Raw genomic sequence first — 461,373 nt, 5'->3', positions numbered from 1 at the left:
CGCACGGTCGGCGGTGACGGCGACCGGGACACGGCCTGCCCCAACGCGTTTGCGGTTCCGCGCCGTTGCGGATCGGCCTTGCTGCGATCGGTGGGCCCTGGAGTCGGTGGACTGGGCTGACCGCTCGGCCTGTGGAGCGGGAGCTTGGTAAGGCGCGAGTTCACCGACGAGTTCTTGCACCGGTGGCGAGTCGGCGGCGACTTGCTGGGGGCGCACGTCGATATTCGCTTTGCGCATCATTGCCTGAAGTTCTCTGCGTTGTTCGGGAAGCGCGACGGTGACGACGTTGCCCGCGCTGCCGGCGCGCGCCGTGCGGCCGGAGCGGTGCAGGTAAGTCTTGTAGTCGGCCGGGGGGTCCACATGGACGACGAGTTCCACGGAATCGACGTGCACGCCGCGGGCGGCGATGTCGGTGGCCACGAGCACTCGCGCCTTGCCGGTCGTGAAGGCCGCGAGGTTACGATCGCGTGCTGGCTGAGAAAGGTTGCCGTGCAAGTCAACCGACGGAACTCCGGATTCGGTGAGCTGTTTGGCAAGCTTGCGGGCCTGGTGCTTGGTACGCATGAACAACAGCCGCCGACCGGTGCCGGAGGCGAGGAGGTGCACCAGCTCCCTTTTGGCCTCGACCCCCGCGACATGGAAGACGTGGTGAGTCATCGCGGGCACGGGCGAGTCGGCTGAGTCGACCGAGTGCGTGACCGGATCCCGCAGGAATCGCTTGACCAGCTTGTCGACGTCATTGTCGAGGGTCGCGGAGAACAACATCCGATGGCCGCCGCTTGGGGTCGCGGTCAGAATCCGCGTGACCGCGGGTAGGAAGCCGAGGTCGGCCATGTGGTCGGCCTCGTCGAGCACGGTTACCTCGATGGAATCGAGCCTGACAACGCGCTGCTTCATCAGATCCTCTAAACGGCCGGGGCACGCGACGACGATGTCGACACCCGACCGCAGAGCAGCCACTTGACGCGATTGCGGCACACCGCCGTAGATCGTGGTGACCTTCAGGTTGTGGGCAGCCGCCAGCGGCTCCAGGACGGCGCCGATCTGGGAGGCCAATTCGCGAGTGGGAGCCAGGATTAAGCCCCTAGGCTGCGCGGTCTTTCGGGTGTGGGCCAGCCGGTGCACCAGCGGGATGCAAAAGGCGAGTGTCTTGCCGCTGCCGGTCTTTCCGCGGCCAAGGGCGTCTCGCCCGGCGAGGGTGTCGGGCAATGTCGCAAGCTGGATGGGGAAGGGATCGACGATTCCGCCTGCGGCGAGCACGTCGATCATCGGTTTGCCGACGCCGAGATCGGCGAAGGTTTGCTGCATAGTCATGTAGTTGTGCTTTCAGATTGGGATGTGCAGTGCTCCGGGTTTCATACGGAGACATACGGCACTAGGTGGCGAGATTGCCGGTGGGCAATATCGATCGCCGTAAAAAAGCCTGTGCGGATGAAGTTACATCTGCATTCGGAGCCCGGTAGGGCATCTACGACGCCGCAGGCATCAACAACTTGTGATGCAAGCGATTGATCCAACGGTACACGACGCGACCACCTGCGGCGAAACGATGTGACCAGGTCGACCGGTTAGCGGCGGCTCGGGCAGTTAGCTCTCGTCGGAGCGCATCGACTCGCGGATCTGCGCCAAACGCTCCGCCGCCGCGTGCTGGCGCTCCTCGTATTGCTCCTCGACGCTGCGTCCCTCTCCGCTCTCGGCATCGAGTTCCGCCGCGCCAATTGCGGTTCCGTATCGAGCCTCGATCTTCTCGCGGACCGATTCGAAGGTCGGCACACCCGCGCTGTCGTATCCGGGGTCACCTGCGGGGGTCGCGGAAGTGTCGGGTTCGTCGGGCATGTGGTTACGCTACTCCGGCCAGCGCGAGCGGTTACCTGGAATGCTCCGCCGGCATCACCGTCGTACCGGTCGGTGCAGGGCGAGAGGGCATGTCGGGCAACGGAATCCGCACGATCCCCGGGGTGCCGAGCGCACCGGCCAGCCAGGGCAGCGCCGCCGCGAAAACCCGGCCGGCGAACGGCCAGTCGTGCTTGCCGGACTGGGGGACCACCGCGCAGTCGATGCCGTTGGCGCGGCCACGCGCGCACAGTGAATAGGCCGCCGCAGTCTGATTGCTCGGATTGGCCGCGGCCTGACGACCGGCCAGAAGCATCGACCCGGTGTCCGTGATGGCGTAATCATGGCGTTGTACCGCCGGGGTCTCCGACGAGATCGCGAACCAGCCGGCCACCTGGTTGTAGTGGCCGTGCCGGTCGATCACCGTGCTCGGGTCGAATGCCGCCCAGGCGTCGGCGTGTCCGCCGAACAGTCGGGCGATGGTCTGCGGCTTGCTCCCGGTATTCGGGAAGTAATCACCGGCGACGTCGAGGAACGCGCTGAACTTGTCCGGATGCATGACGGCCAGGTCCACCGCGCAGGTACCGCCCATCGACCAGCCGGCGACGCCCCAGTTTGACTGGTCGGCGCTCACGCCGAACGCTGAGACCATATAGGGGACAACGTCTTTCGTCAGATGATCGGCCGCATTTCCGCGTGTGCCGTTGACGCATTCGGTGTCGTTGTTGAAAGTCCCGCCAGAGTCCACGAACACCAAGACGGGAGCCTTGCCGTCGTGCGCGGCGGCAAAACTGTCGATCGTCCCGATCGCGTTGCCGGCGCGGGTCCAGTCCGCGGGTGTGTTGAACTGCCCGCCGATCATCATCACGGTCGGCAGCGGCGGCGGCGGACTGCTGGTGAACCATTCGGGCGGCAGGTAGACCAGTTCGCCGCGGTGCTTGAAATGTGATGCGGCCGAGGGAATCACGACCGGTACCACACTGCCGTGCGCTGGCCGGGTTCCCTTGGCGGCCATCGCTGTCACGGTGGCCCGGTCGGTCTGATCGGGCAGCGGGCCCGAGGTGAACTGACCCCACGCAGACTCAACCGTCGGGAAATAGCCGATCCACGAGTTGAGCACCAACGCTGCGCAGAGCAGGCAGAGCGGTATGGCCGCCGCGGACGTCGCGCGCCGCCAGCGGCGTGCGCTGCGCCAGCCGACGATCAGCACCGCTGCGGCCAGCCCGGTGAGCGCGATCCACAGCCACAACGAAAACGGCGCCGGCTCGTCGGACAGGCCGCGGTCGACGACGTACCAGTGCGCGCCGTAGCCCGCGCCACCGCCGACCAGGACGGCCACCGGCAGCCACACCTGTCGCCACCGCGGCGAGCGCCAGCCGATGGCCACTGCCAGCACGATCCCGGTGCCGACCTGAACGCAGATGGGCACCCAGCCGTGCATCAGTGCGGTGTGGCCACTCGCCCACGACTGCGTCAGCGCAGTGAGCGTCGGTGCTGTCACGCGAACCATTGTGAGGGATTATTAACAAATCTGGAACATATTTGGCCGATGTCGCCCGATTTTCCGGCCGCGGATTAATGGGGCTTGGCCAGCGGAAACGGCAGTGTCTCGCGGATGCTGCGGCCGGTTATGAGCATGACGACCCGATCGACGCCCATCCCCAGCCCGCCGGTGGGCGGCATCGCGTATTCCATGGCTTGCAGAAAGTCTTCGTCGAGCTCCATCGCCTCGGGATCACCGCCGGCGGCCAGCAGCGACTGCTCCTGCAGACGGCGCCGCTGCTCCACCGGATCGGTCAGTTCGCTGTAGGCGGTCCCCAGTTCGACGCCCCACGCCACCAGGTCCCACCGTTCGGCGACGCCCGGCTCGCTGCGGTGCTGGCGGGTCAACGGCGAGACGGAGGTCGGGAAGTCTATGTAGAACGTCGGATGCTGGGTCTGGCCTTCGACGAGGTGCTCGTAGAGCTCCAACACGATCGCCCCGGTGTCCCAGTGGTCGCGGTAGGGGATGTGCACGGCCTCCGACAACCTGCGGAGCACCGTGAGCGACGTGGCGGTGTCGATGTGTTCGCCCAGCGCTTCGGATACCGCGTTGTGGACGGTCTTCACCGGCCAGATACCAGAGATGTCGACCGGTTCGAGTCGGGCATCGTGCCCGCCTGCTCCGCCGGCGGCGCGGGGCCGCATCACGGTCTGCGTGCCGTTGGCGGCTTCGGCCGCGTTCTGGATCAGCTCGCGACAGCCGTCGATCCACACCTTGTAATCCGCGTGGGCCTGGTAGGCCTCCAACAAGGTGAACTCGGGGTTGTGGCTGAAGTCGACACCCTCGTTGCGGAAGGCCCGGCCCAGTTCGAAGACGCGCTCCACGCCGCCGACGCACAACCGTTTCAGATAAAGCTCCGGTGCGATGCGCAGGTAGAGGTCCAAGTCGTAGGCGTTGATGTGGGTGACGAACGGCCTGGCCGCGGCCCCGCCGTGGATCTGCTGCAGGATCGGGGTTTCCACCTCGATGAATCCCCTGGCGAACAACGTTTCCCGCACCGAGCGAAGGACGCTGCTGCGCGCCGCCATGAGCTGACGCGACTCGTTGTTGACTGCCAGGTCGACGTAGCGGCTGCGCAGCCGCGCCTCCGGGTCGGTGAGCCCATTCCACTTATTCGGCAACGGCCGCAGGCACTTACCGATCATTCGCCAGTCGCGCACCACCAACGAGCGGGTGCCGTTTTTGCTGAAGCCCATGTTCCCGGTCACCTCGATCAGGTCACCGAGATCGATGGCCGCGTGGAAATCCGCGGTCCGGCCCGCCTCCAGGCGCGATTTCTCCAGCAGCACTTGAACTTCGCCGGACCAGTCCCGCAGCTGGGCGAAAAGAACACCGCCGAAGTCGCGTATGCGCAGGATCCGGCCGGCCACCGTGATGGTGTCCTGGTCGTCCGCGTCGATCGCCTGCGCGACGGTATGACTGGGCGGAGAACCCACCGGGTAGGCGTCGATCCCGGTGTGCTGCAGCGACCGTAGCTTGGTCATCCGCACCCGAACCTGTTCGGGCAGACGAGATCTCATCTCCTCTTCGCTGGCGTCGCGGGCCCGCAGCAGTCCGCTGACGTCCGGCGTACTGCCATCCGGGTTCAGCAGCCCGGATTCGGCCAGCCGCTCCGGCACGGCCGGGTGATGACCGGTATGCACTTTGTCACGGCGGCTGAACGGCAGGATCAGGAAACCCTCGGCCATGGCCGAGGCCACCCCAACCCGGGGAATCAATCGCGCGTCTTCGTAGCAGGCGTAGCGCGGCTCCCACTCGGGTTGATACTTCATGTTCGAGCGATACAGCGTCTCCAGCTGCCACCAGCGGGAAAAGAACAACAACAGCCCGCGCCACAGCCGGGCAATCGGACCGGCACCGAGTTGGGCGCCCTGCTCGAACGCCGACCGGAACATGGCGAAGTTCAGCGAAATGCGAATGATGCCAATGCGTTCGGCGTTCAGGGCCAGCTCGCTGACCATGAGCTCGATGGTGCCGTTGGGAGACTGCGGAGAGCGACGCATCAAATCCAGGGAGACGCCCGTGTTCCCCCAGGGGACCAACGACAGCATCGCGACGACTTCGTTGTCTCGGTCTACCGCCTCCACCAAGAGGCAATCCCCGTCCGCTGGGTCGCCGAGCCGACCCAGCGCCATGGAAAACCCGCGCTCGGAATGGCTGTCGCGCCAGGCATTGGCGCGCGAAAGGACGTCGGCCATATCGTCGGGGGAGATGTCGCGGTGCCGCCGGATGCGTACCGTCAGACCTGCCCTGCGCGCACGGGTCACGGCCTGGCGCACCCCGCGCATGTCGGAGCCCGACAGCCTGAAGTCGGAGGTCCGCAAGATCGCCTCGTCGCCCAGCTCGAGCGCGTTGAGGCCGCGTTCGCGATAGACCCGGGCCCCTTGGGTACTGGCGCCCATCACACCGGGCGCCCAGCCGTAGCTCTTGCACAACCCCAACCAGGCGTCGACCGCCTGCGACCACGCCCTGGGGTCACCTACCGGGTCGCCGCTGGCCAGGCAGACGCCGACCTCGACCCGGAAGGTGATGGCAGCCCGGCCGCTGTGGGCGAACACCACCGACTTGTCGCGACGGGTGGCGAAGTAACCCAGCGAGTCGTTCTTGCCCCACAGCTCGAGCAGGCCGCGGATGGCCGACTCGTCCTCACCGGTCAACGCGTTGTCGGCCCGTTGCGACTGAAACAGCACGATCGTCGCCGCGATCAACGCCAGCGCGCCGAACAAGCCGAAGATCGCGTTGAGCAACACGTGCGGCTTGCCGGTGAACAGATCGGGATCGGCGAGGGCGAACCCGACCACCCGGTTGGCGACATAGGGCAGGCGGTCTTGTCGCGCAAGCGATCCCGGGAACAGTTGAACCAGACCCCAGGACAACAGGATTCCGATCAGATCTCCGACGACCAACACCGCGGCCGCTTTGACCAGCGCGGCCCTGCGCACTTTGGCCCAGAACTGCCGATAGCTCAACAGCAACAGGACGAAAACCACGACGTGCAGCGCGAACCCGAGGTTCTCGCCGAAGGACTCGGCCGGGGTGTCCTGGTCGGCCGCGGCGATGTCTGCGGCATTGCGGAACGCCGCCAAGACCATGTAGCCGAGCAATATCCACCAGGCAACGCGTTTGCGGGCGGTCAGCGCGGCGGCCAGCAACCCCAGCACGAACGACCACGCGATGCTGGTGTCGGGGAAGTTGAACAGATAGCTGTTGATGAATTCGCGCGGTCCCTTGATCACCCACCGGATCAGTGGGGACACACTGGCCAGCAATGACACCGTCGCGATGACGCCAACGATCCAGCCGGCCGCCGCCGGTACCCAGCGATACCGGGAGCTCGGCCGGCCTCCTGAGCGAGATCCCGAGCGAGGCGTTGCGAGTGTCACAGACCGCGAGGATATTCCTCAAAACCTGGAAATGCCTGACGAAGCGCAAGAGTTGCAAAGACTATTTGTGCGCGCCCCGGCGGCCCGGTACCGCAGGCCAGGATCCCGTGCGCGAGCCCTCCAGCAGCTGAAGTGCTGGAAGACGGCCCGGGGCTGCTAAACTTGTTCCCGCGACCATCCCGGCGAAAGCCAGGGACAGTTAAGTGGAGTCCCACTCCCACCGCTAGCCACGAAATTATCTCAAGGCGCAGCGGTCCGGTCAGAGGCACTTTCGGGTGTCTGTTCCGCGCATGACGCGGGCGGCGTTGAGCCGCGATCGGTCGGCATTGGGCCCTGCTTCTGCAGGGCTTTTCTTGCTGATGGTGTGTGTTTCTCTTGCTGACCCCGGCGATTGCCCGTGTTGGTCAGAACTGGAAGACCACATAGGGAGGCCCCATCAGCACTGAGACCCGCGTCAACGAGCGCATTCGCGTACCTGAAGTCCGATTAATCGGCCCGGGAGGGGAACAGGTAGGCATCGTGCGGATCGAAGACGCACTCCGCGTGGCCGCGGACGCCGATCTCGACCTTGTAGAAGTTGCCCCGCTCGCCAAACCGCCGGTCTGCAAGATCATGGACTACGGCAAGTTCAAGTACGAGACGGCGCAGAAGGAGCGCGAGTCCCGCAAGAACCAGCAGCAGACCGTTGTCAAAGAGCAGAAGCTGCGGCCGAAGATCGACGACCATGACTACCTGACCAAGAAGGGCCACGTGATCCGCTTCCTGCAGGCCGGATCCAAGGTCAAGGTCACGATCATGTTCCGCGGTCGCGAGCAGTCAAGACCCGAATTGGGTTACCGGCTCTTGCAGCGGCTTGGCACCGACGTCGCCGAATACGGATTCGTCGAAACGTCAGCCAAGCAGGACGGCCGCAACATGACGATGGTGCTGGCACCGCATCGCGGCGCGAAGACTCGAGCCAGGGCTCAGCACCCCGAGCAATCGGGATCCGCTCCGGAACACGATTCGGATGCCGCCGGCGATACCGACCCTTCACCGACCTGACCAGAACAGAACTAAGAGGAAATATGCCCAAGGCAAAGACCCACAGCGGGGCGTCGAAGCGGTTCCGTCGCACCGGAACCGGAAAGATCGTCCGTCAGAAGGCGAATCGTCGGCACCTGCTCGAGCACAAAGCGACCAAACGAACCCGGCGACTGGACGGCCGCACCGTGGTGTCGGCCAACGACACCAAGCGCGTCAACGCATTACTGAACGGCTGACCCGAAGTAGGCCCAGCGGCGGGCCGCCCAACCGGCGCCCGCACTAGACCTAACGAACTACTTACTGCCTGAACGAGATTAAGGAACATCCATGGCACGCGTAAAGCGGGCGGTCAACGCCCACAAGAAGAGGCGCAGCGTCCTGACGGCCTCGAAGGGCTATCGCGGCCAGCGATCCAGGCTCTACCGCAAAGCCAAAGAGCAGCAACTGCATTCGCTGGGCTACGCCTACCGCGATCGCCGTGCCCGCAAGGGGGAGTTCCGCAAGTTGTGGATCTCGCGGATCAACGCGGCCGCACGCGCCAACGACATCACGTACAACCGCCTGATCCAGGGCCTGAAGCTGGCCGGTGTCGACGTCGACCGAAAGAACTTGGCCGACATCGCGATCACCGACCCGCCGGCGTTCACCGCGCTGGTCGATGTCGCGCGCGCGGCGCTGCCCAAGGACGTCAACGCTCCCTCGGGAGAAGCCGCCTAGCGCGGGCTTTTGATGCTCACCGAGCGCTCGGCCAGGGTGGCCGCGGCGGCCAAATTGCATCGCCATGTGGGCCGTCGGCGGTCGGGGCGGTTCCTGGCCGAAGGCCCGAATCTGGTTGAGGCCGCTTCGGTGCGCGGACTGGTCCGCGAGGTGTTCGTCACCGAACTCGCTGCGAGTCGGCACGCGTCGTTGTTGGCGTCTTTAGAAGCGCGACAGCAGGATTCGGTCCATCTGGTGACCGAGCGCGCGGCAAAGGCGTTGTCCGACACCGTCACTCCAGCGGGGTTGGTGGCGGTGTGCGAGATGCCCTCGACCCGGCTGGACGATGTGCTGGCGGGGTCGCCCCGGTTGGTTGCGGTTGCCGTCGAGATCAGCGAGCCCGGGAATGCGGGGACGCTCATCCGCATTGCCGATGCGATGGGCGCGTCGGCGGTGATTCTGGCCGGGCACAGCGTCGACCCCTACAACGGCAAATGCCTGCGCGCATCCACCGGCAGCATCTTCGCGATCCCGGTCGTCGCCGCGCCCGACGTCGACGCGGCCCTGGATGCGCTGCGGGCCGCCGGGTTGCAGGCCCTCGCGACGACGGTGGACGGCGAGCTGCGTCTCGACGGCGCCGGCGCGCTGCTTGCCACGCCGACGGCGTGGCTCTTCGGCCCCGAATCCCACGGCCTGGCGGCGGAGATCGCCGAGCGGGCGGACCATCGCGTGCGCATCCCGATGTCCGGGGGCGCCGAGAGCCTGAATGTGGCTGCGGCCGCGGCGATCTGCCTCTACCAGAGCGCGCAGGCGCTGGGAGTGCTCAGCAGCTCCTAGCCTTCACGCGGCCGTGCGGCTGCGGCCCCGGGCGGGCCGCAGACCGGCCAGCGAGAGCGTGGTGTGCATCAGCGACCCGGCGCGCTCGAACAGCGACTTGCTGGGCGGGAAGTAGTGCATCGGCAGCCCGCGGCGGTCACGCGGCGGTGCGGTGAAGGCCGGCGCCTGCACCAGCGGCGCGTCCGCGGGCTCGCGTCCCTCGGCGCGTCGGTAGGCGGCCAGCGCGCGTGGGTGCAAGCGGATTTCGTCGGGGACGGCCAGGAAGGCCAGCTCGACCATCTTGCCGAACAGCCGCAACACCACCTCGTCGCCGGGTGTCCAGCGCATCCCCGCCTTCTCCCGGACCGCGGGCTCGAACAGCCCGGCCGCGATCCAGCGCTGGCCCGCCACCAGCGGTTTGAACAACTGATCCCAGATCGGCGTCGGCATCAAGACGAACTTGGGCTTGGGGATGCGCATCTCGAAGATGTCCAGGGTGGCCTGGTTGATCTCCAGTTCGTCGCGGCAGACCCGTTCCCAGTAATCCTGAAACTCCGCCCACGATTTGGGCACCGGCCGCATGCTCATCCCGTACATCCGGTACCACTGCACGTGCTCGTCGAAAAGCTGGCGTTTCTCGGCCTCGGTCAAGCCGCCGCAGAAGTACTCGGCCACCTTGACGACGAGCATGAAGAAGGTGGCGTGCGCCCAGTAGAACGTCTCGGGGTTCAGCGCGTGATAGCGCCGCCCCGTGGTGTCAGTCCCCTTGATGGAGTCGTGGTAGTGCTTGATCTCCTGACCGGTATGTGCCGCGCGGTCGCCGTCGTAGACCACGCCCATGATCGGGTACACCGACCGGGCTACCCGTTGCAACGGCTCGCGCAGCAGGATCGAATGCTCCTCGACACCCGCGCCGAGTTCGGGATACATGTTCTGGATCGCGCCGATCCAGACCCCCATCATCCCGGTGCGCAGATCGCCAAAGTACTTCCAGGTCAGTGAATCTGGCCCGAGCGGTTCAGCGGCTGGAGTCGATGCGGCAGTCATTTCGACCTCCTCCTACTCACTGGCCTCACGATAACTTTGACAACGCACGTTGTCTACGAATTCGGCGCCTGGCGCCGACAGTGTTATCGAGATTCCACATCGGTGTGCCGACGGCGTGATCACGAGGTTCGTTGCGACATGGGACACACTGCGGGGAGCGTCGTTGCCCGGGTCAGCCGAATCTACCTACGCTGGCGACGTGGAACCCGCGCCTCGCGATCCGGATCCGGGCGAGCCCCTCGAAATGGAATCGGAATCGGTGACTACCGTGGCGCACCCTGCCTCAGCTTCCACTTCGGGACGGCGTCCCGCGATGTCCCTGAACAACGCGGCTCATTGGTGGCGCACAACCAATCACAGCCCGGGCGTGGTGTCGTTCATCCGCCGGGCCCGACGGCTGCTGCCCGGCGACCCCGAATTTGGCGATCCGCTGTCGACCGCGGGCGACGGCGGTCCCCGCGCTGCCGCGCGCGCCGCCGACCGGCTGCTGGGGGACCGCAACGCGGCATCGCGCGAGGTCAGTCTGAGCGTGCTGCAGGTGTGGCAGGCGCTGAGCGAGGCCGTCGCCCGGCGGCCGGCAAACCCCGAGGTGACGTTGGTCTTCACCGACCTGGTCGACTTTTCGGCCTGGTCGCTGCAGGCCGGCGACGATGCGACGCTGGTGCTGCTGCGGCAGGTGGCACGGGCCGTCGAACCGCCGCTGCTCGACGCCGGAGGGCACATCGTCAAGCGGATGGGCGACGGAATCATGGCGGTGTTCCGCAATCCGACCGTCGCGGTGCGGGCCGTACTGGCCGCCAAGGAGGCTCTGAGATCCGTCGACGTGGGGGGCTATCGACCGCGAATGCGGGTGGGCATCCACACCGGGCACCCGCAGCGGTTGGCCGCCGACTGGCTCGGCGTGGACGTCAACATTGCCGCGCGCGTCATGGAGCGTGCCACAAAAGGCGGGGTGATGATTTCGGGCCAAACTCTGGATTTGATACCGCAAAGCGAACTTGACGCGATGGGCGTCGTCGCTAAACGCGCACGTAAACCCATGTTTTCACCCAAGGCATCCGGCGTTCCGGCCGACTTGGCGATATATCGTCTCGAATACTCTTAACGAGTTGACAGTCTCCGATCACAAAGGCGAAACAATTTAGCCGTCATAATGGAGTCAATGTTTGGGGGACTCCTTTCCCGGCTTGCCCGGGTTCAATTCACTGTCGGCTACGTCGCAGTGCTGCTTGCCGTGAGCTGCGCCATCCTGGTGCTCGGCCCCCACGCGCACGACATCCTCGTCCAGCGCGCCAGCACCAACCTGCACAACCTTGCGCACGGCCACATCGGCACGCTGTTGGGCAGTGCCTTCGTCGTCGACGCCGGACCGCTCTACTTCTGGCTGCCGTTCCTGACCTGCCTGCTCGTCCTCGCGGAGCTGCACTTGCGCACCATGCGGCTGTTCCTGGCGTTCCTCGTCGGCCACATCGGGGCGACGCTGGTGGTGGCCGCCGCGCTGGCCACGGAAGTCGAGGTCGGCTGGCTGCCGACGTCGATCACCCGGGCCAGTGATGTGGGGATGAGCTACGGCGCTCTCGCGGTGATCGGGGCGATGACGGCGGCGATTCCGGCTCCCTGGCGCCCGGCGTGGGTCGGTTGGTGGATATCAGTGGGCCTGACCTGCGCGGTCATGGGCGCCGACTTCACCGACGCGGGACACACCGTCGCCGTGATCCTGGGCGTGCTGGTCTCCGCCCGTTTCCGGCAGCCGATCCACTGGACGCAGGCGCGGATGCTGATGCTGGTGGGCTCCTCGGGCTTCGGGTTCCTGGTCCTGGCCCACCACTGGGGGACCATGGCCGCCGCACCGGTGGCCGGTGCCCTGGGAGCGTTTGTGGCGTACAAAATCGTCCAGCGCAGGAGCGGGCGCACCGTGGGCCCGGCTCCGGTCGCCGAGGACGAAGAGTCGCTGAGCGGCCAACTGCCGGTCCTGGCTGGTTAAGCCGCCGCCGCGTCACCCAAGCGCGTTCAGTTCACCGAAGCGAATCACTTATGATCGGCACTCGACCCGTGCCGCGCGGAAGCCCGCCCACCGACGATGCGGGCAGCCCGAACTCAGCAAGGAGAGTGTCGCCGCGTGGGTGATCGAGCCGTCGACCTATCGCCCGAAGCATTGGCCACGGCGGTCAACGATGCCCGGCAGGCCATCGCGCAGGCCGACGATCTCGACACCCTGGCACGCATCAAGACCGAGTACCTCGGTGACCGCTCGCCGTTGGCGCTGGCGCGACAAGCCATGGGCACCGTGCCCAAGGAAGAGCGCGCCGACGCCGGTAAACGTGTCAACGCGGCACGCGGCGAGGCACAACGCAGCTACGACGAACGGCTGGCCATGCTGCGGGCCGAGCGCGACGCGGCTGTCCTGGTTGCCGAAGGCATCGATGTCACGTTGCCGTCGACCCGGCAGCCGATCGGCGCCCGGCACCCGATCACGATATTGGCCGAGCACGTTGCCGATACCTTCGTCGCGATGGGATGGGAACTGGCCGAAGGGCCGGAGGTCGAAACCGAGCAGTTCAACTTCGACGCCCTGAACTTTCGTCCCGACCATCCCGCCCGCAGTGAGCAGGACACCTTCTATGTCGCGCCGGAGGATTCCCGGCAGCTGCTGCGCACCCACACGTCGCCGGTGCAGATCCGTGCCCTGCTGGAGCGCGAGCTGCCGGTCTACGTCATCTCGATCGGTCGCACGTTCCGCACCGACGAACTCGACTCCACCCACACGCCCGTCTTCCATCAGGTCGAGGGCCTGGCGGTGGATCGCGGCCTGTCGATGGCGCACCTGCGCGGCACGCTGGACGCCTTCGCGCGCTCGGAGTTCGGTCCATCGGCGCGCACCCGGATCCGTCCGCACTTCTTTCCGTTCACCGAGCCGTCCGCCGAGGTCGACGTCTGGTTTGCCGGTAAGAAGGGCGGCGCAGGCTGGGTGGAGTGGGGCGGCTGCGGCATGGTGCATCCGAATGTATTGCGGGCCAACGGCATTGATCCCGAGATCTACTCGGGCTTCGCGTTCGGCATGGGACTGGAACGTACCCTGCAGTTCCGCAACGGTATTCCCGACATGCGCGACATGGTCGAGGGCGACGTCCGGTTCTCGTTGCCGTTCGGAGTGGGTGCCTGATGCGGCTTCCCTACAGCTGGCTGCGTGAAGTTGTCGCCGCCGGGGCGCCGGGCTGGGACGTCAGCCCAAGCGAACTCGAGCAGACGCTGGTGCGCATCGGCCACGAGGTCGAGGACGTCAGCACCCTCGGCCCGGTTGAGGGCCCGCTGACCGTCGGACGGGTGAGCGCCGTCGAGGAGCTGACCGAGTTCAAGAAGCCGATCCGCGCCTGCCTGGTCGACGTCGGCGAGGGTAAAGACCGGGAAATTGTTTGCGGTGCAACCAACTTCGCTGTCGGCGATCTGGTCGTGGTGGCGCTGCCCGGCACCACACTCCCCGGCGGCTTCGCCATCACCGCCCGCAAGACCTACGGCCGCAGCTCCGACGGGATGATCTGCTCGGCGGCCGAACTCGGTTTGGGCGCAGACCATTCCGGGATTCTGGTGTTGCCGCCTGGCACCGCCGAACCGGGGGCCTCCGGGGCCGAAGTGCTCGGCCTCGACGACGTGCTGTTCCACCTGGCCATCACGCCCGACCGTGGCTACTGCATGTCGGTGCGCGGCATCGCCCGTGAAATCGCCTGCGCCTACGACCTGGACTTCGTTGACCCGGCGCAGGTGGAGCCGCTGCCGGCGCAGGGAGAGGCCTGGCCGCTGAAGGTGCAGGCCGACACCGGCGTTCGCCGCTTCGCGTTGCGCCCGGTCACCGGGATCGATCCCGCCGCGGTGTCACCGTGGTGGCTGCAACGCCGGCTGTTGCTGTCCGGCATCCGCGCGACCTCGCCGGCCGTGGACGTGACCAACTACGTGATGCTCGAACTCGGCCACCCCATGCACGCCCACGACCGCAACCGCATCACCGGCGGGTTCGCCGTCCGCTTCGCCGCGCCGGGCGAGACCGTGGTGACGCTCGACGACATCGAGCGCAAGCTCGACCCGGCCGATGTTCTGATCGTCGACGATGTCGCGACGACCGCGATCGGCGGCGTGATGGGTGCGGCGAGCACCGAGGTGCGTGCCGATTCCACCGATGTGCTGCTCGAAGCGGCGGTGTGGGATCCGGCCGGCATATCTCGCACCCAGCGCCGGCTGCACCTGCCCAGCGAGGCGGCTCGCCGGTATGAGCGCGCGGTCGACCCGGCCATATCGGTGGCCGCCCTGGACCGCTGCGCCACTCTGCTCGCCAACATCGCCGGGGGAGCGGTGGCGGAGACGCTGACCGATTGGCGCGGTGAACCGCCGCGTGACGATTGGGCTGGGCCGCCGATCCGGATCGCCCCAGACTTGCCGGACCGCTTCGCCGGAGTGAGCTACGCCCCGGGCGCTACCACCCGGCGGCTGACTCAAATCGGTGCCGCCGTCGCCGAAACCGGCGACGCGTTGACCGTGACCCCGCCGAGTTGGCGTCCCGATCTCCTGCAGCCCGCCGATCTCGTCGAAGAGGTGCTGCGGCTGGAGGGGTTGGAAGCGATCCCGTCGGTGTTGCCGGCAGCACCAGCGGGCCGGGGCCTGACCCCGGTACAAAAACGCCGGCGGGCCATCGGAAAATCGCTGGCGCAGTCCGGGTATGTCGAGATCCTGCCGTCACCGTTTCTGCCCGCCGGCGTGTTCGACCTCTGGGGGCTGACGGCCGACGACCCGCGACGCACGACGACAAATGTGCTCAACCCGCTGGAGGCCGATCGCCCAGCACTGGCCACCACGCTGCTACCCGGATTGCTGGAAGCGTTGGGGCGCAACGTCTCTCGTGGTCTCGTCGACGTCGACCTGTTTGCCATCGCCCAGATCGTCGCGCCGACCGACCAGACAAGACGGGTCGACCTCATCCCGGTCGATCGCCGACCGACCGATGCGGAGATCGCCGTGCTCGACGCGTCGTTGCCGCGGCAGCCGCAACACGTCGCCGCGGTGCTGACCGGGCTGCGCGAACTGCGTGGGCCCTGGGGCCCCGGCCGCCGGGCGGACGCCGGCGATGCGTTCGAGGCGGTGCGAATCATCGCACGCGCCGGCGGGTTTGACGTCACGCTGCGAGCGGCCCAGCAGCTGCCGTGGCATCCGGGCCGCTGCGCCGAGGTGCTTGTCGGGCAGTTGCCCGTCGGGTACGCCGGGCAACTGCACCCCGCCGTCCTGGAGCGCTCCGGCCTGCCGAAGGGCACCTGCGCCATCGAACTCGACCTCGACGCCATTCCGATCGTCGAGGCGCTGCCCGCGCCAAGGGTGTCGCCGTTTCCGGCCGTGTTCCAAGACGTCAGCCTGGTGGTGTCGGCCGATGTGCCGGCCCAGGCGGTGGCCGATGCCGTGCGGGACGGCGCCGGCGAACTCCTGGAAGCCCTGGAGCTGTTCGACGTCTTCACCGGCCCGCAGATCGGCGCGGACCGCAAGTCGCTGACCTTCGCGCTGCGATTCCGCGCACCGGATCGCACCCTGACCGAGGACGACGCCAGTGCGGCCCGAGATGCCGCGGTACGCCGGGCCGCCGAGACCGTCGGCGCCGAATTGCGCGCTTAGTATGGATTTGCAAACAACTGCATAATCATGCAGAATTGCCGAATGGCCGACGTAATCAAGGTGGCGGTTGCCGGTGCCAGCGGCTACGCCGGCGGCGAGATCCTGCGGCTGCTGCTCGGGCATCCGGCCTACGCCGACGGCCGTCTCGCGATCGGTTCGCTGACCGCGGCGGCCAGCGCCGGCAGCCTGCTGGCTGAACATCATCCGCACCTGACGCCGCTGGCCCAGCGGGTGGTCGAACCCACCGAGCTCGACGTGCTGAGCGGCCATGACGTGGTTTTTCTGGCGCTGCCGCACGGGCATTCGGCGACGCTCGCCGAACAGCTGGGCACCGACACGGTGATCATCGACTGCGGCGCGGACTTCCGTCTCACCGATGCGGGCGCATGGGAGCGGTACTACGGTTCGGCGCACGCGGGCAGCTGGCCCTACGGGTTGCCGGAGCTGCCGGGCGCGCGGGAGCGGCTGCGCGGCGCCCGCCGCATCGCAGTGCCGGGCTGCTATCCCACCGCGGCACTGCTGGCGCTGCTGCCCGCGCTGGCCGAGGACCTCGTCGAACCCGCGGTGACAGTGGTCGCCGTCAGCGGCACCTCCGGAGCGGGTCGCGCGGCCAAGACCGACCTGCTCGGCTCGGAGGTGATCGGCTCGGCGCGGGCCTACAACATCGCCGGCGCCCATCGGCACACCCCGGAGATCGCCCAGGGCCTGCGGGCGGTCACCGACCGCGACGTCACGGTGTCGTTCACCCCGGTGCTCATCCCGACCTCGCGCGGCATCCTGGCCACCTGCACCGCGCGCACCCGGACGCCGCTGTCGCAGCTGCGGGAGGCCTACGAAAAGGCTTACGATGCCGAACCTTTCATTTACCTGATGCCCGAAGGACAGCTGCCCCGGACCGGGTCGGTCATCGGCAGCAACGCGGCCCATGTCGCCATCGGAGTGGACGAGGCCGCCGAGACGTTCGTCGCGATCGCGGCGATCGACAACCTGGTCAAGGGCACCGGCGGCGCCGCGGTGCAGTCGATGAACCTGGCACTGAATTGGCCGGAGACAGAAGGTCTTTCAGTGGTCGGAGTGGCACCATGAGCGTTCGGCTGGTGCGCACCCAGGGTGTCACCGCGCCCGAGGGCTTCCGGGCCGCCGGTATTGCGGCCGGGATCAAGAAGTCCGGTGCCCGCGACCTTGCGCTGGTCTTCAACGAGGGCCCGGACTACGCCGCCACGGGCGTCTTCACCCGCAATCAGGTCAAGGCCGCGCCGGTGTTGTGGACCCGGCAGGTCCTGACGACCGGACAACTGCGGGCGGTCGTCCTCAACTCCGGCGGCGCCAATGCCTGCACCGGGGCGCCCGGATTCCAGGACACTCACGCCACCGCGGAGGCGGTCGCCGCCGCGTTGTCGGACTGGGGAACCGAGACCGGGGCCATCGAGGTGGCCGTCTGCTCTACCGGTCTGATCGGCGACCGACTGCCGATGGACAAGGTGCTGGCCGGTGTCCGCGACATCGTGCACGAGATGGCCGGCGGGCTGTCCGGCGGCGACGAGGCCGCCCAGGCCATCATGACCACCGACACGGTGCCCAAACAGGTTGCGCTGCATCACCCGGACAACTGGACGGTGGGCGGGATGGCGAAGGGTGCGGGCATGCTGGCGCCGTCGCTGGCGACCATGCTGTGCGTGCTGACCACCGACGCGGTGGCCCACGCGGCGGCCCTCGACCGGGCGCTGCGCCGGGCGGCCGCCCACACGTTCGACCGGCTCGACATCGACGGCTGCTGCTCCACCAACGACACCGTGCTGCTGCTGGCCTCCGGCGCCAGCGGCATCACCCCGGCCCAAGCCGAGCTGGACGACGCCGTGCTGCGGGCCTGCGACGACCTGTGTGCACAGCTGCAGGCCGACGCCGAAGGGGTCACCAAACGCGTCACCGTCACCGTGACCGGGGCCCGCTCCGAGGAGGAGGCGCTGCTGGCCGCCCGGGCCGTCGCCCGAGACAGCCTGGTCAAGACCGCGATGTTCGGATCTGATCCCAACTGGGGCCGGGTGGTCGCCGCCGTCGGCCTGGCGCCGACAACCATCATCGACCCCGATCGAATCACCGTGTCGTTCAACGGTTCTCCCGTGTGCATCGGCGGGGTCGGCGCTCCCGGCGCACGCGAGGTGGACCTCTCGGGGGCCGACATCGACGTCATCGTCGACCTTGGCCTCGGCGACGGCCTGGCAACCATCCGGACCACCGACCTCTCGCACGCCTACGTCGAAGAGAATTCGGCCTACAGCTCATGACACGCGCCGGCAACGATGCAGAACGAAGTGATGAGGAGGCGCGGCGCACGGTTGACGACAGCGACGCGCTCCCCACCCAGGTCAAGGCGCAAGTACTGGCCGAAGCCCTGCCGTGGCTCAAGCAGCTGCACGGCAAGATCGTCGTGGTCAAATACGGTGGCAACGCCATGACCGACGAGACGTTGCGGCAGGCCTTCGCCGCCGATATGGCGTTCCTGCGTAACTGCGGCATTCACCCCGTGGTGGTGCATGGCGGCGGCCCGCAGATCACCGCCATGCTGCGCCGCCTCGGCATCGAGGGGGGCGACTTCAAGGGCGGATTCCGGGTCACCACACCGGAAGTGCTCGACGTGGCGCGGATGGTGCTGTTCGGACAGGTCGGCCGCGAACTGGTCAACCTGATCAACGCGCATGGCCCCTACGCCGTCGGCATCACCGGCGAGGACGCCCAGCTGTTCACCGCGGTGCGGCGCAGCGTCACGGTCGACGGCGTGGCCACCGACATCGGACTCGTCGGCGACGTCGACCATGTCAACGCCGCCGCGGTCCTGGATCTCATTGCGGCGCGCCGTATTCCGGTGGTATCCACGCTCGCACCAGATGTCGACGGCGTGGTGCACAACATCAACGCCGACACCGCTGCGGCGGCGTTGGCCGAAGCCCTGGGAGCCGAGAAACTGTTGATGCTCACCGACGTCGAAGGCCTGTACACCAGCTGGCCGGACCGGGATTCGCTGGTCAGCGAAATCGACACCGCCACACTGGCGCAACTGTTGCCCACCCTCGAGACGGGCATGATCCCCAAGATCGAGGCCTGCCTCAGCGCCGTCTCCGGGGGTGTGCCCAGCGCGCACGTCATCGACGGCCGGGTCAAACACTGTGTGCTGGTGGAGTTGTTCACGAACGAAGGCGCCGGCACCAAGGTGGTTCCCGTATGACGAACGCTCAGGCCAATACGGCCAAGATGCGGGCCAGGTGGGAAGCCGTGATGATGAACAACTACGGCACCCCGGCGGTGGCGCTGGCCAGTGGTGACGGCGCCGTGGTCACCGACGTCGACGGCCGCAGCTACCTGGACCTGCTCGGCGGCATCGCGGTCAACGTGCTCGGCCATCGCCACCCCGCCGTTATCGAGGCCGTCACGCACCAGATGACGACGCTGGGCCACACGTCGAATTTCTATGCGACCGAACCCGGGCTCGCGCTGGCCGAAGAACTCGTCGCACTGTTGGGTGCCGAGCAGCAAACCCGGGTGTTTTTCTGCAACTCGGGCACCGAGGCCAATGAGCTCGCCTTCAAGCTGTCGCGGCTCACCGGACGCACGAAACTGGTTGCCGCACAAGAAGGTTTCCATGGCCGGACGATGGGTTCGCTGGCGTTGACCGGCCAGCCGGCCAAGCAGGCGCCGTTCGCCCCGCTGCCCGGGTTCGTCACGCACGTGCCCTACGGCGATTCCGACGCGCTGGCAGCGGCCGTCGGCGACGACACCGCCGCGGTGTTCCTGGAACCGATCATGGGGGAGAGCGGCGTCGTCGTCCCGCCCGAGGGCTATCTCGCCGCCGCCCGTGACATCACCGCAAAGCACGGCGCCCTGCTGGTGCTCGACGAGGTGCAGACCGGAATAGGCCGCACCGGCGCCTTTTTCGCCCACCAGCACGACGGCATCACCCCCGACGTGGTGACCCTGGCCAAGGGACTGGGCGGTGGCCTGCCGATCGGCGCGGTGCTGGCCGTCGGCCCCGCCGCCGATTTGTTGACACCCGGCCTGCACGGCAGCACGTTCGGCGGCAACCCGATCTGCACCGCGGCGGCCCTGGCGGTGCTGCGCGCGCTGGCCGCCGAGGATCTGGTGCGGCGGGCCGAGGTATTGGGAAAGTCGTTGCGCCACCGCGTCGAATCGCTCGGCCATCCGCTGGTCGCCCACATGCGCGGCCGCGGATTGCTGTGGGGCATGGTGCTGACAGCGCCGCGTGCCAAGGAGACCGAGGCGGCCGCACGCGAGGCCGGATTCCTCGTCAACGCCCCCGCCCCCGACGTCATCCGGTTGGCGCCGCCGCTGGTCATCACCGAAGCCCAGATCGACAGCTTCGTCACCGCCCTGCCCGGCATCCTGGACACCGTTGGGAGCGCCGCAAACGCAGATGCCCGCGCCACGACGATGCAGAGCGACGCGATGAGGAGGAGTGGCGCAGATGCCTAGGCATTTCCTGCGCGACGACGCGCTGTCTCCCGCCGAGCAGGCCGAGGTCCTGGAGCTGGCCGCCGAGCTGAAGAAAGACCCCTTCGGCCGGCGTCCCCTCGAGGGGCCGCGCGGGGTCGCGGTCCTCTTCGACAAGAACTCCACCCGCACCCGTTTCTCGTTCGAGGTGGGCATCGCGCAGCTGGGCGGGCATCCGGTCGTCGTCGACAGCGGCAGCACCCAGCTCGGCCGCAGCGAGACGCTGCAGGACACCGCGCAGGTGTTGTCCCGGTACGTCGACGCCATTGTCTGGCGGACGTTCGGCCAGGATCGGCTCGACGCGATGGCCTCGGTCGCGACGGTGCCGGTGGTCAATGCGCTGTCCGACGAGTTCCATCCCTGCCAGGTGCTGGCCGACCTGCAGACCATCGCCGAACGCAAAGGCTCGCTGAAAGGCCAGCGGCTGTCCTACTTCGGAGATGGCGCCAACAACATGGCCCACTCGCTGCTGCTGGGCGGCGTCACCGCGGGACTGCACGTCACCGTCGCGGCTCCCGAGGGCTTCACGCCCGACGCGGCGGTGCTGGCCGCCGCCGAACACCGCGCGCGGGCCACCGGCGCCTCGGTGACCCTGACCACCGACCCCGATGCAGCCGCGGCGGGCGCCGATGTCCTGGTGACCGACACCTGGACGTCGATGGGGCAAGAGGACGACGGGCTGGATCGGGTCAAGCCGTTTCGGCCGTTTCAGGTCAACCAGCGACTCCTGGGCCTTGCCGACACGGAAGCCATTGTGCTGCATTGCCTTCCGGCCCACCGCGGGGAGGAGATCACCGACGAGGTGATGGACGGGCCGGCCAGCGCGATCTGGGACGAGGCCGAAAACCGGTTGCACGCCCAGAAGGCGCTGCTGGTGTGGCTCCTGGAGCAGGCTTGATGACCGGATCGAAGGCCGAAGTCAGCGGAACGCGGGCCGGGCGTCAGGCCCGCATCGTGGCCATCCTGTCGTCATCGGAGGTGCACAGCCAAAGCGACCTCGCCGCCCGGCTGGCCGGCGAGGGTATCGAGGTCACCCAGGCCACCCTGTCGCGCGACCTCGAAGAGCTGGGCGCGGTGAAGCTGCGCGGCGCCGACGGCGGCACCGGCGTCTACATCGTGCCCGAGGACGGCAGCCCGGTCCGCGGCGTCGCGGGCGGCACCGACCGGATGTCACGCCTGCTCAGCGACCTGCTCGTGTCCACCGACGCGAGCGGCAATCTCGCGGTGCTGCGCACACCGCCGGGCGCGGCGCACTACCTGGCCAGCGCCATCGACCGCGCGGCCCTGCCCCAAGTCGTCGGCACCGTCGCCGGTGATGACACCATCCTTGTGGTCGCCCGCGAACCGATGACCGGTGCGGAGCTCGCCGGCATGTTCGAGAACATTCAGTAAGGGAGATTGATTCATGTCAGAACGCGTCATCCTGGCGTATTCCGGCGGTCTGGACACCTCGGTGGCCATCAGCTGGATAGGCAAGGAGACCGGCCGTGAGGTCGTGGCCGTGGCGATCGACCTCGGCCAGGGCGGCGAAGACATGGAGGTCGTCCGCCAGCGCGCGCTGGACTGCGGCGCGGTCGAAGCGGTCGTCGTCGATGCCCGCGACGAGTTCGCCGACGGATACTGCCTGCCCACCATCCTGAACAACGCGCTCTACATGGACCGCTACCCGTTGGTCTCCGCGATCAGCCGACCGCTGATCGTCAAGCACCTGGTCGCGGCCGCCCGCGAGCACGGCGGCGGCATCGTCGCGCACGGCTGTACCGGCAAGGGCAACGACCAAGTCCGGTTCGAAGTCGGATTCGCTTCGCTGGCACCCGATTTGGAGGTGCTGGCGCCGGTGCGCGACTACGCGTGGACGCGGGAGAAGGCCATCGCGTTCGCCGAGGAGAACGACATCCCGATCAACGTCACCAAACGCTCGCCGTTCTCCGTCGACCAGAACGTGTGGGGCCGCGCGGTGGAAACCGGCTTCCTGGAACACCTCTGGAACGCGCCCACCAAAGACGTCTACGACTACACCGAAGACCCCACCCTCAACTGGAGCACTCCCGACGAGGTGATCGTCGGATTCGACAAGGGTGTCCCGGTGTCGATCGACGGCAAACCGGTGACGGTGCTGCAGGCGATCGAGGAACTCAACGCGCGCGCCGGCGCCCAGGGCGTCGGGCGCCTCGATGTCGTCGAGGACCGGCTGGTGGGCATCAAGAGCCGCGAGATCTACGAGGCGCCCGGGGCGATGGTGCTCATCACCGCGCACACCGAACTCGAACACGTCACGCTCGAGCGCGAGCTGGCCCGGTTCAAACGCCAGACTGACCAGCGCTGGGGCGAGCTGGTGTACGACGGGCTGTGGTACTCGCCGCTGAAGGTCGCCCTCGAGTCCTTCGTCGCGAAGACCCAAGAGCACGTGTCCGGGGAGATCCGGATGGTGCTGCACGGCGGCCACATCGCGGTCAACGGTCGCCGCAGCGCCGAGTCGCTCTACGACTTCAACCTGGCCACCTACGACGAGGGCGACACCTTCGACCAGTCGAAGGCGAAGGGCTTCGTCTACGTGCACGGGCTGTCGTCTAAGCTCGCCGCCCGCAGGGACTTAGCCGCGGACGAAACAGCCGCCGAAGACCAGTGAGCACGCGCGAGGGTTCGCTGTGGGGCGGGCGGTTCGCCGACGGCCCGGCCGAGGCGCTGGCCGCGCTGAGCAAGTCCACCCACTTCGACTGGGTGCTGGCCCCCTACGACATCACCGCGTCGCGTGCCCACACCGTCGTGTTGTTCCGGGCCGGGCTGCTGAACGAAGAGCAGCGCGACGGGCTGTTGGCCGGGCTGGACAGCCTCGCTGAGGATGTCGCCGACGGCAGTTTCTCGCCGGTGGTCACCGACGAGGACGTGCACGCCGCTCTCGAGCGTGGACTCATCGACCGGGTAGGGCCCGATCTGGGTGGGCGGCTGCGCGCCGGCCGCTCGCGCAACGATCAGGTGGCCACGCTGTTCCGGATGTGGCTGCGCGACGCGGTGCGACGGGTCGCTGCTGGAGCGCTCGACGTCGTCGCCGCCCTGGCGGCCCAGGCCGGCGCCCACCCGACCGCGATCATGCCGGGCAAAACCCACATGCAGGCCGCTCAGCCGATCCTGCTGGCGCATCACCTGCTCGCGCACGCCCAGCCGTTGCTGCGCGATGTGGACCGGATCGTGGACTTCGACAAGCGCACCGCGGTGTCACCGTATGGCTCGGGGGCGCTGGCCGGCTCGTCGCTGGGCCTGGACCCGGACGCGATCGCCGCGGACCTGGGCTTCACCACCGCTGCCGACAACTCGGTCGACGCGACCGCCGCCAGGGATTTCGCCGCCGAGGCCGCGTTCGTGTTCGCCATGATCGGCGTCGACCTGTCGCGACTGGCCGAGGACATCATCATCTGGAGCTCGACGGAATTCGGCTACGTCACGTTGCACGATTCGTGGTCCACCGGCAGCTCGATCATGCCGCAGAAGAAGAACCCCGACATCGCTGAGCTGGCCCGCGGCAAGTCGGGGCGGCTGATCGGAAACCTGGCCGGGCTGCTGGCGACACTGAAAGCCCAGCCCCTGGCCTACAACCGCGACCTGCAGGAAGACAAGGAGCCGGTCTTCGATTCGGTGGCCCAGCTGGAGCTGTTGCTGCCGGCGATGGCCGGGCTGGTCGGCAGCCTGACGTTCCACGTCGAGCGGATGGCGGCGTTGGCCCCGGCGGGATACACGCTGGCCACCGATATCGCCGAGTGGCTGGTGCGGCAGGGCGTTCCGTTCCGCTCGGCACACGAGGCGGCAGGCGCCGCCGTCCGCACCGCCGAGGGGCGTGCCGTCGGACTCGAGGAGCTGACCGACGACGAGCTGGCGGCGATCAGCCCCGAACTGACGCCGGAGGTCCGCGAAGTGCTGACGATCGAGGGGTCGGTGGCATCGCGCGATGCCCGGGGCGGCACCGCACCGCGCCGGGTGGCCGAACAATTGCGCGGCGTCCTGGTCGCCTCCGAAGAGCTGCGGACACGGCTGGCCGATCAAGTCCGAAGATGACTCGCGCGGGCGAACCGCGGTTTGCTGTGTCCATTGTCTCAGGTCAGGGACATTTTGCCGCGCGGCCCGGGCAAGGCGACTAAACTTGCGCCTCTAAGCCGTAGGGTTGAACTGGTCGACCTGCATGTTCGTCACCAAGGGGTGGGATCAATGAGCGTCATCGCAGGCGTGTATGGTGCGTTGCCGCCGTATCGCTATTCACAGCGAGAACTCACGGACTTTTTCCTCAGCATTCCGGGCTTCGAGGACTACGAAGACATCGTTCGGCAGCTGCACACCAGCGCCAAAGTCAACAGCCGCCACCTGGTCATGCCCCTCGAGCGGTATCCGCGGCTTACCGACTTCGGCGTCGCCAACCAGATCTATATCGACAACGCCGTCGACTTGGGCTGCGAGGTGTTGGCGGGTGCGCTGGACGACGCGGGCTTACAGCCCCGAGACGTCGACGTGCTGTTCACGACCACGGTTACCGGGCTCGCGATCCCGTCGATCGACGCCCGCATCGCCGGGCGCGTCGGGTTGCGGGACGACGTGCGGCGAGTGCCGCTGTTCGGCCTGGGTTGCGTGGCCGGGGCCGCCGGCGTCGCCCGGGTGAACGACTACCTGCGCGGCGCGCCCGACGGCGTAGCCGCCTTGATCTCCGTGGAGCTCTGCTCGCTGACCTATCCGGGATACAAGCCCACGCTGGCCGGCATGGTCGGCAGCGCGCTGTTTGCTGACGGCGCCGGATCGGTGGTCGCCGTCGGCGAGCGTCGCGCCGAACAGATCGGCGCCGGTGGCCCGGACGTCCTCGATTCGCGCAGCCGTCAGTACCCCGACTCGCTGGGCACCATGGGCTACAACGTCGGCACCGAGGGATTCGAGCTGGTGCTGTCGAAGGACGTCGCCGCCATCATCGAGGAACACATCGAAGACGAGGTCACCCAGTTCTTGGGGGCGCACGGCCTGACCGCGAGCGACGTCGGCGCCTTTGTCAGCCACCCCGGCGGTCCCAAGGTCATCGAGGCGATCACCACGGCACTCAGCCTGCCCGCGGACGCCCTGGAGCTGACCTGGCGATCGCTCGGTGAGATCGGCAACCTCTCGTCGGCGTCGGTGCTGCACGTGCTGCGTGACACCATCGCCAAGAAGCCCCCCAGCGGAAGCCCGGGCCTGATGCTGGCGATGGGTCCCGGATTCTGTTCGGAGCTCGTATTGCTGCGCTGGCACTGATGCGCGCGTGTGGACTTCGCCGCCTCGCTTAGGCACCCGAACCGTTGAGTCCGAATACCTCGTGTGCCGATATCTTGCACGTAGGCGCGATTATGCCGCCTTGCCCGCTTTGTTGGGCAGTACGGAAGGCCGGGTTCGATGAATAGCACTCCTGAAGAACTGGTCAAGGCCCTCCGCACGTCGCTGAAGGAAAACGAGCGGCTGAAGCGGGAGAACCGCGAATACCTGGCTTTGCTAACCAAGGAAGCGACCGAACCGGTGGCCCTGGTCGGGATGGCGTGCCGGTATCCGGGCGGAGTGGACTCCCCGGAGGCTCTTTGGGAGTTGGTCGTAGACGGGCGCGATGTGGTGTCGGATTTTCCGGCCGACCGCGGCTGGGATTTGGCCGGGCTGTTCGATCCCGATCCCGACGCCACCGGCAAGTCGTACAACCGCTGTGGTGGATTCCTGTCGAATGTCGCCGATTTCGATGCCGCATTCTTCGGGATCGCGCCCAGCGAGGCGCTGGCGATGGACCCTCAGCAGCGTCTGCTGCTGGAAGTGTCATGGGAGGCGTTGGAGCGGGCCCGGATTGACCCGATCACGCTGCGGGGCTCGGCGACGGGCGTGTTCGTCGGCGTGTTCCACGGCTCGTATGGGGGCCAGGGACGCGTCCCCGGAGACCTGGAGAGATACGGGCTGCGCGGTTCGACGCTGAGTGTGGCGTCGGGGCGGGTCGCGTATTCGCTTGGGCTTCAGGGCCCGGCGGTGTCGGTGGACACGGCGTGTTCGTCCTCGCTGGTGGCGTTGCATCTGGCCGCGCGGTCGCTGCGATCGGGTGAGTGCGATGTGGCACTGGTCGGCGGAGTGACGGTGATGGCGACCCCGGCGATGTTCGTGGAGTTCAGCCGGCAGCGGGCGCTGTCCGTCGACGGCCGATGCAAGGCGTATGCGGGTGCCGCCGACGGAACCGGCTTCGCCGAGGGCGTCGGGGTCCTGGTGGTGGAACGGCTGGCCGATGCGCGCCGGCTCGGGCATCGGGTGTTGGCAGTGGTGCGGGGCTCCGCGGTCAACCAGGACGGCGCCTCCAACGGGCTGGCAACTCCCAACGGGCCCGCGCAGCAACGGGTAATTCGGGCGGCGCTGGAGAGCGCACGGCTGGGTACGGCGGACGTCGATCTGGTGGAAGGTCACGGGACCGGCACCACACTGGGCGATCCCATTGAGGCCCAGGCGATCTTGGCGACCTACGGGCAGGACCGGCCTGCCGATCAGCCGTTGTGGTTGGGATCGATCAAGTCCAACATGGGCCATACCTCGGCGGCGGCCGGAGTCGCCGGCGTGATCAAGATGGTGCAGGCGATGCACCACGGCGTCATGCCCAAGACGCTGCACGTGGATGTGCCGACGCCGCATGTCGATTGGTCGGCCGGCGCGGTGTCGTTGCTGACCGACCAGCGGTCGTGGCCGCCGGTGGATCGACCGCGGCGGGCAGGGGTGTCGTCGTTCGGAATCAGCGGGACGAACGCGCATGTGATCCTGGAACAAGCTCCACCGGTCGAAAGCGTTGGGGCGCCTGACGATAGCGGCATGCCGGTGGCTCCTTGGGTATTGTCTGCCCGCTCCGCCGAGGCGCTGGCCGGCCAAGCACAGCGGTTGCTCACACGCGTGCAGGCTGATCAGGCGCTTGGGGTGGCCGACGTCGGATGGTCGCTGGTATCGACACGCTCGGTGTTCGAGCATCGAGCCGTGGTCGTCGGCGATCGCGACGAGCTGATGGTGGGGCTGGCCGGGCTGGCTGCCGGCGAGCCGAGTGCCAATGTCGTGGTGGGCCGCGCCCAAACCGCCGGCAGGACCGTGTTCGTGTTTCCCGGCCAAGGCTCGCAATGGCTCGGAATGGGAGCGCAATTACTGGACACCGCACCGGTATTCGCTGAGCAGCTGAACAGGTGTGACAAGGCGCTCGGCGAGCATGTGGAGTGGTCGTTGATCGATGTGATCCGCGGCGCGGCGGGTGCCCCGGGCCTCGATCGAGTCGATGTGGTGCAGCCGGTGCTCTGGGCGATGATGGTGTCGCTGGCCGAATTGTGGCGCTCGGCGGGCGTGCATCCCGATGCGGTCATCGGTCACTCGCAAGGCGAGATCGCGGCGGCATACGTGGCCGGTGCGCTGTCGCTGGAAGACGCCGCACGGGTAGTGGCGCTGCGCAGCCGCGTGTTGGTGCAGTTGTCGGGGGCCGGGGGCATGGTCTCGCTGGCGTGCGGCCTGGAGCGGGCGCGCGAACTGTCGGCGCCGTCGGGTGATCGCCTGAATATCGCCGCGGTCAACGGTGTTTCGGCCATTGTCGTCTCCGGCGAAGTGGACGCCCTGGAGGAGTTGATGCGGCGCTGCGAAAGCGCCGACGTGCGTGCCCGCAGGATCGATGTCGACTACGCCTCGCATTCGGCGCAGGTCGATGCGATTCGCGAACCGCTTGCCCAGGCCCTGAGCGGTATCGAGCCACGATCGTCGGCGGTCACCTTCTTCTCAACTGTCAGCGGCGAACCCATCGACACCGTGGGCCTGAACGCCGATTACTGGTATCGCAGCATCCGCCGGACCGTGCAATTCGAGCAGGCGGTCCGCACCGCGAGCGACTCCGGGTATCGGGTGTTCATCGAGTCGAGCCCGCACCCGGTCTTGATCGCCGGTATCGAAGACACCGTCGTCGATCGAAATCTCGCCGACGCCATCGTCATTCCGTCGCTGGGCCGAGACGACGGCGGGCTGGACAGGTTTTGGTTGTCCGCCGGCCAGGCCCACGTCGCGGGTGTGTCGGTCGATTGGCGCTCGTTGCTCCCCGGTGGCCATCATGTGGAGTTGCCGACTTATGCGTTTCAGGGTCGACGATTCTGGTTGCCGCCGTTAGGCATTGGCGGCAGTGATTTGGGTGGCCTGGGCCTGGCCGGAGCCGAGCATGGCTTGCTGGGCGCGGTGGTGCAGCGTCCCGATTCCGGGGCCGTGGTGCTCACCGGGCGGTTGTCGTTGGCGGCGCAGCCGTGGCTAGCCGACCACGCGGTGGCCGGGATAGTGCTGTTCCCGGGCGCGGGCTTCGTGGAGCTGGCGCTGCGGGCCGGTGACGAGGTCGGCTGTGCCGTGGTTGAAGAGCTGACGCTGTCGGCGCCGCTGCTGCTGCCGGCGTCCGACGGCGTCCAGGTACAGGTCGTGGTGGGCGCCGCGAACAGCTCGGGCCGCCGCGCTGTATCCGTGTATTCGCTGGGTGCGCAACCTGATTCGGAATGGACATTGCACGCCGAGGGTGCGCTGAGCACGGGTCCGGCCAACACTGCGGCAGATTTGTCGGTCTGGCCGCCGGTAGGAGCCGTGGCGGTGGACGTGGCCGACGCGTACGAACAGCTGACCCGGCGCGGCTACGAGTACGGTCCGGCGTTTCAGGGCCTGCACGCCATGTGGCGCCTCGGCAACGAAGTCTTCGCCGAAGTCGCCGTGCCAGAGGTCGCCGGCGTCAAGGTCGACAGTTTCGGAATTCATCCGGTGCTGATGGATGCCGCGCTGCACGCGATGGGAGTGGTCGGCGACCAGGCCGAGACCATGTTGCCGTTCTCCTGGCAGGGAGTGTGTTTGCACGCCGCCGGAGCGTCGCGGGCACGGGTCCGGATAGCGCCGGTAGGCGTGAGCGCGGTGTCGGTGGACTTGGCCGACGGGACGGGCCTGCCGATTCTGTCGGTGCGGGAGCTGGTGGTTCGCCCCGTCTCGGCGGCGCAACTGACGGCGGTGGCCGCGGCCCCGCGTGCCGGTGGCGGCCTGCTGGAGGTGACATGGTCGCCGGTTTCCTTGGAGCCCAACGCTCTTGCCGCTGCGGAGGTGACGGTGTGGGAGCCGAGTTCCGGTGATGCGGTGGCGTCGGTGTATGCGGCCACGCATGAAGCGCTGGGTGTGTTGCAGTCGTGGCTGGCCGGGGACGACGCGCACGTGCTGGTCGTGCTGACCCGCGGTGCGGTCGGACTGCCCGGTGAGGACGTCACCGATCTGGCTGGTGCGGCGGTCTGGGGCCTGGTGCGTTCGGCGCAGGCCGAGCAGCCGGGCCGGGTGGTGCTGGTCGACTCGGACGGATCAGTGGACATCGCCGACGTAGTCGCGTGTGGCGAACCGCAAGTGGTGGTGCGTCACGGCGTCGCACACGCCGCTCGCCTGACACCGGCACGGTCGGTCGCGACATTGCCGGCCGGGCAGTGGCGGATGAACGTCGGTGGCGGTGGCACCCTGGAGGATCTGGTGGTGCGTCCGCTGCCTCGGGTGGAGCTGGCGGCCGGGCAGGTTCGGGTGGCGGTCGCCGCGGTCGGGGTGAACTTCCGGGATGTGCTGGTGGCGTTGGGGATGTATCCCGGCGGTGGCGAGCTCGGCGTCGAGGGCTCCGGCGTGGTCGTCGAGGTCGGCTCCGGGGTCGGAGGCCTGTCCGTCGGCGATGCCGTGACGGGTCTGTTGGGGGTCGTCGGTTCCGAGGCGGTGGTGGATGCGCGGTTGGTGACCGCGGTGCCGGCGGATTGGTCGTTGGCCGAGGCCGCCGGCGTGCCGGTGGTGTTCTTGACCGCCCTGTACGGGTTGTCGGTGTTGGCCGGCGTCAAGGCCGGCGAGCGAGTCTTGGTGCACGCCGCCACTGGTGGGGTCGGCATGGCGGCCGTGCAGCTGGCCCGGCATTGGGGGGCCGAAGTGTTCGTCACCGCGAGCCGCGGTAAGTGGGACACGTTGCGGGCGATGGGTTTTGACGACGATCACATCGGCGATACCCGGAGCTTGGATTTCGAAGCGAAGTTTCTGGCGACCACCGGCGGGGCCGGGGTCGATGTGGTGCTCAACTCGCTGGCCGGGGAGTTCCTCGACGCCTCGTTGCGGTTGCTGGTTGGTGGCGGGCGCTTCATCGAGATGGGCAAGACCGACCTGCGTGACCCCGAGGCGGTGGCAGCCCAGCACCACGACGTCTACTACCGGGCCTTCGACCTGATCGAGGCCGGCCCGGATCTGACCGCGTCGATGCTGTCCGACTTGATCGAACTTTTTGACGTGGGTGTGTTGAAGCCGTTGCCGATCAAGACATTTGACGTGCGCAGCGCCTCGGCGGCGTACCGGTTCGTCAGCCAGGCCCGCCAGATCGGCAAGGTCGTCCTCACCGTGCCCGACGGCCCCGGCGATGCCGTGCTCACCGGTTCGGGCGGCGGATTGGCCGGCGGCAGCGTGCTGATCACCGGGGGCACCGGGATGGCCGGCTCGGCGGTGGCCGCCCATCTGGTGGCCCGCTACGGGGTGGCCCAGGTGGTGCTACTCAGTCGCAGCGGCGCCGACGGCGAGGGTGTGGCGGAGCTGGTGGACCGGCTCAAAGCGGCCGGGGCCGAGGTGTCGGTCCTAGCCTGCGATGTCAGCGACCGGGATGCGTTGGCGGCATTGATTGCTGCGCTGCCCGAGCGCTACCCGCTCAAGGGCGTCTTCCACGCCGCGGGGGTGCTCGATGACGGGCTGATCGCCTCGTTGACCCCGCAACGGGTCGATACGGTGTTGCGGGCCAAGGTCGACGGCGCCTGGAACCTGCACGAGTTGACCCGCGACATGGATGTGTCGGCGTTCGTGATGTTCTCGTCGATGGCCGGGATCGTGGGTTCCCCGGGACAGGGCAATTACGCCGCGGCGAACAGCTTCCTCGACGAGCTGGCCACCCATCGGCGCGCGGCGGGTCTGGCGGGGTTGTCGGTGGCCTGGGGGCTGTGGGAGCAAGCCAGCGGCATGACCGGACACCTCGACGAGCGCGACAAAGCTCGGATGAGCCGAATAGGGCTCGCGCCCATGGCAACTGAGCAGGCGCTTCGATTCTTCGATACCGCGATGCTGGCCGAGCGCCCGGTGCTGGTCGCGGCCCGCATCGACCCGCGTGCGCTGGCCGACAACGGCGCCACGCTGCCTCCGCTGCTCAGTCAGCTGGTTGCCCGTCCCATTCGACGTGTCATCGACGAGGCCGACGCCACCTCGGCATCGACGACCAGCCTCGTCGCCCGCCTGCAGGGCCTGTCCGCCGAGCAGCGACACAGCGAACTGGTGGACCTGGTCTGCCGCAACGCCGCCACCGTCCTGGGGCGGTCCAACGCCGGAGACATCAACGCCGGAAGTGTCTTCCAAGACCTCGGGTTCGACTCGCTGACCGCCGTCGAACTGCGCAACCGGCTCAAAACCGCTACCGGACTGACCCTTTCGCCAACTCTGATCTTCGACTACCCGACGCCGATCGTGCTCGCCGAACACCTGGACACCCGGCTGGTCGTTCCCGCGGCCGCCGCGGAACAGCCCAACCTGATGGCCCGCTTCAACGACATCACCCGGGAGCTGCAAGCGCTGCTGAACCAGCCCGACTGGCAGCCCGAGGACAAGCCGCACCTGACCACCCGCATCCAGACCCTGCTGACGACGCTCAGCGCCCACCTGGATCCCCACGACCAGCAGGAAGCCGATGACGAGGACATCCACAGTGCCAGCGCAAGCGAACTGTTCGCCATCCTCGACGAAGAACTCGGCTCGTAAGACGCCAAGGAGCGGCAGTGTCGGACACCGACAAACAACTTGACTACCTGAAGCGGCTCACCGCGGATCTGCGGCGCACTAAGCGGCGCGTCGCGGAGCTGGAAGGCAAGCTCTCCGAGCCGGTCGCGGTGGTGGGGATGGCGTGCCGGTATCCGGGCGATGTGGATTCACCAGACGCGTTGTGGCAGATGGTGGTTGAGGGCCGCGACGCCGTGTCGGACTTTCCGGCGGACCGCGGCTGGGACGTCGCCGGGCTGTTCGATGCCGACCCCGATGCCCCCGGCAAGATGTACGTGCGTCAGGGTTCTTTTCTCGCCGATGCCGGGGACTTCGATGCCGGGTTCTTCGGCGTTGGCCCCAGCGAGGCACTGGCGATGGATCCACAGCAACGGTTGATGCTGGAGCTGTCGTGGGAAGCCTTGGAGCGCTCGGGAATTGACCCGTTGGATCTGCGGGGTTCGGCGACCGGGGTGTTCGCCGGTGTCATTCATGCCGGTTACGGCGGCCAGGTGGAGGGCGAGCTGGAGGGGTACGGGCTCACCGGGTCGACGCTGAGCGTGGCCTCGGGCCGGGTGTCCTACGTGCTGGGCCTGGAAGGCCCCGCCGTGTCGGTGGATACCGCGTGTTCGTCGTCGCTGGTGGCGCTACACCTGGCCGCGCAGTCGCTGCGATCCGGCGAATGCGACCTGGCCCTGGTCGGCGGCGTCACCGTCATGGCCACGCCCGCGGCCTTTGTCGAATTCAGCCGTCAGCGGGCGCTTGCCGCCGACGGTCGGTGCAAGGTGTATGCGGGTGCCGCCGACGGCACCGCATGGTCGGAAGGCGCCGGGGTTCTGGTGGTGGAGCGCCTGGCCGACGCGCGCCGAGCCGGGCACCCGGTGCTCGCGCTGGTTCGCGCTACCGCCGTCAATCAAGACGGCGCCTCCAACGGGCTGACCGCCCCGAACGGGCCCAGCCAGCAACGGGTTATCCGCACGGCCCTGGCGAGTGGGGGGCTGACGGCAGCGGACGTCGACGTGGTCGAGGGGCACGGCACCGGGACCGTCCTGGGGGATCCGATTGAGGCGCAGGCATTGTTGGCGACCTACGGCCAGGATCGGCCCGCGGATCGTCCGCTGTGGCTGGGCTCGATCAAATCGAACATTGGTCACACCTCGGCCGCAGCGGGAGTGGCCGGAGTGATCAAGATGATCGAGGCCATCCAGCACGAGGTGTTGCCGCAGACCTTGCATGTGGATGTGCCTTCCCCGCATGTGGATTGGTCCGCCGGCGCGGTGTCGGTGCTGACGGAATCGCGACCCTGGCCGAGCGGCGACGCTCCGCGCCGCGCCGGGGTGTCGTCGTTCGGGATCAGCGGGACGAACGCACACGTGATCATCGAAGAACCCCCGGCACCGGACGCTGAAAGCGTTGTGGCGCAATCTCAAGCGGGGGAGACGGCGTGGGTGCTGTCGGCTCGCTCGGAGCAGGCGTTGGCCAATCAGGCCAAGCGGTTGCTTGCACACGTGTCGGGCAACGCGGAGCTCAGCCCCGTCGATGTGGCGTGGTCCTTGGTGACGACCCGGGCGGTGTTCGACCACCGGGCCGTGGTGGTCGGCGCGGACCGCGACCGTCTGGCGGCGGGCTTGATGGAGCTGGCCGCCGGTGAGCCGGGCGCTGGCGTCACGGCGGGGCGTGTCCGCTCGGCGGGCAAGACGGTGTTCGTCTTTCCTGGCCAGGGGTCACAGTGGCTGGGAATGGGTCAGCAGCTCTACGGCCGTTTCCCCGAGTTCGCGCGGGCGTTTGACGAGGCGGTCGACGCGCTGGATCCGCATCTGCGGTTGCCGCTGCGCGAGGTGATGTGGGGCAGTGACGCCGCGTTGCTGCAGAGCACGGAGTTCGCGCAGTCGGCGCTGTTTGCCGTCGAGGTGGCGTTGGCCGCGCTGTTGGCGACCTGGGGTGTGCTGCCTGACGTGGTGACGGGCCATTCGGTGGGCGAGATCACCGCGGCGTATGTGGCGGGCGTGCTGACGCTTTCGGATGCGGCCACGGTGGTCGCGGGCCGCGGTCGGCTGATGGCCGCGTTGCCGGCCGGGGGCGCGATGGTCGCGGTCGCCGCCAGCGAAGCAGAGGTAACGCCGTTGCTGACCGCCGACGTGAACCTCGCGGCCGTCAACGCGCCCAACGCCGTGGTGATTTCGGGAGTTGAGGCCGCGGTCGCCGCGGTGGCCGACGGACTGGCGCAGCAGGGCCGTCGGGTGCATCGGCTGGCGGTTTCGCACGCGTTCCATTCCGCGCTCATGGAGCCGATGCTCGAGGAGTTCGCGCAACTGCTCGCCGGCATTTCGGTGTCCCCGCCACGAATCAGCTTGGTGTCCAACCTGACTGGGCAACTGGCCGGCCCCGGCTACGGGTCGCCGCAATACTGGGCCGAGCACGTGCGCCAGCCGGTACGTTTCGCCGACGGGGTGCGGGCTGCGGAGTCGTTGGGCGCCCGGGCTTTCGTGGAGGTCGGTCCGGGCCGCGGCCTCACCGCCGCCGTGGAGCAGTCGTTGACCACCGAACAGGCGACATCGGTGGTCATGCTCGGCAAGGATCGCCCCGAAGCCGAGTCGGCACTGGCGGCGCTCGGGCATTTGTTCACCATTGGCGTCGCAGTGGATTGGCCCGCGGCGGTCGGAGTCGGCCGCCGGGTCGATCTACCGACGTACGGGTTTGTCCGGCAACGATTCTGGCTTCCCATCGGCGCGGTGGGATCGGGCAACGTGAGCGGTGTGGGCCTAGCCCGGGCCGCGCATCCGTTGCTGGGTGCGGTCGTGGAGCGACCCGATTCCGGCGGCGTGGTGCTGACGGGCTCGTTGTCCGTGGGCGGAGCGCCGTGGTTGGCGGATCACGTCGTCGACGGGGTGGTGTTGTTCCCCGGCGCCGGGTTCGTGGAATTGGCGTTGCGGGCCGGCGATGAGGTCGGCTGTTCGGTGGTCGACGAGCTGACGTTGTTGGCTCCGTTGGTGTTGCCGCCGGGCGGTGCGGCCCGTGTGCAGGTCGTCGTCGACGCCGCGGGAGAGTCGGGCTCTCGGGCGGTGTGGGTGTATTCGCGCGGTGCGGCCGCGGATTCGGCGTGGGTCTTGCATGCTCAGGGTGCGTTGAGTAGTACCGCGCAGCCCGGACCCGCCGCGGACCTGTCGGTGTGGCCTCCGGTCGGGGCTTCCGCGGTCGAAGCCGGTGACGTGTACGGGGTGCTGGCGGCACGGGGCTACGACTATGGACCCGCATTCCGCGGCCTTCGAGCGCTATGGCGGCGCGGACAGGAGGTCTTCGCCGAAGTGTCCGCCGGCGAGGGCGTGACCGCGGGCGGCTTCGGGATCCATCCGGCCGTACTGGACGCTGCGTTGCATGCTTGGGGGATTGCCGAGGGTGGTGATTCGACGATGCTCCCGTTCTCCTGGCAGGGAGTCTGCCTGCATGCCGCCGGGGCCTCACGGGTTCGGGTTCGCATCGCGCCGGCGGGCAGCGGGTCGGTGTCGGTGGACTTGGCAGACGGGACGGGCCTGCCGGTTTTGTCGGTGCGGGAGTTGGTGGTTCGTCCGATCTCGATCGGTGCGCTGTCGGCCGCCCTGGCGGCCGCTGCCGGTGGCGGCGGCGGATTATACGAAGTCGCGTGGTCCCCGGTGTTGCTGGAGCCGAACGCCGTTGCTGTCGAGCACGTGTGGGAGCCGAGCTCTGGAACCGACGATGGGGTCGGGCCGGTGTATTCGGTGACTCATGAAGCGCTGGGTGTGTTGCAGTCCTGGCTGGCCGGCAGCGACGCGGGTCCGTTCGTCGTGCTGACTCATGGCGCGGTGGGTTTGGCCGGTGAGGACGTCACGGATCTGGCGGGCGCGGCCGTGTGGGGGTTGGTGCGTGCGGCGCAGGCCGAGCAGCCGGGCCGGGTGGTGCTGATCGATTCGGACGGGTCGTTAGACGTAGCCGACGTAATCGGTTGCGGTGAGCCGCAATTGGTGGTGCGCTCCGGCGTCGCACATGCCGCTCGACTGGGAGCGGTAGGGGCCGGCGCGGTGCTGGAGCTACCGCCCGGCGGATGGCGATTGGCCGCGGGCGGTGGCGGCACATTGGAAGACGTGGTGGTTGCCCCGACCGGGCCGGCGGAGCTGGCGGCCGGGCAGGTGCGGGTGGCGGTCGCCGCGGTCGGGGTGAACTTCCGGGATGTGCTGGTGGCGTTGGGGATGTATCCCGGCGGCGGCGAGCTCGGCGCCGAGGGCGCGGGTGTCGTCCTCGAGGTCGGCCCCGGCGTCACCGGGCTCTCCGTCGGAGATTCGGTGCTGGGTTTGATTGGGGTTGTCGGCTCCGAGGCGGTGGTGGACGCGCGGTTTGTTACTACGGTGCCGGCGGATTGGTCGTTGGCCGAGGCCGCCGGCGTGCCGGTGGTGTTCTTGACCGCCCTGTACGGGTTGTCGGTGTTGGCCGGACTCAAGGCCGGCGAGCGAGTCTTGGTGCACGCCGCCACTGGTGGGGTCGGCATGGCGGCCGTGCAACTGGCCCGGCACTGGGGGGCCGAAGTGTTCGTCACTGCCAGCCGCGGTAAGTGGGACACGTTGCGGGCGATGGGTTTTGACGACGATCATATCGGCGATACCCGGACCGTGGATTTCGAAGCGAAGTTTCTGGCGACCACCGGCGGGGCCGGGGTCGATGTGGTGCTCAACTCGCTGGCCGGGGAGTTCCTCGACGCCTCGTTGCGGTTGCTGGTTGGTGGCGGGCGCTTCATCGAGATGGGCAAGACCGACCTGCGTGACCCCGAGGCGGTGGCAGCCCAGCACCACGGCGCCTACTACCGGGCCTTTGACCTGATGGAAGCCGGGCCCGACCACATCGCGTCGATGCTGTCCGACTTGATCGAACTTTTTGACGTGGGTGTGTTGAAGCCGTTGCCGGTCAAGATGTTTGACGTGCGCAGCGCCTCGGCGGCGTACCGGTTCGTCAGCCAGGCTCGCCAGATCGGCAAGGTGGTGTTGACCCTGCCGGATGGTCCAAGCGATCCGGTGTTGGCCGGTTCGGGCGGCGGATTGGCCGGCGGCAGCGTGCTGATCACCGGGGGCACCGGGATGGCCGGCTCGGCGGTGGCCGCCCATCTGGTGGCCCGCTACGGGGTGGCCCATGTGGTGCTACTCAGTCGCAGCGGCGCCGACGGCGAGGGTGTGGCGGAGCTACTCGATCAGCTGAAAGGCGCCGGGGCGGAGGTGTCGGTCCTAGCCTGCGATGTCAGCGACCGGGATGCGGTAGCGGATGTGATTGCCGCGCTGCCGAACCAATATCCCCTCAAGGGTGTGTTCCATGCCGCGGGGGTGCTCGATGACGGGCTGATCGCGTCGTTGACGCCCGATCGGGTGGACACGGTGTTGCGGAGCAAGGTCGACGGTGCCTGGAACCTGCACGAGTTGACCCGCGACATGGATTTGTCGGCGTTCGTGATGTTCTCGTCGATGGCCGGGATCGTGGGTTCCCCGGGACAGGGCAATTACGCCGCGGCGAACAGCTTCCTCGACGGCCTGGCCACCCATCGGCGTGCACAGGGCCTTGCGGGGTTGTCGGTGGCCTGGGGGCTGTGGGAGCAAGCCAGCGGCATGACCGGACACCTCAGCGACCGGGACAAAGCCCGGATGAGCCGGGGCGGCCTCGCGCCGCTGTCCACCCCCCATGCCCTGCAGCTGTTCGACGAGGCCATGCTGGCCGATCGTCCGCTGCTGGTCGCCGCCCGCATCGACGCGACGGGGCTGGGGGCCAGCGGCGCCGTCCCGCCGGTGCTGCGGGACCTGGTCGCCCGGCCCGGGCGGCGGCTCATCAGTGATGCCGACGCGGCGGTGTCGACGTCGGGGTTGGCCGCCCGGCTGCAGGGGCTGAGTCCCGAGCAGCGTCATCACCAGTTGGTGGAGCTGGTATGCACCAACGCCGCAACCGTGTTAGGCAGGTCCAGCGCCGACATCGAGGCCCAGCTGCCCTTCCAGGACCTCGGCTTCGACTCGTTGACCGCGGTGGAACTGCGTAACCGGCTCAAAACGGCCACCGGGCTTACACTTTCACCCAACCTGATCTTCGACTTCCCGACGCCGGCGGCGCTGGCCGAGCATGTGGACGCACAGCTGCGCTCCGTGGCAACCGAGGCACCCGCAGGCGGGCCGGATCAGCTGGCGCGCTTCAACGACATCGCCCGCGAGCTGCAAACACTGGTCAACCAACCGAATTGGACACCGGAAGACAGAACCCGCCTGGCGACCCGCATCCACGTCATCCTGACCGAGCTCGAAAGCCCACCGCCGCTGACGCCCGACGACGCGCACGCCATCGACGACGACCTCACCACCGCCACCGATCGCGAACTCTTCGCCCTCCTCGATGACGACCTCGGCCCCTGATGTCACCCACCGACGTAGCGGTGATCGGCCTCGCCTGCAGGTTGCCCGGCGCCGCCACCAGCCGAGACTTCTGGCATCTCGTCCGTGACGGACGGGAAGTGAGCGATTCGCCGTGCGATGCCGCCGAGTTCGACGCGGACTTCTTCAACCTCTCGCCCCGCGAGGCCTGCGCGATGGATCCGCGGCAGCGGCTGGCCCTCGAATTGGCATGGGAACTCTTCGAAGACGCGCTCCTGGTGCCGGAAACCTCACGTGGCGAGCAGGTTTCGGTCTTCGTGGGTGCGATGACCGACGACTACGCGGTCTTGACGCTTCGCGAGGGAACGGACAACCTCGACCATCACTCGTTCGGCGGTGTCAGCCGCACAATGATCGCCAACAGGATCTCCTACGCCCTCGGGCTACAGGGTTCGAGCATGATCGTCGACACCGGTCAGTCGTCTTCGCTCGTCGCGGTGCATCTGGCCTGCGAAAGCCTGTGCGCAGGCGAGTCACGGCTGGCGATAGCCGGCGGGATCCACCTCAATCTGGCGGACGAAACCGCCATGCTCGAAAAAGAATTCGGCGCGATGTCGATGTCAGGTCATACCTACGCGTTTGACGGGCGTGCGGATGGCTACGTGCGGGCCGAGGGTGCCGGCCTGGTGCTGCTGAAGCCGTTGGGCCCCGCCATCCGGGACGGAAACAGAATCCGCGCCGTCATCCGGGGGAGCGCGGTCGGCAACTCCGGGCACACCTCCGCCGGCCAGACGGTGCCCTCGGTGTCGGGACAGGCCGATGTCATCCGCCGTGCACTCGCACGCGCGGGCCTTGATGGCGGCGACGTCGACTACATCGAGGCACACGGCACCGGAACCGAAGTCGGCGACCCCGTCGAGGCCAGGGCACTGGGTGAGATATTCGCCGAGCGTCAACAGGATCCGGTACGTATCGGATCGGTAAAGACCAATATCGGCCACACTGGCAGTGCTGCCGGCATCGCGGGCTTGCTCAAGGCGGTGCTGACCGTTGAAAACGGTGTGATCCCACCGAGTCTCAACTATGACAGCACCGCCTCCGGGAATGACCTGAAAAGCTTTGGCCTGCAGGTTAATACCACATTGGCGTCGTGGCCGGTGCGAGACCGGCCGCGACGGGCCGGGGTGTCGTCGTTCGGAATGGGCGGGACGAACGCGCATGTGATTGTCGAGGAGGCGCCCGCACAGCCCGACAGCGTCGTGGTTGAACCTGAACAGGACATGCCGATGGCATGGGTGCTGTCGGCGCGCTCCGAGCAAGCCTTGACCAACCAGGCCGCGCGGCTAGCGGTTCGCGTCGCCGCCGACGACGGTCTCACGGCGACGGACGTGGCGTGGTCGCTGGCCACCACCCGGTCGGTCTTCGAGCACCGTGCCGTGCTGGTGGGCGGCGATCGTCAAGTTCTCGCAACGGGTTTGACGCGACTGGCCGACGGCGATCCGGGCGCGATCGCCGGACGCGCCAGGGCAACGGGCAAGACGGTTTTCGTGTTTCCCGGGCAAGGCTCCCAATGGCTGGGGATGGGGCGGCAGCTCTACCATCGGTTTCCGGTCTTCGCCCGGGCATTCGACCATGCGGTCGACGCGGTGGACGCCCATCTGCGCTCGGGTCTGCGCGACGTGATCTGGGGTATCGACCCGGACCTGCTGGCCAATACCGAGTTCGCCCAGCCCGCGCTGTTCGTCGTCGAGGTGGCACTGACGGCGCTGCTGCAGGCCTGGGGAATCGAACCCGACTTGGTGATGGGCCATTCGGTGGGGGAGATCACCGCGGCCCATGTGGCGGGCGTGCTCACACTTGACGACGCCGCGCGACTTGTCGCGGCCCGGGGCCGCTTGATGGCGGGCCTGCCGGACGGCGGAGTCATGGTGGCGGTGGCCGCCGGCGAGGACGAGGTGACTCCGTTGCTCACCGATGGTGTCGCGATCGCGGCGGTCAATGCCCGGAACTCCGTGGTGATTTCGGGCGCCGAGGTCCCGGTGAGTGCCCTGGCGGACCGGTTGGCACAGCAGGGAGCGCGGGTGCATCGGCTGGCGGTGTCGCACGCGTTTCATTCGGTGTTGGTAGAGCCCATGATTGACGAATTTGGCCGGTTGGTGGCGGACGTCGAGGCCGGCGAACCGCGGATTGGCTTGGTATCCAACCTGACTGGGCGGCTCGCCGGTGCTGGCTATGGATCGGCACAGTATTGGGTCGAGCACGTGCGTCAACCGGTGCGGTTTCTCGACGGTGTACGGCTGGCGGAGTCGTTGGGAGCCAACGTGTTTGTCGAGGTAGGCCCGGCCGCCGGCTTGAGCGCGGCGGTGGAGCACTCGCTGAGTACCGAGCACGCCGCCGCGGTGGCAACCCTGGCCAAGGATCGGCCCGAAGTCGACACGCTGCTCGTTGCGGCCGGTCAACTTTTCGCTCTCGGCACGCCGGTTGTCTGGCCGTCCGTGCTGAGCGGCCTGGGTGGCCGCCAAGTCGAGCTGCCGACGTATGGTTTTGCCCGGCAGCGGTTTTGGCTCGGGTTGGGCGCAGACGCACCCGCTCCGGTAAGCCGGGCCGCGGACCTGGCCGAGCAGCTGCAAGCCCTGACCCCCGATGATCAGCACCGTCGGCTGGTGGAATTGGTGTGTACGCACGCGGCGACCGTGTTGGGCCACTCGAGCAGCCGCGACATCGATGTCGAGCGCGCCTTCCAGGACATCGGTTTTGAATCGCTGACCGGCGTCGAGCTTCGCAACCGTCTCAAAGCCGTTACTGGGTTGGCTTTGTCGCGCACGCTGATCTTCGACTTTCCCACTCCGGCGGCGTTGGCCGATCACTTGCGTCGTCAACTGCTACACGAGGACCGTGACGATTCCGGCGACGAAAAGATCTGGTCGTCGCTCAAAAAAATTCCGCTGCGCGAACTTCGGCGAACCGGGTTGCTCGACAAACTACTGCTGCTGGCCGGCGAGTCGGACGCGCCGCTTCCCGATCCCGAGGTCGGCAACGACATCATCGACGCGTTAAGCGCCGATGCGCTGATCGCTATGGCGTTGGAGTCCAATAGCGCGGATGATGCTGATTGACGGAAATCCCTGCTGGTGGAGACGATTACGTGCAGGGTTTCGCCCCCATATACGACATGTGTTGAATAGCTATTTCTTTGCGGGCCTGAACCAGACCGCATAAACTTTCGTGACATCGGGGGAATTGGCTTTTGAGTAAAGGCTGGGTATGAGCGTAATCGCAGGTGTAGTCGGTGCATTGCCACCGCATCGGTACAGCCAGAGCGAGATTACCGACCGATTCGTCGAGTTGCCGGTTTTGCGGGAGCACGAGGAAATCGTCCGGCGTCTCCACGCCGGCGCGAAGGTCAACAGCCGCCACCTAGTTCTGCCGCTCGAGCAGTATTCATCGCTCACCGACTTCAGCGAGACCAACGAAATCTTCGTCGAAAACGCGGTCAACCTGGGGTGCGAGGCGCTGTTGGGCGCTCTCGACGAGGCGGGGCTGCAGCCCGAAGACGTCGACATGATCGCCACCACGACCGTCACCGGCGTGGCGGTGCCGTCGCTGGACGCCTGCATCGCGGGACGGATTGGCCTGCGGCCGGACGTGCGCCGGGTGCCACTGTTCGGACTGGGCTGTGCCGCAGGTGCGGCGGGTTTGGCGACGGTGCACAACTACCTGCGGGGCGCGCCCGACGGTGTCGCGGTCCTGGTATCGATCGAGCTGTGCTCACTGACCTTCCCCACGGTCAAGCCCACCGTGTCTGGGCTGGTCGCGACCGCGATGTTCGGCGATGGGGCGGCCGCGGTGGTCGCCGTCGGAGATCGTCGCGCCGAACAAGACCGGCAGCTACGGCCCGGCGGTCCCGACATCGTCGATTCGCAAACCCGCCTCTACCCGGAATCGCTGCACGTCATGGCGTGGAACGTTGGTCCCGGTGGCCTGCAGCCCGTGTTCTCCCCGGAACTGCCCGCAGTGATCGAACGGGACCTGGCCGCCGACGTCGATCGATTCCTCAGCGGACACGGGTTGACCAGAAGCGACATCGAAGCATGGGTGGCCCATCCTGGCGGTCCGAAGGTGATCACAGCCATCGGTAAGAGCCTCGACCTGCCCCCGGAGGCGCTTGAGCTGACCTGGCGCTCGTTGGGTGAGATTGCGAATCTCTCGTCGGCCTCCGTGCTGCACGTGCTGCGCGACACGATCGCCAAACCCCCGGCCGGCGGCAGCCCAGGGCTGATCGTCGCGATGGGTCCAGGGTTCTCTTCCGAGCTCGTGTTACTGCGCTGGCACTGAGTCGGCGATATCGACGACCAGACCCGGCGTGGGACTGAGCGCGGCCAGGTTCGCCGCGCGGATTCGCTGAGCGGGAAACCGTAGCTTCGTTCTGGCGACCAGCCGGGCAAGCATGACCGTCATCTCGGTCGTGGCCATGACCGCTCCGATGCAGCGGTGCAACCCGCCGCTGAAGGGAATGAACTCGTGCGGTGCGGGCTTGCGGTAGCCGACCGATTCCGGATCCCAGCGCGACGGCCGAAACTCCCGCGGGTCCGGCCACAGCTCAGGTAGTCGGTGGGTGACATACGCGCTGAAGATCAGCAAGCGGCCCGCCCGGATGCGATGCCCGTCGAACGAGAGGTCGCGCATCACCCGGCGGGCGGAGATCACGCCGGGTGAGTACAACCGAAGGGTCTCGTGTACGACGCCGTTGAGGTAGGTCAGCGCTTCCAGGTCGGTGGCGGCCGGTGGCCCGTCGCCCACGACGCGGCGGACCTCTTCTGCGGCTTCGTCCCACGCGTCCGGCAGGGTCAGCAGCGTGTAGATCGCCCAGGCCAGCGCGCCGCTGGTGGTCTCGTAGCCGGCGGTGATGAGCGAGATAATCGAGTCGCGAATCTCGTTGTTACTCAACGTGTATCCCTCTTCGCCGCGACCGTTGATCAGCATGGTCATCATGTGGTCGTCCGGTCTGGGCGCGGTGCGGGCGTCGGCGATCTGGGCGTCGATGAAGTCGTTGAGACGCTTTCGCGCGGCCATCGCCCGTCGCCAGCCGGGCGAGTTGAGGCGCTGCTGCAGCGCCACCACCTGGGGCAGTTGGTGGGTCAGGTCGAGCAAGGGTTGGAGTTGCTCGCCGAGGAAGTCGGAGTGCATCGCCAAGCGCGTGCCGAACAGGCTCTCGGCAGTGCTGCGCCGGACCGCCGAGCGGCACTGCCGGTAGATGTCCAGCCGCTGCCCCGGGCGCCAGGCGTCGATGACGGTGTCGATGTTGGACACCATGGTCTCGACGTAGTCCTGGATCTGCCGATGCCGCAGCCCGGGCGCCACCACACTGCGCCGGCGGCGGTGGTCGTCACCGTCGCTGACGATCAGCGCGGTGGGCCCGTCGACGATTGCCAGGCTTTCAAACGTCTGGGCCCAGCTGAACGCATCGGCGTTGGCGAAAACGAACTTGTTGGCCTCGGGGCCGAGCAGATACGTGTAGCCGTGGCGTCCGACGCCCGAATTGATCACCGGGCCCCGGAGCCGGTAGAGGGTGAGAAGCGCCTCGCCGGGGGGATATCTCACCGGCCGGAATGGTCGCTTGCTCATCGGATTCTCCCCGCGCGGACCGTGGCGGCCGTGGCTCGAGATTACCCGATAGCTGGTCATATTCACGGCGATGACCTGAGCTTCTGCCGTCGCGCAGCCGATTGACTTGCACCGCTTGGGGAGCCATCATGGGGTCTGCGAACACCTCGGTAGGTGAGGCGTCTGCACGGACATAGGCCACTGACCCCGAACGTCGAAAGACGCCCCGGGTCAGGACAGCTCCTCCCGGCATAAGGGTTGAGCCAAAGTGGCTTCCAGAAGTCTTGGGTACGCCGTGCAGTGCCAAAGCTCTGACGAGAGGGGTGTAGGTCCTTGCGGTTCCACATGGCCGCTTCAGGTCTGGATCCCCAGCTCGTCTAGGCGTTGCCTGGCGTGGCGTGCTGCGCGCGGATCGGTCATTCCCAGGGGGAATGTCAGCCTGAGCAAGGAGTGAAAGCTTATGTGGGACAACGTCAAACCGTGGTGGGCGGGCCGGGACAACGACATCGATGACGTCGACGAGATCGATGACGCGGATGACACTCCGGTGCGGTTGCAAAGCCACATCATTGTCAGCGGCGATGACGCGTTGGCCATGACGATCGTGGAGGAGCTCAACAAGGCCGGCGTCAGTATCGTCAAGCTTACCACCGCCGACCTCACCGTCGCCGAGCTCGTCGATGCCGGAGTCGACCGTGCTCTTGCCGTCGTATGCGCTGAAGCCGATGATGCGCTCAACCTCGAAATCGCCTTGCTGGCAAGGAAAGCCAACCCGGATGTCCGCGTGGTGGCGCGGGTACACAACGACGTGGTGCGCGCGGCGATGGCCGACGGCAATGGGCCCGGCGCCATCCTCGACATCGCCGAGCTGGCGGCGGAATCGGTCGTCGAGGCATGCCTGGCGAGTACCGCGCACCCGTTTGAGGCCGCCGGTGTCGAGTTCGTCGTCTGGACCACCGAGGTACCGCGCGACGGAACACTGCGCGAGATCTACGACGATCTGGCACCGGTGGCGGTGATTCAGGGCGACAACTCCTCGTCGCCGGGCGAGTTGGTGGCGTGCCCACAGCGCGATCAGCGAGTGCACGCGGGTGACATGACGGCGATGATCGGCACCGCCGAGCAGCTGGCCGCCCGCGGTGTCCGGGCAACGCGACAGCGCGACACGCCCACCCGGCGGTATCGGATGCGGCGGGTGTTGGATGCCGTGCGCACCATGCGCGACGACGTCAACCCCCTGTTTTACCCCGCGTGGGTGGTGGGAATGATCCTGCTGATCGGCTCCACGATGGTGTTGCGCTACAGCTACCAGCGCCCGGGCGGCATGAAGTGGATGGACGCGTTGTACTTCAGCGCCGAGACAATCACCACTGTCGGCTTCGGCGACTTCAACTTCATCGACCAGCCCACCTGGCTGCGGTTGTTCAGCGTGATCTTGATGTTCGTCGGCATGACCACCACGGCGATCCTCGTCGCGTTCATTGCCGACCTGCTGCTGTCGCGTCGCTTCATCCACACCTCCGGCCGCCGACGGGTCCGCCATCTGCGCGACCACGTCGTCGTCGTCGGTCTCGGCTCCCTGGGGATGCAGGTGGTGACGGATTTGACCGCCGCGGGCCACGAGGTCGCCGTCATCGAGCTCGACGACGAAAACTCATTGTTATCTGCGGTCGACGACCTCGACGTGCCGGTGATCTATGGGGACGCGACGCTGCCGCAGACGCTGGAGTCGGCGTGTGTCGAACACGCTCGCGCGGTGGCGGTGCTGACCCATGACGACATGGTCAACATCGAGACCGGCATCGTGTTGAGCGAGATGACCGGCGATGCCGTGACACCCGAGGCCCACGGGCCCGAAGTTCCACTCGTGCTCCGCGTGTACGACCGCGAGCTTGGTTTCGCGGTCGCGCAACGGTTCGGATTCGACTACGTGCGCTCGACGGTGGAGCTGGCCGCGCCGTGGTTCGTCGGCGCCGCGATCGGGCTGCAGGTGGTGGGTACGTTTTCGGTTGGGCAGAGTGCGTTCATGGTGGGCGCGCTGCACGTGGACGCCGGTGGTGACCTCGATGGGCTGCGGATCGTCGAGATGCCCGCCAAGACCCGCGTGATCGCGATCTCCCGGCCGGACGCGCCCGTCGTGGTGCACCCACGCAGCGAGCACACACTGCGAGCCGGCGACACCGCCTACCTCGTCGGCCCGTATCGGGAACTGCTGGATACGTTGCGTACCAGGCAGCGGCCGCTGCAGATTGTCACCAGTGTGTAGCGCGCGAGTGTGTCTCTCCCACAACGGGATTGCCGAACGCGACTACCCGACGACGTCCGACAGCTCCAGCCAGCGCGTCTCCAGGTCGGTGACCTCGTCTTCGAGCGCTCGTAGCTGCCGGGTCAGCTCGGCCACGGCGACATGGTCGGACTGGTCTTGTTCGGCCAGTTCGAGGTGTTTGGTCGCGATCCGGTCGGCCAGGCGGGCGAGCTGGCGATCAACCGAGGCCAACTCTTTCTCCGCGGCGCGACGCTGCGCGCCGGACAGGGCCTGCGGCTCGGTTGCCGTCGAAGCCGCCGGCGACTTCGGCACCTCGGTGGAACGTGCTGCCAGCCGCAGATATTCGTCGATACCACCGGGCAGGTGTCGCAACCGGCCATCAAGAATCGCGTACTGCTGGTCGGTGATCCGTTCGAGCAGATACCGGTCGTGCGAGACGACGATCAACGTGCCCGGCCACGAGTCGAGCAGATCCTCGGTGGCGGTGAGCATGTCGGTGTCCACGTCGTTGGTGGGCTCGTCGAGAAGCAGGACGTTCGGCTCCGATAACAAGGTGAGCATGAGTTGCAACCGGCGGCGCTGCCCGCCGGAGAGATCGCCGACACGCGCGGAGAGTTGGCCGGCACCGAAGCCGAGTCGTTCCAACAGCTGTGTCGGCGTCACCTGGCGGCCCTCCACCTCATAGTCGCCGCGCAGCCTGCCCAGCACGTCGGCGATCCGATCTTCGGCGAGGCTGGCCAGCTCGCCGCCCTGCTGATCGAGCACGGCGAGTCGGACGGTCTTGCCGTGCTTGACGCGTCCGCTGTCCGGCGTCACGGTGCCCGCGATCAACCCCAACAGGGTCGATTTGCCGGCGCCGTTGGCTCCGACGATGCCGGTGCGTTCGCCGGGGCCGATCCGCCATTCGACATCACGCAGCACCGGGCGGCCGTCGAACGAGACCGACACGTCGAGCAGGTCGATCACATCCTTGCCGAGTCGTGCCGTCGCCAGCTTGGCCAGCTCGACGGCATTGCGCAACGGCGGCACGTCGGCGATCAGTTGGTTGGCGGCGTCGATGCGGAACTTGGGTTTCGAGGTGCGGGCCGGCGGCCCGCGGCGGAGCCAGGCCAGCTCCTTGCGCATCAGGTTCTGCCGTTTGGCCTCAGTGCTGGCGGCCTGCCGGTCGCGCTCCACCCGCTGCAACACGTAGGCCGCGTACCCGCCCTCGAAGGGTTCGACGATTCCGTCGTGCACTTCCCATGTCGTGTTGGCGACTTCGTCGAGAAACCAGCGGTCGTGGGTCACCACCAGCAGGCCGCCGGTGTTGGCCGGCCAGCGTCGGCGTAGGTGCTCGGCCAACCAGGTGATGCCTTCGATGTCGAGGTGGTTGGTGGGCTCATCCAATGCGATGACGTCCCATTCGCCCATCAGCAGCGCAGCCAGCTGCACCCGTCGGCGCTGACCGCCGCTGAGGGTGGAAATCGTTGCATCCCAGTCGATATCGGCTACCAGCCCGCTCGCCACATCCCGGATGCGCGGGTCGCCGGCCCACTGGTGTTCGGGTTGATCACCGACCAGCGTCCAGCCGACGGTGTGGTCGTTGTCGAGGGTGTCGGCCTGGCTCAGCGCGACGACCCGCAGTCCGCTGCGGTGGGTGACCCGGCCCGCGTGGGGCTGCTGGTCGCCGGTCAGCAGCCGCAGCAGGCTGGACTTACCGTCGCCGTTTCGCCCGACGATGCCGATGCGCGCGCCCTCGTTGACTCCGAGCGTGACCGAGTCGAACACCAGCTGATTCGGATATGCCAGGTGTACGGCTTCGGCCCCCAGTAGATGCGCCACCGGGCCGACGGTAGCAAAAGATGGAGGTGGCCCGCGGGCCGAGCGCACTGCCAAGCCGGTTGTGGGGTCGCGCATGACGCCGCGAAAGCCGTTTCAAGATCGTACTTTTGGGTACCGACTTTTCTCATTTCCCTTCTCTCGGAAGGTAAATGCCGACGCCTCCAGCGCCACGGTATGGCATATAGCAACCCGCCGCCCCGATTAGATCCGTTAAGCCCTAGTGTCGCAATCAATTTAGGTATATAACGCTTATTCATCAGGCCACCCTTGGCTACGCTTCCGTAGGCAAGAAACGCGGTCTTCGAGGGCAAAAGACGCGAAAAAGTTTTTGCTGAAATCTATCCAATAAGCACTTTGGCGGCTTACGCTGGTTCAGTCTCGGGCAACAGAATCGGGTCTTCTGGCAACAGATTGTCCTCAGACGAAGGGGGTTCGTTTATGTCTCGTGTCAGCAGCAAGATCGTCGTCGCGGTCGTCCTTGCTTTCACCGCCGCTACGGCTTCGGCATGTACGTTTCCGATAACGGTCACGTGCTCCGGAACCACTTGCACCACAGGGTAATAGCGCACCTTTAAACCAGCGCACGCCGGCCGGATAACAAACTATCTGCCGTCGTGGAAGCACGCCCAGCAATCGGGCGGTGACTCCGCAACAACGCCGGCGTGCGCTGGGCTCGCATGAAAAAGCAGCCCCGCTGCAGCGGTCGTGAGGACCGCGAGCAGAGCGGCAACACGTTTCATGTCTGAAGGTTACGAACTCTAACCGTGGCGCGGCTGAAACCTGCCCAAGATTTTGCTGGGAAGGCCGATCCGAACACGGTTCACGGTGCCCGGTACTCGAGGGGTTACCGGGGCCGCACGCCACGGCAATTGTCGCGACCTCGATACCGTCTGGGCGCACGCCCACGTTTGCCATGTCGCGGACATCATCTGCGGTTCGGATCGCTCCCGCATTCGGAGCAAACTGCCTGACCAGAACCGCCGGCCGAGCCGATGTGCCATGATGTCCAAGCTGTCAACAATGGGGAGCGGCGGTGGATCTCAACTTTTCGCTGATCACGCGACCGGTCGAGCGTCTGGTCGCCACGGCACAGAACGGGCTGGAAGTTCTGCGGCTCGGAGGTCTGGAGACGGGAAGCGTCCCGTCGCCCTCCCAGATCGTCGAGAGCGTGCCGATGTACAAGCTCCGGCGGTACTTTCCACCCGATAACCGTCCCGGACAGCCGCCGGTCGGCCCGCCGGTGCTGATGGTGCACCCAATGATGATGTCGGCGGACATGTGGGACGTCACCCGTGACGAAGGCGCGGTGGGGATCCTGCACGCCAGCGGGCTGGATCCGTGGGTTATCGACTTCGGTTCGCCCGACAAGGTCGAGGGCGGCATGCGCCGCAATCTCGCCGACCACATCGTCGCGCTCAGCCAGGCCATCGACACCGTGAAGGATGCCACTGGCAGCGATGTGCATCTGGTCGGCTACTCGCAGGGCGGCATGTGGTGCTATCAGGTCGCCGCCTACCGGCGTTCGAAAGCCCTCGCCAGCATCGTGACGTTCGGTTCGCCGGTGGACACCCTGGCCGCCTTGCCGATGGGCATCCCGGCGAATTTCGCCGCGCCCGCCGCCAACTTCATGGCCGACCACGTCTTCAGCCGGCTGGCGATCCCGGGCTGGATGGCGCGGGCCGGTTTTCAAATGCTCGATCCGCTCAAGACGGCCAAGGCCCGCGTCGACTTCGTGCGTCAACTGCATGACCGTGAGGCGCTATTGCCGCGCGAACAGCAGCGCAGATTCCTTGAGTCCGAAGGCTGGATCGCCTGGTCGGGCCCGGCGATATCGGAGTTGCTGAAGCAATTCATCGCGCACAACCGCATGATGACCGGCGGATTCGCCGTCAACGGGCAGTTGGTGACGCTCACCGATATCACCTGCCCGGTGCTGGCGTTCGTCGGCACCGTCGATGACATCGGCCAGCCGGCGTCGGTACGCGGCATCCGGCGGGCAGCGCCGAACGCCGAGGTGTACGAATCGCTGATCAGGACAGGACATTTCGGGCTCGTCGTGGGATCCAAAGCGGCGCAGCACGGTTGGCCGACCGTCGCGGAATGGGTGCGCTGGCTGTCCACCGGCGGCGACAAGCCGGCGGGCATCGACTTGATGGCGGATCAGCCGGCCGAACACACCGATAGCGGCGTCACGTTCAGTTCCCGGCTCACGCACGGCATCGGTGAGGCCTCGGAAGCGGCGCTGGAGCTGGTGCGCGGTGCCGCCGACGCGGCAGTGGCAGCCAACAAATCGGTGCGGGCGCTGGCCGTGGAGACGGTCCGCACACTCCCGCGGCTTGCCCGCCTCGGACAAATCAATGACCACACCCGAATCTCGTTGGGCCGCATCATCAGTGAGCAGGCGAGCAACGCCCCACAAGGGGAGTTCCTGCTGTTCGACGGCCGTGTGCACACTTACGAGGCGGTCGACCGGCGGATCAACAATGTGGTGCGTGGCCTGATCGAAGTCGGCGTCCGCCAAGGCGATCGGGTGGGTGTGCTGATGGAGACGCGGCCCAGTGCCCTGGTCGCGATCGCTGCGCTGTCCCGGCTTGGCGCGGTCGCCGTAGTGATGCGGCCCGATGCCGATCTCGCCGAGTCCGTCCGGCTCGGGCGCGTGACCGAGATCCTGACCGACCCCACCAACCTGGACGCCGCCCGTGAATGGTCGGGGCAGGTGCTGGTGCTGGGCGGCGGTGAGTCCCGGGATCTGCACCTGCCCGAGGACGCCAACGTCATCGACATGGAGAAGATCGACCCCGACGCCGTCGAGCTGCCCGCGTGGTACCGGCCCAACCCGGGATTGGCCCGGGATCTGGCCTTCATCGCGTTCAATGCCGCCGGCGGCGAGCTGGTCGCCAAGCAGATCACCAACTACCGCTGGGCGATCTCGGCCTTCGGGACCGCGTCGGCGGCCGGGCTGGACCGCAATGACACCGTGTATTGCTTGACGCCCCTGCACCATGAGTCCGCGCTGTTGGTCTCGCTGGGCGGGGCGGTCGTCGGCGGTACCCGCATCGCACTGTCGCGTGGCCTGAGTACCGACCGGTTCGTCAACGAGATACGGCAGTACGGCGTCACCGTGGTGTCCTATACCTGGGCGATGCTTCGCGACGTCGTGGACGACCCGGCCTTTGTCCTGCACGGCAACCACCCTGTGCGGCTGTTCATCGGTTCGGGGATGCCGACCGGATTGTGGGAACGCGTCGTCGATGCATTCGCGCCCGCACACGTCGTCGAGTTCTTCGCCACGACCGATGGACAGGCGGTGCTGGCCCACGTGTCCGGCGCCAAGATCGGCAGCAAAGGCCGCCTCCTGCCCGGAGCAGGACGGGGTGAGCTGGCTGCCTACGACGCCGAACGCGATCTGATCCTGGAAACCGATCGCGGCTTCGTGCAGATCCCCGAGGCGAACCAGGTCGGGGTGTTGCTCGCCGCGTCCCGCGGGCCCATCGACCCGACCGCATCGGTCAAACGTGGGGTCTTCGCGGCCGGCGACACCTGGGTATCGACCGAGAACTTGTTCCGCCGCGACGAGGACGGTGACTACTGGTTGCTTGGTCGCCGCGGCTCGGTGGTCCACACGGCGCGGGGGCTGGTGTATACCGAGCCGGTCACCGACGCGCTTGGCCTAATCAACGGCGTCGACCTTGCCGTCACCTACAACGTGCCGTTCGGCAACCTGGAGGTCGCGGTGTCGGCGGTGACGTTGTTGCCGGGGGCCAGCATCACCGCGGCGGATTTGACCGAGGCCGTCGCGGAAATGCCGATCGGGCTGGGGCCCGACATTGTGTGCGTGGTGCCGGAGATGACGCTGAGCGCGACCTACCGTCCCACCGTTAGTGCGCTGCGCGCGGCCGGGATTCCCAAATCCGGGCGCCACGCCTGGTATTTCGACACCGCCACCTCGCAGTACCGCCGGTTGACTCCGGCGGTGCGGGCCGAACTGAGCGCCGTGTATCGAGGCACCGATGCTTGACGACGCCCTGCTGAAGATTCTGGTCTGCCCGGCCGATCGGGGCCCGCTGCTGCTGGTGGACCTCAACGATGGGGAGCTGCTGTACAACCCGCGGTTGCGCCGCGCGTACCGGATTGAGGACGGGATCCCGGTGCTGCTGATCGACGAGGCCCGCGACGTCGACGACGACGAGCACGCCCGGCTTACGGAACGAACCCGTCCGGCAGATCCCCAGTGAGGTAACGCTGCAGGTTCGGCGCGACGGTCTCCGCGACCTGGTCGGCGGGCAGCGACGCGAACGGCTCCAGTGCAATGATGTAGCGGGCTATCAGGAGGCCCACGAGCTGGGACGCGACGAACTGGACGCGGATGATCCCGCTTCCCGGCGGATTGTCAACGCGTGCACCCACTTCGACGGCGATGATGTCTTGGATGAAGGATCGGAACAGGTTGACCTCCGACCCGGTCAGGATCGACCGCAGCGTGGCAATGAACGCGGCTCCCAACTCCGAATCCCACAGCGGCAACAACAGTGACGGAATTTTATGGCCGAGCTCCACGACGGGCGTCTCACGCAACGGGCCGATGATGTCCATCGGGTCGATCGGAATCCGTACGGCCGCCGCGAACAGCTTCTCCTTGGTCCCGAAGTAGTGATGCACCAACGCCGAATCGACACCGGCCGCTGTGGCCACCGCACGTATCGATGTACGACCAATGCCGTTGCGCGCAAACAACTCTCGCGCGCTAATGAGGATGCGCTCCCGAGTGTCGGAGTTTCCTGCCGGTCGCCCGGGACGCCGTTTGCGTCCGGTGTTGGTTGCCGTCACGCTACGGTGTCCGGCGACGTAAGGTCGCTGCGGCCACGCATAGCGCCGCGATCGCGAAGCCCATCACGACGATGATGTCACGCAATGCGATGCCCGTGAGCCCCGGGTGAGAGTTCACCTGCTGCAGCGCTTCGAGCGCGTAGCTGGCCGGCAGCACATCGCTGATCCATTGCAGCCAGGTCGACATCAGTGCCCGGGGGACGATGATGCCGGCCAGCAATAGCTGAGGCACCATCACCAGCGGGATGAATTGCACGGCCTGAAACTCGGTGCGCGCGAAGGCGCTACAGAGCAGGCCCAGGCCCACGCCCAGGACAGCGTTGACGATCGCGATCACGAACACCCACACCGGGCTGCCCGCGGTGTCGAAGCCGAGCACCCAGAACGACACCCCGCATGCCAGCGTGGCCTGCACCGCGGCGGCGATCCCGAATGCCGTCCCGTAGGCCAGCAGCAGGTCCAGCCGGCGCAGCGGCGTCGTCAGGATGCGCTCCAATGTTCCCGACGCCCGCTCCCGTTGCATGGTGATGGCCGTAATGATGAACATCACGAAGAGCGGGAATAGGCCCAGCAGTATCAGGCACGCATTGTTGAACGGTGCCGGAGTACCGGGACGATGGGGGATCTTGTCAAACATGAAGTACATCAACGAGATAACTAAGACTGGCACCACCAGGATCATTGCCACGCTGCGATGGTCAGCGGCCAGCTGACGCAGGATCCGTGTCGTCGTGGCGGTGTAAGCCCGCAACCCTATCCGGCCTGAGGCACGGTGTTGCGCATGATCATGGACAGAAACGCGTCCTCCAGTGACGTGCATCCGGTGTCCTCTCGTAGTTGGGTGGGTGTGGTGTGAGCAACCAGGCGGCCTTCGCGCATCAGCAGTAGGTCACCGCAGCGGTCGGCTTCGTCCATCACATGGCTGGAGACCAGCAGCGTGGTCCCGCCCCGGGCAAGATCGGCGAACTGCTCCCAGAGGTCAACCCGAAGAACGGGGTCCAGCCCCACGGTCGGCTCGTCGAGCACCAGCAGCTCAGGCTCACACACCAGCGCGCAGGCGAGCGAGACCCTGGTGCGCTGACCTCCGGAGAGGTTGCCGCAGAACGCGGTTCGATGGTTCGTCAGGCCCACCCGCTCGATAGCGGAATCCGCGGCCTTGCCGTCGAATCCGTATAGCGCCGCGAGATAGCGGACGTTGTCGATGATCCGCAGATCGTTGTAGATGGTCGGGTCCTGGGGGAGATAACCCACGCGGTGGCGCAGCTCGGCACATCCCGCGGGTCTGCGCAGGACGGTGACCCTGCCCGAGGTCACGATCTGGGTGCCGACGATGCAACGGATCAAGGTGGTCTTGCCGCAGCCGGACGGCCCGAGCAGACCGGTGATGCTGCTGCGCCCGATCTGCACCGAAAAGTCCTGCAGGGCAGTTATTTTCCCGCGCTTAACTTGCAGATTCTCGATGGACACAGCGGGCTCCGCGCTGTGCGGAATTAATTCATCACGCGATGAACTCATCATGTGATGAATAGTTGTCCCCCGACGCGGGATTGTCAAGGGTGCGAGCTATCGCCGCGCGCGATATCGCCGGCGATAGCGGAAATGGGAATCGCCGTATGGTCAGCTCACGGTGCTGACGTGACTCGCTCAGCCTTCGAGTCCGGGGCGGCGCAACGGCAGATGCCCCTGCACGCCTTCGGCGTAGGCGGTTTCGGCGTGCTGAGTGAAATCGACACCGGTGGTCTCGTCCTCGGCGCTGAGTCGAAAGCCGATTACCCGGTCGATCGACTTCGCGAGGACGAACGACACGGTGAACGCATAGAGCGCGACGACCACGATCGCGACCGCCTGCTTGCCCAGTTGTCCGAAGCCGCCGCCGTAGAAGAGGCCTTGCGGGCCCGATGTCATAACCGCGTTGGCAAGCAGTCCGATCAGCGACACACCGACGACCCCGCCGACGAAGTGCACACCCACCACATCGAGCGAATCGTCATAGTTGAAGCGAAATTTCGCGCCCACCGCGAACGAGCACACGATGCCAGCGGCGAGGCCGACAATCGTTGCGCCGAGCGTGTTGACGGTTCCGCAGGACGGGGTGATCGCGACGAGCCCGGCGACCACACCGGATGCCGCGCCGAACGTGGTGGGCCTGCCGTCACGGATTTGTTCGACGGCGAGCCAGCCGAGCATGCCGAGGCAACCCGCGACGAGCGTGTTGAGGAAGATTGCCGCGGCAGTTCCGTTGGCGGCCAACGCGGATCCCGCGTTGAACCCGAACCAGCCCAACCACAGCAGCCCGACACCGAGCAAAACGAACGGCAGATTGTGTGGCCGCATAGAGTCTTTCTTGAACCCGATGCGCGGTCCGAGCACCAGCGCCAGCGCCAGTGCAGAGGCGCCGGAGACGATTTCGACGACGAGCCCGCCGGCGTAGTCGAGCACGCCCAGCTTGGCCAGCCAGCCCCCGGGGCCCCATACCCAATGCGCGACTACGGAATACACGACGATCGCCCACACCGGGACGAACACGATCCAGGCCGAGAACTTGGCGCGGTCGGCGATCGCGCCGCTGACCAGGGCCGCCGTGATGATCGCGAAGGTCAGCTGGAACGTGGCATACAGCAGTTCGGGAACGGCGCCGTGGACCGAGCTGGGGGTGATGCCGAGCATTCCGATACGGCTGAGGTTGCCGAGGAACCCGCCGGCGCCGTCGTCGGAAAAGGCGATCGTGTAGCCGACGAGCAGCCAGGCCACGGTGACCAGCGGGATGGAGATGAAGCTCATCATGATCATGTTGAGCACCCCGGTGGTGCGGACCATGCCGCCGTAGAAAATGGCCAGGCCCGGGGTCATCAGCAGGACCAGTGCGGTGCTGGCCAGCAGCCAGGCGGTGGCAGCGGGGTCGATCGCAGGCATGAGGTGGACTCCCTTCCCAAGTTCCCGAAGGCCACCGGGATCCTGCCACGTTTGCGGTGCCGGTAGGTTCGGTGGGTTACCGAGAACATCACTGACCAGCTGATAGTCGACCCGGTCGCAGCCGCGCACCGGTTGCTCGGCGCTACCCTCACGGGGCGGGGCGTCAGCGGGATCGTCGTCGAGGTCGAGGCCTACGGCGGCGTTCCCGACGGCCCCTGGCCGGACGCCGCGGCCCACTCGTACCGCGGACCCAGCGGCCGCAACGCCGTGATGTTCGGGCCGCCCGGGCGCCTGTACACCTACCTCAGCCACGGGATCCACGTGTGCGCCAACGTCGTGTGCGGACCCGACGGTACCGCCGCCGCGGTCTTGTTGCGGGCCGCCGCGGTCGAGAAGGGCTTCGACGTCGCACAGGCCCGGCGCGGCGAGGCGATCCGCACCGACGCGCTGGCGCGCGGTCCGGGAAACCTGTGCTCCGCGCTGGGAATCACGATGTCCGACAACGGTATTGATCTGTTCAGTCCTGCCAGCGCGGTGCGGCTGACGCTTAACGACGCGCACCGCGCGGCGGCCGGGCCCCGCGTCGGCGTCAGTAAAGCCGCCGACCGGCCGTGGCGGTTGTGGCTGGCGGCCCGGCCGGAGGTGTCGGCCTACCGCCGCAGCCCGCGAGCACCCGCCCCCGGGGACAGCGACTAACCGCAACGGTGTGACCAGCGACTAAAGTCTTGCGGGATGTCTGCTGAGATCCTCGACGAGTTGAGCTGGCGGGGGCTGATCGCGCAGTCCACCGACCTCGACGCCCTAGCCGCCGAAGCGAAGCGCGGGCCGATGACGGTGTACGCCGGTTTCGACCCCACCGCGCCCAGCCTGCATGCCGGGCACCTGGTGCCGCTGCTGGCGTTGCGGCGCTTCCAACGTGCCGGCCATCGTCCGATCGTGCTGGCCGGTGGCGCCACCGGCATGATCGGCGACCCGCGGGACATCGGCGAGCGCACCCTCAACGAGGCCGACACCGTCGCCGAATGGACCGCCCGAATCCGCGGCCAGCTGGAGCGCTTCGTCGACTTCGACGGCTCGCCCACCGGCGCGATCGTCGAGAACAACCTCGAGTGGACCCAGGCCATGTCGGCGATCGAATTCCTGCGGGACGTCGGCAAGCACTTCTCGGTCAACGTGATGCTCGAGCGCGACACGGTCAAACGGCGCCTCGAGGGTGACGGGATCTCGTACACGGAGTTCAGCTACATGCTGCTGCAGGCCAACGACTACGTCGAACTGCACCGCCGCCACGGCTGCGGGCTGCAGATCGGCGGCTCGGATCAATGGGGCAACATCATCGCCGGCGTACGCCTGGTCCGCCAGAAGCTCGGCGCGACGGTGCATGCGCTGACCGTTCCGCTGGTGACCGCGGCCGACGGCACCAAGTTCGGGAAATCCACCGGCGGCGGCAGTTTGTGGCTGGACCCACAGCTGACCAGCCCCTATGCCTGGTACCAGTACTTCGTCAACACCGCCGACGCCGACGTGATCCGTTACCTACGATGGTTCACCTTCTTGGATGCCGACGAGCTGGCCGACCTGGAGCAGGTCACCCAGGAGCGTCCGCAGCAGCGGGCCGCCCAGCGCCGGCTGGCCACCGAGCTCACCGTCTTGGTGCACGGCGAGGCGGCCACCGAGGCCGTCGAACACGCCAGCCGGGCGCTGTTCGGCCAAGGGGAGCTGGATCGCCTGGACGAGGCGACACTTGCCGCGGCGTTGCGTGAGACGTCGGTCGCCGAGCTTGCATCCGGTGCACCCGACGGGATCGTCGACCTGCTGGTGGCCAGCGGCCTGTCGGCCAGCAAGGGTGCCGCCCGACGCACGATCGGGGAAGGCGGGGTTTCGGTCAACAACGTGCGCATCGACAGCGATGAGTGGGCCCCGCACGCCTCGGATTTCCTGCACGGACGGTGGCTGGTATTGCGTCGCGGAAAGCGCAACATCGCCGGTGTCGAACGAGTAGATTCCTAAGTATTCAGCGGGGATCTCGTCTTCGGAGGGGAAGCCGAACTCGAGGAGGGGGACTCGAGGGAAGGAGTGATGAGATCCCCGCTGCAACTTCTATTTTTCGCCGCCGGGCCCCGTCGCGCCATCCCACGAACGGCTGATCCCGCGGAGGAATTCCGTTGTCCGCCAATCGGTGGACACCCACACAGAAGCGGGCATGATCTACCAGATCACATCCGTGTAGTTTCCGCAAAACACGGTGGTGAGCAAACGGTTACCTCATCGTGTTGCCAACGTGACCAACATTGGCCACTGTTGTCACAGTGATTTACGCCCCCAAGATTCAGGCGACCACGCTGTGGTTCATAGCCTTGACCGCGACCCTGGCGGCCGCGGCCGCGATGCTGGCGGCTCCCCTCCGCGCCGACATCATCCGTGTCGACATAATCGGTAACTCCTTCCTCAACGCGCTGACGGCGGCCGGCGTCCCGTACAGCCAACCGGCACGCACCACCGCCGAGGGCCAATCGGTCTGCCCGATGCTGGTTCAGCCTGGTGGGGATTTCGACTCGGTCGTCTCCAAAATGGCCATCGGCAACGGCATGTCTGAAAAGACGGCGGGCATCTTCACGATCGTCGCGATAGCGACCTACTGCCCGGCGATGATCGCGCCACTCATTCCCAGCCGGTTGACGGGCTAGTTCACCCGGATTGCCTGGCTCGGGTCTGCCCGTATCCTTTGCAGGGTGCGGGAGCGATTGAGGTGAACGGCGCGCGTGGTCGACGATAGTCAGCGTCACGGCGGGGAACGGCGACCGCGTGCGACGTCTGGAGGTGCACCGCGGCGCGGGCCACGGACTGAGCGCGACACTCGCTGGTCGGGTCCCGGCCGCGCGCGTCCCGCCCAGCCGCAAAGCACCGGCGACGGCGAGGGTGCGGCGGAGAACGCGCCCGACATCCCGGCCGATGTCGACGCCAAGCAACTGGCACCCGAAATCCGGCGTGAGCTGAGCACCCTGGACCGGGTAACCGCCGACGCGGTGGCGCGCCACCTGCTCGCTGCCGGTGACCTGCTCGACGAAGACCCCGAAGCCGCGCTGAGCCACGCCCGCGCCGCGCGGGCCCGCACCAGCAGGATCGCCGCCGTTCGCGAGGCTGTCGGAATTGCGGCCTACCGCTGCGGAGATTGGTCTCAGGCGCTGGCCGAATTGCGCGCTGCCCGCAGGATGGGTAGCAAGTCGTCGCTGTTGGCCTTGATCGCCGATTGCGAACGTGGCCTCGGCCGCCCGGAGCGGGCGATCGAGCTGGCGCGCGGACCCGAGGCGGCAGACCTCAGCGGTGACGACGCCGACGAGTTGCGGATCGTCGCCGCCGGGGCGCGTGCCGACCTGGGGCAGCTCGAGCAGGCGCTGACGGTGTTGTCCACCCCGCAGCTGGAACCCGGCCGCAGCGGCTCGACCGCCGCCCGGTTGTACTACGCCTACGCCGACACCCTGCTGGCGCTGGGTCGTGACGACGAGGCGCTGGAGTGGTTTCTGCGTTCGGCGGCGGCCGACCTCGAAGGCGTGACCGACGCCGAAGAGCGGGTCAGCGAACTTGGCTGACGCGCCCGGCTCCAATTCAGTGAAAAGCATTGCGCAGGAATACGATTGCCTGTTGATCGACTTGGACGGGACGGTGTTTCGCGGGCGCCAGCCCACCGACGGCGCGGTGCAAACACTCGACCAGGTGCAAAGCCGCAAGCTGTTTGTCACCAACAACGCCTCCCGCAGCGCCGACGAAGTTGCCACCCACTTGCGCGAGCTCGGCTTCACCGTCAGCGCGCAGGACGTCGTCACCAGTGCCCAGAGCGCAGCGCACCTGCTCGCCGGCGAACTGCCGCCGAAGTCGGCGGTGCTGATCGTCGGCACCGAGTCACTGGCCAACGAAATCGCCGTTGTGGGGCTGATCCCCGTGCGCAGCTTCGACGACAAACCCGTTGCCGTCGTCCAGGGACTTTCGCTGACCATCGGCTGGCCCGATCTCGCCGAGGCGGCACTGGCCATCCGGGCCGGCGCGTTGTGGGTGGCGGCCAACGTCGACGCGACGCTGCCGACCGAACGGGGCCTGCTGCCCGGCAACGGCTCCCTGGTCGCGGCGCTGCGAGCCGCAACGGGTGCCGTACCCAAGGTGGCGGGCAAGCCGGCGCCCACACTGCTGCGGGATGCAGTGGCGCGCGGGAACTTTCACGCACCGTTGGTCATCGGCGATCGGCTGGACACCGACATCGAAGGCGCCAACGCCGCCCAGTTGCCCAGCCTGATGGTGCTCACCGGGGTCAACAGCGCGCGGGACGCCGTCTACGCCAAACCCGAACAGCGGCCCTCCTATATCGGCAAGGACCTGCGCTCGCTCCTGCAAGACGGCGAACTGCTCGCGGTGCGGCCCCAGCCGGCCTGGCGGGTAGACGTCGCCGATCAGGCGGTCACGGTCGCCAGCTTGGGCGGTGACGACCCGGACGGGCTGTCGATCGTCCGCGCTGTCGCCGCCGTGGTATGGGCCGCAGATGCCCGCCCGGTGCGCATCGAGGCCGCCGACGACACGGCGCGCGGCGCTCTGCACCGCTGGTCGCTGGTGCACGACAATTGATGGGTGACTAGCGTAGAAACGCCATGAGTATCGATCCTGATCAGATTCGCGCCGAGATCGACGCCCTGCTCGCGCAGCTGCCCGAGCCGGGAGATCCGGACAACCCGGACAACGGGCCCCGAGAGGTTCAGCTGGCCGAGCTCGAGGAGATCGCCCGCCGTCTTTCAGAGGCGCACGACGTGCTGCTGCGGGCGCTGGAGTCCGCGGAGAAGGGCTGAGCGCGCGCATGCCTCGCCGCGCCCGGGTTGACGCCGAGCTGGTCCGGCGCGGCCTCGCCCGGTCCCGTCAACAGGCGGCGGAACTGATCGGCGCGGGCAAGGTCAGCATCGACGGCATGCCCGCAGTCAAGCCCGCGACCGCCGTCGCCGTCACCTCGGCGCTGACCGTCGCCGACGACGGCGAACGGACCTGGGTCTCGCGTGGCGCCCACAAGCTCATTGGCGCGCTGGACGCATTCGGAATCCCCGTCGCGGACCGTCGTTGCCTGGATGCCGGCGCCTCGACGGGCGGCTTCACCGAGGTTCTGCTGGATCGCGGGGCGGCCGAGGTGGTTGCCGCCGACGTGGGCTATGGCCAGCTGGCCTGGTCGCTGCGCTCGGATCCCCGGGTGATCGTCGTCGAGCGGACCAACGTTCGCGACCTGACACCGCGGAGCATCGGTGGGCAGGTCGACCTCGTCGTCGCTGACCTGTCGTTTATCTCGTTGGCCACCGTGTTGCCCGCGCTGACTGGATGCGCCTTGACGGGCGCGGATATCGTTCCCATGGTGAAGCCGCAGTTTGAGGTGGGGAAGGGCCAGGTTGGTGCCGGCGGGGTGGTGCACGACCCGGCGTTGCGGGCCGAGTCGGTGCTGGCCGTCGCCGGACGCGCCGGCGAGCTGGGCTGGCACCCGGTCGGCGTCACAGCCAGCCCGCTTCCGGGGCCATCGGGCAATGTCGAATACTTTCTGTGGCTGCGTGCCGAGACCGATCGGGCACTGACTGGTGACGAGTTGGTGGGTGCGGTGCAGCGCGCGATATTCGAGGGCCCGCAATGAGTGATCGACGCGTCGTCCTCCTGGTTGTGCACACCGGACGGGACGAAGCCACCGAGACGGCACGGCGCGTGCAGAAAGTGCTGGGCGATAACGGAATTGCACTTCGTGTGCTCTCCGCCGAGGCGGTCGACCGGGGGCCGCTACCCCTGTCGCCCGACGACGTTCGGGCGATGGGCGTCGAAATCGAAGTGGTCGACGCCGAACTCGACGCGGCCGAGGGTTGCGAGCTGGTTCTGGTCCTCGGTGGCGACGGCACCTTCCTGCGCGCGGCCGAGCTGGCCCGCAACGCCGGCATCCCGGTGCTGGGCATCAACTTGGGCCGCATCGGCTTCTTGGCCGAAGCCGAGGCTGAGGCCATCGACTCGGTGCTCGAGCATGTCGTGGCCAGGGATTACCGGGTGGAAGAGCGCCTGACGCTCGATATCGCGGTGCACCAGCACGGCCGCATCCTCGATCAGGGCTGGGCGCTCAACGAAGCCAGCCTGGAAAAGGGACCGCGGCTGGGCGTGCTGGGCGTGGTCGTCGAAATCGACGGGCGCCCGGTGTCGACGTTCGGTTGCGACGGGGTGCTGGTATCGACGCCGACCGGATCCACCGCCTACGCGTTCTCCGCGGGCGGCCCGGTGCTGTGGCCGGACCTCGAGGCAATCCTGGTGGTGCCCAACAACGCTCACGCACTGTTCGGCCGGCCGATGGTCACCAGTCCCGACGCCACCGTCGCGATCGAGATCGAGGCGAACGGCAACGACGCGCTGGTGTTCTGCGACGGCCGCCGCGAGATGGTGTTGCCGGCGGGCGGGCGGCTGGAGGTGACTCGCTGTGGCACGCCGGTGAAATGGGCGCGCCTGGACAGCGCGCCGTTCACGGACCGTCTGGTGCGCAAGTTCCGTTTGCCGGTCACCGGTTGGCGCGGTCAGTAACGGGGCTCGCAGGTTGCTCACGGAAATCCGCATCGAGTCGCTGGGTGCGATCAGTGCGGCGGTGGGGGAGTTTGGCCGCGGTCTGACCGTACTCACCGGAGAAACGGGCACCGGCAAGACGATGGTGGTGACCGGGCTGCATCTGCTCGGCGGAGCCCGCGCCGACGCCAACAGGGTGCGCTCGGGTGCCGAACGCGCCGTCGTCGAAGGTCGTTTCACCACAACCGATCTCGACGGCGCCACCATCGCAGCGCTGGACGAGATGCTGGACGCGTCGGGCGCCGAGCGTGACGAGGATGGCAGCGTGATCGCGCTGCGCTCGGTCAGCCGTGACGGGCCTTCGCGGGCCTATCTCGGCGGTCGCAGCGTACCCGCAAAGTCGTTGGGCGACTTCACCGCCGAGCTGTTGACCCTGCACGGCCAGAACGACCAGCTGCGGCTGATGCGGCCCGAGGAGCAGCGCGGCGCGTTGGACCGGTTCGCAAAGGCGGGCCCGGCGCTCGAGCGCTATCGCAAACTGCGCGACGCGTGGTTGTCGGCGCGCAGGGATCTCCTCGACCGCCGAAACCGGATGCGGGAGCTAGCGTTGGAGGCCGACCGGCTGAACTTCGCGCTCGACGAGATCGCTGCCGTGGAGCCGCAACCCGGTGAGGACGATGCGCTGGTCGCCGAGGTCGTGCGGCTTTCCGAACTGGACACGCTGCGCGAAGCCGCAGCGGCAGCGCGCACGGCGCTGTCCGGAGAACTCGACGACGTATCCGGGGGCAGCGCCGCCGACATCCTGGGACGGGCAAGGGCCACACTGGAATCCACCGATGATGCCAAACTGCAGGCGTTGGCCGAGCAGATCGGCGAGGCGCTGACCGTCGTCGCCGATGCGGGCCAAGAACTCGGCTCCTACCTCGACGAGCTGCCGGTCGATGCCAGCGCGCTGGAGTCCAAGCTTGCCCGGCAAGCCGAGCTGCGGACGCTGACCCGCAAGTACGCCGCGGATATCGACGGGGTGCTGCGCTGGGCGGCCGAATCGCGCGACCGGCTCGCTGCGCTCGACGTTTCGGAGGAAGGCCTCGCGGCGCTGCAACACCGCGCCGATGAGCTTGCCGGCGAATTAGCTTCAGCGGCAACCGACCTCAGCGCAATTCGGCGAAAGGCTGCCAAGCGGCTGGCCAAGGAGGTCACCGCGGAGCTCTCCGGCCTGGCGATGGCCGACGCCCAGTTCAGCATCGATGTGACGCTAGATAGTGCGCCCGCCGCCGATGATGCGGCCGCGCTGAAGCTGGCTTCGGGGGAGTTGGCCCGAGTCGGCGCCGACGGTGTCGACGAGGTCGAGTTCGGTTTCGCCGCTCACCGCGGGATGACGGAGCTGCCGCTGGCGAAGAGCGCCTCGGGCGGCGAGCTGTCCCGGGTGATGCTGGCGCTGGAGGTGGTGCTGGCCGCGTCGGCGGCGGGCACCACGATGGTGTTCGACGAGGTCGACGCAGGCGTCGGCGGCCGGGCGGCGGTGCAGATCGGTCGGCGGCTGGCGCGGTTGGCGCGCACCCACCAGGTCATCGTGGTGACGCACTTACCGCAAGTGGCGGCCTACGGCGACGTCCATCTTGTGGTGCATGGCGCCGGACCGAAAGGGACCAGCGTCGTGCGGACGGTGAGCGGCGACGAGCGGGTCGCCGAGCTGGCCCGGATGATGGCGGGCCTGGGCGAGTCCGACAGCGGTCGCGCGCACGCTCGCGAGCTCTTGGACGGTGCGCAGAACGACGAGATCTAACCGTCGGGAATACTTTATTCATCTGTTACAGATGTGACTCTAGATAACTTCTGGGGCAGATGTTACGGCGCGCCTCCCCGTGTCGGCGCCCCTTCGCGGACAGAATCGCCGACATGAAGATGTCTGGGCTGCTCACACGTAACACGTCCCGGCCGGGCCTCACCGGCACCGCTCGCGTCGACCGGAACATCGACCGGTTGCTGCGTCGGGTCTGCCCCGGTGACATCGTGGTGCTCGACGTCCTGGACCTGGACCGCATCACCGCGGACGCGCTGGTGGAGGCCGACGTCGCCGCCGTCGTCAACGCGTCACCGTCGGTCTCGGGCCGCTACCCCAACATGGGCCCGGAGGTCCTGGTCAACAACGGGGTCACCCTGATCGACGAGACCGGACCCGAGATCTTCAAGAAGGTCAAAGACGGCGCCAAGATCCGCCTGCACGAGGGCGGGGTGTACGCCGGTGAGCGCCGACTGATCCGCGGCACCGAGCGCACCGACCACGACATCGCAGACCTGATGCGGGAGGCCAAGAGTGGCCTGGCCGCCCATCTGGAGGCGTTCGCGGGCAACACAATTGAGTTCATCAAAAGTGAGAGCCCGTTGCTGATCGACGGTATCGGCATTCCCGACATCGACCTCGACCTGCGCCGCCGGCATGTGGTGATCGTCGCCGACGAGCCCAGCGCCGAGGACGATCTGAAATCGCTCAAGCCGTTCATCAAGGAGTACCAGCCCGTGCTCATCGGTGTCGGCAGCGGCGCGGATGTGCTGCGCAAGGCCGGCTACCGCCCGCAGCTCATCGTCGGCGACCCCGAGGAAATCAGCGCCGACGCCCTCAAGTGCGGTGCCCACGTGGTGTTGCCGGCCGACGCCGACGGTCATGCCCCGGGCCTGGAGCGCATTCAGGACCTCGGCGTGGGCGCGATGACGTTCCCGGCCGCGGGTTCGGCGGTCGACCTGGCGCTGCTGCTGGCCGATCACCACGGCGCCGCACTGCTCGTCACGGCGGGTCACACCGCCAACATCGAGACGTTCTTCGACAGGACGCGTACCCAGAGCAACCCGTCCACCTTCCTGACCAGGCTGCGGGTCGGGGAGAAGGTGGTCGACGCCAAGGCGGTCGCGACCCTGTACCGCAACCACATCTCGGCCGGTGCCATCGCGCTGTTGGCCCTGACCATGCTGATCGCCGTGATCGTCGCATTGTGGGTGTCGCGCACCGACGGCGTGGTGCTGCACTGGATCACCGACTACTGGAACCACTTTTCCCTCTGGATTCAGCACCTAGTCGCTTGATTTTTTTCTTGGAGGTTCGAGGGACGTGCAGTCATGATCTCGTTACGCCACCACGCATTCTCGCTGGCCGCGGTCTTCCTGGCGTTGGCCGTCGGAGTGGTGCTGGGTTCCGGCTTCTTGTCGGACACCCTGCTGTCCAGCCTGCGTGACGAGAAGCGCGACCTCTACACGCAGATCAGCGGGCTCAACGACCAGAAGAATGTGCTGAACGAAAAGCTTAGCGCGGCAAACAATTTCGATAACCAGCTGGTCGGGCGGATCGTGCACGACGCACTCGCGGGCAAGTCGGTGGCGGTGTTCCGCACGCCGGACGCCAAGGACGACGACGTCGCCGCGGTCGCGAAGATCGTCGGACAGGCCGGCGGCACCCTCACCGGGACGGTGGCGCTGACGCAGGAGTTCGTCGACGCCAACTCCGCGGAGAAGCTGCGGACCGTGGTGAACTCGTCGGTGCTGCCCGCCGGCCAGCAATTGAGCACCAAGCTCGTCGACCAGGGCTCGCAGGCCGGTGACCTCCTCGGCATCGCCCTGCTGATCAATACCAACCAGGCCGTCCCGCCGGTGGACGACTTGCAGCGCGATACCGTGCTGGCCGCACTGCGCGACACCGGCTTCATCACCTACGCGCCCAGCGACCATCTGGCGGCGGCGAACACCGCCCTGGTCGTCACCGGCGGCGGGTTACCCCAAGACGCCGGCAATCAAGGCGCCAGCGTGGCCCGCTTCGCCGCCGCGCTGGCTCCGCACGGTTCGGGCACCCTGCTCGCCGGGCGGGATGGGTCGGCGACCGGGGGCGCCGCGGTCGCCGTGGCCCGCGCCGATGCGGGTATCAACGCGGCGATCAGCACCGTCGACGACGTCGACTCCGCGCCCGGACGTATCACCGCGATCCTGGGCTTGCATGACCTGATCAACGGCGGCCATGCCGGGCAGTACGGCACGGGACACGGCGCGACGGCGATCACGGTGCCTCAGTAGGCCGACGCTAGGGCGTGTTCGGCGCGGCATGGCGGGGTTGGGTGTTAGGGTGGATTTCCGTGGGTCGGCAGGCCCAGCTGGTTGAGGCTAGACAAAAACTAAGCCCTGCCCGTCTTCACGGAGGTCGCCTGTGCGAAAGCACCCGCAAACCGCCACTAAGCACCTCTTCGTCAGCGGTGGGGTCGCATCCTCGTTGGGGAAGGGTCTGACCGCCAGCAGTCTCGGTCAGTTGCTTACCGCCCGCGGGTTGTACGTGACGATGCAAAAGCTCGATCCGTATCTCAACGTCGACCCGGGCACCATGAACCCGTTCCAGCATGGCGAGGTCTTCGTTACCGAGGATGGAGCCGAAACCGACCTCGACGTCGGTCACTACGAGCGGTTCCTGGATCGCGATCTGTCCGGCTCGGCGAATGTGACTACCGGACAGGTGTATTCGACGGTCATCGCGAAGGAACGGCGCGGCGAGTACCTCGGCGACACCGTCCAGGTCATCCCGCACATCACCGACGAAATCAAGCGCCGCATCCGGTCTATGGCCGAGCCCGACGCGAAGGGCAACCGCCCCGACGTCGTCATCACCGAAATCGGCGGCACCGTCGGCGACATCGAGTCGCAGCCCTTCCTGGAGGCCGCGCGGCAGGTCCGTCACGATCTGGGCCGGGAGAACGTGTTCTTTTTGCACGTGTCGCTGGTGCCGTACCTGGCCCCGTCCGGCGAGCTCAAGACGAAGCCGACCCAGCACTCGGTGGCCGCGTTGCGCAGCATCGGTATCACCCCGGATGCGCTGATCCTGCGCAGCGACCGAAACGTTCCCGAGGCGCTGAAGGACAAGATCGCGCTGATGTGTGACGTCGACATCGACGGCGTCATCTCCACCCCGGACGCGCCGTCGATCTACGACATCCCCAAGGTGCTGCACCGCGAGGAGCTGGACGCCTACGTGGTGCGTCGGCTCAACCTGCCGTTCCGCGACGTCGACTGGACCGAGTGGGACGACCTCCTGCGCCGGGTGCACGAGCCGCACGAGACGGTCCGAATTGCCTTGGTGGGCAAGTACGTTGACCTGTCGGATGCCTATCTGTCGGTGACCGAGGCCTTGCGCGCCGGCGGATTTCGGCACCAGGCCAAGGTCGAGATGGTCTGGGTGCCCTCCGACGACTGCGAGAGCGCTGCCGGTGCCGCGGCGGCACTGGCCGACGTGCACGGTGTGCTGATCCCCGGCGGATTCGGCATTCGCGGCATCGAGGGCAAGATCGGTGCCATCCGGCATGCGCGTGCCCGCGGGCTGCCGGTCTTCGGACTCTGCCTCGGCCTGCAATGCATCGTGATCGAGGCCGCGCGCTCGGTCGGTCTGACCGAGGCCAACTCGGCCGAATTCGAGCCGGGCACACCGGATCCCGTGATCTCGACGATGGCCGATCAGGAACACATCGTCGCCGGCGAAGCCGACCTCGGCGGGACGATGCGGCTTGGCGCCTATCCGGCGGTGCTGGAGCCGGATTCGCTTATCGCCCAAGCATATGGGACGACTCAGGTATCGGAGCGCCACCGGCACCGCTACGAGGTCAACAACGCCTACCGCGAGAAGATCGCCGAGAGCGGCCTGCGCTTCTCCGGGACCTCGCCCGACGGACACCTCGTCGAGTTCGTCGAATACCCGCGCGACATTCATCCGTTCGTGGTCGGCACCCAGGCCCACCCTGAACTGAAGAGCCGGCCGACGCGGCCACACCCGCTGTTTGTCGCATTCGTCGGCGCGGCCATCGATTACAAAGAGGGCGAACTGCTGCCGGTGGAAATGCCGGATCACTCGTCCAACGGAAACCAGCATCGAGACAGCGCCGGGCGGTCGCTACCTGAGCCTGCTGCTCGTGGCTGAGCATGTCTTCAACACAACGTCGTCGGAAACGTTGTACACCGGAAAGATTTTCGCGCTGCGCCGCGACCAGGTGAGGATGCCGGGCGGCAAAGACGTCGTCAGGGAAGTTGTCGAACACTTCGGCGCGGTCGCCGTCGTGGCGCTGGATGACGACGACAACATCGCGATGGTCTACCAGTATCGCCACGCGTTGGGCCGCCGGTTGTGGGAGTTGCCCGCCGGGCTGCTCGACGTGGGTGGGGAGCCCGCGCATCTCACCGCGGCCCGGGAGCTCAAAGAGGAGGCCGGCTTACAGGCCGAGACCTGGCAGGTGCTGGTCGACCTCGACTCCACACCGGGCTTCAGCGACGAATCGGTGCGCGTCTATCTGGCCACCGGGCTCAGCCAGGTCGACCGGCCCGAGGCGCACGACGAAGAGGCCGACATGACGTTGCGGTGGTATCCGCTCGTCGAGGCGGCGCGCAATGTGCTCAGCGGCGAAATCGTGAATGCCATTGCTGTCGCCGGGATTTTGGCCGCTCATGCGGTGCGCACCGGGCTCGCGCAGCCACGCTCGGTGGACAGCCTGTGGAAGGACAAGCCGAAGGCGTTCGCGGCGCGACAGGCCGCGCCATGACAGCGCCGGTCCTCGAGGGCCAAATGCAGGGCTATCTCGAGCACCTGACCATCGAGCGCGGCGTGGCGGCCAACACACTGAGTTCGTATCGGCGCGACTTGCGTCGATACTCAAAGCACTTGTCGGACCGCGGTATTGAAGATCTGGCCAAGGTCGCTGAGGACGACGTCTCCGAGTTCTTGGTGGCATTGCGCCGCGGCGACCCAGACTCGGGCGCCGCGGCCTTGTCGGCGGTGTCGGCGGCGCGGGCACTCATCGCGGTGCGCGGCCTGCACCGCTTCGCGGCTGCCGAGGGGTTGGCCGAACTGGACGTGGCGCGCGCTGTCCGGCCACCGACGCCGGGCCGCAGGCTGCCGAAGAGTCTGACCATCGACGAGGTGCTGGCGCTGCTCGAGGGCGCGGGCGGCGACGGTCCCGCCGATGGTCCGCTGACGCTGCGCAACCGGGCGCTGCTGGAACTGTTGTATTCCACCGGTTCTCGCATCTCCGAGGCCGTCGGCCTGGACGTCGACGACATCGACACCCAGGCCAGGACGGTGCTGCTGCGGGGAAAGGGCGGCAAGCAACGGCTGGTGCCGGTGGGCCGCCCCGCCGTGCAGGCGCTGGACGCCTACCTGGTGCGCGGACGCCCGGAGTTGGCGCGTCGCGGGCGGGGCACCGCGGCGATCTTCCTCAACGTGCGCGGCGGCCGGTTGTCGCGGCAGAGCGCGTGGCAGGTGCTGCAGGACGCGGCCGCCGCGGCGGGCATCACGTCCGGAGTGTCGCCGCACCTGCTGCGGCATTCGTTTGCCACCCACCTGCTCGAGGGCGGCGCTGACGTCCGGGTCGTCCAGGAGTTGCTCGGTCATGCGTCGGTGACCACGACGCAGATCTACACGTTGGTCACGGTGCACGCGCTGCGCGAGGTGTGGGCCGGCGCCCACCCGCGTGCGCAATAGCGGCCAACCTTCCGCGAGGTCGACGTCAACGTGACGACACGCCGCAAGTGCGCGCGCTGGCGTCGACTTCGCTGACCTGCTGCTGAGTCCGCCGCCCGAATCACCCGAGGTAGTCGGACTCGAGCACCAGGTCAGACACCAGCGTCTGGTACTCGACATGCGTCTTGTGCTCCACGGTGTTCCACCCCGTGCCCTGCTGCTGGCGCATAAATTCCCGGTACTTCGGCGCGCCCGGCATCCCGACGTTGTCGGCGACCACGACCGAGCCGGGGTGCAGCCAACCGCGGTCGACGATGCTCTCCAGGTCGTCCAGGTAAGCGTCTTTGTCGTGATCCAGGAACACGAAATCAAGCGTCCCAGAAGCGAATCCGTGGTCATTCGCCAGCGAATCCAGCGTCCGGCCGCCGTCGCCGATGGTGCCCACGACACACGTCACGCGGTCGGCGACCCCGGCGTGAGCCCAGATCTGGCGGGCGTTGGCGGCATTGGCCTCGGCGAGCTCGACGGAATAGACCTTGGCCTTCGGCGCCGATCGAGCGATCCGCAGCGCGCTGTAGCCGCAGTAGGTGCCCAGCTCGAGGACCAACGAGGGATCGGCGCGACGCACGGCGGCATCCAATAGTTCGCCCTTTTCGTCGCCGACATTGATCAGGATGGATTTTTCGTAGGCGAACTTGTCGATCGTGGCGACCACGTCGTCGATGTCACCGGCTCGGGCGTTCGTCAACACGTAGTCGACCACGGCCGCCTCGCGCCCGTCGCCGATCTGCCCCGTCGTGTTGATGTTGCGGGAGGCCGCGGCCAACCGCCAAAAAGACCACCGCAGCAGTGGCATCCGTCGCTTGGGACCCATGGAAATCCACGATAGGCGTCCGGGCCGCCGAAGGGCTTGTGGATCGGCGAGCACCGGCTCGCCGATTTGGTTCTTTACTCAACAGACCGCGATCCCTAGTCTGCCCTAGGAGGGGGGAACTCATGATCTCGTTACGCACAATGATGATGCGTGGCGGTACCTGCTCCGGTATGTACCTCCTGAAGTCGGATCTCGACGAGACCGGCCTTGAACCGGATGTGTTGCTGTCGGTCATTCTCGGATCCTTGGATCGACGTCAGACCGACCAGTTCGGCGGTGACGGCTCGACCACGACCAAGGTGGCGATCGTGGGTCCGTCGACTCGCCCGGATTGCGACGTCGACTATCTGTTCGCTCAGGTTGATCTCACGACCCTGTGGGTGGACTGGACCCTGACGTGCGGGAACCTGCTCGCCGGCGTCGCGCCCTTCGCGATCGAGCGCGGGCTTGTCGCGCCGGCCGACCCCTACACGATGGTCCGGGTTCACCTGGTCAACACCGGTGCCACGGTCATGGTTTCGGTCGGGACGCCGGGTGCCTGCCTGCGCTACGACGCCGACTGTCAGATCGGCGGAGTACCGCAGCGGGCCTCGCCGATCGACTTGGTATTCAGTAACTTCTGTGGCGGCCGGACCGGGCAGTTGTTCCCTACCGGCAGTCCGGTCGACCTCATCGGGGCAGTGGAGATCACCGCGATTGATGCGGGTGTCTGCGCGATCATCGCCGAGGCCAGCGCATTTGGGATCACGGGTCACGAATCGCCACGGCAACTCAACAGCGATACCGGCCTGCTGGATCGGCTCGCCCGTCTGCGACTTCGCGCGGCGTTGGCGATGGGTCTGGGCGATGCGCGAGGTTATGTTCTGCCGAAGGTCTTGCTGGTGTCGGAGTCTGAGTGCGGCGACATTCGGTCACGTTATTTTGTGCCGGACCGCTGCCACACCGCGCACGCGGTTTCCGCGGCCATTTGCCTGGCGACCGCAAGCGTCGTTCCGGACACCGTGGCCGGACGACTGATCGGCCGCCCCTCTGGCGCCCGACCGATTGTCGTCGAGCATCCGACAGGAACGACGATGATCGACATCACCCGCGCCGGCGACAGTGACCTCGGAATCTGGGCGGCGGTCCGGAGCACGGCACAGAAGCTATTCGACGGCTACGTGTTCGCCGATATGTCCAGAGAGCCCTGCCTGATTGGTGCGGTTGGGGCCGGTGTGACATGAGATCACGGTCGGCTCCGAAACGGAGATCATTCGACGTAATCGCTGGTGAGATTGCCTGCGGGTCGCCCGGTTTAAGCGCGCGGAGCCGTTAGACTTTCCCCCGATGTTCACCTCGCGAACACTCCAGGCATGACGGAATCGCCCGACAGCGATGTCGTCGTCGGCCTGACCGGGCGCCCGCCGCGGGCGATCCCCGAGCCGTTGCCGCGCACAGCCCACGGTCCGGCCAAGGTGGTCGCGATGTGCAACCAGAAGGGTGGCGTCGGGAAGACCACGTCGACGATCAACCTGGGCGCGGCGCTCGCCGAGTACGGCCGCCGAGTGCTGCTGGTGGACATGGATCCGCAGGGTGCGCTGTCCGCAGGCCTCGGCGTTCCGCACTACGAGCTGGAGAAGACCATTCACAACGTCCTGGTGGAGCCGCGGGTGTCGATTGACGACGTCCTGCTGTCCACCCGGATCAAGTACCTGGATTTAGTTCCCAGCAATATCGACCTGTCCGCGGCCGAGATCCAGTTGGTCAATGAGGTGGGCAGGGAGCAGACCCTGGGCCGGGCATTGCACCCGGTGCTGGATCGCTACGACTACGTGCTGATCGACTGCCAGCCGTCGTTGGGCCTGTTGACGGTCAACGGGCTGGCCTGCTCCGACGGCGTGGTCATCCCCACCGAGTGCGAGTACTTCTCGCTGCGAGGCCTGGCGCTGCTCACCGATACCGTCGACAAGGTGCGCGACCGGCTCAACCCGAAGTTGGAGATCAGCGGCATCCTGCTGACCCGGTACGACCCCAGGACCGTCAACGCCCGCGAGGTCATGGCACGTGTGGTGGAGCGCTTCGGTGACCTGGTGTTTGACACCGTGATCACCCGTACGGTGCGGTTCCCGGAGACCAGTGTGGCGGGCGAGCCCATCACCACCTGGGCGCCGAAGTCCACGGGCGCGATCGCCTACCGCGCCCTGGCCCGCGAGTTCATCGACCGATTTGGCGCGTGAACGCCACCGACAACGGTGAGGCGCCACCCCAGACCGGCGCCTCGGGTGGCTTTCACGTCCGCCTGACCAACTTCGAGGGGCCGTTCGATCTGCTGCTGCAGCTGATCTTCGCGCATCGCCTCGACGTCACCGAGGTGGCGCTGCACCAGGTCACCGATGATTTCATCGCCTACACCCGCGCGATCGGTTCGCAGCTGGATCTGGAGGAGACCACTGCGTTTCTCGTGGTCGCCGCGACTCTGCTCGATCTCAAGGCCGCTCGGTTGCTGCCGGCCGGACAGATCGACGACGAGGAGGACCTGGCGCTGCTGGAAGTGCGCGACCTGCTGTTCGCCCGGCTGCTGCAATACCGCGCGTTCAAGCACGTCGCGGAGATGTTCGCCGAGCTGGAGGCCACCGCCCTGCGTAGCTATCCGCGCGCGGTGGCACTGGAAGACCGCTTCACCGAGCTGCTGCCCGAGGTGATGCTTGGTGTCGACGCGCAACGGTTCGCCGAGATCGCGGCAATCGCTTTCAGCCCACGGCCGGCGCCGACGGTCGCCATCGGACACCTGCACGAGCTGCAGGTGTCGGTGCCCGAGCAGGCGCGCAAATTGCTGGGCTTGCTGGAAGCCCGGGGCAGCGGCAGCTGGGCCACGTTCTCCGAGCTGGTCGCCGACTGCCAGGCGCCGATGGAGGTCGTCGGGCGCTTCTTGGCGCTGCTCGAACTGTATCGGTCCCGGGCGGTAGCATTCGACCAGTCAGAGGCGCTTGGCGTGCTTCAGATTTCGTGGACCGGGGAGCGTCCTACGAACGAATCCTTGGTAGAAGTGCGGGACGAATAATGACTGAAGAGTTGCCCGACGTCGATCTCGACGTCGAACTCGACTCGGGCATTTCAGGCATTCCGGAAATCGCCGAGGTGGCACCGCTCGACGACGACGAACTGCGCTCCGTGCTGGAGGCGCTGTTGCTGGTGGTGGACACCCCGGTCAACGAGGAAGCACTGGGCGCGGCCACCCAACAGCCGGTCTATCGGATCGCTGCGAAGCTGCAGGTGATGGCCGACGAACTCACCCAGCGCGACAGCGGCATCGACCTACGGAAAACCGGTGAGGGCTGGCGGATGTACACCCGGGCCCGATTCGCGCCGTACGTCGAGAAGCTGCTGCTGGACGGGGCGCGCTCCAAACTCACCCGGGCCGCGCTGGAAACGCTGGCCGTGGTGGCCTACCGACAGCCCGTGACGCGCGCTCGGGTGAGCGCGGTGCGCGGCGTCAACGTGGATGCCGTCATGCGTACGCTGCTGGCGCGCGGCCTGATCACCGAGGCCGGAGCCGACGAGGACACCGGCGCAGTCACATTCGCCACCACCGAGCTGTTCTTGGAGCGCCTGGGGCTGGCGTCGCTGACCGACCTTCCGGATATCGCACCGCTGCTGCCCGACGTCGACAGTATTGAGGACCTCAGCGAATCTCTGGACAGCGAGCCACGTTTCATCAAATTGGCGGGCGGCCAGACGTCCGAGCAGGCGCTGTCCTTCGATGTGGACCAGGATTAATGGTCGACGAACACGATCCTGGGGAGGCCCAGGGAATCCGTTTGCAAAAAGTCTTGTCCCAGGCCGGGATTGCGTCGCGCCGGGCCGCCGAGAAGTTGATTCGCGACGGCCGGGTCGAGGTAGACGGCGAAGTGGTGACCGAGCTGGGCACGCGGGTGGATACCGATGTTTCGGTGGTTCGCGTGGACGGGGCCCGGGTTGTCGTCGACGATTCGCTGGTGTACCTGGCGCTGAACAAGCCGCGTGGCATGCACTCGACCATGTCGGACGACCGTGGCCGGCCGTGCATCGGCGACGTGGTCGAGCATCGAGTGCGCGGCAACAAGAAGCTGTTTCACGTCGGGCGGCTCGATGCCGACACCGAAGGGCTGATTCTGCTGACCAACGACGGCGAGTTGGCGCATCGCTTGATGCACCCCTCCCACGAAGTGCCCAAGACATATCTGGCGACGGTGGCCGGAACGGTGCCGCGTGGGCTGGGCAAGAAACTGCGGGCCGGGATCGAGCTGGAGGATGGGCCGGCGCGGGTCGACGATTTCGCGGTGGTGGATGCGATTCCCGGTAAAACGTTGGTGCGGTTGACATTACATGAAGGACGCAATCGCATAGTGCGCCGGATGCTTGCCGCCGTCGGTTTCCCGGTGGAGTCGCTGGTGCGCACCGAGATCGGCGGTATCTCGCTGGGCAAGCAGCGGCCGGGCAGCATCCGTCCGCTACGCCACGACGAGATCGGCCAACTGTACAAAGCGGTGGGCCTGTGAACGACATAGTGGTCGCCATCGACGGGCCGGCGGGAACCGGAAAGTCCTCTGTATCAAAGAGATTGGCTGAGGCGCTGGGCGCACGCTACCTGGACACCGGAGGAATGTACCGAATGGTAACGCTTGCGGTGCTGCGTGCCGGCATCGATCCGACAGACGCGCACGCCGTCGCCGACATCGCCTCGACCGTCCAGATGTCGGTGCAATACCAGCCCGGCGGTGACCGTTATCTGCTTGCCGGAGAGGATGTTTCAGCCGAGATCCGCGGAGACGAAGTCACCCAGGCGGTGTCGGCGGTGTCATCGGTGCCCGCCGTGCGCACCCGGCTTGTCGCTCTGCAGCAACACATGGCCAAAGAGCCGGGCAGTGTCGTCGTCGAGGGCCGCGATATCGGGACAGTGGTATTGCCCGACGCGCCGGTGAAGATCTTCTTGACCGCCTCGGCCGAAACACGCGCCCGCCGCCGCAACGATCAGAACGTCGCCGCGGGCCTGCCCGACGACTACGAGGGCGTGCTGGCCGATGTGCACCGTCGCGATCATCTCGATTCCACGCGGGCGGTGTCGCCGCTGCGGGCGGCCGAGGATGCGGTGGTCGTCGACACCAGTGAGATGACCGAGGCGCAGGTGATCGCTCACCTGCTGGCGTTGGTCGAGCAGCGAAGCGGGGCAGTGCGGTGAGTCAGGACGGCACCTGGAGCGACGAAGACGATTGGGAATTGACCGATTCCGACCTCGCGGACGGTGACGAGCCCGGCCCCGCTCCCGTGGTGGCAATCGTCGGCCGCCCCAATGTCGGGAAGTCGACGCTGGTGAACCGAATCCTGGGCCGGCGCGAGGCCGTGGTGCAGGACATTCCCGGCGTCACGCGCGATCGGGTCTCCTACGACGCGCTGTGGACCGGACGGCGGTTCATGGTGCAGGACACCGGGGGATGGGAGCCCGACGCCAAGGGCCTGCAGCAGCTGGTGGCCGAGCAGGCGTCGGTGGCCATGCGCACCGCCGACGCGGTGATCCTGGTGGTCGATGCCACCGTGGGCGCCACCACCGCGGACGAGGCGGCCGCCCGCATCCTGGTGCGCGCGGGCAAGCCAGTCTTCCTGGCCGCCAACAAGGTTGACAACGAGAAGGTTGAATCAGACGCGGCGGCGCTGTGGTCGCTGGGACTCGGCGAGCCGCATCCGATCAGCGCGATGCATGGCCGCGGTGTGGCCGATCTGCTCGACGAGGTGCTGGCCGCATTGCCCGAGGTGTCCGAAGCCGCACCGAGGGCCGGCGGCCCCCGCCGGGTGGCGCTGGTCGGTAAACCCAACGTCGGCAAGAGCTCACTGCTGAATAAGCTTGCCGGAGACCAGCGTTCGGTGGTCCATGACGTCGCCGGCACCACGGTCGACCCGGTGGACTCGCTGATCGAGTTGGGCGGCAAGGTGTGGCGGTTCGTCGACACCGCGGGCCTGCGTCGCAAGGTCGGACAGGCCAGTGGTCACGAGTTCTACGCCTCGGTGCGCACGCATTCTGCCATCGATGCGGCCGAGGTGGTGATCGTGCTCATCGATGCGTCGCAACCGCTGACCGAACAAGATCAGCGGGTGCTGACCATGGTGATCGAGGCCGGACGGGCGCTCGTATTGGCGTTCAACAAGTGGGACCTTGTCGACGAGGATCGCCGCGACCTGTTGGACCGTGAGATCGACCGCGCACTGGCACAGCTGCAGTGGGCAGAGCGCGTCAACATCTCCGCGAAAACGGGCCGGGCGGTGCAAAAGCTGGTGCCCGCGATGGAGACAGCGCTGGCGTCGTGGGATGCGCGGATTGCGACCGGTCCGCTGAACACCTGGGTCAAGGAGATCGTGGCGGCCACACCGCCCCCGGTCCGCGGCGGCAAGCAGCCCCGAATTCTGTTCGCCACCCAGGCCACCGCCCGCCCTCCGACGTTCGTGCTCTTCACTACCGGCTTCCTCGAGGCAGGCTACCGGCGCTTCCTGGAACGACGGCTGCGCGAGACGTTCGGGTTCGAGGGCAGTCCAATCCGGATCAATGTCCGCGTGCGCGAGAAGCGAACTGCCAAGCGCCGCTAGCGCTTTAGGCGTGTCCCTGCCGCGTCGAGCGTTTTCCCGTCGCATCAATCGTGCGTTGAGGCGCGTCGAGCGTGCCTCAGCCGCGTCGATCGTGCGCTCAGGGCTTCGAGTGTGCGGCCGCGGCGGAAATTCGGCGATTTTCGCGCCCTGGACGCACACGAGACGCCCAGGCTGCACACCCGACGTTGACATTCACGTCTGATCCTTCGTAATGTCTCGTATAACGGGCTAATAAACCCGTATCGCGGGAGAAATGGGAGAATTGAGTGAGCGCGGCGCTATTCAGCCTGCAAAACAAGTCGATCCTGATCACCGGGGCGACCGGTTCACTGGGCAGTGCCGCGGCCCGGGCGCTGGCCGACGCGGGGGCCCGGCTCACGCTGGCCGGCGGGAATTCCACGCGTCTCTCCGAATTGGCCGACGACGCCGGCATCGACAACGCCGCGGTGGTGCCCCGCCGGCCCGACACCCCGGACGACGCCCGGGCCATGGTCGAGGCCGCCGTGGGTAAGCATGGCCGGCTGGATGGCGTGCTCGTCGCGTCGGGCATGAACCACGTCGAGGCCATCACCGACATGGACGTCGACGACTTCGACAACGTGATGCGCGCAAACGCGCGGGGCGCCTGGCTGGTCTGCCAGGCGGCCGGGCGGGTGCTGCTGCAGCAGGGCGGGGGAGGCAGCATCGTGCTGGTCTCGTCGGTGCGAGGGACCCTCGGCCACCCGGCCGGATACAGCGCCTACTGCCCGTCCAAGGCCGCCACCGACCTGCTGGCGAAATCGCTGGCGGCCGAGTGGGGTCCACACAAAATCCGGGTAAATGCGCTTGCGCCAACGGTTTTCCGTTCCGAATTGACCGAGTGGATGTACGCCGACGACGACAAGGGGCGTGAGACCCGTGAGGCGATGTTTGCACGGATTCCGTTGCGCCGCTTCGCCGAGCCGGACGACTTCGCCGGCGCGCTGATCTATCTGCTCAGCGATGCGTCGAGTTTTTACACCGGCCAAGTGATGTATCTGGACGGCGGCTACACCGCATGCTGATTGGAAGGGAACAAACATCATGAGCTTCACCTGGCCCCTCGGCGAGGCCGAATCGAATCTGGAGTTCTACGACCTGTCGCATCCGTGGGGTCATGGCGTGCCGGCGTGGCCGTACTTCGAGGACGTCAAGATCGAACGCTTGCACAACATGGCCAGAAGCCGGGTGCTCACTCAAAAGATCACCACCGTAATGCATTCCGGCACGCACATTGACGCGCCGGGTCACGTGATCGAGGGCACGCCGCTGCTGGACGAGATTCCGTTGAGCGCCTTCTTCGGCACCGGGGTGGTCGTGTCGATTCCCAAGAAGAAGTGGGAGGTCGTCACCGCCGAGGACCTGGAGAACGCCACTCCGCAGATCCGGCCCGGTGACATCGTCATCGTCAACACCGGCTGGCACCACAAATACGCCGACAGCGCCGAGTACTACGCCTACTCGCCGGGCTTCTACAAGGAGGCCGGGGAGTGGTTCGCGGCCAAGGGCGTCAAGGCCGTCGGCACCGACACCCAGGCGCTCGATCATCCGCTGGCCACATCGATCGGCCCACACGGCCCCGCCGAACACCTAGGTGGCCTATTGCCATGGGCGGTCAAGGAATACGAGGACGAAACCGGGCGCCAGGTGCTCGACGACTTCCCCGAATGGGAGCCGTGTCACCGCGCGATCCTGTCCGAAGGCATCTACGGCTTCGAGAACGTCGGCGGTGATCTGGACAAGGTCACCGGCAAACGCGTCACCTTCGCCGCGTTCCCGTGGCGCTGGGTGGGAGGCGACGGCTGCATCGTGCGGTTGGTGGCGATCGTCGATCCCAGCGGTGCCTATCGCCTCGAGACCGGTGCGGCCGCGTGATGACCGTCCTCTCAGAAGAGGCCCGTGGCAACGGGATTCAGGTCATCGCCCGCGCCGCCGAGATGCTGCGGCTGTTGCAAGCCCACCCCGATGGGCTCAACCAGGCCGAAATCGGCGAGCGGCTGGGCATGGCGCGCTCGACCGTGAGCCGCATCCTCAATGCGCTCGATGACGAAGGCCTAGTAGCGGCGCGTGCGGCGCGCGGCCGGTACCGGCTGGGCCCCGAGATCGCGCGCATGGCCACGACGGTGCGTCGCGGCGTCGTGATCGATGTCCATCCGTTCATGGAGGAGCTCTCTCGCGAACTGGAGGAGACCGTCGACCTGTCGATCCTGGACGGCGACCGAGCGACCTTCGTCGATCAGGTCGTTTCGCCGCATCGGCTGCGGGCGATCAGTGCGGTCGGCGAGTCGTTTCCGCTGCACTGCTGTGCCAACGGCAAGGCGCTGCTGGCCAGTCTGTCGGCCGGCGACCGGGCTCGGGCCGTGCCGAGCCGGCTTGCCCAGCTGACCGCGAACACCATCACCACCCCTGCGGCGCTGCGCACGGAGCTCGAACGGGTCCGCACCGAGGGCCTCGCGTATGACCGCGAGGAGCAGACCGAGGGCATCTGCGCGGTGGGCGCGGTGCTCCACCGCGTGAGCGAAGAGATGGTCGCGGTCAGTGTGCCTGTTCCCGCCCAGCGGTTCTATCGCCGCGAAACGGAGCTCGCCCAAACGCTGCTGGCCTGGGTCGACAGGGTCAACGGCGCCTTCGCCTAGGGCCGACGCGCACGTCAGCGGCGCGTTGATGGGTTGACGGCCCCGCTACGGTAGGCTGTCGACCTGCCGCTGGTAGATGTACCGGCGCGCGGGCTGTGGCGCAGTTTGGTAGCGCACTTGACTGGGGGTCAAGTGGTCGCAGGTTCAAATCCTGTCAGCCCGACTATGAAAAGGCCAGCTGAGCTGGGACGTTCAGTTTCACCACAGGGCACAGATGTTCGGTGGCGCCGAAAATTGTCACAGATTGTCACAAGGTGTGGATGGCTCGGCTCGGGATGTGAAGCCCGGACCATCTCGATGTAGGTTAGAGTGGCTAAGCTTACCTCCAAGCTAATTATTTGAGTAGCCTTCGCCCCTGGTTAGGAAAGCGCCCATGACGACCACCAAGCCATGGACAAGGTCGCGAGATCCTGAGGTTCCCCCAATCACCGAGGAAAAAGTCGGCCCCAAGCGCGCCACGAAGAAGGGGCTGCTGAGCCGTTTCTGGCTGGTGCTCACGATCGTGGCTGTCGTCGCGCTATCCGGGTTCGTCGTATACCGGCTGCACGATGTCTTCGGCGTTCACGCGGGTTCGTTCGGTGGTGGCGTAAACGGTGACGTCCTTGACCAGTTCAACGCCAAGACGATCACACTCGAGGTCTGGGGCTCACCGGGCAGCACGGCGACCATCAACTACCTCGACGAGAACTCCCATCCGCAGCAGGCCCTCAACGTCCCCTTGCCCTGGAGCACAGTATTGAAGTCAACCAAGCCCGGCATCCCGGCAAATCTGGTAGCGCAGGGAGACGGCAGTTGGATTGCCTGCCACTTCGTCGTGGATAACCACGACGGCACCGGTGCGGTGATCAAGGGTGCTAATCAGTCGCCCCCCACCGAAAACGTCAATGCCTTCGTCTACTGCCTGGACAAGTCCGCATGAGTGAGACCACCGGGGCTCCGCCGCGTGTTGATCAGCCACTGATCCCGCCGTTCCTGCCGCGGATGATTCATCGGCTCGCGTTGCCGATCGTCCTGATCTGGCTGGGCATCGTCTTCGTCACCAACACCATCTCACCGCAGCTGGAGGTCGTCTCCAAGGCGCACTCGGTGTCGCAGAGTCCCAAGGATGCGGTGTCGTTCCAGTCGATGATGCACGTCGGGTCGACGTTCAAGGAGTTCAGTTCCGACAGCTCGGCAATGGTCCTGCTGGAGGGCGACAAACCGCTGGGGGCGGAGGCCCACCGCTATTACGACGAGATCGTCAAACGACTCGAGCAAGACAAGAAACACGTTCAGCACATCCAGGACTTCTGGAGCGATCCCCTGACCGCCGCGGGCTCCCAGAGCCACGACCAAAAAGCCGCATACGTTCAGGTGTACCTCGCCGGCAACATGGGCAGCGGCCAGTCCACCGAGTCGAGCGAGGCCGTCCGCAAGATCGTGAACTCGGTGCCGGCACCGCCGGGGATCAAGGCCTACGTCACCGGGGCGGCTCCGTTGTTTGCCGACCAGTCCCACGCGGGTGAGAAAGGCGTCGCAAAAGTCACCATGGTCACCTTCCTCGTGATCATCGTGATGCTGCTGTTCACCTACCGCTCGATAAGCACTGTGCTGATCATGCTGGCGATGGTCTTCGTCGAGTTGGCCGCCGCCCGCGGCGTCGTCGCGACGCTCGGAAACTACGAGATCATGGGGCTCTCCACCTTCGCCAACAACATGCTCGTGCTGATGGCGATCGCGGCCGGAACGGACTACGCGATCTTTGTGGTCGGCCGCTACCACGAGGCCCGCGGTCTGGGCGAGACGCGTGAAGAGGCGTTCTACACGATGTTCCACAGCACGGCCCATGTCGTGCTGGGGTCGGGGCTGACTATCGCCGGTGCGATGTACTGCCTGAGCTTCTGCCGGTTGCCCTATTTTTCGTCACTGGGCATACCCTGCGCCGTCGGCATGCTGGTCGCGGTCCTCGCGGCGTTGACTCTGGCTCCAGCGGTACTGACGGTGGCGTCCTTCTTCAAGCTGATGGACCCGAAGCGAAAGCTCCAGACCCGGGGCTGGCGCCGTATCGGCACCGCGATCGTCCGTTGGCCCGCACCGGTTCTCGCGGTGACGATCGCGGCCGCGCTGGTTGGCCTGCTCGCTCTGCCCGGCTACAAGACGGACTACGACACCCGCCACTTCCTGCCGCAAGACACCCCGGCCAATATCGGGTATGCAGCTGCCGACCGGCACTTCAACCAGGCTCGGCTCAACCCTGAGCTGTTGATGATCGAGACCGATCACGACCTGCGTAACCCGGCCGACTTCCTCGTCCTGGACAAGGTCGCCAAGGCGGTCTTCCACATCCCCGGTATCGGTCGAGTCCAGACCATCACCCGGCCGTTGGGTACGCCGCTCGACCACAGCACCTTCGGTTTTCAGATGGGCGCACAATCCGCCGGCCGGATCCAGACCGAGCACTACCAAGAAGAGCAGGCGAACAACCTGCTGAAGCAGGCGGACGAGCTGCGCAAGACGATGGCGACTCTGCATGAGCAGATGCAGGTCACCCAGGATCTGAGCAACACCACACACGAAACCACCAAGCTCACCAAAGAAACCGTGAAGATCACCGAGTCGTTGCGCGATCAAATCGCCAACTTCGACGACTTCCTCCGGCCGATCCGAAGTTACTTCTACTGGGAGAAGCACTGTTTCGACATCCCGGCCTGCTGGGCAATTCGGTCAATCTTCAACGCGCTCGACGGCATCGACCAAATAGCTGAGAACATCGTGAACCTCAGCGCGAATCTCGACAAGCTGGATCAGATCCAGCCGAAGCTGGTGGCACTGATACCGCCGCAGATCGAGAGCCAGCAGCACAACCTCGACACCATCATGTCGAACTACGCCACCACAAAGGGGCTCAACGACCAGGCGAAAGCGCAGGCCGACAACGCGACCGCGGAGGGCGATGCCTTCGACAAGGCGAAGAACGACGACACGTTCTACCTTCCGCCGGAGGCATTCCAAAGCCCGGACTTCGCCCGTGGTCTCAAGCAGTTCATCTCACCGGACGGGCACGCTGTCCGTTTGATCATCTCGCATGAAGGCGACCCGGCGACTCCTGAAGGCATCAGCCACATCGAACCGATCAAGCAGGCCGTGCACGAGGCGATCAAGGGCACGCCGTGGGAGGGCGCCAACGTCTACCTCGGCGGCACCGCCGCGACATATAAGGACATGCACGACGGCTCCAACATCGACCTGTTGATCGCCGCAATTTCCGCGGCCACACTGATTTTCGTCATCATGCTGATCATCACCAGAAGCGTCGTTGCGGCCTTCGTCATCGTCGGTACGGTGTTGCTCTCGCTGGGCGCCTCGTTCGGACTCTCCGTGCTCCTATGGCAGTACATCCTGGGGATCAAGTTGCACTGGATGGTGCTGGCGATGGCGATCATCCTGCTGCTGGCGGTCGGCTCGGACTACAACCTGCTGCTGATATCGCGGTTCAAGGAGGAAATCCACGCCGGACTCAAGACGGGGACGATCCGCGCGATTGCCGGCTCGGGCTCGGTGGTGACCGCCGCCGGTCTGGTGTTCGCCGCCACCATGGCCACGTTCGCCTTCAGCCCGCTGCGGGTGATGGCCCAGGTGGGTACGACGATCGCGCTGGGCCTGTTGTTCGACACTTTGATCGTGCGGTCGTTCATGACACCGTCGCTGGCCACCTTGCTCGGGCGCTGGTTCTGGTGGCCGCAGCACGTGCGTCCACGGCCGGCCAGCACCATGCTGCGACCGTACGGAGCGCGTTCCACCGTGCGCGAGCTGATCCTCAACGACGTTGACGAAAGCCCACCGGGCGGATTGGTCAAAAAGCGCTAAAAGCTATGTCGCCAAACCGATTCGGGCGCAGGTTCAAATCCTGTCAGCCCGATCGAGAGAAGTGGCGTCCCTCATAGTCTTCAGCCTTGCTGCTAAACCTGGCAGAACTTAACCGATCTCGGCGAGACAAAAGGTCCGTCTCGCCGAAAATTGTTTCCGTTCAATGGTCGGAGAGTTCGTTGACTTACCCACTCCTCCCGGTTCGACTAAGTGTCGGCTAAATCCCCGCTTTGGTACTCCGATGTCGATTAGCCGTGCTATTTTGCGCGCATGTCTAATAGCGTCCTCAGGCAAAGCTTCCCTTCGGTGGCCATGGCTCTTGCCGTTGTTATCGCAGCCCCAGCCCACGCGGACCCGAATCAACAGCCCCAGCTTGATGGGGAAATTCACGTGGAGTTCTGGTCGGACGGCATGAGAATAGACCCTAGCTACGTCAAGCCAGCTGACTCGTACTGTGCCAAGAACGTCACTAACGTTGGATTCACCGTCGACAATGGCGGCAGCTCGCCGTTCGCTAAGTGCACGTATAACAAGACCTGGGTGAACTACAAAGTGACGCTTGTATCGCCGGAGGAGGTAGCCGGCAAAGTGGTCACGGTGCATTTTGACCAGACCAGCCCGGTGGGAGCGGATTACGTGTTTGCCCCCACCCGATGCTCTGATGCAAGTTCCGATAAAATCCAATGTTTGCCGGGCAAGTTGCCCAATTATGTGTTTTCAGCAGACATCATCGTGTGGCCAAACGCTGGCGGTGGGGGCTCTGCAGGCTTTACGGAAAGGTAACCAGAGCAGTCTTCGGGATCAACGCCTTCTTGGCGTGCCTTTGCTCCTTTGATTTGTCCGCTTTTGCTTCCTCCTCGATTTTTTTGATCTCTTCCGTCAAAAGGTCTCGGGAACGGGATGCCAGCAGGAACTCTAGATTCTGCCGCGGCGAAGAAATGGCTACGTGGGCAGATCCACCCGCAACGCCGGGTGCTCATCGAGTATCCGGCGCAGCGCGGCGTCCATCGGATGCGCGGATGTGAGTTCGCGGCCGAACTGGCTGTCCACCACTACTACCGTGCCCTCGCGCAGTTCGGCGGTATCGACCTGATCGACGAACGGATCGAACAATGCGGGTGGCGTGGCCAGGTAATACAGCGCCCGGCGCGACGCGTTCAACCCGGCGGCATACATCAGTCCGTGTTGGGTGATCACGAAGAGTTCCGAAGCGATCCTGGCGTTCGGTATCTCGGCTTTGCCCCATGCCGTTGCGGCACAACGGGTTTGTGCCAATCTATCCGGGACGTCGTCACTCAGCGAAAGTAACCTTTCGACGAGTGCTCCACCCATTCGCGGATACGCATCGATGGCGGGCCTGAAGTACCGCTGGAAGATCTCGCCGAAAAAGTCGTAATGTTGCTCGCTCATAGCATCTCCAGGTTTCGGACCGAGACCTCAATTGTGCGCCCCTACCGACACCTGAGCGCAAGTTCGGCCGAGACGGTGGCGTCGCTGTTGCCTTCCTCTCGAGATGTTCCTGAACCACAGGTTGGAGATGGTCAACGGCGGTTAGGTCCTCGGCCGCAACCCCATTCGGACGCATCACTCAATCGGGCGAGTGGCTCGCGCAACGTCGAAGCACTACCTGCGGTGGTCGAACCAGATACAGGATGCGCGCCGTTATGCTTGCTCGCCAGCGGGCGAAAGACCTCGTTCTCGGGACTTCCGACTCTGGGCTTCTCGCCATCGCGCCGGTATCCTGCTGCGTGCCGATCTGACGATGCGGGGGAGACTCTCATTATGAAAATGTGGATCGAAATTCAAGGCCACGACGACGACGACGAATATTCGGACGCTGCCACCTATGAAATACTCACGGGCGGTGTGTTAAAGGTCGCCAGCGGCAATGATATTCACCTTTACAGTCCCGCACACTGGCAAGAGGCCATAATTGACACCCGGCCCGCAGTTCAGCGCGACGAGCAAGTCCAACAGCTGGACGAAGATCTGAAATGGCAATAATGGCCGCCGTTCGGCAGTAAACGCGGAGTATCTCCCGAACATCGTTGGCGCTCTCGCGACTTCGGCGATGTGCTCAGTGTGGTTGCATCTGCGTGACCCGTTCGCTGGTCATCACACCCGTCGGCGCGGGCCGCATCACCCGCTGGACGACCGCAGCTGCGGGGGTTAGCCCTGGCGCGCAACGATGACCGGTACGCGGGCCCCGTGCACCACTGCCGTGCTGACAGAGCCGAGCAGCATTCCGGCGAATCCGCCGCGGCCGTGGCTTCCGACCACGACCAGCTGAGCGGTCTCGGCTTGTTCGAGCAGGTGATGCGCGGGCCGATCCAAAACGACGACACGACGCACGCGCACATCGGGGTAGCGCTCCTGCCAGCCCGCCAAGCGCTCGGCGAGGGCCTCATGCGCCCGCGGTTCGGCCACCGCCCATTCCAGCGCATGAATGCCGAACGGGTCGCCGTCGATCGACGCGTGCACTGCTACCAGTTCGACTGCGCGCCAAGAGGCCTCGTCGAAGGCGATCGCGGTGGCCAGCTCCGATGCCGGTGACCCGTCGATGCCGACGACCACCGGTGACGACGCGGGTTCATGCTCGGCTGGCGCCTCGTCGTGGATGACGGCGACCGGGCAGTGTGCGTGATGAATCATCGCCGTACTGAGCGATCCGAGCTGCAAGCGGGGCAAGTGGCCGGTACCGCGGCGGCCCACCACGATCAGCTCGGCACCCTTGGACAAATCGAGCAGCGCGGGTACGGGTGCCGAAATAATCACCTCGCGGTGGATCTGCACGCCCTCGGCGCCGTCGCGGGCTGTCCGGGCGGCGTTGTCGACAAGCTGCTCGGACTGTTTTCGTTGCATACGCAAGAGATCGTCCGGGATGGGCGCCGTCCAGGTAACCGTGGATGAGCCTGGAACCAACGGGGTGGCGCTGTGGACCAGGGTCAATCCCACATGGCGCATCGCCGCTTCGCGCGCTGCCCACCGCACGGCCGCGGTCGATGACGCGGATCCGTCGACACCGACCACGATTCCGCGACGTGTTGAGGCCATTTCGCTCTCCCTATGATCGTGGGTCACGACATCGACCGAACGCGGCGATCCTCTAGGACGCCGTGACGACCTACGTGCCAGTGCTGACGCTACGAGAACTGACTTCGCCGGGCAGGAGGCCAAATTCCCGGTGGGAGGTGGCCATTGTGCCCTTCCCAAGTCGGCGTCACTTGTGATGTCCGTCGAATCATGTTGTAGCTCAGCACTGTTCAGCGGGCGACAGAATCAGGCACAACGATTTCGGTCCCCGCGTTGAGGGTCTTGCCGCGAAAGAAGTCCCGGCTACCGAGTGCGCTCAGCGCCGCGACCGGGATGCCAAGAAGCAGCAGGCCCATGCCAAGGACGAATACGCCACCGACCGGGCCAAAGTGGGTTTTGCCGTAGTCCGGCGCGTACATATCGATGGCACTCTGCACGAACGCCCACGTCATCGCCACCGCGCCGATCAACGGGAAGGCGCCGCGCAGCCAGAAGTTGCGCGCCGATCGCCTCAGCGTGCGCCGATAGGTCCACACGCACGCATACGCCGCGGTGGCGTAGTAGAAGGTGACGGCCAGCCCCAGCGACGCCACCATGTCCGTCAACGAATTCTGGCTGACCAGCGTCATCACAAGATAGAGCGTGAAGCCGCCGATACCGATCGTGAGGACGGCGAACCCAGGCGTTCGGTGCTGCGGGTGCACCCGCGCGAAGCGCTGCGGTAGGGCCCTGTAGACCGCCATGGCCAGCACACCCCGCGCGGTTTTGACCAGACTCGTCATCACCGACGCCAATGAGGACGAACTGATCGCGAGCAGCAGCACAACGGCCAGCCCCCTACCGGCCACGGGATCTCCCAGAATGCTGAGGGCGTCGTTCGCGTTCTGCGGATTGTTGAGGCCGATGCCGGTTATGCCGAACCCGGCGAAGGCTTGAATCGCAAAGCTCACCAGCACGTAGGTGCCAAGCATGAGGATCGTAGCCAGCACGGCGGCCCTGCCCGGGTTCTTGTGTGGCTGCTTGGTCTCCTCGGATATTGCCAGGCATGCATCCCATCCCCAGTATGCGAAGAAGCACAGGATGGCGCCGTGGGCCACGGCCGCAGCGGATAGCCCCGCCGGAAACAGCCAGTCCCACCGTGGCATCACCGCCTGTGGACCCGCATGATGGCCGCACACCTTGACCAACGCGATCACGCTGACCAGTGCCAGCATCACGAATTGCAACGCGACCAGCACAGCCTGTGTGCGCTCGGTGACCTCGATTCCCCGCAGACACAGCACTAGCAGGCCGATGACGGCCAGCCCGCCCACCGCGACCTGAGCGGCCATCGAATTCGCCAATGCGTTCAGGTGCAGGGCCTTCAGCAAGTAGATCGCCGCGACCTGTGCGCCATTGCCGACGGCGACGGTCGCAGCGACCACCGAGGCCCAGCCGGCCAGCCAGCCAACCCACGGACCGAACGCGCGCGTGGCCCATGTGAAAGCCGATCCGCAGTCCGGGGTTTCGCTGGCAAGTTCCCGAAACGCGAAGGCGGTCAGCATCATCGGCACAAACCCGATGACAAATAGCGCGGGCGCCTTGGTGCCCACCGCCGCCACCATGCCAGCCAGCACCGCCGCGAGACTGTAGGCGGGCGCGACCGACGAGACCGCGATGACGACGCTCCCGACCAGGCTGACGGTGCCCGGCCTCAGTCCCTTTCCGGCGGTCATCACACTGGTTGTCGGCGCAGAGGAGGCCTTACTCCCCATCGCCCCTCGGAAACTGGGGAGTCCGTTTTCGCCGGCGCCAACGTCGTTGTACTTGCCAAAGCGAATCATCACCACCCGAGTACGGAGGCTGCCTTTTGCTCCGGTACATAGGGTCAGCCTGTCGAGAAGACACGCCTCGGCCGACACCGGGCCCCGCTGGGGTCACGACCGTAGTATCGCAGGGCACTGTCCCCGAAGCCGGTTCGTTGCCGTCGGTCAATCTGGCCGCGTACCTTTGGGTTCCGCGGATTCGGTGGGCGGGTCGCCCCACCACCATCAAAGAGTTCGTACAAGCGAACCGCGCCGCGTTCGAGTCATAAACCGCGATGGTCGCGAATATCGCGCCCGCGTATATATTCTTAAGGTCCCACGTGGTGGAGTTACGCTTCAAATAGCCAATTCGTTGCAGAAAGTGGCGAGTCCATTATCTGGTGGAAGCGCGCATTATCGCGCCGCCTTGGTGGCTTCGCGCTGAGCCTTCTTTTTCACCTGGGTCGAGCAGCAGTGTCCCATTTCGCAATGGTATCGGTCACTGCAATCATGCGAACAATATGCTGATGCGGCCGGAAGCCAGTCTGGATCGGACAGGTCACGCCATCGGTCGTTCGGGTCGAACGTGTGGCCGCAATGTACGCAAGTCTTGACCTTGGTCTTGGTAGCCATGCAGGTCAGGGTACGCGCCATGGCCCGAAAAGGCTGCTGGTTTCAGGTCGACGGCGAACAATCGACGTCTCGCAAAGCAGGTGGCGTGCAATTCAAAAGAAACGTTGTTTGCGACAGCGAATTAATTGTTTTCTGAAACTAAATCAGCCGACATCGATTCTCGCTATCGTCGCGGGTCGACATGACCGCGCGTTCATTTCCAATGAGATCGACGGGCAACAGGTCAGCGGACAGAAGACTAGCGCCTCGCAGCGAAATCGATTGTAGCGCATAGCGTTTCCATGCCTCCGCCGCAACAGCCCTCTCCGGAGGCCTTTCCGCTGCAAGACGGTCACGCGTATCGCTCTGTTGAGCGTCGCTTTGCGCTGCCCGCACGGGAGTGGCCCGCCCTGGCGTCCGTCATCGCCAGCAAACTGATTGAGTGGAGCGCAGCGAGCGGCGCGGCTGCGGCTGGGACGACGGCGGCGCAGCTCCGACGCGACGGCGCACCGGAGGAATTAACTCGGCAGCGATGGCGTTCGGCTAGCGGTGGCGGACGTGACGAAATGTCTTAATATCAGCCCGTCGGGCATTCCTGATCGGGGGGCACGGTGTTGAGGCTTCTCAAGCGGACATGGGTTCTGCTGGTCGTGGTCGTGGCACTGATCGTCGGCGGCGTCGCAGTGGGGCGACTCAACGGCGTCTTCCCAGGACCCGGCCTGCCCAAGCCCGATCCCCGCGATGCGACCCCGCCATACGCGGCCAAGACCGCCATCTACGAAATCCTGGGACCGCCCGGGACGACCGGCGTCGTCAACTGGATGGATGCGGAGTCCCTACCGCAGAAGGCCAACTTCACCACGTTGCCGTGGTCGACGACGATCGTCGCCGAGATGCCCGGCATCTTCGCCTACGTCGTCGCCCAAGGTGATGGCCCCTCGATCGGCTGCCGGATCACCGTCGACGGCAAATTGGTCGATCAACAACAGGTCAACACGCGTGACGCGCAGGTCTCCTGCTTGGACAAATCCGCGTGACCGACAACACGAGCGACACGGACGAAATCCCCGTCGCGCCGCGCACCGAAGTTGAGCGCAAACCGCGGATCGCCCGCACCATCCGCGTCCTGGCGCTGCCGATCGTCGTGATCTGGCTGCTGATCGCGGTCGGCGTCAACGTCTTCGTTCCACAGTTGGAAGCGGTTGCCGAGGACGTCTCGGTGCCGCTCTCGCCATCCGACGCGCCTTCGGTGACCGGGATGAAGCACATCGGACAGAAATTCAACGAGTACGACTCCGACAACCTCGTCCTGGTGACCCTTGTCGGTGACAAACCACTCGGCCCGGACGCTCACCAGTACTACAGCGATCTGGTCAAGAAGCTGAGGCAGGACACCAAACACGTCGAGCATGCGCTCGACTTCTGGGGGCAGCGGTTTACGGCCTCGGGTGTCGAGAGCTATGACCACAAGTCCGCCTACGTCCAGGTCAACCTACGCGGCGACCAGGGCGGCGCAGTCGGCGACAAGTCGGTTGACTCGGTTCGCCAGATCGTCGCGGACTCGAAGCCGCCGCCGGGGGTGAAGGCCTACGTCGCGGGTCAGGGGGCCCTGACCGACGACACGATCGTTGTCGGGAACGCGAGCCTGTTCAAGATGACGATCATCACCGTCATCATCATCGCGATCATGCTGATGTTCGTCTATCGGTCCATCGGCACTGTGCTGCTGACGATGGTGATTCTGTTCGTCGGACTGGCGACCGGCCGAGGCGTGGTAGCGCTGCTGGGCGACACCGGCATCATGGGGTTGTCGACCTTTGCCGTCAACTTGCTGACGGCGCTGGCCATCGCGGCCGGGACCGACTACGCGATATTCATGGTGGGCCGCTACCAGGAGGGCCGCGAGCGGGGACTGGACCGCGAAGCCGCCTACTACGACACCTTCGCCGGGGTTACCAAGGTGGTGCTGGGCTCGGGTTTGACGATCGTCGGGGCGCTGGCCTGTCTGCATTTCACTCGGCTGCCCTACTTCAGTTCGCTGGCGTTTCCGTGCGCAATCGGTCTGCTGGTGGTGGTGGCCGCCGGGGTGACCCTGACACCGGCGCTGATCGTCTTCGCGAGCGGCTTCGGTCTCTTCGATCCGAAGCGAAAGTTCAACTACACCCGGTGGCGCCGCCTGGCGACGGCCATCGTGCGGTGGCCGGCACCCATCCTCGCTACCTCCGTTATCCTGGCGATTGTCGGCGCCCTGGGATTGATGGGCTTCAACCCGCGCTACAACGACCTGTACTACCTACCCCAGAGTGCGTCCTCAGTTAAGGCGTACACCGCGGCCGATCAACACTTCACGCAGGCCCGTTTGAACCCGGACCTGCTGATGATCGAATCGGACCACGATCTGCGCAATCCCACCGACATGCTGGTCCTGGACAAGATTGCCGGAGCCATCTTCCGGGTGCCCGGCATCGAACGGGTGCAGAGCATCACCAGGCCACTTGGCCCGCCAATTCAGGACGGATCCATCCCGTTCCAGCTCAGCGTGCAGACCGCGCCGATCCGGGACAACCTCAATTACCTGAGGGCCCGTGTCGGCGACATCAAGAAGATCACCGGTTTCCTCGACACTCAAATCGACCTGTTGGAGCGCCAGTACAAGGTGACCCAGGATCTCGCGAACGCGGCGGACGACAGCTCGAAAACCACGGGCGACACGGCGGCGATCACGGATGAAATCCGGGACCACATCGCTGATTTCGACGACTTCTGGAGACCGATTCGCAGTTACTTCTATTGGGAGAAGCACTGCTACGACATCCCGATCTGCTGGTCGCTACGAAGCCTGTTCGACGCCCTGGACGGGTTCGATAAGCTCGCCGAGCAGTTCCACAAACTCACGAAAGACCTCGGCGACACGGCTAGAGCCACGCGCGAACTGCTGGCGATTATTCCTGAGAATATCGCTGTCTCGAAGTCGATCCGCGATACGACCCTGACCATCTACAGCACGTTCGACAGCCTGATCGATCAGTTCGACCGGCTCACCGACACGAACGCCGTGATGGGCAAGTCCTTCAACGACTCTCAGGTGGAGAGCCTTTTCTACCTGCCGCCCGAGATCTTCCAGAATCCGGACTTCCAGCTGGGGTTGAGCTTGATGGTGTCGCCGGACGGCAAGGCTGCTCGCTTCATCGTCACTCACGCAGTGGATCCGGCGACGACGGAGGGAATCGCGTCCGTCAATCAGGAGCGCCAAGCGGCCAAGGAGGCGCTGAAACTCACCTCGCTGCAGAACGCCGACATCTACCTCGGCGGCACCGCGGCGACGTTTTACGACATCGCCAACGGCGCTAAGTACGACCTGATGATCGCTGGGGTGGCCTCGATCGTGCTCATCTTCATCATCATGGTGGTCGTCACCCGGGCTTTGGTCGCTGCGGGCGTCATCGTCGGCACGATCGTGATGTCGCTGGGGGCTGCCTTCGGGTTCTCGACACTGATCTGGCAGCACCTTCTTAACTTCCAGTTGCACTGGGTGGCAACCGAATTCGCGCTGATCGTGCTCTTGGCGGTGGGGTCGGATTACAACCTGATGCTCGTGTCCCGGATCGAGGAAGAGATCGGTGCCGGCCTGAAAACTGGACTCATCCGCGGCATGGGTGTTACCGGCCCGGTGGTGACCGCCGCCGGTGTGGTGTTCGCCGTCACCATGGGCACGATGATCACCAGCGATCTCCGGGCGATCGGTCAGTTCGGCACCACGATCGGGATCGGCCTGTTGTTCGACACTTTCGTCGTCCGATCGCTCATCACGCCGTCGATCATGACGGTGATGGGACGCTGGTTCTGGTGGCCGAAGCGGGTACGGGTCCGCCCGGCCAGCCAGATGCTTCGGTCAGTCGGCCCGCGCCCGCTGGTTCGGGCGCTCTTGTACCACCCGCCGCGGGCGGCCCCGCCGGATCCGCAGGCGTAGCATCCGGCACAGCGCCCGCCGCCGATTGCGGACCGCACCGAAAAGACTTCGACGTCTCGGCCGTAAGGCGTTGCCAGATAATAGATTTGATTTATCGAGCGAGGAACTTTTGCCGGTCAACGATTACGCGATCGATTTCGCCGCGGGCGACGAGCTGTCCCGAATCGTCAGTCGCCTCCACCTGGAAAGTGAGACGCCGCCCATCGAGCGGCGACGGCTCGGCAGTGACCTCCACGGCGCCGCCTACGTGGGTCGCGCGTCGGTGCTCGATGCGCACTGCCGTCCCAACGGTCGTCTGGCCAGGGCCAGTGAACCGGGCAGCGGCTTGCACCGTTGCCGCTTCTAGCCATGCGATTAGTCGTGGGGTCGCGAGCACTGGCACATCACCGCTGCCAACTTGCGCAGCGGTGTCGGCATCGGTCACTTGGTAGCGCATCACTCCAAATTAGCGCGGGCTGGACGGGGTCGCCCCAGGGCCTGCCGCGACAGAGCGGCGATCCGTACTCCGCGCCGGGACGAAGGCGAAGGGTCCTCGTGGACGTCCTCAACGCCAGGGCTCCAATATGGCTGTGCACCTTGCGATTACGGGGCTGCGCACCTCCCTGCGCAGCCCCGAATCGCCAGAAGTTTCTGCTTATCGCCGGTCGCGGCCATCGTCATGCCAACCGGGGCCGCGGCCATCGTCATGCCAACCGGGGCCGCGGCCATCGTCGTGCCAGCCGGGGCCGCCGTGATTCCAGCCGTCCGGGCCGCCGTGATCCCAGCCGGGACCGTCATGACAGTGGAAACCGTCCGGGTTGAAACCCCAAACTGGGTCCCAGAAGTCGCCGGGGCACCATTGGGGGAACGGTCCGGGTTGAGCCTGGGCCACGGTGGCGCCTCCCACGCCGAGAAGGCCCAAGCCCGAATAGATGATGAATGCCGATACTGCAATGCGGGCAATGTTTTTCACGGCCAGTGCCTACCCGCGGGACTCCCGAATCCCACCATGTCAGTGACCTTGATATCGGTTCGTAACGCAAGGGTGATCACGGTCCGGTGACCACCAAGCTTGCTATCGGCGCATCCTGAAACCGGTTGAGTGCGCGCTGGTCGACGATGGCGGCCTGCCGAGGTGACTGGACTACGGGCGATCCGCCCTCGGTGCGCGTTGTACTGAGCAGCTATGCCGGTGCACGAGACGTCATGCAGGTCGCGCGCCCTTTCGGCGCGAGCACACTTCCGTCCGGCAAACCGCTGCAATCCCTCATGTGTTTGCGAAATCCGAAGAGTAAATTTAATTTTGGCGTCGCTGGGGGCAGATCGCTGCCCAATTTCGGCGGATCCGCTCCAGGACAATCCGACTCGTTGCTGCGCGGGCGTGGTCAGGTAACAAGCCCGACGGTCAGGATCTCGCCAGCACCACGAAACCCGTGGACGGTCAAGCGACCTATGCTGATGGCGTTGAGCGCTCTCCTCGGCGGCTGAGATTTCGAAGACGGGCAGGCAACTTGATGAGTCAGAGACTCCATATTTGGGCGGCCAGTGCGGCCGTTGCGTCTGCGCTCGTCATGCCGGCGGCACTGAATACGACCGCTGCCGCCGCGCCTGGGTGCGGATCCGATTCATTGAGCTTGAGCACCGGTCCGTATGGAGCGCCGGGCGATAATACCCAGATTCATTTTGCCGTCATTTTGACGAACATCTCGGCGCAGTCCTGCACGCTGCAGGGCTATCCCGGTGTCGATCTCGTCGGTCCCGATGGGCCCACCTACAGCCTGCCCCGACAGATCGGCGATCCGCGGCCCCTCACCCTTGCTCCGCGAGCGTCGGCCAGCAGCCGCCTGACCTTCTTGCCAACCCCCGACGGCTGGGTTCCCCGCACGATCGTGGTGACCCCACCCGACGCCACGACACAGCTAGAGACCCCGTGGATCCCCGGCGGCATCGCCGTATTGCGGCAGGACGGCGCGACACACCCCGGCACCTATATCGGACCGTTGCAGTTGGCCGATTGAAACATACGGATAGGCCGATGCGCCCGGCGAGATATGCTGTGGGCCTGAATGTTTGGACCGACGAAAGTACTCCACTCTTCCGCTGGTCCACGAGAGGTATGACGGCGCCTTTAAGCCACTATCGCGTTCGCCGACAATATCAATGGTCGGTGGGTGTATTCTCGAATAAGTCGCAAAGCCCAGCTAGTCCGGGATGAGTCAGCTGTTCCCGCTGACCGCGCCGAGCAACCGCTCACGCCGGACACGCCGGTTTCACCTGTAGTTGGGATCACCGTGACAGCTTTATCCACTTTTCATCCATCGACGGTTCCCGTTGTGGGCCACAGAGTTTCTGGCTCGCTTAATTTCGGCATTCTGAGTACCTACCCTCCCGCGCCGTGTGGGCTGGCAACCTTCAGCGCCGCCCTGGCGCGTGAGCTTACTGCCCATGGAGCTGACGTCAGCGTTGTGCAAGTGTCCGACGGATCGCCTTCCTCGAGCGCCCGTGTCATCGGGGAGTTGATCAGCGGCTCAACGGCATCCGTCGCAGCGTGCTCGGACTTGCTGAACCAGAGCGACATCGCGGTGATCCAGCATGACTACGACATCTACGGCGGTGTCGACGGGGACGACGTGGTCGGCGTCATGGACGGACTGCGCGTCCCGTCGATAGTCATCGCCCACACTGTTCTCAAAAACCCTTCACGACACCAGCGTTCGGTTCTCGAGGCCGTTGCAACGCGGGCGGATCAGGTGATCGTCATGTCGGATGCGGCCAGCGAACGGCTACGCGACGGCTTCGATATCGACCGCCGTAAAGTCTCGACCATCCCGCATGGGGCCACCCTCCCGACGAATTCCTGCGTGCGTGGAGGCCGCCCCACTGTACTGACTTGGGGCCTGCTGCGCCCGGGCATGGGCGTCGAGCGAGTGATCGCGGCGATGGGTTCAGTAGGCAACCTGCCCGGCCGGCCACGATACGTAGTTGCGGGCCCAACGCATCCGAAGGTGGCCGCCGCCGAGGGTGACGCCTACCGCGATGCGCTGATCGAGCAAGCGCGGCGTAGCGGTGTCGCTGATTCGGTGCGCTTCGAGCCGGGGTATCGCAATGTCGCGATGCTGACCGCACTCGTCCAGTCCGCGGCGGTGGTCGTTGTGCCTTACGACTCGACCGATCAGGCGGTCTCCGGTGTTCTGGTCGAAGCCGTCGCCTGCGGACGCCCGGTTGTGGCCACCGCGTTCCCGCACGCCGTCGAGTTGCTCTCTGGTGGCGCCGGCATCGTTGTGGCGCATGACGATCCGGATGCGTTGGCATCCGCCTTGACTCGCGTGCTGACGGAGCCGCGCCTGGCAGGCACGATGGCCGCCGAGGCCCGCCGAATGGCGCCCGAAATGTCTTGGCCGGTAGTCGCGAGTGCGTACGTGGGGGTGGCGCGTCGTGTCCTCGCGCAGCGGCAGGCACTGGTGTGACCACGACGTCGCCAGCTCCGATCATCTGCTGCGGCTGACTGACCGGCGCGGCACCGTGGAACGCGCGCGGCTCGCGAAGCCGGTTCCTGAGCGTGGTTACCGCAGGTACGACGCGGCGCGCATGCTTGTCGTCGCTACTCAAGACCATGGGCCCGACAGGACGCTGAATGGTCTGGCCAGAGTGGGGTTGCGATTCTTGAGCGGTGCGCAGGCTCTTAGCGGCGCATGCCGTAATCGGATGGACAGCACGGGCAGGTGGGTCGATGAGCGGCAACGGCTTATTTTGCCTGCGCACCAGGAGGTTTGGACCATGACAGTTACGGTGACACGTCGAGGCGGAGCAACCGATAAATATCTGCGGTTCGGTGACTCGTACGTCAAAAATAATGACGGCACACTCGATGTCGTTCACAGCGGCGCGACGCGGCCATACAGATACGCGCCGGGGGAGTGGACAGAGGTGCAGGGCGACGAAAAGAAATGGACGAGAAGCCATTTCTGGAGCTGACTCCAACGGGAGTGCTTCTGCTCCGCCCTCCCCGTGATCGACGGCAATGTGACTAAGCGGCACAAGGGTTTTGAAGTATCGGGCCGCGCCGCCCGGGCCTGGCTGACCAGCCGCCGCCGACGACAATCGACGTTACGCTCGTCAAATTCCGCAAATGGTGAAAGGGTGGGGAGGATGACGTCGCCGCTGACACCCTCGCGCACTTGCGCTGCTGCCCGAATCCCGTTCGGCTAGATGTGGCGATCCACGAGCAGCTCCTCGCCGCCGTCGACGGTCGGCGGGGGGTAGAAGCGGCCGATCGTCTATGCGCGGCCTGTGTGGTTTTGCTCGACATCGACGCAGCAACGATTTCGCTCGTCTTCGACGGCGCGAGCAGCGGAACGCTGGGATCCAGCAGCGGGCCGGCGCGCGTCTACGACGAACTGCAGTTCACTCTGGGCGAGGGACCGTGCCTGGACTCGGTCGCCCGGCGGACTCCGATTCTCGCCGTCGACCTCGCCGATCCCAAGGAGGTGCGGTGGCCCGTTTACGGGCCCGCCATGCTGGCCCACCAGATCAGAGGTGTCTACGCGGTGCCCATTGTTGTGGCCGGCGAATTTGTCGGCGCCCTCGACCTCTTCCGCGCGCACCCCGGCCCACTGTCGAACGAGGACCTGGCCGGCGCGGTAGCCGCCGCGGAGCTCGCGGTCATCCCTCTGCTGGACCTCATGAACACCGACCTGCAGGCCGCCGTAACCGAGCCCAACAGCGACGCCTGGGCCGAACTCAACGCCCTGAGCCGTTCGGAGGTCAGCCAGGCCACCGGCATGCTCGTCGCCCAGCTGGGTGTGGAGCCTGCCGAGGCCCTGATCCGGTTGCGCGCTCATGCCTACGCCACCGGCCGCAGCGCCACCGACGTCGCCCGCGACATTCTCGACCGCCGCCTGCGGCTTGAGGCCGGATGATGCGTCCCTTCGCGGGCACAACCGCATGAAAGGCAGGAGAACATCGTGACTGAAGTCCCACGTGAAACCCGGGTGCTGGACGCCGTCGTATCGATCGCCGACAGCCTGCTCGACGACTTCGACGTCGTTGACCTGTTGACCGGGGTGACAGAGCGATGCGCTGAGCTGCTCGACATCGAGGCCGCCGGATTTCTGCTCGCCGACCCGCTGAACCAGCTCCGCCTGCTGGCCGCCACCTCGGAGCAGACCCGCGAACTCGAGCTTTTCCAGCTGCAAGCCGACGAAGGCCCGTGCGTGGACTGCTACAGCACCGGCCAACCGGTCTCGGTTGCCGACGTCCAAGAGGTGCTCCATCGGTGGCCGCAGTTCGTTCCGGCTGCGGTCGATGCCGGCTTCGCGTCGGTGCATGCCCTCCCGATGCGGGCCGCCGGCATCGTGTTGGGCGCGCTCGGCCTGTTCGGCACCCGCCGCGGCGAGCTCAACGAAGCGGATCTGCTCGTCGCCCAGACCCTCGCCCATATCGCGTGCGTGGCACTCCTCCGGGAGAGCGCACCCACGCCGTCGACTGTCATGCCGCACCTCCGCTCGGCGCTGACGGGCCGCGTGATCGTCGAGCAGGCCAAGGGATTACTGCACGAACTGCTGGATGTGTCGGTGGAAGAGGCGTTCACGCTGATGCGGACCTACGCGCGAGCTAGCGGTGAACACCTGACGGAAGTCGCCCGCAGATTGATGATGGACCGCTATTCGCGGCTGCTCATTCTGACGGAGTTGGCCGAATTCAGCTCGGGGACAAGGGACTAGCGTTCAGCGATGCCGCGCACGAGCCCGACGCGCGGCCTCATCGACCAGTCGCTCGGCGACGGTGTGTAGCTTGACGTTCTCGCTTTGGCTGATCTGGGTGAGCCGCTCAAAGGCGTCGTCCGCGTTGCCACCGGTTCGGCTACGGATGATGCCGACGGCCTGGTCGATCACCGATCGGCTGTCCAGTGCGCGCTGCAATCGCAGCGTCTGTTCGTGTGCGGTCGCCAGCAACTGGGCGTTGTATATCGACACCGCGGCGGGCTTGGCGAATTGCGAGCCCAACTGCACTGCGTGATCGGCGAAGGCGTCGCGGCTCTTGGCGTACGCGTTGATCGAGCCGATCACCTGGTCGCCGACCAGCAGTGGCAGCGCCAGGGCCGAGTGCATACGCATGCGGGCCACCCGACCCCCGAAGTGGGGCCAACGGCTGTCGCTGCCCAGTGACCCGCTGACCGTGGGCCGTCGTGACTCCATACACGTAATGCATGGACCCTCGTGCAGTTCGCTGTATTGAACTGTGTCGATCTCTTGGACGAGTACCGCGGTCGCCACCCATGTCCGGACGCTGGACAAGCCGTGCTGTGGATCGATCAGTGCGATACCCACACCCTCGGCGCCCGGAATCGCCTGCGCCGCGAATTCCGCCACATCGCGCAGCAGATCCATCGCCCCTCCGCCGCCCGCGACAATCCCGGCCACGCCGCGCAGCCCCGCATACAGCTCGGCCTCGTCCGCCTCCCGCTGGGTAGGGGAGAGGTCCGGCGATGGCGGTACTACGCGACCCGGCTGGGCGTCGAAGTCGGCCAACATCTCTCCTCTCGTGAACCCGTCCAGATGGCCATGAATTTACTCTTTGTCACTTTCCGAAACGTCAGCCGACGAGCGCCGAGGTATGGGCGCGCCGCAGCTTCCCCGACGGCGTCTTGGGGATCACCCCGGGCTCGAGCACGACCACGTTGCGGGGCCGGACATCCACCTCGGCGACCACCTCGTGTGCCACCTGCTGCTCGATGCGACGCACCTCGGCCAGGTTCTCCCAGCTGTTGGACTCCACGGCGACGGCAAATGTCTCGCGCGGGTGTCCCGCTTCCAGGCGCACTGCGACGGCACTACCCGCCCGGACCCCGCAAACGCGTGTCGCGGCACGCTCGATGTCGGTTGGGTAGATGTTTCGCCCGGCCATGATGATCACGTCCTTGACCCGCCCGCAGACCACGACGTGGCCGGTCTCGGTGAGGTAGCCCAGGTCTCCGGTGGCATACCAGCCCTGCTCGTCTTGCGCCGTGACGAAACCGCCCATCGTTTCGTAGCCGAGCGTCACGGGCTCACCGCGCACCGCGATGACGCCGACGGCCCGGGCGGGCAGGACGTTGCCGTCTTCGTCGACGATGCGCGCCTCAAGCCCGTTGAGCAGACGACCAAGCGTTGCCAGTCGCCGGGTTTTGCCCTTGTTCGCAGGGACAGCTCGGTGCAGTACGGCGAGCAGGTCGGCGTCGACCTCATCGATCACAAGGCCTGCGCCGCATGCAGAGAACGACACCGCCACGGTTGTCTCGGCCATGCCGTAGGCCGGCAGGATCGCCTCGGGGCGTAACCCGAACGGTCTACCCGCTTCGCAGAGATCTTCGATGTCGGCGGGTTCGACCTGCTCGGCGCCCGACAGTGCCCACCGCAAGCTGGACAGGTCGAACTGCCCGGGCTGGGCCAGCTTGCGCAGGCGTTTGGCGAACAACGTGTAGGCGAAATTCGGTGCCGCGGTCATCGTGCCCTTGTACTTGTCGATGAGCTTGGCCCACAGCAGGATGTCGCTCAGGAAGTCCATCGGCGTGACTTTTACCAGCTCCGCGCCGAAATACATTGGTACGGTGAGGAATCCGGTCATGCCCATATCGTGGAACAGCGGCAACCAGCTCACGATCACGTCGGTATCGATGTCGACTTGTGCGCCGATGAACATTGCCTCGGCATTTGAAACGACGTTGCGGTGGGTGATCCGAACCGCCTTCGGCGATCCGGTGGAACCCGAGGTCAACTGCAGTAACGCGGTGTCGTCGTCATCGGTCTCGACCGGATCGATCGGGCGGCTGCCGAGCAGCTGCTCGATGATCAGCACCCGCATACCGAGCTGCGACAGCAAGGGGGCCGCGTCGAGGAACGGGTCTGAGATGACGACCGTCTTGGCGCCGATCATCTTGATGACGGAGATGGTCTCCTCGGCCCAGCGTTGAAGATCGGTGCGGGGAGTGGGCTGATGCAGCATCGTGAGGCTGGCGCCGCGCATCCAGATACCCTGTCCGGCAGGCGCGATCTCGGCTGGGGCGCCTGCCAGCACGGGGACGGCATCACCTCGGCCGACGCCGGCAGTGGCCAAGCCACCCGCGATCCGGCGTGCGCGCTCGTGCACCTCGCCCCAGGTGTGCCGGACGGGGCAGCTTGGCTCCCCGGTGACCAGACCCCTCGGACTGGACCGGGCGCTGCCATACATGATTTCGGTAAATTTACTCAAAACCGTTCCCTTGCAAGGTGTTTGACGTTCGATTGCAGAAGTGTCGAATGCGATCGCCTTGCGCGGAGTTCGAAGTGAAAGGGTTTGCACGGCAACAAGGTAGGCATCGAGGCGCTCGGCTGCCGCCGGCACGCGCGGCGATGATCGGTGAACCGGTGAGCACGGGACTCCGTCAAGCTCAGTCCGAAAGCACAAACCCTGTAACCGTCGGTTATCCGGGAAGATGCAGACACGTTGCGGAGGGGATCTCTTACAGATCGCCGCCGGACGCCTGCGGGAGGCTGGGAAATCAACCGTAATAGAGATTACCGCAGCGGCACCCGAGTTCGGGAGATCGCTCGACCGCGTCCGCGTAGCAGTGGAATGTTCGGTCCTCGTCGAGCCGTCTTTGCGCCCTCAAATCGAGGAAATCCCAGCGCGTTCTGTTGCCCACGCTTCGTCATTGTGCCCGGGGTTAGTATTTCCTTGACAGGCAGGACTGGGGCGGTGGGCGTTGGCGTGTACGCCCACTTTGAGCAGATGATTGAGCGCAGGTATGACGGAATCCGTCGAGGACGCAGAGGGCTTGCGGTTGGAGTCGCCGGGCGCGCAGCAGGCCATCGCTGACGCGGTGGATTTGCGGGCCGGAATCGACGACCTGACGAGCTTAGTGGCCGGCAGCCTGGGGTTGCCCGAGTTGCTGGCTGAGGTGTCGACGTTTGCGGTGCACGCCATACCGGGCGCCGACGGCGCCGGGGTTACCTTGTTGCGCGTCGACCGGGCGGAGAACATGGTGGAGGCGCTGGCGGCCAGCGCCCCGTTTGTTGCCGAAATCGACGAAATCCAGTACGTGACCCTCAGGGAGGGGCCCTGCATCACCGCGGCTTTGGACAAGCGTACGGTGCGGTCCGGGTCGTTGGGAGGGGAGAAGATGTGGCCCCGGTTCGGTCCGCGGGTGGGCCGCTTGGGCGTGCACAGTGCGCTGTCGCTGCCACTCGTGGTGTCAGGTGAGGTGATTGGGGCGATCAATGTCTACGCCCACGGCAAAGACGTCTTTGACGAGCACGCCGCCGAATTGGGGGAGCTGTTTGCCAAGCCCGCGGCGGTGGCGGTGCGTAATGCCCAGATCCTGGCGCATGCGCTGGCACTGACCACTCAGTTGCAGAAGGCGCTATCGACGCGCCCAGTGATCGATCAGGCGATCGGTTTGATCCGGGGACGTACCGGGCGCACCGCCGAAGAGGCGTTCGCGCAACTGCGGGCGATCAGCCAAGCCGAACATCGCAAATTGAACGAGGTAGCCCAGGGCATCATCGATGAAGCAGTGCGCCGGGCCCGCGCCCGACACCGCCCGGCCTGAGCCCGAACCGCCCGGCCTGACGCCTGCAGGTGGGGTATGCGGTCACCGCGCCACCCGTCGGTCACCTGGCCACGGGTTCCTGAGAGGCGTAATGTTGTTGGTGCTGAGTCCTTCAGCCAGTGTGGAGAGAGTTTGGCTGTACGCCGCTGAACTTGATGAGCGTCCGCTCGCGCCACACATTCAGATGTTTAACCGACGCGGTCGAGTCAGCCTGCAAAATCCAGACATTCCCGTACCGCCAACTCGGGTGACCGCCCACTCCGCATTCATGCGACGCTTCTGCGCCGGACACTCGCCCGCTGCATCGCACGGCGAGCGCGAAGTGCCGATCGGTTAGGGCGCGCTCAACTTGTCTGGGGGCCAAGGAAAATGAACGCGCTCAGCATCGAGTCGCGCAGTCGCTCAAACATCCACACAGAAACTAGGTAAACGCCATGATCGCTCTCGGAGTCATCCTTATCGTCCTCGGGCTCCTACTGCCCTCCCTCATCCCCACCTTCGCCTACGCCCATCTTTGCTTGGTCATCGGGGTCATCCTCCTGATCGTCGGCTTGGTGCTGATGGTCGCGGGACGGACCGGACACGCTGTCGGTGGCCGCCGCCACTACTACTGACCGGCCTGACAGAGCGCAGAACGGTTGTGGCTGAGGCCCGTCAGCCCACCGTTCGCCGATGCAAGCCCGCTAGCACCTAGTACCCTCGCGCGCCCATAGGGCGTCTGTCGATGGCTTGTCGCAATGGTTTTAGCCGATAGTCCAAAAGAAAGGAAACGATGGCGATAACCGACATTCCGGCCTTTGCTCATCTGACGGATGCCGATGTCGAGAGTTTGGCAATGGAGCTGGATGCGATCCGGCTGGACGTTGAGGAGTCCCTCGGCGAGCGCGACGCGCGTTACATCCGCCGCACGATCGCCGCGCAACGTGTGCTCGAGGTGGCCGGCAGGCTTACGGTCGCAGGTAGTTCAAACCGCTTGGCGTGGTGGGCTGGAACGGCGATTTTGGGTGTCGCCAAGATCATCGAGAACATGGAGATCAGCCACAATGTGATGCACGGTCAGTGGAACTGGATGAACGATCCGGAGATCCATTCCTCGACATGGGAGTGGGACATGAGTGGGGCCTCCAAGCATTGGCGGTCGACCCACAACTTTCAACATCACAAGTACACCAACATCATTGGCATGGACGACGACGTAGGCTACGCGATGCTTCGGGTAACCCGCGATCAGCCCTGGCAGCCGTATAACGTCGGTAACCTGCTGTTCAACGCCGTCCTCGCAGTCGGATTTGAGTGGGGAATCGGCTTTCAGCCCTTCGAGCTCCGCAAGATCTTCAAGGCTGGCCCAGAGCGCGACATCACCCGAGAGCAAACGCGTGAGTTTGCGGTTAAGGCTGGCCGGCAGGTGGTCAAGGACTACATCGCGTTTCCGGCGCTGACCTCGCTGTCGCCGGCGGCGACCTACAAGTCGGCGTTCAGCGCCAACGTGGTGGCCAATGTGATCCGCAACATCTGGGCCGACGCGGTGATCTTCTGTGGACATTTCCCCGATGGCGCCGAGAAATTCGCCAAGACCGACATGGTCGGCGAGACGAAGGGCCAATGGTATCTGCGGCAAATGCTGGGTAGCGCCAATTTCGAGGCCGGGCCGGTGCTGCGGTTCATGAGCGGCAACCTCTGCTATCAGATCGAGCATCACCTGTACCCGGATTTGCCGAGTAACCGGCTGCATGAGGTCTCGCTGCGGGTTCGCCAGATTTGCGACAAGTACGACTTGCCCTACACCACAGGCTCATTCCTGACTCAGTACGGCAAGACGTGGCGCACCATCGCCAAACTGTCACTGCCAGACCGATACTTGCGCGATACCGCCGACGACGCACCGGAGACTCGCAGCGAGCGGATGTTCGCGGGGCTGGAGCCTGGTTTCGGCGGGACCGACCCCACAACAGGCCGCCATCGCGGGCTGAAGACAGCGATCGCCGCTGTGCGCCAATGGCCGTCGCGATCGGCGCGCCGGCGACGACACCGACCAGGGCGAGGCGATCAGGGTATCCGCCTCTAATGTGCAGATCGACCAAAGCACGCCCAACCGGCAGACGGCTTCCCGTCGATAAGCCAAGCACGAAACAGATTACGTCCCAATTGGTTTAGCGTTGAGCAGCGGGAAAGATCACGCGAAGCGTTGGAGTGCAACAGCTTTCATTGACCGCTTGCTTCCGTTTCGGACGGGATGCGCGTAGTGTGATTGGTATTGGCGGCATGTCGCGCGCGACCATCTCAGATCGTGTCGTCGCCGAATCGAGCCTATCGGCCGTTTTCGCGGCCAAGACGGGATCCTTGCATGACAACACAAGAAACCCGCGCTGTCTCTGGTGAGCGCCGCACAGGACCCGAGAACACACCGCGGCTCCGGTTGAAGCCCAAGGCGCCGATAACCGGTCGTGTAGACGGGGCGTGGTGGCCGCGCAGCGATGACCTGACGAAGGAGCTACCAGATCTGCTGGCTGTGCTATCGGTGCGGCTGGGCGCCATCGATCGCGTGATGTACAACCTCGCCGAATGGGCGAATGTCCCGAGACGAGTTTTGTTCGGCGGACGAGCGGTTCGCCTCGACGGATATACTCGGCAACCAGCCAACATCCTTGAAGTGCTCGGGATCGGCCGCGAGAAGATCCTTTTGCTCGTCGTTCCTCCGCACTCCGATCCGGACCGTGCACACGAGACGATGATGACCGCGGCGGCGCCAGACAACGCTTCGTCGGTCGACGACCTGCTCGGGATCAGCGCGATCGATTGAGACGCTCAGTGCTGGGCGCTTGCTTTAACCGACGGGCACTTCGTCGGCCCATACCCTGAAGCTGGTCAACGTGTTGGGTCCGAACGTGTTGCTGAGTGCGACATCCGCGGCGTCGCGGCCACGCGCGATCAGCACCCTGCCAATGCGTGGCGTGTTGTTGCGAGCGTCGAAGGTATGCCATTGCCCACCGAGGAACACCTCGAACCAGGCAGCGAAATCCATCGGAGCGTCCTCCGGCGGGATACCGATGTCGCCGAGGTATCCGGTGCAGTAGCGCGCGGGAATGTTCATGCAGCGACAGAAGGCCACGGCAAGATGCGTGTAATCGCGGCAGACGCCGTTCCGGTCGTAAAAGGCTTCCAGCGCAGTCCGTGTCATGCGTGCGTGCTCGTAGCCGAACGTGAGATGTCCGTGAACGTAGTCGCAGATCGCCTGAACACGGCCCCATCCCGGCGGCGTCTGCTCAAAGAGCCCCCACGCTATCTCCGACAGTCGATCGGTTTCGCAATACCGGCTGCCGAGCAGGAAGACAAGCGTTTCCTCGGGCAGGTCCGGCACGGGAATCTGTTGTGCCTGAGGAACAATGGTGTCCGGGACGCCAGTGTCGTTGACGTAGGCATCGGCCCGCACGCGCGTGCGCCCCGCGGGCGCGACAATGCGGGTGCACCAGTTGCCGAAACCGTCCCGATAGGCTGCCATTGGAACCGGCGGGTCGACCGTCAGGTCGTCACGGCCGACCAGATCGGACACGCGGGTGAAGTGGACGTTGAGGTTGAAAATTATCGGGGTGGGCCGCGGGCAGTCGTAGATCATTTCGAAGCCGACGTGAATCTGCATTATCTCTCTCCGTGCGTGTTCCTTGGCGCAGGGCGTGAATCATGATGCGCTGAGGCCGCGCATGCCGTGCGTAACGAGTCGATCAGTTTGCGCCGCAACGCCGTCCAGGGTCGGCCCGCGGCGAAAACGATGCCCTGGTTGACTTCCAGTTCGACGCCGACGTAGTCGGTCTCCGCGAAGCCCACTCGCAAGTGTGAGGTCAGCCCGTCTCCTTTGCCGGCATACGGGTAATTGCGGCGTACGCGAAGTTCCGGAGCCGATGCCGCCAGTGTCTCTTTCCAGCGGGCGCATACTTCGGTCTCTCCTGGCCGCGCCGGGTGGTAGAGCAAGCCGACATCGGCGTTGCGCACCTTGCCCTCCAGCTCCGCGGTGAAAGTGTGCGACGAAATGTGGATCACGCGATCCCCCCGCGCTACCGCCTGCCTGACAAGACGCTCGGCCTGCACGCGGTAGGGCCGGTAATGCCGTTCGACGATCTGCGCTCGGGTCTGGGCCGGCGCGGCGCGGGTCACGGCCGAAAAAAGCTGTGGGTGCCCAATCGAGCGGTTGAGATCGATAAGCAGACGGCTGACCGTCGAAGCTACGAGGGGCGCCGCGAAAGCACTGGCGAGCGCCTTCGCCATGACCAACGAGCCGGGATCGTAACCACGGTGGGAGTTCAGCAGCGTCGTCTGCCCTCGAAACAGAGGCCGGTAAGGCCCAGGTACACGGTTACCACCGTGTTCACAGGTGATGATGAAGGTATCCACCCCATCACCACCCCAACTCGGGCAAATCGCGAAACACCCGGCGCACCCCTTCACCCCATTGGTCGCTGAGGGCGGTGAAGTAGGGGTCGCCTTCGTCGAATCGACGTCGCCGCTGGACTTCGAGGCTGTCCCGTTCGTAGCAGATCAGGTCGATCGGCATGCCCACTGACAAGTTGCTGCGCATGGTCGAATTGAAGGACACCAAGACACACTTGGTGGCGTCGGCCAGCGGGGTGTGTTCGGTAATGACGCGGTCGAGGATCGGCTTTCCGTACTTGGTTTCGCCGGTCTGAAGGAAGGGCGTGTCGGTTCCCGCTTCGATGAAATTGCCTTCGGCATAGGTCCGGAACAGCCTTATCGGCTCGCCGGCGATCTGGCCGCCGACGATGAACGAGGCATTGAAGCGGAGGTTGTTCTCTTCCAGGTACCCCGCGTCGCGCTTCTCGATATCGCGGGTCGCGTCGGAGACCAGCTGCACCACGTCGAACATCGTCCGGGCGCCGAAGACATTGCTCTCCGCGTCGCCGTCAGCGCAACGCTGTGTCAATACGCTGATGACGGCCTGAGTGCCGGCCAGGTTTCCTGAACTCAGTAGAACGAGGACGCGGTTGCCGCGACGCTCGAATACGGTCATTTTGCAGAACTTGGCGAAGTTATCCACCCCTGCGTTCGTCCGAGAGTCCGAGGCGAAAATGATGCCCTTGTCGAGCATTACGCCTACGCAGTAGGTCACTCAACACGCCTTGTATGCAATCGACTCTCCGTTCATATTGCCGCGTGACTCTGGCTGTGTGGCGCACGCGCGGTGAGAGCGATTCCCGATCTGGGTTCGATCCTGCCTCTGTATCCTCGACAGTACATGGCGGAACGGCACCGCGACCCGCTTTGCATCGCGCATTACCCGGCCACCGGTTGCGTGCCCTTCAGAAAGTTATTCAGCGCAAACAGATTCAGGTGACCTAAGTACCGCTGTGGAAGGGCTATCGAATTAGTGCGCGATATCGTCCGGCGTGTATCGCCGGACGAACTCGTTACCTGGAATCGGCCATTGCTCGCCATCAACGCCGCGCACAATCCAATCACCTTCTGCCGCGGTCGTAGGGCCTTCGAGGGTGCTGATCGTCTCGCCCGCGCTCGCCGGGCGGGCCAGGACCAAACCCTTTCTGCGCCAATGCCCTTCGCCGGCTGGCTCGTAGGTGTCCTGGAAAATGTCCTCCCGAACCGACCAGATCTTCCCGTCCTCCTGGACGGCCCAATCCCCGGCGTCGGCCCGCATGGTGTGTCCGGAATCCGATTGCCACGTCCACGGTTCGCTTCGCTGTTCGGCGGTGACGGTTCCCACTCGGGTGAAGGTTTGCCACAGCGGGCGTGACCGGTAGCCGAGCTGCCGCAGCCTCCACAGCGTGGCCGCCAAACTGCGCACCGCGGCGTTGAGCAGCTCCGGATCGCTTTCGACCACCGACCAGTCGACCAGCTTGTCGTGGATCTTGTGGGAGTCGTCGCGGGGCGAACCGTACTTCCAGCCGTTGCGGCGGTAATAGCGACACCAGTCCTCGTGTTCGGCCCTCGCCATACCCATCGCCGAATAGTGGTCGAAGCCCATCAGGGAAAGCTGTTCCAGCGGCGACGAATCGGCCATCACACGCCCGGACAGCTCCACCGGCGGGCTGCCCCAGGTATTCCAGGTGTGTCCCGCGATCTGTTCGACTATGCGCAGCGCGTTGCGCACCTGACGTCGGTTGGACCCGCGGTAGAACTCGTCGAGCTCGTCCCACGGAAGCGCCGCCGGCGACCGCTTCGCCTCAGGGGTGATCGTGGCGGCGTAACGCTCGTGGATTAGTCTGGCCGCTCGTTCCCAGGCATCCTGCACCTGGCCTTCACGCGTGTCGAGGGCCAGGCCGTAGGGATGCAGCATGCCGACGATGTCCAACGCGTCCTCGGTGCCGCGAGCCTTGGGATCCCACGCGTAGACGGGCATTTCGGGAAAACGCGCGGCCAGCCGGGCCCCGGTCGTCGAGACGTGGCTGTCGACCAGGATCGCTGCGATGGTGGTCGGGTCACTGTCGCCGAGCAGGCGTTGCAAGGTCGACGCCGACGGCGTTTCGGCCACCGCGTCGATGGCCGGCCCGTCGCACATCACCCCGGCTTGCTGACGGTAGAGTTCGTGATCCCTCAGGTACTCCTCGGCATCGCCGTCGACGAGGGTGAGTTCCGGCAGGTCTGCGCTGCCGGGCGAGGTGTAGAAGTCGCGCTCGAGATGGCGACGGGTCATGTTGGCGCACAGCGCCAGGGTTAATTGCGAAGTGCCGCATACGAATACGCGCTTAGTGTTTTCGTTCGCGATGATGCTGTCGAGGAGCCGGCCGGCGGTCACCGCGTACTTGCCGATCACATCGGCCGCCCACCGCGTGTTGGATCCGCCGAACTGCTGGTCGCGCCAGGCCTCGGCCAGCCACGGGTCGTCGATGCGCACGATGAGCGGCAACCGCTGCTCGTGGGCGACCTCGGAAAGTCGGTTGGTGATCAGCTCCAGGCACGACAGGTTAGTCGCCGGGTCGGCCGACATCAGGTAGAGCTGTCCCAGATTTCGCCACAGCCGCAGCGACACCAGGCTGGACGGCCTGTTGAAGTCCACCAGCACCACCCGGGCGCCTTGCCTGCGAGCCCGCTGGACGCGCTCGTCACTGGCGCTGGTGATGACGACAAGGGTGCTGCGCCGGTCCAGGGTCCGAGCGACCGCGCTGATGATTGGTTGGCTGTCGTCGTCGATGCCCACGATGGCGGTCACGGAGTCGGCGAGGTTGGCCCGCAGCCTGTCCGCCTGGTGGTAGAACACCCCGACCACGACACCGCCGACACCGATGAGGATCGCCGACAGCGTCGAAACCTGTGCCACCTGTAGTCCGACCGGGGTGGGGCTCGGACAGGTCTTTCCGTTCAAGGAGAAGTCGCCGACGTTGCCCGTGATCAGCTGGGCTGTTGCCACCAGCGGTGTGTAGACGGCGGGATGGTTGGCATCGTGACATCTCCAGTACGAGCTGAGGCCCAGCACCGCACTGATGCTGACGAGGGCCGCGACCAGGGTGAACGAGACGCCCACGAGCCGGTGGCTGCCTTCGGCCCGGACGGCCACAACACACACCGTGAACAGCACGGCCACCACGATGGCAACCGAGAGCATCGATTCCGGGCGCCCGAACCAGCTCAGCCAGGGCGGTTGCGCGTCGCGGATGGACGGCCGCAGGGCCAGCGCCGCCAGATAGAGGATGAGCAGCAGAGCAGTCGCGAACGCGACCCGCGGCCCTGGGCGAGAGGTCATCAGCCTGCGACGCATCCGCCGATCTCCTTTCCTCGGCATGCTGCACCGCAAATGATGACACTGCAATGGGTTGCGGGCGCGGTCTACGCTCGAAATGGAATTGAGGAGAGGTGCGCGATGCTCGCAGCGTTCGGATTCGAAGCCATGGGTGTAGTCGTCGGGGACATGTACTTCATCGATCCGTCCCCGAATGAGGGGCAAGAGACCCCGGAACGGGGAGTCAGGTTGGAACTCCGCCTCGTCGACCGAGCCGCACCCCAGGGGTCGATCTACGCCGGCATCCCCATCGCCTTCAGCCGCCCGGTGTGGCGGGTAGACCTTTTCGGCTCGACCGAGAGCCCGCCCGGGACGCTGGACCGGGCCCACCACCACCCCCGATTCAACGGCTGGGAACCTGGGCGCCGGCACTTTGTTCCCGAGCTGTCAGCCGACCCGCTGTCCTGGCTGGCCGGCGAGCTTGCCGATCCGGCCGCCGTGCTGGCTCGCGCAGGCGTCGACGCCAACGAGGTGAGCGAAGCCGACAAGACCGGGCTCGCCGCGGCGGCCCCGGAGATCATCGCCGCCGTGAAACGGTTGCTCGACGGTGTGCGGGATGGGGAGCTGGCCCCGGCTCCGGCCGAGCCTGTCGCGGCGGCCCGCACCGGCTGGCTCTGATCTCGACCGCATCGAGTGTGACTGCACAGCAGGCAAATTCGCCTGGTCAATCAGAGCAGGATGTGCAACGCCTTCTCGCCAATCGATGGTCGGCCTAGACCGCCCTGCGGACCGGCGGGGGTACCCAGCTCTGCAATGCCTTGCGCCCGATCAGCTGGCACCCGTGTGTGAAGGCCAACTGCTTTGCCGCAGTGGTGAACTCTTGATTGCTCACCACGATACTTCGTGCGCATCCGTGATGACGCGCACCCGAGACCACCTGCTGGACGGCGGCGATGCCCACCGCTTTGCCCTGCCGCTTGCATTGGATCGCGACATACTGGCCGTCCTTTTCGGCGATCAGGTCGACGCCGTAGTCGCCGACGGCGGGGGTGAAGCTGACGTCCCAGCCCGCCCGTTGCAGGCGTGCCGCGACGTAGCCTTCGAACTCCACCCCCTCCATGCCGTCGATGTCGTCCCACGTGTCGCCCCGCGGGCGACGCAAGGACCGACGGTTGGCCGGTCCTGACAGCACTACCGCGAAAAGCAGGCCACCGGCGACTCCCGCCATTCCCCACGCGACACTGTGCTCGAAGAATCCGACCAGCAGCCCGAAGTACGGCGGCAGAACGATGAAGGCCGACTTCATGCCCGGATCGGGCTCCGCGAGCCCGACAAGCGTGCGGCGGCAGAGGTTTCCGGCGACACCTTATGCATGAGCCGATGATAGGGATCGACAACGACAAACCGCCGCAAGATGTCGGCGATCCGGATATGCGATCCGGCTCGTGGCACGCGGCCGCATACTGTGCGTACCTGTCGCTCGAGCCGAAGAGGACCTTCGTATGACCCAACACTCGATCGAGATCATTGGCTTCTCCCACGTCTGCATTGCGGTGTCTGATGCGGAAGTGTCGCTGTTGTTCTACCGCGACCTGCTCGGACTCGACGTCTTCTTTGACGTCGAATTAGAGGGCCCACCAATGGAAGTCGTGACCGGGGAGGCTGGCGCCCGCGGCCGGATGATTGGGGGAATGCTCGGTGGAACCGTCGTCGAGCTTCTCGAATTCAAACACCGCCGTCTCGCCCAGCAGTCCGAAAACATGCTCGGCTACACCAATATCTCGTTGAGCGTCAGTGACATCGACGCCACGGTGGCCGCGTTCGAGGCGGCCGGCATCGTGCCCGAGCAACGGCCGGTGGAGATCGGCGGCGTGCGCATGTTCTTCGTGCGGGATCCCGACGGCACCCTGATCGAGTTCGTGTCCTACCCCAACAGGGAACGTACCTCGGCCCAGATGTGGGGCTACGGGAACTGACGCTATCGGTATTGGCCGAGGTGTGGCCGGAGCGTGACCTTCCCGCGACCGCGACGAAGGACGCTCATCACCATGATGGTGTTCGCCGTAATGTGCGCGCTCGCGACGGCGACGTGGATCGGCTATTACGCCGGGCGGCGCACGGGCTCGGCTCCGTCGGCCCGGAAGAAGCGAACGAGCCGGATCGCGCTGAGCAGGCTGGTGATCAACCTGCTGGTATTGATCACCGCACGCCGCGTCCGGCGAACGTTCCAGCCCCAGCGCATGCTGTCCGGCGCACTCGGCGTGTGGGGGCTGAGAATGGTTGCGCCACTTGAACGTTTGCGCTTCGGCGTTGCGCGGATGCGGTCCTACTGAGGGCGTGCGATCGCGTACCGCGGCCCTGGTGGCGGTTGCCTCCTCGCGTGTTGATTTGCTAGTGGCACGGGGCGCTACGCCAAGGGAGGACGAAGATCCACATGTCAGCACTGCACGGCAAAGTCACGCTGGTGACCGGTGCCTCGTCAGGCCTGGGCGCTGAGACGGCCCGGCTGTTCTCCCGGCAAGGTGCGACGGTTTTCGGCATAGGCCGGGATACCGGACGGCTGACCGAGGTATTCGCCGACGTGGAACGTGGCTCGTACGCATCGGTCGATGTTGCTTCGCCACAGGCCTGCAGACACGCGGTCGAGCAGTGCGTCGACGAGTTCGGTGGGCTAGACGTCCTGGTCAACATCGCCGGGAAGCATCAGATGCGCCGAACGGAGACGATGACCGACGACGATTGGGCGCAAGACCTTGCGGTCAACCTGAACGGGCCGTTCTACCTGTGCCGGGCGGCACTGCCTCATCTGCTGGAACGAGGCGGCAATATCGTCAACGTCGGCTCGATTGCCGGCGTCGAGGGTCAGGCATACTCGGCCGGCTACTGCGCCGCCAAGCATGGACTGATTGGGCTCACCCGCGCCTTGGCTATCGAGTACACCGCGGATCGATTGCGGGTCAACGCCGTGTGTCCCGGCGGCATGCTGACACCGCAAATCGAACAGTTCAGCGCGCCCGAGAATCCGAACTTCGACCTGATCATGCGGACGGCTTCGCCGCGCGGAATGATGCAGCCTCTCGATGTCGCGAATGTGATCGCTTTCCTGGCCAGCGATGCTGCGTCTGCCGTCCACGGCGCCGTCTACCGGGTCGACAACGGCAAGGGCGCGGGCTAGCCGGGTGTGCCCTGAAACGATTCAGCACCCTGCCGGGTGGTTACGTTGACACCTATGACCGACGACGCGGACGAGCCCGCATTCACCTGGCAGGGCCCGCGGGACGCGGTCGGTCATGGTCATGACCAGCTTGACGACCTCGTGTCGGCCCGCGACGAGATGGAACAACTCGTGCGGGTCATCGTCGAGATCGGGTCCGATTTGGATGTTGATGTCACGTTGCAGCGAGTCGTCGCTGGGGCGATGGAACTCACCGGTGCCCGGTATGGAGCCCTGGGCATACGTGGTGCCGACGGCGCCCTGGCCAGTTTCGTGTGCCGCGGATTCGACGACGACACAGCACGGCTCCTCGGCGACCTGCCGGTGGGCGAGGGCCTTCGCATCGAGGATCTGAGCACCCACCCGCACGCCACCGAGTTGCACGCACACGACCCGCCGATACAGGCGCTGCTCGCCATACCGATCACCGTTCGCTCCGCCGACTTCGGCAGCCTTTTCCTCGCCGACGACCGACCCCGGCACGTGTTCTCCGACGTCCAGGAGGCCGCGGTCCGGGCACTGGCCACCGCGGCAGCCGCCGCGATCGACAACGCACGACTTTTCGAGCGGGAACGCGAGACGGCGAAATGGATGAAGGCCAGCCGGGAGATCACGACCGCGCTGCTGTCCGGCGACCCGCAGACCGGGCCGTTGCAGCTCATCGTGAGTAGGGCGCTGGAACTCGCCGATGCTGAGCAGGCGGTCCTGCTGACGCCCAGCGAGCCCGATCTGCCCGCCGATGAATTCGACGCGCTGATAGTGGCCGCAACGGCAGGACGATACACCTCGGAGGTGATTGGCCGCCGGGTTCCGATGGCCGGTTCCACCACCGGCGGTGTTGCCCGCCGGGGCCTGCCGCTGATCACCGGCTCGTTCCAGTATCCGATCGAGGGATTCACCGATGTCGGTGAACGCTCGGCGATCGTGATGCCGTTGATCGGCGACGACAGGGTGCTCGGCGTGATTGCCGTGGCACGAGACCCGCAGCAGCCGCCATTCGATGACGATTACCTCGAACTCGTCAGCGATTTTGCCCGGCACGCCGCGATTGCGCTGGCGCTGGCGGCAGGTCGCGAACACGCGCTCAATCAGGAACTCGCCGAGGCCGACACCGTCGATGAAGCGGTGCACGCGGCAGCGGAGGAACTGCGTCGGCTGTGGCGGGCACGACGCGTTCTGGCCGTGACGTTTCCTAACACGGGTTCCGGCACCCAGACGGCATACGGCACACCCGAGGTGGTCTCGGTCGGCCAGCCCGCGCAGTGGGCCGACCTGTCATCGGATACGCAACAGCAGCTCAGCGCCTTGCGCGAAGGGGACCTGCTTACCCCCAACTCGGCGAAACCCGGGACGGCAGGCATCGCCCTGCAGCATCCCGAGGGCGTGCTGGTCGTCTGGATCGATCTGGCCGAGCAACGGCCGTTCACCCTCGAGGACCACACCTTGCTCACCGTCCTGGCCGGCCGCCTCGGCCAGGGTTTGCAACGGGTGCATCAGGTCGACCAGCAGCGCGAGACCGCCCTGGCGCTACAACACGCCATCCTGGGCCCTGCCGAACTGCCGCACGGTTTTGCGGTGCGCTACCAAGCAGCCAGCTGGCCCCTGCACGTGGGCGGTGACTGGTACGACATCGTCGACCTGGACGACGGGCGTATCGCGCTGGCGGTCGGGGACTGTGTCGGCCATGGCCTGGCCGCAGCAACTGTGATGGGGCAGCTGCGCAGCGCCTGCCGCGCGCTGCTGTTGGATAACGCCAGCCCGGCCGCCGCTCTCACGAAGTTGGATCGTTTTGCGGCGCGGCTGCCCGGTGCCCAATGCACCACCGCGGTCTGCGCGGTGCTGGACCCGGAAACGGGCGAACTGGTGTATTCCAGCGCCGGACATCCGCCGCCCGTCCTGGTGCACGCCGATGGCAGCACCCGGATGCTCGAGGATGGCCACACCATTGCATTGGGGATCCGGCGTGACTGGCCGCGCCCCGAGGCCCACGTCACCATGCCGGCGCGCTCGACGCTGTTGCTCTACACCGACGGCTTGGTCGAGCGTCGGCGCGTCGCCCTGGATGACGGCATCTCGCTGGCAGCCGAACTCGTTCAGGACGGCCGGGTCTCGCCGCTGGATGATTTGGCCAACGACATGATGTCCCGTCTCGCGCCAAGCGGCGGATATCAGGACGACGTCGTTCTGCTGCTTTACCGTCATCCCGCTCCGCTGGAACTGAGTTTTCCCGCCGATGCCAGCCACCTCGCCCCGGCCCGCCGTGCCCTGCGCGGGTGGTTATCGCGGGCCCGGGTGGACCCCGAACAGTCCATGGATGTGCTCATCGCAGCCGGAGAAGCCGTCGCCAATGCCATCGAGCACGGGCACCGCGACGGCCCGGCGGGCACCATCAGCCTGGACGCGACCGTACTGGTCGACCAGGTGCAGTTGACCATCACCGACTGCGGCTCCTGGAAACCCCCGGAACCGGCCGCCAATCCGCACCGCGGCCGCGGCATCATGCTCATGCGCGGGCTCATGCACGACGTCACCATCAAGCCCGAGGCCGCCGGAACCACCGTTCACCTATCCGCGAGGATCACATGATGTCTGCGTCGCTCACGCTCGACACCGCGCGCCGCAACGACGGCAAACTTGTCCTGACCGCGGCGGGAGAAATCGACCTCAGCAATATCGACGTATTCGACCAAGCCCTCACCGCCGCCACGTCGGAGGCAGTCGGTGGTGGAGTCACTCTCACCGTCGACCTCAGGGCGGTGGAATACCTGGACAGCGCGGCGATCAACGCCCTGTTCACCCGCGCCGACCACATCGACCTCATCGCACACCCCATCCTGATGCCCATCCTCAAGATCAGCGGCCTAGCCGAACTCGTCACGATCGAATCCGCTCCGACGGCAGCGGGCGACTAACGCAGCGTCAGGCAGCGGCTGGGGGAAAGGTTGCACGACAAGAGATTTCGATTCGGTGGGCCGCCGGCGCTGAGTTCTATTGCATCCCTAGGTGTTTCGTCCGCGCAGAAGGAGCTCCTGCCAGTTACCCGGGACCCGCCCGCGCGGACCCGGAACACCCTGGCCGGCCGGGTGACTTTCGGGCGTCGCGAGTTCCGGGCCCTCACAGTAGTCGTCGATCTCGTAGTTCCAGAACCAGTCCTCACCAGGCTCGAACGACCGGATGATCGGGTGGCCGCTCGCCCGCCAGTGCGCCGTCGCGTGTTTGGCAAGCGAGTCGTCGCAGCAGCCGATGTGACCGCATGCCGCGCAGCGGCGCAGATGCACCCACCACCCGCCGGCGGCGTCGCACTCGGCACAACCCGTGCCGCTCGGCGACGCGGAAGGATCGATGCCAGCTGTCATGGATCCCATCCTGCCAGCGATTGCGACGGATGCACCGGCCGATATCGCAAGAAGCTCATCGGGGTACGCGCAAGGCGATGTAGTACTCGCGCGACGACGTGCTGTCGACGGTGTAGCTCTCGGCTTTCGCGAGAGCATCGCTGTCGACGTCTACCCAGCGTTCGGTGTGTTGCCGTTGAAATTCGGTCCAGGACAACACCGTGAACCGTTCGACGACGACGTCAGAATCCTCCGGGCTTCGGTAGAGCTCCCAACTGTGGCCACCCGTTCGCAGGCGCGATTGCCGCACGGCGCCCATCGCTTGGATGAATGGGTCGAGGTTCGCCGATGGCACTCGATAGAGGGACGCGACGAGCACCGGTCCGTCGTCGGGAGATGGTTCGAACATCACCGTGGGCGATGGCCAGGCGGTGGAAATGCCCAGGGTCATTCCCGCGGGAAGCTGCAGCAAGGGCAGCACGGGCACGCTGAGGGCGACAACGCCGAGGAACACCGCGGACCACACCAGCGCGTGGTCCAGCCCCGTTCGCGTGGCCAGCAGACCGAACGCATAGGAGCCGACCGCCTGGGCTCCGGTAAATACCAGTAGGTATATCGACAACCCGCGGGCGCGGACCCACTGCGGCAACGACAACTGTGCGGTCGCGTTCAACGTCGTCAACGTCAGGAGCCAGCACATTCCCGACAACATCAACATGGGCAGTGCCGCGGCGAACGGTAGCCAGGCCACCGCGAGGGCTGCCGATCCGTATCCGGCGGCGCAGCCTGCCAACAAGAGGTTGCTCGTGACTCTCTCGCGTACGGGTCCGGAAACCACCACCGCGAGCACCGCGCCGAGACCTATTGCTCCCAGCGCCACACCGTAGCCGCTGGATCCGAGGTGCCATCGGTGCGCCGCGGCAACCGGTAGCAGAGCCAACAGAGCCGACGCAGGAAACACGAACAGCGCAGTGCGCACCAGGATCCTGCGGAAAATCGGACCGTTACGAACGTAGATCAGGCCGGCGACAATGGCATGGCCCAGACGCTCTCGTTGTGTCGCCGGGTATTGCCTGGGGCGCCGCCACCGTGCCAGGGCCCCGATTATTGCCGTGAACGATACGGCGTTGATCGCGAAAACCGCTGCGGGACCGGCCAATGCCACGACCACGCCGCCAATCGCGGGGCCGACGACTCGGGCGATATTCACCGAGACACTGGATAATGTTGCTGCGGCTGTTATCTGCTCTCGTGGGACGACCTCGGGCTGGATCGCCTGCCACGCCGGTGCGGTCAACGCGGAAGCGAATCCAATGGCCACGGTGAACATCAGCAGTGACGTCGGGCCAAGCCTGCCCAGATACGTCACCAGGGCCAGGGCCAGAGCCACTAGCACCGCGTAGGCCTGCAGAACCATGAGCAACCGGCGACGGTCGAACAGATCGGCAAGCACGCCGGCAAACAATCCCAAAAGCAGCGTCGGCCCAAGACTCGCCGTCTGGACCAGTGCCACGACGGTGTCGCTACTGTGGGCCTCTACCAAAAACCATTGCGCCGCAACGCTTTGCATCCAGGTACCGATATTGGAGACGAACTGCGCGACGAACAGGTCACGGTAGACACGGTTGCGCAACGGCGCCTCCGTCGACACACCATGGGCATGCTCTTGACGCTCTAGCACCATGGCATCAATAGGTCGCCTGTCCTGTCATCGCGACAAGATTACCGCTCGTCATTCGCGGGTTCCCGCCGACACGGGCACGGGCGATACGCTGCCGGAATGGAGTGTCGCGGTGTCTTATTGCTCAGACACCGCGGAACCAAGGGTTCGGCAGGCTAGTCGCCGACCAGGCTGGATATCGGTGTCGGGGTGTTGCTGATTCCCTTCGCGCTCCCGTTCTTGGCGCTCCGGTTCGAGTCCCTTTCGGAAGATGCCAGCCGTGCTATCCGCGACTCGATGTCGTAGGGCACGATAATGGCGGTCGCGCCCCGGATGCGGCTGACGGCACGGGCCATCCTGTCCGCGGTGCGGTCGTGCAGTAGCCGACCGAGCAGAGCCGAATACGTCCGGCGCGGCAACAGTACGGTCACCTTGCTGCCGGGGTGGTCCTTGAGCTCGCGGTAGACCATCTCGTGTGCGGCGCGGCTCAGGTGGCGATCCGGGCAGTTGATCAACAACAGCGGGGTGTCGTGTTCGAAGCGGTCCCAACGTTCCCTGAGTCGCATCGCGTGATCGACATCGACGACGAAATGCACCGCGGCGACGTGGTCCGCGTGCATCCCATTCCCGTGACGTACGGCCTCGATCTCGGCGAGGTCGATCGTGTCCACGAACACCAGCACGCGGAGCTGCGGATGCCGGGCGAGATCGGGGCGCTCGGTGTGCGCCATCTCCAGAACAGAAGCCTCGTCACGGTATTTGCGGTTGAGACGCATCAGGCCGAATACCAGTAGCGGGAAGATGATGACAACCAGCCATGCGCCTTCGGTGAACTTGGCTACCACGAAGATCCCTACGACGATCGCGGACAAGGTACCCGCTGCCAAGTTGACCGCCGCCTTGGGTCGCCACCCCCGGCCGCGGTGGGTCAGTTGGTGTTTGGTCATGCCAAAGCCGGTCATCGCGAACGCGGTGAACACGCCGATCGCGAAGAACGGCACCAACGCACTGACCGATGCCTCGGTGACGAGCAGCAGCACCAAGGCCAGCGCGGTGAGGGTGATGATGCCGTTGGAGAACACCAGGCGGTGGCCCCGCTTGGTCAGCGGACGCGGCAGGAAGCGGTCCTCGGCGACGTAGCTGGCCAACTGGGGGAAGCCGTTGAAGCTGGTGTTGCAGCCGGTAAAGAGGATCGCCGCGGTGGCGGCCTGAACCAGGAAGTACATCAGGTTGCCGGCCAGGCTCTGGCCGAAAACCGCCCGGGTGATCTCGGACAGCATGGACGGGTATTCGTCGAGATAGGGGGTGGCGTGCGTGACGTGGGTCAGCCAGGCGACCCCCGCCAGCAGGAAGCCGAGTATGCAGGCCATGATGGTGAGCACGCGACGAGCATTGTTGCCTTCGGGCTTGCGAAAAACGTTGGTGGTGTTCGAAATCGCCTCGACCCCGGTCAGTGAGGTGCCGCCGTTGGCGAACGCCCGCAACACAATCAGCACCGTCGCACCCATGATCAGCCCCCCGCCATGGTGGACGGGCACGGCGCCGACGATGTGTTGGGGGTTGTATTTCGGCAAACCCCAGAACATTTCGCGGACGAAACCGGTCAAGATCGTCACCACGATCATGAACACGAAGAAGTAGGTCGTGATGGCGAACGCGCGACCCGCACGCCGCAGACCGCGCAGGTTCATCAGGCCAATAAGGACGACGGCGGCAAGAGTGATTTCGAGGTGGTACGGGCGCAGGACAGGGATCGCCGAGACGACAGCGAGCGTCGCCGCCGCGGGCTGCACCGCCACGGTCACCACGTAGTCGATCAACAATGCCGCTGCGGCGACCTGTGCCGTCCGGGGACCGAAGTTGTCCCGAGCGACGGTGTAGGCGCCGCCCGACCGGGCGTAGGCCATGACGGTCTGCCGATAGGTGCCGGTTACCAATATCAGAATCACCAGGATGACGCCGGTGATCGGCAGCAGCAACGCGAATGCCCCCATCCCGGCGGCCGGCAGCAGTTCGACCATGATCTGCTCGGGACCGTAAGCAGTCGAAGAGATCGCGTCGGGGGAGAGCGCGCCCAGTGCGACCGCGTTCGGCAGCTTCTCGGAGTCCAATTGATCGCTGGTCAATGGCTTTCCGAGAAACACCCGCTTACATTTGTCGGCAAATGAAAGCGGTATTGCGCTCGTCGGCGTCGTCACGGTGCATCCACTCCTAGAGGTGTTCAACGATTGGCATGAGGGATCGGCTATTTCGGCTTCCGACCGCGCCATCACTGCGCGCCTGGTGCCGCACATCCCTGGGCGGCACGGCTCGGTCAGCCTGAGCGGGTCACCTCTGCGATCCGGGACTCGATGTCGTAGGGCAGGATCTGCGCCGCCGCGCCCGGTATGCGGCTGATGGCCCGCGCGATCTTGTCCGCGGTCCGGTCGTGCAGCAGCCGGCCCACCAGCGGCGAGTAGGTTCGGCGCGGCAACAGTACAGTCACCTTGGTGTCGGGATGGTCGTCGAGCACCTGCGAGACCAACTCGTGTGCGGCCCGGTTCAGGTGGCGGTCCGGGCACGGGATCACGCGCAGCCGGGTGTCGTGTTCGAAGACTTCCCACCGCTGGCGCAGCCGGGCGGCATGTTCGGCGTCGATCGCAAAATGGATTGCGGTGAGGTCGTCGGCATGCAGCCCGTTGCCATACCGGACAGCCTCGATCTCGGCGAGGTCCACGGCATCGACGAAAACGAGGACTCGATGTCGGGTGTATCGGTCGAGGTCGGGGCGCTCGGTCTGCGCCATCTGAAGAACGGATGCCTCAGCACGGTACTGCCGATTGAGCCGCATCAGGGCGAACACCAGGATCGGGAAGACGATGACGATGAGCCACGCGCCTTCGGTGAACTTGGCGACCGCGAAGATCGCCACCACGATCGTCGACAGGATCCCCGCTGACAGGTTGATCGCGACCTTGCCTCGCCAACCCGGCCCGCGATGGGTGTAAAAGTGCTTGGTCATGCCGTAGCCGGCCATCGAGAACCCGGTGAACACGCCGATCGCGTAGAAGGGCACCAGCGCATCGACCGAGCCTCCCGTGAGGACGAGCAACGCCACGGACAGCGCGGTGAGCGCGATGATCCCGTTGGAGAACACCAGACGGTGGCCGCGTTTCATCAGCGGGCGGGGCAGGAAGCTGTCCTCGGCGACGAAGCTGGCCAAGGCGGGGAAGCCGTTGAAGCTGGTGTTGCCGCCCGTGTAGAGGATCGCCGCGGTCGATGCCTGCAGGACGAAGTACAGGACCTTGCCGAACACGCCGTCGCCGAAGACCGCCCGGGCGATCTCGGACAGCATCGACGGATACCCGTCGACGTAAGGAGTGGCGTGCGTGACGTGGGTCAGCCAAGCAACTCCCGCGAGCAGGAACGCGAGGATGCAGGCCATCACGGTCATGACCTTGCGGGCGTTGATGCCTTCGGGCTTGCGCAGGCTGTTGACCGTGTTGGAGATCGCCTCGACGCCCGTCAACGACGAACCGCCGTTGGCGAACGCGCGCAACACGACCAGGATCGTCGCCCCCATGATGAGGCCGTTGCCGTGGTGGACTTCCACCGCGCCGGCAATGTGTTCGGGGTCGTAGATCGGCAGGTTGCCGATGAATTCGCGGATCACACCCACGACAATCGTCAACCCCACCATGACCGTGAAGGCGTAGGTGGGCAGCGCGAAACGAATCCCGGCCTCCTTCAGGCCGCGCAGGTTCATGAAGCACATCAACAGCACGACGCCGACGGTGATCTCGAGGCTGTAGGGGCCCAGTACCGGAACGGCGGAGACCACGGCGACGGTCCCGGCGGCGCATTGCACCGCGACGGTGACCACGTAGTCGATCAGCAGCGACGCGGCAGCGATCTGCGCGATCCGGGGGCCAAAGTTCTCGCGCGCGACCACGTAGGACCCGCCCGACCGGGTGTAGACCATGACGACCTGGCGATAGGACGCGGCGACCAACACCAGGATCAGCAGGATCACGCCGGTGATCGGAAGCAACAACGCAAACGCCGCCATCCCGGCCGCGGGCAGCAGCTCGATCATGATCTGTTCGGAGCCGTACGCGGTCGACGAGATCGCGTCGGGTGAAAGAACGCCGAGGGCAACGGGATTCGACAATTTTTCGTGCTCGAGCTCGGAGGTGATCATGGGCTTGCCGAGGAAGCCGCGTTTGCACACATCAGAGAACGACGACCACGCTTTGTGTCCGTCAGCCAAAGGTGTTGTCACAAGGCATATTCCTTACCCCCAGGGTTATCAAACACGGCGAAGCCTAACGGTTTATTAACGCGATGTCTTTTCCCGCCGGCGGAAGGAACGTGCAGAATCCCAAAGGACACAGAATGTTGCCAGGAATCCTGTCAGCACATTCCCAGAGAGTTATTCGGGCGTAACAAAAACGCCGGGATTAGTTACAAAAAGGGCGTTTATCTGAGGATCTCCTGGGTATCTGAGCGTCTGGTTCAAAGTTACTGTGAGATCAGCCACTCGTGCGCGCGGCGGACGTGTCGCTATCGCGGTTGCCCGCGCTTGTCCGCTCCGCGGCCAATGCTGAGCACCAAAACCATTGGGCTACAATCAGTTTTAGTAAATAGCGGCTCACTCCCAATTTGGGATGTCGAGTTCCGCTGCGGCTCAGAGTGATTCATGTGCTGTTAGTATTTCGTAAAGATCTGCAGCTGGATGGCGTGGCCCGCCGTATCGCATCGGTTTCTGCCGGCGGGCTCTACCGGGCATCCAGTCCTGATCAGCGTTTGCCGGAGGAGGTGGATCTCATGGACCAATGCGTCATCGTCAGCGGTGACGACGCGCTGGCGACGACTATCGTCGAGGAGTTGAAAAGGGCTGGCGCACGCGTCGCGAGACTCCTCGATTCTGAACTCGCCGGCACCCGCGTCAAGACTGAGCTCGCCCGAGCCGGCGTCGCGCATGCGGCGGCCGTCGTCTGCGCGGGTGATGATGATGCGACAAACCTCGAAATCGCCCTGCTGGCCCGGAAGGCCAATCCCCACATTCGCGTGGTCGCGCGGGTAGCCAACGAGGTGTTGCGGGAAGCGGTCTCCGCTGATGACCGGCTGAGCGTGATCCTCGGTGTTGCCGACCTCGCGGCGCCAGCGGTCGTCGAGGCGTGCCTGGCGCGCACCACTCACCCATTCGAAGTGGCCGGGATGGAGTTCGTTGTCTTCGGCGCTGAGGCGCCGTTCGACGCGACGCTGCGGGAAATCTACGGCGACCTTGCCCCGGTGGCGGTGGTGCCCGAGCAGGACGCCCCTGACGACACCGAGGTGGTGCCATGTCCGGGACGGGATTTACGGGTGAGCGGCGGTGACTGGACGGCGATGATCGGCACTACCGCGGAGGTTGCCGCCTGCGGAATCGAAATTCCGCGGCAGACCCGAATGCGGTCGCGGCAGTCGCGATTGCGCCGATTCATCTACGCGCTGCGCGCCCTTCCCAACGAGGTCAACCCCGCGTTTTATCCCTTGATCGGCGCCCTGGCCCTTCTGATCGCTAGCTCAACAACGTTGCTGCATTTCGCCTACACACACCCGGGGATGTCGTGGGTCGACGCGTTTTACTTCACGAACGAGACGATCACGACGACCGGTTACGGCGATTTCAGCTTTGCCAAACAGCCAACGTGGCTGCGGTTGTACGCCGCCCTGTTGATGGGGGCCGGCGTCACCACCACCGCTCTGCTCGTCGCATTTGTCGCCGATGTGCTGCTGTCGCGCCGCTTCCTCATGCTGTCCGCACGCCCGCGGGTGCGTCACTTGCGCAACCACATCATCGTCGTCGGGCTGAGCGCGCTGGGCGTTCGCGTCGTTACCGATCTGGCCAAAGCCGGGTACGACGTCGTGGTGGTTGAACGCGACCAGAGCAACTCTTTCTTGTCGACGACGGTCGAGCTTGACGTGCCAGTCATCTTCGGGGACGCGACATTACGCCAGACGTTGGAAGCGGCCAGGGTCGACACCGCTCGTGCGGTAGCGGTGCTGACCCGCGACGACATGATCAATATCGAGACCGGCATCGTGATCCGCGAAATGTTGGCCGCACAACCGGCACCGGACGGCAATCGATGGGGCGAGGTTCCGTTGGTGCTGCGGGTGTACGACCACGACCTGGGATCTGCGGTCGCCCAGCGATTCGGCTTCGAAAACGTCCGTTCCACAGTCGAACTCGCCGCTCCGTGGTTCATCGGTGCTGCGCTGGGTCTACAGGTGATGGGGACGTTTTCGGTCGGAAACCGATCGTTCATGGTCGGCGGGATGTACGTGCAGCCCGGCAGTGAACTCGATGGCGTGCAGATGTTCGAAGTGTCGACACAAACTCGAGTCATCGCGGTCACCAGGGAGGACGCGCCGGTTCGATTGCATCCGCGCCGCGACTCCCGGCTTGAGGCCGGCGACACGGTCTATCTCGTCGGTCCGTACCGCGAACTGGTGGAGACCCTGCGCAAGGGGCAGCCTTCTGCCCAGACAGTTACAGATGGTGCACACGGAACAGTCGGATGCCAACACGATAGCCACGAGGTCAAGGCCAGTTGAGAAGACAGCTGGACTCTGTTGCAACATAGCGAAAGTCAGCAGCAGCCGGACTTCGTTTTGCTCGGATAAGTCGGGCATTGCTCACAGATCTTCGGAGGGGATTTTCATGTTTGACGTGGCCGGAAAGTCGGCGCGCCACTCTCGCGACGCTGGCGCCAGTTACTTCACCACGTTCGAATAGGCCTGGCGTGCAATGGACTTTGCGACGCTGCCGCCGGAGGTCAACTCCGCCAGGATGTACGCCGGCCCGGGTTCGGGGCCGATGCTCGCCGCCGCTGCGGCGTGGGAATCGCTAGCCAGCGAACTGTATTCGACGGCGAGCTCCTACCAGTCGGTGGTCTCGGGGCTCACGACGGGGCAGTGGCTGGGCCCCTCGTCGGTCTCGATGGCTGCGGCGGCCGCGTCCTACGCCGGGTGGATGAGTGCCACCGCCGCCCAGGCCGACCAAACGGCCAGCCAGGCGATCGCGGCGGCAAGCGCTTACGAGGCGGCATTTGCGGCCACGGTGCCGCCGGAGGAGGTTGCCGCCAACCGCGCCCTGCTGATGCAGCTGGTTGCCACAAATGTGTTGGGGCAGAACACCCCTGCCATCGCGGCCACCGAAACCCAATACGGAGAGATGTGGGCCCAGGACGTCGGCGCGATGTCCGGCTACTCGGGCGCCTCGGCCGCGGCCACCCAGATGACACCGTTCAGCTCACCCCAGCAGAACACCAACCCAGCGGGGCAGGCGGGCCAGGCAACCGCGGTAACCCAGGCCGCCGGTACCTCGGCGGGAACGGCGCAGAGTGTCGTATCGAATGCCGCAACGTCGCCTTCCTCAGTACTGGGCTCGGTAGGCTCGGCGGGCGCCGCCCTCAACGGCGGTACCGCGTTGACGCCGCTGGACCTCTTGGGCTTGGGCTCGGACTTCATTGCATTCGGCATTGATGCCCCAATATCCCCATTGGGGGTGGTATCGATGCCTATCGACCTCATCGGTGCGGAGACCGGTATCCACACCGACGATATTGTCAGTAACTGGCAGTTGGTCGGCGGAATCTCGCCTGAGGGCCCGGCGGCGCTGGTGGCGGGGCCCCAGAACGTGACGTCGACGACGGTGCTCGGTGGACTGGGTGAGGCGAAAACGGTTGGCGCACTTTCGGTCCCGCCGACGTGGGCGGCCGCGACGCCCGCGGTGCGCCCGATGGCGCTGGCGTTGCCGGCCACCAGCGTCGCTGCCGGCGAGCAGCTGCTGACATCAGGATCATCGAGCGCGCTGAGCGAGGTGGCCCTGGCGAGCACGGCGGCGCGTTCGATGACCGATGCCTTTGGCCCGCGTCGCCGCGAACCGGCCAGGGCGGGTGGTGCAGAGAAGCGGGTGGCCGCACCCGCCGCCGACGACGCCGCGTCTGACGCTCACGACGCAGAGCCGCAGACCTCGCCGCATATCGCCGTGACGGGAGTCGCTGCCGAGATACGCGACCTCGGCAGGCTGCGCGACGAGGGATTGATGACCGACGAGGAATTCACCCATCAGAAGCGTCGCCTGCTCGGCCTGTAACACCCAGCACCCCGGGATCACCACGTAACACGTGGTCGGCGGCTTTATCCTGAGCACGTGTCTTGGCGCGCCGACCCCCAGCCATTCGCGCCGCGCTGGCATGCCATCGGGCTGGCGGCCTACCTCGCGGTGCTCGCGCTGTACGCGGTCGCCGGAACCTACGTCGCCGGTGCCCGCGTCGATCCCCGGCTGTATCAGCTCCTCGCCGCGGCGGCGCTGCTGGGAATCATCGTCGCCGTCGTCGGCCGCCTCTGCGGCTGGCAGGAGCTGCGCGTGCTGCTCGTCGGGTGGCCGGTAGCGGCTCTCGTCGTCACCGTCCTCGTCGGGGTCGTTGAGCCGGCCGCCACTCGCAACCTGCCCGGGACAATCACGATTTCGTTCGTCTACGTCGGTCTCACCTGCCCACGCTGGCGGTCGCTTGCCGTCGTCCCGTTCGGGGTCGTGGCGTTCGTCGTGGGCGGCGGCAAGGCTCTCCCCGAATCGTTGCCGATCGTGGTGTCGGCTGCGGTCATGTGGATGCTCGTCGCGGAGGTCCCGGCCTGGCTGATCGCCCAACTCGAGGCCCAGAGTGCGCTGCTCCGCGAGATCGCCCACACTGACGCGCTCACCCAGCTGCGAGACCGGAGCACGCTCGGGCCCCAGCTGTCGATGCACGCCAGCGAATCGGCTGTCGTACTCATCGACCTGGACAACTTCAAGAACTACAACGACCGCCACGGCCACGAGGCCGGCGACAAGCTCCTCGTTGATTTCGCCGACGCGCTGCGGTGGTGCGTGCGCGAGGGTGACATCGTGTTCCGCATTGGCGGCGACGAATTCCTGCTCATGCTGGTCGGCGCCGATTCTGCGGAGGCCGAACAGACTCTTGTCCGCCTGCGCGAGCGCTGGGCCGAGGTGGGCCGTTCGGTGGGCTTCAGCGCAGGCATTGCCGCCGGTCAGCAGGACCTGATGCGCCTGGCCGACGAGCACATGTACGCCAACAAGCGCGCCCGCGGATTGCGCACCGACTGACCCGGGGATCGAGGAAGGCCGGCACGCAGTTGCGGTCTAGTCGGTGCCGTCCGCCCCACATTCGGGCCGCAGCGGATGCACGTCAGTGGCCTTCTAGAGATTCCGAAACTCACCCTGGCGGTGAGGCGGTCATGGATCCGATATAGTAGATCTCTCTCCCGGTCGGATACCCGCCGCCGTCCGTGGCGATGTGTACGTGGTCGTAGTGGTTGGCGGTCTCTGAACCCAAGTCCGCCGTCCAGCTCCCCGCGCCGACACCCGGGTAAATCTTTTGCCGCCAGATCACATGGTTGATTCCCCAGCGTTTGGCATTTGCCAGCGCATACCCGGCGATTTGATTGCCGAGTTCAATTCCTTCGGGACTTTCATGGTTCGGGATCATCACGTCGATCGCCAACCCGTTGGGATGCCATGGCAGGGGATCCTGGCGGTACCCGTAAATCGTCTTGATCTGCGGAAACAACAAGCTGATGGCGCGGGCCGCCCAGATGGTCTTGACCTGCAGCCTGTCCTCGGACGCGACGCCGGCCGGTAGCGCGACCTGGAATGGCTGCGCCGCGGCCGGGGCGCTTGCCGCCAACGACTCCGCCTCGGCGGGACTGGCGATGTGCGGCGCGCTGGTCGGCACAAATGGCGGAATCGACGGGCCCGCCACCGGAGCTGAGGGTGCCGCCGCCGGAGTTTCGACCCGGCTCGGATGCTCCGTGCTTTGCGCGTAGATCATCGCGGCGGAGACAACGAGCGACGCCGGGATCGCCAACCAGCGGTCCCGGCCCTTGGCTAACACGTCTCTGGCCACGAACAGCACTTTAGTGTCGTCTGCAACGCGTGTGGCCAACTTCGCCATCTCGGGTTCGGCGGATCGGGTGGAGCTACGGCGGCTCCGCGTAGCCGCAACACATCCTTGATCCCGCTGAGAATGTGCTGGGTATCTGCGCAAAGAAAAGAGTTAAGCGGTCAGAGTTCGGCCGGGTTACCGGCACATCACAATTCGCTCATAGCGCAACGTCAGGCCGCACGCAACCTTCCGGGTGCCGCTTATGGGGACCGGCTCTGTTGCTACTTGCACCAAGTGTTTTCCTAACGTTCACACAGTCAGGAACCAGCTGGCTCTCGGTTAGCCTGCGTACGGTCGGCGACCATGAAGAAATTGCTTTCGGCCATACCCTTGATGTTTGCTTTGGCCGTTGTTGCTATGCCCGGCACAGTCGCTACGGCTCACGCTGATCCGATTGCCTTCGCTCCCGACTGGCCCGTCCACCCAAACCACACCGAAAAGACGATATGTTCTGCGCTGCAGCAGGGCTGGTCACGTCGTCAAATCGTTGCGGCAGCGGAAAACGCCAACAATTCCGATCTGACCGGGATGGACGTGGACCAGGCCGGCGAGCGCGCCGACGCCCTGATCGACGCCGCCCGCTACGCGGATTGTCCGGCGCTCAACGCCAGCTGAGCCACCCGCGAGCGGAGCGGATGCATTCAATTCAACTGATCCGCAGCGTAATTAGACCCTGGTCTCAGCGTGTCGCACATCGAGACGAAATGCGTTGCGCGACGGCACCATATCGCTCGAGCCGGTCGAGGTCGGCGAGCGCGTTGTACAGGACGATACGAGTCGCGATTCCTGCGTACTTGTCGACAAGGGCGTCCTCCAGACCGTCCCAGGTCGATTCCGTGGCAAAGACGGCAAGGTGTTTATCGGTGATTTCCGACGCCATGCCTTTGAAGTCGCCGCGCTTTTGCTTCTCGCGAATTCGCGCCGTCGTTCCTTCGAATCCAGCCTCGTCCAAAATAAATGAATAGTTGGGTGTGCTGGCATAAAAGCTGATGCTCGCCCGGGCGAGTTCACGCTCTGTGCGCCGTTCGTCCTCGGTGTCGCCGACGATCGTCATGACGGGCACGATCACCGCGACGTCGGACGGCGAGCGATCCGATTTCGCCGCGCCCTCGGCAAGATTAGGTAGCACGTGGCGCGCCAGGTAGCCGGGTTCACCCAGGGGATGGACATGAACTCCGTCCGCCACTTCGCCTGCCATCCGCAACATCCAGGGGTTGACCGCGGCGACGTCGACTTTGGGATCGGGCGCATCGATGGGCCCCGGACTCCACTGCGGAGTGATGAAGTCGAGGTCGTAGAACTCGCCGTGGTGATCGAGTTGTCCCGTCCGGAAAGCCGAGAAACAGGCTTTCACCGCGAGCGCGTAATCGCGCAGGCGCGGGCCTGGGTGATCGAAGGTCGTGCCGTATCGCCGCACGACATGGGTGCGCACTTGGGTGCCAAGACCCAGGCGGAATCTTCCATTGGTCGCCTCCTGTAGCTCCCACGCGTTGGCCGCGGTGACGAACGGACTGCGGGGAAAGGCGACCGCAACGCCGGTCGAGAGCTCCAGACCGGGCGCGGCCTGAGATGCCACGGCGGCGTTGAGATAGGCAGTACGTCCGGTCTCGGTGAAAAGAAGGCCGGAGAAGCCCGACGCCTGCGTACGCCGGGCGATGTCGCCCATCCGTCCCAAGGGCTGAGGAGCGGTCATCGCGTCGACATGCATTGTCGAACGGTACATCTCACGAGCTTTGAGTGCGGTCGATCAGGGGCCGTAGCTCACATGTTGCCGATGCCCTCCGCGAGCTGCGAGACCCCAACCACGGTGAACATGGTCACCAATATCTGTCGACGGTAGGTCAGCACCCAGTCATGCAGGGCCCGGACAAAGGAGTGCGTCTTCACCGGCGCGATCAGATAGCCGACCAGGATGATCTCCACGGCTACATACATCACGACGACGAACGCGATGGCGGCGCCGACCTGCGCGGTGACCGTGGCTCCCGACGCCATGATGATCGCGACCATGAACAGCACCCCGTCGACCGGAACCGATGCGAGGCCGATCACCCACGCGATCCACAAGGATCCGTTCTGCCACGCGTCATGGCTGCGGCGCAGCAGCCGCCGCATCATGGACTCGTCCTCCGTCGGAGGGCCCTGCGCGCCTCCGAGCAGACGCCGGATTGCCGGCGGGGCCGCTGAGTCCAGCGTCGCGCCCGACGCGCCGCCGCCCGGCGCCGGTTGGGGCACGCGCGGGCGGGCGAAGAACCGCGCCGCGATGACCGCAGCGATTGTGAGCCCGATCGCACCTATGCCGATCTGGATGTGGGCGAGGGTGGAATGTGTTGTGCGGGTGGGGGAGTCGTGCCGGACAGACCCGAACATCGGTGTGAAATGCAGCACAATCAGGGGAACAAGCAACTCCGGAACGCACACCGTCAGGCCGCCCGCCCAGTAGGCCAGCAGATTCGGCCCGGGTCGTGGCCGGGAGATCATCAGAAGGGCAAGGCCGAGACGCATCGGGTTGAGTGCGGCCAGCAGCGCCAACCCGAGCACCGACCCCCACATTGGTGCAACATTACCCGGGCGATCGGCGCCAAACCGGCGACTGCCATCGGCGTTGCGGTACGACTCGGGCGACAGCAATTAGCAGCGACGTCAATTGTCGGCCTGAAATGCGATGCTAGAACTTGCTTGTCGGCATCGACGCGCCATCGTCCGGCGAACTGTGTTCATTTGTGGCCGATTAGATGACACGAGCGCAGTGACCAGTGGTCGCTGTGAATCTGTTAGGAACCGAGAAATCAACGGGGTGCCGAGGTTTCGCTCGGCGACGCGGCGGGTACAAAGCGATCTGGTGAGTTGGGATTTGACGCCAACGTAGACGGTCGCATCGAAACTAGCACCGCGAGTTACAGTTTGACCTTCATTGACCTTGTGAGCGAGAGTGATCGCTCGCAAGTCGCGCCGTGCCTGGAATGTGCTGGCTCGGCGCGCCGCGCTTATAGGGGGCAATTCGATGCAGACCAATCCGTTCGATGACGCCAACGGCGGCTTCTTCGTCCTTATCAACAGTGAGAAGCAACACAGTTTATGGCCAGACTTCGCGGATGTCCCCGCCGGCTGGCAGGTCGTTTACGGAAAAGCCAGCCGCACAGCGTGTCTCGACTACGTCGACCGAAATTGGACTGATATACGTTCGAAGAGTCTGCGCGAAAGATTGGCACAGCCGAGCTTCTGAGACGTAGACCGTCCGGGTACGGGGATCCGGTCAAGTTCTGAAGTTCGGGGGGATCTGAGTTGGAAATAGATGACCGAGCGCTCCCGCTGACACGCGGGCAGCTCGACATATGGCTTTCCCAGCAGACGGGGCGCTCGGGTGCTCAGTGGCATCTCGGCCAATTCGTCCGAATCGATGGACCCGTCCGTGCTGATCTACTCGAGCAGGCAATTAAACAAGCGATGCAAGAGGCCGAACCACTTCGTGCCACTTTCTTCGAAGTCGATGGCCAGGTATTCCAAAGGGCGATCGATAACCCCGACATCACGCTGGATTTGTATGACTTGACGGGCTCGGACGATCCCGCGCGCGAAGCCCGTGAGATGGCGACGGCGATCCAATCCACGCCGATGCCGCTTAACGACCTGTTGATGAAATTTGCCTTATTCCAAACGGGGCCTACCGAATATTACTGGTTCGCCTGCCTGCACCACATAAACGTCGATGGCTCCGGCATTGGGCTGTTAGGTCGGCGTATCGCGGCCATCTACTCCGCATTGGTTAACGGTTCGCCCATTTCGCCCGCCTTCTTCGGCTCGCTGCGTGACCTCATTGGCCTGGAGTTGGAGTACGAAGCGTCCAACGACTATCTCGAGGATCGGGCCTACTGGGCCGAGAACCTTCCTGCCGAAAGCGGACCGGAGTACTCGTCGCCCCCCGGTGCGGACGATCCGGTTTCGTACTGGCCCTCGGAGCCGGCGCAGTTGGACCCGTCCACCCTCGCCCGAATCAAGCAGCTCGCCAAACGATTGGGCGTCCGTCAATCGTCGGTGATCACCGCGGCGTGCGCGCTGCTGGTGCGTGCGTACGGTGATGACGGAGCGGACGAGGTGGTGCTCGACTTCCCGGTCAGCAGGCGGGTGCGGCCGGAGTCGAAAACCCTTGCCGGGATGATCACCGGGGTGGTCCCGCTGGTGTTGACGACGTCGGCTTCGTCGACGTTTGGTGCGTTTTGCCAGCATGTGGACAAGCGGACCCGAGAAGCGTTGCACCACCAGCGATTTCCCGTACACACCCTCAGCGGCGAGAGCGGTCTTCGGGACCCCCGTCGGGCAGGGAATCGGGTCGTTGTCAATTTCATCCTCGCCCGACTTGCCTTGGATCTGGCCGGAGTTCCGGCGACGGCGACCTTCACCACCTTTGGCCCGGTAGCTCATTTCGGACTGTTCTTCCTGGGATTCGGTGGTCAGAATTCGCTGAGCACGGTCGGTGCGGGACAACCCTTTTCGAATTTTGCCGCCACCGACTTAGTGCAGCGGCTGGAGCGAGTGCTCGCCGCGATGACGGCCGACCCTGACCTGTCGCTGTCGTCGCTGAGCGTGCTCGTCGAATCGGAGCGTGCCCGGTTGGACGAGATGGGCAATCGGGCAGCGTTGACCCGACCCGCGGCCGCGCCGGTGTCGGTTCCCGCGGCGTTCGGCGCGGTGGTCGACCGCGCCCCTCATGCGGTCGCGATCAGCGCCGAGGGCCGCGAATGGACCTACCAGGAGCTCGACGAGGCGTCGAATCGCGTGGCGCACTTGCTGATCAGAAACGGTGTTGGTCGCGGCGAGCGGGTGGCATTGCTGTTTGGCCGCTCGCCTAAGGCGATCGTGGCCATGCTGGCGGTGCTGAAAACCGGGGCGGCCTACCTGCCGATCGACCCGGCGCACCCGGCGGCCCGGATCGAGTTCATGCTCACCGACGCCGCACCGACGGCCGCCATAACCACCGGCGCGCTGGCCGATCGGCTGGGCGCGTATGGGCTGTTGGTCGTAGACATCGACGATCCCCGCCTCGAGATCGAGCCCGCCTCGGCGTTGCCGTCGCCGGAGCCGTCGCCGGACGATCTCGCCTATCTGATTTACACGTCGGGCACCACCGGCACCCCCAAGGGTGTGGCCATCACCCACGACAACGTCACCCAGTTGTTGAAATCATTGGATGCCGGCCTGCCCGCCAATCAGGTCTGGACACAGTGCCATTCGTACGCCTTTGACTTCTCGGTATGGGAAATCTTCGGTGCGCTGTTGTCCGGCGGCCGGCTCGTCGTGGTGTCCGAGGCGGTCACTGGCTCCCCGGACGAGTTCCACGACTTGCTGATTTCGCAGCAGGTCAACGTGCTCACCCAAACACCCTCTGCTGTAGCCATGTTGGCGCCCGAGGGTTTGGAATCGATGACACTGGTGATGGGCGGTGAGGTCTGTCCCGCCGAGGTGGTGGATCAGTGGGCGCCTGGCCGGGTGATGATCAACGCCTACGGCCCCACCGAGACCACCATGTGTGTGTCGATCAGTGACCCCTTGACCGCGGGGTCGGGACCACCGCCGATCGGCACTCCGGTGCCGGGCGCGGCGCTGTTCGTCCTCGACAGGTGGCTGCAGCCAGTCCCGGCGGGCGTGGTCGGTGAGTTGTACGTGGGCGGTAGCGGCGTCGGGGCGGGGTATGTGGGCCGGTCCGACCTGACCGCGTCGCGTTTCGTGGCATGTCCTTTCGGAGGCGTGGGCACCCGGATGTATCGCACCGGGGACCTGGTGCGATGGGGCGCCGACGGGCAGTTGCAGTGTCTCGGACGCGCCGACGACCAGATCAAGATCCGCGGGCATCGCATCGAGCTCGGCGAGGTGCAGGCGGCGCTGGCGGGACTCGACGGCGTCAAGCAGGCGGCGGTGATCGCACGCGAAGACCGCCCTGGGATCAACCGCCTCGTCGGCTACATCACCGGGACCGCGGACCCGGCCGACGTACGTAGTGTGCTCACCGAGCGGCTGCCGACCTACATGGTTCCCGCGGCGGTAATGGTGCTGGACGAGCTGCCGCTGACCCCCAGCGGCAAACTCAATGTCCGTGCCCTTCCGGCGCCGGAGTACGCCGGTGGTGAGTATCGCGCGCCGGCCAGCCCCGTCGAGGAGATCCTTGCCGCCATCTACGCCGAGGTCCTGCGTGTGGAGCGCGTCGGCGTCGACGATTCGTTCTTCGAGCTGGGCGGCGACAGCATCTTGTCGATGCAGGTGGTGGCCCGGGCACGCGCCGCCGGCCTGCTGTGCCGGCCTCGCGATGTGTTCGTAGAGCAGACCGTGGCCGGGCTGGCCCGGGTGGCCACCGTGGCCGATAGCCAAGCCGGCCCGGTCGATGAGGGTGTCGGGCCCGTGGTGGCCACCCCAATCATGCGCTGGCTGAAAAACATTGAGGGTCCGATCGAGCAGTTCAATCAGACGGTGCTGGTGGAGGCTCCCGCAGGAGCTACCGAGGCCGACGTGGTCGTGGTGCTGCAGGCCTTGCTCGATCGGCACGCCATGTTGCGGCTGCGGGTCGAGGACGACGGCGCCGGCGGGTGGGCGTTGTCGGTTCCCGAGCCAGGAACGGTCGATGCGCGCGATTGCCTGCGCAGCACGGATGCCTTATCCGATGAGGCACTGGTGGAAACCCGGTCGCGGCTGAACCCGGCGGCCGGGGTGATGCTGAGCGCGTTGTGGATCGACTCCACCAGCCAACTGGTGTTGAGCATCCACCACTTGGGCGTCGATGCGGTGTCCTGGTGGATTCTGCTGGAGGATCTCAACACCGCATGGGCCCAGCACGGTGGGGGACAGCCGGTGGCGTTGCCCGCGACCGGGACGTCGTTCGCCCAGTGGGCGTCGGTGCTTGCTGACCACGCGCACACGGTGACAGAGCAGGCGGATGCCTGGAAGCGGGTGGCGGCGACCCCGCTGGCGCTGCCGGCAGTGAACCCGGCTGTGGATACGTATGCGACGGCCCAAAACCTTTCGGTGTCACTGGATCCCGAGACCACCGGCATGCTGCTGGGTGAGGTGCCCGCCGCCTTCCACGCCGGGATACACGACATCTTGTTGATCGCCTTCGGGTTGGCCTGCGCCGAATTTCTGGACAGCCGTGGCACGCCGATCGGTATCGACGTCGAAGGCCACGGGCGACACGAGGAGCTGGCCGCTGAGGTTGACCTGTCGCGCACGGTGGGATGGTTCACCGCCAAGCACCCCGTGTCGCTGGTGCTTGGCGGGGTTTCCTGGCCGCAGGTAGTCGCCGGCGAGGCCGCGCTCGGGCCGCTGATCAAAGACGCCAAAGAGCAACTTCGTGCCCTGCCGGACCCACTGAGCTACGGCCTGTTGCGTTACCTCAACGACGACGTCGACCTGAACCACGCGGACCCGGCGATCGGCTTCAACTATCTGGGGCGCCTGGGTGCGGCGGTCCAGGCATCCGGCGACATGTGGTGGATCGGGCCCGAGGGCATGTCGATGGCGGACGCTGCCGCGGCGGTGCCCATGCCGTTGGCGCACACGTGCGAGGTCAACGCCGTCATCGTCGATGGCGACACCGGCCCGGAGCTGCATGCCAACTGGACGTGGGCGCCATCGGCTCTGAACCACGAGGCGGTCGCCCGGCTGAGCCAGTTGTGGTTCGACGCCCTGGCCGGCGTCGGCGCACACGTGCGCCGCGGCGGGGGCGGTCTGACGCCTTCGGACATCGCGCCTGCCAAGCTGACCCAGCAGCAGATCGATGAGCTGCAGCGGCAACACGAGATTGCCGACATTTTGCCGTTGACCCCGCTGCAGCAGGGGCTGCTATTCCATTCCGGCGCCGCGCACGACGGTGACGCCGATATGTATGCGGTGCAGCTCGACTTCACCATGACCGGCCCGCTGGATCCGCAGCGGCTGCGGGAAGCGGTGCAAACGGTGATCACCCGCCATCCGCACCTGGTGGCCAAATTCTGCGACGACTTCGACGAGCCGGTGCAGATCATTCCGGCCGATCCCGCCGTGGAGTGGCGTTATCTCGAGCTCGGCGCCGACGACGCCGACAGCGATGAGCAGATTCAGCGCTTGTGCGCCGACGAGCGCGCCGCGGTGTGTGATTTCGCCGACCAGCCCGCTTTCCGAGCGCTGCTCATCCGCACCGCTGAGCGGCGGCATCAGTTCGTGCTGACCAATCACCACATCGTGCTCGACGGCTGGTCGCTGCCGATCTTGCTGCGCGAAATCTTCACCGGTTATTACGGGCAGCGCCTGCCCGCCGCCGCCCCGTATCGCAGCTTCATCACCTGGCTGGCCGAACGTGACCTCGACGCCGCCCGCGCGGCCTGGGGCCAACTGATGGACGGCTTTGAGAACCCCACCTTGGTCGGTCCACAGGATGCGCTGGGACTGGGACGCCGAGGTTTTCACTCCGTTCGGGTGCCGGAGCAGACCACGCGGGCCCTCAGCGAGGTCGCCCGCTTGTGTCACACCACCGTCAGCACCGTGTTGCAGGGCGCCTACGCACTGCTGTTGACCTCGTTGACCGGCCAGCACGATGTCGTGTTCGGCACCGCGCGGTCCCGAGCGGGCGATCTGGAAGTTGCCGGCGCGGAATCGATGGTCGGGCTGCTGATCAACACGGTGCCGGTGCGGGCGACCATCACAACGGAGACCACCACCGCAGACCTGCTGCGCCAGCTGCAGAACGACCACAATGACACCATCGAGCACCAGCATCTCGCGCTCAGCGAGATTCACCGGATCACCGGCCACGAAAGACTTTTCGATACCGCTTTCGTCTACGAGAACTACCCGGTCGACGCCGCGGCAATGGCGAGCATCAACGAGTTGGGCATCACCGACATCGTCAACCGCGAGTACAACCACTTCCCGCTGACGATCGAGGCGCTGCCCGGTCGCGAGCTGGACCTGCGCGTCGAATTCGATACGGATATCTTCGACGAGGCGGACATCCAGAAACTGATCGACCGGTTGCGACGGGTGTTGGTGGCGATGACCGCCGATCCGAAACGGCGGCTGTCGACGGTCGATCTGCTGGACGCCGGCGAGCGTGATCTGTTGCTGTCCAAGTGGTCTGGCGCCGGAGTGCAGGCACCGATCGGGCTGGCAACGCAGTTGTTGGCTCCGGCGGTGGCGGCGATCCCGGACGCGGTGGCGCTGGTCGACGGTGACCGGGAGTTCTCGTACCGCGAGCTTGACGAGTGGTCGACGCGGCTGGCGCGGGTGCTCATCGACGCCGGCACGGGCCCCGAACGCGCGGTCGGCGTGGCGATGGATCGCTGCGCGGAGTTGGTGGTCGCGTGGTGGGCGGTGGTCAAGGCTGGTGGCGTCTATGTACCGGTAGATCCAGCCCAGCCCGTCGAGCGCATCGCGAGCGTGCTGGACGAGGTCGCGACGGTATGCGTATTGACTTGCGGCAGCGATGCTTTGGCTGCGGCCGGGTCCCGCCCAGTGCTGCGCGTCGACGGTCTCGACTTGTCCGGGCGGTCCGCCGAGCCGATCACCGACGCCGATCGTCGCGCTGCGCTCGAGGTGCACAACACCGCATATGTGATCTTCACGTCGGGGTCCACCGGTGCGCCCAAGGGGGTCGCGGTGAGCCATGCCGGTCTGCTCGGGATGGCGGTCGCGCAACGCGAGTTGTTCGGACCCGATTCCGGTGCGCGGGTGTTGATGGTCGCCGCACCAACCTTTGATGCGTCGCTCTTCGAGATCCTGTTGGCGCCGGTGACGGAGTCGACGCTCGTGGTGGCACCGCCGAATGTGTATGCCGCGGAGCCGTTGACCGCACTGGCGCAGACCCAGCGGGTCAGCGCCGCGGTGCTGACCCCGACGGTGCTGTCGTCGCTGGAGCACGACCAGCTGGGCGGACTCGACACGATCATCACCGTGGGAGAGGCGTGCCCGCCGGAGCTGGTCTCTGCCTGGGCACCGGGCCGGTGGATGTTCAATGCCTACGGCCCTACCGAGACCACTATCTGGGTAACCGGGACCTCGCGGCTGTCGGCGGGGCAGCCGGTCCCCATCGGCGCGCCGATCCCGGGCGTGCGCGCATTGGTGCTGGACGCCTGGCTGAAGCCGGCTCCGGTCGGGGTGGTGGGTGAGCTCTATCTGGCTGGGCCCGCCCTGGCACACGGCTATATCGGTCGCGTCGGGTTGACCGCAGAACGATTCGTGGCCAACCCCTTTGGCGACGTCGGGACGCGAATGTACCGCAGTGGAGACCTCGTGCGGTGGACGCCCGACGGCGCCCTCGAGTATCTGGGCCGCGCCGACAATCAGATCAAACTGCGCGGGCAGCGCATCGAACTGGGTGAAATCGAAAGCACCCTGCTGGCCTGCCCGCAGGTCCTGCAGGCCGCCGCCACCGTGCATCACAACGCCACCGGCGGCGCTCACCTCATCGGCTACATCACCCTCAATCACGACGAGACCCCCGACAACGACGCCGAAATCGTCGAAGAGTGGCAAAACATTTATGACGAGCTCTACGGCGGCGATGAGGCGCCGAAGTTCGGCATGGACTTCCGGGGCTGGAACAGCAGCTACACCGGCGATCCGATTCCGCTCGAGGAGATGGCGGAATGGCGCGCGGCCACGGTCGACCGCATCATGTCCCTGCAGCCCAGGCGAGTGCTGGAAATCGGTGCCGGCTCCGGGCTGCTGTTGTCACAGGTCGCCCCGCAGTGCGAACGCTATGTCGCGACCGATATGTCGGCCGTGGCGATCGACAACCTCCGCAACTCGCTGGAGCGGCTGCAGCTTCCGTGGCGTGATCGGGTAGAGCTACGGGCCCAGCCCGCGCATGTCACCGAGGGACTGCAGCGCGGCTACTTCGACACCATCATCGTGAACTCGGTCGTCCAATACTTCCCGAATGCGGGGTATCTGGCCGACCTCATCGAGACCGCCATGGAGCTGCTCGCCCCTGCCGGCTCGCTGTTCCTTGGCGACATCCGTAACCACAACCTGCAGGGCGCGTTCCAGACCGGAATCGCGCTCGCTCGCACACCCGGCGCCGACAGCGCCGAGATCCGTCAACGGGTTCATCACGCTATGCTCGGTGAGCCCGAATTGCTTTTGGCGCCAGAGTTTTTCAGTGCTTGGGCGGCTGATCAGCCAGCGGTGGCCGGACTCGACATCCGAATCAAGCGCGGACTGGGCGATAACGAACTCAGCCGGTATCGCTACGACGTCGTCGTCCACAAATCCCCCGCGCCGGTGCGCTCGCTGGCCGACACACCGGTTTGGGCGTGGGCTCAATGCGCAGGCCTGCGCGGTCTGCAGAACCGGTTGACTTCCCAGGGTCCCGCGGCCGTTCGTATCCTCGACATCCCGCGCGCCGGAGTGGCCACCGATGTCGCCATCGAACAGGGCCTTGCCGCCGGGCTGTCCGTGGCCGACGCGCACGCCCAGGCCCGCGCCATCGAGATGGGCGAGGCCGTCGTCGCAGAAGAACTGCACTATCTCGGTGAGGCCACCGGATACCAGGTCGCCGTCACCTGGGGCACCCGACCCGGCACCGTCGATGCCGTATTCATCGCTCACGACGAGCACCTCGCGGCGGTGACCGACCTTTATCTGCCACCAGCCGTGGCGCACCGCCGCGCCGCCTACGCCAACGATCCCCGTACCAATACCAAGATCGGCGCGGTACGTCAGCGGTTGAGCGATTGGCTGCCCGACTTCATGGTGCCGTCGCACATCATGGTGCTCGACGAGTTCCCGTTGACGTCCTCGGGCAAGCTCGACCGCAGGGCCTTACCGGCGCCCGAGTATGACGACGCCGATAGTTACCGCGCTCCGGGCGGCGCTGTCGAGGAAATCCTGGCCGGCATCTACGCCCAGGTGCTGGGGCTGGAACGCGTCGGCGTCGACGACTCGTTCTTCGACCTCGGTGGTGACTCGCTGTCGGCGATGCGGCTGATGTCCGCGGTCAATTCCGCCCTGGACACCGACCTTTCGGTTCGCACCGTCTTCGACGCGCCCACGGTTGCCCAGTTGGCGCCCCGTATCGGTGGCGATGCGGCGCGGCTGGAGCCGTTGGCGGCCGGTGAGCGTCCTGCGCTGCTTCCGCTGTCGTTTGCCCAGAACCGCTTGTGGTTTATCGACCAGCTGCAGGGGCCCTCGCCGATCTACAACATCGCCGTTCAATTGCAGCTGCGCGGGCGGCTTGATCCCGATGCGCTGGCGCTGGCGTTGCGGGATGTGATGGCCCGCCACGAAAGCCTGCGCACGGTATTCACCTCCTCCGAGGGCATACCGCAACAGATTGTGATCCCGGCCGAGCAGGCCGACTTCGCCTACCGTGTCGTGGATGCCAGCCGATGGTCGCCAAGTCAGCTGGCCGAGGGCATCGAGGCCGCGGCGGGCTACACATTCGACCTGGCAAATGAGAGCCCGTTACACGCAAGCCTTTTCACCGTCACTGCGGACGAACACATTTTGGTGGCCGTGGTGCACCACATCGCTGCCGACGGCTCGTCGATCACGCCGTTTGCGCGCGATCTGGGCGTGGCCTATGCCAGCCGATGCGCCGGTGGAGCTCCCGGCTGGGCCGAATTGCCGGTGCAGTATGCCGATTTCGCCTTGTGGCAGCGCGCCCAACTGGGCGATGCCGACGACAGCGACAGCGCGATCGGCGCGCAACTGGCCTTCTGGGAGAAGGCTCTGGGCGGGATGCCCGAACGCCTGCAACTTCCCACCGATCGGCCCTACCCGCCAGTCGCGGATCACCATGGCGCCCGGGTGGCAGCGGACTGGCCGGCGGAGCTGCAGCAGCAGATTGCGCGGGTTGCCCGCTCGCACAACGCGACCGGCTTCATGGTGGTTCAGGCCGCGTTTGCGGCGCTGCTCTCCAAGATCACCGCGAGTACCGATGTGGCGGTGGGATTCCCGATCGCCGGGCGCCGCGACGCCGTGCTGGACGATCTGGTTGGGATGTTCGTCAACACCTTGGTGCTGCGCGTCGACCTGGCTGGAAATCCCACCTTTGCCGAGTTGCTCGCGCAGGTGCGCCGGCGCAGCCTCGCTGCGTTCGAACACCAGGATGTGCCCTTCGAGTTGCTGGTGGAGCGGCTCAACCCCGCCCGAAGCCTGACCCATCATCCGCTGATCCAAGTTCTGTTGGGCTGGGAGAACTTCTCCGGGCACGAGGCCAACCCCGCCGCCGGATTCCCTCTGGGCGATCTCCATGTCACGCCGATGCCGGTCGACACCCACACCGCCCGTATGGATTTGACGTTCTCCCTCGCCGAACGCTGGACCGAGGACGGCGAGCACGCCGGGATCGGTGTGATGGCCGAGTACCGCACCGACGTTTTCGACGCCGGCAGTATCGAAGCGATGATCGACCGGTTGCAGCGGGTGTTGATGGCCGTGACGGCCGATCCCCAGCAGCGGTTGTCGACGGTGGAGTTGCTGCATCCCGCTGAGCACGCCCGGCTGCAGAGGTGGGGCAATCGCGAGGTGCTGACCCGGCCCACCGCGCCGGCGTCGGTGCCGATGTTGTTCGCCGCGCAGGCGGCCCGCACACCCGAGGCGGTGGCGCTGGTAGGCGAGGGCCGGTCGATCACATATCGAGAACTCGACGAGGCGGCGAACCGGTTGGCGCACCTGTTGCGCGGCCGGGGCGCCGGTCCGGGTTCATTTGTCGCCCTGACATTCTCGCGTTCGTCCGGGGCAATCGTGGCGATCTTGGCGGTGCTCAAGTCCGGGGCCGCTTATCTGCCGATCGACCCGGCGCTGCCTGCGGCGCGGATCGAGTTCATGCTGGCCGACGCCGCACCCATCGCCGCGGTGACCACCAGCGCGTTGGCCAGCCGGCTCGACGCGTTCGATGTGTCGGTGATTGACGTCGACGACCCCGCCGTACACGCCCAACCCAGCACCGCGCCCGCGGGCCCGGCCCCCGATGACCTCGCCCACATCATCTACACCTCGGGCACCACCGGTGTGCCCAAAGGTGTTGCAGTCACGCATAATAACGTCGTTCAGCTTTTCGATTCGCTGGAGATCGGCGTGCCGCTGACGCCGGATCAGGTGTGGACGCAATTCCATTCGTATTCGTTCGACTTCTCGGTGTGGGAGATCTGGGGCGCGCTGCTGCATGGCGGGCGCCTGGTACTGGTGCCCGATTCTGTGGCCCGCTCACCGGAAGAGTTCCACGCCCTGCTGGTCAGCGAGCAAGTCACGGTGCTTACCCAAACGCCTTCTGCTGTCGGCATTCTCGAGCCCGAGGGTTTGGAATCCGCGGCATTGGTGATCGGTGCGGAGCCCTGCCCGCCCGAGCTGGTGGATCGTTGGGCACCCGGCCGGGTGATGGTCAATGTCTACGGCCCGACCGAAACCACGATGTGGGCGTCCAAGAGTGCGCCACTGAAGGCGGGCTCGGGCTTCCCGCCGATCGGCTCGCCGGTGTCGCGGGCCGCGTTCTTTGTGCTGGATGGTTCGTTGCGGCCGGTGCCCGCGGGCGTGGTCGGCGAGTTGTACCTGGCCGGTGACGGCGTCGGCTGCGGTTATTTGCGTCGGCCCGATTTGACCGCGTCGCGCTTTGTCGCGTGCCCGTTCGGGGCGCCGGGATCCCGCATGTATCGCACCGGGGACCTGGTGTCCTGGGGTCCCGACGCGCAGCTGCGTTATCTGGGCCGCGCCGACGAACAGGTCAAGATCCGCGGCTACCGCATCGAACTCGGCGAAATCCAGGCCGCCCTGTCCGCGCTCGACGGGGTGGACCAGGCAGTGGTCGTCGCCCGCGAGGACAGCCCCGGGGACAAACGTCTGGTGGGTTACGTCACCGGGGCTGCCGAACCGGTGAAGGCACGCGCCGCGCTGGGCGAGCGGCTGCCGGCGTACATGGTCCCCGCCGCGGTTGTCGCGCTGCCGAGTTTGCCGCTCACGGTCAACGGCAAGCTCGATACCCGCGCCTTGCCGGCACCGGACTACCAGGACGTTGACCACTACCGCGCTCCGGCGACTCCGGCCGAGGAAGTCCTGGCCGGTGTTTATGCGCAGGTGCTCGGCGTCGAGCGCGTCGGTGTCGACGACTCGTTCTTCGATTTGGGTGGGGACTCCCTGTCGACGATGCGGGTGATCGCGGCGATCAACGCCGCACTGGACGTCGATCTTCCGGTACGCGCTGTGTTCGAGGCACCCACTGTCGCGCAGTTGGCACTGCGCGTCGGCGAGGGCTCGGGACGGTTGGAGCCGTTGGTGGCGGGGGAGCGGCCCGCGGTGATTCCGCTGTCGTTCGCGCAGAACCGGCTGTGGTTCATCGACCAGTTGCAGGGGCCTTCACCGGTTTACAATATGGCGGCGGCGTTGCGGCTGCGTGGCCAGCTTGACACCGAGGCGCTCGGTGCGGCGTTGTCCGATGTGGTGGGGCGCCACGAGAGCTTGCGCACGATGTTCCCCTCCCACGAGGGAACACCCCGGCAGGTCGTGGTGCCCGTCGATCGGGCCGACCTCGGGTGGCACGTTGTCGACGCCGCCGGGTGGTCGCCAGAGCAGTTGGACGAAGGCATTGGCGCGGCGGTTGGCCACGCGTTCGACCTGGCAAGCGAAATCCCGGTGCGTGCCGAGCTTTTCGCGGTGGCCGCGAACGAACACGTGCTGGTGATCGTCCTGCACCACATCGCCGCCGACGGTTTGTCGCTCATGCCGTTCGGCGCTGATCTCAATGTGGCCTATGCCAGCCGCTGCGCCGGGCACGCCCCCGAGTGGACTGAATTGGCGGTCCAGTACGCCGATTACACGCTGTGGCAGCGTGCGCAGTTCGGTGATCTCAACGACAGCGGCAGCCGTATCGCCGCGCAGCTGGCCTACTGGGAGCAGACGCTGGCCGGGATGCCCGACCGGCTGCAGCTGCCCACCGATCGACCCTACCCCCGGTCCGCCGACCTGCGCGGCGCCACCGTCGAGGTGGACTGGTCGGCCGACCTGCAGCAGCAGGTGGCTCGGGTGGCCCGTGAGCACAATGCGACCAGCTTCATGGTGATGCAGGCCGCCCTGGCGGTCCTGCTCTCTCAGGTGAGCGCGAGTCCCGATGTGGCGGTTGGATTCCCGATCGCGGGACGCCGCGACCCCGCACTCGATGAGCTTGTCGGTTTCTTCGTGAACACCCTCGTGCTACGGATCGACGTTGCCGGTGATCCCAGCTTCGCCGAACTGTTGGCTCGGGTCCAGGCGCGCAGTCTGGAGGCTTTCGAGCATCAAGATGTGCCGTTCGAGCTCTTGGTTGAGCGACTCAACCCCACCCGATCTTTGACCCATCACCCGCTGGTGCAGGTGATGTTGGCCTGGCAGAACTTTGCCGGTCACGATGATCCGGCTGCTGGTCTGGCATTGGAGGGCCTGCAGGCCACGTCCGTGCCGATCGACAGCCATTCGGCGCGAATGGATTTGGTGTTCTCCCTGGCCGAACGCTGGAGCGAGGCCGGTAAGCCCGCCGGAATCGGCGGGCGGGTCGAATTCCGCACCGACGTGTTCGACGCGAGCAGCATCGAGGCGATGATCGGGCGGTTGCAGCGGGTGTTGGTTGCGGTGACCGCCGATCCCGGGCGGCGATTGTCGTCGGTGGATCTGCTCGATCGGCGTGAGCATGCCCGGCTGGACGAGATCGGTAACCGGGCGGTGTTGGCCGCACCGGTGGATGCGCGGATTTCGGTTCCAGAGTTGTTCGTCGAGCAGGTAACTCGCGCGCCGGAAGCGGTGGCGGTGGTGTGTGGGGGCCTGTCGGTGACATACCGCGAGCTCGACGAGGTGGCCAACCGACTGGCCCACCTGTTGACCAGTCAGGGCGTGGGTCCGGGACAGTCTGTGGCACTGCTGTTTTCGCGTTCGGCCGAAGCTGTCGCGGCGATGTTGGCGGTGCTCAAGACCGGAGCGGCCTATCTGCCGATTGACCCGGCGGTTCCCGATACCCGCATCGAATTCGTGCTCGACGACGCCAGGCCGATCGCGGCGGTCACGACCGCCGATCTGGCCGAGCGGTTCGACGGGTTCGGCCTGGCCGTCATCGACGTCAACGACCCTGCCGTGCACACCCAACCCAGCGCGGCCATGCCGGCGCCCGCGCCAGCCGACATCGCCTATCTCATCTATACGTCCGGCACCACCGGTGTCCCCAAAGGTGTTGCGGTCACTCACCACAACGTTGTCCAGCTGATGTCGTCGCTGGACGCCGCACTGCCCGCCGCGGGCGTGTGGACGCAGTGTCACTCACTCGGGTTCGACGCCTCCAGTTGGGAGATCTTCGGCGCGCTGCTGCGCGGTGGCCGTCTGGTAGTGGTGCCCGATTCGGTTGCCAGCTCTCCGAACGACTTCCACGCACTCATGGTGGCCGAGCGGGTCAGCATGCTCACCAGGACTCCATCGGCGTTGGCTGCATTGTCACCAGACGGCCTGGAGTCGGTCTCCTTGATGGTGGCGGGCGAGGCGTGCCCGTCCGAGGTGGTCGACCGCTGGGCGCCGGGGCGGCTGATGGTCAATGGCTATGGCCCGACCGAGACGTCGATGTGCGTGGCGATCAGCGCACCTTTGACACCGGGGTCGGGGGCACCGATCGGTTCACCGGTGCCCGGGGCGGCCTTATTTGTGCTCGACGGGCGGTTGCGCCGGGTGCCGGCCGGGGTGGTCGGTGAGTTGTACGTGGCCGGCGAGGGCGTGGCCGCCGGGTATGTTGGCCGGGCCGGTCTGACGGCCTCGCGGTTCCTGGCCTGCCCGTTCGGCGAGCCCGGAACGCGGATGTATCGCACCGGGGACCTGGTCTGCTGGGGCGCCGACGGCCAGCTGCACTACCTCGGCCGTGCCGATGAGCAGGTGAAGATCCGCGGGTACCGCATCGAGGTCGGCGAGGTGCAAGCCGCGCTGGCCGCGCTCGCCGGGGTCGAGCACGCGGTGGCGATCGCCCGCGAAGACCGCCCCGGCGACAAGCGCCTGGTCGGATACGTCACCGGGACCATCGAACCGGGCCAGGCGCGTGCCGCATTGGCCGAGCGGCTCCCGGCGTACATGGTTCCGGCCGCGGTGGTCGTGTTGGACGCGCTGCCGTTGACGGTCAACGGCAAGCTCGACGCCCGTGCTCTGCCGGCACCCGAATACAGCGCCGGTCGGTATCGGGCCCCCGGCAATGCGGTCGAGGAAATCCTGGTTGGCATCTACGCCGACGTCCTCGGCGTCGAACCGCCTCGGCTGGTAGGCGTGGATGACTCCTTCTTCGAGCTTGGCGGGGACAGCATTTCGGCCATGCGATTGGTCGCGGCAATCAACTCCAACCTGGATGCCGGCCTGGTCGTGCGCAGCGTGTTCGAGGCACCCACGGTTGCCCAGTTGTCCACCAGAATCGGTGAGGGCGCCAGCTGGCTCGAACCACTGGTGCCCAGCGAGCGACCTGCGGTGATTCCGTTGTCATTCGCGCAGAGCCGGTTGTGGTTCCTTGATCAATTGCAAGGCCCTTCACCGGTTTACAACATCTCGTCGGCACTGCGGCTGGACGGACCCCTCGATGTCGAGGCGTTGGGTGCTGCGCTCGCCGACGTCGTGGCCCGCCACGAGAGCCTGCGCACTGTGTTCGTCGCGCCCGAAGGGATACCTCGGCAGCTGGTGTTGCCGGTCGACGGAGTCGCGCTGGATTTGCAGGTCGTTGACGCCGCGGCCTGGCCGGAAGCGCGGCGCAAGGAGGCGATCGGCGCCGCGGCGCTGCATACTTTTGACCTGGCCGCCGACATTCCGTTGCGGGCGAGCCTTTTCCGCGTTGCCGACGACGAACATGTGTTGGTCGCCGCGGTGCATCACATTGCCGCCGACGGGTGGTCCATCACCCCGCTGGTGCGTGACGTGGGCGTGGCGTATGCCAGCCGCTGCGCCGGGCAAGCCCCGCAGTGGGCGGATCTGCCCGTTCAGTACGTCGATTACACGCTCTGGCAGCGTGCGCAATTCGGCGAACTCGACGACACCGAGAGCCCCATCGCGGCCCAGCTGGCGTACTGGCAGGAGGCGCTGGCCGGGATGCCCGAACGGCTGCAGCTTCCCACCGATCGGCCCTACCCGCTGGTCGCCGATCAGCGCGGAGCCACCGTGGAGGTCGACTGGCCGGTCGAGTTGCAACAGCGGGTCGCGTCGATGGCTCGTCAGCACGATGCGACCGGCTTCATGGTGATGCAGGCCGCACTGGCTGTGCTGCTGTCCAAAATCAGCGGCAATTCCGACGTCGCGGTTGGGTTCCCGATCGCCGGGCGGCGCGACCCCGCGCTCGACGATCTGGTGGGCATGTTCGTCAACACATTGGTGTTGCGTGTCGAGGTGGCCGGCGACCCGAGCTGCACCGATCTGCTGGCCCAGGTGCGGCAGCGCAGCCTGGCTGCCTACGAGCATCAAGATGTGCCCTTCGAGGTGCTCGTCGAGCGGCTCAACCCCACCCGATCTTTGACCCATCACCCGCTGGTGCAGGTCATGTTGGCCTGGCAGAACCTGCCTGGGCATGCCGGTGGCCCCGCCGCCGGGTTGTCTCTGGGTGATGTTCAGGTCACCCCGCTTCCGGTCGACACTCAGACCGCCCGGATGGACCTGACGCTTTCACTGGCCGAACGCTGGGATGCCGATGGTTCGCCCGCCGGCATCGGTGGGACGGTGGAATACCGCACCGATGTGTTTGACGCGCAGAGCATTCAGACGCTCGTCGAACGACTGGGGCGAGTGCTGACGGCGATGACGGCCGATCCTGCCCGGGCGTTGTCGTCGATCGATCTGCTCGACAAGGCTGAGCACGCCCGCCTCGATGAGCTCGGTAATCGGGCGGTGCTGACCGGACCACCGCCCGCCCCGGTGTCGATTCCAGAGCTGTTCGCCCAGCAGGTGATCCGCACGCCGGAAGCCGTTGCGGTGGTATGCGACGGCCGCTCGCTGAGCTACCGAGAGCTGGACGACGCGTCGAATCGGTTGGCGCACCTGTTGGCCGGCCATGGCGCGGGCCCGGGACAGTCTGTGGCGCTGCTGTTTTCGCGCTCGGCCGAGGCGATCGTGTCGATCCTTGCGGTGCTGAAGACCGGGGCGGCCTACTTGCCGATCGACCCGGCGCTACCGGGGACCCGGATCGGATTCGTGCTTGCCGACGCCACACCCGTCGCCGCGATCACCACCGCCGAATTGGCGGACCGGCTCGACGGCCAGGACATCGCGATCATCGACGTCAACGACGTTGCCGTGGACGCGCAATCCGTCGCGGGCCTCCCGGCGCCTGCCGCGGACGGCATTGCCTACTTCATCTACACCTCGGGCACCACCGGTGTCCCCAAAGGTGTTGCGGTAACGCATCACAACGCCACCCAGCTGCTGGTGTCGGCCGGTGGTGGCCTGCCGTCGACCGAGGTGTGGTCGCAGTGGCACTCGTTGGCCTTCGATGTGTCGGTGTGGGAGATCTTCGGCGCGCTGTTGCACGGCGGTCGGTTGGTCGTGGTGCCCGAAGACGTCGCTCGTTCACCGGAAGACCTGCACGCGTTGCTGGTCTCCGAGCGGGTCAGCGTGTTGAGCCAAACCCCTTCTGCGGCAGGCATGTTGTCGCCGGACGGTTTGGAGGAGACGGCGTTGGTGGTGGCCGGCGAGGCGTGCCCGACCGAGCTGGTGGACCGGTGGGCCCCGGGGCGGGTCATGATCAACGCCTATGGTCCGACCGAGGCCACGGTGTACGCGGCGATCAGCGCGCCGCTGCGGGCCGGGTCGGGTGTGGCACCCATCGGCTCGCCGGTTCCGGGTGCCGGGTTGTTTGTGCTCGATGCATCGTTGCGCCCGGTGCCCGCCGGGGTGGTCGGAGAGCTGTATGTCGCCGGCGCCGGTGTAGCAGCAGGATATTGGCGGCGGCCGGGATTGACCGGTTCCCGGTTTGTCGCGTGCCCGTTCGACGAGTCCGGGACGCGGATGTATCGCACCGGGGACCTGGTGTGCTGGGGCGCCGATGGGCAGCTGCAGTACCTGGGCCGGGCAGACCAGCAGGTCAAGATCCGCGGGTACCGAATCGAATTGGGCGAAGTCCAAGCCGCCCTTTCTGCGCTCGATGGAGTCGAGCAAGCGGTCGTGATCGCCCGCGAAGACCGTCCCGGGGACAAGCGCCTGGTGGGTTACATCACCGGGACCATCGATCCCGCGGGTGCCCGCGACACCTTGGCCGACCGACTGCCGGCGTACATGGTTCCGAGCGCCATCGTGGCCATCGACAGCCTGCCCCTGACTCCCAACGGAAAGCTCGATATCCGCGCCCTGCCCGCACCGGAGTATCAGGACGTCGACCGGTATCGCGCCCCGGGCGACGCGGTCGAGGAGATTTTGGCCGGCATTTACGCCCAGGTCCTCGGACTGGAGCGAGTGGGTGTCGACGACTCGTTCTTCGATTTGGGCGGCGACAGCATCTCGTCGATGCAGGTGGTCACGCGGGCCCGTGCCGCAGGACTGGCCTGCAAGACCCGCGACATTTTCGTGGAGCAGACCGTGGCCCGACTGGCCCGGGTGGCCGGTGTGGTCGACGGTGCAAGCGACGTGCTCGACGAGGGCGTCGGACCGGTGGTGGTCACGCCGATCATGCGGTGGCTGAACAGCGTTGACGGCCCGGTCGAGCAGTTCAACCAGACGGTCGTGGTGCAGGCCCCGGCCGCAGTCACCGAGGCCGACGTGGCGATCGTGTTGCAGGCCTTGGTTGATCGGCACGCCATGTTGCGGCTGCGCGTCGACGACGACGGTGCCGGCGGCTGGTCGTTGACCGTGCCGGAGCCGGGATCGGTGGATGCCGGCGACTGCCTGCAAACGGTGGACGTGTTGTCCGATGAGGCGCTCGCGGCGGCGCGGTCGCGGTTGAACCCGGCCGACGGCGTCATGCTCAGCGCACTGTGGGTGACCTCCACCAGCCAGCTCGCGGTGATCATCCACCATCTGGCCGTCGACGGGGTGTCTTGGCGAATCCTGTTGGAGGACCTGAACATTGCGTGGGCCCAGCACCGGCTGGGCCAGCCGCCGGCGCTGCCGCCGGGCGGAACGTCATTTGCCCGGTGGGCGTCGTTGCTGGCTGATTACGCACGGCACGAGGACGTCGTGCAGCACGCGGACACCTGGAGGGAAATCGCGGGGACTCCCTCCGCGCTGCCCGCGGTGCAACCTGGGGTGGACACCTTTGCCGCCGCGGGACATCTCTCGGCGGAGCTGGATGTCGAGACGACCCGAGCGCTGTTGGGTGAGGTGCCCGCGGCATTCCATGCCGGGATACAAGACATCCTGTTGATCGCATTCGCCTTGGCGACAGCGGAATTCGTGGGCAACGGCGACGCGCCGGTCGCCATCGACGTCGAGGGTCATGGACGGCACGAGGACATCGCCGCCGAAGTGGACCTGTCTCGCACCGTGGGGTGGTTCACCGCCAAGTACCCGGTGGCGTTGGCGGTGGCCGGCCTGGAATGGGCGCAGGTGCAGGCCGGAGAGGTCGCGCTGGGCGCCGCGATCAAACACGCGAAAGAGCACCTGCGCGCCCTGCCCGACCCGGTGACCTACGGCTTGCTGCGCTACCTGAACACCGACGTCGACCTGGACGCACCTGACCCGGCGATCGGATTCAACTACCTGGGGCGCCCGGGGGGCGTCGCCGAGCTCTCCGATGAGCTGTGGCGGGTCAGCCAGCAGGGTCTGTCCGTCACTGGTGCGGCCGCCGCGATACCGATGCCGCTCATGCACAGCGTCGAGCTGAACGCTGTCACCGTCGACACTGACGCCGGCCCCCGACTGCACGCCAACTGGACGTGGGCGCCGTCGGGGCTCGACCAGGAGCAAATCACCCGACTGAGCCGGCTGTGGTTCGAGGCCCTGGTGGGCATCTGCGCCCACGTCCGAACGGGCGGTGGCGGATTGACACCGTCGGATATTGCTCCGGCCCGGCTCACCCAGCAGCAGATCGACCGGCTGGCCCAGCAGTACCGCATCGCCGACGTGCTACCGCTGACCTCGGTGCAGCAGGGTCTGCTCTTCCACGCCAACACCTCCCGGGACAGCGACGATCTGTACGCGGGACAGCTGGACATCAGCATCGCCGGGCCGCTCGACGAAAATCGCCTGCGCGAGGCGGTGCGCACCATGGTCAACCGGCATCCGAACCTGGTGGCCCGATTCTGCCCGCAGTTCGACGAACCGGTGCAGGTGATCCCGGCTGAACCCGAAACAGCTTGGTCTTTCGTCGATTTGAGCGCCGAAGGCACTGATGCGGTTGAGCGGATTCAGCGGCTCTGCGCCGCTGAGCGCGCCGCGGTCTGCGACCTCGCCAACCAGCCGGCCTTCCGGGTCACGTTGATCCGCACCGCCGCGCAGCAGCACCGGCTGGTGCTGACCAACCACCACATCGTCCTCGATGGCTGGTCGATGCCGATCATGCTCAGCGAGATATTTGCCGGCTATTACGGGCACGGGTTGCCCGCGGTCGCGCCCTACCGCAACTTCGTCGCCTGGCTGTCCGCCCGGGACCGGGACGCGGCCCGTGCCGCCTGGGCCGAGGTGTTCGCGGGACTCGACGCCCCGACGTTGGTCAGTCCCCAGGACCGGCTGAAGCTGGGGGAGCAGAACGTCAAGGCGTTCCGGCTGCCCGCCGAGATCACCAGCGCCGTCAGCGATCTGGCGCGCTCCCGCCACACCACCGTCAACACGGTGCTGCAGGGTGCCTTCGCGCAATTGCTGTGCGGATTGACCGGGCGGCACGACGTGGTGTTCGGCACCACCGTCTCGGGCAGGCCGCCCGAGGTGGTGGGCGCGGACTCGATGGTCGGCCTAATGATCAACACGGTGCCGGTGCGGGCGAACATCACGGCGACGACCACCACCGTAGACCTGCTCGACCAGCTGCAGGGTGCCTACAACGACACCCTCGAGCATCAGCACTTGGCGCTCAACGAGATTCATCGTGTCGCTGGTCAGGAACAGCTGTTCGACGCCCTCTTCGCCTTCGAGAACTACCCGATCGACGCCGGTGCGCTGATGGGCGACCACGAGTTGGCCATCACCGATGTCAACACCCGCGAATCCACGCACTATCCGTTGACACTGCAAGCCCAACCGGGCCATGAGCTCGCGCTGCGCGTCGAATACGACGCCAGTGTCTTCGACACCGACCGCATCGACACGTTGATCGAGCGGTTGCGGCGGGTGTTGGTGGCCATGACCACCGACCCGCATCGGCGACTGTCCTCGATGGACGTGCTGGATGCCGACGAACGCGCTCAACTGGACGAATGGGGTGCCCGCGCGGTGCTGTCGCGGGCGGCCACCAGCCCGGCGATCCCGGCGTTGTTCGCCGCGCAGGTGGCGCGCACCCCGGACGCTGTGGCGGTGGTCTCCGACGGCCGGTCGCTGACCTACCGAGAGCTGGATGAGGCGTCGAACCGGTTGGCGCGCCTGTTGGCCGGCCGCGGGGCGGGCCCGGGAAAGTCTGTGGCCCTGCTGTTTTCGCGCTCTGCCGAGGCGATCGCGTCGATCCTCGCGGTGCTCAAGACCGGGGCGGCCTATCTGCCGATCGACCCCGCGGTCCCGGCCGCCCGCCTCGACTTCGTGCTCTCCGATGCCGAACCGATCGCCGTGATCACCACAGCGCAATGGGCGGTCCGGCTCGACGGGCGTGACCTGGCCGTCATCGACGTCAACGATCCCATGGTCGCCACCCAGGCACCCACGGCGCTTCCGTTGCCGGCGGCCGACGACATCGCCCACATCATCTACACCTCGGGAACCACCGGCGTGCCCAAAGGCGTTGCGGTGACGCACCGTAACGTCACTCGCCTGTTCGACGCACTCCAGGTCGGCCTGCGCATGGACCGAGAGCAGGTGTGGGCGCAGTGCCACTCGTACGCCTTCGACTACTCGGTCTGGGAGATCTGGGGCGCGCTGCTGCACGGCGGGCGGCTGGTGGTGGTGCCCGAGTCGGTGACTCGATCGCCGGAAGACTTCCACCGCCTGCTGGTCGCCGAGCGAGTCAGCGTGCTGAGTCAAACCCCCTCGGCGGTCGGTGTTTTGTCCACCGACGGCCTGGAATCCGCGGCATTGGTGATCGCCGCCGAGGCCTGCCCGGCCGAGATCGTCGACCGCTGGGCGCCGGGGCGCGTGCTGATCAACGCCTACGGTCCGACCGAGACGACGGTGTACGCGTCCATCAGTGCGCCACTGACGCCCGGGTCGGGCGCCCCGCCGATCGGTTCGCCCGTGCCGGGTGCGGCCCTGTTTGTCCTCGACGAGTGGCTGCGGCCGGCGCCGGCCGGGACGGTCGGTGAGCTGTACGTGGCCGGTCACGGGGTGGCGTGCGGTTACGTGCGCCGGTCCGGGCTGACGGCGTCGCGGTTTGTCGCCTGCCCGTTCGGCGAGCCGGGGACGCGGATGTATCGCACCGGCGACCTGGTGCGCTGGGGCGCCGATGGGCAGCTGCAGTATCTGGGCCGCGCCGATGAGCAGGTCAAGATCCGCGGGTATCGCATCGAACTCGGTGAGATTCACGCGGCGCTGGCCGCGCTCGACGGGGTTGAGCAGGCGGCGGTGATCGCCCGCGAGGACCGCCCCGGCGACAAACGTCTGGTCGGTTACCTCACCGGCACCGCGGAGCCGGCCGAGGCGCGTGCCGCGCTGGCCGAGCGGCTGCCCGCCTACATGGTGCCGACGGCAGTGGTCGCACTGGAGGCGCTGCCGTTGACGGTCAACGGCAAACTGGACACTCGGGAACTGCCCGCACCGGAGTATCAGGACAGCGATCGTTACCGAGCGCCCGGCAATGCGGTCGAGGACATCCTGGCCGGCATCTACGCCGACGTTCTCGGCGCGGAGCGGGTTGGGGTCGACGACTCCTTCTTCGAGCTGGGTGGCGACAGCATCCTGGCCATGCGGCTGATCGCGGCCGTCAATACTGGCCTGGATTGCGACCTTTCGGTGCGCGACGTGTTCGAGGCACCCACGGTCGCCCAGCTGGCACCGCGTATAGGAGAGGGTGCGGGCGGACTTTCGCGGCTGGTTCCAGTTGACCGGCCGTCGGTCATTCCGCTGTCGTTTGCGCAGAATCGGTTGTGGCTGCTCGACCAGTTGCAGGGACCCTCACCGGTTTACAACATCGCCTCGGCGTTGCGGCTGGGCGGACGGCTTGACACCGCGGCCCTGGGCACGGCGCTGGGCGATGTGGTTCGCCGGCACGAGAGCCTGCGCACGTTGTTCGCGGCCCCCGACGGATCACCCCAGCAGGTCATCGTCGGCGTGGAACATGCCGATTTCGGCTGGGACGTCGTCGATGCAACTGAATGGCCGGCAAGCCGACTCGAGGAGGCCATCGGCGCGGCGGCCGGGCATTCCTTCGACCTGGCCAACGAAATTCCCTTGCGCGCAACCTGTTTCCGTGTCAGCGAGGACGAGCACGTGCTGGTGGCGGTAGTCCACCACATTGCCTTCGACGGCTGGTCGATCACCCCGCTGGTGCGTGATCTCGGTATGGCGTACACCAGCCGCTGCGCGGGCGAGGTGCCGGGCTGGGCCGAACTGGCCGTGCAGTACGTCGATTACACGCTGTGGCAGCGCGCGCAGCTCGGTGAGCTCGACGACAGCCGGAGCCCCGTCGCCGCCCAGCTGGCCTACTGGCGGGACGCGCTGGCCGGGATGCCGGAACAGCTGCAGCTACCCACCGATCGGCCCTATCCGCTGGTTGCCGACCAGCGGGGATCCACCGTTGAGGTGGACTGGTCAGCAGACTTGCAGCGGCAGGTCGCCCGGGTGGCCCGTGAGCACAATGCGACCAGCTTCATGGTGGTGCAGGCGGCACTGGCCGTGCTGCTCTCCAATATCACCGCCAGTTCCGATGTGGCGGTTGGGTTCCCGATCGCCGGGCGACGCGATCCCGCCCTGGACGACCTGGTCGGGTTCTTCGTCAACACCTTGGTGCTGCGGGTAGAGCTGCCCGACGATGCCAGCTTCGACGATGTGCTGGCGCAGGTGCGCGCGCGCAGTCTGGCCGCCTACGAGCATCAAGACGTGCCCTTTGAGGTGCTCGTCGAGCGACTCAACCCGACCCGATCGCTGACCCACCATCCGCTGGTGCAGGTGATGCTGGCCTGGCAAAACTTCCCCGGGCACACCAACGACCCGAACACCGGGTTGGGCCTGGGCGATCTGCAGGTCACGCCGCTGCCGCTCGACACGCAGTCGGCCCGGATGGATTTGGTGTTCTCGCTTGGCGAGGACTGGACCGAGGCCGGCGAGCCTGCGGGGATCGGCGGCCGGGTGGAGTTCCGGACCGACGTGTTCGACGCGGGCAGCATCGAGACCGTGATCGAGCGGCTGCAGCGAGTATTGCTGGCGGTCACCGCGGATCCGACGCGGTCGCTGTCGTCGGTCGACCTGCTCGACACCGGCGAGCGCGCCCGGCTCGACGAGATCGGAAACCGGGCGCGGCCGGCCAGCGAGCCGGTGTCGCTGCCGGCGCTGTTTGCCGCCCAAGCGGCCCGCACCCCGGACGCGGTGGCGATCAGCTGCGAGGGCCGCTCGATGACCTACCGAGAATTGGACGAGGCGGCCAACGGGCTCGCGCAGCTTCTGGCCAGCCGTGGGGCAGCCCCGGGACAGGTTGTCGCGCTGCTGTTCTCGCGTTCGGCCGAGGCGATCGTGTCGATCCTGGCGGTCCTCAAGACCGGGGCCGCGTACCTGCCGATAGACCCGGCGCTACCGTCGGCGCGGATCGGGTTCATGGTCGGCGACGCCGCACCGATCGCCGCAATCACGACGACCGAGTTGGCCCACCAGCTTGACGGGCATGGCGTCGCGGTCATCGATGTCTACGACTCCATTGTTGCCAGCCAGTCTGGTCCCGCGTTGCCGGCGCCGACTCCCGACGACGTCGCCTACCTGATTTACACGTCGGGCACCACCGGTGTGCCCAAGGGCGTGGCGATTGCCCACCGTCACGTGACCCAGCTGCTGGCGTCGCTGCCCGACGGCCTGCCTGCGGCGGGCGTCTGGTCGCAGTGGCATTCGCTGTCCTTCGATGTGTCGGTGTGGGAGATCTTCGGCGCGCTGTTGCACGGCGGTCGGTTGGTCGTGGTGCCCGAAGACGTCGCTCGTTCACCGGAAGACCTGCACGCGTTGCTGGTTGCCGAGCGGGTCACTGTCTTGAGCCAAACCCCTTCTGCGGCAGGCATGTTGTCGCCGGACGGTTTGGAGGAGACGGCGTTGGTGGTGGCCGGCGAGGCGTGCCCGACCGAGCTGGTGGACCGGTGGGCCCCGGGGCGGGTCATGATCAACGCCTATGGTCCGACCGAGGCCACGGTGTACGCGGCGATCAGCGCGCCGCTGCGGGCCGGGTCGGGTGTGGCACCCATCGGCTCGCCGGTTCCCGGTGCCGGGTTGTTTGTGCTCGACAAGTGGTTGCGCCCGGTGCCCGCCGGGGTGGTGGGCGAGCTGTATGTCGCCGGCGCCGGAGTCGGGTACGGATATGTCGGCCGGGCGGGTCTGACCGCGACGCGGTTTGTCCCCTGCCCGTTCGACGAGCCCGGGACGCGGATGTATCGCACCGGCGACCTGGTGCGCTGGGGCGCCGATGGGCAGCTGCAGTATCTGGGCCGCGCCGATGAGCAGGTCAAGATCCGCGGATACCGCATCGAACTCGGTGAAGTTCAGGCCGCGCTGGCCGCCCTGGACGGGGTTGAGCAGGCGGCGGTGATCGCCCGCGAGGACCGCCCCGGCGACAAACGTCTGGTGGGTTATGTCACCGGCACCGCCGACGCGGCCCAGGCGCGCTCCGCGCTGGCCCAGCGGCTACCGGCTTACATGGTGCCCGCCGCGGTGGTGGTGCTCCCGGAGCTGCCGCTGACCCCCAACGGCAAACTCGACAGGCGCGCGCTGCCCGTCCCCGAATATCGGGATGTCGACCGGTATCGTGCCCCGGGCAACGCGATCGAGGAAATCCTGGCGGGGATCTACGCCGAGGTCCTCGGCCTGGACCGCGTCGGCGTCGACGACTCGTTCTTCGAGCTGGGTGGCGACAGCATCCTGTCGATGCAGGTGGTGGCGCGGGCGCGGGTCGCCGGCCTGACGTGCCGGCCGCGTGATGTCTTCGTCGAGCAGTCCGTGGCCCGGCTGGCGTTGGTGGCCGGTGTGGCCGGCGGTGAGAGCGGTCCGATCGACGAAGGCGTCGGTCCGGTGCCGGCAACCCCGATCATCCACTGGTTGCACACCGTTGACGGCCCGATCGAGCAGTTCAACCAGACCGTCGTGGTGCAGGCTCCCGAAGGCGTCGTCGAGGCGGATGTGGCGATCGTGTTGCAGGCCTTGCTGGATCGGCACGCCATGCTCCGGCTGCGCGTCGACGACGACGGTGCCGGCGGCTGGTCGTTGACCGTTCCCGAGGCGGGCACGGTGGACGCCACCGACTGCCTGCACGCGGTGGACACGTTGTCCGAAGAAGCGGTGCTGGCGGCGCGCTCGCGGTTGAGCCCGCGCGCCGGGACGATGCTGAGCGCGCTGTGGGCCAGCGACACCGGTCAGCTCGTGTTGATCGTCCACCACCTGGCCGTCGATGCGGTGTCGTGGTGGATCTTGTTGAAGGACCTCAACATCGCGTGGGCGCAGCATCTCGGCGGCCAGCCGATGGAATTGCCGGTCACCGGGACGTCGTTCGCCCGTTGGGCGCAGCTCCTCGCTGAGTACGCCCGCAGCGCGGAGGTCGTCGCCCATGCCGACGCGTGGCGGCAGGTGACAGCGAGCCCGGCGGCGTTGCCCGCCTCGGTGGATACCTATGCCAATGCCGGCCACCTGTCCGTGTCGATGGACGATGCCGAAACGGTCCGAACCCTGCTGGGCGAGGCACCGAAGGCGTTCCATGCCGGGATACACGACATCTTGCTGGTCGCATTCGGTTTCGCCTGGGCGGAATTCCTGGACAACGGCGGTGCGCCGATCGTCATCGACGTCGAAGGCCACGGCCGCCAGGAGGAGCTGGCCGACGACGCCGACCTGTCCAACACCGTCGGGTGGTTCACCGCCAAATACCCGGTGTCGTTGACGGTGGCCGGGCTGCCGTGGGCTCAGGTTGTCGCCGGTGCGCCGGCGCTTGGAAGCGCGGTCAAGAATGCCAAGGAGCAGCTTCGCGCCTTGCCCGATGGCCTCACGTACGGGCTGCTGCGTTACCTCAACACCGATGTCGACCTGGACGCGGCAGACCCGCCGATCGGCTTCAACTACTTCGGCCGGATGGGCGGCCCGGCGGCTGAGGGAGCCGGGGATGGTTGGGGAATCAGTCAGGACGGCGCGTCGATCACCGCCATGGCCACCGCGGTTCCCATGCCGCTGATGCATACGGTGGAGCTCAACGCCGGTACCGTAGATACCGACACCGGTCCGCGCCTACAGGCCGAATGGACTTGGGCCCCTTCAGTTCTCGATGAAGAGCAAATCCGGCGGCTCAGCAGTTTGTGGTTCGAGGCCCTGTCGGGCATCTGTGCCCACGTGCGCGGCGGCGGGGGAGGATTGACGCCGTCCGACATTCCGTCGGTGCGCCTGTCCCAGCCGCAGATCGACGAGCTGGCGCGGCAGTACCAGGTCGCCGACATTCTGCCGTTGACCGCGCTGCAGCAAGGGCTGCTGTTCCACGCCAACACGGCGCAGCCGAGCGAAGACGATCTGTATGCGATCCAGCTCGAGTTCACCGTCGCCGGTGCGCTCGACGCTCGGCGCCTGCGTGATGCCGTACAGACGGTGGTCACCCGGTACCCGAACCTGGTGGCTCGATTCAGCCAGCAGTTCGAAGAACCGGTGCAGATCATCCCGGCCGACCCCACCATGGCCTGGTCGTCGGTCGTCGAATTCGACGGGATCATCGATCCGGATGCCCAGATCGAGCGGTTCTGCGCTGCCGAACGCGCGGCGGTCTACGACCTCGCCGAGCAGCCGGCCTTCCGGGCGGCGTTGATCCGCATGGGCGAAGATCGGCACCGGCTGGTGCTGACCATTCACCACATCGTGCTCGACGGTTGGTCGCTGCCGATTCTGTTGGGCGAGATCTTCGCCGGCTTCGGCGGACACCGGTTGCCCGCGCCGGTTCCCTATCGGGCGTTTGTCACCTGGTTGGCCGATCGGGACGTCGACGCCGCCCGCGCTGCGTGGCGTGCGGCGCTGGCCGGGTTCGACATCCCCACCTTGGTCGGTCCACCGCAGCGGACCAGGCTGGGTGGCAGAGGTGTGAAATCGTTCGACGTGTCGGCCGAGACCACGCTTGCGCTCACCCAGCTGGCCCGCTCGTCGCACACCACCATGAGCATCGTGCTGCAGGCGGCCTGGGCACAGTTGCTGGGTTGGGTGACCGGTCACCACGATGTCGCGTTCGGCACCACCGTATCGGGCAGGCCGGCCGAGCTGCCGGGCGCCGAAACCATTGTGGGGCTGATGATTAACACGGTGCCGGTGCGGGCGAACGTCACCGCGGCAACCACCACGTCAAGTCTGATCGATCAGCTGCAAGGCGCCTACAACGACACCTTCGAACATCAGCATCTTGCGCTGAGCGAGATGCACCGAATCACCGGCCACGAAAGGCTTTTCGACACGCTTTTCGCCTACGAGAACTACCCGATCGATACCAGCGCACTGTCGGGCGATCACGAGCTGGCCCTCACCGACGCGTCGGTTCGCGAATACAACCACTACCCGTTGACGGTGCAGGCCCAGCCGGGCCGCGAGCTGGGCCTCCGCGTCGAGTACGACACCGACGTGTTCGACGCGGGCAGCATCGAGGCGCTGGTCGATCGGTTGCAGCGGGTGCTGGCGGCGATGGTCGCCGATCCAGGACGGCGACTCTCGTCGGTCGACCTGCTCGACGGGCCCGAGCATGCCCGGTTGGCCGAGATCGGTAACCGGGCGGGACTGAGCCAGCCGGCGATCACGCCGGTGTCGATTCCGGCGTTGTTCGCCACGCAGGTGGCACGCGTGCCGGATGCGGTGGCGATCAGCTGGGCGGACTTCTCGATGACTTACCGGGAACTCGACGAGGCCGCCAACCGGTTGGCGCACATGTTGGCCGCGCTCGGCGCCGGGCCGGGACAGTCTGTGGCCGTCCTGTTTTCGCGTTCGGCCGAGGCCATCGTCGCGATCGTGGCGGTGCTCAAGACCGGAGCGGCATACCTACCGATGGACCCGTCGGCGCCGGGGGCCCGGATCAAATTCATGATCGAGGACGCCGCGCCGATCGCCGCGGTCACCACGGCCGGCCTGCGGTCGCGGCTGGACAAGGGCGACTTGACGGTCATCGATATCGAAGACCCTCAGATCGCCACCTACCCGTGCACGGCGTTGCCGGCACCCGCGGCGGATGGCGTTGCCTACGTCATCTACACCTCGGGCACGACCGGGGTGCCCAAGGGCGTGGCGATCACCCATCACAACGCGACGCAGCTGCTTGCCTCACTGGACGCCGGCCTGCCCGCCGCGGGTGTGTGGACGCAAAGTCACCGGTATGCGTTCGACGTCTCGGTGTGGGAAATCTTCGGCGCGCTGTTACGAGGCGGGCGGCTGGTGCTGGTGCCCGAGACGGTGGCGCGTTCACCGCAAGATTTCCACGACTTGCTGGTCGGCGAACAGGTCACGGTGTTCACCCAGACTCCGTCTGCCGTGGCGATGATGTCGCCCGAGGGCCTGGAATCGGTGGCGTTGGTGATCGTTGGTGAGGCCTGCCCACCTGAGGTGGTCGATCGCTGGGCGCCGGGACGGGTAATGGTCAACGCCTACGGTCCGACCGAGACGACGATGTGCGTGGCGATCAGTGCTCCGTTGACTCCCGGGATCGGGGCGCCGCCGATCGGCTCGCCGGTGCCGGGTGCGGCGTTGTTCGTGCTCGACGGATGGTTGCGGCCGGTGCCGGTCGGCGCGGTCGGCGAGCTGTACGTGGCCGGTGCCGGGGTCGGCAGTGGCTACGTGGGCCGGGCCGCGCTTACCGCATCGCGGTTTGTGCCGTGTCCGTTCGGCGAGCCCGGAACGCGCATGTATCGCACCGGTGACCTGGTCTCTTGGGGTGCCGATGGGCAGCTGCGCTATGTGGGACGCGCCGACGAGCAGGTCAAGATCCGCGGCTATCGCATCGAGCTGGGTGAAGTCCAGGCAGCGCTCGCGAGGCTGGACGGAGTGCGGCAGGCGGCGGTCATCGCCCGTGAGGACCGCCCCGGCCACAAACGCCTGGTGGGTTATGTCACCGGAACGGTGGATCCCGACGAGGTGCGTGCCCAGCTGGCCGACCGGCTGCCGGTGTACATGGTCCCGGCCGCGGTGATGCTGCTCGACGCGTTGCCCTTGACTCCCAACGGCAAACTCGACACCCGCGCCCTCCCGGAGCCGGGGTACACCGGTGCTCGTTATCACGCCCCGTCTACGGCGGTCGAAAAGGTCCTGGCCGGCATCTTCGCCCAGATTCTCGGGCTCGAGCTGGTGGGCGTCACCGACTCGTTCTTCGACTTGGGTGGAGACTCCCTGTCGGCGATGCGCTTGGTCGCGAAGATCAACTCCAGGCTGGACGGCCATATTTCGATGGGCATCTTGTTCGAGGCGCCCACTGTGCGGGGTCTGGCCCAGCGGCTGCCGGCCGACGCCACTTCTGCTCAGGAGATCGTTCCCGTCCAGAGTTTGACGGGAGGAACCGGCGTTCCGCTGTTCTGCATTCATCCCGCCGGCGGAGTGAGCTGGCCATATCGGGCCCTCGGCAATTACGTGGACGGCCCGGTCATCGGGATTCAGCAAATGCCGCAGGGCGAGGACGCCGAACCTCGATCGCTTCGCGATATGGCCGCGGACTATGCCGACAGAATGCAAGCGGCCTATCCGTGCGGGCCCTACAACCTTCTCGGCTGGTCCTTTGGCGGTGTCGTCGCCCACGAAGTCGCCATCGAACTTCAGCGTCGCGGCGAGGTGGTCGTGCGACTGATCCTTCTCGACGCGCAACCCGTGCCCGAGAGCGGACTCAACATCCTGGGACTCAACCATGTTCTGGGACTGAACGAGTCGCTTACCAACGAGCAGCGGGAAGAACTGCTTCGTGACCTTGGCGCCGTGGAGATCTCCCGATACGAGGAGCTTTTCGATTCGCTGATGCAGAACCTGAACAACAACGTCGCGTTGTATCAGATTCACGAACCCGGTGTCTTTGATGGTGATATGACCATCTTTTCCGCGGTGCGCGGTCAGCGCGATCGCAGCTCGTATCTTGCGAAGAGTTGGCAGCCTTACGTTTCCGGCGACATCGTCATCCACTCGACCGACTGCGCCCATAATGAGATGCTGACCGCCGAGTCGCTCGTCATGTATGGCAATCGACTCAAGCATTCGCTGTCGCAGTCCGAACTCGAACCCTATTCGCCGCAGCGGGACGGGCAACAGTAATACTGTACGTTCCATCGCTTGAGTCGAAGAGGACGTTGTTGGCGCAATGAAATTGGCGTTTGGGCTGCCGCATACCCTCGAATTGCCGGCGATGACGGCGAATTGGGAATTCGCTGTCACGGGTCCGGAACAGGCGGCGATGGTCAAGCGTGCTGACGAGTTGGGCTACGACATGGTCTCGGTCCCTGAGCATTTCGTCGTGCCGCATTCTCATCTGGAGTTGTCGGGTCCGCATTATCTGCATTCGACGGTCGCGCAGGCGTTCATCGCGGGGGCGACGCAGCGAATCCGGGTCAATTCGAGCGTGACGATTTTGCCGTTGCACCATCCCGTCGTGTTGGCCAAGGCGTTGTCAACCGCGGACTGGATGAGCGGTGGCCGCATCACCGCGACGTTCGGAGTGGGTTGGGACGCAGAGGAATTCGATGCCCTCGGGGTGCCTTTTCACGAGCGGGGCCGGATGGCCGACGAGTACCTGGCGGCGATGCTCGAATTGTGGACGAGCGAGTCGCCGGCGTTCGACGGCAAGTATGTGTCGTTTGACGCGATCGCCTTCGCACCGAAACCAGTGCAACGCCCGCACCTCCCGATTTGGATCGCCGGCGATGCCGACGCGGCGCTCAAGCGGGCGGCGCGGTACGCATCGGGATGGTGGCCGTTCCTGTCGAAGGTCGAGGACCTTCCGGCCAGGATCGACTTCATCAAGTCGCAGCCAACCTATGACGGCCGGGAATTCGACGTCATGTATCCGCTCGGTATGGGCAGGGTCGGCGAAGGTCACGTCTCCACCGACGACCCTAACTATCGCCCCGGCATGACGAAGCAACAGATCGTCGACCAGCTGTGCCGATTCGCCGAACTCGGCGTGACGTTCAGCTCGGTGCCCGGGCCTCGGATGAGCGGGCCGCAAGCCTACCTCGACTACGCGCAATGGGTGATCGAGGAAGTCAAGCCGCAGCTCCCCGGCGCGCGCTAAGGTTCCTCACACGTAGGACACATTGCGCCCCAAGCATTCCCGAGAAGGCTGGGATACCGTGGCTAACGTGACAGATCGGCAGGAAAGGGCGATGTCCTTTGGATCAATCGCCGAAGACTATGACGTGTTGCGGCCGCAGGCTCCGCCCGGTGCGGTGGACTGGATGGTGCCGCCGGGTTGTCAGGTGGCCGTCGACGTCGCCGCCGGCACCGGATTGTTCACCCGCACGCTGATCGGGCGCGCGGCGCAGGTCATCGCGGTCGAACCGGACGCGCGGATGCGCGCGGTGCTCGCGGCGCGATCCGCGTCCGTCACCGCCCTCGAGGGCCGCGGCGAGTCGATCCCGCTCCCGGACGCCGCCGCGGACGCCGTGTTCATCTCCTCGGCATGGCACTGGATGGATCCCGAACGGGCGGTCCCGGAGATCGGCCGTGTGCTGCGCAACGGTGGCCGGTTCGGCCTGATCTGGACGAGCCGAGACCGTGAGGTGGACTGGGTGCGTGAGCTGGACCGGCTCCCCGGCGAGGACACGCCCGAGGCCGATTCGCCCGACCGATTCCAGCGGCGTCACCGAAACGTCGAACTGCCGGAGCCGCAGATCTTCCACAACATCGAGCGCGAGACTTTCGACTTCGTCCGGCCGATGACACTCGACGACGCCGTCGCGATGGTCGGTACCTACAGCAGAGTCATCATCGCGTCCGCGGATGACCGCGCGCGGCGGCTGGCCCATGCGCGCGCCGCGCTCGAGGAGCGTTTCCCTGGGGCCGACACGATCGAGGTTCCGATGCGGTCGTGGTGTTGGCGAGCCGAGCGGATCGCCCGCGGTTAGCCAAGCCCGGCGTCGACGAGCAGCTGCGCCAAGCCGTGCTGGGCGCACAGGGCACGCACTGCGGCGATATCGTCGCGCGCATCATCGGCGCGTCCTGCGGCCGTAAGCGTTTCGACGAGCAACAAGCGGGCCTGCAGGGCCGCCAGCGGGCGAGCGGCCGGGTCAATCCCGACGAGCAGCACGTGAGCGCGTCTGCACGCCTGCTCTCGGTCCTCGCTGGAGTGACTTCTTGACAACAGCCGGATCCCGGCGGCCTCGTCCAACTCGGCGGTGACGATGGCGATGCCGTTGTCGCCGTGCGGGATACTGCGCTCGGCCCGCAGCCTAGCGGCGTCCGGGGGGTTGATCGGCAGTCGAAGCCTGGCGCGCTCATGGTTGATGGCAGCGGCCAGCCGCGGCAGCTCCAGCTCCTCGGCCACCGCCGCGCCGGCGTCAAGCCGGCTGATCGCCGCCTCACGATTCCCTTGCACGGCTTGGACTCTCGCGTCGACGACGTATCGTGCCATCAGGTAATCCACTCCGCCGCCCTCGGATCCGAGCTGATAGCTGTCGTCGAGAAGATCCGCAGCCTCGGCCAATTCGCCCATCTCGTAGAGCAGTTCGCCGAGAAGCGCGCCGGCGAGTCGCGCCGCGTGCGAGTGTGGCCCCGCCGCGGAGCCGATCTCGAAGGCCTGCCGGAAACTGTGCAGCGCAAGCGGAATGTCGAGCTGATATCTCGCGCCGATGCCGGCCCAGCAGCGGGCGTAAACGGCACCCACCGTGCCGACCAGCTCGTGGTAGGGCTCCGCGAATGCCAGCAGCCGATGTGCGGCCTGGTAATCGAAGCGGTGGATCGCCGCGAAGGCCGACACGGTTGCGGCGGCCTGGGGCAGCACCGGACGCAGGGTCTCTGGCCTCGACATCGCCTCGGCGACCAAGTCAGCCACGGCTTCGACTCGGTCGGAATAGGTTTCGGCCACCGCACGCACCACATCGGCCTCGACGGTCAGCTCCGCCCGCCGCGCCTCGGGCACGCTTGACTTGGAGATCGCGGCGGCGAAGCGATTGAGCGCGGCATCGGTGCCCTCGCGGCGGTGCAGCAGAATATTGGCCCACGCCATGGCGAGTTGCAGGCCCGGCCGCGAGGCCACCAGCTGCGGGGGCAGCTTCTCGATGATCGCCAGAAAGGTGGTCATCCGCGATTGATTGATCAGGGCCCTGGTCTGTACCTGCTCGACGAGTTCGAGTGCCCGGCCGGCATCGCCCGCGGCCAGAGCGTGATCGACGGCCTCGCTGAAATAGCCGCGATCGTTGAACCACGTCGAGGCCATCACGTGCAGATGTTTTCCGAGCTCGGGATTGTCGCGTTCGAGCCGGCGCCGGAGAAATCCGGCGAACAGCTGGTGGTAGCGGAACCACTGCGGTTCGTCCGGGATACGCCGCAGAAACAGACCCCGTCGCTCGACCTCCTCGAGCACGCCCTGCGCGCTGCCGTCCCCGGCCAACACCGATGCCAGTTCCCCGCAGGTCCGTTCGGTGATCGACGTGGCCAGCATGAACTCGACCAGCTCGGGTTCCAGGGCGTCGAGCACATTCTCGGCAAGAAATTCGCCGACCTCATCGTTTTCGCCCGGCATTCCGCTCAGCAGGCTGGTCGCATCGCCCCCGCCGCGCAGGGAAAGCGTCGCCAGTTGCAGGGCGGCCGCCCACCCGTCCGTCGACGCGGTCAGGGCCGCCACATCGGTGCCGTCCAGCCGAAGTCCCGCGACGTCATTCAACAGGGAACCCGCCTCGTCGGCATCGAAACGCAGCTTTTCACAGTCGATTTCGACGAGATCGTCACGAATTCGCAACTTGCTCAACGGCAATTCGGGACGCGACCAACTGGTCACGATGATCTGCAGCTGATCCCCACCGTGGCCGATCAGGAAACGCAGGGCAGCGATGGTTTGACTATCCGATACCCGCTGCCAGTCGTCGATCACCAGTGTGATCGGCTCGCCGTCCTCTTCGAACTTGTCGATCAGCGACGCCAACACGAAGCGGCTCGCCGCATCCCCGCGCTGTTCGAGGACCTCTCCGAGCGGGGCGGCGATGGCCGGACGGACGCGTCGGATGGCCTCGAGCAAATGGGCGAGAAACCACACCACGTTGTTGTCATCGTCGTCGACCGTCAACCAGGCCACGGCCACACCGGAATTGGTGAGTTCATTGCGCCACTGCGCCACCAGGGTGGTTTTGCCGTAGCCCGAGGGGGCGTAGATCAGGATGAGTTTGCGGCGGCCGGCCGCGCGCAGAATCGCCGTCAACCGATCGCGGGTCACCAGCGACTGAACCCCAACGGGAGGACGGTATTTCGTCGTCGGCGCCGGCGGAGTCAGTGTGGAATCGAGCGGTGACGCCGAGGTGTCGGCGACCGGTAGGGCCATGTCGTCGACGGCGAGGCGGTGGCGGCGCTGGACATCGCGGAGCTCCTCGCCATATCCGGCCGCGCTCGCCGGACGGTGTGCGGGGTCTCGGACCATCGCGCGTTCGATGACGCTGATGATGTCGTTGGGTGCTCCCCGCTCGCGCAGCGTTTCGGAGACCGACCGTCCCTTGGGTGGGTGGCCGGTCAGTGCGCAGAACAGCGTCGCGCCAAGTGAATAAACATCGGATCCTGTTGTGGGAGTGGCTCCTTCGAGGAGCTCGGGTGCGATGAAGGCCGGCGAGCCGATGACCACCCCCGCACGTGTCTCGAAACCGTCGGCGATCCTGGCCAGCCCGAAATCGGTCAATTGCGGTTCGCCGTAGTCGGTGAGCAGAACATTTCCCGGCTTGACGTCGCGGTGCAGGATGCCGGCACGGTGCGCGGCTTCCAGCGCGCCGGCGATCTTCACACCGATGCCAACCACTTGGGTCCAGTCCAGCGGCGTGCGGCCGCCGACGCGCTCCCACAGCGACCCCTTGGCGTGGTAGGGCATCACGATGAACGGCCGGCCGCTAGGGGTTTTGCCGACCTGCAGAACGGTGACGATGTGCGGGTGCCCCGACAGCCGGCCCATGGCGCGCTGCTCGCGCATGAAGCGCTCCAGGTTGTCGGAATCGAGATCGTTCGTCAGCACCTTGACCGCCACCAAGCGGTCCAGCTGCGGCTGCGTGCACCGGTAGACGACCCCGAATCCGCCGCGCCCGATCTCCTCGACGCCGTCGAAGCCCAGGTCCGCGTCGGCCGCCGCAATCAAATCCTGCTGGATCGCCTGCGCATCCACGTCAGCCATCGGATTGTCACTGTCCTCGACGGTGGGGTAGGGGCCTCCACGGGTCAGGCCACCATATCGCGAAGGCCCACCGCCAACGGCAGAACGGCGTGGCTGCTGCCCTGTCGCGTTCGGCGGTGCCGGTAACCTCGCTTGCACCACGTGGTCCGGGGCCGGGCACTCTCGCGATCTGTGGCCGCAGGTAAATCTCTGGCAGAAGAGAACGGAGCGAGGATGAGCGGCAGCGCGCAAACCGGAACCATCATCACCCGTGTCCCGGCACGAATGGACCGGCTGCCGTGGTCGCGGTTCCACTGGCGCGTCGTCGTGGGACTCGGCGGTGTCTGGGTCCTGGACGGCCTCGAGGTCACCATGGTCGGCAACGTGTCGGCCCGGATGACGGAAAAGGGCAGCGGTATCCATCTGGATCCCGCCCAGATCGGCGTGGCGGCGGCGATCTATATCACCGGGGCCTGCTTGGGCGCATTGTTCTTCGGTCACCTGACGGACCGTTTCGGTCGGCGCAATTTGTTCATGCTGACGTTGGCCGTGTATCTGGTGTCGACGGTGGCGACCGCATTCGCCTTCGCGCCCTGGTACTTCTTCGTCACCCGCTTTTTCACCGGCGCCGGCATCGGGGGTGAATATGCGGCCATCAATTCGGCGATCGACGAGCTGATCCCGGCGCGGGTCCGGGGCCGGGTGGACATAGTGATCAACGGGACATACTGGCTGGGTTCGGCCGCCGGAGCGGCCGGTGCGCTGGTCCTGCTCGACACGTCGAATTTCCCGGCGAACCTCGGCTGGCGGCTGGCGTTCGGGATCGGCGCCATCTTCGGCATTTTCGTTCTTCTGGTGCGGCGCAACGTTCCGGAAAGTCCGCGGTGGCTGTTCATTCACGGCCGCGACAAGGAAGCCGAGCGGATCGTCAGCGACATCGAACGAGACGTCGAATCCGAAACAGGGCAGCCGCTTCCCGAACCGGGCGGCCAACCACTGAAAATCCGCCAGCGCCAGACGATTTCGTTCTTCGAGATCGCCAAGGTGGCATTCGTCCTCTATCCGCGGCGCGCGGTTCTGGGACTGGCGCTGTTCATTGGTCAGGCATTCCTCTACAACGGCGTGACGTTCAACCTGGGCACGCTGCTGAGCGAGTTTTACGGAGTTCCCTCGGCAAAGGTCCCGCTGTTCTTCATCCTGTGGGCGCTCAGCAACTTCCTCGGGCCCTTGCTGCTCGGAAGGCTGTTCGACACCGTCGGCCGCAAGCCGATGATCACCGCGTCCTATATCGGGTCGGCGGTGGTGGTCGTCGCCCTGGCTCTGTTGTTTGTGACCAAGACCGGCGACGCCTGGACATTCATCGCCGTGCTCGCGGTGGCGTTCTTCGTGGCCTCGGCGGGCGCGAGCGCGGCCTACTTGACGGTCAGCGAGATCTTTCCCATGGAGACCAGGGCGCTCGCGATCGCGCTCTTCTACGCGATCGGGACGGCGATCGGCGGCATCAGCGGCCCGCTGCTGTTCGGTCAGTTGATCAATTCCGGACAACGCGACCTGGTGTTCTGGTCGTTCGTGCTCGGAGCGGTCGTGATGGCGGCCGCAGGCCTGGTGGAACTGTGGCTCGGTATCGCTGCCGAGCGGCGCCCGCTGGAGGAACTGGCGCTCCCGCTGACCGTGGCCGACGCCGAGGAGCAGGACGCTACATCTTGACCGGCGCCGTTTCGACTACATGCGCCTCTGCATCCTGCGCGGCCTGGAATCGCTGAACATCGAGTTCGTCGCCGATTCATGACGACGCCACGCGGCTAGCGCTCGCCCGCACCGTGTTTCGCGGCCGTCGCCGCACCTGCCGTGGCCGCACCGGGCGGCGTGTTTCCTTCACCGTGACTTTTAGGCCGGCGGCAGAGGTCGGCCGACGCGCGTTGCCGGGTGCGCTGTCGCTTGCGGCGGGCACGACCGGTTCGTCGGCTCTGCCACGCACCCGCCGACGACGGGACCTGGCCAGGGCACCACATCGTCTACGCCTTAGGACCAACGGGGTAACGGCCCGGCCGGCAGACGGCATCAAGCTGCGGCTTTGCCAGCTTGCTTGACCGAGCAGGCGATGGTGGCCCGACGCGCGGCGACTTCGCCTCGTGGTCCTTTGCTGGACGGCCCGATTGCGCGCGGCGTCGAGTTGACTCGCCGCACCCGTCGCTGCGGCGTTACACCGACGTAAATCGGTACCCGATACCCCATGCCGCCGGTTGCAGTCGGGCCCCGGGCACTGTCGATCGTGTCCCGAGCGAATGCGCATTCACGTTGCTAGGCTGCCCGTCATGCACGAGACAGCGGGATACCGCGAACGCGTTGTCTTCGTGCGCTGTTGTCGCTGACTCTGACGCCCGTGCGCGGTCCGGACTGGAGTTGGTGACTCTGTTCTAGAAGCCCTTCCGCAGTGACGGGATTGATGTCGTTAATCCCGCACTGGAAGGTCATCCATGTTCAACAGCCTCCGGACCGCACTGCGCTGGCGCCACGCCGCCGCGCTGAGCGCGGCCGCCGGCTTGGTTGCGGCATGCGGGGGTGGCCCCAGCGACGTGGCGGGCGGCGGGGGGCTGGCCAACGCAAACATCAAGATCACCCTCGTTGCCTATTCCGTCCCAGAACCCGGCTGGAGCAAGGTGATTCCGGCGTTCAACGCCTCGGAGGAAGGCAAGGGCGTGCAGGTGATCACCTCCTACGCGGCATCCGCCGACCAGTCGCGCGGGGTCGTCGAGGGCAAACCGGCCGACGTCGTGAACTTCTCGGTCGAGCCCGACGTCACGCGACTGGTGAAGGCCGGAAAGGTCTCCGCGGATTGGGACAAGGAAGCCGGCCACGGCAATCCGTTCGGATCGGTGGTGACATTGGTTGTGCGCAAAGGCAATCCGAAAAATATCCGGGATTGGGACGACCTGCTGCGGCCCGGCGTCGAGGTCATCACCCCCAGCCCGCTGAGTTCGGGCTCCGCCAAGTGGAACCTGCTCGCCCCGTATGCCGCGAAAAGCCGGGGCGGCGCCGACAGTCAAGCGGGTATCGATTTCATCAGCAGGTTGGTGCGCGAACACGTCAAGTTGCGTCCCGGGTCGGGACGGATCGCCACCTCGGTGTTCTCGGAAGGCAGCGGCGACGTCCTGATCAGCTACGAGAACGAGGCCATTGCCGCTGAGCGACAAGGCAAATCCGTCGAACACTTGATCCCGACGCAAACCTTCAAGATCGAGAATCCGGTCGCGGTGGTGAGCACCAGCGCGCATCTTGACGCCGCGAACGCCTTCAAGAATTTTCAGTACACGGCCGCGGCCCAGAAGCTTTGGGCGCAAGCCGGTTTCCGGCCGATCGATCCAGCGGTCACCGCCGTTTACCGGGACCAGTATCCGGTTCCACTGAAACTGTGGACCATCGATGACCTCGGTGGCTGGGCCACGGCCGATCAGCAACTCTTCGACAAGAACACCGGCAGCATCACCAGGGTCTACATGCAGGCCACCGGATGACGACCGCGATCGTTCCGGACCCCGAGGCGATCCGGCCCGAGCTGGCCCAGCCCGGTAGCGCCCTTCCGGTGCCACCGCAAGGGCTGCGCGCGAGCCGCAACGCGGGCTTCACGTCACTTCGGGTCGGAGTGACGGCGCTCTGGCTATCGGTGATCGTGCTGCTGCCATTGGCCGCCATCGCGTGGCAGGCCGCCGGCGGCGGCTGGCAGGCCTTCTGGCTGGCGGTCACCTCGCATGCCGCCGTGCAGTCGTTCCAGGTGACGCTGAGCATCTCCGTCGTGGTGACCATTCTCGATGTCGTGTTCGGGCTTGCGACCGCCTGGGTCCTGGTGCGCGACAACTTCATCGGGAAGGGGCTGATCGACGCGGTGATCGATCTGCCATTCGCGCTGCCGACCATCGTGACCAGCCTGGTGATGCTGGCCCTGTACGGCAAGAACAGCCCGGTGCACATCCATCTGCAGCACACGCCCCCCGGGGTGGGGATGGCGCTGGCGTTCGTCACGCTGCCGCTGGTGGTGCGCGCCGTCCAGCCGGTGCTGCTGGAGATCGATCGGGACGTCGAGGAGGCAGCGGCATCGCTGGGTGCCAGCGGCCCGAAGGTCTTCGCGACGATCGTGCTGCCCTCGCTGGGGCCCTCGCTGTTCACCGGCGCCGGGTTGGCCTTCTCGCGATGTGTCGCCGAGTTCGGCTCGGTCGTGACCATCGGTGGTGCCGTACCGGGCAAGACCGAAGTCTCGTCGCAGTGGATACGCTCCCTGATCGAGAACGACGACAGGACCGGCGCGGCCGCGATGTCCATTGTGCTGCTGTCGATCTCGTTTGCCGTCCTGGTGCTCTTGCGGATCGTGGGCGGCCGCGCGGCAAAACGAGAAGAGAAGGCCGCGTGACGTCCATCTGGGCCCGCTATCTCGTTCGGTCCGTGACGCTGGCCTACATCGGCGTGATGCTGATCGTCCCGGTGTCGATCATTCTGTGGCGGACCTTCCGGCCCGGGTTTGCTCAGTTTTACGCGTGGATCACCACGCCGGCGGCGATCTCGGCGCTGGACCTGTCGTTGCTGGTGGTCGCCGTCGTGGTGCCACTGAACGTGGTCTTCGGTGTGCTCACTTCGTTGTTGCTCGCGCGCGGCCGGTTCCGCGGCAGGGCGGCGCTGCAGGCGATCGTCGACCTGCCATTTGCGGTGTCGCCCATCATCGTCGGGGTGGCCCTTATCCTGCTGTGGGGATCGGCGGGCGCGCTGGGCTTTGTCGAGAACGACCTCGGGATCAAGATCATCTTCGGCTTACCCGGCCTCATCCTCGTCAGCATCTTCGTCACCTTGCCGTTCGTGGTGCGAGAGGTCCAACCGGTGCTGCAGGAGGTGGGAACCGAGCAGGAACAGGCTGCGGCAACCCTGGGTTCGGGCCCGTGGCAGACGTTTTGGCGGATCACGCTGCCGACCATCCGGTGGGGACTGATCTACGGCACCGTGCTGACCACCGCACGCACGCTCGGCGAATTCGGCGGGGTCATCATGGTGTCGTCTAACCTGCCGGGGGAGTCCCAAACACTGACGCTGCTGGTGAACGATCGCTATGCCCGCGGAGCCGAGTATGGCGCGTATGCGCTGTCCACGCTGCTGATGGGGGTCGCGGTGGTGTTTCTGATCGTGAAGACGACCGTGCTGGTTCGCCGCAAACGGGCGAAAGCCGAGGCGTGACTCTCTACGGGGCCGCGGTCCTGGTCACGACCGCGGAGTTGTGATACGGGGCCCACGCCTGCTCAAAGGTGGCGAGCGGGACCTGCTCGTCGCGGCCGGTCGGGACACCGCTGTCGTTCAGGTGCACTACACCGGTTTTGGTGTCGATGCCGGTGACGACCACGAAGTGATTTGCCAGGTTGCGGTTGCCGGGCCGGTTCCAGATCGTTTCGGCATTGAGGATGACGATGACTTTGCGCTTTTGCGCCAGGTCTTCTTCCAGCCCGGCCGTGGTGGTCCGGATGTTGTCGGCGGTGACCCAGTAATGCCAGAGCAGCATCGGTAGGTCCCTGATGTTGGTGTTGCCCGGTGGCTGCCACATCGGCCCGGAACCCACCGTGCTTGGGGTCCGTGCGGCCACGGTGGTGATTTGGTGCTCGGTGGGCTCACGACCGGTCAGCTCGCCGACCACGTCGGCTACCGCCATCTCCCCGCAGTCGGATGTGTGCTGTAGGCGCCAGTAGGGCGCCGCGGCGGCACCGTCGCCATACACCCCCGAGTCGTGCCCGGCGTCCGGCGCGGGGCCCGGGGCCGCATGGACGACGGCGGCCGAGATCATTGTCGCCGCAGTGACGGTGGCCCACAGTGAGGTTGCGATGCCAGTGCTGCCAGCGACCGCGGCAATGCTGGTCCGCACGGTGCTGGTCATTTGGCGTCCTTTTCTCGAGCCGCTGCTGCGGCGCGCCACGGTATTGAGAAAAGGCTGACGAGTCGCCTACGCGGATCATTAAACGGGACGGACGCCTCAACCGTGGGCAGACGCGCGAATGCGTTATCCCGATGAGATTGATCCGGGCGGTGCGCGGTGGAAAAGCCGCAAAACAGCACCTCATCGCTTCGGATGTGGCGCGGCGTCTCACGTTGGAAACCGTTGCATCGTGGCGTTGACGCTGGCGTAACAAAATTGCCATCGAAGCTTCCTAGTGTGGGGCGGTCCACCTTCCGTAGAAGGTCGGCCTCCCCATCGATAGGAACTACATTGAGCGGAAACGCAGTCCGCCTCGAGGCGATCTACAACGTCGAGGCTTATGTCCCCCCGGCCATCAGCTTCGTGCCGGGCGAAGAGCCTGGCGAAGTCTTCGGATCCAACGTCTTCACCAAGGCCGAGATGCAGGCCCGGCTACCCAAGGCGTTGTACAAGTCCATCGTCGCGACCATCGAAAAAGGCACCAAGCTTGATCCCACGGTCGCCGACGCGGTCGCGATAGCCATGAAGGACTGGGCACTGGAGAAGGGCGCGACCCACTACGCCCACGTCTTCTACCCGATGACCGGCCTGACCGCCGAAAAGCACGACAGCTTCCTTGACCCGGTCGGCGACGGGACCACGCTCGCCGAGTTTGCGGGCAAGACCCTGATCCAAGGCGAGCCGGACGCGTCCAGCTTCCCCTCAGGCGGACTGCGTAGCACCTTCGAGGCGCGCGGCTACACCGGCTGGGACGCCACCAGCCCGGCCTACATTCTGGAGAACCCGAACGGCAACACCCTGTGCATCCCGACGGTGTTCGTCTCGATGACCGGTGAGGCGCTGGACTACAAGACCCCGTTACTGCGCAGCCAGCAGGCGATGGGTGTGCACGCCGAGCGCGTCCTGACGCTGTTCGGCCACAAGGATCTCAACCACGTGGTGTCGTTCTGTGGCCCGGAGCAGGAGTACTTCCTGGTCGATCGGCACTTCTTCCTGGCGCGACCGGACCTGATCAACGCCGGGCGCACCCTTTTTGGCGCCAAGCCGCCTAAGGGCCAGGAATTCGACGACCACTACTTCGGCGCCGTGCCCGAGCGTGTCCTCGGCTTCATGATGGACACCGAGCGGGAGCTGTTCAAACTCGGCATTCCCGCCAAGACCCGGCATAACGAGGTAGCACCCGGCCAGTTCGAGATCGCGCCGATGTTCGAGCGGGCCAACATCGCCTCCGACCACCAGCAGCTGCTGATGACGATCTTCAAGACGGTCGCGAAGAAGCACGGCATGGAATGCCTGTTCCACGAGAAGCCATTCGCCGGCGTCAACGGGTCGGGCAAGCACGTCAACTTCTCGCTGGGCAACTCCGAGCTGGGCTCGCTGCTGGTCCCGGGCGATACTCCGCACGAGAACGCGCAGTTCCTGGTGTTCTGCGCGGCGGTGATCCGGGCGGTGCACAAGTTCTCCGGCCTGCTCCGGGTGTCGGTCGCGTCGGCCACCAACGACCACCGCCTCGGCGCCAACGAGGCGCCGCCCGCGATCATCTCGATCTTCCTCGGCGAGCAGCTTGCCGACGTGTTCGAGCAGATCGCCAAGGGCGCGGCCACGTCCTCAAAGGGCAAGGGCACCATGATCATTGGTGTCGACACGCTGCCGCCATTGCCGACTGATCCGGGCGACCGCAACCGCACCAGCCCGTTCGCGTTCACCGGTAACCGGTTCGAGTTCCGGGCGCCGGGCTCCGGGCAGACGGTTGCGGTGCCGTTGGTGATTCTGAACACGATCATGGCGGACTCGCTGGACTACATGGCCACGATCCTCGAAAAGGCCGTCGCGGACGGCGAGGACTTCGACCATGCAGTGCAGAAGCTGCTCACCGAGATCATCACCGAACACGGCGATGTGGTGTACAACGGCGACGGATACTCGGAGAAGTGGCAGATCGAGGCGGCCGAGCGCGGCCTGCCGAACCTCAAGACCACGCTGGATGCCATCCCGGAGCTGATCAAGCCGGAAGCGGTCGAGCTCTTCGAGAAGTATGGGGTGTTCAGCGAGCGTGAGCTGCACAGCCGCTACGAGGTCCAGTTGGAGCAGTACGCGCTGACCGTCGCGGTCGAGGCGAAGCTGGCGCTCGAGATCGGGACGACGGTGATCCTGCCGGCCGCGATCCGCTACCAGACCGAGCTGGCGCAGAACATCGCCGCACTGAAGAAGGCCGGCGTCGAGTCGAGCGCGGCTGTGCTGGAATCGGTTTCGACCCCGATCGTGGATCTCACCGAGGGCTTGGCGACGCTGAAGGCGGCGCTGGGCGATCACTCGGCGGAGTCGGCGCTGGACGAGGCCAAGCACGCCCAGGACGGGCTGCTGCCGGCGATGGCCGCGGTGCGCGCTGCCGCCGACATCTTGGAAAGCGTTGTCGCCGACGACCTGTGGCCGCTGCCCACGTATCAGGAGTTGCTCTACATCCTGTGATCAACCCGTGAATCCGTCGTCGGGCGTGGGGGTAATCCGCATCAGCGGAGCTTGGTGATCCCCCAAACCCCCACGCCCGCCGACTCGCGAGAAGCTGCACATTTCGCCGCGCACACGATAGGTTCTCACAGGATCGACTTCTGATCAGGGGAGAACATGGGCCCATTTGACGGCGGCCAGCAGCGGCGCGCCTTCGAATACGAGGCATACCAGGCGCTGTGGCGGCTGTGGCTCACCGCTCGGCGGTCCGCGGGCGGTACCAGCAATTGGGACTCGGCGTGCGAACTGCTGCAGACCTACTACACCGTCGGCCAGGCCCGACGGGACACCGAAGTTTGCGCGATGCGGATCCGCTATCTGGAGATCGCCGAGCCTGCGCCCCGGCTCGCCGACTTCGTGCCCGAACCTCCGTACGCGGGCATCCCCGATGCCCCGCGGCGGCTCGACCAGGCTCGCTACGACTACCGCCTGGCCCGCGCACGGCACCCGCAACGCGAACAGCACCGCCTCCGGGAGCTGGAGACGACCAGGGCGCTCTATGCGGCGATGCGGGACGCCCAAGCCAGAGCCCAGGCGGCGGCCGAGCTGGCTCGCCGGCGGGAGTGGCAGCAAAGCCGGTGGCCGGAAGGTGTTGTCCTGGAAGCCGACATCTACCAACTCGACGGCCTGTCGGATCAGGTGAAGGTGCAGAACTCGAGAATTGAATCTCGAGTGCGGGCTCTGACCGGCCTGCTGCATGACGGATTAAAGCATCTGCCGGACGCGCCTGCGCGCGATCTGGGCCAAAGCTACCGCGCCGGCGACGCGGCCGCAGTAGCGGCCCACGCGGCATCGGTTCTGGCGGGCCTGCCGGTGCCGCGCTGTATCAGTCCCGTTGCCACGGCGGCGTTTGCCGCGGAAGCGCGCGAATTGGTTGTCGAATACCAGCTCCCTACGGTTGACGTCATTCCGGCGGCCGAGTCGTACCGGTACGACGAAGATCAGGAGGTGGTCGTCGGGACCGAGCGACCGGCGTCGCAGGTAAAAGTGTTGTATACCAATACTATTGCGCAACTGACACTGCTATCGCTGGCGGCCATCCTGGCGCTCGATATCGGGCGTCACATCGACGTCGTGGTATTCAACGGTGTCGTCGATGCACTCGATCCGCGCAGCGGTCAACCAATTCGGCCGTGCCTGATCACTGCGCGGGTCACCGCGGAGGAGTTCGCCGCACTCGACGTCACCAACGCCAGCGCGAGCGCGTGTCTTGACCGGCTTTGCGTGGAAATGTCGCAGGACCCAGCGGAATTCGTCCCGGTGCGACCCGCGCCGGGCTGATCAGCTGTACGCGTCCCACCATTTGTGTAAGTCGGCGACGGCCTGGTCGCCGGTGACCTCAGAGAGCATCAGCTTTTTATCAAAGGTCCAGATCAGATTCGGGTGGTCGTTGGAGGTTCCACACGCGATCATGCCGCCGGTCACGTTCGGAGCTCCGGTGGGTTGCCAAGGAGCGGGCGACTTTCCCTCCCCGGGGCAGTCTCCGAGGCTGACATTGGCGATGTCAGCATCGAAGGCTTTCTTCAGGGTGTCGAAATCCGGAAATAGCCCGTAGGTGGCGCGGGTAGGCCCTCCGGGCTGGGTGTTCTGCCCGCATGACAGCACCGTCGCCGCGCTTGCCCAGATGCTGCCCGGGTCGGGATTGGCTGGCGTGCATGTGCCACTGGCGTAGCCGGACGGGAGCAGACTCGGCAGTTTGGATTCGTCATCGCTGGTTGCTCGGCCGGACGGCCGTACGGGTTTCGCCACGCTCGTCGTTGGATGGTCGCTGGATGATGTGGATGGTGATGTGACTAGCCAGGTGCCAACGGCACCGACGACGACGGCGACGGCGGCTGCGGCGGCGATGATCGGCCAGCGTTTAGGTTGCCGCGGCGCTGTGGGCTCGGTGGTTATTGCGACGCTGGGCTGTTCTGCTGGCGGGCTCGCAGGGCCGTCGCCGGGGTGGTCGCCAGCGGGTAGCGCGCCACTTTCGGAGGTCGATGTCACCGGGTTAATGGCCGTGTGTGCCGCAGTGGGCACCTGGGAAGCAGCGATCGGCCGGATCGCGGTGTCATTATGTCGCAGGATGGTGGCCGCCCGGTGCTGGTCCGGGTTGCTGAGCGCCTCGTGGGCAGCGGCGGCCAGGGCGCCGGCGCTCTCATAGCGGTCGTCGGGGTTTTTCGCCATGCCACGCTCGATCACAGCGTCGAAAGCCTTTGGGACGCCTAATCCTTCGGTGCTGGGACGGGGTGCGGGTTCCATCATGTGCGACGTGATCAGCACACCGGTGTTGTCGGCACGGTAGGGCGCTTCGCCGGTCAGGCACTCGTAGAGCACACAGGCCAGCGCGTAGACGTCGGCGCGGGGCGTCACCTCGCCATTCGAAAACCGTTCGGGGGCCATGTATTTCCACGTGCCCACGGTGGTGCCGAGTTGGGTGAGTTTTTCATCGGTTTTCGCGCTGGCGATGCCGAAGTCCACCAGATAGGCGAAGTCGTTGCGGGTGACCAGGATGTTCGGCGGTTTCACGTCGCGGTGCGTCACTCCGGCGGCGTGGGCGGCATCGAGAGCCGAGGCGACCTGGTAAACGATGGCAACCGCCCGTGGGGCGGGAAGTGCCCCCTCTTTTTCGAGCACATCGGCCAAGTCGACACCCTCGATGAGGCGCATCTCCAGAAACAGTTGCCCGTCGATTTCGCCGTAGTCGTGAATGGGAACGACGTGGGGCTCTAACAAACGGCCGGTGATGCGGGCTTCGCGTTCCATCCGCTTGCGGAACATCGGATCTTGGCTGAACGTGCGCGACATCAGCTTGAGCGCCACCGTCCACTGCTTGACCGTGTGCTCGGCCTCGTAGACCTCGCCCATCCCGCCGCGCCCCAACAGCCGCTTGAGGTAGTAGGGCCCGAATGTCGTCCCTATCCGCGAGCCCTCTGCGCCGCTCATCGCTGACTCCTTAACATCAACTCACAACGCCTGGCGAGATCGACGACCCCAGACCTACTCACGGCCGTGGCTCCTGATAGGTCTCGCCGCTCGAAAAGTACAACATTGCGCCGTGCCCCGCGTGCCTGTCGTGGCCTAGCCGGTGCGCCGTCGCGCCGGCCCGCCGCCGAACCCCGAAGCGGGCGGTTCCTGGAAACAGCCCAATCATTTTCTGCGGCAACATATTTCGGACATCCCCACGCTCATCGCTCCAGCAGCGTCAGGATTTGCGGCAACGCCTCACGGGTTGCGGCGCGGCCGGCCTCGCGGGCTTGGTCGATTTGATGGAACTCCAGCAGTCCCACGCCACGGGTGCTGGGCCGGATCACCGCGTCGGCCTGGTTCAAGGTGGTCGCCGCCGCCAGCCCGCTGCCCATCATCATCGTGCGCATCAGGGTTTCGGCGATCCCGGGAACCCTTGGGGGACCGGAAGTTTGAGCGAGGGAGGACGGCGTCGTGTCCCCGCCGAACCCGACGGCCACCGCGATGCGGGGGCCCTCGCCACCGGACAGTGCCGAGACGGGCAGATTGTCGAGCACACCCCCGTCGACGTGCAGCGTGCCGTCGTAGACGTAGGGCGGAAAGATTCCGGGCAGGCGCAGCGAACAGCCCACGGCGTCGGCGAGCAGACCCCGTCGGTGCACCACGGGCTTACGGGCGAGCAGGTCGACGCTGACGCAACGGAATTCCTTGGGCAGCTCCTCCACCAGTCGCCCGTCGTACGCCTGACGCAACAAGGCGGGGATGCGCCGGCCCCGCGTCAGCCCCTTGACCGGCACGGTGTAGTCGGTCATCGGGTTGGTGCGGATGAAGTACTCGTACACGTAGGCGTCCACGCCGGCCGGGTCCAGACCGGTGGCCGCCAGTGCGCCGACGATCGCTCCCATGCTGGTGCCGGCGATTCGGTCGACCTCCACCCCGGCGGCGTGCAGTTCCTCGAGCACCCCGAGGTGGGCGAACGCACGCGCGCCGCCACCACCGAGGATCAACCCGACAGAGCGACCCGTGATGCGCGCGGCGAGAGGGCGCAGTTCCTCGGCCGAGCCGCCGGGCCGAACCGTGTGCACCGACCGCGGCGTCAGCAACGCTTCCCACGCGCGCCGCTGCTCTCGGTTGGCGGTCGGGCCGGCCAGCACCAGATCCGCACCGACGGCACGCGCCGGCAGCGGGGCCGAGGGCGGCGCAGGGTCCGCGGCGACGAGCACGATCCGGTCGGCCGCGCGCAGGCAAAAGTCCCGCCAGGGCGCGTCGTCTGTGCCCGCCTGCAGCACCACCTTGTCCGCGGATCGCTCCGCCCGCTCCAGCCCATCGCGGGAGACCCGGCCCGGATCCACCGCCCGCACGTCGCGGGACAGGTTCGTCAGCAGTGCCTCGGTCACCGCCCGCACCGGGGCGCCGGCGTCGACGCCGACAACCGCGACCACCACATCCGATGAGGCGGAGCGCGATACCGCCGGCGGCGGCAATTGCTGCAGCCGGGTGGCCAGGCCGCGGACCAGCGCGCCGAGCACACGCGCGTCGGCGATCGTGTCGAACTGGGCCTTGGTGAGGCGCACCAGCGTGGAGTCGCGCACGGCTTTGATCGAGGCGGACCGGGGAGCACCGGTGAGCAGACCGAGTTCGCCCATCACCTCGCCGCGGCCCAATTCCCTGAGCACCACGTCGCCCTGGAGGACCTGCAGGCGGCCGTTGCGCACGATGTACAGAGCGTCGGCGACATCGCCCTGGTGGAAGAGGTAGGAGCCGGCGTCGAGCTCCACGTCCTTGGTGGTACGCCGCAGCTCGGACAGCGGCTCCGGGTTGAGCCCCGCGAACAGCGGCAGGCTCTCGAACAGGTCGGCATCGGGGGCGAGTGCCGCCGTCGTTGCGGCGTGTGCCGCCACCCGCGTGGGCGGTCGGGACTCGAGCCGGGGCGCGGGCCGGGGTTCGCTGTCCGCGGCGGCCACGTGATTGGTGCGGCCCAGGAACAGCGCTCCGAGCGCGACGGCCACAAAGCAGACCGCGGCCAATCCCCATCCGCGCCGCAGCGCCTCGACGGCCTCGCCGCGGGCCGGGGTGCCGATCAGGACCACCAGCAGCGCGACGCCGATGACGGCGCCGAGCTGACGGCTGCTGCTCACCACCGCCGACGCGGTTGCGTAGCTGCCGCCCTTGGCTATTCGGGCCAGGGCGGCGCTGCCGAGCAGCGGCAGCGTGGCGCCCACCCCGAGGCCTTGCAGCACCTGTCCGGGTAGCCAGTCGCCGAGGAAGTCCGGATGTGTTCCGACGCGCTGCAGGTACCAGATCAGGCTGCCGGCCCAGATCAGCGCGCCGACAAAGATGATCATGCGGTGTCCGTGCTTGTCGGCGACCTTGCCCAGGACGGCCGCGACGACCGCGGCGATGAGTGCGGCGGGTGCGACGGCGAGGCCCGTCTGGAGCAGGTTGTAGCCCCATACATTGTTGAGGTACAGGACGTGCGTGAGGAGATACGCGTAGAAGCCGGCGCCTGCCACGATGGTCAGCGCATTGCCGACGAAGAACGACTGGATGTGCAGGTATGCGGGCTCGATCAGCGGCGCTGGATGGTATCGGGAGCTCAGCACGAATCCGACCAAAGCGACGGCGGCGGCCACGAAGGACCCGACGGTGCCCGCGCTGGCCCAGCCCCAGTCCGGCCCCTTGATCAATCCGAGGGTGAGCAGCCCGAGCGCGGCCGCGAGCAACACCGCCCCGCGCAGGTCGGGTACTCGCCGGACGCCAGGGGCGCGACTCTCGACCAGGTGACGCCGGGCGACGACGACGGCCAGGACGCCCAGCGGCAGGTTCACCAGGAACGCCCACCGCCAGTCCGATACCTGCACGATCGCCCCGCCGATCGGGGGGCCCAGGCCCGACGCGATGGCCGCGGCCGCACCCCACAACCCCACGCCGTGCGCGCGGCGCGCGACTTCGAATCCCTCGACCACCAGCGCGAGGGACGCCGGAACCAGCAGCGCGGCACCGACGCCCTGCAACACCCGGAACGCGACGAGTTGTTCGACGGAGTTGGCGATCGCGCACAACCAGGACGCAACCGTGAACAGCGTGACGCCCCAGATGAACAACCGCTTGCGCCCGAGGAGGTCGGCGAGCTTGCCTGCCGCGACGAGGAAGGCCGCAAAGACGATGTTGTAGGCATTGAGCACCCAGGACAGGCTGCTGATGCTGTAGGTCGGAAACGATTTCTGAATGTTCGGGAACGCGATGTTCACGATCGTCGAGTCCAGGAAGGCAAGAAAGGCACCGAACGCCGCCACCAACAGCACGGCCATCGACGTCGGCTGACGGCGCACGGTGAGCGGGACCGTCAGGCGCCGACGGCTGGGCCGGCTTCCGTTCGTGGGGGTCCCTGCGCCATACCCGTCGGCATCCCCTGGGCTACGTTCTGCCTGGGAAGTTCCGAGATCCATCCTTGATCTCCTGACGTGAAGCTGAGGCGGCTCAGTCGGACTTGTATACGGGCAATTCGGAGGTTGGTTCGGCAAGGCCCGGCCGCCCCGCGACGTCCGGCCGGACGACATCGCTACGCCCCGGCGATGTGTCCGAACCGGAGACCTGGCGGCCCAGGACGGGGAACACCATCTCCTTGCCGCGCCGGCCCTTCAGCTCGACCTGTTCGCCCTCTCCCCATCGGAAGTGCGCCTCGACGGTGCGCCGCACGCCGGTGGTCACCATCACCGAAGCGCGTCCCTGTCGCCCGGCCAGGCCGGCCAGCCGGAACGCGACGTTGGTCGAGTCACCGATCACCGCCTCGACCGATCTCGTCATGGCGGCCAGCGCGACGGTGCCCACCACCACCCCCCAGCCCATCCGGATCGGCGAACCGTCGGGGCTGCGCAACGGCAGTTGTGGAGCGAGCCGGTCGACAAGCTCATTGGAAGCGAGGGCGAAGTCGATTGCTCGCTCACCCGCGTCCGGGAACCTGCTCGCCTCCCAGATCGCGAAAATCGCGTCGCCGGCATAGTGATTGAGGGTGCCTTTGTGGGCCTGCAACACCTGGCCTACCTCGTGCCACAGGGTGTGCAGGCTCTGCGCGACGACTTGGTCGTCGGTGACTTCGGAAATCGTTGAGTAGTTGATGATGTCCCCGACCACCAACACCATGGCGGACTGACTGATCCGGGTTCGGGTGACGCCCGGCAGCCCACCCTGGTCGATGGCGGTGAACCGCTGGGAGTTGAAGGTCATTGTCACGTCGGCAACCCGGATCTCGTCGCCGGGCCGGATCGGGCGCGGGACCGCACGTTCGAGCCGCATCCCGTTGAGCAACGTGCCGTTGGTGCTGATGTCGATGACGAAAGCCTGATCGGCCACGGCGTCCAACCGGATTTCGAGGTGATTGCGGGAGATCTCCGGATCCGGGATCACCAACCGGCGCGATTCGTGGATCCCGGCGCATTCGCGGCCGACGAACATCTGGTCATAAATCGGCACGTTGCGTTGCGAGCCATCCTGTTCCACGATCAGGAATCCCAACGGCTCGTCGGAGTGGCCGCCCCGCATGGGGATAGAAGAAGACGTCATCATTGCCCCGTTACTAGCCGTCGTCGCGAAAATCCGGTTGGTTGGGTGGCCCTGCGCCGACGCGGCGGGGGACGGAGCCGGCGTCGCCCCAGAGCGACTTGCTCGGCAGCACTTGTGATCCCAGTGCCGTTAATGCCCACGCTCCTCCGCAGTCATGATGTCGCTGCGCTTTCGTGACGCGGCGCCATTAACCGGGCGTTGGGGCTGGTTCGCCGATCATCAAACGCGTGGTGGTCTTCCCGATGAATCGACCCACCGCGGTCCCGCTGATCGGCTGGTCCGTCGAGGTCACGGCTGTCCTTAGTGCCGGCGATTGTTGATGTTGCGGACATTACCTGAAACGAAGGGGTGCGTTTGGGAATTTGCGATATGGCCTACGTCGGCGGAACCACGGGTGACTTCCCGGTTAACTAAAGGCGACATCTGTACCCGAATTCGCGGGACTCCAGTGTGTCACTCATCACTTGGGATTCTCTCTGCCGCAAAAGGATTCGAACTAAGCCTGGCGGTAGTAATAATGGGCGAATTAGTAGTGAGCCTGCGGCTATGGCGACAGCGAACGAACGATAGTTCGCCGAAGTTCTGGCAAAGTCTTGGAGCAGGGCCACCGGTCGGCGGATAAGCTCCCGACCGACACCAGCTTCTCTTTTGGACCGTCGGGGAGGAATGCGTATGCACTCAGCAAACCCGGTTACGGGCCGATGCCGTATCGCGCCGGCTCGTGTTGCGCTGGACCAGCGCCGGGTGCCGGCCAATTCATGACCGCCAGACGCAAATGGCGCGTGGCCGACGCGCGGACCGCGCTCCGGAATGTTCCGATTCTCACCGATATCGACAACGAGCAACTCGACCAACTCGCGGGCGCCGTTGACCGCCAGCACATCACGGCCAATGAATGGCTATTCCACGTTGGCGACCCGTCGGATGCCATCTATGTGATCGACTCAGGGCGATTCGCGGCGGTGGGCACCGACGGGGAAGTGTTTCGCGAGATGGCCTCCGGTGACTCGATCGGAGACTTGGGCGTGATCGCCGGCGAAACTCGCTCGGCCGGAGTGCGCGCGCTTCGCGATGGTGTGGTGTGGCGGATCGCCGCCGAGACGTTCACCGAGGTGCTCGCGAAGACCCCGCAACTACAGTCCGCGATGCTGCGGGTGATGGCAAGGATGCTGCGGGAGTCCCGCTCTGTCAACATCTCTCAAAGTCCGAGGGTGGTCGGGATACTGGCGACCGGGGGAGCCGTCGCAGCCCCGGTCGTCGACGCGATCACCACCCGCCTGCGGTCACTCGGTCGCACCGCCGTCGTCGCGCCACCCGTCGAAACCACCGCTGCCGCCGCAGATCACGGCGAACTCGTCGAAGCGTTCAGCGAGACCCTTGACCGGGCCGAACGCAGCAACGACTGGGTCCTGGTGGTAGCCGACAGCGGTTCGGGCGAGCTCTGGCGGCGATATGTTGTCGCGCAAAGCGATCGACTCGTCGTTCTGGTGGACCAATCCCATCCGCCCGAGCTACTCGAGCGCCTCGATACCCAGGGGCCTGTGCACCTGATCACCATGACCGAACCCGACCCCAGCTGGTGGGATGTGCTGGAGCCGGTGTCGCATCACCCCGGCGACGACGCGGGCATCGCCGCCTTGGCGCGCCGCATCGCCGGCCGCTCGCTCGGTCTGGTGCTGGCGGGTGGTGGCGCCCGCGGTCTCGCCCACTTCGGTGTGTACGAAGAACTCACCGCGGCAGGTGTCGTGATCGATCGGTTCGGCGGAACGAGCGCCGGTGCGATCGCCGCGGCAGCCTTCGCGATGGGGATGGGGGCGGAGGAAGCGACCGATGCGGCGCGCAAGACCATCGGAAACGTCAGCCCGCTCGGCGACTACACGCTGCCGGCGATCGCGCTCACCCGAGGGGGCCGCATCGATCGCATCGTGCAGGAAATCTTCGGCGGCCTGTTGATCGAGCACCTGCCCCGCGGATTCTTCTCCGTCTCCACGGACATGATCAACGGCGACCAGATCGTCCATCGGCGCGGATCGCTGTCGCTGGCTGTTCGCGCGTCGATCTCGATCCCCGGTCTTCTTCCGCCGGTGCAAGACGCCGAGCGACTCCTGATCGACGGCGGCTTGCTGAACAACCTTCCGGCCGACGTGATGTGCGCGGACCAGGACGGCGAGGTCATTTGCGTCGACCTACGCCGAAAGTTCTTGCCGTCGAGGGGGTTTGGGTTGCTTCCTGCCTTCGTTCAGCCTCCCGGTTTGGTGCGGCGGCTGCTCACCGGCACCGATGCGGTGCTGCCGCCGCTGCAGGAGACGTTGCTTCGCACTGTCGATCTCGCGGCCTCCAACGGCAACCTGCTCGACCTTCCGCGAATCGCCGCCATCATCGAGCCCGACATCTCGTCGATCGGCCCGCTGGACTTCAAGAAGTTCGAAGCCGCGGTTGAGGCGGGGCGCGCGGCGACGCGCGCGATTCTGGAGGCGCAGCCGGACCTCGTTGCCTGAGCCGCGGATGCTCAGGCGGCGAACATGATCTGACGCAATGCCGAGAAGTCCAGCGGCTTGGTGAAATAGCCATGGGCACCGAGATCGGCCGCTCGCCGGGTGTAGGTTTCGGTGTCGTAGGCGGTGGCGAGATAGACGCGGACGTGCGGCCACGTGTGTCGCACGCGTTCAAGCAATTCGAGGCCGTTCATCACCGGCATCTCGATATCGCTGACGACCAGGATGACATCGGGGTCGGACGCCTCCAGAATGTCGAGGGCTGTGCGGCCGGTGTCGGCGAACTGCATAACCACCGCACCGGAACGAATTTCACGGCGGAACCGCTGGCGAAACAGCGCCTCGATGTCAGTTTCGTCGTCAACGATCAACACATGAATTGCCTTGTGTGCGACCGCGTTATCGCTTCCGTCCATAGTGGTCAACTCCTCAGTTGTGTTGCCGTCAATAGCTTTACGCGGGCGCCGCCGTCTTAGCCGACACCGATTCGAGCGGGAGCTTGACGACGAAGCGAGCGCCTGCTCCTGGCTCGCTGGTTACCCCGAGCTCGCCCTGGTGGCGATTATCGACGATGTTCTTGCTAATGGATAATCCAAGTCCGGTGCCACCGGTGTGGTACTTGGTGGTGAAGAACGGTTCGAAGATGCGACGCAGTGTCTCGGGATCGATGCCCGGCCCGTTGTCGCGCACGGTCACCGATGCCCACTTGTCGTCGTGTGCTACCGAGATGTGCACCTCCGCAACCTGATCGGGGGTTGACGAAGCGGCCTCGATACCGTTCATCACGAGGTTGATCATCACTTGGACGAGGTCGCCCTGGAAGCCGCGGACGACCGGCTCGTCGTCATCGAATTCGAGGTGGATCGCGCAACGCGCACCCTGGTGACTGGCGCGCCACGAATGCTCCGCAAGGGCCGCGCTCTGCTCCACGATGTGGTTGAGTTGACACGGCTGAGCGTCGCCGGCGTGCGAACGACCGACTTGAAGCATCGTTGCCATCACGGCGAGCGCCCGTTGCGCGTGGTGCGTGATCTTGGCCGTATTCGCCTCGAGGTCTGCGACCAGGTCCGCGCTATCTTCGTTGGCAACGTCCCGTAGCTCGGCGCAGAGTTCCAGGTTCAACTCGGCGAAGTTCACCACAAAGTTCAGCGGGTTCTTCGTTTCGTGAGCGACCCCGGCGGTGAGCGTGCCCATGGCGGCCAGCTTGGCCTGGTCGATCAGGCTTTGACGAAGATCCCGTTCGGCCTGCTGGCTCGAATCGAGGGCACTCAATAGATAATTGAACGCTGCCGCCGTGCGGCCGAATTCATCCTCGCAGTAGAGGGGAAGGGCATAGCGCGGCGCCAACGGCTCCCAAGAATCGGTTCCGACGCAGCTGGCGATGTCGTCCCGGGCCGCCAAGAGCCGCGCCGACACCACGTGTAATCGATGCCGCACAACCCGGCTTACCAGACGGTAGTTCAGGAGACCCACCACGAACCCAGCGGTCACGCTGATGGCCAAGGGCGCGGGCCGAAACACTTCGTCGACGCTCATTCCTAACGACAAGAGGAAGAGTCGCAACGTGACGGCGACGATCATCCCAAAACCGATCATCGCCAAAGCGAGGTTCCAGAAGACCCTGCTTGTCGGCCACGGGCGTCGGACCTTTGGGGCGCTCTCTGCTGTTTCCACCATGCCTCACCGGTGATCGCTATTCATCCGCAGTGTAGGGAATCACGCCGACTCTGGCGCGGGAACTCTTGAGATCGCCTCCATCCCGCCACTGGGCGGCTCCGGCACGCTGCCGAAATCCGTTGTAGCGGTAAATTGATACTCGTCTGAAGCGCACAAGGCGAGGCTCCGCGACCGAATGCCGCCGTGCGATTCGTCACCACCCGTTCACCTCCAGATAGCTTCTGGGTGTTGGTCATTCAACGGCGGCCGCATCCGAAAGTCGGCTACGATACGCAGGAACTTTAGCTAGCCTTAGGGAGCGCGATGCAGGTGGACGGCGCGTAACGGGATGGTGAATGCCCAGCCCTCGCATCACCGTCCCGACGCGTCGTCGGAGGAGTTCGTAGCGTCTGAAACCCAGCCGGTGCGGCTACTCGTCGTCGATGACGAGGAAGACGTCGGAGCGCTTTTCCGGGGCCGCTTTCGCAAGGAGCTGCAGCGCGGCGAGTACGACCTGAGCTTCACGACCGATCCCATTCAGGCGCTGAAAATGGTTGATGCGAGACCCAATCTCGAGGTGCTCATCACCGACCTGAACATGCCCCGGATGAACGGCATCGAATTGCTCGCCGAGGTCTCCAAGCTGCATCGCCCCCTGAAGACCATCGTGCTCACCGCGTACAACGACCTGGAAAATGTGCGAGCCGCGATGATGCGGGGGGCCTTCGACTTTCAAGTGAAACCACTCGACGTGGTAGACCTCCGGGCCACCATCGCCAAGGCAGTCAGCATCGTGCGACAGCTGCAAGCCGGCGAGGAAGCCCGGCAGCGCGCAGTCGAGTTGACCGAACAGAAACAACGCGTCGAAGACATCTTCGGCCGTTACGTGGGCCCAGTGGTGAAAGCACAGCTTTTGGCGCGCCCAGAAGGACATCTGGGCAGTGAGCGACGCACCCTCACGGTACTGATGGCCGACATCCGCGGTTTCTCCGTATTGTCCGAGGTTCTCGCACCCGAGCAGGTTGTGCAGGTGCTGAACGGATTCCTCGAGCGCGCAACCGAAGTCATGTTTCGCCGACATGGAACGATCAACGAAATCCTGGGCGACGGCCTGCTGGTCTTCTTCGGCGCACCGATCACCGACGACCATGCGCCCCAGAACGCGGTGGCCGCCGCCCTCGAGTTACAGCTGGCGATGAATGACCTCAATGCCAGTCATCGCGGGCAGGGGCTTCCCGAACTCGCACTCGGCGTCGGCGTGCATTCCGGTGAGGCCGTCATCGGCACCATCGGCTCGAAGCGGCGGCAGAAGTACACCGCGATCGGCAGGACCGTCAACCTTGTCGCTCGGATCGAGTCACATACCGTCGGGGGACAGGTACTGGTCTCGGACTGGACGTACGACGAGATCAAAGACATCGCAGACACTTTGGGGTCCTTCCAGCTGCACGCCAAGGGCTTCACAGACCCGATTACCGTCTACGACATCAGAGGTCTGGCCGGGGAGTACGACCTGCAGCTCCCCAGCGCAGACCGGACGTTGAATGTCCTCGCGGTGCCCAGGGCAATCCGTCTAGCGATCATCAAGGACAAGATCATCGGCGACCAGCACCCGGCCGAAGTGATCGCCGGCGGCGAGGAAGCACTGCGAGTCCGCACCGAAGCAGCGGTCTCTCCCTTTGACGACCTCATGCTCGATGTCGCGGGCAGACAGGCGTTTGTGAAGGTCATCGAATGTGACAGTCAAGAAGGGGTGTGTGACCTGTTCGCCGTCTACACGTCGGTTCCCGCCGAGGTCCGCACCGCGCTGGCCGGTATGAATGGGACAGCGGCGATCGGGCCCGGATAGTCGGCCGGCGCCCGGATCGTTCCGCAAGGGACGCAACAGGTTTGGATGCGGTTAACCCAGCAGCTTGGTCAGCCAGGTTGGATCCTGGTAGTTCACCGCCTTGGTGCCATCCCAGACGAACGGGGTGCCATTGGCACTGAGCCCGGCCAGTGTCGCGTCGCCGGCGTCGGATTTGGCCTTGGCGGTGCTGACGTCTGCTCCGGATTTGATGCAGTTGATCACGCTGGCGTCGGCACCGACGCTTTTTGCCAGTTGCGCCAACTCCCCGTCGGCGCGATCCTCGGGAGCACCCTCCTGGGGCTGGAAGTCGGTTGCGAATATGCCGGCGTAGAAACTCATATACAGCTTTGGATCACTCTGGCCTGCAACGCAATACGTGGCAGCCACGGCTCGTGTCGAGTAGTTCTTGCTGTGCGACTTGTCGTCGAGGAAACTCAGCAGGTGATAGCGCACGGCGAGCTTTTTGTTGTTCACCGCGGTGTCGATGTCACCGGCGTTCGACCGGATGAAGCTGCCGCACGGGGGGCAGATGGGTTCGTTGAAGATGTCGATGGTTGTTGGCGCCGCCGAACTTCCCACGGACACGCCGTCGTCGAGGATGTTGAGCGTCACCGCGTCCGGCGGCGGCGCCGCCGTCGTCGTCGACCGGGACGAGGACGAGGAGGACGACGACCGCCACGGCTGGGCAACGACGAGCGCCACGCTCACGATGGCCACGACGACGGTGGCGACCACGGCAACCCACAACCAGGGGCTGCGGCGACGCGGGGGTGGGGGCGGACTCCACGCCAGTGCCCCCGCGCTACCCGGATCGCCGGGCGGCCAGGTGGGTGGGCCGCCCCAACCGGTCGGATGGGGCGGCCCACCGGGACCGTTGGGTGATCCGGTGGCGGACGTGGGCCACACCGGGCCGTGCGGCGGGGCGTGGCCCGCCATCGCCGGCGGTGCTGGTGTAAAGCCACTGGGCGGATGGCCGGCGAACGCGGCCGGCGGTCCAGCTGCCTCACTGCGCTGCAAGATATCGGTGGCACGATCCTGATCGCGGCTGGCCAGCGCCGCGTAGGCGGCGGCGGACAGATCGCTGCAGGTGGCATAGCGGTCCGCGGGGTCCTTGGCCATGCCGCGTGCGATCACGGCGTCGAATGCCGCGGGAATGCCCGGCCGCGCGGCGCTGGGCCGCGGGATCGCGTGATTCAGGTGGGCTCCGATCACCGAGACCTGATCGCCCTGATATGGCGGAGATCCGACGAGGCATTCATACAACACACAGGCCAACGCGTAGATGTCCGCTCGGTGGGTGATCTCGGATTCGCTGAACCGCTCCGGGGCCATGTACTTGAAGGTGCCAACCGTCGTACCGATCTGGGTCAGCTTCTCGTCGGAAGCGGCGCTGGCGATGCCGAAATCGACGAGATAAGCGAAGTCGTCCCCGCTCACCAGAATGTTCTCCGGCTTGACGTCGCGATGCATCACCCCGGCGGCGTGCGCCGCGTCGAGCGCCGAGCCGACCTGCCGCACAATCGCCACCGCTCGCGGGGGAGCCAACGGCCCAAAGCGATTCAGTAGGGTGGCGACATCAAAGCCGTCGATGAGCCGCATGTCCACGTAGAGCTGCCCGTCGATCTCACCGAAATCGTGGATCGGAACGACGTGGGGTTCCTGGAGTCGCCCCGCGGTACGGGCTTCGCGCTGCATTCGCGCCCGGAAGACGGGATCGTTGGACAGCGTCTGCGACATCAGCTTCAGCGCCACGATCCGCTCGCGCACGGTGTCCTCGGCCTCATACACATCGCCCATGCCGCCGCGACCCACCAGCCGCCGCAACAGATACGGCCCGAACTGCGAACCCTCCCGCGGATCCGCGTCCGTATCACCCATCGCCGACTCCTCAACCGCCAACCACGCTCCGCAAACCGAGTGCAACCATCCCCGCGCCCTCGTTCATCGCCCGCGCGGGGCACGAATGCACCGTGGCTTGCCAGGCATAAGGCTAATGGTTGCGGCAATCCCGGGACATGGTGAATAGGGAGAATGCCAGCAAATCGCCCAATGCGGGAGAACAGCGTGGCTGGCTGCGGCAAAGGCCGGCGCCCCGTACCAGCTGCGGTCCGGCGGCCCGGCGATCATTCGCCGGCCCGGGCTTATTGAAGCTCCTCGTCACCTGCTTTGCGTTCGCTGAGCCCCTCGCGCGACAGCGCCCTGACGAAGCCGTACGCGTGCATCCCCCCGGGGCCGGGGTTTTCGATGACCCATTCGTTGATTTTTCTCAGCGCGTCGGCTAAATCGTCACGCCTGACTCGGATGAGGTAGGTCTTTCTGTCGTCGTCGGGATCGTCGCCGGAGTCGGCGACGGCGACGGGGTTCTTGAACGCATAGGCGATGCCGTGCACGGCATCGTGGTTGAGCGCCCACAGAAGTTCGTTGGGCCGCACGTCCTTCACCGCCAAATTGCGATAGTCGTTCTCGTCCGCCGAATTGCTCACGTGGCCGATGGTCCTCCTCTGCGTACGGGCGAAACTGACCGTCCATCGGCTAAAGGCGTTGCAGCACAGTCAGTTCGGTCACGCTTAGGTGCTGCGTAATCGCGCTGAAACCAGGTGCTTGTCCCACGCTCGCGTTGGCCACCCCGATCGGGGTGCGCAGACGTCGATATCGCCATTAATCCACGGTGGCACAGCACGGGGGTGAGCGCGATTCGAAGCATGCGCCAGGCAGGCTTTCGCGCCCGGCGGATCATTGACGCCCGCCTTGTCCTGCGTCGTAGAGTGAGCGGCGAAGCCACCCACTGCGAGGTACGCATGACCGAACGCATCGAGATCCAACGCACTATTGCCGCTCCGGCATCCGAGATCTTCGCCGTGCTCTGCGACCCGCAGGGACACGTGGCGATCGACTCGACCGGGATGCTCCAGGACGCCGAAGGCGATCCGGTGGGGGCCGCGGGCGACAGTTTCGTGGTCCACATGGACCGCGAGGCACTGAATGACTATCCGCAACTCGGCAAGTACGACGTGACTGTCGAGATCAGGGACTTCGAACAAGATCGGCTGATCTCGTGGACGATCCTGGGCCAGCTTCGGCCCCAGATCGGCCACGTGTACGGCTGCCGGCTCGAGCCGGGCGAGGATCCCGCGGCCACCGTCGTCACCTCGTTCTACGACTGGTCGAACATCGAGCAGACGTGGCGAGACGCCGGTATTTTTCCGGTGATCTCCGAGGGTGCGTTGCGGGCGACGCTGGGCATTCTCGATCGCACCGTGCGCCGAGGTTACCCACGGGGCTGACCCTGGGCTAGCGGCGGTATCTCAGGAACATGTAGTCGTCGTGGATCAGCGCGTGCGCCAGCCGCAGTCTGGCAGGCACCGACAATTGTGACGGTCGCCGCCGCTTGTTGACCGGTTGTCCCGCTGCGAGCTTGGGGGCCACTGTCACGCAGAACTCATCGACGGCGTCGGCGTCCACCAGTTCATCGAGGAGCGTCGGTCCGCCCTCGCACAGGACGCGGGACAGACCATGAGCGCGCAGCAATGCGATGGCGCCCACCACATCCACCGAGCCCTCGCCGGCCACCAGCACACCGCAGCGTTGGTCGTCGGCTTCATCGTGTGGCGCAGCGGACTCCGCGCACGTCACCAGGAGCGGCGGCTGGTGTGGATTGCTGACCAGCGTGGGCGGCAACGCGCCGGTCCGGCTGATCACGGCAATCGGCGGCGGCTGGGTGCGCCCCGCGCGATGCCGTTGAGCCTGTTGAGCCTCGGTGAGCCGCACCGGGCCGTACTTCTCGGCGCGTGCGGTGCCGGCTCCGACCAGTACCACGTCGGCGAACCCCCGCAGGATCTCCAGCAGCTGTTGGTCGATTTCGTCCGACAACGGACCAACGCGACCGCCGAACGTGGCGGCACCATCGGCGCTGAAGATCATGTTGACGCGCACGCCCTGTGGCGGCTCGGCGTAGTAGGAGGCGAGTTCGGTGATGTCACCGACGGTGCCCATGAGCGGAGCGCCGCTCATAGTGCCCGCTCCACGGCGGTGCAGGTGGTATTCGCTCATTGATCAGGCCTGGTGTCCCGGTTTCAGGTCCCGAACATCGCCGTAGGACACCCACCGCTCGAGTTCGTGCGGTGGACTGCCGCCCACGGGCTCCAGCAGATGCCCGACATGGTCACCCAGGGAGAACCGATCGAGTATCTTGCCGGCGAACCACGCGGCCGCGTCGTCGAGGATGGGCATCTGCGCGGGACCGGAATGCCAGTGGCACCGCTCGAATTTGTTGACCGTGTCACCGGATTGGCTACCGAAGAGCTGCACGACGTCGAGGTGCTCGATGTCGAACACGTGCACGCCGAGATGGGTAGCATCGGCCGCCACGCGGAACGTGTGGTTCTTCGGCGACAGACCGATCAGGAAACGAGGCGGCTGGATGCTGGTTTGGCTGGCGAAGCCGACCAAGCATCCGGCCGCGACGCCGTCGACCAGCGTGGTGATGACGTACATCGGATAGTTCAGTAACGAGACAAGCTTGTCGAATGCATCAACCCCCACTGACACCCGTCCAGTCTTCCCATTCGGATCGAACGGGAATCATGCCGACGCGAATTCTTAGAATTTGGTGATTACCGCGGCGTGGATCCGAACTGCGGGAGCACCTCGGCGGCGAACAGCTCAAAATTATCGGCCAGGCTGTCGATGCGGCGCGGCGCGCGCAGATACACCCGGGTGATTCCCAACTCGGCGTAGGGGCCGAGCTGATCCACAATCTGCGCCGGCGAGCCGACCAGGGTGGTTCCGTCGAAGGTTTGCCAAGCATAGTTTTCCGGGTCGATCGCGGCGGTGGCCTGGCCCGCGGTGTGTCCCACTCCGACAAGGGCGCTCATGGAGAAGGTGATGCCGGCCGGATCCCGTCCGATCGCCTCGGCCGCCCCTCGCACCAAATCGATCTGAGCAGCGACGTCTCGGCTCATGAGTTCACTGCGCTGATGCTTTCCCGGCGCCCGGCGCCGGGAAGTCTGCAGATTGAATTCGTCGGCGAATCTCGCCGCCAGCGCGGGCGTGCGCTTCTTGCCCGTCCCGCCCAAAATGATTGGCGGGCCGGGGCTTTGCCATGGCTTGGGCAGGGCCGGCGAATCGATCAGTCGATAATGTTCGCCGGTGAAGGTGTAACGCTGCCCGGTGGGCGAGCGCCACAAACCGGTGATGAGTTCCAGCGCCTCGCCCAGCCGGTCGAACCGCTCGCCGACGGCCGGGAAGGGGATCCCGTAGGCGCGGTGTTCCGGCTCGAAATAGCCTGCGCCGATACCGAATTCGATGCGTCCGCGGCTCATCGCATCTACCTGTGCGACGATGATCGCCAGCGAGCCCGGGTGCCGGAACGTCACCGACGACACCAACGACCCGAGTCGAATGCGTGAGGTGTCCCGCGCGAGCCCGGCCAATGTCGTCCACACGTCGGTGGGACCGGGCTGACCGTCTCCCGCGAACGGCGCGTAGTGGTCGGACAGCAAGAACCCTGCGTATCCGAATTCTTCGGCCAACTGCGCGGATTCGCTGAGGTCCTGGTAGGTCGCGCCGTTGCTGGGATCGGTGAAGATCCGGCATTCCATGAACTCGACGATAACCGCTACGCCGGGTTCAGCGCTCCCGGCGTCATCGCCCGGTGCCGAATCACCTTGTGTACGAAGCCCAATTTGCGGATCACCGGGGGCGGAATCTCAAACGGGTAAAGCGGCTGCTTGCCCATCGCGGTGTTGATCCGGTTGAAGAACAGCGCCAACCACTTCCAGTCGTACAACAATTGCTCGATGGGAGCATCGGCGTAGGACTCGAGCGGCACGATGTCGCGGGGAACGGCGATGCGGGTCCGATCCGCCAGCAGCACCAAACCGGACTCGCGCACGGTGTTGATGGTGTCGGTGATGTGCAGATAGTGCGCGAAGCACTCGGCGAAATCCTCCCACGGGTGCATCGTGGCGTACTCCGAGATGAAGGAGTCCGTCCACTTCTCCGGCGCCCCGAATTTGTAGTGTCGCGCGATTTCGGCCTGGTAATCCGCACGTTCGTCACCGAACAGCTCCCGGCACTCCTCGAGATAGCGCACACCCGCACCGGTCTCCACGAGAAGGTTTTGGTAGTAGTGGCCGACCTCGTGCCGGAAATGGCCCAGCATCGTGCGGTACGGCTCGCCCAGCCGGACCCGCAGCGACTCGCGATGGGCGTCGAGCGATTCGGCCAGGTCGATGGTGATCACCCCGCCGGCGTGCCCGATGATGATTTGCTCTCCGGCGCTGTAGCTGGACAGCAGGTCAAAGGCGAGTCCGCCTGGGGTGCGCCAAAACGGATCCACCGTCAGCCCCAGGTCAAGCAGTTGGCAGGTGAGCCTGCGCAGGTCGACCGCGGTCGACACCAGCTTCTCCACGGCGATGGTGTCGTCGGCCGCCGGTTCGCGCCGGATCAGCGAATCGGCCAGGCAGCGGCCCCGGCCCGCCTGGTCCCGCTGTTCCTCGGGTACCAGCCAATTGCAGCCGAGGTCGGCGGCCTTGGTGCAGGCAATCCAGTGACCACCGCCGACGGCCGCGCGGTCCGACGACGTCGCCACCATCGATGCGGTTGGCGCGTGAAATGCCAACTCGGCCTGGCAATTCGGGCACCGGTGCGACTCGAATGCCACGAAGCCCCGGCACACCGGGCAGGCGAATGCGCGCACGCGATCATCGTGTCACACCATCGCAGCCGTCGCCCCAAGGCACGAGTTCATTTCTCAGGTGATTGCGGGGCGCAGGATCTACCATTTTGGCCATGTCCCTCGCGGTCGGCCAGGTGTTCGCCGGATACACGATCCTGCGCATGCTGGGTGGGGGCGGAATGGGAGACGTGTACGTGGCGTCGCATCCGCGGTTGCCGCGCGAGGAAGCGTTGAAGGTGTTGCCGGCCGATTACACCGACGATCCCGAGTATCGGGCACGATTTGCGCGTGAGGCCGACCTGGCGGCCGGGCTGTCTCATCCACACATCGTCGCGGTGCACGACCGCGGTGAGGCAAATGGGCAGTTATGGATCTCGATGGAGTATGTGGCCGGCACCGACATGGCCCGGCTGCTGCGCACGAATTACCCGGGCGGGATGCCGCTGAACGAGGTAGTGCCGATCATTGCCGCGGTCGCCTCCGCGCTGGATTATGCGCATCATCGCGGGTTGTTGCATCGCGATGTCAAGCCCGCCAACATCCTGCTGACCGATCCCGACGGGCAGGCCCGCCGTATCTTTCTGGCCGACTTCGGCATTGCGCGGCGCATCGATGATTCGTCAAACCTGACCGCCGAGAACACGACGGTGGGCACCGTGGCCTACGTCGCGCCCGAGCAGCTGCGGGGTGAGCCAGTCGACGGGCGCTGCGACCAGTACTCGTTGGCCTGCACGGCATTTCAGTTGCTGGTCGGCGAGCCGCCGTACGTCCACCCGAACCCGACCGTGGTGATCGCCCACCACATCAACTCGCCGCCGCCGTCGATCGCCGTGCACCGCCCCGACCTTGCCGCGCTGGAATCGGTCTTCGCCACAGCGATGGCCAAGCAACCCGCCGACCGGTTCAGGAGTTGCGGGGAGTTCGCCTACCAATTGGGTCAGCACCTGACTTCGCCGTCCTACGGCGTCGGCGTCCCCGTTGCCTGGTACGCCCACGACACCCAGCCGGCGATAGATGTTGTTGCACCACTTCCCGTTCGGAGCCGGGTGACGGGGCGTCCAGGCATTCTGATTGCCGCGCTCGTTGCGGTTGGGTTGCTGATTGTCGGCGGTGTTTATGCCATCGTGAAACTTTCCGGGCATCATGGACCGGCTGGCGCTATAGCCTCGAAACCGTCTGTCACACAACCGAACCCACCACCCGGTAACGCCGCCGCCTCGCTGGCTACCTTCACGGGGACTTATCGGGCGGACTTCGGCCCGGTAACTGATCTGGACGGCAATGCTGTTGCGGGCCCGCCGCCGTCGACGGGTACCTACGGGGTTCGATCGGAGTGTGGAGCCTCCGGGTGCGTGGCAACGGCGGCGCGGCTTAACGGTGAGCCCACCTTCGCGCCGAGGGCGGTGTTCGACGGGTTGAGCGGTAGTTGGGTGGCGGTGTCCCTGACGTCCAGCCCATGCCGGGACAGTACCGGGGAAATCTGGGAGGTCTTCACGCTGCAACCGCGTCCCGACGGCACGCTCACCGGCCAGCACACCAGGAGTGCGAGAAATAACTGCCACGAGACCCGCACCGTGACCTTCACCCGTACGGGCGACGTCGATCCGGGCAGCCTCCCCGACCCGGCCACCCTGCCTCCGCGGGTGGTGTCACCGGCGCAAGCGTTACGCGGTCACTACCAGCTCAGCCGGACCTTCGCCAAGGGGCAGCCGCAGGTGCTGGGTGACAGCGCTCTGCGCACCGACTGTCAACGCAACGGCGTGCGATGCATGAGCTACTTCCACTCCAAGATGGGCGACGTACCACTGGTTTTCAGCGGCTCGACCTGGATCTGGGCCGAGAATTCGGACGGGAAGTGCCAGAACGGCAGCCCGGCGCACCTGAACGCGTCCGCGCAATATCCGTTGCCCAAGCCGCCACAGGATCCGATCGCACTACTTGCCGGGCACGGTCACTGGGAGCAGAGCGGTTCCTGTTCGGTCAACCTTGACTTCGACGAAACATTCACGCGCACAGGCGATTAGTGGGCTCGCGAGTCGGTCGGTCGGAGCGGCCGATCATCTCGTACACCCCGGTACATGCCCCACTTGACGACCCACGGCATCACCACCCGTTGGACCGACCAGGACGGCAGACGGAACGCCTGCCCGGTGGGCAGGAAGACCTCCAGCCCGTTGGGCTGGATACCCACCAGTGAGCCCCATCGCCGTCCTGGCGTCCGGTAGCTACGCAGCGGTCGACCGGTAAACGCGGCCCGGACGTTGTGCGCCACCAGCGAATCCCCGCGGTTGCGGGCGGAGCTGCGCAGGGGATCGGTTGACGCGACGTCTCCGACCGCAAAGACGCCCTCATGACCGGGCACCCTGAGCTCTGATGTCACGCGGACGAATCCGTCGTCGTCGAGCAGTTCGGTCGGCAGCCAGTTGGTGTTGGGTTGCACCCGCCCGATCGCCCAGAGCACTGCGTCGGCGGAGGCCGGGGGCTGGCCGGTGCTCCACTCGACCGGCCTACTGGTGATCTCGCCGCCGGCGGACCCGTTCGGAACCACCGCACGATGTCCCGAATACACGCCGACGCCGAGGTCATTCAGGCGGCTTCGAATGCGTTTCCAAATGCGTGGGTGATACCCGAGCAGGGCACTTTCTCCCGGGAAGTACAGGTCAATCCGCTTGTTGGGCCATGTGGTTGCCAAATTGACGGCGCTGCTGACCGCCGCCGCACCGCCGCCCAGCACGATCACCGATTCGGCTGCGGCCAGGCGATCGTGCGCGGCGCGCAGTCCGGCGCCGATCTCGTCGGCCGATTCGATCGTCGGCTGGCGCCAGAAGCCATTGCTGACTCCTGTCGAGATCACCAGCGCGTCGAACTCCTCGGTGACCGCCGCGCCGCCGGCATCCCGGCCGAACACGGTGCGCGCCGCCAGGTCCACTCCCGTCAGCTCGGCCTGCACCGTCCTCACCCCATCCAATCGGCGGTACCGGTCGAACGAAATCCAGTAGTCGCGGGCCCAATCGTCCGGCCGGGCCAGGCGCACGCCCAGTTCCTGGCCGCTGACCAGCGCCGGCTTGACCGAGATTCCGACGACGTCGGCGTGCGGGGCCAGCCGGATCGCGGCCAGCAGACCTACGTCGCCCAACCCGGCGACGACGACACGCTTGCGGTTCGGCATTCTGCTCAATCTCCTTGCGCCGTAGCAAATTGCAACGGACGGCAACGGGCGTAGGCAACGACGATCGGATCCATGCGGGCCTCCCTGAACAATCGGCAAACTGTAACACGTTCTATCAAGGGCGAAATTGGGTAAACCGGCAGGCGGCGGGCCAGCTCGCCGCCGCCCACCCGGGCCGCGGGATTGGGACTACTACCATTAGCCAGCGGCCCACCCGACCGCCGACATGTGCCTGCCGACGCGACCGAGCTCGCGCCCTGGCACCGAAAGGAGCGGCTCAGCATGACCACCCAAGCGGACGACCATCGGCACAGCCCACAACTGATTCCGCGCCGTCTACTGCGGAGCGGACAGCTTCACCATCCGGCTGTGCTCGAGGAAGCCAAACGACGAAGCGAAAAGTTCCAGTTGCGCCTGGCCGACCGGATCACGTCGTTTGCCGGATCGATGAACTTCGTCTGGCTCCATGCCGCGTTGTTCGGGGTGTGGATGGTGTTGTTGGAACGGAGCCCATGGCCGACCTTGACGTTGGTAGTCTCGCTCGAGGCGATCTTCCTGTCGACGTTCGTCATGATCGGCCAGAATCGCCAGGCGGCTTTCCAGCAAGCCAGGGCCGACCATGACTTCGAGAGCCAGGAACTGGAGCTCAAAACCAACACCCAGCTCACCCGCGAGATCCATGTACTCACCGAGGAGTTGCACAGGCGCTTCATCGATCAAGCATCCGGTGGTGACGCCTCGCGACCTTCAGACTGACGAGTCGCAACGAAAACTGTTGATAGGCGGGGTGATTGCCCGGACAGGTGAGGGGGAGCGCAGGGTGGAGTTGCCGCTGGCGATGCGCCCACATGTGCGTGCCGCCGTCGTCACCTTCGCACGTGCGTCGGCTCCCCGCCCAGCCGCGGCACGACGAGCCGCCAAGGACTTCCAGCAAGGACTCCTGCCCGCGGTGTGGGCCGAGATCTGCTGGGCATTCACCCCGCCACGCACCTGGCTGATGGGTGTGGTGGCCAACATGGTCTTCGCCGTCGGATGGCTGCTGGTACAGCCGCTCACCGCTGGCCGGCACCAAGATTGGGTGATCTTGGTCGGCACCTACTTCTCGTCGTGGATCCTCGCCGATGTCACCACCACCAACGTGCTGGGCGCCGACCACTACCGGGTGCTGACAGCGGTGCGCGACGGCGTGCCGATGTCGCGGATCCTGCTGATCAAGAACCTGGCCCTGCTGATCATCGTCGGGCTGCCCACCCTGGTGGCAGCGATGGCTCTGACACTGTGGCTGGAAACGCCTGAGCGCCTTGCCATCACGATCCCCACGGTCGCGGTGCCGATCATCTCCTGGCTGGGCGTCGGCAACGTGATCTCGGCGCTGCACCCGGTGAGCGTCGAGCCGCTGACTCGGCGCTGGCGGCAACGTCACGACCGTCGCCGCACCAGAGGTTGGATCCTGGCTTTGACGTTGCCCTACGCCTTGTACTACATCGCCGACCCGATGAACGGGGTAGAGCATCGGGTGTTGTGGACGCAGTTGCCCGCACTGATCTGGCCGGTATTCGGCAGGGACACCAAAAGCTTCGTACACCTGGCCATCGCCCTCGGCGTGTGGCTGGGCGGTAGCGTCGCTGCCCTGCTCTGGGTGCACAAGCGCGGGCTGCGCATCAAGTGAGAGCTACATGACCAGGTGGCCAGCGTCGACGGGTAGCGCCACCCCGGTCACGTAGCGCGCCCTGGGACTGACGAGCCACAGCACCGCCTCGGTGACATCCTGGGGTTCGACCAACGGCACCCCGGGAAGCAGCATCTGCGAGACGGCCGGGTTCGGATTCTCCATCATCCGGTTCACCACGAAATCGTTGAGAATCATCGGGGTGGTTACCCCACTCGGGTGTACCGAGTTGACCCGAATACTGTGTTGCGCGAACGCATTCGCCGCCGAACGCATCAGGCCCAGCACGCCGTGCTTGGACGCGGCGTAGGCGAACATCGCGGCGCTGCCGTCACCGCCTTTACCGGTCAGGCCTTGCGACGAACTGATCAACACGACCGAGCCGCCCCGACCCTTGCGGACAATTGACGGCACCGTGGCCAGGATGGTGTGCCACACGCCCTTGAGGTTGGTGTCGACGATCGTGTTGAACACCGGTTCGGACCGGGTTTCCGTGTCGCCGATCGCCACCACCCCGGCGTTGGCGATGACGATGTCAATCTCGCCGAGGGCATCGATGCCGGCCTGCACGGCGCCGTCCAGCTGCGCCAGGTCGCGGACATCGGCGATGACGGGCACCGCCCCGCGGCCCGCGGCGTGGACCAACCGCACCGTCTCGTCGAGATCGGCCTTGGTCGCCAGCGCGTACGGAATCGCATCGATGTCCGCGCAGATGTCGACAGCGATGATGTCGGCGCCCTGCTCGGCGAGTGCGACGGCGTGGCTACGGCCCTGCCCGCGGGCGGCGCCGGTGACCACGGCAACCGTGTTATCGAGTTCACCCATGACGGGCAACGTACCTGTCGGCGAGGCGCCGCTGGACGACGGCTACACCGACAGCGTCGTGCCGGTCTCTTTTTCGGCGAACGCCACCAGACGCGCGGCGACGTCGTAGTCGGAGGCCAGCACGGAGCGACCGATCAGCGCCGGGGCGCCACGAAGACCGAGCCTGCCGCTCACCCCGACAAAACTGCCTGGCGGCACGGGCTCGCTGATGCAGTACAGCGTGGGCACCGCACCCTCGTCGTTACTGTTGCCCAATCGCTCAGCCAAACCCTGGACGGCCCTGTGCGACAACGACATCAGCGTCGAATCGGACACATGCGACAAGTTTGAGGCGACCCAGCCGGGGTGGGTGAGCTGGGTGACGACCGGCGAACCGGCCACCCGCAAGCGGCGATCCAGTTCGAGCCCCCACAACATCACCGCAAGCTTCGACGTCGCATAGGCGCCCAGCCTCGTCCACTTGGTGTGGCGCGCGTGCATGTCGTCGAGGCGCAGGGTCGCCGACTTGTGGGCGTCGGAACCGACGTTGATGATCTGTGAGCGGACCCGGGGCAACAGCAGGTTGGTCAAGGCGAAAGGCCCGAGCAGATTGGTGCCGAGTGTCATCTCGAACCCGTCGACCGTGTCGGCACGGTGGTTGGTGATCGCGCCGGCGTTGTTGATCAGGATGTCGACGTGCCCATCGATCAGCGTCGGGAAGGCGCGCACCGACGACAGGTCGGCCAGATCGAGCTTCACCACGGTGGTCGAGCCGCCGATCTCCGCGGCACGTTGCCTGCCGAGCTCGACGTTGCGCACCGCCAGAATGACGTCGGCACCGGCCTTGGTGAGGGCGCGCGCGGTGCCCAGCCCCACGCCGTTGGTCGCGCCAGTCACGATGATTCGCTTGCCGGTCAAGTCGCCGAGTCGCATCGGCGTCCAAGGTGAGGTCACGGCGACCAGACTAATCGGCCATTCGAGCCAAAATGAATGTAAGTTCGGTCAACTCTGCCACTATTGTTTGCGACGCGGCAGCAGCCACCGGCATCCAACGGAGGAAAACCGAGTTCATGCGGGGTTTTCGAGATGAGTGATAGTGCAGTAGAAATCACCAACCTGCTCTACACCTACGCTGAGCTGCTCGACGGCGGCGACATGGACGCGGTGGCCGGGCTTTTCGAGCATGGCCGCATCTGCGGGATGGAGGACGGGCCGCCGGAGACGGTGTTCAGCGGATCCGCCGGGGTGCGGAAGATGTACGAGATGGCCACCCGGATCTACGAGGATGGCACCCCGAAGACCAAGCACCTCACCAGCAATGTGCAGCTCCACATCGACGAGGCCGCGGGAACCGCGCGCAGCACGTCGTACTACTGCGTCACGCAGGCGACTCCCGAACTGCCGCTGCAGGTCATCGTCACCGGGCACTACAAAGACACGTTTCAGCGCCTGGACGGCGTGTGGTGGTTCGACACCCGCATCATGTTCGTCGACCAGACCGGCGACCTCAGCCACCACCTGAAGTTCTGACGTCGTCGCAAGGATTCGACCCGGTGGAACCCTCGAGCGCCTTCGATGTCGCTACCGTGCTCGCCGATGCCCAGCGCAAGGAAGCGCTCACCGATTGGGGCCCCGGCGAATTCGAACACGCCCTCACGCTGCTCCTGGACGATTACGCCGGCGCGGATCTCAACGTCATCGGTATCCACATCGTGCGTTCCGGCCTCGTGCACAGCCTGCGGATGCGGCTTCGTGCCCAGGAATGGATCCGGCGGCACCCGGACATCCTGGACGAGCGCATCGCCGCGCCGGTCGTCGTGGTCGGGATGATGCGCAGCGGGACCACGCTGCTGCAGCGGCTGCTGGCGGCCGATCCGCGGTTCAACTGTGCCTACGGCTGGGAAGTGGTCGAGGTCGCGCCGCGGCTCGATTACGAGTTCACCGGCTCCGACATCAGTGATCCGCGCATCGCGATCAGCGAAGCGCGCGAGGCGAAATCCCGTGAATTGGCACCGGAGCTGTTCGCCATTCATCCGATGTACGCGCGCGAAGCCGAGGAGGAGATCGTCTTCCTCGCCGACGCATTTCTGTCGCACGTCCCCGAATCCGGTGCCAACCTTCCCGCCTACCGGTCCTGGCTCGACGATCAGGACTTCAGCCCCGCCTACGAATACCTGCACCGCATGCTGCAATTCCTGCAGTGGCAGAAGCGGCAAAGATGTCCGGCGGGGGACCCGCAGGCGCAGCGCTGGGTGCTCAAATCGCCGGCTCATCTGGGCTATTTGGACCTGCTGCGGGTCCAGTTGCCCGACCTGCACGTTGTGCACATGCACCGCGACCCGCGGACCACGATCGCTTCCGGTGCCAGCTTGAACGCGACGCTGCACGCAATGCATGCCGACGCCGTCGACCTGCACCGGGTGGGCGCGCAATGGCTGCAGCGGATGGGCTGGACCAATGACCGCGCAATGGCGACCCGCGACGACTGGGCGTCAGCGGATGGCGGGGAAACCAGCCTGGTCACCGACATCGCGTTCGACGATGCCGTCGCCGACCCGATCGGCCAGGTGGCTCGTGTCTACGACGCCATTGGCCTGCCCCTGACGGCCGCAGCGGAAAACGCGATGCGCGATTGGCTCGACGTGCGGCCCCGGGAGGCCCCTCGCCCGCCGTACGGACTGGACACCTACGGCCTGCGCCCCGAGCAGGTCGACGAGCGATTCGCGTTGTACAACAAGCGTTTCCGAAATTACGACCAGTAAGGAACATTTGATGCTTGATGACCCCGTCTCGACGGAATCCCAGCGCGAACAGGAACTCGCGGCCCTGGAACTCATCGAACACCCCACGATCAAGGCGGCGTACCGCACCGTGGGAGAGACCTGGCTGGGGCGGGCCAAGGCGTCGGACGCGATGCGCGAGCGGTTCGACGAATCCTTCGCCGAGGTGATGTTCTCGGCGGCGGTGTGGTCGTCCAATCAGGACAAGCTGCGGCCGAAGATCACGTGCATCACCCGGCTCGGGCATCGGGTCGACGGCCGCCAAATCCCCGGATCACGTTGGGGTATCGACAATCCCGACAGCGTCTACCGGGTGATCCCGATCTCCGGCGACGAACGCTACGAGATCCGCGGCCGGGTCGGCGAGCACCGGATGACCGAGAACTACTTCACGCTGTGGGATGCCCACATGGGCACCGTCGACGTGCTCAACGGGCGCACCATGCAGGTCGATTCCGACGGCAGCTTCACCATCACCGTCGACTCCAAGCCCGCCGACGGACGGCCGAACCACGTGCAGACCTCGCCCGAGGCGCACGAGTTCTACATCCGCGACGTGCTGCTGGACTGGGGCCGTGACGACCCCAATCATCTTGAGGTGCAGCGACTCGGCGGCCCGCCGGCCACGCCCGCACGCACGCTCGACGAGCAGGCCGAGGCGACGGCGGCGATGATGGCCTACTTTGCCGACTTCACCGGCAAGCTCAGCCACGGCGTGTACAAGATGCCGGCCAACCACTTCAACCTCGCGTGGTCGGCCGACAAGGTCGGCGCGATGCGCAATCAGGTGTATGTGATGGGCCGCTTCGATCTCGCGCCGGGCGAGGCTTTCGTGGTCGACCTCAATGATGGTGGCGCGGAATACTTTACGGTGCCGCTCAGCAACATTTGGGGGACCACGCTGGATATCTGCGACCGCACCGGTAGCCTCAACAAGGCTCAGTCGGTGCCCAACGACGACGGCACGTACACCTACGTGATCGCGCCGGACGATCCCGGTGTGGCGAATTGGATCGACTCCGACGGCCTGCGCGAAGGCATTCTGACGTTGCGTATGGCGGAGTTTGGCGAGGCAGGTCCCCGCGAAGACCTCGGCGCCCGCGGCCGGGTCGTCCAACTGGACCGGCTCGAGGCCGAGGTGCCGGGCCTGCGCCGGGTCAGCGTCGCGGAGCGGTCGGCCGAACTCGCCCGTCGACGCAAGGCATATTTGCGGCGCCTTCCGGAAGGGACGATCTAGCCGTGGCCCGCTGGCTCATCACCGGATGCTCAACCGGCTTTGGGCGCGAGATCGCCCGCGCCGCTTTGGAAGCCGGCCACAGCGTGGTGGTGACCGCGCGCCGGGTCGACGCGGTGGCCGATCTCGCGGACGAATTCGGAGACCGGGCCATCGCCGTGGCACTGGACGTGACGGACGCCGCTCAGATCGCGGCGGCGGTGTCGGCGGCCGACGAGTCGTTCGGCGGGATCGACGTCCTGGTCAACAACGCCGGTCACGGCTACCTGTCCTCCGTGGAAGAGGGCGAGGATGCCGAGGTTCGAAAGCTGTTCGACGTCAACTACTTCGGCGCCGTAGACATGATCAAGGCGGTGCTACCCGCGATGCGTGCCCGCGGCGCCGGCCACATCATCAACATCTCCTCGATGACCGGCCTGGTGGCCAACCCGCCCAACGCCTACTACTCGTCGACCAAGTTCGCGCTGGAGGCGGTGACCGAAGCGCTCGCGACCGAGGTGCGCCCCTTGGGCATCAAGGTGATTGCCATCGAGCCGGGCGCCTTCCGTACCGACTGGGCCACGCGATCGATGAAGGAATCGAGCAGCCCGATAGCCGACTACGCCGACGTGGCAGCGCGCAAGGATCTGATCAAGCAGTTCGCCGACCACCTGCCGGGCGACCCGAAAAAGGTGGCCGAGGCGGTGCTGATGGTGACGACGCTCGACGAGCCACCGCTGCGGCTACTGCTGGGCCGCGACGTACTCAAGGCGATGCGCGACAAGATCGCGGCGATGTCGGCGTCGATCGAAGAGTGGAAGTCCGTCACAAAGGACGTGAATTTCCCCACCGCGTGATTACGGGACCTTGACGATTCCCGAGCTGGAGATCGCGAAGCCGCTGCCCGACGACACGGTACACGTCAACCCGTTGACCTCCGACCGGCAGCCGAACGGACCTAAGCCGACGGATTCGCCGTAGGGCAGCGTGGCCTGGCCCAAACCGGGGTTGCCCATACAGCTTTGACCGTTGCAAATCGTGTAGGTCCCCGTGGCGTCCATGTGCGCGGACTGCGCCAGCTGCGGGGTATTGATCTGGCAATACGTTGAATCGGGGATGCCACCGCGTTGGTAATCGATCTCGCAGCTGATCGCGTGCGAGGGGGAGTAGAAGGAACACACCTGATCGGAGGAGCAGAACTGGTTGTCCGCGTGGGCCGAGGGCGCCGCAATCACGCCCACTGCGACAACAGCCGATGGCACGACCCGTAGCGCGATCATCTCGCCCCCTCCGTGACCTGACGGCCGACGATTGCGTCCCGGCCAGCGGTCAGTGTGACACAAAGACTTCGCCGGGGTTGTTAACCTGGCGAAATGGACTCCGAAACGGACCCTGTCAGCGACAAGTTGTCCAAGGCAACGCTCGCCGCCACGAGCTGGACGTTGCTGGGCATGATGTCGTACGAGGAAGAAGTGTCGGGTTACGACCTGAAGAAATGGATCGATTGGAGCGTCGACCTCTATTACTGGAGCCCCTCGTACAGCCAGATCTATACGGAGCTGAAAAAACTTGAGGTGCTGGGGCTGGTGAGCTCGCGGGTGGAGCGCGACGAAGGCACCCGCAGCCGCCGGCTCTACAAGATCACCCCGGCCGGCATGGATGCCGTGACCGAGTGGACCAACCACGCGCCCGTGGACGCGCCGGTGCTCAAGCACAGTGTGCTGCTGCGCGTTACGTTCGGCCACCTCAGCAACCCGAACCGGCTCAAGGAATTACTGCAGGAGCATGTGGCGTCCTCGGAGGCCAAGCACCGCAAGGCCATCGAGGACGCCGACGGTGCCGAAGCCGAACCCGCGTGGGCATACTCGGTGCTCGCATTGCGTTGGGCCGCAAAGTATTACGCCGCTGAGCGGGAGTTCGCCCTGGAGATGATCAAGGAGATCGACGAGGCCGACGCTGTTCTGCAGAAGGCACCGAAGGGCGGTTACGGCAAACCCCGCACGACGCCAGGCTATTGGCGCGAGATCGAGAAGCAGGTCGAGGCCAAGCGCGAGGCCAACTAACTTGACGGTGGCGAGCCGCTTAGCCCGGCTCCGCCGACCTCGCGATCGCCACTAGCCCGCCGCGTCGCGGGCCGCGATGTAGCCGTACACCAGACCTTGCGCGATCGTCGCGCCCGCGCCGGGATATGTCGTGCCGAACGCGTTCGCCGCGGTGTTGCCGATCGCGTACAGGCCGGCGATCACCCCCCCGTCTTCGCGCAGCACGCGAGCGCGTTCGTCGGTCGTCAGCCCGCCGCAGGTACCCAGGTCGCTCAGCACCATTCTCACGGCGTAGAAGGGTCCCTTGACCAGCGGACGCAGGTTGGGGTTCGGCGTGATCGTCGGGTCACCGTAGTAGCGGTCGTAGGCGCTGCGACCCCGCCCGAAGTCGGGATCCTCACCGGCCGAGGCGATTTGGTTGAAGCGCGTCATCGTCGCGAAGAACTCCGAGACCGGCACACCCATCTGCGCCCCGAGCTCGTCGAGTCGGTCGGCCCGCACCGCGATGCCCGCGTCGTACCAGCTCTTCGGGATGCGCATCCGCGGAAAGAGTTCGGCGCCAAAGACGTAACTGTTGCGGTATTGCTGATCGAAGACGATCCACATGGCATCGACCCGGGTGCCCGCGCGCTCCAGCTCGAGTAGCCGCTGACCGAAGGACATGTAGTCCGTCGACTCGTTGGCGAATCGGCGGCCGTGCTGGTTCACGATCAGGCAGCCCGGTAGTGACCGTTCGGCCAGCATCACCGCGGGCGCCTTGCCGGGCAGGGGCGCGATGGCGGGAAACCACCACGCCTGGTCCATCAAATCGATGCCGGCCCCGACTTCCTGGCCCGCACGGAGCCCGTCGCCGGTATTGGAGTCGGCGCCAAGGCTCAGGTTGGCGCCCAGCGACTCGGACTGATATTTCCACCGCAGGTCCATGCTGTGGTCGAAACCGCCGGTGGCCAGCACCACCCCGCGCCGAGCCGTGATCGACACCTCGCGCCCGTCATGGTCGACCGTGGCCCCGGTCACTCGCTCGCCATCGCGGTCGAGGCGCAGCAGCCGGGTGTCGGTCCAGACCGGGATGCCGGCGCGCAGAGCACCCGCGAACAGCCCGGCCATCAGCCCCTGACCGCCCGCCGCGTAATGCCGGCCCAGCAATCGGCCGCCCAATCCCTGCGTGATCCGCTTGGCAAATGTCGGTATGCCCTTGCGCGGCACCCGGGCCACCAGGTTCATCCACCGGTAGTCAGCACCCGTCGTCGGTATCGAGACGGCGGGTTCCAGCACGCCGGGCCGCAGGCGAGTGCGATAGGCGCCAAGGATCGACGTGTCCAGCGGGTGGCATTCGCAGGTGCGGCCCGCTGCGCTGCCGCCGGGTTCTTCGGGGTGGTAGTCCGAATAGTCGCGGGCCCAGAACAACCTGAGCGGAGTCGTCCGGAGCAGCATGTCGACCGTCGCGGACACCTGGCCGACGAAGGCGGCCGATCGCTGTGCGGGTGCCGAGCCGGCGACCACGGCGTCCAGGTAGGTGGTGGCGCTTTCGGCCGTGTCGTTCGCGCCCCGCAGCACGCTGCCGGGCAACCACAGCGCGCCGCCGGAGCGGGCGGTCGAGCCGCCCACCTGGGACGACTTCTCCACGATCAGCACCGTCAGCCCGAGTTCATGGGCGGCCAGCGCCGCGGCCATGCCGGTACCCGAGCCGACCACCAGCAGGTCGACGCAGGTGTCGGCGACGGACAGACCGGCCGGGATGGTCGCGCCGCGTCCAGTCACGCGAAGAACGCTATGCCGCTGCGGTGCGGTGCGGGAACGGCCGTCCTGATGAGTGGAACAGGCGCTCCCGCAATCCCGGCGACAAGCGTTAAATCATGATGATGACAGCGCAGTCCGAGGTCGACGAAGTTCGGCTCATTGAAGCCCAGGCCGCCCCCACGCGGTTCGCCCGCGGCTGGCACTGCTTAGGCCTGATCAGAGATTTCGCGGACGGCAAGCCGCACGCCATCAACGCGTTTGGCCACAAGCTTGTCGTGTTCAGCAGCGGACCGCCCGGCGAGGGCAGCCTCAGTGTGCTCGACGCCTACTGCCGGCACATGGGAGGTGACCTTTCGGAAGGTGAGGTCAAGGGCGACGAGATCGCCTGCCCCTTCCACGATTGGCGCTGGGGCGGCGACGGGCGATGCAAGCAGGTGCCCTACAGCAGGCGCACGCCGAAAACGGCGCGCACCAAGGCCTGGACCACGCTGCAACAGGACGGCATGTTGTTCGTGTGGAACGACCCCGAGGGCAACCCGCCGGCGGCGGACGTGACGATCCCTCGTATCGAGGGCGCGACCAGCGACGAGTGGACCGACTGGCACTGGTACACCACGGTCGTGCAGAGCAACTGCCGCGAGATCATCGACAACGTCGTCGATATGGCGCACTTCTATTACATCCACGGCGCGCTTCCGACCTACTTCAAGAACATCTTCGAGGGTCCCGTCGCGACGCAGTACATGAACGGCGAGGGCCGCCCCGACATGGCCGGCACCGAAGGCTCGCAGATGCTGGGCAATACCTCCGTTGCGTCCTACTATGGCCCCTCGTTCATGATCGACGACCTGACCTACCACTACCAGTACGGCGACGCCCAATCGGTCCTCATCAATTGTCACTACCCGATCGACGCGAATTCCTTTGTGCTGCAATACGGCATCATCGTCAAGAAGTCCGAGGCGCTGCCGGGCGACGAGGCGATGCGCACGGCGATCACGCTGGGCGACTACATCAAGCTCGGCTTCGAGCAGGACGTCCAGATCTGGCGGCACAAGGCGCGCATCGACAATCCGCTCCTAGTCGAGGAGGACGGCCCGGTCTACCAGCTGCGTCGCTGGTATCAGCAGTTCTACGTCGACGTCGCGGATGTGCAGCCAGACATGGTGGACCGCTTCGAGTTTGAGCTCGACACCACCCGCCCCCACGAGGCGTGGATGCAAGAGGTCAGGGCCAACATGGCTGCTCAGGCGGCAGGCGCCGGGTGACGTCGGTGGAAGTGCCGCTCAGGCAAGACAATCGCCTCGACGAGATGCCGATGATGCCCGTCGCGTGCCGCACCTGCGGTGCCCAGGTGCTGGCCCGCAAGAGCAGTTGGAACCAGACCAGCGTCCAGTGGAATGCCGACGCGACGGCCCGGTGCGCCGAGCGTCGGGACGCAGAGAAGATCTCCGCGCACGCCGGCAGGGCAGTGTTCCTGGTGTGCTCGGCGCTCAGCGGGTCGATCTTCGACGCGGTGCGCCACGGCGACCTGTCCGTCGTCGACGAGGCGACGCTCGACTCGGGCGGCGTCAGTCCCGCATGCTTCCCTCGCTCCTCATAAACAGAGCAATGCCGCCGAGCATGACGGCCAGTACGAGGCCTATGAGGTCGGTGTGGGTGGGCTGGTGGGTGCTCATGTCGAGCACGGTGATCGCGAGGGTGGCGACCAGGATGATGGCGAAGATCAGGCCGGTGTAGCGAATCGGTGCAATGAGCAGGAGGACAAGCCCGACGACTGCAATGAACAACGAGACCATCAGATCCCCCTCCGGGCTTCACGCTCTACCAATTTCGCCTCCTCATCTCAGCGCCTGGCCGCCAGACTACGACATTCTGCGGCACGTCCAGCGGGAAAACTGACGTATTGGTGCAACGAGACCGGCCGGAGGTGCCTAACGATGTGCCCTGTCCCAGTCAGGCGCTCATGGCGGATGTGACTCAGCGCCGCTTCAGCAGCGGCGGCAGTTGCGCGGCAAGCACATTCGCCCGGTCGGCCATCGCCACGGCGACCGACGGCTCGGTCAGCAGATAGAACCGGCCCTCGGCGGCCTGTTCGAAGATTCGCGCGGCGGCCGTCATGGCATCCTGCGCCCCGGCCTTGACGGCGAGCATCGCCGAGCGCTGTTGGTCGGCGACCGCGGCATCGCTGCCCTCGGCCGGGTCCACGCCGCCCGCCGACTCGAAGATGTTGGACACCACCGCCGCCGGGAGTACGGCCTGCACGTGAATGTGGTGGCCGTGTCCGGCCGACTCGACATCCAGCCGCAGGCATTCCGTCAGCGCGAGCACCGCGTGCTTGCTGGCGATGTAGGCCCCCTGCAATGGAGCCGCCAACACCCCGCCCACCGACGACAGGTTCCATACCCAGGCGTGCTCGTCGGAGGTCATCATCTGCGGCAGAAATGCCCGGACGCCATAGAACACTCCGCTGATGTTGATGTCGACGACGCGATGCCAATTGGCCACCGGTGTGTCCCACAGATATCCGAACTGTTCGATGCCCGCGTTGTTCACCAAAAGCCGCACCGGGCCAACGTCGCGATAGGTGCGGTCGGCGAGCTGGGAGACCGCGACCGGGTTGCGCACGTCGCACACGACCGCAACCGCGGAGCCCCCGGATGCTGTGATTTCGCCGCGCAGCACCTCGATCGCATCGCCGTCGATGTCGGCCAGCACCACGGTCATGCCCAATTGGCCTGCCTGGCGCGCCAATCCGGCACCGATGCCCGAACCGGCGCCGGTGATGACCGCAACGCCCCCGGAGAATGGATTCACGCGTACTGCACAGTGGCTCGCGGCTCAGGCCGCGAAGGCCGCAGTGCCCGCAGCGGCTGCAACGTGGGGGCGACCCGCTGGGGGCCGTCCTCGACGTTGCGCCAGATCGCCATCGCGGTCATCCGGACCGGAGCGGTCAGTCGCTGATCGAACATCATCCGGTTCAGCGGGCCACACACCGACACCGCGGCGACTGCTTCACCCGAGCTGCCGATAGGCGCTGCGACACAACCGAATCCGAGCATCGACTCCTCGCGTTCGAACGCGACACCGTGGGCGCGCACCTTGGCCAACTCGACGGCCAGTTGCGAACTGCTCGCGATGGAGTACCTGGTCTTGCGCACCTGCAAGTCCACCTCCGCATCCGGCTCGGCGTAGGCCAGAATCGCCTTGCCGACCGCGGTGCAGTGCGCGGGCTGGCGGGCGCCGACCCGGGTGGGAAACGTCGGGTCGCCGATCTTCTCCAGGTAGACGACGTCGGGCCCATCGAGGGCGGCCAGGTGTACGACGAGTCCGGTGGCACGGTGCAATTCGCAGAGCAGCGGGGCGGCGGCCCGCACCAGCCGGTCCTGCTGGACGGCCAGCGAACCCAGCTCGACCAGGCGCATCCCCAGCTCGTAATCGCGACCGCTGCGCCGCAGCCAGCGCAGCTGGACCAGGCGCTCGAGCATCCGATGCGCCGAGGAGCGGGGCAGGCCGGTGCGACGCACGATTTGGGCGAGGGTGAGCCGCCCCGGTCCGTCGAACGCATCAAGGACCAGGGCGATGCGGTCGATGACCGCCGTGGGGGTCTCGGCGGGTGCAACGGCCTGTGACATGGGTCCTCCAACGCTGCGGTATGTCGGGCTGACATATTCCTATTAGGAATATCCCGTTTGTACCACACCGCTGTGGCGGCTGTCACACGGCGCTGGCGAATGGAGGAGTCCGCGAATCTAACCGCACCGCGAAACATCGGGCTGGCGTTCGCAGTGGAGTTAGGCTCGCGCGCTGGCGGCGGCCCGGCCGGCGCGGCGGCCGTAGAAACTGCCGTCGCCCAGCGAGACCCCGCTCGCGTAACCCCAGGCGGCGAGGCCAGCCGTCGAACGGCCCGCGGCGAAGAGCCCGGGGATGGGTTCACCGTTGACGTGCAGCACCTCGGCGTTCAGCGTGGTGTGCAGGCCGCCCAACGTGAAGCCGCCGGTGTTCTCCCGCAGATCGATCGCACCGATCGGGGAGCCGATCGGCCGGAGCCACTCGGTCTTCTTGTGCAGCAACGGATCTTCGCCGCGCGCGGCACCCTCGTTGTAGGCGGCAACGGTGGCCTGCAGCGAACCGGGCGCCAGTCCGATGTCGCGCTCCAGGTCCGCCACATTGTCGGCCACCCAGGTCGGCTGCCGAAGCATGAATTTGGGCGACCAGGAGTCCATCGCCTCTTCCTGGGCATCGTTGTCGATGATCAGGTAGGCGGTGTTGTCTTGGTGGTACAGCGTGAGCTGGCCGATGCGGCCCGGGTAGGTGTCCTCGGCGACGTAGCGCTGACCGCGTCCGTTGACCAGGATCCCGCGCATCAGCTGTTGCGGATCGATGAAGATCGCGACCTCGGTGGCATCCATGTGGGCCAGATCGGCGCCCAGCGCCTGCGCCATCCGGATCGCCTGCCCGTCGTGCTGCTCGATCGACGCGGCCGGGCGTCCGGCGATGCGTGGTGCGTAGCGCGCCACCATCGCGTCGTTGTAGGCGAAGCTTCCGGTCGCTAGCACAATCCCGCGGCGCGCCCGTATTGCCATCTCGGTGCCGTATTGGCGGGCCCGCATACCGACCACCCGGCCGTCGGGATCCACGATCAGCGACTGCACCCGCACGTCGTAGAGCGCCCGCGCTCCGGCCGCGGTCGCCGTCTCGACGAGCGGCTTCATCAGCATGTAGCCCGCGCTGGCCTCGCCCTGCTTCTTGTTCGACATCTGCGGCACGTGCCCGCGCGGGGCGGGAGTGGCAATGGTGTTGAACGGGTATGCGTTTTCGCCGCCGCTGTACATCAGGCCCTGGTCGCCCATCGGTTCCCAACCGGGCTCGGAGAAGAACTCCGCCTTGAACGGCACGCCGCAGCTGACCAGCCAGTCGAAGTGGGCGACGCTGCCGGCGCAGTAATCGGCGATCCGGGCCGCATCGGCCCCAGGGCCCATCGCGACATTGAGAAAGGCTGCCATGTTGTCGACGGAATCGTCGAAGCCGCAAGCCTTTTGCAGCCCAGTACCGCCACCCAGATAGATGAACCCGCCGGCCATCGCCGCGGCGCCGCCCCATGATCCCGTGCGCTCGACCACCAGGACGTCGGCGCCGGAGCGGGCCGCTTCGACCGCGGCAGCGGCGCCGGCCACTCCGTAGCCGGCGATGACGACGTCGGCCTCGTGGTCCCACCGCGTAATCGAGGATGCCTGGACCGGCGTGACGTCGGCTTCGGGCATTTGGCGCGTCATAGTCATACGACCGAGTCCGGCATTTGGGGCGTCATAGTCGTACGGCCGAGTCAGGCATTTGGGGCGTCATAGTCGCATGGCGGCAGGCATTTCACCGATCCACTGGTGGCCCCAGTAGCTGTCGGCGGTGATTTCCTCTGCGGTGTAATAGGTTTCGTCTACCCGCATGCCGTCGGTGCCGAATTCGATGTCCCAATCGCCGGGCGCCCGGACATAGAAGGAGATCATCTTGTCGTTGGTGTGGCGCCCCAGCGTGGAGGACAGTTGGAAGCCCTCGGCGTTCACGCGGTCCAGCGCCTGACCCACGGCGTCGAGATCGTCGACCTCGACCATGATGTGCACCAGGCGGGGGTCACGCTGGTGCGCGGCGGGAACAATCGCCAGGCTGTGGTGGCGCTCGTTGATGCCAAGGAAGCGAACCCGCACGGGGCCGAATTCTTTCGGCAGTGGCACCCGGAACGCGCCGCGGGACCTGAAACCCAGGACCTCGGTGTAGAAGTCGAACTGTCCGTTGGGATCCGTCGCCGGCACGACGACGTGGCCCAGCCCCTGATCGCCGGTGACGAATTTCGCACCGAACGGGGTGACGACCGGGCTGTGGTCGAGCACCGGACCGTGAAACACCTCGAGGGTGGTGCCGGCCGGGTCCTCGAAGGTGATCACCTCTTCCACCCGTCGGGCCTCGGCGTCCTCGGCGGACAGTTGCTTGAACGGCACTCCGGCGCCGTCCAGGGTGGCCTTGACCCGTTGCAGGGCCCGGCGGTCGCGCACTTCCCAACCGACGGTGAGCACCCGGTCGCTCTCGCCGGGGACGACGATGAGCCGGGCCGCGCGCTCGTCCATCCGCAGATACAGTGCGGACTCGTCGGGGCCCTTGCCTTCGGCGAAACCGAGAACGCCGAAGGCGAACTGCCGCCAACGGTCAATATCGCTGGTCGAAATAGTAATGTAGCCAAGGCTTTTCAGGTCGCTCACGGTTCAGGCCGTCCTGCTCAGATCAGGGCCCGCAACGGGCCTTCGGGCGGCTCGACGCCCAGCGAACTCAGCGCCGACGCGTGATACGTCGAGCCGGGCACATGGATCGCATGCATCTGGCCGACATGCACGTCGCGCCAATACCGCTGCAGCGGCTTGTCCATCCGCGAAGCGTTGCCGCCCGAGCGGGCGAAGATGTCGTCGACCGCCGACACCGCGCGCCACACCGCGCGAACCTGGGTGCGGCGACCGGCCGCGCGATCGGCGAACGACATCTCCTTGCCTGCGGCGACCATGTCGTAGATCCGGTCTGCGTTGGCCAGCAGCTCCTGGCGGGCGGCGTTGATGTCGGCCGCGGCCTCGCCGACCGCGTACATGACGTAAGGGTCATCCTTGATCGCGGTCCCGGTGGCGCCGACACGCTCCCGCTGATAGTCCAGGTGGGCGGCGAGCGCGCCCTCGGCGATGCCGATCGTGGCCGCGGAGATACCCAGCGGGAACATCGACGACCACGGCATCAGATACAGCGGCTCGGTCATGCCGGCTTCGCGCTGGGCGGTCCCGTCCATCACCTTCGTCGCATCCATGGTCCGGTAGGTCGGGACGAACGCGTCCTTGACGATGACGTCCTTGGAGCCAGTTCCGCGCAACCCCACCACATTCCACGAGTCTTCGACGATCTCGTAGTCCTTGCGCGGCAGGATCATGTGCAGCATGCGGGGCGGCATTATCGGGATGCCCTTTTGGTCGGCGAGCATCGCGCCCAGGATGATCCAGTCGCAGTGATCGGTGCCCGAGCTGAACTGCCAGCGGCCGTTGAAGATGTAGCCGCCGTCGACGGGCTTGGCCACCCCTTGCGGCGCGTAGGGGGAGGCCATCCAGGTGTCGACGTCGTCGGCCCAGATCTCCGCGGACACTTTGGGATCCGCGTAGGCCAGCTGGTAGGGGTGCACGCCCACCACACCGACGATCCAGCCGGCGGCCGGATCCAGTGCGGCGGTGGCCATCACCGTCTCGGCGAACTCCCGCGGATGGGCCTCGAAGCCCTGGTACTGCTTGGTCTGCAGCAGCCGAATGTGGCCGGCGTGCTTCATGAGCTTGACCGTGTCGTCGGTGAGCCGGCCGATGCGCTCGGCTTCGGCGGCCTGATCGCGCAGTTGATCGGCCAGCGCGACTGTTCGGTCGAGTACCCGGTCGCTCATGTCGTTGTCCTTACCTGAGTGGGCTAGTGATGGACTAGTTGCGGGAGAGGAAGCCGAGCACCGTGCTCTCGAAGGCCGCTTTGGCCTCGATCATCGCCCAGTGTCCGGAGTTGGGGAATATGTGGAGTTCGGCGTTGGGGATCGTCCGCATCGGGATGAGGGCCATGTCAGGCGGGCTGACCCGGTCGTCCCGGCCCCACGTCAGCAGGGTGGGTGCCTTGACCTTGTGCATGACGGCCCACGGCAACGGGCGATCGGATGCGCTCATCATGGCGTTCATGCCGGCGAACGCTTCCTTGCCGTACATGCGCCGCGCCGCGGCCAGGGTCACCGGATCGGTTGCCAGCTGCCAGCGTTCCTCGATGAGTTCGTCGGTGACCAGCGACTGGTCGTAGACCATCGATTTGAGCCAGTCGACGAGCCGTTGCCGAGTCGGGTCCTCGACGAATTCCTGCAGCAGCCGGATGCCCTCACTCGGGCTGGCGCTGAAGATGTTGGTGCCGATGCCCCCGATGGTCACCAGGTGGTCGATGCGGTCCGGATTCTGGATGGCGAAATTGATCCCGACGCCACCACCCATCGAGTTGCCCACGATGTGTGCCTTGTCGACGTCGAGTGCGTCCAGGAAAGGCGGCACAGCGCCGAATGCGGTGACCATCGGGTGGCCGCCGAAGTCGTCGGTGACACCGAAGCCGGGGAATTCCAGGATCAGGCAGCGGAAGTGCTCGGCGAACGTGGGCAGGATCCCGCGGAAGTTGCGCCATCCGGTGACGCCGGGGCCGGAGCCGTGTAGGAACAGCAGCACCGGGCTGGACTGCGTACCGCAGTCGTAGTAGCGCAAAGCGCCCTTCGGGGTATCGATTTCACGCAGGTCTTGCTCGACGACGGTCGCGTCAGAGGTGTTGGCCACGGACCTCACCCTGCCATGTTGGTCAGGCCACGGGGAACGGTGTTCCGCTGATCGGGATCCCGGCTACCGACGACGGTGTTGCGGGCCCGGCGCCGGCCGGCCGGCAGTCGGGACGCGGTGTTCAACGCCACGAACGAAAATGGCCTTCCGGCAAGGGCTCAGCTACGTGGTGCCTGTCGCGCCATAGTCGACTCCGGGGACGCCCAGTCGGTCGATACCTTCCGATACTTGATAAGCCAGGTGTCCCCGTCGGGCACCAGAATGTCGCGATAGCGTCCGAAATGGTCGAGCCCGATGTGGGTGAACACGGTGAAATAACACGACACCTGCGCCCGGTCGGGGGAGACGGAGTTGAACAGCAGGTTGGCAACGTTGTGGCGGACGATCGGCCGGATCCGGGCATTGGCGGTGGCGGTGGCGTTGACGTCGACGGCGATCTTGTCGGTGACACCGCCGAGGAACGCGACGATCTCGGATCGACCGTGCAGCGGAACCGCACCGCGTATCTCGAGAACACCGTCTGGGCAGAATGTTTCGGCGAGCCCGTCGATTTTCCCGGCATCGCCGGACCAGTTGTACCGCGCGACGGTGTCCCGAATTTGCTCACGGGCGACCAATTCCCATATCTCCATCGGCGCGACTCCTCATCTCCGACGGCCGGCGTATCGCCTAGCACCCTAGTCACCTCGCCGCGAATGGCGAGGAATCACGGACCGGTAGCCGAAAAGGGATACTTACCGGACGAGGTAGGGCCGGAATCCGTGCCGGGAAACCGGCGTCACTCCGTTGAGGTCGAAGACGGCGGTCAGCGCCCGCAGCAGGGCAGGTGACCAGTCTTCGAATGGCGCGGCCTCTACCCGGTCGAGTAGTTCGGCGCGCAGGAATTCGATATTCGTCGGCTGCTGGTGGTCGGTCAACGAAAAATACTTTCTGAAGATCTACGGTTTTGGATACGAACGCTAGGACCGACACCTTGTCCGTGCCTAGCTAACTTGTCATATTCACATGTATTTCCGAGCTACCGGCCTCGGAGCCGCTTGCGGGAATGAATTGTCACGCCGGAAGGTCGAACAACGCATGAAGCTCAACGACGCAGCGCGCAACCTGATTGGCCAGGGTGCCGACGCCACCCTGGTCACCCTGAATCCCGACGGCAGCCCCCAGGTGAGTCTGGTCTGGGTAGCGCTGCAGTCGACGCCCGACGGAGACGAACTCGTCACCGCACACCTCGCCGAGCACAAAAAGGTGCGCAACGTCCGTCGCGATCCCCGTGTGGCGGTCACCATCGTGTCGCTCGATAGGGGCCAAGCCATGCGGCCTTACCTGTCCGTCAACGGAACCGCGCGAATCGTCGAGGGCGGCGCCCCTGAACTTCTCAAGGAGCTCAACCCGATTCTGGGCGACCCGAACCTGAAATTCCCGCCGGACGACGCACCGCCGGGGGTTCTCACCCGCATCCGCATCGACAAGGTCGGCGGCATCGGGCCCTGGGCAACCTGACACGCGATCGTCCTGGCGAGACTGAGTCAGTCACCGGCTTCCGCGACGGGCAGTAGCGGAATACAGTGGGCAGGTGGCGACTGGCGATGACGGCAGGCACGTACGCACGTGCCCCTTGTGTGAAGCCATGTGCGGTTTGGAGATTCAGGTCGAAGCCGGCAGGGTCACCAGCATCCGCGGTAACCGCGACGACGTGTGGAGTCGAGGGCATCTGTGCCCTAAGGGTGTGTCGTTGGGCGCCGTGCACCACGATCCCGACCGAATCCGCAGCCCGCTGATCAAGGTCGACGGCCACTGGCAAGAGGTCAGCTGGGACAAGGCATTTCGCCGGTGCACCGAGCTGCTGACTCCGGTGATCGAGAAGTACGGGATCGGTGCGGTGACCGCCTACACCGGCAACCCGCTGGCGCACTCGTTTTCACTGGCTCGGTATGCCGGCGTGTTGATGGGCATGTCCGGGATGCCGGTCACGTATTCCCCGGGCACCGTAGACCAATGGCCGAAGAACCTGTCGTCGCACCTGATGTATGGCCTCTGGTGGAACTTCCCCGTGCCCGACATCGAGCGGACCGATTTGCTGGTCATCATGGGTGCCAACCCCGCCGCGTCACAGGGTTCGCTGCTGGCCGCCCCGGACGTGATGGGGCTGATCGAGGGAATTCGCGAACGCGGCCGGGTGATCGTTATTGATCCGGTGCGCACGCAGACCGCGGCCCGGGCCGACGAGTGGCTCCCCATCGTGCCGGGCACCGACGCGGCACTGCTGCTGGCGGTCGCTCACACGCTCTTCGAGGAGGACCTGGTCAATCCCGGGCCGCATGTGGATGGTGTCGACACGATGCGCGGGGTCGCCGCGGACTGGCCGCCGAGCCGGGTGAGCGCCGTCACCGGCATCGACGAAGACCGCATCCGGCGCTTGGCGCGCGAACTCGCCGGCGCCGAAAAATCGGTGGTATACGGCCGAATTGGCTTGTGCAACCAGGAGTTTGGCAGTCTGGCCAGTTGGCTGGTGGATGTGATCAATATTCTGACTGGCCATTTCGACGTCCCCGGTGGGGCAATGTTCCCCAAGCCCGCGGCCTGGTCGATCACTGCGCAGCCGCTGCCCGGACTCGAGGGCGGGCTCCCGGAATTCGGCCGCTGGCACACGCGGGTTCGTGGCGCGAAGGAGGTCCTCGGCCAGGCCCCGGTGTCGTGCATGACCGAAGAAATCGCCACACCGGGCGACGGGCAACTCAAGGCGCTGATCACGATCGCGGGCAATCCGGTGTTGTCCACGCCCGGCGGCGACAAGCTCGACGAAGTGCTGCCGATGCTGGAAGCGATGATCTCCGTTGACCTCTGGCTCAATGAGACGACGCGACATGCCGACGTCATCCTCCCCGGCCTCTCGCCGCTGGAACAGGCCCATCACGACGACCTGATCCTGTTATTTGCCATCCGCAGCATTGCGAATTATTCAGCGCCGATCTTCGACCCGGGTGACCGCCCGCACGAGTGGGAGATCCTGATCCGGCTGACCGGCTTGTGTACCGGCACCCCTGCCGAAGACGTCGATGTCGCCGCGATCGACGATGGCTTTTTCGACTACCTGGCGTTCACTCGCGGACTCGACGGCGCCGAGATCCGTAAGCTCTACGACGATGCCGGTTTAAAAGGCGGCCCGGAGCGGATGCTCGACCTGACGTTACGAACCGGCCCCTTCGGGGACCAGTACGGCGAGCATCCCGGCGGCCTCACGCTGGACATGCTCAAGGCGAATCCGAATGGCATCGACTTCGGGCCGATGACGCCGCAGGTGCCCGACATCCTGGGCACCCCGGACAAGAAGATCCGCCTGGCCCCGCAATACCTGCTTGATGATCTGCCGCGGCTGGCGGCACGCCTGCACCGGCCCGTTGAACCATTGGTTCTGGTGAGCCGCCGGCACTTGCGCTCGAACAACACCTGGCTGCACAACGTGCCCGCCCTGATGAAGGGCAGGGATCGCTGCACGCTGCTGATCCACCCCGACGATGCGGCGCGCTGCGGCATTGGCGACGGCGATACGGTCACAGTGAAATCGGAGGCGGGGGAGATCAAGGTCCCCGTTGAGACCACCGATGCAATCAAACCGGGAGTCGTGTCGATGCCACACGGCTGGGGACATGGAAAACCGGGGACCCGCATGTCGGTCGCCAATGGCTCTCCAGGCGTGAATACCAATGTGCTTTCCCCGCCGACATTTATCGACGAGCCCTCCGGCAACGGTGCCCTCAACGGAATTCCGGTAATGATCATCGACGATCGATCTCGATACCTGGCCGGCCAACCCGTTGACGCACAATAACTTTGGTGCTCCGGTCAGGGAGCGATGGGGCGGTTCGTCCACTCTCTGCCGGCTCGGCGTGATGAGCGGAACCAGCCGCCCGCCGCACCCGTGCCGCCGTCGGTCGGGATGGTGTGGCCGGTGACGAACGCCGAAAGGTCCGAGGCCAGAAATAAAATCACGCTCGCCTGATCCTCGGGTACTCCCATGCGTCCCACCGGAACCCACTGCGGCCACTGGGCCTGCTCGTCGGGGGAGAGCCACTGCGAATAGGGCACCTGAAGCGTTTCGGTGACATCGGGACCAATTGCGTTGACCCGCACGCCGTCGCCACCCACCTGGACCGCGAGGCTGCGGGTGAATTGAATGACCGCCGCTTTGAACGCCGCGTACACCGGATCCTCCGGATAACCCCGAAGCCCTTCGACGGACGAGACGTTGACGATCGCGCCACGGTGCCGTCCGATCATCGCCGGCAGGAAAGCCCGAGTCACCAGGAACACATGGTGCAGGTTGATGCGGTAGAGCTCGTCCCATTGCTGCGGGTCGGTGTCGACGAAACTGCCCGGGTGATGCAGCCAGTGGCCGACGTTGTTCACCAGCACGTCCACCCGGCCGAACCGATCCAGCACCCATCGGGCGAATTCGTCGACCTGATCGGCGTCGCGGACGTCAGCGATGTACGGCACCGCGGACCCACCCGACGTGGTGATCTCGTCGGCGGTCCGTTGCGCAAGCCCGGCATCGACATCAGCGATGACCACCTGGGCTCCGTGTCGCGCGAACAGATGCGCGGTCGCGGCTCCGATCCCGCCGCCGCCCCCGGTCACCACCGCAACCCGATCGGCCAACAGCGCGCCGTCGTGAATTAAGTGCTCCATGCTCAACATCTTCGGGCATCTGCCGCGCTGAGCTGCCCTCACCTAGGCGGCGGTCCGGCTGAGCAGCGAAAGCCTATGCACTGCATGCCGTTTCGGGAATTACCTCTCGCACTACCGCCCGTCGAACTCCGCCTCGTCGATCGGCACCGCCTCGCGCTGGTCCTGCCAGTCCGAGAATGTCGTCTCCAGCGGCACGTCGCTCTCGTCGAGGCGCACAGGGGCATCGTCGCCGGACAATGCATCGCCGGTCGACTGATTTTGCTCGACCGCGTCGGCCACGGGCACATCGTCGGGGAATCCCTCGGTGTCGTGCATGGACGGCCGGTTACCCGCGGCACCGCTCCCAAAAACCGGCGTGCGCTTTTGGCCCGCCCGCGGCAATCCGTCGTGTCGAGCAGTCCCCGTAGCGGGCCGATGGCCGTACAGTTGGGCGAGTGAGCCCACCAGCCCCACCCGTGCTGACTGTGCGCTATGAGGGAGCCGAGCGCACCTTCGCCGCAGGCAACGATGTCGTCATCGGGCGCGATCTACGGGCCGACGTGCGTGTCGCGCATCCATTGATCTCTCGCACCCACCTGCTGGTCCGATTCGACCAGGGCCGATGGGTCGCCATCGACAACGGCAGCCTCAACGGGCTCTACGTCCACAATCGCCGCGTGCCGGCCGTCGACATCCAGGACGGTCTACGCATCAATATCGGGAATCCGGACGGTCCGACGGTCAGCTTCGAGGTCGGTCGCCACCTGGGTTCAGCCGGGCGCCCCCCCTTGACGACGTCGATCCCGATCTCCACCCCGATGGGCGGGCCGAACGGACCGCGGCCCCCGGCACCGGGCCCTCCGCAAAGTCCCCAGCAAAGTCCCCCGCAAACCGGCGGCCTTCGGGCCGGCCCGCCGCAACAGGCGCCGTCGGGTCCGATCCGGCCACAGCCGGCGTATCCACCCACGACCGCACTGCCCGCTCAACCGTCGGGCCCCCTACCGAGTTACCCGTCGGGTCAACTGCCGAGCGCCCCGTCAGGACAACTGCCGAGCACTCCGCCCGGGCCGGTGTCCAACCCCCCGTCGGGTCCCCTGCAGCGCCCGCCGACCGGCGGCCTGCCGTCCGCACCGCCCACCGGACAGCAATCGTCGCCGCACATTTACCGGGCGCAACCCGCACAAGCGGCGCCCCCCGCGTCGGGAGATCCCGAAACTGCCCGCGTGAGCAGCGGGGATGCGGCCAACATCGCGACGTCGATGATGAAGATCCTGCGCCCGAGCAAGACGACCGTGGGGTCGATGCCGGGCGCGATCAAGATCGGGCGGGCGAACGACAACGACATCGTCATTCCCGAGGTGCTGGCATCGCGCCACCACGCCACCTTGCTGCCGACGCCCAACGGCACCGAGATTCATGACAACCGCAGCATCAACGGAACCTTCGTCAACGGCTCCCGTGTCGACGTTGCCGTGCTCCGAGACGGTGACGTCGTCACCATCGGCAACATCGACCTCATCTTCGCCGGCGGCAACCTGGCTCGCCGCGACGAGACGGCGACCGCCACCCGCAGCGGCGGCCTCGACGTCCGCGGGGTCACCTGGACGATCGAGAACAACAAGACGCTGCTGGACGACATCTCGCTGTGCGCGCAGCCCGGCACGCTGACAGCGGTGATCGGCCCGTCGGGAGCGGGCAAATCGACCTTCGCCAGGTTGGTGGCGGGGTACACCAGTCCGACCACCGGCACGGTGGCGTTCGAGGGCCACAACGTTCATGCCGAGTACGCGTCGCTGCGCAGCAGGATCGGGATGGTGCCGCAGGACGACGTGGTGCATGGTCAGCTGACGGTGAGCCAGGCGCTGGGCTACGCCGCCGAGCTGCGGCTGCCGCCGGACACCACCAAGGATGACCGTGCCCAGGTTGTTGCCAGGGTGCTCGAGGAACTCGAGATGACCCAGCACTTGCAGACCCGGGTCGACAAGCTGTCGGGCGGTCAGCGCAAGCGTGCGTCGGTGGCGCTGGAGCTGCTGACCGGGCCGTCGCTGCTGATTCTCGACGAGCCCACGTCGGGGCTGGATCCCGCGTTGGACCGGCAGGTGATGACGATGCTGCGGCAGCTGGCCGATGCCGGCCGCGTGGTGCTGGTGGTCACCCACTCGCTGACTTATCTGGATGTCTGCGATCAGGTGCTGCTGCTGGCGCCGGGGGGCAAGACCGCGTTCTGTGGGCCGCCCAACCTGATTGGCGCGGCCATGGGGACGACGAACTGGGCCGACATCTTCAGTTCGGTCGCCGGCGACCCGGATTCGGCCAAGGCTCGCTACCTGGCGCACACGGGTCCGCCGCCGCCCCCGCCGCCGGCGGAGGCTCCCGCCGAGCTGGGCGACCCGTCGCACACCAGCCTGTTGCGTCAGTTCTCCACCATCGCCCGACGGCAGATCCGGTTGATCGTCTCCGACCGCGGCTATTTCGTCTTCCTGGCGCTGCTGCCCTTCATCATGGGTTCGCTGTCGATGTCTGTCCCCGGCGATGTCGGCTTCGGCATCCCGAATCCCGTCGGCAATGCGCCCACCGAGCCGGGGCAGATCCTGGTGTTGCTCAATGTCGGCGCGGTCTTCATGGGGACCGCGTTGACAATCCGCGACCTCATCGGTGAACGCGCGATCTTCATACGCGAACAAGCGGTCGGGTTGTCCACGTCCGCCTACTTGTTGGCAAAGGTGTGCGTCTACACGGTGTTCGCCGTCGTGCAGTCGGCCATCGTCACCGTGATCACGCTGCTGGGCAAGGGCGGACCGACGCAGGGCGCCGCGGCGCTGGGAAAGCCTCCGCTGGAGCTCTTCGTCGACGTCGCCGCGACCACCGTCGCCTCGGCGATGCTCGGCCTGGCCCTCTCGGCCATCGCGAAGTCCAACGACCAGATCATGCCCCTGCTGGTCGTGGCGGTGATGTCGCAGCTGGTGTTCTCCGGCGGCATGATTCCTGTCACCGGCCGCTTGGGTCTCGACCAAATGTCTTGGGTTACACCGGCGCGATGGGGTTTCGCGGCATCGGCGTCCACCATCGACCTGATCAAGTTGGAACCAGGCCCGCAGGTCCCGAAGGACGCGCACTGGCATCACAATGCCGGCACCTGGTGGTTCGACATGGGCATGCTGATCGCAATCAGCGTTTTCTACCTGGGCTTCGTGCGCTGGAAAATTCGCCTCAAGGGCGGCGGCTGAGCAAGCGCGAAGACGGGGGGCTGGGCTTTCTCAAGCCCCCGCTGCGTCAAGCGCCTTTGCGAATGACTTCGTCGGCGGCGGCGTGCATCCGGGCGGACAACTGCAAGAGACCATGTTCGCCCACCCCGTTTGGCAGGGTGTACGCCAGCTGCCGCAGCTCCACAGCACAGTTGCGCAATTCCTGGCGAAGGCGTGTCTCATTAGTAGCCATGACTACTCCCTAGGGCTGGAAGCGATCGGGGCTGGTTTTTGGAACCAGTCGATTTAACAATCTTCGCAGGGGTGCCCCGTAACTGCGATGGTGACGAGGGGTTTTAACGGGAGTTTGACAGCGTATTTACAGTTCCGTGCATTGGTGAGTTGCTTTCGGCGCGGTGGTCGCCTTACATCGGGGCATGGGGGCTATGGACGACGTCGACGATGGCGCCGGTGCCGACGACACCGCTGCCGCACTGCATGAGCAGATGAACGCGCGCCATGCGGCCGGGGATCTGGCCGGCGCGTTGGCCGTCGCCGAGCAGCTCCTGGCCGAGAGCCGGCAGAGGCTCGGCCCACAGCACCCGGACGCCCTGTCGCTGGCCGTCGCGATCGCCAACTGGCGACAGCACCTCGGCGACCTGGCCGCCGCGGCGGAAGAGTTAGGACGGCTTCTTCCCCTGCTCGAAAGCGAGCTGGGTGCCGATCACGTCGACACCGTGAGCGCCCGTCACATGTTGGCCAGCTATGCCGGGCCCGGAACCGACCCGCTGGCCGCGCTGATCACGTGGATCCAGTTGTTCGCGGTAGAGCAGCGCGTGTTTGGTGCCGAGCATGAGACGACGCTGGGGGCGCGCCATAACGTGGCGATCTGGCGCCGCCACCTCGGCGACGTGGTCGGCGCAGTCGACGAGATGGCGCAGGTGGCGGCTTACCGCTGGCGAGTGCTCGGTGAGGCGCATCCCGATACGCTGGTCAGCCGGTTGGCATCGGCGACATGGCGCGGGGATGCCGGTGACACGGGAGCTGCTCTGGCCGACCTCATTGCGCTGGTTCCCTTGCTTGGCAATGCTTTTGGTTATGAGGACGAGCAGACGCTCAGCGCTCGGTACCTGTGCGCGCTCTGGGGCCAAGACCTCGAGAGCCGGGAGCTGGAGGTCGTCGCCGACTGGGCCGTTCTGGTTGACGATGAAATACGCGCGCTGGGCGTCGACCATCCGTTGACCGTTGCCGCACAGACAGCGCTTGCGGCCCGGCGCGCCGAATGGGAGGCCTCGCTCGACGAGGGCGGGTGCCCAGCCGAACAGCGCTCGGCCGTCGAGGACCTGATGGAGCGCGTCATCGTGATGAAGCGGGAGACCGCGGACCGCAGCAGGGAATTCGGCGACGAATCGCTTCCGGTGCTCCGCGCCCGATACGACCTGGCCCGCGCGTTGTGGAGCGGTAATCAGTACACCGGCGCGGCGATCGCTACGGATCGTCTGCTCGATGATTGCCTGCGGATCGTCGGTGACCAACACGAACTGACTGTCGCGACGCGTGCGCTCCAGGCGCCGGCCAAGCACCGTGCACCGGCAAACCCCGCGGACACACGTTCACAGACCGGCGCTTGACGCCCGTCAGGGCTGCGCGGCAACGACAGTCGCGAGTGCCTCGACAGACTTCCCGGTGAGTGGGCGTCAGCTCCAGCCCCCAGTGGCCCCGGGCGTAACGTGAGGTCGAATTCGCGGGCGAACATCGCAATGGCATTACCCTGGCGCTGCCTAATGAAAGGGGCGGAGTGGATTTCGCATTCGACGACGGTCAGCGCGCATGGCTGGCCGAGGTCCGCGAATTCCTGCACGAAAACGTCACCGCCGAATTGCAGGCCGAGCTCGCCGAGCACGATCTGGAGTTTCCCAACGGAGAGGTCGCCCGCTTTCGTCGCAAGATCGGCGAGAAGGGCTGGTTCGGGCTGAACTGGCCGCGCGAATATGGGGGCCTTGGCTTCGGGGCCGTCCATCAGCACTTGCTGATGAGCGAGTTCGAATACTGGGGCGTGCCGGGTCCCGACCTGACGGTCACGTCGGTGGCGCCGATGATCATGCGGCACGGCACCGAGCAGAACAAGAACGAATGGCTGCCGTTGATCGCCAAGGGCGAAATGATCTGCGCGGTAGGCTATTCCGAGTCTGAGGCCGGAACCGACCTGGCGAGTCTGCGGACGCGCGCCACGCGGGACGGCAATGAGTGGGTGATCAACGGCGCCAAGATCTGGAACAGCGGCGCGCAGCGCGCGACCCACGAGTGGCTCTGCGTCCGTACCGATCCCGACAGCGCTCGGCATCGGGGGATCTCGGTGATCATCGTCGGAATCGACAGCCCCGGCGTGACGATCCGCCCGCTGTACGCGTGGTCGGGCTACCGCACCAACGAGGTGCATTTCCAGGACGTCCGGGTCCCCGTCACGAATCTGGTCGGCGAGATCGACCGCGGCTGGACCTACATCACCGGCGCGCTGGATCTGGAACGCGGTGCGCTGACCAATGCCGGTGATCTGCGTCGCGCCGTCGACGAGCTGTGCGAACTCGCCTGGCGCCCGACGCGCGACGGTTCGGTGCCCGCGGACAACGCGGCCCTTCGCCGCCGACTGGCGCAGGCCGAAGCCGATGTGGAGGTCGCCACGCTGATGGGCTACGAGGCCGCGTCGATTCTGGACAGTGGTGTCATCCCCACCGTCGAGGTCAGCGTCGAGAAGGTCTTCACCAGTGAGCTACGTCAGCGCATCGCCGACCTGGCGCTCGATGTGCTGGGTCCGGACGGCCTGTTGGCACATCGGAGCCAAAAGGCGCCCCTGACAGGCAAGTTCGAGCGGTTGTATCGGGCAGCCCCGCTGATGCGTTTCGGCGGCGGCACAAACGAGGTCTTGCGGGACATCATCGCCGCGCGCGGTCACGGAATGCCGTCGTATGGCCGTTAGCCCGAAAGCATGAAAGCGATACCCACCGCCGAGCAGCGCGAGTTCGCCGCGTCGCTGCGGGCCCTGCTGTCCGCGGAGAGCCCGGTGAGTCTGGTGCGGGCGCTGGATGATCCCCACGCGGACCGCAGCACCCCGATGCTGTGGAAGGCATTGGCCGACGCCGGTGTGTTCGGGTTGGCGATCGCCGAGGAGTACGGCGGCTCGGGCGGCTCATTGCAAGACCTCGCCGTGTTCTATGCGGAGGCCGGTCGGGCTCTGTGTCCCACGACGGTGCACAGCAGCGTTCACGCCGCACTGGCCATCGATCAGCTCGGCTCGCCCGATAACAAGGCCGCCTGGCTACCGCGGCTGGTGAGCGGCGCTATTCGCGGCACCACAGCACTGTGCAGCGCCCGCGACGCCGCTATCGTCGTGCCGGTGCTGCGGGCCGACTCTGCCCCAACACACTGGCGGCTCAACGGGACTGCCGACTACGTCGCCGACGCCGACGTCGCGGACCTCCTTGTGGTGTCGGCCACCACACGCGAGCGCACGGTGGTGTTCGTCGTCGACGCGCATGCCACCGGTCTGTCGATGGAGCCACTCGAGTTGGCGGGCGCACACCGCGCTTTCACCGTGCAATTCGACGACGTGGCCGTGACGGCCGACGCGGTACTCGGTGACGAGCAGGCCGGCGTCGGTCAGGACGCGCTGCGCCGGGTCGCCAATACGGCGGTGGCATTGGCATCGCTCGACTTGGTCGGGATCGGCGAAGCGGTACTGGAACGCACTGTCGACTACACCAAGCTGCGTCACCAGTTCGGCCGACCCATCGCCTCCTTCCAGGCCGCGCAGCATCTGGTCGCCAACATGCACATCGCCTTGGCCGCAGCGCGACTGGCCGCTCAGTCGGCGGTGTTCTGGATTGCGCACGGCCGGACGGCGACCCGGGAAACCGCCGTCGCGCGCATGCACGCCGCCGCCGCGGCCAGGCTGATCACGCTCGACGCCCACCAGCTCCATGGCGGGATCGGCTACGTGACGGAGACGGACCTGCATTTGTGGAGCGAGCGGGCACGACTGGGTTCGACGCTCGGCGGAGGAGCCGACGTCGCCGCGGCCTGGCTGGAGGAGACCTTGGCAGACACCGCAGCACGAAGGGAACCCCGGTGAGCGAGGACAGCTTGATCGACCCCGATTCGGCAGCACGGGTGGGCACGATCGCCGCATCCGCCACCGGCGAGGTGAACCAACGCGATTGGCAGCGGTGGGCGGCGGCAGTGGGGGACCACAACCCGCTGTGGTTCGATCCGGAACATGCCCGGGCCAACGGCTTTCGCGACATCATCTGCCCGCCCCTTTTTCTGCAGTACGCCGTGCTCGGTGTGACGCGTCTCGAGTCGCTGCGGCCCGACGGTTCCTCGGGCGCGGTCTCGGGCAGCCTCGCCTTTCCGCGCGCCCCCAAGCGGATGGCCGGCGGCGAGAGTTTCCAGTTTCACCTGCCCGCCTATCACCGCGACGAGATCGAAATGGTCCGCACCATCGAGTCGATCGTCGAAAAGCAGGGTCGCTCAGGTCGATTCGTTCTGGTCACCTGGCACACCGTGTATCGCAACCAGCACAGCGATCTGGTTGCCGAAGCGTCGACGTCGATGATCGCCCGGCCATGACCGAAGCGCAGGTGTTTTACGACGACATCGGGGTGGGGGAGCAGATGCGCCCGCTCACCGTCACTGTCGACAAGACCCAGTTGTTCTTTTTCAGCGCCGCCACCTACAACGGCCACCGCATTCACTACGACAAACAGTGGGCGCAGTCCGAAGGCTACGACGACGTCTTGGTCCACGGCCCGTTGCAGGCGGCGTTGCTGGCCCGCGCTATCGGCGAGTGGATCGGTGGTCGCGGGCGCCTGGTGTCGTTCTCGGTGCAGAACCGGGCGACCGCACTTCCCGGCGAATCGCTGACGTTCGGTGGGGTGGTCACCGGCAAGCGCCTCACCGATGACGGTGCCGGGTTGGTGGATCTGGACATCGCCGGCCAGCGCGGGGACACCATATTGATGCCCGGCACCGCGACGGTCCAGCTGCCCCGGCGCACAGGGCCGACGTGACGGGATTGCGCGGCGAAGCGGCCATCGTCGGCATCGCCGAGTTGCCCGCCGAACGCCGTCCGACCGGGCCGCCGCGTTTCACCCTGGACCAATACGCGCTGCTGGCGAAGATGGTGATCGACGACGCTGGAGTGGACCCGTCCTGCGTCAACGGACTACTCACCCACGGCGTGGCCGAATCGGCGATGTTCGCACCGGCGACCTTGTGTGAATATCTCGGTCTGGCATTGGATTTCGGCGAGCGGGTCGACCTGGGTGGGGCCACGTCCGCGGGAATGGTGTGGCGGGCCGCGGCGGCCATAGAACTCGGTGTCTGCGATGCGGCACTGGCCGTGGTGCCAGGATCGCTGTTCGTGCCGCAGTCGCAGCGGCGTCCGGCTCCCGAGCCGAATTGGTATGGGGCGTCGTCCAATAACTACGGGTCTCCGCAGGCCGAATTCGAGATCCCGTACGGAAACGTGGGCCAGAACGCGCCGTACGCGCAGATCGCTCAGCGCTACGCGGCCGAGTTCGGCTACGACCCCGCAGCGGTTGCCAAGATCGCGGTCGACCAGCGCACCAACGCGTGCGCACATCCGGGTGCGGTTTTCCACGGCACGCCCCTCACCGTCGACGACGTGCTGGACAGCCCGATGATCGCCGACCCGATCCACATGCTCGAAACCGTGATGCGCGTGCAGGGCGGAGTGGGTGTGCTGATCGTCAACTCCGACATCGCCCGCACCAGCCGCCATCGGCCGGTGTGGATCAAAGGCTTTGGCGAGCACATCGCGTTCAAGACCCCCACCTACGCCGACGACCTGCTGAACACGCCGATCGCCCGCGCCGCCGACAGGGCGTTCGCCATGTCCGGGTTCAACCGAACCGATGTCGATGTCGCATCGATCTACGACTGCTACACCATCACGGTCCTGATGAGCCTGGAGGACGCCGGCTTCTGCGCCAAGGGCACCGGCATGGCGTGGGTTACCGAGCGCGACCTGACCTTTCGCGGCGACTTCCCGCTCAACACCGCAGGCGGTCAGTTGTCCTTCGGTCAGGCCGGCATGGCCGGCGGCATGCACCACGTCGTCGACGGTGCACGCCAGATCATGGGCCGGGCCGGGGATGCGCAGGTGGCTGACTGCCACACCGCATTCGTCACCGGCAACGGCGGCATCATGAGCGAGCAGGTCGCGTTGCTGATGAGGGGGGACTGAGGCGATGACCGCTTATCCCGTTCCGGAACCCACGCCGGTCTCGCAGCCGTTCTGGGATGGCTTGGCGCAGCATCGAATTCTGGTGCAGTTCTCGCCATCGCTGGACCGTTACGTCTTCTATCCGCGCACCCTTGCCCCCGGGACGCTGGCAGACGACCTGGAATGGCGCGAAATCGACGGCGCTGGAACGCTATACACCTTCACCGTCGCACGCAGACCCACCGGTCCGCCCTGGGCCGACGCGGTACCGCAACTGCTTGCCGTGGTGCAGTGGGACGCCGGTCCACGGATCAGCACCGAATTAATTGAGGTCGACCCGGATGGCATTCGGATCGGCATGCGGGTGCAGCCCGTGTTCTACGATCTGCCGGAAGCCGGTATCACCCTGTTGAAGTACCGGCCCGCATGACCGGCTCAGTGGTGAGGGCGGAGGCGCGCATGGACGACCCCCTTAATGACACGGTGCAGGCGATGCTGGACCGGCTGAACGAGGGATTCCCCCGCGTCGAGCAGATGACCGGCGCGCAGGCCCGGGCGGCCGTCGCCGAACGCCGGATGCCCGTCGACAACCTCGGCGACGTGCGCAGCACCGTCGATCGCCTCGTTCCCGGGGACGACGGAGCCATCGGAGTGCGTATCTATTACCCGCATGGCGAACCCGCCGCCTTGCGGCCTGGGATCGTGTTCTGCCACGGCGGCGGATTCGTCTTCTGCGACATCGAGTCTCACGATGGGTTCTGCCGTGCCTTGGCACGCGGCACCCAGGCAGTCGTCGTCTCGGTGGGCTACCGGCTGGCACCCGAGCATCCCGCACCCGCGGCCGCGCTGGACGCCTTCGCGGCGTTCTGCTGGGCGGTCGAGCAGGCGACCGAGCTGGGTGTCGACCCGAAGCGCGTCGCGGTCGCCGGCGATAGCGCAGGGGGCAATCTTGCCGCCGTCACCGCCATTGTTTGCCGTGAGCGGGCAATCACCCCGCGGGTGGCGCAGGTGTTGCTCTATCCGGCGATCGCCCCGTCGTTCGAGACGGAGAGCTACCGCCGCTACGGCACCGGATACTTCAATACCCGCGCGTCGATGCAATGGTATTGGGGCCAATATCTCGGCGGTGAAATGGTTTTCGATCCACCCCACCTGGTGGCGCCGGCCCGGGCGGAGTCTCATGCGGGCCTGCCGCCCGCTGTCATCGTCACCGCGGGTTTGGATCCCCTGCACAGTGAAGGGTGCGACTACGCGCACCGATTGCGTGACGCGGGCGTGCCCGTCGTGCACCACGATTTCCCGGGGCTGTTCCACGGCTTCATGACCATCCAATCGTTCGCGCCGGCGAGCTCGGCGCTCGAGCTGGTCTGCGACGATCTGCGCCGGCTGCTCGACCGTTCCGAAAGTGTGTCGACGTGAGCCAATCGGACATCATCGTCATCGGCGCCGGATTCGCCGGGCTCTACGCCGTGCATCGCGCTGTCTCGGCAGGCCTTTCGGTGATCGCTCTCGAGGCAGCCCCGGACGTCGGCGGCACCTGGTACTGGAACCGTTATCCGGGCGCGCGGTGCGACGTCGAAAGTGTGGATTACTCTTACTCTTTCGACGAGGCGCTGCAGCAGAGCTGGACGTGGAGCGAACGGTTCGCGGCGCAGCCCGAAATCCTGGCCTATCTGCGCCACGTCGCCGATCGCTTCGATCTGCGCCGCCACTACCGCTTCGGAGTCGATGTCGTGGAGGCCGGATTCGACCGGGCCGACGGTCGCTGGCAGGTGCGCAGCGCGGAGGGCGACACCTTCGCCGCCCAATTTCTGCTCTGCGCAACGGGTTGCCTGTCGGCGGTGAACCGCCCGGCCATCCGCGGGATCGACGACTTCGCGGGCGAGATGTACTTCACCGCCGCGTGGCCGCGCGAGGACCCCGACCTGCGGGGCAAGCGGGTGGGCCTGGTCGGGACCGGCTCGTCGGGCATCCAGGTGGCACCGCTCATCGCGGCACAGGCCGACCAGCTGGTGGTGTTCCAGAGATCGCCGAACTACACCATCCCGATGCCCAACCGGCCATGGTCGGCCGAAGAACAGCTGCAGATTCAGCGGGAATATCCCGAGCGGCGGGAGGCCTCGGCGTACGCCTCAGCGGGCACACCGCACGGCACCTACCCCAAGAACGCCGTGGACACCGAACCCCAGGAACGCCTTGAGGCCCTGTGGAAGCGCTGGCGCGAGGGCGGTGTCCTGTTCGCGAAGACGTTCCCCGACCAGAACAGCAATCTGGCGGCCAACGACATTGCCAGGCAGTTCGCCGAGCAGCGCATCCGCGAAATCGTCACCGATCCCGTTGTCGCCGCGGATCTCATCCCCGTCGATCACCCGATCGGGACGAAACGGATCTGCACCGACACCGGTTACTACGCGACCTTCAATCGCAGCAACGTCCGGCTGGTCAACCTGCGTCGCGAACCGATCGACGCAATCACTCCCGACGGGGTACGCACCAGCGAAACAACCTACCGCTGTGACGTATTGGTCTTCGCCACCGGTTTCGACGCGATGACCGGCGCGCTGACCCGCATCGACCCGGTCGGGCCCAGGGGAGAGCGGCTGCGCGACCTCTGGGCCGACGGCCCGGTGACGTTTCTCGGTCTGATGGTCCCGGGACTGCCGAACCTGTTCACCATCAGCGGCCCGGGCGCCCCGTCGGTGCTGGCCAACATGGTGCTGCACGCCGAGGTCCAGGTGGACTGGGTGATGAATCTGGTTGTGGCCGTGCGCCAACGAGGGGTAAGCGAGGTCGAAGCGCGCCGCGACGCCGCCCGCTCCTGGACCGAGCAGGTGGCCGCGGCGGCCGAGCAGACGCTGTTCGGAAAAGCGGCGTCGTCGTGGTATCTGGGCGCCAACATCGAAGGCAAGAAACGCGTCTTCATGCCCTACACCGGAGGATTCGGCAACTATCGGCGCCGGTGCGACGAGGTGGCCCGCGCCGACTACGCCGGCCTGGTGATGACCACCCGCTGACCCATCCGACGAGTCCGAAAGAGGAAGTGAGACAAGGTGGTCGAAACAGTTCAGCAGCTGTTGCGGCAGCGCAGGCACGACGACAGCCCTGCGGTCGCATCCGGTGATCGCGTCTGGACCTGGCGAGAGCATCTGGCCGAAGCCGAGGCGGAGGCGGCGGTGCTGATCGGGCTCGCGGACTCGACCCGTCCATTGCATGTCGGTGCCCTGCTCGGCAACTCCCCGGCGATGCTTCGGGCGATGGCCGCCGCCGCACTGGGCGGGTATGTGTTGTGCGGAATCAACACGACCCGCCGCGGAACCGGCTTGCTCAGCGACATCCGGCGCTCCGACTGCCAAATCCTGCTTGTCGACACCGAGCATCGGGAGCTGTTAGAAGGCTTGGACCTCAACGGCATTCCAGTTCTCGACGTGACCGGGACCGGCTATATCGAGGCCGCCGCCGCGGCGCCACCCCTGGTGCCGCATCGCGAGGTCACCGGCCCCGACACCCTGATGATGATCTTCACCTCCGGCACCAGTGGCGATCCCAAGGCCGTACGGTTGGCGCACGCGATGGCGATCATGTGTGGCGCCAGCCTGATCTATCAGTACGACGTCACCGCCGACGATGTGTGCTACCTGGCGATGCCGTTGTTTCACTCGAATGGAGTGGCCGCCGGGTGGGCGGTCGCGATCGGCAGCGGCGCGACGATGGTGCCCGCGAAATTCTCACCGACGCGTTTCCTCGACGACGTACGGCGCCATCGCGTGACGTATCTCAACTACGTCGGCAAACCGCTCGCGTTGCTGCTGTCGACACCTGAGCGTCCGGACGACGCGGACAACACGCTGCGGGTGGCGTTCGGCAACGAAGCCACGGATCGCGATATCGCGGCCTTCGCGAAGCGATTTAGTTGCCGGGTGATCGACAGCTTCGGGTCCAGCGAGTTCGCGGTGATCGTTGTCCGCGAGGACGGCACCCCGCCCGGCTCGATCGGCAAACCCTATGCCGGAGTCAGCATCTACAACCCGGTAACCCTCACCGAATGCGACGTCGCGGAATTCGACGAACACGGCGCGTTGACCAACTTCGACGACGCGGTCGGCGAACTGGTCAACACCCAGGGCGCGGGACCGTTCGTCGGCTACTACAACGACCCGGGCGCCACCGCCGAGCGCATGCGACACGGCATGTACTGGTCGGGCGACCTGGCCTACCGCGACGCCGACGGCTGGATCTACCTCGCCGGCCGGACCGCGGACTGGATGCGGGTCGACGGCGAAAACCTCGCCGCGGCACCGATCGAGCGCATCCTCGAGCGAATGCCGCAAGTCAGCCAGGTCGCGGTGTACGCCGTGCCCGATGACAGTGTCGGCGATCAGGTGATGGCGGCCCTCGTGCTCCGCAAAGGAACGCAGCTGCAGCCACACGATCTCGGGGAATTCCTTGCCGCACAACCCGACTTGTCACCGAAGGCGTGGCCGCGCTTTGTGCGTGTCAACGACGACCTTCCGGCGACGGCCACCAACAAGATCCTCAAACGTGAGCTGATCGCTGCCGGTGCGAGCGCGCAGGGCGGTGTGCTGTTCGCCCGCCCGCCGCGCGGCACTACCTATACCATCGAGCTCGATATGCCGGTTGGGGCACAACCGCTTTCGACGACCAAGTAGTTCAGCCGGCTTCCGCGGACGCCGGCGGTTCGCCGAAGCGGGCCAGCATCAGTGTGCCCGATACCGCGACAACGAAGCCGGCTATCACCAACCAGCCCAGCCCTTCCCGTGCTGTGTCGCCCAGCCAGATCACCCCGACGAGGGCGGGCGCTATCGTTTCCCCGACGACCATGGCGGCCACCGTGGTGGTCACCGATCCGCGTTGCAACGCCGAGGTGAGCAACAGAAACCCGGCGAGCCCGCCGCCGGCCGAGGCGTACAGGGCCGGATTGGTGTAGAAAGCGGCCTTGGTCGGATCGATCTCGTCGAGCAGCCGCACCCCGATCTCGACGACACCGAAACCGCTTCCCGCGCTGAGCCCCAGAGCCAGCCCGCGCCCGCGAACGCCCAATCGGCCTGCGGCCGCACCGCAAATAAATATCGCGACCACCACGCCGATCAGCGCCCAGCCAAGCCAGGCCGGGCCATGGCGAAAGTGGCCGGGTCCAGCGGCCACAGCGAGCGCGACCAGGCTTGCGCAGACCACACCCACGGCCGCCCATTCGGCCGAGGAGAGCCGCGCCGACAGCACCCACGCGGACACGATCCCGGTCACGGCGATCGAGGCGGCCAGCGCGGCGGCGACGACATAGATGGGTACCAGCCGCAGTGCCATCACCTGCAGCAGAAAACCGAGGCCGTCAAGAGCGAAGCCGGCGAGGTAGCGCCACTGCCGCACAGCGCGCAACAACAGCATGGCGTCGACACCCGAGGTGCTGCCCGGTTCCACCGACCGCGCCGCGACGGCCTGAAATACCGTGGCCGTGCCGTAGCACACCGAGCAACCCAGGGCGAGCAGGAAACCGATCAGCACAGAGGAGACAATAGGCGCTCTCGCCGAATTTCCGCGCGCCTTGGGTTGTTTCAGGTGACGGGACACGTACAGAAGGGTGGGCGATGACGGGCATCGAGGGAAAAGTCGTGGCGATTACCGGAGCCAGCAGCGGAATCGGCGAGGCTACAGCCCGTCTGCTCGCCGAGCGCGGCGCGAGGGTGGTACTCGGCGCGCGTCGCGTCGAACGCCTCGATGACATCGCGCTTGAGATACGTGGGCACGGGGGAGAAGCCCTCACGTGTCGGACCGATGTCGCCCGCAGCGTGGACCTCGAGCGGCTCGTCGGAACGGCGATCGATCAGTTCCATCGCCTCGATGTGCTGGTGAGCAACGCCGGCATCAGCAAGATCGGGCCGATATCCGATCTGGACGTCGACGGCTGGTCGTCGATGATCGACGTCAACCTCCGCGGGGTGCTGCACGGCCTGGCGGCGGCGCTGCCGATATTTCGCCGCCAGGGCCACGGTCACTTTGTCACAACGGTGTCCACGGCGGGGCTCAAGATCGTGCCCACCATGGCGGTGTACGCCGCGACCAAGAACGCCGTCCGCACCCTCATGGAGGGCCTGCGCCAAGAGTCGACCGACGGCGTCGTGCGAACGACGTCGATATCGCCCGGCTTCGTCGATACCCAACTCGACGGCTCCATCGACGACGTCGAATTGAGAAGCCGGATCCGACGGGACATGACCGACTTCGGCATTGCCCCGGCGGCGGTCGCGCGAGCGATCGCATTCGCGATCGAACAACCCGACGATGTCGAGATCGGGGACATCACCATCCGCCCCACGGTCCAGGGCTAGTGGCGTGACACCGGCGACCATTGCCGACAGAGATAGTGCAGCACGACAGCGGTCACGATCCCGTAGCCAAGGTGCGGGATCACGTCGCTGATCCAATCGACGAGGCTCCAGGTCGTCGGGTCGGTAACCCCGAGGACGGTCATCGGTCCGTTGGTACCGATCAGCGCGAGGGCCGACGCGACCAGCGTGGCGATCAGCAGCCTTGGCCGCCACCCCAATGCGTACGCGAGCCCGAGAACCATGCCCATCCCGATGCCCGCCGCATATCCGGTGAGCGCGCCAAGACCCGAGATTCGGTTGGCCAGAGTGTCGCCGCTCCCTGGAACCGTCAAGCCGAACAGCCTCGCCATGGCCTCGACCGTCCGTTCGGGGGTGCTGCTGGTCGGACGGCCCCGCAGCGCAATGTCCAGGTAGGTGATCACGTTCAGTGCGGTGGTGCCCGCGGCGCCGGCGGCGGCGCCACTGAGCAGCCCGGGCCACACCTGTTGGCGGTGCGCCGGCGACCAAAGCCGGTCAATCCGACTGCTTTTCATGACGAACATCTCCTGTGCCGGCCAGCGCGCTGCGTATCCGGTAATGATAGGGGCGCGACCGGCCGTTACCAGTGTGTTTCGGTCTGTGCACAGGTCGGGGCCGGTTGCCCGGCAGTTACGTACACTTGGGAACTATGACCAATCGCAGAACCAGGACCCTCGCCGCGCTGTACGGCGGTGTGGCCGCGGTCGCGTTGGTGGCGGGGGCCGTGGGCGCCGAAAGTGGCCCGACCAAAGCGATGCATGCTGTATCCGCCGCGCCCGCGTCTCCGGGGGATACCTCCGCAGGAGGCGGCGCGGTGCGGGTGCACCCGACCATCTGCTGGCTCGGCGTGAACTGCGGGCCCATCAACAATCAGCCCCCGGCGCGCGGCACGCAGCACCCGAGTACACCGCCCGCTCCGCCGCCTCCTACTCCGGGACCCCAGAGTCCCTAGCCAGTAGGGCGACCTCTGACTGATCGCCAGAACACCGCTCCTATGATCTGGTAATGAGCGGCGGCGGGCTGGATACCGTGGGCTCGCCGGCCTTCACCGACGAGGACCCGACCCGGTTTCGCGCGGCCGGTTGGTGGTCGGATTTCACGCTGTCGGATGCGGTGCTCCGCAACGCCGAACGTTCGCCTGACCGCGCGGCCTACATCGATCATCCCGATGCTGGACTCAGCTGGCTTGAATTCGATGCCGCGGCAGAATATTTGGCCGGCCAGCTCGCTGGGTGCGGCATAGGGCGCGGCGATCGCGTTGCGGTGTGGCACGGCGACGCCACCGCCATCCACGTGCTGTTCGTCGCGATCGAACGCTGCGGTGCCGTCGTCGTCGGCCTGGGTGCGCGCGCCGGCGCCAGGGAAGCCGCTGCGATCCTGCGCAATTCGGAACCGAAGATCCTGATCAGCGATCTTTTGCGCAGCGATGCCGCGACCCAAGCCGCCTCGATGGCCGACCTTCCGGTGCCGGTGCTGGTCTCGGATCACGACACGGCACGTCTGGACGTGGCCGTCGAGCCCAAACCGCGCAGTGGCGCAGACCAACTCGGCGCCGACGACGTCTTCCTGATCAATTCCACATCCGGCACCACCGGCCTGCCGAAGTGCGTCGTCCACACCCAGAACCGGTGGTACTACTTTCACCAGAAGGCCGTCGCCAATGGGATGCTGACCTCTGAAGACGTGTTCTTGCCCGTCATCCCCACGCCGTTCGGCTTCGGACTCTGGACCAGCCACACCACACCCATTTATCTCGGTGCCACCGCGGTGATCCTGGGCCGCTTCACCACACAGGCGGCGGCTGAGGCGATAGACCGGCACAAAGTCACCGTGTTGTGTTGTGTCAGTACGCAATTGACGATGCTGATGGCCGATCGCGCGTGCCGGGACTACGACCTGAGTTCGCTGCGCGTGGTGTTCACCGGCGGCGAGGCGTTACCGTATCGGCCGGCCGCCGAGTTCGAGGAACTCACCGGCGCGAAGATCCTGCAGTTCTACGGCTCCAACGAAACCGGGTTGCTCAGCGCCACCACCGTGCACGACTCCGTGGAGCACCGGCTGCGCACCGCCGGCCGGATCGTGCCGGACATGTCGGTCCGGCTCTTCGACGGTGATCAGGACGTCACCGAGACGGGGCGGGGCCAGCCCGCGTGCCGGGGGCCGGCCACCAGCCTCGGCTACCTCGGCGGTACCGACCACGACAAGCTGTTCACCCAAGACGGGTGGATGCGCATGGGCGACATCTGCGAGATCGATCGCGACGGTTTCCTGCGCGTCACCGGCCGTACTTCCGACTTCATCCTGCGCGGCGGCAAGAACATCAGCGCGTCGCAGGTCGAAGACGTCGCCATGACCCATCCGTCCATCGCGCTCGCGGCGGCGGTGGCGATGCCGGACCCGGTGTTCGGTGAAAAAGTCTGTCTCTACACCGAGCTCGTCGACGCGGCGACCATCGATCTGCCCGCACTCGTCAAGCACCTGCTGGCACTCGGGGTTTCGAAAGAACTCCTGCCCGAACGGCTCATCGTGGTCGACGAGTTGCCCCGATCATCCGGTGGAAAGGTTGCCAAAGGCGAGCTCCGCCAGGATATTCGAGTAAGGATGGAGGCCGATGATGAACGCTCCTGACGCACGACGAGGTGGCCTGCAGGTGTGGGCCCCGTCGGTGGTGCCACCGATCGGCACGGATCTGTCCCACGAGCAGGCGCTCGCCGTGGCTTTCCGCCACCTGGCCGGTATCGGGTTCGCGGAAAACATGGCCGGGCACATCACCTGGCAGCAGGACGGGCAGTCGGACATGTTCGTCAACCCGTGGGGCCTGTGGTGGCAGGAACTCACCGCGTCAGACATCTGTGTGGTCGACAGCGAGGCGCGGGTGATCCGCGGTCGCTGGGATGTAACGCCGGCGATCCACATTCACACCGAGCTGCACCGTGTCCGCGACGACGCCCGGGTGGTCATCCACAACCATCCATATTTTGTCTGTGTGCTCGCCGCGCTGGGCAGGCTGCCCGAACTGCTGCATCAGACCGGTTCGCTGTTCCTCGATGACCTCTGCCTGGTCGACACCTACGACGGCGAAATCGACAGCCCGGCCCGCGCGGCCGAGCTCGCCGCGCGCATCGGCAACGCCAATCTGACGATCCTGGCCAATCACGGCGTCATCGCAACAGGCCGCAACCTGCCGGAGGCGGTCTACCGGGCGGCGTCGATCGAGCGGGTCTGCAAGCTGGCTTACGACGTGATGCTCACCGGCAAGGAGCCGGTCTCGATGAACTGGTCGGACATGGCCGGCATGCAACGCTCGCTGATCGAGCGCGCGGCCGACGTCTACTGGGCTGGCGCGGCGCGGATGACCATCAGGGCCGATCCCGACGTGCTCACGTGAGGGCGTTCGCCGACCGTGCGGCCAAGTCGGCAACCCGCCGTCCGGCGCGGCCGCCCTCGCGCTCTCGAAGCCGTCATCGCGCACTCGACGTCGAAGGAGATCGCCGACCATGAAATCGATCGACGAGTTGGCCTCGAACCTGAGCTTCACCACCGCCAAGACCGGTGGGGACCGCTCGGTCACCTTTCTGCCCGACCCGCCCCGAGCGGCGCGTCGCTACACGGTGATCTCGGCCGACGATCACATCGTCGAACCCCCGGACACCTTCACCGGGCGCCTGCCGCGCAAATTCGCCGAACGGGCTCCGCATGTCGTCGACACCGATACCGGTGGCCAGACCTGGGTCTACGACGATCGGGAACTGCCCAACGTCGGTTTCAACGCCGTCGTCGGGCGCCCGGTGTCCGAGTACGGCTTCGAACCCGTCCGCTTCGATGAAATGCGCAGGGGCGCTTGGGATATTCACGAGCGTGTCAAAGACATGGATCTGAACGGCATCTACGCGTCGCTGAACTTCCCGTCATTTCTGCCCGGGTTCGCCGGCCAGCGACTGCAGCAGGTGACCAACGATCGCGATCTGGCTTTGGCCTCGGTTCGCGCGTGGAATGACTGGCACCTCGAGGTCTGGGCGGGCTCGTACCCGGACCGGATCATCCCCTGCCAGCTGCCCTGGCTGCTGGATCCCGAATTGGGCGCCGCGATGATCCACGAGAACGCCGAGCGTGGCTTCCACGCCGTCACGTTCAGCGAGAACCCCGCGATGCTGGGATTGCCGAGCATCCACACCGGTCACTGGGATCCGATCATGGCGGCGTGCGCCGAGACTGGCACGGTGGTCAACCTGCACATCGGATCGTCTGGATCGTCGCCGTCCACCACCGAGGACGCGCCGCCGGACGTCCAGGGGGTGCTGTTCTTCGCGTATGCGATTTCGGCGGCAGTCGACTGGCTGTACTCGGGACTGCCGACCCGATTCCCCGACCTCAAAATCTGCTTGTCGGAGGGCGGTATCGGTTGGGTTGCCGGTTTGCTGGATCGCCTCGACCACATGCTCAGCTACCACGCGATGTACGGCACCTGGCAGGCATTGGGTGAGACACTAACGCCCGCAGAGGTTTTCACCCGCAACTTCTGGTTCTGCGCGGTGGAGGACAAGTCGTCGTTCGTCCAGCGCGACCGGATTGGCATGGACAACATCATGCTGGAAGCCGACTATCCGCATTGCGATTCGACGTGGCCGCACACTCAAGAAACCATCCACGAGCAAATTGGGGATCTACCGCAGGACGCGATCCGAAAGTTCACCTGGGAGAACGCTTCTCGCTTGTACCAGCATCCGGTGCCGGTCGAGGTGCAACGAGATCCCGAAGCATTCTGAAAACTACGGGCATGGACATTCGGCGGGGCCCGCGGCCGCGGCAATCCGAGATGCGTGGTGAGTGGACGGGGTCGGCGATAGCGCCCAGTCCATGAATTGCCACACGGCGGCACTCGGGATCACAAGTCAGAAGCCAGCCGCCCCAAGATGTCTGACGTCGCTTCGGCGGTGGCATGCCGATACCCGGTGCCCGCCCAGAGGTGCACGTAGTCGGGCTTGCCCGCGGCCGCCGCTGCTTTACGCAGCGAAGTGGTGAGATAGTGCAGGGCCGGATAGCCCAGCGGCGCCTCGGCCTCGTGGGCGTCGATGAAGGCGTTGCGCAGGCCGCGCGCCGGGCGCCCGGTGAAGGCGTGGGTCAACACCGTCTCGGTGCGGGCCGGATTGGTCAGCGCGGCCTGGTGCGTGGCCGACGCGCCGCTCTCGGTGGCACGCAGCAGAACGGTCCCGACGACCGCCGCGGCGGCGCCCGCACGCATCACGTCGGCTACCGCGCCGGGGGTGGCGAGCCCGCCCGCGGCCAGCACCGGCAGTCCCACCGTGGCGACAATCTGCTCGACGAGATCGACGAGGGGGACCGGTGTCAGCGGTCGCCGCGGCGTGAGCGTGCCGGAATGCCCGCCGGCCACCGCGGCCTGCACCGCGAGCATGTCGACCCCGGCATCGCGTGCCTGCGCCGCCTCCTCGGCGGTGGTCACCGTCTGCACGACCACGCTGCCCGCCTGCCGAAGCGCGGCGATGACGGTGCCCGGGGGAATGCCGAAGGTGAACGACACCATCGGCACCGGGTCATCGACCAACAGCGCGATCTTCTCGTCGAACTTGTCGGTGTCTTCGATCGGTTCCGGCGGCAAGGTCAGGCCGAACTGATCGGCCTCTCGCTGGATAATCGCGGCGTAAGCATGGTAGTCATTGGGGTCGACCGGCAACGGATTCGGGGCAAAAACGTTGACGCCGAACGGAATTCCGGCCGCACGAACAGTTTTGATCTCGGCTTCGATCGCTTCCACGGTTTTGTAGCCCGCCGCGAGCAGGCCCAGGCCGCCGGCCTGAGTCGCCGCCGACACCATGGCCGGCGTGGTCGGTCCGCCCGACATCGGGGCCGCGATCAGGGGAATGGACATCCCGAACTGAGTCAACATCTGTGTGCCCTTCGTCCCTTTCCCGACGCGAGGTAGCGCCGCGTACAAGCATTCCATTCGGCGGCCAGACCTGACAGGATGCTTCACCGTGACGCGGCCCAACTTCTTGGTGATCGTCGCGGACGATCTCGGTTTTTCCGACATCGGCTCGTTCGGCGGCGAAATCAACACCCCCAACCTCGACCGGCTCGCCTACGCGGGGGTCCGGTTGACCGACTTTCATTCGGCACCGGCCTGCTCTCCGACACGGTCGATGCTGCTGACGGGAACCGATCACCACATCGCCGGCATCGGCACGATGCTGGAGGCCGCGGGCCCGGGGGCGTTCCAGGGAGCCCCGGGCTACGAGGGCTATCTGAACGATCGGGTGGTCGCGCTGTCCGAGCTGCTGCGCGACGCCGGCTACCTGACCCTGATGTCGGGCAAATGGCACCTGGGCGACACGATCGACAGGTCGCCGTGGGCCCGCGGGTTCGAGCGTTCGTTCGCACTCCTGCCGGCCGGCGCCAACCATTACGGCGGCCCGGGCGGCGGTTTCTCCCCGGTGCGGACGCTTTACACCGAGGACGACCAATTCGTCACCGTCGGCGAGGACTTCTACTCGTCGGACTACTACACCGACACCCTGCTGCGTTACTTCAGCGAACGCCCCGAGGACGACGAGCGGCCGTTCTTCGCCTATCTGCCGTTCCAGGCGCCACACTGGCCGCTGCAGGCCCCCGGCGAATCCACCGCCGGCTATCGCGGTCGCTACGACGCCGGCCCGGACGCGTTGCGCGAGGAGCGCCTGGCCGCGCTCAAGCGGCTCGGACTGTGCCCCGAGGACGTCACGCCACACCCCGTCGTGGCCGACGGTGCGCCTGAGTGGGCCGACATGACGGATGACGAGCGCGCGATCTCGACGCGCACCATGGAGGTCTACGCCGGCATGGTCGACCGGATGGACTGGAATATCGGCCGGGTCGTCGACTACCTGACCGAGACGGGGGAGCTCGACAATACGGTCGTCATCTTCATGTCCGACAACGGCGCGGAGGGCGCGATCGTCGAGGCGATGCCGCTGCTCGGCCCGCGGATCCTCAAGCTGGTCGAGGAGCACTGCGACAACAGCCTCGACAACCTCGGCAACGGCACGTCTTTCATCTGGTACGGCCCCCGCTGGGCCCAGGCTGCCACCGCGCCGTCGCGCCTGCACAAGGCGTTCACCACCGAGGGCGGCATCCGGGTGGTCGGGTTCGTCACCTGGCCGGGCTTCGCGCGGCAGGGTGAGATCGGCACGGCGTTCGCGACCGTCATGGACATTGCGCCGACCGTGCTGGAACTCGCCGGCGTGCCCCATCCCGGCACGTCGTACCGGGGTCGCGAGGTGGAACCCATGCGGGGCCGCTCACTGGTGAGCTACCTGTCGGGCGCCACCGAGGCCGTGCACGACGCCGACACCGGCACCGGCTGGGAGTTGTTCGGGCGCCGCGCTATTCGTCAGGGCGACTGGAAGGCGCTGCACCTGCCTGAGCCACACGGCACGGGCGACTGGCAGCTGTACGACCTGTCCGCGGACCCCGGCGAGATCGAAGATCTGGCCGCCGCGCGACCCGACAAACTGGCCGAGCTGCTTGCGTTGTGGGATCGCTACGTGCAAGAGACCGGCGTGATCCTCGACCCGCTCTCGGTTTTCGAGATCGACCTCGAAACCGTTCCCGACGACTGATGGCCGCGAAGACCACGTGCGCCATCATCGGTGGCGGCCCGGCCGGAATGGTCCTCGGGCTGCTGCTGGCTCGGGCGGGAGTGGACGTCACCCTGCTGGAAAAGCACGGTGACTTCCTGCGCGACTTTCGCGGGGACACGGTGCATCCCACAACTCTGCGGCTTCTCGACGAGCTCGGCCTGTGGGAGCGCTTCGCGGCGATGCCGCACAGCGAGGTGCGCACCGCGAAATTCGAGGCCGGCGGCCGCTCGGTGACCTACGTCGACTTCGGGCGACTCCGCCAACCGCATCCGTTCGTCGCGATGGTGCCGCAGTGGGACCTGCTGAATCTGCTCGCCGAGGCCGCCCAGACGGAGCCGAGCTTCACGTTGCGGATGAACACGGAGGCGACCGGACTACTGCGCGACGGCGGACGGGTCACCGGGGTGCGCTACCAGGGACCTGACGGGCCGGGCGAGCTGCGCGCGGAGCTGACGGTGGCGTGCGACGGCCGCTGGTCGGTCGCGCGTCGCGCCGCCGGCCTCGACACACGCGAATACCCGGTCAACTACGACGTGTGGTGGTTCCGCTTGCCGCGCGAAGGTGCCGCGGAATTCTCGTTCCTGCCGCGGACCGCGCCGGGTAAGGCCCTCGTCGTGATACCACGCGAAGGCTATGACCAGATCGCGTACATCGGGGCCAAGGGCACCGACGCCCAGCTGCGGGCGCGGGGCATCGAGGCGTTCCGGCACGACATCAGCGGCCTGCTGCCCGATGCCGATTCGGTCGACAGCCTCGAATCGATGGACGACATCAAGCACCTCGATGTGCGGGTCGATCGAGTGCGGCGCTGGCATGTCGACGGCCTGCTGTGCATCGGCGACGCGGCGCACGCCATGTCGCCGCTGGGTGGCGTCGGCATCAACATGGCGGTGCAGGATGCCGTCGCGGCCGCAACGATTTTGGCCGAGCCCCTGCTGCGGCACCGGGTCACGGATCGCGATCTCGCGGCGGTACGTCGCCGACGGTTGTTTCCCACCGCGGTGACTCAGGGGGTACAGCGACTGCTGCAGCGGATGCTGCTCGGTCGGTTGCTGCGCGGCGAGGACCCGACCCCGCCGGCGGCCCTCCTCGGCCTCATGGAGCGGTTGCCGTGGTTGTCGTTCCTGCCCGCCTACTTCATCGGCGTCGGGGTGCGCCCAGAGCGAGCGCCCGCTTTCGCCCGCCGCGGACCCGGCTTGTAGCCCGCCCGCCGCGACGCCTGTGCCGGATGAGACCGAGTGCTAGCGTCGGGTCCGTGTCTGGACATGGAACTCCGCTGCGGATCGGGATTCTGGGTGCGGCCCGCATCGCACCCACAGCGCTGGTCAACCCCGCGAAGGACAACGCCGACGTGGTCGTCGCCGCGGTGGCCGCGCGCGATGCCTCGCGTGCCCAAGCTTTCGCCGCCAAACACCACATCGCCCGGGTACACGACGACTACGAGAAGCTGGTCGCCGACCCGGATGTCGACGCGATCTACAACCCGCTGCCAAACGGCTTGCACGGCAAGTGGACCCGCGCCGCGCTCGAGGCGGGCAAGCACGTGCTGTGCGAAAAGCCGTTCACTGCCAACGCCGCCGAGGCGCGCGAGATCGCCGAACTGGCCGCGAAGTCCGACCGGGTGGTGATGGAGGCCTTCCACTACCGCTACCACCCGTTGACGCTGCGGATCGAGCAGATCATCGCGTCGGGGGAGCTGGGCACGCTGCGGCGGGTGGAGGCCACGCTGTGCTTCCCGCTGCCGAGGTTTTCCGATATCCGTTACAACTATGCGCTCGCCGGCGGAGCGACGATGGACGCCGGGTGCTATACGGTGCACATGCTCCGCACGTACGGTGGTTCGACGCCGGAAGTCGTTTCGGCGCAGGCAAGATTGCGCGACCCCCGGGTCGACCGCGCGATGACGGCAGAGTTCCGATTTGCCGCCGGACACACCGGCCGGATCCACTGCTCGATGTGGTCGCGGCGCCTGCTGGACATCAGCGCCAAGGTCATCGGCGACCAGGGCGAGCTGCATGTGCTCAACCCCGCGGTGCCCAGTCTTTTTCACCGGCTCTCGGTTCGAACGGGCAACGACAATCGCGTCGAACACTTTCCCCGCCGTGCGTCATATGCCTACCAGCTGGACGCGTTCGCCGCGGCGGTGCTGCGCTGTCAACCATTCCCGACAACCCCGCAAGACGCGGTCGTCAATATGACCGTTATCGACGAGATCTATCGCAAAGCTGGACTTCCGCTTCGCGAACCGAGCTGAAAGTCATTGCCCACGTTCGGATAACAAATGTCGAGCGGCCCGGACACAGGGCCGCATCCGGTCGATCGGACTCACGCCGGCCAGCGCCAATGATCGCCTCGGCACTTCGATTTCGAGCACAATGTCGGGCGCAAGCACCGCCAGGAGGTCGCCGAGCGGCAGTTCGCCTTCGCCGGGGACCATCCGCTCAAACATGGCTTCCTCCATGTAGTTATCGAGGCGTGGTTGCAGCGTCGTGTCGTTGAGTTGGGCGTAGCCGATGTGCTCGGGGTTGACGGCGGCCAGGTCGGCCGCGGTGGCGCCAGACCGCACCAGGTGCATGGTGTCGATCAGCAGCCGGAAGTCGGGCCGTCCAACGTGGTCGCGAGCGGCCAGCGCGGTGGGCAGGTCGCCGACCGTCAGGCCCGGCACCGGTTCGACGTCGGTTTCCATGCCGAATTGTGCGGCCAGCTCTGTCAGCGCGGCCAACTGGTCGAAAGTGCGGTTGAGATCGGGGTCCAGGCTGACGACGTTGATCCGCGGCACGCCGAGTTCGGCCAGGACCTCGAGATCCCCACGGAATGACCTGATTTCGGTCTCCGGTAGCACCAGGAACCCGTCGCCCAGCGAGATCGCCACGCCGCGGTGACCCATGGCGGCGAGCAGATCTCGTCTCAGGGTGGGATCGTCCTTCAGCGAATAGAGCGGGTAGCCGAGCGGAAGCAGTGGCCCTCCCCGCACAACAATCGACATATAGCGGCAACCAAGATCCGCCGTGAGATCGACGAAATCGGATGGCGGAAGACCGAATCCGTTGAGAAAACCGATCGCGAGCTGATTCATGTGGGGCGGCCGGCCAGCTGGGCCAGCTGATCCGCGGCCGGTGCGGTCTGCGTGGTCAGTGCGACCTGCCCCGAGGTGACCAGTTCTTCGATGATCGGCGCCTCCAAGACGAGATCGTCGCGGATGAAGGCGATGTGGGCGTGCAGATGTGCTGCGGTGAACGACGCCCACGCGGTCGCCGACGTCGGGTTCATCCTCAGATTCACTTCATAGAAGTCCGACGTCAGCAGCCTCGGCGGGTCCACATGTGTCAGCGCGAGCTGCATGCTCTCAGGACCGAGCGTGTAGAGGGTGGCCCGGGCGAGGGCGCAGGGGAGCAAGCCGTTGGCCGACGGGGTCGGGGCAGTCGGATTCATGGCGGGGCACTTGTCGGGCATCGTCGGCTGCGATTTCAACACCGGCCGTACCGGAAGCGGCTGGATGGTCGCCGCCCGCGGTGGCGGCGGTGGCGCCGGCGTCGCCGAGGTGGCCAAGCCTGCGTGTTGAGTTGCGTGGCAGCCACAGGCCGCGGCTCCCAGCAGGATGGCACCGGCGAGCCGGGCACTAAGAGCGGACGTCGACGCCTTGACGGCACGGCGGTGTGTCACGGGCCGCCGCGCCAGTGTTCGATGCGGTGATGGTCGGGGGTGAATCCGTGATTCACGCCCCACAGCACGGCCTGGGTGCGGCTGCCCACGCCGAGTTTGCGATAAATCGTGCGGATGTAGGACTTCACAGTGTTGGGACTCAGATAGGTCAGTCGTGCGATGTCCGCGTTGCTCTTGCCTTGGGTGATCAATGCCAGAATCTCCGCCTCGCGGTCGCTGAGCCCTTCGCCGCGCCCGGGCCAGTCCAGCCCGGGCGCGCTGCGTGCCCGCGCCGCCACATCACTGATGACCACCTCGCCGGCATGCACCGCCTCCAAAGCCGCGACCAGCTCGCGTGCAGGCAGGGTCTTCGACAGATATCCCTGCGCTCCGTGCCGACGTGCACTTTCCACTAGATCGGAGTGAAAGTTCCAGGTGTAGACCACAACTCGACGTGCGCGGGGATTGGCGACCAGGACTCCGATCTCTTCGTGATCGGACTCGGGTTGGGCGAAAGAGTCGTACAAAACGATATCGACGGCGTCTTCGACGGGCATGGTGGAGTCGAGTTCTGCCACCAGGACACGGTCGCGGTACGGGTCCAGCATGTTGGCCACGCCTTTTACGACAACGTCGTAGTCGTCGACGAGCGCAATGGTGATCGGTGCGCTAGTAGTCGACTCGGGCGGCATGACGGGGACATTACCCCCCTAAGGGTGTATTGCTACCCCCCTTAGGGGTGGTCGACTGAGATCAGCGTCGGGTCAACCGACTCGACCATCAACCAGTCATTACGCAATGGAAGGTCGCACCATGATCATTCTCGGCATCGTCTTACTCATCGCAGGATTTCTCCTCAAGATCTCAATCTTGTGGACCCTGGGGATCATCCTGCTCGTCATCGGCGCAATCCTGGCAGTCCTGGGCAGCACCGGGCGTGCGATCGGCGGCCGTCGGCACTACTTCTGAATGACCCGTCAGCCAGGCGCCGCCCGTTTGACGTTTGGCTCGGGACCGCCCGGGTTATTCGACATGAGTACGAGAGGAGCATGAAATGCCCGTCTGGGAATGGATTTTCGCCGCCGCCATCGTCGTTATCGTGGTCGCCGCGTTAGTCATCGCGGCACGCTTGCTCGGCAGTCGCAGGAAAACAGCGCGAATGAAGCAGCACTATGGCCGCGAGTACGAACGGCTGGTCTCCGAGGCCGGAGGCCAAAAGGCGGCCGAGAAGGAACTTTCCGCCCGAGAACGCAAGCGAGAAGAACTCGAGATTGTTCCGCTGTCGCGAGCGTCCTTGGCGGACTTCACCGCCCGCTGGAGCCAGGTGCAGACCGGCTTCGTCGACAATCCGACAACTGCCGTCGGCCTCGCCGATCGTTTGATAACCGAGGTGATGCGCGAACGGGGTTATCCCGTCGACGATTTCGATCAGCGAGCTGCCGATATCTCGGTAGACCATCCGCAGATTGTCGAGAACTACCGCACCGCGCATCGGATTCATCTGGCGCAGCAGGACGGTGATGTCAGCACCGAGCAGCAACGGGAGGCATTCGTGCACTACCGCGCGCTGTTCGACACGCTGCTGGAAAAAACAACAGACGACAACGCGTCACAGGAGGCAAGCGCATGACAACACACGATCACCCAACTCTGACCGGTTCGCAGGACGAGGCCCAAACGGGGGACGCGGCGCCACCACCGGTGAGCGAAGACGTGGAGCCGACCTTCCGGCAGGAGCAGGACCAAAGCCCGACGCCGCCCGCCCCGGCGGATCCTTCGAGCGTTGCCGAAGTATCAGCACCGACGGATCAGGTACCGGCTGTACCCGCGAAACATTCGGACGCAGCACACGAATCATCAACCGAGGACCTGCTATTCGGCGATGAAGAGCTAGCGGAATTGCGTTCGCGATGGGCTGCGGTCCAGGCAGCTTTTGTCGATGATCCCAGCGAGTGCGTGCAGAAGGCAGATGTCCTCGTCTCCGATTTGGTCGACCAACTCACGACCGGGTTCGCCAATGCACGCTCACGTCTCGAGGAACAGTGGGCCCGCGGCGAACAGGCATCCACCGAAGACCTTCGCGTAGCGCTCATGCACTACCGCGAATTCTTCGAGCGCTTGCTGGCTGCCTGACGCAGCAAACCTGCAGTGCTGCAACAGTTTGCGACACTTGCTTCCCATAAAAGGCATCGCCGTACCATCCCGGTGCGGCGATGCCACTATGCATGCTCCATTGCCCACACTATGAATATAGAGTAGCCTCTCGGTCCAAGATGGCTCGATACAGTCCCGTGTCAGCGAAAAGGCGAAAGCCAAATCCTACGGAACGCCGCCGCGACCTGTGCGATGCGGCGATCGCGCTGCTGGCCGCGGATGGGGCCAAGGGCCTGAGCCACCTGAAGGTGGATCGCAAAGCGGACGTCCCCGACGGCACCACCTCGTTCTATTTCCGGACCCGCTCCGCGTTGCTGCGCGCCGTCGCCGAGCGGCTGGCCGAGCTTGACCTGCAGAGCCTGCAGACGATCGCCGACAGTGCCGACAGCCAGGGCGCCAATCCGTCGCCCTCGTTGCTGGCGCAGCTCGTCATTCAGGCCGGCAGCGAACCACAGTTATCCCGAACGAAGGCCAGATACGAGCTGACGATGCAGGCCGCGCGCGACCCCGCGATGGCCGCGATTCTGCAGCAAGCCACCGATGGCTTCACTAAATTGCACAGCGAGATCCTGGTTCAACTCATGCCGCACGGCGCCGAATTGGAGTCCGCGGTGATCGAGGATCTGAGCAACGTGACGTTGACCTTTATCAACGGCCTGTTGCTGCGATTCGCGCACGGCGACCGTGTGGTCGACAGTCCCGAGCAACTCGATGGAATTCTGTCGGCGATCGCCGCGGGCATCCTGAAGAGCCCCCAGAAGGGGCAGCTGACGGATGGCGATGCGGCACACCCGGCGCGTCGACGCGACACGGGCTAGCGGCGAATTTCGCGGCGTTGGGTCTTGCCACAGGATGAGCGATATGGTTCTCTACGAGAATAGAGTAATCCGGAGTTCGCGGACCTCGGTGAGCCCGCTGTCAGCCGGATCCGTGCGCGTGTCAGAGCGACTCGATTAAGCGGAGTGTACAAATTGTCCTACCCAGATCCGGCGCTGTTCCACCGACAGCCCCCGCACCGCCGCAGACGATGCGGACATCCGAAATTCATAGCGCCAGGAGGGGTTTCGTGACGGCGAGTACCGAGAGCCATGTTCGTTTCGATCCGTACGACGTCGAGTTGATCGCCGACCCGTATCCGATGTTTGCGCGCCTGCGCGACGAGGCGCCGCTGTACTACAACTCCGAATACGACTTTTATGCACTGAGCCGGTTCGCCGATGTCAACAAGGGCATCGTCGACCACGCCACTTATAGCTCCGCCCGGGGCGTGATCATGGAGCTGATCAAGGCCGACCTCGAGATCCCGTCGGGCCTGCTGATCTTCGAGGACCCGCCGATCCACGACGTGCACCGCAAACTTCTGTCGCGCATGTTCACCCCCCGCAAGATCAGCGCGCTGGAGCCGATGATCCGCGAGTTCTGCGCGCAATCGCTGGATCCATTGGTGGGCTCCGGCCGGTTCGACTTCGTCACCGACCTGGGCGCGATCATGCCGATGAAGGTCATCAGCGCGCTGCTCGGGATTCCTGAAGAAGATCAGGAGTACATCCGCGATCGGGGCAACGCCCAGCTGCGCACCGAGCCCGGCAAGCCGATGAGTGCCGCCGAGCATGGTTTGTCGGTGGGCGAGCAGTTCGAGGCCTACATCGACTGGCGTGCCGACAATCCGTCCGACGACATCATGACCGAGCTGCTCAACGTCGAGTTCGTCGACGAGACCGGAACCACCCGCCGGCTCACTCGCCAGGAGATCCTCGTCTACGTCAATGTCGTGGCCGGCGCCGGCAACGAAACGACAACGCGGCTGATCGGTTGGGCGGGCAAGGTTCTCGCCGAGCACCCCGACCAGCGCCGCGAACTCGTCGAGAATCCGGCGCTCATCCCGCAGGCGATCGAGGAGTTACTGCGCTTCGAGCCGCCCGCACCGCACATGGCGCGCTACGTGACGCGCGACGTCACTGTATACGACCAGACGGTGCCGCAGGGCAGCGTGATGCTCATGCTGATCGGGGCCGCCTGCCGCGACGAACGCCAGTTCGGACCCGACGCAGGCGAATTCAACATTCATCGCCCCGCCCGGCCGCACCTCACGTTCAGCGTCGGCGCCCACTTCTGCTTGGGTTCGGCGCTGGCCCGGTTGGAAGGACGTGTCGCGCTGGAGGAAATTCTCAAGCGCTTCCCGGAGTGGGAGCCTGATCTGGCCAACGCGACGCTCAGCCCGACGTCCTCGGTGCGGGGCTGGGAAACCCTCCCGACGTTGGTGCCGTGACGACCGGCCGGGTCGAGGGCAAGGTCGCCTTCGTCAGTGGTGCCGCCCGCGGGCAGGGCCGCAGCCACGCGGTGCGCCTGGCACAAGAGGGCGCCGACATCATTGCGATCGACATTTGCGGGCCGATCGATAACTTGGCCTACCCGCATTCCACCCCGGAGGATCTCGCCGAGACCTCCGATCTGGTCAAGAATCTCGACCGGCGCATCGTGACCGCGCAGGTCGATGTCCGCGACTATGACGAACTCAAAGCCGCGGTGGATAGCGGCGTGGAACAACTCGGTCGGCTCGACATCATCGTCGCGAACGCGGGTGTGGGCACCGATGGCCGCAAGCTGCACAAGATCAGCGAGAACATCTGGCAGGACATGATCGACATCAACCTGAGCGGCGTGTGGCACACCGTGAAAGCGGGCGTACCCCACATCCTTTCGGGCGGCCGTGGTGGCTCCATCGTGCTGACCAGCTCGGTCGGTGGGCAAAAGGCCTACCAGAACACCGGCCACTACATCGCCGCCAAGCACGGCGTGATCGGCCTCATGCGTGCCTTTGCCGTTGAGTTGGGCCCGCAGATGATCCGGGTCAACACCGTGCTGCCCACCCAGGTCAGCACCACGATGCTGATGAATGACAACACATACCGGCTCTTTCGCCCAGATCTGCCCAATCCCGGGCCGGACGACTTCGCCCCGATCTCGCAGATGATGCACACATTGCCGATCCCCTGGGTGGATCCCATCGACATCAGCAACGCGGTCCTGTTCCTCGCCTCTGACGAATCTCGTTATGTCACTGGCGTTTCGCTTCCCGTCGATGCGGGCAGTTTGCTCAAATAAGCAATAACTCAATTAAGCACAACGAAGTGGAGAGAATTCATGCCTGAGTTTGATTACGAAAAAATGAAAGAAGAAGCCGCGCAGTACATCAAGTTCGAGAAGGACAAGAAGAACCGGATCGCTTACATCACCTTCGATCGCCCCGACGCGCAGAACGCCACCAGCTTGGGAATGCGTCAGCTTTATGCCGACCTAATCCACAAGTGCAATGTGGACGACGACGTCAAGGTCGTCGTGATCCGTGGCGAGGGCGAAGATTTCGGCAGCGGTGGCGACCTGCCCGAACAGCGGGGCATGATCGAGAACCCCGGCATGCCGCTGCTGCACGAACTCGCGATCAACGATGACGATGTGAAGTACCCACCCGGTGGCTCCTACCGCTACCTGTCCACCGTGACTGATTTCTATGCCAAGGCCCGCGCGGGAAACCGCCCCCTGCAAGAGCTTCGGAAGGTCAGCATCATCGAGGCCAAGGGCTACTGCTACGGCTGGCACTTCTACCAGGCCGGCGACGCCGACCTGGTGGTCTCCTCCGACGACGCCCTGTTCGGACACCCCGCGTTCCGGTACGTCGGCTGGGGACCCCGGCTGTGGTGGTGGGCCGAGACCATGGGACTGCGTAAGTTCTCCGAAATGCTGTTCACCGGGCGGCCGTTCAGCGCGAAGGAGATGTACGACTGCGGGTTCGTCAACAGCGTTGTGGCCCGCGAGGACCTGGAAGCCGAGACGCTGAAATACGCGTTGGCCTGCTCCAAGTCCCGCCCGACCGACACGGTCGCGGTGCAGAAGACCTTCCTCGAGCTGTACAAGCAGCACAAGGGTGAGTACTTCGGCAGCCTTCTTGTCGGCATGGTCGAGGGCATGCTGCCGATGATCCAGAACGATGAGGAGAACACCGTCGACCTCACCGAGGGCACTTTCAACAAGGGCCTCAACAACGTGGTGAAGGACAACGACATGAACTTCCCACCGGAGTGGCGCCTGAGCCGCTCGGGTCGCGCGAAGCCCTGAGCGCTTTGGGAGAGCCTGCATGTCGGCGCTGACCGGGTTCAGGGTCGTAGAGCTGGCCGGGTCGGTCGCCGGGGAGTACTGCGGAAAACTGTTGGCCGACTTCGGCGCCGAGGTCATCAAGGTCGAGTCGCCCGGGAGCGGTAGCCCCACCCGGGCGATGGCTCCTATCGTGCGCGACGGGCCCGACGGCAGTGCGTTGTTTGCCTACCTCAACACGAACAAGCAATCCGTCGTGCTCGACGCCGCCGGCGTCGAGCATCTCCACGAGCTGATCGGCACGGCGGATGCGGTCATCGACGACCGCACGACCAGTTGGGCCGAACAGCACCCGAATGTGGTCTTCTGCTCGGTCACCCCGTTCGGCCAGGATGCGCCCACCGAGTTCGGAAACGCGAAGAGCATCAATGTGTTCCACGCGAGCGGCTGGGGATATCACACTCCCAGCCATCCCGACCCGAAACTGCCGCCGCTACAGGGGCCGGGGCGATTCCTCGCCGACTACGAAGCGGGCCTGGATGCGGCGCTGTGCATTGCGTCCTGCCTCTTTGGCCGAATGCACACGGGTCGGGGCGAATTCATCGACATCTCGCAGCAAGCCGTGCTCGTCTCGCGCGCGGACTGCATCCTGGGCCGATTCATCACCGGTGAGGTCCCGGCCGAGGGCACGCGCGACGATTTCGACCAGCAGGGTCCCGCGTCGTTTTTCGCCTGCGCCGACGGGTTCGTCTACCTGTACATGACCAGCCGCGCTCACTGGCTGGGGGTCAAGGCTCTGATGGGGGAGCCGCAGTGGCTCAACGAGTTCGACGACGACTGGCTGGAATTCTCGGTCACGCCGGCCAAGGTCGCCACCTTCCAGCGAGGATTTGCGCAGTGGGTCCGCGGCTTGGCCAAGGACACCGCAGCCGATCAAGCTCAGCGCCTGGGTGTGCCGCTGGTTCCGGTCAACGGCGCCGCGGATCTGCATCAGTCGCCCCAGTACCGCCACCGCCGGTTCTTTCGCGACGTCCGGCACCCGGTGCTGGGCGAGGCATCCTATCCCACAGTCCCGTATGCGCTGAGCGCATCACCCGCTGAAATCAACTCGGCAGCACCGACTCTCGGCCAGCACACTGATGCAGTGCTACGACAAAGCACCACCCCGCACGCCGCCCCGGTGGCGCGGGCTCCACAACTGAAGCCGTCGCACACTCGGCGCGGGGGCCCGCTGGAAGGGGTGCGCGTCGTCGAGCTCACCAAGGTGTGGGCAGGCCCGTACGCGGGGAAGCTACTGGCGCTGTTGGGCGCTGAGGTGATCAAGGTCGAGACGGCCGCCATCCCCGAGGAGATGCGGGCCTACGGCGGCACCGACATCAACCATGCGCCTTTCTTTCTGAGCATCAACCCCGAAATCCTCAGCGTGGACCTCGATATCAAGTCGCAGGAGGGGATGGCGTGCCTGCGCGAGCTGATCGCGCGCAGCGACATCGTCATCAACAACCTGCGGCCGGGCGCGATGGAGCGCCAGGGCTTGGGGTATGAGCAGCTGACCCAGATCAAATCCGACATCGTCGCGGTGTCGATCAAGATGTGGGGCAACGACGGGCCGCTGGGGCATCAAACCGGCTATGCGCCCTGCTTTTCCGCGCTGGCGGGGCTGGCGTCTTTGGTCGGCTACCCGGGTGGGCCGCCACTGGGAGCGAGCATGCGGTACGGCGATTCCACGGTCGGTGCGGCCGCCGCTTGCGCCGCCGTGGTGGCGTTGCTGCATCGAGAGCAAACCGGCGCCGGTCAATTCGTCGATGTGTCGGCCGTGGAAACGCTGTCCTCGATGATCGGGGATTGCCTGCTCGAACAGAGCCTCACCGGAAAACGCCTCGGGCCCAACGGCAACATTCACCCGGACCTGAGCCCTCACGGCTGCTACCCCTGCGCGGACGGTGCGTGGATCACCATCGCAGTAGCCGACGACGACCAATGGCAGCTACTGTGCGGCGTCCTGAGCCCGGCGGCACTGACCGACGACCCGCGCTACACGACGAGCAGCGAGCGGCACGACAATTCCGACGCCCTCGACAACGACATCGCCCGCCTTACCCGCAACCACGACGCCGACGATCTTGCCTACCGGCTGCGTGCGGTCGGGGTGCCGGCGAGCAAGAGCGCCACGGCTGTCGATGTGATTGGCGATCAACACCTTTGGGACCGCGAGCTATACCGGTTCGTCAGCGATCACCGCGAAGGACAGCGTCCGATACTGGGACCGTCGTGGCGCATGACGCGCAACCCGGCGCGGATTTCGCGCGGCGCGCCCGACCTCGGCGAGGACACCGACTACGTTGTCAACCAGATACTGGGTGCCGGGGCACGGGTGGCCGGAACACCGACGACGGGTGGACTATGACGCAGCTACTGGCGAAGACGGCAGCGCTGGTGACCGGCGCCAGCAGCGGTATCGGTGCGGCGACGGCGAAGGCGCTCGCGGCCCAGGGCGCCGCGGTGGCCCTCCTCGCACGCCGGGCCGACCGGCTGGCCGAACTCCAGGCCGAGATCGAATCCGCCGGCGGCACGGCCCTGGTCGTGCCCGCGGATGTCACCGACGCTGACCAGGTGGCAGCCGCCGTGCAGCGCACCGTCGCCGAGTTGGGACGCCTCGACATTCTGGTGAACAACGCCGGGCTGATGCAGTCGGCTCCGGCGGTGGAGGCACCGCTGAAGGACTGGGACGCCATGGTGAGCGTCAACGTGCGGGGCGTCCTCTACGCCACGCGCGCTGCGCTTTCCCACCTGATCCACGCGGCCGCCGATTCACCGCGCGGCGTGGCCGACCTCGTCACCATCAGTTCCACCGCCGGCTGGGTCGCCCGGCCCAACACCGCGGTGTATTCGCTGACAAAATTCGGCGTTAATGCGTTCAGCGAAGGCATCCGGCAAGAGGTCCTCGGTCAGCGCGTTCGCGTCGGCGTTGTGGGCCCAGGCACCGTCGACACCGAGATCTTCCACCATCTCGCCGAACCATCGCGCGAGGCGTTCGAAAAGCAGACCGCCGGCATGGTCAAACTGCGGTCCGAGGACATCGCGGACGCGGTGCTGTTCATGGTGACCCGCGATCGCCGCGTCGCGGTCAACCACATGCTGGTGCGCGCGGCCGAACAAACCTGGTGACCCACGATGCACACCGATGATCGCTGGGTCACCGGTGACCAGTATGGAATGGCATTTCCGGCCGACCCGGCAACCTTGCTCGACGGCGGAACGCAGTTCCTCACCAATGCATTTCGAGCCTCCGGCGTGCTCACCGACGGCAATGCCGTCACCCGGATCGCCGAGTTCCGTGAGGCCCCCGGCGGCAGCACCGGACGCAAAGTCATGATGTCGGTCGAATACGCACAAGACACCCCAGGCCTGCTGACCCAACTGTTCGTCAAGTTCTCCCGCGATCTGGACAACCCGATCCGCGATCGCGGAAAAACCCAGATGGAGCCCGAGGTGCGGTTCGCCGCGCTGTCCCGCGTTCCGGAGTTCCCCATCGCGGTGCCCCGGGTGCAGTTCGGCGACTACCACCGGCAAAGCGGTACCGGAATACTCATCACCGAGCGAATCCGATTCGGCAGCAACGGAATCGAACGCCAATACCACAAGTGCCTGGACTACGAAATGCCCGAGCCGCTCGAACACTATCGCGCACTGCTCACCGCACTGGGCCGGCTGGCCGGCACGCAGCGATCCGGGCGCCTGCCCGCTGGGCTGACGGCGGACTTCCCGCTGGACGTACAGGCCGCGACGGTGGGTGAACGCGCGCCCATGTCCGCCGACAAGCTGCAACGACGGGTGAACCAGCTGGCCGACTTCGTCGCCGCACGGCCCGGCCTGCTGCCCGCCACTGTCGGCTCACCAAAGTTCCTGACGCGCTTGCGCGCAGACGTGCCGCGGATCGCGCAGCACGAGCACCTGATCACGCGCCAGCTCGCCGCCGACGCCGACTACGTCGCGCTGTGCCATTGGAATGCGAACATCGACAACGCGTGGTTCTGGCGCGACACCGACGGTGTTCTGCGGTGCGGGCTGATGGACTGGGGCTGCGTCAGCCAGATGAACCTGGGCATGGCGATCTGGGGAGCCATGTCCGGCGCCGAATCCGGCATGTGGAACGCCCATCTCGACGAATTGCTGCAGATGTTCGTCGCCGAAGTTCGGCACGGCGGCGGCCCCCTACTGGACCCCGATCGGCTGCACCGCCACACGTTGCTCTATGCCGCCGCGATGGGAGTCGCCTGGCTGCTGGACGTTCCGGCGTTGATCCGCAAGAGGTTCGGGGCCGACGCGCCGAGCGATCGCCGGGACCCGCGGATCAAGGACGACGAAAGCGTGCGGGCACCGCTGCAGATGCTGGCGAATCTGCTATCCCAGTGGGAGCGGCACGGCATCGAAGATCTGCTTGGTTCACTTGAGAGCTAACGCCGACACCGGGCTGCCAGATGCTCCGGTGAGCGGCAGCGGTGATGCCGCGAACATGAACTCATGGACGCCGTCTGATTGGCAGTCGTCGGAGAGCGCATCGAGGTCGAACATTTCCCCGAAGGCCAACCCGGTGTGGGCGAGACTGACCACGTGAAGTGGTTGCCAGCAATCGATTTCGTTGGGCAGCACCTCAATTCCCCAGGTATCGGCGGCGATGGCGGCGATGTCCTGATCGCGGATCCACGGAGCCGTGTGCAGCGAGAGGCCCGGGGAGGGCCCACCGGCATAGTCTCCCCAACGCTCGCGCCGGGCACCCAGAAAACCGGTGCGGACGATCAGCGCGTCGCCCGGGCGGATCTCGAGATTCTTTTCCGTGAGGTACCCGTCGAGGTCATCGGTGGTGATGGCGTAGCCGGGTTCCAGGGAGTGCACGCCCCAGTGAGCGGCAAGGTCGACGAATACACCGCGGGTGACGATCTTGCCGGTGTAGTTCTGGACGCCGTTGGCGCGACTGCCCGCCGACCCCGCCTCGGCCGCCGAGAACCCGTTGTACATCTGCCCTCTCCAGAAGAAATGGCACAGCGCGTCCCATTGCGTGCCCGATTGTGTTGGCATCACCAAGACGTCGTCGTAGTAGCCGGCGGTGGATTGCCCGGTCGATTTCCTCAGTTCCTGGAGGGTCTGGGTTTCCCGGTCGTACTGCTCGCCGACGAGGTATCCCGGTCCCGAGGTGAGTTGGTACAGATGGGGATTGGCCCTGCCGAGATACCCGGTCTGCGGGCCGTGCGCGTCGTAGGGCATGGTCAGCGAGATCATTCGACCGACCTTCACCAGCGCAGCCGCCTCGCGGACTGTGTCCGAGGTGATGAGGTTGACCGTGCCCAATTGGTCGTCCGGGCCCCACCGGCCCCAGTTGGAGCACCGCTCGATGTAATTCTCCAGCAGGGCGAGGTCGTCGATCATCAGAGCTGTCCTGATTCCATAGTGGTGTCGGCGATGCCCCAATCGACCGGCCCGCCATCGAGTGGCACCTGCAGCGATCTGAGGAATGCGGCGCACAGAACGTAGGTGCCCGCCAGCAGGGTGATCTCGGCTACTTCGTTGTCGGAGAAGTGCTTTCGCAGGCCGTCAAGAGTTTCCTGGCTCGCGCCGATGTTCCCGACCAGCGAGTCGACATATTCGACGAGCGCGGTCAGCGACGGATCCTCGAAGTCTCGGTTCCGGAGATTGAGCAGCTGCGCCAGCACCTCCTGGCTAGTCCCGGTGCGTAACGCTTCCGTTTTGTGCTGGACCAGCTCGTACTCGCAGTCAGCGGCAACGCCGACCCTGACGATCACGCGCTCGCGGACCAGCGGTGTGATCGCCGCGTCGCGAAAGCTCAGCGCGTACCTGAGATACGGCACCGTCTGCCCCTTCGTGTGCAGCATCATGCGCGTCAGGTTGATCGGGAAGAGCTCATATTGGGCCTGCTTCTCGGCGTCCAGCTCCGGGTACGGGAAGACCGTCATCGCTCGTCTCCGTCCGGGGCGGCGCGTCCGCCGGTTGCGTCGACCCAGTCGAGGATCACCTTGATGGCCAGTCCCGTGTTGCCGATCTGGCAGTGGTTTTGAGCCTGTTCGGCTTCGGTGAAGACCCGGGCGCTCACGGACGGCGCGGCGGTCAGGGTCAGCACCTGGTCGCCAAGCTGGTGCAGCGGCACGTAGTGGTCCTTCGTGCCCGCCATCAGCAGCACGGGTTGGGTGACCAACGGCGCGACGTCGTCGGTGCGGTATTCCTGCCACACCGTGAGCGCCTCTGACGGTGTGGCCACCCCCATCACGCGCTTGGCCTGTTTGAAGCCCCACTCCGTCAGCAGGTCTACTTTTCCGATCGCCTCGAAGGCCGCGTCAATCACCGGGGCCGGAATTCGGTCGGCATTCGCGCCGATGCTTCCCAGCGCCAGGCCGGCTGGGCTTCTGGTAATGCACTCGAACAGTTCGGTCATGATGTCGAAGGCGATGACGCGGCTCACCCGGCGTTCCCGGGCGGCCGCGCGCAGGACCAGACAGCCGCCCAGGGAGAAACCCATCAGGGTGACATCATTCAGCCCGAAGTAGTCCAGCACGGCGGCCACCGGCAAGTGCCAGTCCGGGGTCATCGGCGTGCCCGCGTCCAACACCGTGCCCTGGCCGGGTCCGTCGAAGATCACGGTGTCCAAACCCGCGTCGCGCAGGGCGATCGCCGCGGGAAGCCATTCCACGATGTAACTGTCGAACCCGCCGAATACGACGATCGTCCCGCGCGGTTGGGCCGGCGTGAAGCGGTAGGCCGACAGATGCGTCCCCTGGTAGGGGACCAGATGATGGTCATCCGGCGTGACACCGTTTCCCGCCAGGACGTTGTCGAGGAAACGTTGCAGGGCCGGCTCGTATCGCGGATCGTCCGGGTCGAGGAAGAACTGCGCTCCACGGGCGTAGTAGGCGGCCGGCAACGGGCGACCGGCGGCCAGCGCGTTGTCGCTGAGCTCAAGCATCTCCCTCGTCCAGTCCGGGTAATTGGAAATGCGGGGGACTGCAGCACGGATTTCGTCCAGCATCTGCCCGTCGTTGGCCCAGCCGTAGAACCGGTTCAGCTGGAAGTTGAGCGAGACGTTGGGGTGGAGCTCGTAGTACCCCACCCGAAATCGGCCGATGATCTCCTGATCGCTGATAGTCATGCTGATGTCCCCTGTCTATCTAACGCTACCATTCGTTGCATTAACGACTATGGCACACTGGATTGCTAAAGACAACAGGAGGTTGCGTTATGGACACTGCATCGCCGGGCAGCATCCGTCCGGGTGGCCGCACCACACGGGTGCGGTCAGCGGTGTTCGATGCCACGCTCTCTATGTTGGCCGAATTCGGGTACGCGGGCCTGTCGATCGAGCGCATTGCCGATCGGTCTGGAGTGAACAAGACGACGATCTACCGGCGCTGGCAGACCAAGGAGGCCGTGCTCGCCGCCGCCGTCGACGATGTTGCCGCAGAGGTGTTTCCGATCCCCGCGACGGGCTCGATCGAAGAGGATTTACGCGCATTCGGGCGCGGGTTGGTGGATTTTCTGACCGATGAGTCGCCGGCCGTTGCCGGCGTGGTGCGCGCACTGTTCTCCGATGCGGCCTATGAACCGCAGGTTGCCGAGCTCAAGCGAAACCTTTTTGCCAACCGGCATCGGGCCGCGACGAGCATGGTCGACGCGGCGGCCGAACGGGGCGAGTTGCCCGCGGATGTCGACAGTCGCGAGCTCGTGGGCCTGGTCGCCGCACCGCTCTACTACCGGAAACTGGTGACGGAAGAACCGCTCGATCACGCCGTCGCCGACTCAGCGGCCGGCACGGCGTTGACGGCCGTCCGGGCGGGTGCTTGCCGAACACCCGCGAGCTAGGGCGCGTCGTCGTCTCCGTCGTGAAGCAGTTTCTCGGGATGATGAAAGGTGTTGGTGCGCGGTCGGCCTCGATCCAGGTGGGGTGGAGGCAACCATTCGGTGTCGCCCTTGGCGTTCTTGCGGGTGACCCAGCCACCGGGGCGCAGGAGGCGGTGGTGGGGTCCACAGGCGAGGGTTAATTCGTTGACATCGGTCGTGTGGCACTTGGCCCAGTCATTGACATGATGCACTTCGCAGTAATAGCCGGGTACGGTGCAGCCGGGAGTCGAGCACCCACGATCCTTGGCGTACAGAACAATTCGCTGCGACGGCGACGCCAGACGCTTCGTGTGATACAGCGCCAACGGCTTGCCCTTGTCGAAGATCGCCAAATAGTGCCGTGCATGACGGGCCAACCGGATCACATCGCTCATCGGCAGAATGGTGCCACCGCCGGTCAGCCCCCGCCCTGCGGCAGCCTCCAGTTCTGCGAGAGTGGTCGTGACGATGATCGAGGCCGGCAGCCCGTTGTGCCTGCCAAGCTCACCCGAAGCCAGTAATGCTCGAAGCGCCGCATTCAACGCGTCGTGCTGTCGTTGGCCGGCACTGCGGCAATCTCGCTCGATGGCTTGCTCGTTGGGAGTCCCATCCACACATGGACTTTCGTCCTCGGGATTGCACATCCCCGGGGCAGCCAGCTTTGCCCAGACAGCTTCTACTGTGGCACGGACTTCAGGGGTCAGCCAGCCGCGCAACTCCGACATCCCATCGGAACCCTGCTGGCCGAAGGTTAGTCCGCGGCGCCGCGCCCGGTCCTCATCGCGGTAGTTGCCGTCGGGATTGAGGCAATCGGCCAAAGTGGCGGCCAATTTAGCGATTTGTTCAGGCCGAAACTTGGTGCCCTCCATGGCCATCTTTGCTTCGACCTGTGCGCGTGTCACCGCGTCGACCCAGCTAGGTAGCTCGTGATAGAACTTGCGGATGACCGCCACCTGACCGGGCCCCAACGTGCCCTGACACTGCTTAGCGGCGGTCGCGGCCAATATTGGCCCGAGCGGTTCACCGGTGAGCCCGATGCGCGACCCCAGATCGGCCGCCTCTTTGATCCGCCGCGTGGCTTCGGCGCGACTGATCAATGCCGATTCGGCGATCGCGTGCGACAGCGTGCCGCCGAGCTCTTCGGCCGTGGCCTGCCGGGCCAGGCCGTTGATCAGTGGATGCTCCACGGCTGGCAGTCGGCGGCGCACCTTTTCGCAGCGTTCCAACAGCGCCAATTGCTCACGCGGGACCAATCCGTCGCAGTCACGTGCGACAAGATCGTCGAAGGCGGCGTCAATGGCGTCGAAAGCCGCTGACAATGCTTCCCGGTCGATACTCACACCCTGAAACTAGCGCAGCCCACCGACAGAAACCGCGCCCCGTGTTGGTGCTGAAGCCGCAGTGGCGCAAGAGATTCGGAGCAGCGGCTCAGCGGCGCCGTCTGGTGCTCTGGCGAATGCCGGCTGTCAGCGTCGACAAATGACAGCGGCGTGCGGCCCTTTGCAGATGGGTGTCGCCTCGGCTCTTATCTGGCTGCACACAGCGCGAGGAGTACGGCGGGATCCAATATGGCGGATTACCCGTGGCGGTGAATACTGTTGCGAGACAGTGATGTTCCCGCCACGGTCGGCCAGGGGAGAAGTGTCACGGTGGCGAAACGGCGTTCGACTCGCCGCTCGTGGATGCGGCGCTATAACTGGACGCTGTTTTCGGAAGTGGCACTTCAGCAGCGGAATGCCTGTGCCACCAGGTCGTCTGCGTAGGCTTCGGTGAGCGGTTCGTGCCGCATCAGGAGGCGATAGTAAAGCGGCCCGGAGATGGCGTCGACGACAAGCTCCGGGTCAACATCGGCAGGTAGCTCGCCCGCGGCCCGGGCGCGCTCAACCTCGGCTACTGTGGCGGCCCGACGTTCCCGCAGGTGACGATCATAAAGGGCCTCCAAAATGGCCGGATCACTCTGTCCCTCGGCGATCAGCTCAGCCATCACCTTGCCGAACAATCCGTTGAGCTTGCCCACGAACATCCGAACTTTAAGCTTGAGGGCGTCCTGGGCCGTCTTGGGCGCCACCCCGGACTCAGGGGTAGCCGGAGGACCGTCGAGCCGTTCCTGAAGCATCGCCATGACCAGATCAGCCTTCGTCGGCCACCACTTGTAGATCGTTGGCTTGCCCACCTTGGCCCGCTTGGCGACGGCCTCGATGGTCAGGTCGCGTACGGAACGCTCCTGCAACAGCTCGTAGACCGCATCGAGGATGAGCGTGTGCGATTCCGCATTGGTGCCCGGGGGGCGACCCCGCGACCGGCGCGCTGAAGCCGTGGAGCTCATAGGGGTGACATTACCGCTACGGAGGGTAAAGGGAATTGACTTCCGCGCGGACCCATTCTATTGTCTAGCCGTAACGTAAAATAAATAAAGGGCCAGGACACTGAGCCACCATCGTGAAACCCGTCCTGCTCATCACTGGCGCTACCGGGAACCAACGCGGCGCAGCAGTCCGAGCAGTGCTCGGCAGCGGAGGGCACCGCTGGGGCGCCGCAGATGTCAGCACCACAGGTTCGTCTAAAGGAGGCCCGAGTGAATACGTTCTGGAAGTTCTCACCCTGGATGAGCAAATTTATCTTGCTGCCGCCGACAGCAATTTTGATCGCGGTCGGTGTCCGACACCTGGCTCATCCGGAAGTACAAGCAGCAGAACGGGGCATCGCCTTCACGAAGCCACTTGGCGCGACTATTTATCGCGTGGGCTTCGCAGGTTTCCCGCTTGGTTGTGCCGCCTTCTTCGCGTACTGCCTCCGCGCGAATCGAAGGACGCTCACCGGTCTCATCTTTTCGGTTCTGTTCAACGGTGTAGTTCTAGCGGTTCGTATCTACGGTATGGCAGTCGATTCCACTGTTCGGCAGAGTTTGCCCCTGGTTAAAGGAGAGGTCGTCGTGGTCGTCATCAGTCTTGTTGGTATCACCATCGAGATCGGACGGCGGTCCCATCGCCTGCTCGGTCCGCTCAACCCCTGAACAGACGACGGTCCCGGATCAACGAAGCGGTGAGAACCGGCCCGTCCGACGGGCTCCGCGACCGCTGCCCGTCAACCAAAGCAAAAACGACAGAAGGAGAGAGTTGATGAGCTTTAACACCCCCCACGGCACCCGCGGTGCCCGCCTGCCCAGCAAGAGGCTGATGAACTGGATAAACGCGTGGAACATGAAACGGATCCGCGGCAAGGCCACCAAGGTGATGGGCTTCCCGTCGCTGGTCCTGACCACCGTCGGCGCCAAGAGCGGCACCCCACGCCACACCCCGGTCGCCTACTTCCCCGACGGCACCGACAGCTGGCTGATCGTCGCGTCCGCGGCCGGGGCCGCCAAGAATCCCGACTGGTACTACAACCTGCGCGCGCACCCCGACAACGTGCAAATCCAGATCGCCGGGCAAACCATCGCGGTCAGCGCCGAGCAGCTGAGCGGCAACGCCCGCCAGCTCGCGTGGCGCCACATCACCAGCACCGCAAAACGTTTCGCGAACTACGAGCAGAAAACCGACCGCGAACTGCCGGTCATCCGCCTGCGAACCCGACCCAACCCCAAGCCGTAGGTTCCAGGACGCCAACACCACTGCAGGTCAGCTGAAACTCCAGTGATACAACGGATTACGTGACCTGATGCCCGCCGAACGGTTCGCATCGCGTGACGTTGGCTCCCGCCTAGGGCTGGCCCGTCCAGGTTGGGCTGGTGGTCAGCACGTCAACACCGTCGTCGGTGATGTGGACGGTGTCTCGGCGGTACACCGCGCCAACACCCTCCTGCCACACATAGCCGGTGATCGCCAACACCATTCCCGCGTCGAGAGTGTCGTCTTCACCAGCGGCACAGAGTGTTTCAGAGACCACGGGCGGATCGAATCCGAGTCCGAGCCCGTGCGCGATCGGCATCGGCGGCAGAGTTTCGCCGGCCGCCTCATACGCGCCGAGCAGCGCACGCACGGACGCGCCGGGCCGACACGCATCAATCATGCTGTCGTACAGCGTGTTCGACCGCGCAAACAGTTTTCGGGCGTTGTCCTCGACGGTGTCTCCGGCCGGCCACGTCCGGCCCACCTCGGCGACATAACCGTTCGCCAGGGCGCCGGCGCCGAACGCGACCAGGTCGCCCGGCCGTACCTGAGTGTGGGTGTGGGCGCGACGCCACGGGTGTTCTCGGGACGTGATCCAGGCGGCGTCCTGCGTCGCAGGTGTACTGACTCCGCCGGCGGCCATGGCCTCCAGCAAAACGCCGGCCAGCGTCTGGTCGGACACACCCGGCCGCAATTCTGTTAGGGCGGTAACAAGTCCGTGCTGGGCCACGCGCAGCGCCTGGTCCATCGCCGCGATCTCGTCCGGTGTCTTGGTGCGCCGTGCCGCCCGCATCGCGGGTTCGGCATCGACAAGTTCGGCGTTGGGGAACGCGTCGGGCAGCAATGCGGCGAAAGTGGGTGTGATCGCGTCGGTTCCGACGCGAACCGCGGATTCGGCGCCATCGACCTTTTTCAGGACATCGATCAGAGTCATCGGATTCCAGGCCAGACCGTAGAGGTGATCATGGTCGATCTCCTCGGGGATCCCTTCGTCGGCGGTGCTGTTGAGGTAGATGTCACCGGTCGCGCGAACCAGGACGCACATCGGGCCGAACGGTCGCGTCCCGGCGATCCACAGCTGTGGTGCGCCGGTGACGTACCGGATGTTCGCCTGCCGGCCGAGCACCAAGATGTCGAGGTTGTGCGCCTTCATTTGGGCAAGCGCCCGTTCCCGGCGTCCCATCCGCAAAGCCCTTGTATCGGGCAGAACTTCAGTCCCCATAGGGCGTGTACGGGTAGTTGGTAATCGGCGCGAAGCCGTCTTCGGTGATCACGATGATTTCCTCACTGCGGTAGCCGCCTGTCCCGTCCTCCCACACCACGGGTTCCAGCACCAGGACCATGCCGGGTGGGAAGACGAAGTTGTCGTCGAACTCTTCGCCGAGATCCGTTCCGATCATGGGCGCCTCGGCGGGATAGGTGCCGATGCCGTGGCCCAGGTAGAAGTGCGGCAGCCAGGGTTTGCGGCCCCCGTTGGCGGCGATCGCGGCCCTGGCCAAATCACCGGACGTCACACCGGCTTTCGTGACCGCGAGCACGGCGTCCAGAATCGCGCGCCACTGACGGAATTGGTCCTGCTGTTTCGGTGTGGGTTGCTCGCCGACCACCCAGGTGCGGCCGAAGTCCGAGCAATACGTCCCGTAGTTGATGCTGATGTCGGTCCACAGCACGTCGCCGGTCGCCAGCTCGCGATCCGTGGGGAGCAGCGGCAGCGCTAGGTCACCATGCGTGGTCCACACCCCGGCTTCCCGCGAGCTCGGCATCACCTGCCAGATGGCCTCCAGCATGTTGGTGGTGGCACCCAGTTCGAATGCGCGGCGCACCAGCGTTGCGGACAGGTCGATCTGGCGCACACCGGGCACCAGCGACTTCTGCACATCGACGATGGCGTGCTCGGTGATGCGACAGGCCTGACGCAGGCAGGAGATTTCATCCCGGGTCTTCACCAATTGCGCCGCGCCGAGTACGAGCGCCGCATCAGTGGGTGGGCCCGCGGGGAAAAGCTTGGGTGCCGCCCGCCGCATAGCTCCGGTCAATTCGTCGACCGCGACCTTGGCCCCCGGCGGGATGAGACCAGCCAGCTCCCGCGCGAAATGCTCTACGCCATGGTCGAATTCGAGATATGCGGGGCCGTGCAGATGATCGTCGGGCACCGGCGACTCCACCGACGCTCCGCTGCGGAACGGCATGAACAGATGCGGGTGCTCGTCATCGGCCAGCACGACCGCGACGGGCCGTTCCACGTGCGAGAGGCCCGCATCCAACAGCGGCCAGCTCGCTCCGGTCGCGTAGCCGACGTAGCCGTTCATCAACAGGATCAATGCGTCAACGCCCTGCTCGGACATTGCAGAGCGCAGCCGTGCGCCGGTCTCGGAACGCATGCGCGCCCAGTCCGGTTCGTCGGGGATGTCGATCAACGAGCCGCGGGCAGCGACGGAATTCGTCACGCTAGACCCCCAGGAATTTCTTGATGTTGCCGCTGACGACCCGCGCCGCATCGTCCGGGCCCAGCGCCTCGACGACCGCGGCCAGCGAGCGCTCCGAATAGCCGAAGGTGCTTTCGTTGTGCGGATAATCAGAGGACCACATCACCTTGTCGACGCCGATCTCGTCGATGTACCGCAGGCCCAGACCGTCCACCATGAAGGACGCGCACATGTGGTTGTCCCAGTAGTAGCGGACGTCGTGTTCGGGGTGGTCGGTCAGCATGTGCCGGTAGGAGGCCAGGACATGTTCGGCGTCCTGCAAGGCCGTCGGCACCCAGGCGATTCCGCCCTCGAACCAGCCGATGCGCAGCCGGGGGTGTTTGTCGAGGATTCCGCCGAAGATGTACTTGGAGAACATCTCCCGGAACGAATCGATGTTGACCATCATCGCGACGGCGACGCTGTTGACCTCGCTGGGGAACTTCGGCTGGCTCTCGCCGATGTGGTGGGTGAGGGGTAGCCCGGACTCCTCGATCTCGTCCCACACCGCACTCATCTCGTGGCTCGAGTAATCGATCGGTCGGCCGTCGTCGTCGTTGCCCGGGCTGATCGGCATCAGAAATGTTTTGAGGCCCAGCGATTTCAGCTCGGACAAGGTGCGTCGTGCGCCCTGCGGGTCCCACCAGTTGATCAGGCCGACGCCGAAGCTGTGACCATGGGAGCGCTCCTGGACGTCGGCGATGTGTTCGTTGTAGACGCGGAAGATCCGCTCGCGGATGGTCTTGTCCGGATAGTGAAACAGCGCCAGCACCGCGTTGGGGAAGGCCAGCTCCTTGTCCACCCCGTCTTCGGCGAGTTCACGCACGCGCGCGTCGATGTTGTTGGTGGCCGCTCCGGCCAGATCGTCGTATTGCATGAGGACCGCGCTGAAGTCGCCGACCACGATCGACTGTCCCGGAGGGCCAAGCAGATACGCGCCATCCTCGTACCAGATACGTGGGGCCTGGTCTTTGAGGTCGTCGGGGAAGCGCTCGTAGAAGATGTCGTCGGCCACCGAGATGTGATTGTCGGCCGAGAAGACCTCGGTGCCGGCGGGTAGGCCGGTGGGGGCTCCGGCGGCGTGGCCGTGGCGGTGCTTGGGGGCACCGATCACGCCGTCGGGGTAAATAGTCTGGGCTGCGCTAGACATGATGGCCGCTATCTGTCCCTTCATTACTGAGATCACTTGCTCAGCACGCCGAGCCCGTTGAGGTCGGCGAGATACTTGCCGATCAACTCCCTTGTGACATGCGGGATGGTGCGGCCGGAGTGCTCGACCGCGGTCTGGAACTGTGCGCCGGGGACAGGTGAGCCGGCAACAGCGGGCATGGGTTCACGGTAGACGTCGAACACGGTCAGGACCGACTGGGCGCGCTGCCGTTCCGGCAGGGCCCGCATCGCGGTCTCGAAGCGGATCAGCCAAAGCCCAGACCGCTGTTGGCGCCGGTCACGACGGCGAATCTGCCGGACAGGTCCGGTACTTCCAGACTCAGACTGGGTTTCACCATGTCACGGGCAGCTCGTACACGCCGTAGGCCAGCGTGTCGTGCTTGAACGGAAGTTCCTCAACCGGCGCCGCCAGCCGCAGCGTGGGGATACGGCGCAACAACGTCGGTAGCACGATCTGTAATTCCATGCGGGCCAACTGCTGACCCACGCATTGGTGACGTCCATAGCCGAATCCGACGTTCGGGCCGTCGTCGCGACTCAGGTCCAGCCGGTCCGGATCGGGGAATTGACGAGGGTCCCAATTAGCCGGCGCGACATCGAGAATGATGCCCTCGCCGGCGCGGATCGTCTCGCCGCCGACCTCGATGTCCTCGACTGCGATCCGGCGTTGACCGGTCTGAATGATGCTGAGGTACCGCATCAGTTCCTCGACCGCGCCAGCGATGGCCTTCGGGTCCTCGGCGTCGCGCATGAACGCCAACTGGTCGGGATGCTCCAGCAGGGCAGCGATGCTCAGGCTGATCATGTTCGCAGTGGTCTCGTGACCGGCGATCAGCACGCCGAGGGCCAGTTGGGTGGCCTCGCGCACGCTGATCTCTTCGGCGTTGACCCGCTCGGCGAGGTCGGATACCAAATCCTCTGAGGGGCTTTGCATCTTGGCCCGGATCAGTTTGGCGATGTATTTCGCCAGCGACGCAGCACCTTGGGCCGTGTCCTCTTCGGTCGCGTTACGCGCGGTACCGCGCTGCGCCTGTTCCTGAAAGAAGTCCGCGTCCTCGTAGGGCACACCCAGCATTTCGCTGATCACCAGCGAGGGGACGGGCAGCGCCAGCGCGCTGACGATGTCGCCCGGATTGGGGCCGGCAAGCAGCTCGTCGACGAGGTCGTTGACGATCTTCTGCACCGCGGGACGTAGGCCTTCAACACGCTTGAACGTGAACGGTTTTGACAACATCCGGCGGTATCGGGTGTGTTCTTCGGCGTCGGAGGTGAACACCGAACGCGGACGCTTGTGCACCGTGGCGAGCATGCCCGCGTTCCAGTGCGGGTAACCCGGTAACCGGTCGTCGACACTGGTGCGGACATCGGTGAACAACGTGCGGATCGCGTCGTAGCCGTGGATCAACCAGGGCGTGCTGCCGTCCCAGATCCGGACCCTGCTCAGCTGTTTGTCTGTGTTGAGAGCCAGCGACCTCGGTGGTGGCGCAAAGGGGCAACCCACCGCCCGCGTCATCGGAAACTCCGGGATGTCGGTGGTTTCCCCGGTCGAGGTGTCAGTCATCGTCCTCCTTGGCTTTCCTGTGCCTCGTCTCGACCGATTCACCGGCTGCACTCACGTGAACGGGCGCGCGCCACAGTCCCACGATCGCGTCGATCAGCCCTTCCCCGGCAACAGGCCAAGCCGAACGCGACCTGGACCCGCGCTCGGCCAAGGCGCCTTCATGTTCGGCGCAAGTGTGCATCAACAGGTTTCGAACCATGACGATTCGCTCGGAGCGAACCCGCTTGGGCAGATCGGGCAGACAGCGGTTGATCCCGTCGATCGTTTTCACCAGCAGCGGCGAGGTCAGCGCGTCCTTGGTGACGACATGGTGATACGTGGGATCCGCCATGGCCTGCGCGGCGAACCGTGCATACCAGCTCGGAGTACCCAATGCGGCAAGATGCTCGGTGAGCGGTCGCACCAAAGTGCCCACCCAGTCGCGCAGCTCGGTGGAATCGGCGATGTCGCCCAACATCTGCGCACGCAATTCCTCGATCGGCTCGCGGTGCTTGCTTTCGATCGCCCGTAGCAGGTCGGTCCGCGTGCCGAAGTGGTAGCACGCCGCGGCGTTGTTGCCCTGTCCCGCCGCTTCGCTGATCTGCCGATTGGACACGGCATACATCCCGCGCTCGGCGAACAACCACTCCGCGGCCGACAAGATGGCCTCGCGGGTCCCGGTCGACCTATCGGAGCGAACCGTGCGCTCGGCTTTCACCGCCCCAGTGAACACCGGTCAGTGAATTAAATCAAGCAATTTATTTAGCGACTGAGTCGTGTCTAGCGGGTGGGGCCCTTCTTGATGGCCGCGTCCTGTTTTTGCGCGACATCGGTCACGAAGTCCGGCGGCACAAGCGCATCGGGTGGCCCGTCGAACTCCAGCTCGACGAACGCCTTGCCCTCGGTGAACAACACGAGCGTCACACCCTTGGTGGCATCCGGTGACGGTCCGGAGATCATCGTGCCGCCAGTGCCGACGGCGAACTTCTCCGGAACTCCGTGCACGATGCCGTCGCGCGCGGCCTTGGCAGATTCGAGCGCACTGACGGCGGCCCCGGGGTCCGGCAGGATCCGGATGCTGTCCGCGATCACGTGCGTCCGGTCTTGGTTGCTGAAAGTTGTTGTTGCGCACGGTTGGCCGTTCGGGTTGTTGATGGGCGGGGTGGCGCTAAAGGGTTCCGGCGCGTTGATGTCGCTCGCGTTGATCAGCAATCCGGTGTAGTCGGACGGCGATGCGGGTGCGGACGTCGATGCCGCACTGCTGCCGGTCACGTTCGAGGTGACGGGCTTGGATGTGGTGGGCTGCGATGTGGTGGGCTGCGATGTGGTGGGCTGCGATGGGGTCGACGACGACGTCGACCCGCCGCCACAGGCGATTGCCGACGCCCCCACCAGGACCATCCCCGCCGCCGCGGCGGCGTTCCTTGCTGGTGCCTTCATCGGCGTAGCTCCCTTCGCGGCGCAACACGGCGATCTGGGAGAACGGTACGACACATTGACGGCGAGATCGGGTAAAACGCGTCCGGCGTTGATTTGCTGCGCGGGTGGGCGGGCCCGGCTCAGCTCAGCCGCCAAGCCCCTTCTTCACAGCCGCATCTTGCTTTGCGCCGACGTCGTTGACGAAGTCTTGCGGCGGGAGCGAGTCGGCCGGGCCGTCGAATTCGAGCGTGACGAACGCCTTGCCCTCGTTGAACAGCAGAATCGCGATGCCCTTGGAATTGTCCTGCGAATTTCCGGTCAGCACCGTGCCGTTGCTGCCGACCTTGGCCGCATCCGTTGTCGGGTGCTGGAGTGCGGCACCCTGGCCAGCCTTTGCCGCGTTCAACGCGTCGGTCGCGGCGCCGGGGTCGGCCAGCACCTGAATGGTGTCCTTGATGACGTGGCTGCCGTCTTGAGTGCTGAACGTCGTCGCGACGCCGGGCTGGCCATTCGGATTGCTCGCCGGCGGGCTGGCCGTGAACTGCACCGGAGCGTCGATATCTGTCGCCTGGATCAACAGCCCCGTGTAATCGGTCGGCTGCGCCGATGTGGCGGGCGCCGACGTGCCGCTGCTGGTTGAGGACGTAGCAGAGCCCGGCTTCGACGGCGCTGGCGCAGGCTTGCTGCCGCATCCGGTCGCGGACAACGACAGCGCCGTTGCCGCGGCTGCACCCGCCATCAGCAGCTGAGAACTCCTCATCGAATCGTGCCCCTTCCAGGCTCCAGGTGGCGAACCGCGGCGACATCTGTCGCCGCGTACCCCCGAAACGCACAGTACACATTGCGCGGATCGCCGAAAGGTTTTGCTGCGGCTGATTCGACTAGTCCAAGTGGTCGCGCAGACTTTGCAGGGTGCTGGCCAGGATGCGCGACACCTGCATCTGTGACACGCCGATTCGCTCGGCGATCTGGCTTTGCGTCATCGATTCGAAGAACCGCATGTGCAGCACTTCCCGTTCACGCTGCGGGAGCCCACTCACCAGGGTGCGGACCGCCTCCCGGTCGGTGATGTGCTCGATTTGGGGGTCGAGGCCACCCACCCCATCGGCGACCGACCGCGTGCTGCCGGAGCCGTCCGAGCCTCGCGGTGCGTCCAGCGAGTCAAGCTGGTACGCATCGCCCGCGACCAGGCATTCGACGATCTCCTCGTGGGGGACGCCGAGCTCGCGAGAGAGCTCGCTGGCCGTCGGAGCCCGCCCCAATCGTTGGGACAAGTCGGCGGTCGCCCTGCCGATCTGGACATGCAACTCGCGCAGCCGTCGCGGCACGCGCATGCTCCAGCTGTAGTCGCGGAAATAGCGCCGGACCTCGCCCATCATGGTGGGAATCGCGAACCCGATGAAACTGGGTCCCTTGTCCGGGTCGAAGCGGTTGACGGCGTTCATCAGTCCCAGCCGCGCGACTTGAATCAAGTCGTCGAGACCTTCGCCGCGACGGCCGAAATGGCGGGCCACATGGTCGGCCAGGGGCAGGCATCGGTTGACGATACGTTCGCGTTGACGGCGGTATTCGTGCGATTCGGCCGGCATCGTCGCCAGCGCCACGAACATATCGACGACATCGTCATAGGAATCGTCAGATTTCGCTCGTGACGGCCGCGCCGGGCGGGCCGGAGGAGCAAGGACATCGGTCATCGGCCAACCCACCTGCCGTCGACTAGGACTATCATGAAATCTATTGCGTACCAACGGAGTTGCATTTTCAGCACACTCCCTCCCAGTCGTGTGACGCGAGGGCGTCGTAAATCTACGCTCGCGTTCCCACTGCACCAATCCATGAACATGGACTGGCTGAATGCAGTGCACGCGGGACGGACGACGGGTGACCAGGGAATCGATCGCCGAAGCCACTGCCCAGCACCCGGTGCAGCTGCGTAACCGCTTTTAGCTAAACGGCGATGTGTCCAGAACGGACTCCCGATCGATACTACGCCTGATGGCAAGGAATCGCGACGGGTGTGGATGCCGTGGCGCCCGTCACCAGCGCCGTTGCGGGTCGGGCATGCGGTTCTCATTTCGGCCCCAACTGGGTACTGTTCGGCGAATGTCTGCGCCCCATGCCGATCGCCCTGGTCGTGATCGACGTCGAGAACCATGCGCCGGGAACACATTCCGAGCCGGCCGCCGATGACTGGGCACAGCGTGTTGGCCGGGCAAGCCGCGGTGGTGTCCGGCGGCAGCCGAGGCGTCGGCCGTGCCGTCGCCGAACTGCTCGGAGAACTCGGGGTCGCCGTCGTGGTCAACGGGCGTGACGCCGCTGCCGTGGAGGAGACCGTCGCCGCGATCACCTCATCCGGTGGACGAGCCAAGTCGCTGGTGGGGGCGGCCGACCAGGAGGCCGTTGCCGCGGCACTCATCGAGACATGCACAGCCACCTTCGGCCGGCTGGACATCCTGATCAACTGCGCCGGAATCGCCGAACCGCCCGGATCCTCGATCCTGAGTATCTCGCCGGACGACTTCAATCAGTTGATCAGCGCCCATCTCGGTACGGCATTCCACACGTGCCGTGTCGCGGCCCGCGTGATGGCCGCTCAGGGACACGGGGCGATCATCAACACCGGTTCGGTGGCGTTTCTCGGCGACTACGGCGGCACCGGCTACCCCGCGGGCAAGGGAGCTGTCAACGCACTGACGATGGCCATCGCCGCGGAGCTGAAATCCACCGGCGTGCGGGCCAACGTGGTGTGCCCTGGTGCGAAGACCCGGCTATCCACCGGGTTGGACTACGAGAAGCATATCGAGGAATTGCACCGTCGAGGCTTGCTCGACGAGGTGACCATGCGAGCGTCATTGGACAGTGCGCCGCCCGAGTACGTTGCCCCGATCTACGCCTACCTCGCCAGCGACCTGGCGCGTGACATGACGGGCCAAATCTTCGTTGCCGCAGGCGGATTCGTCGGCCGCTTCGATAAGCCGGCGCCTTCGGTGCTGGGATATCGCGATCACCATGACAGCCCACCGTGGTCGATGCACGAGCTGCACACGATGCTGGGCTCCGCGACGGCTAGGCCATGACCGCGAAAAGCCCCAGCAGCACCAGGTAGCCGGCCACGATTACCGTCGCACCCGCGAGACTGGTCCGAGCCGACGAGCCGTCGATGGGATCAATCCAGCGACGAAAGGGCCGAGACACCGCCGGCACGAGTATCCATTGCAGTGCAACGATGCTGACGACGTTTCCGACGAAAAAAGACAACGATTGCGTGAACCCGAGATGATCGAGGGCGGGCGAGAGAAATTTGGTCAGCACCATCGCGGTCGGGTACAGGCATAGCAGCACCAGCATCGCAGTCTTCCATGCCGGCGTGATCCTGGTCTGGCCATGATCGAAGCGAACAGTCGAACCGAATGGCGCGCTGCGCGGCAGCTCGGCGAAATCACGTGTCAGTTCGCCGCGTAGCCGCGGCAGTGCCTCCTGCCGCTCCTGAGATCGCATCCATGCCGCCAGCTGTCCCGGTGCGCGAAACCGCAGCACTGACATCCACTGTCCGTCGGAATCGGCCGGAAAGACCGCGGTCCCTTCGTATCCCGTAAACGCGGAACTGGTGAGCGTCAAATCACGCTGTGCCGCAACGAATTCGGCTTCCTTGCCGGGCGCCACGCTATGTAAGAAAACACCCGAATTTTCCGGTGGCGGTTCATCGTGGCCCAGGACGAGGTCGGCCGAACGGCGCCACCAGCCCTCCGCTTCGCCCGCACGAAGAATTGCGGCCCGCTGCGTGCCGTCCAGCCAGGCATCGAGTGAATCTGCATCGCGGAAAGAGACCTCGACAGCCCAGTCCAACTGCGCGCTTGCCTGGACCGATTCGCGTGCGCTGACATAACCATTCGACTGATGGGCCGAAGCGAGGTACCTGGCCAGCCACTGACCGAAACGATCGGGGTCAGACGGCGGATGGAAGATCGTGATCGCGGCGGCGACAGCGGGCATATCAGGTGTTTACCACTCTCGTTCGGTTGAACCGTTGATGGTGATGAAGGCAGCGCATCGAAGTGTGATCTTGTCGAGGTTTCCCCTTCACTGTGATGGGGCACTCAGGGCCCAATACTTCCGGTTGCCCCCGGGGGAGTTTGCTGCGCCTTGCCTCGATGACCGGCTCGGCTCCGTCATCAACAATTAATGAGAAGCCTCTTCGCAGTGTGTGGACCTCTGCCTGCCCACTACCTAGACTCCATGGAGTTCGGGGGATCCGGGGGGATTGAGAAGTCACTAGTCGGGTGGGCGGCTATGGAACGACTGAGCGGGCTTGATGCGTTTTTTCTTTACTTGGAGACGCCGACACAACCGTTGAATGTTTGCTGCGTGTTGGAGCTGGACACCTCGACGATGCCGGGCGGTTATTCGTATGGCCGGTTTCGCTCGGCGCTCGCACAGCGCATCGAGGCTGTGCCGGAGTTTCGCATGCAGCTCGCGGACAATCAGCTCAACCTGGATCACCCGGTTTGGGTGGACGACGAAACATTCCAACTCGAGAGGCACCTGCATCGCGTGGGCGTGCCGGCACCGGGAGGGCGCCGCGAGCTGGCCGACATCTGTGGTTACGTCGCCGGGCTCCCGCTCGACCGCGATCGCCCGCTCTGGGAGATGTGGGTCCTCGAGGGGAGCGCCGACAGTGACGCCGTCGCAGTGATGCTGAAGGTCCACCACGCCGTGGTCGATGGGGTCGCGGGCGCAAACCTGCTCGCTTACCTATGCAGTCAGCACCCCGATGCCCCGGCGCCGCAGCCTGTCGGCGGCGCCGGCGGTGGCAATCCGCTGCAGATCGCTGCGAGCGGATTGATGGGAATCGCTCGGCGGCCGCTGCGGTTGGCGACGGTGGTGCCCGCAACGATGCTGACATTGGTGCGGACGGCGCTTCGCGCCCGCGAGGGCCGCACCATGGCCGCACCCTTTACCGCACCGACGACCCCGTTCAACGGCTCGGTGACCCGGCAGCGCAACATCGCCTATACCTCGGTGCATATGCGTGACATCAAAAGGGTGAAGGACCGGTTCGGGGTCACCATCAACGACGTGGTGGTTTCGTTGTGCGCTGGGGTATTACGGCGGTTCTTGCTCGAGCGCGGCGAGCTGCCCGAACAACCGCTGGTGGCCACCGTCCCGGTTTCCGTACACGAGAAATGCGATCGCCCCGGCCGCAACCAGACCACCTGGATGTTCTGCCGGCTGGAAAGTCAGATCAGCGACGTGGGCGAACGTATCCGCACCGTCGCCGCCGGAAACACCGCCGCGAAAGACCATACGGCGGCCATCGGACCCACCTTGCTGCACGACTGGACCCAATTCTGTGGTCCGACCATGTTCGGTGCGGCCATGCGCGTTCTGCCGCTGATCCCGATTGGCCGCAATGCGTACAACCTGGTGCTGTCGAATGTGCCCGGCCCCCGGGAGCAGTTGTACTTCCTGGGTTGCCAGGTCGACACGATGTACCCGCTCGGTCCGATCATCGGCGGCGCCGGACTCAACATCACCGTCATGTCGCTCAACGGTGAACTCGGCATCGGCCTCATCGGTTGCCCGGATCTGGTGCCCGATCTGTGGGGTGTCGCCGATGCGTTTCCCGACGCACTCAAGGAACTGCTGGAATACCGCGATGGCCAGTCTGAAGACAGCAACCCTGCCGAACACTGAGCGAGCACGGGCGTAGCCTGCGATCTCTCCTTCACTCCCCAGCCGCAAAAAGCACCCTCGGCACCGCCAATGTCGCACGTAATGTGTGTATGCGATCGTCGTGCGGCCTACGCTGTGCGGGAACCGCAGAAGGGTGTTGACCATGCAACCGAGTCCGCTCGACCCAGTCGCCAGCGAACGGCTATCGCACGCCGGCAAGGTGTTTACGTCCGACCTCTCGATCAACGAATTCGCCCTGCTGCATGGCGCCGGCTTCGAACCGATCGAGCTAGTGATGGGCGTGTCCGTTTATCACGTCGGTTATCAGTTCACCGGAATCAAGCAGCAGTCGGAGCTGCCCGTGTTGACCGACGCCACGTATCGCGCGCGCTGGAACGCGATGTCCCGGATGCAGGCCGAGGCCGATTCGCTGGGCGCAGACGGAGTGGTCGGGGTCCGGCTCGATTGGCGTCATCAGGGCGAGGGCGAGCATCTGGAGTTCATCGCGGTGGGAACCGCCGTCCGCTACACCCAGAAGCCGGGAGCGTTCCGACGCCCGAGCGGGCAGGCGTTCACCAGCCACCTGTCCGGACAGGATCTGACCACTCTGCTGCGTTCCGGGTACAGTCCCGTCGCATTCGTGATGGGCAACTGCGTCTTCCACGTTGCGGTGCAGGGACTGCTAAGAACACTCAGCCAGGCGGGACGCAACGCTGAGATGCCGCAGTGGACGCAGGGCAGCTATCAGGCGCGCGAGCTGGCGATGTCACGAATGCAGAGCGAGGCCGAGCGCGATGGTGGAAACGGCGTTGTGGGTGTGCATTTCGCGATTTCGAATTATGCGTGGGGACATCACACGGTCGAGTTTTACGTGGCCGGCACGGCAGTGCGCCGCCACAGCGAACCGCAAACCATCACACCGTCGTTCGTGTTGCCGATGAGTGATTGATGACGGGCTTCGACCATGACCGCGTGAGCGAGGCGATCGGAACAGCCTTGTCGGGGCCGGGGGGAGTGGGCCTGGTCGTCCGGGTGTTTTGCGGGATTCCGGGAGTAGTTCTCACCCCGGCGCGGAGCGGCTTGTTCCGGTCACAGCCGGAGCGGACGCAGATCGGCGACTGGCGATACGAGGTCACCCCGGACGGACGGCTGCGCGCCGCCCACGTCGTCAACGGCATCGTTCTTGCCGAGGATGTGCTCGCCGCCGCAGCCGTCGGCCCGCATATCGCCCGCGCGCTCGGCCAAGTGGTCACTCACTACGGTCCGTCGATCATGCCCAATGTCGATGCGGCCCTGGAAGTCCTCGAAGCCGGCACAGGCCCCGGCTACCGCTGAATTACCTTTTGCGACAGAACTTTTGCGACCTGCTACTCGGAGCTGCCCAGCTGGGTCTGGTCCATCGCCACGATCCACCGGCTGAGCCGCCACACGCCGTCCTGCTTGACCGCGGTGAACTCGTAACACCCGGTCAGGTCGGGGGAGGGCGAACCGCCGTCTTTGATCGCGAACACCTGGACATAGCAACGCCCGGTCGCTTCGCTTGCGGTCTGACTGGAAAACCAGAACGAGTTCAGGGCGTGACGCCGCTGGTTGTTTTCGGCCTTGAATTTCGCCTTTCGGACCGCGAGAAGAGTCATCACCGTCTCGATGTCCTGGGTGAGCTCGGCGCCCTCGTGCAGCAAGCCGAGCTGGGGGGCGTCGGTAAACAACGCGCGGAACTCGTCGAGCCGGTTTTCGTCGTAGCTGTAGGCATACGCGCCGAAAAGATTGATGATCGCCAACCGGTCAGCCACATCGAACGCCACCGACCCGATATCGCCGGCCGTAGCGGCCTGCCCGTCTACCACTCGTCGACCTCCTGAATGCCCGGCGCGCTGAACTCAGGAATCATCACGGCCGTCCCGGCCGCGTTGCCTGCGAAGAACCGAGCGGCCCATGCGCAGCACGCCCCGGAACGCATACACGGCGGTCACGATGCACAGCAGGATCAATACCACGAACGTCGGTAGCCAGTTGTCCCTGCTGTGGTTGACGTTCCACCAGACGATGGTGAAAAGCGCCGAGCATAGCAACATCACCAAGTCTCGCCAGTTGCCCTGGTAGGACAGCGCGGCCCTGCGCAGCGCCCGGCTTCGGTCGGCGGCATCGACCAAGTCGTCGATGCGAGCCTCGATGGTGCGCTGCAGTTCAGCCCGCCGTGTGGTGTCTTCCGGTGCCAATCGCTCCAGCAGGTCCATGTCCTGCCTGATCAAGTCGCGATAGTCGGGACCCCTGAACTGCCCGGCCGCAGCAGCGAGCAGGACGCCACCGACAACGGGTGCGCTATTCAGGGCGACTTGCGCCAAACCCACCACGTCGCGTCCTCCTTCGTTTGGTGCACCGGCACGCGGGAATCAGGACGCCGCGGACGGGCGTCGGCGCGCCCGCGGATACTCGGGGGGCCGAAGCGCCTCCATCGCACGCATCATCTGCGGGTAGGCGATCGCCGGCCCGATCCAGCGGACCAGGAAACGCCGGAGATCGTCGCCGCTGCGAGGCGGCCGGCCAGGATCAGCGAGGAATGAGTGCAGCACCCGCAGGCAGAATTCGTTCAGCTCGTCCAGGCCGGCTTCGTCGAAACCGTGCTGCTCCCAATCGATATCAAAACTATGAAGCATGGAACGCCCGAAGGCCAACGCGGTGTCCGACACGATCGACACCGTCTGGGCCCCATGGTGGCGCTGCGTGAGAACTAACTCAACCTGATTGTCCGACGCGAGCTGTTCGACGGCGAACGCGAAACCTTCGGTCACCGCGACGACCGGATCGGTCACCCCGCTGAGATGGGCGGTGAGCCGGTCGAGAAATCCGTCGGCTGAGCGCAGCGCGGTCGCCACCAGCAATGCCTGCGTACCAGGGAAATACCGATAGACCGTTTGCCGAGTCACACCGAGGGCGCGCGCGACATCGGCGATCCGCATGGAAGAACCGCTCTCGCCGATGATGTTGTCGGCGGCATCAAGGATGCGCTCGATCGCCTCCTCATCGGAGGCCGGCGTGTTCCCGCCCCACCCGTGACTGCGCATGCCTAGCGAACAGCAAATCCGTAGTCGGTCATCGTCACGACTGGATCATAACGTCCTGCACAACATCGTCGTGGTCGCTTACCGAGACCGGTTTTCTAGACATGTGTCCACCCGGTTCGGCAAGCGCGGGTCGCCGGATCCCGCTGTGGCTTAGCGACTTTCGGTCTCACAGCCCAATCCTTTTGGACCACAACATGTTAGGCGACTGAGGCACCCAGGATGAGGTTGACCGCGTCGTCGAGCTGACCGGCGATCTCGTCATAGCTGACAAAGCGTGCGGTCATCAGCGCACCGGAAAACGTCATTTGCAGGGTCGATTTCACCGCCCGCGGCCAGCCCGGGCCGAGTGCGGCAGTGATCCGCCGCGTCACCTCTTCGCCGATCTGTTCGCGCAGCGGCACGACCGCTGGGTCGTCGGCCATCAACGCTGCCCCACAGGCTGCCGTCAGTTCCGGCTCGTCGGAGACTGCAACCGCCATATCCCGGAGTGTGGCACTCACCCGGGTCTTGGTGGTGTCGTTGACGTCGGTGTGCAGTGGAAGTTCACGAAGAAAGCGCAGATAAACGGCGGCGACAAGGGCGCTTTTCGACGGAAAATATGTGTAAGCGCTCGCCGGCGACACCCCGGCGCGACCGGCCACCGCCCGCATCGTCAGATTGGCGTATGACGATTCGCGAAGTTCCGCCAATCCCGCGTCGAGAACCTTGCGGATCGTCTGTCCCGGCCGGCGATCCGAGCGCCGGGCAGCACCGGCGACTGCCCTCGCGGGACGGGTGGCTTCACTAGACACCCGTCCAGTGTAGGAAAGGGTACAACCGGCCGACAACGCTGCTTTGCGGCGCCGTTCTGCGCCGATGGATGTCGACCCCAAGGTCGCGGCGACTAAATACAGACAGGCGTCCAGAAATTCGTTGCGCGAGTCGTAGGGTGACGGCTGTGACCGGAGAAGATCGGCGACGCTGGGACGAGCGATACGCCGACATGGAACCTCCGCCCATCGACGCGGTGGGGCCGCCCAGCCTCTTCGCCGCGCACGCGGACGCTTTCCCGACGACGGGCCGAGCGCTCGATCTCGCCTGCGGTCAGGGACTCGGCGCGGTGTGGCTGGCCCGACGGGGGATGGACGTGTGGGGTGTCGACATCTCGGCGGTGGCCGTCGCCCACGCGCGGGATCTGGCGCAACGCAGCGGAGTTGCCGATCGCTGCCGCTTTGACGTGGTCGATCTCGACGATGGTGTGCCCGAAGGGCCACCCGTCGACGTGGTCGTGTGCGACAAATTCCGGGACCGCCGCCTTGATCACGCGATCCTGGACCGGCTGGCGCCGGGCGGCCTGTTGGCGATCGTCGCACTCAGCGAAGTCGGCGCCGCGCCGGGTCCGTTTCGCGCAGGACCTGGCGAGCTGACCGCGGCGTTCGGCGCGCTCGGCCGCATTTCCTCCGGCGAGGGCGAAGGTTACGCGTGGCTGTTGGCGCGAGGCTGATTCACGACTCGAGCCGCGACCGCACTGCCGCAAGCCGTTGCGCAAGCTCGGCCTCGTCGATGACCCCACGCACCAACAGCGAGTGCGCCAACGCCACGAGCCGGTTTTCCGGATAAGGAAGGTCGGCATAAACGGTCGCCGACAACGCGTCCTCTTCGCTACGTCGGTCAACCGAGTCGAGCACCTCTGGGCCACAACCACTTCGATCGATCGCGTCGCAGATCCCGTCGAGGCTCGTCTTCCATGGGGGTACGGGATTCTGTACTCCGTATTTGGCCCCGATCCGGCTCCACACCTGATCGCGTTCAACGATTTTCGTCAACGGCTCAAAAGTGGCGGCCTCGACCGGTCGCAGCCTGTCGGGCGTAGTCATCTGCGGTCCCCCGGTTTCACTGGCCGACCGGATGGATCGCCGGTCGGGTATCGGTGATCACGTTCGCGGTCACGCCGACCTTGGGCAGTGCGACACCGATGAGGCAATCGCGAGTGATGATCTCGGCCAACTGATCTTCGGTCCAGCCCTCGGTGCCGTCCGGGCGCACCGGCATCACCATGAACCGGTGCTTCTGATTGGAGTCTTCCACCCGGATCTCGACGTCCTCGGGGAGATAGAGCCCGAACTCGGCAAGCACCTGCCGTGGCCACCGCACGATGCGGCGACGAAAGTTCGGCGTGCGATACCACTCCGGAGAATTCCCCAGAATTGGACGCGGGTAGCAGGAGCACAACGTGCACACGATGACGTGGTGCAGGGTAGGCGTGTCTTCGAGAACGTGGAACGCGGTGAAGTCGCTGGGCGTCCCGAACCCCGTCGGCTGCAGCCAGTCGACGCCTACTTCTTTACTCGCCGCTAGCGGATCGGACAGCACCAGCTCTTTGTACTGAGGGTCAAGCCAGGCCCGGGCCACCAAGTGTGCGGCCGGAGTGGGCCCGATCTGCTCGGCGAATTCGGTCATGTGACGGTGTTCTTCCGCGGTGAAAATTCCTTTCTCAATGCACAATTCGCGAATGGCGATCTCGAGAACTTCGAAGTCGGTGATCTCGTCCACCATCGGGGCGGCGGTGCGGTCGTGATCGTGATCGTGGGATTGAGAGGTCATCGGGATGTCCTGTCCTGTCGAGGCTCGGGCTATCGAGCCGAATCGAGCCAGCGCTCTGGAATCTCGGTCTGGAGCGTGTCATTGCCGGGTCCGGTGTAGCCGTGCCACAGCTCGGCGAGATTGAACCGGACAATGTAGAACCACTCGGGTTTCTGGTCGGGTGCGTCCCACGTCTCGTCCTCGGCGGCGGGGCTTTCGTAGGAGACCTTCGCGATCTCTCCGGTCGCGCCTCGGACGTATTCCTGCGTGCGGGTATAGAGCAGGACGGGAAGTTCGCGCACGACGACCTTGTCACCGACCTTGAATTTCGGATCGCCGGCCTGTCCGGCGAAGACTTGAGGATCGCCCTTTCCGACCGCATGCAGGTGGTGATCATTGCGCTTGACCCCGGACGGGTCGCCTTCGAATTTGGGGTTGGCCTCCAACGACTTTCCCCCCAGGCCACCCGAATACCGCGCTTTCACCTCGGCCATGCGTTCGGCCAACTCGCTGAGTCCGATGTGGTGCTTCTCGACCAGGACGCGCACCACCGCCAGCAGCCACCGCCCGTAATACGGGAGGCCTAGATAGATGGTGCGTCCCAAGTCGACGTTGCCCATCCGGCGTCGCTCCTCCGACAACCAGATTCCGCGCCAGCCGAGCACCTCGCACGTGACATAGGTGTTCTCTTCCCATATCTCGTATTGCTTGTTCTCGAACTCGAGGGGTGCATCCGGCTCACCACCGACGTCATGCGGGGTCTTGGTATAGGCGGCGAATCGGTCGTGGTCGATGAGATCGGGGGTAGGTGCGTCCGGGAGTTCCGGATAGGAGGACTTGAGGCGGGCCACCAAGTCCAGCTGCTGCACCCGGTTGCGCGGGGTCGTCATGTGAGCTCCAGTCATCGTCTTCAATCTCGGCGGTGGCACAGCCCGGTGTGCGCTCAGTACAGCTCACTCCTCGCGTGAAGATCGCGCAAGCGCAAAATCGCCCAGGGGGAGGGTAATGTCCCGATGATGGAGCGGCGTGTGCTCGAAGCGGTGATCTACGAACGCGAACCGCCGATCGCCCGGATCATCCTGAATCGGGTCGACAAGGCCAACACCAAAGACGCGGTGCTCGTCACCGAGGTCGACGAATGCCTGCATGAGGCCGACCGCGACAGCGAGATCAAAGTCGTCATTCTCAAGGCGAACGGGAAGGGATTCTGCGGCGGCCACGTGGCTCGCTGGGGGCCGGACGAAAACCCTTACCCGGATTTCGGAAACACGTTCGAGGACTTGTACAAAGGCACCGCCGACCTGTTCCTGTGGCCGACACTGTACTTGTGGGAGTTCCCCAAGCCGACGATCTCGCAGATCCACGGCTACTGCATGGGCGGCGGAATCTACCTGGGCCTGCTGACCGACTTCTGTGTGGCCTCCGAGGATGCGTATTTCCAGATGCCACTTGCCCAGAGCCTCGGCGAGCCCGGCGGACACACCATGATCGAGCCGTGGCTGTTGATGAACTGGCACCGCACCATGGACTGGCTGCTGCTCGCGCCGACCCTGTCGGCGCAGCAGGCACTCGAGTGGGGCCTGCTCAACAAGGTGGTGCCGCGCGACGATCTGGAGAACACCGTCGAGGAGATGGCCCGCAAGATCGCGCAGATCCCGCTGACCACGCTGATGGCGGTGAAGAACAACGTCAAGCGGGCCTGGGAATTGATGGGGATGCGGGTGCATCTTCAAGTCAGCCACATCCTGACCAACATGGTCGGCGCCGCATCCGATGTCCAGGCGCGGCGGGCCGAGCTCATCCAGTCCGGCTTGAAGCCACGCGAATTCGTCGACCGCGACGAAACTTCGTAACGCGGGCAGACGTCAGCGGCTCATCTCGCCCGCGATCTTGCGGCCCGCGGCGTGCCGTGCGGCGACGTAGCCGAACACCATTGTGTAGGCGATACTTCCACCCGCGCCGAGGTAGTTTCGCCCCATCACCGTCGCGGTGATGTTCCCGGTGGCGTACAGCCCGTCGATCACACATTCATCCGCGTCGAGGACCTGCGCGTGCTCGTTGGTGACGACTCCACCGCACGTTCCGACGTCGGCGGGCACCACCTTCGTGGCGTAGTACGGCGGCCTTTCGAGGGGTCCCAATGCCGCATTCGGACGATACCCCGGATCTCCCAGGCAGTCGTTGTAGGCCGACTGGCCGCGGCCGAAGTCGGGGTCAAGTCCTTTGGCGGCAAACCCGTTGAACCGCTTCACCGTCTGCTCCAGCGCGTCAACCGGCACCTCCATGTGGCGGGCCAGATCGGCGACGGTGCTGCCCCGCAGGACCGATCCGCTCTCGATCGCCGATTCGGGAACGCTACGCTTCTTGAACGGATTCGCCCCAGCGACGTATCTGCTGACATAGCCCTCGTCGAACACCATCCAGCACGGCACCGCCTTGTTTGCGTACATCGCCTTGCCCACCTCGACGTAGGAGTTCGACTCGTTGCAGAATCGTCGGCCGCTACCGTCGACATAAATGGCGCCCGGGCGCTGCCGGCCACTTCCGAGGGCTTTTGCGGTGTCGCCGTCGGCGATGAAAACCGATGGGAGCCACCAGGCTTCGTCCAGCAGATCGGTCTTGGCGCCCAGACGCATCGCGGTCTGCAGCACCTCGCCGGTGTCACCGGCGTTGGCGATCGACCAGCTGGCCTCGTTGGGTTGGTCGCCACTGTATTGGCGACGCATGTCTGGATTGCGGCTGAACCCGCCCGCCGCCAGCAGCACGCCCTTGCGCGCCTGGACATTCACCGGAGCCCCATTGTGGCAGACGCGGGCGCCGACGACACGGCCGTCCTCGACGATCAAGTCCTCCATCGCCGCGTTGGTCCAGATCGGCGGATCGCCGCGGAGATCGATCAGAGCCTTGAGCATCTGACCGATGAGCGAGGCGCCGTTGGTGAGCATTTCGCGACGACGCAGCCGGGCCGCCCGGGTGCGGGCGAACACGCCCATCGCCACCGCGAAGGCCTTCGGCGATCGGTTGAAGTACTGGACCGCGCGTAGCTCGTTCGTTTTGAGTACGAACCCACCGTAGCTCTTGGCCATCGACGGCTGAACCTTGTCGCTCCAATTACCTAGAGCCGCAACATCATAGGGTATGCACTCGATTGCACGACCGGCTTCGTTGCCGCCCTTGTGATTCGGGTAGTAGTCGCTCCAGCCCGGGCACCGGACAAACCGAACGCCCTTGCGGATCAGAAAGTTGATCATTTCGTAGCCCGCGGTGAGGAACGTCTCTCGGCGCGCGGGCGACGAAGCCATCCCGATGTCGCCGACGACATCGTCAAAGTACGCCAGTCCGTCCTCGTGCGAATCCGCGATACCGTCGGCGCGCATCAGGGGATTGTTCGGTAGCCACACCATGCCACCGGACAGTCCCGTCGAACCACCTACCAGGCCTTGCTTTTCGATCACCAACGGCTCGATGCCTGAGTCGAGTGCGGCCAGTCCGGCCACCATGCCGCCACCGCCGCTACCCGCGATCAAGAGGTCGACCGAGTGGTCCCACTTAATGCTCATCGTGCCTCCACATCGGCGGTGAACCCGAGATCGGCGATAGGAACATCGATCGTGGTGTTGGTCTTCTGGATCGCCGGAACCAGCGCACCGTACGGCAACCCCGCCAGGAACCCGTCGATGACGCGTTCGAAGTTGGAGATCAGGCCCTCGATCCTGCTGGACAGGCGCATGTACTCAAAGCCCCTGGAGTGCAGCCCTTTTTGCTGTTTGGGCAGATTGGAGAAGTCCTGGGCCGGGATCGGCGGCCAGCGCGGGTCATCGGGGGCCATCGGTTCGGGCGGCGTCGGCTTGCCCGTCTCCTGGTCCGGCGGGATGCGGGTGAGCGACCAGATCTCGAAGAGCGTTTCCTCGGGGCCGAGCGGTCGGATCCGGTAGGACGACGCGCTGCTGTACTGAGGTAGTAGGAAGTAGTGCGGGAAAGCGAAATTGATGGCCTCGACGATGCCGCGTCGCGCCAAGTCGTTGAGGTCGGGCATGTCGCAGCCGCGGGCCCGATGCCAGTCGACGATGGCGTCGTTGAGCGTGCTGCGCCACGTGGCCATCGCCGCGGCCGGATCGGTTGGTAGCTCGATGTTCTGCAGGCCCTCGGCGACGCGGATGTCGTTCTCGTGTGTCATGCCGGCCATGCCCTCGCCGAGGGTGCGCATGAAGTAGAGGTTGGTCTGGGTGAGTCCGGGCGGCTTCGACGTCTTGGACGCGGGCTTTGGCATGCTCGAAGGCAACAGTTGCGGGTGCGTCTGCGGGACGTGATAGCCCTCCATGAACGCAGCGGTTGCCAGCTTCCAATTCACCGGAAGCCGGCACGATTGCCACCACTCGACGCGCAGCGACTCGACCTTCCACGCGTCGTAGATCGTCGCGAACGGCTCGAAGCAGTCACGCAGCGGCGGAGCGGCGTCGTCGAGGTTGATCCACGCGCAACCGCCCCATAGCTCGCACCTGACTCCGACCAGGCGAAGATCGCCGGGGTTCAGGTTGTGTTCGTCGAACTCCTCAGGCCGGAGCACAAACGTGTTGTGTCCGTCGATGCCCCAACACCAGCCGTGGAACGGGCACACGAACGTACGCCGATTGCCGTTGCCTTCCACCAGCTTTACGCCGCGATGCCGACACGCGTTGTGGTAGGCGCGCACGGTGTTGGCATCCAGGCGAACCACGATGATGGAGTCATCGAGGATCTCGTACTCGACGAAGTCGCCGGGCTTGGGGATCTCCTCGAGCCGGCAGGCCATCTGCCAGACGCGCGGCCAGAACAGCTCGTTCTCGAGCGCGTAGAACTCGGGGTCGTAATACCGCTGCTTGGGAATCCGGTCGGCGGTCTGTACCGCCCACGGCACCGGTAGCGGCTCCCAATTCACGGCGTTGTCCAGGGTGCTCACTCCATCATCTCCATCCAGCTCACACGATCCGCGACGCGCGGCCCTGCCAATAGCGTTCGCGGATGCGCCTCTTGTAGAGCTTTCCATTCGGGTCCCGGGGCAACTCCGGATCGAATTCGATGCTGCGCGGACACTTGTAGCCCGCCAGGTGGGTTCGGCAGTACTCGATGAGCTCGGCTTCGAGTTCGGGGCCGGCGGCGATGCCGGCAACCGGTTGCACGACGGCCTTGACCTCCTCGCCGAACTCCTCGTTGGGAACGCCGAACACCGCCGCATCAACCAATTTGGGATGCATCACCAGCAGGTTCTCCGCCTCCTGGGGATAGATGTTGACCCCGCCGGAGACGATCATGAACGTGGACCGGTCGGTCAGGTACATGTATCCATCCGCATCCACGTAGCCCATGTCCCCGAGCGATCGCCACCCGCGTTCGTTGTAGACCGACGCGGTCTTGGCGGGATCCTTGAAGTATTCGAAGTCGGGTCCACCTTCGAAGTAAAGCTCTCCAGCCTGCCCGACGGGAAGCTCCTCGCCGGCGTCGCCGATCACGTGTACCGGGGACATCGGTATCCCCACCGAGCCGGGGTGGGCCAGCCATTCCTGCGGACCGATCGTCGTCCCGGCGAATCCTTCTGTCCCGCCGTAATATTCGTGGATGATCGGCCCGAACCACTCCATCATCTGATGCTTGACGTCCACCGGGCAGGGTGCGGCCGCATGGATCACGTACTGCAAACTGGAGACGTCGTATTTTCTCCGGATCGCGTCGGGCAGCTTGAGCATCCGCACGAACATCGTCGGCACGAACTGGGCATGGGTGACGCGGTGGGTCTCGATCAGCCGCAGCACGGTCTCGGCGTCGAACTTTTCCATGATGATGGCCGCGGCGCCCACCCGGTTGACCGCCATGGTGTAGTTCACCCCGGCGGCGTGATACAGCGGCGCGGGCGATAGGTACACGCTGGCCGGGGTCATGTCGTAGCGGTGCGTCAGCGCCATTTCCAGCACCGATTGCGCCCAGGATCCGTTGCCGTCGGCAGGGAGCGTGCGGCGGACGGCCTTTGGCCGTCCCGTCGTGCCGGATGAGTAGAGCATCTCCGAGCCGTCGGAGATCGGTGGCGCATCGCCCGCCCCGGACAGGACCTCGTCGTAGGTCTGCCAGCCGGTCAGCACGCCCCCGATGGTGATCCTGACGTCCACGTCGGTATTGACCGCACGGATGTGGGCGGCGAGGTCGGTCATCGTGGCGTCGATGAACACCGCCTTGGCGTCACAGTCGTCGATGACATAGGCAACCTCCTCGGGCGTGAAGTGGGTATTGACGGCGGTGTAGTAGAGCCCGGAAAGCTGGCATCCCCAGGTGATTTCGAAGAACTCGGGCCGATTCGGCAGGACCAGGGCCACGCCGTCGCCGCGGCGCAGCCCCGCGCGGTGCAACACCGCGGCGACGCGGCGGCTCCTGGCATACAGCTCGCCGAACGCGATGGCACCGCCGTCGGGCAGTATCAGCGCCGGCGAAGCCGCAGCGCTGGTTGCGTGATCGGCGATGTTCACGAGCTGACCTCGACGTTACGTTGCGGCGCCGTCGGTCGGTGCGGCGGCCGCGGCGGCCTGGCGCCGAGCTTGCTCGGACGGCAGCACCTTGTCCTTGAATACCGTTTGAATGAGTTCCTGCACATCCTTGCTGACCGATGCCAGCGCGACGAGATCGTTAGAGCTCTGCCAGTGCACCCGCATGCCCATCAGTTCCCAGGCCCGCTTCAGGTTGGCCTTGGTGAGCATCAGCGTCGTCAACGGTGCCTGGGCAATGTGACGGGCGATCGCGTCCACGCGGTCGTCCAGGTCCTCGCGCTTGACCACCTCGTTGACGAGGCCGACCTCCAGCGCCTTCTTGGCGTCGATAACCTCGGCGGTGAAGAGGTAGTAGGCGGCCCGGCGCCAGTTCATGAAAACCCAAGGCTCAATGGAACATTCACCGGATGGCATGCCGAACCCCTGCAGGGGCGGGTACGAGAAGTAGGCGTCCTCGGCGGCGATGACGATGTCGGTGGTCAGACCCATGTGCGTACCCCCGCCCACACAGTAGCCATGGACTTGCGCGATGGTCGGCTTGGAGAACTCCCACAGATTCAGGGTCGGCTTGACGAAGAGATCCGACTGCGCCTTCCATGGGTTGCCCGTCACCATGGCGTTCTCCACGAACGCCGGATAGTCGACGGCGTTATTGCCGATGGCGTGCCCGGAGCAGAATCCTTTGCCATTGGCCTTGAGCACCAAAACCTTGATGTCGTAGTCGCGGTCGGCGTCCAGGAGCGCGGCGTCGACTTCTTCGGCAAGCTTCTGGTCTTGGGCGTTCGCCTTCTCCGGCCAGTTCAGCGTGATCTTCGCGATGGCCCCATCCTTCTGGTAGATGATTCTCTCGCGGGTCTCGTTCAGATCCATATGCGCACCCTTTCGTTATGAGGTGATGACGCCGATTTCGGCGCCGATGTCGTAGGTCTTCCCGACCTCGCCCGTCCATTGCACGGTGCCGGACGCGCCGGCCTCGATTTCCTGTTCCACTTTCTCGGTGGCGATCACGTAGATCGGCATGCCCTCTTCGACCTGCTCGCCGGCGTCGACGAGCAGACCGGTGAGCTCGGCCTCGGCGACGGCCACTGAGACCCGCGGGATGCGAATTACGAAGTCAGCCAAGTGCTTTAGCATTCTCGAGGGTCCGTTGCGCGGCCTCGACGATGCGGGCCGGCGACGGGTAGACCTGCGCCTCGAGCGCCGCGGCAGCCGGGTTGGGGACGAACCTGGCAGCGACGCGTTCGACCGGGGCGGCGAGCTCGCCGAACAATTCTGAGTGCAGGATGGCGGCGATCTCGGCGCCGGGGCCGGCGAATTGGACAGCATCGTGCACAACCACGGCTCGCCTTGTGCGGCGGACGGATTCGACGATGGTGTCGACGTCGAGGGGCACCAGCGTGCGCAGGTCGACGACTTCGGCGCTGACCCCCCGTTCGGCCAGCGTGTCGGCCGCGGCGAGCGCGTCGTGCACGCTGCGTCCGTAAGAGATCAAGCTCACGTCGCCGCCCGGCCGCTTGATGTCGGCCTGCCCCAACGGTATTGAGAACCCTGCATCAACCGGGACGGGGCCCTTCTTGCTTTGCAAGCGGATCGTTTCGATGAACAGGCAGGGGTCTTCGTCGAAGATGGCCGCGGTCAGTAGCCCCTTGCCGTCGCGCGGGGTGGCAGGCACGATCACCTTCATTCCGGGGATGTGCATGAACCACGCCTCCAAGCTCTGCGAGTGTGTGGCCCCGGTGGCCAGCCCGGCGTAGACCTGGGTCCGGATGGTGATCGGCGCCGTGGTGCGCCCGGCCGTCATGAACCGTAGCTTGGCGGCGTTGTTGATCAGCTGGTCCGCGGCGATGCCGATGAAGTCCATGATCATGATCTCGGCCACCGGCAGCAGTCCGTCGATCGCCGCACCTATTGCCGCACCGACGATCGCGGCCTCCGAGATCGGTGTGTCCAAGACCCGGTCGTGGCCATACTTCGTCGACAACCCGGCGGTCGGGCCGGACGCGCCGGGATCGGCGATGTCCTCTCCGAGCAAGAACACCCGATCGTCGGCCTGCATCGCCTGATCCAGCGCGAGATTCAGCGCCTCACGCATCGTCATTTCCTTTTCTTGCATGACCTCACACCGGATACTTGATCGGGGTTGCGTACACGTCCTGGTCGAGTTCGGCGACCGTAGGGGAATCGGAGCTCATGACCGCGCTCAAGGCCGCTTCCACGGCCTGCAAGGCGTCTTGTTCGATGCGGTCGAGCTCGTCCTGGCTGCAGACGCTGGTGTTGGCGAGCCGGTTGCGGAACCGCGGCAGCGGGTCCGCCGCCAACGCCGAGGCCATCTGCTCCTTGGGGATGTAGGGCATTCGGTCACCGAAGTAGTGGCCACGGAACCGGAACGTGACGCACTCGATAAAGGTCGGGCCGCCGCCGGTGCGTGCGCGCCGAAGCGCTTCGTCGAGCGCGGATTTCACGGCGAGCGGGTCGTTTCCGTCGACGCGAACGCCCGGCATGCCGTATCCGGCCGCCCGGTCGGCGACGTGTTCGATCTTCATGGTGTCGCTGGTTGGCGTCATCTCGGCGTAGAGATTGTTCTGGCACACGAACACCAGCGGCAGATCCCAGAGCGCGGCCATGTTGGCCGCCTCGTGGAAGGAACCGGTGTTGGTGGCCCCGTCCCCGAAGCTGACCACCGTGACGCGGTCGAGGCCCTTGCGCTTGGCGGCCATCGCCAGGCCCACCGCCACCGGCGGTCCGGCTCCGACGATGCCGGTCGAGAGCATCACGCCGACCTCGGGTTTGGCGATGTGCATGGTGCCGCCCTTGCCGCGGCTGGCGCCGATGGTGCGTCCCATCATCTCGCCGTAGATCTCCTCGAGCGGCACCCCCTTGCCGATGAGATCGTGCAGGCCACGGTAGGTGGTCACCAACTGGTCGTCGGGCCGTAGCGCGGTGCCCATCGCCGCGGCGATCGCCTCCTGGCCGCGGGAAGGCCAGTACACACACATGAATTCACCGGTGCCGATGCCTTTGGAAAGCCGGTCGTCGGCGGCTTTCATCAAGACCATCAGCTCGTAAAGGCGACGCTGAATTTGCAGGGAGTGATTTTCGGTCATTGTGGAGTTCCGTTGCGGTGCAATCCGAATGGAGCTGTCCGTGTCATGCGCCTGACCAGGGCTTGACTTTGAGGAAACCGCCACCGTCGACGCGTAACTGCTGTCCGGTGATGTAGCGCGCCGCGTCTGAGGCCAGGAAGAGCACGGCTTCGCTGATGTCCTCGGGTTCGACGTAGGGGATCGGCATCGCCTGCACGAACGGGAAAACCGGTTCGGCGTCCTCGCGGGTGGGGTTCTTCAAGTCGGGCCGGAAGGCCCGGTACATCGGCGCACTGTGCAGCATGTCGGTGTTGACGTTGGTCGGGTGCACCGCGTTCATCCGGATGGAGAACCGAGAAAGCGCCAGGGCAAAGTCGTTGACGTAGTGTGCGGCAGCCAGTTTCGCGAAGGCATACCCGGCTCCGCCCGGGCCGCCGTCGATCCCGCCGGTGTTCATCGAGGACATGAATGCCGCGTTGGAGCCGATCACGATGATCGACGCCCCGGCTTGCAGATGCTTGAGGCTGGCGTGAACCAGATTGAGCACGCCGAGCAGGTCGACGTCCACTGCGTCGGCGAAGGCATGCGGGGGCAGACCCGCGGTGAGCGGGCAGATGCCGGCGTTGGCGACCACCACGTCCAGGTGCCCGAACTCGGCGACGCCCTCATCGATCGCGGCGGACAGCGCCACCCGGTCGCGCACATCGGCGATCGCCGTGAATGCCCGCTGTCCTTCCTTTTCGACCAGTCGCGCCGTCTCGTCCAGATCTTCGGGCCGGGCCAGCGGATACTCGTTGGTCTCGATGTCTGCGCACAAATCCACCGCGATGATGTCCGCGCCTTCTGCGGCCAGCATCCGTGCGTGCGACCGTCCCTGGCCGCGCGCGGCCCCGCTGATCACGGCCACTTTGCCGGTTACCCTGCCCATCGCCCGTCCTTCGTCTCGTGCCCTACGCCGACGGCCGCCGCCGGGGTCCAAAGTCGTTCACGAGCACAGTCGCCCACGCATGAGGTCGGGTCGAATCGGTCGACATCCGCTGACCTGGGCTGAGTTCTGACAAGGGCCGGCTCCATCGCTGAAATGAACGACTACGCGTGGCTGCGGACGGGCTATCAATATGCCTTACAGTAACTAGAATATCTAAAATAGCAAGGAATGCTGACGGAGGGGATTGGCCCATGTCAGGCGTGCTTAGCGGTGTCCGGATCGTCGAGTTGGCGTCGTGGACCTATGTCCCCTCGGCCGGGGCGGCGTTGTCGGACTGGGGCGCCGACGTCATCAAGGTGGAGGGTGTCGCGTTCGGGGATCCCGGGCGCGCGCTGGTCGTTGGCGGGTTCACCCGCGAGGCGGCCCGGCCTGATGCCGACTTCATCCTGGAGCTGGGCAATCGCGGCAAGCGCAGCATTGCGATCGACGTCAAGTCCGAGGTGGGGCGCGAGTTGTTCGGTCGCCTGCTGGCCACGGCGGATGTGTTTCTGACCAACTGGCTGCCCGGCGCCCTCGAGCGGGCGCGCCTGACCGTCGAGGACATCCGCGCGTTCAACCCGAAGATCATCATCGCCCGCGGCACCGGCCTGGGGGTGCGAGGCCCAGACCGGGATCGTGGTGGCTTCGACGCCGCGACGTATCTGGCGCGCGGCGGGGTCGCCTACACGCTTACCCCGTTCGGCACCGATACCCCCGCCGTCCAGGGACCCGGATTCGGTGATCTGCAGGGCGGCGCAACGCTGGCCGGCGGCGTGTGCGCCGCATTGTTCCACCGGGAGCGCACCGGTGAGCCGACCATCGTCGACTCGTCGCTGCTGGCTCAGGCGATGTGGGCCATCGCGCCGTCGATTTCGGCGGCGGACTTCTTCGATATCGACGGCATTCCGGGGGCGCCGCCCGGGCTGGCGATCAATCCACTCGTGAACCGGTACAAGACAAAAGACGGCCGATGGATCCAGTTGGTGTTCCTGCAGCCCGACAAATTCTGGGCCGGCTTCTGCGAGCGGATCGGTCTGCCCGAACTGGTTGCCGACGAGCGATTCGTGCCATCGAGCAACCTGATCGCCAACGCCGCCGCGGCCACCGAGATCGTGGCGAATACATTTGCCAGCCACGATCTCTCGCACTGGCAGCAGGTGCTCGCCGAGGAGCCGGGCGTCTGGGGTGCGCTGGCAACACCGCGGGAGACCCTCAACGATCCGCAGGTGGAGCCCAACGGGTACGTCGTGACGAACATCGACGACTACGGCGAGAAATACCGAATCGTTGCCGCGCCTGTTCAATTCGACGAGACGCCGCCCACTCCGGCCCGCGCCCCAGAGCATGGTCAGCACACCGAGGAAATTCTGCTCGAACTCGGCGTCGAGTGGGATGACATCGCCAAGGCGAAGGATCTCAACGCGGTCCTTTGACAGTGGTGCTGGTGCGGGCGTCGGACGAGCGGATGCGCGTCGCTTTCCAAGTCACTGCCTCGCCGGCTGTTGACAAATGGCCCTATCTCGAAGGACCAAAGTCATTGTGTGCCAATAATATGGTGACGTTGGCCACCACCGGCCGTAGGTTTGTGCATGAAGCACCATGACTGCATTTATGCGCAACAGCGACGCCTTCACCTGGGCGATGGAAAGTGATCCACGGCTGCGATCAACCGTGGTCAGCATCGTGTTGCTGGATCGATCCCCGGACTGGGATGCGGTGCGCGAACGATTCGACCTGGTCAGCCGCAAGCTGCCGATGTTTCGGCAGCGGGTCGTGGCGTCGGCGCCGCCGGCCCCGCCGCGGTGGGAGTATGTCCGGGACTTCGACCTCGACTACCACATCCGGCGAACTGCCTGCTCCGGGGCCGGCACGCTCGACGACGTACTCGAGATGGCCCGTTTAGCCGAGATGCAGGACTTCGACCGGGCCCGGGCGCTCTGGGAGGTGACGCTGATCGATGGCCTGGACGACGATGGCGCGGCAATGATCTGCAAGTTCCACCATGCCCTCACCGATGGAATCGGCGGCGTCCAGATCGCGATGAACCTGTTCAACCTTTCCGAAGAGCTGTATGAGCGTGAACCGTTACCGCCCGAGCCGGAGGTATCCAGGCCATCGCTGCTTGGGGGTTACCGCGACGCCTGGCGCTACGACGTCGGCCTGCTCGGTAACGCCTTGACGGGTGCAGTTAAGGCGGCGCCGCGCCTGCTATACGGCAGTGTTCGGCGGCCTGTGGCGACGGTCCGGTCGGCAACCGCCATCGCGGCGTCGGTCTACCGGACGGTTCGGCCGATAACCCGAACCGGGTCTCGGCTGGTAACCGAGCGCGGCATGGTCCGGCGTCTCGGGGTGTACGACGTCCCGTTGTCACTGCTACGAGATGCGGCGCATCGGTGCGATGGCGCATTGAACGACGCGTTTGTGGCCGGCGTGGCTGGTGGATTACGCATATACCACGAGAAACACGGCGTCACGGTCGGCGACCTACACCTCACGATGCCGATCAGCCTACGGACCGCGGCCGATGACATGGGCGGTAACCGGATCACGCTGATGCGCTTTGACGTGCCCGTGGGCGAGGCCGACCCAGCAACACGAATCAGGGCAATCCACGAGCGCACCGGCGCGGTACGCGATGAACGATCGCTGCCCTACACGCAGTTGATTGCCGGCGCTCTGAACCTGATGCCGAGGTGGTACATCGGTTCGGTACTACGCCACGTCGATTTCCTGGCCAGCGACGTGCCGGGGGTTCCGGTGCGGGTCTTCCTGGGCGGGGCGGCGGTTCGCGCGCAGTACGCGTTCGGCCCGACGATCGGCTCGTCAGTCAATGTCACGCTGCTGACCTACGTCGACACCTGCGCTCTGGGCATCAATGTCGATACCGCTGCGATACCCGACTACGACGTCTTGTATGACTCTATCGTCGCCGGTTTCGACGAGTTATTTTCTCTCGCAGGCTAATTGGGAGCATAATCACCTATTTCTTGACGCGGCCCCGATAATAGGGCACGTGCCACCGTCGGTCCGGATACGTTCGGGCACTGATGAGTTCAACCCGATTCTGCTCGACGTTCCATATCGACGCGGACGCCGGAATTGGCATTAACGCCCAGCAAGTCGCCGAGCAAACGTCGGTCGGTGTCCTCGATCGCGTCGTCGCGTGCGCTTATCAGGTAGCAACCGAATTCGTCTCGACACGGTCACAAGCGCGTATCGATGCCAGCTGCGGTATGGCACATCGGCCTGATTCGACAAATCATGGCACAAGGCGCCTTTGAGAATCATGTTTGCGAGTTATGGGTACTTGCAAGGATTCTTGTCCGCTATGTGGGGTAGCGGATTCGTTGGCGCGTAACAGGAGGTATGCACAGCATGATGGCGAACTGGGTTCCCGCGCAGACTTCGTGCGGCCCCGGCTCTGGCCGCATCCTTGATACCGCGCGGGGGATCATCATCGGACTTCGCCGGTGCCGCTCGGACGTGGCTCTCGACGAATTGCAGACTGCGGCGGTGCGGCACCGGGTGCCGGTGTTCGCCATGGCGTGGGCGCTTGTCCATCTGGCGGGCGACGGCGAGAAGACGTCCAGCTTCGCCGAGGCCCAGTCTGCGGCGCGCCACGAGTGGGGTCAGCTGTTCACCCGGTCGTCCATGGCCACCTGTTGAGTAGTGATCAAGAACTTGGCGCGGCCGAGGTTCCGGGGGGTGCCTTGGCCGTTGCCAACCATCTTTTGCCCGAAGTAGGCCAGCATCCCGCTGCGCACGAGGTTCAGCCTCTCGAGCTGCATTGGCCGGCCAGATCCCGGAGCTCCCGACGCCGTCGGAAAAGCGAGCCAATCCCGTCGGTCAACACAATCGATCACGGCATCACCTTGATCAGGTGACGCGATCGTCACCTTTGGCACGGGACCACAAATCGACGAGCACCATCTGCTGGGCGTGACCGCCGGAGCGAGTCGGCGAGCAGCGCATGTCCCCGGTGTCGGCCACCTCGGTCAAGCGCTAACGACCCTCTGCGGCAACGTGATCGACGCAATCGACGCGCAGCTCGTCAACAGGCAGCGCGGTGTCGTAGAACGCACACCAATATTTGCGATGTTGTGCATCCAGTATCTCCAGCTGGGCGCACGTGCTGCAGGCTCGACTGACCGGAACCAGATCGGCGTCATGCAATTCGCTGAGCAGCTTTACCAGTCCGTCCAGAAGTACCTCTGCGTCAACTCGATCGAGCCGCGACGCGGCCACCTCCGCCGGGGCGGTCCACCGCGACACCATCGCGGCCGTGCGCTGTCCCGCCGGCGTGAGTACCAGCTGTTGGCTGCGACCATCAAGCGGGTCACGACGACGAATCAGCAGCTTCTTGCGAAGCAACGCGGCGACAGCATCGCTGACCGTGGGGTCTGACACATTGAGTTCGCGAGCCAGCGCCGTGCTGCGCGCCGGTGGCGGAGGCCCCACATAAAGCCAGACCAGAACCCGCATCTGGGTGCCGGACAGGTCATGGCGCTCTGCTGCACGCCGCGCCAGAACGTGCAGTGAATCACCGACGCGGTCGAGCGCGGCGACAACTTTCGAATCCAGGCTGGGGTGGCGTTCCCCTTCGTGCTTCAGTAGCCGGCTCCGATCAGTGCGCCTGGCGACAGCACCGAGATGAGCGGATCGATGTGTTGAACCGACTGATGCATGTGGTGGCTCCTCATTGAGTTCGTGCGCTGCTCTGAATCCTTCGCGGTAAATCGTTATCGATCAGGCTATTGCCGGCACCCGTACGAATCAGCTTGATTGAATATGTAGGACTCCTTTGTATCGTAGCTACGATCGAGAAATACGGATACCCGTTGCACTGCCCAGCACCGAACCAAGGATTCAGCCCATGCCGAAGCTATCTCGCAGCGACTGGTATGACCTCGCTCGCGACACCAACTGGACGTTCCGCTACGTGACCGAAGACGAAGTGTTCCCCGAAGGGCTCTCCGGAACTCATCGCGTGTCGTCCGAGGGCTGGCTGAAATGGGACGAGCCCTACAAGGTGAGCTACCGCGAGTATGTGCACAATCAGGTCACCAAGGACACCACGACGTACTCGCTGAAAAATACGGTCCGCCGCTCAAAGCTGTTCGACCAACTCGATCCCGGCTGGAAATCCGTCTTTGTCGCGCACTATGGCGCGATAACGATGCCCGAATACCTGGCCTCGATCGGCGAGGCGAGGATGGGACGCTTCGGCCGCGCAGCGGCCTGGCGCAACACGGCGACGTTCGGCACTCTCGATGAGGTCCGGCACGGACAGATCCAAGCGTTTTTCCCGTATGGGTTGCTCGACAAGGAGCCACGCGGGGACTGGGCGTTGAAGGCGTTTCACACCAACAACTGGATCGTCTTGGCGGTGCGCTACCTGTTCGACGACATGTTCGTGGCCAACGACGCCTTGTCGATTGCTTTGCAGCTGACCTTCACGCTCGAAACCGGTTTCACCAACTTGCAATTCCTCGGTATGGCCGCCGATGCAATCGACGTGGGCGACCTGGAGTTCGGTGCCCTGATCTCGTCAATACAAACCGATGAGGCGCGCCACGCCCAGCAGGGTGAGCCGACGATCAAGGTGCTCATCGAGAACGGCGAGCAAGAGTGGGGGCAGTTCCTGATCGACCACATGTTCTGGCGGTCTTGGCATATCTTCGCGCTGTTGACCGGTCTTTCCATGGACTACTACACGCCGCTGGAGAGCCGCCGGATGTCGTTCAAGGAGTTCATCGAGGACTGGGTGGTCAAACAATTCGCCGACCAGTTCCGCGATTTCGGGCTGGACTATCCCTGGTACTGGGAAGAGTTCATCAACGAACTGACGTGGTATCACCACGCCATCCACCTAGGCGTGTGGTACTACCGCCCCACGGTGTGGTGGAATCCCGACGCCGGTGTGTCGAAGGCCGAACGACTCTGGCTGGAGGAGAAGTATCCGGGTTGGAATCGGGATTTCGGTCGCCAATGGGACGTCATCACCGAAAACGTCCGCAACGGAGATATCGCGGCGACATTGCCGGAAACGTTGCCGATCACCTGCAACCTGTGCCAGCTGCCGGTCGTCCGGTCGGCGGGCGTCATCGTCGGCGCACACACCGACGCGGCACCGCCGACCCACGTCCATAACGGGCGCAAGTACTTGTTCTGCTCGGAACCCTGCCGCTGGATCTTCACACAGCGGCCGGACCGATTCGCCGGCCACCAGTCGCTCATCGACCGGGTGCTGTCCGGCGAAATCAGCCCCCCCGACCTGAGCACCGTGCTGCAGTACTTCGGCCTCTCGCCCGAAGAGCAAGGGCAAGACGCCGACAACTATGCCTGGGCGCGGAAAGACTAAGGAAGCCTCAGATGGCGCTACTTCCCCTCACCGCACTTTTTGTCGGCGACGTCCTTGAGCTACTGGTCCCGGTGGACGACGGCGACACCGTCGAGCAGGTGGGCCAGCAGGTCGCACACCATGTCGTCGGCCACCGCGTCGCACGGCGAGACGCGCCGCTTCGCGTTCGCCACGACGGCCGAATCTTGGCCCCCGAAACCATTATTGGCGCCTCGGGTGTCCAACCGTTGGACCACATCGAGGTCTTCTACCGTGATTGACAGCGAGCCCGGCTGGACCGCCGATTGGAGATTTGTGGCCACGATTGATGACCTATGGGAAGGCGATGTCGGTGAATTCTACGTCGACGACCTGCCAATCCTTCTGGTGCACTTGCGAAGCGGTGAGATTCGCGCCTTCGAGGGGAACTGTCCGCACGCAGGCTTCCCGCTGGCCGACGGAGATGTCGACGGCGAGGTGTTGACCTGCTCGGCGCACAGCTGGGAATTCAACCTCAGCACGGGCGCGGGGCTCAATCCCGATACCTGCCAACTGCGGTGCTATCAGGTTCGCCGCGAAGGCGACCGCATAGCGGTAGCGGTACCGCAGAATGGAGCAAACCGATGACCCCGTCGACGGCCGAACGCAAGCTTGTTGGACCAATCGTCCGGGGGGTCGACTCCGACGTTGTCGACGCCCTGACCGAGGCGATACGGGCCGATAACCCCGAAGCCGACATCCTGGTCGAGGATCATGCGGGCTACGTCCGTATCCACGCACCGTCGTTTCTCCGAGTTACCCGCAGCAGCCTGGAATGGGCTGCAGGCGAACCAATCCCGTTGGCGTCATTGGAGCCTGCCATTGCCGGATTCGCCGGTCGGATGCGCTACGTGGGCGACGATGAACTGCACTGGTACCTGGAACGAGAGGACTGAGGCAATGACCACCAGGGCACCGCGTGCACTGAAGACCTGGAGTATCGCCGGCGATACCCGGCGCAAACCCACCGAATACGAAATCGTCACGGGCAACTTCCACTACCACTTCAACCGGAAGCCCGCGCCGTTCGACCTGGACCCTGACACCCCGATCAATCGCTGGTATCTCAAGCATCGCGAAGGATCTCCGCTGCATGCCGATGACTGGGAAGGTTTTCGCGATCCGGCGGCGCTGAACTACCGGCGCTACATCGCGTTACAGCATGACCGCGAGATATATGCCGAAGGGGTTGTCGACCACTACGAATCTCTTGACCACGACGAGCACCTCGACCCGGCGTGGGTTGCGGTGCTCGAGCGTCTGTACGTCCCTGCGCGGTTCCTCTTTCACGTCCTGCAGATCACCGGACTTTATCTCGGACAGTTGGCTCCCAGCGCCTACATCACCAACGCCGCGTTCTTCCAGGCCGCCGACGAGTTACGCGCGTTGCAGTGGATCGCCTATCGCGCCAAGTCGTTGTCGCTGTCCCATGGTCCACAGCTGGCCAATTCCGAAGCGACACGCCAGATTTGGGAGCTCGACGATGCCTGGCAACCGGCACGTGAAGCGCTAGAGCGGCTACTGCTTGCCTACGACTGGGGTGAAGCATTCACCGCCCTGAACCTGGTCGTCAAGCCGACCCTCGATGCCCTGTTCAAGGAAGCCCTCGCGGAATTGGCCGCGGCTCACGGTGATGGGCTGACGGCTGCCCTGCTGCAGGAGTCGGGCGTGGACACCGCCCGCAGCCAAGCCTGGTCGGCCGAATTGGCCCGCTACAGTGTCGCGGCCAATCCCGCTAACCGTGACGTGCTGGCGCGCTGGCAAGACGAATGGCAACCACTGGCCGACCGGGCCGTCGCCGGACTGGCTGTAACATTCGCCACCGCGCCCCAGCCGAAGGACCCCGCAGTTGTCAGCGGGCAAGTGGCAGCCTCAATCGCCAAGTTCCGAAGCTCGTTGCCGCTGTAGCGGCATCGAGTTAGCTGATCTTCATCACGACTTCACGTCTCGTCAACGGCTCCACGCCGGCGAGTCGGCCGCGATGCGCAATGCTTCGACGATGCGCTGCTCCTTCTCCAGGAAGCGGTCGGTAGGTGCCGGCACCGATATGGCGATCACGTTGTCGCCCATCACGCGGCGGGCGACGGCGGCCGCCGAAATCCCCGCGGTGTGTTCCTCACGATCGAAAGCGATTCCGCTGCAACGAATCTCGGCGATCTCGCGACGCAGCCCGTCGGTGATATCGGGGCTGAACTTGGAGAGCGCGGTCTCGACATCGGCATCGGGTAAAGCGGCGAGCGCCGCCTTGCCGTTGGCGGTCACCTCCAACGGGAAACGCACGCCGACAGCCGACACCGCGCGCAGCCGGTGTGACGATTCGATCTGGTCGACGAACCACATTCGTTGTCCACGCAGGATGGACAGGTCAACGGTTTCGCCGTCGGTTGCCCGCGCTACCCGCTCGATCGTCGGCCGGAAGATCGCCGAGACGTGCGCCCCGGCGGCACTGCCGAAGCCCAGCAGGCGCTCGCCAAGCGAAAAATGCCCCTGCGAATCCACACTGGCCAACCCGACCTCGACCAGGCCGACGAGCAAGCGGCGCGTTGTCGACTTGGCCAACCCAAGCCGCTCACCGAGGTCGACGAGGCGCAACCGTCCGGGCTCCGCCGCGATCTCATCGAGCGCGGCGGTGGCACGGCGCAGGACTTGGATGCCCTCGTCGCGATTCGTTGGCTGATCCGGTTCCGCAGGCGGCACACCTTCACTATAGTGTTCCGCATTACGGATTTAGTAGAACCGTTATCCGGATCGTAGGAGGGACCTAGATGAGTGGGTTACCTGCAGGGCGACACTTTTTCCGCGGCGACGACGGTTATGAGGCCGCCCGCAGTGCAACGGTTTGGCACGCGCGAGTGCCCGAGCGCTATCCCGAGGTGATCGTGCAGGCCGTCGATGCCGACGACATCATCGCGGGTCTCCACTACGCCAAATCCAACGGCCACAACGTCAGCATCGTCTCGGGTGGGCACAGTTTTGCCGCAAGCCATCTTCGCGACGGCGCTGTGCTGCTCGACGTCAGCCGTCTCAACCACGCGACGATCGACGTAGAGAAGAGCCGTGCAGTCGTCGGTCCTGGTAAGGGTGGCAGCCTGCTCATGGCAGACCTCCAAGAGCAGGGCCTGTTTTTCCCCGGAGGCCACTGCAAGGGCGTCTGTCTCGGCGGTTATCTGCTGCAGGGCGGCTACGGCTGGAACAGCCGAATCTATGGTCCGGCCTGCGAGAGCGTGATCGGCGTCGATGTCGTTACTGCCGACGGCGAGCAGATCCACTGCAACGAGGACAATCACGCCGACCTTTACTGGGCTGCCCGCGGCGCCGGCTCCGGCTTTTTCGGCGTCGTCACGTCCTATCACCTCAAGCTGTATCCGCGTCCCGCCGTCTGTGGTACCAGCGCCTATCTCTATCCCTTCGAGCTGGCGGACGAGGTCTACACGTGGGCCCGCAGCATCGGCGCCGAAGTGGACCCTCGGGTGGAACTACAAGCCGTCGCTTCGCGGGGTGAGCCGACCATGGGAATCGAGAGCCCCGTCATCTCATTTGCATCACCCGCGTTCGCCGACTCCGAGGAAGAGGCCGAAAAGGCGCTCGCCATCTTCGGGAGCTGCCCGGTCGCCGATAAGGCTCTCGTCAAGATCCCTTATATGCCAACCGATTTGCCTACCTGGTATGACATCGCGATGACTCACTATCTGTCCGACCATTACTACGCCGTGGACAACATGTGGACGTCGGCATCGGCCGCCGATCTGCTCCCGGGCATCCGAAACATCCTCGACACCATGCCTCCCCATCCTGCGCACTTCCTCTGGCTGAATTGGGGGCCGGTGCCACGCCGCCAAGACATGGCATACAGCGTTGAAGACGATATCTACCTGGCGCTCTACGGCTCGTGGAAGGACCCGGCCGACGAAGCGAAGTACGCCGACTGGGCGCAGTCGAACATGGCCGCGATGTCACATCTGGCCAGTGGAATTCAACTTGCCGATGAGAACCTCGGCCGTCGTCCGGCGCGGTTCGCAAGTGACGAGGCCATGGCTCGTCTCGACGAGGTGCGGGCCGCCTATGACCCCGACGGCCTGTTCAACAGCTGGATGGGACGACTCTGATGGCCGGCGACCTCTACCTCGGCTACCGCGGCGACGACGTCAACACGCCCTACGGCAAGTTCTTCAACCCCGAAATGGCCTCGCTCCCAGAGCATGTCGTGGAAGCACTAGAGCACGGCCCGCAGGGCGGTATGGCGCTGCTCGCCTACGAGGACGCCGGCAGCATGGCCGACGAGGGTTACCAGCAGACCGAGAATGGCTACGGAGTTCTCGAGGACGGCAGCTACCAGGTCTCGGTACGCACCGACATGCCTGGGGTCACCCCGTCGATGTGGTCGTGGTGGTTCGGCTGGCACGGCTCCGACACCCGTCGCTACAAGCTCTGGCATCCTCGCGCGCACCTTTCCGCGGCGTGGAAGGACGGTGACGAGGCCGGACGGCGGGGGAGCGATCGCTATGTTGGCCGCTGGTCGCTGATCACCGAGTACATCGGCTCCAACCGGCTTAATGGCGCAATACAATTCGTCGCCCCGGGACAGCTGGGCTGTCCACCCGATGGCGACGATGCGGTGGCAATCTGTGCCCGGCTGGGTTCCAGCGACGGTCCGGTGGATGTCGGGTGGTTCATCCACCACGTCAGGTCGACACCGGAGGGAGCCGAGATGCGGTCACGGTTCTGGATGGGCGGACCACACATCGCGGTGCGCAAGGCGCCCGACGTCGCGTCCAAGGCGGTGCGCCCGATCGCCGAACGGGTGCTCGGCAATCCGGAAACCAACGCTCGCAATCTGCTGGTGCACTGCGCACAGGAGATGAACCACCTGGCCGGCTTCCTGCCGGAGCTCTACCAGAACTTCGGCGACGAGTAATGCCCAACGCCGCCGGGCTATTTGCCGGGCGGTAGTTGCCTTGGCCTTTCGGGGGAACGAAGCTCGCGGGGCCCGTCGCGCTGCATCAACTCGAGCTTGCTGTCACTTTCAGCGAGTGACAGGTCGTCCTTGCCGGACAACCGCAGCGATGCGTGCTCTTCTCCGCCCCCCACCCGGCGGTAGGCGCGGCGGGAGGGCTGCTCGTCGCGCGACGGCCCGGCCGGACCCGCGGCATACGAGTGGTCGCCCGCCCCCTCGGAGCTCTCGGCGTCGAGCGTCACCCGATGGGTGCGCTTGAGCGAAAAGGTAATCTCCTCAACCTCTTCGAATACCTGGCGGGCGGTGCGCAGCGGGTGTGTCGTGGTGTCGATCACCCGAGCCACGAAGGGCGGCACAAGCGGACGAATCCAGCGCGCCGCGGTACGGGTCGCATCCGGTATCGACGGGATCAGCGGTGTTGCAGGCTCTTCATGGGGTTCGACAGCGCCGGGCGCCTCGATCTGTGCCGGCAGGTTGTCCACGTTCGGTGCGGCCGGAGCCGGCGCATCGGTTGCGCCCGTGGGCGGTTGTGTGATCGCGCGACTGGCGGCCTCCGCTTCGGCCGCGATCGGCAAGTAGATGTCGTCGGCTGCCTGCTCGAACCCGCGATGCGACGTTGCCCGCACCGGCGGTTCCAGTGCCGCCGCGACCCGGCGTCGCTGCTGCTCGCGGTCGATCTCGGTCTGCGCCTCGATGGCCATCCGGGCCTGCGTGAGTTGGTGCTCGGCCCAGAGGATTTCGGCCTCGCGGCGAACTTCCGCGCGCTTGATCGCAATTGCGGTGTCGGCATCGAGCTGGGCGCGGTCGCGCTCCGCGCGGGCGGTCGCATGACGATCATGGGTCGTCTCGCCACGCCATCGCCGCAGTATCAGTGGCAGTAGGTAGAGGAGGACGAAGAACGCGATGGTCAACAACCGCAGCGTCATAGCGCCGGCGCTGGTGAGCGTGAGGTCGTTCATCGCGACCCAGCGCGCGCCGAGGCCGCGACCGGCATCCGTCAGCGCGCCTCGGCGGGCGTCGGCCACCGCCTGTTGCTGACGAGCGATCGTGGCGTCCAACTCCGGCGCCTGACGGTCGCGAACAGCTAAGGCATTGGCCAACTCATGTTGCGCATCATCGAGAAGCTGGTTGGCCGTTCGTGTTTCGGGGCCGGTCCCGGGTACGCCGGTGATCCTGGTCTGCGGGCAGGCCGGGGTGGGGTTGTATTCGCAGCGCGCGACGATCAAGGCCTTGTCCTGGTTGGCCCGGGCCTGTGCGACCGCGTCGTCCAGGCCACTTCGAGCGTCTTGCGTCTGTTGCAGCGATGCCGACGCCGCGGCGACCGCGGGCGTGGAATCGGCAACGCGCGAGGCCTGCTCGTCGAGGCGACGGTCGACGGGACCCGAAAACACCACGAGCGCGGCGATCTCGCCGACGAGAACGCCGACCGCCACCGCGACGGCCGCCCGCCCCGCGGTGCTCGCCCGGCTCGAATAGGATCCAGACGCCATACCGCGGGTCACCGCGCCCACCAGCAAGCCGAAGACGAGCGTCAACGGGACAACGGCGAGCATCGACCAACGCGCCGACTCGCTCACCGCCAACGCGGCGACCAGCCAGGCCAGCATCGCTCCCACGAGCACGACAGCGCCCCCAACGGCGTGGCTGGACCGCTCATGACGCTCACCCAGCTCGCCCCAGTATCCGCCGCCAAGCCAGGTCAGCGTTCGCCCGAGAGCAGCGGCGGACGAGCGCGGCTCCGCAAATTCGTCGGCGTTCATCAACCCTCCAAGTCCTCAAGCCTCCCAGCACACCGAGCGACACACCGAATCGAAGCGCCGACGTGTGGTGTTGTTCACAACCCGACAGCGCGGGCACCGGCGGCTCTGCCGTGTGGCGATCACGTTCGGGGGTCTACCAGGTCGTATCTGACGCGAAATTGCTGCGACGCGAGCAGATCAACGGTCTATCCGGCAGGTGACGTGAGACGGTATAAGCCTATGCAAAACCACGAGTATGTCACCTACGAAGAGTTCGGCCGCAAATTCTTCGAGGTCGCCGTCACTCCTGAGCGGGTCGCCGCAGCCTTCGCCGATATCGCGGGCAGCGAGTTCGCCATGGAGCCGATCGCCCAGGGCCCCGGCGGGATTGCCAAGGTCAGCGCGAACGTCAAGATCCAAGACCCCCGGGTGACGCGGCGTCTGGGCGACACCATCACGTTCGTCATCCACATTCCGCTCTCGATCGACCTGCTGCTGGATTTGCGGCTCGATAAGCAGCGGTTTGTGGTCTCCGGAGACATCGCCCTGCGCGCCACCGCGCGCGCCGCCGATCCGTTGCTGCTGATCGTCGACGTCGCGAAACCGCGTCCCTCGGACATCACCGTCAACGTGTCGTCCAAGTCCTTCCGCGGCGAGGTGGTGCGGATCCTCGGCGGCGTCGACGGCGAGATCCGACGCTTCGTCGCCCAATACGTTGCGGACGAAATTGATGCGCCCCATGCGCAATCGGCACAGGTCATAGACGTCGTCGCGCGATTGAACGAAGCCTGGCCGTAGGACCGCCTTTTCTGGCGAATGGCCACACGAAATCCGTTGAGCGACAGGACCCTCGGACGGGTTCGGAGTGGTTGGCACGCGGCGCGCGGCATGTCGCTCGGGCGGTGCCGCAACCTTGCTCCCCAGCAACAGTAGGCGAGCGAAGCAAACCACATAGTGGGGCAATATCCAGCGGAGAAAATTCATTCCGGCGTCTATGCGGGTGAGCTAGTCTTCGCCGGTGCGATAGCCATTCACCCGATCGTCCGACTGTGCAGGAGGTTTACACGAATCATCGGTGGTTGCTCGCGGTAGTGCTGGTCGCCGGCAAGCTGATATCAGGTTGTTCGTTCACCAGCAAAACAACGAGTTCGTCCCGCTCCGCCACGAAGAGTTCGTCGTCTGTGCCTGGGACTTCGTCCTCATCGTCGACGGAATCCACGGCGTCCGCACCGCTGACCACACTCGATTCCAGCCAATGTGTCGGCGTCAACGGCGCCAACGCCGACCTGTTGGCCGCGAACGACAAAGATGTGGCCCGCAAAGCCGCTGACACGCTTGAGCGTTACAGCCCTCCGTCGGACGTCAAGGACGCTACCGAACACTTCGTCAGCACCGGCGGTGCCCACTTCGATGACCCCGACTTCACGAAAAACTTAGTCCCTCAGGTACTTGGGTCGGTGACAAACATTCAGTTTGCCGCGAGTGAACTCGACGTAACCCCCAATCGCGATCCGCTCGGTTCGTCGATATCGGCGAGCGGTTGATCAGGCTGGGGTTTACCGGGATCCGGCACCCGGGTATGTAAAGCCGGTAAGGGGCTTCCCGCGATGTGGCGTGTGCCCGTCCGCCCCAGTGGCTTTTCTCAAAGGAGCGACCAGCTTTGGCGCACGTGAATGTTTCGACGACATCGGACCTGGAACCGCAGGCCGCATGGAAGCTGGCCTCTGACTTGAGCCGATTCGGCGAGTGGCTGACGATTTTCGGTGGATGGCGAGGCGAGGTGCCGTCGACCATCGAGGAGGGCGCAGAAGTCGCGTCGTGCGTCAAGGTCAAGGGTTTTCGCAACCTCGTGCACTGGACCGTCACGCAATACGATGAACCGAAATCCATTGAGCTGCAGGGCCGTGGCCGCGGTGGGATCCGGCTCACGGTGGCAATGGACGTCGCCGACAACCACCCTGGTTCGACGTTTCACCTCAACGCTGATCTCAGAGGCGGTGTGCTCAGCGGGCCGGTCGGTAGCGTCGTCGCCCGAGTCCTGCGGTCGGATGTGCGCAAGTCGGTCAACAATCTTGCCGCTATGAAATAGCTAAAGCCGGAGGTTATCGCGCCGGGTGGCTGGCCAGCCAGTCGCGGTCGGCTTGCCGAATTCGCCTGCGGTCCATGCCAATCCAGTCAAGTCCCGCCCCAAAAGCCATCAGGCAGATGATGGCTGCGGCAATGCCGGCGCCAACCTCGCCGAGCGCGAAGTTGGTCACGCACACTGCGAGCGCGAGTACGCCCGCGGCGATCACGACGAGCCCCGGCGACCAGGCTGAATCCGGTTCGGATTCGTCGGTGTCATGTCGAGTCGGCCGATCACCACCGACGTCCTCGCGCGATCCGTGCCTCATCACGTTGTTCTCCGCCGTCCCTTTCGCCTCACGAGTTGCTCCTCTTCACGAGCTACCCGCAAAGCCATCCAGACAAACGACTTCGGCGCGAGAAACGCCAAACGCGTGCGACGACTGCCGCGCTGCTAGCTAGGGCCGTTCGGCCGCAGTCTGCGTACCGGACGAGTCTCGATGGCGTTGATCGTCAAAACCCGGCGGCTGATCCGCCATCCCGCATCGGTGAACACGTAGTCATCGTCGTAGCGCAGATGCCACGCCACATCGACCACCTCGTTGGCGCGCTGCGTCCAATGATGGGCAATACACGCAATGCGACCCCGCGCGGTGCCCTCCGACGCGCCGTCGTCGTAGAGTTCGCCGACGATCGCGTGTTCGGTGCGGGCCACTGCGGCGACCGCGGCCACTGCCTCGGCGATGGCCCGCTGACCCCGATGAACATGTATCGGTTCCAGCGCATCCGGCGGCCCGGGCAGCGCAAGTTCCGCTGCAGCGGTGAAAAGCTCAGTGACAGAATCGAATTGACGATCGTCGACTCGGGCCGCATACCGGTGCACCACATCATGCAGCGCCAGCCGGTCGTTCGCGGAAAGGGTCATGGGCCCGAAGCTAGCAGGCGTTGCGTTAAACGGCCGGAGGCGCGAGTGCCGAACGCACCGCTTCGGCCAGGGTGGCTACGCGACGATCGGTGAACACGTCCTCGAGCATCACGGGCCGGCCGTCAGGCCCGGTCAGGGGAACGCGCCAGTTGGGGTATTCGTCGGTGGTCCCCGGCTGATTCTGGGTCCGTCGGTCGCCGACCGCGTCAACCAGCGCCACCCCCAACAACCGCGACGGGGTACGGCCCAGGTAGCGGTAGAGGGCCAGAACGACTTGCTCCGGATCGTCTTCGCCGTGCGCCAGCAGTCCGACCCGGCGCAGCTCAGCCATCCAGCCCGCCAGCTCCGCCCGATCGGATGCCAGCTCTTCCTCGACGGGCCGGGTCAGCAGTCCCAGGGACTCGCGCAGCCGCACATGGTCGCCGGCCAAGTAGCCGGCCGTCGGCGGCAGGTCATGGGTAGTGACCGACGACAGGCAGTACTCGCGCCAGCGTTCGGCGGGCAGCGGACCTCCCGTTCCGTCCCGATCCAGCTCGAACCACAGGATCGAAGTGCCGAGCAGCCCCCGTAATAAGAGGTAATCGCGCACCCACGGCTCGACCGTGCCCAAGTCCTCGCCGACGACGAGTGCACCGGCACGGTGGGCTTCCAGTGCGACGATGCCGATCATCGCCTCGTGGTCGTAGCGCACGTAGGTGCCTTGAGTGGGTGGCGCGCCCTCGGGGATCCACCACAGCCGGAACAAGCCGATGATGTGGTCGATGCGGACACCGCCGGCATGGCGCAGCACGGCCCGGATCAGCGCACGGAACGGGTGATATTCCTGTTCTTCTAGCCGGTCGGGCCGCCACGGCGGCTGTGACCAGTCCTGGCCGAGCTGATTGAACTCGTCGGGCGGCGCACCCGCGGTTACCCCCAGCGCCAACACGTCCTGCAGGGCCCACGCGTCAGCCCCGTCGGGATGCACGCCGACGGCCAGGTCGTGCATGATGCCGAGCGACATTCCCGCGCGGACCGCCTGCGACTGCGCCGCGGCCAGCTGCTCGTCGAGCTGCCACTGCATCCAGCGGTGGAAGTCGATGGTCTCCTGATGCTTTCGGGCGAACTTCGCGACGCCGGCGGCCTCGGGATGCTGGACGGACTTCGGCCAGCGGCGCCAATCGCCGCCGTACTCCTCGGCCAGCGCGCACCAGGTCGCGAAGTCGTCGAGCGCGCGGCCCTCACGGTCGAGGAAGGCGCTGTAGGCCAGCTCGCGTCCCGCCGACCGGGGCACCCGGTGCAGCAGCCGCAGCGCCGTGCGCTTGGCGGCCCAGGCGCTGTCGCGGTCGATGGCGTCGAGCAGGGCGGCCCGATGTTGAACGTCCGAGCGCAGCCGTCGCACCCGGCCGCGTTTGATCAGGCCGGCGAATTCGGGGATCGCTTCGACGCGAAGATAAAGCGGGTTGAAGAAGCGCCGCGAGGTCGGGAGATACGGCGACGGTTCCATCCGGCCGGTCGACCCAGAAAACCCAGCCGCGTGCAGGGGATTGACCAGCACGTAGTCAGCGCCATGGCGGGAGGCCGACCACACCGCCAGGTCGGTCAGGTCGGCGAGGTCGCCGACCCCCCACGACTGCCGGGATCGCACGCTATAGAGCTGAGCGGCCAGCCCCCAGGCACGACCGGCACCCAGCTGCTCCGGCAGGCCGAGCCAGTCCGGCGTCATGATGAGCGCCGTGCTGGTCTCGGATTCGCCGGATCGCAGATGCACGCGGTGGTAGCCCAGCGGCAGATCGCCCGGCAGCACGAAGCTGGCCTCACCGACCCAGCGCCCGTGCAGCTCGAACGGCGGGGTGAAGTTCTCGACCTGCTGCACACCGCCGCGCACTGTGCCGTCTTCGAGCTGCAGCCACACCTCGGCGGGGTAACCGTGAGTCACATGCACCCAGAACCGGGTCGGCGCGCCGGTGCGCGCGACGATTGTCGCTGGCAACTGGCGTGCCCAATATGACCGCAGGCGAGCGGTCAGAGCGACGTTGCGCTCCTGCTCGGTGCTTGCCGCGACACCGAGCGCGGCCAGCACGGCCATTAGCGTGGCCTCCGCGACGGGCACCTGCCGGCCGGTCCAGTCTGCATACCGAGTGGCGATGCCGAATCGGTTGGCAAGTTCGACCAGCGAGGGTGCGAGCTCAGTCATGCCGCCCATCTTGCTGCCCGCACCGGCCTGCGGCGAGCGGGCCCGGGGGAGACGCGCTGCTGCGACGTCGACACGCGAGCGGACGCGTCATTCTTTGGCAGCATTCTTTCGGCAGCTCAGCGAAGTCAGTCGGGATACGCGTTCGACAAGACGAGTTCGCCTTGCGCCGTTAACATGCGTTCTAGCACGACGAAGAATTTAGCCGGGGGATCTGGTGGCGCCTACAAAAAGTGCCAGCTCAGTGGTGCAAGCCGCTGGCGGCGCCGATTGCCATGCTGACGACCCGGCGTGGCTGAATTGTTCAGCACCGCATGGCGAGGTCATTGCGGGTGCCTTACGGTTATCGATGTAATTCGCGCGCTGGGCTGTATCCAGGCGTTTTTAACAGACCGGATGGTGGATTAAGTGGCGGAAGAAAGTCGCGGGCAGCGCGGGACGGGGTACGGCCTCGGGCTGTCGACGCGCACCCAGGTGACCGGCTATCAGTTCCTTGCTCGGCGAACCTCGATGGCGCTGACCCGCTGGCGCGTCCGCATGGAGGTCGAGCCCGGCCGGCGCCAGACGTTGGCCATCGTGGCGTCGGTCTCCGCCGCGGCCGTCATCTGCCTCGGCGCTCTGCTGTACTCGTTCATCAGCCCGTCCGGCCAGATCAACGAATCGCCGATCATCGCCGACCGCGACTCCGGTGCCCTCTACGTCCGCGTCGGCGAGAAGCTGTACCCCGCGCTGAATCTGGCGTCGGCGCGGCTGATCACCGGGCGAGCCGACAATCCGCACCTGGTTCGGTCGGCCCAGATCGCCAGCCTGCCCCGCGGTCCGATGGTCGGCATCCCCGGCGCGCCGTCGAATTTCAAGCCTTCGAGCCCGTCCACTTCGTCGTGGCTGGTGTGTGACACCGCCGCCAGCTCGAGCGGCTCCGGCACACCGTCCGGGGTGACGGTGACCGTGATCGACGGAAGCCCCGACCTCAGCGGGCATCGCCGGGTCTTGAACTCCTCGGACGCGGTGGTGCTGAGCTACGGCGGCGACACCTGGGTCATCCGGCAGGGTCGCCGGTCGCGCATCGACGCCGCCAACCGCTCGGTGTTGCTGCCGCTTGGCTTGACGCCCGAGCAGGTCAGCATGGCGAGGCCGATGAGCCGCGCCCTGTTCGACGCGTTGCCGGTTGGACCCGAACTGACGGTGCCCGAGGCCCCGAACGCGGGCGGCGCGGCGACGTTCCCGGGGGCGCCGGGCCCGATCGGCACGATCATCGTCACGCCGCAAATCAGTGGGCCACAACAGTATTCGCTGGTGCTCGCTGACGGCGTGCAGACACTGCCGCCCCTGGTGGCCCAGATCATGCAAAACGCCGGTGGCGCGAACAACAGCCGGCCGGTGACCGTGGAACCGTCCGCGCTGGCGAAGATGCCGGTGGTCAACAAGCTCGATCTGTCGTCCTATCCGGACAATCCGCTGAACGTGATGGACATGCGGGACAACCCGGCGACCTGCTGGTGGTGGGAGAAGACCTCCGGCGAGAGCCGGGCCCGTGTCGAGATCATCTCCGGCCCGACGATCCCGGTGGCGCAGAACAACACGAACAGGGTGGTGTCGCTGGTGAAGGCCGACACGACCGGCCGCGAAGCCGATCAGGTCTACTTCGGCCCGAACTTCACCAACTTCGTGGCGGTCACCGGCAACGATCCCGCCGCCAAGACCACCGAATCGCTATGGTGGCTGACGGATGCGGGTGCTCGCTTCGGCGTTGACGACACCCGCGAAGTGCGCGAGGCGTTGGGCTTGCAGACGCAGCCCGGCCTGGCGCCCTGGGTGGCGCTGCGCCTGCTCCCGCAAGGCCCGACGCTGTCGCGCGCGGACGCGCTGGTGGAGCACGACACCCTACCGATGGATATGTCCCCTGCAGAGTTGGTGGTACCGAAGTGAAACGTGGATTTGCCCGGCCGACTGCGGAGAAGCCGCCGGTTATCAAACCGGAGAACATCGTCCTACCGACCCCGCTGAGCATTCCGCCACCGGAAGGCAAGCCCGTGTGGCTGGTCGTGGTGGGCGTGCTGGTGATCGGCCTGATGATCGGCATGGTCGCCATGGTCTTCGGCAGCGGCTCGCGCGTGTTCGGTGGTGCCGGCGCGATCTTCCCGATCTTCATGATCGGCGGCGTTGCGATGATGATGTTCGGTGGCCGCTTCGGTGGTCAACAGCAGATGAGCCGCCCGAAGCTCGACTCGATGCGCGCCCAGTTCATGCTGATGCTGGACATGCTGCGCGACACCGCGCACGAGTCGGCCGACAGCATGGACGCCAACTACCGCTGGTACCACCCGGCGCCGGGCACGCTCGCCGCTGCTGTGGGGTCGTCGCGGATGTGGGAGCGCAAGCCCGACGGTAAAGACCTCAACTTCGGGGTCGTTCGCGTCGGCGTGGGGATGACCCGCCCCGAGGTGACCTGGGGTGAGCCCCAGAACATGCCTACCGACATCGAGCTGGAACCCGTCACCGGTAAGGCACTTCAGGAGTTCGGGCGCTACCAGAGCGTCGTCTACAACCTGCCCAAGATGGTGTCGCTGCTCGTCGAGCCGTGGTATTCGCTGATCGGCGAGCGCGAGCAGGTCCTGGATTTGATGCGTGCCATCATCTGCCAGCTGGCCTTCTCCCATGGCCCCGACCACGTGCAGATGGTGGTGGTCACGTCGAATCTGGACGAGTGGGAGTGGGTGAAGTGGCTTCCGCACTTCGGTGATCCGCGCCGCCAGGACGCGGCGGGCAACGCCCGTATGGTCTACAGCTCGGTGCGCGAATTCGCCGCCGAGCAGGCCGAATTGTTCGCCGGTCGTGGGTCTTTCACGCCCCGGCACGCCAGTTCGTCGTCGCAGACCCCGACGCCGCATCACGTGATCGTCGCCGACGCGACGGATCCCCAATGGGAGTACGTGATCAGCTCCGAAGGCGTCGACGGTGTCACGTTCTTCGACCTGACCGGCTCGTCGATGTGGTCATCTGTCCCGGAACGGACGCTGCGCTTTGACGACAAGGGCGTGATCGAGGCTCTGCCCCGTGACCGCGACACCTGGATGGTGATCGATGACAAGCCCTGGTTCTTCGCGCTGACGGACCGGGTCAGCCGCGCGGAGGCAGAGGACTTCGGCCAGAAGTTGGCACGCTGGCGGCTCGCGGAGGCCTACGAAGAGATCGGCCAGCGGGTGGCCCACATCGGCGCCCGAGACATCCTGTCGTACTACGGCGTTGACGACCCGTCCGACATCGACTTCAACGCATTGTGGGGCGCCCGTACCGACACAATGGGCCGGTCGAGGTTGCGGGTGCCTTTCGGCAATCGCTCCGACAACGGCGAACTGCTGTTCTTGGACATGAAGTCGCTCGACGAAGGCGGCGACGGCCCACACGGCGTCATGTCGGGAACAACCGGTTCGGGTAAGTCGACGCTGGTGCGAACAGTGATCGAATCGCTGATGCTCGGCCACCCGCCAGAGGAGTTGCAGTTCGTCTTGGCCGACCTCAAGGGTGGGTCCGCGGTCAAGCCCTTCGCCGGGGTCCCGCACGTATCGCGGATCATCACCGACCTTGAAGAAGACCAGGCCCTGATGGAGCGCTTCCTCGACGCGCTGTGGGGCGAGATCGCCCGCCGCAAGGCGGTCTGCGACAACGCAGGCGTCGACGACGCCAAGGAGTACAACTCCGTGCGGTCCAGGATGCGGGCACGCGGGCAGGACATGCCGCCGCTCCCGATGCTCGTGGTGGTCATCGACGAGTTCTACGAGTGGTTCCGCATCATGCCGACCGCGGTCGACGTCCTCGACTCGATCGGCCGCCAGGGTCGTGCGTACTGGATCCACTTGATGATGGCGTCGCAGACCATCGAGAGCCGCGCCGAAAAGCTCATGGAGAACATGGGTTATCGGCTGGTCCTGAAGGCCCGCACCGCGGGTGCGGCGCAGGCGGCCGGTGTGCCGAACGCCGTGAACCTGCCCGCCCAGGCGGGGTTGGGTTACTTCCGTAAGAGCCTCGAGGAAATCACCCGGTTCCAGGCCGAATTCCTGTGGCGGGACTACTACCGCTCCGGCATCACCATCGACGGCGAGGAAGCACCGGTGCTGGTGCACAGCATCGATTACATTCGCCCGCAACTTTTTACCAACTCGTTCACCCCGCTTGAGGTAAGCGTCGGGGGACCAGACATCGAGGCGGCGGCCCTGCTGGGCAACGGTGAGCTGCTCGAGGCCGAGGCCGAGCCGGAGGAAGGTGAGGAGAGCATCAGGACGCCGAAGGTCGGCACGGTGATCATCGATCAGCTGCGCCAGATCGATTTCGAGCCTTACCGCCTGTGGCAGCCGCCGCTGACCACGCCCGTCCCGATCGACGAGTTGGTCAACCGGTTCCTCGGCCACCCGTGGCAGGAGGACTACGGCTCGGCCAGGGACCTGGTGTTCCCGATTGGCATCATCGACCGTCCGTTCAAGCACGACCAGCCACCGTGGACGGTGGACACCACCGGGGCTGGTGCCAACGTCCTGATCCTGGGCGCCGGCGGTTCGGGCAAGACCACGGCACTGCAGACGCTCATCTGCTCGGCCGCGCTGACCCACACCCCTGAGCAGGTCCAGTTCTACTGCATCGCTTACAGCGGTACCGCGCTGACGACGGTCGCACGGTTGGCGCACGTGGGTGAGGTAGCCGGACCGACTGATCCCTATGGTGTGCGCCGTACCGTGGCCGAACTGCTGGCGCTGGTACGCGACCGCAAACGGAGCTTCCTCGAATACGGCATCGCCTCGATGGAGGTGTTCCGGCGCCGCAAGTTCGGCGGTGAGCCCGGCCCGGTGCCCAACGATGGCTTCGGCGACGTTTACCTGGTGATCGACAACTACCGGGCGTTGGCCGAGGAAAACGAAGTGTTGATCGAACAGGTGAACCTGATCATCAACCAGGGCCCGTCGTTCGGTGTGCACGTCATCGTCACCGCCGACCGTGAATCGGAGCTACGGCCGCCGGTGCGTAGTGGCTTCGGCTCGCGGATCGAGTTGCGGCTGGCCGCGGTGGAAGACGCCAAGCTGGTTCGGTCCCGGTTCGCCAAGGATGTTCCGGTCAAACCCGGCCGCGGCATGCTTGCCGTCAACTACGTCCGCCTCGACAGCGATCCGCAGGCGGGCCTGCACACGCTGGTGGCTCGGCCGGCGTTGGCCAGCACCCCGGACAACGTCTTCGAATCCGACACTGTGGTCGCGGCGGTCAGCCGGCTCACCAGCGGCCAGGCGCCGCCGGTACGCCGCCTGCCGGCGAAGTTCGGGGTGGAACAGGTGCGCGAGCTGGCCGCCCGGGACACCCGCCAAGGCGTTGGTGCAGGCGGAATCGCTTGGGCCATATCCGAATTGGACTTGGCGCCGGTCTATCTGAACTTCGCCGAAAACGCGCACCTGATGGTGACGGGTCGACGCGAATGCGGCAAGACCACGACCCTGGCCACCATCATGGCCGAAATCGGCCGACTGTACGCGCCCGGATCAAGCACCGCACCGACGCCACCGGCCGGACGGCCCTCGGCGCAGGTTTGGTTGGTCGACCCGCGCCGTCAGCTGCTGACCACAATGGGCCCGGAGTACGTGGAGAAGTTCGCCTACAACCTCGATGGCGTGCAGGCGATGATGGGACAGTTGGCCGCGCTTCTGGCCAGCCGCGAACCTCCACCCGGCCTGTCCGCAGAAGAGCTACTGGCCCACTCTTGGTGGAGCGGTCCGGAGATCTTCTTGATCGTCGACGACATCCAGCAGCTTCCCGCCGGCTTCGATTCGCCGCTGCACCAGGCCGCGCCCTGGGTGACCAGGGCAGCTGACGTCGGCCTGCACGTCTTCGTCAGCCGCTCGTTCGGTGGCTGGTCTTCGGCGGGCAGCGACCCGATCTTGCGGGCGCTCGCTCAGGCGAACTCACCGCTGCTGGTGATGGACGCCGACCCCGACGAGGGCTTCATCCGCGGCAAGATGAAGGGTGGCCCGCTGCCCCGTGGTCGAGGCCTGCTCATGGCCGAGGACACCGGCGTCTTCGTGCAAGTGGCTGCGACCGAGCTGCGCAAGTAGGACGACTACCGCTGAGTTGGAGTTGGTGTGGAGATTTCCGCAATCAACTCCAGCTCAGCGGTAATTCCTTGAGTGCGAAGGTCTTTGACGGGAACTTGATCTCCGGAGAGTAACCGGGTGCTAGTTCGAAGTCGGGGATTTGCCTGAGCCACTCGCCGACAATGGTGGTCAGCTCGATTCGTGCCAGGTGAGAGCCTAGGCAGCGATGCGGACCACCACCAAAACCCCAGTGCCGGTGGACTTTTCCGTCCAGAACCAATTCGTCGGTGGATATGGAGTCGCTGCCGTCCCGGTTGATTGCGGCCATGCATAGGCGCACCTGGGTGCCAGGGGGTAACGTCATGCCGCCCACTTCGACGTATTCGGTGGTTACCCTGGGCGCGACCGGCGCGGACGGCTCCAGTCGGACAATTTCTTCGATGAAAACCCTTGTCTTCCTGGGGTTGTCGCGAAGTTCCAGACGCAGATCTGGCCTGCGGGCCAGATGGAAGAGGGCGAATCCGATGGCCGCCGTCACAGTGTCCAATCCCGCCAGGATCAGCAGGTGACTCATACCCAGCAGTTCGAGATCGCTGAAATTCCCTTCGCTGGTCATCACTTTCGACAACATGTCGGAGCCCGGGTTCCGCCGGCGCTGCTGGATGGCGTCGGTGAGGTAGTCCATCAGCGCGTACCCCTTGTCGATGTCCTCCTGGCTGAGGGCGGGTTTGTCTGCGATCAGGGCGTCCTTCCAGTCAATCAAAAGGTCGCGATCTTCTAGCGGCAGACCATAAAGGTCCAGGAATACCTGAAAGGGGTACAAACTGGCGAAATCCGCCATCGCCTCGCACATGCCACGGCCGGCAAACTGAGCGATCATTTCGGTGGCGTGGCGCTCCAACACTGGCCGCGAGTTGCTCAGCCCGTGCGGGCTGAAAAACGGCTGCAGGATTTTGCGATAGCGGGTGTGTTCCGGCGGGTCGAAGGCCAGCGGGACTACGGGCAGCGGATAGCCGGGTGGTTGTAGCGCCAATCGTGACGAGAAGACCTTGGGATTGCGCAGCGCGGCCAAGACATCCTCGCGGCGCGTCAAGTAGTAGAAGCCGTTCATGAACACGACCGGGCCGGCGTCGCGGAGTGTCTTCCACCCAACACCTCGGTCAGCCGCCATCGGCAACTTGTAGTAGTCGAGCCGCGGTAGGTAGAACGCGCCTGGCTCGCCTTCGCCGAGAGTGCTCATACCCGCTGTCTCCGCTTGTCTCTCAATTTGTTTCGTTGCCAGCCCCGACGAAGGCGCCTGGCTTGCAGCTGTAACTCACCCGATTCTTGCTGGCTTACCAATATCCCACGTACTCCGATGACGCTGCCATCCGGATGCTAAGCCCCGACCCGGCGAGCTTCTCGGAGAATTCAGCGACCGGCTAACCTACGTATCGAATTGTCAAGTCCGACCTGGCGGGCTCGGCGGAACCGTCGGAGGAGGAAACCTTGTGAGGGTTCGTCTCGAAAAGTCGAGGTGCGTGGGCCACGCCCAGTGCTACGCCGTCGCTCCAGATCTGTTCCCCATCGACGAGTCGGGCTATTCGATTCTCGAAGAGCGTGAGGTGCCGCCCGACGACGAGGATCTGACTCGCGACGGTGTGGCCTCCTGCCCGGAAATGGCGCTCGTCCTCGAAGAGGACTGACCTGACGCACGTCACGGTTTGAACCGTCAAGCGAACGAGGAATGAACGACCGGCGGCCGTAAATGAACGTGAGCTGACCGGGAGTGAACAGTAATTGGCCTGGCGTGAATAGTTGGCTTCGCCTGTCGGCGCAAACGCGATCAGCAACTAATCTCATTCGCGAGCGACAGTTCAGGCCCGAAAAGTGAGCTGTCGCTTGGTTGCTGACAGTGGGGGGTTGACGAGGCGGGATGTGGCCATGACGTCCATATCCGGGTATCCGGGAACGCAGGTGGCTGGCCGCTTTCTGCAGCACGAAGGAGTGCACCACAACTTGCCTGCGAGCCGGTTAGTGGAGTTTGCTGGCCGGTTACCCGCATGACTGTCACCGGGTTATTGGATCAGAAAGAGCATTAGTCCAAGGGGTCGTGGTTACGAAGTCGTAGCCGCGGCCGCACAGAGGTCTTATATGAGGGCCGGGATCGCCGTGGCGATCGCGGCCAACTGAGGAGGACACGGTGTTCGACTTCGCGGCGAGACCGCCCGAAATCAATTCCGGTCTGATGTATGCCGGTCCGGGGTCGGGGCCGATGATGGCCGCGTCTGCCGCCTGGGACCAGATTGCGGCGGAGTTGGGCCTCGCGGCTAGTGGCTACAATTCAGCGATTTCGGAACTGGTCAGTGGGCCGTGGCTGGGACCCGCTTCGAGGGCGATGCTCGCGGCGATCACGCCGTACGTCACGTGGCTCAGTGGGGTCGCCGCGCAAACCGAACAGACCGCCATCATGGCGCGGTCTGCTGCTGCGGCCTATGAGACCGCGTTCATGATGACGGTGCCGCCGCCGGTGATTGCGGCGAACCGGGTTTTGCTGGCGAACCTGATCGCGACCAACTTCTTCGGGCAGAACACCCCGGCCATCGGGGTCACCGAAGCCCAGTACATGGAGATGTGGGCCCAAGATGCCGCCACCATGTACACCTACGCCGCCTCGTCCGCGATCGCCGCGGAGGTACCTCCGTTCAGCTCCGCGCCGAACACCACAAACCCCGATGCGACCACCGCCCAAGCCAACGCGGTCACCCAGGCCAACGCCACGCAGGCCGGCAACTCCGCACAGACCGTGGCAAATACAACTATGCAGACGACCCAAGCAGCCACTGTTCCCCAAACACTGCAACAACTTTCGGCCGCGCCGACGGCGGCCCCTGCCGCCACGGACCCGCCCTGGTGGTCGAGCTGGTTCGCGATCCCGACCCCGAGCAACCCGATGGGGTTTAGCGGTAGCTTCTACAACACGTTGAGACAAGGCTTGCAAGCCTATTTCGGGGTCGGCCTCGGCGCATTTGGCTACCAGATGCAGCAGCAGTTGACCTACGGTTTAGGTAGCACCGCCGGTGGTTCGGGTGCCTGGTTCCCCACTCCGCAGTTCGCCGGCCTGTTCCTGGGCGCCTCCCACGGCGGCGGCGCTGCAGCGTCGGCCCATTTGGCGTCGGCCACTCAGGTAGGCGGGTTGTCGGTGCCGTCGACCTGGACGGCCACCCCCGTCGACGCGGTGGTCGAACAGCCCGTGACCAAGGCGATGACCGTCAACTATCTGGCCAGCGAAACCGCGACGCCGGGCACCAACGGCATCCTGCAGGGCATGCCCATGACCGGTGGGGCCCGTCGCGGCGCCGCGGGCTTCACCCACAAGTACGGCTTCAAGCACAGCGTGCTCACCCGACCACCATCGGCCGGATAACACCATGGTCCATCTAGCGTCGTTGCTAGCGGTTCCCGATGGCCTTGTGCCGCAGGGTTATTGAGGAGGAGATTTTTAGGATGTCGTACGTGCTGACAGAGGCGGCCACCGTGGCCGCGACGGGCTAAGGAGACACTGTGTCTAGTTTTGATTTGTTACCGCCAGACGTCACCTCGGCATTGATCTATTCCGGTCCGGGTTCGACGTCGTATACGACGGCAGCTTCGGCGTGGAACGCGATTGCCGCCGAGCTGCAGTCCTACGCCCTGGGCATCAACAACGTCGTCACCGAGCTGTCCAACGAGGAGTGGCTGGGCGTGTCGTCGTCGGCCATGGCTTCGGCGGTGGGCCCGTTTGTGCAGTGGGCGCAAAACACCGCGACCCAGGCCGAGCAGAACGCCACCTCGGCCAGCTCGGCTGCTGCGGCCTACGAGCAGGTCTTCGCCTCGGTCACCCCACCGCCGGTGATCGCGCTCAACCGCGCGCAGCTGCTTAAGGCCACCGCGACCAACATCTTCGGCCAAAACAACAACGTGATCTCTCAACTCGAGCAGCAATACCAGGGCTACTGGGCGAAGAACACCTCCGCGCTCAACGCCTACCAGACCCAGTCGACCAACGCGACCAAACAGTTGACCGCGGCCACCGCAGCGCCCCAGATCGCCTCCAACAGCGCCACGGCCAACCAGACCGCGGCAACCAGCACCACCGCGGGCACCGGCACCGCACAGCAAACGGTGGCCCAGGCCAGCACGGCCGCCACGCCCGCCGCGGTCACTAACGCGCCCGCGGCGACGACCCCGCCCAGCTCGGAGCTGTGGTTCCTGTTGACCGGCCAGACGCTCTTGCCGTCCAACCTGGCCGCCTTTGTCAATGGCCTGAGCCCGTTTGCCGGTTTTGCCTATAACACCGAGGGTCTGCCCTACTTCTCCGTCGGTATGGGTAACAGCGGCGTGCAGATCGCCAAAAGCACCGGGCAGCTCGGCGGCGCCGTGGCCGGTGCGGCCGCAGCCGCGCCCAAGGGCCTGTCCGGCCTGGGCGGCATGCTCGGCGGCGGTGCTGCCGCACCGTCGGTGGCCGCAGGACTGGGCAACGCCGCCTCCATCGGCAAACTCGCCGTCCCCGCCGCCTGGAGCGGCGCCCTCCCCGGCGTCGTACACCCCACCAGCGCCATCCCCGTCAGCGCCATCAGCGCCGCCCCCGAAGCCGCCGGCGGACCCGGCAACCTCCTGGGCGGCATGCCACTGGCCGGCATGGGCACCGGCGGAGCCTCCGGCGCAGGACCCCGCTACGGATTCAAACCCACCGTCATGGCCCGCCCACCCTTCGCCGGATAACCAGCCCGAGGCGCCCAGCGTGAGGCAGGTAACAGGGATGCACGGTAGTTGCTGGCCAACAGGTCGGTGGCCGCAGCGCGCGCTGATGGTTACCGTGCTGACATGCCAGGAATCGGCCGCAAAGATGCGGCGCACGGCCTGGCGGCTGCCGTTATGATTGTTGCTGTGCCCTCGCGGGAGAGAACGGGCCGCCAGACAGTTGCCGGCGGCGAAGACTAAATGGCACTGAAAGGCGTTTATCAACAGGCTGTCCACACCCCCAGCGGACCCGCGATATCGCTGGTGGGGACCCCAAAACGGGTCCACCGCTGTTACTGTGTCGTTACAAAAGATGAACTCGCCGTAGCGTTCCGTGAACAATTGAGGACGGGCGGCTTCCGAAACACCCCTCAACTAAAACAGTCATCTACGCTCTCACCCAGAGAGTGGGGGATCAATCTAGGAGGAAAACAGTATGTCGTTCGTGAACACACAGCCGGAGGCGATCCTGGCGGCAGCTGGAACCCTGAATGGGATCGGCTCGGCCCTAAACGCCCAGAACGCGGCTTCAGTGGCCCCGACGACCGGGGTGGTACCCGCCGCGGCCGACGAGGTCTCAGCGCTCACCGCGGCCCAGTTCGTCGCACACGCGCATCTATACCACGCAGTCAGCGCACAAGCAGCAGCGATTCACGAGCAGTTCGTGAGCACCCTGCAGACCAGTGCCGGTTCTTACGCCACGGTCGAGGCCGCCAACGCGATTGCTACCGCCTGATCGGTTCCGGCTTAGACGTCGGGACGAAGCCCACCCGGGTGGGCTTCACAGAAACTCCCTTGCAGTCGCCAGGCCAGTCAACTCAAACGCCGCAGTTCGGGTTCGGCACAGCTCTCAGCGGGCTGGAAGGCCCGGTGGCCTCTGGCAGACGAGAAGGGGGAGTCATTTTTAAGCACTCGGTCCGGCAGTTGCGGCAGCACGCGTAACCAGTCGGACATCATCGTCCACCAAATTGAGAACGACATATATAGAAGGAGAAAGGCAACATGGCAACACGTTTTATGACCGACCCGCACGCGATGCGGTCCATGGCAGGTCGCTTTGAGATGCACGCCCAGACGGTTTCGGACGAGGCTCGCAAGATGTGGGCTTCCTCGATGAACATCGCCGGTGCCGGCTGGAGCGGCCAGGCCCAGGCGACGTCCTACGACACCATGGGTCAGATGAACCAGGCGTTCAACAACATCGTCAACATGCTGCACAGCGTGCGTGACGGCCTCGTGCGTGACGCGAACAACTACGAGACGCAAGAGCAGGCCTCGCAGCAGGCCCTCAGCCACTAGCCGCAACCGACTCGGCTGCGTAACCTTTCCAGACGTTAGGAGAACATCGCTATGAGCATTAACTACCAGTTCGGAGATGTCGACGCCCACGGCGCCCTCATCCGCCAGCAGGCCGCCTCGCTGGAGGCCGAGCACCAGGCCATCGTTCGCGATGTGCTTGCTGCCGGCGACTTCTGGGGTGGCGCCGGTTCGGTCGCTTGCCAGGAGTTCATCACCCAGCTGGGTCGTAACTTCCAGGTGATCTACGACCAGGCCAACCAGCACGGCCAGAAGGTGCAGTCGGCGGGCAACAACATGGCCAGCACCGACAGCGCCGTCGGCTCCAGCTGGGCCTAATTACCCAACTACAGGCGCGGCAGCACACCACCTGTCGGTGTGCTGCCGCGTCCTGCGGTTTCCGTGCACGACGACTTTGAGGTACTGATGGACCAACAGACCACTCGCACCGACATCACCGTCAACGTAGACGGATTCTGGATGCTCCAAGCGCTCCTGGACATCCGGCACGTCGCGCCCGAGCTGAGGTGCCGGCCCTTCGTATCCACCGACTCCAGCGACTGGCTCAACGATCACCCCGGGATGGCGGTGATGCGTGAGAACGGCATCGTCATCGGCGACCAGGTGCATGAGGAAGTCGCGGCACGGTTGCGGGTGCTCGCCGCGCCCGACCTCGAGGTGGTCGCCCTGCTGTCGCGCGGCAAGCTCCTCTACGGCGTCGTCGATGACGAAAATCAGGCCCCGGGCTCGCGCGACATTCCGGACAACGAGTTTCGGGTGGTCCTGGCGAGGCGCGGCCAGCACTGGGTCTCGGCCGTTCGCGTCGGCACCGACATCACCGTCGACGATGTCGCCGTCGCCGACAGCGCCTCAATCGCCTCGCTGGTGCTCGACGGCCTCGAGTCCATTCACCATGCCGAGCCCGCCGCAATCAATGCGGTCAACGTGCCGCTCGAAGAGATGCTGGAAGCAACGAAGTCGTGGCAGGAGTCCGGCTTCAACGTGTTTTCCGGCGGAGACCTGCGCCGAATGGGCATCAGCGCCGCCACCGTGGCCGCGCTCGGGCAAGCACTTTCCGACCCGGCAGCCGAGGTCGCCGTGTATGCACGGCAGTACCAGGACGACGCCAAGGGTCCAAGCGCCTCGGTGCTGTCACTCAAAGACGGGTCCGGTGGCCGCATTGCGCTTTATCAACAGGCACGGACCTCGGGGTCCGGGGAGGCCTGGCTCGCCATCTGTCCGGCGACCCCGCAGCTGGTGCAAGTCGGTGTCAAGACGGTGTTGGAAACGCTGCCTTATGGCGAGTGGAAGAGCCACAGCAGGGTTTAACGAGGGCACGAAACATAAGCGAAACACAAACGCATACAAGGTTTTTCATCAGGACATGCGGTCACGAAGCGAACACGTCATACTTCTCTAGGATCAGCAGCAAATTTTGATTGCAAGTGTCACCAGAACCACTAATCGCTAAGGCGGGGCAGATGGAATCCAAAAATGTCGAGCTACACCGCACCGGCGCCGGCGGCGCCACGGTGAGTGGATCGACACGGCCTCCCGCGCGGCTGACGGCACTGGATTACACGTTCACCATGACAGGGGGTGCAAGGCGATGACTGCGGTAGCTGACGCGCTACAGGCTGACGTCGAGGGAATCTCACAGCCTCGGGCAGTTGTAGTTGGCATTATGGCCGGTGACGGCGTGCAGGTCGGCGTTCTACTGGACGCCAACGCACCGGTCTCGGTCATGACTGAGCCGCTGCTGAAGGTGGTCAACAGCCGTTTGCGGGAGCTCGGTGAGACCACGCTGGAGGCGACCGGACGGGGGCGGTGGGCACTCTGCCTGGTCGACGGGACGCCCCTGCGGGCCACTCAGTCCCTGACCGAGCAGGACGTCTACGACGGCGACCGCCTGTGGATCCGGTTCATCGGCGACACCGAGAAGCGATCGCAGGTCATCGAGCACATCTCGACTGCGGTTTCGCAGAGCCTCAGCAAACGCTTCGCCGCGATCGACCCGGTCATGGCTCTGCAGGTCGGCGCGACGATGGTGGCCTCGGGCGTGACGGTCGCCTCCGCGCTGCTGCTCTGGTACCGCTGGCACCACAACTCGTGGCTCGCCACCATCTTCGGCGCGGTCATCGGCGCGGTGGTGTTGGGCGTTTCCATGATGCTGCTGATGCGGGCCCAGTCCGAAGCGGACCGCCGCGTCGGCGACATCATGCTGCTGAGCAGCCTGGCGCCGTTGGCTGTCGGCGCCGCCGCGGCCCCGCCTGGTGGCGTGGGGTCCCCGCAAGCGGTGTTGGGCTTCGCGGTCCTCACCATCGCCGCGACGCTGGCCCTGCGTTTCACCGGCCGGCGATTGTCTACCTACACCGCGATCGTCACCATCAGCGGGGTTGCCACGATTGCGGCCCTGGCGCGGATGGTCGCAATGACCGGCGCGGTGACCCTGTTGACCAGCGTGGTGCTGGTCAGCGTCCTCGGGTACCAGTGCGCACCCGCCATCTCCCGCCGGCTGTCGGGTATTCGCTTGCCCGTGTTCCCGTCGGCGACCAGCCGCTGGGTCTTCGAGGCCCGGCCGGACCTGCCGACCACAGTGGTGCACAACGACGGCGGCCCGCCCGTCCTGGAGGGCCCCGCGTCGGTCCGCGACGTGCTGCTGCAGGCCGAACGTGCCCGGTCATTCCTGACCGGTCTGCTGACCGGGCTGGGCGTCTTGATGGTCGTCTCGTTGACCGGACTGTCCGACCCGCACACCGGGCAGCGGTGGCTGCCGCTGTTGCTGGCCGGCTTCAGCGCTGGCTTCCTCATGCTGCGGGGACGTTCGTACGTGGACCGCTGGCAGGCGATCACCCTGGCGGGGACGTCGGTGCTGATCGTTGGCGCGGTGGTGCTGCGCTACGCGCTCGTCTTGCAGTCGCCGCTGTCGGTGTCGATCAGCGTGGCGATCCTGGTTCTGCTGCCGGCGGCCGGGCTGACGGCTGCGGCCGTGGTGCCCAACACCGTGTACAGCCCGCTGTTCCGCAAGTTCGTGGAGTGGATTGAATACCTCTGCCTCATGCCAATCTTCCCGCTGGCATTGTGGTTGATGAATGTTTATGCAGCGATCCGCTACCGGTAATGGCAAAGAGTGGCGTCGGCGCGCATCACGCGTGACCGTCGCCGCTCTTTTGCTGACCACAGGTGCACTAGCGGGCTTACCACCCGCGTCGGCCATCTCGCCGCCGACGATTGACCCGGGCGCGGTACCGCCGGACACCCCGCCCGGCCCGCCGGCCCCGATGAAGCAGAGCTCTTACTGCACTGAGGTCGGGGTGCTGCCCGGCACTAATTTCAAGCTGCAGCCCAAGTACATGGACATGCTGAACCTGCAGGAGGCATGGCAGTTCGGCCGAGGCGCCGGGCAACGGGTCGCCGTCATCGACACCGGCGTGACCCCGCACCCCCGGTTTCAGCACCTGATCCCGGGTGGCGACTACGTCATGGGCGGGGACGGGTTGTCGGACTGCGACGCCCACGGCACCATCGTGGCCTCGATGATCGGCGCAGCTCCGGCGAGCGGCGCGCCGCTGCCGGGGGCCGGACCGCGCAAGCCGGTGACCATTCCGACCACCGAGCCGCCGCCGAAGGCACCACCGCCACAGACCGTGACTTTGTCGCCGTTGCCACAGACCGTGACGATGGTTCCGCCAACTGAAGCACCACCGCCGGGAATTTTCGGGGCACCGCCGCCGCCCGCTGACGCCCCGGCCGCGCCGGCGTCACCCGCCGCCCCTGCTGGACCGGCTTCGCCGAGTCAGCAGTCCGGCCCGTCGCAGGGCCAACCGGCTGGTCCGGCGCCTGGTCCGCCGCCGCAGACCGTGCCGCCGCAGGCCGTGCCGCCGGTTCCCGGAGCCGCAAATCACGGCGGCGGCGGCACGGTGACGATCCCCAGCTACCACGGTGGCGGGCAGGTCGCGAAGGTCGACAGCGACGGCGCATCCCGTCCGCTCGCGCCGCCACCCCCGCCGCCACCGTGGCGGCTGGGGATCGCCCTGCCTCTTATACACATCCCCGAGCCCCCGANAGGGCCAACCGGCTGGTCCGGCGCCTGGTCCGCCGCCGCAGACCGTGCCGCCGCAGGCCGTGCCGCCGGTTCCCGGAGCCGCAAATCACGGCGGCGGCGGCACGGTGACGATCCCCAGCTACCACGGTGGCGGGCAGGTCGCGAAGGTCGACAGCGACGGCGCATCCCGTCCGCTCGCTCCGCCACCCCCGCCGCCACCACCCCCGCCCCCTCCGGCACCGCCCGGGCAGGCGGCCGACGCATACAGCGGCATTGCGCCCGACGTCGACATCATCTCGATCCGGCAGTCCAGCCAGGCCTTCGGCCTCAAGGACGCCTACACCGGCGACGAGGATCCGCAGTCCGCGGCGAAGATCACCAGCATCGACACCATGGCTAAGGCGATCGTGCATGCGGCCAACATGGGGGCCTCGGTGATCAACATCTCCGATGTGAACTGCATGAGTGCCCGCAACATCATCGACCAACGCACGCTGGGCGCCGCCATCCGCTACGCGGCAGTCGACAAGAATGTCGTCATCGTCGCGGCGGCCGGTGACAGTAGCAAGCGGGACTGCAAGCAGAACCCGATTGAGGATCCCTTGCAGCCCAACGATCCCCGCGACTGGCATGCGGTGAACACCGTGGTCACGCCGTCCTGGTTCAGCGACTATGTGTTGACCGTCGGGGCGGTGGATTCCGACGGTCATCCGCTCACGGGCGGCCAGAACCAGGGCTCAACAAGCATCGCCGGACCATGGGTGGGAATCGCGGCGCCCGGAAACGACGTCATCGGGCTCTCGCCGCGCGACGACGGGCTGATCAACGCGATCGATGGCCCGGACAACACGCTATTGGTGCCGGTCGGTACGAGCTTCTCGGCCGCGATCGTGACGGGGGTGGCGGCACTCGTCCGTGCCAAGTACCCGCACCTGACGGCAAACCAGGTCATCAACCGGTTGGAGCGCACGGCCAGGGCCCCGGCCCGCGGCGTGGACAACCAGGTCGGCTACGGCGTCGTCGACCCGGTGGCGGCACTGACCTGGGATGTTCCCGACGGTCCGCCCAAGCCGCCGAACCAACTGTCGATACCGCTCAACATTCCTAAAGCCGCCCCGCCCCGCGATATGGTGCCGGTGTGGGTGGCGGCCGGGGGGTTGACCGGGGCGCTACTGATAGGCGGCGCGATATTCGGTGTTTCGATACTGATGAAACGCCGCAGGCAGCAATAAGGGCGGAGCAGTAAAGCAATGAAGGCTCAACGCAGTTTTGGGTTGGCTCTGTCGTGGTCGCGGTTGACCACGGTGTTTCTCGTCGACATCGTGATCTTGCTGATCGCCAGTCACTGCCCCGACTCGTGGCAGGGCGACAAGCACATCGCGTGGTGGGTCGGGGTTGGCCTCGCGGCGATCATCACGCTGTTGTCGTTGGTGACCCACCACGGCCTCACGATGACGTCCGGACTGGCCGGGTGGCTGTGGGACTGGTCCGCCGATCCGCGCACCACGTTGGCCGCGGGATGCACGCCCGCGCTCGACTTCCAGCGCCGATACGGCCGCGACAAGGTCGGGGTGCGCGAGTACGAAGGCCGCCTGGTCACGGTAATCGCCGTGGACGGCGGCGAGGACGAAGGGGCTTCGCGCCATCGCCAACGCGCCGCGCAGGCGCCCAGTTTGCTGGTGCAGTCGGTGGCCGCCGGGCTGCGCCAATTCGATGTCCACCTCGACGGCATCGACATCGTCTCGGTGCAGGTTCGCCGCGGTGGCAATGCCGCCGAACTGTCAAAACTCGACAGGTTGGGTCCTGAAGAGTGGGAGTTGAAGAGTGATCAGCCCGCGTCGTATGTGCGGCGCACCTGGTTGGTGCTCAGGATGAACCCGCAGGTCAACGTCGCGGCGGTGGCGGCCCGTGATTCCCTGGCTTCCACCCTGGTCGCGGCCACCGAGCGGCTGGCTCAAGACATCGACGGTCACGGCTGCGCCGCTCGGGCATTGACCGCCGAGGAGATATCCGAGGTCGACGGCGCCGTGCTCGCCGATCTTGAACCCACCTGGAGCCGCCCCGGCTGGCGCTACCTCAAACACTTCAACGGGTTTGCGACCAGCTTCTGGCTGACACCGACGGACATCACCACCGAGACAGTGGACGAGCTGTGGCTGCCCGACACCGATGCGACCGTGCTCACCATCCGGCTCACCAACGACGATGGGCGGCCCCAGGTGGCCGGCTGGGTCCGCTACCACAGCGACAGCAAGCTGCCGCGGGGGTTGTCGGGTGGACTCAACCGGCTCACCGGCCGGCAGTTGGCCGCGGTCCGCGCCAGCCTGCCCGCCCCGACGACTCGGCCGCTGTTGATCGTGCCGACCCGGGAGTTGTTCGCGGACGACTACTTGGTGTTGCAGGTAAGCCAGGTGCGGGAAGGCGCTGAGCGGTCTTCCGCCGCGCAATGAGCCGCCCACAGTCGAGCGCTGAGGACGCCCGTAACGCGTTGCTCGCCGGCCTGCTGGCGTCGGGCATCTCGGTCAACGGGCTACAGCCCAGCCACAACCCGCAGGTGGCATCGCAGATGTTCACCACGGCCACCAGCCTTGACCCGGACATGTGTGATGCATGGTTGGCACGGATCCTGGCCGGCGATCACAGCATCGACGTGCTTTCCCGGGCCTGGGCGACGACGCGGACGTTCGGGTGGGAAACCCGCCGGCTCGGCGTCACGGATCTGCAGTTCCGGCCCGAAGTCTCCGACGGGATGTTTCTGCGACTGTCGGTGACCACCGTGGAGGCGCTCGCGTGCGGCTACGCCGCCGTGCTGGCCGAGGCGAAACGCTACGAGGAAGCCGCGAAACTGCTCGATGGCGTCGAGCCACGGCATCCGTTCGACGAGGAGCTGATCGCTTACGTCCGCGGCATCCTGTATTTCCGCACCGGACGATGGCCGGACGTGCTCACGCAGTTCCCCGAGGGGAAGACCTGGCGCAACCCCGAACTCAAGGCCGCGGGCGCGGCGATGGCAACAACCGCGCTGGCGTCGCTGGGGGTCTTCGAGGAAGCCATCCGGCGCGGCCAGGACGCCATCGAGGCCGACCGGGTACCGGGCGCGGCCAACATCGCGTTGTACACCCAGGGCATGTGCCAGCGACACCTCGGACGCGAGGAGGAGGCCGTCGAACTCTTGCGGCGTGTGTACTCGCGGGATCCCAAGTTCACCCCCGCCCGCGAGGCGCTGGACAACCCCAACTTTCGGCTGGTCCTGACCGACCCCGAAACGATCGAGGCCCGCACCGACCCGTGGGACCCGGACAGCGCGCCGACGCGCGAACAGGCCGAGGCAGCACGTCACGCCGAGGAGGCCGCGAAGTACCTCGCGGAAGGTGACGCCGAGCTCAACGCGATGTTGGGCATGGAGAAAGCCAAGCGGGAAATCAAGCTCATCAAGTCGACGACCAAGGTGAACCTGGCGCGGGCCAAGATGGGCCTGCCGGTGCCGGTGACGTCGCGCCACATGCTGTTGCTCGGCCCGCCGGGAACCGGCAAGACATCGGTCGCGCGGGCTTTCAGCAAGCAGCTGTGCGGGTTGACGGTGTTGCGCAAACCGCTGGTGGTGGAGACCAGCCGTACCAAGCTGTTGGGCCGATTCATGGCCGACGCGGAGAAGAACACCGAAGAGATGCTCGAGGAAGCGTTGGGCGGGGCGGTGTTCTTCGACGAGATGCACACCCTGCACGAGAAGGGCTACCAGCAGGGCGACCCGTACGGCAACGCCATCATCAACACACTGCTGCTGTACATGGAGAACCATCGCGACGAACTAGTGGTGTTCGGCGCGGGATACGCCAAGGCGATGGACAAGATGCTGGAAGTGAATCAGGGTCTGCGGCGGCGCTTTTCGACGGTGATCGAATTCTTCAGCTACACGCCGCCAGAGCTGGTCGCGCTGACGAAACTGATGGGCAAGGAGAACCAGGACATCATCAGTGATGAGTCGGCCGAGGCGCTCCTGCCGTCGTACACCAACTTCTATCTCGACGAAACCCTTTCGGAAGACGGCGATCTGATTCGCGGCATCGACACCCTCGGCAATGCGGGCTTCGTACGCAATGTGGTGGAAAAGGCACGCGACCACCGCAGTTTTCGGCTGGACGACGAGGACCTCGACGCGGTGTTGTCCAGCGACCTCACCGAGTTCGACGAGCATCAACTGCTCCGATTCACGGAACTGACCGCCGACGACCTTGCCGAGGGCCTCAGCGCGGCCGTGGCGGAGAAGAAGTCATAGTATTTCGCGCGGCGTTTCAGGCGCATCTGACTAGACCAATGGCTTAGCGCCAGAACTGAATTCTTCGGCACCCCTTTAGAAGCTGGACGCCGGGTTAACACGCGCTCACAAGAAATGCGCAACGGAGATTCGGCTACCCACGCCAACTCGCGTAAGTTACATTGCAATGACAAACGTAATCTGGGCGTTACAGCCAAGCGGTTGAGGGGAAATTCCGATGAGCGCGCCACTTCATCCTGCCGAAAGCACCGGCTGTGCGGCGCTGGATCGGGTGGGAGCGCGGCGACCGGCGAAGTATTTGCCGTGATCGCAACACAATTCACGAGTCATTCACGTCGATTTTGGGCTGTCCGGCCACCAACACCATCGCGCCCCTTAGGAGGGGAGCGATGAGTGGTGGGTTGGATTTTGGGTTGTTGCCGCCTGAGGTGAATTCGGCGCGGATGTATGCCGGGGCGGGTTCGGGTCCGATGTTGGTGGCGGCCTCGGCGTGGAAGGCGTTGGCTGCTGAATTGCGGTCGACGGCGTTGTCGTATCACGCGGTGCTGTCGGGATTGACCGACCAGGAATGGCATGGCCCGAGCTCGGCGGCGATGACCGAAGCAGCCACCCCGTATGTGGCCTGGATGAACACCACCGCCGCCCAGGCCGAACAGACCGCCAGCCAAGCCGAAGCCGCCGCCGCGGCCTACCAAAGCGCCTACGCGGCCACCGTGCCCCCGGCTCAGGTCAGCGCCAACCGCGCCCTGCTGACCAAGCTCGTCTCCACCAACACCCTCGGTCAAAACACCCCGGCCATCGCGGCCACCGAAGCCCAATACTCCGATATGTGGGCCCAAGACGCCGCCGCGATGTATGGCTACGCCGGATCCTCAGCCCAGGCCACCCGCCTGACCTCATTCAGCACACCCCAACCCATCACCAGCCCCGAGGCGGCCACCGACCAAACCACCGCGCTGACCCAAGCCGCGGGCAGCGCGGCCGGCACCGGACAAAACACCCTCTCCCAGCTGGTCACCGCCACCCCCAACACCCTGCAAACCCTGGCCACCCCCTCGACCCTGCTCTCCAATGACCTCGGCGGCTGGAACCCGTTCGCCGCCGGATCAGCCAGCGACACCACCGGCCTCAACGGCGTGCTCAACTCGCTGTTCGGCACCAACACCGCCTTCGGACAATTCCTCAACGCCAACATCTGGAACACCATCTTCTCCTCCGGCTTCTACATGCCCGGCAACTTCTTAGGCACCGCCGCCGACTTCATGAGCCAGGCCAACCAAGGCGGCACCAGCGCCGCCGAAGGCGCAGCCGGAGCCGCCACCGGCGCCGCCGAAGGAGCCGCCGCAGGAGCCAGCCAAGGCGCCGCCGCCGCAGGCGGGGCCATCTCCGCGGCCACCGGCAACGCCCCCATCGTCGGCCCCCCCCTGTCTCCCCACCACCAGCCATCGCCGCCGGCATGCCCGGGGTCCCCCTTGGCGCCATGGGCGCCAACGGCATGAGCCGCGCCGCACCCCAATACGGCTTCCGCCCCACCTTCGTCGCCCGCCCACCCTCAGCCGGATAACCGCCGCGGCAATGGACGCCGCATAGCGATTTATTGCGTCGGCAATGGCCGCCTTTGGACGACGCGCGACGCGCGAATCCTCACGGCGAAACGGGACGCTGAACACGAAGATCGGCCCATTCCACGGCGAATTATTTGTGTCGTCTATGTGTTAAGCCGGACGACATGCAGCGCCGCGGGGGACTGGTTACGCTGCGGTGATTCGAAGATCTAACGAGGGGGTGCGACGCCCGGCGAATTCCGGCGGGTGACCGCGTCCAATTTGTGCAATGACAGCACCCCGCGCCTGCACGCGACGGGAGGTGGGGCGGACGACCGACAGTGCATGTACGTAATCGATGACAGTAACTTTTCCGATCCGGTCGCGCGCTTTCCCGCCGTCTGTATCGGCTGGCGCCGAGTACCTGATACACGCTGCGCGATGATGCGTACGCGCTGTCAGTAACACCTGACACCGCCATGGCGGCTGTGGCCTAGCCGGGTCGGACTATCCCATAAGGAGAAGTCCGATGTTTTCTGTTCAACAGTGGGGCGGCTCGGCCACGCCCGCTGATAGCGGCGTCGCGCCCGGAAAGGTGTCCGGTTTCGCCGCAAGGCAATTCACGATGCAATTGCGACTGTGTCGGCATGCAAGCGCTCACGTCGCCGCTCCCGCCTGGTCGTCCACGGCCCTCGATGCAACCCCCCTAGACGCGGCCGGTTAGGGGTGTCGGCAATGGATTACGGAGCATTACCGCCGGAGATAAATTCTGCGCGTATGTATTCCGGGCCGGGCTCGGCACCGATGCTGACCGCGGCGGCGGCCTGGGATGGGCTGGCCATGGAGCTCGGCCGGGCAGCATCGTCTTATCAGTCGGTGATTACGGGGCTGGTGAGCGAGGGGTGGTTGGGGCCGACGTCGGCGTCAATGGCAGCCGCGGTGAACCCGTATACGACCTGGATGAGCCTCACCGGGGCCAAAGCTGAGCAGGCCGCAACCCAAGCCGCTGCGGCGGCGGTCGCGTACGAGGCCGCGTTGGCCGCGACCGTGCCTCCGGCCGCTGTCACGGCTAACCGCACTGCGCTGGCAACACTGGTCGCGACCAATTTCCTTGGTATCAACACGCCTGCGATCGCGGCCAACGAGGCGCAGTACAGCGAGATGTGGGCGCAGGACGCGGCAGCCATGTACGGCTATGCCGGCAGCTCGGCGGCCGCGACGCGGATGGCATCGTTCAGCCAGCCGCCGGAGACCACCACACAGACCGGCCAGGCCGACCAAGACGCCAACGTCTCCCAAGTCACCAGCACGTCAGCCGCTTCGGGCACCCAGTCGGCGCTGAGTCAGCTGACTTCCTCGGTTCCCGATGCGCTGCAATCGTTTGCATCTCCGTTGTCGTCTACCCCAGCGAGTTCCTCGTCGTTGACGGCCTCGTCGCTTACCAGCGGCTCCGTCTGGGACTTCCTGAACTCCAACTTCCTCAACGGAATCATTTCTGGTGGCTATATCAACCCCGCCATCGTCGAACCCGCCATCACCGCGTCGATGGCCGACGTCAACGCGGTGGCGCTCGGCGGATCGCCTCAGACGCAAGCGATTCCGCCGATGGGCTCGGGCTCCGGAAATGCCGGGTGGACGCCCATCGCGGGCGCCGGCTTAGGTGGGACGTCACCTGGCGCCACAGGCGTGCCGTTCGGCGACCCGCCATTGGGCGCAACCGGCGTGCCCGGCACTGACGCGTCGATGTTCTCGGCTGGAAGCAACCAGGCCAGGTTCGTCGGACGGCTGTCGGTGCCCGAGGCCTGGACGGTGGCTACCCAGGTTGAGAATCATGCGGGTTCGGCACTCCCCGGTGGCGGTTGGACCAGTACCCCGCTGCCGGAAAGCCCCGCCGCCGTGCCCGGCATGCCAGGTATGCCGGCGGCAAGCACGGCCGGACGCAGCTTCGGCAGTGGACCTCGATACGGATTCCATGTGACCGTCATGCCACGCCCGCCGGCTGCCGGGTGACCCAGTCACCTCAACAGGAGATTTTTGCGACGGTCGTTGTTGCGACCGTCCGGCAACTGGTTTGACTCGCGTGGATCCGGGTGCCAACATGGGTTCGGTATGCACCTCGCTAGGTGAGGCGTCTACACGGATATAGGCCACTGACCTCGAACGTCGAAAGACGCCCAGGGTCAGGACAGCTCTTCCCGGCTTAAGGGTTGGGCCCAAGTGGCTTCCGGCTCGAGATGACCCGGATACGCCGTGTGGTGCCAAAGCTCTGACGAGAGGGGTGCGGTGCCCGGTCCGTCAGCCTGGCATCCCTCCCTGTGTGCGATGTAGCGGCATCCGCGTGTGCCCAGGCCGTGAGGAGGTGAGAGCGAAATGTGTTCTGGCGATAGTCCGTATTCCAGATCAAGGACCATTTCGTTGCAATCCGACCCCGGCAGCTTGTTCACAGTCTGAAACGCCTTAACCCCGAAATAGCCCGCTTTGCAACCGCTTTCGCGGGCATCGGCGTGGGTTTTGGCCACCCAGGCCGTTGGGCTCGGTCTACTTCCATGAGGGGAAGTCCGATGTCATCTAACGACGTATCTACTTTTACCGCAACACAATTCAGCGCCCACGCCACGTTCTATCGAAACGTGGGCAACCGTTGCATGGCAATTCAGGAATAGGGGAGGGGGGCGATGAGTGGTGGGTTGGATTTTGGGTTGTTGCCGCCTGAGGTGAATTCGGCGCGGATGTATGCCGGGGCGGGTTCGGGTCCGATGTTGGTGGCGGCCTCGGCGTGGAAGGCGTTGGCTGCTGAATTGCGGTCGACGGCGTTGTCGTATCACGCGGTGCTGTCGGGATTGACCGACCAGGAATGGCATGGCCCGAGCTCGGCGGCGATGACCGAAGCAGCCACCCCGTATGTGGCCTGGATGAACACCACCGCCGCCCAGGCCGAACAGACCGCCAGCCAAGCCGAAGCCGCCGCCGCGGCCTACCAAAGCGCCTACGCGGCCACCGTGCCCCCGGCTCAGGTCAGCGCCAACCGCGCCCTGCTGACCAAGCTCGTCTCCACCAACACCCTCGGTCAAAACACCCCGGCCATCGCGGCCACCGAAGCCCAATACTCCGATATGTGGGCCCAAGACGCCGCCGCGATGTATGGCTACGCCGGATCCTCAGCCCAGGCCACCCGCCTGACCTCATTCAGCACACCCCAACCCATCACCAGCCCCGAGGCGGCCACCGACCAAACCACCGCGCTGACCCAAGCCGCGGGCAGCGCGGCCGGCACCGGACAAAACACCCTCTCCCAGCTGGTCACCGCCACCCCCAACACCCTGCAAACCCTGGCCACCCCCTCGACCCTGCTCTCCAATGACCTCGGCGGCTGGAACCCGTTCGCCGCCGGATCAGCCAGCGACACCACCGGCCTCAACGGCGTGCTCAACTCGCTGTTCGGCACCAACACCGCCTTCGGACAATTCCTCAACGCCAACATCTGGAACACCATCTTCTCCTCCGGCTTCTACATGCCCGGCAACTTCTTAGGCACCGCCGCCGACTTCATGAGCCAGGCCAACCAAGGCGGCACCAGCGCCGCCGAAGGCGCAGCCGGAGCCGCCACCGGCGCCGCCGAAGGAGCCGCCGCAGGAGCCAGCCAAGGCGCCGCCGCCGCAGGCGGGGCCATCTCCGCGGCCACCGGCAACGCCCCCATCGTCGGCCCCCCCCTGTCTACCTTCGTCGCCCGCCCACCCTCAGCCGGATAACAGTGGTGTTTCACCAGCTGTTTACCGCGAGTTTCAACGGAATCCGCACGATACGAGCGTCGCAGAGGCCACGATCGCGACTAGCTAACGGAGGAGGCCAACGGTGATCCCCGCACTGGATTTCGCTGTGCTTCCACCGGAAGTCAACTCCGGTCGCATGTACTCGGGCGCCGGACCAGGCCCGTTGCTCGCAGCTGCCTCGTCATGGAACGGGATAGCCGCAGAATTGCGCGCCGCTGCGCTGTCCTACGGCTCGGTGCTTTCGGAGCTGACTGAGCGGTGGCAGGGCCCGACATCGGCCGCGATGATTGCAGCCACCACTCCATATGTGGCGTGGCTGAATAGCAGTGCGGCGAGCGCCGAGACGACTGCCGCACAGGCCGGATCCGCCGTGGCCGCCTATGAAGCCGCCTTCGCGGCAACCGTCCCCCCGGCAGTTATCGCCGCCAACCGGACCCGGTTGATGACCTTGATTGCGACCAACTTCCTGGGCCAAAACACTCCGGCGATCGCCGCCACGGAGGCTGAGTACGGAGAAATGTGGGCCCAGGACGCCGGCGCCATGTATGGCTACGCCGCCGCGTCGGCCGTTGCCACCGAACTGACACCGTTCGACGCGCCCGAGCAGACCACGAGCCTGGGCGGGCTGGCGGCCCAGTCCGCGGCGGTTGACCAGGCCGCCGCAACCTCGGCCGGCGCCAGTCAGAGCACGGTGTCACAGCTGGTTGCGGCGGTGCCCAGCGCGTTGCAGGGCCTGGCCACACCCACGGCGGCCGGGACTGGTGTCGCGGGGGCGCTCGACGATCTGGGACTCGACATCTTCGCGCCCGGATCGGCTTCGTCGACCACCGGGCTGGCCGGACTGATGAACGCGATCTTCGGCACCAATACGGCCTTCGGGCAGTTCCTCAACTCGACCATCTTGAACACCATCTTCGCGTCGGCCTTCTTCATGCCAGCCCGCTTTCTGGGGCACGCGACCGACTTCATCAGCCTCAGTCAACAATCCGGTGCGGGGGCGACGGGCGCGGCCGCGGGAGCCGCACCGGGCGCAGCAACCGGCGCAGGTCCGGGTGGCATCGAGGCAATCGGTGGTTCAGTGGCGGTAAATTTGGGCGAAGGAAACGTCCTCGGTCCGCTCTCCGTACCGCCTGGCTGGACCGCCACTGCGCCGGGGCAGAGTCCGCTGTCTCCGGCGCTGGGCGGCGCCCCGATGGCGGCACCCCCTTCCTCGCCGGCCCCGGTGACGGGCAGCACGCCCCCGGTGCCGATGGGGGCCAACATGGGCGCCCGTGGCGAGGGCCGTGCCGTTCCCCAATACGGATTCCGCCCTTCCTTCGTGGCACGCCCGCCCGCGGCCGGCTAGTACCAGACGCTCCTGAGAGCACGTGTCGCGGAATGACCATTCCGCGACGTCCCGGAAACGAAATTTAAGGTCGCTTGTCGGCCTTTGCGTCCTTGACCTGCACAAACTATAGAATTTTTCTCACAGCAAACTGCCAGATGACAATAAGCTACCTAGCAGGAGCCCAGTTTACGTTGGGTGAAATTTAGGAGAGCAGAGCATGGCGGTTTGCTGTCACATAGGCGACTTCGAGGCCCACGGTGAGCCGATGGGCACACGGCCTGCTTCGTTGTATTCGTGCAACCGCCCCGCATCCGCGATGCGCTTGCTACCGGCAACTTGCTGGGGGCGGCGGACGCTCGTCGGCCTGCCCCGAGACCATCACCCTTGAGACCGTAGAAGTAAGACATTTCAAAATCGGGCAGCAACGTCCCAGTAGCAACAGCCATCGCGGAATGCGTCGCTCGCGATACGGGCGACATCGAAAATACAGTCGGTGGACATTTGCGCATCCCGGGCATAATTTTTTAGTCGCTGCAGTTTCGCCAATCATTATTGTTTTTATGGTCCCGAGCACTTTCTGATCTACGTATCAATCATGGCGGGATAGAATCACAGGGTTCGCGGCAATCAAAGGTACGTTAGCCCTTACTTACAGTCGGCAAGGTTGTAGGTGATGCCGGTCCACGCGTAGCCATTACGTCGGTATCGTTGCAGTTCATAGACGTTTCTGCCCGATCTGCGAAGCCATCTCGGGCACTTTTTGCATTTTCTTCACGCCTTAGCGGAGACCGCCTTTACTCACCTGGAAAATTATGTGCTGACAGTTTGTTTTTACATTTCTATTACCTCCATGGAACCTGTTGTACTCAACTTTTGATCACGATGATCCGAGCGCGACAGAGGCCTCCAGTCGGATCCGAAAACTCCTAGGTGTGGAACCTGCTTGTCTTCCGATGCGTCGAACCCAAGAGGAATCCAATGGATTCCATTAGAGCTACGACATGTTTGCGGCCTGAACCGCTAAACCGCACCTACCATGGCGGCCAAATGAAGGACCGGAGGTATAGATGTTTGATTTCGGGGCGCTACCACCGGAGGTCAACTCCGACCGGATGTACGTCGGTGCGGGGTCCGGACCGTTGCTCGCCGCTGCGGCGGCCTGGGACGACCTGGCCGCGGAGTTACAGTCGACCGCGGCGTCATACGGCTCTACCGTTCAGGGCCTGACCGCCGGACAGTGGACGGGTCCGTCGTCGATCGCAGCCGCCGCAGCGGCCGCACCCTATGTCTCGTGGATGAGCGCGACCGGCGCGCAGGCCGAGCAGGCCGCTACTGCCGCCAAAATCGCGGCGGGCGCCTACGAAGCCGCGTTCGCGGCCACGGTGCCGCCGCCCGTCATCACGGCCAATCGCGCCCTGCTTGCGCAGCTCATCGCCACCAACATCCTGGGGCAGAACACCCCGGCAATCGCGGCAACCGAGGCCCACTACGGGGAGATGTGGGCCCAGGATGCCGCCGCGATGTACGGCTATGCGGCGTCCTCGGCAACGGCCGCACAGCTGGCGCCGTTCAACGAGCCACCGAAGACCACGAACGACACCGGCACCGCGGCCCAGGACGAGGCGGTTGCCCAATCCAATACCGTGGCAGGAACGAACACCGCCGCCAAGCTGTCGCAGCTCAGCACTACGTTGCAGCCGGCGGTGCAGTCATCAACGTCGACGAGCACGTCGCTGACCGTGCCACCCGCGGTGACCAACTGGAACACCATCTGGTCGGCCGTCACCGGAGTGTTCTCCCCGCAGTCGTGGTCGACCATCCCCGGCGGGCCGTTCCTGTCCTTCGGCCAGACATACGCCTACGCCCAAAATGGACAGAGCGCCGCTGCCTACCTGGCCGGGCCGAAATTCATCAAGGGCGCCTTGGCGCCGCTGACCAGCGGGCCCAGCGCTGTCCGGGGGATGCTGAGCTCTGCGGTCGGTTCGCCGGTAACGGGGTCGATGGGCAAGGCGGCCCTGGTCAGCAGCATGTCGGTGCCGCAGAGCTGGGCGGAGGCGGCTCCGTCGATCAGGACGCTCGCGCAGGTGCTGCCCGAAAGCCTGGCGGCGGCGCCGGAGGCCGCATTGGCCGGCGAGGGCGGTGTCTTCAGCCAGATGGCGCTGTCGAGCCTTGCCGGCCGCGCCGTCGCAGCTGCCTCGGTCCACTCGTTCAGCGGTCCAGCGACGGCGGCCGCACTGGGCGGTGTCGTCGCCGAAGCCGATCCGGCAGCCGCCACCATCATCGTGATTCCGGTCCTGGAGGACTGACCGCGATGACAGCGATGACGTCCACGACGACGGACAGCCCAGCACAGACCACCCAACCGCAGGCCACCAGGTAAGGGGTATCGACATGTTTTACGGAGCTTTTCCGCCAGAGTTCAACTCGGGCAGGATGTACACCGGCCCTGGATCAGGGTCGATGCTGGCCGCCGCAGCCGCCTGGGACGACCTGGCAACTGAATTGCAGTCCACCGCGTCCTCGTACTCATCGGTCATTTCGGGTCTGACCAGCGAGCCATGGACGGGTCCATCGTCAGTTGCGTTGGCGAGCGCGGTCGCCCCCTACGTGGCCTGGATGCAGCAAACCGCCGCCCAGGCCCACGAGGCCGCGAGCCAAGCGACCGAGGCGGCCAGCGCCTACGAAACGGCGTTCGCCTCGACGGTGCCACCCGGACTTGTGGCGGCCAACCGCAGCTACTTGGCGCAGCTGGTGGCAACGAACATCTTCGGGCAAAACACCTCCGAAATCGCGGCCACCGAAAGCCAATACGGCGAATTCTGGGCCCAAGACGGCGAGGCGATGGACAACTACTTCGCCTCCTCGGCGACTGCCTCCAACAGCCTGGCGGAGTTCAGCCCGGCGCCGCAGACCACCAGCAGTACGGGTACGGCGGCGCAAGCGAGTGCGCTGAGCTTGGTGAGTGGCTCCTCGGCCGGTACGGCCCTGACCACCGCGGCCACCACGCCCAGCGGCTACACCGGACCACTGTCGTGGCTCGCGCAGCTCGCCACGGACTACCAGACCTTTTGGACAAACCTCTTCAACACCGTGCCAGGCGGATCAGCCTTCTATACCGCCTTCTACAACTCCCTCAAAGTGCCGCTCGGCCTGACCACCCAGTACAACGACATCGGGCTGCTGATCAACTTCCCTGTGTCGCAGTGGCTTAAGTTCGCCCCACCGTTCGCCTACGCCGCCCTACCGAAAGATGCCCTAGGAGCCGGGCTCGGAGCGCTGGGCTTCGGCCGGGGCACGCTGTTCGGCGTGGTGACAGGCGGCATGGGCAATGCCGGCACTTTGGTCGACAAGCTGTCAGTGCCGCCGAGCTGGGCCACGGCCACCCCGGCTATCCGGACGGTCGCTGCCGCCCTGTCGGCCGCGGGGCCGGACGCGGTGCCGGCCGCCGCGCTCGGTGAAGGTGGCCTGTTCAGTTCTGCGGGTCTGGCGGGAATGCTAGGCAGCGCGACGGGCGCCGGCGGTCCGACCGTGGTGAAGGCCGGGGTCCGCAACCGCATGTCGTCGCTCAAAGACCTCAAGGACAAGCAGTCGCCGGAGCAGCTCAAGCGGCTCGTCGCGCAGATATCGGAGAAGCCGGAAAGCGTGCAGCATCACAACGTCGACCAGGAAGGTCTCGACGCGCTGCTCGAGCAGCTGGCCAGGAAGCCGGGCATCCACGCGGTGCACCTGAAAAAGGGGGACAAGTCGAAAGTGCTGCCGTCGGAAGCGCAACTGGGCTAGGAGATGTCCAGGATTCGAAAACCTTTGGGGCGCAGCCCCTTCGATGATGCAGCACAAGCAGTAAATTGGCTCGCGATGAGAGAATGGTGAGTTATGAGAACGCTCCTGGCGCTACTTGGCGTTTCCGCGATGATCGGCTTCGCCGTGCCGGCATCTGCCGATCCGCCGCCGGAGCCGGACGGTGACGACGCCGGCTTTCTGGCTGCTTTGCACCAAGCTGGTTTCAGCTTTGCCAGTCCGGGTTCGGCGATCCAGGCCGGTAGGGCGGTGTGCTCGTGCCTGAATAACGGTGAATCCGGCCTCGAGCTGGTTCACGACGTAAAATCCCACAATCCGGGAATGGATATGGAGATGGCATCGAATTTCGCGATAATTTCGGCGAAGTTCTACTGCCCGCACCAGCTCTCCAAGGCCTGACACCGGGCCGATCTCGCGGACGGTGGGAGAGTTGTGAAACCTCTATTGGCGCTACTGAGCCTGTCCGCAGTGATCGGCGTTGCCGCACCCGCGTATGGCGAACCCGGCGCGGGGCCAGACGACGTCGGATTTCTGGCAACCGTGCGCGATGCCGGCATCACCTACAGCAGCCCGGATCGAGCCATCGCATTCGGCAAACAAGTGTGTGGGTGGATCGGCAGCGGTAAACCGGGCCCAGAGGTCGTCCAGAACCTGCAGAGCAACAACCCCGGAATGACCGCCGACCACGCCACCCTGTTCGTAGCGATCTCGGCGAAGTACTACTGCCCGCAACAACTCGGCAACACCTCACGGGCCACGGCCCAGTAGCGCAACATTGCGCGGCGCGGGGATTACCCGGACATGGCCGCGGCGCGACGGGCAAGGCTAACGTCCATCTCACGTTCACCTCCGCGTGGTTAGCTGCCGACCGGCCTGACCGGCACAGGCCCTAGGGGGAAAGGAGCGACATGCCATGCAGACGCTGACCGCCGCCGATTTCGCCATCCGCCTGGCCGTCGGTGTGGGCTGCGGGGCGCTGATCGGATTCGAGCGGCAGTGGCGGGCACGTCGGGCCGGCCTACGCACCAACGCGCTGGTTGCCGCGGGGGCGACCCTGTTCGTGCTGTACTCCGTGGCCACCGAGGACAGCAGCCCGACCAGAGTCGCCTCGTACGTGGTGTCCGGCATCGGGTTCCTCGGCGGCGGGGTGATCCTGCGCGAGGGAGCCAACGTCCGGGGACTCAACACCGCCGCCACCTTGTGGTGCTCCGCGGCGGTCGGCGTGCTGGCCGCGTCCGGACACCTGGTCTTCACGGCGATCGCCACCGGCTCCGTGATCACCATCCACCTGGTGGGGCGCCCGTTGGGCCGGGTGATCGACCGGGACGACTCCGGCGCAGAGGACGAAGGCTTACACCCCTACGTAATACAAGTGGCGTGCCGAGCAAAAACCGAGAAGTATGCCCGCGCCCAGATCGTGCAGTTCGCCAGCAGCAATGGCATGGCGCTGCGCGGCATCCACACGGCTGCGTCCGGAAACGACGAGATCACGCTGACGGTGTACGTGCTCATGGAATCCCATACGCCGGCGCGGCTGGAGAGCTTGGTGGCCGAGCTGTCCCTGCAGTCGGGTGTGCACGGGGTGCAGTGGTATGCGGGGGACCAGGCGCAGACCGGCTAGGGACGGGCTTGGAGTTCGGGTGCGGCCGCGGCCAGCAGGTCGGCGCGGTTGCCGGTCAGCGGCGGGTAGATCCGCCGGGTGTTGATGATCTGCTTGGTGGCCTTGGCCTGCATGCCCTGTGACACCACCGTGCGCTGCCAGCCCTCGGTGTACACCGCCCCGGCCGGTCCAAGATCGAGAACCGTTACATACCAAGGAATCCGAAGGGCCAACATCGGCTCCTCGAGCAGGTCGCTGACGACGTTGTAGCCGGCATAACGACCCATCGGCCGCCCATGCTGACACGACATCACCGACAGGTGCCTGTCGTCCATGCGGGCGGCGGCGACGTCACCCGCGGCGAACACCGCGGGAATTCCCACCACCCGCAGATAGTCGTCGACAGGCAGCCGACCTGCCGCGTCGCGGACCACCGGCAGCTGCTCGGTCAACGGGCTGGCCCGCATGCCGGCGCACCACACCACCGTGGCGGCCTCCAGCTGCTCGCCCGACGACAACAACACCCCACGCTCGCTGACGACGGTGACGTACACTCCAGTTCGGATCTCAATGCCGTTGTCCGACAACGCCTTTACGATCACCGGCAGCGCCGATGCGCCCATGTCGGAGCCGACCTCGTTGCGGTCGACCAGAACCACCCGGCCAGTGATCTGATGACGAGAGAACAACGCGTGCAACCGATTCGGCAGTTCGCAGGCCGTCTCGATGCCGGTCAGCCCGGCGCCGACGACGACCACCGTGGCCGACGCCGGTGTCGCCCGACCGGCCGCCAGTTCCCGCAGGTGCTGTTGCAGCGCGACAGCGCCGTCGTGGGTGTCGACGTCAAAACCGAATTCGCGCAGGCCTTCGACGGCGGGTTTGACCAACTGACTGCCCGACGCCAATACCAGCCGGTCGTAGCAGTAGGTCGTACCGCCTGCTGCGGTGACGGTGCGGGTGTCGGTGTCGATGGCGGTCACCTCGGTGGCGACGTGGGCAACGCCCACCGGGTCGAGCAGATCGGCGAGCGGGATGCGGCTGTCGCTCAAGTCGGCCTCGTAGTTACGCACCCGGATGTCGTGGAACGGCGTCGCGCTCAGCATGGTGATGTCGACCGTGCCCGGCGGTACGGCGAGGTCATCGAGCCGACGGGCGGCGCCCAGCGCTGCCCACAACCCGGCAAATCCGGAGCCGATGACGACCACCGCGGCCACGCACTCACCACCTTGTTGCTGTCGGCGGGCGATCACGACAACTGCTAGACCGACCGTCGTAATCTATCGGTGTGCATGACGTCACCGGGTTCTGGACCGCGTTGCCCCCGCAAATGCGGGACCCGGTGCTATTCGCGATTCCCTTTTTCCTGTTGCTGCTGGCTCTCGAGTGGACGGCGGCCCGCAAGCTGGAGCGCATCGAGGCCGCCGAACGGCCCGCGAACGGCGCCTACCTCACCCGCGACTCGCTGACCAGCATCTCGATGGGGCTGGTTTCGGTGGCCACCACCGCCGCCTGGAAGGCGCTGGCACTGCTCGGCTACGCCGCCATCTATGCGCATCTGGCGCCGTGGCACCTCGCGGTCAACAGGTGGTACACGTGGGTCATCGCGATCCTTGGCGTCGACCTGCTCTACTACGTCTACCACCGGATCGCCCATCGGGTGCGGCTGATCTGGGCCACCCACCAGGCTCACCATTCCAGCCAATATTTCAACTTCGCGACCGCGCTGCGCCAGAAGTGGAACAACAGCGGCGAGGTCCTGCTGTGGATTCCGTTGCCGCTCTTGGGTCTTCCGCCCTGGATGGTGTTCTTCAGCTGGTCGCTGAATCTGATCTACCAGTTCTGGGTGCACACCGAGCGGGTCGGCAAGCTGCCGCGGCCGTTCGAGTTCGTCTTCAACACCCCCTCACATCACCGCGTGCACCACGGGATGGACCAGGTCTACCTCGACAAGAACTACGGCGGCATCTTCATCATCTGGGACCGGTTGTTCGGTAGCTTCCAGGCCGAGATGTTCCGTCCGCATTACGGCCTCACCAAGCAGGTTGACACCTTCAACATCTGGAACCTGCAGGTCCGCGAGTACGTCGCGATCGCCCACGACTGGCGATCGGCGCACCGGCTGCGGGACCGGCTCCGCTACGTTTTCGGTCCCCCCGGTTGGACGCCGCGAGGCGCCGACGTGATCAGCAACACGGCTGGGCTCGCGACCTCGAAGTAACGTTCGCGCCGGGTGGCGCGAAAAGCTCGATGTCGAAAGAGTAACGACGTAGTCTCAATTTGTAGTCGGCCTGCGCGCCGGCCTCGACGGAACGGAGTCCGTCCAATGCTGTATCGCCTGGCACTGCGCGTGTTCGCCGTATCGGTCGCTGTCCTGGCATTCATCCCCGGCCTGCCCGCTGCCTCGGCCCACGCCGACCCCGTACTCGTGTACCCAGGCATGGAAATCCTGCAGGAAAACCGGATGTGCACGTTGGGCTACGTCGATCCGGGCCAGAAGATCGCGTACACCGCGGGGCATTGCCGCAGCGGCCCGGGGGCCGTCACCGACGTGAATCGCAACGTCATCGGCCATCTCGCGACCTTTCGTGACGACACACCCAGCGGCGCTACGGTGACCACCGACCAGGTGGTCACCGATTACGAGGCGATCGCGCTGGACGGCAACATTCCGGCGAACAACATTCTGCCGGGCGGACGTGCCCTGCTATCCAGCCCGAGCTCGGTGCCCCATCCCGGCGAGGCGGTCTGCCATTTCGGTGTGGTCACCGGTGAGACCTGCGGAATCGTGGAAAGCGTGAACAACGGGTGGTTCACCATGTCCCACGGCGTCCAGAGCCACCCGGGCGACTCGGGCGGACCCGTGTACACCGCCGGTGGCGGCCCCGCGCAGATCGTGGGGATCTTCAACAGCGTCTGGGGAGACCTGCCCGCGGCGGTGTCCTGGCAGACCACCTCCCAGCAGGTCCGACAGGACCTCGGCGCGGCGGCTGGATGGCGGCCGCAAACGCACCGCTAACGCTCCTCAGCGGGAGGGCACCAGGGCGAATACCGGAATCGACGGTGCGGCCGCGCGCAGTTGCTCGTCGCCGGAATCCGGTGTCAGCCCGGCGACGTAGCCCTTGACCTGCCAGTACCACCTGGCCAGGTAGCGCCTCAACAGCTCGGCTTTGGCGTCGTCGCTGACCTCGGTGATCTCGGCGCGCCGGCGGCGCCAGCGCGACCCGATCTCGACGAAACCCGCAACCCTGGCGTTGCGGGCCCACTGAGTGTTGCCCCGGGGCGAGACGACGTAGTCCACCCCGTCGACGGTCAGCAGGTTGACCACCACGGCGCGCGATTTCCCGGTCTTGCGACCGCGGACGCGAAGTGCCCGGGTGCCCGCGATGCTGATCCCCAGCTCGGCGAGCGCGCGGATGACCGCGTTGCCGGCTCGGGCGACACGGTTCGGTTCCTCGTATCGGGTGGACATACGGCATCCTCTCGGCGGGTCTCGACAGCTCTGAGAGCAGTGCTCTCTATCGGGTTCACCGTGCCACACACCATAATAAAAAGCAAGAGCGGTGATCTCGATTGTGTCAGACTGTCAACGTGGGCAAACGCCAGGAATCGCGCGAACAAATCGAGACCCGCATCGTCGAGCTGGGCCGCCGCCACCTGGTCGACCGCGGCGCCGCGGGGCTGTCGCTGCGCGCGATCGCCCGCGACCTGGGCATGGTGTCCTCGGCGGTCTACCGATATGTGTCCAGCCGCGACGAGCTGCTGACCCTGCTGCTCATCGACGCCTACTCCGACCTGGCCGACACCGTGGACCGCGCCCGGGAAACCGCCGACGAACTGTGGAGCGACGACGTCATCGCCATCGCCCATGCCACGCGCCGATGGGCGGTCGCGCGCCCCGCCCAGTGGGCCTTGCTGTACGGCAGCCCGGTACCGGGGTATCACGCACCACCGGAGCGCACCGTGGGGGTCGGCACCCGCGTGGTGGGGGCGATCTTCGACGCCATCGCCGCCGGAATCGCGACCGGCGACATCAGGCTCACCAATACCCTTGCGCCACAACCGATGTCATCGGACTTTGAACGAATCCGCCACGAATTCGCATTTCCCGGAGATGATTCCGTCATCGCCAAATGCTTCTTGTTCTGGGCCGGCGTACTGGGCGCCATCAGCCTTGAGGTGTTCGGCCAGTACGGCGCGGACACGCTGACCGATCCCGAGTCCCTCTTCGACACGCAGCTTCGGCTACTGGTGGATTTGCTGGCCCAACATTGATGGTGTGCTCCGTCGGCCGCGCCGCGACAGGCCCGAATTAGAACGTGTTCATTCGACTTTCTCCGCCGCGATGCGGCCGATCACGGCAAAGGCTTTCCGGGACCTTTCTGCCCGTCGACAGACTGGGCTATTCTGCCTGACGATGACGCTCCCAGTTGCAATACCAATGCAGATCGCGTGGGTCACCCCGGATCTGGACGCCACTGAAACGGCCCTCACCGGGCTGTTAGGCGCGCGGAAATGGATACGGATACCCGACGTGCACTTTGCTCCGGACAGCTGCAGCTATTACGGGAAGCCGGCCGACTTCGTCGCCGGCATCTCGCTGAGCTATCTCGGAGACATGCAGCTGGAGCTGATCTCACCGGTCAGCGGGCAGAGTGTCTATAGTGACTTTTTGCGCGACTCCGGGCCGGGCTTGCACCACATCTGCACGGAGGCCGAAAGCCCCGAGCAATTCGATGCGGCGCTGGCCGAAGCCGCCGACCGCGGCGCCGCGGTGGTGCAGCAGGGCGTGATGCCCGGCGGAATCCAATTCGCTTATCTATCCGCGCCACAAGCGGCGGTGCCGTACCTGGAGATCGCCTACATCTCGCCCGACATGCGGGCGTTCTACGACTACATCAAACAGGAGCAGCAGTGAGCACCGAGATTCCAGCAACGGTCAGCGCCGACACCGTGACGTCCTGGTCGGACGAGGTCGACGTGTTGGTGATCGGTTTCGGCATCGGCGGCGGGTGTGCTGCGGTGAGCGCGGCCGCGGCCGGCGCACGGGTGCTGGTGCTCGAGCGCGCCGCGGTGGCGGGCGGGACGACTTCGCTTGCCGGAGGCCACTTTTACCTGGGCGGCGGGACCGCGGTGCAGCAGGCGACCGGCCACGCGGACTCACCCGAGGAGATGTACAAGTACCTGGTCGCGGTGTCCCGCGATCCCGACCACGAGAAGATCCGCACCTACTGCGACGGCAGTGTTGAGCACTTCAATTGGCTCGAGGATTTGGGGTTCCAGTTCGAGCGCAGCTACTTTCCGGGCAAGGCGGTGATCCAGCCCAACACCGAGGGCTTGATGTTCACCGGCAACGAGAAGGTGTGGCCGTTCCTGGAGAAGGCGGTCCCCGCGCCGCGCGGCCATAAGGTCCCGGTGCCAGGCGACACCGGCGGTGCCAGCATGGTGATCGAGCTGCTCCTCAAACGGGCCGCAAGCCTGGGCGTGCAAATCCGTTACGAGACCGGCGCCACCGAGCTGATCGTCGACGATTCGGGCGCCGTGACCGGCGTGACGTGGAAGCAGTTCTCCGAAACCGGTGCGATCAAAGCAAAGTCGATCATCATCGCTGCCGGTGGCTTCGTGATGAACCCCGACATGGTTGCCACGTACACGCCGAAACTCGCGGAGAAACCATTCGTGCTCGGCAACACATACGACGACGGCCTGGGTATCCGGCTGGGTGTGTCGGTCGGCGGCGCCATCCACCATATGGATCAGATCTTCATCACCGCTCCGCCGTACCCGCCCTCGATCCTGCTGACCGGGATCGCGGTGAACAAGCTCGGACAGCGCTTCGTCGCCGAAGACTCCTATCACTCCAGGACCGCGGGCTTCATCATGGATCAGCCCGACAGCGCGGCGTTCCTGATCGTCGACGAGGCGCACCTGCAGCACCCCACCATGCCGCTGGTCCCGCTGATCGACGGCTGGGAAACGGTCGAAGAGATGGAATCGGCGCTGGGGATCCCGCAGGGCAATCTGGTCGCCACGCTGGATCGCTACAACACCTATGCCGCGCGGGGCGAAGACCCCGACTTCCACAAGCAGCCGGAATTCCTTGCGGCCCAGGACAAAGGCCCTTGGGGTGCCTTCGACATGTCACTGGGCAAGGCAATGTACGCCGGTTTCACCATGGGCGGACTGGCCACCTCCGTGGACGGTGAGGTGCTCCGCGAGGACGGCACCGTGGTGCCGGGTCTGTATGCGGTCGGGGCGTGTGCGTCGAACATCGCCCAGGACGGCAAGGGCTACGCCAGCGGCACGCAGCTGGGTGAGGGATCGTTCTTCGGCCGCCGCGCCGGAACGCACGCGGCTTCGGCTGCCCACTAGCCCAGCGCCGGCGCGCCGCTAGACCTGGGCCGGGCGCTTTTCCACCGGGTGCAGGCGCCACGCCCCGTCGCCGAGCAGTTCGAGCTGCTGTGCGTGATGCTGCTCGACCGCGCGACGATGGCTGACGCTGACTACGACCGTGTCCGGCAGCTCACTGCGCAGCAGCTGATACAGGGCGTATTCCAGACCCTCGTCGAGCGCCGACGTGGCCTCGTCGAGGAACACCGCCTTGGGCTTGGTGAGCAGGACGCGGGCGAACGCGACGCGTTGCTGCTCACCGGGCGAGAGCACCTTGGCCCAGTCCCGCTCTTCGTCCAGCCGCTCGACGAGCGGGGCGAGCGCCACCTTGGTCAGCGTGTCGCGCAGGGTGTCCTCGGCGATGTCGTCCGGCGAGTTCGGGTAGCACACCACCTCCCGCAGGCTGCCCAGCGGCACATAGGGCAACTGCGACAAGAACATCGTCGCGTTGTCGCCTTCCGGGCGGCACAGTGTCCCCGACGCGTACGGCCACAATTCGGCCAGGCTGCGCAGCAGCGTGGTCTTGCCCGCGCCGGAACGCCCAGTGATCACCAGCGAGTCACCGGTGTCCAGCTCGACGTCGAGCGATTCGATCAGCGGATCCCCCGCGGGCGTGCGGACCTCGATGCCGGCAAGCTCGACCGTCGTCTCCTGGCTCGGCTTGACCAGCACCGAGGGCAGCGCGCGGCCCTGGGCGTTGGCGTCGACCAATCCGTGCAATCGGATGATCGCCGCGCGGAAAGCGGCGAACGCGTCGTAGTTGTTCCGGAAGAAGGACAACGAGTCGTGAATGTTGCCGAAAGCCGTCGCGGTCTGGCCGACGTCGCCGAAATCGATCTGGCCGGAGAACAGCCGCGGCGCCTGAATCACCCACGGCAGCGGAACAATTGCCTGCGACACCGACCAGTTCCACCCGTTGAAGATGATGGTCCGGCGAACGAACTTACGGTAGTTGGCGATGATAGGGGTGAACCGGCGCCACAGCTGCGTACGCTCGACGCGCTCGCCCCGATAGAAGCCCACGGCTTCGGCGGCATCCCGCAGCCGCACCAGGCCGTAACGAAACGCGGCGTTGAGCTTCTCGTTGTTGAAGCTGAGCCAGATCAGCGGGCGTCCTAGCCAGATCGCGACGATCGTCGCGATCAGCACGTAGATCAACACGGTCCAGAACATCACCCGCGGAAACTCGACGCCGAACACGGTGATGGTCCCGGACAGGTTCCACAAAATCGCGGCGAACGAAATCACCGAGGCCACCGCATTGACGGCGCCGAACAGCAGCGTGCTGCCCGTACCGTTGGACGGGATGTTCGGCGTGCCACCGGCATTGGCGGTGAAGATATCGATGTCCTGCTGGATACGCTGATCCGGGTTGTCAATTGTGTTGTCGATGAACAGATCTCGGTAGTAGGCCCGGCCCTCCAGCCAGTCGTCGGTGAGATGCGCGGTCAGCCAGATGCGCCAGGAGATGATGAAGCGCTGGGTCAGATAGATGTCGGCCATGAAGCGAATGACATACAAGGTCGCCAGCACGATGAAGATCACGATCGACATCCAAAAGCCATGAATGCCAGAGTTTCTGATTTCGTCGTTGCCCGCCGCGGTGCCCTGGACCGCTTTCTGCACCGCCGTGTACAAGTCGTTGCCCTGGTAGCTGAGCAGTACGGTGATGCGCACCGCCAGGAGCACGGACAGCAACAACACACCGAGCATCACCCACACCTTGAGGCTTTCCCGGCCAACGAAGTATCCGCGGGTGATCCGCCAGAACTGCCTGCCCCACGGGGTGAAATACCGGAACACGGCCAGCACGATCAGCAGGCAGATGGCGCCGACCACCCAGGCGATGGCGGTCCATCTCAAGGAATCGGTGAGCGCGGCCGACCAGTCGATGGACGGCTTGAACAGCTTCGGGCCCAACTTCGGCGTCTCCTTAGTGGTGAGGCATCCGCGGGAGCCTCACGGTGGATAGTTCCCCGCGAACGTACCCGAGGATGGCGGATAGGCTGCCGAGATGAGCATCGACGCTCCGTCCAGCCAGACCGTACATGCCGGTCGCCTCATCGCCCGTCGCCTCAAGGCCAGCGGAGTCGACACGATCTTCACGTTGTCGGGCGGCCACCTGTTTTCGATCTACGACGGCTGCCGCGACGAGGGTATCCGCCTGATCGACACCCGCCACGAGCAGACCGCGGCGTTTGCCGCCGAGGGCTGGTCGAAGGTGACCAGGGTGCCGGGCGTGGCCGCGCTGACCGCGGGCCCCGGCGTCACCAACGGCATGAGCGCGATGGCGGCCGCACAGCAGAACCAGTCGCCGCTGGTGGTGCTGGGCGGCCGGGCGCCGGCGGGGCGCTGGGGCATGGGGTCGCTGCAGGAGATCGACCACGTGCCCTTCGTGGCTCCGCTGGCGTGCTTCGCGGCCACCGCACAATCGGCCGACGACGCCGGCCGGCTGGTGGACGCGGCCCTGCGCGCCGCCGTCGGCGCCCCCTCGGGAGTGGGGTTCGTCGACATTCCCATGGATTACGCATTTTCCACGTCCGACGACCCCGATGCTGGAGGCCTGCCCGGCGTGCTGGCCGACGCACCGGCCGCCCGCAGTGCCGATCCTGACGCCCTGGACCGGGCCGCGAGCCTGCTCTCCGGCGCGCAGCGGCCGGTCATCATGGCGGGCACCAACGTCTGGTGGGGACATGGGGAGGCAGCGTTGCTGCGTCTTGCCGAACAACGCCGGATCCCGGTGCTGATGAACGGGATGGCCCGTGGCGTGGTGCCGGCCGACCACCCGCTGGCCTTTTCGCGGGCGCGGGGAAAGGCGCTGCGCGAGGCGGATGTTGCGCTCGTCGTCGGCGTTCCGATGGACTTCCGGCTGGGCTTCGGCGGGGTATTCGGCGAGCACACCGAGCTCGTGGTGGCCGACCGGGCCGAGCCCGCGCGCGCCCATCCGCGGCCGATCGCGGCCGGCCTCTACGGCGACCTGACGTCGATCCTCTCGGCGTTGACCGGGTCGGGCGATCATCAGGGCTGGATCGACGAGTTGCGAACGGCCGAGACGGCGGCGCGCGACGGGGAAAGGGCCGAGCTCGCCGATGACCGAGCCCCGCTGCATCCGATGCGGGTATATGCCGAGCTGGCGCCGCTGCTGGACCGCGACGCCATTGTGGTGATCGACGCCGGCGACTTCGGGTCCTACGCCGGCCGGGTGATCGACAGCTACCTGCCGGGCTGCTGGCTGGACAGCGGCCCCTTCGGCTGCCTGGGGTCGGGCCCCGGCTATGCGCTGGCCGCCAAGCTTGCCCGGCCCGACCGTCAGGTCGTCCTGCTGCAGGGTGACGGTGCGTTCGGCTTCAGCGGCATGGAGTGGGACACCCTGGTCCGGCACAACGTGCCGGTGGTCTCGGTGATCGGCAACAACGGTATCTGGGGCCTGGAGAAACACCCGATGGAGGCTATCTACGGCTACTCGGTGGTGGCGGAGCTGCGCCCGGGCACCCGCTACGACGAAGTGGTGCGCGCCCTGGGCGGCCATGGCGAGCTGGTGTCCGCGCCCGGCGAGCTGCGGCCCGCGCTGCAACGCGCCTTCGCCAGCGGTCTGCCGTCCGTCGTCAACGTGCTCACCGACCCGAGCATCGCCTACCCGCGCCGATCCAACCTCGGCTGACGGGCCGGCTCGGCGGTGCGCGGGAGCCCACCGCGTACCGTTGACCTGTGTCAAAGACCACCCGCGCGCAGCCCGGCCGGCTGAGCAGCCGATTTTGGCGGCTGCTCGGGGCCAGCACTGAAAAGAACCGGTCCCGCTCCCTCTCGCAAGTCACCGACTCCTCCGAGTACGACGACCAAGCCGCTGGTCTCAACGACGAGCAGCTGCGCAAGGCGGCGGGGCTGCTGAACCTCGACGATCTGGCGGAATCCGAGGACATCTCGCAGTTCCTCGCGATCGCCCGGGAAGCCGGCGAACGGTCAACGGGGTTGCGGCCCTTCGACGTTCAGCTGCTGGGGGCCCTGCGCATGCTGGCCGGCGACGTCATCGAGATGGCCACCGGTGAGGGCAAGACGCTGGCCGGGGCGATCGCGGCCGCCGGGTACGCCATCGCGGGCAGGCACGTGCACGTCGTCACGATCAACGACTATCTGGCCCGCCGCGACGCCGAGTGGATGGGCCCGCTGCTGGAAGCGATGGGGCTGACGGTCGGCTGGATCACCGCGGAGTCGAGCAGCGAGGAACGCAAGAGCGCCTACGGCTGCGACGTCACCTACGCCTCGGTCAACGAGATCGGCTTCGACGTGCTGCGCGACCAACTGGTGACCGACGTCGACGACCTCGTCTCGCCGAATCCCGATGTGGCGCTGATCGATGAAGCCGACTCCGTGCTGGTCGACGAGGCGCTGGTGCCCCTGGTGCTGGCCGGTACCACGCACCGGGAGACGCCGCGGCTGGAGATCATCAAGCTGGTTGGCGAACTGGCCGCGGAAACCGACTACGACACCGACGCCGACAGCCGCAACGTGCACCTGACCGATGTCGGTGCCCGAAAAGTCGAGAAGGCGCTCGGCGGCATCGACCTGTACTCCGAGGAACACGTCGTGACCACGCTCACCGAGGTAAACGTCGCGCTGCACGCCCACGTGCTGTTGCACCGCGACGTGCACTACATCGTCCGAGACGACGCGGTGCAGCTGGTCAACTCCTCCCGCGGCCGCATCGCGCAGCTGCAGCGCTGGCCCGACGGTCTGCAGGCCGCCGTCGAGGCGAAAGAGGGGATCGAGACGACCGAGACCGGCGAGGTGCTCGACACCATCACCGTGCAGGCGTTGATCAACCGCTACGCGACCGTGTGCGGCATGACCGGCACCGCGCTGGCCGCCGGGGAGCAACTGCGCCAGTTCTACCGGCTCGGTGTGTCGCCGATCCCGCCCAACGAGCCCAACATCCGCGAGGACGAGTCCGATCGGGTCTACATCACCGCCGCGGCCAAGAACGACGCGATCGTCGCGCACATCGCCGACGTGCATGACACCGGGCAGCCGGTGCTGGTCGGGACCCGGGACGTGGCCGAGTCCGAAGACATCCACGAGCGGCTGTTGCGCCGCGGCGTGCCCGCGGTGGTGCTCAACGCCAAGAACGACGCCGAAGAAGCGCAAGTGATCGCCGAGGCCGGCAAATACGGCGTCGTGACGGTATCCACCCAGATGGCCGGGCGCGGAACCGATATCCGCCTGGGCGGGTCCGACGAAGCCGACCACGACAGGGTCGCCGAACTGGGTGGGCTGCATGTCGTCGGCACCGGCCGCCATCACACCGAGCGGCTGGACAACCAGTTGCGCGGGCGGGCCGGGCGTCAGGGGGACCCGGGGTCCTCGGTGTGCTTCTCGAGCTGGGAAGACGACGTCGTCGTCGCCAACCTCGATCGCAACAAGCTGCCGATGGAGACCGACGAGGACGGCAAGATCCTCAGCGCCAAGGCGGCCGGACTGCTCGACCATGCCCAGCGCGTCGCCGAGGGCCGCATGCTGGACGTGCACGCCAACACCTGGCGCTACAACCAGCTGATCGCCCAGCAGCGCGCCATCATCGTTGATCGGCGAAACACGTTGCTGCGCACCGCGACTGCGCGCGAGGAACTCGCCGAGCTGGCGCCGAAGCGCTACGAGGAGCTGGCCGAGACGGAGGAAATCTCCGAGGAACGCCTGGAGACCATCTGCCGCCAGATCATGCTCTATCACCTCGACCGCGGCTGGGCCGATCACCTGGCGTACCTTGCCGACATCCGGGAAAGCATCCACCTGCGGGCGCTGGGCCGGCAGAACCCGCTGGACGAATTCCACCGGCTGGCGGTCGACGCGTTCGCGTCGCTGGCCGCCGACGCGGTCGAGGCGGCGCAACAGACGTTCGAGACGGCCAACGTCCTGGAAGAAGAGCCGGGCCTGGACCTGTCCAAGCTGGCTCGTCCGACGTCGACGTGGACGTACATGGTCAACGACAACCCGCTGTCCGACGACACGTTGACCACCCTGAGCCTGCCCGGGGTGTTCCGCTAGTCGGATCGGCGGCTGATCGGTCCGTGCTGCGCTCCGTAACGTCGCCGGGCTAATGTCACGGCTCATGGAGCCGCAGCCGCCCGATCGGGTGCTGACCGTACCCAACTTGCTGAGCGCCATCCGATTGGCGCTCATCCCGGTCTTCATCTACGCCCTGATGTTCGCCCACGCCAACGGCTGGGCCGTCGCGATCCTGATGTTCAGCGGCGCCTCGGACTGGGCGGACGGCAAGATCGCCCGCACCCTGAACCAATCGTCGCGGTTGGGCGTGCTGCTCGATCCCGCCGTTGACCGGCTCTACATGGTGACCGTTCCGGTCGTGATGGCGTTGAGCGGGATCGTGCCGTGGTGGTTCGTCATCGCGCTCCTGGTGCGCGACGGCCTGCTGGCCGCGTGCCTGCCGCTGCTGCGCAGCCGCGGCCTGTCGGCGCTGCCGGTGACCTACATCGGCAAGGCCGCGACATTCGCCCTGATGTCCGGTTTTCCGCTGGTCCTGCTGGGCACCTGGGATGCGTTGTGGAGCCGCGTGATCGGGGCCTGCGGTTGGGGCTTCCTGATCTGGGGCATGTACGCCTACCTGTGGTCGTTCGTGCTGTACGTGGTCCAGATGACGTTGGTGGTGCGACAGATGCCCAAGCTGAGACACCAAGCGGCTCAGCCGGCGGGTGACCATGGCTGAGCCCGACCGCCTGCTCGGCGGGTACGACCCCAACGCGGGCCGCAGCGCCCACGCCGCGCAGCGCCCCACGCTCATCCCGGTGCCGTCGCTGCTGCGGGCCTTGCTGTCGGAGCATCTGGACCCTGGCTACGCCGCGGCCGCCGAAAGGCGTGGCGGCGCACCCGAAAGTGGGCGAGCACGCGCCTTCGGCTGGGTCTGGCAGGCGCTGGCGGCCACGCTGGTCGCGGCCGTCTTCGCGGCCGCCGTAGCGCAGGCCCGCTCCGTCGAACCCGGGGTGCGCACCGCCCAGCAGCTGTTGGTGCGCAGCGTCCGGTCCACCGAAGGCTCCACGAGCAAGCTGGCCAAGCAGCGCAGCGTCCTGTCGACTCAAGTCGACGATGTCCAGCGCCACGCGCTGGCCGACGACGCCGAGGGGCAGCGGCTGCTCAGCCGGCTCGACGCGCTGAGCCTGGCCGCGGCCAGCACGGCGATCATCGGCCCCGGCCTGACGGTCACCATCACCGATCCCGGTGCCAGCCCGAACCTTTCCGACGTGTCCAAGCAGCGGGTCAACGGCAACCGGCAGATCATCCTGGACCGAGACCTACAGCTCGTCGTCAACTCGTTGTGGGCCAGTGGCGCCGAGGCCATTTCGGTCGATGGCGCGCGCATCGGACCGAATGTGACCATCCGCCAGGCCGGGGGAGCGATCCTGGTCGACAACAACCCCACCAGCAGTCCCTACACGATCCTTGCGATCGGGCCGCCGCACGCGATGCGCGACGTCTTCGACAACAGCCCCGGCTTGCAGCGGCTTAGGCTGCTGGAGATCTCCTACGGCGTCGGCGTCACGGTGAACGTCTCCGACGGTTTGTCGCTGCCTGCCGGATCGGTCCGGGAGGTCAAATTCGCCAAACAGATTGGGCCCTAGTGAGAAAAGTCGTGCTGACAGAGCTCCCCGCGCGAGCAACACCCACGGGAAACGCCGCATGATCGGCATCGCGGCGCTGGCGATCGGCATCGTGCTGGGCTTGATCTTTCACCCCGCGGTACCCGAGGTCATCCAGCCGTATCTGCCCATCGCGGTGGTGGCCGCACTGGACGCGGTGTTCGGCGGGCTGCGCGCCTACCTGGAGCGGATCTTCGATCCCAAGGTCTTCGTGATTTCGTTTGTTTTCAACGTCTTTGTGGCCGCGTTGATCGTCTACGTCGGCGACCAGCTTGGTGTCGGCACGCAGTTGTCCACCGCCATCATCGTGGTGCTGGGCATCCGCATCTTCGGCAACGCGGCCGCGCTTCGGCGCCGACTGTTCGGCGCGTAACGCGCGCCGGCGACGCGACGATGCAGAGCGAAGTGAAGTGGAGGAGCGGCACCATGACCCAGACGAGGTCAGCGTGAGCCAGGACCTGCCACCGGGCGCCGACGACGAAAGTCGTGACGCGGCAACCGGGCACGCCACAGCCGACTCCGCAGCCCACGCGGCTGCCCCGCGGGGTCGCCACGAACTGCCGGCGAACAGCCCGCGTCCCGAGATCGGGCCGGTGGGCCGCACGGGCCTGTCCGCGGTGCTGCGCAGCGGCCGCTCACGTCTTGCGTTCGGAGCGTTGGCGACCCTGCTGTGCCTGCTGCTGGGAATCGCCATCGTCACCCAGGTCCGCCAGACCAAAACGGGCGATTCGCTGGACACCGCGCGGCCCGCGGATCTGCTGGTGCTGCTGGATTCGTTGCGGCAGCGCGAAGCCACGCTGAACACCGAGGTGAGCGAGCTGCAGAACACGCTCAATTCGCTGCAGGCGTCCGGTAACTCCGACCAGGCCGCCATCCAGAACGCCCAGGCCAGGCTGGCCGCGCTGTCGATCCTGGTCGGCACGGTGGGCGCCACCGGGCCCGGCGTCACCGTCACCATCGACGACCCCGGCCCCGGGGTGTCACCGGAGGTGATGCTCGACGTGATCAACGAGTTGCGTGCCGCAGGAGCCGAGGCGATCCAGATCAGCGACGGCCATCAGTCCATCCGGGTGGGCGTCGACACCTGGGTCGTCGGCAGCCCCGGGTCGTTGACCATCGACAGCAAGACCCTGTCGCCGCCGTATTCGATTCTCGCCATTGGTGATTCGCCCACGCTGGCCGCCGCGATGAACATTCCCGGCGGCGCGGAGGACAGCATCAAGCGCGTCGGCGCACGAATGTCGGTGCAGCAGGCCAACCGGGTGGACGTGACCACCTTGCGACAACCAAAACCGCACCAATACGCTCAGCCCGTCAAGTGAACTAGCCCGACCAGAATCCGACCAGAACAGGATTGCCGTGAGCGATATCCCGCCCGACCTGCATTACACGCCCGAACACGAGTGGGTTCGCCGCAGCGCAGATGACATCGCGCGGATTGGGATTACCGACTTTGCGCAGTCGGCTCTGGGTGATGTCGTTTTCGTGCAGCTGCCCGACGTGGGCGCCCAGGTCACCGCCGGTGAATCCTTCGGCGAGGTGGAGTCGACGAAGTCGGTCTCGGACCTCTACGCGCCGGTCTCGGGCACGGTGTCCGCGGTCAACGGCGATCTGGATGGCAGTCCGCAGCTGGTCAACTCCGATCCTTACGGGGCCGGCTGGCTGGTCGATGTCCAGGCCTCGGATGTCGCCGGGTTGGAGTCAGCTATTGCGGCCCTGCTTGACGCCGACGCCTACCGCGGCACACTGACCGAATGACGGTTGCTAATGTCCCTGCCAGCCCTTCGCACGACGAGATCGTGGCCCACCACCAGGCCCGCGGCGGGCGTACCAGCAGGGGGGCCGCGGGAGCCGGGCAGTCGGCTCGCAATACAGGTAGTGGTAGGCGCATTCCTCACCACTGCGCGGTACGGTCGTCACAACAGCTTGAGAAGGCAAGAAATCGGCGATCCGGAGCAATAAACCGAGTGAGAGCTAGTGGGAAGCCGGCCGATCGGCCCGGTCAGACAACGCCACAGCGGCCAGTGAGGAGCAGCGCGTGACGGACATGGACAAGGACTCTGATGAAGTCACGGCGGAGACTACTTCGGTCTTCCGCGCCGACTTCCTCAACGAACTGGACGCGCCCGCGCAAACCGGCGGCGAGAGCGCCGTATCCGGGGTCGAAGGACTTCCGGCCGGCTCGGCTTTGCTCGTCGTCAAACGGGGACCCAACGCGGGATCACGGTTCCTGCTCGACCAGCCCATCACCTCGGCCGGGCGGCACCCCGACAGCGACATCTTCCTCGACGACGTCACGGTAAGCCGCCGCCACGCCGAATTCCGGCTGGAAAGCAACGAGTTCCAGGTCGTCGATGTCGGTAGTCTCAATGGCACCTACGTCAACCGTGAGCCGGTGGATTCGGCCGTACTGGCAAACGGTGACGAAGTGCAGATCGGCAAATTCCGGTTGGTCTTCCTGACCGGCCCGAAGCAGGACGACGACGGAGGATCCGCAGGCTAGTGAGCGCACCCGATAGCTCGGCACTCGCCGGGATGTCGATTGGGGCGGTCTTGGACTTGCTAAGACCGGATTTCCCCGATGTCACCATCTCCAAGATTCGCTTCTTGGAGGCTGAAGGGCTGGTCACCCCTCAGCGCGCTGCATCGGGATACCGGAGGTTCACCGCATACGACTGCGCCCGGCTGCGGTTCATCCTCACCGCGCAGCGTGATCATTATCTGCCGCTGAAGGTGATCCGGGCGCAGCTGGACGCCCAACCGGACGGCGAGCTACCGGCCGTGGGATCTCCTTACGGCGTACCGCGATTGGTGTCGGTCGGGGGTAGCGGCGACATCGGCGCCGACGTGCATGCCGGATCCGACGCCGCGGCGGTTGCGCCCACCCGCATCCGGTTGAGTCGCGAGGATCTGCTGGACCGCTCGGGCGTGCACGACGACCTACTTTCGGCGCTGCTCAAAGCCGGCGTGATCACCACCGGTCCGGGCGGATTCTTCGACGAACATGCGGTGGTGATCCTGCAATGCGCACGGGCGTTGTCCGACTACGGTGTCGAGCCCCGGCACCTGCGCGCCTTCCGCTCGGCGGCCGACCGGCAGTCCGACCTGATCGCCCAAATCGCCGGGCCGTTAGTCAAAGCCGACAAGGCCGGCGCCCGCGATCGCGCGGACGACCTGGCTCGTGAAGTTGCCGCGCTGGCCATCACCCTGCACACGTCGTTGATCAAGTCTGCCGTTCGCGACGTTCTGCATCGCTGAGGACTAGACTTCGTTCAACGGCTTGGCATTCGACGGTCGGGTCGGACATTGCGGCGTGCGGAGGGCGGACACAGATGGGCGAAGTTCGTGTTGTCGGCATTCGCGTCGAGCAGCCGCAGAACCAGCCGGTGTTGTTACTCCGCGAGGCCAACGGTGACCGGTACCTTCCGATCTGGATCGGGCAGTCTGAGGCCGCCGCTATTGCCCTGGAACAACAAGGCGTCGAGCCGCCCCGCCCGTTGACTCACGATTTGATCAGGGATCTGATTGCCGCGCTGGGACATTCGCTGAAAGAGGTGCGGATCGTCGATCTGCAGGAAGGCACGTTCTACGCCGACCTGGTTTTCGACCGCAACATCACCGTGTCTGCGCGCCCCTCGGACTCGGTGGCGATCGCGCTGCGCGTCGGCGTTCCGATCTACGTCGAGGAGGCGGTGCTGGCTCAGGCCGGTCTGCTGATTCCCGACGAGAGCGACGAAGAGGACAACACCGTCGTCCGGGAAGACGAGGTGGAGAAATTCAAGGAATTTCTCGACAGCGTTTCTCCCGACGACTTCAAAGCCACCTGATCGGGCCGATCCTCGCTGGCCGTGGCCGGATGGCGAAATCGTCGTCCGATAGGTACTAGGCTGAACATCGATATCACGGATACGTCTCATCTGAGACTGTGATGTCGACACGCCTGACGGATGCGCGGCCACTTCCCCCTATGGCGGCCATACTTTGATGACGACTTAAGGTGCGGCAGCTATCGAACAGCGTAAGCTCTCTAGCACTCGGGCCTGAGCAAACGTGGTTGTTAACGCAGCCAGTGAACGCAGCTAGTGACAAGAGCGCGATCGGCGAGAGGAATCAGGGTGAGCGAGCAGCCACGTCAAGAAAAGCTCGACCTTGCTGACCACGCGGCGACCGGCGGTGAGCCCAGTGTCGCCGCGGTGAGCGAACCCGTGCAGCCCGGACTGTTCCCCGACGATTCGGTGCCCGATGAGCTGGTCGGCTACCGCGGGCCCAGCGCCTGTCAGATCGCCGGCATCACCTACCGCCAGCTGGACTACTGGGCACGCACGTCGCTGGTAGTGCCGTCGATCCGCAGTGCGGCAGGGTCGGGCAGCCAGCGCCTCTACTCGTTCAAGGACATACTGGTCCTCAAGATCGTCAAGCGACTGCTGGACACCGGCATCTCCCTGCACAACATCCGGGTCGCGGTCGACCACCTGCGCCAGCGCGGTGTTGAGGATCTGGCCAACATCACCCTGTTCTCCGACGGCACCACCGTCTACGAGTGCACCTCGGCCGAAGAGGTCGTCGACCTGCTGCAGGGTGGCCAGGGCGTGTTCGGGATCGCGGTGTCCGGCGCGATGCGCGAGCTGACCGGCATCATCGCCGATTTCCCGGGTGAACGCGCCGACGGTGGCGAGTCGATCGCCACGCCGGAGGACGAGCTGGCCTCCCGGCGCAAGCACCGCGACCGCAAAATCGGCTAGTCCCGACGTCACCCGTTACGGGTGCGATTATGGCGCCCGCCCCTGGCCGCGCGAGTAGAGTCGGGTGTGCATCGCCCTCGTGCGGGAGAGTTTCGTGGCGTCCAGTCACGAACGCCGAAGGAGCAACACCTCTCCGTCAATCTCTCAGGCACCCGGACCGCGCGGGATCCCGATGTCTCTGGAAAGCGGTGGCCCGGATGTCCGGCTCACCCGCCCATGGGGAAAGACAACCCTGATCCGGCTGTCGAATCTCTCAGGCACCCGGCACGGGTCGACGACAGAGGGAGAGGGCCGCTAAACCCTCTGCCGTTGTCAGGAGTGCCCGTGCCCGACCAGTCAACTTTCGCCTTCCGCCACATCGGGCCCGACAGCCAGGCCATCACCGCCATGCTCGACCTCATCGGTGTCGCGTCGCTCGACGAGCTGGCCGCCAAGGCCGTCCCGACGGGAATCTTCGACGAGCTCACCGCGGGCGGCGCCGCGCCGGGGCTGGACCGGCTGCCACCGGCCGCCACCGAGAGCGAGGCGCTGGCCGAGCTGCGTGCCCTGGCCGACGACAACACCGTCGCGGTGTCGATGATCGGGCAGGGCTACTACGACACGCTCACACCGCCGGTGTTGCTGCGCAACATCTTAGAGAATCCGGCCTGGTACACCGCCTACACGCCGTATCAGCCCGAGATCAGCCAGGGCCGGCTGGAAGCGTTGCTGAATTTCCAGACCATGGTCAGCGATCTGACCGGGCTCGAGATCGCGAATGCGTCGATGCTCGACGAGGGGACCGCGGCGGCCGAGGCAATGACGTTGATGCACCGGGCGGTTCGCGGTCCGGCGAACCGGCTCGCGGTCGACGTCGACGTGTTCGCCGCGACCGCGGCCATCCTGGCCACCCGCGCGAAGCCACTGGGCATCGAGATCGTGACCGTGGACCTGCGCGAGGGCCTGCCGGACGGCGACTTCTTCGGTGTCATCGCCCAGCTGCCCGGGGCCAGCGGCCGGATCACCGATTGGTCGGGCTTGGTCGCCGAGGCCCACGAGCGTGGGGCCCTGGTCGCGATCGGTGCCGACCTGCTGGCGTGCACGCTCGTCGCACCTCCGGGCGACATCGGCGCCGACGTGGCATTCGGCACCAGCCAAAGATTTGGTGTGCCAATGGGATTCGGCGGTCCACATGCCGGCTATCTCGCGGTGCACGCCAAGCATGCCCGTCAGCTGCCGGGCCGGCTGGTCGGTGTGTCCGTCGACAGTGACGGCTCGCCGGCGTATCGACTGGCGCTGCAGACCCGCGAGCAGCACATCCGCCGCGATAAGGCGACCAGCAACATCTGCACGGCGCAGGTGCTGCTCGCGGTGATGGCCGCGATGTACGCCAGCTATCACGGGGCCGACGGGCTGACCGCGATCGCCCGCCGGGTGCACACCCACGCCGGGGCGATCGCGGCCGCGCTGGGCGACGCGGCGGTGCATGACAAGTATTTCGACACGGTGCTGGCCCGGGTGCCCGGGCGCGCCGACGAGGTGCTGGCCGCGGCCAAGGCCAACGGCGTCAACCTGTGGCGGGTCGACGCCGACCATGTGTCGGTAGCGTGCGACGAAGCGACCACCGACGCTCACGTCGCCGCCGTTCTCGAAGCCTTCGGGGTGGCCGCCGTTGATCGGGCCGACTCCGAGATCGCCACCCGCACATCGGAATTCCTCACCCATCCCGCCTTCACTCAGCACCACACCGAGACGGCGATGATGCGCTACCTGCGCGCGCTCGCGGACAAGGATATTGCCTTGGACCGCAGCATGATTCCGCTTGGCTCGTGCACGATGAAGCTCAACGCCGCCGCCGAGATGGAGTCGATCACCTGGCCGGAATTCTCCCGGTTGCATCCGTTCGCTCCGGTCGCCGACAGCGCGGGGCTGCGTCGTCTCATCGCGGACCTGGAGACCTGGCTGGTCGAAATCACCGGCTATGACGCCGTTTCCCTGCAACCCAACGCCGGCTCGCAGGGCGAGTACGCCGGCCTGCTCGCCGTCCGCGACTACCACGCCAGCCGTGGCGAGCCGCACCGCGACGTCTGCCTGATCCCATCCAGCGCGCACGGCACCAACGCCGCGTCGGCCGCGCTGGCCGGAATGCGGGTGGTCGTGGTCGGCTGTCTGGACAACGGCGACGTCGACCTCGACGACTTGCGCGCCAAGGTCGGCGAACACGCCGAGCGGCTGTCGACGCTGATGATCACCTATCCGTCCACCCACGGCGTCTACGAGCACGACATCGCCGACATCTGCGCGGCCGTGCACGACGCCGGCGGCCAGGTGTACGTCGACGGCGCCAACCTCAACGCGCTGGTCGGGCTGGCCCGGCCCGGCAAGTTCGGCGGCGATGTGAGCCACCTGAACCTGCACAAGACGTTCTGCATCCCGCACGGCGGCGGTGGTCCGGGTGTCGGCCCGGTGGCGGTGCGGTCGCATCTGGCGCCGTTCCTGCCGGGTCACCCGTATGCCCCGGAATTGCCGCAGGGGCACCCGGTGTCGTCGGCGCCCTACGGGTCGGCGTCCATCCTGCCGATCAGCTGGGCCTACATCAGGATGATGGGGCCCGACGGACTGCGGGCGGCATCACTGACCGCGATCGCCTCGGCCAACTACATCGCGCGTCGCCTCGACGAGTACTTCCCGGTGCTCTACACCGGCGAGAACGGCATGGTCGCCCACGAGTGCATCCTGGACCTGCGCGGCATCACCAAGTCGACCGGCGTGACCGTCGACGATGTGGCAAAGCGCTTGGCGGACTATGGTTTTCATGCACCCACCATGAGTTTCCCGGTAGCCGGCACGCTGATGGTGGAGCCGACCGAGAGCGAGAGTCTCACCGAGATCGACGCTTTCTGCGAGGCGATGATCGCCATCCGCGGCGAGATCGATCGCGTCGGAGCCGGGGAGTGGCCCGCGGATGACAATCCGCTACGGGGCGCCCCGCACACCGCGGAGTGCCTGGTGGTCGACAAGTGGGAGCATCCCTACACCCGGGAGGAGGCCGCCTATCCGCTGGGCAAGGAGTTCCGGCCCAAGGTCTGGCCTCCCGTGCGGCGCATCGACGGCGCCTACGGGGACCGCAACCTGATGTGCTCGTGCCCGCCGGTGGAGGCCTTCGCTTAAGGGGCCTTAGGGGTCTTAGGGGCCTTTGGCTGAGCCGGCCGGGTCTCAGCCGAAGCGCTCGATGATCGCCGCGGCGATCTCGTCAGGCGCGTCCTCCTGGATGAAATGCTTGGCCTCGGGCAGCTCGACCAGGACGTGATCGGGAAAGGCCGCGCGCATCCGGGGCAGCGACGGGCCCGGCCGGAACGCGAAATCCTTCATGCCCCAAACGAATAACGCGGGTTTCGCCCCGAGCGTGGCAGGCACTTCATGGCTCAGCCGGTCCAGCAGCGTGCGAGCCGCCAGCAGTTCCTTCGGCATCTTGGCGACGCCCAAGCGCGCCTCGGGGTTGGGCTGCACGCCGCGGTAATGCGCCATCACCGCCGCGCTGGGCGGCTTCGCGGTCCCCAGCGGGATCATTCGCTCGACGAAGTAGTTGCGTCGCAGGATCGCGCGCTGCATCGGCGGGCTGGACATCACGCGGGAGAATATCTTCGTCGTCAACACGTCGGTCGGCCAGAACCAGGTGTTGCCCAGGACAACTCCGCGCACGCGCTGCGCGCGCGCCACCGCGACCGCCATGCTGATCGGTCCGCCCCAGTCCTGACCCATCGTCAGGTACCCGTCGAGGCCGAGGTGGTCGACGAATTCACCCATCACGCGTGCGTGTTCGTCGATGGTATAGCCGAATCCGCTGGGCCGTTCCGACAACCCGAAGCCGAGGTAATCCGGTGCGATGCAACGGAATCGGTCACGCAGAGCGACGACGATGTGGCGATACAGGAAACTCCACGTCGGGTTGCCGTGGAATAACAACAGCGGCGGCCCCGCGAAACCGGCGGGGCCTTCGTCGATGTAGTGCACGCGACCCCGCGAGCTGTCGAACCAGCGTGAGGTGAACGGATACAGCAGCGGATCCGGCGTGAATTCGATGTTCATTGGCGCCTTTCGGCCAGGCCCGGCACGACTTCAGCTTAGGAACGTGTTGATGGCCGCCGCAAGATCAGGCGACGCCGAGGTCGCAAGGTTCTGGTAGCTGCCGCCGCTGAGTTGGGCGACGGCCTCCCAGGTCGCCCGGTCCGGGTCATTGCCGAAATCGATGACATTGACCGCGATCGGTTTGGCGGGGTCCGCGCTGGTGCGGATGAAATTCTGCAACCCCGCCCCGTCCAGGGACTGGTCCGTGTGCGGGCCAGCTGTGATCAGCAGTATCGAATTCGTTTGTCCCGCAACATATTTAGCTTGAAAATCCTGGTATAGCATGCGCAGCGTGGTGAACGACACCGCACCGCCACCCGAGGAATACTGCTTGTCCAGCGCGGCGGCCAGTGCCGCCGAACGGGGCTGGCCGTTGACCGGGTCGCCGAGCGGGCCGATCGCCACCTCCGATCGACCCTCATGGCCGTCGAACGTCCACAACCCCAGGATCGCGCTCGGGGGTAACGCCTTGATCTTGTCGTTGAGGGCTGCAATCACATTGGCCAGACGGGTTTTCCCGCCTTCGTCGCCCGGCATCGACTGGTCGAGCAGGATGGTCGCGGCCGAACCACTGGACGGGGTGGCCATGGCGTCGGCCAGCGTGGCGCGCACGGCGTCGTCACCCACCGACAGCGTGGACGGCAGTGCGGCGAAGGACGTGACCGCGCTGCTCGGCGGTTTGACGCCGTTGACCCGGAAACCGAACTTGGCCAGCTTGGCGAGTTGTTCGGGCTTACGCATGAAGTGGGTGAACTCGCTGGCCGCCGAGCTCTGCTCCGACGACAGCCAGGTCCCGCTGAGCAGGACCGTGGGGTAGTCGGCGACCGGCACCGGCCCGGACGGCAGCCAGGAACCCAGCACGTTCTTGGCGTCGGCCAGTGACTCGCCGCGCTGGTACAACTGCTGTTCGGTGGCGATGACCGCGTGCACCGGCGCGGTTGCCGCGTCGCCGGGCTTGAGCAAGGTGTTCAGCGCCTCGACCAGGGTGCTGTCCGCCAGCTTGGGCTGCGCACCGACCACGGTGCGCACCGCGGCGGTGCCCTGGGTGACCGGCGCACCGGGCGGCACCGACGCGGCCGCCACCGCCTCGCCGGCCAGATACGAAGCGTCGCTGTTGCCGGTGGTCGGCAGCGCCAGCCGCAGCGACCCCCAGGCCGGTAAGTTGATGCCCGCCAACGCATTCGGGTTGGTTTGCAGTCCGGGCAGCGCACCCCAGCCCTGGTTGGTGAGGGCGCGCTGCAGTTCGGGCCGCATGGCGAGCAGGACCGGCGAGGTCACCAGTGACCGGCTGTCGCTGATCGTCTTCTGCCCGGTCGCCGCGGCTAGCCGAGCCGCCGAGACGGAGCTCCCCGGGATCCACAGTGCGGGCTGTCCGCCCAATTCCGCGGGCCACTTACCGATGAATCCGCTGACCACGGCGTCGGAGCCGGCCGGTTTGACGGTGACCACCATGCAGTGGTCACCCACCGGGCCCGCCGTTGAGTTGTAGCTGTCGGCGAGTTGCTGCACCGGTTCGGCGATCGACGGGTCGACGACGACGGCGACCGACTCTTTGCCGCCGATGCAACGGGCCGCGGCGTTGTGCGAGCGGTGGGACAACACGTCGCCGAAGAAGCTCCACAGGATCACGGTGCCCACCACCACGACAACCGCGACCAGCGCCACGATCACGCCAATGCTGACCCCGCGCCGCCCGCCGACACTGCGGTGCCCACCCCGCCAGTCGCCGAGTACTCGACGGCCGGAACCGGGCAGGCCCGGCGCTGCGGGCGGCGGCTCGGAGCCCACCGCGCTCGCCGGTCGCAGCGGAAATTCCGGATACTCGTCGTCGACGAGGTCATCCACGACGGCGTCGTCCGCGGGGTAGCCATCGTCGGCGGGATAGCCGTCGTCTTCTGCGTAGCCGTCGTCATCGTCGTGCTGGTCCCCGGGATAGCCGCCCGCGTCGGTGTGGGGCCGCAGGCCCGGCGCAGGGAAGGCGAAGCCGGACGACGCGGCCAGCGGCTCGTCGCTCGCCTGGTCTTCTAAACCGTCGGAGTCGTCGGCGTCGAGGTGGCGGGCCGTGTAGTCGTCGGCGACAGAGTCGTCGACGACGTCGTCGGCCGAGTCCTCGGGTTCGGGGGCGCTGTGCCTACCCATGCCGCTGCCCGCTGCCTTCCTGTCGACGCATCGAATCCAAACCGGCGCCGAGTCTAGCCATCAGTTGCGTTACCGCAGGTTGAGCCCGAATCAGGCACCCGCGCGTGCCTTGAATTCACGCCGGCGCCGATGCAGGATCGGCTCCGTGTAGCCGTTCGGCTGCTGCCCGCCGGACAGGATCAGCTCCTGGGCGGCCGAGAAGGCGATGCTGTCGTCGAAGTTGGGCGCCATCGGCCGGTACTCCGCGTCACCCTCGTTTTGCTTGTCCACCAGCGGCGCCATCCGTTCCAGGCTGGCCCGCACGTCCTCCTCGGTGATGACGCCGTGCCGCAGCCAGTTGGCCAGCAGCTGGCTGGAGATCCGCAGGGTGGCGCGGTCTTCCATGAGGGCGACGTTGTGGATGTCGGGAACCTTCGAGCAGCCGACGCCCTGCTCCACCCAGCGCACCACGTAGCCGAGGATGGACTGGCAGTTGTTGTCCAGCTCCTCGCGGACTTCCTCAGGGGCCCAAGCCAATTCCTTGGCCAGCGGGATGGTCAGCAACTCGTCGAGGTTGGTGCGGGTCTTGCCCTCGAGCTCTTCCTGCACGGCGCCCACGTCGACCTGGTGGTAGTGCATCGCATGCAGGGTGGCCGCCGTGGGCGAGGGCACCCAGGCGGTGGTGGCGCCGGCCTTGGGCTGGGCGATCTTCTGCTCGACCATGTCGGCCATCAGTTCGGTCATCGCCCACATGCCCTTACCGATCTGGGCCTTGCCCTTGAAGCCGGCCGCGAGCCCGATGTCGACGTTGGCGTCCTCGTAGGCCTTGATCCAGGTGCTGTTCTTCATCGCACCCTTGCGGATCATCGGGCCGGCCTCCATCGAGGTATGGATCTCGTCGCCGGTGCGGTCGAGGAAGCCGGTGTTGATGAACACCACCCGGTCGGCGGCAGCCTTGATGCACGCCTTGAGGTTGACCGTGGTGCGGCGTTCCTCGTCCATGATGCCGACCTTGAGGGTGCCCTGCGGCAACCCCAGCACGTCTTCGACGCGGCTGAACAGCTCGCAGGTGAAGGCCACCTCGGCCGGGCCGTGCATCTTGGGCTTGACGATGTACACCGAACCCGTGCGGCTGTTGAGCAGCGGGCCGTTGCCGTCGCCGCTCTTGATCCCGTGGATGGCCGTCAGGCCGGTGAACAGGGCGTCCTGGATGCCTTCGAACACCTCGTTACCGTCGGCGTCGACGATCGCGTCGTTGGTCATCAGGTGACCAACGTTGCGGACGAACAGCAGGCTGCGGCCGGGTAGCGTCAGCTCGCCGCCATCCGGCGTGGTGTAGGTGCGGTCGGCGTTGAGCACGCGGGTGATGGTCTTGCCGCCCTTGTCGACCTGCTCGGACAGGTCGCCCTTGTTGAGCCCCAGCCAATTGCGGTAGCCCAGCACCTTGTCGTCGGCGTCGACGGCGGTCACCGAGTCCTCGAAGTCCATGATCGTGGTGATCGCGGATTCCAGGATCACGTCCTTGATGCCGGCGGGGTCGGTCTTGCCGACCGGTGACTGCGGGTCGATGAGGATCTCGATGTGCAGCCCGTGGTTGACCAGCAGCACCGACCAGCTGGGGGAGCCGAGGTCGCCGGTGTAGCCGACGAACTTGTCCGGGCTGGCCAGGGCGGTGGACTCGGCGCCGAGGGTGACCTGCAGCTGCCCGTCGTCGATGCTCACGCCGGTCACGTCGGTCCACGAGCCCGACGCCAGCGGCGCGGCCTCGTCGAGGAACTTGCGGGCGTAGGCGATGACCTTGTCGCCGCGCACCTTGTTGTAGCTGGAACCCTTGTCGGCGCCGTCGGTTTCCGGGATGACGTCGGTGCCGTACAGCGCGTCGTACAGCGAGCCCCAGCGGGCGTTGGCGGCGTTGAGCGCGAACCGGGCGTTGAGCACCGGCACCACCAGCTGCGGGCCGGCGGTCGTGGTGATCTCGTCGTCGACGCCCGAGGTGGTGATGGTGAAGTCCGCGGGCTCGGGCTGCAGGTAACCGATTTCGGTGAGGAACTGACGATAGGCGTCGATGTCGAGGGGCTCGATCACGCGCTGCCGGTGCCACTTGTCGATCTGAGCCTGCAGCTGGTCGCGCCGGCCCAGCAGCTCCTGGTTCTGCGGGGTGAGGTCGGTGACGACCTTGTCGACACCCGCCCAGAAGCTGTCGGGGTCGATGTCGGTGCCGGGGAGGGCTTCGTTGTTGACGAAGTCGTAGAGCACTCGGGCCACCCGCAAGTTCCCCGCCGACACGCGGTCAGTCATGTTTCTCCTCCAAAATTGCTTCATTGGTCCCACTCGTCCCAGGCTGGCCCCAACTAGCTTTGCCACCAGACTACCGGCCAGCAGCCCGAACGAGCGTATCCCTGCCGTCCGCAAGAGCAGGTCAAAGCGCGCTTAGCGGGTGCCGCCGCGAGCACTCGACACGGCCCTAGCGATCACTTGCTGGCAACCCGTGTACCCCGCACCGTCTCGCTTCGGCGCCGTCAATAATACGGGCAGCCGGAGGCCTGCCCGGCGGGCGGCCCGGCGGGCCGCTCACTGAGCGTCGCGGATGCTGCCAACCAGATCCTCCACCAGGTCTTCCATCGCCACCATCGCCACCACCTGGCCGCCGGCGTCGGTCACCAGTGCCAGATGGCTGTTGTTGCGCCGCATCCGCGACAGGGCGTCCGCCAGCGGCAACGACGCGGCGACGCGCGGCAGCGGGCGCACCAGGGACAGGTCGATCACCGTCTGCGGATCGTCGCCGAGCGTCAGCACGTCTTTGATGTGCAGGTAGCCGATGAACGTCCCGTCCAGGCCCGCGACGGGGAAACGGGAATAGCCGGTCTGGGCCAGGGCACGCTCGAGGCTGCCGATCGTGGGCCCGCACTCCGCCGACAACAACTGCAGCGCCTGGACATCTTGGAGGGGCCTGGCCACCTCACCGACGACGCGGTCGCGAAGCTGCAGCGCGCGGGTGAGCCTGCCATGCTCCTCGGGATCCAGCAGACCTTCGGACACCGATTCGGAGATCATCTCGCTGAGCACGGCGGGGGAGACCGCGATGCTGAGCTCGTCCTTGGGTTCCACCTTCAGCGCGCGCAGGATCAAGTTGGCGCACTTGTTGTAGAACGTGATGAACGGTCGCGCGGCCCGCACGTAGGCGAGGTAGGACGGGACCAGCAGCATCGCGGTGCGCTCGGGGCCGGCCAGGGCGATGTTCTTCGGCACCATCTCGCCCAGCAGCACGTGCATCGTCACGACGACGGCGAGCGCGATGACGAACGAGATCGAGTCCACCACCGCGGGGTGCAGCGTGAAGAGGCCGAACGCCGATTGCAACAGGCTGGCGACCGCCGACTCACCGACACGACCGAGCAGCAACGAGGCGACCGTGACGCCCAACTGCGAGCCGGCCAGCATCGACGACAGTTGCTCGCCGGCCCGAATCACGGTGACGGCCCTGGCCTTGCCCTGCTCGGCCAGCGCTTCCAGGCGGTCGCGTCGAGCCGAGATCAGCGAGAATTCGGCGGCCACGAAGAACGCGTTCGCGCCGATCAGCAAGAGCGCGAGCAGGACGCCAAGCACGTCGTTCATCAGTGACCCTGACCTATCGGCGCGTCGCTGTGACTGTCCAGTTCGCTCAGCTCGAGGAGATCGATCCGGCGACCATCCATCCGGACAACCGTCGCCTGCCAGCGCGTCGAGGGGTCGAACAGGCCGTCGCCATTCAGCGCCGGCAGTTCGACGGTCTCACCGACCGCCGGTATATGGCCGATTTGCTGCAGCGCCAGCCCGCCGATCGTCTCGTAAGGCCCTTCGGGCGCCCGATAACCGGTAGCCAAGGCGACCTCGTCGATGCGCAGCAGGCCCGATACCCGCCAGCCGCTGCCGGCCAGCTCCACGTCGGGAGTGGCATCGTCGTGCTCATCGCGGACGTCGCCCACGATCTCCTCGATCAGATCCTCGACGGTCACCATGCCCGCGGTGCCGCCGTACTCGTCGACGACCATGGCGGTCTGCAGGGTGTTGGCCCGGATCTCGGCCATCACCGCGTCGCCGTCCAGCGTCGACGGCACCACCGGAACGGGTTGGGCAACGGTGGCCAGCAGGGTGCGCGGACGATCGGCCCGCGGGATTTTGAACACCTGCTTGACGTGCACGATCCCGATGGTCTCGTCGAGATCTCCGTCGACGACGGGGAAACGGGAGAACCCGGATTCGGCGGCGGCGGTGATCACATCGCTGACCGTGTCGTCTGTCTGCAACGCCACGATCTTCGAGCGCGGCGTCATCAGTTCCTCGGCGGTCAGCGCCCCGAACTCCAGCGATCGCCGCACCAGCGCGGCGGTGGCGGGGTCCAGCGCGCCGCTGCGCGCCGAATTGCGCACCAGCGATACCAGTTCCTCCGGGCATCGGGCCGATCGCAGTTCCTCGGCCGGCTCGATACCCAGCTTGCGCACGATCGAGTTGGCCGCGCCGTTCGTCAATCGGATCACGGGCGTCAGCAGCAGGGAGAACGCCAGCTGCAAACCGATGACGGCGCGCGCGGTCGACAGCGGGCGCGCCACCGCGAGGTATTTCGGGACCAGCTCGCCGAACACCATCGATACCGACGTAATGATCACCATCACCAGGAACCCGGTGATCGCGTCGGCCAGTCGATCGGGTAACCCGATCTGGTCCAGCCACGGGTGCGGCAGGTCGGCCGTCATCGGCTCGGTCAGGTATCCGATCACCAGCGTGGTGATCGAAATGCCCAACTGGGCGCCCGACAGCTGGAACGACAGCCTGTCCTGGGCCCGCTTGATGTATCGGTCACGACGACCGCCCTTGCGCGCGTTGGCCTCGACCGTGCTGCGGTCCAGCGCGGTCATCGAGAACTCGGCCGCGACGAAGAGGGCGTTACCAAAGACGAGCACCGCGATGGCTAACACGCTGACGACGGTGACGACGGTGGCGTTCATATCAGGCTCGGCTATCGGGACCTTGGGTGTACCGGCCGAGTAGCCGGTCTGGGCGGGTGGGGCGGCCGCTTCGCCCGGAAGCCAACGGCCTCGACGGGTGCCTGCGGCACGTCATCCCTTTCGCTCTTCAATGGACCGCGCGACCGCGGCTGGTGGAAATCACTGGAATTCACATGGTAGCGAACACATCCGGCAGGTTCAGGCTCGACGTGCCCCCGGGCTGCGGATAATCACCAACCCAACGGCAGCGGATGTCCCTCGGCGAAGCCTGCGGCCGACTGCACGCCGACGACGACCCGCTCATGCAGCTCCGCCAGGGTAGAGGCGCCGACATAGGTGCACGTGCTGCGCACTCCCGAGGTGATGTGGTCGATCAGATCCTCGACGCCGCCGCTGTCGGGGTTCAGCTCCATCTTCGACGTCGAGATGCCCTCTTCGAACAATGCCTTGCGGGCACGATCGAACGCGGTGTCGGCGAGACTACGGGCCACGACGGCCCGCTTGGAGGCCATGCCGTAGCTCTCCTTGTACGGCTGGTCGTCGCGGTCGCGCATCAGGTCGCCGGGCGACTCGTAGGTGCCGGCGAACCACGATCCGATCATGACGTTCGACGCCCCGGCGGCCAGCGCCAGCGCCACATCTCGAGGATGACGAATGCCGCCGTCGGCCCAGATGTGTCCGCCGAGTTGCTTTGCCGCAGTAGCACATTCGAGCACAGCGGAGAACTGCGGCCGGCCGACGCCGGTCATCATCCGGGTCGTGCACATCGCACCCGGCCCGACGCCGACCTTGACGATGTTGGCTCCGGCGCCCAGCAGATCGCGGGTGCCCTCGGCGGACACCACGTTGCCGGCCGCCAGCAGCACACCCAGGTCCAGGGACGCGACGGTCTTGATCGCGTCCAGCATTTTGACCTGATGCCCGTGCGCGGTGTCGATCACCAGCACGTCGACGCCGGCCTCGGCCAGCGACCGCGCCTTGGCGCCCACGTCGCCGGTGATGCCCACGGCAGCACCGACCCGCAGCCGCCCGCCGGCATCGGTGGCCGGGGTGTACAGGCCGGTACGCAGTGCCCCGGTACGGGTCAACACACCGGCCAACGTGCCGTCCACGTTTGTCACCACGGCAACCCCGATCGGGGCGTGCTCGAGCAGGTCGAAAATCTTGCGCGGCTCGGTTCCAGCCGGGGCGTGGACGAAGTCGCTCACCGCCACGTCGCGCACTCTGGTGAAGCGGTCGACGCCCAGGCAAGCCGCTTCGCTCACCAGACCGATCGGGCGGCCCTCGAACAGCACGACGGCGACACCGTGGGCGCGCTTGTGGATCAGCGCCATCGCGTCGGAGACCGAATCGTCGGGCCCCAACACCACCGGGGTGTCGAGAACCAGGTCGCGGCTCTTGACGAACTCCACCGTCTTCTCGACAACGGTGATCGGCAGGTCCTGCGGCAGGATCACGATGCCCCCGCGGCGCGCCACCGTCTCGGCCATCCGCCGGCCCGCGACCGCGGTCATGTTGGCGACGACGAGCGGGATGGTGGTGCCCGAGCCGTCCTCAGTCGACAGGTCGACGTCGTAGCGGGACGCGACATCGGACCGGTTCGGCACGATGAAAACGTCGTTGTAGGTCAGGTCATAGCCGGGCTGGTGCCCCTGCAGAAACTCCATCGCCCTCGATTGTCCCCTTCGCCCCGACAACCGCGCTAGGCCGGTACCTCGGTGCGGTCGCCGCTCCACAGGGTGTGGAAGCGCTTGGCAGGATCTTCGTCGATGCGCCCGTAGGTGTGGGCTCCGAAGAAGTCGCGCAGGCCCTGGGTCAGCGCGGCGGGCAGCCGTTCAGTGCGCAGCGCGTCGTAGTAGGACAGCGCGGAGGCGAACCCGGGGATCGGAATACCCAGTTGCGTCGCGGTCACGACGACGCGACGCCAGCTGTCGATGGATTCCTCGATGGCGGAGCGGAAGTACGGCGCGACGATCAGCGACGGCAGATCGGCGTCCTCGTCGAACGCCTCCTTGATCCGATTGAGGAACTTGGCGCGGATGATGCAGCCGCCGCGCCAGATGGTGGCCATGTCACCGGGCTTGATGCCCCAGTTGTATTCGGTGCTGCCGGCCTGAATCTGGTTGAACCCCTGGGCATACGCGATGATCTTGGACGCGTACAACGCCTTACTGACGTCGTCGACGAACTGCTTCGCGTCGGTGGGCTTGGCGCCCAGCTCGCCCGAAGCCAGGCCCGTAGTGGCCTTGCGCTGAGCCACCGACCCCGACAGCGCGCGGGCGAACACCGCCTCCGCGATGCCGGTGACGGGCACGCCGAGGTCCAGCGCCGACTTCACCGTCCAGCGGCCGGTGCCCTTTTGCTCGGCCTCGTCGAGGATGAGGTCGACGAGCGGCTTGCCGGTCTTGGCGTCTTTCTGCCGCAGCACCTGCGCGGTGATCTCGATGAGGAAGCTGTCCAGGTCGCCCTTGTTCCACTCGGCGAAGACGTCCGCGATCTCGGGTGCACTCTTGCCGAGGCCGTCGCGCAGCAGTTGGTAGGCCTCACCGATCAGCTGCATGTCGGAGTACTCGATGCCGTTGTGCACCATCTTTACGAAGTGGCCGGCGCCGTCGGGGCCGACGTGGGTGCAGCACGGCACACCGTCGACGTGCGCGGAGATCTCCTCGAGCAGCGGGCCCAGCGACTTGTACGACTCGGCCGGACCACCCGGCATGATCGACGGCCCGTTCAGCGCGCCCTCCTCGCCACCCGAGATGCCGGCGCCGACGAAGTGCAGGCCCCGCTCGCGTATCGCCTTCTCGCGGCGGATGGTGTCGGTGTAGAGGGCGTTGCCGCCGTCGATGATGATGTCGCCTTCTTCCATGGCGTCGGCGAGCTCGTTGATGACGGCGTCGGTCGGGTCGCCCGCCTTGACCATGATGATCACGCGCCGCGGCTTCTCCAGTGCGTCCAGGAATTCCTGGATGGTCTCCGAACGGACGAACTTGCCCTCGTCGCCGTGCTCCTTGAGTAGCGCGTCGGTCTTGGCGATCGACCGGTTGTGCAGCGCGACGGTGTAACCGTGATGGGCGAAGTTGCGGGCGAGGTTCGAACCCATCACGGCCAGGCCCGTGACACCGATTTGCGCCGTCCCGGTTGTCGAATCCGACGAACTCATGTCTCGCCTCTCAGGTTTGCGTTCCAAAGCTTTTCCGACACTGTGGCACAGCCCCGCGGCGACTGCTCAGCCCGCCCATTCGGGGCGGGTACTACAGGGTGAACAGCCGCTGTAACTCGGTCAGCCACGGGACGACCACCGCGACCGTCGGCACACCGATCACGGCCGCCGCGGCCAGATAGGCGGCGACGGACAACATCATGCTGTTGCCGCGTCCAGACAGCCGGCGCACTCGCATCACGGTGCTGTGCCCCCCGGCGGCCAGCGCACCGGACGGCGCACGGCCCGACGCGCAGGCGACCAGCGCGCGGGCCAGGGGAGTGCGCCCCGTCGCGCGCACCGCGGCGTCGTCCGCCAGCAGCTCGGCGAGCAGCTGCACCGCGCGCAGTGCGTTGGCGCTGCGGACCAGCCGCGGAAACGCGGCGTGCACCGCGGTGAAGGCCTCGAGAACGAGATCGTGCCGGGCCCGCAGATGGGCCCGCTCATGAGTGAGGATCGCCGCAACTTCATTGTCGGCGAGCACATTCAGCGTTCCCTCGCTGACCACCACCCGGCTGCGCACACCCGGCAGGCAGTAGGCGAGAGGTTGCGCCACGTCCAGGACGCGCAGGTCCCGGGTGCCGGCGCACGGCTCGGTCAGCACCGCGTCGTGACCGACGCCGACCAGGTCGACCACCATGCGGTGGTGGGCCCGCCGGCGCCGATTCGCGATGGCCACCCTTGCCAGGGCGACCATCAACCGGACGCCGACCAGCACTGTCAGGGTGAAGACACCCATGTATGTCGCCCACAGCGGCCAGCCAAGCCGCTCCTCCGCGTCGATGATGCTGGCCGTGGGCCGGCCATCCGCTCCGGGCATGAGCACTCGGGTGGCGATCGCGATGCCCGCGCTGAACGCAGAGAGCACAGCGGCCAGCGCGACGGCTTGCCACAACACCATTGCGGCGCGCGGTGCGCGGTGCGGCCACGTCGCCCGGGCTAGGAGGGCGGGCGCGGGACCGGCGAAAAACACCGCGAGAACGGTGAATGCCAGGGCGGACACACCCTCAGTGTCCCTTAGTCCTCCGCTGTGGCGCCAGCCGACCGCCGATTGCGTTGGTTCGCTTCCAATTCGGCGAGCGCACGCCGCAGCGCATCGGCCTCATCTGCCCCGACTCGCTCGACGAAATGCACCAGCGCGGCCTGTCGGTCCCCGGAGTCCTCGGCCTGAGCCAGCGCGTCCACCATCAGGCCAGCGACCAGCTCGTCGCGGCCGTGCACAGGGGCGTACCGGTGGGCACGGTCGTCGCGTATCTGCGAGACCAGATTCTTCTTGGCCAATCGTTGCAGCACGGTCATGACCGTGGTGTAGGCGAGGTCGCGGCGCATCGACAACGCCTCGTGTACCTGGCGGACCGTCTGCGGTTCCGGCATGGACCACAAGTGATCCATCACCGCGCGTTCAAGTTCCCCTAGCCGTGTCAGCTTGGCCATAGTTCGTTCATCTCCATCAGGGTCGAATAAAGCGTACTCCGGCTTACTACCGACCGTCGTAAAGACAGCTGGCAAATATCGGTCCCGACGACCGGTCGCCGAAGACCCAGCCGCGCATGAGTTCCACAGTACGCAACAAAACCTTGCAAAATTAGGGCAGCCTTGCCTATGCTGATTCTGGTCGAGAGCAACAGGCCGCCGGAGTGTCCTGAGGGCTGCAGTGACCCCCGGTCTACTCGATCGGCGAGCCCCGTGCCGTAGCGCACGGGGCTCGCCTGTTTTTGTCACCGGCTGGCGACCGGCCGCGGTCGGCCACGTCACCGATGGTGTAGACACAAAACGTGCCAACGTCAGACGCCGTCGTCCCGCCGGATTTCACCGCCCCCTTCGACACCGAAATCGGGCTGCGCTTCACCGAACTCAGCCCCGACGGTGCCCGCGCGCAGCTCGAGGTCACGCCGAAACTGCTGCAGCCGATGGGACTGGTGCATGGCGGTGTCTACTGTTCGATCATCGAGAGCATGGCCAGCGTGTCGGCCTACACCTGGCTCGCCACCCGAGGCGGCGGCAACGTCGTCGGCGTCAACAACAACACGGACTTCCTGCGTTCCATCGGTTCGGGGATGATCTACGGCGTCACCGAACCGATCCATCGCGGCCGACGTCAGCAGCTGTGGTTGGTCACGATCACCGACTCGGACGATCGGGTGGTGGCCCGGGGGCAGGTGCGGCTGCAAAATCTCGAGGTCGAGCCCGGCTGAGTGGTCGCGGTGCCACGGGCACCCTTCAGCGAATTACGCTATCCGGCAACAGATTTCGCGACCATTTGGCGGGCCGACCGGCTGGTCGGCTAGCTCGCCACCCTCGCCGCCAGCTGCGGGCTATGCGCCTCAGCGGCGAGTTCGGCTAGTTGCTCGAGCCGCGTTCGCGCGAAGGCCTGCTGCTCGGTGATCGTGAGCTGACTGCGCCGGGCGCTCAAGAAGGTCAACGTCCACGACAACAACGTGGTGATCTGGCTCTTGAAACCGACCAGGTACACAAGGTGCAGCACCAGCCACATCAGCCAAGCGATGAAGCCGCTGAACTCCAGCGGACCGATCTTGGCCACCGCGGAGAACCGCGACACCGTGGCCATCGAACCCTTGTCGAAATACTGGAACGGCTCACGCTCGGCCGGGTCGGCACCCAGCAATTCGGCCTTGATCGTCTTGGCCACGTACTTGGCGCCCTGAATCGCACCCTGCGCGACGCCGGGCACACCGTCAACGGCAGCCATATCGCCGACGACGAACACGTTCGGGTGCTCCGGGATGGACAGATCGGGCAGCACTTGCACCCGCCCGGCGCGGTCGAGTTCGACCGCCGACTGCTCGGCCAGATCCCGGCCGAGCCGGCTGGCCTGCACCCCGGCGGACCAGACCTTGCACGCCGATTCGATGCGGCGGATGGTGCCATCGGAGTCCTTGACGGTGATGCCGTCGCGGTCCACGTCGGTGACCATCGCACCCAGCTGAATCTCCACGCCCATCTTCTCCAGGCGGGCGGCCGCGCGTTCACCCAGCTTTTCGCCCATCGGCGGCAGCACCGCCGGCGCGGCGTCGAGCAGGATCACCCGAGCCTTCGTCGAATCGATATGCCGGAACGCGCCTTTGAGAGTGTGGTCGGCCAATTCAGCTATCTGCCCGGCCATTTCGACGCCGGTGGGTCCAGCACCGACGACTGTGAAGGTCAACAACTTCTTGCGGCGTTCCGGGTCGTTTGATCGTTCCGCCGCTTCGAAGGCGCTCAGGATCCGGCCACGCAGTTCCAGCGCGTCGTCGATCGACTTCATGCCGGGCGCGAATTCGGCGAAATGGTCGTTGCCGAAGTACGACTGGCCCGCACCGGCAGCGACGATCAAAGTGTCGTAAGGCGTTTCGTAGCTGTGGCCGAGCAGGTCCGAGACGACCCGCTTGCCCTCCAGGTCGATGTGGGTGACGTTGCCGAGCAGCACCTGGACATTGCGCTGCTTGCGCAGCACCACCCGGGTCGCGGGGGCGATTTCACCTTCGGAGATGATCCCGGTCGCCACTTGATACAACAACGGCTGGAACAAGTGATGCGTGGTGCGCGCGATCATTTTGATGTCGACGTCGGCGTGCTTGAGCTTCTTTGCCGCATTGAGTCCACCGAATCCCGATCCGATGATGACGACCTGGTGTCGACGCTTCGGCTCAGCTGTGACTTCCGGCTGGGGACTCATGGTTTTTCGGCTCCTGACGGGGCTCCTCGACGCGACAAAGACAGTTAGCTACCACGCTAGTCATCGCGCAGCGCAAAGTCCCCATCGTGAGCCTGTGCCATCAACCACACCGGCCCGTTGTGCCAGGTCGCAACAACGTGATTCGCGTCATGCCGGGCGACCGATTGAGGCCCCCGTTACAGACCGACCAAGGGCCGCAACGCATCTCCGGCCGCCTTCACCACACCAGGCGTGTAGAAGGGGATGTTGACGATAAGGCTGTCGATGCCCGCGTCGATCACCTTCGTCTTGAGTTGGTCGGCAACCGAATCGGGGCTACCCGCCGCCATCCGCTGGGTCATCTCGGCCGGAATCTGGTCGGGTTTGATGCTGTCGTCAAGCAACACGGTGATCAGCTGGCTGGTCTCCAGGGTGGCCGGGTCGCGGCCGATCTTCTCGCACTGCTCGCGCACTACCTGCAACTTGCGCGGCAGCTCGTCGAAGCCGGCAATCACATTGAGGTGGTCGAAATGCCGTGCGGCGAGCGGGATCGTCTTCTTCTCGCCGCTGCCACCGATCATCAGCGGAATGTGTTCGCGGAAGCGAGGATTGGCCATCGCCTCGGTAGCGCGGTAATAGGTCCCCGCGAAAGTCGGGCGCTCACCCTTGATCATCGGCAGGATGATCTGCAGCGCCTCGTCGAGCCGGTTGAACCTATCGGTGAAGGTGCCGAAGTCGAAGCCCAGCTGGTCGTGTTCGAGTTCGAACCAGCCCGTACCGATGCCCAGGATGGCCCGGCCTTGGCTCACCACGTCGAGGGTGGTGATCGTCTTGGCGAGCAGCGTCGGATTGCGATAGGTGTTGCCGGTCACCAGCGTGCCGAGCTGTACCCGCTCGGTCGCGGTGGCCAGCGCGCCGAGCGCCGTGTAGGCCTCCAGCATCGGCTGGTCGGGTTCGCCCAGCATGGGCAGTTGGTAGAAGTGGTCCATCAGGAAGACCGAGTCGAATCCGGCCGATTCGGCCTCTTGGGCCTGCGCGATGACCGTGGGGAAGAGTTGCTCTACCCCGGTGCCGTAGGAGAAGTTCGGGATCTGAAAGCCAAGTCGAATAGCCACGGTTCCTACCGTAGTGATCGCCCTGGAAAGCGGAAGACTCTCAGCTGAGAGCGAAAGAGCCTTAGGCGAACTGCGCGAGCGCGCCGTGGCTGACGTGCAGCGTCTGGCCGGTGATGTGACGTGCCGCGGGGGTGGTCAGGAACAGGGCCAACCGCGCGACCTCGGCCGCGACAGAGGGCGGTGTGCGCGAAAGCCCGTCGTAACCGGCCTGGACGCTGCGGCCGCTGGCCACGACGTTCACCGTGATACCGCGGGTGCCGAAAACGGTCGCCTGCCCGGCGACCCAGTTCGAGAGTGTCGCTTTGATCGCAGCGTCGGCGCCGCCCGCCGGTGGGTTCTCCGGCACCACGCTGATGATGGAACCGCCCGAGCGCAGATGGTCGCCGACGGCCTGCACCGTGAGCACAGCCGACAACACAGTCGTGTCGAGGGTGTTGCGCCAGGCTTTGGCGGTATCGGCCATCGAGTAGGTGCGCGGGTCGCCGGCATCCCAGGTGGGGGCCGGCACGTTGACGATGGTGTCCAGGTGGTGGGGGAACAGCCCGCGAGCGTCTTCGAGACTGGCCGGGTCGGTGATGTCGCAGACAATCGCGTCGACGTCCAGCTCCTTGGCCGCGACCTCGAGATCGCTGCGGCGAGCACCCACGAGGGTCACTTTGTGGCCGTCATCGCGAAAGCCCTCGGCAACCGTCCGCCCCAGCTCCGTGTCTCCGCCGGTTACCAGCACCTCCACTGCCATGACCTCCTCATGTTCACCGTTGAACCCAGACCCTGGCACTTCGTCGATTCCTGGGATCTCAGCGTGTTATGGCGTCGATCGAAACGATGTTACTGGACAGTAGCTCTAAGGGGAAATTAAGGACGCCACGACGCGCGGACGATTCGATAACTATTCTTGGCCGACGGTGCGACGCCGGCGCGCTGCACTGATCCGCGTCGGTCCACACGCGGCCCACCGTGTCGCGAGGATAGGGTTTCACCCATGCGTCAGGTGGCCGTTTTGGTGTCGACATTGCTGATCGCGAGCCTGGCGGGATGTAGCCAGAAAGCACCGTCTCCGCCGCCATCCCAGACGACGACACTCGCAGGGTCGATCGTGGTGTTCGCCGCGGCCTCACTGAAGCCCGCGTTCACTCAGCTCAGTGAGCGGTTCAAGAGCGACAATCCCGGCGGCGGCGTCGAATTCGAGTTCGCCGGCTCCTCGGAGCTCGCGACGCAGTTGACCCAAGGAGCGACGGCCGATGTCTTCGCGTCGGCCGACAACGCGCAGATGAGCACCGTCGTCAAGGCCGGGCTATTGGCCGGCGATCCGACGAACTTCGCTGCCAACACGCTGGTCATCGTCACCGCCCCCGGCAACCCGAAGAAGATCGCCGCTTTCGCTGATCTCACCAAGCCGGGAATCAGCGTGGTCACCTGCCAGCAGCCGGTGCCGTGCGGAGCGGCGACCCAGCGCATCGAGGACAGCACAGGGGTACACCTCAACCCGGTCAGTGAAGAACCCAGCGTGACCGACACCCTGGACAAAGTGATCACCGGTCAGGTCGATGCCGGGCTGGTCTACGTCACCGACGCCAAGAACGCCGGAAACAAGGTGACGACGGTCAACTTTCCCGAGGCCTCCGGCGCGGTCAACGTCTATCCGATCGCGGTGTTGAAGAAGGCGCCGCGGCCGGCGCTGGCGCAAAAGTTCGTCACGCTGGTGACGTCCGACAACGGCCAGCAGATCCTGGCCCAATTGGGCTTCGCCAAGCCCTGATCAGTCGCGTGCACCGACCAGCGGACGCGGGGCGGTGGCTGGTGATGCCGATTCCGCCCATCCCGCTGGGTCCTTCCGCGTGTTGTCTCAGGGCGGCGGAAGTTCTCCTTGATGCTTTGGGCAGTAGACGGTCACGGATGCGGTGATGAATCTGACCACGGTTCTTCTCACGCGATCCGGCTGTAGATGTAGAGCCGGACTGTCCCCAAACGAAATGTTCATCTCGTTGTTCACCACGGTGTCCACCGAGGTGCCGCCATCGAGTTCGCCACAAATCTGATGGGCTTGGGCGACGAGCGCGGGCACGTTATCGACGGGGGGAATCTGCAATTGTTGGAGCAGCGCAACAAACTGATCCTGCTGACTAGGGTCGGCGCCCGCCGCGCCAGCGCAAATAATTGTCGCGGTCAGCACCGCCGAGGCGCTGAGCAGAGCGCCTGCGGGGCAGGAGATGCCGGTTGGCACGGCAGGATTTCCGTTTCTTCGACGTCGTCTGCCTGGTATCTAATCAAGCGACACCCAGCGGCAACAGTGGAGACGTCTTGCGTCTGCGATGATGAATATCGTAACTGGTTGTAACCCTGAACTATGACAGGGCCTTTCGCCAGACCCGCAGATGAGGAACGCGGCGTGACGGCTGATCGCAGGCGACGGATACGTACTGAGCGCGCGGCGATCGCCGCCTTGATAGGTACCGTCTTGAGCCTGGCGGGCGCAGCGCACTTTCCGGTTTGGGTCCGATCGCAGCAGGGCCGACCGGAATTTGACGCCCACGGCACGGTATCCACCGCAAGGATCCGGCCGCTCCCGTTGGGGGAGATCACACCTGACCCGCCACAAACCCCGGCGCCGTCGATAAATCCGATCGCGCCGCCTGTCGCGCCCGCGCAGCCTGTCCGGCCAGCGCCACCTGTCGCGCCCGCGCAGCCTGTCCGGCCAGCGCCACCTGTGGCGCCGCAGGCACCTGTCGCGCCGCCGGCACCGCGAGTAGAAGAGCCGCAATCGCCACCACCCAATCAGGACGGGCCCGCACCACAGCAGACGACGCCTCCCTCCCAACCTCCGCGAGGCCACGTCCAACTCGCACCGTGAAAAACAACGCTGACGCGCTCGAGCAGCACTCGTTCCTCGCGGTGCCATAGCCCGACGCTGCTGAGGTGTTACGTTCTCCCGACAGGGCTTTCAACCCCAGCCGACCTGCCTTTAGGTAAGTACGTATTAGCGCGCGTAGTACAGACCTGCCCCGTTGGGTGTACGTCCCCGCCGCCGCGGGGACCCTCTTCGTGGTCCTGCCACTCATCGCGATCGCGGTAAAGGTCGACTGGCCCAATTTCTGGTCGCTGATCACCAGCTCCTCGTCGAAGACGGCGCTGTTGCTGAGCCTTAAAACGGCCGCCGCGAGCACCGGGTTGTGCGTTCTGCTCGGGGTGCCGATGGCTTTGGTGCTGGCTCGCAGCAGGGGGCTGCTGGTCCGTTTGCTGCGGCCACTGATCCTGCTGCCGCTGGTGCTGCCCCCGGTGGTGGGCGGCATCGCGCTGCTCTACGCGTTCGGCCGGCTCGGATTGATCGGTCAGTACCTGGAGGCCGCCGGACTCAGCATCGCGTTCAGCACGACGGCGGTGGTCTTGGCGCAGACGTTCGTCTCGCTGCCCTTCCTGGTGATCTCGCTCGAGGGTGCGGCCCGGACCGCGGGAGCCGACTACGAAGTGGTGGCCGCGACGCTGGGAGCGCGGCCGAGCACGGTGTGGTGGCGGGTCACCCTGCCGCTGCTGCTGCCGGGCATCGTGTCCGGGGCGGTGCTGGCCTTCGCCCGCTCGCTGGGGGAGTTCGGCGCAACGCTGACCTTCGCGGGCTCGCGGCAGGGTGTGACCCGCACGCTGCCGCTGGAGATATACCTGCAGCGGGTGACCGATGCCGACGCGGCGGTGGCGTTGTCGATCCTGCTGGTGGCGGTGGCAGCGGTGGTGGTGCTGGGCGTGGGTGCGCGCGCGCTGACCGGAAACGACGCCAGGTAGCCGCCGGTGAGCGAGCTGCAGCTTCGCGCGGTGGTGGCCGACCGCTCGCTGGATGTGGAGTTTTCGGTATCGGCGGGTGAGGTGCTCGCGGTGCTGGGACCCAACGGCGCGGGCAAATCGACCGCCCTTCATGTCATCGCCGGGCTGCTCCGGCCCGATGAGGGCGTCGTGCGGTTGGGGGATCGGGTGTTGACCGACACGGCGGCCGGGGTGGACGTGCCAACGCACGATCGCCGGGTGGGCCTGCTGCTGCAGGACCCGCTGCTGTTCCCGCACCTGAGCGTCGTCGCAAACGTCGCCTTCGGCCCGCACAGCCGTCGCGGGATGTTCGGTTTCGGGCAGGCCAGGCAGCGGGAGACGGCGCTGCGCTGGCTGGGCGCGGTGGACGCCGACCAGTTGGCCGACCGAAAGCCCCGGCAGCTCTCCGGCGGGCAAGCCCAACGAGTCGCGATCGCGCGGGCGCTGGCCGCCGAACCTGATGTGCTGCTGCTCGACGAGCCGCTGAGCGGGCTCGATGTCTCCGCGGCCGCGGCCATCCGCGCCGTGCTGCGCACCGTCGTCACCCGCAGCGGCTGCGCCGTCATCCTGATCACCCACGACCTGTTGGACGTGTTCACCCTCGCCGACCGGGTGCTGGTGCTGGAATCCGGGAAGATCGGCGAGATCGGCCCGGTGCCCAAGGTGCTCACCGCGCCGCGCAGCCATTTCGGTGCGCGCATCGCCGGAATCAACCTGGTCAACGGGACCATCGAACCGGATGGCTCGCTGCGGGCGGCGTCCGGCGGGCACTGGTACGGGACCGCGGCCGACGGCCTTTCCGACGGCCAGGCCGCGATCGCGGTGTGCGCGCCGACCGCGGTGGCCGTGTACCGGGACCGGCCGCACGGCAGCCCGCGCAACTGCGTCGAGGTGACCGTGGCCGAGCTGGACATCCGCGGGTCCGCGGTATTGGTGCGGGGGCCCGAACAGCCCGGCGGCGCGCCCGGGCTGGCCGCCGAGATCACCGTCGAGGCCGCCGCCGAGCTGCAGCTGACGCCCGGCGAGCGGGTGTGGTTCGTCGTCAAGGCCGTCGAAGTCGCGCTGTATCCGTCGGCGCAGCGACACGCCGGCCGCAGCACGTGAACTGCGCAGACGCGCATCAGGTTGCGTGTTGGCAACAACGGCGAATCCGCATCGCATCTCCCAGCAAGCCATCCTTGCCTCACGGCCGTAACACGGTAGGTTCGTCGCCATGAATCAGGTGGACCCGCACTTGCAACGCCGCAAAGGGCTGTGGGCGACGCTGGCGATTGCCACGGTGACCAGTGCCAGCGCCGTCAGCATCGCCTTTCCGGCGATCGCGAACGCCGATCCCGAGGTTCCGACCCCGGTCCCGGCAACCACGACGGCCGCACCGCCTCCGGCCGGCGCACCGGCGTCGCCCGCGCCGGCGGCCTCGCCCACACCGGCGGTCCCCGGCGCTCCCGCGGTCCCTGGTGCTCCCGCTCCGGTCTATTCTTCTTCTAGAGACTCCGGGTTGGGCCGCTTCCTCGACCCGAACGCCGGGCGGGTTGGCAACGCCCTCGGCGGCTTCAGCTTCATCGTGCCGCCCGGCTGGGTCGAGTCGGACGCGACCCACCTCGACTACGGCTCGGAGCTGCTCAGCAAGACGACGGGACCGCCGCCGGCGCCCGGCCAGGCGCCGCCCGTCGCCAACGACACCCGCATCGTGATGGGCCGGCTCGATCAGAAGCTGTACGCCAGCGCCGAGGCGAACGACGCCAAGGCCGCGGTCCGGCTGGGTTCGGACATGGGTGAGTTCTTCATGCCGTATCCGGGCACCCGGATCAACCAGGAGGCCACGCCGCTCACCGGCGCCAACGGACTCACCGGAAGCGCCTCGTTCTACGAGGTCAAGTTCAGTGACGCCTCCAAGCCGAACGGCCAGATCTGGACGGGCGTGGTCAGCGCGGCGCAGTCGCCCAGCGGCGGACCCCCGCAGCGGTGGTTCGTGGTGTATCTGGGGACGTCGAACGACGCGGTCGACAAGGGCGTGGCCAAGGCGCTGGCCGAGTCGATCCAGCCCTGGACTGCCCCGCCGCCCTCGGCCGGGGCCCCCGCTCCGGTTCCCAGCCCGCCGGTTGTCGGTGCTCCGCCGGGGCCGCCGCCGGCTCCGGGGGCGCCCGCTCCCGCGCCCGCGACGGACGCCCCGGCAGCCACACCGCCCACGACGCGGACCCTGCCGACGACCTAGTTCCGCAAGTGCGAAGAGCGAGTCGGCAACCCTCGACAGCTCTGGATGCGCGCAGGACGGCGCGTTAAGCCGAATCCTGACACCGGAAGTCACGATTCGCCGGCGCGGTTGAGCTGATCGCTGCGGGGTATACCTCCGGCGTCCCCTCTATCAGCGAATACTTGAAGGAGCCGGTCGTGATTCTGCACATTATCTGGCTGATCGTCTTAGGTCTCGTCGTCGGCTTGGTCGCGCGTCTCGTCGTGCCGGGCAAACAGCCGATGGGGTGGGTCGCAACCGCACTCCTCGGCATAATCGGCTCCTACGTCGGCGGCACACTAGGCAGCATCGTCTTCCCCCCGCATCAATTCGACATTCACCCGCCGATCCAGCACTCGTTCCTCGGTGCGCTGGTGGGTGCGGTGATCCTGTTGGTGATCTACAAATTCGCCACCTCGCGCACGAAGACTCTGTAGCGCCGACCTCTTTACGCCCTCCGTCCCGCCGCGCCCAGCGGCCGCGCCCAGCGGCATGATGAGGGGATGACCCCAGCGTCAACCTCGACGATGCGCGCCTGGCGGGTGCGCCGGCCCGGCCCGATGGACACCCGGCCGCTTGAGGAGGTCAGCGCCGAAGTGCCGCGGCCGGGGCCGTCGGAGTTACTGGTGGCCGTGCGCGCGTGCGGAGTCTGCCGCACCGATCTGCACGTCACCGAGGGCGATCTGCCGGTGCACCGCGAACGGGTCACCCCCGGCCACGAAGTGGTCGGGGAGGTCCTCGAGGTCGGCCCGCAGGCCGGTGACGGGTTCGCGGTGGGGGACCGGGTCGGCATCGCGTGGCTGCGGCACACCTGCGGGGTGTGCACGTACTGTCGTCGCGGCGACGAGAACCTGTGCCCGCAGTCCCGCTACACCGGCTGGGACGCCGACGGCGGCTACGCCGAATTCGCCACGGTCCCTGCGGCTTTCGCACATCACCTGCCGAGCGGCTATACCGACAGCGAGCTGGCGCCGTTGTTGTGCGCCGGCATTATCGGATACCGGTCCCTGCTGCGCGCCGAGCTACCGCCCGGTGGGCGGTTGGGTCTGTACGGCTTCGGTGGCAGCGCGCATATCACCGCCCAGGTCGCGCTGGCGCAAGGCGCCGAGGTGCACGTGATGACCCGCGGCGCAGAGGCACGAGAGCTGGCCCTCGAGCTCGGCGCCGCGTCGGCGCAGGGTGCGGCCGATCCGCCGCCGGTACCGCTGGATGCCGCGATCCTGTTCGCTCCGGTCGGCGATCTGGTGCTCCCCGCGCTCGAGGCGCTGGACCGAGGCGGCACTTTGGCGATCGCCGGAATACACCTGTCGGACATCCCGCCGCTGAACTACCAGCGTCACCTGTTCCAAGAGCGGCAGGTTCGCTCGGTCACCTCGAACACCCGGGCCGACGCGCGGGAGTTCCTCGATTTTGCGGGCCGGCATCACATCGACGTCACAACACCGGAATACCCGCTCGGAGAAGCCGATCGGGCGCTGGCTGATCTGGCCGCCGGGCGCATCGCCGGCGCCGCGGTGTTGCTGGTGTGACGGGCCTCAGGCCGACAGGTGCCAGACCAGCGCGGCGGCCAGGGCGCCCAGGCCGTTCAGTGACCAGTGCAGCGCGATCGGCGCGATCAGGCTGCCGCTGCGCCGGCGCAGCCAGCTGAAGACGAATCCGGCCGCGCCGGTGGCCACTACCGCCATCGTCACCCCGGCCACCATCCCGACGACGCCGCCGCCGAAGATCCGGGTAAAGCCGACGTTGCCGCTGGTCAGCCCCAGCGAAGTTGCCACATGCCACAAACCGAACAGCAGCGACCCCGCCAGTGCGACCCCGCGAAAGCCCCACGCCCGATGCAGCGCGCCGTGCAGCACTCCGCGGAACGCCAGCTCCTCGGGGATCACGGTTTGCAGCGGGATGATCACCATCGAGGCGATCAGCGCACCGGAGATCGTGGCGTAGTGGTTGTTCATGAACATCGGCCGGGTCATGGGCAGCAGCACACCGATCGCGATCACCGAGGCCACGACGGCCACCGCGCCCACCGCGTAACCCAGCCCGGACTTCCAGTGTTCGCGGCCCAGGCCCAGGTCGGCCCAGTCCAGGCCGTTGGACCGCATCAAGATCACCAGGCCGACCGCCGCGGCCGGCACCGTCGCGATGCTGGCCAGCGGCGTGGTGAAGTGCGCGATCAGGTTCGTGAGCACCAGCACGACGACGACAACGCCGAGGTCGAGATGAACGCGGAACCGGTGCAGCGCCGACAGCTGCGACACCAGCGAATGGGTGTCGGGGGCAACTGTCGCGTCAGGCATTCGGCCAGTTTACCGGTGACGCCCTCCAGGCCCGCTGACTTCGGCGTTTAGCGGGGGTTCGACGACGCTCGTCGCTGGGCGTACTCCTTCAACTCCGCCGAAAGCGCGTCCGCCACCAACAGCCGGGGCAGCAGCTCCGGCTCCGACATCCGGGCGCGAAAAACCAGTCCGATGGTCACATCATGATCCGGGCGGTGGTCGATGGTGATGGTGTCGCCGCCGCGCACCGATCCCGGTGAGATCACCCGGAGGTAGGCGCCGGGCTTTCCCGCTTGCGTGAAGGTTTTGATCCAGTGGTTCAGGTGCAGAAACGCGGCGAAGGTGCGGCATGGTGTCCGCGGCGCCGACACTTCAAGAACCACGCCATCGCTTCCGACGCGCCAGCGTTCACCGATCCGCGCGTTCGTCACATCGATGCCCGAAGTGGTCAGATTCTCACCGAACATTCCGTTGGTGAGCGTGCGCTGGAGCTGAATTTCCCAGTCGTCCAGGTCTTCTCGCGCGTAGGCATAGACGGCCTGGTCGTCACCGCCATGGACTTTCGGATTGCCGATGGTGTCGCCGACCAGGCCGCTGCCCAGGCCTCCATGCATCGGACCCGGTGCGCGCACCGCGACCGCCTCGGCCGCGGCGACCTTGTCGATGCCGGTCACGTTCGACTGCCCGCGTGGATCGGGATTCGTTCGCGCGCGAGCCACGTTGACCGAGAGCACTTCAGCCATCTCAACAGGTTAGTCGCTCGCGTCCCAGGTCCAGTTGGCGATTTGCGGGTCGTCCTCGCCGTGCTCGCGGGTGTATCGGCGGGCGTTCAGCCGCGCGTCGGCCATCCGCTGACGCAGTACCGCGGCCTGGGCGGCCAGCCCCTCGACCCGGTCGATGACGTCGATCACCAGGTGGAAGCGGTCCAGGTCGTTGAGCATCACCATGTCGAACGGTGTCGTCGTGGTGCCGCGCTCCTTGAACCCGCGCACGTGGATCTGGTCATGATTGGTGCGGCGGTAGGTGAGCCGGTGAATCAGCCAGGGGTAGCCGTGGTAGGCGAAGATGATCGGCTTGTCGCGGGTGAACACGGCGTCAAATTCCCTGTCGGGCATGCCATGCGGATGTTCGGATTCGGGCTGCAGGCGCATCAGGTCGACCACGTTGACGACGCGGACGGCCAGGTCGGGCAGTTCGCGGCGCAGGATGTCGGCGGCCGCCAAGGTCTCCAGCGTGGGGACGTCGCCGGCGCATGCCAGCACCACGTCGGGCTCGCCGGTCGCGGTGCTGGCCCATTCCCAGATGCCCAGCCCGCGGGTGCAGTGCGCGATCGCTTCGTCCATGCGCAGGTAGGCCAGGGCGGGTTGCTTACCGGCGACGATGACGTTGATGTAGTCGCGGCTGCGCAGGCAGTGGTCGGCCACCGACAGCAGTGTGTTGCCGTCCGGCGGCAGGTAGACCCGCACGACCTCGGCGCGTTTGTTGGCGACCAGGTCGATGAATCCGGGGTCCTGATGCGAGGCGCCGTTGTGGTCCTGACGCCACACGTGCGAGCTCAACAGGTAGTTCAGCGACGCGATCGGCCGCCGCCAGGGCAGTTCACGGCTGGTGGACAGCCATTTCGCGTGCTGGTTCATCATCGAGTCGACGATGTGCACGAACGCCTCGTAGCAGTTGAACAACCCGTGCCGGCCGGTCAGCAGATAGCCCTCCAGCCAGCCCTGGCACAGGTGCTCGGACAGCACCTCCATCACGCGGCCGTCGGGCGCCAGATCCTCGTCGACGGGCTCGGTCTCGGAGAGCCAGACCTTGTCCGTCGCCTCGAACACCGCGGACAGCCGGTTGGACGCGGTTTCGTCGGGCCCCATCAGCCGGAACCGGTCCAGGTTGCGGGTGATGACGTCGCGCAGGAAGGTGCCGAGAACTCGGGTGGCCTCGTGCGTCGTGGTGGCCGGTTGCGGGACCTGAACCGCGTAGTCGCGGAAGTCCGGCAGATCCAGCTCGCGCAGTAAGACGCCGCCGTTGGCATGCGGGTTCGCGCTCATCCGCCGGGCCCCGGTCGGGGCGAGCGCCCGCAACTCTGCGCGCAGCGCGCCGTGCCCGTCGAACAACTCCTCAGGCTCGTAACTGCGCAGCCACTCTTCCAACTGGGCGCGGTGCGCGGGGTTGTCGTGGGTCTCGGCAAGTGGCACCTGATGTGCACGCCAGGTGCCCTCGACCTGTTTGCCGTCAACCACTTTGGGCCCGGTCCAGCCCTTCGGGGTGCGCAGCACGATCATCGGCCACACCGGCCGCTCGGTCGTCTCGCCGTTGCGTGCGGCCCGCTGAATGGCCGCGATCTCGTCGAACGCGTCATCCAGGGCGGCGGCCAGCTCCTGATGCACGACGGCCGGGTCGTGGCCGGCCACCATAATCGGCCGATACCCGTAGCCGCGCAGCAGCGATTCCAGCTCGGCGTGCGGAATGCGCGCCAGCACAGTCGGATTGGCGATCTTGTAGCCGTTGAGGTGCAGGATCGGCAGCACGGCGCCGTCGACGGCCGGGTTCAGGAACTTGTTCGAATGCCAGCCGGCCGCCAGCGGCCCGGTCTCCGCTTCACCGTCACCGATCACGCAGGCGACCACCAGGTCGGGGTTGTCGAAGGCCGCGCCGTAGGCATGCACCAGCGCGTAACCGAGTTCGCCGCCCTCGTGGATGGAACCCGGTGTCTGCGCGGCGACGTGGCTGGGGATGCCGCCGGGAAAGGAGAACTGGCGGAACAACTTTCGAAGCCCTTCGGCGTCTTCGCCGATGCCGCTGTACACCTCGGTGTAGGTGCCTTCCAGGTAGGCGTTGGCGACCAGCCCGGGGCCGCCATGGCCGGGCCCGGTGATGTAGATGACGTTGGCGTCGCGGTTGTTGATGATCCGGTTCAGGTGCGCGTAGACGAGGTTGAGCCCCGGCGTGGTTCCCCAGTGCCCCAGCAGCCGGGGTTTGACGTGCTCAGCGGAGAGCGGTTCGGCCAGCAGCGGGTTGTCCAGGAGGTAGATCTGCCCGACCGACAGGTAATTGGCGGCGCGCCAATACTTGTCGATCAGGGCCAGTTCGTCGTCGGAGAGGGTCGCGGGCGTGGTTATCAAGGCATCGAGGCTCACTCGCCCGATTGTCTATGCCCACGATGAACGCTGCTAGAACACAAAGTCACTCGTCGCCGCGCGCGCGGGCCTCGTAGGCCTTGCGCTTCTCGACGTCAACGTCGTCGGTGAAGACGTGGTCGCCGCCGAGCTTGCGATTGAGGCCCTCCGACAGCCCGCGCGGCATGAACTTCTGCGCGACGATGAGCGCCCCGGCCAACCTGGTCACGCGCACCCGCGGTTTGGGGTGCGCTACCAGCTTGACGATCGCGTCGGCGACGTCGGCCGGTTCGGCGTTCTTGATGCCTTTGGCGCCTTGGGTTCCGGCGATGAGTTCGGTGTTGACGAATGTCGGCATGACGAGCGAGAACTGCACTCCTGTCCCGCGGTATTCGACCCTGGCCGCGTCGGTGTAGCCGACGACGGCGTGCTTGCTGGCGCAATAGGTTGCCGCACCGGCGAGGTACGTCTCGCCCGCGAGGGACGCGACGTTGATGACGTGGCCGTGACCGCGCGGGATCATGCGCTGCAGCGCCAGTTTGGTGCCCAACATGACGCCGTAGACGTTGATGTCCAGAATGCGCCGGGTGACGGCGTCCGGCTCGTCGACGATCCGGCCGAGCGGCATGATGCCGGCGTTGTTGACCAGGACGTCGATGGGCCCGAGCTGGCGCTCGACGTCGTCGAGGAATTCCGAAAACGACTGCCGGTCGATGACATCGAGCTTGCCGTAGACATCGACGCCGAGGGCGGCACCCGACTCCTTGACCTTGACCTCGTCGACGTCGCCGATCGCCACCTTGGCACCCAAATTGTGCAGGGCGGTCGCGGTGGCCAGGCCGATTCCGCGTGCCCCGCCGGTGATCACGATGACCTTGCCCTGGACCTTGAGGCCGATGGATGCCGTGTCTGCCATCCGCTAAGCACAGCACTCGGGTTGCGGGCACGCAATAAACCCAACTGGCCTTCGTGAAACGAATGCCGGTCTCGCGGCGATAACGAAAACGTAACGGGCGAAGGGGTGTGAATGAATATCTCGGGCGTTGTGGCTGCCGTCGCCGCGGGCTGCGCACTCTCGCTGGGAGCATCCGTGGCGCCAGCGGCCCACGCGGACCGGACGACCCACACCGGTGCCCATACGGACCGGACCCAAGGCCTCACGACCGACCACAACCCTTTCAGCGGCTACGAGGGTTACTGCACGTGGGGCGCCCAGGAACTGATACACGACCACACCGGCTACTACATCAAGGCGCTCACCGGAAACGCCGAGAGCTGGGCTGACCAAGCCGCAGCGGGCGGCTGGACGGTGGTGGGTGACGCACAGCCCCACTCGATCGCCGTCTTCAGCAGCGCTCTCGTCGGAGGCGTCGGACACGTGGCCTGGGTCGACACCGTCCGCGGCAACAACATGACGATTACCGAAATGAATACGGGCTTCGGTGGCTCCGCGGCGAACGCGTACCGGACCACGGGCTTCAATCAGTTCGACACCCGCACTACCAAAGAGGTCCCGGGGATCAGCTACATCCTGATCCCCTGAGCTGTCGCACCGCGGATGACGTCCGCCGATACTGCAACGATGATGCAGGTGCGGGCCGCGGCTCCAGGCGACGCGATGGCCGCGGCGCGGGTGCACGTCCGATCCTGGCAGTGGGCCTATCGCGGGCTCGTCGCGCAGGACTACCTTGACGGCCTGCGCCCCGAAGCATGGGCCGGCCGTTATACCTTCGGCCTGGTGGGCCTTCGGGTGCCGTCCACCCAGGTCGCGGTGGACGGAGCGACGATCTGCGGCCTCGTGACCACCGGGCTGTGTCGTGACGACGACTTGTCGAATTGCGGTGAGCTGATGGCGATTTACGTCGATCCGGCGCACGCGCATGCCGGGGTGGGGCGGTCGCTGATGGCCGCCGCCCGGGAGCGGCTAGGCGCGGTTGCCGGGCGGGCGGCGTTGTGGGTGCTGGACGGAAACGTCCGTGCCCGGCGGTTTTACGAACGCGACGGGTGGCGCTGCGACGGCAGCCGCCGCACCCGGGTCTACGGTGGCGTTCCGGTGGGCGAAGTCCGCTATCAGTCCGCGCTGTAGCGAATTCAGCGCAGCGTCAGAAAAGCCAGACTGCCCGCCCCGAACACGGCGCAGTAGATGGCGAACGGTGTGAGAGTGCGGGTTTCGAAATACCTGGTGAGGAAGCGCACGGCGAGGTAGGCGCAGACGAACGAGGCGATGCTGCCCGCCAGGACCTGGCCGCCGATGCCGCTGCCCAGCGGCCCGAACAGGTCCGGGATTTTGTACACCCCGGCGGCCAGAATGATCGGTGTCGCCAGCAAAAAGGAGAAGCGGGCGGCGTCCTCGTGTGACAAGCCGCGCCACAGGCCGGCGACGATGGTGATGCCGGAACGGCTGATTCCGGGCAGCAGCGCCAGGATCTGAGCCGAGCCGATCAGCACGCCCTGGCCCATGGGCAGTTGGGCGAGCCGCTCGTCCACGGCCTCGCCGGTGTGCTCGACCGGGGCTCCGACGGGCTGCTGTGCGGGGACGGCGGCAGCGGCGCGACGGCGCAGGACTTCGCCCGCATAGAGGGCAATCCCGTTGAGCAGCAGAAACGCCGCCGCCGGGATGGGTCTGCCCAGCGTGGTGCGAAACAGCTTCTCGAGAAACAGTCCGGCGAGGCCCACCGGAATCGTGCCGCCGACGAGGAGCCACGCCAATCGCTCGTTGGCTGTCTGGATGCGGCGATGGCGCGCCGAGGAGACGAAGCCGGCCAGCACCCGCAGCCAGTCCCGCCAGAAGAACACCAGCAGGGCGGCGGCCGTCGCGACATGGAGGCCGACGATGAACGCCAGGTAGGGCGACTGCGGTTCGGAGACGTTGAGGTCCTGCGCCCACTGCCCGCCGACCAGCGCCGGCACCAGGATCGAGTGCCCCAGGCTGGACACCGGGAACAGTTCGGTGACGCCCTGGGCGGCGCCGACGATCACGGCCTCGATGTAGCTCAAATGTGCGGTCATTCGTCGAAAGCCTCCATCCCTCTTCGCCCCTGAGGCACTGTCATCGCCGAGCGTGACACTAGCGTCACGCTCGCCGCCCAACGCGACGCTGTCGTCGTGCTCGGCGACGCTGACGATAAGTTCGTCCTATGCCTCTTGACCCCAGGACGCCGGTGTTGATCGGCTACGGCCAGGTCAACCACCGCGACGAGATCGACCCGGACATCCGATCCGTCGAACCGGTCGACCTGATGGAAGGCGCCGCCCGGCAGGCAGCCGATGCGCGGGTCTTCGAGGCCGTGGATTCCATCAGGGTGGTGAACATCCTCTCGGCGCACTACCGGGATCCCGGGCTGCTGCTCGGCCAACGGATCGGTGCCAGCGACTTCACCACGCTGTACAGCCCGATCGGCGGCAACGTGCCGCAGTCGCTGCTCAACCAGGCCTGCCTGGACATCCAGCGGGGCCGTGCCGGCGTCGTGCTGCTGGCCGGCGCGGAAACGTGGCGCACCCGCAGAGGGCTCAAGGCCAAGGGAGGCCGGCTCGTCTGGACGGTGCAGGACGACTCCGTGCCGCTGGCCGAGATCAGCGGCGAGGACGTGCCGATGGCCGGCGAGGCGGAGATCAGGATCGCCCTGGACCGGCCCGCGTACGTCTACCCGCTGTTTGAGCAGGCGCTGCGCCTCGCCCGCGACGAGTCGATCGAGGACCACCGCAGGCGCGTCAGCGAGCTGTGGGCGCGGTTCAACGCCGTTGCGGTCGCCAATCCGCACGCCTGGATCCGCAAACCGGCCAGCGCCGAAGAGATCGCGCAGCCCGGCCCCCGGAACCGAATGATCAGTTGGCCGTACACCAAACTGATGAATTCCAACAACATGGTCGATCAGGGCGCCGCGCTAATCGTCGCGTCCGTCGAGCAGGCACAGCGCCTACAGATCCCCGCGGAGAGGTGGATCTACCCACACGCGGGGACCGACGCCCACGACACGTCGTCGATCGCCGAGCGCGACGAGCTGCACCGCTCGCCGGCCATCCGCATCGGCGGTGCCCGCGTACTCGAGCTGGCCGGCCTGGGTATCGACGACGTTGACTATGTCGACCTGTACTCGTGCTTTCCCTCGGCCGTTCAGGTGGCGGCGGCCGAACTCGGCCTGAGCGCCGACGACCCCGCCCGCCCGCTGACCGTCACCGGCGGGCTGACCTTCGCCGGCGGCCCGTGGAGTAACTACGTCATGCATTCCATCGCCACCACGGCCGAGCTGCTCGCGGCCAATCCCGGACGGCGCGCCCTGATCACCGCCAACGGCGGCTACCTGACCAAGCACAGCTTCGGTGTGTACAGTACCGAGCCGCCGCCCGAATTCCGTTGGGAGGACGTGCAATCGGCGGTAGATCGAGAGCCCACCCGGGACGCGTTGGTCGAGTGGGAAGGCATCGGGACGATCGAAGCATGGACGACGCCGTTCGACCGTGACGGCCAGCCCCAGAAGGCTTTTGTCGCGGTGCGCACGCCTGACGGGTCGCGCGCCCTGGCGGTGATCGCCGATCCGGCCGCGGCGCAAGCGAGCGTGAGCGAGGACATCGGGGGCGCCAAGGTCGCCGTCACCGCAGACGGCAACGCGACGCTGCGGTAACCAGCGTCGGAATCAGTCCAGTTCACGGGCCGCTAGGGGCTCAGCGGTCGCGCAAGTCGTGGGGGCTTGCCTATTGTCGTTGTTGGACGTTGGGGGAGGTGAGCCCAGGTGCAGATCCTGGTTACCGACGCCACCGGCACCGTCGGGCGGCTGGTCGCAAGGCAACTGATTGCTGCCGGACACACGGTCAGCGGCATCGCCGAACACCCCCACGCCTGCCTCGACGCGGGGGTTGATTTTGCTTGCGCCCCGCTGAGCGACCCCATCCTGCAGGCGCTGGCCGACGAAGCCGACGCGGTCATCCATCTGGCCCCGGTCGACGCCGCAGCACCCGGCAGCGCCGGCATCGAGGGCGTCGCGCACGTGACCCACGCGGCGGCCCGCGCCGGCGCCCGATTGCTGTTCGTCTCGCAGGCGGCCGGCCCGCCCGAGCTGTACCAACCGGCCGAGGATCTGGTGGCGACCAGTTGGGGCCCGAGCCTGGTCATCCGCATCGCGCCGCCGGTCGGCCGGCAGCTGGATTGGATGGTGTGCCGCACAGTGGCAACGCTGTTGCGCACCAAGGTTTCCGAACAGCCGATGCGACTGCTGCACCTCGACGACCTGGCGCGCTTCCTGGTCTTCGCGTCGGACACCGACCGCACCGGAGTAGTCGACCTCGCCACCCCGGACACCGTCAACGTGATCACGGCATGGCGGCTGTTGCGATCGGTGAGCCCGCGTTCCCGCCTGCATCGAATACCCAGCTGGCCGCAGCTGATTCCGTCCATGGATATCAATGCGACACAAGATGATTGGATGTTCGAGTTCGGGTGGAAGGCGGTCGAAGCCGCCACCGATACCGCGCGTGGACTCGTCGGCCGCAGACCAGGCCCCGCCGGCGCCACCAGCCACGGTCGCGAAATGCCACTCCCCGTTGAGGTTTTCCCACAGTCAGCGCCGACCGATGAGCTCGACAGCGCGGCACCTGAGGGCATGGAGGGCGAGTTCGACGACCGCATCGATCCGCGGTTCCCGGTCTTCAGCGCCACCGGCCTCGACGAAGCGCTGCCCGGCCCGCTGACCCCGATAACACTGGATGTTCAGCTGAGCGGGCTGCGCACCGCAAGCCGGGCGACCAGCCAGGTGCTGGCGCTGGGCGGCATCGTCGGCGACGAATGGGGGAGCAGGGCCATCGCAGTGTTCGGTCATCGCCCCTACGTCGGGGTGTCGGCCAACGTCGTCGCTGCCGCTCAGCTGCCCGGATGGGACGAGACAGCCCTGGTTCAGGATGCTCTCGTCGACCAGCCGCAGGTCGGCGACGTTTTGCCGTTCGGTCAGCCCCGGCTGGCCGAAGGCCCCCTCGGCTCGGTCGCCAAAGCGATCGTCGCGGCACGCTCGCTGGCGTTGTTGCGCCACCTCAAGGCCGATACCCGGGCCTACCGGGCCGCGGCCCAGGCAGAACACGCCGACCCCACTCAACTCGGCCTGCTGTCGGAGGCCGCCCTGGGCGTGCGAGTTCGACTGTTGCGCGACCGAATTCACCAGGGCTGGATCCTCACGGCGTTGTGGTTGATCGACAACGGCGTCACCGCGGCGGCACTCGAAGCCACCGGGGCGGGTTCGAGAGTGTCCGGGGTGGGCATGATCGTCCAGAGCGGCCGTATCGCGGCCGAAACCACCGAGCTGGCCGCGGCATTGCGTAACGACCCGCCGTTGCGCGCCCTGGCCGCCGAGGGCAACCTCGCCAGTATCCGCGCGCTGTCTCCACACACCGCGGGCCTTCTCGACACCGCCATCGCCCGAATCGGGCACCGCGGACCGGGCGAGGGCGAGCTCGCCAGCCCGGCCTTCGGCGACAACCCGGCAATGCTGCTGATGACGGCCGCCGAAGCCGCTGGCGCACCGGCGGAACCAGCGCCGCCGGCCGGCCTGACCGGCCGGCTCGCCGCCAACGCACGCGGGTCGCGGGAGCTGGCACACGACACCACCATCCGATTCAGTCATGAGCTTCGAATGACGTTGCGCGAGCTCGGTTCTCGATGGCTGGCGGCCGACCTCATCGACGTCGTCGACGACGTCTATTACCTGACCTGCGATGAACTGGTCACCATGCCGGCCGACGCGCGACTGCGGATCAAACGCCGGCGCGCCGAGCGGGAACGACTGCAGGCACACCGGCCACCCGAGGTCATCGACCACTGCTGGGCGCCCGTCGACGCCAGCGCCGCGTTGCCGCGGGCGTGACGGGCGTCAGCTCGACAAGCCGCTCAGCGAAGACTGCGGATCGGCCAGGTACTCCTTGGACAGCGGCGGACGCTCGGAGGGCAGATAGGGCTCGTCGGCGAACAGAATGATGCGACCATCAAAATCGTTGTCGCGCAGCGCTTCTACCGCTTTTACCCCAGCAAGTCCGCCGCCGGTGATGACGAACGTCGTCGAGCTGGCCATGATTGCTGCTCCGTTATTCGTTGACGATCCCAGCCTAGGCGCTCGGTCAACCGGTGACTTGCCGGCGGATGTCGTCGTCCAGCGAGATCCGAACCAGCGCGGCCGCCAGGCGCGCGTTGCGGCGTGACGACAGCTTGCCCAGTGCGGCGGGGTCCGACGGCAGGCCGAGCTTCTTGGCGGTGGCCGTGGCCCGATCGTCGAAGTAGGGCCGCACCCAGGTCCAGCTGTCCTGGACCTCGCGCAGGTAAATGTCGGCACCGGTATCGCCAATGCCTTTGAAATCCTTCAGCATTCGTTTCGCCTGGGCGACGTCGCGATGGCTGCGCTCGGCGATCTCTCGCAAGTCGCCGGAAAACTCCTCACGCACCCGCTGCGCCATGTTGGTGAGGCGAGTGGCCGAGCTCTCGTCGTAGCGGACGTAGTGGGCGCGGCCGAAGGCGCTGATCATCGTCTGCCGGTCGGCCGTCAGCACATCGGTAGGCGTCCTCAGGCCCGCGTGGAACAACTCGCGCGCGGCACGCATGGCGGTCGTGGCATCGATGGGTTTGCTGGCCAGCATGCAGAGCACCAGCAGTTGAAACAACGGCATCGGTTTGTCGTTGAGTCGAATCCCCGCCTCATCGGCGTATGTCGTGCCGGCGACCTTGAGCACGCGTCGCACCAACTTCTTGGACTCGTCCGACTTGCTCATAGCTCGGCACGTACCCGTGCGGCTCGGCGGCAAACGTGTGGGTCACTTCGGTGGAAGGCTGCGCGCGTAGTCGACGCCGCGGGAGATCCAACTCGTAAGCTGGCGTGTGGTTTTCAGGCCCGCTGCGTCGACGCGCAGCCAGCCCCGGGTCTCGCGGCCGGCCATCACCATCGGGCTGACATGCGCTCGTTGCAGCAGCGACTCGGTGTCGTCGGGCACCACCCGCACCATCAGCCCGCCCTTGGAGCTGACCGCGACGGCCATGTGTCCGCCAAGGAGAAAGGCGAGCCCGCCGAACATCGGCTTCTCGTCCACCCCCGGCTGTTGTGCGAGCACCTCGCGGATCCGGTTGGCCAGGTATTCGTCGTAAGCCATGTGCTGACGCTAATCGTCGGCACCGACAGCCCGGGGTGTCAATCCAGGTCCACCCGGATGGTCAGCAACTCGCTGCCCATGATCCGCACCACTGTGCTGTTGACCCGGGGCAGGTTGCCCAAGCGCTGCAGCGGGTCGTCGTCCGGCAGCAGGTGCGCGGTGCCGTTGCGCCACTGACCGCCGAGGCGCACGCGAACAGTCGGGTTGGCCTTGATATTGCGGACGTAGTCCGAGTGATCGCCGTGTTCGGACACCATCCAGAACTGGTTGCCCACCACGCGTCCGCCCACCGGCGTGTGTCGCGGCTGACCGCTGCGGCGCCCAGTGGTCTCCAGCATGGTCACCGGCAGCTGTCGGCCGACCGGGTTGACCACCAGCCGCTGCATGCGGTGCACTACTGCCCGTTTGAGACTCACGCCTTCATTCAACGCCAGGGGCCACACCCGTGTCACGAGCGTGGCCCCTGCGCTTGGTCAAGCGGCGACGGTTGCCGTCTGCGCCAGGGGTTCCAGCGCCTGGGCGATGATGTCGGCGACGTCGGTCATCGGTTTGACGGTCAGCGCCTCGAGCACCTCGGCGGGCACGTCGTCCAGATCCGGCTCGTTGCGCACCGGAATGAAGACGGTCGACAGCCCGGCCCGCTGGGCGGCCAGCAACTTCTGCTTGACGCCGCCGATCGGCAGCACCCGGCCGTTCAGCGTCACCTCACCGGTCATGCCGACATCGGAGCGGACCTGACGCCCGGTCGCCATCGACACCAGCGCGGTGACCATCGTGACACCGGCCGACGGCCCGTCCTTGGGCACCGCGCCCGCCGGCACGTGCACGTGGATGCGCCGGTCCAAGGCCTTGGGGTCGACGCCCAACAGGTGAGCATGCGAGCGCACGTAGGAGAGCGCGATCTGCGCCGATTCCTTCATCACGTCACCCAGCTGACCGGTCAACTGCAGACCCGGCTTACCGTCGGTGGCCCCGGCTTCGATGTAGAGCACATCGCCGCCCAGGCCGGTGACAGCCAGTCCGGTGGCCACCCCGGGCACCGCGGTGCGCTCCTCGGACTCCGGCGTGAAGCGCGGACGACCAAGGTAGCCAACCAGATCGGGCTCGTCGATAACCAACGCATCCGACGACTCGGACAGCTTCGTCGTCACCTTGCGCAGCGCCTTGGCCAGCAGCCGTTCGAACTGCCGCACGCCCGGCTCGCGGGTGTAATCGGCGGCGATCTTGCGCAGTGCGGCGTCGGTGACGGTGACCTCGTCGTCGTTCAGCGCCGCCCGCTCCCGCTGCCGGGGCAGCAGGTAGTCGCGGGCGATGGCGACCTTGTCGTCTTCGGTGTAGCCGTCGATCTGCACCAGCTCCATGCGGTCCAGCAGGGCGGACGGGATGTTCTCGATCACGTTGGCGGTGGCCAAGAACACGACGTCGGACAGGTCCAGGTCCAGGTCCAGGTAGTGGTCGCGGAACGTGTGGTTCTGCGCCGGATCCAGCACCTCGAGCAGTGCGGCGCTCGGGTCGCCGCGATAGTCGGAACCGACCTTGTCGATTTCGTCCAGCAGCACAACGGGATTCATCGATCCCGCCTCACCGATCGCCCGCACGATCCGGCCCGGCAGCGCGCCCACGTAGGTGCGCCGGTGACCACGGATCTCGGCCTCGTCGCGCACGCCGCCCAGGGCGACGCGGACGAACTTGCGGCCCAGCGCCCTGGCGACGCTCTCGCCCAGCGACGTCTTGCCGACGCCGGGGGGACCGGCCAGCACCATCACCGCGCCGGAGCCACGGCCGCCGACGACCTGCAGCCCACGCTGAGCCCGCCGGGTACGCACCGCCAGGTATTCCACGATGCGGTCCTTGACGTCCTCCAGCCCGTGGTGGTCGGCGTCCAGGATTTCCCGCGCCGCTCGCAGGTCGGTCGAGTCCTCGGTGCGGACATTCCACGGCAGGTCCAGCACGGTGTCGAGCCAGGTGCGGATCCAGCCGCTTTCCGGGCTCTGGTCGCTGGCCCGTTCCAGCTTGCCGACTTCGCGCAGCGCGGCTTCGCGCACCTGCTCGGGCAGCTCGGCGGCCTCCACGCGGGCCCGGTAGTCGTCGGATCCGTCGGGTTCGCCCTCGCCCAGTTCCTTGCGGATGGCCGCAAGCTGTTGGCGCAGCAGGAATTCCTTCTGCGTCTTCTCCATGCCCTCGCGCACGTCCTCGGCGATCTTGTCGTTGACCTCGACCTCGGCCAGATGCTCACTGGTCCAGTCGATCAGCACGCGCAGCCGCTCGGCGACATCGGTGGTCTCCAGCAGCTGGCGCTTCTCCACGCTGGTCAGATACGACGCGTACCCGGAGGTGTCGGCCAGCGCCGACGGATCGGTCAGGCTGTTGACGTAGTCGATGATCTGCCAGGCCTCGCGCCGTTGCAGCATGGCCAGCAGCAGCTTCTTGTACTCGGCCGTCAGCGACTTGATTTCCTCGGTCGACTCCGTCTCGGGGACCTCGGTCACCTCGACCCAGAGCGCTGCGCCCGGCCCGGAGGCTCCCGCCCCGATCTGCGCCCGGCGTTCGCCGCGCACCACAGCGGCGGTGCCGCCGCCGGCGATCCGTCCGACCTGCAGGATCTTCGCGATCACGCCGTGAGACGGATAGCGGTCCTCGAGTCGCGGGGCGATGAGTAGCTCCCCGGTATCGCTGGCTTGCGCGGCATCGATGGCGGCCTGGGCGGCATCGTCCAGCGCGATCGGCACAACCATTCCGGGCAACACGATCGTGTCGGTGACGAACAACACCGGCACCGATTTGGCTTCAGACATTTTCTTCTCCAAAGGTTTAGTCTGATGCGCTCAACCTTGAACCGTTCCAGTTTGTTCCCGACGGGACGGCCAGCGTTCGCGTCAGCGGGTAGCCGCGCGCTGGCGCGCCCGGAACGCCTGGACTTTGGCCTTGTTGCCGCAGGTAGCCATCCCGCACCAGTGCCGGTTGTGCCCTCGTGAGGAATCGACGTAAAGACGGGTGCAGCCCGCGCGGGCGCAGCGCTTGACGTTGTCGATGCCCGGGCCCGCCAGCAGGTCGAGCAGGTCCGCGGCCAGGGTGGCGAGCAGTTGTGCCGTGCTGCCTTCGCGGCGAAGCGTCCCGGTACGCAGCAGTCTTGGGGTGAGCCGCGGCCGGGCCGCCCACTCATTGACCAGTTCGACGTCGGCGACCTGCGGGCGGCGCTGCTCGAGCCGGGCGATCACGGTCCGATAGACGGCTTCGCGCAATGCGGTCGCCATCTCGAGATCGTCCGCGGTCACGTCGATTGCCGCATCGACCAGCCCGGCCTGAATTGCCCAGTCGGACAACAGCCGTGGGGCGGTCAGCAGTTCGTCGGCCTCTGCGCTGCCGCGAAATCTCAGCGTGCCCGAGAAGTCCAGGCACGGCCGTCCGCTCACGTACATGAAGGTCATGTAACCACCTTGACAGGTTTCATCATGTCCTGCAAGATGTAACTAGCTAAGTCGGTTACACAGGTCGGCCGGATTCGCGAGATCCAGGAGAGCGTCGGAACCGTCTAACCCGAGTAAAGAACCGTCTTATCTCGGTAGTAGGTGGAAGGAGCCTCGAAATGATCACGAAAGCGGTTGCCAGCACTGCAATCTTTGTCAGCTTGTCTCTTGTGGGGGCCGCGCCGGCCGGCGCCGACCCGAGCAAGGTGACCCCCAGCCCGAACCCGTTTGCGGGCCTCACCTGCAACTGCCAGCAGCATGCCCCGGTGGGCGGCCCGAATTTCGGAGACATTGATCGGGGTCTGCGGGCGGCCTTGGCGACCCCTATCCAATAACGGGACCGAGCCGCCGCAGTTGAGTGATGTGCTTCGGGGAAAGCTCCTCGAGGCACGTCACACCCAGCAGCTGCATGGTCCGAATCACGCCGCTGTGCAGGATGTCGATCGCACGCTGCACGCCGGCCTGACCGCCGGCCATCAGCCCGTAGAGGTAGGCCCGTCCGACCAGCGTGCACCTGGCCCCGAGTGCGATGGCGGCGACGATGTCGGCCCCGGACATGATGCCGGTATCCATCAGGATCTCGGTGTCCGCGCCGAGCTCACGCGCCACCACGGGCAAGAGGTGGAAGGGGATCGGTGCCCGGTCCAGTTGGCGGCCGCCGTGATTGGACAAGACGAGGCCGTCGACGCCGCGTTCCACGACGGCGCGGGCATCGTCGAGCGTCTGGATGCCCTTGACCACGAGCTTGCCCGGCCATTGCGCCTTGATCCACTCCAGGTCGTCGAAGGTGAGGCTGGGGTCGAACATCGTGCTCAGGTACTCCGCGACGGTGCCCGGCCAGCGATCCAGTGACGCGAATGCCAGCGGTTCGGTGGTCAGCAGATCGAACCACCATTTCGGGTGCGGCACGGCGTCGAGCACGGTGCGCAGCGTCAGCGTCGGCGGAATCGTCATCCCGTTGCGGTTATCCCGCAGCCGGGCACCGGAGACCGGAACGTCGACGGTGGCCAGCAGGGTGTCGAATCCCGCGTCGGCCGCACGCCGCACCAGCGCCATAGAGCGGTCGCGATCCTTCCACATGTAAAGCTGAAACCACTTGCGGCCCTGGGGAACTGCTGTCACCAGGTCTTCGATCGCGCAGGTGCCCAGCGTCGAAAGCGAGAAGGGGATCCCCGCCCTGGCCGCCGCGCCCGCGCCCGCTATCTCGCCCTCGGTGTGCATCAACCGGGTGAATCCCGTCGGCGCGATCGCGAACGGCGAGACCACCGGTTGGCCGAGCACATTCCACCCGGCCGTCACATTGGTGACGTCGCGCAGGATCGTTGGATGAAACTCGATGTCCCGGAAGGCTTGTCGCGCACGCTGGATGGACAGCTCATCCTCGGCCGCGCCGTCGGCGTAGTCGAACGCGGCCTTGGGGGTGCGGCGTTTAGCGATGCGTCGCAGATCCTCGATCGTGAACGCGGCCTCGAGGCGGCGTTTGGTCGCGTCGAATTGCGGGCGCTTGAACCCGATCAGCGGCGCCAGGTCGCGCACCTTGGGCACTCGTCGTTTGACTGCCATATGTGCCACCGTAGTCACATGGAATCCGCCGACGACCCCTTCGATCTGAACCGTTTCGTCACGGCGCAGGCTCCGGTCTACGGCCAGGTCGTCGGCGAACTGCGCGACGGACGAAAGCGCAGCCACTGGATGTGGTTTGTGTTCCCGCAGTTGCGCGGCCTGGGCGGCAGTGCGATGGCAATTCGCTACGGCATCGCCTCGCTGGCCGAGGCCCGCGCCTATTTGGATCACGACCTGCTGGGGCCGCGCTTGCGTGAGTGCACGGACCTGGTCAACCGGGTTCAGGGCCGTTCCGTCGGGCAGATCTTCGGCTCGCCCGACGATCTCAAGCTGTGCTCGTCGATGACGCTGTTCGCCCTCGCGGCCGACGACGACCAGGATTTCACCGCGCTGCTGGACAAGTACTACGGCGGCGAGCGGGATGCGCTGACCCTCGCCCGGCTGCGGCCCTAGACGGGTTGCAGGATCCGCCAGCCGTGCGGCTCAACGGCCAGCTCGTCGACGACGTCCTGCGGCGGCGCCGACGATCCGGCGAGCACCGCAGCGCGTGCGGTGCCCCATTCGGACAGCGCCACCTTCAGCGGCTGGTCGTCGATGTTGAGCGCAACCATCAGTGCGTCGTCACCACGTCGGCTCGTGTACACGTATTGCCGGTTGTTCAGCCGCAAGGACGTCGTCGCTGCGCCGTGCAGCCACGGGTGGCGCCGGCGCAGGCCGATCAGGTATTGGTGCAAGCCCCACACCTCGGTGCCGAATTCATCCAATAGCACTGGGGGAGAACCGAACTCGGGACGCACCGCGTCGTCGCCGCCGAAGCGTTCTTCCTTGATGCCGCGAAACCCGAGTTCGTCGCCGGCGTAGATGCTGGGCACGCCCCCGACGGTCAGCAGGACGACCAGCGCGTGGGCCAGATGCTCGGGGCGCTCGATCTGGCTGGCGATGCGGGTGACGTCGTGATTGCCGATGAAGGTCAGCGGGGCGAAGGTGGCCAGCAACTCGTTGTGCCGCTGCAGCGCCCAGTCCAGTTCGAAGAAGTTGCCATCGTTGATACTGCTCCAGATCGCCTTCCACAGTTCGTATTGCGTCGCCGAATCGAAACCAGCGGCATCGACCACGGCCGCATAGTCACCGTGGATGAGCTCGCCGACGAACCATGCCTCCGGGAACCGCTCCCGCACCCGGGGTAGTATTGCCGCCCAGAATTGTTGCGGCACAGCGTATGCCGCGTCCAGCCGCCAGCCATCCGCGCCGCGCTGCAACCAGTGCGCCATCACATCGACGACATGGTCGGCGACGTCTGGGTTCTCATGGTTGAGGGTGATCAGCCCGGAATGACCTTCGAAAGTGTGGAAGCGACCGGGACGTCCCCGAAACCAGCGAGCGGCCTCGCCGTCGGTCGCCGCCTCCCGATACTTGCCGAACTGGACGCCGACGTGATTGAACACCCCGTCGAGCAGGATACGCAGGCCGCGACTACGCGCCTCGGCGACGACGTAGTCGAAATCGTCGTCGTCGCCGAGGCGCGGGTCGATGCGGTAATGATCGCCGGTGTCGTAGCCGTGCGTGCCCGAGGCGAAGATCGGCCCCAGCGCGATCCCGGAGGCGCCCAGTGCGATGGCGTGGTCGAACCAGCTGACGATGCGCCGCAGCCGGTGTTCGCCCGGCTTCGGCGGCGCCGATCGGGGTGCCGGAAAGGCGCCGACGAAGCCGAGCGGATAGATCTGCCACCAAATTGCGTGCTCGACCCAGGATGCGGTCACGACGCGACGATCAGCCGACGGCGGCCAGAGTCTCGGCGGTGGTGATCGCCTGCGCGACGCCGGCAACGATCGATGCCACCTTCAGCGCTTCCAGGACCGCCTCGCGATCGACACCGGCCTCCCGCAGCGTGTGCTCGTGGGCCACGACGCAGTGCGAACACCCGTTGATCGAGGACACCGCGAATGACCACAACTCGAAGTTTGCCTTATCCACACCCGGATTGCCGATGATGTTCATCCGCAAGCCGGGGCGCAGGTCGTCGTACTTGCCGTCCAGGAAGCCGCGGCCACGGTAGAACACATTGTTCATCCCCATGATGGACGCGGCCCCCAGCGCCGCCTGATACGCCTCTGCCGACAGGATATCGGCGGCCTCGGTGCCAATCTCGCTGAGCACCTGAGCGTTTCGCGTCGCCGCGGCACTGGCCAGCAGGGCGCCCCACAGCTGCTCCTCGTTGAGCACGGTACTGCGGGCAATCGAGCCCAGATTGAGCTTCAGATCCTTGGCGTACTCGGGCAGCGCTTCCTTGAGATTTTCGATGCTCATCACAACCTCCAGATCAGACGCGGACTTACGCCGACGCCTTGAGCAGTTCGCCGGCATTCAGCGTCGGGTCGCCCTTACGCCAGTTGCAGGCGCACAGCTCGTCGGACTGCAAGGCATCCAGGACACGCAGCACCTCGTCGACGTTGCGGCCGACGGATCCGGCTGTCGCCGAGACGAATTGGATCTCGTTGTTGGGGTCGACGAGGAAGGTCACCCGGTCGGCCACACCATCGGCGTTGAGCACACCGGTCGCCAAGCTGAGCTCCCGCTTGATGTCCGACAGCATCGGGAACGGCAGCTTCTTGAGGTCGTCGTGCTGCGCGCGCCAGTTGAAGTGCACGAACTCGCTGTCGACCGACACACCGAGAACCTGCGTGTCGCGGTCGGAGAACTCGTCGTTGAGCTTGCCGAACGCCGCGATCTCGGTCGGGCACACGAAGGTGAAGTCCTTCGGCCAGAAGAACACCACCCGCCACTTGCCGGGGTGGTCGTCGCCCGAGATGGTGCTGAAGTAGTCACCGGGTTGCTGCGCATCGATCTTCGACAGGTCGCCACCGACCAGCGCGGTCAGCTCGTAGGCGGGGAACTGGTCGCCGATTGTCAACAGAGACATACCACTCCTTAATTGGATCTTTTCAAGATTAGCCGTCAATAAACCATGATGCCGTGAGGGGCATCTGAAGTAAAGGTGATATATCGCACTATACTGATAGGCATGACCGATAAGAGTTTTCAGCCGACGCTCGCCGGGCTGCGGGCGTTTGTCGCGGTGGCCGAGAAGCACCATTTCGGCAGTGCGGCAACAATTCTCGGAGTCAGCCAGTCTACTCTGTCCCAGGCGCTAGCCGCGCTCGAGACCGGCCTGGGCACCCGGCTCGTCGAGCGATCGACACGGCGCGTCCGGGTGACGGCCGAGGGTATGCAACTCCTGCCGCTGGCCCAGGCGGTGGTCGACGCCGCCGACACGTTCAGTGCCGCCGCGGCCGGAACGTCCGATCCGTTGCAGGGCAGCCTGCGCCTGGGCCTGATTCCCACCGTCGCGCCCTACGTGCTGCCCAGCGTGCTGGCCGGGCTGGCGACTCGGCTGCCCGAACTGACCCTGCGGGTGATCGAGGACCAGACGGAGCGACTGCTGGCCGCGCTGCGTGACGGCGCAGTGGACGCGGCCCTGATCGCGTTGCCCGCCGACGCAGGCGGGATCACCGAGATTGGAATCTATGACGAGGATTTCCTGCTGGCCGTCCCGCCAGGGCACCCGCTGTCGGGCAAGCAGCGGGTGCCGGCCGCGGCGTTGGCGGATTTGCCGCTGCTGTTGCTGGACGAAGGCCACTGCCTGCGCGACCAAGCCCTGGACGTCTGCCAAAAGGCCGGGGTGCGAGCCGAACTCGCCGATACCCGGGCAGCATCGCTGGCGACCGCGGTGCAATGCGTGACAGGCGGATTGGGCGTGACACTGATTCCGCAGACCGCCGCGCCCGTCGAGGCAGCGCGCAGCCGGCTCGGCCTGGCTCGGTTTGCGACTCCGCGGCCGGGGCGGCGCATCGGTTTGGTGTTTCGGTCCTCGAGCGGTCGCGACGAATCCTACGGGCGACTCGCCGAGATCATCGGTGAGTCGATCCGCACCGATCAGGAGGTACGACTGGTTGTCTGATGCCGGCGGCGGCGCAGGTAAGTTCAGCCCATGGAGAAGGTCATCGCCGTCCTGATGCGCACCGACTCGAGCGAGGAGTGGTGTGCCCGCCAACGAGGTCCCGTCGCCGACGCGCTGTTGGGGCTGGGCGTTGCGGGGTTGTCGATCAATGTCCGTGACGACGCGGTGCGCCACTCGCTGATGACGCTGACGCTGCTGGACCCGCCCGCCGCCGCGGTGGTCAGCCTGTGGACCCAGCAGTGCTACGGCGACCAGATGACCGCGGCGCTGGACCTACTCGCCGGCGAATGCGAGCAACTAGCCGCATACCTGGTGACCGAATCGATTCCGCTGCTCGCGCCTGCGGTCGAACCCGGTTCTCGGACAACGGGTTTGGCCAACATTGCCCTGCTGCGCCGGCCCGCCGAACTGGACCAGGCGACTTGGCTGAGCCGTTGGCAAGGTCACCACACGTCGGTGGCCATCGAGACGCAGTCAATATTCGGCTACACGCAGAACTGGGTGGTGCGCGCACTCACCCCGGGCGCACCGGGAATCGCCGGCATCGTCGAGGAGTTGTTCCCCCCGGAGGCGATCACCGATCTCAAGGCATTCTTCGGCGCTGCCGATGATGCCGACCTGCAGGACCGCTTGAGCCAGATGATCGCCAGCACAACCGCATTTGGCGCAAACGAGAACATCGACACGGTGCCCACCAGCCGCTACGTGTTCAAGACGCCTTTTCACACCTGAGGGGCAACAGATGACAACACTCAACGAGGCCGTGGCGCTGGCCGCGGCGGAAAGCGGGCTCGCGGTGATCTCCACCGTGCGCGCCGATCAGACCGTGCAGGCGTCGCTGGTCAACGTCGGCCTGCTGCCGCACCCGGCGACGGGGGAGCCCGTCTTGGGCTTCACCACCTACGGCAAGGTCAAGCTCGCCAACCTGCGGGCCCGGCCGCAGCTGGCCGTCACCTTCCGCAACGGCTGGCAGTGGGCGACGGTCGAGGGCCGCGCCGAGCTGGCCGGCCCGGAGGACCCGCAATCGTGGCTGGCCGGCCCCGACCAGTTGCGGCTGCTGCTGCGCGAGGTGTTCAGCTCCGCGGGCGGCACCCACGACGACTGGGATGAGTACGACCGGGTGATGGCCGACGAGCGACGCGGCGTGGTGTTGATCGCGCCCACCCGCGTCTACAGCAACGGGTGAGCTGCGGCGCGGCATCGTCGCAGCGCTAGGCTGCAGCCGTGACGCTGCAGATCGACGACAACAACCGGGTTCGCACACTGACGCTGAACCGCCCCGATGCGCTCAACGCCTTCAACGAAGCCCTTTACGACGCCACCGCCGAGGCGCTGTTGGCCGCCGCCGAGGACCCGGAGGTGGCGGTCGTACTGCTCACCGGCACCGGGCGGGGATTCAGCGCCGGCACCGATCTCGCCGAAATGCAGGCACGCATCACCGACCCGGACTTCAGCGAGGGCAAGTACGGATTCCGCGGCCTGATCGACGCGCTGAGCGCCTTTCCCAAGCCACTGATCTGCGCGGTCAACGGTGTCGGGGTGGGCATCGGCGCAACCATTCTCGGCTACGCGGATCTGGCATTCATGTCGTCGACGGCGCGGTTGAAGTGTCCCTTCACCAGCCTCGGTGTGGCACCGGAAGCGGCGTCGTCGTATCTGCTGCCGCAGTTGGTGGGGCGGCAGAACGCGGCGTGGCTGCTGATGTCCTCGGAGTGGGTCAGCGCCGAGGAGGCGCTGGGGATGGGCCTGGTCTGGCGGGTTTGCGAGCCGGACGAACTGCTCCCCGAGGCGCGTCGACACGCCGAAATCCTTGCCTCCCGGCCTATTTCGAGCCTGATGGCGGTCAAGCACACCATGGTCGAACCGGTCCGTCCGGAGATCGCGGCGGCGACCGCTCGGGAAAATGCTCACTTCGCCGAGTTGATGGGCACCCAGGCCAATGCCGCGGCCTTGGCCGACTTCACCGGGCGGAAAAAGAATTGATGCCGGGTCCGAGCGGTCTCGCGACCGGCTAGTGCGTTGCCGCCGGCTCGAGTTCGGCCGACGCGGCGAGGATGGCCCGCACGGTGCGCCGGCAGCGGCCACAGTCCCCGCCGGCGCCGCACAACGCGGCGATCTCTTTCGAGGTGGATGCGCCCTGCGCGACGGCGTCGGACACCGTTTGAGTGGTGGCGCCGACGCACAGGCATACGTACATCAGCGCACCCCGCGCAGTAGGGCAGTAGCCCGAACAGGCCTCATGTTAGTGGAGTCTAACCTACATAGGTTAGTGGACGCTAACCTAAGTTTGTGTGACGTAGTCGAGCCGCGCGAGCCACTGAGTGCAGCCAAACCTTGCTGGAACAATTCAAATTTGCGTGGCAAAGTGCTGCTACGCCTGCATGGTGGGCTGCGGCCCAGCCCACCTGCCGCGCTATGCCCCGCCAGCCCCGACACCGGAGGAGTGATCATGCAAGGGGATCCGGACGTTCTGCGTCTGCTCAACGAGCAATTGACCAGTGAGCTCACCGCGATCAACCAGTACTTTCTGCATTCCAAGATGCAGGACAATTGGGGCTTCACCGAGGTAGCCGAGCACACCCGCGCAGAGTCCTTCGACGAGATGCGCCATGCCGAGGCGATCACCGACCGCATCTTGCTGCTGGACGGCCTGCCCAACTACCAGCGCCTCTTCTCATTGCGCGTCGGCCAGACCCTGCGCGAGCAGTTCGAGGCCGACCTGGCGATCGAATACGAGGTGCTGAACCGCCTCAAGCCCGGCGTCATCATGTGCCGCGAGAAGCAGGACAGCACCAGCGCCTTCTTGCTGGAGAAGATCATCGCCGACGAAGAGAACCACGTCGACTACCTCGAGACTCAGCTGCAGCTGATGGACAAGCTGGGCGAGGAGCTGTACTCCGCGCAGTGCGTTTCCCGGCCGCCGGGTTCGATCGCCTAGCCGAGGACATCGCTGGGCCGCGATGGCCTCCTGCCGGCGTTAGCATCGGACGCTGACGGAAGGCAGGCATGACAAGCCCGAGAGCCCAAGCCCATCCGGCGCCCGACGCCGAATCGAGCAGCGAGCAGATCAGCCCGCGACGCCGCAACCTGATCTTCGTAGCGATCGCGCTCGGGATGCTGCTCGCGGCGCTGGATCAAACCATCGTCGCGACGGCGCTGCCGACCATCGTCGCCGACCTCGGCGACGCCGGTCATCAATCCTGGGTGGTCACCAGTTATCTGCTGGCGTCGACGATCGTCACCGCACTGGTCGGCAAGCTTGGTGACTCGCTCGGTCGCAAGCGGGTCTTTCAGGCCGCCGTGGTGTTCTTCGTGATCGGGTCGGTGTCCTGCGGGCTCGCCCAGTCGATGGCCATGTTGGTCGGCTCCCGCGCCTTGCAGGGTATCGGCGGGGGCGCGATCACTGTCACCGCCAGCGCGTTGATCGGTGAGGTGGTACCGCTTCGGGATCGCGGTCGCTACCAGGGCATCCTGGGCGCCGTCTTCGGGGTCACCACGGTGGTCGGCCCGTTGCTCGGCGGCTACTTCACCGACTACCTGACCTGGCGGTGGGCGTTTTGGGTGAACGTGCCGGTCTCGGTGGTAGTCATCTTCGTTGCGGCGGCGGCGATTCCGGCGCTGGCGTCGTCCAGCAAGCCGGTCATCGACTACGCCGGGATTGTTCTGGTCGGTCTGGGCGCCGCGGGTCTGACGCTGGCCACCAGCTGGGGCGGCACCCTGTACCCGTGGGACTCGCCGGCGATTATCGGGTTGTTCGTCGGGGCCGCGGTAGCGCTCGTCGCGTTCGTCTGGGTGGAAAGCCATGTGTCCCAACCGATCCTGCCGACGCGGCTGTTCGGCAGTCCGGTATTCACCGTCTGCTGCGTGTTGTCGTTCGTGGTGGGCTTCGCAATGTTGGGTGCCATGACGTTTCTGCCCACCTATATGCAGTACGTCAACGGCGTCTCGGCGACGACATCGGGCCTGCGCACGCTGCCGATGGTGGTCGGGATGCTGATCACCTCGACCGGCAGCGGCACCCTGGTCGGGCGCACCGGCCGCTACAAGATCTTTCCGGTCGCCGGCACCGCATTGATGGCGCTCGCCTTTGTGCTGATGTCGCGGATGGATCCGGCCACCTCGGCGCTGGTGCAGTCGATCTATCTCGTGATCCTGGGGGCCGGCATCGGATTGTCGATGCAGGTGCTGGTACTCATCGTGCAGAACACCTCGAATTTCGAAGACCTCGGCGTCGCCACCTCGGGTGTGACGTTCTTTCGGACCATCGGAAGTTCGTTCGGCGCCGCGATATTCGGCTCATTGTTTTCGAACTTCCTGAAAACCAGGATGGGTCCGGCACTGGCGGCCAGCGGCGTACGCCCCGATGCGGTCGGTTCGCCGGAGGCCCTGCACCGACAACCCCATAATGTGGCCGCGCCCATTGTGGCGGCCTATTCGGAATCACTGAGCCAGGTATTCCTCTGGGCGGCGCCGGTCGCGCTGCTCGGGTTTGTCCTGGCACTGTTCCTGAGCGAGGTACCGCTGCGCGAGATCCACAACAGCGCAGTCGATTTGGGCGACGGGTTCGGGATGCCGACCACCGACACTCCGGAACGGCTGCTGGAGAACGCGATCGCGCGCATGCTGCGCGGTGACCCCGGTGTGCGATTGCGCAGCATCGCGATGCGCCCGGATTGCCGGCTGGACGTCGCCGGGCTGTGGGGCGTGATGCGCATCTACCGCTTCGGGCAGATGTACGGGACGGCCCGCCTCACCGACATCGGCGACTCCATGCGAATACCGTTCGAAGTCCTCGAGCCCACCTTCGCCCGCCTAGTCGCGACAGGCTATGCACAACAGGACGGCGACAAGATGTGGCTGACCCCGGCCGGGACCCAGCAGGTCGACTACGTCTACTCCTTGCTGCTGGCCTGGATCGTCGACAAGCTGTCCCGGTCGCCCAATTACCAGGGCAGGCCGGATCGACAGGCGGTTGAGGTTGCCCTCGAGCACATCGCGCATCGTGTTCTGGCCCAGCGGGATTGGCACGACGACACGCCCAGCACGGTTGCGCTACCCGCGGTCAGCGGCCGACCCTCCTAGGTACCTGCCTGAATTCCGGAGCGCGGGCGTACCATCACGCCATGAGCCGAATCGGAACATTCGCTGACGACGACGTCTACAGCTGGGCCACGAAGTCCCCGGACCTCGGCGGCGCGATCGCCAACTTCAGCCAGGCGGTCTACACCAAAAGCCGGTTACCGCTGCGCACCCGCGAGCTGGCCCGGGCAGTGATCGCCCACGACAACGAATGCGTGGTCTGCCTCAACGCCCGCGATGCCGACGGTCAGGTCGCAGGCGTCGACGAAGAGCTCTACGAGCACGCGCTCGAATGGCGCACCTGGCCGGGGTACAGCGAACAGGAGCGCCTGGCGGCCGAGTTCGCCCACCGTTTCGGTACCGAACACGCCAAACTGCGCGACGACGAAGACTTCTGGGCCCGCTGCAATGAGCACTTCTCCGAGGAGCTCATCGCCGATCTCGCTTTGTCGTGCGCGCTCTGGGTCGGCATGGGTCGCACCCTGCGCACCCTCGATATCGGCCAGGCCTGCAAGCTGACGCTGCCCAGCAGCGCCTAACCGTCACAACGGACCACCGGTCAGGGCTGCGATGACAGCCACGCCCGCAGCCGCCGCGGCAATCGCGCAGCTCGAGGCGGAGGGCGTCGACACCGTCATCGGCACCGTCGTCAATCCGGCCGGGCTTACACTCGCCAAAACCGTGCCGATCGGGCGGACCACGGCGTTCGCCGACCCCGGCCTCGGCGCCAGCCCGTCCTGGCATGCCTTCGCCATCGACCAGACCGGTATCGCCTTTACCGACAACGTCGGCGTGGTCGGTGATCAACGCATCCGCATCGACGCATCGGCGTTGCGCATCCTCGGCGACGGTTTGGCGTGGGGGCCCGCCGCTTTCTTCGAGCAGGACGGGACACCGGCACCGATGTGTGGCCGCGGAACGCTGAGCCGGATCGAGACGGCGCTCGCGGACGTCGGACTCGGGGCGCGGGTCGGCCACGAAATCGAGTTCGTGCTGGTCGATCCGGGCGGCGGCAGGCTGCCATCGACCTTGTGGGCGCAATACGGGCTTGCTGGTGTGCTCGAGCATGAGGGCTTTGTCCGTGATGTCATGGCCGCGGCCTCGACGGCCGGCGTCGGGATCGAACAGCTCCATCCCGAATACGGAACCAACCAATTCGAGATTTCTTTGTCTCCGCTGTCCCCGGTCGCCGCCGCCGACCAGTTGGTGCTGACCCGAATCATCATCGGGCGCGCCGCCCGCCGCCACGGGCTGCGCGTCAGCCTGTCGCCGGTGCCGTTTGCCGGCAGCGTCGGATCCGGTGCCCACCAGCACTTCTCGTTGGCCACAACGGACGCGCAGCTGTTTTCCGGCGGAACGGAAACGGCAGGCATGACCGCGGAGGGGGAGAGCGCCGTGTCTGGCGTGGTGCACGGATTGCCGGAGGCCCAGGGCGTGCTGTGCGGATCGATCGTGTCCGGGTTGCGGATGCATCCGGGTAATTGGGCTGGGGCCTACGTGTGCTGGGGCAGCGAAAACCGGGAAGCGGCAGTGCGATTCATCAAAGCGAACCCCGGCGCCCCACATGGCGGCAATGTCGAGGTCAAGGTGGTCGACCCGTCGGCGAACCCCTACCTGGCGTCGGCGGCGATCCTCGGGCTGGCACTCGACGGAATCCGCCACAGCATGGTACTGCCGCCGGAGACGACCGTAGATCCGGCCGAACTCACTGCATCCGAGCGCCAGCGTGCCGGAATCCAACGCCTGTCCGAATCTCAGGCAGAAGCGATTGCGGCACTGGATAATTCGGAACTCCTGCGCAGCATCTTGGGCGACCCCGCGGTCGACATGGTGGTCGCGGTCCGCCGTCTCGAGCACGAGCACTACGGCACTCGGGGCGCAGAGGAACTGGCCGACACTTTTCGGATGGCCTGGAGTCTGTGACGGTGCCCGATGCTTCGGCCCTCGCGCGGCGCATCGGCGAGGTGGCACTGATCGATCAGCACGTCCATGGTTGCTGGTTGCAGCCGCCGGACCGGCACCGGTTCGAGAACGCCCTCAACGAAGCCAACACCGAGCTGACCGACTCAGGATTCGATTCCCAACTCGGCTTCGCCGTGCGCGCCCACTGCGCACCCATCATAGGATTAGCCAAACACGTTGATCCACACCTTTATTGGGAGCGCCGCAGCGAATTCAGCGAAAGCGAGTTGGCCGAAATGTTCCTGCGGGCCGCCGGCGTGAGCGACTGGCTGGTGGACACCGGAATCGGCAGTGACGTGGCCGACGTCGCCAAGCTGAGCGCGCTGTCCGCCAATCGCGCGTACGAGGTCGTGCGCCTCGAACAGGTGGCCGAACAGGCCGCGCAGGCACCCGGCGATTACGCGTCGGCCTTCGGCGAGATCCTGCACAGCCGTGCGGCCGCCGCCGTGGCGACCAAATCCATCCTGGCCTACCGGGGCGGATTCGACGGCGATCTGAGCGAGCCGTCCGCGGCACAGGTCTGCGACGCCGCGGGCCGGTGGCGCGATCGCGGCGGCACTCGGTTGGACGACCGAATCCTGCTGCGTTTCGGGCTGCACGAGGCGTTGCGGCTTGGCAAGCCGCTGCAGCTGCACGTCGGCTTCGGTGACCGGGACTGCGATCTGCACAAGACGAACCCGCTGTATCTGCTCGACTTATTGCGGCAGTCGAACGACACCCCGATCGTGTTGCTGCACTGCTATCCCTACGAACGTGAAGCGGGCTATTTGGCGCAGGCCTTCAACAATGTCTATCTCGATGGCGGGCTGAGTGTGAACTACCTTGGGGCCCGCGGACCAGCGTTCATCGCCCGGCTGCTGGAGATGGCGCCCTTCCGCAAGATTGTCTATTCGTCGGACGGATTCGGCCCCGCCGAGCTGCATTTCCTGGGTGCGCAGTTGTGGCGCAACGGCATCCACCGGGTGCTGCGAGGCTTTGTCGACAACGACGATTGGAGCGAAGCCGATGCGCTGCGGGTCGTCGATCTCGTTGCTCACGAGAACTCCGCCCGCATCTACCGGCTCGGAGATCGCTGGGTCTGAGCGTGGACGCATCGGTGATGGTGTCGGGGACTCCCACCCCGGTTGCCGCTATTGGATTCGGGTACAGTAGCCATCCTGTGATAGGTCGCGGAGAGTAAACAAGGTGCGTCATGTCGCGTTATCCGAGCAGAATCGTCCTCGGCGTTGTTACTGCCTTCACCGTCTCTCTGTCCGGAGGCTGCACCGGGGTTCTCTACGTCGCCTGTCCTGACCCGGTCACCTGCGTCAGCGGGTAACAGTGACGCGGCGGGCCCCCGAGCGCGGGCCGTCGATGGCCGAAACTGGCGGCCGGGGTGCGTCCACCAAAGTCGCCCGCCGCGCCCATTGAACTCGGGTACAATAACAACCCTGTAAGCCGATCGTCATGCGAGGAACGGGGTGCGTCGCCATGTCGCGTTATACCAGCAAAGTCGTCCTCGGCCTCATCCTTGCCCTCAACTTCGCCCTGTCCGGGGGCTGCACGGGGGTCATCACCGTTGCGTGTCCTGACCCAGTCGTCTGCACTGGCGGATAGCCGCGGACGAGCCCCCTGGTTTCACCTGAGACTAGGGGGCATTATTTTGCGCCGGTGCTCAGTCACGAATCGAAGCGCTGCCGAGGGGTGAGCGAGCGGCGGTCCGCGTCATCTCCCGCGCCGCTTGCCGCCAGCCGCGACCCATCCGGCGCGGTGGCGATGCCGACAACGAACGCGTGTTGATCTCCAAGAGCGAGTCATACACCCGGAGCAGGATTTCTCGCTGTCCCGCTGTCAACCCGCCGCCCGACAAGAACTTGTCGACCGTCTCCACGGCCTCCGCGACGCCGTGGGAGCGCCCGCGCTCCCAGATGCCCCATGAACGAACAAACTTTTCGGCGTCGTTTATTTCCACCGCTTAGCTCTTCCCGCTTACCAGCGAAATTAATCAGCCATCGCGTCAATTTAAAAAAATCATCGACCGCGTTAATAGTACGCCGCAGCGCGGAGAGAATACGGCCCGGCCCCTGAGGCGTACTCCACACGTATAATAGCGTCTCAACTGGGCAAAGCTGGGCCCGCTCGGTTTCGGGCGCACAAATTAAAATGTCCGAACATTCGCGATATCGGACTAACGGTCAGACTAATGCCGACGCGTCAAAGATCCAGCTGGTGTCCGCATTCGCGAGGTTCTCGAAATGGTTTGGCGGAGCGAAGCTGACGAGACTATTCATGTCCCAATAGTCTTTCCAGACCGTGACTTTTCCGTCGACCACCTTGTGAACGGTGACGAATCGTAAAACCCCTTTTTCACCGGTCGCGAAAGTCCATGTCTCGGAGTGCTCGTAGATGACATCGGATCCATTCGACACCAGCAGTCCGTCGTGGTTCTCGTAGCCGGCCAGCGGCTCGAGACCCATTTTCAGCCGTTTCACGATGTCTTCGGGGCCACGCGCCGACAACGCGGGAACCGGCATGTCGACATATAGGCAGTCGGGCGCCAGGAAGGTCTTGAGCGCATCCCAATCCCGGCGCGAAAGTGCCCGCCAGAGCCCGAGCACGACATCGTCGACCAAGATCGTAGAAAGTTCTGTCATAACGGCCAACTAACCCGGTTGGCACACCCGTGTCAACCACACCTTTTCGGCGGATACTCGCCAACGTGACTTCGCTACAGCGCTACCTCGCCGAGGAAATTGCGACCGACCATCTCGACGGCCTACTAACCAGGCGCGAGGCGATGAGGCGACTAGCCTTGCTCGGCGTGGCTGCGTCGTCGGCCACCGCGCTCATCGCCTCCTGCTCCAAGCAGCACGAGGCGGCCGAAGGCCCGGCCTCCACCGCCACCCCCGAGACGTCAACCACGCCAACGCAACCGCCCGGCATGGCTAATGCGCAACCCACCGCACCGATCACCTGGCCCGGCCAGCAGGGCGAACTTCAGGGGGCATGGGCACAAGCGGCCGACTCCAAGGGCGCCGTGCTGGTCATCCACGAGAACAAGGGATTGACCGACTGGGTGCGGTCGGTGGCCGGCTGGCCGGGGCCGGATTTTCGGCGCTGGCGATCGACCTGCTCTCCGAGAAGGGCGGAACCGCCACCTTTGCCGATCCGGCGCAGGCCACCGCGGCCCTGGGCACGATAGCGCCCGAACAGTTCACCCACGACCTGAATTCCGGTGTCGCGGAACTGAAGCTGCGGGCTCCGGGACAGAAGGTCGGTGTGGTCGGCTTTTGTTTTGGCGGTGGATTGGTATGGCAGCTGTTGGCGTCCGGCGCGCTCGGAGTGTCAGCCGCGGTCCCGTTCTACGGTCCGCTACCCGACAATCCCGATTTCATCGGGTCCAAGGCCGCCGTGCTGGGTATTTACGCGGCCCTGGACACTCGCGTCACGGGCTCGCAGTCCGCCGCCAAGACCGCCCTCGATCGGGCCGGGCTGGTCAGCGATCTTGTTGTCGAACCGAACGCCGATCATGCGTTCTTCAACGACACCGGCCCCCGCTACCAGGCGGCCGACGCCTGGCAACGGCTGCTCGCGTGGTTCGGCCGCTACCTCGCACCGCAATGATCTTGCGCCGCAGCACAATCTAGAGATCGACAGGAGCCATCGACCGTGCCCGGCCCAGCGCTACCGGCAACGTCGACCATCCACGCAGCACCCGGGTGTCGCGCCTGCTTCCGGCACCCGCCGCCCGCACATCGGGGAAGTGCTCGAAAAACGTCCGCAATCCGACTTCGCCCTCGGCCCGGGCAAGCGCGGCGCCCAAGCAGAAGTGCCGGCCCCCAGAAAACGCGAGATGCTTTCCCGCATTGGGACGTTCGATATCGAAGCGGTGCGGGTCGGGAAAGACAATCGGATCCCGGTTGGCGGCGGCCAGATACACCACCACCAACTCGCCGCGTTCGATCCGCATGCCCGCCGCCTCAACATCTTTGAGGGCGACGCGCGCGGTGAGCTGCACCGGCGAGTCAAGTCGCAAGATCTCTTCAACGGCGTTGGGCCACAACTCGGGACGTTCACGTAACGTCGGCAGGTGTTCGGGATTGTCGAGCAACATGCGAATCCCGTTGCTCAACAGGTTCACCGTGGTTTCGAAGCCAGCGGCCAACACCAACCCGGCGATCGCCTGAAGCTCAGGATCGCTGAGATACGTTTCAGCAGAGCCACTTTCAGATCTCTGGATCAGCTGGCTCATCAGACTGTCACTCGGATTATGCCGCAATTCCCGCAAGTGGTCGGCCAGCCAGAGGTTGAAGCCAGCGATGCCCTTCTGCACGCTGCGGTACTGTCGCCACGGCAATCCGATGTCCAGGCTGGGCGCTGCGAGCTCACCGAATTCCAGTACGCGCCTGCGGTCTTGGTCGGGCACGCCCAAGATGTCGCTGATGATCGCCACCGGAAGTTGCGAGCAGTACCGGGCAACGATGTCGACGACGCCGGACTCGTCGGCCAGCTGGTCCAAGAGGCCGATGGCGGTCTGCTCGACTCGATCACGTAGTCCAGCGACCGCCCTGGGCGTGAACACCGCCGACACCGACTTGCGGTAGCGGGTGTGGTCCGGCGCCTCGACGGCCAGCAGCGACGGCGGTCGCAGCGGGTGGAGAAGATCGTCGCGGGTGCGGCGCTCCAGCCGGGCAAGCCACCCCGGCAAGTTAGACCCCATCGAGAGCACGCGAAAGTCGTCAGATCGGAGCAGCTCGCCGGCGAGCGCATGGTCGACCGCCAAATAGCTGACCCGGCTCTTGACCAGCGGGCCCCGTGCCCGCACTTCGTCGTAGAACGGCACAGGGTTGGCGGTCACCTGTGGATCGGCCACCAACCTCGCATTCAACACACCCTGACGCACTCCGATCGCTGCGGCGCCACGGAAAAATCCGTGCATCGCAAGCCAGTGCAACCTCTCCCTCACAGCCCCTCCCTAGAAGTGGTCGTCTACCAAGACTAGGCGGGGGATGTTCCGGCGGGGTCAACACACAGTCAACACTCAGCAGACAGCTTGAAATCCGTCGTGATCACCTTGTTGGGATTATTGCTGTTGATGCCGTAGGCGCTGCCGGTGATGGTGTACGCGCTGTTGCTGACGTCGACGTGGGCGTCGCCGACCCCGCCTTCCCAGAAGCTACCGGTGAATCCGCCGACGTTGCGGATCTTCACCCACTGGGGGATGGCCCGATAACCACTGAGCAGCACCACCGCTTCGACCTGGCTGTCGCGGTCGCGGATGTTGATGGTCCGGTATCCCTGCAATTGGCTGCACTCGGCGGGGCGGGTGGTGTGCGTGGCCCCATCGATGGTCAGATGCGCAGCCGCGCGCGGCGTGGTCTGCGGCGATCCGCACGCAGCGACACTCGCGACGACGAACACCGCCGCTACCAACCCATTCCGCATCAGCTCGGCTCCTTTACTACCGTTCGGACATCAGCCCGGGCAGGGTTTTGACGATGCTTCTCCGCACCAATTCCGGGCTCAGGCCCTTGAACAGGTCGATCAGCCGAATGCTTTTCGGCACATACCAGTGCAACCGCTTCGGGTGGTGGTAAGCCTGCCACGCCGCCTGGGCCACGCTGCTCGCCGGCATCAGCCGGAAGGGGCCCTTCTTGGGCGCGGTGGCGCGGAGCTCGTCGGCGGACATCGGGGCCGCGCCGGCGTCGGAGTGGTTGCGGGTCGAGGTAAGGATGGGGGTGTCGATCAGACCGGGCAGCACGTCGGCGACCCGCACACCATGCCGGTGCCACTCGACGCTGAGTGCCTCGGTCAACCCTTTGACCGCGTGCTTGGTCGAGGAGTAGACGGCGATGCGCGGCATGCCGAACGTGCCCGCCGAGGACGACGTCGAAAACATCAGGCTGCCAGGGGTTTTCTTCAGGTAGGGGAGCGCGCCGTAGGCGCCGGTCAACACTGCCTTGTAGTTGACCTCGACGACGCGCATCGCCGCGTCGTAAGGCACGTCCTCGAACCAGCCGGATTCGCCGACGCCGGCGTTGTTCCACATCATGTCCAGCCCACCGCCGGCGTTACCGGCGCAATAGTCGGCAAGGGCGCTGTCCAGCTCCGCCTTGTCCGTCACATCGACGACGCGGGTCCACAACCGCTCGGCACCGAGTTCCCGGGCGAGGGCCGCGAGTCCATCGGCGCTTCGGTCGACCGCACCAACGCGCCAGCCTTTGCCGTGGAAGAGCTTGGCTCCTTCGCGCCCCATGCCGCTGGCCGCTCCGGTGATGAAGACCGATTTCACGACGCCTGGCATGAAGGCCTTCCCGGTCAGACCGCTTCGACGACGTCTTTGATGCGGTTCAGCGTCTTCGTCATATCACGGACGTTGCGCCGCTTACGGAGAAAGCCGCCGAACACCAAGTAGACGCCGAGCCACGGCGCGGGGGTGAGCCGAAACGACTCGGTCACGTCCGTGCCCCCACCCGACGGCGCCAACCGGTAGTGCCAATTGTTCACGGCGCGATCGCCGAGGAGGACCGCAAAACCGAATTCACGACCAGGTTCACACGCGGTCACTTCGCATGTCGTCCAATAAACCGGACCTATTTCATTTCGCCGGACGTGGCCACGAAATTTCGCGCCGAGTGCCGGGCCGGTCGCTTCGCCCAGCCACTCCGCTTCCATTACTTCGGGGGAGAAGCGTCCCGTGTTACGGACGTCGGCGATCAGATCCCAGATCTTGTCCGCGGGCGCCGCCATGTGCACTGTGGCCGAACCTTCCATGACCCGATCCAAACACATGTTCCGACGGGGTCATAGACCCCTCGCGTCGCGGCTACTAGTGCGGCATCGCTGCCTGGATGAGGCTGTTGATCATTTGCTTGATGCCCTGAGCCGGGTGCGAGTACCAGCCGATGGGAAGTCCGGACTGGGCGCCGCACTTCGGCCAAGGCTCGACGCCCTGGTCTGCGAAAAGCCGGTCAGCCACCGCGATTTGCTGCTCCCGGGAGGCCGCCGCGGGATTGCCGACACCGCCGTATCGGGCCCAGGTGTCCGGTTTGAACTGCAATCCGCCGTATTCGCCGTTTCCCGTGTTGGCGTGCCAGTTGCCGCCAGACTCGCACTGCGCGATCGCATCCCAGTTGGGCGTGGGCGCCGCGCCGGCTTCAGCGGTGGACGGGCCAAGCAACGCCACGACAAACCCGCCGACGATCGCCGACTTGATGAGAGGTTTGGCGAGATTTCTCATGTCAAGCAATTCGTCACGTGTGTACAAAGCGTTACCGATTCGATTAACACGCGAGATAAGAAATTTATGGCATTTTTATGGCAACCAATTCAGCGCAGCTCGGATACCGCTGACAGGTAGTTAGACGGGCAAACCTCAGGCGCAATACGACTGCGTGGCCGTCATCAGGGCCTGCTGGTACAAGCCGTCGAGGTGCCGGGACTCGATGACCTCGCCCCTGGCCGCGTCGAGCGCAGGGGCACACTGCGGGGAGCGCAACAGGTCCCAGTTCGTTGCGATCTGGGTCAGCATCGTCTGGTTGAGGCCGTCGATCGCCGAGCGCGACGCCGCCAGGTCAGGGGAACCGCTCGGGGCGCTGGACGCGTCGAGCTTCCAATCCGCGAACCGGCGGTATTCGATCGCCTCGGTTGCGTTGATCTGGTCGCTGAACGCCCGGCTGACGTAGTGAGGATCGATGTGTTTGCCGGTGGCGTCAGAGCTGAGCGCGGATAGTTGCTGTCGCACGCGGGCGGGGTCCTCGATGGCGCCGTGGGTGTTCCATTTGAAGGCGGCCACCGGCTCGGCGATCTGCAATCGCTGCGCGGCGGCATCGACCAGCTCGGTCAGCGGGTTGGCACCGTCGGCGTGCGCCGGGGTTGCAAGCAGTGTGGCAACCAGTACGACAACCGCGCCGACCTTATTGCCGGCCCTTAACGCACTACTGCGCCTGACGATTCTCGTCAAGCGCAGTAGCGACATCCGGCATTAAAAGAGTTATCCGCCGCCCCCGGGTGTAGCACCCAAGCTGGTCTGCAGGTCACCCTTCATCGCGTTGAGCTGAGCTCCCCAGTACTCCCAGCTGTGGGTTCCGTAGTTCGGGAAGTTGAACACGGCGTTGTGGCCGCCCGCCGCGTTGTAGGCGTCTTGGAACTTCTTGTTGACGCCGATCATGAAGTTGCTCTCGAGGAACGTGGCCGGCAAATTGGCACCGCCCAGTTCGTTCGGAGTCCCGTTGCCGCAGTACACCCAGAGCCGGGTGTTATTGGCGACGAGCTGGCCGACGTTGACCAAGGGGTCGTTGCGTTGCCATGCGGGGTCGCTATCTGGCCCCCACATGTCTTCCTTCTTGTAGCCGCCGGCATCACCCATCGCCAGGCCTATCCAGCTCTGCCCGGTGGACGGGCTGAGGTAGCCGGACAGCGAACCGGCGTAGACGAACTGAGCGGGGTGGTAGATCGCCAGATTCATCGACGATGCACCCGCCATTGAGATGCCGACCGCGGCGCTACCGTTCGCCTTGACGCCCTTCTGCGACGACAGGTACCCGGGCAGCTCGCTGGTCAGGAACGTCTCCCACTTGTAGGTCGAGCAGCCGGCCTTGCCGCACGCCGGGCGGTACCAGTCCGTGTAGAAGCTCGACTGGCCACCGACTGGCATGACTACTGATAGGCCTGATTTGTAGTACCACTCGAATGCGGGAGTGTTGATGTCCCAGCCGTTGTAGTCGTCCTGGGCCCGCAGCCCGTCGAGCAGGTACACCGCGGGAGAGCCGTCACCGCCACTTTGGAACTGGACCTTGATGTTGCGGCCCATCCCCGCGGACGGCACCTGCAGGTATTCGACGGGCAGGCCAGGCCGCGAGAAAGCACTCGCGGTCGGCGCGCCGTCGGCAAGACCGATCAAGCCGGGCAACGTCACAGCCGCTGCCGCACCGACCAAAAGCCGGCGCCCCCAGGCCCGGATCTTCTCGCTCACGTCTGTCATACCTGCGCCCCTTGTCGTATGTCGTCGCGCCTGCTCTCGGCAGAATTTACCGTGCTAATAGGTCAAATGTCGATCTAGACGCGAAGTCATCTCAATTTTGTCTCGGCCATCGTCATGAATAAAGCAAGTGTGATAACTGGGTCGCAAAGCCCACACGGGCGTGCTCGTCGCCCGTTCGCGAGCCCTCGCCAGCGTAAACGCCAGGCAGGGGGCCGACAGCGGAAAGCCCGCGTGCGGGTAAGTGACCCGCATACAACTGCAGGTACAAAGGGTGTCTAATCAAGATCGTCGGCCGATTTCGGCACGATCTTGTAGGCGGCGCAATCAGTTGGCGCTTTATCCGCATTGCGGAGGGCCAACATCGGCGGCAATGCGTCGGTCCTCGGGGCGGGCCCACGGGCCCGTGCGACACCGCACACCCCCGCAGTACGTTCGGCGATCGGTTCGACGCGGTTTGTGGTTGCGGCGGCCGTGCCAGCGCTTGTCTGGCGGATTTGGCATCGATGCAACCGAACTCGCGGGGAACGCGTAGGCTCTCTCGGAGCAAGCAAGCCGATGGAGACCACACGCAATCCCGGTCCGTTCCGGCTCTCAGGAATCACCGCGGCCGCGCGCTTCATGGTGGGCAGTGATTCGACTGGGAATGTCGGGGTTCCGGGGACGATCGAGGTGCAAATTTTGGACACGGTACTGGGCCTATCAGTGGCGCCAACCACCGTCGGATGGGTCCTCGCTGAAGGGCATGACGCGGACGGCACCATCCTTGACCACCACGAACTGGCGCTACGCGCCGGTCGCGGCGTGCCCGCCGTAAGTACCGCAGAGCAGGTGACAGAAGAGGTCATGCGGGTCGACGCGCTGGCGGCCGCAAACGATCACCATCTGCGCGTCATCGGGGTGACGTGGAACGACGAGGCGTCCGCCCAAGCCGCACTGCTGCTGGAGGCGTTGACCGATGCCGGTTTCGACAATGTCGTGCCGGTGCGATGGCTCGAGGCCGTCGAGACCCTCGCGATGGCCATCGCGCCCGTCATCGGATACGAGCAGACCGCCGTCTGCGTCCTCGAACATGAGTCCGCGACCGTTGTGATGGTCGATAGCCATGACGGCGAGACGCAGACGGTCGTCAAGGAGGTGAGTGGCGGCTTCGATGGACTGCGGACCTGGCTGACCGGAATGTTCCACCGCAGTGGATGGCGACCCGGCGGCGTCGTTGTCGTCGGCGCCGACGATGACATCAACGGATTCTCATGGCAGCTTGAAAAGGCCTTGCCCGTACCGGTTTTCGCACAAACCATGGCACAGGTGACAGTCGCGCGGGGCACCGCGTTGGCGGCAGCCCGAAGCACCGACTTCACCGACGAGCAGCTCGTCGTCCACAACGATGAGCCGGTCGCGCCGCCCGCACGGCCCGGCCGCCGGTCCTACGCCGGGGCCGTGACCGCCCTGGCCGCCGGCGCGATTACCTTCGTCTGTTCGGCATCACTCGCGCTCGGCATTCAGCTGACCTCGGACGCCGAGCGTGGACCGGCAAAGCACACTTCGCCTAGCCCACAAGTCGCCGAGGCGGTCGCGCCGGCCCTTGCCCCTGCGCCGCCGGTTGAGTCACCCGCGGCCCGGCCCATGACGCCGGCCGCCGAACCGGGCGTCCCGGACGAGCAGCCGGCCGGCGGCGACCGGCTGTCCGGCACGGATGGCCGGCAGCCTTATTTGACCCGGGTGCTGGAGCACATTCCAAGCGACGCCGGAGATGCGGCACCGCGCGACGCGGCGCAACCCTAAACCGCTAAATCTCTTGCAGTAAAAGCAATTTCGGGCACGGATAGGGCAGATCAACCGTCCTTGGCGTGAATCGCGGTGAAAGACACCGTCACGTCGTCGGCAACCTGCACCGAGCCCATCAGTATCGAGTAGGGTTTGATCCCGTAGGCAGACTGACGGACGCCTGACTCAACAGACATCCGCCAGGTGTCGCCGAGATCCTCTGTGCGCAAATCAATTACGTGCTCGTGCGTCTTGCCGCAAACTTCGAGCCGGCCACCGAGGCGGTATCCCTCGTCGGTCTTGTCAATGACATCGGCGGCGAAGCTGATCGTAGGAAAACGACTGGCTTGCAACGACTTCAATGCATTCGCCCGAATCACGGTCTTTTCCGGGCCGGATAACCCCTTGACGCCACCCTCGCCGCGTACCACCTCGAACGAATCCGCCTCGACCGTGAGCTCCACGGCAACCGGGTCGGCGCCGCTCCACCGCACCGTCGCGTGCCACCGCGTCATGGCGATGGTGAGGCGATGGCCCAGGCGCGCGGCCCTACCCGCGACACCGGTGCGGACGAGCAACTCACCGTCGGCAGGCTCGAAGCTCCACACAGCTGGAGTCACATCGTCAGGACGGTGCGGTAATGCGCCTTGCCCTGCTCGAGCGCCGCATAACCGTCGGCGGCCTGCGCCAGGGGAAGTTCTTCGATCCACGCCCGCACGCCCGACAGGACCGCGAAATGCATTGTGTCCTCGACCTCTTTGGCGGTGCCGGAGGGATGGCCGACGATGCTGATGCCCGGATTTATCAGCTGAACGGGGCTGATCGGCAGCGGCTCCGGCGTGACCCCGATGGTCACGAGCTCACCCTGCGGCGCGATCCCACCGACCGTCGCCGCCATGGCCGGCGAGCTTCCCGCCGTCGCGAGGACGACGGTCGCGCCGCCCAGCGCGATCAACGCCTCGGCTGGGTCGCTCGCAGTGGAGTCGATGTAGTGATGGGCGCCGAGTTTCTGGGCATCATCTTTCTTGCCGGTCCCGCGGGCTATCGCGATGGTCTCGAAACCCATCGCCCGCGCGAATTGGACCCCGAGGTGGCCCAGCCCGCCGACGCCGAGAATCGCTACCCGGTCACCCGGTAGCGCCTTGGTGTGCCGCAGCGCGTTGTAGACGGTGGTGCCCGCACAACCCATGGGGGCGGCCTCCACGTCGGTGAGCCCGTCCGGGATCCGCGCCAGCGCGCTGACCGGCACGGTCACCGACTCCGCGTATCCGCCGGGATATTGCCAGCTGGGCACTTTCCCGTTCAGACAGTGGATGAACTGGCCCTTCCGGCACTGATCGCAGCGGTAGCAGCAACCGCCGAACCATCCGACGGCGACACGATCGCCGACCGCGAAATCCTGGACGCCAGAGCCGATTTCGGCGATTTTCCCGGCGATCTCGTGGCCCGGGGTGAACGGCCACGTCATGCCGGGGAACCCGCCCGCGACGAAGTGGGCGTCGGTTCCGCAAATGCCGCACGCGGTGACCGTCAGCCGCACCTCATCGCGGCCCGGTGGCGTGGTTTCAGCGTCGACCAGCTCCAAAGCTGCACCGGGAGAGGAAACGTGGACCGCTCGATGGGTGGGCATGGACTTAGCTTGTCATCCCCAAGCCTACTATGCGACCGGACATTTCTGGTCGCCGTTGGTGTGGTAGTCGACCTGCCAGTGCTTGATTCCGTTGAGCCAGCCCGACCGCAGCCGCTCGGGCTTGCCAACGGATTCCAGATCGGGCATGGCGTCGGCGATCGCGTTGAACATCAGGTCGATCGTCATCCGCGCCAGGTTGGCTCCGATGCAGTAATGAGCGCCGGTGCCCCCGAATCCCACATGCGGGTTGGGATCACGCAGGATGTTGAAGCTGAACGGGTCCTCGAAGACTTCCTCGTCGAAATTGGCTGAGCGATAGACCATGACGACTCGCTGGCCCTTTTTGATCTGCACGCCGGACAGCTCGTAGTCCTCCAGCGCGGTCCGCTGGAACGACGTCACCGGGGTGGCCCACCGCACGATCTCGTCGGCCGTGGTGACGGGACGCTCCCGCTTGTACAGCTCCCATTGCTCCGGGAAGTCGGTGAAGGCCATCATGCCTTGGGTGATCGAGTTGCGGGTGGTCTCGTTGCCCGCGACGGCGAGCAGGATGACGAAGAAGCCGAATTCGTCGTCGGAAAGCTTGTGACCGTCGACGTCGGCCTCGATCAGCTTGGTGACGATGTCGTCCCCGGGGTTTTGCGCCCGGTCGGCGGCCATCTGCATGGCGTAGGTGATCAGTTCGACCGAGGCGCCCATGGCGTCGTTGCGGGCGAACTCAGGATCCATGTCGCCCACCATCTGGTTGGACCAGTGGAACAGTTTCATGCGGTCTTCCTGCGGCACACCCATCAGCCCGGCGATGGCCTGTAGCGGTAGTTCGCACGACACCTGTTCGACGAAGTCGCCGGAGCCCTGCGCGGCGGCCGACGCGACGATCTGGCGGGCGCGCTCGTTGAGGTCTTCGCGCAACCGCTCGACCGCCCGCGGGGTGAAGCCGCGGGAGATGATTTTGCGCAGATGAGTGTGTTGCGGAGCGTCCATGTTGAGCAACACGAACTTGCCCGTCTCGCGCTGCTCGCGGACCGTGCCCTCTCGGTAGCGGGGCAGGGCGGTGTTCTGCAGGCTGGAGAACACATCGCTGCGCCGCGAGATCTCTTTGACGTCCTTGTGCTTGGACACCACCCAGTAGCCGTCGTCATCGAATCCGCCGGAACCGGCGGGCTGCTCGTTCCACCAGATCGGCGCGGTCCGACGCAGCTCGGCCAGTTCCTCGACGGGCAGCCGCTCGGCGTGGATATCCGGGTCGGTGAAGTCGAACCCGGCAGGCAGATTCGGGACCGGCTTGGTGGTCGTCTTAGAAGTTGACAAGGTCCCACTCCTCGATACGAAGTCGTCTAGTCGTCGTCTGTGCCAAATAAACCATTGCTAGACCACGTTTGGGAAGCATCCACGCAAGATCGTCGAGCCCAAATTGCAACATGTTCACCCACCCATTCGTCGTGGGCCGGGGGAGAGCGCAAAAAGCACCGAAACCCTGCCCCGTCCGGACAGGAACCGCCTGGGCCTTGTAGCCCGGAGCACAGTGGATATGCTTTGGTGCAGGTCACCGGCGACTCATGAACGGGGCGGAAGATGATTCGCGAAGTACTCGGCGCCATTGCGATAACCGGCGCGACGATCAGCGTGGCGCCCAGCGCCGCCGCCGGTTACGAGGGCGACGTACCTAACATGAACTACCAGGCCTCGTTCGGCGCACCGTGCGACAACTACGAGCGCTTCATTTTCGGACGTGGGCCCAGCGGCCAGGCCGAGGCCTGCCATTTCCCGCCGCCCAACCAATTCCCGGCCGCCACCATCGGGTACTGGGTCATCTCGTATCCGCTCTACGGAGTCCAACAGAACGGTGCAAAGTGCCCGGGCCCGCAGTCCGCGGCGCAGACGCCCGATGGGCTGCCGATGCTGTGCCTGGGTGCACAGGGGTGGCAGCCCGGCTGGTTCACCGGAGCGGGGTTCTTCCCACCCGGCGGGTGACGTAATCATGCGCAACGACCAGCCGGCCACAGTTGTGGTGCCGCGCTGGCTGCGTTTCGTCCTCGCGTCTGATCGCGCCGGTTCGGCGTGGTACGTCGGAACCGGCTTCTTCTTTGCCCCGGTGCTCGCCGTGTTCTCGCCGTGGCCGGCCGTCACCGCCGTGCTCTGGACGATCATCGCGGTGGCGGGCTTATGGTTGGGCCTGCTCGGCATCGCGATGGCCGTCGGCCTGGCCCGGATATTGCGCTCCGGCGGCGAGATCCCCGAGGAGTATTGGCGCACGCTGGTGAACTACTGACGCGGCTACAGTCGTATCAAAGTCCCCCAACGATTGGAGACTCGAATGGCCGTCAATCCCCGAGATGCCGTCGACGCGGTCAAAGACATTGCGACCCACGCGGTCGAAAAGGCTTCAGACATCGTCGAAAACGTCAGTGACATCATCCGCGGCGACGTCGCGGGCGGCGCCAGCAGCATCGTGCAGCATTCCATCGACATCGCGACGCACGCGGTCGACAGGACCAAGGAAGTCTTCACCGGCGGCAAGTACGAGGTCGACGAAGACGAGTAGCCGTCAGGCGCTGGCGGCCTCGTTGAGTTCGTCCAGCCTGTTGGTCGCTTCCAGGTACTCCTGCACCCAGCGTGCGATGACGGTCGACGTCTTTTCCACCTTGTTGAACTGTCCGACCACCTGACCGACCGGGTTGAAGGCGACGTCGACGGACTCGTTGGGGTACCTGTTCGTGGCCCGTACGGCCATGCCGGACACCATGTACTGCAGCGGCATGCCGAGGGGCTTCGGGTTGTCTGGCTTCTCCCATGCCTCGGTCCAGTCGTTGCGCAGCATCCGGGCCGGCTTGCCGGTGAAGGACCGGCTGCGCACGGTGTCGCGGCTGCCGGCCTTGACGTAGGCCGCCTGCTGAACCGGTGTGTTCGAGGATTCCTCGACCATCAGCCACTGCGAACCGGTCCACGCTCCCTGCGCGCCCAGCGCCAACGCCGCGGCGATCTGCTCGCCGCTGCCGATGCCGCCCGCGGCCAGCACCGGCTTCGGCGCGACCTCCTTGACGACCTGTGGCCACAACACAATTGAGCCCACCTCGCCACAGTGGCCACCGGCCTCGCCGCCCTGGGCGATGATGATGTCGACGCCCGCGTCGGCGTGCTTGCGGGCCTGCGAGGGGGAGCCGCACAGCGCGGCCACCTTGAGACCGGCGTCATGAATGTGCTTGATCATCTCGGCCGGCGGGGTGCCCAGCGCGTTGGCGATCATCTTCACCTTCGGGTGCTTCAACGCCACCTCGACCTGTGGCGTGGCGGTTGCCTCGGTCCACCCGAGCAGCTGCAGCGTGTCACCGTCGCTGTCCTCCACCGGGACACCGTGGTCGGCGAGGATCTTCTTTCCGAAGTCCAGATGGTCCTGCGGCACCATCTTGCGCAGTGTCTCGGCCAGGTCTTCCGCCGACAGGTGCGAGTCCATGCCCTCGTACTTGTTCGGGATGACAATGTCGACACCGTAGGGATGGTCACCGATGTTCTCGTCGATCCAATTGAGCTCGATCTCCAGCTGCTCGGGGGTGAAGCCGACCGCGCCGAGCACACCGAACCCGCCGGCCTTGCTAACGGCGACGACAACATCGCGGCAGTGGGTGAAGGCGAAAATCGGGAACTCGATACCGAGTTCGTCGCAAATAGGGGTGTGCATTACAACTCCTGGGACGCTCGCCGAACTGGAACGTGTTCTAGTTTAGTACGGGCGCCCATGACGAGGCCAGGGCCCCCTGATTAGCGCCCACCAACTACGACGTGTCGCCCGGCGCCTAGATCATCAGAGCACGAACCACCCACAGGGCCAGGAACGTGAACATGCATCCGGCGCAGACGAGGTGGTCGCGACAGACCGACCGGGCCAGGCGGGTTTGTTCGGGCGCGCCGTCCCCGCGGTGTCCGAGCCGAACCGCGTCGGGGACGGTTTGCGTCAGTGCCAGCATCGTCGGGACGCCGGCCAGCCCAGCCGACATCAGCAGTAGCCAACCTGGATCACGGCCTCGTGTTGCCTGAAATCCTAAGGCGCCCAACAACATAAACATGAAGAGCGCGATCAGTCGGCTCATCGGTCGGGATGTGGTCGTTGCGCGGTGGTAGTAGCCCGCGATGGACGCCAGTACCGCCTCGGGAAGTTCCTCGCCGGCCGAGCGGTGACCGAAGATTTGAGAATCAAAAATCAGGTCCATCCATAAGACCGCGAACAGAAATCCAGCACAGGCGGTGAGTAATGGGGCCACGGTATTCACCTCCGGTTTGGCCTCCGAGTCGTCCGCCGGCACGATCTCCGACGTGACGTTTCATTGTTTCGCAGCCGAACGGATAGTCACAAGGCCGTGGCTGCGGAAAATCCGCACAGTGACCGCCGGTCACAACGATGCGGGGCCGACGGACTCGCCAGCGGTTGCCTGGTTGCCTAGGCCGGGCCTGAGTCAGCTGATGGCATTGACCGAATTCAACAACCACGACTTCCACGCATTGGGAATCGGGATATATCCGTTGTCCGCCAAGCCATCCTGCCCGGTCCCCAGGGCGCTCTCCAGGAATGCCCGTACGGCCGTGCCGACCTGCGGATCCGCGTACTTCGAGCAGACAATCTCGTAGGTCGCCATCACAATCGGGTAGGCGCCGGGTTGCGTCGGGTTGTAGAACGACACGGTGTCCAGCACCATGTCGTTGTCCCGCCCCACGACTGCGGCGCCGGCGATCGTCTTGCCAACCGAGTCGGTGCTGATCGCCACCGCATCCCGGCCGGCCGGGGTGACGATCTTTGCCATGCTCAACTTCTTCGCCTCGGCGAACGACCATTCGTTGTAGGTGATCGCCCCCTCGATGGTCTTCACGGCCGATGAGGTGCCGTCGTTGCCCTTGGCGCCCTCACCGACACCGCCGTTGAACGCCTTGCCGGTGCCCCTGCCCCACGCGCCCCTGGACGCCGCATCGAGGTACTTCTGGAAGTTATCCGTGGTCCCAGACATGTCGCTGCGGAACACCACGCGAATGGGCTCGGCGGGCAGTGTCACGCCCGGGTTGAGCGCCTGGATCGCCGGATCGTTCCAGCTGGTAATGGCCCCTTTGAAGATCTTCGCCGCCGTCGGAGCATCGAGATTCAGCGACGTCACGCCCTTGACGTTGTAGGTGATCGCGATCGGCCCGAACACGACCGGCAGATCCCACGCCGGCGAGCCACACCGCTGATGCGCCGCGTCGTATTCACTGGGGGCCAACGGTGAATCCGAGCCACCGAAATCGGTTTGGTTGCCTGTGAATTCGCTGATGCCGGCGCCCGAACCGTCCGCCGTGTAGTCCAGGGTCTGACCGGGACAGGCCTGTTCGAACGCCTTCACGAAGCGGGTCATCGCGTTGGCCTGGGCCGTCGACCCGCTCGCCTTCAGCGTCGCCTTTCCGCCGCAATTCACCGTCACCGCGAATGGGGTCGACGTCGAAGTCCCCTCGGCATTCTTGTCGGCCCCGCACCCGGACAAGATCAGTGCACCGCTGGCCAAGAGACTCACCGTGGCGCCAAATCGGTTGCGCGTCAATTCCGTTCCTAACCGTCGGATGAAACGGGATCGCCGCCGCGCTGAGCGCGGCGCACCAACCAGCCATCTCTGGCAGCCACGAATCAGATATTAACAAGGTTCACGGCCCCGAAAACTTGCTATCCCGGGACGACGTAGACAAACCCGCCGGAGCCCGGGGCGCCGAGAGCCCTTGATCCGCTCCGGCGGCAGAGGGTAGCGTAGTTCTGCCAATTACGAAACGGTCAGTAGCGTAATTGGGGTGCCCCGTCCACCGAAAGGATCGGCCCGATGCGCAGCCTCTACGCCGGCGAGCCTTTCGACACGTCCACACCCGAGATCGCGACAGCGCTGGAGGACGTCAGCATCCCCACGCTGCTGCTGTCACTCGTCCACATCACCGGCGACCCGCGGTTTATCCGCGACTTCAAGCAGATGGGCATCTTCCTCAACGAGGTGCAGGGATTCATGTCCGAAGAGGACAAGGCTCGCGCCCGCGCCGAGGCGCTATCGGTGATCACCGAGTACCGGGACCGGGGCTGCCCCGAGCCGGCACCGCTGAGCCCCGAACTCATCAGGGAGATGATGGACTGGGCGGCCTGCGAGCACGTCCCCGACGACTACCTGGCGTTGGTCTCCGAGGAGCTGGATCTCGACGGGGTCGATCCCCGCCGCCCAACGGCACTGGCGCCCGAGCGCGCGGGTGACCTGCCGGTCGTCGTCGTCGGGTGCGGCGAGTCCGGCATCCTGGCGGGCATCCGGCTTCGGCAGGCCAACATCCCCTTCACCATCGTGGAGAAGAACGCCGGCCCGGGCGGAACATGGTGGGAGAACAGCTATCCCGGGGCCCGCGTGGATGTGGCGAACCATTTCTATTGCTACAGCTTCGAACCCAACAATGACTGGACCCACTTCTTCGCCGAGCAGTACGAGCTGCAGGACTACTTCACCAAGGTGATGGCGAAGCACGACCTTAGTGAGCATGTGCGGTGGAACACCGAGGTTCTCGCGGCCGACTGGGACGACGACGACGGCATGTGGACAGTCTCGCTGCGCGGCGCCGACGGCCACTCGGACACGGTGCGCGCACGCGCCATCATCACCGCGGTCGGCCAGCTCAACCGCCCGAACATTCCCGAATTCGACGGCGCAAACACGTTCGAGGGGCCATCCTTTCACTCCGCCGCGTGGGATCACTCGGTCGACCTGACCGGCAAGCGGGTCGCACTCATCGGGGCCGGCGCGAGCGGGTTTCAAATCGCGCCGGCCATCGCCGACACGGTCGAGCATCTCACCGTGTTCCAGCGGACCGCCCAGTGGATGTTCCCCAATCCGATGTACCACGACGAGGTCGGTGACGGCGTGCGCTGGGCGATGCGCCACCTGCCGTGCTACGGACGGTGGTACCGATTCCTGGTGCTATGGCCCGGATCCGACAAGGGCCTCGATGCCGCCGAGGGCGACCCGAACTACGCAGACTCCGACCACGCCGTCAGCGATATCAACGCCGCAGCGCAGATGATGTTCTCGCAGTGGATCACCAGCCAGGTCGGCGACGACCCGAACTCAGCGGAGTTACTTGCCAAGGTCATGCCCGACTATCCCGCGTGCGGCAAACGGACCCTGCAGGACAACGGAAGCTGGCTGCAAACGTTGCAGCGAGACAATGTCGAATTGGTGCGCACCCCGATCCGGGAGATCACCGCCCGCGGCGTGGTCACCGACGACGGCGCGAGCCACGACGCCGACGTCATCGTCTACGCCACCGGATTCCGGCACACCGATGTGCTGTGGCCGCTGAAAGTGACCGGCCGCAACGGAATTGATCTTCGCGATATGTGGGGGACCCGGCCGTATGCCTACCTGGGCATCACTGTCCCGGACTTTCCCAACTTCTTCATCGTGTACGGGCCCGGAACGCACCTCGCCCACGGCGGCAGCCTGATCTTCCAGTCGGAATTGCAGATGCGCTACGTCGACCAGTGCCTGCAGCGGTTGGCCGAGGCCGACATTCATTCCGTGGAGCCGCGGCCCGAGGCGGCCACCGATTGGCATCAGCGGACGCAGACCCAGATCAAGAAAATGGTGTGGTCACACCCCGCCGTCAAACACTCGTACTTCAAGAACGCCGACGGGGAGATCCACACCGTCAGCCCGTGGCGGCTCAACGAATACTGGGCGGCCATCCGCGAGCCCGATTGGTCACAATTCGTAGTGCGACACCGAAGTTCTTAATGCGACCGAGAAAGTGAACACGACAATATGCGCACCGTAGTCGTCGACGGCCCCCGCAACATCCGGGTCGACACCCGCCCCGATCCGGCACTTCTGGGACCCGACGCAGCGATCGTCGAAGTGACCGCCGCCGGCATCTGCGGATCCGACCTGCATTTCTACGAGGCCGATTTTCCGATGCCCGACCCGATCGCGCTGGGCCACGAAGCGGTCGGCACCGTCGTGGAAGTGGGGCCCGACGTGCGCACCGTCCGGGTCGGCGATCACGTCATGATCTCGTCGGTGACCGGCTGCGGCGGCTGCCCGGGGTGCGCCACCCGCGATCCGGTGATGTGCCACTCCGGTTTTCAGATCTTCGGCGGTGGCGTGCTCGGCGGCGCACAGGCCGATCTGCTCGCCGTGCCGGCCGCCGATTTTCAGCTGCTCAAGATGCCCGAAGGCATCAGCACCGAACAGGCGCTGCTGCTCACCGACAACCTTGCGACCGGCTGGGCGGCTGCGCAGCGCGCCGACATTCCGTACGGCGGCACTGTGGCCGTGATCGGCCTCGGGGCGGTCGGATTGTGCGCACTTCGAAGCGCGGTATTTCAGGGCGCTGCAAGGGTTTTCGCGGTAGATATAGTCGACGGCCGCCTTGACCGAGCGGCGCAGTGGGGCGCCATACCCGTCAAGGCGCCGGCACTTGAGGCCATCCTGGCGGCCACCGGTGGACGCGGGGCCGATGCGGTGATCGATGCCGTCGCTACCGACGCATCCCTGACCGAGGCGATCAATGCGGTGCGGCCCGGCGGCACCGTTTCGGTGGTCGGCGTGCACGACATGAATCCGTTTCCGCTCAACGCTTTGGGCTGCCTGATTCGCAGCATCACAATTCGAATGACGACCGCGCCGGTGCAGCGCACGTGGCCGGAGCTGATTCCGCTGCTGCAATCGGGCCGGCTTGATGTCGACGGCATCTTCACCACGACACTGCCGTTGGACGAAGCCGCGAAAGCCTATGCGACGGCCGAGTCGCGGTCGGGCGACGAGGTGAAGATTCTGCTGACGCCCTAAGCGTCCGGTCGGTCGCGGCGCACGTGCTGCGCCAGATACCGCAGGGTCCGCATGGGACGGCGCCGGCCCGAGGTCAGGCACATCACCGGCCATCCGTGTGTCGCTGCCGCCGCGGCAAGCCCCGAGCGGGGGTTCACCGGACGCGGGAAGCCGACGACCGACATCGACGCCGCATCCTCGTCGCCGTCTGCGTAGAAGTAACTGCCTTGCACCGCAACGTCATTACCGACACAGAACTGCTGGACCGCCGCGGCCTTCGTCGCCCCCCACACGATCGGTTTGACGATTCCACCCGTCAAGCGCCCACTCTCGTCGAGTTCGAAACGGTTGCACTGAACGTTGGCGATACCCAGGAAGCGGGCGACCGGCAGGGCCTGAATCGACAGCGCTGAGGAACTCAGCACCACGGTGTGCCCGCGCTCCTGATGCGCCTGCACGATTTCCTGCATGGGGGAGAACACGCGTGCCGCCACGCGTTCGACAAACAGTCGCTCACCCAAGTCGTCGAGGTCGGTGAGCGATTCGCCGCGCAGATATCCGGCGGCCCGGACCAGCAGGTGCTCGAATTCCAGGCGGCCGAACCGATAGCGCAGCGCGGCCTCTAACACCCCCAGCAACTCGCCGATCCCGGCTTGCCGGCGCCGGATTCGGTCGCCGACGTGAACCGCCGCGGTGAAGCCGTCGACCAGGGTGCCGTCGAGATCGAAGAACGCGCCGACGGCCGGCCCCGCTGAACTGGCCGCGATCTCGGCGATGGCATCGGCGGGGGAGAGCATCGTCATCGTCACCACCTCGACCCCCTTTACCGAGTTGCAGTGATGTACTGCGAGTGCATGACATTGTCGATCTTGACGTCCACGTCGGGCGGCGTCATGCCGTAACCGGCCTGCAACTCCAGCGTGTTGCGCACGGGCTCGACGACCCATCCGTGCGCGGCCAGCCGCTCCGCGGGGTCGGATGCCGGCTCGTAGGTCAGCGCGGAAAAGTCGACCTCTCCAGACTTGTTGACCCCGGGATGATCTGTCTCCAAAGCCTCGAGCTGTACGCGATCCAGGCGCGATCCCAACGCGCCCACGGCAATTCGGCTGCCCGGTGCACTGAGTCCGCTGATCCGGGTGAAGAGCGTGTTTTGGGCGTCATCGGTCAGGTAGGGCAGTATCCCCTCCACCGACCAGGCGCTGGGAATTTCGGTATCGAAGCCAGCGGCTTCCAACTCCCTGGACCAGTCGGTGCGCAGGTCGGCGGCGACCTCGCTCCTGTGGGCTTTGGGCTCAGCACCCTGCTGGCCCAACACATGCGCCTTGAACTCCAAGACTTTCGGCAGATCGATCTCGTAAATCGTTGTCCCGTCTAGCCATTCGAGGCGATACGCCCGGGTATCCAGACCGGCGGCAACGATGACCGCCTGCCGGACACCCGCATCCGAAGCGGACTGAAAGAACTCGTCGAAGAACCGGGTCTGCACGCCGTACAGGCGAGGGAACGCCGTTTCGTCATCGCCGGTCCCCGGGTTGGCAAGCACGTCCGCCAAATACGGGTCCTGTGAGGCGGCGATGAAATCCTTGGCGTATTCGTCTCGGACCAGAGGGTGGGGGCCCAAGGCGTGCAGCGCACGCCATCCCGCCACCAGCAGCGCGGTGTAGCCGACACTGCTGACGATGTCCCATTCGTCTTCGTCGGAACGTTGCGAGCCAAATTCAGGTGTCGTACTCATGAACGACCGGCCATGTCAGCGGGCACCCGCGTGTTGTGCAACATCTGGCTCTCCGTCCCGCTTCGCAATTACGTAGCCGACGTGACCAAAGTACCTGCCGCGGCGGCCTCACAGCTCGAGCAACACCGTGACCGGACCGTCGTTTATCGATTCGACCTGCATGTTCGCCCCGAAAACGCCGGTTTGCACGTGGGCGCCCAACGCCTGCAACGCCTCCGCGAACGCGGCGACCAGTGGCTCGGCGACGGGACCGGGCGCGGCGGCGTTCCACGACGGCCGGCGTCCCTTGGCGGTGTCGGCATAAAGAGTGAACTGGCTGATCACCAGAATCGGCGCGCGCACGTCGGCCGCGGACCGTTGGTCGTCGAGAATGCGCAGGTTCCACAGCTTTTCGGCCAGGCGCCGCGCAGTGTCGCTGTCGTCACCGTGGGTGACACCGACAAAGGCCAGCAGGCCCTGTCCGTGCGGCCGGATGGCACCCACCTCGCGGCCGTCGACCGAGACCGTGGCCGACGAGACTCGTTGCACCAGAACCCGCACGGGCTCGATGCTGCCAGGCCGGCCGTGGGTTGGATACGCTCGTCGGGTGTCCGTACTCGTCGCGTTCTCCGTAACCCCGCTCGGCGTGGGCGAGGGTGTCGGCGAAATCGTCGCCGAAGCGGTTCGGGTGGTTCGCGATTCCGGCCTGCCCAACAAGACCGATTCGATGTTCACCGTGATCGAGGGCGACACGTGGGAAGAGGTCATGGCAGTCGTCCAGCGGGCCGTCGAGGCCGTGGCCGCCCGGGCACCGCGGGTCAGCACCGTCATCAAAGTCGACTCGCGGGCGGGTACCAGTAACGCGATGACTGAGAAGGTCGCCACCGTCGAGCGTTTTCTCGCCGCCGACTAGTCCCGCAGCCGAGCGTGTTTCGGAAAGACTGTTAGGCGCCCGTCGAGCGTGCGCTGACGGCTTCGTGCGTGCGTCCAGGGCAGCCTCGACCGGCGTGTCCCCGCCGTCAACGCACACTGCACGCCAAGGATGCACACTCGACGCCGGTCGCCCGGCCGCCGATCAGGGGTGCGTAGGCTCATGCCGGTGAGCGCGCGCGCAGGCATCGTCGTCACCGGAACCGAAGTCCTCACCGGACGTGTCCAGGACAGAAACGGCCCGTGGATCGCGGACCGACTGCTGGAACTGGGCGTGGAGTTAGCGCACGTCACGATCTGCGGCGACCGCCCTGCCGACATCGAAGCCCAACTGCGCTTCCTGGCCGACCAGGATGTCGACCTGATCGTCACCAGCGGCGGGCTGGGGCCGACGGCCGACGACATGACTGTCGAAGTGGTCGCCCGCTTCTGCGGACACCAGTTGGTGCTCGACGAAGAGCTCGAGAACAAGATCGCCAACATCCTCAAAAAGCTTATGGCGCACTTCAATCCGGACAACTTCGACGCGGTGCGCGCCGCCAACCGCAAGCAGGCCATGATCCCCACCGGAGCCCAGGTGCTCGATCCGGTGGGCACCGCCCCGGGCGTGGTGGTGTCGGGAAAGCCGACGGTGATCGTCCTGCCGGGACCGCCCCGTGAGCTTCAGCCCATGTGGTTCAAGGCGATCGAGACACCCGGGGCCCAGGATGCGATCGCCGGCCGCACGATTTACCGCCAGGACACCATTCGCATGTTCGGGCTGCCCGAGTCAGGGTTGGCCGAGACGCTGCGGGCGGCCGAGACGTCCGTCCCCGGATTCGACTCGCTGGAGATCACCACCTGCTTGCGGCGCGGAGAAATCGAAATGGTGACCCGCTACGAGCCCGATGCGGCCGGGGCCTACGCGCGGCTGACGCAGCTGCTGCGCGACGAGCACGGCCAGCAGATCTACTCCGAAGACGGTTCGCACATCGACGATCTCGTCGCGCAATTGCTGTCGGGGCGCCGGATAGCGACCGCGGAATCATGTACGGCCGGGCTGCTGGCGGCTCGGCTGACCGACCGTCCGGGTTCATCCGACTACGTGATGGGCGGCGTGGTGAGCTACTCCAACAATGCGAAGGCGGAGCTGCTCGGCGTCGATCCGGCGCTGATCGAGGCGCACGGCGCGGTATCCGAACCGGTGGCCGAGGCCATGGCAACCGGCGCCTTGCGGCGCTTCGATGCGGACACCGCGGTCGCGATCACCGGGATTGCCGGTCCGGGTGGGGGAACGGCCGAGAAGCCGGTGGGGACCGTGTGCTTCACGGTGAAACTCGCCGACGGCCGCACCGACACCCGCACCCTGCGGCTGCCCGGAAACCGGTCCGATGTTCGTGAGCGCTCGACGACCGTCGCCATGCACATGTTGCGGCGCACGCTTCAGTGATTCAAGGGACTACGTCGCTCCTGTTGGGAGAAAAGCACTTTCGGAGGTACCGAAGCGGAGCCCGGTCGCGTCCTTGCCGATCAGCGTGAGTATCGCGACGACTAGCAAGACCGGCACAATCGTCGCGGTCAGCGCGAACGGATACCCGTGCGACTCCGCCAGTCGCTCCTGGATGGGCAGATTGAACGCCGCCAGCAGATTGCCGAGCTGGTATGTAACACCGGGGTACAGACCGCGGATGGCGTCGGGCGACATCTCGGTCAGATGCGCGGGGATCACACCCCAGGCGCCCTGCACGCAGACCTGCATCAGGAACGCGCCGAGGCACAGCATCGCCGCGGAGCGCGAGTAAGCGAACAGCGGCACGATCGGCAGGCCCAAAAGCGCACAGAACACGACGGTGTAGCGGCGACTGAACCGCTGGGACTGCGTGCCGAAGTACAGCCCCCCGACGATGGCGCCAAGGTTGTAGATCACCACGATCCATTTGACGGTCACGCTGTCCAGCCCGGCGCCGTGGTTGGTGGTGGACGTCAGGAAAGTCGGGTAGACGTCCTGGGTGCCGTGGCTCATCCAGTTGAATGCCGTCATCAGCGCCACCAGGTAGAAGAATCGGCGGACGACGGCGCCGTTGCGCAGCACGTCGCGAAGTTTGGTGTTGGTGACCTTCAATTGGTCCTGGGCGGCCTCCCACACCTCGGACTCCTCCACTCGATACCGGATGATCAGGCTGATCAACGCCGGGACGATCGATAGGCCGAACAACCACCGCCAGGACAACCCCAGCCAATCCATCACCACCAGCGACCCGATGCTTGCCAGTAGATAGCCGAGCGCGTAGCCCTCCTGCAGTAGCCCGGAGAAAAAGCCCCGGCGTTCGACGGGGACTTTCTCCATCGCCAGCGCTGCGCCCAGCCCCCATTCGCCGCCCATGCCAAGGCCGTAGAGCAACCGCAGGATCACCAACACGGTGAAGTTGGGTGCGAATGCGCACAGGAAGCCGACGACGGAGTAAAAGATCACGTCCACCATCAGTGGGGTCCGCCGGCCGACGCGGTCGGCCCAGAGCCCGAACAGCAACGCGCCCACTGGGCGCATGGCCAGGGTGGCGGTGGTAATGAACGCCACCTCGGCCTTGCTGTGGTGGAAGGTCTTTGCGATGTCGGCGTAGACGAAGACCACGATGAAGTAATCGAAGGCATCCATCGTCCAGCCCAGCATCGCCGCGAGGAACGAGTTGCGTTGATCGGGAGTGAGACGTTGAGTTGTCACGTCAGCATCGTGTCGTAACCGAAGCGCTGACGCGAGGCGTATGAACAAGCAATTCGTGAGAGTAAGTTCCGCAGATATGCGAATCATCGATGCCGATGGACATGTCGCGGAGAACTCCTCACTTGCGATCGAAGCAATCAAACGCTGGCCGGATCACGTCAAGCCGAGCGCGGACCGGCGGCTGCGCTTGATGATCGAGGGCCGCTACTACCCCGAGGACCGCGGTCCCGGCGCCGGTTGTCCGCCCGAACACGGAATCAGCAAGTCACCCAACATCAACTGCTCGTCGCCGGAAGGCGTGCTCGGTGATGCCGACCGCGATCACATCGACACGATGGTGCTGTATCCGAGCCTTGGACTGTGCGCGCCCAGCCTCGAAGATCCGGACTTCGCCGCCGGATTCGCGAGGCTCTACAACAGCTGGATCGCGGATTACTGTGCCTCGTCGGGTGGTCGGTTACGGGGCGTGGCGGTGGTTCCGATCGAGCATGGGAAGCTGGCCATCGACGTCATGACCGAGGCCAAGGAACTCGGGCTGGTGGCGACTCTCGTGCCGCCGGCCCTCAAGACGCGCAACCTGGACCATCCCGATCTCGATCCGTTTTACGCGGCCGCCGTGGAGCTTGCGATGCCGCTGGGCATTCACGGTGCCCCCGGCATTCATCTGCCGAAGATCGGTGTCGACCGGTTCACCAATTACATCCAAGTGCATTGCATCAGCTTTCCCTTCGACCAGATGACGGCAATGACGGCGCTGGTGTCGGGCGGCGTCTTCGAGCGGCATCCACAATTGCGGGTCGCGTTCCTGGAGGCGGGCGCGGGGTGGGTTCCCTTCTTCATCGATCGCCTGCACGAGCACTACGAGAAGCGGGGGGACTGGGTCGAGCGCGGCTGGCGCCGCGATCCGCACGACTATCTGCGGGCCGGCAACATCTGGGTGACCTGCGAGCCGGAAGAACCGATCCTGCCCGGCGTAATCGACGTGCTCGGCGCGGATTTCATCATGTTCGCCAGCGACTACCCGCACTGGGACGGCGAATGGCCGGAGAGCACCAAGCATCTGCGAACCCGCGCGGACATCAGCGAGGAGGCCCGGGAAAAGATCGGCGGGTTGAACGCGCAACGCTTCTACGCGCTGAACTGAGGCCCTCTAAGACTGAATTCGGTTGTCCAGCAGCCAATTCCGCTGTGGCACGGACAAGCAACCAGGTTAAATGGCAGGATCTCTCGGTATGGGCCCCTTTCTGATTCGCGCCGCGTTGACTGGCTTGGCGTTGTGGGTTGTCACCAAGTTCGTCCACGGCCTGACCTTCGTCGGCGGCGACACGACCTTGCAGAAAGTCGGCATCATCTTCGTGGTGGCCGTGATCTTCGGCCTGGTCAACGCGGTCATCAAGCCGATCGTGCAGTTTTTGTCGATCCCGCTCTACATCGTGACGCTCGGTCTTTTCCACGTCGTCGTCAACGCCTTGATGCTGTGGTTCACCGCCCGAATCACCGAACACACCACGCACTGGGGACTGCAGATCGATCACTTCTGGTGGACCGCGATCTGGGCCGCGATCGTGCTGTCGATCGTCAGTTGGCTGCTGTCGCTGGCAAGCCGCGACCTGCGACGCACCACGCGGCGGTAGCCGTTAGCACCCGAGCCATCGCGGCGCATTGGCGGTGTCTTACAGTTCAGCTAATTTTGGTAATGGTTACTGAAATAGTAAGAGTTACAGTTAGCTTCGGCTTCGACTCGGCCGCGCGGATTGAACATCTTCGACGATCGATTTTGCTCAATTTCACTTCGGCAAATCCTAATTGCACATATGCTGAGCACCGCCGCGAAACCCGACCCAGCCTCCGGTTTGGCAGCAACTCCAGCCACCTTTTCGGGAAAGGGCGGCATCGCCCTTACAGCACAAAACGACGGGATGCCGCAATGACGGACAGTGCCTCTTTTGGTACATCCTCGCCGGCCGACAGCTACATCGTTTCGCAGGATTCCGACACACAAAGCGGTCTGCGGGCGATCACCGAATGCACCGGTTCCTCGGTCGTCGTGCATGTCGGCGGTGACATCGACGCCAGCAACCAGACCATCTGGCAGCACCTGCTGAGTCAGGGCGCCGCCCGCGCCGTCGCACCTGGTTTGTTCGTCATCGACGTTCGCGAGCTGGATTTCATGGGATCGCGCGGGTATGCCGTCTTGGCGCACGAGGCGGCACAATGCCGCGTTCGCGGCATCGATCTGAGGCTGGTCACCAGCCAGGCGATCGTGGCCCGAACGATCGCCAAGTGCGGACTGCGTCCCCTGCTGCCCACCTATACGACGGTTGAGACCGCGCTAGCCGGTTAGCGGTCAGCGCCGACCAGGCGCACCACGTCACGCGCGCAACCCCAGGACAGTGTCACCCCGTTGCTGCTGTGGCCGTAGTTGTGGACGCAGCGCGCCCGCCCCAGCGACTCGGCCTCCACCCGCACCGACGGGCGGTCCGGCCGCAGCCCGGTAATCGTTTCGATTACCTCGGCGCCGTCGAGCCGTGGCTCGATCCGGCGGCAGCGCTGCAGGATTCGATCCGTCACGTCGCCATCGGGGGTGGTGTCCCAGCGCCCGGGGATGCTGATACCGCCGCACACCACGCGCTGGGGGTGGGGGAAGTAACAGACCCACTCCGGGTCGCTGCCCACTTCGAGAAACAGTTGCCGCAGACCAGGATTGGACAGCACCACATGCTGACCGAAGAGCGGTCGCATCGTGTCGTCGCCGGCCAACGTGCGGGAACCGAGACCGGCACAGTTGACGACAATCGGTGCTGCCTCGGCCGCTTCGGCCAACGACTGCACGGGATGCACTTCGATCTCGCACCCGGCCTTGGCGAGCCGCTGTGTCAGATAGTCGAGGTATCGCGGCATGTCGATCATCGGCATGGTGGCGCGAAACCCGGTACGGAATCCCTCGGGAATGTCGTGTGGATCAGCCGGGCGCAGGTCGGGGATCAGGGTCGCTGCCGACGACATCGCCTCTTCAGCGGTCAATTCGCCCACGGCCATCGCGGGTGCCAGCTGTACCCCGGTGGCGGGATCGTCGGCCAGTTCCCGAAACATCCGCAGCGAATGTTCGGTCCACGCCAGCGTGCTCGTGGCGCGTTCGGCCGGCCGCGGCGGCGCCCATACCGCACCGGCAACCACCGAGGTCGTCTGTCGTGGCAGCGCGGCCGCCCACACGCGCACCGGCCAGCCCGCTTCGGCCAGACACACGGCCGATGTCAGGCCGCTGACTCCGGCACCGATCACGACAATCTGTTGTGCAGGGGCCACGGCCGCCACGCTAGCTAAAAGCAATCGGGGCCGAGAATGTTGCTGGTCACCGCCGTCCCGTCAGGCGCGATCAGGAATGAGGCGTGGGTGATGCGCTCGGGGCAGGCGAGGGGCTTGTTGCGGGCGCTGGCGCATTGGGATCGGGACTGGGAGCCGGCGGTGGTGCACTCGGCGCCGGCGGCCCATTGGGGGCCAGCACCCCGTTCAGGATGCCCAGACCGGCCTGCACCTGCGGTCCCGAGGCCATGGGAGGCGGAGTGGCGTCCGGGTTCAGCTGCCAGGGCTGGCAACCGTCGGTCTTGAACGCCTTGTCCGTCGGCTGAATCTGCACGACCTGCGGCTTCTTGCTCAGAGAGTTGTCGAGGAGGGCGCCGTCGGGGTTGCCCGTGCGCTTCCAATAACAGGTGCCACTGCCGACCGGCCCCGCGGTCGTGTAGGTGCCCGGGACGATATCGGTCCCGACGGCGTAGGTGCCGTCCTTGTCGATGGCCGTTTTCGGTGCCGCCGCCGGGGCGCCCGCAGGCGTGTTGGAGGCGGTCGCGGGCGCCGGGGAAGCGGGAGCGGGCGACGGGGTTGGTGAGGGCTCGGGATCCGCGCCGGCAGCACCCGCGGCCACACCCCAGCCCGCTAGCAGCAATCCCGCGGTGGCCACTCTCGCCGCAACAGGCGCAGCTTTAAAACCCATAACACCGGAGTTTACCGGGGCGAACAGCCCATTTCACATTCCTGCCTATTCGGCCTGGAATCGGTAGCTCGTTCCGACCGCAGACTGGCTCACCCGATCGCCATAGGCACTGGCAAGGGCATGAACCGCACGCCACCCGGTGCAATGGCCGGCAATGATGTAGCGGATGTCGAACGGTGCCAGGCCCCGTACCGTCTCGCCAATGATCCGCTCCATTACGCCCCCGAGGTGCAAGCCTCCCATCACCGCATGTATCGGCGTGCGGGGGAAGCGGCGGGCGACCTCGGTGCAGACGTTGACAATGCCCGCATGCGAGCAGGCACTGAAGACCACCAGGCCCAGGCCGTTCACGTGAGCGACAAGCATGCGCTCATCCATCAGCAGGGGATCAGGTTGCCAATCCACGTCGTCGGACTCGCGGCATAGGTGATCCGAGCGGCCCGTCTCGAAGGAGCTGACCCGCGGTATCTCCCCGCTGTAATAGAAGTGGCCGTCGAGCAGGTTTCGCTCGTCGGCGTCGTTGACGACAGCCGCGCCATGCGCGCGCATCGCCTCTGGTGTCGGCACCTTCTCGGTTGGCACGACCTGGCCGTCTGCGAGAGTCACTGCCCGCTCCCGAAACATCAGTGGATTGACGTGAACGGTCACTGCCCCTCGCCGCGCGACGGTCGCGTCGATCGCGTCAATCAGTGCCCCCATGTGATCCCAGTGACCGTGGGTGATCGCGATTTCTTCGACTTCGCCGAAGTCGATGCCCAAGCTGGCACAGTTGCGCATGAACACTGCCCCCTCGGTACCGGTGTCGAACAACATCACGTGTTCAACCGACCCGGCTCGCGACGTGAGGCGCAGGCCGTAGCCGAGGTTGGCGATGAGCAAGTTCTGCCCCGAAATCAGCTTGGCACCGGCGGCCACCACGTTCGCAAGCTCGGCTTGCGCGAAGGGTGTCTTGGTGACATAGGTGTCGCTGACGTTGTCGCTGAGCACGTCGACGGTGAGCGAATCGAGCGGAATCAGCGCGCCAGGCTCGATTGCCATGTCGGGACCCTTTCGACATCAGACTTCCGGGCTGCCGCGCAAATTTCCTATGACAGCCGTCGCACCTCACCGGCGTACCCGAGTGCGTGCTCGTAGACCGCGAGGTTGTCGCGCGAGATCTTGGCGTGCACCGGTCGTTCGAGGAAGAAGCGCAGCACCGGGTTGTAGGCGTGATAAGTCTCGTGGAAGGTGAGCACAGTGGAGCCGTCGGACTGCTCGTCGAGTTGATGGTAACCCTCGGCGCGAGACCACAGCGGCGCTCCGACCGCGATGTACCGGGACAGCTTGTTGAGCTCGGCCTCGGTCACGGTTTCCCATGACCGCGCCCTGCCACCGGACAACAGATACCTGGGCACTTCAAAGATGCAGGTTCGGACCAGGCCCTCACCGGCTTCGTTGCCTTCGTTCAGGATTTCCATGCTGCCGCCCGGCCACTCGAGCACCCGCGGCCTGGGCGCGTTCGGCGGCACCGGCGGATGCAGCACCCGCCAGACTCTGCGCGGCGGCGCGTCGACGTGGAATCGCACTGTGTAGGACTGCATCAGTGGTCTCCGTCGGCCGGTATCCAACTGTTCCAGAACGTGATGGTCTCCGCGGGCGGCCGTTCGGCCGGCCGGAAGTCGGTGCCGATCGTGTAGGCGACCGGGAACAGCGCGGCCTGCGTGACCGTGGGCGGAATGCCGAGCAGTTCGGCCACCTCACGCTCCTTGAACAGATGCATCGTCGTCCACACCGATCCGAGCCCACGCGAGCGCAGCGCCAGCAGAAAGCTCCACCCTGCCGGGATGATCGACGCCCACGCCGCCGCGGCGACGCCCAGCTCCGCACCGTCGATGCGCTGCTCAAGACACGGAATGACGTGCACCGGCACCTGGGCCAGCGTCTTGGTCAGGCTCATCGCACTCTGGTAAACCCGCCGCGTCTGCGGGTCCGTCGCGTTGTCGGCCGCGTACGCCAGGTACTGCGCGCCGATGCTGCGGTAGATCTCGGCGATCGCGGCGCGCTTGTCCGCATCGGTGATCACCAGCCAGCGCCAGTCCTGCGTGTTGCTGGCAGTGGGCGCCTGCATCGCCAGCTGGATGCATTCGAGGATCACCTCGCGGCCGACCGGGCGTTCCAGGTCGAGGCGTTTGCGTACCGCCCGCGTGGTGCTCAGCAATTCGTCGACGGTAGCGATGTCCATTCGTTCCCTTCCCGGGGATCGTTTACAGGTCGATGGCGCAGGATTGGTCGACCCCCAGCATCGAAGAAACGTCGAAACAGCAGTTAAATGGGGGTGATTTGGGCCTAGCCGAGGGGGTCCGTGAACTCCCCGTGAACTCGCCGAAATCGCGACGAGGTTCCGTGGGGTTCCGGTAAAGCCTCATGGCCAATCACGCTACTCGGCTCGATCCCTCCGCCGGACGTCATCGGTGTCGCCGTCGAACCGCAACCACATGGGCCAGCCCCGAAGGGCGGGTAGGTGAGGTCTTGGGCGGTGCACCGGAACTTGTCGAGCATCACGAGGCGTAGATCACGGCTCCGCTCTGACACGCCACGCCGAAGACGCACGGGTTGCCGCTGATGGCCCAAGGGTGCGCATAGATTGTGCACGAAGCTAAGAGGGTGACCCGGCGACGGGTCTAAAGATTTTCGATCCACCCAAGTGACCTTCGGGTCGCGGCCCGCCCCTCGGCGAAGCTCGGTGACAGTGGCCAACCGAAACCATCTCTTTGAGGGGTTTCGTCGTGCCGTCTGTTGACACTGTTTCACCAAACCAAGCTGGCCGTCGCTGGGCGACAAAGGCTGAAGTCGCCGAATATCTCGGCCTCAAATACGTGACCGTGGAACGAATGGTCACCGCGGGCCGGCTGCGTGCCTACCGCGGCCTCGGCCCCAGAATCGTGCGGCTCGACCTCGACGAGGTTGACGCGCTGCTGGAGGGTTGCCCGGAATGAACAACGCCACCCCAAGGGGTGGCGTTGCGGAAGTTGATTTGCTTGGCGGCTTCAACCCACCCCAGGATACAGCTTTCGCGCCAGCCGCCCAACCGTTACCCTCGCCAGCCCGTTACGTGTCGTCTTAGGCCGTGAGCTGGTTGTCGGTCCATGAATTCGTCGCGCCGGTGTTGGCGCGGCCCGGTTCTTTCCCGATGATCGGGACGCCGGAATGGTGTGCCCTAGCCGATGATCACCCGGCGAAGCTGGCCGCGATCTTCGATGCCGCCCAGCATTGGGCGCTGCGGGTCGAAGCGGCGCAGGAGGCGTTGGCGGAAGCGTCACATTCCATCTCCGCCGCCGAGGACTGGTCGGATATCGCCGACGAGGTCCGTCGACGCCAGCAGTTTCACGCGGAGAACTCGTGGGCGAGGAGGCGGCCGGCATGAGCGCTGAAGATCGGCCGTGGCAAAGCCATCTTCGACGACCTGCGCGCCAACGGCCACGAGGCGTATGAGCCGCCGAACGCCGGCGCCGCATACGCCTCGAACCGGATCGAACCACCCGAGTTGTACGTCGTGCCGCCCGACATCCACCCTGACGACCCCCGGCCCCCCGCCGCCCGGTGAATACGGCGACAGTGATGACTGCGAGCTAGAGACGCGCGTCCAATTCCAGATGACGAAGCTTCGCATCAACAGAGAAGCGAACCGGCGACTCGACGCTGAAGAACACCCGCCGGTCATTCTGCCGGCAGTCAAGAACCTGACCAACCTATTGGCCGAACCAGACGCACCCACGCCGTATCTCATCGACCGGCTGGCGCCGGATGGTGGGCGGGTAATGCTGTCCGCGCAGTACAAGGCGGGCAAGACGATCCTCGTCGAGAACCTTGTCCGCGCCCTGGTGGACGGCGACCTGTTCCTCGACCGCTTCACCGTCCCCTCGCCACGGCGCCGCGTTGTGATCATCGACAACGAGCTGTCGGAGAACACGCTGCGACGGCATCGGCTCTTCCGCGGTCCGCTTCTCGTTGCCGTCGACGTCGACGTCGATGAACTCTAGCCGCAGGGTTTCTTCGGACAGTGACTCGCGATCCGGTTCGATGATCTCAAGCACCTGCCGTTCCCCAGGTGCGCGCCATGTGGCGTCGGGGTCTGTGTGCAGAGATGCCGAGTTGATGCAGACGTCGAGAATCGGCTGGGCGGCGTAGTTGCGGACGCGGACGGAGTATTCGTATGTGCCAGGACGTTTGATCTCGATTTTGACGAGCCGAGCTTGTGCTAGGTCGGCGGCGTCGCGTTCTGGCTTCCGGTCTTCACGGTCGCGGGTGGCTATATATAAAGCGGACCAGGCGGCGCCGATCGTGCCGAACGCCGTTAAGGCGCTGAACACCAACTGCGCGCGGTCCATCCCATCAGTCTTGCACCGGGCGTACGCAATCGCCCTCCGGGGATTGTCAGTCAGCTCCAATTACTAGACCTCTAGCAATTTGCCATCAACCAACGGCGCGGACTTCCCCTGGCGGATTGCGACCAGTCGGCTTGGTGCGGTCAATCCAGCCAACGACACTGGAAACCACACATCTGCACAAAACACATTGCGGTGCAAGCAGTTTGGCATACCAGCCGAGGAAAGGAACCCAGTTGCGCCCATGACACGTGTTTGAGTATGAAAGGAAAACAACAAAAGCCTGAGTTCGACCTTGATCGCTGCTGCTTCTCCACCGCCCAAACACGTTGGACGCGTTGACTTCTCGCTCGTGCGGGCTTTATAATGGGGCCGCATGGCCGATGTTCTTAGGCTAGCGTGACGGGCAGAGAAGCCATGACCGCGCTAACGACACCCAGTAGCTGCTGTTTGCAATCGCCTGAAACGCAAACCACCCTGCACACATGCTGATCAGGCACTTCAAAGCCGGACAGCAGCTTTTCCCTGCAAACGATAACCCCGGAAGGGGTTTACCGGCTCCGCAGGTGCGGACACACGGCCGCAAAGACTTTGCTGGGTGCGCCCAGGGATGATCGCGCGATCCGCACTGCCAGAACATGTTTCGCGCAGAGCAATGCAATTACAGCGAAAGCTCTCATACTATAGCTCGTGCATTTCCACGCTGCTCCGAATTTTGCGGCAGTTGATGAGTGTTGTTGGTTATGGGACGTGGCTGCGGCGCCGGCAAGCTGAGCCGGCACATCAGGGCCTCCGCTCTGGTCTCGCAACGCTGTAAAGAGAACCCGACGGCCCGCCGCGCACAAGGGCACCAGCCCGTTTTGCGAATCTATCGTGAGCATCCCGCACGCTTATTTTGGTGTGCTTAGGCACCTTCAACGACGTCAGTGGGCATACCAAGGATTGTTGGCGGTATGAATTGATCGGGTGGTACCTCCGCCAGTGGTAGCTTCTTCGCAACCATCATGCGCAGAGCAAGCCGATCTGTGATCGCGCCAGCGACTTGCTTTGGTGCCACCTCAACACGTTGGACGTTCGTGGACAACAGAAGTCGAGTCAGTAGGCTGCTCAAGTCGCTATCCACCACTTCTGGGCCCAACGGCAACCAGCGAACCGGGTCGACGTAGATTGGCCCGTCGGGTGAGGGCGGCTCGGGTAGTGGATGCGTCACGGCATTCCCTTGTCTATGACGATGTGAGTGGGCTGCGGCACGGTGTGACTTCTGGATTCGAGGTAGACATTAAATCCGGCGAAGATGACCACGAGCGACGTCGCTACGAGTAGACCTCTGAACTTTGCGGCCAGCCCGCGCCAGCCCCGAACGCGTTTAATAGCCTCCGCAGTGGCGGATTGATAATTAAGAGCCAAGTCATGTTGAAGCTTTATGGGTTGTACCGGCTCTATTCTTAATAGATCGGCGACATGATCCGCAGGGTTTATGCGGCTCGGTATAGGCCAGTAGATGGCGATCGCGAGGAAGCTGGCTACGGCGTAAGCACTCAGCGACAGGAGGTAAAAGAGCCCCTTCGGGCTATTGGAGAAGCCGAAGAACGTCGCGGCGCCCGTGGCCAGCGCTAGGACGGCAGTTGTGTTAGCACGGTAACGGTGCAACAGGTCCGCGATGTCTTTGCGTGCAGCCTTCGATTCCTCATAGAAGAGGCTGACAGAACCGGGATACATAGGGACCGGTGATGACTTGATGGGCGCTGCGACCACACAGATCCTTTCGGGTAAGGACTGAACGGACACGCTGTTTGGCTTGAGTCTATGCCCCAGGAGTGGTGGATCATCCCATATTCGCCCCGCGGAACTGAGAAGTTGCGTTGGACGTCGGTAGTGGGTCAGTTTGAAAGGGTCATTTTGAAGTGCGAGGTCAGTCGATGAGTCTGTCTGAGGCGCAAGTCCGCCAGATCGTGCGCGATGAGCTAGCCGCCCAGGCCAAACTCGCCCATGATGCCCAGCCATGTGCTGTCGGTGAGGCCGTTGCGCCCGTGGAGGGCTTCGATCTCGTTTTCAAGGATGACGATGCAGATGGTGAACGTCGCCGCGAATTTACTCACAACCTCACGCAGGTCCTTGAGGCTTACCTCAACTTTGTCGTCCTCGGCGTCCGCCCGAAGCGCGGCAAGTACGCCCAGGGCGGTGCGCGTGGCTCCCATGGTCGGCGGGACGTGGTTTAGCAGGGCGCGCATTCCAGCCCTGGCCTCATCGGGTGTGGATGTGGTCATGCGCAGAGCGTAGGGCTGCCGCGGCTGGTCGAGTAGTGCGCCGTTGCTCGCGGTACGCTCACACCTTCGCCGTTGTGCGGAGTCCTGATCGGTTTACTGCGATGCTCTCATTCCGCCGCTGGTTGTCCCGCAAGTCTACCTCTGGTCGTGCCGCATCCACGAGGACTGGCACGAAGTCACCCTCACCTCCGGCACCGGTGAACGTATCGAGTTCTGCTGCTATGGCGACCTCACCGGGCATTGGCCCGACCGCTGGGAATTCCACTGCTCATGCGAACAACGCGACGAGAGCAGAGGATAGGAACCCGCAACCTGAGAGCGCCTATTCTGAGCGTTACGCGCAGCAAACTACGCCAGACTGGGATTGCCCGCGCCCGGCAGGTGCAGGTATCAGATATGCAGGTCACGCCACTATTCGTACAGGACGAGCTTACAGCCAGCTAACCCGACAGGATTGGTCGACCCCCAGCACGGTCAAGGAACGGCCGAGGCCGAGGAAAACCGCAACGCACAGGGTTAGGTCGAGAATCTCCTCGTCCGAGAACGAATCCCGCAACCGTTCGAAGAACGCATCGTCCATAGACGCGTGGTCGGTGGCGAAGCGCTCGGCGTACTCGATGGCAAGACGCTGACGCGGCGTGTAGCCGGGATAGCTGGCGTACGCCGCGACGTTGTCGTAGAGCTCCGATGCGACGTTGGCGTCCAGCACCGACTGTGCCCGGAAGCCCGAGCACGCGACGCAATCGTTGATCTGCGCGATCCGCATCCTGGCCAGCTCGCGCTCGTCGGCCGGCAGGATGCTCTGCTGGTAGGCGCCGCGGATCATCCGCTCGACCATGCCACCGAGCTGCGGACGTAACGACCAGATCATGGCGGCTTCGCCACCGGGGCCATCGGGCACAGCCAGCCTTGCCATCAGCGAACTCCTGCCCGGTAAGGACGGTACCGAATCGAGCAAACCAGATTCTCAACGCGGCTGTCTAGGTCACGCAGCAGCGCCCAGTTGTGCAGATGTCGACCCGGCATAGACCCCAACACTTTTCGGGGTTACCGTCCGTTGAGCGGCGTTCAGCCCCCAGCGCCGCGATTGGGAGGTGCTAGGCGTGCTGTTCATGCACGAAGTGCACAAGGTCCGCGGTCGCGCTGAAGACGACTTCGAAGCCGCATTCCGGAACGGCTGGATGCCCTTGCTCGCCGAGGGCGACGACGCCCGGCTGCTCTGGTACGCCAATCAGGCACACGGCAGCGGACCCGCCTACACCGTCATCACCGTGACCGCCGTTCGCGACGGCGCCGCGTGGGAGCGGCTGACGTTGCGGGTCCAGAAGGGGGATCTGCAGGACTGGATGCGTAATCTCGACGAGCTCCGCCACGAAGTCGACGCGAAATTGCTGGTACCCCTGCCATGGTCGCCGCTGCAGCGGGTGCAGTTCGACGAGGTGCCGGTCGATGGCCGCGAGCACGAGATGACGCTCTACATGGAAGACACCATGTGGCCGTACGAGGACAAGTTCGAGGAATACATCGTGCGCTGCGGTGAGGTCTATGCCAGAAGCCTCGAAGCGCCGTCATCGATGCTGAGAATGCACGCCGCATTCCAGCCGGCTCTCGGCAGTCACGTGCGCCGCGAGGTGATCCTGATGCAGCGCATCAGCCGGCCAGAGGCACTGCTCGATCTGTTGCGGACCCATATTCCCGCCGAATACCGCGCCCCCGGGACCTGGATGCACGACGCCCTGGACCTGCGCGACCAGTGGACTAGCAGATTGCTGCGGACGTCCGAATGGTCACCGCTGTACTGAGTCCGCAGCCCGGGCCAGGATGTGCGCGGCGTCACGCGCCATGCCGTGCACGATGCCGCCGGCCGGGCGAACTTCGCGAATGAGCCCGATGTCCTCGCCGACCAAGGCCGCGGCCACGTCGAAATCCTCTGCGGCGACGGCCTTTTCAAAGGTGTCGATCGCCTCGGGTAGCGCGGCCAATAGCTGTTCGTCGTTGCCGTGCCACCTGTCCAGAAACGAGTTGGCCAGCGCACGCTCGTTATATTCCACGGGCCAATCCAGTTGCCGCACAACGTCATAGATCCGGGTGCGGAACGTGTCATCTCCGCTGGCGGGGATCGCGCGCTGGTGGGCCCGCGGCGACACCAAGGCCTCCGAGCTGGCCCAGAACCGGGTGCCCACCAGGGCCCCGTCGGCACCGAGCGCCAGCGCCGCCGCAAGGCCGCGGCCGTCGGCGACACCGCCGGCGAGCACCACAAGGACTTCGGGGCGGCGCTCGGCGACCAGGTCGACCACTTCGGGCACGAACGTGAATGTCGAGCGAACGGTCATGCCGTGGCCGCCCGCCTCGCTACCCTGCGCCACGATGATGTCGGCACCGGCATCCAAAGCCTCACGGATGTGGTCAAGGTTCTGTGCCTGGGCCACCAGCGGAACTCCGGCCGAGCGTACGCGATCGGCGAACGGTCGCAAATCACCGAACGACAACATGATCGCGGCCGGTTGTCGGGCCAACGCCTCGTCAAGCAGTTCGGGTTTTTCCGCGAGACTCCATGTGATGAACCCGCATCCGACCTTGCTCGCACCGGCATTGCCGAATTCGCGCTGTAGCCATTCCCTGTCGCCGTAGCCGCCGCCGATGAATCCCAGGCCGCCGGCCGCCGTCACCGCCGCCGCCAGCCGGCCGCCGGAGATCATGGCCATCGGCGCGAGCACGATCGGGTAGTCGATCCCGAAGAATTCGGTGAGTCGGGTGGTCAGCGGAGCGGCCCTGCTCACTGCAACTCTCCGGTGAGGAACTGCGCGCGGCCGTGGCCGAAAGACCAGTCCTCGTCCCCGTTTTCGGTGATCGAGACGATCAGGTCGGCCGGGTCCAGCCCGCATCGCTCGGCGAGATTGGACGCCAGCAGCTCATAGAAGCGCTCCTTCATGGCGCGGGTGCGTCGCCGGCTCACCACGTGCACGACCACCAACCGGGGCGAACGGTCGATGCCGAGACCGGTGTCCCACGCCACGATCTCGTGCGCCGGATGAGTGTGGACCACCTGATAGCGGTCGCCGGGCGGCACCGCAAACGCTCCGACCACAGCGTCATGGGCTGCGTCGAGCAGCACCTGCACCTCCGACGGCGAACGACCCTCGATGAGGTCGATGTACAACAGCGGCATTTCTTCTCCTCTGGTCTGCGGGCGGTGCGGCCGGTTACGACGTTAGGTCGGTGAGAACCGCATGTGAAATGCCTGTTATGAGCCATCTATGCTTGTCAGGCATGGGCGAGGCGGCGATTAGCCGAATCGAGTTGCGCCACCTGAGGGCGTTCGA

General features: G+C 65.8%; 389 protein-coding genes, 1 tRNA gene, 4 pseudogenes and 4 riboswitches (2 of these 398 running past the window's edge). Of the genes and pseudogenes, 228 read left to right on the top strand and 166 right to left on the bottom strand.

Translation table 11 applies throughout. The annotated features are described in order from the left end of the window. The 4 genes from MNAB215_RS25850 to lysX form a co-directional block, all read right to left on the bottom strand. Positions 1 to 1,314: the 5' portion of a DEAD/DEAH box helicase gene (locus MNAB215_RS25850; RefSeq protein ID WP_077081307.1), read on the bottom strand. 54 nt of this gene lie to the left of the window's left edge; only the first 1,314 of its 1,368 coding nucleotides appear in the window; the start codon lies at positions 1,312 to 1,314; its stop codon lies off the left edge, out of view. 273 nt (positions 1,315 to 1,587) lie between these two features. Further along, complete coding sequence (locus MNAB215_RS25845; protein ID WP_077081306.1) at positions 1,588 to 1,836, bottom strand: PspA/IM30 family protein; 249 nt, start codon at positions 1,834 to 1,836, stop codon at positions 1,588 to 1,590. Between the two features lie 31 nt (positions 1,837 to 1,867). Continuing rightward, complete coding sequence (locus MNAB215_RS25840; RefSeq protein ID WP_217348948.1) at positions 1,868 to 3,343, bottom strand: alpha/beta hydrolase; 1,476 nt, start codon at positions 3,341 to 3,343, stop codon at positions 1,868 to 1,870. 65 nt (positions 3,344 to 3,408) lie between these two features. Next, positions 3,409 to 6,759 (bottom strand): bifunctional lysylphosphatidylglycerol synthetase/lysine--tRNA ligase LysX, encoded by a 3,351-nt coding sequence (gene lysX, locus MNAB215_RS25835; protein WP_077081305.1) that lies wholly within the window; start codon positions 6,757 to 6,759, stop codon positions 3,409 to 3,411. A gap of 435 nt (positions 6,760 to 7,194) precedes the next feature. Between lysX and infC the strand changes: the two genes are divergently transcribed. The 4 genes from infC to MNAB215_RS25815 all read left to right on the top strand — a co-directional run bounded on the left by infC (position 7,195) and on the right by MNAB215_RS25815 (position 9,318). Beyond that, a complete protein-coding gene (infC, locus tag MNAB215_RS25830) occupies positions 7,195 to 7,803 on the top strand; it encodes a translation initiation factor IF-3 (RefSeq protein WP_077081304.1) in 609 nt (202 codons plus the stop codon). A gap of 23 nt (positions 7,804 to 7,826) precedes the next feature. Then, positions 7,827 to 8,021, top strand: a complete 195-nt coding sequence (gene rpmI / locus MNAB215_RS25825; RefSeq protein ID WP_077081303.1) for a 50S ribosomal protein L35 — start codon at positions 7,827 to 7,829, stop codon at positions 8,019 to 8,021. A 91-nt stretch (positions 8,022 to 8,112) separates the two neighbouring features. Next, complete coding sequence (rplT, locus tag MNAB215_RS25820) at positions 8,113 to 8,502, top strand: 50S ribosomal protein L20 (RefSeq protein ID WP_077081302.1); 390 nt, start codon at positions 8,113 to 8,115, stop codon at positions 8,500 to 8,502. 12 nt (positions 8,503 to 8,514) lie between these two features. Further along, the gene (locus MNAB215_RS25815; protein WP_077081301.1) at positions 8,515 to 9,318 is read left to right on the top strand and encodes a TrmH family RNA methyltransferase; all 804 of its coding nucleotides are present in this window, start codon (positions 8,515 to 8,517) and stop codon (positions 9,316 to 9,318) included. A gap of 3 nt (positions 9,319 to 9,321) precedes the next feature. Here the strand turns inward: MNAB215_RS25815 and MNAB215_RS25810 are convergent, their stop codons facing one another. Further along, positions 9,322 to 10,344, bottom strand: a complete 1,023-nt coding sequence (locus MNAB215_RS25810) for an oxygenase MpaB family protein (RefSeq protein ID WP_077081300.1) — start codon at positions 10,342 to 10,344, stop codon at positions 9,322 to 9,324. Positions 10,345 to 10,588: 244 nt separating this feature from the next. Here MNAB215_RS25810 and MNAB215_RS25805 point away from each other — a divergent pair, with 244 nt between their 5' ends. The 17 genes from MNAB215_RS25805 to MNAB215_RS25725 all read left to right on the top strand — a co-directional run bounded on the left by MNAB215_RS25805 (position 10,589) and on the right by MNAB215_RS25725 (position 42,983). After that, a complete protein-coding gene (locus MNAB215_RS25805; protein ID WP_281253364.1) occupies positions 10,589 to 11,449 on the top strand; it encodes an adenylate/guanylate cyclase domain-containing protein in 861 nt (286 codons plus the stop codon). A gap of 57 nt (positions 11,450 to 11,506) precedes the next feature. Then, entirely contained in the window at positions 11,507 to 12,328 is an 822-nt protein-coding gene (locus MNAB215_RS25800) for a rhomboid-like protein (protein ID WP_077081299.1), read from the top strand. A 135-nt stretch (positions 12,329 to 12,463) separates the two neighbouring features. Beyond that, entirely contained in the window at positions 12,464 to 13,507 is a 1,044-nt protein-coding gene (pheS, locus tag MNAB215_RS25795; RefSeq protein WP_077081298.1) for a phenylalanine--tRNA ligase subunit alpha, read from the top strand. After that, positions 13,507 to 15,993 carry a phenylalanine--tRNA ligase subunit beta gene (gene pheT / locus MNAB215_RS25790; protein ID WP_077081297.1) on the top strand — a complete coding sequence of 829 codons (2,487 nt, stop codon included), beginning with the start codon at positions 13,507 to 13,509 and terminating at the stop codon, positions 15,991 to 15,993. The genes pheS and pheT overlap by 1 nt, the downstream gene beginning before the upstream one ends. Positions 15,994 to 16,020: 27 nt before the next feature. Next, entirely contained in the window at positions 16,021 to 17,079 is a 1,059-nt protein-coding gene (argC, locus tag MNAB215_RS25785; RefSeq protein ID WP_077081296.1) for an N-acetyl-gamma-glutamyl-phosphate reductase, read from the top strand. Further along, entirely contained in the window at positions 17,076 to 18,278 is a 1,203-nt protein-coding gene (gene argJ / locus MNAB215_RS25780) for a bifunctional glutamate N-acetyltransferase/amino-acid acetyltransferase ArgJ (protein WP_077081295.1), read from the top strand. The genes argC and argJ overlap by 4 nt, the downstream gene beginning before the upstream one ends. Next, positions 18,275 to 19,216 (top strand): acetylglutamate kinase, encoded by a 942-nt coding sequence (argB, locus tag MNAB215_RS25775; protein WP_108637704.1) that lies wholly within the window; start codon positions 18,275 to 18,277, stop codon positions 19,214 to 19,216. The genes argJ and argB overlap by 4 nt, the downstream gene beginning before the upstream one ends. Further along, positions 19,213 to 20,478, top strand: coding sequence for an acetylornithine transaminase (locus MNAB215_RS25770; protein WP_083746255.1), 1,266 nt, complete (start codon positions 19,213 to 19,215; stop codon positions 20,476 to 20,478). Before argB ends, MNAB215_RS25770 begins: the two co-directional genes overlap by 4 nt. Continuing rightward, positions 20,471 to 21,394 (top strand): ornithine carbamoyltransferase, encoded by a 924-nt coding sequence (gene argF / locus MNAB215_RS25765; protein WP_077082340.1) that lies wholly within the window; start codon positions 20,471 to 20,473, stop codon positions 21,392 to 21,394. Before MNAB215_RS25770 ends, argF begins: the two co-directional genes overlap by 8 nt. Next, on the top strand, positions 21,394 to 21,888 hold the full coding sequence (locus MNAB215_RS25760) for an arginine repressor (RefSeq protein ID WP_077081294.1): 495 nt from the start codon (positions 21,394 to 21,396) through the stop codon (positions 21,886 to 21,888). The genes argF and MNAB215_RS25760 overlap by 1 nt, the downstream gene beginning before the upstream one ends. A 13-nt stretch (positions 21,889 to 21,901) precedes the next feature. Beyond that, positions 21,902 to 23,125: an argininosuccinate synthase gene (locus tag MNAB215_RS25755; RefSeq protein WP_077081293.1), complete on the top strand. Its 1,224-nt coding sequence runs from the start codon at positions 21,902 to 21,904 to the stop codon at positions 23,123 to 23,125. Next, complete coding sequence (gene argH / locus MNAB215_RS25750; RefSeq protein WP_077081292.1) at positions 23,122 to 24,546, top strand: argininosuccinate lyase; 1,425 nt, start codon at positions 23,122 to 23,124, stop codon at positions 24,544 to 24,546. Before MNAB215_RS25755 ends, argH begins: the two co-directional genes overlap by 4 nt. A gap of 150 nt (positions 24,547 to 24,696) precedes the next feature. Continuing rightward, positions 24,697 to 25,758, top strand: coding sequence for a type III polyketide synthase (locus MNAB215_RS25745; RefSeq protein WP_077081291.1), 1,062 nt, complete (start codon positions 24,697 to 24,699; stop codon positions 25,756 to 25,758). Positions 25,759 to 25,896: 138 nt separating this feature from the next. Continuing rightward, the gene (locus tag MNAB215_RS25740) at positions 25,897 to 32,301 is read left to right on the top strand and encodes a type I polyketide synthase (RefSeq protein ID WP_077081290.1); all 6,405 of its coding nucleotides are present in this window, start codon (positions 25,897 to 25,899) and stop codon (positions 32,299 to 32,301) included. A 17-nt stretch (positions 32,302 to 32,318) separates the two neighbouring features. Then, positions 32,319 to 38,690, top strand: coding sequence for a type I polyketide synthase (locus tag MNAB215_RS25735; protein ID WP_077081289.1), 6,372 nt, complete (start codon positions 32,319 to 32,321; stop codon positions 38,688 to 38,690). After that, a complete protein-coding gene (locus MNAB215_RS25730; protein WP_077081288.1) occupies positions 38,690 to 41,764 on the top strand; it encodes a type I polyketide synthase in 3,075 nt (1,024 codons plus the stop codon). The genes MNAB215_RS25735 and MNAB215_RS25730 overlap by 1 nt, the downstream gene beginning before the upstream one ends. Before the next feature lie 148 nt (positions 41,765 to 41,912). After that, positions 41,913 to 42,983, top strand: a complete 1,071-nt coding sequence (locus tag MNAB215_RS25725; RefSeq protein WP_077081287.1) for a type III polyketide synthase — start codon at positions 41,913 to 41,915, stop codon at positions 42,981 to 42,983. Here MNAB215_RS25725 and MNAB215_RS25720 read toward each other — a convergent pair. Continuing rightward, complete coding sequence (locus MNAB215_RS25720) at positions 42,966 to 44,249, bottom strand: cytochrome P450 (RefSeq protein WP_108637811.1); 1,284 nt, start codon at positions 44,247 to 44,249, stop codon at positions 42,966 to 42,968. The genes MNAB215_RS25725 and MNAB215_RS25720 overlap by 18 nt on opposite strands. 162 nt (positions 44,250 to 44,411) lie before the next feature. After that, positions 44,412 to 44,582: riboswitch (M-box (ykoK) riboswitch) on the top strand. Positions 44,583 to 44,847: 265 nt separating this feature from the next. Here MNAB215_RS25720 and MNAB215_RS25715 point away from each other — a divergent pair. Further along, positions 44,848 to 46,518, top strand: coding sequence for an NAD-binding protein (locus MNAB215_RS25715; RefSeq protein ID WP_077082338.1), 1,671 nt, complete (start codon positions 44,848 to 44,850; stop codon positions 46,516 to 46,518). Between the two features lie 42 nt (positions 46,519 to 46,560). Here MNAB215_RS25715 and MNAB215_RS25710 read toward each other — a convergent pair whose 3' ends face one another. Next, positions 46,561 to 48,339, bottom strand: a complete 1,779-nt coding sequence (locus tag MNAB215_RS25710) for an ABC-F family ATP-binding cassette domain-containing protein (protein ID WP_077081286.1) — start codon at positions 48,337 to 48,339, stop codon at positions 46,561 to 46,563. Between the two features lie 1,033 nt (positions 48,340 to 49,372). On the opposite strand from MNAB215_RS25710, the gene MNAB215_RS25700 reads away from it, so the two are divergent. Continuing rightward, complete coding sequence (locus tag MNAB215_RS25700; protein ID WP_077081285.1) at positions 49,373 to 52,357, top strand: acyl-CoA synthetase; 2,985 nt, start codon at positions 49,373 to 49,375, stop codon at positions 52,355 to 52,357. Then, the gene (locus MNAB215_RS25695; protein WP_077081284.1) at positions 52,350 to 52,574 is read left to right on the top strand and encodes a Trm112 family protein; all 225 of its coding nucleotides are present in this window, start codon (positions 52,350 to 52,352) and stop codon (positions 52,572 to 52,574) included. The genes MNAB215_RS25700 and MNAB215_RS25695 overlap by 8 nt, the downstream gene beginning before the upstream one ends. On the opposite strand, the gene MNAB215_RS25690 is transcribed toward MNAB215_RS25695, so the two are convergent. The 4 genes from MNAB215_RS25690 to MNAB215_RS25675 all read right to left on the bottom strand — a co-directional run bounded on the left by MNAB215_RS25690 (position 52,540) and on the right by MNAB215_RS25675 (position 56,079). After that, positions 52,540 to 53,166, bottom strand: a complete 627-nt coding sequence (locus tag MNAB215_RS25690) for a TetR/AcrR family transcriptional regulator (RefSeq protein ID WP_077081283.1) — start codon at positions 53,164 to 53,166, stop codon at positions 52,540 to 52,542. The two genes, MNAB215_RS25695 and MNAB215_RS25690, sit on opposite strands and share 35 nt — an antisense overlap. Before the next feature lies 1 nt (position 53,167). Then, positions 53,168 to 53,917, bottom strand: coding sequence for an ABC transporter permease (locus MNAB215_RS25685; RefSeq protein WP_245830403.1), 750 nt, complete (start codon positions 53,915 to 53,917; stop codon positions 53,168 to 53,170). Between the two features lie 2 nt (positions 53,918 to 53,919). Further along, complete coding sequence (locus MNAB215_RS25680; RefSeq protein WP_077081282.1) at positions 53,920 to 54,684, bottom strand: ABC transporter ATP-binding protein; 765 nt, start codon at positions 54,682 to 54,684, stop codon at positions 53,920 to 53,922. Positions 54,685 to 54,810: 126 nt separating this feature from the next. Then, positions 54,811 to 56,079, bottom strand: a complete 1,269-nt coding sequence (locus tag MNAB215_RS25675; RefSeq protein ID WP_077082336.1) for an ammonium transporter — start codon at positions 56,077 to 56,079, stop codon at positions 54,811 to 54,813. Positions 56,080 to 56,166: 87 nt separating this feature from the next. Here MNAB215_RS25675 and MNAB215_RS25670 point away from each other — a divergent pair, with 87 nt between their 5' ends. The 14 genes from MNAB215_RS25670 to xerD all read left to right on the top strand — a co-directional run bounded on the left by MNAB215_RS25670 (position 56,167) and on the right by xerD (position 70,123). Next, a complete protein-coding gene (locus MNAB215_RS25670) occupies positions 56,167 to 56,775 on the top strand; it encodes a DNA-3-methyladenine glycosylase (protein ID WP_077081281.1) in 609 nt (202 codons plus the stop codon). 36 nt (positions 56,776 to 56,811) lie between these two features. Continuing rightward, the gene (tyrS, locus tag MNAB215_RS25665; protein WP_077081280.1) at positions 56,812 to 58,089 is read left to right on the top strand and encodes a tyrosine--tRNA ligase; all 1,278 of its coding nucleotides are present in this window, start codon (positions 56,812 to 56,814) and stop codon (positions 58,087 to 58,089) included. Positions 58,090 to 58,388: 299 nt separating this feature from the next. Beyond that, positions 58,389 to 58,766 carry a DUF732 domain-containing protein gene (locus MNAB215_RS25660; RefSeq protein WP_077081279.1) on the top strand — a complete coding sequence of 126 codons (378 nt, stop codon included), beginning with the start codon at positions 58,389 to 58,391 and terminating at the stop codon, positions 58,764 to 58,766. Between the two features lie 75 nt (positions 58,767 to 58,841). Then, complete coding sequence (locus MNAB215_RS25655; protein WP_077081278.1) at positions 58,842 to 59,669, top strand: tetratricopeptide repeat protein; 828 nt, start codon at positions 58,842 to 58,844, stop codon at positions 59,667 to 59,669. A gap of 19 nt (positions 59,670 to 59,688) precedes the next feature. Then, positions 59,689 to 60,693 carry an HAD-IIA family hydrolase gene (locus MNAB215_RS25650; RefSeq protein ID WP_077081277.1) on the top strand — a complete coding sequence of 335 codons (1,005 nt, stop codon included), beginning with the start codon at positions 59,689 to 59,691 and terminating at the stop codon, positions 60,691 to 60,693. Between the two features lie 23 nt (positions 60,694 to 60,716). Continuing rightward, positions 60,717 to 60,911 carry a hypothetical protein gene (locus MNAB215_RS25645; RefSeq protein ID WP_077081276.1) on the top strand — a complete coding sequence of 65 codons (195 nt, stop codon included), beginning with the start codon at positions 60,717 to 60,719 and terminating at the stop codon, positions 60,909 to 60,911. An 8-nt stretch (positions 60,912 to 60,919) separates the two neighbouring features. After that, positions 60,920 to 61,729: a TlyA family RNA methyltransferase gene (locus MNAB215_RS25640; RefSeq protein ID WP_077081275.1), complete on the top strand. Its 810-nt coding sequence runs from the start codon at positions 60,920 to 60,922 to the stop codon at positions 61,727 to 61,729. Further along, entirely contained in the window at positions 61,726 to 62,649 is a 924-nt protein-coding gene (locus MNAB215_RS25635; protein WP_077081274.1) for an NAD kinase, read from the top strand. Before MNAB215_RS25640 ends, MNAB215_RS25635 begins: the two co-directional genes overlap by 4 nt. Positions 62,650 to 62,662: 13 nt before the next feature. Then, the gene (gene recN / locus MNAB215_RS25630) at positions 62,663 to 64,414 is read left to right on the top strand and encodes a DNA repair protein RecN (protein ID WP_077081273.1); all 1,752 of its coding nucleotides are present in this window, start codon (positions 62,663 to 62,665) and stop codon (positions 64,412 to 64,414) included. A gap of 113 nt (positions 64,415 to 64,527) precedes the next feature. Then, positions 64,528 to 65,709, top strand: a complete 1,182-nt coding sequence (gene steA, locus MNAB215_RS25625; protein ID WP_077081272.1) for a putative cytokinetic ring protein SteA — start codon at positions 64,528 to 64,530, stop codon at positions 65,707 to 65,709. Positions 65,710 to 65,742: 33 nt separating this feature from the next. Next, on the top strand, positions 65,743 to 66,687 hold the full coding sequence (locus tag MNAB215_RS25620) for a copper transporter (RefSeq protein WP_077081271.1): 945 nt from the start codon (positions 65,743 to 65,745) through the stop codon (positions 66,685 to 66,687). A 130-nt stretch (positions 66,688 to 66,817) separates the two neighbouring features. Continuing rightward, entirely contained in the window at positions 66,818 to 68,569 is a 1,752-nt protein-coding gene (locus MNAB215_RS25615) for a CTP synthase (RefSeq protein WP_077081270.1), read from the top strand. Next, entirely contained in the window at positions 68,562 to 69,185 is a 624-nt protein-coding gene (locus MNAB215_RS25610; protein WP_077081269.1) for an NUDIX domain-containing protein, read from the top strand. The genes MNAB215_RS25615 and MNAB215_RS25610 overlap by 8 nt, the downstream gene beginning before the upstream one ends. Further along, entirely contained in the window at positions 69,182 to 70,123 is a 942-nt protein-coding gene (gene xerD, locus MNAB215_RS25605; protein WP_077081268.1) for a site-specific tyrosine recombinase XerD, read from the top strand. Before MNAB215_RS25610 ends, xerD begins: the two co-directional genes overlap by 4 nt. Positions 70,124 to 70,223: 100 nt before the next feature. Here xerD and MNAB215_RS25600 read toward each other — a convergent pair whose 3' ends face one another. Beyond that, positions 70,224 to 70,976 carry an O-methyltransferase gene (locus tag MNAB215_RS25600; protein WP_077081267.1) on the bottom strand — a complete coding sequence of 251 codons (753 nt, stop codon included), beginning with the start codon at positions 70,974 to 70,976 and terminating at the stop codon, positions 70,224 to 70,226. Positions 70,977 to 71,098: 122 nt separating this feature from the next. On the opposite strand from MNAB215_RS25600, the gene MNAB215_RS25595 reads away from it, so the two are divergent. The 14 genes from MNAB215_RS25595 to MNAB215_RS25530 all read left to right on the top strand — a co-directional run bounded on the left by MNAB215_RS25595 (position 71,099) and on the right by MNAB215_RS25530 (position 84,853). Further along, positions 71,099 to 72,199 (top strand): PrpF domain-containing protein, encoded by a 1,101-nt coding sequence (locus tag MNAB215_RS25595; RefSeq protein ID WP_077081266.1) that lies wholly within the window; start codon positions 71,099 to 71,101, stop codon positions 72,197 to 72,199. A gap of 129 nt (positions 72,200 to 72,328) precedes the next feature. Beyond that, the gene (locus MNAB215_RS25590; protein WP_077081265.1) at positions 72,329 to 73,192 is read left to right on the top strand and encodes a ParA family protein; all 864 of its coding nucleotides are present in this window, start codon (positions 72,329 to 72,331) and stop codon (positions 73,190 to 73,192) included. After that, positions 73,189 to 74,016 (top strand): segregation/condensation protein A, encoded by an 828-nt coding sequence (locus tag MNAB215_RS25585; RefSeq protein WP_077081264.1) that lies wholly within the window; start codon positions 73,189 to 73,191, stop codon positions 74,014 to 74,016. Before MNAB215_RS25590 ends, MNAB215_RS25585 begins: the two co-directional genes overlap by 4 nt. After that, on the top strand, positions 74,016 to 74,732 hold the full coding sequence (gene scpB, locus MNAB215_RS25580; protein WP_077081263.1) for an SMC-Scp complex subunit ScpB: 717 nt from the start codon (positions 74,016 to 74,018) through the stop codon (positions 74,730 to 74,732). Before MNAB215_RS25585 ends, scpB begins: the two co-directional genes overlap by 1 nt. Further along, entirely contained in the window at positions 74,732 to 75,493 is a 762-nt protein-coding gene (locus tag MNAB215_RS25575) for a pseudouridine synthase (RefSeq protein WP_077081262.1), read from the top strand. The genes scpB and MNAB215_RS25575 overlap by 1 nt, the downstream gene beginning before the upstream one ends. Then, positions 75,490 to 76,173 (top strand): (d)CMP kinase, encoded by a 684-nt coding sequence (gene cmk, locus MNAB215_RS25570; protein WP_245830402.1) that lies wholly within the window; start codon positions 75,490 to 75,492, stop codon positions 76,171 to 76,173. The genes MNAB215_RS25575 and cmk overlap by 4 nt, the downstream gene beginning before the upstream one ends. Further along, positions 76,170 to 77,570, top strand: a complete 1,401-nt coding sequence (der, locus tag MNAB215_RS25565) for a ribosome biogenesis GTPase Der (RefSeq protein WP_077081261.1) — start codon at positions 76,170 to 76,172, stop codon at positions 77,568 to 77,570. Before cmk ends, der begins: the two co-directional genes overlap by 4 nt. A gap of 266 nt (positions 77,571 to 77,836) precedes the next feature. Then, entirely contained in the window at positions 77,837 to 78,613 is a 777-nt protein-coding gene (locus MNAB215_RS25560; protein WP_077081260.1) for an SDR family NAD(P)-dependent oxidoreductase, read from the top strand. Between the two features lie 19 nt (positions 78,614 to 78,632). Then, positions 78,633 to 79,463 carry a cyclase family protein gene (locus tag MNAB215_RS25555; RefSeq protein WP_077081259.1) on the top strand — a complete coding sequence of 277 codons (831 nt, stop codon included), beginning with the start codon at positions 78,633 to 78,635 and terminating at the stop codon, positions 79,461 to 79,463. Next, a complete protein-coding gene (locus MNAB215_RS25550) occupies positions 79,463 to 80,224 on the top strand; it encodes an IclR family transcriptional regulator (RefSeq protein ID WP_077081258.1) in 762 nt (253 codons plus the stop codon). Before MNAB215_RS25555 ends, MNAB215_RS25550 begins: the two co-directional genes overlap by 1 nt. Positions 80,225 to 80,313: 89 nt before the next feature. Beyond that, positions 80,314 to 80,387, top strand: a tRNA-Pro gene (locus tag MNAB215_RS25545). A gap of 210 nt (positions 80,388 to 80,597) precedes the next feature. Further along, positions 80,598 to 81,143: an MmpS family transport accessory protein gene (locus tag MNAB215_RS25540; RefSeq protein ID WP_077081257.1), complete on the top strand. Its 546-nt coding sequence runs from the start codon at positions 80,598 to 80,600 to the stop codon at positions 81,141 to 81,143. Next, positions 81,140 to 84,070 carry an MMPL/RND family transporter gene (locus MNAB215_RS25535; RefSeq protein ID WP_077081256.1) on the top strand — a complete coding sequence of 977 codons (2,931 nt, stop codon included), beginning with the start codon at positions 81,140 to 81,142 and terminating at the stop codon, positions 84,068 to 84,070. Before MNAB215_RS25540 ends, MNAB215_RS25535 begins: the two co-directional genes overlap by 4 nt. 270 nt (positions 84,071 to 84,340) lie before the next feature. Further along, the gene (locus MNAB215_RS25530) at positions 84,341 to 84,853 is read left to right on the top strand and encodes a hypothetical protein (RefSeq protein ID WP_077081255.1); all 513 of its coding nucleotides are present in this window, start codon (positions 84,341 to 84,343) and stop codon (positions 84,851 to 84,853) included. A gap of 159 nt (positions 84,854 to 85,012) precedes the next feature. Here MNAB215_RS25530 and MNAB215_RS25525 read toward each other — a convergent pair whose 3' ends face one another. After that, a complete protein-coding gene (locus MNAB215_RS25525) occupies positions 85,013 to 85,480 on the bottom strand; it encodes a glucose-6-phosphate dehydrogenase (protein WP_077081254.1) in 468 nt (155 codons plus the stop codon). 372 nt (positions 85,481 to 85,852) lie between these two features. Between MNAB215_RS25525 and MNAB215_RS25520 the strand changes: the two genes are divergently transcribed. Beyond that, on the top strand, positions 85,853 to 86,074 hold the full coding sequence (locus MNAB215_RS25520) for a hypothetical protein (RefSeq protein WP_077081253.1): 222 nt from the start codon (positions 85,853 to 85,855) through the stop codon (positions 86,072 to 86,074). 165 nt (positions 86,075 to 86,239) lie between these two features. Here MNAB215_RS25520 and MNAB215_RS25515 read toward each other — a convergent pair whose 3' ends face one another. Together MNAB215_RS25515 and MNAB215_RS25510 are read right to left on the bottom strand one after the other, a co-directional pair. After that, positions 86,240 to 87,124: a universal stress protein gene (locus MNAB215_RS25515; RefSeq protein WP_077081252.1), complete on the bottom strand. Its 885-nt coding sequence runs from the start codon at positions 87,122 to 87,124 to the stop codon at positions 86,240 to 86,242. A gap of 209 nt (positions 87,125 to 87,333) precedes the next feature. Next, on the bottom strand, positions 87,334 to 88,818 hold the full coding sequence (locus tag MNAB215_RS25510) for an APC family permease (protein WP_083746252.1): 1,485 nt from the start codon (positions 88,816 to 88,818) through the stop codon (positions 87,334 to 87,336). Between the two features lie 1,295 nt (positions 88,819 to 90,113). Here MNAB215_RS25510 and MNAB215_RS25500 point away from each other — a divergent pair. Both MNAB215_RS25500 and MNAB215_RS25495 read left to right on the top strand, forming a co-directional pair. Then, a complete protein-coding gene (locus MNAB215_RS25500) occupies positions 90,114 to 90,536 on the top strand; it encodes an MmpS family transport accessory protein (protein ID WP_174604678.1) in 423 nt (140 codons plus the stop codon). Continuing rightward, positions 90,533 to 93,469, top strand: coding sequence for an MMPL/RND family transporter (locus MNAB215_RS25495; protein ID WP_077081250.1), 2,937 nt, complete (start codon positions 90,533 to 90,535; stop codon positions 93,467 to 93,469). The genes MNAB215_RS25500 and MNAB215_RS25495 overlap by 4 nt, the downstream gene beginning before the upstream one ends. A gap of 91 nt (positions 93,470 to 93,560) precedes the next feature. Here the strand turns inward: MNAB215_RS25495 and MNAB215_RS25490 are convergent, their stop codons facing one another. Together MNAB215_RS25490 and MNAB215_RS29985 are read right to left on the bottom strand one after the other, a co-directional pair. After that, the gene (locus tag MNAB215_RS25490) at positions 93,561 to 93,905 is read right to left on the bottom strand and encodes a thioesterase family protein (RefSeq protein WP_077081249.1); all 345 of its coding nucleotides are present in this window, start codon (positions 93,903 to 93,905) and stop codon (positions 93,561 to 93,563) included. A 198-nt stretch (positions 93,906 to 94,103) separates the two neighbouring features. Beyond that, positions 94,104 to 94,421 carry an Mtp family mycobacterial-type pilin gene (locus tag MNAB215_RS29985; RefSeq protein ID WP_077081248.1) on the bottom strand — a complete coding sequence of 106 codons (318 nt, stop codon included), beginning with the start codon at positions 94,419 to 94,421 and terminating at the stop codon, positions 94,104 to 94,106. A 541-nt stretch (positions 94,422 to 94,962) separates the two neighbouring features. Between MNAB215_RS29985 and MNAB215_RS25480 the strand changes: the two genes are divergently transcribed. The 5 genes from MNAB215_RS25480 to MNAB215_RS25455 all read left to right on the top strand — a co-directional run bounded on the left by MNAB215_RS25480 (position 94,963) and on the right by MNAB215_RS25455 (position 99,171). After that, positions 94,963 to 95,466 carry a DUF4232 domain-containing protein gene (locus MNAB215_RS25480; RefSeq protein WP_077081247.1) on the top strand — a complete coding sequence of 168 codons (504 nt, stop codon included), beginning with the start codon at positions 94,963 to 94,965 and terminating at the stop codon, positions 95,464 to 95,466. A gap of 315 nt (positions 95,467 to 95,781) precedes the next feature. After that, positions 95,782 to 96,915, top strand: coding sequence for a glycosyltransferase (locus MNAB215_RS25475; protein ID WP_245830401.1), 1,134 nt, complete (start codon positions 95,782 to 95,784; stop codon positions 96,913 to 96,915). Continuing rightward, positions 96,884 to 97,423, top strand: coding sequence for a hypothetical protein (locus MNAB215_RS30865; protein WP_425436506.1), 540 nt, complete (start codon positions 96,884 to 96,886; stop codon positions 97,421 to 97,423). Before MNAB215_RS25475 ends, MNAB215_RS30865 begins: the two co-directional genes overlap by 32 nt. Before the next feature lie 236 nt (positions 97,424 to 97,659). After that, positions 97,660 to 98,367 carry a GAF and ANTAR domain-containing protein gene (locus MNAB215_RS25460; RefSeq protein WP_077081245.1) on the top strand — a complete coding sequence of 236 codons (708 nt, stop codon included), beginning with the start codon at positions 97,660 to 97,662 and terminating at the stop codon, positions 98,365 to 98,367. 45 nt (positions 98,368 to 98,412) lie between these two features. Then, positions 98,413 to 99,171, top strand: coding sequence for a GAF and ANTAR domain-containing protein (locus MNAB215_RS25455; RefSeq protein ID WP_077081244.1), 759 nt, complete (start codon positions 98,413 to 98,415; stop codon positions 99,169 to 99,171). A 3-nt stretch (positions 99,172 to 99,174) separates the two neighbouring features. Here the strand turns inward: MNAB215_RS25455 and MNAB215_RS25450 are convergent, their stop codons facing one another. Both MNAB215_RS25450 and MNAB215_RS25445 read right to left on the bottom strand, forming a co-directional pair. Beyond that, the gene (locus tag MNAB215_RS25450) at positions 99,175 to 99,978 is read right to left on the bottom strand and encodes a GAF and ANTAR domain-containing protein (protein WP_077082331.1); all 804 of its coding nucleotides are present in this window, start codon (positions 99,976 to 99,978) and stop codon (positions 99,175 to 99,177) included. 64 nt (positions 99,979 to 100,042) lie between these two features. Beyond that, positions 100,043 to 101,677, bottom strand: a complete 1,635-nt coding sequence (locus MNAB215_RS25445) for a fatty acyl-AMP ligase (RefSeq protein ID WP_077082330.1) — start codon at positions 101,675 to 101,677, stop codon at positions 100,043 to 100,045. Positions 101,678 to 102,212: 535 nt separating this feature from the next. On the opposite strand from MNAB215_RS25445, the gene MNAB215_RS25440 reads away from it, so the two are divergent. From MNAB215_RS25440 to MNAB215_RS25425, 4 genes are all read left to right on the top strand, one after another. Next, positions 102,213 to 103,016 carry a GAF and ANTAR domain-containing protein gene (locus MNAB215_RS25440; RefSeq protein WP_077081243.1) on the top strand — a complete coding sequence of 268 codons (804 nt, stop codon included), beginning with the start codon at positions 102,213 to 102,215 and terminating at the stop codon, positions 103,014 to 103,016. 434 nt (positions 103,017 to 103,450) lie between these two features. Next, complete coding sequence (locus MNAB215_RS25435; protein ID WP_077081242.1) at positions 103,451 to 103,630, top strand: DUF6131 family protein; 180 nt, start codon at positions 103,451 to 103,453, stop codon at positions 103,628 to 103,630. 158 nt (positions 103,631 to 103,788) lie between these two features. Then, the gene (locus tag MNAB215_RS25430; RefSeq protein WP_077081241.1) at positions 103,789 to 105,081 is read left to right on the top strand and encodes a fatty acid desaturase family protein; all 1,293 of its coding nucleotides are present in this window, start codon (positions 103,789 to 103,791) and stop codon (positions 105,079 to 105,081) included. Between the two features lie 279 nt (positions 105,082 to 105,360). Next, the gene (locus MNAB215_RS25425) at positions 105,361 to 105,816 is read left to right on the top strand and encodes a DUF5994 family protein (RefSeq protein WP_077081240.1); all 456 of its coding nucleotides are present in this window, start codon (positions 105,361 to 105,363) and stop codon (positions 105,814 to 105,816) included. Positions 105,817 to 105,840: 24 nt separating this feature from the next. Here the strand turns inward: MNAB215_RS25425 and MNAB215_RS25420 are convergent, their stop codons facing one another. From MNAB215_RS25420 to MNAB215_RS25405, 4 genes are all read right to left on the bottom strand, one after another. After that, positions 105,841 to 106,629: a transglutaminase-like domain-containing protein gene (locus MNAB215_RS25420; RefSeq protein ID WP_245830400.1), complete on the bottom strand. Its 789-nt coding sequence runs from the start codon at positions 106,627 to 106,629 to the stop codon at positions 105,841 to 105,843. 23 nt (positions 106,630 to 106,652) lie between these two features. Then, positions 106,653 to 107,402: an N-formylglutamate amidohydrolase gene (locus MNAB215_RS25415; protein WP_077081238.1), complete on the bottom strand. Its 750-nt coding sequence runs from the start codon at positions 107,400 to 107,402 to the stop codon at positions 106,653 to 106,655. Positions 107,403 to 107,406: 4 nt separating this feature from the next. Next, positions 107,407 to 108,135 (bottom strand): proteasome-type protease, encoded by a 729-nt coding sequence (locus MNAB215_RS25410; RefSeq protein WP_077081237.1) that lies wholly within the window; start codon positions 108,133 to 108,135, stop codon positions 107,407 to 107,409. Between the two features lie 255 nt (positions 108,136 to 108,390). Continuing rightward, positions 108,391 to 110,736: a hypothetical protein gene (locus MNAB215_RS25405; protein ID WP_077081236.1), complete on the bottom strand. Its 2,346-nt coding sequence runs from the start codon at positions 110,734 to 110,736 to the stop codon at positions 108,391 to 108,393. 102 nt (positions 110,737 to 110,838) lie between these two features. On the opposite strand from MNAB215_RS25405, the gene MNAB215_RS25400 reads away from it, so the two are divergent. Further along, a complete protein-coding gene (locus MNAB215_RS25400) occupies positions 110,839 to 111,375 on the top strand; it encodes a hypothetical protein (protein WP_077081235.1) in 537 nt (178 codons plus the stop codon). Positions 111,376 to 111,469: 94 nt separating this feature from the next. Here the strand turns inward: MNAB215_RS25400 and MNAB215_RS25395 are convergent, their stop codons facing one another. Beyond that, the gene (locus MNAB215_RS25395) at positions 111,470 to 112,003 is read right to left on the bottom strand and encodes a restriction endonuclease (protein WP_083746250.1); all 534 of its coding nucleotides are present in this window, start codon (positions 112,001 to 112,003) and stop codon (positions 111,470 to 111,472) included. A gap of 196 nt (positions 112,004 to 112,199) precedes the next feature. Here MNAB215_RS25395 and MNAB215_RS25390 point away from each other — a divergent pair, with 196 nt between their 5' ends. The 5 genes from MNAB215_RS25390 (at position 112,200) to MNAB215_RS25370 (ending at position 116,823) form a co-directional block, all read left to right on the top strand. Then, positions 112,200 to 112,673: a VOC family protein gene (locus MNAB215_RS25390; protein ID WP_077081234.1), complete on the top strand. Its 474-nt coding sequence runs from the start codon at positions 112,200 to 112,202 to the stop codon at positions 112,671 to 112,673. 72 nt (positions 112,674 to 112,745) lie between these two features. After that, a complete protein-coding gene (locus MNAB215_RS25385; protein ID WP_077081233.1) occupies positions 112,746 to 113,030 on the top strand; it encodes a hypothetical protein in 285 nt (94 codons plus the stop codon). Positions 113,031 to 113,131: 101 nt separating this feature from the next. Next, positions 113,132 to 113,872, top strand: coding sequence for an SDR family NAD(P)-dependent oxidoreductase (locus MNAB215_RS25380; RefSeq protein ID WP_077081232.1), 741 nt, complete (start codon positions 113,132 to 113,134; stop codon positions 113,870 to 113,872). 54 nt (positions 113,873 to 113,926) lie between these two features. Beyond that, on the top strand, positions 113,927 to 116,497 hold the full coding sequence (locus MNAB215_RS25375) for a SpoIIE family protein phosphatase (protein WP_077081231.1): 2,571 nt from the start codon (positions 113,927 to 113,929) through the stop codon (positions 116,495 to 116,497). Beyond that, complete coding sequence (locus MNAB215_RS25370; RefSeq protein WP_077081230.1) at positions 116,497 to 116,823, top strand: STAS domain-containing protein; 327 nt, start codon at positions 116,497 to 116,499, stop codon at positions 116,821 to 116,823. The genes MNAB215_RS25375 and MNAB215_RS25370 overlap by 1 nt, the downstream gene beginning before the upstream one ends. A gap of 87 nt (positions 116,824 to 116,910) precedes the next feature. Here the strand turns inward: MNAB215_RS25370 and MNAB215_RS25365 are convergent, their stop codons facing one another. The 4 genes from MNAB215_RS25365 to MNAB215_RS25350 all read right to left on the bottom strand — a co-directional run bounded on the left by MNAB215_RS25365 (position 116,911) and on the right by MNAB215_RS25350 (position 123,155). Further along, positions 116,911 to 117,267: a UBP-type zinc finger domain-containing protein gene (locus MNAB215_RS25365; protein WP_077082328.1), complete on the bottom strand. Its 357-nt coding sequence runs from the start codon at positions 117,265 to 117,267 to the stop codon at positions 116,911 to 116,913. Between the two features lie 55 nt (positions 117,268 to 117,322). After that, entirely contained in the window at positions 117,323 to 118,930 is a 1,608-nt protein-coding gene (locus MNAB215_RS25360) for an MFS transporter (RefSeq protein ID WP_077081229.1), read from the bottom strand. 152 nt (positions 118,931 to 119,082) lie between these two features. Further along, positions 119,083 to 121,131, bottom strand: coding sequence for an APC family permease (locus MNAB215_RS25355; protein WP_425436551.1), 2,049 nt, complete (start codon positions 121,129 to 121,131; stop codon positions 119,083 to 119,085). Between the two features lie 89 nt (positions 121,132 to 121,220). Beyond that, on the bottom strand, positions 121,221 to 123,155 hold the full coding sequence (locus MNAB215_RS25350) for an APC family permease (protein WP_425436550.1): 1,935 nt from the start codon (positions 123,153 to 123,155) through the stop codon (positions 121,221 to 121,223). A gap of 557 nt (positions 123,156 to 123,712) precedes the next feature. On the opposite strand from MNAB215_RS25350, the gene MNAB215_RS25345 reads away from it, so the two are divergent. The 3 genes from MNAB215_RS25345 to MNAB215_RS25335 all read left to right on the top strand — a co-directional run bounded on the left by MNAB215_RS25345 (position 123,713) and on the right by MNAB215_RS25335 (position 128,042). Continuing rightward, positions 123,713 to 125,488, top strand: a complete 1,776-nt coding sequence (locus MNAB215_RS25345) for an NAD-binding protein (RefSeq protein ID WP_077081228.1) — start codon at positions 123,713 to 123,715, stop codon at positions 125,486 to 125,488. Between the two features lie 193 nt (positions 125,489 to 125,681). Continuing rightward, positions 125,682 to 127,031: a PPE family protein, SVP subgroup gene (locus MNAB215_RS25340; RefSeq protein WP_077081227.1), complete on the top strand. Its 1,350-nt coding sequence runs from the start codon at positions 125,682 to 125,684 to the stop codon at positions 127,029 to 127,031. A 57-nt stretch (positions 127,032 to 127,088) separates the two neighbouring features. Then, on the top strand, positions 127,089 to 128,042 hold the full coding sequence (locus tag MNAB215_RS25335) for a GGDEF domain-containing protein (RefSeq protein WP_077081226.1): 954 nt from the start codon (positions 127,089 to 127,091) through the stop codon (positions 128,040 to 128,042). Positions 128,043 to 128,151: 109 nt separating this feature from the next. Here the strand turns inward: MNAB215_RS25335 and MNAB215_RS25330 are convergent, their stop codons facing one another. Further along, on the bottom strand, positions 128,152 to 128,889 hold the full coding sequence (locus tag MNAB215_RS25330) for a VldE C-terminal domain-containing protein (protein ID WP_077081225.1): 738 nt from the start codon (positions 128,887 to 128,889) through the stop codon (positions 128,152 to 128,154). A gap of 294 nt (positions 128,890 to 129,183) precedes the next feature. On the opposite strand from MNAB215_RS25330, the gene MNAB215_RS25325 reads away from it, so the two are divergent. Further along, positions 129,184 to 129,495: a hypothetical protein gene (locus MNAB215_RS25325; protein WP_077081224.1), complete on the top strand. Its 312-nt coding sequence runs from the start codon at positions 129,184 to 129,186 to the stop codon at positions 129,493 to 129,495. 64 nt (positions 129,496 to 129,559) lie between these two features. On the opposite strand, the gene MNAB215_RS25320 is transcribed toward MNAB215_RS25325, so the two are convergent. Together MNAB215_RS25320 and MNAB215_RS25315 are read right to left on the bottom strand one after the other, a co-directional pair. Continuing rightward, positions 129,560 to 130,588, bottom strand: a complete 1,029-nt coding sequence (locus MNAB215_RS25320) for a TIGR03617 family F420-dependent LLM class oxidoreductase (RefSeq protein WP_077082327.1) — start codon at positions 130,586 to 130,588, stop codon at positions 129,560 to 129,562. A 53-nt stretch (positions 130,589 to 130,641) separates the two neighbouring features. Further along, positions 130,642 to 131,421 (bottom strand): GAP family protein, encoded by a 780-nt coding sequence (locus tag MNAB215_RS25315; RefSeq protein WP_245830478.1) that lies wholly within the window; start codon positions 131,419 to 131,421, stop codon positions 130,642 to 130,644. A 463-nt stretch (positions 131,422 to 131,884) separates the two neighbouring features. Between MNAB215_RS25315 and MNAB215_RS25310 the strand changes: the two genes are divergently transcribed. From MNAB215_RS25310 to MNAB215_RS25295, 4 genes are all read left to right on the top strand, one after another. Continuing rightward, positions 131,885 to 132,106, top strand: a complete 222-nt coding sequence (locus MNAB215_RS25310; RefSeq protein ID WP_077082326.1) for an MbtH family protein — start codon at positions 131,885 to 131,887, stop codon at positions 132,104 to 132,106. 59 nt (positions 132,107 to 132,165) lie between these two features. Further along, positions 132,166 to 163,302: a non-ribosomal peptide synthetase gene (locus MNAB215_RS25305; protein WP_077081222.1), complete on the top strand. Its 31,137-nt coding sequence runs from the start codon at positions 132,166 to 132,168 to the stop codon at positions 163,300 to 163,302. Between the two features lie 46 nt (positions 163,303 to 163,348). Continuing rightward, positions 163,349 to 164,278, top strand: coding sequence for a TIGR03619 family F420-dependent LLM class oxidoreductase (locus MNAB215_RS25300; protein ID WP_077081221.1), 930 nt, complete (start codon positions 163,349 to 163,351; stop codon positions 164,276 to 164,278). Between the two features lie 67 nt (positions 164,279 to 164,345). After that, positions 164,346 to 165,110, top strand: coding sequence for a class I SAM-dependent methyltransferase (locus MNAB215_RS25295; RefSeq protein ID WP_077082325.1), 765 nt, complete (start codon positions 164,346 to 164,348; stop codon positions 165,108 to 165,110). Here the strand turns inward: MNAB215_RS25295 and MNAB215_RS25290 are convergent. Continuing rightward, positions 165,107 to 168,349: a serine/threonine-protein kinase gene (locus MNAB215_RS25290; RefSeq protein WP_077081220.1), complete on the bottom strand. Its 3,243-nt coding sequence runs from the start codon at positions 168,347 to 168,349 to the stop codon at positions 165,107 to 165,109. The genes MNAB215_RS25295 and MNAB215_RS25290 overlap by 4 nt on opposite strands. A gap of 213 nt (positions 168,350 to 168,562) precedes the next feature. Between MNAB215_RS25290 and MNAB215_RS25285 the strand changes: the two genes are divergently transcribed. The 4 genes from MNAB215_RS25285 to cysW all read left to right on the top strand — a co-directional run bounded on the left by MNAB215_RS25285 (position 168,563) and on the right by cysW (position 173,545). Beyond that, positions 168,563 to 170,035: an MFS transporter gene (locus MNAB215_RS25285; RefSeq protein WP_077081219.1), complete on the top strand. Its 1,473-nt coding sequence runs from the start codon at positions 168,563 to 168,565 to the stop codon at positions 170,033 to 170,035. Positions 170,036 to 170,805: 770 nt separating this feature from the next. Next, entirely contained in the window at positions 170,806 to 171,843 is a 1,038-nt protein-coding gene (locus tag MNAB215_RS25280) for a sulfate ABC transporter substrate-binding protein (protein ID WP_083746249.1), read from the top strand. Further along, a complete protein-coding gene (locus MNAB215_RS25275; RefSeq protein ID WP_077081218.1) occupies positions 171,840 to 172,733 on the top strand; it encodes an ABC transporter permease in 894 nt (297 codons plus the stop codon). The genes MNAB215_RS25280 and MNAB215_RS25275 overlap by 4 nt, the downstream gene beginning before the upstream one ends. Then, a complete protein-coding gene (cysW, locus tag MNAB215_RS25270) occupies positions 172,730 to 173,545 on the top strand; it encodes a sulfate ABC transporter permease subunit CysW (protein WP_077081217.1) in 816 nt (271 codons plus the stop codon). Before MNAB215_RS25275 ends, cysW begins: the two co-directional genes overlap by 4 nt. A gap of 4 nt (positions 173,546 to 173,549) precedes the next feature. Here cysW and MNAB215_RS25265 read toward each other — a convergent pair whose 3' ends face one another. Continuing rightward, positions 173,550 to 174,233, bottom strand: a complete 684-nt coding sequence (locus MNAB215_RS25265) for a cysteine peptidase family C39 domain-containing protein (RefSeq protein ID WP_083746248.1) — start codon at positions 174,231 to 174,233, stop codon at positions 173,550 to 173,552. A gap of 330 nt (positions 174,234 to 174,563) precedes the next feature. On the opposite strand from MNAB215_RS25265, the gene MNAB215_RS25260 reads away from it, so the two are divergent. Next, the gene (locus MNAB215_RS25260) at positions 174,564 to 176,741 is read left to right on the top strand and encodes a glutamine synthetase III family protein (protein WP_077081216.1); all 2,178 of its coding nucleotides are present in this window, start codon (positions 174,564 to 174,566) and stop codon (positions 176,739 to 176,741) included. A 156-nt stretch (positions 176,742 to 176,897) separates the two neighbouring features. Beyond that, positions 176,898 to 178,061 carry a hypothetical protein gene (locus MNAB215_RS25255; RefSeq protein ID WP_077081215.1) on the top strand — a complete coding sequence of 388 codons (1,164 nt, stop codon included), beginning with the start codon at positions 176,898 to 176,900 and terminating at the stop codon, positions 178,059 to 178,061. On the opposite strand, the gene MNAB215_RS25250 is transcribed toward MNAB215_RS25255, so the two are convergent. The 3 genes from MNAB215_RS25250 to MNAB215_RS25240 form a co-directional block, all read right to left on the bottom strand. Further along, positions 178,062 to 179,708 carry a serine/threonine-protein kinase gene (locus MNAB215_RS25250; protein WP_077081214.1) on the bottom strand — a complete coding sequence of 549 codons (1,647 nt, stop codon included), beginning with the start codon at positions 179,706 to 179,708 and terminating at the stop codon, positions 178,062 to 178,064. Between the two features lie 242 nt (positions 179,709 to 179,950). Beyond that, a complete protein-coding gene (locus MNAB215_RS25245) occupies positions 179,951 to 183,040 on the bottom strand; it encodes an MFS transporter (RefSeq protein ID WP_245830477.1) in 3,090 nt (1,029 codons plus the stop codon). A gap of 169 nt (positions 183,041 to 183,209) precedes the next feature. Then, positions 183,210 to 184,292: an adenylate/guanylate cyclase domain-containing protein gene (locus MNAB215_RS25240; RefSeq protein ID WP_245830397.1), complete on the bottom strand. Its 1,083-nt coding sequence runs from the start codon at positions 184,290 to 184,292 to the stop codon at positions 183,210 to 183,212. Between the two features lie 758 nt (positions 184,293 to 185,050). Here MNAB215_RS25240 and MNAB215_RS25235 point away from each other — a divergent pair. After that, the gene (locus MNAB215_RS25235; RefSeq protein WP_077081212.1) at positions 185,051 to 186,790 is read left to right on the top strand and encodes a cyclic nucleotide-binding and patatin-like phospholipase domain-containing protein; all 1,740 of its coding nucleotides are present in this window, start codon (positions 185,051 to 185,053) and stop codon (positions 186,788 to 186,790) included. 11 nt (positions 186,791 to 186,801) lie between these two features. On the opposite strand, the gene MNAB215_RS25230 is transcribed toward MNAB215_RS25235, so the two are convergent. Beyond that, entirely contained in the window at positions 186,802 to 187,203 is a 402-nt protein-coding gene (locus MNAB215_RS25230; protein WP_077081211.1) for a response regulator transcription factor, read from the bottom strand. A 37-nt stretch (positions 187,204 to 187,240) separates the two neighbouring features. Then, a complete protein-coding gene (locus MNAB215_RS25225; RefSeq protein WP_083746246.1) occupies positions 187,241 to 188,464 on the bottom strand; it encodes a sensor histidine kinase in 1,224 nt (407 codons plus the stop codon). A 328-nt stretch (positions 188,465 to 188,792) separates the two neighbouring features. Here MNAB215_RS25225 and MNAB215_RS25220 point away from each other — a divergent pair, with 328 nt between their 5' ends. Then, positions 188,793 to 190,292, top strand: coding sequence for an adenylate/guanylate cyclase domain-containing protein (locus tag MNAB215_RS25220; RefSeq protein ID WP_077081209.1), 1,500 nt, complete (start codon positions 188,793 to 188,795; stop codon positions 190,290 to 190,292). 51 nt (positions 190,293 to 190,343) lie between these two features. Here the strand turns inward: MNAB215_RS25220 and MNAB215_RS25215 are convergent, their stop codons facing one another. Both MNAB215_RS25215 and MNAB215_RS25205 read right to left on the bottom strand, forming a co-directional pair. Then, entirely contained in the window at positions 190,344 to 192,170 is a 1,827-nt protein-coding gene (locus MNAB215_RS25215; RefSeq protein ID WP_077081208.1) for a serine/threonine protein kinase PknE, read from the bottom strand. 263 nt (positions 192,171 to 192,433) lie between these two features. Then, positions 192,434 to 192,775 carry a hypothetical protein gene (locus MNAB215_RS25205; protein WP_077081207.1) on the bottom strand — a complete coding sequence of 114 codons (342 nt, stop codon included), beginning with the start codon at positions 192,773 to 192,775 and terminating at the stop codon, positions 192,434 to 192,436. Between the two features lie 315 nt (positions 192,776 to 193,090). On the opposite strand from MNAB215_RS25205, the gene MNAB215_RS25200 reads away from it, so the two are divergent. Further along, complete coding sequence (locus MNAB215_RS25200; protein ID WP_077082321.1) at positions 193,091 to 193,576, top strand: SRPBCC family protein; 486 nt, start codon at positions 193,091 to 193,093, stop codon at positions 193,574 to 193,576. A gap of 7 nt (positions 193,577 to 193,583) precedes the next feature. Here MNAB215_RS25200 and MNAB215_RS25195 read toward each other — a convergent pair whose 3' ends face one another. From MNAB215_RS25195 to MNAB215_RS25180, 4 genes are all read right to left on the bottom strand, one after another. Further along, positions 193,584 to 194,303, bottom strand: coding sequence for a pyrimidine reductase family protein (locus MNAB215_RS25195; protein ID WP_077081206.1), 720 nt, complete (start codon positions 194,301 to 194,303; stop codon positions 193,584 to 193,586). Positions 194,304 to 194,345: 42 nt separating this feature from the next. After that, on the bottom strand, positions 194,346 to 194,786 hold the full coding sequence (locus tag MNAB215_RS25190; RefSeq protein ID WP_077082320.1) for a flavin reductase family protein: 441 nt from the start codon (positions 194,784 to 194,786) through the stop codon (positions 194,346 to 194,348). A gap of 119 nt (positions 194,787 to 194,905) precedes the next feature. Next, positions 194,906 to 195,892: an LLM class F420-dependent oxidoreductase gene (locus tag MNAB215_RS25185; RefSeq protein WP_077081205.1), complete on the bottom strand. Its 987-nt coding sequence runs from the start codon at positions 195,890 to 195,892 to the stop codon at positions 194,906 to 194,908. A gap of 17 nt (positions 195,893 to 195,909) precedes the next feature. Continuing rightward, positions 195,910 to 196,992 carry a zinc-binding metallopeptidase family protein gene (locus MNAB215_RS25180; protein WP_077081204.1) on the bottom strand — a complete coding sequence of 361 codons (1,083 nt, stop codon included), beginning with the start codon at positions 196,990 to 196,992 and terminating at the stop codon, positions 195,910 to 195,912. A gap of 92 nt (positions 196,993 to 197,084) precedes the next feature. Here MNAB215_RS25180 and MNAB215_RS30610 point away from each other — a divergent pair, with 92 nt between their 5' ends. Further along, positions 197,085 to 198,995, top strand: a complete 1,911-nt coding sequence (locus tag MNAB215_RS30610; RefSeq protein ID WP_077081203.1) for a serine/threonine-protein kinase — start codon at positions 197,085 to 197,087, stop codon at positions 198,993 to 198,995. On the opposite strand, the gene MNAB215_RS25170 is transcribed toward MNAB215_RS30610, so the two are convergent. Then, entirely contained in the window at positions 198,992 to 200,140 is a 1,149-nt protein-coding gene (locus tag MNAB215_RS25170) for an FAD-dependent oxidoreductase (RefSeq protein WP_077081202.1), read from the bottom strand. The genes MNAB215_RS30610 and MNAB215_RS25170 overlap by 4 nt on opposite strands. Positions 200,141 to 200,509: 369 nt before the next feature. On the opposite strand from MNAB215_RS25170, the gene MNAB215_RS25165 reads away from it, so the two are divergent. Further along, the gene (locus tag MNAB215_RS25165; protein ID WP_245830396.1) at positions 200,510 to 200,896 is read left to right on the top strand and encodes a DUF1003 domain-containing protein; all 387 of its coding nucleotides are present in this window, start codon (positions 200,510 to 200,512) and stop codon (positions 200,894 to 200,896) included. Between the two features lie 82 nt (positions 200,897 to 200,978). Then, the gene (locus MNAB215_RS25160) at positions 200,979 to 201,809 is read left to right on the top strand and encodes a hypothetical protein (RefSeq protein WP_077082318.1); all 831 of its coding nucleotides are present in this window, start codon (positions 200,979 to 200,981) and stop codon (positions 201,807 to 201,809) included. Positions 201,810 to 201,812: 3 nt separating this feature from the next. Here MNAB215_RS25160 and MNAB215_RS25155 read toward each other — a convergent pair whose 3' ends face one another. Both MNAB215_RS25155 and MNAB215_RS25150 read right to left on the bottom strand, forming a co-directional pair. After that, positions 201,813 to 202,634, bottom strand: a complete 822-nt coding sequence (locus MNAB215_RS25155; protein WP_077081201.1) for a mycofactocin-coupled SDR family oxidoreductase — start codon at positions 202,632 to 202,634, stop codon at positions 201,813 to 201,815. A gap of 42 nt (positions 202,635 to 202,676) precedes the next feature. Then, positions 202,677 to 203,567 (bottom strand): SDR family NAD(P)-dependent oxidoreductase, encoded by an 891-nt coding sequence (locus MNAB215_RS25150; RefSeq protein ID WP_077081200.1) that lies wholly within the window; start codon positions 203,565 to 203,567, stop codon positions 202,677 to 202,679. A gap of 132 nt (positions 203,568 to 203,699) precedes the next feature. On the opposite strand from MNAB215_RS25150, the gene MNAB215_RS25145 reads away from it, so the two are divergent. The 4 genes from MNAB215_RS25145 to MNAB215_RS25130 are packed head-to-tail and all read left to right on the top strand — an operon-like array spanning position 203,700 to position 207,463. Then, on the top strand, positions 203,700 to 204,143 hold the full coding sequence (locus MNAB215_RS25145; RefSeq protein WP_077081199.1) for a nuclear transport factor 2 family protein: 444 nt from the start codon (positions 203,700 to 203,702) through the stop codon (positions 204,141 to 204,143). Between the two features lie 23 nt (positions 204,144 to 204,166). Further along, positions 204,167 to 205,375 carry a sulfotransferase family protein gene (locus MNAB215_RS25140; protein ID WP_077081198.1) on the top strand — a complete coding sequence of 403 codons (1,209 nt, stop codon included), beginning with the start codon at positions 204,167 to 204,169 and terminating at the stop codon, positions 205,373 to 205,375. A 10-nt stretch (positions 205,376 to 205,385) separates the two neighbouring features. After that, complete coding sequence (locus MNAB215_RS25135) at positions 205,386 to 206,630, top strand: hypothetical protein (RefSeq protein ID WP_077081197.1); 1,245 nt, start codon at positions 205,386 to 205,388, stop codon at positions 206,628 to 206,630. Between the two features lie 2 nt (positions 206,631 to 206,632). After that, positions 206,633 to 207,463, top strand: a complete 831-nt coding sequence (locus tag MNAB215_RS25130) for an oxidoreductase (RefSeq protein WP_077081196.1) — start codon at positions 206,633 to 206,635, stop codon at positions 207,461 to 207,463. Here the strand turns inward: MNAB215_RS25130 and MNAB215_RS25125 are convergent, their stop codons facing one another. Then, positions 207,464 to 207,886 carry a hypothetical protein gene (locus MNAB215_RS25125; protein ID WP_077081195.1) on the bottom strand — a complete coding sequence of 141 codons (423 nt, stop codon included), beginning with the start codon at positions 207,884 to 207,886 and terminating at the stop codon, positions 207,464 to 207,466. Between the two features lie 93 nt (positions 207,887 to 207,979). On the opposite strand from MNAB215_RS25125, the gene MNAB215_RS25120 reads away from it, so the two are divergent. Continuing rightward, entirely contained in the window at positions 207,980 to 208,669 is a 690-nt protein-coding gene (locus MNAB215_RS25120) for a PadR family transcriptional regulator (protein ID WP_077081194.1), read from the top strand. Positions 208,670 to 208,720: 51 nt separating this feature from the next. Here MNAB215_RS25120 and MNAB215_RS25115 read toward each other — a convergent pair whose 3' ends face one another. Continuing rightward, on the bottom strand, positions 208,721 to 210,409 hold the full coding sequence (locus MNAB215_RS25115; RefSeq protein WP_077081193.1) for a 3-ketosteroid-delta-1-dehydrogenase: 1,689 nt from the start codon (positions 210,407 to 210,409) through the stop codon (positions 208,721 to 208,723). Positions 210,410 to 210,510: 101 nt separating this feature from the next. On the opposite strand from MNAB215_RS25115, the gene MNAB215_RS25110 reads away from it, so the two are divergent. Both MNAB215_RS25110 and MNAB215_RS25105 read left to right on the top strand, forming a co-directional pair. After that, entirely contained in the window at positions 210,511 to 211,656 is a 1,146-nt protein-coding gene (locus tag MNAB215_RS25110) for a 3-ketosteroid-9-alpha-monooxygenase, oxygenase component (protein WP_077082316.1), read from the top strand. Positions 211,657 to 211,700: 44 nt separating this feature from the next. Further along, positions 211,701 to 211,991, top strand: a complete 291-nt coding sequence (locus tag MNAB215_RS25105; protein WP_077082317.1) for a ferredoxin — start codon at positions 211,701 to 211,703, stop codon at positions 211,989 to 211,991. Here MNAB215_RS25105 and MNAB215_RS25100 read toward each other — a convergent pair. From MNAB215_RS25100 to MNAB215_RS25060, 9 genes are all read right to left on the bottom strand, one after another. After that, a complete protein-coding gene (locus MNAB215_RS25100) occupies positions 211,960 to 212,187 on the bottom strand; it encodes a hypothetical protein (RefSeq protein WP_077081192.1) in 228 nt (75 codons plus the stop codon). The two genes, MNAB215_RS25105 and MNAB215_RS25100, sit on opposite strands and share 32 nt — an antisense overlap. Before the next feature lie 181 nt (positions 212,188 to 212,368). Further along, positions 212,369 to 213,205, bottom strand: a complete 837-nt coding sequence (locus tag MNAB215_RS25095; protein ID WP_077081191.1) for an SDR family NAD(P)-dependent oxidoreductase — start codon at positions 213,203 to 213,205, stop codon at positions 212,369 to 212,371. After that, on the bottom strand, positions 213,202 to 214,023 hold the full coding sequence (locus MNAB215_RS25090; RefSeq protein WP_077081190.1) for an IclR family transcriptional regulator: 822 nt from the start codon (positions 214,021 to 214,023) through the stop codon (positions 213,202 to 213,204). The genes MNAB215_RS25095 and MNAB215_RS25090 overlap by 4 nt, the downstream gene beginning before the upstream one ends. Before the next feature lie 159 nt (positions 214,024 to 214,182). After that, positions 214,183 to 215,652, bottom strand: a complete 1,470-nt coding sequence (locus MNAB215_RS25085; protein ID WP_077081189.1) for an FAD-dependent oxidoreductase — start codon at positions 215,650 to 215,652, stop codon at positions 214,183 to 214,185. 78 nt (positions 215,653 to 215,730) lie between these two features. Continuing rightward, positions 215,731 to 216,639 (bottom strand): biphenyl-2,3-diol 1,2-dioxygenase, encoded by a 909-nt coding sequence (gene bphC / locus MNAB215_RS25080; protein ID WP_077081188.1) that lies wholly within the window; start codon positions 216,637 to 216,639, stop codon positions 215,731 to 215,733. Positions 216,640 to 216,656: 17 nt separating this feature from the next. After that, a complete protein-coding gene (locus MNAB215_RS25075) occupies positions 216,657 to 217,841 on the bottom strand; it encodes an acyl-CoA dehydrogenase family protein (RefSeq protein ID WP_077081187.1) in 1,185 nt (394 codons plus the stop codon). Positions 217,842 to 217,875: 34 nt separating this feature from the next. Next, entirely contained in the window at positions 217,876 to 218,760 is an 885-nt protein-coding gene (locus MNAB215_RS25070) for an alpha/beta fold hydrolase (RefSeq protein WP_425436505.1), read from the bottom strand. Positions 218,761 to 218,909: 149 nt separating this feature from the next. Continuing rightward, positions 218,910 to 219,383 carry a nuclear transport factor 2 family protein gene (locus MNAB215_RS25065; RefSeq protein ID WP_077081186.1) on the bottom strand — a complete coding sequence of 158 codons (474 nt, stop codon included), beginning with the start codon at positions 219,381 to 219,383 and terminating at the stop codon, positions 218,910 to 218,912. A 102-nt stretch (positions 219,384 to 219,485) separates the two neighbouring features. Next, positions 219,486 to 219,668: a hypothetical protein gene (locus MNAB215_RS25060; protein WP_077081185.1), complete on the bottom strand. Its 183-nt coding sequence runs from the start codon at positions 219,666 to 219,668 to the stop codon at positions 219,486 to 219,488. 160 nt (positions 219,669 to 219,828) lie between these two features. Between MNAB215_RS25060 and MNAB215_RS25055 the strand changes: the two genes are divergently transcribed. Both MNAB215_RS25055 and MNAB215_RS25050 read left to right on the top strand, forming a co-directional pair. After that, positions 219,829 to 220,251 carry a PPOX class F420-dependent oxidoreductase gene (locus MNAB215_RS25055; protein ID WP_077081184.1) on the top strand — a complete coding sequence of 141 codons (423 nt, stop codon included), beginning with the start codon at positions 219,829 to 219,831 and terminating at the stop codon, positions 220,249 to 220,251. Between the two features lie 73 nt (positions 220,252 to 220,324). Further along, on the top strand, positions 220,325 to 222,580 hold the full coding sequence (locus MNAB215_RS25050) for a molybdopterin-dependent oxidoreductase (protein ID WP_077081183.1): 2,256 nt from the start codon (positions 220,325 to 220,327) through the stop codon (positions 222,578 to 222,580). A gap of 14 nt (positions 222,581 to 222,594) precedes the next feature. Here MNAB215_RS25050 and MNAB215_RS25045 read toward each other — a convergent pair whose 3' ends face one another. Continuing rightward, positions 222,595 to 223,440, bottom strand: a complete 846-nt coding sequence (locus MNAB215_RS25045; RefSeq protein ID WP_077081182.1) for an SDR family NAD(P)-dependent oxidoreductase — start codon at positions 223,438 to 223,440, stop codon at positions 222,595 to 222,597. A gap of 111 nt (positions 223,441 to 223,551) precedes the next feature. After that, positions 223,552 to 223,755: a hypothetical protein gene (locus tag MNAB215_RS25040; protein WP_077081181.1), complete on the bottom strand. Its 204-nt coding sequence runs from the start codon at positions 223,753 to 223,755 to the stop codon at positions 223,552 to 223,554. 119 nt (positions 223,756 to 223,874) lie between these two features. On the opposite strand from MNAB215_RS25040, the gene MNAB215_RS25035 reads away from it, so the two are divergent. Then, positions 223,875 to 226,646 (top strand): FHA domain-containing protein, encoded by a 2,772-nt coding sequence (locus MNAB215_RS25035; RefSeq protein ID WP_165691611.1) that lies wholly within the window; start codon positions 223,875 to 223,877, stop codon positions 226,644 to 226,646. Positions 226,647 to 226,692: 46 nt separating this feature from the next. Here the strand turns inward: MNAB215_RS25035 and MNAB215_RS29865 are convergent, their stop codons facing one another. Further along, complete coding sequence (locus tag MNAB215_RS29865) at positions 226,693 to 226,857, bottom strand: hypothetical protein (protein ID WP_165691610.1); 165 nt, start codon at positions 226,855 to 226,857, stop codon at positions 226,693 to 226,695. A gap of 184 nt (positions 226,858 to 227,041) precedes the next feature. On the opposite strand from MNAB215_RS29865, the gene MNAB215_RS25030 reads away from it, so the two are divergent. The 10 genes from MNAB215_RS25030 (at position 227,042) to fadD1 (ending at position 237,515) form a co-directional block, all read left to right on the top strand. Continuing rightward, positions 227,042 to 228,235, top strand: a complete 1,194-nt coding sequence (locus MNAB215_RS25030; RefSeq protein WP_108637701.1) for a tetratricopeptide repeat protein — start codon at positions 227,042 to 227,044, stop codon at positions 228,233 to 228,235. Positions 228,236 to 228,402: 167 nt separating this feature from the next. Next, the gene (locus MNAB215_RS25025; protein WP_077081179.1) at positions 228,403 to 229,581 is read left to right on the top strand and encodes an acyl-CoA dehydrogenase family protein; all 1,179 of its coding nucleotides are present in this window, start codon (positions 228,403 to 228,405) and stop codon (positions 229,579 to 229,581) included. A 9-nt stretch (positions 229,582 to 229,590) separates the two neighbouring features. After that, positions 229,591 to 230,733: an acyl-CoA dehydrogenase family protein gene (locus MNAB215_RS25020; RefSeq protein WP_077081178.1), complete on the top strand. Its 1,143-nt coding sequence runs from the start codon at positions 229,591 to 229,593 to the stop codon at positions 230,731 to 230,733. Further along, the gene (locus MNAB215_RS25015; RefSeq protein WP_077081177.1) at positions 230,730 to 231,230 is read left to right on the top strand and encodes a MaoC family dehydratase; all 501 of its coding nucleotides are present in this window, start codon (positions 230,730 to 230,732) and stop codon (positions 231,228 to 231,230) included. Before MNAB215_RS25020 ends, MNAB215_RS25015 begins: the two co-directional genes overlap by 4 nt. Continuing rightward, positions 231,227 to 231,670, top strand: coding sequence for a MaoC/PaaZ C-terminal domain-containing protein (locus MNAB215_RS25010; protein ID WP_077081176.1), 444 nt, complete (start codon positions 231,227 to 231,229; stop codon positions 231,668 to 231,670). Before MNAB215_RS25015 ends, MNAB215_RS25010 begins: the two co-directional genes overlap by 4 nt. Continuing rightward, complete coding sequence (locus MNAB215_RS25005; protein ID WP_077081175.1) at positions 231,667 to 232,869, top strand: thiolase family protein; 1,203 nt, start codon at positions 231,667 to 231,669, stop codon at positions 232,867 to 232,869. Before MNAB215_RS25010 ends, MNAB215_RS25005 begins: the two co-directional genes overlap by 4 nt. Positions 232,870 to 232,873: 4 nt before the next feature. Continuing rightward, complete coding sequence (locus tag MNAB215_RS25000) at positions 232,874 to 233,278, top strand: Zn-ribbon domain-containing OB-fold protein (protein WP_077081174.1); 405 nt, start codon at positions 232,874 to 232,876, stop codon at positions 233,276 to 233,278. A 29-nt stretch (positions 233,279 to 233,307) separates the two neighbouring features. Next, positions 233,308 to 234,267, top strand: a complete 960-nt coding sequence (locus MNAB215_RS24995) for an alpha/beta hydrolase (RefSeq protein ID WP_077082313.1) — start codon at positions 233,308 to 233,310, stop codon at positions 234,265 to 234,267. After that, the gene (locus tag MNAB215_RS24990) at positions 234,264 to 235,862 is read left to right on the top strand and encodes a flavin-containing monooxygenase (RefSeq protein ID WP_077081173.1); all 1,599 of its coding nucleotides are present in this window, start codon (positions 234,264 to 234,266) and stop codon (positions 235,860 to 235,862) included. Before MNAB215_RS24995 ends, MNAB215_RS24990 begins: the two co-directional genes overlap by 4 nt. A gap of 36 nt (positions 235,863 to 235,898) precedes the next feature. Next, the gene (fadD1, locus tag MNAB215_RS24985) at positions 235,899 to 237,515 is read left to right on the top strand and encodes a fatty-acid--CoA ligase FadD1 (protein ID WP_077081172.1); all 1,617 of its coding nucleotides are present in this window, start codon (positions 235,899 to 235,901) and stop codon (positions 237,513 to 237,515) included. Between the two features lies 1 nt (position 237,516). On the opposite strand, the gene MNAB215_RS24980 is transcribed toward fadD1, so the two are convergent. Next, positions 237,517 to 238,380 (bottom strand): DMT family transporter, encoded by an 864-nt coding sequence (locus tag MNAB215_RS24980; protein WP_077082312.1) that lies wholly within the window; start codon positions 238,378 to 238,380, stop codon positions 237,517 to 237,519. 71 nt (positions 238,381 to 238,451) lie between these two features. Here MNAB215_RS24980 and MNAB215_RS24975 point away from each other — a divergent pair, with 71 nt between their 5' ends. Then, positions 238,452 to 239,192, top strand: coding sequence for an SDR family oxidoreductase (locus tag MNAB215_RS24975; RefSeq protein WP_077081171.1), 741 nt, complete (start codon positions 238,452 to 238,454; stop codon positions 239,190 to 239,192). Here the strand turns inward: MNAB215_RS24975 and MNAB215_RS24970 are convergent. Next, positions 239,189 to 239,725, bottom strand: coding sequence for a hypothetical protein (locus tag MNAB215_RS24970; RefSeq protein WP_077082311.1), 537 nt, complete (start codon positions 239,723 to 239,725; stop codon positions 239,189 to 239,191). The genes MNAB215_RS24975 and MNAB215_RS24970 overlap by 4 nt on opposite strands. A gap of 134 nt (positions 239,726 to 239,859) precedes the next feature. Here MNAB215_RS24970 and MNAB215_RS29530 point away from each other — a divergent pair, with 134 nt between their 5' ends. The 4 genes from MNAB215_RS29530 (at position 239,860) to MNAB215_RS24955 (ending at position 243,976) form a co-directional block, all read left to right on the top strand. Beyond that, positions 239,860 to 240,162, top strand: coding sequence for a hypothetical protein (locus MNAB215_RS29530; protein WP_131829170.1), 303 nt, complete (start codon positions 239,860 to 239,862; stop codon positions 240,160 to 240,162). 53 nt (positions 240,163 to 240,215) lie between these two features. Next, complete coding sequence (locus tag MNAB215_RS24965; RefSeq protein WP_077081170.1) at positions 240,216 to 241,838, top strand: class I adenylate-forming enzyme family protein; 1,623 nt, start codon at positions 240,216 to 240,218, stop codon at positions 241,836 to 241,838. Next, positions 241,825 to 242,598, top strand: a complete 774-nt coding sequence (locus tag MNAB215_RS24960; protein ID WP_077081169.1) for a class II aldolase/adducin family protein — start codon at positions 241,825 to 241,827, stop codon at positions 242,596 to 242,598. Before MNAB215_RS24965 ends, MNAB215_RS24960 begins: the two co-directional genes overlap by 14 nt. Before the next feature lie 109 nt (positions 242,599 to 242,707). After that, on the top strand, positions 242,708 to 243,976 hold the full coding sequence (locus MNAB215_RS24955) for an amidohydrolase family protein (protein ID WP_077081168.1): 1,269 nt from the start codon (positions 242,708 to 242,710) through the stop codon (positions 243,974 to 243,976). Between the two features lie 119 nt (positions 243,977 to 244,095). Here the strand turns inward: MNAB215_RS24955 and MNAB215_RS24950 are convergent, their stop codons facing one another. Beyond that, a complete protein-coding gene (locus MNAB215_RS24950; RefSeq protein WP_077081167.1) occupies positions 244,096 to 245,115 on the bottom strand; it encodes an NAD(P)H-dependent flavin oxidoreductase in 1,020 nt (339 codons plus the stop codon). A gap of 88 nt (positions 245,116 to 245,203) precedes the next feature. Between MNAB215_RS24950 and MNAB215_RS24945 the strand changes: the two genes are divergently transcribed. From MNAB215_RS24945 to MNAB215_RS24935, 3 genes are read left to right on the top strand one after another with little or no spacing between them, the layout of a single operon-like run. Then, positions 245,204 to 246,823, top strand: coding sequence for an arylsulfatase (locus tag MNAB215_RS24945; RefSeq protein WP_077081166.1), 1,620 nt, complete (start codon positions 245,204 to 245,206; stop codon positions 246,821 to 246,823). After that, positions 246,823 to 248,046 carry an FAD-dependent oxidoreductase gene (locus MNAB215_RS24940; protein WP_077081165.1) on the top strand — a complete coding sequence of 408 codons (1,224 nt, stop codon included), beginning with the start codon at positions 246,823 to 246,825 and terminating at the stop codon, positions 248,044 to 248,046. Before MNAB215_RS24945 ends, MNAB215_RS24940 begins: the two co-directional genes overlap by 1 nt. 26 nt (positions 248,047 to 248,072) lie before the next feature. Then, positions 248,073 to 249,098 (top strand): Gfo/Idh/MocA family protein, encoded by a 1,026-nt coding sequence (locus MNAB215_RS24935; RefSeq protein ID WP_083746245.1) that lies wholly within the window; start codon positions 248,073 to 248,075, stop codon positions 249,096 to 249,098. 3 nt (positions 249,099 to 249,101) lie between these two features. Here MNAB215_RS24935 and MNAB215_RS24930 read toward each other — a convergent pair whose 3' ends face one another. Beyond that, the gene (locus MNAB215_RS24930) at positions 249,102 to 249,920 is read right to left on the bottom strand and encodes a sugar phosphate isomerase/epimerase family protein (RefSeq protein ID WP_077081163.1); all 819 of its coding nucleotides are present in this window, start codon (positions 249,918 to 249,920) and stop codon (positions 249,102 to 249,104) included. After that, positions 249,917 to 250,276, bottom strand: coding sequence for a SecDF P1 head subdomain-containing protein (locus MNAB215_RS30390; protein WP_245830394.1), 360 nt, complete (start codon positions 250,274 to 250,276; stop codon positions 249,917 to 249,919). Before MNAB215_RS30390 ends, MNAB215_RS24930 begins: the two co-directional genes overlap by 4 nt. On the opposite strand from MNAB215_RS30390, the gene MNAB215_RS30605 reads away from it, so the two are divergent. Beyond that, a complete protein-coding gene (locus tag MNAB215_RS30605; RefSeq protein WP_281253348.1) occupies positions 250,275 to 250,406 on the top strand; it encodes a hypothetical protein in 132 nt (43 codons plus the stop codon). The genes MNAB215_RS30390 and MNAB215_RS30605 overlap by 2 nt on opposite strands. Before the next feature lie 97 nt (positions 250,407 to 250,503). Here MNAB215_RS30605 and MNAB215_RS24920 read toward each other — a convergent pair whose 3' ends face one another. Next, positions 250,504 to 251,178, bottom strand: a complete 675-nt coding sequence (locus MNAB215_RS24920) for a LuxR C-terminal-related transcriptional regulator (RefSeq protein ID WP_077081161.1) — start codon at positions 251,176 to 251,178, stop codon at positions 250,504 to 250,506. A 121-nt stretch (positions 251,179 to 251,299) separates the two neighbouring features. Here MNAB215_RS24920 and MNAB215_RS29855 point away from each other — a divergent pair, with 121 nt between their 5' ends. From MNAB215_RS29855 to MNAB215_RS24875, 10 genes are all read left to right on the top strand, one after another. After that, positions 251,300 to 251,455, top strand: a complete 156-nt coding sequence (locus tag MNAB215_RS29855; RefSeq protein ID WP_245830475.1) for a DUF6131 family protein — start codon at positions 251,300 to 251,302, stop codon at positions 251,453 to 251,455. Positions 251,456 to 251,540: 85 nt separating this feature from the next. Beyond that, positions 251,541 to 252,116: a hypothetical protein gene (locus MNAB215_RS24915; RefSeq protein ID WP_077081160.1), complete on the top strand. Its 576-nt coding sequence runs from the start codon at positions 251,541 to 251,543 to the stop codon at positions 252,114 to 252,116. Then, positions 252,113 to 252,619, top strand: coding sequence for a hypothetical protein (locus MNAB215_RS30385; protein WP_077081159.1), 507 nt, complete (start codon positions 252,113 to 252,115; stop codon positions 252,617 to 252,619). The genes MNAB215_RS24915 and MNAB215_RS30385 overlap by 4 nt, the downstream gene beginning before the upstream one ends. A gap of 140 nt (positions 252,620 to 252,759) precedes the next feature. Then, positions 252,760 to 253,458 carry a TetR/AcrR family transcriptional regulator gene (locus MNAB215_RS24905; protein ID WP_077081158.1) on the top strand — a complete coding sequence of 233 codons (699 nt, stop codon included), beginning with the start codon at positions 252,760 to 252,762 and terminating at the stop codon, positions 253,456 to 253,458. A gap of 248 nt (positions 253,459 to 253,706) precedes the next feature. Beyond that, positions 253,707 to 254,909 carry a cytochrome P450 gene (locus tag MNAB215_RS24900; RefSeq protein WP_077081157.1) on the top strand — a complete coding sequence of 401 codons (1,203 nt, stop codon included), beginning with the start codon at positions 253,707 to 253,709 and terminating at the stop codon, positions 254,907 to 254,909. Further along, positions 254,906 to 255,745 (top strand): mycofactocin-coupled SDR family oxidoreductase, encoded by an 840-nt coding sequence (locus MNAB215_RS24895; RefSeq protein ID WP_077081156.1) that lies wholly within the window; start codon positions 254,906 to 254,908, stop codon positions 255,743 to 255,745. The genes MNAB215_RS24900 and MNAB215_RS24895 overlap by 4 nt, the downstream gene beginning before the upstream one ends. A 39-nt stretch (positions 255,746 to 255,784) precedes the next feature. Continuing rightward, entirely contained in the window at positions 255,785 to 256,756 is a 972-nt protein-coding gene (locus MNAB215_RS24890) for an enoyl-CoA hydratase/isomerase family protein (RefSeq protein WP_077081155.1), read from the top strand. Positions 256,757 to 256,775: 19 nt separating this feature from the next. Beyond that, the gene (locus MNAB215_RS24885) at positions 256,776 to 259,139 is read left to right on the top strand and encodes a CaiB/BaiF CoA transferase family protein (protein ID WP_077081154.1); all 2,364 of its coding nucleotides are present in this window, start codon (positions 256,776 to 256,778) and stop codon (positions 259,137 to 259,139) included. Then, the gene (locus MNAB215_RS24880; protein ID WP_077081153.1) at positions 259,136 to 259,900 is read left to right on the top strand and encodes an SDR family NAD(P)-dependent oxidoreductase; all 765 of its coding nucleotides are present in this window, start codon (positions 259,136 to 259,138) and stop codon (positions 259,898 to 259,900) included. Before MNAB215_RS24885 ends, MNAB215_RS24880 begins: the two co-directional genes overlap by 4 nt. Positions 259,901 to 259,906: 6 nt before the next feature. Beyond that, positions 259,907 to 261,193, top strand: coding sequence for a hypothetical protein (locus MNAB215_RS24875; protein ID WP_077081152.1), 1,287 nt, complete (start codon positions 259,907 to 259,909; stop codon positions 261,191 to 261,193). Here the strand turns inward: MNAB215_RS24875 and MNAB215_RS24870 are convergent. From MNAB215_RS24870 to MNAB215_RS24860, 3 genes are read right to left on the bottom strand one after another with little or no spacing between them, the layout of a single operon-like run. Then, entirely contained in the window at positions 261,179 to 262,159 is a 981-nt protein-coding gene (locus MNAB215_RS24870; RefSeq protein WP_077081151.1) for a cyclase family protein, read from the bottom strand. The genes MNAB215_RS24875 and MNAB215_RS24870 overlap by 15 nt on opposite strands. Then, positions 262,159 to 262,704: a carboxymuconolactone decarboxylase family protein gene (locus MNAB215_RS24865; RefSeq protein WP_077081150.1), complete on the bottom strand. Its 546-nt coding sequence runs from the start codon at positions 262,702 to 262,704 to the stop codon at positions 262,159 to 262,161. Before MNAB215_RS24865 ends, MNAB215_RS24870 begins: the two co-directional genes overlap by 1 nt. Continuing rightward, the gene (locus MNAB215_RS24860; protein ID WP_083746244.1) at positions 262,701 to 263,891 is read right to left on the bottom strand and encodes an alpha/beta fold hydrolase; all 1,191 of its coding nucleotides are present in this window, start codon (positions 263,889 to 263,891) and stop codon (positions 262,701 to 262,703) included. The genes MNAB215_RS24865 and MNAB215_RS24860 overlap by 4 nt, the downstream gene beginning before the upstream one ends. Before the next feature lie 89 nt (positions 263,892 to 263,980). On the opposite strand from MNAB215_RS24860, the gene MNAB215_RS24855 reads away from it, so the two are divergent. Next, complete coding sequence (locus MNAB215_RS24855) at positions 263,981 to 264,601, top strand: TetR/AcrR family transcriptional regulator (protein ID WP_077081149.1); 621 nt, start codon at positions 263,981 to 263,983, stop codon at positions 264,599 to 264,601. Here the strand turns inward: MNAB215_RS24855 and MNAB215_RS24850 are convergent. Together MNAB215_RS24850 and MNAB215_RS24845 are read right to left on the bottom strand one after the other, a co-directional pair. Further along, positions 264,598 to 265,959 carry an HNH endonuclease signature motif containing protein gene (locus MNAB215_RS24850; protein ID WP_077081148.1) on the bottom strand — a complete coding sequence of 454 codons (1,362 nt, stop codon included), beginning with the start codon at positions 265,957 to 265,959 and terminating at the stop codon, positions 264,598 to 264,600. The two genes, MNAB215_RS24855 and MNAB215_RS24850, sit on opposite strands and share 4 nt — an antisense overlap. Before the next feature lie 383 nt (positions 265,960 to 266,342). After that, a complete protein-coding gene (locus MNAB215_RS24845) occupies positions 266,343 to 266,945 on the bottom strand; it encodes a TetR/AcrR family transcriptional regulator (protein ID WP_077081147.1) in 603 nt (200 codons plus the stop codon). Between the two features lie 249 nt (positions 266,946 to 267,194). Here MNAB215_RS24845 and MNAB215_RS24840 point away from each other — a divergent pair, with 249 nt between their 5' ends. Next, complete coding sequence (locus tag MNAB215_RS24840) at positions 267,195 to 267,632, top strand: hypothetical protein (protein WP_077081146.1); 438 nt, start codon at positions 267,195 to 267,197, stop codon at positions 267,630 to 267,632. Between the two features lie 106 nt (positions 267,633 to 267,738). Continuing rightward, a complete protein-coding gene (locus MNAB215_RS24835) occupies positions 267,739 to 268,209 on the top strand; it encodes a nitroreductase/quinone reductase family protein (protein WP_174604637.1) in 471 nt (156 codons plus the stop codon). A 109-nt stretch (positions 268,210 to 268,318) separates the two neighbouring features. Here the strand turns inward: MNAB215_RS24835 and MNAB215_RS24830 are convergent, their stop codons facing one another. The 9 genes from MNAB215_RS24830 to MNAB215_RS24790 all read right to left on the bottom strand — a co-directional run bounded on the left by MNAB215_RS24830 (position 268,319) and on the right by MNAB215_RS24790 (position 276,515). Next, the gene (locus MNAB215_RS24830) at positions 268,319 to 269,449 is read right to left on the bottom strand and encodes a M24 family metallopeptidase (RefSeq protein WP_077081145.1); all 1,131 of its coding nucleotides are present in this window, start codon (positions 269,447 to 269,449) and stop codon (positions 268,319 to 268,321) included. Then, a complete protein-coding gene (locus MNAB215_RS24825; protein WP_083746243.1) occupies positions 269,439 to 270,725 on the bottom strand; it encodes a M24 family metallopeptidase in 1,287 nt (428 codons plus the stop codon). The genes MNAB215_RS24830 and MNAB215_RS24825 overlap by 11 nt, the downstream gene beginning before the upstream one ends. After that, complete coding sequence (locus tag MNAB215_RS24820; protein ID WP_077082308.1) at positions 270,676 to 271,842, bottom strand: amidohydrolase family protein; 1,167 nt, start codon at positions 271,840 to 271,842, stop codon at positions 270,676 to 270,678. Before MNAB215_RS24820 ends, MNAB215_RS24825 begins: the two co-directional genes overlap by 50 nt. A 32-nt stretch (positions 271,843 to 271,874) precedes the next feature. Continuing rightward, the gene (locus tag MNAB215_RS24815; RefSeq protein WP_077081143.1) at positions 271,875 to 272,090 is read right to left on the bottom strand and encodes a hypothetical protein; all 216 of its coding nucleotides are present in this window, start codon (positions 272,088 to 272,090) and stop codon (positions 271,875 to 271,877) included. 103 nt (positions 272,091 to 272,193) lie between these two features. Further along, positions 272,194 to 273,423, bottom strand: coding sequence for a cytochrome P450 (locus MNAB215_RS24810; protein WP_077081142.1), 1,230 nt, complete (start codon positions 273,421 to 273,423; stop codon positions 272,194 to 272,196). Next, on the bottom strand, positions 273,416 to 274,135 hold the full coding sequence (locus MNAB215_RS24805) for a TetR/AcrR family transcriptional regulator (RefSeq protein ID WP_077081141.1): 720 nt from the start codon (positions 274,133 to 274,135) through the stop codon (positions 273,416 to 273,418). Before MNAB215_RS24805 ends, MNAB215_RS24810 begins: the two co-directional genes overlap by 8 nt. Before the next feature lie 47 nt (positions 274,136 to 274,182). Further along, positions 274,183 to 274,842: a hypothetical protein gene (locus tag MNAB215_RS24800; RefSeq protein ID WP_077081140.1), complete on the bottom strand. Its 660-nt coding sequence runs from the start codon at positions 274,840 to 274,842 to the stop codon at positions 274,183 to 274,185. Positions 274,843 to 274,966: 124 nt separating this feature from the next. Next, entirely contained in the window at positions 274,967 to 275,581 is a 615-nt protein-coding gene (locus tag MNAB215_RS24795) for a hypothetical protein (RefSeq protein ID WP_077081139.1), read from the bottom strand. Between the two features lie 121 nt (positions 275,582 to 275,702). Beyond that, the gene (locus MNAB215_RS24790; RefSeq protein ID WP_077081138.1) at positions 275,703 to 276,515 is read right to left on the bottom strand and encodes a SigB/SigF/SigG family RNA polymerase sigma factor; all 813 of its coding nucleotides are present in this window, start codon (positions 276,513 to 276,515) and stop codon (positions 275,703 to 275,705) included. 492 nt (positions 276,516 to 277,007) lie between these two features. Here MNAB215_RS24790 and MNAB215_RS24785 point away from each other — a divergent pair, with 492 nt between their 5' ends. After that, positions 277,008 to 277,898 (top strand): SDR family NAD(P)-dependent oxidoreductase, encoded by an 891-nt coding sequence (locus MNAB215_RS24785; protein ID WP_077082307.1) that lies wholly within the window; start codon positions 277,008 to 277,010, stop codon positions 277,896 to 277,898. Here MNAB215_RS24785 and MNAB215_RS24780 read toward each other — a convergent pair. Then, on the bottom strand, positions 277,888 to 278,814 hold the full coding sequence (locus tag MNAB215_RS24780; RefSeq protein ID WP_077081137.1) for a putative antibiotic biosynthesis monooxygenase: 927 nt from the start codon (positions 278,812 to 278,814) through the stop codon (positions 277,888 to 277,890). The genes MNAB215_RS24785 and MNAB215_RS24780 overlap by 11 nt on opposite strands. A 297-nt stretch (positions 278,815 to 279,111) precedes the next feature. On the opposite strand from MNAB215_RS24780, the gene MNAB215_RS24775 reads away from it, so the two are divergent. From MNAB215_RS24775 to MNAB215_RS24765, 3 genes are all read left to right on the top strand, one after another. Further along, positions 279,112 to 280,515: a WS/DGAT/MGAT family O-acyltransferase gene (locus MNAB215_RS24775; protein WP_077081136.1), complete on the top strand. Its 1,404-nt coding sequence runs from the start codon at positions 279,112 to 279,114 to the stop codon at positions 280,513 to 280,515. Positions 280,516 to 280,657: 142 nt separating this feature from the next. After that, on the top strand, positions 280,658 to 281,443 hold the full coding sequence (locus MNAB215_RS24770; protein WP_077082306.1) for a heavy metal-binding domain-containing protein: 786 nt from the start codon (positions 280,658 to 280,660) through the stop codon (positions 281,441 to 281,443). Continuing rightward, the gene (locus tag MNAB215_RS24765) at positions 281,443 to 281,829 is read left to right on the top strand and encodes a DUF5073 family protein (protein WP_077081135.1); all 387 of its coding nucleotides are present in this window, start codon (positions 281,443 to 281,445) and stop codon (positions 281,827 to 281,829) included. Before MNAB215_RS24770 ends, MNAB215_RS24765 begins: the two co-directional genes overlap by 1 nt. A 32-nt stretch (positions 281,830 to 281,861) precedes the next feature. On the opposite strand, the gene MNAB215_RS24760 is transcribed toward MNAB215_RS24765, so the two are convergent. The 4 genes from MNAB215_RS24760 to MNAB215_RS24745 all read right to left on the bottom strand — a co-directional run bounded on the left by MNAB215_RS24760 (position 281,862) and on the right by MNAB215_RS24745 (position 284,350). Next, positions 281,862 to 282,341, bottom strand: coding sequence for a nuclear transport factor 2 family protein (locus tag MNAB215_RS24760; RefSeq protein WP_077081134.1), 480 nt, complete (start codon positions 282,339 to 282,341; stop codon positions 281,862 to 281,864). Between the two features lie 33 nt (positions 282,342 to 282,374). Next, entirely contained in the window at positions 282,375 to 282,848 is a 474-nt protein-coding gene (locus tag MNAB215_RS24755) for a hypothetical protein (RefSeq protein ID WP_077081133.1), read from the bottom strand. A 39-nt stretch (positions 282,849 to 282,887) separates the two neighbouring features. Further along, positions 282,888 to 283,559 carry a TetR/AcrR family transcriptional regulator gene (locus MNAB215_RS24750; RefSeq protein WP_077081132.1) on the bottom strand — a complete coding sequence of 224 codons (672 nt, stop codon included), beginning with the start codon at positions 283,557 to 283,559 and terminating at the stop codon, positions 282,888 to 282,890. A 197-nt stretch (positions 283,560 to 283,756) separates the two neighbouring features. Continuing rightward, complete coding sequence (locus MNAB215_RS24745; RefSeq protein WP_077081131.1) at positions 283,757 to 284,350, bottom strand: TetR/AcrR family transcriptional regulator; 594 nt, start codon at positions 284,348 to 284,350, stop codon at positions 283,757 to 283,759. A gap of 146 nt (positions 284,351 to 284,496) precedes the next feature. Here MNAB215_RS24745 and MNAB215_RS24740 point away from each other — a divergent pair, with 146 nt between their 5' ends. Then, positions 284,497 to 285,042 carry an SAM-dependent methyltransferase gene (locus tag MNAB215_RS24740; protein WP_281253347.1) on the top strand — a complete coding sequence of 182 codons (546 nt, stop codon included), beginning with the start codon at positions 284,497 to 284,499 and terminating at the stop codon, positions 285,040 to 285,042. 1 nt (position 285,043) lies between these two features. On the opposite strand, the gene MNAB215_RS24735 is transcribed toward MNAB215_RS24740, so the two are convergent. The 3 genes from MNAB215_RS24735 to MNAB215_RS24725 are packed head-to-tail and all read right to left on the bottom strand — an operon-like array spanning position 285,044 to position 287,011. Continuing rightward, a complete protein-coding gene (locus MNAB215_RS24735) occupies positions 285,044 to 285,415 on the bottom strand; it encodes a thiocyanate hydrolase (RefSeq protein WP_077081129.1) in 372 nt (123 codons plus the stop codon). 16 nt (positions 285,416 to 285,431) lie between these two features. After that, positions 285,432 to 286,142 carry a thiocyanate hydrolase subunit gamma gene (gene scnC / locus MNAB215_RS24730; RefSeq protein WP_077081128.1) on the bottom strand — a complete coding sequence of 237 codons (711 nt, stop codon included), beginning with the start codon at positions 286,140 to 286,142 and terminating at the stop codon, positions 285,432 to 285,434. 29 nt (positions 286,143 to 286,171) lie between these two features. After that, complete coding sequence (locus tag MNAB215_RS24725) at positions 286,172 to 287,011, bottom strand: SH3-like domain-containing protein (protein WP_077081127.1); 840 nt, start codon at positions 287,009 to 287,011, stop codon at positions 286,172 to 286,174. A 126-nt stretch (positions 287,012 to 287,137) separates the two neighbouring features. Between MNAB215_RS24725 and MNAB215_RS24720 the strand changes: the two genes are divergently transcribed. Continuing rightward, positions 287,138 to 287,974: an enoyl-CoA hydratase-related protein gene (locus MNAB215_RS24720; protein WP_077082305.1), complete on the top strand. Its 837-nt coding sequence runs from the start codon at positions 287,138 to 287,140 to the stop codon at positions 287,972 to 287,974. 12 nt (positions 287,975 to 287,986) lie between these two features. Here MNAB215_RS24720 and MNAB215_RS24715 read toward each other — a convergent pair whose 3' ends face one another. From MNAB215_RS24715 to MNAB215_RS24680, 8 genes are read right to left on the bottom strand one after another with little or no spacing between them, the layout of a single operon-like run. Further along, positions 287,987 to 289,681 (bottom strand): FAD-binding protein, encoded by a 1,695-nt coding sequence (locus MNAB215_RS24715; RefSeq protein ID WP_077081126.1) that lies wholly within the window; start codon positions 289,679 to 289,681, stop codon positions 287,987 to 287,989. Next, on the bottom strand, positions 289,678 to 291,039 hold the full coding sequence (locus MNAB215_RS24710) for an aromatic ring-hydroxylating oxygenase subunit alpha (RefSeq protein ID WP_077082304.1): 1,362 nt from the start codon (positions 291,037 to 291,039) through the stop codon (positions 289,678 to 289,680). The genes MNAB215_RS24715 and MNAB215_RS24710 overlap by 4 nt, the downstream gene beginning before the upstream one ends. A 40-nt stretch (positions 291,040 to 291,079) precedes the next feature. After that, a complete protein-coding gene (locus MNAB215_RS24705) occupies positions 291,080 to 292,615 on the bottom strand; it encodes an acyl-CoA synthetase (RefSeq protein WP_077081125.1) in 1,536 nt (511 codons plus the stop codon). Positions 292,616 to 292,630: 15 nt separating this feature from the next. After that, complete coding sequence (locus MNAB215_RS24700; protein WP_077081124.1) at positions 292,631 to 293,503, bottom strand: enoyl-CoA hydratase-related protein; 873 nt, start codon at positions 293,501 to 293,503, stop codon at positions 292,631 to 292,633. A gap of 15 nt (positions 293,504 to 293,518) precedes the next feature. Then, on the bottom strand, positions 293,519 to 293,755 hold the full coding sequence (locus tag MNAB215_RS24695; protein ID WP_077082303.1) for a biotin/lipoyl-containing protein: 237 nt from the start codon (positions 293,753 to 293,755) through the stop codon (positions 293,519 to 293,521). Next, entirely contained in the window at positions 293,748 to 294,746 is a 999-nt protein-coding gene (locus MNAB215_RS24690; protein ID WP_077081123.1) for an alpha-ketoacid dehydrogenase subunit beta, read from the bottom strand. Before MNAB215_RS24690 ends, MNAB215_RS24695 begins: the two co-directional genes overlap by 8 nt. 4 nt (positions 294,747 to 294,750) lie before the next feature. Then, entirely contained in the window at positions 294,751 to 295,737 is a 987-nt protein-coding gene (locus MNAB215_RS24685; protein ID WP_077081122.1) for a thiamine pyrophosphate-dependent dehydrogenase E1 component subunit alpha, read from the bottom strand. A 43-nt stretch (positions 295,738 to 295,780) separates the two neighbouring features. After that, the gene (locus tag MNAB215_RS24680) at positions 295,781 to 296,644 is read right to left on the bottom strand and encodes a mycofactocin-coupled SDR family oxidoreductase (protein ID WP_077081121.1); all 864 of its coding nucleotides are present in this window, start codon (positions 296,642 to 296,644) and stop codon (positions 295,781 to 295,783) included. A 251-nt stretch (positions 296,645 to 296,895) separates the two neighbouring features. On the opposite strand from MNAB215_RS24680, the gene MNAB215_RS24675 reads away from it, so the two are divergent. The 3 genes from MNAB215_RS24675 (at position 296,896) to MNAB215_RS24665 (ending at position 300,349) form a co-directional block, all read left to right on the top strand. Then, positions 296,896 to 298,116: a CaiB/BaiF CoA transferase family protein gene (locus MNAB215_RS24675; RefSeq protein ID WP_077081120.1), complete on the top strand. Its 1,221-nt coding sequence runs from the start codon at positions 296,896 to 296,898 to the stop codon at positions 298,114 to 298,116. Positions 298,117 to 298,282: 166 nt separating this feature from the next. Beyond that, positions 298,283 to 299,647 (top strand): wax ester/triacylglycerol synthase domain-containing protein, encoded by a 1,365-nt coding sequence (locus MNAB215_RS24670; RefSeq protein ID WP_077081119.1) that lies wholly within the window; start codon positions 298,283 to 298,285, stop codon positions 299,645 to 299,647. A 411-nt stretch (positions 299,648 to 300,058) separates the two neighbouring features. Beyond that, complete coding sequence (locus MNAB215_RS24665; RefSeq protein ID WP_077082302.1) at positions 300,059 to 300,349, top strand: ANTAR domain-containing protein; 291 nt, start codon at positions 300,059 to 300,061, stop codon at positions 300,347 to 300,349. Positions 300,350 to 300,559: 210 nt separating this feature from the next. Here MNAB215_RS24665 and MNAB215_RS30600 read toward each other — a convergent pair whose 3' ends face one another. Both MNAB215_RS30600 and MNAB215_RS24660 read right to left on the bottom strand, forming a co-directional pair. Further along, a complete protein-coding gene (locus MNAB215_RS30600) occupies positions 300,560 to 300,682 on the bottom strand; it encodes a hypothetical protein (RefSeq protein ID WP_281253346.1) in 123 nt (40 codons plus the stop codon). Positions 300,683 to 300,685: 3 nt separating this feature from the next. Next, positions 300,686 to 301,180, bottom strand: coding sequence for a MarR family winged helix-turn-helix transcriptional regulator (locus MNAB215_RS24660; protein WP_281253363.1), 495 nt, complete (start codon positions 301,178 to 301,180; stop codon positions 300,686 to 300,688). Positions 301,181 to 301,556: 376 nt separating this feature from the next. Between MNAB215_RS24660 and MNAB215_RS24655 the strand changes: the two genes are divergently transcribed. The 5 genes from MNAB215_RS24655 to MNAB215_RS24635 are packed head-to-tail and all read left to right on the top strand — an operon-like array spanning position 301,557 to position 304,970. After that, positions 301,557 to 303,044, top strand: a complete 1,488-nt coding sequence (locus MNAB215_RS24655) for a YHS domain-containing protein (RefSeq protein ID WP_077081117.1) — start codon at positions 301,557 to 301,559, stop codon at positions 303,042 to 303,044. Between the two features lie 11 nt (positions 303,045 to 303,055). Continuing rightward, entirely contained in the window at positions 303,056 to 303,304 is a 249-nt protein-coding gene (locus MNAB215_RS24650; protein ID WP_077081116.1) for a toluene-4-monooxygenase system B family protein, read from the top strand. Continuing rightward, positions 303,297 to 303,650: a Rieske 2Fe-2S domain-containing protein gene (locus MNAB215_RS24645; RefSeq protein WP_245830393.1), complete on the top strand. Its 354-nt coding sequence runs from the start codon at positions 303,297 to 303,299 to the stop codon at positions 303,648 to 303,650. The genes MNAB215_RS24650 and MNAB215_RS24645 overlap by 8 nt, the downstream gene beginning before the upstream one ends. Next, entirely contained in the window at positions 303,647 to 303,958 is a 312-nt protein-coding gene (locus MNAB215_RS24640; RefSeq protein WP_077081115.1) for an MmoB/DmpM family protein, read from the top strand. Before MNAB215_RS24645 ends, MNAB215_RS24640 begins: the two co-directional genes overlap by 4 nt. A 4-nt stretch (positions 303,959 to 303,962) precedes the next feature. Beyond that, positions 303,963 to 304,970, top strand: a complete 1,008-nt coding sequence (locus MNAB215_RS24635; RefSeq protein WP_077081114.1) for an aromatic/alkene monooxygenase hydroxylase subunit beta — start codon at positions 303,963 to 303,965, stop codon at positions 304,968 to 304,970. A 42-nt stretch (positions 304,971 to 305,012) separates the two neighbouring features. On the opposite strand, the gene MNAB215_RS24630 is transcribed toward MNAB215_RS24635, so the two are convergent. Further along, a complete protein-coding gene (locus MNAB215_RS24630) occupies positions 305,013 to 305,759 on the bottom strand; it encodes an IclR family transcriptional regulator (RefSeq protein WP_077081113.1) in 747 nt (248 codons plus the stop codon). A gap of 68 nt (positions 305,760 to 305,827) precedes the next feature. Here MNAB215_RS24630 and MNAB215_RS24625 point away from each other — a divergent pair, with 68 nt between their 5' ends. Beyond that, positions 305,828 to 307,168: an FAD-binding oxidoreductase gene (locus tag MNAB215_RS24625; RefSeq protein WP_077081112.1), complete on the top strand. Its 1,341-nt coding sequence runs from the start codon at positions 305,828 to 305,830 to the stop codon at positions 307,166 to 307,168. Continuing rightward, entirely contained in the window at positions 307,168 to 307,977 is an 810-nt protein-coding gene (locus tag MNAB215_RS24620; protein WP_077081111.1) for a DAPG hydrolase family protein, read from the top strand. The genes MNAB215_RS24625 and MNAB215_RS24620 overlap by 1 nt, the downstream gene beginning before the upstream one ends. 17 nt (positions 307,978 to 307,994) lie before the next feature. On the opposite strand, the gene MNAB215_RS24615 is transcribed toward MNAB215_RS24620, so the two are convergent. Further along, positions 307,995 to 309,776: a DUF4407 domain-containing protein gene (locus MNAB215_RS24615; RefSeq protein ID WP_077082300.1), complete on the bottom strand. Its 1,782-nt coding sequence runs from the start codon at positions 309,774 to 309,776 to the stop codon at positions 307,995 to 307,997. Positions 309,777 to 309,995: 219 nt separating this feature from the next. On the opposite strand from MNAB215_RS24615, the gene MNAB215_RS24610 reads away from it, so the two are divergent. The 3 genes from MNAB215_RS24610 (at position 309,996) to MNAB215_RS24600 (ending at position 311,844) form a co-directional block, all read left to right on the top strand. After that, the gene (locus tag MNAB215_RS24610) at positions 309,996 to 310,553 is read left to right on the top strand and encodes a hypothetical protein (RefSeq protein WP_077081110.1); all 558 of its coding nucleotides are present in this window, start codon (positions 309,996 to 309,998) and stop codon (positions 310,551 to 310,553) included. A 293-nt stretch (positions 310,554 to 310,846) separates the two neighbouring features. Next, on the top strand, positions 310,847 to 311,299 hold the full coding sequence (locus MNAB215_RS24605; protein WP_131829169.1) for a hypothetical protein: 453 nt from the start codon (positions 310,847 to 310,849) through the stop codon (positions 311,297 to 311,299). A 116-nt stretch (positions 311,300 to 311,415) separates the two neighbouring features. Then, positions 311,416 to 311,844 (top strand): type II toxin-antitoxin system Rv0910 family toxin, encoded by a 429-nt coding sequence (locus MNAB215_RS24600; RefSeq protein ID WP_077081108.1) that lies wholly within the window; start codon positions 311,416 to 311,418, stop codon positions 311,842 to 311,844. A 13-nt stretch (positions 311,845 to 311,857) separates the two neighbouring features. Here MNAB215_RS24600 and MNAB215_RS24595 read toward each other — a convergent pair whose 3' ends face one another. The 3 genes from MNAB215_RS24595 to malQ all read right to left on the bottom strand — a co-directional run bounded on the left by MNAB215_RS24595 (position 311,858) and on the right by malQ (position 314,920). Then, complete coding sequence (locus tag MNAB215_RS24595) at positions 311,858 to 312,148, bottom strand: hypothetical protein (RefSeq protein WP_077081107.1); 291 nt, start codon at positions 312,146 to 312,148, stop codon at positions 311,858 to 311,860. A 125-nt stretch (positions 312,149 to 312,273) separates the two neighbouring features. Continuing rightward, complete coding sequence (locus MNAB215_RS24590; RefSeq protein ID WP_077081106.1) at positions 312,274 to 312,744, bottom strand: nuclear transport factor 2 family protein; 471 nt, start codon at positions 312,742 to 312,744, stop codon at positions 312,274 to 312,276. A gap of 25 nt (positions 312,745 to 312,769) precedes the next feature. Then, the gene (gene malQ / locus MNAB215_RS24585; RefSeq protein WP_077082299.1) at positions 312,770 to 314,920 is read right to left on the bottom strand and encodes a 4-alpha-glucanotransferase; all 2,151 of its coding nucleotides are present in this window, start codon (positions 314,918 to 314,920) and stop codon (positions 312,770 to 312,772) included. 405 nt (positions 314,921 to 315,325) lie between these two features. Here malQ and eccB point away from each other — a divergent pair, with 405 nt between their 5' ends. Further along, entirely contained in the window at positions 315,326 to 316,846 is a 1,521-nt protein-coding gene (eccB, locus tag MNAB215_RS24580) for a type VII secretion protein EccB (protein WP_077081105.1), read from the top strand. Beyond that, complete coding sequence (gene eccCa / locus MNAB215_RS24575; RefSeq protein ID WP_077081104.1) at positions 316,843 to 321,009, top strand: type VII secretion protein EccCa; 4,167 nt, start codon at positions 316,843 to 316,845, stop codon at positions 321,007 to 321,009. The genes eccB and eccCa overlap by 4 nt, the downstream gene beginning before the upstream one ends. 43 nt (positions 321,010 to 321,052) lie before the next feature. Here the strand turns inward: eccCa and MNAB215_RS24570 are convergent, their stop codons facing one another. Further along, positions 321,053 to 322,228, bottom strand: a complete 1,176-nt coding sequence (locus MNAB215_RS24570; RefSeq protein ID WP_077081103.1) for a cytochrome P450 — start codon at positions 322,226 to 322,228, stop codon at positions 321,053 to 321,055. Positions 322,229 to 322,478: 250 nt separating this feature from the next. Here MNAB215_RS24570 and MNAB215_RS24565 point away from each other — a divergent pair, with 250 nt between their 5' ends. From MNAB215_RS24565 to MNAB215_RS24455, 20 genes and pseudogenes are all read left to right on the top strand, one after another. Then, positions 322,479 to 322,673, top strand: coding sequence for a ferredoxin (locus MNAB215_RS24565; protein WP_077081102.1), 195 nt, complete (start codon positions 322,479 to 322,481; stop codon positions 322,671 to 322,673). 497 nt (positions 322,674 to 323,170) lie between these two features. Continuing rightward, entirely contained in the window at positions 323,171 to 324,394 is a 1,224-nt protein-coding gene (locus tag MNAB215_RS24560; protein WP_077081101.1) for a PPE family protein, read from the top strand. A 137-nt stretch (positions 324,395 to 324,531) separates the two neighbouring features. Next, positions 324,532 to 325,731, top strand: a complete 1,200-nt coding sequence (locus MNAB215_RS24555; RefSeq protein WP_077081100.1) for a PPE family protein — start codon at positions 324,532 to 324,534, stop codon at positions 325,729 to 325,731. A gap of 454 nt (positions 325,732 to 326,185) precedes the next feature. Then, entirely contained in the window at positions 326,186 to 326,485 is a 300-nt protein-coding gene (locus MNAB215_RS24550) for a PE family protein (RefSeq protein ID WP_077081099.1), read from the top strand. A gap of 266 nt (positions 326,486 to 326,751) precedes the next feature. Further along, a complete protein-coding gene (locus MNAB215_RS24545; protein ID WP_077081098.1) occupies positions 326,752 to 327,048 on the top strand; it encodes a WXG100 family type VII secretion target in 297 nt (98 codons plus the stop codon). Positions 327,049 to 327,099: 51 nt separating this feature from the next. Beyond that, complete coding sequence (locus MNAB215_RS24540; RefSeq protein WP_077079834.1) at positions 327,100 to 327,384, top strand: WXG100 family type VII secretion target; 285 nt, start codon at positions 327,100 to 327,102, stop codon at positions 327,382 to 327,384. Positions 327,385 to 327,471: 87 nt separating this feature from the next. Continuing rightward, positions 327,472 to 328,374, top strand: coding sequence for an ESX secretion-associated protein EspG (locus MNAB215_RS24535; protein ID WP_077082298.1), 903 nt, complete (start codon positions 327,472 to 327,474; stop codon positions 328,372 to 328,374). A gap of 280 nt (positions 328,375 to 328,654) precedes the next feature. Continuing rightward, positions 328,655 to 330,166: a type VII secretion integral membrane protein EccD gene (gene eccD / locus MNAB215_RS24530; protein WP_077081097.1), complete on the top strand. Its 1,512-nt coding sequence runs from the start codon at positions 328,655 to 328,657 to the stop codon at positions 330,164 to 330,166. Then, positions 330,144 to 332,322 (top strand): annotated as a pseudogene (locus MNAB215_RS30380) (S8 family serine peptidase). Before eccD ends, MNAB215_RS30380 begins: the two are co-directional and overlap by 23 nt. Before the next feature lie 18 nt (positions 332,323 to 332,340). Further along, entirely contained in the window at positions 332,341 to 333,540 is a 1,200-nt protein-coding gene (gene eccE / locus MNAB215_RS24515; RefSeq protein WP_077081096.1) for a type VII secretion protein EccE, read from the top strand. Then, positions 333,537 to 335,366 (top strand): type VII secretion AAA-ATPase EccA, encoded by a 1,830-nt coding sequence (eccA, locus tag MNAB215_RS24510; protein ID WP_077081095.1) that lies wholly within the window; start codon positions 333,537 to 333,539, stop codon positions 335,364 to 335,366. The genes eccE and eccA overlap by 4 nt, the downstream gene beginning before the upstream one ends. A 389-nt stretch (positions 335,367 to 335,755) precedes the next feature. Further along, a pseudogene (locus tag MNAB215_RS24505) lies at positions 335,756 to 336,930 on the top strand (PPE family protein). A 715-nt stretch (positions 336,931 to 337,645) separates the two neighbouring features. After that, positions 337,646 to 338,920: a PPE family protein gene (locus MNAB215_RS24495; protein WP_077081094.1), complete on the top strand. Its 1,275-nt coding sequence runs from the start codon at positions 337,646 to 337,648 to the stop codon at positions 338,918 to 338,920. A 98-nt stretch (positions 338,921 to 339,018) separates the two neighbouring features. Beyond that, positions 339,019 to 339,195: riboswitch (M-box (ykoK) riboswitch) on the top strand. Between the two features lie 390 nt (positions 339,196 to 339,585). Beyond that, positions 339,586 to 340,659: a PPE family protein gene (locus MNAB215_RS30595; RefSeq protein WP_108637696.1), complete on the top strand. Its 1,074-nt coding sequence runs from the start codon at positions 339,586 to 339,588 to the stop codon at positions 340,657 to 340,659. 103 nt (positions 340,660 to 340,762) lie between these two features. Continuing rightward, complete coding sequence (locus MNAB215_RS24480; protein ID WP_281253345.1) at positions 340,763 to 342,025, top strand: PPE family protein; 1,263 nt, start codon at positions 340,763 to 340,765, stop codon at positions 342,023 to 342,025. A 1,049-nt stretch (positions 342,026 to 343,074) separates the two neighbouring features. After that, on the top strand, positions 343,075 to 344,313 hold the full coding sequence (locus MNAB215_RS24475; protein WP_077081092.1) for a PPE family protein: 1,239 nt from the start codon (positions 343,075 to 343,077) through the stop codon (positions 344,311 to 344,313). Positions 344,314 to 344,398: 85 nt separating this feature from the next. Beyond that, positions 344,399 to 345,787 (top strand): PPE family protein, encoded by a 1,389-nt coding sequence (locus MNAB215_RS24470; RefSeq protein WP_077081091.1) that lies wholly within the window; start codon positions 344,399 to 344,401, stop codon positions 345,785 to 345,787. A gap of 93 nt (positions 345,788 to 345,880) precedes the next feature. Then, on the top strand, positions 345,881 to 346,204 hold the full coding sequence (locus MNAB215_RS24465; RefSeq protein WP_077081090.1) for a DUF732 domain-containing protein: 324 nt from the start codon (positions 345,881 to 345,883) through the stop codon (positions 346,202 to 346,204). A 33-nt stretch (positions 346,205 to 346,237) separates the two neighbouring features. Continuing rightward, positions 346,238 to 346,573: a DUF732 domain-containing protein gene (locus MNAB215_RS24460; RefSeq protein ID WP_077081089.1), complete on the top strand. Its 336-nt coding sequence runs from the start codon at positions 346,238 to 346,240 to the stop codon at positions 346,571 to 346,573. Between the two features lie 145 nt (positions 346,574 to 346,718). Beyond that, a complete protein-coding gene (locus MNAB215_RS24455; protein WP_077081088.1) occupies positions 346,719 to 347,426 on the top strand; it encodes an MgtC/SapB family protein in 708 nt (235 codons plus the stop codon). Here the strand turns inward: MNAB215_RS24455 and MNAB215_RS24450 are convergent. After that, positions 347,423 to 348,619 carry an NAD(P)/FAD-dependent oxidoreductase gene (locus MNAB215_RS24450; protein ID WP_077081087.1) on the bottom strand — a complete coding sequence of 399 codons (1,197 nt, stop codon included), beginning with the start codon at positions 348,617 to 348,619 and terminating at the stop codon, positions 347,423 to 347,425. The genes MNAB215_RS24455 and MNAB215_RS24450 overlap by 4 nt on opposite strands. A 71-nt stretch (positions 348,620 to 348,690) precedes the next feature. On the opposite strand from MNAB215_RS24450, the gene MNAB215_RS24445 reads away from it, so the two are divergent. Then, positions 348,691 to 349,623: a sterol desaturase family protein gene (locus MNAB215_RS24445; RefSeq protein WP_217348946.1), complete on the top strand. Its 933-nt coding sequence runs from the start codon at positions 348,691 to 348,693 to the stop codon at positions 349,621 to 349,623. 105 nt (positions 349,624 to 349,728) lie between these two features. Further along, positions 349,729 to 350,421: an Rv1815 family serine proteinase gene (locus tag MNAB215_RS24440; RefSeq protein ID WP_077081086.1), complete on the top strand. Its 693-nt coding sequence runs from the start codon at positions 349,729 to 349,731 to the stop codon at positions 350,419 to 350,421. A gap of 6 nt (positions 350,422 to 350,427) precedes the next feature. On the opposite strand, the gene MNAB215_RS24435 is transcribed toward MNAB215_RS24440, so the two are convergent. After that, complete coding sequence (locus MNAB215_RS24435) at positions 350,428 to 350,874, bottom strand: nitroreductase/quinone reductase family protein (protein ID WP_077081085.1); 447 nt, start codon at positions 350,872 to 350,874, stop codon at positions 350,428 to 350,430. 119 nt (positions 350,875 to 350,993) lie between these two features. Between MNAB215_RS24435 and MNAB215_RS24430 the strand changes: the two genes are divergently transcribed. The 3 genes from MNAB215_RS24430 to MNAB215_RS24420 all read left to right on the top strand — a co-directional run bounded on the left by MNAB215_RS24430 (position 350,994) and on the right by MNAB215_RS24420 (position 353,774). Next, positions 350,994 to 351,677 (top strand): TetR/AcrR family transcriptional regulator, encoded by a 684-nt coding sequence (locus MNAB215_RS24430; protein ID WP_217348945.1) that lies wholly within the window; start codon positions 350,994 to 350,996, stop codon positions 351,675 to 351,677. Positions 351,678 to 351,819: 142 nt separating this feature from the next. Next, positions 351,820 to 352,320 (top strand): VOC family protein, encoded by a 501-nt coding sequence (locus MNAB215_RS24425; protein WP_077081083.1) that lies wholly within the window; start codon positions 351,820 to 351,822, stop codon positions 352,318 to 352,320. Further along, complete coding sequence (locus MNAB215_RS24420; protein WP_077081082.1) at positions 352,317 to 353,774, top strand: FAD-binding protein; 1,458 nt, start codon at positions 352,317 to 352,319, stop codon at positions 353,772 to 353,774. Before MNAB215_RS24425 ends, MNAB215_RS24420 begins: the two co-directional genes overlap by 4 nt. Before the next feature lie 18 nt (positions 353,775 to 353,792). Here MNAB215_RS24420 and bacA read toward each other — a convergent pair whose 3' ends face one another. Next, the gene (gene bacA / locus MNAB215_RS24415; protein WP_077081081.1) at positions 353,793 to 355,712 is read right to left on the bottom strand and encodes a vitamin B12 ABC transporter pemease/ATP-binding protein BacA; all 1,920 of its coding nucleotides are present in this window, start codon (positions 355,710 to 355,712) and stop codon (positions 353,793 to 353,795) included. A gap of 94 nt (positions 355,713 to 355,806) precedes the next feature. Here bacA and MNAB215_RS24410 point away from each other — a divergent pair, with 94 nt between their 5' ends. The 12 genes from MNAB215_RS24410 (at position 355,807) to gcvP (ending at position 369,330) form a co-directional block, all read left to right on the top strand. After that, the gene (locus MNAB215_RS24410) at positions 355,807 to 357,453 is read left to right on the top strand and encodes an acetolactate synthase (RefSeq protein WP_077081080.1); all 1,647 of its coding nucleotides are present in this window, start codon (positions 355,807 to 355,809) and stop codon (positions 357,451 to 357,453) included. 47 nt (positions 357,454 to 357,500) lie between these two features. Beyond that, on the top strand, positions 357,501 to 359,831 hold the full coding sequence (gene secA2, locus MNAB215_RS24405) for an accessory Sec system translocase SecA2 (protein ID WP_077081079.1): 2,331 nt from the start codon (positions 357,501 to 357,503) through the stop codon (positions 359,829 to 359,831). Between the two features lie 64 nt (positions 359,832 to 359,895). Further along, complete coding sequence (locus tag MNAB215_RS24400; RefSeq protein WP_077081078.1) at positions 359,896 to 360,510, top strand: CDP-alcohol phosphatidyltransferase family protein; 615 nt, start codon at positions 359,896 to 359,898, stop codon at positions 360,508 to 360,510. Further along, positions 360,503 to 361,420 (top strand): DUF881 domain-containing protein, encoded by a 918-nt coding sequence (locus tag MNAB215_RS24395; RefSeq protein ID WP_077082295.1) that lies wholly within the window; start codon positions 360,503 to 360,505, stop codon positions 361,418 to 361,420. Before MNAB215_RS24400 ends, MNAB215_RS24395 begins: the two co-directional genes overlap by 8 nt. A 58-nt stretch (positions 361,421 to 361,478) precedes the next feature. Next, a complete protein-coding gene (locus tag MNAB215_RS24390) occupies positions 361,479 to 361,811 on the top strand; it encodes a small basic family protein (RefSeq protein WP_077081077.1) in 333 nt (110 codons plus the stop codon). A gap of 73 nt (positions 361,812 to 361,884) precedes the next feature. Beyond that, positions 361,885 to 362,760 carry a DUF881 domain-containing protein gene (locus tag MNAB215_RS24385; protein WP_077082294.1) on the top strand — a complete coding sequence of 292 codons (876 nt, stop codon included), beginning with the start codon at positions 361,885 to 361,887 and terminating at the stop codon, positions 362,758 to 362,760. A 37-nt stretch (positions 362,761 to 362,797) separates the two neighbouring features. Continuing rightward, positions 362,798 to 363,196 carry a glycine cleavage system protein GcvH gene (gene gcvH, locus MNAB215_RS24380; protein ID WP_077081076.1) on the top strand — a complete coding sequence of 133 codons (399 nt, stop codon included), beginning with the start codon at positions 362,798 to 362,800 and terminating at the stop codon, positions 363,194 to 363,196. 289 nt (positions 363,197 to 363,485) lie between these two features. Continuing rightward, complete coding sequence (gene garA, locus MNAB215_RS24375) at positions 363,486 to 363,941, top strand: glycogen accumulation regulator GarA (RefSeq protein WP_108637695.1); 456 nt, start codon at positions 363,486 to 363,488, stop codon at positions 363,939 to 363,941. Then, complete coding sequence (ftsR, locus tag MNAB215_RS24370) at positions 363,941 to 364,696, top strand: transcriptional regulator FtsR (RefSeq protein ID WP_077081074.1); 756 nt, start codon at positions 363,941 to 363,943, stop codon at positions 364,694 to 364,696. Before garA ends, ftsR begins: the two co-directional genes overlap by 1 nt. 74 nt (positions 364,697 to 364,770) lie before the next feature. Further along, positions 364,771 to 365,265, top strand: coding sequence for a bifunctional nuclease family protein (locus MNAB215_RS24365; RefSeq protein WP_077081073.1), 495 nt, complete (start codon positions 364,771 to 364,773; stop codon positions 365,263 to 365,265). Positions 365,266 to 365,553: 288 nt separating this feature from the next. Beyond that, positions 365,554 to 366,180, top strand: coding sequence for a MerR family transcriptional regulator (locus tag MNAB215_RS24360; protein WP_077081072.1), 627 nt, complete (start codon positions 365,554 to 365,556; stop codon positions 366,178 to 366,180). A 72-nt stretch (positions 366,181 to 366,252) separates the two neighbouring features. Continuing rightward, a riboswitch (glycine riboswitch) is annotated at positions 366,253 to 366,350 on the top strand. Then, a riboswitch (glycine riboswitch) is annotated at positions 366,351 to 366,471 on the top strand. It begins immediately after the preceding riboswitch. Positions 366,472 to 366,504: 33 nt separating this feature from the next. Beyond that, on the top strand, positions 366,505 to 369,330 hold the full coding sequence (gcvP, locus tag MNAB215_RS24355) for an aminomethyl-transferring glycine dehydrogenase (RefSeq protein ID WP_077082293.1): 2,826 nt from the start codon (positions 366,505 to 366,507) through the stop codon (positions 369,328 to 369,330). Between the two features lie 45 nt (positions 369,331 to 369,375). On the opposite strand, the gene MNAB215_RS24350 is transcribed toward gcvP, so the two are convergent. The 9 genes from MNAB215_RS24350 to MNAB215_RS24310 form a co-directional block, all read right to left on the bottom strand. Continuing rightward, entirely contained in the window at positions 369,376 to 370,248 is an 873-nt protein-coding gene (locus MNAB215_RS24350) for a haloalkane dehalogenase (RefSeq protein ID WP_077081071.1), read from the bottom strand. Positions 370,249 to 370,278: 30 nt separating this feature from the next. Then, positions 370,279 to 372,426, bottom strand: coding sequence for a substrate-binding domain-containing protein (locus MNAB215_RS24345; RefSeq protein WP_077081070.1), 2,148 nt, complete (start codon positions 372,424 to 372,426; stop codon positions 370,279 to 370,281). A gap of 90 nt (positions 372,427 to 372,516) precedes the next feature. Then, positions 372,517 to 374,703, bottom strand: a complete 2,187-nt coding sequence (locus MNAB215_RS24340; RefSeq protein WP_077081069.1) for a malate synthase G — start codon at positions 374,701 to 374,703, stop codon at positions 372,517 to 372,519. A 273-nt stretch (positions 374,704 to 374,976) separates the two neighbouring features. Beyond that, complete coding sequence (locus MNAB215_RS24335) at positions 374,977 to 376,020, bottom strand: hemolysin family protein (protein ID WP_077081068.1); 1,044 nt, start codon at positions 376,018 to 376,020, stop codon at positions 374,977 to 374,979. After that, positions 376,020 to 377,390: a hemolysin family protein gene (locus tag MNAB215_RS24330; protein WP_077081067.1), complete on the bottom strand. Its 1,371-nt coding sequence runs from the start codon at positions 377,388 to 377,390 to the stop codon at positions 376,020 to 376,022. Before MNAB215_RS24330 ends, MNAB215_RS24335 begins: the two co-directional genes overlap by 1 nt. Positions 377,391 to 377,620: 230 nt before the next feature. Next, positions 377,621 to 379,057, bottom strand: coding sequence for a GuaB1 family IMP dehydrogenase-related protein (locus MNAB215_RS24325; RefSeq protein WP_077081066.1), 1,437 nt, complete (start codon positions 379,055 to 379,057; stop codon positions 377,621 to 377,623). A 35-nt stretch (positions 379,058 to 379,092) separates the two neighbouring features. Beyond that, positions 379,093 to 380,550, bottom strand: a complete 1,458-nt coding sequence (gene gndA / locus MNAB215_RS24320) for an NADP-dependent phosphogluconate dehydrogenase (RefSeq protein ID WP_077081065.1) — start codon at positions 380,548 to 380,550, stop codon at positions 379,093 to 379,095. Between the two features lie 91 nt (positions 380,551 to 380,641). Further along, a complete protein-coding gene (locus tag MNAB215_RS24315; RefSeq protein WP_077081064.1) occupies positions 380,642 to 381,592 on the bottom strand; it encodes a M56 family metallopeptidase in 951 nt (316 codons plus the stop codon). Positions 381,593 to 381,606: 14 nt separating this feature from the next. Then, the gene (locus MNAB215_RS24310; protein WP_077081063.1) at positions 381,607 to 382,023 is read right to left on the bottom strand and encodes a BlaI/MecI/CopY family transcriptional regulator; all 417 of its coding nucleotides are present in this window, start codon (positions 382,021 to 382,023) and stop codon (positions 381,607 to 381,609) included. A gap of 341 nt (positions 382,024 to 382,364) precedes the next feature. Between MNAB215_RS24310 and MNAB215_RS24305 the strand changes: the two genes are divergently transcribed. Beyond that, positions 382,365 to 382,784, top strand: coding sequence for a PaaI family thioesterase (locus MNAB215_RS24305; protein WP_077081062.1), 420 nt, complete (start codon positions 382,365 to 382,367; stop codon positions 382,782 to 382,784). 89 nt (positions 382,785 to 382,873) lie between these two features. Here the strand turns inward: MNAB215_RS24305 and MNAB215_RS24300 are convergent, their stop codons facing one another. The 3 genes from MNAB215_RS24300 to MNAB215_RS24290 form a co-directional block, all read right to left on the bottom strand. Then, positions 382,874 to 384,265 (bottom strand): NAD(P)/FAD-dependent oxidoreductase, encoded by a 1,392-nt coding sequence (locus MNAB215_RS24300; protein WP_077081061.1) that lies wholly within the window; start codon positions 384,263 to 384,265, stop codon positions 382,874 to 382,876. Positions 384,266 to 384,441: 176 nt separating this feature from the next. Continuing rightward, positions 384,442 to 385,359: an LLM class F420-dependent oxidoreductase gene (locus tag MNAB215_RS24295; RefSeq protein ID WP_077081060.1), complete on the bottom strand. Its 918-nt coding sequence runs from the start codon at positions 385,357 to 385,359 to the stop codon at positions 384,442 to 384,444. Positions 385,360 to 385,420: 61 nt separating this feature from the next. Continuing rightward, positions 385,421 to 386,098: an SDR family oxidoreductase gene (locus MNAB215_RS24290; protein WP_077081059.1), complete on the bottom strand. Its 678-nt coding sequence runs from the start codon at positions 386,096 to 386,098 to the stop codon at positions 385,421 to 385,423. 243 nt (positions 386,099 to 386,341) lie between these two features. Between MNAB215_RS24290 and modA the strand changes: the two genes are divergently transcribed. Then, positions 386,342 to 387,118, top strand: coding sequence for a molybdate ABC transporter substrate-binding protein (gene modA, locus MNAB215_RS24285; protein WP_077081058.1), 777 nt, complete (start codon positions 386,342 to 386,344; stop codon positions 387,116 to 387,118). 87 nt (positions 387,119 to 387,205) lie between these two features. Here modA and MNAB215_RS24280 read toward each other — a convergent pair whose 3' ends face one another. After that, the gene (locus MNAB215_RS24280) at positions 387,206 to 387,583 is read right to left on the bottom strand and encodes a DUF732 domain-containing protein (protein WP_077081057.1); all 378 of its coding nucleotides are present in this window, start codon (positions 387,581 to 387,583) and stop codon (positions 387,206 to 387,208) included. A 752-nt stretch (positions 387,584 to 388,335) separates the two neighbouring features. Between MNAB215_RS24280 and MNAB215_RS24270 the strand changes: the two genes are divergently transcribed. The 5 genes from MNAB215_RS24270 (at position 388,336) to MNAB215_RS24250 (ending at position 392,913) form a co-directional block, all read left to right on the top strand. After that, positions 388,336 to 389,133: an ABC transporter permease gene (locus tag MNAB215_RS24270; RefSeq protein ID WP_174604674.1), complete on the top strand. Its 798-nt coding sequence runs from the start codon at positions 388,336 to 388,338 to the stop codon at positions 389,131 to 389,133. 6 nt (positions 389,134 to 389,139) lie between these two features. Then, complete coding sequence (locus tag MNAB215_RS24265; protein ID WP_077081055.1) at positions 389,140 to 390,255, top strand: sulfate/molybdate ABC transporter ATP-binding protein; 1,116 nt, start codon at positions 389,140 to 389,142, stop codon at positions 390,253 to 390,255. A 109-nt stretch (positions 390,256 to 390,364) separates the two neighbouring features. Beyond that, entirely contained in the window at positions 390,365 to 391,366 is a 1,002-nt protein-coding gene (locus tag MNAB215_RS24260) for an alanine and proline-rich secreted protein Apa (protein WP_077081054.1), read from the top strand. A gap of 176 nt (positions 391,367 to 391,542) precedes the next feature. Further along, entirely contained in the window at positions 391,543 to 391,821 is a 279-nt protein-coding gene (locus MNAB215_RS24255; RefSeq protein WP_077082292.1) for a GlsB/YeaQ/YmgE family stress response membrane protein, read from the top strand. Between the two features lie 66 nt (positions 391,822 to 391,887). Then, positions 391,888 to 392,913 (top strand): zinc-binding alcohol dehydrogenase family protein, encoded by a 1,026-nt coding sequence (locus tag MNAB215_RS24250; protein WP_077081053.1) that lies wholly within the window; start codon positions 391,888 to 391,890, stop codon positions 392,911 to 392,913. Between the two features lie 6 nt (positions 392,914 to 392,919). On the opposite strand, the gene MNAB215_RS24245 is transcribed toward MNAB215_RS24250, so the two are convergent. Genes MNAB215_RS24245 through MNAB215_RS24230 form a run of 4 tightly spaced genes read right to left on the bottom strand, consistent with a single transcriptional unit; the run spans position 392,920 to position 397,689 of the window. Then, positions 392,920 to 393,681 (bottom strand): CPBP family intramembrane glutamic endopeptidase, encoded by a 762-nt coding sequence (locus tag MNAB215_RS24245; protein WP_077081052.1) that lies wholly within the window; start codon positions 393,679 to 393,681, stop codon positions 392,920 to 392,922. 47 nt (positions 393,682 to 393,728) lie between these two features. After that, positions 393,729 to 394,403, bottom strand: coding sequence for an MOSC domain-containing protein (locus tag MNAB215_RS24240; RefSeq protein ID WP_077081051.1), 675 nt, complete (start codon positions 394,401 to 394,403; stop codon positions 393,729 to 393,731). Between the two features lie 9 nt (positions 394,404 to 394,412). Beyond that, positions 394,413 to 396,794, bottom strand: a complete 2,382-nt coding sequence (locus MNAB215_RS24235; protein WP_077081050.1) for a phosphoketolase family protein — start codon at positions 396,792 to 396,794, stop codon at positions 394,413 to 394,415. 46 nt (positions 396,795 to 396,840) lie between these two features. After that, positions 396,841 to 397,689 carry an SDR family oxidoreductase gene (locus MNAB215_RS24230; RefSeq protein WP_077081049.1) on the bottom strand — a complete coding sequence of 283 codons (849 nt, stop codon included), beginning with the start codon at positions 397,687 to 397,689 and terminating at the stop codon, positions 396,841 to 396,843. Positions 397,690 to 397,800: 111 nt separating this feature from the next. On the opposite strand from MNAB215_RS24230, the gene MNAB215_RS24225 reads away from it, so the two are divergent. Both MNAB215_RS24225 and MNAB215_RS24220 read left to right on the top strand, forming a co-directional pair. Next, positions 397,801 to 398,316, top strand: a complete 516-nt coding sequence (locus MNAB215_RS24225) for a CHAP domain-containing protein (protein ID WP_077081048.1) — start codon at positions 397,801 to 397,803, stop codon at positions 398,314 to 398,316. A gap of 39 nt (positions 398,317 to 398,355) precedes the next feature. After that, complete coding sequence (locus MNAB215_RS24220) at positions 398,356 to 398,859, top strand: GNAT family N-acetyltransferase (protein ID WP_083746356.1); 504 nt, start codon at positions 398,356 to 398,358, stop codon at positions 398,857 to 398,859. 5 nt (positions 398,860 to 398,864) lie between these two features. Here MNAB215_RS24220 and MNAB215_RS24215 read toward each other — a convergent pair whose 3' ends face one another. Next, complete coding sequence (locus tag MNAB215_RS24215; protein ID WP_077081046.1) at positions 398,865 to 399,782, bottom strand: undecaprenyl-diphosphate phosphatase; 918 nt, start codon at positions 399,780 to 399,782, stop codon at positions 398,865 to 398,867. A 128-nt stretch (positions 399,783 to 399,910) separates the two neighbouring features. Here MNAB215_RS24215 and MNAB215_RS24210 point away from each other — a divergent pair, with 128 nt between their 5' ends. Next, on the top strand, positions 399,911 to 401,395 hold the full coding sequence (locus MNAB215_RS24210; RefSeq protein WP_077081045.1) for an acetyl-CoA acetyltransferase: 1,485 nt from the start codon (positions 399,911 to 399,913) through the stop codon (positions 401,393 to 401,395). A 108-nt stretch (positions 401,396 to 401,503) separates the two neighbouring features. After that, complete coding sequence (locus tag MNAB215_RS24205; protein WP_077081044.1) at positions 401,504 to 403,621, top strand: NAD-dependent epimerase/dehydratase family protein; 2,118 nt, start codon at positions 401,504 to 401,506, stop codon at positions 403,619 to 403,621. A 30-nt stretch (positions 403,622 to 403,651) separates the two neighbouring features. On the opposite strand, the pseudogene MNAB215_RS24200 reads toward MNAB215_RS24205, so the two are convergent. From MNAB215_RS24200 to MNAB215_RS24165, 7 genes and pseudogenes are all read right to left on the bottom strand, one after another. Further along, a pseudogene (locus MNAB215_RS24200) lies at positions 403,652 to 403,825 on the bottom strand (NAD(P)/FAD-dependent oxidoreductase); the annotation flags it as partial. Between the two features lie 46 nt (positions 403,826 to 403,871). Continuing rightward, entirely contained in the window at positions 403,872 to 404,516 is a 645-nt protein-coding gene (locus MNAB215_RS24195) for an endonuclease (protein ID WP_077081042.1), read from the bottom strand. 42 nt (positions 404,517 to 404,558) lie between these two features. Next, complete coding sequence (locus tag MNAB215_RS24190) at positions 404,559 to 404,891, bottom strand: TfoX/Sxy family protein (RefSeq protein WP_077081041.1); 333 nt, start codon at positions 404,889 to 404,891, stop codon at positions 404,559 to 404,561. Positions 404,892 to 404,929: 38 nt separating this feature from the next. Continuing rightward, the gene (locus tag MNAB215_RS24185; RefSeq protein ID WP_174604673.1) at positions 404,930 to 405,319 is read right to left on the bottom strand and encodes a nitroreductase family deazaflavin-dependent oxidoreductase; all 390 of its coding nucleotides are present in this window, start codon (positions 405,317 to 405,319) and stop codon (positions 404,930 to 404,932) included. Between the two features lie 45 nt (positions 405,320 to 405,364). After that, positions 405,365 to 407,686: an endopeptidase La gene (gene lon / locus MNAB215_RS24180; protein WP_077081040.1), complete on the bottom strand. Its 2,322-nt coding sequence runs from the start codon at positions 407,684 to 407,686 to the stop codon at positions 405,365 to 405,367. A gap of 81 nt (positions 407,687 to 407,767) precedes the next feature. Beyond that, positions 407,768 to 408,319 (bottom strand): CGNR zinc finger domain-containing protein, encoded by a 552-nt coding sequence (locus tag MNAB215_RS24175; RefSeq protein ID WP_077081039.1) that lies wholly within the window; start codon positions 408,317 to 408,319, stop codon positions 407,768 to 407,770. Positions 408,320 to 408,682: 363 nt separating this feature from the next. After that, positions 408,683 to 409,921: an alpha-hydroxy acid oxidase gene (locus MNAB215_RS24165; protein WP_077081037.1), complete on the bottom strand. Its 1,239-nt coding sequence runs from the start codon at positions 409,919 to 409,921 to the stop codon at positions 408,683 to 408,685. A gap of 18 nt (positions 409,922 to 409,939) precedes the next feature. Here MNAB215_RS24165 and MNAB215_RS24160 point away from each other — a divergent pair, with 18 nt between their 5' ends. Further along, positions 409,940 to 410,374: a DUF1810 domain-containing protein gene (locus MNAB215_RS24160; RefSeq protein ID WP_077081036.1), complete on the top strand. Its 435-nt coding sequence runs from the start codon at positions 409,940 to 409,942 to the stop codon at positions 410,372 to 410,374. On the opposite strand, the gene MNAB215_RS24155 is transcribed toward MNAB215_RS24160, so the two are convergent. Genes MNAB215_RS24155 through MNAB215_RS24145 form a run of 3 tightly spaced genes read right to left on the bottom strand, consistent with a single transcriptional unit; the run spans position 410,371 to position 412,841 of the window. After that, positions 410,371 to 411,681, bottom strand: coding sequence for an alpha-amylase family glycosyl hydrolase (locus tag MNAB215_RS24155; protein WP_077081035.1), 1,311 nt, complete (start codon positions 411,679 to 411,681; stop codon positions 410,371 to 410,373). The two genes, MNAB215_RS24160 and MNAB215_RS24155, sit on opposite strands and share 4 nt — an antisense overlap. 10 nt (positions 411,682 to 411,691) lie before the next feature. Further along, positions 411,692 to 412,228: an alkyl hydroperoxide reductase gene (locus MNAB215_RS24150; RefSeq protein WP_077081034.1), complete on the bottom strand. Its 537-nt coding sequence runs from the start codon at positions 412,226 to 412,228 to the stop codon at positions 411,692 to 411,694. Positions 412,229 to 412,253: 25 nt separating this feature from the next. After that, positions 412,254 to 412,841, bottom strand: a complete 588-nt coding sequence (locus MNAB215_RS24145) for a peroxiredoxin (RefSeq protein ID WP_077081033.1) — start codon at positions 412,839 to 412,841, stop codon at positions 412,254 to 412,256. A 102-nt stretch (positions 412,842 to 412,943) separates the two neighbouring features. Between MNAB215_RS24145 and MNAB215_RS24140 the strand changes: the two genes are divergently transcribed. Genes MNAB215_RS24140 through MNAB215_RS24125 form a run of 4 tightly spaced genes read left to right on the top strand, consistent with a single transcriptional unit; the run spans position 412,944 to position 415,862 of the window. Then, a complete protein-coding gene (locus MNAB215_RS24140; protein ID WP_077081032.1) occupies positions 412,944 to 413,879 on the top strand; it encodes a hydrogen peroxide-inducible genes activator in 936 nt (311 codons plus the stop codon). A gap of 30 nt (positions 413,880 to 413,909) precedes the next feature. Further along, a complete protein-coding gene (locus tag MNAB215_RS24135; RefSeq protein ID WP_077081031.1) occupies positions 413,910 to 414,611 on the top strand; it encodes an EthD domain-containing protein in 702 nt (233 codons plus the stop codon). 10 nt (positions 414,612 to 414,621) lie between these two features. Further along, positions 414,622 to 415,065 carry a TIGR03618 family F420-dependent PPOX class oxidoreductase gene (locus MNAB215_RS24130; protein WP_077081030.1) on the top strand — a complete coding sequence of 148 codons (444 nt, stop codon included), beginning with the start codon at positions 414,622 to 414,624 and terminating at the stop codon, positions 415,063 to 415,065. A 38-nt stretch (positions 415,066 to 415,103) separates the two neighbouring features. After that, the gene (locus MNAB215_RS24125; protein WP_077081029.1) at positions 415,104 to 415,862 is read left to right on the top strand and encodes an enoyl-CoA hydratase/isomerase family protein; all 759 of its coding nucleotides are present in this window, start codon (positions 415,104 to 415,106) and stop codon (positions 415,860 to 415,862) included. A 28-nt stretch (positions 415,863 to 415,890) separates the two neighbouring features. On the opposite strand, the gene MNAB215_RS24120 is transcribed toward MNAB215_RS24125, so the two are convergent. After that, a complete protein-coding gene (locus MNAB215_RS24120) occupies positions 415,891 to 416,076 on the bottom strand; it encodes a (2Fe-2S)-binding protein (RefSeq protein ID WP_077081028.1) in 186 nt (61 codons plus the stop codon). 252 nt (positions 416,077 to 416,328) lie between these two features. Here MNAB215_RS24120 and bfr point away from each other — a divergent pair, with 252 nt between their 5' ends. The 5 genes from bfr (at position 416,329) to MNAB215_RS24095 (ending at position 422,002) form a co-directional block, all read left to right on the top strand. Then, positions 416,329 to 416,817, top strand: a complete 489-nt coding sequence (gene bfr, locus MNAB215_RS24115; RefSeq protein ID WP_077082290.1) for a bacterioferritin — start codon at positions 416,329 to 416,331, stop codon at positions 416,815 to 416,817. 68 nt (positions 416,818 to 416,885) lie between these two features. Further along, positions 416,886 to 418,961: an MDR family MFS transporter gene (locus MNAB215_RS24110; RefSeq protein ID WP_077081027.1), complete on the top strand. Its 2,076-nt coding sequence runs from the start codon at positions 416,886 to 416,888 to the stop codon at positions 418,959 to 418,961. 41 nt (positions 418,962 to 419,002) lie between these two features. Next, positions 419,003 to 419,497: a carboxymuconolactone decarboxylase family protein gene (locus tag MNAB215_RS24105; RefSeq protein ID WP_077081026.1), complete on the top strand. Its 495-nt coding sequence runs from the start codon at positions 419,003 to 419,005 to the stop codon at positions 419,495 to 419,497. A 31-nt stretch (positions 419,498 to 419,528) separates the two neighbouring features. After that, positions 419,529 to 420,881 (top strand): type I glutamate--ammonia ligase, encoded by a 1,353-nt coding sequence (locus MNAB215_RS24100; RefSeq protein ID WP_077081025.1) that lies wholly within the window; start codon positions 419,529 to 419,531, stop codon positions 420,879 to 420,881. Next, positions 420,878 to 422,002, top strand: a complete 1,125-nt coding sequence (locus MNAB215_RS24095) for an amidohydrolase family protein (protein ID WP_077081024.1) — start codon at positions 420,878 to 420,880, stop codon at positions 422,000 to 422,002. Before MNAB215_RS24100 ends, MNAB215_RS24095 begins: the two co-directional genes overlap by 4 nt. Positions 422,003 to 422,574: 572 nt before the next feature. Here MNAB215_RS24095 and MNAB215_RS24090 read toward each other — a convergent pair. Next, the gene (locus MNAB215_RS24090; RefSeq protein WP_077081023.1) at positions 422,575 to 422,871 is read right to left on the bottom strand and encodes a hypothetical protein; all 297 of its coding nucleotides are present in this window, start codon (positions 422,869 to 422,871) and stop codon (positions 422,575 to 422,577) included. A gap of 223 nt (positions 422,872 to 423,094) precedes the next feature. After that, entirely contained in the window at positions 423,095 to 423,553 is a 459-nt protein-coding gene (locus tag MNAB215_RS24085) for a nuclear transport factor 2 family protein (RefSeq protein ID WP_077081022.1), read from the bottom strand. Between the two features lie 65 nt (positions 423,554 to 423,618). Here MNAB215_RS24085 and MNAB215_RS24080 point away from each other — a divergent pair. After that, positions 423,619 to 424,523, top strand: a pseudogene (locus MNAB215_RS24080) (dienelactone hydrolase family protein). 19 nt (positions 424,524 to 424,542) lie between these two features. Here MNAB215_RS24080 and MNAB215_RS24075 read toward each other — a convergent pair. The 7 genes from MNAB215_RS24075 to MNAB215_RS24045 form a co-directional block, all read right to left on the bottom strand. Then, the gene (locus MNAB215_RS24075; protein ID WP_077081021.1) at positions 424,543 to 425,865 is read right to left on the bottom strand and encodes a cytochrome P450; all 1,323 of its coding nucleotides are present in this window, start codon (positions 425,863 to 425,865) and stop codon (positions 424,543 to 424,545) included. Positions 425,866 to 425,933: 68 nt separating this feature from the next. Then, positions 425,934 to 426,344, bottom strand: a complete 411-nt coding sequence (locus MNAB215_RS24070) for a lipoprotein LpqH (RefSeq protein ID WP_077081020.1) — start codon at positions 426,342 to 426,344, stop codon at positions 425,934 to 425,936. Between the two features lie 16 nt (positions 426,345 to 426,360). Then, on the bottom strand, positions 426,361 to 427,191 hold the full coding sequence (locus MNAB215_RS24065; protein WP_077082289.1) for an SDR family oxidoreductase: 831 nt from the start codon (positions 427,189 to 427,191) through the stop codon (positions 426,361 to 426,363). A gap of 26 nt (positions 427,192 to 427,217) precedes the next feature. Then, complete coding sequence (locus MNAB215_RS24060) at positions 427,218 to 427,691, bottom strand: SRPBCC family protein (RefSeq protein ID WP_108637693.1); 474 nt, start codon at positions 427,689 to 427,691, stop codon at positions 427,218 to 427,220. A 37-nt stretch (positions 427,692 to 427,728) separates the two neighbouring features. Continuing rightward, a complete protein-coding gene (gene rpfC, locus MNAB215_RS24055) occupies positions 427,729 to 428,139 on the bottom strand; it encodes a resuscitation-promoting factor RpfC (RefSeq protein ID WP_217348944.1) in 411 nt (136 codons plus the stop codon). A 135-nt stretch (positions 428,140 to 428,274) separates the two neighbouring features. Beyond that, entirely contained in the window at positions 428,275 to 428,877 is a 603-nt protein-coding gene (locus tag MNAB215_RS24050; RefSeq protein WP_083746239.1) for a chorismate mutase, read from the bottom strand. A gap of 15 nt (positions 428,878 to 428,892) precedes the next feature. Beyond that, positions 428,893 to 429,882: an esterase family protein gene (locus MNAB215_RS24045; protein WP_077081017.1), complete on the bottom strand. Its 990-nt coding sequence runs from the start codon at positions 429,880 to 429,882 to the stop codon at positions 428,893 to 428,895. Between the two features lie 678 nt (positions 429,883 to 430,560). Between MNAB215_RS24045 and MNAB215_RS24040 the strand changes: the two genes are divergently transcribed. Next, a complete protein-coding gene (locus tag MNAB215_RS24040; RefSeq protein ID WP_077082287.1) occupies positions 430,561 to 431,664 on the top strand; it encodes a DUF7159 family protein in 1,104 nt (367 codons plus the stop codon). A 50-nt stretch (positions 431,665 to 431,714) separates the two neighbouring features. Here the strand turns inward: MNAB215_RS24040 and MNAB215_RS24035 are convergent, their stop codons facing one another. The 3 genes from MNAB215_RS24035 to MNAB215_RS24025 are packed head-to-tail and all read right to left on the bottom strand — an operon-like array spanning position 431,715 to position 434,587. After that, complete coding sequence (locus tag MNAB215_RS24035; protein WP_077081016.1) at positions 431,715 to 432,266, bottom strand: YceI family protein; 552 nt, start codon at positions 432,264 to 432,266, stop codon at positions 431,715 to 431,717. Further along, positions 432,263 to 433,276 (bottom strand): alcohol dehydrogenase catalytic domain-containing protein, encoded by a 1,014-nt coding sequence (locus MNAB215_RS24030; protein WP_077081015.1) that lies wholly within the window; start codon positions 433,274 to 433,276, stop codon positions 432,263 to 432,265. Before MNAB215_RS24030 ends, MNAB215_RS24035 begins: the two co-directional genes overlap by 4 nt. Before the next feature lie 27 nt (positions 433,277 to 433,303). Further along, positions 433,304 to 434,587 (bottom strand): cytochrome P450, encoded by a 1,284-nt coding sequence (locus MNAB215_RS24025; protein ID WP_077081014.1) that lies wholly within the window; start codon positions 434,585 to 434,587, stop codon positions 433,304 to 433,306. Positions 434,588 to 434,851: 264 nt separating this feature from the next. Here MNAB215_RS24025 and MNAB215_RS24020 point away from each other — a divergent pair, with 264 nt between their 5' ends. The 3 genes from MNAB215_RS24020 to MNAB215_RS24010 are packed head-to-tail and all read left to right on the top strand — an operon-like array spanning position 434,852 to position 435,821. Next, positions 434,852 to 435,250, top strand: a complete 399-nt coding sequence (locus MNAB215_RS24020; RefSeq protein WP_077081013.1) for a hypothetical protein — start codon at positions 434,852 to 434,854, stop codon at positions 435,248 to 435,250. Positions 435,251 to 435,257: 7 nt separating this feature from the next. Further along, entirely contained in the window at positions 435,258 to 435,548 is a 291-nt protein-coding gene (locus tag MNAB215_RS24015) for a hypothetical protein (RefSeq protein ID WP_077081012.1), read from the top strand. Positions 435,549 to 435,593: 45 nt separating this feature from the next. Next, the gene (locus tag MNAB215_RS24010) at positions 435,594 to 435,821 is read left to right on the top strand and encodes an Rv1893 family protein (protein ID WP_077081011.1); all 228 of its coding nucleotides are present in this window, start codon (positions 435,594 to 435,596) and stop codon (positions 435,819 to 435,821) included. 3 nt (positions 435,822 to 435,824) lie between these two features. Here MNAB215_RS24010 and MNAB215_RS24005 read toward each other — a convergent pair whose 3' ends face one another. The 3 genes from MNAB215_RS24005 to pstS form a co-directional block, all read right to left on the bottom strand. Beyond that, positions 435,825 to 436,955 (bottom strand): nitronate monooxygenase, encoded by a 1,131-nt coding sequence (locus MNAB215_RS24005; RefSeq protein WP_077081010.1) that lies wholly within the window; start codon positions 436,953 to 436,955, stop codon positions 435,825 to 435,827. Between the two features lie 115 nt (positions 436,956 to 437,070). After that, positions 437,071 to 437,535, bottom strand: a complete 465-nt coding sequence (locus MNAB215_RS24000; protein ID WP_077082286.1) for a hypothetical protein — start codon at positions 437,533 to 437,535, stop codon at positions 437,071 to 437,073. A gap of 192 nt (positions 437,536 to 437,727) precedes the next feature. Then, positions 437,728 to 438,837, bottom strand: coding sequence for a phosphate ABC transporter substrate-binding protein PstS (pstS, locus tag MNAB215_RS23995; RefSeq protein WP_077081009.1), 1,110 nt, complete (start codon positions 438,835 to 438,837; stop codon positions 437,728 to 437,730). A gap of 270 nt (positions 438,838 to 439,107) precedes the next feature. Between pstS and MNAB215_RS23990 the strand changes: the two genes are divergently transcribed. Together MNAB215_RS23990 and MNAB215_RS23985 are read left to right on the top strand one after the other, a co-directional pair. Beyond that, a complete protein-coding gene (locus tag MNAB215_RS23990) occupies positions 439,108 to 441,051 on the top strand; it encodes a flavin-containing monooxygenase (protein ID WP_077081008.1) in 1,944 nt (647 codons plus the stop codon). 27 nt (positions 441,052 to 441,078) lie between these two features. Continuing rightward, positions 441,079 to 442,104, top strand: coding sequence for an alcohol dehydrogenase catalytic domain-containing protein (locus MNAB215_RS23985; protein WP_077081007.1), 1,026 nt, complete (start codon positions 441,079 to 441,081; stop codon positions 442,102 to 442,104). Here MNAB215_RS23985 and MNAB215_RS23980 read toward each other — a convergent pair. The 3 genes from MNAB215_RS23980 to dtd all read right to left on the bottom strand — a co-directional run bounded on the left by MNAB215_RS23980 (position 442,101) and on the right by dtd (position 444,358). Next, positions 442,101 to 442,886 (bottom strand): HAD family hydrolase, encoded by a 786-nt coding sequence (locus tag MNAB215_RS23980; protein WP_077082285.1) that lies wholly within the window; start codon positions 442,884 to 442,886, stop codon positions 442,101 to 442,103. The two genes, MNAB215_RS23985 and MNAB215_RS23980, sit on opposite strands and share 4 nt — an antisense overlap. Before the next feature lie 20 nt (positions 442,887 to 442,906). Further along, positions 442,907 to 443,818 (bottom strand): class I SAM-dependent methyltransferase, encoded by a 912-nt coding sequence (locus tag MNAB215_RS23975; protein ID WP_077081006.1) that lies wholly within the window; start codon positions 443,816 to 443,818, stop codon positions 442,907 to 442,909. Positions 443,819 to 443,926: 108 nt separating this feature from the next. Then, complete coding sequence (gene dtd / locus MNAB215_RS23970; RefSeq protein ID WP_077081005.1) at positions 443,927 to 444,358, bottom strand: D-aminoacyl-tRNA deacylase; 432 nt, start codon at positions 444,356 to 444,358, stop codon at positions 443,927 to 443,929. A 46-nt stretch (positions 444,359 to 444,404) separates the two neighbouring features. Between dtd and MNAB215_RS23965 the strand changes: the two genes are divergently transcribed. Both MNAB215_RS23965 and MNAB215_RS23960 read left to right on the top strand, forming a co-directional pair. After that, positions 444,405 to 444,710, top strand: a complete 306-nt coding sequence (locus tag MNAB215_RS23965) for an MTH1187 family thiamine-binding protein (protein ID WP_077081004.1) — start codon at positions 444,405 to 444,407, stop codon at positions 444,708 to 444,710. Positions 444,711 to 444,896: 186 nt separating this feature from the next. Next, complete coding sequence (locus MNAB215_RS23960; RefSeq protein WP_483869956.1) at positions 444,897 to 446,156, top strand: competence/damage-inducible protein A; 1,260 nt, start codon at positions 444,897 to 444,899, stop codon at positions 446,154 to 446,156. Between the two features lie 9 nt (positions 446,157 to 446,165). Here the strand turns inward: MNAB215_RS23960 and MNAB215_RS23955 are convergent, their stop codons facing one another. After that, positions 446,166 to 447,428: an MFS transporter gene (locus MNAB215_RS23955; RefSeq protein WP_165691609.1), complete on the bottom strand. Its 1,263-nt coding sequence runs from the start codon at positions 447,426 to 447,428 to the stop codon at positions 446,166 to 446,168. Positions 447,429 to 447,504: 76 nt separating this feature from the next. On the opposite strand from MNAB215_RS23955, the gene MNAB215_RS23950 reads away from it, so the two are divergent. From MNAB215_RS23950 to MNAB215_RS23940, 3 genes are all read left to right on the top strand, one after another. Further along, on the top strand, positions 447,505 to 448,572 hold the full coding sequence (locus tag MNAB215_RS23950; RefSeq protein WP_077081001.1) for an amidohydrolase family protein: 1,068 nt from the start codon (positions 447,505 to 447,507) through the stop codon (positions 448,570 to 448,572). 88 nt (positions 448,573 to 448,660) lie between these two features. Beyond that, positions 448,661 to 449,062, top strand: coding sequence for a phage holin family protein (locus MNAB215_RS23945; protein ID WP_077081000.1), 402 nt, complete (start codon positions 448,661 to 448,663; stop codon positions 449,060 to 449,062). A gap of 293 nt (positions 449,063 to 449,355) precedes the next feature. Then, complete coding sequence (locus MNAB215_RS23940; RefSeq protein ID WP_077080999.1) at positions 449,356 to 449,772, top strand: anti-sigma factor antagonist; 417 nt, start codon at positions 449,356 to 449,358, stop codon at positions 449,770 to 449,772. On the opposite strand, the gene MNAB215_RS23935 is transcribed toward MNAB215_RS23940, so the two are convergent. From MNAB215_RS23935 to MNAB215_RS23915, 5 genes are all read right to left on the bottom strand, one after another. Further along, a complete protein-coding gene (locus MNAB215_RS23935; RefSeq protein ID WP_077082284.1) occupies positions 449,769 to 450,734 on the bottom strand; it encodes an FAD-dependent oxidoreductase in 966 nt (321 codons plus the stop codon). The genes MNAB215_RS23940 and MNAB215_RS23935 overlap by 4 nt on opposite strands. Before the next feature lie 70 nt (positions 450,735 to 450,804). Continuing rightward, a complete protein-coding gene (locus tag MNAB215_RS23930) occupies positions 450,805 to 451,419 on the bottom strand; it encodes an Rv1352/Rv1906c domain-containing protein (RefSeq protein ID WP_077080998.1) in 615 nt (204 codons plus the stop codon). Between the two features lie 45 nt (positions 451,420 to 451,464). Next, positions 451,465 to 452,457, bottom strand: a complete 993-nt coding sequence (locus tag MNAB215_RS23925) for an MBL fold metallo-hydrolase (protein WP_077080997.1) — start codon at positions 452,455 to 452,457, stop codon at positions 451,465 to 451,467. 47 nt (positions 452,458 to 452,504) lie between these two features. Further along, positions 452,505 to 452,999 carry an SRPBCC family protein gene (locus MNAB215_RS23920; RefSeq protein ID WP_077080996.1) on the bottom strand — a complete coding sequence of 165 codons (495 nt, stop codon included), beginning with the start codon at positions 452,997 to 452,999 and terminating at the stop codon, positions 452,505 to 452,507. Beyond that, positions 452,999 to 453,640: a nitroreductase family protein gene (locus MNAB215_RS23915; RefSeq protein ID WP_077080995.1), complete on the bottom strand. Its 642-nt coding sequence runs from the start codon at positions 453,638 to 453,640 to the stop codon at positions 452,999 to 453,001. The genes MNAB215_RS23920 and MNAB215_RS23915 overlap by 1 nt, the downstream gene beginning before the upstream one ends. A gap of 544 nt (positions 453,641 to 454,184) precedes the next feature. Here MNAB215_RS23915 and MNAB215_RS30590 point away from each other — a divergent pair. From MNAB215_RS30590 to MNAB215_RS30860, 3 genes are all read left to right on the top strand, one after another. Further along, positions 454,185 to 454,394, top strand: coding sequence for a helix-turn-helix transcriptional regulator (locus MNAB215_RS30590; RefSeq protein WP_077080994.1), 210 nt, complete (start codon positions 454,185 to 454,187; stop codon positions 454,392 to 454,394). Positions 454,395 to 454,525: 131 nt separating this feature from the next. After that, entirely contained in the window at positions 454,526 to 454,822 is a 297-nt protein-coding gene (locus MNAB215_RS23905) for a DUF2742 domain-containing protein (RefSeq protein WP_077080993.1), read from the top strand. 64 nt (positions 454,823 to 454,886) lie between these two features. After that, entirely contained in the window at positions 454,887 to 455,438 is a 552-nt protein-coding gene (locus tag MNAB215_RS30860; RefSeq protein WP_083746235.1) for an AAA family ATPase, read from the top strand. 1,551 nt (positions 455,439 to 456,989) lie between these two features. Here MNAB215_RS30860 and MNAB215_RS23895 read toward each other — a convergent pair. The 3 genes from MNAB215_RS23895 to MNAB215_RS23885 all read right to left on the bottom strand — a co-directional run bounded on the left by MNAB215_RS23895 (position 456,990) and on the right by MNAB215_RS23885 (position 458,966). Next, positions 456,990 to 457,538, bottom strand: coding sequence for a hypothetical protein (locus MNAB215_RS23895; RefSeq protein WP_131829168.1), 549 nt, complete (start codon positions 457,536 to 457,538; stop codon positions 456,990 to 456,992). A 209-nt stretch (positions 457,539 to 457,747) separates the two neighbouring features. Further along, positions 457,748 to 458,050, bottom strand: coding sequence for a hypothetical protein (locus MNAB215_RS23890; RefSeq protein ID WP_077080989.1), 303 nt, complete (start codon positions 458,048 to 458,050; stop codon positions 457,748 to 457,750). Between the two features lie 430 nt (positions 458,051 to 458,480). Then, positions 458,481 to 458,966, bottom strand: a complete 486-nt coding sequence (locus MNAB215_RS23885; RefSeq protein ID WP_077080988.1) for a carboxymuconolactone decarboxylase family protein — start codon at positions 458,964 to 458,966, stop codon at positions 458,481 to 458,483. 196 nt (positions 458,967 to 459,162) lie between these two features. Between MNAB215_RS23885 and MNAB215_RS23880 the strand changes: the two genes are divergently transcribed. Then, on the top strand, positions 459,163 to 459,852 hold the full coding sequence (locus MNAB215_RS23880; RefSeq protein WP_245830472.1) for a hypothetical protein: 690 nt from the start codon (positions 459,163 to 459,165) through the stop codon (positions 459,850 to 459,852). Here MNAB215_RS23880 and MNAB215_RS23875 read toward each other — a convergent pair. Beyond that, positions 459,838 to 460,830 carry an NAD(P)H-dependent flavin oxidoreductase gene (locus MNAB215_RS23875; protein ID WP_077080986.1) on the bottom strand — a complete coding sequence of 331 codons (993 nt, stop codon included), beginning with the start codon at positions 460,828 to 460,830 and terminating at the stop codon, positions 459,838 to 459,840. The genes MNAB215_RS23880 and MNAB215_RS23875 overlap by 15 nt on opposite strands. After that, positions 460,827 to 461,219, bottom strand: a complete 393-nt coding sequence (locus MNAB215_RS23870) for a tautomerase family protein (protein WP_077080985.1) — start codon at positions 461,217 to 461,219, stop codon at positions 460,827 to 460,829. The genes MNAB215_RS23875 and MNAB215_RS23870 overlap by 4 nt, the downstream gene beginning before the upstream one ends. A 101-nt stretch (positions 461,220 to 461,320) precedes the next feature. Here MNAB215_RS23870 and MNAB215_RS23865 point away from each other — a divergent pair, with 101 nt between their 5' ends. Then, a protein-coding gene (locus MNAB215_RS23865) for a LysR family transcriptional regulator (RefSeq protein WP_077080984.1) crosses the window boundary here: on the top strand, positions 461,321 to 461,373 show its start. The gene runs 823 nt beyond the window's last position; 53 of the gene's 876 nt are visible here — the first part of the coding sequence; it begins with the start codon at positions 461,321 to 461,323; its stop codon lies beyond the right edge, outside the window.

This window comes from Mycobacterium numidiamassiliense, assembly GCF_900157365.1.
Classification (GTDB): domain Bacteria; phylum Actinomycetota; class Actinomycetes; order Mycobacteriales; family Mycobacteriaceae; genus Mycobacterium; species Mycobacterium numidiamassiliense.
This window is presented reverse-complemented; position numbering and strand designations above follow the sequence as displayed.

Excerpts from the sequence above, each read along its gene's own strand:
- MNAB215_RS25845 (WP_077081306.1), bottom strand. The coding sequence starts at position 1,836 with ATGCCCGACGAACCCGACACTTCCGCGACCCCCGCAGGTGACCCCGGA.
- MNAB215_RS25840 (WP_217348948.1), bottom strand. The coding sequence starts at position 3,343 with ATGGTTCGCGTGACAGCACCGACGCTCACTGCGCTGACGCAGTCGTGG.
- rpmI (WP_077081303.1), top strand. The coding sequence starts at position 7,827 with ATGCCCAAGGCAAAGACCCACAGCGGGGCGTCGAAGCGGTTCCGTCGC.
- rplT (WP_077081302.1), top strand. The coding sequence starts at position 8,113 with ATGGCACGCGTAAAGCGGGCGGTCAACGCCCACAAGAAGAGGCGCAGC.
- MNAB215_RS25815 (WP_077081301.1), top strand. The coding sequence starts at position 8,515 with ATGCTCACCGAGCGCTCGGCCAGGGTGGCCGCGGCGGCCAAATTGCAT.
- MNAB215_RS25810 (WP_077081300.1), bottom strand. The coding sequence starts at position 10,344 with ATGACTGCCGCATCGACTCCAGCCGCTGAACCGCTCGGGCCAGATTCA.
- MNAB215_RS25805 (WP_281253364.1), top strand. The coding sequence starts at position 10,589 with ATGGAATCGGAATCGGTGACTACCGTGGCGCACCCTGCCTCAGCTTCC.
- MNAB215_RS25800 (WP_077081299.1), top strand. The coding sequence starts at position 11,507 with ATGTTTGGGGGACTCCTTTCCCGGCTTGCCCGGGTTCAATTCACTGTC.
- pheT (WP_077081297.1), top strand. The coding sequence starts at position 13,507 with ATGCGGCTTCCCTACAGCTGGCTGCGTGAAGTTGTCGCCGCCGGGGCG.
- argC (WP_077081296.1), top strand. The coding sequence starts at position 16,021 with ATGCAGAATTGCCGAATGGCCGACGTAATCAAGGTGGCGGTTGCCGGT.
- argJ (WP_077081295.1), top strand. The coding sequence starts at position 17,076 with ATGAGCGTTCGGCTGGTGCGCACCCAGGGTGTCACCGCGCCCGAGGGC.
- argB (WP_108637704.1), top strand. The coding sequence starts at position 18,275 with ATGACACGCGCCGGCAACGATGCAGAACGAAGTGATGAGGAGGCGCGG.
- MNAB215_RS25770 (WP_083746255.1), top strand. The coding sequence starts at position 19,213 with ATGACGAACGCTCAGGCCAATACGGCCAAGATGCGGGCCAGGTGGGAA.
- argF (WP_077082340.1), top strand. The coding sequence starts at position 20,471 with ATGCCTAGGCATTTCCTGCGCGACGACGCGCTGTCTCCCGCCGAGCAG.
- MNAB215_RS25760 (WP_077081294.1), top strand. The coding sequence starts at position 21,394 with ATGACCGGATCGAAGGCCGAAGTCAGCGGAACGCGGGCCGGGCGTCAG.
- MNAB215_RS25755 (WP_077081293.1), top strand. The coding sequence starts at position 21,902 with ATGTCAGAACGCGTCATCCTGGCGTATTCCGGCGGTCTGGACACCTCG.
- MNAB215_RS25745 (WP_077081291.1), top strand. The coding sequence starts at position 24,697 with ATGAGCGTCATCGCAGGCGTGTATGGTGCGTTGCCGCCGTATCGCTAT.
- MNAB215_RS25740 (WP_077081290.1), top strand. The coding sequence starts at position 25,897 with ATGAATAGCACTCCTGAAGAACTGGTCAAGGCCCTCCGCACGTCGCTG.
- MNAB215_RS25730 (WP_077081288.1), top strand. The coding sequence starts at position 38,690 with ATGTCACCCACCGACGTAGCGGTGATCGGCCTCGCCTGCAGGTTGCCC.
- MNAB215_RS25725 (WP_077081287.1), top strand. The coding sequence starts at position 41,913 with ATGAGCGTAATCGCAGGTGTAGTCGGTGCATTGCCACCGCATCGGTAC.
- MNAB215_RS25715 (WP_077082338.1), top strand. The coding sequence starts at position 44,848 with ATGACGATCGTGGAGGAGCTCAACAAGGCCGGCGTCAGTATCGTCAAG.
- MNAB215_RS25695 (WP_077081284.1), top strand. The coding sequence starts at position 52,350 with ATGCTTGACGACGCCCTGCTGAAGATTCTGGTCTGCCCGGCCGATCGG.
- MNAB215_RS25680 (WP_077081282.1), bottom strand. The coding sequence starts at position 54,684 with ATGATGAGTTCATCGCGTGATGAATTAATTCCGCACAGCGCGGAGCCC.
- MNAB215_RS25675 (WP_077082336.1), bottom strand. The coding sequence starts at position 56,079 with ATGCCTGCGATCGACCCCGCTGCCACCGCCTGGCTGCTGGCCAGCACC.
- tyrS (WP_077081280.1), top strand. The coding sequence starts at position 56,812 with ATGTCTGCTGAGATCCTCGACGAGTTGAGCTGGCGGGGGCTGATCGCG.
- MNAB215_RS25645 (WP_077081276.1), top strand. The coding sequence starts at position 60,717 with ATGAGTATCGATCCTGATCAGATTCGCGCCGAGATCGACGCCCTGCTC.
- MNAB215_RS25640 (WP_077081275.1), top strand. The coding sequence starts at position 60,920 with ATGCCTCGCCGCGCCCGGGTTGACGCCGAGCTGGTCCGGCGCGGCCTC.
- MNAB215_RS25635 (WP_077081274.1), top strand. The coding sequence starts at position 61,726 with ATGAGTGATCGACGCGTCGTCCTCCTGGTTGTGCACACCGGACGGGAC.
- steA (WP_077081272.1), top strand. The coding sequence starts at position 64,528 with ATGAAGATGTCTGGGCTGCTCACACGTAACACGTCCCGGCCGGGCCTC.
- MNAB215_RS25620 (WP_077081271.1), top strand. The coding sequence starts at position 65,743 with ATGATCTCGTTACGCCACCACGCATTCTCGCTGGCCGCGGTCTTCCTG.
- xerD (WP_077081268.1), top strand. The coding sequence starts at position 69,182 with ATGACAGCGCCGGTCCTCGAGGGCCAAATGCAGGGCTATCTCGAGCAC.
- MNAB215_RS25600 (WP_077081267.1), bottom strand. The coding sequence starts at position 70,976 with ATGGGTCCCAAGCGACGGATGCCACTGCTGCGGTGGTCTTTTTGGCGG.
- MNAB215_RS25595 (WP_077081266.1), top strand. The coding sequence starts at position 71,099 with ATGATCTCGTTACGCACAATGATGATGCGTGGCGGTACCTGCTCCGGT.
- MNAB215_RS25590 (WP_077081265.1), top strand. The coding sequence starts at position 72,329 with ATGACGGAATCGCCCGACAGCGATGTCGTCGTCGGCCTGACCGGGCGC.
- scpB (WP_077081263.1), top strand. The coding sequence starts at position 74,016 with ATGACTGAAGAGTTGCCCGACGTCGATCTCGACGTCGAACTCGACTCG.
- MNAB215_RS25575 (WP_077081262.1), top strand. The coding sequence starts at position 74,732 with ATGGTCGACGAACACGATCCTGGGGAGGCCCAGGGAATCCGTTTGCAA.
- MNAB215_RS25555 (WP_077081259.1), top strand. The coding sequence starts at position 78,633 with ATGAGCTTCACCTGGCCCCTCGGCGAGGCCGAATCGAATCTGGAGTTC.
- MNAB215_RS25550 (WP_077081258.1), top strand. The coding sequence starts at position 79,463 with ATGACCGTCCTCTCAGAAGAGGCCCGTGGCAACGGGATTCAGGTCATC.
- MNAB215_RS25540 (WP_077081257.1), top strand. The coding sequence starts at position 80,598 with ATGACGACCACCAAGCCATGGACAAGGTCGCGAGATCCTGAGGTTCCC.
- MNAB215_RS25535 (WP_077081256.1), top strand. The coding sequence starts at position 81,140 with ATGAGTGAGACCACCGGGGCTCCGCCGCGTGTTGATCAGCCACTGATC.
- MNAB215_RS25530 (WP_077081255.1), top strand. The coding sequence starts at position 84,341 with ATGTCTAATAGCGTCCTCAGGCAAAGCTTCCCTTCGGTGGCCATGGCT.
- MNAB215_RS25525 (WP_077081254.1), bottom strand. The coding sequence starts at position 85,480 with ATGAGCGAGCAACATTACGACTTTTTCGGCGAGATCTTCCAGCGGTAC.
- MNAB215_RS25520 (WP_077081253.1), top strand. The coding sequence starts at position 85,853 with ATGAAAATGTGGATCGAAATTCAAGGCCACGACGACGACGACGAATAT.
- MNAB215_RS25515 (WP_077081252.1), bottom strand. The coding sequence starts at position 87,124 with ATGGCCTCAACACGTCGCGGAATCGTGGTCGGTGTCGACGGATCCGCG.
- MNAB215_RS25510 (WP_083746252.1), bottom strand. The coding sequence starts at position 88,818 with ATGACCGCCGGAAAGGGACTGAGGCCGGGCACCGTCAGCCTGGTCGGG.
- MNAB215_RS25490 (WP_077081249.1), bottom strand. The coding sequence starts at position 93,905 with ATGCGCTACCAAGTGACCGATGCCGACACCGCTGCGCAAGTTGGCAGC.
- MNAB215_RS25480 (WP_077081247.1), top strand. The coding sequence starts at position 94,963 with ATGAGTCAGAGACTCCATATTTGGGCGGCCAGTGCGGCCGTTGCGTCT.
- MNAB215_RS25440 (WP_077081243.1), top strand. The coding sequence starts at position 102,213 with ATGACGGAATCCGTCGAGGACGCAGAGGGCTTGCGGTTGGAGTCGCCG.
- MNAB215_RS25435 (WP_077081242.1), top strand. The coding sequence starts at position 103,451 with ATGATCGCTCTCGGAGTCATCCTTATCGTCCTCGGGCTCCTACTGCCC.
- MNAB215_RS25430 (WP_077081241.1), top strand. The coding sequence starts at position 103,789 with ATGGCGATAACCGACATTCCGGCCTTTGCTCATCTGACGGATGCCGAT.
- MNAB215_RS25425 (WP_077081240.1), top strand. The coding sequence starts at position 105,361 with ATGACAACACAAGAAACCCGCGCTGTCTCTGGTGAGCGCCGCACAGGA.
- MNAB215_RS25420 (WP_245830400.1), bottom strand. The coding sequence starts at position 106,629 with ATGATCTACGACTGCCCGCGGCCCACCCCGATAATTTTCAACCTCAAC.
- MNAB215_RS25405 (WP_077081236.1), bottom strand. The coding sequence starts at position 110,736 with ATGCGTCGCAGGCTGATGACCTCTCGCCCAGGGCCGCGGGTCGCGTTC.
- MNAB215_RS25400 (WP_077081235.1), top strand. The coding sequence starts at position 110,839 with ATGCTCGCAGCGTTCGGATTCGAAGCCATGGGTGTAGTCGTCGGGGAC.
- MNAB215_RS25395 (WP_083746250.1), bottom strand. The coding sequence starts at position 112,003 with ATGAAGTCGGCCTTCATCGTTCTGCCGCCGTACTTCGGGCTGCTGGTC.
- MNAB215_RS25390 (WP_077081234.1), top strand. The coding sequence starts at position 112,200 with ATGACCCAACACTCGATCGAGATCATTGGCTTCTCCCACGTCTGCATT.
- MNAB215_RS25385 (WP_077081233.1), top strand. The coding sequence starts at position 112,746 with ATGATGGTGTTCGCCGTAATGTGCGCGCTCGCGACGGCGACGTGGATC.
- MNAB215_RS25380 (WP_077081232.1), top strand. The coding sequence starts at position 113,132 with ATGTCAGCACTGCACGGCAAAGTCACGCTGGTGACCGGTGCCTCGTCA.
- MNAB215_RS25375 (WP_077081231.1), top strand. The coding sequence starts at position 113,927 with ATGACCGACGACGCGGACGAGCCCGCATTCACCTGGCAGGGCCCGCGG.
- MNAB215_RS25370 (WP_077081230.1), top strand. The coding sequence starts at position 116,497 with ATGTCTGCGTCGCTCACGCTCGACACCGCGCGCCGCAACGACGGCAAA.
- MNAB215_RS25365 (WP_077082328.1), bottom strand. The coding sequence starts at position 117,267 with ATGACAGCTGGCATCGATCCTTCCGCGTCGCCGAGCGGCACGGGTTGT.
- MNAB215_RS25360 (WP_077081229.1), bottom strand. The coding sequence starts at position 118,930 with ATGGTGCTAGAGCGTCAAGAGCATGCCCATGGTGTGTCGACGGAGGCG.
- MNAB215_RS25345 (WP_077081228.1), top strand. The coding sequence starts at position 123,713 with ATGGACCAATGCGTCATCGTCAGCGGTGACGACGCGCTGGCGACGACT.
- MNAB215_RS25340 (WP_077081227.1), top strand. The coding sequence starts at position 125,682 with ATGGACTTTGCGACGCTGCCGCCGGAGGTCAACTCCGCCAGGATGTAC.
- MNAB215_RS25330 (WP_077081225.1), bottom strand. The coding sequence starts at position 128,889 with ATGGCGAAGTTGGCCACACGCGTTGCAGACGACACTAAAGTGCTGTTC.
- MNAB215_RS25325 (WP_077081224.1), top strand. The coding sequence starts at position 129,184 with ATGAAGAAATTGCTTTCGGCCATACCCTTGATGTTTGCTTTGGCCGTT.
- MNAB215_RS25320 (WP_077082327.1), bottom strand. The coding sequence starts at position 130,588 with ATGCATGTCGACGCGATGACCGCTCCTCAGCCCTTGGGACGGATGGGC.
- MNAB215_RS25310 (WP_077082326.1), top strand. The coding sequence starts at position 131,885 with ATGCAGACCAATCCGTTCGATGACGCCAACGGCGGCTTCTTCGTCCTT.
- MNAB215_RS25300 (WP_077081221.1), top strand. The coding sequence starts at position 163,349 with ATGAAATTGGCGTTTGGGCTGCCGCATACCCTCGAATTGCCGGCGATG.
- MNAB215_RS25290 (WP_077081220.1), bottom strand. The coding sequence starts at position 168,349 with ATGGCTGACGTGGATGCGCAGGCGATCCAGCAGGATTTGATTGCGGCG.
- MNAB215_RS25285 (WP_077081219.1), top strand. The coding sequence starts at position 168,563 with ATGAGCGGCAGCGCGCAAACCGGAACCATCATCACCCGTGTCCCGGCA.
- MNAB215_RS25280 (WP_083746249.1), top strand. The coding sequence starts at position 170,806 with ATGTTCAACAGCCTCCGGACCGCACTGCGCTGGCGCCACGCCGCCGCG.
- MNAB215_RS25275 (WP_077081218.1), top strand. The coding sequence starts at position 171,840 with ATGACGACCGCGATCGTTCCGGACCCCGAGGCGATCCGGCCCGAGCTG.
- MNAB215_RS25265 (WP_083746248.1), bottom strand. The coding sequence starts at position 174,233 with ATGACCAGCACCGTGCGGACCAGCATTGCCGCGGTCGCTGGCAGCACT.
- MNAB215_RS25255 (WP_077081215.1), top strand. The coding sequence starts at position 176,898 with ATGGGCCCATTTGACGGCGGCCAGCAGCGGCGCGCCTTCGAATACGAG.
- MNAB215_RS25250 (WP_077081214.1), bottom strand. The coding sequence starts at position 179,708 with ATGAGCGGCGCAGAGGGCTCGCGGATAGGGACGACATTCGGGCCCTAC.
- MNAB215_RS25245 (WP_245830477.1), bottom strand. The coding sequence starts at position 183,040 with ATGGCCGTGCTGTTGGTGGCGGCGTTCGGTGCCTTTCTTGCCTTCCTG.
- MNAB215_RS25240 (WP_245830397.1), bottom strand. The coding sequence starts at position 184,292 with ATGACGTCTTCTTCTATCCCCATGCGGGGCGGCCACTCCGACGAGCCG.
- MNAB215_RS25235 (WP_077081212.1), top strand. The coding sequence starts at position 185,051 with ATGACCGCCAGACGCAAATGGCGCGTGGCCGACGCGCGGACCGCGCTC.
- MNAB215_RS25230 (WP_077081211.1), bottom strand. The coding sequence starts at position 187,203 with ATGGACGGAAGCGATAACGCGGTCGCACACAAGGCAATTCATGTGTTG.
- MNAB215_RS25225 (WP_083746246.1), bottom strand. The coding sequence starts at position 188,464 with ATGGTGGAAACAGCAGAGAGCGCCCCAAAGGTCCGACGCCCGTGGCCG.
- MNAB215_RS25220 (WP_077081209.1), top strand. The coding sequence starts at position 188,793 with ATGGTGAATGCCCAGCCCTCGCATCACCGTCCCGACGCGTCGTCGGAG.
- MNAB215_RS25215 (WP_077081208.1), bottom strand. The coding sequence starts at position 192,170 with ATGGGTGATACGGACGCGGATCCGCGGGAGGGTTCGCAGTTCGGGCCG.
- MNAB215_RS25200 (WP_077082321.1), top strand. The coding sequence starts at position 193,091 with ATGACCGAACGCATCGAGATCCAACGCACTATTGCCGCTCCGGCATCC.
- MNAB215_RS25195 (WP_077081206.1), bottom strand. The coding sequence starts at position 194,303 with ATGAGCGGCGCTCCGCTCATGGGCACCGTCGGTGACATCACCGAACTC.
- MNAB215_RS25190 (WP_077082320.1), bottom strand. The coding sequence starts at position 194,786 with ATGTACGTCATCACCACGCTGGTCGACGGCGTCGCGGCCGGATGCTTG.
- MNAB215_RS25185 (WP_077081205.1), bottom strand. The coding sequence starts at position 195,892 with ATGGAATGCCGGATCTTCACCGATCCCAGCAACGGCGCGACCTACCAG.
- MNAB215_RS30610 (WP_077081203.1), top strand. The coding sequence starts at position 197,085 with ATGTCCCTCGCGGTCGGCCAGGTGTTCGCCGGATACACGATCCTGCGC.
- MNAB215_RS25170 (WP_077081202.1), bottom strand. The coding sequence starts at position 200,140 with ATGCCGAACCGCAAGCGTGTCGTCGTCGCCGGGTTGGGCGACGTAGGT.
- MNAB215_RS25160 (WP_077082318.1), top strand. The coding sequence starts at position 200,979 with ATGCGCCCACATGTGCGTGCCGCCGTCGTCACCTTCGCACGTGCGTCG.
- MNAB215_RS25155 (WP_077081201.1), bottom strand. The coding sequence starts at position 202,634 with ATGGGTGAACTCGATAACACGGTTGCCGTGGTCACCGGCGCCGCCCGC.
- MNAB215_RS25145 (WP_077081199.1), top strand. The coding sequence starts at position 203,700 with ATGAGTGATAGTGCAGTAGAAATCACCAACCTGCTCTACACCTACGCT.
- MNAB215_RS25135 (WP_077081197.1), top strand. The coding sequence starts at position 205,386 with ATGCTTGATGACCCCGTCTCGACGGAATCCCAGCGCGAACAGGAACTC.
- MNAB215_RS25125 (WP_077081195.1), bottom strand. The coding sequence starts at position 207,886 with ATGATCGCGCTACGGGTCGTGCCATCGGCTGTTGTCGCAGTGGGCGTG.
- MNAB215_RS25120 (WP_077081194.1), top strand. The coding sequence starts at position 207,980 with ATGGACTCCGAAACGGACCCTGTCAGCGACAAGTTGTCCAAGGCAACG.
- MNAB215_RS25110 (WP_077082316.1), top strand. The coding sequence starts at position 210,511 with ATGACAGCGCAGTCCGAGGTCGACGAAGTTCGGCTCATTGAAGCCCAG.
- MNAB215_RS25105 (WP_077082317.1), top strand. The coding sequence starts at position 211,701 with ATGCCGATGATGCCCGTCGCGTGCCGCACCTGCGGTGCCCAGGTGCTG.
- MNAB215_RS25100 (WP_077081192.1), bottom strand. The coding sequence starts at position 212,187 with ATGGTCTCGTTGTTCATTGCAGTCGTCGGGCTTGTCCTCCTGCTCATT.
- MNAB215_RS25090 (WP_077081190.1), bottom strand. The coding sequence starts at position 214,023 with ATGTCACAGGCCGTTGCACCCGCCGAGACCCCCACGGCGGTCATCGAC.
- MNAB215_RS25085 (WP_077081189.1), bottom strand. The coding sequence starts at position 215,652 with ATGCCCGAAGCCGACGTCACGCCGGTCCAGGCATCCTCGATTACGCGG.
- MNAB215_RS25075 (WP_077081187.1), bottom strand. The coding sequence starts at position 217,841 with ATGAGCGACCGGGTACTCGACCGAACAGTCGCGCTGGCCGATCAACTG.
- MNAB215_RS25065 (WP_077081186.1), bottom strand. The coding sequence starts at position 219,383 with ATGGAGATATGGGAATTGGTCGCCCGTGAGCAAATTCGGGACACCGTC.
- MNAB215_RS25055 (WP_077081184.1), top strand. The coding sequence starts at position 219,829 with ATGAAGCTCAACGACGCAGCGCGCAACCTGATTGGCCAGGGTGCCGAC.
- MNAB215_RS25045 (WP_077081182.1), bottom strand. The coding sequence starts at position 223,440 with ATGGAGCACTTAATTCACGACGGCGCGCTGTTGGCCGATCGGGTTGCG.
- MNAB215_RS25040 (WP_077081181.1), bottom strand. The coding sequence starts at position 223,755 with ATGCACGACACCGAGGGATTCCCCGACGATGTGCCCGTGGCCGACGCG.
- MNAB215_RS29865 (WP_165691610.1), bottom strand. The coding sequence starts at position 226,857 with ATGGCTACTAATGAGACACGCCTTCGCCAGGAATTGCGCAACTGTGCT.
- MNAB215_RS25030 (WP_108637701.1), top strand. The coding sequence starts at position 227,042 with ATGGGGGCTATGGACGACGTCGACGATGGCGCCGGTGCCGACGACACC.
- MNAB215_RS25020 (WP_077081178.1), top strand. The coding sequence starts at position 229,591 with ATGAAAGCGATACCCACCGCCGAGCAGCGCGAGTTCGCCGCGTCGCTG.
- MNAB215_RS25010 (WP_077081176.1), top strand. The coding sequence starts at position 231,227 with ATGACCGAAGCGCAGGTGTTTTACGACGACATCGGGGTGGGGGAGCAG.
- MNAB215_RS25000 (WP_077081174.1), top strand. The coding sequence starts at position 232,874 with ATGACCGCTTATCCCGTTCCGGAACCCACGCCGGTCTCGCAGCCGTTC.
- MNAB215_RS24995 (WP_077082313.1), top strand. The coding sequence starts at position 233,308 with ATGGACGACCCCCTTAATGACACGGTGCAGGCGATGCTGGACCGGCTG.
- MNAB215_RS24975 (WP_077081171.1), top strand. The coding sequence starts at position 238,452 with ATGACGGGCATCGAGGGAAAAGTCGTGGCGATTACCGGAGCCAGCAGC.
- MNAB215_RS24970 (WP_077082311.1), bottom strand. The coding sequence starts at position 239,725 with ATGAAAAGCAGTCGGATTGACCGGCTTTGGTCGCCGGCGCACCGCCAA.
- MNAB215_RS29530 (WP_131829170.1), top strand. The coding sequence starts at position 239,860 with ATGACCAATCGCAGAACCAGGACCCTCGCCGCGCTGTACGGCGGTGTG.
- MNAB215_RS24965 (WP_077081170.1), top strand. The coding sequence starts at position 240,216 with ATGAGCGGCGGCGGGCTGGATACCGTGGGCTCGCCGGCCTTCACCGAC.
- MNAB215_RS24960 (WP_077081169.1), top strand. The coding sequence starts at position 241,825 with ATGAACGCTCCTGACGCACGACGAGGTGGCCTGCAGGTGTGGGCCCCG.
- MNAB215_RS24955 (WP_077081168.1), top strand. The coding sequence starts at position 242,708 with ATGAAATCGATCGACGAGTTGGCCTCGAACCTGAGCTTCACCACCGCC.
- MNAB215_RS24950 (WP_077081167.1), bottom strand. The coding sequence starts at position 245,115 with ATGTTGACTCAGTTCGGGATGTCCATTCCCCTGATCGCGGCCCCGATG.
- MNAB215_RS24940 (WP_077081165.1), top strand. The coding sequence starts at position 246,823 with ATGGCCGCGAAGACCACGTGCGCCATCATCGGTGGCGGCCCGGCCGGA.
- MNAB215_RS24935 (WP_083746245.1), top strand. The coding sequence starts at position 248,073 with ATGAGACCGAGTGCTAGCGTCGGGTCCGTGTCTGGACATGGAACTCCG.
- MNAB215_RS24930 (WP_077081163.1), bottom strand. The coding sequence starts at position 249,920 with ATGAATCAGCTCGCGATCGGTTTTCTCAACGGATTCGGTCTTCCGCCA.
- MNAB215_RS30605 (WP_281253348.1), top strand. The coding sequence starts at position 250,275 with ATGGCGGGGCACTTGTCGGGCATCGTCGGCTGCGATTTCAACACCGGC.
- MNAB215_RS30390 (WP_245830394.1), bottom strand. The coding sequence starts at position 250,276 with ATGAATCCGACTGCCCCGACCCCGTCGGCCAACGGCTTGCTCCCCTGC.
- MNAB215_RS24920 (WP_077081161.1), bottom strand. The coding sequence starts at position 251,178 with ATGCCGCCCGAGTCGACTACTAGCGCACCGATCACCATTGCGCTCGTC.
- MNAB215_RS29855 (WP_245830475.1), top strand. The coding sequence starts at position 251,300 with ATGATCATTCTCGGCATCGTCTTACTCATCGCAGGATTTCTCCTCAAG.
- MNAB215_RS24915 (WP_077081160.1), top strand. The coding sequence starts at position 251,541 with ATGCCCGTCTGGGAATGGATTTTCGCCGCCGCCATCGTCGTTATCGTG.
- MNAB215_RS30385 (WP_077081159.1), top strand. The coding sequence starts at position 252,113 with ATGACAACACACGATCACCCAACTCTGACCGGTTCGCAGGACGAGGCC.
- MNAB215_RS24905 (WP_077081158.1), top strand. The coding sequence starts at position 252,760 with ATGGCTCGATACAGTCCCGTGTCAGCGAAAAGGCGAAAGCCAAATCCT.
- MNAB215_RS24890 (WP_077081155.1), top strand. The coding sequence starts at position 255,785 with ATGCCTGAGTTTGATTACGAAAAAATGAAAGAAGAAGCCGCGCAGTAC.
- MNAB215_RS24885 (WP_077081154.1), top strand. The coding sequence starts at position 256,776 with ATGTCGGCGCTGACCGGGTTCAGGGTCGTAGAGCTGGCCGGGTCGGTC.
- MNAB215_RS24880 (WP_077081153.1), top strand. The coding sequence starts at position 259,136 with ATGACGCAGCTACTGGCGAAGACGGCAGCGCTGGTGACCGGCGCCAGC.
- MNAB215_RS24875 (WP_077081152.1), top strand. The coding sequence starts at position 259,907 with ATGCACACCGATGATCGCTGGGTCACCGGTGACCAGTATGGAATGGCA.
- MNAB215_RS24870 (WP_077081151.1), bottom strand. The coding sequence starts at position 262,159 with ATGATCGACGACCTCGCCCTGCTGGAGAATTACATCGAGCGGTGCTCC.
- MNAB215_RS24865 (WP_077081150.1), bottom strand. The coding sequence starts at position 262,704 with ATGACGGTCTTCCCGTACCCGGAGCTGGACGCCGAGAAGCAGGCCCAA.
- MNAB215_RS24860 (WP_083746244.1), bottom strand. The coding sequence starts at position 263,891 with ATGACTATCAGCGATCAGGAGATCATCGGCCGATTTCGGGTGGGGTAC.
- MNAB215_RS24855 (WP_077081149.1), top strand. The coding sequence starts at position 263,981 with ATGGACACTGCATCGCCGGGCAGCATCCGTCCGGGTGGCCGCACCACA.
- MNAB215_RS24845 (WP_077081147.1), bottom strand. The coding sequence starts at position 266,945 with ATGAGCTCCACGGCTTCAGCGCGCCGGTCGCGGGGTCGCCCCCCGGGC.
- MNAB215_RS24835 (WP_174604637.1), top strand. The coding sequence starts at position 267,739 with ATGAGCTTTAACACCCCCCACGGCACCCGCGGTGCCCGCCTGCCCAGC.
- MNAB215_RS24830 (WP_077081145.1), bottom strand. The coding sequence starts at position 269,449 with ATGGGGACTGAAGTTCTGCCCGATACAAGGGCTTTGCGGATGGGACGC.
- MNAB215_RS24825 (WP_083746243.1), bottom strand. The coding sequence starts at position 270,725 with ATGCGGCGCGGGTCGTCAGCGGCAACATCAAGAAATTCCTGGGGGTCT.
- MNAB215_RS24820 (WP_077082308.1), bottom strand. The coding sequence starts at position 271,842 with ATGTCTAGCGCAGCCCAGACTATTTACCCCGACGGCGTGATCGGTGCC.
- MNAB215_RS24815 (WP_077081143.1), bottom strand. The coding sequence starts at position 272,090 with ATGCGGGCCCTGCCGGAACGGCAGCGCGCCCAGTCGGTCCTGACCGTG.
- MNAB215_RS24810 (WP_077081142.1), bottom strand. The coding sequence starts at position 273,423 with ATGACTGACACCTCGACCGGGGAAACCACCGACATCCCGGAGTTTCCG.
- MNAB215_RS24800 (WP_077081140.1), bottom strand. The coding sequence starts at position 274,842 with ATGAAGGCACCAGCAAGGAACGCCGCCGCGGCGGCGGGGATGGTCCTG.
- MNAB215_RS24795 (WP_077081139.1), bottom strand. The coding sequence starts at position 275,581 with ATGAGGAGTTCTCAGCTGCTGATGGCGGGTGCAGCCGCGGCAACGGCG.
- MNAB215_RS24790 (WP_077081138.1), bottom strand. The coding sequence starts at position 276,515 with ATGACCGATGTCCTTGCTCCTCCGGCCCGCCCGGCGCGGCCGTCACGA.
- MNAB215_RS24785 (WP_077082307.1), top strand. The coding sequence starts at position 277,008 with ATGACTGGGCACAGCGTGTTGGCCGGGCAAGCCGCGGTGGTGTCCGGC.
- MNAB215_RS24780 (WP_077081137.1), bottom strand. The coding sequence starts at position 278,814 with ATGCCCGCTGTCGCCGCCGCGATCACGATCTTCCATCCGCCGTCTGAC.
- MNAB215_RS24775 (WP_077081136.1), top strand. The coding sequence starts at position 279,112 with ATGGAACGACTGAGCGGGCTTGATGCGTTTTTTCTTTACTTGGAGACG.
- MNAB215_RS24770 (WP_077082306.1), top strand. The coding sequence starts at position 280,658 with ATGCAACCGAGTCCGCTCGACCCAGTCGCCAGCGAACGGCTATCGCAC.
- MNAB215_RS24765 (WP_077081135.1), top strand. The coding sequence starts at position 281,443 with ATGACGGGCTTCGACCATGACCGCGTGAGCGAGGCGATCGGAACAGCC.
- MNAB215_RS24750 (WP_077081132.1), bottom strand. The coding sequence starts at position 283,559 with ATGCGCAGTCACGGGTGGGGCGGGAACACGCCGGCCTCCGATGAGGAG.
- MNAB215_RS24735 (WP_077081129.1), bottom strand. The coding sequence starts at position 285,415 with ATGACTACGCCCGACAGGCTGCGACCGGTCGAGGCCGCCACTTTTGAG.
- scnC (WP_077081128.1), bottom strand. The coding sequence starts at position 286,142 with ATGACCTCTCAATCCCACGATCACGATCACGACCGCACCGCCGCCCCG.
- MNAB215_RS24725 (WP_077081127.1), bottom strand. The coding sequence starts at position 287,011 with ATGACGACCCCGCGCAACCGGGTGCAGCAGCTGGACTTGGTGGCCCGC.
- MNAB215_RS24720 (WP_077082305.1), top strand. The coding sequence starts at position 287,138 with ATGGAGCGGCGTGTGCTCGAAGCGGTGATCTACGAACGCGAACCGCCG.
- MNAB215_RS24715 (WP_077081126.1), bottom strand. The coding sequence starts at position 289,681 with ATGAGCATTAAGTGGGACCACTCGGTCGACCTCTTGATCGCGGGTAGC.
- MNAB215_RS24700 (WP_077081124.1), bottom strand. The coding sequence starts at position 293,503 with ATGGATCTGAACGAGACCCGCGAGAGAATCATCTACCAGAAGGATGGG.
- MNAB215_RS24690 (WP_077081123.1), bottom strand. The coding sequence starts at position 294,746 with ATGCAAGAAAAGGAAATGACGATGCGTGAGGCGCTGAATCTCGCGCTG.
- MNAB215_RS24685 (WP_077081122.1), bottom strand. The coding sequence starts at position 295,737 with ATGACCGAAAATCACTCCCTGCAAATTCAGCGTCGCCTTTACGAGCTG.
- MNAB215_RS24680 (WP_077081121.1), bottom strand. The coding sequence starts at position 296,644 with ATGGGCAGGGTAACCGGCAAAGTGGCCGTGATCAGCGGGGCCGCGCGC.
- MNAB215_RS24675 (WP_077081120.1), top strand. The coding sequence starts at position 296,896 with ATGTCAGGCGTGCTTAGCGGTGTCCGGATCGTCGAGTTGGCGTCGTGG.
- MNAB215_RS24670 (WP_077081119.1), top strand. The coding sequence starts at position 298,283 with ATGACTGCATTTATGCGCAACAGCGACGCCTTCACCTGGGCGATGGAA.
- MNAB215_RS24665 (WP_077082302.1), top strand. The coding sequence starts at position 300,059 with ATGATGGCGAACTGGGTTCCCGCGCAGACTTCGTGCGGCCCCGGCTCT.
- MNAB215_RS24655 (WP_077081117.1), top strand. The coding sequence starts at position 301,557 with ATGCCGAAGCTATCTCGCAGCGACTGGTATGACCTCGCTCGCGACACC.
- MNAB215_RS24650 (WP_077081116.1), top strand. The coding sequence starts at position 303,056 with ATGGCGCTACTTCCCCTCACCGCACTTTTTGTCGGCGACGTCCTTGAG.
- MNAB215_RS24640 (WP_077081115.1), top strand. The coding sequence starts at position 303,647 with ATGACCCCGTCGACGGCCGAACGCAAGCTTGTTGGACCAATCGTCCGG.
- MNAB215_RS24635 (WP_077081114.1), top strand. The coding sequence starts at position 303,963 with ATGACCACCAGGGCACCGCGTGCACTGAAGACCTGGAGTATCGCCGGC.
- MNAB215_RS24625 (WP_077081112.1), top strand. The coding sequence starts at position 305,828 with ATGAGTGGGTTACCTGCAGGGCGACACTTTTTCCGCGGCGACGACGGT.
- MNAB215_RS24620 (WP_077081111.1), top strand. The coding sequence starts at position 307,168 with ATGGCCGGCGACCTCTACCTCGGCTACCGCGGCGACGACGTCAACACG.
- MNAB215_RS24615 (WP_077082300.1), bottom strand. The coding sequence starts at position 309,776 with ATGAACGCCGACGAATTTGCGGAGCCGCGCTCGTCCGCCGCTGCTCTC.
- MNAB215_RS24610 (WP_077081110.1), top strand. The coding sequence starts at position 309,996 with ATGCAAAACCACGAGTATGTCACCTACGAAGAGTTCGGCCGCAAATTC.
- MNAB215_RS24595 (WP_077081107.1), bottom strand. The coding sequence starts at position 312,148 with ATGAGGCACGGATCGCGCGAGGACGTCGGTGGTGATCGGCCGACTCGA.
- MNAB215_RS24590 (WP_077081106.1), bottom strand. The coding sequence starts at position 312,744 with ATGACCCTTTCCGCGAACGACCGGCTGGCGCTGCATGATGTGGTGCAC.
- malQ (WP_077082299.1), bottom strand. The coding sequence starts at position 314,920 with ATGACTGAGCTCGCACCCTCGCTGGTCGAACTTGCCAACCGATTCGGC.
- MNAB215_RS24570 (WP_077081103.1), bottom strand. The coding sequence starts at position 322,228 with ATGAGCACTCTCGGCGAAGGCGAGCCAGGCGCGTTCTACCTACCGCGG.
- MNAB215_RS24550 (WP_077081099.1), top strand. The coding sequence starts at position 326,186 with ATGTCGTTCGTGAACACACAGCCGGAGGCGATCCTGGCGGCAGCTGGA.
- MNAB215_RS24545 (WP_077081098.1), top strand. The coding sequence starts at position 326,752 with ATGGCAACACGTTTTATGACCGACCCGCACGCGATGCGGTCCATGGCA.
- MNAB215_RS24540 (WP_077079834.1), top strand. The coding sequence starts at position 327,100 with ATGAGCATTAACTACCAGTTCGGAGATGTCGACGCCCACGGCGCCCTC.
- MNAB215_RS24535 (WP_077082298.1), top strand. The coding sequence starts at position 327,472 with ATGGACCAACAGACCACTCGCACCGACATCACCGTCAACGTAGACGGA.
- eccD (WP_077081097.1), top strand. The coding sequence starts at position 328,655 with ATGACTGCGGTAGCTGACGCGCTACAGGCTGACGTCGAGGGAATCTCA.
- eccE (WP_077081096.1), top strand. The coding sequence starts at position 332,341 with ATGAAGGCTCAACGCAGTTTTGGGTTGGCTCTGTCGTGGTCGCGGTTG.
- eccA (WP_077081095.1), top strand. The coding sequence starts at position 333,537 with ATGAGCCGCCCACAGTCGAGCGCTGAGGACGCCCGTAACGCGTTGCTC.
- MNAB215_RS24495 (WP_077081094.1), top strand. The coding sequence starts at position 337,646 with ATGGATTACGGAGCATTACCGCCGGAGATAAATTCTGCGCGTATGTAT.
- MNAB215_RS30595 (WP_108637696.1), top strand. The coding sequence starts at position 339,586 with ATGAGTGGTGGGTTGGATTTTGGGTTGTTGCCGCCTGAGGTGAATTCG.
- MNAB215_RS24475 (WP_077081092.1), top strand. The coding sequence starts at position 343,075 with ATGTTTGATTTCGGGGCGCTACCACCGGAGGTCAACTCCGACCGGATG.
- MNAB215_RS24470 (WP_077081091.1), top strand. The coding sequence starts at position 344,399 with ATGTTTTACGGAGCTTTTCCGCCAGAGTTCAACTCGGGCAGGATGTAC.
- MNAB215_RS24465 (WP_077081090.1), top strand. The coding sequence starts at position 345,881 with ATGAGAACGCTCCTGGCGCTACTTGGCGTTTCCGCGATGATCGGCTTC.
- MNAB215_RS24455 (WP_077081088.1), top strand. The coding sequence starts at position 346,719 with ATGCAGACGCTGACCGCCGCCGATTTCGCCATCCGCCTGGCCGTCGGT.
- MNAB215_RS24440 (WP_077081086.1), top strand. The coding sequence starts at position 349,729 with ATGCTGTATCGCCTGGCACTGCGCGTGTTCGCCGTATCGGTCGCTGTC.
- MNAB215_RS24435 (WP_077081085.1), bottom strand. The coding sequence starts at position 350,874 with ATGTCCACCCGATACGAGGAACCGAACCGTGTCGCCCGAGCCGGCAAC.
- MNAB215_RS24425 (WP_077081083.1), top strand. The coding sequence starts at position 351,820 with ATGACGCTCCCAGTTGCAATACCAATGCAGATCGCGTGGGTCACCCCG.
- MNAB215_RS24410 (WP_077081080.1), top strand. The coding sequence starts at position 355,807 with ATGAGCATCGACGCTCCGTCCAGCCAGACCGTACATGCCGGTCGCCTC.
- MNAB215_RS24400 (WP_077081078.1), top strand. The coding sequence starts at position 359,896 with ATGGAGCCGCAGCCGCCCGATCGGGTGCTGACCGTACCCAACTTGCTG.
- MNAB215_RS24395 (WP_077082295.1), top strand. The coding sequence starts at position 360,503 with ATGGCTGAGCCCGACCGCCTGCTCGGCGGGTACGACCCCAACGCGGGC.
- MNAB215_RS24390 (WP_077081077.1), top strand. The coding sequence starts at position 361,479 with ATGATCGGCATCGCGGCGCTGGCGATCGGCATCGTGCTGGGCTTGATC.
- garA (WP_108637695.1), top strand. The coding sequence starts at position 363,486 with ATGGACAAGGACTCTGATGAAGTCACGGCGGAGACTACTTCGGTCTTC.
- MNAB215_RS24365 (WP_077081073.1), top strand. The coding sequence starts at position 364,771 with ATGGGCGAAGTTCGTGTTGTCGGCATTCGCGTCGAGCAGCCGCAGAAC.
- MNAB215_RS24350 (WP_077081071.1), bottom strand. The coding sequence starts at position 370,248 with ATGAACATCGAATTCACGCCGGATCCGCTGCTGTATCCGTTCACCTCA.
- MNAB215_RS24345 (WP_077081070.1), bottom strand. The coding sequence starts at position 372,426 with ATGGGTAGGCACAGCGCCCCCGAACCCGAGGACTCGGCCGACGACGTC.
- MNAB215_RS24340 (WP_077081069.1), bottom strand. The coding sequence starts at position 374,703 with ATGACTGACCGCGTGTCGGCGGGGAACTTGCGGGTGGCCCGAGTGCTC.
- MNAB215_RS24335 (WP_077081068.1), bottom strand. The coding sequence starts at position 376,020 with ATGAACGACGTGCTTGGCGTCCTGCTCGCGCTCTTGCTGATCGGCGCG.
- MNAB215_RS24330 (WP_077081067.1), bottom strand. The coding sequence starts at position 377,390 with ATGAACGCCACCGTCGTCACCGTCGTCAGCGTGTTAGCCATCGCGGTG.
- MNAB215_RS24325 (WP_077081066.1), bottom strand. The coding sequence starts at position 379,057 with ATGGAGTTTCTGCAGGGGCACCAGCCCGGCTATGACCTGACCTACAAC.
- gndA (WP_077081065.1), bottom strand. The coding sequence starts at position 380,550 with ATGAGTTCGTCGGATTCGACAACCGGGACGGCGCAAATCGGTGTCACG.
- MNAB215_RS24310 (WP_077081063.1), bottom strand. The coding sequence starts at position 382,023 with ATGGCCAAGCTGACACGGCTAGGGGAACTTGAACGCGCGGTGATGGAT.
- MNAB215_RS24300 (WP_077081061.1), bottom strand. The coding sequence starts at position 384,265 with ATGAGTCCCCAGCCGGAAGTCACAGCTGAGCCGAAGCGTCGACACCAG.
- MNAB215_RS24290 (WP_077081059.1), bottom strand. The coding sequence starts at position 386,098 with ATGGCAGTGGAGGTGCTGGTAACCGGCGGAGACACGGAGCTGGGGCGG.
- modA (WP_077081058.1), top strand. The coding sequence starts at position 386,342 with ATGCGTCAGGTGGCCGTTTTGGTGTCGACATTGCTGATCGCGAGCCTG.
- MNAB215_RS24260 (WP_077081054.1), top strand. The coding sequence starts at position 390,365 with ATGAATCAGGTGGACCCGCACTTGCAACGCCGCAAAGGGCTGTGGGCG.
- MNAB215_RS24250 (WP_077081053.1), top strand. The coding sequence starts at position 391,888 with ATGACCCCAGCGTCAACCTCGACGATGCGCGCCTGGCGGGTGCGCCGG.
- MNAB215_RS24245 (WP_077081052.1), bottom strand. The coding sequence starts at position 393,681 with ATGCCTGACGCGACAGTTGCCCCCGACACCCATTCGCTGGTGTCGCAG.
- MNAB215_RS24240 (WP_077081051.1), bottom strand. The coding sequence starts at position 394,403 with ATGGCTGAAGTGCTCTCGGTCAACGTGGCTCGCGCGCGAACGAATCCC.
- MNAB215_RS24230 (WP_077081049.1), bottom strand. The coding sequence starts at position 397,689 with ATGGCAGACACGGCATCCATCGGCCTCAAGGTCCAGGGCAAGGTCATC.
- MNAB215_RS24225 (WP_077081048.1), top strand. The coding sequence starts at position 397,801 with ATGAATATCTCGGGCGTTGTGGCTGCCGTCGCCGCGGGCTGCGCACTC.
- MNAB215_RS24220 (WP_083746356.1), top strand. The coding sequence starts at position 398,356 with ATGATGCAGGTGCGGGCCGCGGCTCCAGGCGACGCGATGGCCGCGGCG.
- MNAB215_RS24215 (WP_077081046.1), bottom strand. The coding sequence starts at position 399,782 with ATGACCGCACATTTGAGCTACATCGAGGCCGTGATCGTCGGCGCCGCC.
- MNAB215_RS24210 (WP_077081045.1), top strand. The coding sequence starts at position 399,911 with ATGCCTCTTGACCCCAGGACGCCGGTGTTGATCGGCTACGGCCAGGTC.
- MNAB215_RS24195 (WP_077081042.1), bottom strand. The coding sequence starts at position 404,516 with ATGAGCAAGTCGGACGAGTCCAAGAAGTTGGTGCGACGCGTGCTCAAG.
- MNAB215_RS24190 (WP_077081041.1), bottom strand. The coding sequence starts at position 404,891 with ATGGCTTACGACGAATACCTGGCCAACCGGATCCGCGAGGTGCTCGCA.
- lon (WP_077081040.1), bottom strand. The coding sequence starts at position 407,686 with ATGTCTGAAGCCAAATCGGTGCCGGTGTTGTTCGTCACCGACACGATC.
- MNAB215_RS24175 (WP_077081039.1), bottom strand. The coding sequence starts at position 408,319 with ATGACCTTCATGTACGTGAGCGGACGGCCGTGCCTGGACTTCTCGGGC.
- MNAB215_RS24165 (WP_077081037.1), bottom strand. The coding sequence starts at position 409,921 with ATGGCAGTCAAACGACGAGTGCCCAAGGTGCGCGACCTGGCGCCGCTG.
- MNAB215_RS24160 (WP_077081036.1), top strand. The coding sequence starts at position 409,940 with ATGGAATCCGCCGACGACCCCTTCGATCTGAACCGTTTCGTCACGGCG.
- MNAB215_RS24150 (WP_077081034.1), bottom strand. The coding sequence starts at position 412,228 with ATGAGCATCGAAAATCTCAAGGAAGCGCTGCCCGAGTACGCCAAGGAT.
- MNAB215_RS24145 (WP_077081033.1), bottom strand. The coding sequence starts at position 412,841 with ATGTCTCTGTTGACAATCGGCGACCAGTTCCCCGCCTACGAGCTGACC.
- MNAB215_RS24140 (WP_077081032.1), top strand. The coding sequence starts at position 412,944 with ATGACCGATAAGAGTTTTCAGCCGACGCTCGCCGGGCTGCGGGCGTTT.
- MNAB215_RS24135 (WP_077081031.1), top strand. The coding sequence starts at position 413,910 with ATGGAGAAGGTCATCGCCGTCCTGATGCGCACCGACTCGAGCGAGGAG.
- MNAB215_RS24130 (WP_077081030.1), top strand. The coding sequence starts at position 414,622 with ATGACAACACTCAACGAGGCCGTGGCGCTGGCCGCGGCGGAAAGCGGG.
- MNAB215_RS24120 (WP_077081028.1), bottom strand. The coding sequence starts at position 416,076 with ATGTACGTATGCCTGTGCGTCGGCGCCACCACTCAAACGGTGTCCGAC.
- bfr (WP_077082290.1), top strand. The coding sequence starts at position 416,329 with ATGCAAGGGGATCCGGACGTTCTGCGTCTGCTCAACGAGCAATTGACC.
- MNAB215_RS24110 (WP_077081027.1), top strand. The coding sequence starts at position 416,886 with ATGACAAGCCCGAGAGCCCAAGCCCATCCGGCGCCCGACGCCGAATCG.
- MNAB215_RS24105 (WP_077081026.1), top strand. The coding sequence starts at position 419,003 with ATGAGCCGAATCGGAACATTCGCTGACGACGACGTCTACAGCTGGGCC.
- MNAB215_RS24100 (WP_077081025.1), top strand. The coding sequence starts at position 419,529 with ATGACAGCCACGCCCGCAGCCGCCGCGGCAATCGCGCAGCTCGAGGCG.
- MNAB215_RS24085 (WP_077081022.1), bottom strand. The coding sequence starts at position 423,553 with ATGACAGAACTTTCTACGATCTTGGTCGACGATGTCGTGCTCGGGCTC.
- MNAB215_RS24070 (WP_077081020.1), bottom strand. The coding sequence starts at position 426,344 with ATGCGGAATGGGTTGGTAGCGGCGGTGTTCGTCGTCGCGAGTGTCGCT.
- MNAB215_RS24060 (WP_108637693.1), bottom strand. The coding sequence starts at position 427,691 with ATGTGTTTGGATCGGGTCATGGAAGGTTCGGCCACAGTGCACATGGCG.
- rpfC (WP_217348944.1), bottom strand. The coding sequence starts at position 428,139 with ATGAGAAATCTCGCCAAACCTCTCATCAAGTCGGCGATCGTCGGCGGG.
- MNAB215_RS24050 (WP_083746239.1), bottom strand. The coding sequence starts at position 428,877 with ATGTCGCTACTGCGCTTGACGAGAATCGTCAGGCGCAGTAGTGCGTTA.
- MNAB215_RS24045 (WP_077081017.1), bottom strand. The coding sequence starts at position 429,882 with ATGACAGACGTGAGCGAGAAGATCCGGGCCTGGGGGCGCCGGCTTTTG.
- MNAB215_RS24030 (WP_077081015.1), bottom strand. The coding sequence starts at position 433,276 with ATGCCCACCCATCGAGCGGTCCACGTTTCCTCTCCCGGTGCAGCTTTG.
- MNAB215_RS24020 (WP_077081013.1), top strand. The coding sequence starts at position 434,852 with ATGATTCGCGAAGTACTCGGCGCCATTGCGATAACCGGCGCGACGATC.
- MNAB215_RS24015 (WP_077081012.1), top strand. The coding sequence starts at position 435,258 with ATGCGCAACGACCAGCCGGCCACAGTTGTGGTGCCGCGCTGGCTGCGT.
- MNAB215_RS24010 (WP_077081011.1), top strand. The coding sequence starts at position 435,594 with ATGGCCGTCAATCCCCGAGATGCCGTCGACGCGGTCAAAGACATTGCG.
- MNAB215_RS24005 (WP_077081010.1), bottom strand. The coding sequence starts at position 436,955 with ATGCACACCCCTATTTGCGACGAACTCGGTATCGAGTTCCCGATTTTC.
- MNAB215_RS23990 (WP_077081008.1), top strand. The coding sequence starts at position 439,108 with ATGCGCAGCCTCTACGCCGGCGAGCCTTTCGACACGTCCACACCCGAG.
- MNAB215_RS23985 (WP_077081007.1), top strand. The coding sequence starts at position 441,079 with ATGCGCACCGTAGTCGTCGACGGCCCCCGCAACATCCGGGTCGACACC.
- MNAB215_RS23980 (WP_077082285.1), bottom strand. The coding sequence starts at position 442,886 with ATGACGATGCTCTCCCCCGCCGATGCCATCGCCGAGATCGCGGCCAGT.
- MNAB215_RS23975 (WP_077081006.1), bottom strand. The coding sequence starts at position 443,818 with ATGAGTACGACACCTGAATTTGGCTCGCAACGTTCCGACGAAGACGAA.
- MNAB215_RS23950 (WP_077081001.1), top strand. The coding sequence starts at position 447,505 with ATGCGAATCATCGATGCCGATGGACATGTCGCGGAGAACTCCTCACTT.
- MNAB215_RS23945 (WP_077081000.1), top strand. The coding sequence starts at position 448,661 with ATGGGCCCCTTTCTGATTCGCGCCGCGTTGACTGGCTTGGCGTTGTGG.
- MNAB215_RS23940 (WP_077080999.1), top strand. The coding sequence starts at position 449,356 with ATGACGGACAGTGCCTCTTTTGGTACATCCTCGCCGGCCGACAGCTAC.
- MNAB215_RS23930 (WP_077080998.1), bottom strand. The coding sequence starts at position 451,419 with ATGGGTTTTAAAGCTGCGCCTGTTGCGGCGAGAGTGGCCACCGCGGGA.
- MNAB215_RS23925 (WP_077080997.1), bottom strand. The coding sequence starts at position 452,457 with ATGGCAATCGAGCCTGGCGCGCTGATTCCGCTCGATTCGCTCACCGTC.
- MNAB215_RS23920 (WP_077080996.1), bottom strand. The coding sequence starts at position 452,999 with ATGCAGTCCTACACAGTGCGATTCCACGTCGACGCGCCGCCGCGCAGA.
- MNAB215_RS23915 (WP_077080995.1), bottom strand. The coding sequence starts at position 453,640 with ATGGACATCGCTACCGTCGACGAATTGCTGAGCACCACGCGGGCGGTA.
- MNAB215_RS30860 (WP_083746235.1), top strand. The coding sequence starts at position 454,887 with ATGAGCCGCCGAACGCCGGCGCCGCATACGCCTCGAACCGGATCGAAC.
- MNAB215_RS23890 (WP_077080989.1), bottom strand. The coding sequence starts at position 458,050 with ATGACCACATCCACACCCGATGAGGCCAGGGCTGGAATGCGCGCCCTG.
- MNAB215_RS23885 (WP_077080988.1), bottom strand. The coding sequence starts at position 458,966 with ATGGCAAGGCTGGCTGTGCCCGATGGCCCCGGTGGCGAAGCCGCCATG.
- MNAB215_RS23880 (WP_245830472.1), top strand. The coding sequence starts at position 459,163 with ATGCACGAAGTGCACAAGGTCCGCGGTCGCGCTGAAGACGACTTCGAA.
- MNAB215_RS23870 (WP_077080985.1), bottom strand. The coding sequence starts at position 461,219 with ATGCCGCTGTTGTACATCGACCTCATCGAGGGTCGTTCGCCGTCGGAG.